The 461,373-nt window shown below is 31.1% G+C and carries 412 protein-coding genes (2 of these 412 running past the window's edge); 218 read left to right on the top strand and 194 right to left on the bottom strand.

Annotated elements, in window-relative coordinates; genetic code table 11:
- On the top strand, positions 1-1,793 hold the 3' portion of the coding sequence (locus tag BMY33_RS02270; RefSeq protein ID WP_211482369.1) for a DUF5916 domain-containing protein. 433 nt of this gene lie to the left of the window's left edge; 1,793 of the gene's 2,226 nt are visible here — the last part of the coding sequence; its start codon lies beyond the left edge, outside the window; its stop codon occupies positions 1,791-1,793.
- A 27-nt stretch (positions 1,794-1,820) separates the two neighbouring features.
- Here BMY33_RS02270 and BMY33_RS02275 read toward each other — a convergent pair whose 3' ends face one another.
- Both BMY33_RS02275 and BMY33_RS02280 read right to left on the bottom strand, forming a co-directional pair.
- Positions 1,821-2,900, bottom strand: a complete 1,080-nt coding sequence (locus tag BMY33_RS02275; protein WP_139195571.1) for a sensor histidine kinase — start codon at positions 2,898-2,900, stop codon at positions 1,821-1,823.
- A complete protein-coding gene (locus BMY33_RS02280) occupies positions 2,901-3,662 on the bottom strand; it encodes a LytR/AlgR family response regulator transcription factor (protein ID WP_091404957.1) in 762 nt (253 codons plus the stop codon).
- Between the two features lie 227 nt (positions 3,663-3,889).
- On the opposite strand from BMY33_RS02280, the gene BMY33_RS02285 reads away from it, so the two are divergent.
- Entirely contained in the window at positions 3,890-5,020 is a 1,131-nt protein-coding gene (locus tag BMY33_RS02285) for a T9SS type A sorting domain-containing protein (protein ID WP_091404959.1), read from the top strand.
- A 167-nt stretch (positions 5,021-5,187) separates the two neighbouring features.
- Here BMY33_RS02285 and BMY33_RS02290 read toward each other — a convergent pair whose 3' ends face one another.
- The 3 genes from BMY33_RS02290 to BMY33_RS02300 all read right to left on the bottom strand — a co-directional run bounded on the left by BMY33_RS02290 (position 5,188) and on the right by BMY33_RS02300 (position 7,183).
- The gene (locus BMY33_RS02290; RefSeq protein ID WP_091404964.1) at positions 5,188-5,937 is read right to left on the bottom strand and encodes an SDR family NAD(P)-dependent oxidoreductase; all 750 of its coding nucleotides are present in this window, start codon (positions 5,935-5,937) and stop codon (positions 5,188-5,190) included.
- A gap of 56 nt (positions 5,938-5,993) precedes the next feature.
- Entirely contained in the window at positions 5,994-6,575 is a 582-nt protein-coding gene (locus BMY33_RS02295; protein ID WP_091404970.1) for a TetR/AcrR family transcriptional regulator, read from the bottom strand.
- An 80-nt stretch (positions 6,576-6,655) separates the two neighbouring features.
- On the bottom strand, positions 6,656-7,183 hold the full coding sequence (locus BMY33_RS02300) for a GNAT family N-acetyltransferase (RefSeq protein WP_091404974.1): 528 nt from the start codon (positions 7,181-7,183) through the stop codon (positions 6,656-6,658).
- A 100-nt stretch (positions 7,184-7,283) separates the two neighbouring features.
- On the opposite strand from BMY33_RS02300, the gene BMY33_RS02305 reads away from it, so the two are divergent.
- Complete coding sequence (locus BMY33_RS02305) at positions 7,284-9,797, top strand: hypothetical protein (protein ID WP_091404977.1); 2,514 nt, start codon at positions 7,284-7,286, stop codon at positions 9,795-9,797.
- Between the two features lie 7 nt (positions 9,798-9,804).
- Here BMY33_RS02305 and BMY33_RS02310 read toward each other — a convergent pair whose 3' ends face one another.
- A complete protein-coding gene (locus tag BMY33_RS02310) occupies positions 9,805-10,554 on the bottom strand; it encodes a C40 family peptidase (protein WP_091404981.1) in 750 nt (249 codons plus the stop codon).
- Between the two features lie 67 nt (positions 10,555-10,621).
- Positions 10,622-11,800, bottom strand: a complete 1,179-nt coding sequence (locus BMY33_RS02315; protein ID WP_091404984.1) for an acetyl-CoA C-acyltransferase — start codon at positions 11,798-11,800, stop codon at positions 10,622-10,624.
- Between the two features lie 179 nt (positions 11,801-11,979).
- Here BMY33_RS02315 and BMY33_RS02320 point away from each other — a divergent pair, with 179 nt between their 5' ends.
- The 3 genes from BMY33_RS02320 (at position 11,980) to BMY33_RS02330 (ending at position 15,170) form a co-directional block, all read left to right on the top strand.
- A complete protein-coding gene (locus BMY33_RS02320) occupies positions 11,980-14,025 on the top strand; it encodes an HD family phosphohydrolase (protein ID WP_091404987.1) in 2,046 nt (681 codons plus the stop codon).
- A gap of 66 nt (positions 14,026-14,091) precedes the next feature.
- Positions 14,092-14,673: a hypothetical protein gene (locus BMY33_RS02325; protein ID WP_091404992.1), complete on the top strand. Its 582-nt coding sequence runs from the start codon at positions 14,092-14,094 to the stop codon at positions 14,671-14,673.
- 260 nt (positions 14,674-14,933) lie between these two features.
- On the top strand, positions 14,934-15,170 hold the full coding sequence (locus tag BMY33_RS02330; protein ID WP_091404998.1) for a hypothetical protein: 237 nt from the start codon (positions 14,934-14,936) through the stop codon (positions 15,168-15,170).
- 60 nt (positions 15,171-15,230) lie between these two features.
- On the opposite strand, the gene BMY33_RS02335 is transcribed toward BMY33_RS02330, so the two are convergent.
- The 8 genes from BMY33_RS02335 to BMY33_RS02370 all read right to left on the bottom strand — a co-directional run bounded on the left by BMY33_RS02335 (position 15,231) and on the right by BMY33_RS02370 (position 23,051).
- Entirely contained in the window at positions 15,231-15,509 is a 279-nt protein-coding gene (locus BMY33_RS02335) for a DUF3817 domain-containing protein (protein ID WP_091405001.1), read from the bottom strand.
- Between the two features lie 62 nt (positions 15,510-15,571).
- Complete coding sequence (locus BMY33_RS02340) at positions 15,572-16,810, bottom strand: mechanosensitive ion channel family protein (RefSeq protein ID WP_091405004.1); 1,239 nt, start codon at positions 16,808-16,810, stop codon at positions 15,572-15,574.
- Positions 16,811-16,869: 59 nt separating this feature from the next.
- The gene (locus tag BMY33_RS02345) at positions 16,870-17,487 is read right to left on the bottom strand and encodes a YqaA family protein (protein WP_091405010.1); all 618 of its coding nucleotides are present in this window, start codon (positions 17,485-17,487) and stop codon (positions 16,870-16,872) included.
- Between the two features lie 234 nt (positions 17,488-17,721).
- Positions 17,722-18,084: a hypothetical protein gene (locus BMY33_RS02350; RefSeq protein WP_091405014.1), complete on the bottom strand. Its 363-nt coding sequence runs from the start codon at positions 18,082-18,084 to the stop codon at positions 17,722-17,724.
- A gap of 368 nt (positions 18,085-18,452) precedes the next feature.
- A complete protein-coding gene (locus BMY33_RS02355; RefSeq protein WP_091405018.1) occupies positions 18,453-19,334 on the bottom strand; it encodes a GIN domain-containing protein in 882 nt (293 codons plus the stop codon).
- A 38-nt stretch (positions 19,335-19,372) separates the two neighbouring features.
- A complete protein-coding gene (locus tag BMY33_RS02360) occupies positions 19,373-19,867 on the bottom strand; it encodes a DoxX family protein (RefSeq protein ID WP_091405023.1) in 495 nt (164 codons plus the stop codon).
- A 136-nt stretch (positions 19,868-20,003) separates the two neighbouring features.
- A complete protein-coding gene (locus tag BMY33_RS02365) occupies positions 20,004-21,707 on the bottom strand; it encodes an alpha-amylase family glycosyl hydrolase (RefSeq protein WP_091405028.1) in 1,704 nt (567 codons plus the stop codon).
- Positions 21,708-21,863: 156 nt separating this feature from the next.
- Entirely contained in the window at positions 21,864-23,051 is a 1,188-nt protein-coding gene (locus tag BMY33_RS02370; protein WP_244542962.1) for a helix-turn-helix domain-containing protein, read from the bottom strand.
- A gap of 86 nt (positions 23,052-23,137) precedes the next feature.
- On the opposite strand from BMY33_RS02370, the gene menA reads away from it, so the two are divergent.
- The 7 genes from menA to BMY33_RS02405 all read left to right on the top strand — a co-directional run bounded on the left by menA (position 23,138) and on the right by BMY33_RS02405 (position 31,552).
- Positions 23,138-24,034: a 1,4-dihydroxy-2-naphthoate octaprenyltransferase gene (gene menA, locus BMY33_RS02375; protein ID WP_091405032.1), complete on the top strand. Its 897-nt coding sequence runs from the start codon at positions 23,138-23,140 to the stop codon at positions 24,032-24,034.
- Positions 24,035-24,064: 30 nt separating this feature from the next.
- The gene (locus BMY33_RS02380; RefSeq protein WP_091405035.1) at positions 24,065-24,745 is read left to right on the top strand and encodes a metal-dependent hydrolase; all 681 of its coding nucleotides are present in this window, start codon (positions 24,065-24,067) and stop codon (positions 24,743-24,745) included.
- Entirely contained in the window at positions 24,745-25,785 is a 1,041-nt protein-coding gene (locus BMY33_RS02385; RefSeq protein WP_091405038.1) for an o-succinylbenzoate synthase, read from the top strand. The genes BMY33_RS02380 and BMY33_RS02385 overlap by 1 nt, the downstream gene beginning before the upstream one ends.
- An 11-nt stretch (positions 25,786-25,796) precedes the next feature.
- Entirely contained in the window at positions 25,797-26,690 is an 894-nt protein-coding gene (locus BMY33_RS02390; protein ID WP_091405040.1) for a CPBP family intramembrane glutamic endopeptidase, read from the top strand.
- Positions 26,691-26,768: 78 nt separating this feature from the next.
- On the top strand, positions 26,769-27,884 hold the full coding sequence (locus BMY33_RS02395) for an AMP-binding protein (RefSeq protein WP_091405044.1): 1,116 nt from the start codon (positions 26,769-26,771) through the stop codon (positions 27,882-27,884).
- Positions 27,885-27,987: 103 nt separating this feature from the next.
- On the top strand, positions 27,988-30,132 hold the full coding sequence (locus BMY33_RS02400; RefSeq protein ID WP_091405045.1) for a VWA domain-containing protein: 2,145 nt from the start codon (positions 27,988-27,990) through the stop codon (positions 30,130-30,132).
- A 97-nt stretch (positions 30,133-30,229) separates the two neighbouring features.
- Complete coding sequence (locus BMY33_RS02405; protein ID WP_091405048.1) at positions 30,230-31,552, top strand: M24 family metallopeptidase; 1,323 nt, start codon at positions 30,230-30,232, stop codon at positions 31,550-31,552.
- 55 nt (positions 31,553-31,607) lie between these two features.
- Here BMY33_RS02405 and BMY33_RS02410 read toward each other — a convergent pair whose 3' ends face one another.
- The 7 genes from BMY33_RS02410 to BMY33_RS02440 form a co-directional block, all read right to left on the bottom strand.
- On the bottom strand, positions 31,608-32,405 hold the full coding sequence (locus BMY33_RS02410; RefSeq protein ID WP_091405051.1) for a hypothetical protein: 798 nt from the start codon (positions 32,403-32,405) through the stop codon (positions 31,608-31,610).
- Positions 32,406-32,602: 197 nt separating this feature from the next.
- A complete protein-coding gene (locus BMY33_RS23325) occupies positions 32,603-32,785 on the bottom strand; it encodes a hypothetical protein (RefSeq protein ID WP_091405053.1) in 183 nt (60 codons plus the stop codon).
- Positions 32,786-32,919: 134 nt separating this feature from the next.
- Positions 32,920-33,120, bottom strand: coding sequence for a hypothetical protein (locus BMY33_RS02420; RefSeq protein ID WP_091405056.1), 201 nt, complete (start codon positions 33,118-33,120; stop codon positions 32,920-32,922).
- A 284-nt stretch (positions 33,121-33,404) separates the two neighbouring features.
- A complete protein-coding gene (locus BMY33_RS02425) occupies positions 33,405-34,028 on the bottom strand; it encodes a hypothetical protein (RefSeq protein WP_091405058.1) in 624 nt (207 codons plus the stop codon).
- 219 nt (positions 34,029-34,247) lie between these two features.
- On the bottom strand, positions 34,248-35,399 hold the full coding sequence (locus tag BMY33_RS02430) for a hypothetical protein (RefSeq protein WP_091405061.1): 1,152 nt from the start codon (positions 35,397-35,399) through the stop codon (positions 34,248-34,250).
- A 113-nt stretch (positions 35,400-35,512) separates the two neighbouring features.
- On the bottom strand, positions 35,513-37,252 hold the full coding sequence (locus BMY33_RS02435; protein ID WP_091405063.1) for a helix-turn-helix domain-containing protein: 1,740 nt from the start codon (positions 37,250-37,252) through the stop codon (positions 35,513-35,515).
- A gap of 131 nt (positions 37,253-37,383) precedes the next feature.
- The gene (locus tag BMY33_RS02440; protein ID WP_091405066.1) at positions 37,384-39,012 is read right to left on the bottom strand and encodes an acyl-CoA carboxylase subunit beta; all 1,629 of its coding nucleotides are present in this window, start codon (positions 39,010-39,012) and stop codon (positions 37,384-37,386) included.
- Positions 39,013-39,269: 257 nt separating this feature from the next.
- Between BMY33_RS02440 and BMY33_RS02445 the strand changes: the two genes are divergently transcribed.
- From BMY33_RS02445 to BMY33_RS02475, 7 genes are all read left to right on the top strand, one after another.
- A complete protein-coding gene (locus BMY33_RS02445; RefSeq protein ID WP_091405068.1) occupies positions 39,270-40,676 on the top strand; it encodes a DNA/RNA non-specific endonuclease in 1,407 nt (468 codons plus the stop codon).
- A 212-nt stretch (positions 40,677-40,888) separates the two neighbouring features.
- Positions 40,889-41,071 carry a CAL67264 family membrane protein gene (locus BMY33_RS02450; RefSeq protein ID WP_091405070.1) on the top strand — a complete coding sequence of 61 codons (183 nt, stop codon included), beginning with the start codon at positions 40,889-40,891 and terminating at the stop codon, positions 41,069-41,071.
- A 56-nt stretch (positions 41,072-41,127) separates the two neighbouring features.
- Complete coding sequence (ettA, locus tag BMY33_RS02455) at positions 41,128-42,819, top strand: energy-dependent translational throttle protein EttA (protein WP_091405072.1); 1,692 nt, start codon at positions 41,128-41,130, stop codon at positions 42,817-42,819.
- Positions 42,820-42,986: 167 nt separating this feature from the next.
- On the top strand, positions 42,987-43,427 hold the full coding sequence (locus BMY33_RS02460; protein ID WP_091405073.1) for a hypothetical protein: 441 nt from the start codon (positions 42,987-42,989) through the stop codon (positions 43,425-43,427).
- Complete coding sequence (locus tag BMY33_RS02465; RefSeq protein WP_091405076.1) at positions 43,421-44,110, top strand: HAD family hydrolase; 690 nt, start codon at positions 43,421-43,423, stop codon at positions 44,108-44,110. The genes BMY33_RS02460 and BMY33_RS02465 overlap by 7 nt, the downstream gene beginning before the upstream one ends.
- Positions 44,110-44,748, top strand: a complete 639-nt coding sequence (locus tag BMY33_RS02470) for a chloramphenicol acetyltransferase (RefSeq protein WP_091405079.1) — start codon at positions 44,110-44,112, stop codon at positions 44,746-44,748. The genes BMY33_RS02465 and BMY33_RS02470 overlap by 1 nt, the downstream gene beginning before the upstream one ends.
- An 86-nt stretch (positions 44,749-44,834) precedes the next feature.
- On the top strand, positions 44,835-45,740 hold the full coding sequence (locus tag BMY33_RS02475; RefSeq protein ID WP_091405081.1) for a DUF6268 family outer membrane beta-barrel protein: 906 nt from the start codon (positions 44,835-44,837) through the stop codon (positions 45,738-45,740).
- 248 nt (positions 45,741-45,988) lie between these two features.
- Here the strand turns inward: BMY33_RS02475 and BMY33_RS02480 are convergent, their stop codons facing one another.
- Positions 45,989-46,579 carry a pseudouridine synthase gene (locus BMY33_RS02480; protein ID WP_091405083.1) on the bottom strand — a complete coding sequence of 197 codons (591 nt, stop codon included), beginning with the start codon at positions 46,577-46,579 and terminating at the stop codon, positions 45,989-45,991.
- Positions 46,580-46,739: 160 nt separating this feature from the next.
- Here BMY33_RS02480 and BMY33_RS02485 point away from each other — a divergent pair, with 160 nt between their 5' ends.
- Both BMY33_RS02485 and BMY33_RS02490 read left to right on the top strand, forming a co-directional pair.
- Entirely contained in the window at positions 46,740-47,528 is a 789-nt protein-coding gene (locus tag BMY33_RS02485; RefSeq protein WP_091405085.1) for a hypothetical protein, read from the top strand.
- A 261-nt stretch (positions 47,529-47,789) separates the two neighbouring features.
- The gene (locus tag BMY33_RS02490; protein WP_091405090.1) at positions 47,790-48,239 is read left to right on the top strand and encodes a cold-shock protein; all 450 of its coding nucleotides are present in this window, start codon (positions 47,790-47,792) and stop codon (positions 48,237-48,239) included.
- 71 nt (positions 48,240-48,310) lie between these two features.
- On the opposite strand, the gene BMY33_RS02495 is transcribed toward BMY33_RS02490, so the two are convergent.
- Both BMY33_RS02495 and BMY33_RS02500 read right to left on the bottom strand, forming a co-directional pair.
- On the bottom strand, positions 48,311-49,087 hold the full coding sequence (locus tag BMY33_RS02495; RefSeq protein ID WP_091405093.1) for an MBL fold metallo-hydrolase: 777 nt from the start codon (positions 49,085-49,087) through the stop codon (positions 48,311-48,313).
- A gap of 69 nt (positions 49,088-49,156) precedes the next feature.
- Positions 49,157-49,912 carry a sulfite exporter TauE/SafE family protein gene (locus BMY33_RS02500; RefSeq protein ID WP_091405096.1) on the bottom strand — a complete coding sequence of 252 codons (756 nt, stop codon included), beginning with the start codon at positions 49,910-49,912 and terminating at the stop codon, positions 49,157-49,159.
- On the opposite strand from BMY33_RS02500, the gene BMY33_RS02505 reads away from it, so the two are divergent.
- Positions 49,890-51,776 (top strand): SulP family inorganic anion transporter, encoded by a 1,887-nt coding sequence (locus BMY33_RS02505; protein ID WP_244542963.1) that lies wholly within the window; start codon positions 49,890-49,892, stop codon positions 51,774-51,776. The genes BMY33_RS02500 and BMY33_RS02505 overlap by 23 nt on opposite strands.
- Before the next feature lie 6 nt (positions 51,777-51,782).
- On the opposite strand, the gene BMY33_RS02510 is transcribed toward BMY33_RS02505, so the two are convergent.
- Entirely contained in the window at positions 51,783-52,745 is a 963-nt protein-coding gene (locus BMY33_RS02510; RefSeq protein ID WP_091405101.1) for a carboxypeptidase-like regulatory domain-containing protein, read from the bottom strand.
- A 270-nt stretch (positions 52,746-53,015) separates the two neighbouring features.
- On the opposite strand from BMY33_RS02510, the gene BMY33_RS02515 reads away from it, so the two are divergent.
- The gene (locus tag BMY33_RS02515; protein ID WP_280139514.1) at positions 53,016-53,849 is read left to right on the top strand and encodes a DMT family transporter; all 834 of its coding nucleotides are present in this window, start codon (positions 53,016-53,018) and stop codon (positions 53,847-53,849) included.
- A gap of 31 nt (positions 53,850-53,880) precedes the next feature.
- Here BMY33_RS02515 and BMY33_RS02520 read toward each other — a convergent pair whose 3' ends face one another.
- The 3 genes from BMY33_RS02520 to BMY33_RS02530 all read right to left on the bottom strand — a co-directional run bounded on the left by BMY33_RS02520 (position 53,881) and on the right by BMY33_RS02530 (position 56,557).
- Positions 53,881-55,494, bottom strand: a complete 1,614-nt coding sequence (locus BMY33_RS02520) for an FAD-binding protein (RefSeq protein WP_091405112.1) — start codon at positions 55,492-55,494, stop codon at positions 53,881-53,883.
- 20 nt (positions 55,495-55,514) lie between these two features.
- Positions 55,515-55,838: a hypothetical protein gene (locus BMY33_RS02525; RefSeq protein ID WP_091405115.1), complete on the bottom strand. Its 324-nt coding sequence runs from the start codon at positions 55,836-55,838 to the stop codon at positions 55,515-55,517.
- A gap of 467 nt (positions 55,839-56,305) precedes the next feature.
- On the bottom strand, positions 56,306-56,557 hold the full coding sequence (locus BMY33_RS02530) for a hypothetical protein (RefSeq protein ID WP_091405118.1): 252 nt from the start codon (positions 56,555-56,557) through the stop codon (positions 56,306-56,308).
- Positions 56,558-56,755: 198 nt separating this feature from the next.
- On the opposite strand from BMY33_RS02530, the gene BMY33_RS02535 reads away from it, so the two are divergent.
- The 9 genes from BMY33_RS02535 (at position 56,756) to BMY33_RS02570 (ending at position 62,349) form a co-directional block, all read left to right on the top strand.
- Positions 56,756-57,424, top strand: a complete 669-nt coding sequence (locus BMY33_RS02535; RefSeq protein WP_091405121.1) for a DUF2293 domain-containing protein — start codon at positions 56,756-56,758, stop codon at positions 57,422-57,424.
- Between the two features lie 42 nt (positions 57,425-57,466).
- Positions 57,467-57,637, top strand: coding sequence for a hypothetical protein (locus BMY33_RS23330; protein ID WP_170836979.1), 171 nt, complete (start codon positions 57,467-57,469; stop codon positions 57,635-57,637).
- Complete coding sequence (locus BMY33_RS02540) at positions 57,630-58,016, top strand: YchJ family protein (RefSeq protein ID WP_091405126.1); 387 nt, start codon at positions 57,630-57,632, stop codon at positions 58,014-58,016. Before BMY33_RS23330 ends, BMY33_RS02540 begins: the two co-directional genes overlap by 8 nt.
- Positions 58,017-58,167: 151 nt before the next feature.
- Positions 58,168-58,611 carry a hypothetical protein gene (locus BMY33_RS02545; protein WP_139195572.1) on the top strand — a complete coding sequence of 148 codons (444 nt, stop codon included), beginning with the start codon at positions 58,168-58,170 and terminating at the stop codon, positions 58,609-58,611.
- Between the two features lie 190 nt (positions 58,612-58,801).
- Positions 58,802-59,017, top strand: a complete 216-nt coding sequence (locus BMY33_RS02550; protein ID WP_091405138.1) for a hypothetical protein — start codon at positions 58,802-58,804, stop codon at positions 59,015-59,017.
- 155 nt (positions 59,018-59,172) lie between these two features.
- On the top strand, positions 59,173-60,396 hold the full coding sequence (locus BMY33_RS02555; RefSeq protein WP_091405140.1) for a radical SAM protein: 1,224 nt from the start codon (positions 59,173-59,175) through the stop codon (positions 60,394-60,396).
- Positions 60,397-60,491: 95 nt separating this feature from the next.
- Complete coding sequence (locus tag BMY33_RS02560; protein WP_091405143.1) at positions 60,492-60,800, top strand: hypothetical protein; 309 nt, start codon at positions 60,492-60,494, stop codon at positions 60,798-60,800.
- Positions 60,801-60,900: 100 nt separating this feature from the next.
- On the top strand, positions 60,901-61,704 hold the full coding sequence (locus BMY33_RS02565; protein WP_091405146.1) for an OmpA family protein: 804 nt from the start codon (positions 60,901-60,903) through the stop codon (positions 61,702-61,704).
- Positions 61,705-61,755: 51 nt separating this feature from the next.
- Positions 61,756-62,349: a hypothetical protein gene (locus BMY33_RS02570; RefSeq protein ID WP_139195573.1), complete on the top strand. Its 594-nt coding sequence runs from the start codon at positions 61,756-61,758 to the stop codon at positions 62,347-62,349.
- 6 nt (positions 62,350-62,355) lie between these two features.
- Here the strand turns inward: BMY33_RS02570 and BMY33_RS02575 are convergent, their stop codons facing one another.
- Positions 62,356-63,228: a pirin family protein gene (locus tag BMY33_RS02575; protein WP_091405153.1), complete on the bottom strand. Its 873-nt coding sequence runs from the start codon at positions 63,226-63,228 to the stop codon at positions 62,356-62,358.
- A gap of 161 nt (positions 63,229-63,389) precedes the next feature.
- Between BMY33_RS02575 and BMY33_RS02580 the strand changes: the two genes are divergently transcribed.
- The 23 genes from BMY33_RS02580 to BMY33_RS23335 all read left to right on the top strand — a co-directional run bounded on the left by BMY33_RS02580 (position 63,390) and on the right by BMY33_RS23335 (position 85,754).
- Positions 63,390-64,703 (top strand): cation:proton antiporter domain-containing protein, encoded by a 1,314-nt coding sequence (locus BMY33_RS02580; RefSeq protein ID WP_091405158.1) that lies wholly within the window; start codon positions 63,390-63,392, stop codon positions 64,701-64,703.
- Positions 64,704-64,711: 8 nt separating this feature from the next.
- Complete coding sequence (locus BMY33_RS02585; RefSeq protein WP_091405163.1) at positions 64,712-65,392, top strand: helix-turn-helix transcriptional regulator; 681 nt, start codon at positions 64,712-64,714, stop codon at positions 65,390-65,392.
- Between the two features lie 136 nt (positions 65,393-65,528).
- A complete protein-coding gene (locus tag BMY33_RS02590; protein WP_139195574.1) occupies positions 65,529-65,843 on the top strand; it encodes a hypothetical protein in 315 nt (104 codons plus the stop codon).
- 52 nt (positions 65,844-65,895) lie between these two features.
- A complete protein-coding gene (locus BMY33_RS02595) occupies positions 65,896-66,705 on the top strand; it encodes a DNA alkylation repair protein (protein WP_170836980.1) in 810 nt (269 codons plus the stop codon).
- Between the two features lie 219 nt (positions 66,706-66,924).
- Positions 66,925-68,340, top strand: coding sequence for a glycogen synthase (locus BMY33_RS02600; RefSeq protein WP_091405168.1), 1,416 nt, complete (start codon positions 66,925-66,927; stop codon positions 68,338-68,340).
- On the top strand, positions 68,337-69,608 hold the full coding sequence (locus BMY33_RS02605) for a glucose-1-phosphate adenylyltransferase (RefSeq protein ID WP_091405171.1): 1,272 nt from the start codon (positions 68,337-68,339) through the stop codon (positions 69,606-69,608). The genes BMY33_RS02600 and BMY33_RS02605 overlap by 4 nt, the downstream gene beginning before the upstream one ends.
- A gap of 87 nt (positions 69,609-69,695) precedes the next feature.
- The gene (gene glgB / locus BMY33_RS02610) at positions 69,696-71,609 is read left to right on the top strand and encodes a 1,4-alpha-glucan branching protein GlgB (protein WP_091405174.1); all 1,914 of its coding nucleotides are present in this window, start codon (positions 69,696-69,698) and stop codon (positions 71,607-71,609) included.
- A 187-nt stretch (positions 71,610-71,796) separates the two neighbouring features.
- Entirely contained in the window at positions 71,797-74,202 is a 2,406-nt protein-coding gene (locus BMY33_RS02615) for a glycoside hydrolase family 31 protein (RefSeq protein ID WP_091405177.1), read from the top strand.
- Between the two features lie 125 nt (positions 74,203-74,327).
- Positions 74,328-75,149, top strand: coding sequence for a M48 family metallopeptidase (locus BMY33_RS02620; RefSeq protein ID WP_091405183.1), 822 nt, complete (start codon positions 74,328-74,330; stop codon positions 75,147-75,149).
- 86 nt (positions 75,150-75,235) lie between these two features.
- Positions 75,236-76,558, top strand: a complete 1,323-nt coding sequence (locus BMY33_RS02625) for an MFS transporter (RefSeq protein ID WP_091405187.1) — start codon at positions 75,236-75,238, stop codon at positions 76,556-76,558.
- 298 nt (positions 76,559-76,856) lie between these two features.
- Entirely contained in the window at positions 76,857-77,336 is a 480-nt protein-coding gene (locus BMY33_RS02630; protein WP_091405189.1) for a lipocalin family protein, read from the top strand.
- A gap of 19 nt (positions 77,337-77,355) precedes the next feature.
- The gene (locus tag BMY33_RS02635; RefSeq protein WP_425284217.1) at positions 77,356-78,045 is read left to right on the top strand and encodes a YiaD family glycine zipper/OmpA-like lipoprotein; all 690 of its coding nucleotides are present in this window, start codon (positions 77,356-77,358) and stop codon (positions 78,043-78,045) included.
- A 179-nt stretch (positions 78,046-78,224) separates the two neighbouring features.
- Positions 78,225-78,707 carry a lipocalin family protein gene (locus BMY33_RS02640; protein WP_091405191.1) on the top strand — a complete coding sequence of 161 codons (483 nt, stop codon included), beginning with the start codon at positions 78,225-78,227 and terminating at the stop codon, positions 78,705-78,707.
- 39 nt (positions 78,708-78,746) lie between these two features.
- Entirely contained in the window at positions 78,747-79,439 is a 693-nt protein-coding gene (locus tag BMY33_RS02645) for a YiaD family glycine zipper/OmpA-like lipoprotein (protein WP_091405193.1), read from the top strand.
- A gap of 79 nt (positions 79,440-79,518) precedes the next feature.
- Complete coding sequence (locus BMY33_RS02650) at positions 79,519-80,646, top strand: NAD(P)/FAD-dependent oxidoreductase (RefSeq protein ID WP_091405194.1); 1,128 nt, start codon at positions 79,519-79,521, stop codon at positions 80,644-80,646.
- A complete protein-coding gene (locus BMY33_RS02655) occupies positions 80,640-81,350 on the top strand; it encodes a methyltransferase domain-containing protein (protein ID WP_091405196.1) in 711 nt (236 codons plus the stop codon). Before BMY33_RS02650 ends, BMY33_RS02655 begins: the two co-directional genes overlap by 7 nt.
- Before the next feature lie 15 nt (positions 81,351-81,365).
- On the top strand, positions 81,366-82,418 hold the full coding sequence (locus tag BMY33_RS02660) for a type III polyketide synthase (RefSeq protein ID WP_091405197.1): 1,053 nt from the start codon (positions 81,366-81,368) through the stop codon (positions 82,416-82,418).
- Positions 82,419-82,456: 38 nt separating this feature from the next.
- Positions 82,457-82,933, top strand: coding sequence for a hypothetical protein (locus tag BMY33_RS02665; protein WP_091405199.1), 477 nt, complete (start codon positions 82,457-82,459; stop codon positions 82,931-82,933).
- Between the two features lie 14 nt (positions 82,934-82,947).
- Positions 82,948-83,379 carry a 3-hydroxyacyl-ACP dehydratase FabZ family protein gene (locus tag BMY33_RS02670; RefSeq protein ID WP_091405200.1) on the top strand — a complete coding sequence of 144 codons (432 nt, stop codon included), beginning with the start codon at positions 82,948-82,950 and terminating at the stop codon, positions 83,377-83,379.
- A gap of 30 nt (positions 83,380-83,409) precedes the next feature.
- Positions 83,410-84,687: a beta-ketoacyl-[acyl-carrier-protein] synthase family protein gene (locus BMY33_RS02675; RefSeq protein WP_091405202.1), complete on the top strand. Its 1,278-nt coding sequence runs from the start codon at positions 83,410-83,412 to the stop codon at positions 84,685-84,687.
- 13 nt (positions 84,688-84,700) lie between these two features.
- Complete coding sequence (locus BMY33_RS02680) at positions 84,701-84,955, top strand: acyl carrier protein (RefSeq protein ID WP_091406071.1); 255 nt, start codon at positions 84,701-84,703, stop codon at positions 84,953-84,955.
- Positions 84,952-85,497, top strand: coding sequence for a 4'-phosphopantetheinyl transferase superfamily protein (locus tag BMY33_RS02685; RefSeq protein WP_091405203.1), 546 nt, complete (start codon positions 84,952-84,954; stop codon positions 85,495-85,497). Before BMY33_RS02680 ends, BMY33_RS02685 begins: the two co-directional genes overlap by 4 nt.
- Before the next feature lie 113 nt (positions 85,498-85,610).
- The gene (locus BMY33_RS23335) at positions 85,611-85,754 is read left to right on the top strand and encodes a hypothetical protein (protein ID WP_170836981.1); all 144 of its coding nucleotides are present in this window, start codon (positions 85,611-85,613) and stop codon (positions 85,752-85,754) included.
- A 16-nt stretch (positions 85,755-85,770) separates the two neighbouring features.
- Here the strand turns inward: BMY33_RS23335 and BMY33_RS02690 are convergent, their stop codons facing one another.
- Positions 85,771-86,376: a YceI family protein gene (locus BMY33_RS02690; protein WP_091405205.1), complete on the bottom strand. Its 606-nt coding sequence runs from the start codon at positions 86,374-86,376 to the stop codon at positions 85,771-85,773.
- Between the two features lie 195 nt (positions 86,377-86,571).
- Between BMY33_RS02690 and BMY33_RS02695 the strand changes: the two genes are divergently transcribed.
- The gene (locus BMY33_RS02695; RefSeq protein ID WP_091405206.1) at positions 86,572-86,754 is read left to right on the top strand and encodes a hypothetical protein; all 183 of its coding nucleotides are present in this window, start codon (positions 86,572-86,574) and stop codon (positions 86,752-86,754) included.
- A 6-nt stretch (positions 86,755-86,760) separates the two neighbouring features.
- Here BMY33_RS02695 and BMY33_RS02700 read toward each other — a convergent pair whose 3' ends face one another.
- Positions 86,761-87,963 (bottom strand): multidrug effflux MFS transporter, encoded by a 1,203-nt coding sequence (locus BMY33_RS02700; RefSeq protein WP_091405208.1) that lies wholly within the window; start codon positions 87,961-87,963, stop codon positions 86,761-86,763.
- Between the two features lie 151 nt (positions 87,964-88,114).
- Here BMY33_RS02700 and BMY33_RS02705 point away from each other — a divergent pair, with 151 nt between their 5' ends.
- On the top strand, positions 88,115-88,798 hold the full coding sequence (locus BMY33_RS02705) for a DUF6090 family protein (RefSeq protein ID WP_139195575.1): 684 nt from the start codon (positions 88,115-88,117) through the stop codon (positions 88,796-88,798).
- A gap of 90 nt (positions 88,799-88,888) precedes the next feature.
- On the top strand, positions 88,889-89,455 hold the full coding sequence (locus BMY33_RS02710) for a DUF4251 domain-containing protein (protein WP_091405211.1): 567 nt from the start codon (positions 88,889-88,891) through the stop codon (positions 89,453-89,455).
- 36 nt (positions 89,456-89,491) lie between these two features.
- Here BMY33_RS02710 and BMY33_RS02715 read toward each other — a convergent pair whose 3' ends face one another.
- Genes BMY33_RS02715 through BMY33_RS02725 form a run of 3 tightly spaced genes read right to left on the bottom strand, consistent with a single transcriptional unit; the run spans position 89,492 to position 92,375 of the window.
- The gene (locus BMY33_RS02715; protein WP_170836982.1) at positions 89,492-90,259 is read right to left on the bottom strand and encodes a tetratricopeptide repeat protein; all 768 of its coding nucleotides are present in this window, start codon (positions 90,257-90,259) and stop codon (positions 89,492-89,494) included.
- Positions 90,260-90,308: 49 nt separating this feature from the next.
- The gene (locus tag BMY33_RS02720) at positions 90,309-91,436 is read right to left on the bottom strand and encodes a hypothetical protein (RefSeq protein ID WP_091405214.1); all 1,128 of its coding nucleotides are present in this window, start codon (positions 91,434-91,436) and stop codon (positions 90,309-90,311) included.
- Between the two features lie 39 nt (positions 91,437-91,475).
- Complete coding sequence (locus tag BMY33_RS02725; RefSeq protein ID WP_091405216.1) at positions 91,476-92,375, bottom strand: EamA family transporter; 900 nt, start codon at positions 92,373-92,375, stop codon at positions 91,476-91,478.
- Positions 92,376-92,695: 320 nt separating this feature from the next.
- Between BMY33_RS02725 and BMY33_RS02730 the strand changes: the two genes are divergently transcribed.
- The 5 genes from BMY33_RS02730 (at position 92,696) to BMY33_RS02750 (ending at position 98,518) form a co-directional block, all read left to right on the top strand.
- Complete coding sequence (locus BMY33_RS02730) at positions 92,696-94,897, top strand: T9SS type A sorting domain-containing protein (RefSeq protein ID WP_091405217.1); 2,202 nt, start codon at positions 92,696-92,698, stop codon at positions 94,895-94,897.
- 140 nt (positions 94,898-95,037) lie between these two features.
- Positions 95,038-96,093 (top strand): helix-turn-helix domain-containing protein, encoded by a 1,056-nt coding sequence (locus BMY33_RS02735; protein ID WP_170836983.1) that lies wholly within the window; start codon positions 95,038-95,040, stop codon positions 96,091-96,093.
- A gap of 117 nt (positions 96,094-96,210) precedes the next feature.
- Positions 96,211-96,624, top strand: a complete 414-nt coding sequence (locus BMY33_RS02740) for a nuclear transport factor 2 family protein (RefSeq protein ID WP_091405222.1) — start codon at positions 96,211-96,213, stop codon at positions 96,622-96,624.
- A gap of 128 nt (positions 96,625-96,752) precedes the next feature.
- Entirely contained in the window at positions 96,753-97,325 is a 573-nt protein-coding gene (locus BMY33_RS02745; protein ID WP_170836984.1) for a TetR/AcrR family transcriptional regulator, read from the top strand.
- Positions 97,326-97,372: 47 nt separating this feature from the next.
- Positions 97,373-98,518, top strand: coding sequence for an MBL fold metallo-hydrolase (locus BMY33_RS02750; protein ID WP_244542964.1), 1,146 nt, complete (start codon positions 97,373-97,375; stop codon positions 98,516-98,518).
- 10 nt (positions 98,519-98,528) lie between these two features.
- Here the strand turns inward: BMY33_RS02750 and BMY33_RS02755 are convergent, their stop codons facing one another.
- On the bottom strand, positions 98,529-99,140 hold the full coding sequence (locus BMY33_RS02755) for a DEAD/DEAH box helicase (protein WP_091405228.1): 612 nt from the start codon (positions 99,138-99,140) through the stop codon (positions 98,529-98,531).
- Between the two features lie 296 nt (positions 99,141-99,436).
- On the opposite strand from BMY33_RS02755, the gene BMY33_RS02760 reads away from it, so the two are divergent.
- From BMY33_RS02760 to BMY33_RS02775, 4 genes are all read left to right on the top strand, one after another.
- On the top strand, positions 99,437-101,734 hold the full coding sequence (locus BMY33_RS02760; protein WP_091405230.1) for a S41 family peptidase: 2,298 nt from the start codon (positions 99,437-99,439) through the stop codon (positions 101,732-101,734).
- A 323-nt stretch (positions 101,735-102,057) separates the two neighbouring features.
- Positions 102,058-103,083 carry a histidine kinase gene (locus tag BMY33_RS02765; RefSeq protein ID WP_091405233.1) on the top strand — a complete coding sequence of 342 codons (1,026 nt, stop codon included), beginning with the start codon at positions 102,058-102,060 and terminating at the stop codon, positions 103,081-103,083.
- Between the two features lie 14 nt (positions 103,084-103,097).
- Entirely contained in the window at positions 103,098-103,856 is a 759-nt protein-coding gene (locus tag BMY33_RS02770; protein WP_091405236.1) for a LytR/AlgR family response regulator transcription factor, read from the top strand.
- A gap of 114 nt (positions 103,857-103,970) precedes the next feature.
- Positions 103,971-105,140, top strand: coding sequence for an aspartyl protease family protein (locus BMY33_RS02775; protein WP_091405238.1), 1,170 nt, complete (start codon positions 103,971-103,973; stop codon positions 105,138-105,140).
- Positions 105,141-105,286: 146 nt separating this feature from the next.
- On the opposite strand, the gene BMY33_RS02780 is transcribed toward BMY33_RS02775, so the two are convergent.
- Positions 105,287-105,982, bottom strand: a complete 696-nt coding sequence (locus BMY33_RS02780; protein WP_091405241.1) for a LytR/AlgR family response regulator transcription factor — start codon at positions 105,980-105,982, stop codon at positions 105,287-105,289.
- 1 nt (position 105,983) lies between these two features.
- Positions 105,984-106,976 (bottom strand): sensor histidine kinase, encoded by a 993-nt coding sequence (locus BMY33_RS02785; RefSeq protein ID WP_091405244.1) that lies wholly within the window; start codon positions 106,974-106,976, stop codon positions 105,984-105,986.
- Positions 106,977-107,152: 176 nt separating this feature from the next.
- Here BMY33_RS02785 and BMY33_RS02790 point away from each other — a divergent pair, with 176 nt between their 5' ends.
- The 3 genes from BMY33_RS02790 (at position 107,153) to BMY33_RS02800 (ending at position 111,219) form a co-directional block, all read left to right on the top strand.
- Positions 107,153-108,391, top strand: coding sequence for a serine hydrolase domain-containing protein (locus tag BMY33_RS02790; RefSeq protein ID WP_091405248.1), 1,239 nt, complete (start codon positions 107,153-107,155; stop codon positions 108,389-108,391).
- A gap of 66 nt (positions 108,392-108,457) precedes the next feature.
- Positions 108,458-110,443, top strand: coding sequence for a serine hydrolase (locus tag BMY33_RS02795; protein ID WP_091405249.1), 1,986 nt, complete (start codon positions 108,458-108,460; stop codon positions 110,441-110,443).
- A 176-nt stretch (positions 110,444-110,619) separates the two neighbouring features.
- A complete protein-coding gene (locus BMY33_RS02800) occupies positions 110,620-111,219 on the top strand; it encodes a DUF6642 family protein (protein ID WP_091405252.1) in 600 nt (199 codons plus the stop codon).
- A gap of 125 nt (positions 111,220-111,344) precedes the next feature.
- Here BMY33_RS02800 and BMY33_RS02805 read toward each other — a convergent pair whose 3' ends face one another.
- A complete protein-coding gene (locus BMY33_RS02805) occupies positions 111,345-112,775 on the bottom strand; it encodes an RICIN domain-containing protein (protein ID WP_091405254.1) in 1,431 nt (476 codons plus the stop codon).
- A gap of 401 nt (positions 112,776-113,176) precedes the next feature.
- Here BMY33_RS02805 and BMY33_RS02810 point away from each other — a divergent pair, with 401 nt between their 5' ends.
- On the top strand, positions 113,177-114,799 hold the full coding sequence (locus BMY33_RS02810) for a nuclear transport factor 2 family protein (protein ID WP_244542965.1): 1,623 nt from the start codon (positions 113,177-113,179) through the stop codon (positions 114,797-114,799).
- Between the two features lie 113 nt (positions 114,800-114,912).
- Here the strand turns inward: BMY33_RS02810 and BMY33_RS23340 are convergent, their stop codons facing one another.
- Positions 114,913-115,089, bottom strand: coding sequence for a hypothetical protein (locus BMY33_RS23340; protein WP_170836985.1), 177 nt, complete (start codon positions 115,087-115,089; stop codon positions 114,913-114,915).
- Between the two features lie 623 nt (positions 115,090-115,712).
- Here BMY33_RS23340 and BMY33_RS02820 point away from each other — a divergent pair.
- From BMY33_RS02820 to BMY33_RS02845, 5 genes are all read left to right on the top strand, one after another.
- On the top strand, positions 115,713-117,062 hold the full coding sequence (locus tag BMY33_RS02820) for a hypothetical protein (RefSeq protein ID WP_091405259.1): 1,350 nt from the start codon (positions 115,713-115,715) through the stop codon (positions 117,060-117,062).
- Between the two features lie 28 nt (positions 117,063-117,090).
- On the top strand, positions 117,091-117,831 hold the full coding sequence (locus tag BMY33_RS02825) for a reprolysin-like metallopeptidase (protein ID WP_091405260.1): 741 nt from the start codon (positions 117,091-117,093) through the stop codon (positions 117,829-117,831).
- A gap of 18 nt (positions 117,832-117,849) precedes the next feature.
- Positions 117,850-118,845, top strand: coding sequence for a hypothetical protein (locus BMY33_RS02830; RefSeq protein WP_091405263.1), 996 nt, complete (start codon positions 117,850-117,852; stop codon positions 118,843-118,845).
- Positions 118,846-119,788: 943 nt separating this feature from the next.
- Entirely contained in the window at positions 119,789-120,937 is a 1,149-nt protein-coding gene (locus tag BMY33_RS02840; protein WP_244542966.1) for a major royal jelly family protein, read from the top strand.
- Between the two features lie 15 nt (positions 120,938-120,952).
- Positions 120,953-121,468 (top strand): hypothetical protein, encoded by a 516-nt coding sequence (locus tag BMY33_RS02845; protein ID WP_091405268.1) that lies wholly within the window; start codon positions 120,953-120,955, stop codon positions 121,466-121,468.
- 15 nt (positions 121,469-121,483) lie between these two features.
- On the opposite strand, the gene BMY33_RS02850 is transcribed toward BMY33_RS02845, so the two are convergent.
- On the bottom strand, positions 121,484-121,816 hold the full coding sequence (locus BMY33_RS02850) for a winged helix-turn-helix transcriptional regulator (RefSeq protein ID WP_091406079.1): 333 nt from the start codon (positions 121,814-121,816) through the stop codon (positions 121,484-121,486).
- A gap of 118 nt (positions 121,817-121,934) precedes the next feature.
- Here BMY33_RS02850 and BMY33_RS02855 point away from each other — a divergent pair, with 118 nt between their 5' ends.
- The 9 genes from BMY33_RS02855 to BMY33_RS02895 all read left to right on the top strand — a co-directional run bounded on the left by BMY33_RS02855 (position 121,935) and on the right by BMY33_RS02895 (position 129,447).
- On the top strand, positions 121,935-122,921 hold the full coding sequence (locus BMY33_RS02855) for a zinc-dependent alcohol dehydrogenase family protein (protein WP_091405272.1): 987 nt from the start codon (positions 121,935-121,937) through the stop codon (positions 122,919-122,921).
- Between the two features lie 48 nt (positions 122,922-122,969).
- On the top strand, positions 122,970-123,764 hold the full coding sequence (locus BMY33_RS02860) for an SDR family NAD(P)-dependent oxidoreductase (protein ID WP_091405275.1): 795 nt from the start codon (positions 122,970-122,972) through the stop codon (positions 123,762-123,764).
- A gap of 39 nt (positions 123,765-123,803) precedes the next feature.
- Positions 123,804-124,397 (top strand): alpha-ketoglutarate-dependent dioxygenase AlkB family protein, encoded by a 594-nt coding sequence (locus tag BMY33_RS02865; protein WP_091405277.1) that lies wholly within the window; start codon positions 123,804-123,806, stop codon positions 124,395-124,397.
- Positions 124,398-124,416: 19 nt separating this feature from the next.
- A complete protein-coding gene (locus BMY33_RS02870; RefSeq protein ID WP_091405279.1) occupies positions 124,417-125,028 on the top strand; it encodes a MarC family protein in 612 nt (203 codons plus the stop codon).
- A gap of 3 nt (positions 125,029-125,031) precedes the next feature.
- Positions 125,032-125,886 (top strand): AraC family transcriptional regulator, encoded by an 855-nt coding sequence (locus BMY33_RS02875; protein WP_091405282.1) that lies wholly within the window; start codon positions 125,032-125,034, stop codon positions 125,884-125,886.
- 101 nt (positions 125,887-125,987) lie between these two features.
- The gene (locus tag BMY33_RS02880) at positions 125,988-126,323 is read left to right on the top strand and encodes a nuclear transport factor 2 family protein (protein ID WP_091405286.1); all 336 of its coding nucleotides are present in this window, start codon (positions 125,988-125,990) and stop codon (positions 126,321-126,323) included.
- Positions 126,324-126,340: 17 nt separating this feature from the next.
- Positions 126,341-127,192 carry an enoyl-CoA hydratase/isomerase family protein gene (locus tag BMY33_RS02885; protein ID WP_091405290.1) on the top strand — a complete coding sequence of 284 codons (852 nt, stop codon included), beginning with the start codon at positions 126,341-126,343 and terminating at the stop codon, positions 127,190-127,192.
- A gap of 98 nt (positions 127,193-127,290) precedes the next feature.
- Positions 127,291-128,244, top strand: a complete 954-nt coding sequence (locus BMY33_RS02890) for a 2OG-Fe(II) oxygenase (RefSeq protein WP_091405293.1) — start codon at positions 127,291-127,293, stop codon at positions 128,242-128,244.
- A 123-nt stretch (positions 128,245-128,367) separates the two neighbouring features.
- A complete protein-coding gene (locus tag BMY33_RS02895) occupies positions 128,368-129,447 on the top strand; it encodes a bestrophin family protein (RefSeq protein ID WP_091405296.1) in 1,080 nt (359 codons plus the stop codon).
- A gap of 982 nt (positions 129,448-130,429) precedes the next feature.
- Here the strand turns inward: BMY33_RS02895 and BMY33_RS02900 are convergent.
- Entirely contained in the window at positions 130,430-132,511 is a 2,082-nt protein-coding gene (locus tag BMY33_RS02900; RefSeq protein WP_091405299.1) for a helix-turn-helix domain-containing protein, read from the bottom strand.
- A gap of 226 nt (positions 132,512-132,737) precedes the next feature.
- Here BMY33_RS02900 and BMY33_RS02905 point away from each other — a divergent pair, with 226 nt between their 5' ends.
- The 17 genes from BMY33_RS02905 to BMY33_RS02990 all read left to right on the top strand — a co-directional run bounded on the left by BMY33_RS02905 (position 132,738) and on the right by BMY33_RS02990 (position 155,341).
- Positions 132,738-133,325 carry an ankyrin repeat domain-containing protein gene (locus BMY33_RS02905; RefSeq protein ID WP_091405301.1) on the top strand — a complete coding sequence of 196 codons (588 nt, stop codon included), beginning with the start codon at positions 132,738-132,740 and terminating at the stop codon, positions 133,323-133,325.
- 74 nt (positions 133,326-133,399) lie between these two features.
- Positions 133,400-134,494 carry an acyltransferase family protein gene (locus BMY33_RS02910; RefSeq protein WP_091405303.1) on the top strand — a complete coding sequence of 365 codons (1,095 nt, stop codon included), beginning with the start codon at positions 133,400-133,402 and terminating at the stop codon, positions 134,492-134,494.
- A gap of 69 nt (positions 134,495-134,563) precedes the next feature.
- Positions 134,564-135,031 carry a thioredoxin family protein gene (locus BMY33_RS02915; protein ID WP_091405306.1) on the top strand — a complete coding sequence of 156 codons (468 nt, stop codon included), beginning with the start codon at positions 134,564-134,566 and terminating at the stop codon, positions 135,029-135,031.
- Between the two features lie 38 nt (positions 135,032-135,069).
- On the top strand, positions 135,070-135,657 hold the full coding sequence (locus BMY33_RS02920) for a hypothetical protein (protein ID WP_091405310.1): 588 nt from the start codon (positions 135,070-135,072) through the stop codon (positions 135,655-135,657).
- 71 nt (positions 135,658-135,728) lie between these two features.
- Complete coding sequence (locus BMY33_RS02925) at positions 135,729-136,331, top strand: hypothetical protein (RefSeq protein WP_091405314.1); 603 nt, start codon at positions 135,729-135,731, stop codon at positions 136,329-136,331.
- Positions 136,332-136,511: 180 nt separating this feature from the next.
- A complete protein-coding gene (locus BMY33_RS02930) occupies positions 136,512-137,087 on the top strand; it encodes a hypothetical protein (protein WP_091405319.1) in 576 nt (191 codons plus the stop codon).
- Between the two features lie 120 nt (positions 137,088-137,207).
- Positions 137,208-138,158, top strand: a complete 951-nt coding sequence (locus tag BMY33_RS02935) for a hypothetical protein (RefSeq protein ID WP_091405326.1) — start codon at positions 137,208-137,210, stop codon at positions 138,156-138,158.
- Positions 138,159-138,221: 63 nt separating this feature from the next.
- Entirely contained in the window at positions 138,222-138,896 is a 675-nt protein-coding gene (locus BMY33_RS02940) for a DUF6624 domain-containing protein (RefSeq protein WP_091405331.1), read from the top strand.
- Between the two features lie 48 nt (positions 138,897-138,944).
- Positions 138,945-139,196, top strand: a complete 252-nt coding sequence (locus tag BMY33_RS02945) for a hypothetical protein (protein ID WP_091405335.1) — start codon at positions 138,945-138,947, stop codon at positions 139,194-139,196.
- A gap of 1,075 nt (positions 139,197-140,271) precedes the next feature.
- Complete coding sequence (locus tag BMY33_RS02955; RefSeq protein WP_091405346.1) at positions 140,272-142,431, top strand: tetratricopeptide repeat protein; 2,160 nt, start codon at positions 140,272-140,274, stop codon at positions 142,429-142,431.
- Positions 142,432-142,436: 5 nt separating this feature from the next.
- A complete protein-coding gene (locus BMY33_RS02960; RefSeq protein ID WP_091405351.1) occupies positions 142,437-146,396 on the top strand; it encodes a P-loop NTPase in 3,960 nt (1,319 codons plus the stop codon).
- 7 nt (positions 146,397-146,403) lie between these two features.
- The gene (locus BMY33_RS02965) at positions 146,404-146,814 is read left to right on the top strand and encodes a hypothetical protein (RefSeq protein WP_091405355.1); all 411 of its coding nucleotides are present in this window, start codon (positions 146,404-146,406) and stop codon (positions 146,812-146,814) included.
- A gap of 1,276 nt (positions 146,815-148,090) precedes the next feature.
- Entirely contained in the window at positions 148,091-150,355 is a 2,265-nt protein-coding gene (locus BMY33_RS02970) for an acyl-CoA dehydrogenase family protein (RefSeq protein ID WP_091405357.1), read from the top strand.
- Between the two features lie 359 nt (positions 150,356-150,714).
- The gene (locus BMY33_RS02975) at positions 150,715-151,470 is read left to right on the top strand and encodes a hypothetical protein (protein WP_091405360.1); all 756 of its coding nucleotides are present in this window, start codon (positions 150,715-150,717) and stop codon (positions 151,468-151,470) included.
- Positions 151,471-151,654: 184 nt separating this feature from the next.
- Complete coding sequence (locus BMY33_RS02980; protein WP_091405362.1) at positions 151,655-153,934, top strand: lytic polysaccharide monooxygenase; 2,280 nt, start codon at positions 151,655-151,657, stop codon at positions 153,932-153,934.
- A gap of 210 nt (positions 153,935-154,144) precedes the next feature.
- Positions 154,145-154,651, top strand: a complete 507-nt coding sequence (locus tag BMY33_RS02985) for a DoxX family protein (protein ID WP_091405365.1) — start codon at positions 154,145-154,147, stop codon at positions 154,649-154,651.
- 45 nt (positions 154,652-154,696) lie between these two features.
- On the top strand, positions 154,697-155,341 hold the full coding sequence (locus BMY33_RS02990) for a DUF4386 domain-containing protein (RefSeq protein ID WP_091405367.1): 645 nt from the start codon (positions 154,697-154,699) through the stop codon (positions 155,339-155,341).
- A 41-nt stretch (positions 155,342-155,382) separates the two neighbouring features.
- Here the strand turns inward: BMY33_RS02990 and BMY33_RS02995 are convergent, their stop codons facing one another.
- From BMY33_RS02995 to BMY33_RS03005, 3 genes are all read right to left on the bottom strand, one after another.
- Positions 155,383-155,952, bottom strand: a complete 570-nt coding sequence (locus tag BMY33_RS02995) for a DUF427 domain-containing protein (RefSeq protein WP_091405369.1) — start codon at positions 155,950-155,952, stop codon at positions 155,383-155,385.
- A 96-nt stretch (positions 155,953-156,048) separates the two neighbouring features.
- Positions 156,049-158,541, bottom strand: a complete 2,493-nt coding sequence (locus BMY33_RS03000) for an ABC transporter permease (protein ID WP_091406081.1) — start codon at positions 158,539-158,541, stop codon at positions 156,049-156,051.
- 47 nt (positions 158,542-158,588) lie between these two features.
- Complete coding sequence (locus BMY33_RS03005; RefSeq protein ID WP_091405371.1) at positions 158,589-159,278, bottom strand: ABC transporter ATP-binding protein; 690 nt, start codon at positions 159,276-159,278, stop codon at positions 158,589-158,591.
- Between the two features lie 28 nt (positions 159,279-159,306).
- On the opposite strand from BMY33_RS03005, the gene BMY33_RS03010 reads away from it, so the two are divergent.
- Positions 159,307-160,050: an arylesterase gene (locus BMY33_RS03010; protein WP_091405374.1), complete on the top strand. Its 744-nt coding sequence runs from the start codon at positions 159,307-159,309 to the stop codon at positions 160,048-160,050.
- Positions 160,051-160,157: 107 nt separating this feature from the next.
- On the opposite strand, the gene BMY33_RS03015 is transcribed toward BMY33_RS03010, so the two are convergent.
- Entirely contained in the window at positions 160,158-162,023 is a 1,866-nt protein-coding gene (locus BMY33_RS03015) for a S41 family peptidase (protein ID WP_170836986.1), read from the bottom strand.
- Positions 162,024-162,187: 164 nt separating this feature from the next.
- Between BMY33_RS03015 and BMY33_RS03020 the strand changes: the two genes are divergently transcribed.
- Both BMY33_RS03020 and BMY33_RS03025 read left to right on the top strand, forming a co-directional pair.
- Positions 162,188-163,195, top strand: a complete 1,008-nt coding sequence (locus BMY33_RS03020) for a sensor histidine kinase (protein WP_091405378.1) — start codon at positions 162,188-162,190, stop codon at positions 163,193-163,195.
- Entirely contained in the window at positions 163,195-163,902 is a 708-nt protein-coding gene (locus tag BMY33_RS03025; RefSeq protein WP_091405380.1) for a LytR/AlgR family response regulator transcription factor, read from the top strand. Before BMY33_RS03020 ends, BMY33_RS03025 begins: the two co-directional genes overlap by 1 nt.
- A gap of 66 nt (positions 163,903-163,968) precedes the next feature.
- Here BMY33_RS03025 and BMY33_RS03030 read toward each other — a convergent pair whose 3' ends face one another.
- Both BMY33_RS03030 and BMY33_RS03035 read right to left on the bottom strand, forming a co-directional pair.
- Positions 163,969-164,823 (bottom strand): LamG-like jellyroll fold domain-containing protein, encoded by an 855-nt coding sequence (locus BMY33_RS03030; RefSeq protein WP_091405382.1) that lies wholly within the window; start codon positions 164,821-164,823, stop codon positions 163,969-163,971.
- A gap of 100 nt (positions 164,824-164,923) precedes the next feature.
- A complete protein-coding gene (locus BMY33_RS03035; protein ID WP_091405385.1) occupies positions 164,924-165,619 on the bottom strand; it encodes an aspartate/glutamate racemase family protein in 696 nt (231 codons plus the stop codon).
- 145 nt (positions 165,620-165,764) lie between these two features.
- On the opposite strand from BMY33_RS03035, the gene BMY33_RS03040 reads away from it, so the two are divergent.
- Positions 165,765-166,655, top strand: a complete 891-nt coding sequence (locus tag BMY33_RS03040; protein ID WP_091405389.1) for a LysR family transcriptional regulator — start codon at positions 165,765-165,767, stop codon at positions 166,653-166,655.
- Positions 166,656-166,700: 45 nt separating this feature from the next.
- Here BMY33_RS03040 and BMY33_RS03045 read toward each other — a convergent pair whose 3' ends face one another.
- The 6 genes from BMY33_RS03045 to BMY33_RS03070 all read right to left on the bottom strand — a co-directional run bounded on the left by BMY33_RS03045 (position 166,701) and on the right by BMY33_RS03070 (position 173,410).
- The gene (locus tag BMY33_RS03045) at positions 166,701-168,056 is read right to left on the bottom strand and encodes a DUF1302 family protein (RefSeq protein WP_091405393.1); all 1,356 of its coding nucleotides are present in this window, start codon (positions 168,054-168,056) and stop codon (positions 166,701-166,703) included.
- Positions 168,046-168,846: an outer membrane lipoprotein-sorting protein gene (locus BMY33_RS03050; protein ID WP_091405396.1), complete on the bottom strand. Its 801-nt coding sequence runs from the start codon at positions 168,844-168,846 to the stop codon at positions 168,046-168,048. Before BMY33_RS03050 ends, BMY33_RS03045 begins: the two co-directional genes overlap by 11 nt.
- A 14-nt stretch (positions 168,847-168,860) precedes the next feature.
- Complete coding sequence (locus BMY33_RS03055) at positions 168,861-171,182, bottom strand: efflux RND transporter permease subunit (protein ID WP_170836987.1); 2,322 nt, start codon at positions 171,180-171,182, stop codon at positions 168,861-168,863.
- A 46-nt stretch (positions 171,183-171,228) separates the two neighbouring features.
- Entirely contained in the window at positions 171,229-171,630 is a 402-nt protein-coding gene (locus BMY33_RS03060; protein WP_091405401.1) for a MarR family winged helix-turn-helix transcriptional regulator, read from the bottom strand.
- A 63-nt stretch (positions 171,631-171,693) separates the two neighbouring features.
- Complete coding sequence (locus BMY33_RS03065; protein ID WP_091405404.1) at positions 171,694-172,380, bottom strand: LytR/AlgR family response regulator transcription factor; 687 nt, start codon at positions 172,378-172,380, stop codon at positions 171,694-171,696.
- 10 nt (positions 172,381-172,390) lie between these two features.
- Positions 172,391-173,410 (bottom strand): sensor histidine kinase, encoded by a 1,020-nt coding sequence (locus tag BMY33_RS03070; RefSeq protein WP_091405406.1) that lies wholly within the window; start codon positions 173,408-173,410, stop codon positions 172,391-172,393.
- A 202-nt stretch (positions 173,411-173,612) separates the two neighbouring features.
- Between BMY33_RS03070 and BMY33_RS03075 the strand changes: the two genes are divergently transcribed.
- From BMY33_RS03075 to BMY33_RS03090, 4 genes are all read left to right on the top strand, one after another.
- Positions 173,613-174,266, top strand: a complete 654-nt coding sequence (locus BMY33_RS03075) for a DUF4386 family protein (RefSeq protein ID WP_091405409.1) — start codon at positions 173,613-173,615, stop codon at positions 174,264-174,266.
- Between the two features lie 51 nt (positions 174,267-174,317).
- The gene (locus BMY33_RS03080) at positions 174,318-175,181 is read left to right on the top strand and encodes an alpha/beta fold hydrolase (protein ID WP_091405413.1); all 864 of its coding nucleotides are present in this window, start codon (positions 174,318-174,320) and stop codon (positions 175,179-175,181) included.
- A 38-nt stretch (positions 175,182-175,219) separates the two neighbouring features.
- Positions 175,220-175,816: an NAD(P)H-dependent oxidoreductase gene (locus BMY33_RS03085; protein WP_091405418.1), complete on the top strand. Its 597-nt coding sequence runs from the start codon at positions 175,220-175,222 to the stop codon at positions 175,814-175,816.
- A gap of 77 nt (positions 175,817-175,893) precedes the next feature.
- The gene (locus BMY33_RS03090; RefSeq protein ID WP_091405421.1) at positions 175,894-176,787 is read left to right on the top strand and encodes an alpha/beta hydrolase; all 894 of its coding nucleotides are present in this window, start codon (positions 175,894-175,896) and stop codon (positions 176,785-176,787) included.
- A 137-nt stretch (positions 176,788-176,924) separates the two neighbouring features.
- On the opposite strand, the gene BMY33_RS03095 is transcribed toward BMY33_RS03090, so the two are convergent.
- From BMY33_RS03095 to BMY33_RS03105, 3 genes are read right to left on the bottom strand one after another with little or no spacing between them, the layout of a single operon-like run.
- Positions 176,925-179,666, bottom strand: a complete 2,742-nt coding sequence (locus BMY33_RS03095) for a ThuA domain-containing protein (RefSeq protein ID WP_091405424.1) — start codon at positions 179,664-179,666, stop codon at positions 176,925-176,927.
- 21 nt (positions 179,667-179,687) lie between these two features.
- The gene (locus BMY33_RS03100) at positions 179,688-182,216 is read right to left on the bottom strand and encodes an RICIN domain-containing protein (RefSeq protein WP_091405427.1); all 2,529 of its coding nucleotides are present in this window, start codon (positions 182,214-182,216) and stop codon (positions 179,688-179,690) included.
- Positions 182,217-182,245: 29 nt separating this feature from the next.
- On the bottom strand, positions 182,246-184,753 hold the full coding sequence (locus tag BMY33_RS03105; protein ID WP_170836988.1) for an RICIN domain-containing protein: 2,508 nt from the start codon (positions 184,751-184,753) through the stop codon (positions 182,246-182,248).
- Positions 184,754-185,496: 743 nt separating this feature from the next.
- On the opposite strand from BMY33_RS03105, the gene BMY33_RS03110 reads away from it, so the two are divergent.
- The 5 genes from BMY33_RS03110 to BMY33_RS03130 all read left to right on the top strand — a co-directional run bounded on the left by BMY33_RS03110 (position 185,497) and on the right by BMY33_RS03130 (position 192,292).
- Entirely contained in the window at positions 185,497-186,633 is a 1,137-nt protein-coding gene (locus BMY33_RS03110) for a cytochrome-c peroxidase (RefSeq protein ID WP_091405432.1), read from the top strand.
- A 92-nt stretch (positions 186,634-186,725) separates the two neighbouring features.
- Positions 186,726-187,247 (top strand): RNA polymerase sigma factor, encoded by a 522-nt coding sequence (locus BMY33_RS03115; protein ID WP_244542967.1) that lies wholly within the window; start codon positions 186,726-186,728, stop codon positions 187,245-187,247.
- Positions 187,248-187,312: 65 nt separating this feature from the next.
- Positions 187,313-188,236, top strand: a complete 924-nt coding sequence (locus BMY33_RS03120) for a FecR family protein (RefSeq protein ID WP_091405439.1) — start codon at positions 187,313-187,315, stop codon at positions 188,234-188,236.
- A gap of 3 nt (positions 188,237-188,239) precedes the next feature.
- On the top strand, positions 188,240-190,702 hold the full coding sequence (locus BMY33_RS03125; RefSeq protein ID WP_091405442.1) for a TonB-dependent receptor plug domain-containing protein: 2,463 nt from the start codon (positions 188,240-188,242) through the stop codon (positions 190,700-190,702).
- A 192-nt stretch (positions 190,703-190,894) separates the two neighbouring features.
- Complete coding sequence (locus BMY33_RS03130; RefSeq protein ID WP_170836989.1) at positions 190,895-192,292, top strand: vanadium-dependent haloperoxidase; 1,398 nt, start codon at positions 190,895-190,897, stop codon at positions 192,290-192,292.
- Positions 192,293-192,369: 77 nt separating this feature from the next.
- Here BMY33_RS03130 and BMY33_RS03135 read toward each other — a convergent pair whose 3' ends face one another.
- On the bottom strand, positions 192,370-193,059 hold the full coding sequence (locus BMY33_RS03135) for a LytR/AlgR family response regulator transcription factor (RefSeq protein WP_091405447.1): 690 nt from the start codon (positions 193,057-193,059) through the stop codon (positions 192,370-192,372).
- Entirely contained in the window at positions 193,056-194,072 is a 1,017-nt protein-coding gene (locus BMY33_RS03140) for a sensor histidine kinase (protein ID WP_244542968.1), read from the bottom strand. Before BMY33_RS03140 ends, BMY33_RS03135 begins: the two co-directional genes overlap by 4 nt.
- 216 nt (positions 194,073-194,288) lie before the next feature.
- On the opposite strand from BMY33_RS03140, the gene BMY33_RS03145 reads away from it, so the two are divergent.
- Positions 194,289-196,652 (top strand): TonB-dependent receptor, encoded by a 2,364-nt coding sequence (locus BMY33_RS03145; protein WP_091405451.1) that lies wholly within the window; start codon positions 194,289-194,291, stop codon positions 196,650-196,652.
- 100 nt (positions 196,653-196,752) lie between these two features.
- On the opposite strand, the gene BMY33_RS03150 is transcribed toward BMY33_RS03145, so the two are convergent.
- Entirely contained in the window at positions 196,753-197,703 is a 951-nt protein-coding gene (locus BMY33_RS03150; RefSeq protein ID WP_091405452.1) for a lytic polysaccharide monooxygenase, read from the bottom strand.
- Positions 197,704-198,019: 316 nt separating this feature from the next.
- Here BMY33_RS03150 and BMY33_RS03155 point away from each other — a divergent pair, with 316 nt between their 5' ends.
- Positions 198,020-198,523 carry a hypothetical protein gene (locus tag BMY33_RS03155; protein ID WP_091405455.1) on the top strand — a complete coding sequence of 168 codons (504 nt, stop codon included), beginning with the start codon at positions 198,020-198,022 and terminating at the stop codon, positions 198,521-198,523.
- Positions 198,524-198,664: 141 nt separating this feature from the next.
- A complete protein-coding gene (locus BMY33_RS03160) occupies positions 198,665-199,813 on the top strand; it encodes an acyltransferase family protein (RefSeq protein ID WP_091405457.1) in 1,149 nt (382 codons plus the stop codon).
- Positions 199,814-199,906: 93 nt separating this feature from the next.
- On the opposite strand, the gene BMY33_RS03165 is transcribed toward BMY33_RS03160, so the two are convergent.
- The 10 genes from BMY33_RS03165 to BMY33_RS03210 form a co-directional block, all read right to left on the bottom strand.
- A complete protein-coding gene (locus tag BMY33_RS03165; RefSeq protein WP_091405460.1) occupies positions 199,907-201,250 on the bottom strand; it encodes an amidohydrolase family protein in 1,344 nt (447 codons plus the stop codon).
- Between the two features lie 23 nt (positions 201,251-201,273).
- Positions 201,274-202,359, bottom strand: a complete 1,086-nt coding sequence (locus BMY33_RS03170; protein WP_170836990.1) for a serine hydrolase domain-containing protein — start codon at positions 202,357-202,359, stop codon at positions 201,274-201,276.
- A gap of 27 nt (positions 202,360-202,386) precedes the next feature.
- Positions 202,387-203,910 carry an amidohydrolase family protein gene (locus tag BMY33_RS03175; RefSeq protein WP_091405465.1) on the bottom strand — a complete coding sequence of 508 codons (1,524 nt, stop codon included), beginning with the start codon at positions 203,908-203,910 and terminating at the stop codon, positions 202,387-202,389.
- A gap of 102 nt (positions 203,911-204,012) precedes the next feature.
- On the bottom strand, positions 204,013-205,137 hold the full coding sequence (locus BMY33_RS03180; RefSeq protein WP_091405468.1) for a helix-turn-helix domain-containing protein: 1,125 nt from the start codon (positions 205,135-205,137) through the stop codon (positions 204,013-204,015).
- A 90-nt stretch (positions 205,138-205,227) separates the two neighbouring features.
- Positions 205,228-206,277, bottom strand: coding sequence for an AraC family transcriptional regulator (locus BMY33_RS03185; RefSeq protein WP_091405471.1), 1,050 nt, complete (start codon positions 206,275-206,277; stop codon positions 205,228-205,230).
- 93 nt (positions 206,278-206,370) lie between these two features.
- Entirely contained in the window at positions 206,371-207,477 is a 1,107-nt protein-coding gene (locus tag BMY33_RS03190) for a type 1 glutamine amidotransferase domain-containing protein (protein WP_091405475.1), read from the bottom strand.
- A gap of 349 nt (positions 207,478-207,826) precedes the next feature.
- Positions 207,827-208,750 carry a YHYH protein gene (locus BMY33_RS03195; protein ID WP_091405481.1) on the bottom strand — a complete coding sequence of 308 codons (924 nt, stop codon included), beginning with the start codon at positions 208,748-208,750 and terminating at the stop codon, positions 207,827-207,829.
- 45 nt (positions 208,751-208,795) lie between these two features.
- Positions 208,796-209,575, bottom strand: a complete 780-nt coding sequence (locus BMY33_RS03200) for a hypothetical protein (protein WP_139195576.1) — start codon at positions 209,573-209,575, stop codon at positions 208,796-208,798.
- 14 nt (positions 209,576-209,589) lie between these two features.
- On the bottom strand, positions 209,590-209,907 hold the full coding sequence (locus BMY33_RS03205; RefSeq protein WP_091405485.1) for a hypothetical protein: 318 nt from the start codon (positions 209,905-209,907) through the stop codon (positions 209,590-209,592).
- A 218-nt stretch (positions 209,908-210,125) separates the two neighbouring features.
- Entirely contained in the window at positions 210,126-211,328 is a 1,203-nt protein-coding gene (locus BMY33_RS03210; RefSeq protein ID WP_091406082.1) for a sensor histidine kinase, read from the bottom strand.
- 193 nt (positions 211,329-211,521) lie between these two features.
- Here BMY33_RS03210 and BMY33_RS03215 point away from each other — a divergent pair, with 193 nt between their 5' ends.
- The gene (locus BMY33_RS03215) at positions 211,522-212,682 is read left to right on the top strand and encodes an iron-containing alcohol dehydrogenase (protein ID WP_091405487.1); all 1,161 of its coding nucleotides are present in this window, start codon (positions 211,522-211,524) and stop codon (positions 212,680-212,682) included.
- Positions 212,683-212,765: 83 nt separating this feature from the next.
- Here BMY33_RS03215 and BMY33_RS03220 read toward each other — a convergent pair whose 3' ends face one another.
- Positions 212,766-213,026 (bottom strand): hypothetical protein, encoded by a 261-nt coding sequence (locus tag BMY33_RS03220; protein WP_091405489.1) that lies wholly within the window; start codon positions 213,024-213,026, stop codon positions 212,766-212,768.
- 203 nt (positions 213,027-213,229) lie between these two features.
- Between BMY33_RS03220 and BMY33_RS03225 the strand changes: the two genes are divergently transcribed.
- Positions 213,230-216,286, top strand: a complete 3,057-nt coding sequence (locus BMY33_RS03225; protein ID WP_091405491.1) for a GEVED domain-containing protein — start codon at positions 213,230-213,232, stop codon at positions 216,284-216,286.
- A gap of 91 nt (positions 216,287-216,377) precedes the next feature.
- Here BMY33_RS03225 and BMY33_RS03230 read toward each other — a convergent pair whose 3' ends face one another.
- Positions 216,378-217,298 (bottom strand): phospholipase A, encoded by a 921-nt coding sequence (locus tag BMY33_RS03230; protein ID WP_170836991.1) that lies wholly within the window; start codon positions 217,296-217,298, stop codon positions 216,378-216,380.
- Positions 217,299-217,379: 81 nt separating this feature from the next.
- Positions 217,380-219,566, bottom strand: coding sequence for a S9 family peptidase (locus BMY33_RS03235; RefSeq protein WP_091405497.1), 2,187 nt, complete (start codon positions 219,564-219,566; stop codon positions 217,380-217,382).
- A gap of 390 nt (positions 219,567-219,956) precedes the next feature.
- On the opposite strand from BMY33_RS03235, the gene BMY33_RS03240 reads away from it, so the two are divergent.
- Positions 219,957-222,956, top strand: a complete 3,000-nt coding sequence (locus tag BMY33_RS03240; protein WP_091405499.1) for a carbohydrate-binding protein — start codon at positions 219,957-219,959, stop codon at positions 222,954-222,956.
- 134 nt (positions 222,957-223,090) lie between these two features.
- On the opposite strand, the gene BMY33_RS03245 is transcribed toward BMY33_RS03240, so the two are convergent.
- On the bottom strand, positions 223,091-226,366 hold the full coding sequence (locus BMY33_RS03245; RefSeq protein ID WP_091405501.1) for an ABC transporter permease/M1 family aminopeptidase: 3,276 nt from the start codon (positions 226,364-226,366) through the stop codon (positions 223,091-223,093).
- 10 nt (positions 226,367-226,376) lie between these two features.
- On the bottom strand, positions 226,377-227,243 hold the full coding sequence (locus tag BMY33_RS03250) for an ABC transporter ATP-binding protein (RefSeq protein WP_091405505.1): 867 nt from the start codon (positions 227,241-227,243) through the stop codon (positions 226,377-226,379).
- Positions 227,244-227,457: 214 nt separating this feature from the next.
- Between BMY33_RS03250 and BMY33_RS03255 the strand changes: the two genes are divergently transcribed.
- Positions 227,458-228,228: a sensor histidine kinase gene (locus BMY33_RS03255; RefSeq protein ID WP_091405508.1), complete on the top strand. Its 771-nt coding sequence runs from the start codon at positions 227,458-227,460 to the stop codon at positions 228,226-228,228.
- Positions 228,225-228,923: a LytR/AlgR family response regulator transcription factor gene (locus BMY33_RS03260; RefSeq protein WP_091405514.1), complete on the top strand. Its 699-nt coding sequence runs from the start codon at positions 228,225-228,227 to the stop codon at positions 228,921-228,923. Before BMY33_RS03255 ends, BMY33_RS03260 begins: the two co-directional genes overlap by 4 nt.
- A gap of 26 nt (positions 228,924-228,949) precedes the next feature.
- On the opposite strand, the gene BMY33_RS03265 is transcribed toward BMY33_RS03260, so the two are convergent.
- Positions 228,950-229,657 carry a LytR/AlgR family response regulator transcription factor gene (locus BMY33_RS03265; RefSeq protein WP_091405519.1) on the bottom strand — a complete coding sequence of 236 codons (708 nt, stop codon included), beginning with the start codon at positions 229,655-229,657 and terminating at the stop codon, positions 228,950-228,952.
- Entirely contained in the window at positions 229,658-230,638 is a 981-nt protein-coding gene (locus tag BMY33_RS03270; protein WP_091405521.1) for a sensor histidine kinase, read from the bottom strand.
- Between the two features lie 323 nt (positions 230,639-230,961).
- On the opposite strand from BMY33_RS03270, the gene BMY33_RS03275 reads away from it, so the two are divergent.
- The 4 genes from BMY33_RS03275 to BMY33_RS03290 all read left to right on the top strand — a co-directional run bounded on the left by BMY33_RS03275 (position 230,962) and on the right by BMY33_RS03290 (position 236,821).
- A complete protein-coding gene (locus BMY33_RS03275) occupies positions 230,962-231,825 on the top strand; it encodes an ABC transporter ATP-binding protein (RefSeq protein ID WP_091405523.1) in 864 nt (287 codons plus the stop codon).
- Positions 231,826-231,960: 135 nt separating this feature from the next.
- Positions 231,961-233,508 (top strand): ABC transporter permease, encoded by a 1,548-nt coding sequence (locus BMY33_RS03280; RefSeq protein ID WP_091405526.1) that lies wholly within the window; start codon positions 231,961-231,963, stop codon positions 233,506-233,508.
- 120 nt (positions 233,509-233,628) lie between these two features.
- On the top strand, positions 233,629-234,585 hold the full coding sequence (locus BMY33_RS03285) for a LamG-like jellyroll fold domain-containing protein (protein WP_091405528.1): 957 nt from the start codon (positions 233,629-233,631) through the stop codon (positions 234,583-234,585).
- A 37-nt stretch (positions 234,586-234,622) separates the two neighbouring features.
- The gene (locus tag BMY33_RS03290; RefSeq protein ID WP_091405531.1) at positions 234,623-236,821 is read left to right on the top strand and encodes an acylase; all 2,199 of its coding nucleotides are present in this window, start codon (positions 234,623-234,625) and stop codon (positions 236,819-236,821) included.
- A 50-nt stretch (positions 236,822-236,871) separates the two neighbouring features.
- Here the strand turns inward: BMY33_RS03290 and BMY33_RS03295 are convergent, their stop codons facing one another.
- Genes BMY33_RS03295 through BMY33_RS03305 form a run of 3 tightly spaced genes read right to left on the bottom strand, consistent with a single transcriptional unit; the run spans position 236,872 to position 239,789 of the window.
- Positions 236,872-237,120 (bottom strand): peptide methionine sulfoxide reductase, encoded by a 249-nt coding sequence (locus BMY33_RS03295; protein WP_091405533.1) that lies wholly within the window; start codon positions 237,118-237,120, stop codon positions 236,872-236,874.
- Positions 237,121-237,130: 10 nt separating this feature from the next.
- Positions 237,131-238,693: a protein adenylyltransferase SelO gene (locus tag BMY33_RS03300; protein WP_091405536.1), complete on the bottom strand. Its 1,563-nt coding sequence runs from the start codon at positions 238,691-238,693 to the stop codon at positions 237,131-237,133.
- Positions 238,694-238,739: 46 nt separating this feature from the next.
- Positions 238,740-239,789 (bottom strand): DUF3667 domain-containing protein, encoded by a 1,050-nt coding sequence (locus tag BMY33_RS03305; protein ID WP_091405538.1) that lies wholly within the window; start codon positions 239,787-239,789, stop codon positions 238,740-238,742.
- Positions 239,790-239,993: 204 nt separating this feature from the next.
- On the opposite strand from BMY33_RS03305, the gene BMY33_RS03310 reads away from it, so the two are divergent.
- Positions 239,994-241,556, top strand: coding sequence for a M28 family peptidase (locus tag BMY33_RS03310; RefSeq protein ID WP_091405540.1), 1,563 nt, complete (start codon positions 239,994-239,996; stop codon positions 241,554-241,556).
- A 96-nt stretch (positions 241,557-241,652) separates the two neighbouring features.
- Here the strand turns inward: BMY33_RS03310 and BMY33_RS03315 are convergent, their stop codons facing one another.
- The 3 genes from BMY33_RS03315 to BMY33_RS03325 are packed head-to-tail and all read right to left on the bottom strand — an operon-like array spanning position 241,653 to position 243,532.
- Positions 241,653-242,564, bottom strand: a complete 912-nt coding sequence (locus BMY33_RS03315) for a DUF5777 family beta-barrel protein (RefSeq protein ID WP_091405543.1) — start codon at positions 242,562-242,564, stop codon at positions 241,653-241,655.
- Positions 242,554-243,102 carry a YceI family protein gene (locus tag BMY33_RS03320; RefSeq protein WP_091405545.1) on the bottom strand — a complete coding sequence of 183 codons (549 nt, stop codon included), beginning with the start codon at positions 243,100-243,102 and terminating at the stop codon, positions 242,554-242,556. The genes BMY33_RS03315 and BMY33_RS03320 overlap by 11 nt, the downstream gene beginning before the upstream one ends.
- Before the next feature lie 7 nt (positions 243,103-243,109).
- Complete coding sequence (locus BMY33_RS03325) at positions 243,110-243,532, bottom strand: OB-fold protein (RefSeq protein ID WP_091405547.1); 423 nt, start codon at positions 243,530-243,532, stop codon at positions 243,110-243,112.
- Positions 243,533-243,779: 247 nt separating this feature from the next.
- Here BMY33_RS03325 and BMY33_RS03330 point away from each other — a divergent pair, with 247 nt between their 5' ends.
- The 7 genes from BMY33_RS03330 to BMY33_RS03360 all read left to right on the top strand — a co-directional run bounded on the left by BMY33_RS03330 (position 243,780) and on the right by BMY33_RS03360 (position 248,889).
- Positions 243,780-244,916: a LytTR family DNA-binding domain-containing protein gene (locus BMY33_RS03330; protein ID WP_091405550.1), complete on the top strand. Its 1,137-nt coding sequence runs from the start codon at positions 243,780-243,782 to the stop codon at positions 244,914-244,916.
- A gap of 335 nt (positions 244,917-245,251) precedes the next feature.
- A complete protein-coding gene (locus BMY33_RS03335) occupies positions 245,252-246,100 on the top strand; it encodes a hypothetical protein (RefSeq protein WP_091405553.1) in 849 nt (282 codons plus the stop codon).
- 104 nt (positions 246,101-246,204) lie between these two features.
- Entirely contained in the window at positions 246,205-246,555 is a 351-nt protein-coding gene (locus BMY33_RS03340; protein ID WP_091405555.1) for a hypothetical protein, read from the top strand.
- A gap of 10 nt (positions 246,556-246,565) precedes the next feature.
- Positions 246,566-246,994: an OB-fold protein gene (locus tag BMY33_RS03345; RefSeq protein WP_091405558.1), complete on the top strand. Its 429-nt coding sequence runs from the start codon at positions 246,566-246,568 to the stop codon at positions 246,992-246,994.
- A gap of 17 nt (positions 246,995-247,011) precedes the next feature.
- On the top strand, positions 247,012-247,557 hold the full coding sequence (locus BMY33_RS03350; RefSeq protein WP_091405560.1) for a YceI family protein: 546 nt from the start codon (positions 247,012-247,014) through the stop codon (positions 247,555-247,557).
- Between the two features lies 1 nt (position 247,558).
- Positions 247,559-248,473, top strand: a complete 915-nt coding sequence (locus tag BMY33_RS03355; RefSeq protein ID WP_091405563.1) for a DUF5777 family beta-barrel protein — start codon at positions 247,559-247,561, stop codon at positions 248,471-248,473.
- Between the two features lie 17 nt (positions 248,474-248,490).
- Positions 248,491-248,889: a thioesterase family protein gene (locus tag BMY33_RS03360; RefSeq protein ID WP_091405566.1), complete on the top strand. Its 399-nt coding sequence runs from the start codon at positions 248,491-248,493 to the stop codon at positions 248,887-248,889.
- A 296-nt stretch (positions 248,890-249,185) separates the two neighbouring features.
- On the opposite strand, the gene BMY33_RS03365 is transcribed toward BMY33_RS03360, so the two are convergent.
- The 4 genes from BMY33_RS03365 to BMY33_RS03380 are packed head-to-tail and all read right to left on the bottom strand — an operon-like array spanning position 249,186 to position 251,540.
- Positions 249,186-249,851 (bottom strand): SCO family protein, encoded by a 666-nt coding sequence (locus tag BMY33_RS03365; protein ID WP_091405570.1) that lies wholly within the window; start codon positions 249,849-249,851, stop codon positions 249,186-249,188.
- Positions 249,823-250,437: a toxin-antitoxin system YwqK family antitoxin gene (locus tag BMY33_RS03370; protein WP_091405573.1), complete on the bottom strand. Its 615-nt coding sequence runs from the start codon at positions 250,435-250,437 to the stop codon at positions 249,823-249,825. Before BMY33_RS03370 ends, BMY33_RS03365 begins: the two co-directional genes overlap by 29 nt.
- Positions 250,424-251,194: a YHYH protein gene (locus BMY33_RS03375; RefSeq protein ID WP_091405576.1), complete on the bottom strand. Its 771-nt coding sequence runs from the start codon at positions 251,192-251,194 to the stop codon at positions 250,424-250,426. Before BMY33_RS03375 ends, BMY33_RS03370 begins: the two co-directional genes overlap by 14 nt.
- Positions 251,195-251,240: 46 nt before the next feature.
- The gene (locus BMY33_RS03380; RefSeq protein ID WP_091405579.1) at positions 251,241-251,540 is read right to left on the bottom strand and encodes an EF-hand domain-containing protein; all 300 of its coding nucleotides are present in this window, start codon (positions 251,538-251,540) and stop codon (positions 251,241-251,243) included.
- A 189-nt stretch (positions 251,541-251,729) separates the two neighbouring features.
- Here BMY33_RS03380 and BMY33_RS03385 point away from each other — a divergent pair, with 189 nt between their 5' ends.
- The 4 genes from BMY33_RS03385 to BMY33_RS03400 all read left to right on the top strand — a co-directional run bounded on the left by BMY33_RS03385 (position 251,730) and on the right by BMY33_RS03400 (position 255,761).
- On the top strand, positions 251,730-252,782 hold the full coding sequence (locus tag BMY33_RS03385; protein ID WP_091405582.1) for a sensor histidine kinase: 1,053 nt from the start codon (positions 251,730-251,732) through the stop codon (positions 252,780-252,782).
- Entirely contained in the window at positions 252,775-253,443 is a 669-nt protein-coding gene (locus BMY33_RS03390; protein ID WP_091405586.1) for a LytR/AlgR family response regulator transcription factor, read from the top strand. The genes BMY33_RS03385 and BMY33_RS03390 overlap by 8 nt, the downstream gene beginning before the upstream one ends.
- A gap of 116 nt (positions 253,444-253,559) precedes the next feature.
- Positions 253,560-254,669 (top strand): hypothetical protein, encoded by a 1,110-nt coding sequence (locus tag BMY33_RS03395; protein WP_091405590.1) that lies wholly within the window; start codon positions 253,560-253,562, stop codon positions 254,667-254,669.
- 36 nt (positions 254,670-254,705) lie between these two features.
- A complete protein-coding gene (locus BMY33_RS03400; RefSeq protein ID WP_091405595.1) occupies positions 254,706-255,761 on the top strand; it encodes an Ig-like domain-containing protein in 1,056 nt (351 codons plus the stop codon).
- 80 nt (positions 255,762-255,841) lie between these two features.
- On the opposite strand, the gene BMY33_RS03405 is transcribed toward BMY33_RS03400, so the two are convergent.
- A complete protein-coding gene (locus BMY33_RS03405) occupies positions 255,842-256,189 on the bottom strand; it encodes a hypothetical protein (RefSeq protein ID WP_091405599.1) in 348 nt (115 codons plus the stop codon).
- A 109-nt stretch (positions 256,190-256,298) separates the two neighbouring features.
- Between BMY33_RS03405 and BMY33_RS03410 the strand changes: the two genes are divergently transcribed.
- Together BMY33_RS03410 and BMY33_RS03415 are read left to right on the top strand one after the other, a co-directional pair.
- Complete coding sequence (locus BMY33_RS03410) at positions 256,299-256,505, top strand: hypothetical protein (protein WP_091405602.1); 207 nt, start codon at positions 256,299-256,301, stop codon at positions 256,503-256,505.
- Between the two features lie 192 nt (positions 256,506-256,697).
- A complete protein-coding gene (locus BMY33_RS03415) occupies positions 256,698-257,120 on the top strand; it encodes a DUF2147 domain-containing protein (RefSeq protein ID WP_091405605.1) in 423 nt (140 codons plus the stop codon).
- Positions 257,121-257,436: 316 nt separating this feature from the next.
- Here BMY33_RS03415 and BMY33_RS03420 read toward each other — a convergent pair whose 3' ends face one another.
- Entirely contained in the window at positions 257,437-258,051 is a 615-nt protein-coding gene (locus BMY33_RS03420; RefSeq protein ID WP_091405607.1) for a matrixin family metalloprotease, read from the bottom strand.
- A gap of 746 nt (positions 258,052-258,797) precedes the next feature.
- Between BMY33_RS03420 and rlmF the strand changes: the two genes are divergently transcribed.
- On the top strand, positions 258,798-259,673 hold the full coding sequence (rlmF, locus tag BMY33_RS03425; protein WP_091405610.1) for a 23S rRNA (adenine(1618)-N(6))-methyltransferase RlmF: 876 nt from the start codon (positions 258,798-258,800) through the stop codon (positions 259,671-259,673).
- A 22-nt stretch (positions 259,674-259,695) separates the two neighbouring features.
- Here the strand turns inward: rlmF and BMY33_RS03430 are convergent, their stop codons facing one another.
- Together BMY33_RS03430 and BMY33_RS03435 are read right to left on the bottom strand one after the other, a co-directional pair.
- Positions 259,696-261,246 carry a DEAD/DEAH box helicase gene (locus tag BMY33_RS03430; RefSeq protein ID WP_091405614.1) on the bottom strand — a complete coding sequence of 517 codons (1,551 nt, stop codon included), beginning with the start codon at positions 261,244-261,246 and terminating at the stop codon, positions 259,696-259,698.
- Positions 261,247-261,374: 128 nt separating this feature from the next.
- On the bottom strand, positions 261,375-262,367 hold the full coding sequence (locus tag BMY33_RS03435; RefSeq protein ID WP_091405618.1) for a YceI family protein: 993 nt from the start codon (positions 262,365-262,367) through the stop codon (positions 261,375-261,377).
- Positions 262,368-262,493: 126 nt separating this feature from the next.
- Between BMY33_RS03435 and BMY33_RS03440 the strand changes: the two genes are divergently transcribed.
- The 3 genes from BMY33_RS03440 to BMY33_RS03450 all read left to right on the top strand — a co-directional run bounded on the left by BMY33_RS03440 (position 262,494) and on the right by BMY33_RS03450 (position 265,440).
- Complete coding sequence (locus BMY33_RS03440; RefSeq protein ID WP_091405621.1) at positions 262,494-263,378, top strand: winged helix-turn-helix domain-containing protein; 885 nt, start codon at positions 262,494-262,496, stop codon at positions 263,376-263,378.
- A gap of 75 nt (positions 263,379-263,453) precedes the next feature.
- On the top strand, positions 263,454-264,533 hold the full coding sequence (locus tag BMY33_RS03445) for a helix-turn-helix domain-containing protein (protein ID WP_139195577.1): 1,080 nt from the start codon (positions 263,454-263,456) through the stop codon (positions 264,531-264,533).
- Positions 264,534-264,594: 61 nt separating this feature from the next.
- The gene (locus BMY33_RS03450; protein ID WP_091405626.1) at positions 264,595-265,440 is read left to right on the top strand and encodes a CPBP family intramembrane glutamic endopeptidase; all 846 of its coding nucleotides are present in this window, start codon (positions 264,595-264,597) and stop codon (positions 265,438-265,440) included.
- Between the two features lie 54 nt (positions 265,441-265,494).
- Here the strand turns inward: BMY33_RS03450 and BMY33_RS03455 are convergent, their stop codons facing one another.
- From BMY33_RS03455 to BMY33_RS03465, 3 genes are all read right to left on the bottom strand, one after another.
- Entirely contained in the window at positions 265,495-267,672 is a 2,178-nt protein-coding gene (locus BMY33_RS03455; RefSeq protein WP_244542969.1) for a TonB-dependent receptor, read from the bottom strand.
- A gap of 69 nt (positions 267,673-267,741) precedes the next feature.
- Positions 267,742-268,062 (bottom strand): DUF6660 family protein, encoded by a 321-nt coding sequence (locus tag BMY33_RS03460; RefSeq protein ID WP_139195578.1) that lies wholly within the window; start codon positions 268,060-268,062, stop codon positions 267,742-267,744.
- Between the two features lie 34 nt (positions 268,063-268,096).
- Positions 268,097-268,744, bottom strand: coding sequence for a class I SAM-dependent methyltransferase (locus tag BMY33_RS03465; protein ID WP_091405635.1), 648 nt, complete (start codon positions 268,742-268,744; stop codon positions 268,097-268,099).
- 192 nt (positions 268,745-268,936) lie between these two features.
- Here BMY33_RS03465 and BMY33_RS23345 point away from each other — a divergent pair, with 192 nt between their 5' ends.
- Positions 268,937-270,310: a glycoside hydrolase family 113 gene (locus BMY33_RS23345; RefSeq protein ID WP_091405638.1), complete on the top strand. Its 1,374-nt coding sequence runs from the start codon at positions 268,937-268,939 to the stop codon at positions 270,308-270,310.
- Here the strand turns inward: BMY33_RS23345 and BMY33_RS03475 are convergent.
- From BMY33_RS03475 to BMY33_RS23875, 5 genes are read right to left on the bottom strand one after another with little or no spacing between them, the layout of a single operon-like run.
- Positions 270,307-272,052, bottom strand: coding sequence for an amidohydrolase family protein (locus BMY33_RS03475; protein WP_091405640.1), 1,746 nt, complete (start codon positions 272,050-272,052; stop codon positions 270,307-270,309). The two genes, BMY33_RS23345 and BMY33_RS03475, sit on opposite strands and share 4 nt — an antisense overlap.
- Positions 272,053-272,092: 40 nt before the next feature.
- Positions 272,093-273,226 (bottom strand): ComEC/Rec2 family competence protein, encoded by a 1,134-nt coding sequence (locus BMY33_RS03480; protein ID WP_139195579.1) that lies wholly within the window; start codon positions 273,224-273,226, stop codon positions 272,093-272,095.
- Positions 273,177-274,667: a hypothetical protein gene (locus BMY33_RS03485; protein WP_091405647.1), complete on the bottom strand. Its 1,491-nt coding sequence runs from the start codon at positions 274,665-274,667 to the stop codon at positions 273,177-273,179. Before BMY33_RS03485 ends, BMY33_RS03480 begins: the two co-directional genes overlap by 50 nt.
- On the bottom strand, positions 274,660-275,811 hold the full coding sequence (locus tag BMY33_RS03490) for a caspase family protein (protein ID WP_170836992.1): 1,152 nt from the start codon (positions 275,809-275,811) through the stop codon (positions 274,660-274,662). The genes BMY33_RS03485 and BMY33_RS03490 overlap by 8 nt, the downstream gene beginning before the upstream one ends.
- Positions 275,795-275,926, bottom strand: a complete 132-nt coding sequence (locus BMY33_RS23875) for a hypothetical protein (RefSeq protein ID WP_280139518.1) — start codon at positions 275,924-275,926, stop codon at positions 275,795-275,797. Before BMY33_RS23875 ends, BMY33_RS03490 begins: the two co-directional genes overlap by 17 nt.
- A 305-nt stretch (positions 275,927-276,231) precedes the next feature.
- On the opposite strand from BMY33_RS23875, the gene BMY33_RS03495 reads away from it, so the two are divergent.
- Together BMY33_RS03495 and BMY33_RS03500 are read left to right on the top strand one after the other, a co-directional pair.
- The gene (locus tag BMY33_RS03495; RefSeq protein WP_091405652.1) at positions 276,232-276,660 is read left to right on the top strand and encodes an SRPBCC family protein; all 429 of its coding nucleotides are present in this window, start codon (positions 276,232-276,234) and stop codon (positions 276,658-276,660) included.
- A complete protein-coding gene (locus BMY33_RS03500; RefSeq protein ID WP_091405654.1) occupies positions 276,650-276,973 on the top strand; it encodes an ArsR/SmtB family transcription factor in 324 nt (107 codons plus the stop codon). Before BMY33_RS03495 ends, BMY33_RS03500 begins: the two co-directional genes overlap by 11 nt.
- Positions 276,974-277,006: 33 nt before the next feature.
- Here BMY33_RS03500 and BMY33_RS03505 read toward each other — a convergent pair whose 3' ends face one another.
- Positions 277,007-277,429, bottom strand: coding sequence for a Dabb family protein (locus tag BMY33_RS03505; RefSeq protein WP_244542970.1), 423 nt, complete (start codon positions 277,427-277,429; stop codon positions 277,007-277,009).
- Positions 277,430-277,593: 164 nt separating this feature from the next.
- Between BMY33_RS03505 and BMY33_RS03510 the strand changes: the two genes are divergently transcribed.
- Positions 277,594-278,022 (top strand): hypothetical protein, encoded by a 429-nt coding sequence (locus BMY33_RS03510; RefSeq protein ID WP_091405659.1) that lies wholly within the window; start codon positions 277,594-277,596, stop codon positions 278,020-278,022.
- 77 nt (positions 278,023-278,099) lie between these two features.
- Here the strand turns inward: BMY33_RS03510 and BMY33_RS03515 are convergent, their stop codons facing one another.
- The 3 genes from BMY33_RS03515 to BMY33_RS03525 form a co-directional block, all read right to left on the bottom strand.
- Positions 278,100-278,711, bottom strand: coding sequence for a hypothetical protein (locus BMY33_RS03515; protein ID WP_091405660.1), 612 nt, complete (start codon positions 278,709-278,711; stop codon positions 278,100-278,102).
- 5 nt (positions 278,712-278,716) lie between these two features.
- A complete protein-coding gene (locus BMY33_RS03520; RefSeq protein ID WP_091405663.1) occupies positions 278,717-279,205 on the bottom strand; it encodes an RNA polymerase sigma factor in 489 nt (162 codons plus the stop codon).
- Positions 279,206-279,429: 224 nt separating this feature from the next.
- Positions 279,430-280,077 carry a hypothetical protein gene (locus tag BMY33_RS03525; RefSeq protein WP_091405665.1) on the bottom strand — a complete coding sequence of 216 codons (648 nt, stop codon included), beginning with the start codon at positions 280,075-280,077 and terminating at the stop codon, positions 279,430-279,432.
- Positions 280,078-280,273: 196 nt separating this feature from the next.
- Here BMY33_RS03525 and BMY33_RS03530 point away from each other — a divergent pair, with 196 nt between their 5' ends.
- Positions 280,274-281,506 (top strand): response regulator, encoded by a 1,233-nt coding sequence (locus BMY33_RS03530; RefSeq protein WP_091405670.1) that lies wholly within the window; start codon positions 280,274-280,276, stop codon positions 281,504-281,506.
- 3 nt (positions 281,507-281,509) lie between these two features.
- On the opposite strand, the gene BMY33_RS03535 is transcribed toward BMY33_RS03530, so the two are convergent.
- Positions 281,510-282,487 carry a M23 family metallopeptidase gene (locus tag BMY33_RS03535; RefSeq protein ID WP_091405673.1) on the bottom strand — a complete coding sequence of 326 codons (978 nt, stop codon included), beginning with the start codon at positions 282,485-282,487 and terminating at the stop codon, positions 281,510-281,512.
- A gap of 334 nt (positions 282,488-282,821) precedes the next feature.
- Here BMY33_RS03535 and BMY33_RS03540 point away from each other — a divergent pair, with 334 nt between their 5' ends.
- Entirely contained in the window at positions 282,822-283,655 is an 834-nt protein-coding gene (locus BMY33_RS03540; protein ID WP_091405677.1) for an OmpA/MotB family protein, read from the top strand.
- A gap of 139 nt (positions 283,656-283,794) precedes the next feature.
- On the opposite strand, the gene BMY33_RS03545 is transcribed toward BMY33_RS03540, so the two are convergent.
- Positions 283,795-283,983, bottom strand: a complete 189-nt coding sequence (locus BMY33_RS03545; RefSeq protein ID WP_091405678.1) for a hypothetical protein — start codon at positions 283,981-283,983, stop codon at positions 283,795-283,797.
- 223 nt (positions 283,984-284,206) lie between these two features.
- On the opposite strand from BMY33_RS03545, the gene BMY33_RS03550 reads away from it, so the two are divergent.
- The 3 genes from BMY33_RS03550 (at position 284,207) to BMY33_RS03560 (ending at position 286,285) form a co-directional block, all read left to right on the top strand.
- On the top strand, positions 284,207-284,656 hold the full coding sequence (locus BMY33_RS03550; RefSeq protein WP_091405681.1) for a hypothetical protein: 450 nt from the start codon (positions 284,207-284,209) through the stop codon (positions 284,654-284,656).
- 252 nt (positions 284,657-284,908) lie between these two features.
- Positions 284,909-285,745: a M57 family metalloprotease gene (locus BMY33_RS03555; protein ID WP_091405684.1), complete on the top strand. Its 837-nt coding sequence runs from the start codon at positions 284,909-284,911 to the stop codon at positions 285,743-285,745.
- A 132-nt stretch (positions 285,746-285,877) separates the two neighbouring features.
- Positions 285,878-286,285 (top strand): DUF2541 family protein, encoded by a 408-nt coding sequence (locus BMY33_RS03560; RefSeq protein WP_091405688.1) that lies wholly within the window; start codon positions 285,878-285,880, stop codon positions 286,283-286,285.
- Between the two features lie 93 nt (positions 286,286-286,378).
- Here the strand turns inward: BMY33_RS03560 and BMY33_RS03565 are convergent, their stop codons facing one another.
- Both BMY33_RS03565 and lon read right to left on the bottom strand, forming a co-directional pair.
- Positions 286,379-287,593: a class I SAM-dependent rRNA methyltransferase gene (locus BMY33_RS03565; protein ID WP_091405691.1), complete on the bottom strand. Its 1,215-nt coding sequence runs from the start codon at positions 287,591-287,593 to the stop codon at positions 286,379-286,381.
- Positions 287,594-288,303: 710 nt separating this feature from the next.
- Positions 288,304-290,754: an endopeptidase La gene (gene lon / locus BMY33_RS03570; protein ID WP_091405695.1), complete on the bottom strand. Its 2,451-nt coding sequence runs from the start codon at positions 290,752-290,754 to the stop codon at positions 288,304-288,306.
- Positions 290,755-290,974: 220 nt separating this feature from the next.
- Here lon and BMY33_RS03575 point away from each other — a divergent pair, with 220 nt between their 5' ends.
- From BMY33_RS03575 to BMY33_RS03595, 5 genes are all read left to right on the top strand, one after another.
- Positions 290,975-291,526: an RNA polymerase sigma factor gene (locus tag BMY33_RS03575; protein WP_091405698.1), complete on the top strand. Its 552-nt coding sequence runs from the start codon at positions 290,975-290,977 to the stop codon at positions 291,524-291,526.
- Entirely contained in the window at positions 291,523-292,086 is a 564-nt protein-coding gene (locus BMY33_RS03580) for a hypothetical protein (protein WP_091405701.1), read from the top strand. The genes BMY33_RS03575 and BMY33_RS03580 overlap by 4 nt, the downstream gene beginning before the upstream one ends.
- Positions 292,067-293,167 (top strand): DUF4097 family beta strand repeat-containing protein, encoded by a 1,101-nt coding sequence (locus BMY33_RS03585; RefSeq protein WP_091405703.1) that lies wholly within the window; start codon positions 292,067-292,069, stop codon positions 293,165-293,167. The genes BMY33_RS03580 and BMY33_RS03585 overlap by 20 nt, the downstream gene beginning before the upstream one ends.
- A gap of 19 nt (positions 293,168-293,186) precedes the next feature.
- Positions 293,187-293,921, top strand: a complete 735-nt coding sequence (locus tag BMY33_RS03590) for a head GIN domain-containing protein (RefSeq protein ID WP_091405705.1) — start codon at positions 293,187-293,189, stop codon at positions 293,919-293,921.
- Positions 293,922-294,098: 177 nt separating this feature from the next.
- On the top strand, positions 294,099-294,833 hold the full coding sequence (locus BMY33_RS03595; protein WP_091405708.1) for a tyrosine-protein phosphatase: 735 nt from the start codon (positions 294,099-294,101) through the stop codon (positions 294,831-294,833).
- Here the strand turns inward: BMY33_RS03595 and BMY33_RS03600 are convergent.
- From BMY33_RS03600 to BMY33_RS03615, 4 genes are all read right to left on the bottom strand, one after another.
- Positions 294,830-297,193 (bottom strand): GumC family protein, encoded by a 2,364-nt coding sequence (locus tag BMY33_RS03600; protein WP_091405712.1) that lies wholly within the window; start codon positions 297,191-297,193, stop codon positions 294,830-294,832. The genes BMY33_RS03595 and BMY33_RS03600 overlap by 4 nt on opposite strands.
- A 7-nt stretch (positions 297,194-297,200) precedes the next feature.
- Positions 297,201-297,992, bottom strand: a complete 792-nt coding sequence (locus BMY33_RS03605) for a polysaccharide biosynthesis/export family protein (RefSeq protein WP_091405715.1) — start codon at positions 297,990-297,992, stop codon at positions 297,201-297,203.
- Positions 297,993-298,075: 83 nt separating this feature from the next.
- Positions 298,076-300,004 (bottom strand): polysaccharide biosynthesis protein, encoded by a 1,929-nt coding sequence (locus BMY33_RS03610; protein WP_091405718.1) that lies wholly within the window; start codon positions 300,002-300,004, stop codon positions 298,076-298,078.
- Positions 300,001-301,137 (bottom strand): DegT/DnrJ/EryC1/StrS family aminotransferase, encoded by a 1,137-nt coding sequence (locus BMY33_RS03615; RefSeq protein WP_091406084.1) that lies wholly within the window; start codon positions 301,135-301,137, stop codon positions 300,001-300,003. The genes BMY33_RS03610 and BMY33_RS03615 overlap by 4 nt, the downstream gene beginning before the upstream one ends.
- Positions 301,138-301,825: 688 nt before the next feature.
- Between BMY33_RS03615 and BMY33_RS03620 the strand changes: the two genes are divergently transcribed.
- On the top strand, positions 301,826-303,277 hold the full coding sequence (locus BMY33_RS03620) for an MBOAT family O-acyltransferase (protein ID WP_091405720.1): 1,452 nt from the start codon (positions 301,826-301,828) through the stop codon (positions 303,275-303,277).
- A 21-nt stretch (positions 303,278-303,298) separates the two neighbouring features.
- Positions 303,299-304,276, top strand: coding sequence for a hypothetical protein (locus tag BMY33_RS03625; protein WP_091405723.1), 978 nt, complete (start codon positions 303,299-303,301; stop codon positions 304,274-304,276).
- Here BMY33_RS03625 and BMY33_RS03630 read toward each other — a convergent pair.
- From BMY33_RS03630 to BMY33_RS03680, 11 genes are all read right to left on the bottom strand, one after another.
- Complete coding sequence (locus tag BMY33_RS03630) at positions 304,273-305,430, bottom strand: GNAT family N-acetyltransferase (RefSeq protein WP_091405726.1); 1,158 nt, start codon at positions 305,428-305,430, stop codon at positions 304,273-304,275. The two genes, BMY33_RS03625 and BMY33_RS03630, sit on opposite strands and share 4 nt — an antisense overlap.
- A complete protein-coding gene (locus BMY33_RS03635; protein ID WP_091405728.1) occupies positions 305,427-306,518 on the bottom strand; it encodes a GNAT family N-acetyltransferase in 1,092 nt (363 codons plus the stop codon). Before BMY33_RS03635 ends, BMY33_RS03630 begins: the two co-directional genes overlap by 4 nt.
- A 46-nt stretch (positions 306,519-306,564) precedes the next feature.
- Positions 306,565-308,139 carry an FAD/NAD(P)-binding protein gene (locus tag BMY33_RS03640; protein ID WP_091405731.1) on the bottom strand — a complete coding sequence of 525 codons (1,575 nt, stop codon included), beginning with the start codon at positions 308,137-308,139 and terminating at the stop codon, positions 306,565-306,567.
- Between the two features lie 3 nt (positions 308,140-308,142).
- A complete protein-coding gene (locus tag BMY33_RS03645) occupies positions 308,143-308,787 on the bottom strand; it encodes a NeuD/PglB/VioB family sugar acetyltransferase (protein ID WP_091405733.1) in 645 nt (214 codons plus the stop codon).
- A 41-nt stretch (positions 308,788-308,828) separates the two neighbouring features.
- On the bottom strand, positions 308,829-309,434 hold the full coding sequence (locus BMY33_RS03650; RefSeq protein ID WP_091405736.1) for a sugar transferase: 606 nt from the start codon (positions 309,432-309,434) through the stop codon (positions 308,829-308,831).
- 6 nt (positions 309,435-309,440) lie between these two features.
- Positions 309,441-309,686 carry an acyl carrier protein gene (locus tag BMY33_RS03655; protein ID WP_091405740.1) on the bottom strand — a complete coding sequence of 82 codons (246 nt, stop codon included), beginning with the start codon at positions 309,684-309,686 and terminating at the stop codon, positions 309,441-309,443.
- A gap of 23 nt (positions 309,687-309,709) precedes the next feature.
- Entirely contained in the window at positions 309,710-311,206 is a 1,497-nt protein-coding gene (locus tag BMY33_RS03660; RefSeq protein WP_091405743.1) for an AMP-binding protein, read from the bottom strand.
- 24 nt (positions 311,207-311,230) lie between these two features.
- On the bottom strand, positions 311,231-312,328 hold the full coding sequence (locus BMY33_RS03665) for a hypothetical protein (RefSeq protein WP_091405746.1): 1,098 nt from the start codon (positions 312,326-312,328) through the stop codon (positions 311,231-311,233).
- Between the two features lie 21 nt (positions 312,329-312,349).
- Positions 312,350-312,955 carry a sugar transferase gene (locus BMY33_RS03670; protein WP_091405750.1) on the bottom strand — a complete coding sequence of 202 codons (606 nt, stop codon included), beginning with the start codon at positions 312,953-312,955 and terminating at the stop codon, positions 312,350-312,352.
- A 256-nt stretch (positions 312,956-313,211) separates the two neighbouring features.
- A complete protein-coding gene (locus BMY33_RS03675; protein WP_091405753.1) occupies positions 313,212-314,516 on the bottom strand; it encodes a phenylacetate--CoA ligase family protein in 1,305 nt (434 codons plus the stop codon).
- 197 nt (positions 314,517-314,713) lie between these two features.
- The gene (locus BMY33_RS03680) at positions 314,714-315,868 is read right to left on the bottom strand and encodes a glycosyltransferase family 4 protein (protein WP_244542971.1); all 1,155 of its coding nucleotides are present in this window, start codon (positions 315,866-315,868) and stop codon (positions 314,714-314,716) included.
- Positions 315,869-316,298: 430 nt separating this feature from the next.
- Here BMY33_RS03680 and BMY33_RS03685 point away from each other — a divergent pair, with 430 nt between their 5' ends.
- The gene (locus BMY33_RS03685) at positions 316,299-318,281 is read left to right on the top strand and encodes a right-handed parallel beta-helix repeat-containing protein (protein ID WP_091405756.1); all 1,983 of its coding nucleotides are present in this window, start codon (positions 316,299-316,301) and stop codon (positions 318,279-318,281) included.
- Between the two features lie 54 nt (positions 318,282-318,335).
- Here BMY33_RS03685 and BMY33_RS03690 read toward each other — a convergent pair whose 3' ends face one another.
- The 16 genes from BMY33_RS03690 to BMY33_RS03765 form a co-directional block, all read right to left on the bottom strand.
- Positions 318,336-319,268, bottom strand: coding sequence for a hypothetical protein (locus BMY33_RS03690; RefSeq protein ID WP_091405760.1), 933 nt, complete (start codon positions 319,266-319,268; stop codon positions 318,336-318,338).
- A gap of 10 nt (positions 319,269-319,278) precedes the next feature.
- Complete coding sequence (locus BMY33_RS03695) at positions 319,279-320,694, bottom strand: MBOAT family O-acyltransferase (RefSeq protein WP_091405764.1); 1,416 nt, start codon at positions 320,692-320,694, stop codon at positions 319,279-319,281.
- A 16-nt stretch (positions 320,695-320,710) separates the two neighbouring features.
- Entirely contained in the window at positions 320,711-322,105 is a 1,395-nt protein-coding gene (locus tag BMY33_RS03700) for a phenylacetate--CoA ligase family protein (protein ID WP_139195580.1), read from the bottom strand.
- A gap of 11 nt (positions 322,106-322,116) precedes the next feature.
- On the bottom strand, positions 322,117-323,259 hold the full coding sequence (locus BMY33_RS03705) for a glycosyltransferase family 1 protein (protein ID WP_091405769.1): 1,143 nt from the start codon (positions 323,257-323,259) through the stop codon (positions 322,117-322,119).
- A complete protein-coding gene (locus BMY33_RS03710) occupies positions 323,259-324,149 on the bottom strand; it encodes a glycosyltransferase family 2 protein (protein WP_091405771.1) in 891 nt (296 codons plus the stop codon). The genes BMY33_RS03705 and BMY33_RS03710 overlap by 1 nt, the downstream gene beginning before the upstream one ends.
- Positions 324,150-324,172: 23 nt before the next feature.
- Positions 324,173-325,267, bottom strand: a complete 1,095-nt coding sequence (locus BMY33_RS03715) for an EpsG family protein (protein WP_091405773.1) — start codon at positions 325,265-325,267, stop codon at positions 324,173-324,175.
- An 84-nt stretch (positions 325,268-325,351) separates the two neighbouring features.
- The gene (locus BMY33_RS23880; RefSeq protein WP_091405776.1) at positions 325,352-325,924 is read right to left on the bottom strand and encodes a serine O-acetyltransferase; all 573 of its coding nucleotides are present in this window, start codon (positions 325,922-325,924) and stop codon (positions 325,352-325,354) included.
- Positions 325,921-327,042: a glycosyltransferase family 4 protein gene (locus BMY33_RS03725; RefSeq protein ID WP_091405778.1), complete on the bottom strand. Its 1,122-nt coding sequence runs from the start codon at positions 327,040-327,042 to the stop codon at positions 325,921-325,923. The genes BMY33_RS23880 and BMY33_RS03725 overlap by 4 nt, the downstream gene beginning before the upstream one ends.
- Complete coding sequence (locus tag BMY33_RS03730; protein WP_091405781.1) at positions 327,039-328,148, bottom strand: glycosyltransferase family 4 protein; 1,110 nt, start codon at positions 328,146-328,148, stop codon at positions 327,039-327,041. Before BMY33_RS03730 ends, BMY33_RS03725 begins: the two co-directional genes overlap by 4 nt.
- Before the next feature lie 35 nt (positions 328,149-328,183).
- Positions 328,184-329,086 carry a class I SAM-dependent methyltransferase gene (locus tag BMY33_RS03735; RefSeq protein ID WP_170836993.1) on the bottom strand — a complete coding sequence of 301 codons (903 nt, stop codon included), beginning with the start codon at positions 329,084-329,086 and terminating at the stop codon, positions 328,184-328,186.
- Between the two features lie 72 nt (positions 329,087-329,158).
- A complete protein-coding gene (locus BMY33_RS03740; protein WP_091405786.1) occupies positions 329,159-330,124 on the bottom strand; it encodes a polysaccharide pyruvyl transferase family protein in 966 nt (321 codons plus the stop codon).
- 28 nt (positions 330,125-330,152) lie between these two features.
- Positions 330,153-331,433, bottom strand: a complete 1,281-nt coding sequence (locus BMY33_RS03745) for a hypothetical protein (protein WP_091405788.1) — start codon at positions 331,431-331,433, stop codon at positions 330,153-330,155.
- Positions 331,434-331,441: 8 nt separating this feature from the next.
- The gene (locus BMY33_RS03750) at positions 331,442-332,983 is read right to left on the bottom strand and encodes an oligosaccharide flippase family protein (protein ID WP_170836994.1); all 1,542 of its coding nucleotides are present in this window, start codon (positions 332,981-332,983) and stop codon (positions 331,442-331,444) included.
- 51 nt (positions 332,984-333,034) lie between these two features.
- Positions 333,035-334,318, bottom strand: a complete 1,284-nt coding sequence (locus tag BMY33_RS03755) for a nucleotide sugar dehydrogenase (protein ID WP_091405795.1) — start codon at positions 334,316-334,318, stop codon at positions 333,035-333,037.
- Between the two features lie 41 nt (positions 334,319-334,359).
- A complete protein-coding gene (locus BMY33_RS03760; RefSeq protein WP_091405798.1) occupies positions 334,360-335,358 on the bottom strand; it encodes an SDR family oxidoreductase in 999 nt (332 codons plus the stop codon).
- A 256-nt stretch (positions 335,359-335,614) separates the two neighbouring features.
- The gene (locus BMY33_RS03765; protein ID WP_091405801.1) at positions 335,615-337,612 is read right to left on the bottom strand and encodes an alpha-ketoacid dehydrogenase subunit alpha/beta; all 1,998 of its coding nucleotides are present in this window, start codon (positions 337,610-337,612) and stop codon (positions 335,615-335,617) included.
- Positions 337,613-337,903: 291 nt separating this feature from the next.
- Between BMY33_RS03765 and BMY33_RS03770 the strand changes: the two genes are divergently transcribed.
- From BMY33_RS03770 to ppk1, 5 genes are read left to right on the top strand one after another with little or no spacing between them, the layout of a single operon-like run.
- Positions 337,904-338,854 carry an isopenicillin N synthase family dioxygenase gene (locus BMY33_RS03770; protein WP_091405805.1) on the top strand — a complete coding sequence of 317 codons (951 nt, stop codon included), beginning with the start codon at positions 337,904-337,906 and terminating at the stop codon, positions 338,852-338,854.
- A gap of 9 nt (positions 338,855-338,863) precedes the next feature.
- Positions 338,864-339,193 (top strand): translation initiation factor, encoded by a 330-nt coding sequence (locus tag BMY33_RS03775; protein ID WP_091405807.1) that lies wholly within the window; start codon positions 338,864-338,866, stop codon positions 339,191-339,193.
- A 33-nt stretch (positions 339,194-339,226) separates the two neighbouring features.
- Positions 339,227-340,165 carry a DUF1835 domain-containing protein gene (locus BMY33_RS03780; protein WP_091405809.1) on the top strand — a complete coding sequence of 313 codons (939 nt, stop codon included), beginning with the start codon at positions 339,227-339,229 and terminating at the stop codon, positions 340,163-340,165.
- A 1-nt stretch (position 340,166) separates the two neighbouring features.
- Positions 340,167-341,045 carry a nucleoside phosphorylase gene (locus tag BMY33_RS03785; protein WP_091405812.1) on the top strand — a complete coding sequence of 293 codons (879 nt, stop codon included), beginning with the start codon at positions 340,167-340,169 and terminating at the stop codon, positions 341,043-341,045.
- Between the two features lie 50 nt (positions 341,046-341,095).
- Positions 341,096-343,171, top strand: coding sequence for a polyphosphate kinase 1 (gene ppk1 / locus BMY33_RS03790; RefSeq protein WP_091405815.1), 2,076 nt, complete (start codon positions 341,096-341,098; stop codon positions 343,169-343,171).
- On the opposite strand, the gene BMY33_RS23350 is transcribed toward ppk1, so the two are convergent.
- A complete protein-coding gene (locus tag BMY33_RS23350; protein ID WP_170836995.1) occupies positions 343,151-343,297 on the bottom strand; it encodes a hypothetical protein in 147 nt (48 codons plus the stop codon). The genes ppk1 and BMY33_RS23350 overlap by 21 nt on opposite strands.
- A gap of 156 nt (positions 343,298-343,453) precedes the next feature.
- Between BMY33_RS23350 and BMY33_RS03795 the strand changes: the two genes are divergently transcribed.
- The 4 genes from BMY33_RS03795 (at position 343,454) to BMY33_RS23355 (ending at position 346,168) form a co-directional block, all read left to right on the top strand.
- Complete coding sequence (locus BMY33_RS03795) at positions 343,454-344,305, top strand: substrate-binding domain-containing protein (RefSeq protein ID WP_091405817.1); 852 nt, start codon at positions 343,454-343,456, stop codon at positions 344,303-344,305.
- A gap of 55 nt (positions 344,306-344,360) precedes the next feature.
- Positions 344,361-344,963 (top strand): hypothetical protein, encoded by a 603-nt coding sequence (locus BMY33_RS03800; RefSeq protein WP_091405820.1) that lies wholly within the window; start codon positions 344,361-344,363, stop codon positions 344,961-344,963.
- Between the two features lie 181 nt (positions 344,964-345,144).
- The gene (locus tag BMY33_RS03805; protein ID WP_091405823.1) at positions 345,145-345,732 is read left to right on the top strand and encodes a hypothetical protein; all 588 of its coding nucleotides are present in this window, start codon (positions 345,145-345,147) and stop codon (positions 345,730-345,732) included.
- Positions 345,733-345,997: 265 nt separating this feature from the next.
- The gene (locus tag BMY33_RS23355) at positions 345,998-346,168 is read left to right on the top strand and encodes a hypothetical protein (RefSeq protein ID WP_170836996.1); all 171 of its coding nucleotides are present in this window, start codon (positions 345,998-346,000) and stop codon (positions 346,166-346,168) included.
- A 4-nt stretch (positions 346,169-346,172) separates the two neighbouring features.
- On the opposite strand, the gene BMY33_RS03810 is transcribed toward BMY33_RS23355, so the two are convergent.
- On the bottom strand, positions 346,173-346,838 hold the full coding sequence (locus BMY33_RS03810) for a uracil-DNA glycosylase (RefSeq protein WP_091405825.1): 666 nt from the start codon (positions 346,836-346,838) through the stop codon (positions 346,173-346,175).
- A gap of 144 nt (positions 346,839-346,982) precedes the next feature.
- Here BMY33_RS03810 and BMY33_RS03815 point away from each other — a divergent pair, with 144 nt between their 5' ends.
- Positions 346,983-349,154: an endonuclease MutS2 gene (locus tag BMY33_RS03815; RefSeq protein WP_091405831.1), complete on the top strand. Its 2,172-nt coding sequence runs from the start codon at positions 346,983-346,985 to the stop codon at positions 349,152-349,154.
- A gap of 90 nt (positions 349,155-349,244) precedes the next feature.
- On the opposite strand, the gene BMY33_RS03820 is transcribed toward BMY33_RS03815, so the two are convergent.
- The gene (locus BMY33_RS03820) at positions 349,245-349,604 is read right to left on the bottom strand and encodes a hypothetical protein (protein WP_091405834.1); all 360 of its coding nucleotides are present in this window, start codon (positions 349,602-349,604) and stop codon (positions 349,245-349,247) included.
- Positions 349,605-349,716: 112 nt separating this feature from the next.
- On the opposite strand from BMY33_RS03820, the gene BMY33_RS03825 reads away from it, so the two are divergent.
- The 4 genes from BMY33_RS03825 (at position 349,717) to BMY33_RS03840 (ending at position 355,809) form a co-directional block, all read left to right on the top strand.
- Positions 349,717-349,929 carry a helix-turn-helix domain-containing protein gene (locus BMY33_RS03825; protein WP_091405837.1) on the top strand — a complete coding sequence of 71 codons (213 nt, stop codon included), beginning with the start codon at positions 349,717-349,719 and terminating at the stop codon, positions 349,927-349,929.
- A 101-nt stretch (positions 349,930-350,030) separates the two neighbouring features.
- Positions 350,031-351,332: a sodium:solute symporter family protein gene (locus BMY33_RS03830; protein ID WP_091405840.1), complete on the top strand. Its 1,302-nt coding sequence runs from the start codon at positions 350,031-350,033 to the stop codon at positions 351,330-351,332.
- Between the two features lie 89 nt (positions 351,333-351,421).
- Complete coding sequence (locus tag BMY33_RS03835; RefSeq protein ID WP_091405844.1) at positions 351,422-353,920, top strand: PIG-L family deacetylase; 2,499 nt, start codon at positions 351,422-351,424, stop codon at positions 353,918-353,920.
- A 191-nt stretch (positions 353,921-354,111) separates the two neighbouring features.
- Positions 354,112-355,809, top strand: a complete 1,698-nt coding sequence (locus BMY33_RS03840; protein ID WP_091405847.1) for a sodium:solute symporter family protein — start codon at positions 354,112-354,114, stop codon at positions 355,807-355,809.
- Positions 355,810-355,999: 190 nt separating this feature from the next.
- Here the strand turns inward: BMY33_RS03840 and BMY33_RS03845 are convergent, their stop codons facing one another.
- From BMY33_RS03845 to BMY33_RS03885, 9 genes are all read right to left on the bottom strand, one after another.
- Positions 356,000-358,984, bottom strand: coding sequence for a M16 family metallopeptidase (locus tag BMY33_RS03845; protein ID WP_091405848.1), 2,985 nt, complete (start codon positions 358,982-358,984; stop codon positions 356,000-356,002).
- Positions 358,985-359,160: 176 nt separating this feature from the next.
- The gene (gene sucD / locus BMY33_RS03850) at positions 359,161-360,033 is read right to left on the bottom strand and encodes a succinate--CoA ligase subunit alpha (protein ID WP_091405851.1); all 873 of its coding nucleotides are present in this window, start codon (positions 360,031-360,033) and stop codon (positions 359,161-359,163) included.
- A 166-nt stretch (positions 360,034-360,199) separates the two neighbouring features.
- The gene (locus tag BMY33_RS03855; RefSeq protein WP_027391651.1) at positions 360,200-360,607 is read right to left on the bottom strand and encodes a nuclear transport factor 2 family protein; all 408 of its coding nucleotides are present in this window, start codon (positions 360,605-360,607) and stop codon (positions 360,200-360,202) included.
- Entirely contained in the window at positions 360,600-361,538 is a 939-nt protein-coding gene (locus BMY33_RS03860) for a UDP-3-O-(3-hydroxymyristoyl)glucosamine N-acyltransferase (RefSeq protein ID WP_091405853.1), read from the bottom strand. Before BMY33_RS03860 ends, BMY33_RS03855 begins: the two co-directional genes overlap by 8 nt.
- A gap of 40 nt (positions 361,539-361,578) precedes the next feature.
- A complete protein-coding gene (efp, locus tag BMY33_RS03865) occupies positions 361,579-362,145 on the bottom strand; it encodes an elongation factor P (protein WP_091405856.1) in 567 nt (188 codons plus the stop codon).
- Between the two features lie 47 nt (positions 362,146-362,192).
- Positions 362,193-362,975 carry an acyl-ACP--UDP-N-acetylglucosamine O-acyltransferase gene (gene lpxA, locus BMY33_RS03870; protein WP_091405859.1) on the bottom strand — a complete coding sequence of 261 codons (783 nt, stop codon included), beginning with the start codon at positions 362,973-362,975 and terminating at the stop codon, positions 362,193-362,195.
- A gap of 48 nt (positions 362,976-363,023) precedes the next feature.
- Positions 363,024-364,427 (bottom strand): bifunctional UDP-3-O-[3-hydroxymyristoyl] N-acetylglucosamine deacetylase/3-hydroxyacyl-ACP dehydratase, encoded by a 1,404-nt coding sequence (locus BMY33_RS03875; RefSeq protein ID WP_170836997.1) that lies wholly within the window; start codon positions 364,425-364,427, stop codon positions 363,024-363,026.
- The gene (gene lpxD / locus BMY33_RS03880) at positions 364,420-365,448 is read right to left on the bottom strand and encodes a UDP-3-O-(3-hydroxymyristoyl)glucosamine N-acyltransferase (RefSeq protein WP_091405864.1); all 1,029 of its coding nucleotides are present in this window, start codon (positions 365,446-365,448) and stop codon (positions 364,420-364,422) included. The genes BMY33_RS03875 and lpxD overlap by 8 nt, the downstream gene beginning before the upstream one ends.
- Before the next feature lie 25 nt (positions 365,449-365,473).
- The gene (locus BMY33_RS03885; RefSeq protein ID WP_091405867.1) at positions 365,474-366,703 is read right to left on the bottom strand and encodes an HD domain-containing protein; all 1,230 of its coding nucleotides are present in this window, start codon (positions 366,701-366,703) and stop codon (positions 365,474-365,476) included.
- A gap of 232 nt (positions 366,704-366,935) precedes the next feature.
- On the opposite strand from BMY33_RS03885, the gene porX reads away from it, so the two are divergent.
- The 5 genes from porX to BMY33_RS03910 all read left to right on the top strand — a co-directional run bounded on the left by porX (position 366,936) and on the right by BMY33_RS03910 (position 371,717).
- On the top strand, positions 366,936-368,486 hold the full coding sequence (gene porX, locus BMY33_RS03890; protein WP_091405868.1) for a T9SS response regulator signal transducer PorX: 1,551 nt from the start codon (positions 366,936-366,938) through the stop codon (positions 368,484-368,486).
- Positions 368,487-368,576: 90 nt separating this feature from the next.
- Positions 368,577-368,981: a tRNA (adenosine(37)-N6)-threonylcarbamoyltransferase complex ATPase subunit type 1 TsaE gene (tsaE, locus tag BMY33_RS03895; RefSeq protein ID WP_091405870.1), complete on the top strand. Its 405-nt coding sequence runs from the start codon at positions 368,577-368,579 to the stop codon at positions 368,979-368,981.
- Between the two features lie 375 nt (positions 368,982-369,356).
- On the top strand, positions 369,357-369,890 hold the full coding sequence (locus tag BMY33_RS03900) for a hypothetical protein (RefSeq protein WP_091405872.1): 534 nt from the start codon (positions 369,357-369,359) through the stop codon (positions 369,888-369,890).
- A gap of 153 nt (positions 369,891-370,043) precedes the next feature.
- A complete protein-coding gene (locus BMY33_RS03905) occupies positions 370,044-371,243 on the top strand; it encodes an alanine dehydrogenase (RefSeq protein WP_091405873.1) in 1,200 nt (399 codons plus the stop codon).
- Between the two features lie 75 nt (positions 371,244-371,318).
- On the top strand, positions 371,319-371,717 hold the full coding sequence (locus BMY33_RS03910; RefSeq protein WP_342028413.1) for a hypothetical protein: 399 nt from the start codon (positions 371,319-371,321) through the stop codon (positions 371,715-371,717).
- A 108-nt stretch (positions 371,718-371,825) separates the two neighbouring features.
- On the opposite strand, the gene BMY33_RS23995 is transcribed toward BMY33_RS03910, so the two are convergent.
- The 3 genes from BMY33_RS23995 to BMY33_RS03925 form a co-directional block, all read right to left on the bottom strand.
- The gene (locus BMY33_RS23995) at positions 371,826-372,113 is read right to left on the bottom strand and encodes a GNAT family N-acetyltransferase (protein ID WP_425284215.1); all 288 of its coding nucleotides are present in this window, start codon (positions 372,111-372,113) and stop codon (positions 371,826-371,828) included.
- Between the two features lie 128 nt (positions 372,114-372,241).
- Entirely contained in the window at positions 372,242-372,532 is a 291-nt protein-coding gene (locus BMY33_RS03920; RefSeq protein ID WP_091405876.1) for a DUF1272 domain-containing protein, read from the bottom strand.
- Positions 372,533-372,563: 31 nt separating this feature from the next.
- Positions 372,564-373,223 (bottom strand): pyridoxamine 5'-phosphate oxidase family protein, encoded by a 660-nt coding sequence (locus BMY33_RS03925; protein ID WP_091405877.1) that lies wholly within the window; start codon positions 373,221-373,223, stop codon positions 372,564-372,566.
- 73 nt (positions 373,224-373,296) lie between these two features.
- Between BMY33_RS03925 and pdxR the strand changes: the two genes are divergently transcribed.
- Entirely contained in the window at positions 373,297-374,793 is a 1,497-nt protein-coding gene (gene pdxR, locus BMY33_RS03930; RefSeq protein ID WP_091405879.1) for a MocR-like pyridoxine biosynthesis transcription factor PdxR, read from the top strand.
- Here the strand turns inward: pdxR and BMY33_RS03935 are convergent.
- The 3 genes from BMY33_RS03935 to BMY33_RS03945 form a co-directional block, all read right to left on the bottom strand.
- Positions 374,783-375,355, bottom strand: a complete 573-nt coding sequence (locus tag BMY33_RS03935; protein ID WP_091405881.1) for a pentapeptide repeat-containing protein — start codon at positions 375,353-375,355, stop codon at positions 374,783-374,785. The two genes, pdxR and BMY33_RS03935, sit on opposite strands and share 11 nt — an antisense overlap.
- Positions 375,356-375,433: 78 nt before the next feature.
- Positions 375,434-375,811: a VOC family protein gene (locus BMY33_RS03940; protein WP_091405882.1), complete on the bottom strand. Its 378-nt coding sequence runs from the start codon at positions 375,809-375,811 to the stop codon at positions 375,434-375,436.
- 9 nt (positions 375,812-375,820) lie between these two features.
- Positions 375,821-376,996, bottom strand: a complete 1,176-nt coding sequence (locus BMY33_RS03945; protein WP_091405884.1) for a proline dehydrogenase family protein — start codon at positions 376,994-376,996, stop codon at positions 375,821-375,823.
- Between the two features lie 166 nt (positions 376,997-377,162).
- Between BMY33_RS03945 and aroB the strand changes: the two genes are divergently transcribed.
- Entirely contained in the window at positions 377,163-378,233 is a 1,071-nt protein-coding gene (aroB, locus tag BMY33_RS03950) for a 3-dehydroquinate synthase (RefSeq protein WP_091405885.1), read from the top strand.
- 47 nt (positions 378,234-378,280) lie between these two features.
- Positions 378,281-379,003 (top strand): hypothetical protein, encoded by a 723-nt coding sequence (locus BMY33_RS03955; RefSeq protein ID WP_139195581.1) that lies wholly within the window; start codon positions 378,281-378,283, stop codon positions 379,001-379,003.
- 56 nt (positions 379,004-379,059) lie between these two features.
- Here BMY33_RS03955 and BMY33_RS03960 read toward each other — a convergent pair whose 3' ends face one another.
- Together BMY33_RS03960 and BMY33_RS03965 are read right to left on the bottom strand one after the other, a co-directional pair.
- On the bottom strand, positions 379,060-380,502 hold the full coding sequence (locus tag BMY33_RS03960; protein ID WP_091405888.1) for an SLC13 family permease: 1,443 nt from the start codon (positions 380,500-380,502) through the stop codon (positions 379,060-379,062).
- The gene (locus BMY33_RS03965) at positions 380,503-381,027 is read right to left on the bottom strand and encodes a hypothetical protein (protein ID WP_091405891.1); all 525 of its coding nucleotides are present in this window, start codon (positions 381,025-381,027) and stop codon (positions 380,503-380,505) included.
- A gap of 152 nt (positions 381,028-381,179) precedes the next feature.
- Here BMY33_RS03965 and uvrA point away from each other — a divergent pair, with 152 nt between their 5' ends.
- The 4 genes from uvrA to BMY33_RS03985 all read left to right on the top strand — a co-directional run bounded on the left by uvrA (position 381,180) and on the right by BMY33_RS03985 (position 388,904).
- Positions 381,180-384,011 (top strand): excinuclease ABC subunit UvrA, encoded by a 2,832-nt coding sequence (uvrA, locus tag BMY33_RS03970; protein ID WP_091405893.1) that lies wholly within the window; start codon positions 381,180-381,182, stop codon positions 384,009-384,011.
- Between the two features lie 89 nt (positions 384,012-384,100).
- A complete protein-coding gene (locus BMY33_RS03975; RefSeq protein ID WP_091405896.1) occupies positions 384,101-384,790 on the top strand; it encodes an LOG family protein in 690 nt (229 codons plus the stop codon).
- Positions 384,791-384,828: 38 nt separating this feature from the next.
- A complete protein-coding gene (locus BMY33_RS03980; RefSeq protein ID WP_091405898.1) occupies positions 384,829-386,079 on the top strand; it encodes a hypothetical protein in 1,251 nt (416 codons plus the stop codon).
- The gene (locus BMY33_RS03985) at positions 386,076-388,904 is read left to right on the top strand and encodes a gluzincin family metallopeptidase (protein WP_091405901.1); all 2,829 of its coding nucleotides are present in this window, start codon (positions 386,076-386,078) and stop codon (positions 388,902-388,904) included. The genes BMY33_RS03980 and BMY33_RS03985 overlap by 4 nt, the downstream gene beginning before the upstream one ends.
- 31 nt (positions 388,905-388,935) lie before the next feature.
- Here BMY33_RS03985 and BMY33_RS03990 read toward each other — a convergent pair whose 3' ends face one another.
- The gene (locus BMY33_RS03990) at positions 388,936-389,310 is read right to left on the bottom strand and encodes a hypothetical protein (RefSeq protein ID WP_091405902.1); all 375 of its coding nucleotides are present in this window, start codon (positions 389,308-389,310) and stop codon (positions 388,936-388,938) included.
- A gap of 722 nt (positions 389,311-390,032) precedes the next feature.
- Between BMY33_RS03990 and BMY33_RS03995 the strand changes: the two genes are divergently transcribed.
- Entirely contained in the window at positions 390,033-392,447 is a 2,415-nt protein-coding gene (locus BMY33_RS03995; RefSeq protein WP_091405904.1) for an alpha-ketoacid dehydrogenase subunit alpha/beta, read from the top strand.
- Positions 392,448-392,451: 4 nt separating this feature from the next.
- Here the strand turns inward: BMY33_RS03995 and BMY33_RS04000 are convergent, their stop codons facing one another.
- Genes BMY33_RS04000 through BMY33_RS04010 form a run of 3 tightly spaced genes read right to left on the bottom strand, consistent with a single transcriptional unit; the run spans position 392,452 to position 394,780 of the window.
- Entirely contained in the window at positions 392,452-393,069 is a 618-nt protein-coding gene (locus BMY33_RS04000) for a hypothetical protein (protein ID WP_091405905.1), read from the bottom strand.
- Positions 393,070-393,100: 31 nt separating this feature from the next.
- Positions 393,101-393,904 (bottom strand): hypothetical protein, encoded by an 804-nt coding sequence (locus BMY33_RS23360; protein ID WP_091405907.1) that lies wholly within the window; start codon positions 393,902-393,904, stop codon positions 393,101-393,103.
- Between the two features lie 33 nt (positions 393,905-393,937).
- Entirely contained in the window at positions 393,938-394,780 is an 843-nt protein-coding gene (locus BMY33_RS04010) for a 1,4-dihydroxy-2-naphthoyl-CoA synthase (protein ID WP_091405909.1), read from the bottom strand.
- A gap of 170 nt (positions 394,781-394,950) precedes the next feature.
- Between BMY33_RS04010 and BMY33_RS04015 the strand changes: the two genes are divergently transcribed.
- On the top strand, positions 394,951-395,433 hold the full coding sequence (locus tag BMY33_RS04015; RefSeq protein ID WP_091405911.1) for a hypothetical protein: 483 nt from the start codon (positions 394,951-394,953) through the stop codon (positions 395,431-395,433).
- A 3-nt stretch (positions 395,434-395,436) separates the two neighbouring features.
- Here the strand turns inward: BMY33_RS04015 and BMY33_RS04020 are convergent, their stop codons facing one another.
- From BMY33_RS04020 to BMY33_RS04040, 5 genes are all read right to left on the bottom strand, one after another.
- A complete protein-coding gene (locus tag BMY33_RS04020) occupies positions 395,437-396,270 on the bottom strand; it encodes a CvfB family protein (protein WP_091405912.1) in 834 nt (277 codons plus the stop codon).
- Positions 396,271-396,380: 110 nt separating this feature from the next.
- On the bottom strand, positions 396,381-396,722 hold the full coding sequence (locus tag BMY33_RS04025; protein WP_091405914.1) for a DUF2853 family protein: 342 nt from the start codon (positions 396,720-396,722) through the stop codon (positions 396,381-396,383).
- A 103-nt stretch (positions 396,723-396,825) separates the two neighbouring features.
- Positions 396,826-398,550, bottom strand: coding sequence for a 2-succinyl-5-enolpyruvyl-6-hydroxy-3-cyclohexene-1-carboxylic-acid synthase (gene menD / locus BMY33_RS04030; RefSeq protein ID WP_091405915.1), 1,725 nt, complete (start codon positions 398,548-398,550; stop codon positions 396,826-396,828).
- Between the two features lie 54 nt (positions 398,551-398,604).
- Entirely contained in the window at positions 398,605-399,687 is a 1,083-nt protein-coding gene (locus BMY33_RS04035; protein ID WP_091405917.1) for a chorismate-binding protein, read from the bottom strand.
- Position 399,688: 1 nt separating this feature from the next.
- Entirely contained in the window at positions 399,689-400,114 is a 426-nt protein-coding gene (locus tag BMY33_RS04040; RefSeq protein ID WP_091405919.1) for a PaaI family thioesterase, read from the bottom strand.
- Between the two features lie 84 nt (positions 400,115-400,198).
- Between BMY33_RS04040 and BMY33_RS04045 the strand changes: the two genes are divergently transcribed.
- From BMY33_RS04045 to BMY33_RS04060, 4 genes are all read left to right on the top strand, one after another.
- Positions 400,199-400,762: a TetR/AcrR family transcriptional regulator gene (locus BMY33_RS04045; protein WP_091405920.1), complete on the top strand. Its 564-nt coding sequence runs from the start codon at positions 400,199-400,201 to the stop codon at positions 400,760-400,762.
- 2 nt (positions 400,763-400,764) lie between these two features.
- Complete coding sequence (locus BMY33_RS04050; protein WP_091405922.1) at positions 400,765-401,613, top strand: alpha/beta hydrolase family protein; 849 nt, start codon at positions 400,765-400,767, stop codon at positions 401,611-401,613.
- A gap of 13 nt (positions 401,614-401,626) precedes the next feature.
- Complete coding sequence (locus BMY33_RS04055; protein WP_091405924.1) at positions 401,627-402,256, top strand: alpha/beta hydrolase; 630 nt, start codon at positions 401,627-401,629, stop codon at positions 402,254-402,256.
- A 126-nt stretch (positions 402,257-402,382) separates the two neighbouring features.
- Positions 402,383-403,168: a hypothetical protein gene (locus BMY33_RS04060; RefSeq protein WP_091405926.1), complete on the top strand. Its 786-nt coding sequence runs from the start codon at positions 402,383-402,385 to the stop codon at positions 403,166-403,168.
- 46 nt (positions 403,169-403,214) lie between these two features.
- On the opposite strand, the gene BMY33_RS04065 is transcribed toward BMY33_RS04060, so the two are convergent.
- From BMY33_RS04065 to BMY33_RS04115, 11 genes are all read right to left on the bottom strand, one after another.
- On the bottom strand, positions 403,215-403,589 hold the full coding sequence (locus tag BMY33_RS04065) for a nuclear transport factor 2 family protein (RefSeq protein WP_244542973.1): 375 nt from the start codon (positions 403,587-403,589) through the stop codon (positions 403,215-403,217).
- Between the two features lie 7 nt (positions 403,590-403,596).
- Positions 403,597-404,109 (bottom strand): DinB family protein, encoded by a 513-nt coding sequence (locus BMY33_RS04070; RefSeq protein WP_091405928.1) that lies wholly within the window; start codon positions 404,107-404,109, stop codon positions 403,597-403,599.
- Positions 404,110-404,214: 105 nt separating this feature from the next.
- Complete coding sequence (locus BMY33_RS04075) at positions 404,215-405,261, bottom strand: S41 family peptidase (protein ID WP_091405929.1); 1,047 nt, start codon at positions 405,259-405,261, stop codon at positions 404,215-404,217.
- A gap of 99 nt (positions 405,262-405,360) precedes the next feature.
- Positions 405,361-406,296, bottom strand: a complete 936-nt coding sequence (locus tag BMY33_RS04080; protein WP_139195582.1) for a helix-turn-helix domain-containing protein — start codon at positions 406,294-406,296, stop codon at positions 405,361-405,363.
- Positions 406,297-406,483: 187 nt separating this feature from the next.
- Positions 406,484-407,191, bottom strand: coding sequence for a DNA alkylation repair protein (locus BMY33_RS04085; protein WP_091405933.1), 708 nt, complete (start codon positions 407,189-407,191; stop codon positions 406,484-406,486).
- Positions 407,192-407,255: 64 nt separating this feature from the next.
- Complete coding sequence (locus BMY33_RS04090) at positions 407,256-408,623, bottom strand: alpha/beta hydrolase family protein (protein WP_091405935.1); 1,368 nt, start codon at positions 408,621-408,623, stop codon at positions 407,256-407,258.
- 149 nt (positions 408,624-408,772) lie between these two features.
- A complete protein-coding gene (locus tag BMY33_RS04095; RefSeq protein WP_091405937.1) occupies positions 408,773-409,216 on the bottom strand; it encodes a hypothetical protein in 444 nt (147 codons plus the stop codon).
- A gap of 89 nt (positions 409,217-409,305) precedes the next feature.
- Entirely contained in the window at positions 409,306-409,917 is a 612-nt protein-coding gene (locus BMY33_RS04100) for a MarC family protein (RefSeq protein WP_091405939.1), read from the bottom strand.
- Between the two features lie 204 nt (positions 409,918-410,121).
- Positions 410,122-412,704: a phosphoenolpyruvate carboxylase gene (locus BMY33_RS04105; protein ID WP_091405940.1), complete on the bottom strand. Its 2,583-nt coding sequence runs from the start codon at positions 412,702-412,704 to the stop codon at positions 410,122-410,124.
- 101 nt (positions 412,705-412,805) lie between these two features.
- Positions 412,806-413,285, bottom strand: coding sequence for an Lrp/AsnC family transcriptional regulator (locus BMY33_RS04110; protein WP_027391699.1), 480 nt, complete (start codon positions 413,283-413,285; stop codon positions 412,806-412,808).
- 75 nt (positions 413,286-413,360) lie between these two features.
- Positions 413,361-414,524, bottom strand: a complete 1,164-nt coding sequence (locus BMY33_RS04115; RefSeq protein ID WP_091405942.1) for a M14 family zinc carboxypeptidase — start codon at positions 414,522-414,524, stop codon at positions 413,361-413,363.
- 369 nt (positions 414,525-414,893) lie between these two features.
- On the opposite strand from BMY33_RS04115, the gene BMY33_RS04120 reads away from it, so the two are divergent.
- From BMY33_RS04120 to BMY33_RS04140, 5 genes are all read left to right on the top strand, one after another.
- Entirely contained in the window at positions 414,894-415,370 is a 477-nt protein-coding gene (locus BMY33_RS04120) for a helix-turn-helix domain-containing protein (RefSeq protein ID WP_091405943.1), read from the top strand.
- A gap of 79 nt (positions 415,371-415,449) precedes the next feature.
- Positions 415,450-415,827, top strand: coding sequence for a DNA topoisomerase IV (locus BMY33_RS04125; RefSeq protein WP_091405945.1), 378 nt, complete (start codon positions 415,450-415,452; stop codon positions 415,825-415,827).
- On the top strand, positions 415,827-416,633 hold the full coding sequence (locus BMY33_RS04130; protein ID WP_091405947.1) for a TerC family protein: 807 nt from the start codon (positions 415,827-415,829) through the stop codon (positions 416,631-416,633). Before BMY33_RS04125 ends, BMY33_RS04130 begins: the two co-directional genes overlap by 1 nt.
- A gap of 74 nt (positions 416,634-416,707) precedes the next feature.
- Positions 416,708-417,286, top strand: coding sequence for a PhnA domain-containing protein (locus BMY33_RS04135; protein ID WP_091406091.1), 579 nt, complete (start codon positions 416,708-416,710; stop codon positions 417,284-417,286).
- A gap of 193 nt (positions 417,287-417,479) precedes the next feature.
- On the top strand, positions 417,480-418,493 hold the full coding sequence (locus BMY33_RS04140) for a glycoside hydrolase family 11 protein (protein ID WP_091405948.1): 1,014 nt from the start codon (positions 417,480-417,482) through the stop codon (positions 418,491-418,493).
- 58 nt (positions 418,494-418,551) lie between these two features.
- Here BMY33_RS04140 and BMY33_RS04145 read toward each other — a convergent pair whose 3' ends face one another.
- Both BMY33_RS04145 and BMY33_RS04150 read right to left on the bottom strand, forming a co-directional pair.
- On the bottom strand, positions 418,552-421,227 hold the full coding sequence (locus BMY33_RS04145) for a DNA gyrase/topoisomerase IV subunit A (RefSeq protein ID WP_091405950.1): 2,676 nt from the start codon (positions 421,225-421,227) through the stop codon (positions 418,552-418,554).
- A gap of 35 nt (positions 421,228-421,262) precedes the next feature.
- The gene (locus tag BMY33_RS04150; RefSeq protein WP_091405952.1) at positions 421,263-423,116 is read right to left on the bottom strand and encodes a DNA topoisomerase IV subunit B; all 1,854 of its coding nucleotides are present in this window, start codon (positions 423,114-423,116) and stop codon (positions 421,263-421,265) included.
- Positions 423,117-423,397: 281 nt separating this feature from the next.
- Between BMY33_RS04150 and BMY33_RS04155 the strand changes: the two genes are divergently transcribed.
- On the top strand, positions 423,398-423,994 hold the full coding sequence (locus BMY33_RS04155; protein WP_091405954.1) for a GNAT family N-acetyltransferase: 597 nt from the start codon (positions 423,398-423,400) through the stop codon (positions 423,992-423,994).
- Between the two features lie 56 nt (positions 423,995-424,050).
- On the opposite strand, the gene katG is transcribed toward BMY33_RS04155, so the two are convergent.
- Positions 424,051-426,258: a catalase/peroxidase HPI gene (katG, locus tag BMY33_RS04160; RefSeq protein ID WP_091405956.1), complete on the bottom strand. Its 2,208-nt coding sequence runs from the start codon at positions 426,256-426,258 to the stop codon at positions 424,051-424,053.
- A gap of 188 nt (positions 426,259-426,446) precedes the next feature.
- Here katG and BMY33_RS04165 point away from each other — a divergent pair, with 188 nt between their 5' ends.
- From BMY33_RS04165 to BMY33_RS04175, 3 genes are all read left to right on the top strand, one after another.
- Positions 426,447-426,773, top strand: a complete 327-nt coding sequence (locus tag BMY33_RS04165) for an ArsR/SmtB family transcription factor (RefSeq protein ID WP_091405957.1) — start codon at positions 426,447-426,449, stop codon at positions 426,771-426,773.
- Complete coding sequence (locus BMY33_RS04170) at positions 426,770-427,219, top strand: SRPBCC domain-containing protein (RefSeq protein WP_091405958.1); 450 nt, start codon at positions 426,770-426,772, stop codon at positions 427,217-427,219. Before BMY33_RS04165 ends, BMY33_RS04170 begins: the two co-directional genes overlap by 4 nt.
- Before the next feature lie 150 nt (positions 427,220-427,369).
- Entirely contained in the window at positions 427,370-429,085 is a 1,716-nt protein-coding gene (locus BMY33_RS04175) for a phytoene desaturase family protein (protein ID WP_091405960.1), read from the top strand.
- A 98-nt stretch (positions 429,086-429,183) separates the two neighbouring features.
- Here the strand turns inward: BMY33_RS04175 and BMY33_RS04180 are convergent, their stop codons facing one another.
- Positions 429,184-431,061 (bottom strand): M61 family metallopeptidase, encoded by a 1,878-nt coding sequence (locus BMY33_RS04180; protein WP_091405963.1) that lies wholly within the window; start codon positions 431,059-431,061, stop codon positions 429,184-429,186.
- 126 nt (positions 431,062-431,187) lie between these two features.
- Between BMY33_RS04180 and BMY33_RS04185 the strand changes: the two genes are divergently transcribed.
- Together BMY33_RS04185 and BMY33_RS04190 are read left to right on the top strand one after the other, a co-directional pair.
- Entirely contained in the window at positions 431,188-431,952 is a 765-nt protein-coding gene (locus BMY33_RS04185) for an alpha/beta fold hydrolase (RefSeq protein ID WP_244542974.1), read from the top strand.
- Between the two features lie 96 nt (positions 431,953-432,048).
- Positions 432,049-434,490, top strand: a complete 2,442-nt coding sequence (locus BMY33_RS04190; RefSeq protein ID WP_091405964.1) for an alpha/beta hydrolase family protein — start codon at positions 432,049-432,051, stop codon at positions 434,488-434,490.
- A 75-nt stretch (positions 434,491-434,565) separates the two neighbouring features.
- On the opposite strand, the gene BMY33_RS04195 is transcribed toward BMY33_RS04190, so the two are convergent.
- The 3 genes from BMY33_RS04195 to ychF all read right to left on the bottom strand — a co-directional run bounded on the left by BMY33_RS04195 (position 434,566) and on the right by ychF (position 439,018).
- Positions 434,566-436,755, bottom strand: a complete 2,190-nt coding sequence (locus BMY33_RS04195; protein ID WP_091405966.1) for a tetratricopeptide repeat-containing hybrid sensor histidine kinase/response regulator — start codon at positions 436,753-436,755, stop codon at positions 434,566-434,568.
- Between the two features lie 156 nt (positions 436,756-436,911).
- A complete protein-coding gene (locus BMY33_RS04200; protein ID WP_091405968.1) occupies positions 436,912-437,802 on the bottom strand; it encodes a DMT family transporter in 891 nt (296 codons plus the stop codon).
- A gap of 121 nt (positions 437,803-437,923) precedes the next feature.
- Positions 437,924-439,018: a redox-regulated ATPase YchF gene (gene ychF, locus BMY33_RS04205; protein WP_091405969.1), complete on the bottom strand. Its 1,095-nt coding sequence runs from the start codon at positions 439,016-439,018 to the stop codon at positions 437,924-437,926.
- 201 nt (positions 439,019-439,219) lie between these two features.
- Between ychF and BMY33_RS04210 the strand changes: the two genes are divergently transcribed.
- Positions 439,220-439,768, top strand: coding sequence for a hypothetical protein (locus BMY33_RS04210; protein ID WP_091405971.1), 549 nt, complete (start codon positions 439,220-439,222; stop codon positions 439,766-439,768).
- A gap of 84 nt (positions 439,769-439,852) precedes the next feature.
- Here the strand turns inward: BMY33_RS04210 and BMY33_RS04215 are convergent, their stop codons facing one another.
- Together BMY33_RS04215 and BMY33_RS04220 are read right to left on the bottom strand one after the other, a co-directional pair.
- Positions 439,853-441,205, bottom strand: coding sequence for an RICIN domain-containing protein (locus tag BMY33_RS04215; protein ID WP_170836998.1), 1,353 nt, complete (start codon positions 441,203-441,205; stop codon positions 439,853-439,855).
- Positions 441,206-441,546: 341 nt separating this feature from the next.
- Positions 441,547-443,511: a polysaccharide lyase family 7 protein gene (locus tag BMY33_RS04220; protein ID WP_091405974.1), complete on the bottom strand. Its 1,965-nt coding sequence runs from the start codon at positions 443,509-443,511 to the stop codon at positions 441,547-441,549.
- Between the two features lie 567 nt (positions 443,512-444,078).
- Here BMY33_RS04220 and BMY33_RS04225 point away from each other — a divergent pair.
- A complete protein-coding gene (locus BMY33_RS04225; RefSeq protein WP_091405976.1) occupies positions 444,079-446,697 on the top strand; it encodes a TonB-dependent receptor in 2,619 nt (872 codons plus the stop codon).
- 70 nt (positions 446,698-446,767) lie between these two features.
- On the opposite strand, the gene BMY33_RS04230 is transcribed toward BMY33_RS04225, so the two are convergent.
- From BMY33_RS04230 to BMY33_RS04245, 4 genes are all read right to left on the bottom strand, one after another.
- On the bottom strand, positions 446,768-447,586 hold the full coding sequence (locus BMY33_RS04230; protein WP_091405978.1) for an alpha/beta hydrolase: 819 nt from the start codon (positions 447,584-447,586) through the stop codon (positions 446,768-446,770).
- Positions 447,573-448,448, bottom strand: a complete 876-nt coding sequence (locus tag BMY33_RS04235) for an alpha/beta hydrolase (RefSeq protein ID WP_091405980.1) — start codon at positions 448,446-448,448, stop codon at positions 447,573-447,575. The genes BMY33_RS04230 and BMY33_RS04235 overlap by 14 nt, the downstream gene beginning before the upstream one ends.
- Positions 448,449-448,566: 118 nt before the next feature.
- Positions 448,567-449,175 carry an outer membrane beta-barrel protein gene (locus tag BMY33_RS04240; RefSeq protein WP_091405982.1) on the bottom strand — a complete coding sequence of 203 codons (609 nt, stop codon included), beginning with the start codon at positions 449,173-449,175 and terminating at the stop codon, positions 448,567-448,569.
- 117 nt (positions 449,176-449,292) lie between these two features.
- Entirely contained in the window at positions 449,293-449,643 is a 351-nt protein-coding gene (locus BMY33_RS04245) for a 4Fe-4S dicluster domain-containing protein (RefSeq protein WP_091405984.1), read from the bottom strand.
- Positions 449,644-449,709: 66 nt separating this feature from the next.
- Here BMY33_RS04245 and BMY33_RS04250 point away from each other — a divergent pair, with 66 nt between their 5' ends.
- The 6 genes from BMY33_RS04250 to BMY33_RS04275 all read left to right on the top strand — a co-directional run bounded on the left by BMY33_RS04250 (position 449,710) and on the right by BMY33_RS04275 (position 454,951).
- Positions 449,710-450,771 (top strand): acyl-CoA reductase, encoded by a 1,062-nt coding sequence (locus BMY33_RS04250; protein ID WP_091405986.1) that lies wholly within the window; start codon positions 449,710-449,712, stop codon positions 450,769-450,771.
- Between the two features lie 125 nt (positions 450,772-450,896).
- Positions 450,897-451,961, top strand: a complete 1,065-nt coding sequence (serC, locus tag BMY33_RS04255) for a 3-phosphoserine/phosphohydroxythreonine transaminase (protein WP_091405988.1) — start codon at positions 450,897-450,899, stop codon at positions 451,959-451,961.
- Positions 451,962-452,031: 70 nt separating this feature from the next.
- Positions 452,032-452,982, top strand: a complete 951-nt coding sequence (locus tag BMY33_RS04260; RefSeq protein ID WP_091405990.1) for a D-2-hydroxyacid dehydrogenase — start codon at positions 452,032-452,034, stop codon at positions 452,980-452,982.
- A 190-nt stretch (positions 452,983-453,172) separates the two neighbouring features.
- The gene (locus tag BMY33_RS04265; RefSeq protein WP_091405992.1) at positions 453,173-453,811 is read left to right on the top strand and encodes a DUF937 domain-containing protein; all 639 of its coding nucleotides are present in this window, start codon (positions 453,173-453,175) and stop codon (positions 453,809-453,811) included.
- Between the two features lie 153 nt (positions 453,812-453,964).
- Positions 453,965-454,390, top strand: coding sequence for a DUF6146 family protein (locus BMY33_RS04270; protein ID WP_091405994.1), 426 nt, complete (start codon positions 453,965-453,967; stop codon positions 454,388-454,390).
- Positions 454,391-454,429: 39 nt separating this feature from the next.
- The gene (locus tag BMY33_RS04275; protein WP_091405996.1) at positions 454,430-454,951 is read left to right on the top strand and encodes a DUF6787 family protein; all 522 of its coding nucleotides are present in this window, start codon (positions 454,430-454,432) and stop codon (positions 454,949-454,951) included.
- Positions 454,952-454,981: 30 nt separating this feature from the next.
- On the opposite strand, the gene BMY33_RS04280 is transcribed toward BMY33_RS04275, so the two are convergent.
- From BMY33_RS04280 to msrA, 3 genes are read right to left on the bottom strand one after another with little or no spacing between them, the layout of a single operon-like run.
- Complete coding sequence (locus BMY33_RS04280) at positions 454,982-455,296, bottom strand: hypothetical protein (RefSeq protein WP_091405999.1); 315 nt, start codon at positions 455,294-455,296, stop codon at positions 454,982-454,984.
- A 47-nt stretch (positions 455,297-455,343) separates the two neighbouring features.
- Positions 455,344-455,940: a GTP cyclohydrolase I FolE gene (gene folE, locus BMY33_RS04285; RefSeq protein WP_091406001.1), complete on the bottom strand. Its 597-nt coding sequence runs from the start codon at positions 455,938-455,940 to the stop codon at positions 455,344-455,346.
- Between the two features lie 16 nt (positions 455,941-455,956).
- Positions 455,957-456,508, bottom strand: a complete 552-nt coding sequence (gene msrA / locus BMY33_RS04290; RefSeq protein WP_091406004.1) for a peptide-methionine (S)-S-oxide reductase MsrA — start codon at positions 456,506-456,508, stop codon at positions 455,957-455,959.
- 147 nt (positions 456,509-456,655) lie between these two features.
- On the opposite strand from msrA, the gene BMY33_RS04295 reads away from it, so the two are divergent.
- The 4 genes from BMY33_RS04295 to BMY33_RS04310 all read left to right on the top strand — a co-directional run.
- Positions 456,656-459,088, top strand: coding sequence for a DUF5916 domain-containing protein (locus BMY33_RS04295; protein ID WP_091406006.1), 2,433 nt, complete (start codon positions 456,656-456,658; stop codon positions 459,086-459,088).
- A gap of 54 nt (positions 459,089-459,142) precedes the next feature.
- The gene (locus BMY33_RS04300; RefSeq protein ID WP_091406007.1) at positions 459,143-459,808 is read left to right on the top strand and encodes an ABC transporter ATP-binding protein; all 666 of its coding nucleotides are present in this window, start codon (positions 459,143-459,145) and stop codon (positions 459,806-459,808) included.
- 47 nt (positions 459,809-459,855) lie between these two features.
- Positions 459,856-460,629: a TIGR02757 family protein gene (locus BMY33_RS04305; protein WP_091406008.1), complete on the top strand. Its 774-nt coding sequence runs from the start codon at positions 459,856-459,858 to the stop codon at positions 460,627-460,629.
- A gap of 141 nt (positions 460,630-460,770) precedes the next feature.
- Positions 460,771-461,373, top strand: partial view of an alkaline phosphatase PhoX gene (locus tag BMY33_RS04310; protein WP_091406010.1) — the start only. 858 nt of this gene lie beyond the right edge of the window; the window shows 603 of its 1,461 coding nt (coding positions 1-603); the start codon lies at positions 460,771-460,773; its stop codon lies beyond the right edge, outside the window.

A 461,373-nucleotide genomic window follows, 5' to 3' on the forward strand; every position in this document is an offset into this window, starting at 1 on the left:
GAAATGTTTTTCAGGATTTTTCTACTTCTTGGGATAACAAGTGGAGAGGAAGTGCTAAAAAGTATGATGGATATTATACAGCAGAACTAGAGATACCATTTAGTACATTTAGATACCCTACACCTTCCAAAAAATGGGGTTTTACTTCTTATAGATTCGATACACAGTCTAATGAAATAAGTACGTACCCAGGAACGCCACGTAATCAGGTGGTTTTTACACTGGCGTATCCAGCAGAAATGATCTGGGAAGAAGATTTGGTCACTAAGAGCAGTGCTGTTTCTTTAATACCGTTTGTTTCAACAGGAATTAATAAGGATTATGAAGATAATGAACCAACAGATCAAATTTTTGAAGTAGGAGGAGACGCCAAAATAGCTTTGACTCCAGGTTTAAATTTGGATTTGACTGTAAACCCTGATTTTTCGCAAGTAGAAGTTGATGAACAAATAACAAACCTTGATCGTTTTGAGATCTTTTTTCCAGAGCGAAGACAATTCTTTTTAGAAAATGCAGATCTTTTCGGGCAGTTCGGTTTTTCAAATATTAATCCATTTTTTTCTAGACGTATTGGGGTGGGAGAAGATGTAGTAACTGAAGAATTGGTACAAAATAGGATTTATGGAGGTTTGCGAATAAGTGGAAAGTTGGATCCTAAAACTCGAGTTGGGTTGTTAAATATGCAAACTGCCTCTAGTAAGGAACAAGGAATTCCCGGAACAAATTTTGGAGTAGGTGTCATACAAAGAAAAATAGGTGTGCGTTCCAACTTGGGAATCATTGCTGTGAATAAACAAGCAGTGAATTTTGATGAAAATTTAGATACGTTGGATGTTAACCGATATAATAGAATGGTAGGTTTGGATTACAACTATTCTACTAAGAGTAATACTTGGTTTGGTAAAAGTTTTATTCACTCAACATTTTCTCCTGATACAGATATGTCCATAGCCCAAGGAACGACGGTTAATTATAACACAAGAAAGTTTGGTGCTTTATGGAAGCACGAATACGTTCATGAAGATTATAATGCGGAAGTAGGGTTTACCCCAAGAACAAATTATTTTAGAATTAGCCCAACCGCCGAACTAAGGTATTATCCACAAAATGATTTTCTGAATAATTATAATTATTCGCTAGAAGCAGATGTTTTTTGGAGACCAGAATTTGGAAAAACTGATCATTTTTTCTCAGTTGGATTGGGAGGGGAGTTGACCCAAAGATCAAATTTTGGTTTTAATCTAAATCATAATTATGTATATCTTTTTGATCCATTTGATCCTACAGGTACCGATTCAACAGAATTGGCAGCGGATCAAGATTTCTCTTGGATAAGTTTTACTGGAAACTATCGTAGTGATCGACGAAAAGTATTTAGTTGGAACCTAAGTCCATACGTCGGAGAATATTTTAATGGTTGGAGATACGGTACTAGAGGAGGCTTTAACCTGCGTTTTCAACCCAAAGGTTTTTTCTCTTTAAATTACGCAGTTAATGTTTTTGATTTACCTCACTTAGATGGTACAAGAGAAACTTATTTAATCAGCCCTAGAATAGATTATACATTTTCTAAAAGTTTATTTACGTCAGTTTTTGTTCAGTATAATTCACAAAATGATAATACTAATATTAATGCACGAATCCAATGGAGGTTTGCTCCAGTATCAGATTTAATACTCGTATATACAGATAATTATCTAACAGGAAACGTAGATGATCCAATGAATCGATTTGCTTTTGATGTAAGAACCCGTTCTATTGTACTTAAAATTACATATTGGTTAAACCTGTGAAATAGTTGATCAGATATCGTTTAGTTTTTAGTATTCTATAGGTATTCTCATAATAGTTTCTACACCATTGTTATTTTTTAGATTTCTGAATGTAAAATCGAAATTCTTATTGTAAAGGGTAAATAATCTGTCTTTTATATTTTTAATACCCATTCCCGAAGATTCAATATCTTTTATGATCTCTCCATTATTGGTAATGTTAATTAATAATTCATCATTCTTTTTTGAGATACTTAACTTGACTTTAAGGTTTTCTACAGTATAAGAATATCCGTGTTTAAAGGAGTTTTCAATAATAGGTTGAATAATCATACTTGGAATTAAGACATCTTCGATATTTTCTTCTATTTTAATATCCATTGTTAAATGATCAGAAAATCGTATTCTCATAATATCGATATATTTATTTAATAATGATATCTCTTGATGTAATGGAATTAAATTCTCATTTTTTATGATTAAAACTTCTCGTAATAAATCTCCTAAAAAAACAATCATATCCTGGGCTTTTTTTTGATCTTCTATGATTAAAGCAGAAATACTGTTAAGGGTGTTAAAAAGAAAATGAGGGTTTAGTTGAGATTTTAACGCCTCCATTTTAACATTAATAAGCTGTTCTGATAATTGCGCTTTTTGCACCTCCATTTTACTGGTTCTATTAATGTAATAATAAGAATAGATGATACTTACGAAACCTACATACCCTAGAAAATCGCGACCTGAAGAATACACTAGCTCAGATATGATTTCGCTTTTAGATAGGGAAATACTACTATCTTCGGTAATTATTAAGTAAATGACTCCTGATAAAGTAACGAGTAATCCATAAATCCATGATAACACGAAGTGGATGGGAATGATATATACCCACTTATAGTTTCGATTAATCATAATTTTTGTAACTATAAGAATAATGAAAACAATAGGAGTAATGATAATTGTTGTAGGGATTATTTGTTGAATGATTATGCGAAACCATTCGGTGTTTTCAATAGCCCTATCTTCAAGATAATTTAAAAAAAATTCTTGTAGTATCGTCACTGTTTTGTACCCACTGACATACCCCATAAGGATTAAGAATAGTTTTTTATCTATTAATTTTCTCAATTACACTCCCATTTTGGTTAAAAACGTTTTCTTGTAACTCTTACTAATCCTAAATTGATTACTGTCTTTCATTTTTACATGAATTGCTCCATAGCCCGAGTTTATAAGTTCCTTTATGAAATCAATATTAATAATTGTGGATCGATGGATTCTTATAAAATGATCAGGATTTAACATATCAAGTAGGTTTTGCAGAGATTCTCTAAGGAGATACTTTTTGTTTTCGGTATATATTTCTGCATAGTAGTTAGAAGCAGTTATATATATAATTTCATTTAGAGGGATAAATATAGTTCTGTTTCTTAATGGGATAGGAAGTTTTTTGATAGGGTTTTTATCCGCAACACGAACATGATTCATTAGGTTGTTTACCTTTTTTTGGAACAGAGAAGTATCTTTTTTATGAAAAGCTTCAATTGCTTTATTGACAGATATATAAAACCGACTTTCATTAAAAGGTTTTAATAAATAATCAAAAGCAAAAAAATTAAATGCTTTTAATGCATAAGCGTCAAAAGCCGTTACAAATATTATCATAGGAGCTTTTACCGAAATTCTCTCTAGAATATCAAAGCCGGTCATGTCTTTTAGTTTTATATCTAAAAAAATAAGATTGGGTTTTAATGTGTCGATCATTAAAATAGCTTCCTTTCCAGTTTTACAGATACCAATGACATTAATCATGGGCTCCGTTCTAAGTAAGTTATTAATTAAGTTCCTTGCTAAAGGTTCATCATCAATAATTAATGCTGAAATTTTCATGTCCCCGATATATCTACATTTTTATTATGCGTTTATGGAACAATTTAGACAAAAAATGTATGTCAATCATTTATTAATTGCATTCACATCAAAATATGATGTATTCACTTCAAAAAAAAGGTGATCTACTTCAAACTGTTATAGAGATATTATAAAAACAAATAATTTTAAATTGAAATAACGAAAACACATCATCTATTTATTATTTAATTTAAAAGAACAAAAAAATGAGAAAACTTTATATTTTAATACTAGTTATAGTATCATCGGTAGCCTATTGTCAAGAGGTAACTACAGTTTTAGATTCTCCGGATGCGGTTGTAGATGATGCTTTGGTTTTAGATTTTAGAGGTAATTTATATGGATCTAATTTTTTTGGAGATTCAGTCTACAAAATTACACGATCAGGAGAGGTAAGTGTATTTGTATCCGGATTGGCTAATCCTAATGGATTGGCTTTTGATCGTCAGGGGAATCTTTTTATAGCAGAATTTAGTGCCTCCGTTATCCACAAATATGATAAGGAAGGGAATTTGTTAAAAAGCTTTCCTGTAGATGGCATACCTTCTGGAATGATTCAGTCAAGGCTTAGAAATTCGATTATTTTTACTGATGTGCGTAATAATGGAATCAAAGAATTATTATCGGATGGAACAGTTAGGGTATTGTATACTGGAGAACCGCTTAATGCCCCAGTGGGTTTAGCTTTTGATAGAAGAGGGGTTCTATACATAGGAAACTTTAATGATCGAAAAATATATAAATTAAATACTAGAAGTGAAGAATTAGAATATATTGCTACAGTTCCTGATTCTGGAACAGATTTTCCTTTCTTAGGATTTATAACTTATGCAAATGGTTCACTTTTTGGAACCAATTATGGAGAACACAAAATTTATGAAATCAATCCTGAAAATATTGATGACGTTTCCATTTTCGCAGGAAGTGTTAACGGGGCTATGGATGGAGATATTGCCGAAGCTACCTTTTCTTATCCTGCAGGAATTATAGCGAATAGAACAGGAACTGCATTATATGTTTCTGAACTTAGTGGAGTAGGAAACATAAGAAAAATATCAAGCAAACCTTATTTTCCTAGACGTAATTTTAGTGTAGAAATACTACAAAACCCTGTTAAAGATATACTTGATCTGAAATTCGATTCAAAAAACGAAGGAAATATAAATATTCGAATTTATAGTCTTTTAAAAGGTGATTTGATTTTGGAAAATCAGCAATTTATGAAGAAAGGAGTGTTTAAAACTCAAATTAACGTAGAAAGATTTAAAAGAGGAGGATATATTTTAAAGGCAGAAAAGAACGGAAATAATAGAAGTAAAATTTTCATAAAAAAGTAAAATAAAACGAGTATTAAACTTGTTTACCTGGTGTGTAATGTATTTGATGTATTAGTTCGTTGTAATTATCAATAAAACAACATTCAAATCATAATATGTAGGCTTATAAAATTAAAATAGGAATATGTCAAAACATAAGACATATTCCTATTTTTAATTTCAATGTTCTAAATCTGACTCAATCCGCCATCAACTTCTAGTTCAATTCCATTAATGTAAGAAGCATCGTCAGAAGCTAAAAACAAGGCTGATTTCGCAATTTCCTCTGAAGTCCCAAAACGACCTAAAGGTACTTGTTGTGCAAATCCTTTTCCCATTTCTTCTACAACGTCTTCAGGTAATCCCATTTTACCATAGATTGGCGTATCTATAGGTCCTGGTGCAATAGCATTCACACGTATTCCTCTGGTTTTTACTTCAGATGTAAGCACTCTTTGGTAGGCTCTTAACGCTCCTTTAGAAGCAGAATAGATTCCCAAACCATCAAAACCTTTCTGATGCACAATAGAATTGGTAAAAAGAATCGTTCCACCATCATTAATATGAGGTAGAGCTTCTTTGGTTGCGATAATAGGACCTTTTACATTGATGTCAAAGATGCTATTATAATGTTCTTCTGTAATATCTGTAGTTGGAGTTGGAGGTGCTATACCAGCATTTAAAAATAGAATGTCAATTTTTCCATATTTGTTGGTTGCTTCTTGGATCAATCGTTTATTATCTTCTGCAATACTAACATCAGCTTTGACGGTAATAAAATCACCTTCTAATTCCTTTGCAACTTCATCAAGAGCTTCTTGACGTCTTCCAGAAACTACAACTTTAGCTCCTTCTTGAAGATATAACTTCGCAGTGGCAAGTCCGATACCACTGTTTGCTCCTGTAATTACTGCTACTTTGTTATTTAGCTTATTCATTTTGTATGTTTTGTTTGTATTTGAAACAAACGTTTCAAATAAGATTAAAAAAAATATTAATATAGTACTGTAAGTACTGTTTTGATTAAATTTCTAAGTTCATTTTCATTTGTGTTTAGGATCCCAGTCATTCTTAAACCTTGGATAGATGAATATAAATACAATGCATATTGTCCAGCGGTTTGTTTCTCATTGAAAACTTTTTCCATTTGACCGTTATGTACAACATCTTCTAAAAGAGCAATCATTTGCTCTTGGTTTTGAACCATAAATGAATTAATCAATGGCTCCTGATTTGACATTTCTGATTTGCAATTCACTATTAAACAACCTTTACGATCTTCATCTTTGATAATATCATTTAGGTACCATTCAAAAATGGACTGCAATGTATCCGAAGCATTATGTGTTTTTACAATTTCTGTTCCCATTTTCTTATTACCTGCATTTTGATAAAAAGAAAGGACTTGCATAAAAATTCCCAGTTTGCTACCAAACGAATTGTATATACTTGATCTATTCAAATGTGTTACATCTACCAAATCTTGCATAGAAGTTCCATTATATCCTTTTTTATGGAATATTTCGGTTGCTTTTTGCAGCACATCAATTCTATCGAAAGTTTCTACTTTTGGCATATCTTATTGAAATGATCGTTTCAAAATTAAATATTTGTATATAATTCTAATGTTATAAAAATACTAAAGTTTTTAAATAATTATAAAATAAGCTTCATCATGTTGTCGATTTGTTCATCAGAACCTAACATAAATATATGATTATCAAATATTTTGAAACCATTTCTTTTGTAGAACTCAATAGCTTTTAAATTTTTATCCCAAACACCTAGCCATATGAAATCTACTTTTTTTTCCTTCGCTATTTTAATAGCTTTATTAATAAGTTGCTGTCCAAAACCAGCTCCTTGATAATGGTATGTTATATAGATACGCTCAATTTCCATAGACTTTCCCTTTACTTTTTCAGTTTGTGCTTCTTCAAAGTTTAATTTGAAATAACCAGCAATCTCATTTTTTTGTATTGCAAAGAAGAATTTGGATTGAGTATTTAGAATTTCATTGGTGATTTTTGGTAAAGTAAATTTTTGATTTAAATAATAATGAATGTTCTCTTCAGTATTATGTGGAGGGCCAAAGGCATCATAAAATGTTTGACGACCAATCTCTAGAAGTTTGTGCTTATCTTTAAGAAGAACTTTAACAATATTTATTTTTTGAGATGGCATGTTAACTTGTTAAGAATGAATAAGTTTCATCAATTTTAACTATATATTAACTTGGATACATTGTTTTAAATTTGAACTTAAAGAATTTAAGTAATAATTAATGATTTTTAAAATACTTCTACGCTTATTTTTTTTTATTGGTTATTGTGGATTTATATCCGCTCAAGTTCGATTATCATCAAAGACAGAGGAAAAATTGATAAAAGAACTTAACTCTAATGCTCATAAACCGGCATACCAGCAAATTTACTTACAAACGGACAAAGATATTTATGATTTAGGTGATGATTTATGGTTTAAAACATATCACATTGATACACACACCAGAACCCTTGATAATAGTTCTAAAATATTATATGTCCAACTGGTTAATACAGATACAGAGGAAGTTTTAGCTTCTCAAAAGCACGAAATTATTAATGGAATTTCTAAGGGGCATATTTTTATTCCTAGAAATGTAAAAGAGGGTAAGTATCATTTGATAATGCAATCTTCTCATTCTTTAAAAAAAGATGTTGATATTATTACAGGAGTAAAATCTATTGTCATAAAAAGTAGTTTATGGTCACCAATAATATCAGAGATAGATTTTGATAAAAACGTTTATAAATTAGAAGACACGGTTAATATCAAGTTTAATATTTATGATCGAAAAGGTACTCCTTTAGAAAATGTTAAGTTAACGACTAAAAGTTATACAGAAACTGAAAGTAAAAAGCATCCAAAAGTTTTCACAGATAAATTGGGTAATGCCGAATTGAAAATTATGCCAAATGGAAGTTCACAAATATCAAATATTCAAGTTTCCTTAAAACACAAAAAAGACACAAGTTTTTATACTTACAGAGTACCAACTGAAGCTCTAGAAAATACGCTTATAAAGTTTTATCCTGAAGGAGGTCATTTAGTTGGTGGTATAAAAAATAAAGTAGCATTTAAGGCAGCTAATTCATATGGATTTCCTATTGACATAGATGGTGTTTTATATGAAAATGGAAAAAGTATAATGAATATAAAAAGCACTCATAATGGGATGGGCTTTTTTTATTTGAATCCCAACCCAAATTCTACTTATCACGTTCAAGTAACTAGTACTCTAAATAATCGGAAATTTTATCTTCCGAAAATAGATAAGCAGGGTATTGTGATGAGTTATATAAATAATGATAACACGTTTATGTACTTTGATGTGCACCAAACACAAAATTTCACAAATCCTGATGTACTGTTCATTCGTGTACAAATGAGAGGAAATGTTCTTTGGATGGCTAAAGGAAGAATGAAGAATAATTTTATGAAGATAAAAGTTCCTGTCAATAAATTAAAGCAGGGTATTTTTGAAATAACAATTTTTGATGATAATCATGTTCCTTTAGTTGAAAGGCTAGTGTTTTTGGACAATAAAAATCGATTTTACATTCAACCTGTAAATGAAATTAAAGATGTTTTGAGGTCGAGGGATAAAGTAAGTACATCTTTTAAAATTGTCGACCAGAATAATAAAATTTTGAAAAACTACAGTCTTGGTTTACGTGTATTTCATAAGAGTTACGAGGATAGTACCTACAATAGAAATATTCTTTCTCATCAATATCTAGAAACTGATATAAAAGGAAGAATTTATAATCCTGGATATTATTTTGATTTAAATAATAAAAAAAGGAATAAGTATTTGGACTTATTATTGCTAACTCAAGGGTGGCGTTCGTATCAATGGAATCAATATAATCTAAGGACAACAAAAGAAATCAGATTATTACCAAAGTTAGTAGATAACATTTATGGAAAAATATATAAATTAGGTGATAACAATAGTTTAGAACGAACCAATAGTAACTTACTCGTAATAATACCAAACAATGTAATATATTTTCCTACGGATAGGAATGGTAATTTCAATCTTAATAAAGATTTACTAAAAGAAGTTCAAGGAAGAACACTTCTTTTAAAGCCGGAGAAAGGATATACTATTAAGTATGACAACCCTTTTGATAATTTAAAAGAAGTTGTAAGTAAAGATAAATTAATTAGTTTATTCGATCACGTACCATTTAGGAAGTCAAGCCCCATCTTTTTTACGGATGATTTCGGATTTAATGATGTTAATGAGTTAGAAGAAGTAAAATTAATAGGGCATAAGAAATTTATAAAAACAGATTTGGAACAGATTAAGAAAAAAAATAAAGATTATGTGTGCTTTAATAATGTATTAAATTGTAATAATCATTCAAGTGGAACCCCAGCAATACTTGGAGCTTTTTATTTAACGAATAGTGGAACTGGTTTAATCTATGGAGGGTCCAGTCTATTGCTTAATCATAAAAATAATGTTACTAAAAAGGATTTTATAATAATTGAAGGTTTTTATCCGGAGAAAACATTTTTCCAGCCCAATTACGATATAAGAAATGATTTATTCGTTCCTGATAATAGAAAAACTCTTATTTGGGATCCAAATTTAAAGTCAGATGAGAACGGAATTGTTAATATAAGTTTTAATGCCTCAGATATTAATTCAACGTATGTATTAGAGATTGAAGGGATAGATAATAAGGGATTGCTTGGATTTCATAGAACCGAATTCACCATTTATCCAATAGGAATACCGAAATAGAAATATATTATACTATTCGTTTAATCACTCTTAATTTATGAGTGTATAATCGTTTTTCTCCGTTAAAAATACCAGTATGATCTATACGATCCACGCGCACTTTACCGTGCGCATGGATAATATAGTTATCTTTCATAATAATACCTACATGAGTAATAGCACCTTCTTCATTATCAAAGAATGCCAGATCGCCAGGTTCGCTCTCTTCAATAAAACTTAACGGATCTCCTTGTGTTGCTTGTAATGAAGCATCACGTAATAGCTTGTGTCCATTTAGCTTATATACCATTTGTGTAAAACCACTACAGTCTATACCAAAGTTTGTTTTGCCTCCCCATAAGTAAGGTGCATTTAGAAACAAATATGCTGTTTCTACTAACTTTTCTTTAGATTGTATTTCTGTAATTCTATTGCCATCATATTGATGTTTAAAAAAATCCAAACCTCCTAAAGAAGATCCTAAAGCAATTGGCATTAATTGATTGTCTTCGCAACTTACAAAATCAATCAGATCAGCACTTACATCCATAGGCTTAGTATCAAATTCTTTATACTGCTCCTCTGTAATTTCTAGATATTGTTTATTATCAATCCAACCTTCATATGTATCAAATGCTAAACGTATTCGACTCCATTTTTTTCGCTTTTCTAAAACTTTAAAGTGTTCACCATACAAAACTTGTGATACCATTTCACTTGGATCATTCGGTTCAAAACGTAAAGGCACAATACTTAGATTGCAAATACCGTATAGCATAAATATTTTTAGATACTATATATTAAACATTTAATAAATTTGGAGTGCTAATGCTATTCATTTAGGTTTATACACGTTCAATTACCATAGCAGAAGCTCCACCACCTCCGTTACATATTGCTGCAGCTCCAGTTTTTGCATTGTTTTGTTCTAGTACGTTCATCAGTGTGATTAATATACGAACACCAGAACACCCTAGAGGATGCCCTAAAGATACAGCTCCTCCGTTTACATTTGTATTAGAATCATTTAATCCAAGTATTTTCATATTAGCAAGTCCAACTACAGAAAATGCCTCGTTAAACTCGAAAAAGTCTACATCTTCTAAAGATATACCTGCTTTATCAATTGCTTTTGGTAACGCTTTTGCAGGTGCCGTTGTAAACCATTTAGGTTCCTGTGCTGCATCCGCATAACTTTTAATTTTAACTAAAGGTTGTAATCCTAATTCAGCAGCTTTATCAGCACTCATAACTACAACAGCTCCAGCACCATCATTTATTGTAGAAGCATTTGCTGCTGTTACCGTTCCATCTTTAGTAAAGGCTGGACGTAATGCAGGAATCTTCTCCATTTTTACATTTCTATACTCTTCATCCTCCGTAACCATAACGGGTTCTCCACGACGTTGCGGAACAGGAACAGGGACTACTTCATTTGTAAATTTACCTTCTGACCAAGCTTTAGCAGAACGCTCATAGGATTGTATAGCAAAAGCATCTTGATCTTCTCTACTGAAATCGTGTTCTGTAGCACATAAATCGGCACAAACTCCCATGGCATTTTGATCGTATACATCAACCAAACCATCTCTTTGCATTCCATCTTCTAATGTTTGCGAACCAAACTTATGACCAGATCTTAATCTAACATAGTGCGGAATTAAGCTCATGTTTTCCATTCCTCCAGCTACTACGACATCAGCATCTCCTAAAGCAATAGCCTGTGCAGCATGCATAACAGCTTTCATTCCACTAGCACATACTTTATTTACAGTTGTACAAGGAACAGTATCACTTATTCCAGCACCTAGAGCAGCTTGTCTGGCCGGAGCTTGACCATTTCCTGCCTGTACTACATTTCCCATAAATACTTCTTGAACTAATGAAGGATCTAAGTTTATTTTATCCAATGCACCTTTAATTGCGATTGATCCCAATTGAGTAGCAGGAACAGTAGATAAACTACCTAAAAAACTACCTATCGGTGTACGTGCTGCTGATACTATTACAACGTCTTTGCTCATTATACTATATTTAATATGTGTGTTTGTTATTCTGCGAATTTAAGGATTTTTAGAGGATAAACATAGCTAAGTTTTTGATTGGATTCTTGATTGTTAAATAGTATTGGAGCAGTATTTTTTAGACTTCTTTATACTGACTTATTTTTTAGTACTTTTGAGTCATATATACGAATATCCTTGTGAAGAATTTTTTAAATAATTTTTATAAAAATCAATCCTTTTTATATAAGGTTTTTCTTTTTGTAATAACGTTAATACTAATTGTTTATTTATTTCCTAAAGGAGGTGTTTTTAAGTATGAGTTTACTAAGGGGAAACCTTGGCAATATGAAAATTTATATGCTCCTTTTGATTTTGCAATAGCAAAGACTGAAGATGAAATTATTGCTGAGAAGAACAGGATTGAGAATAACATTATCCCTTATTTTGAATATGATACGATTGTATCTAATATAGCAAAAGATGCTTATGAAGCTGCTTTTAAAAGTAATTTAGAAATATTAGATCAAAGTAATTCGGGTAAACAAGCAAAGCTTTTTGGTAGAATTATTCTTAATGATATTTATAGGTATGGGGTTCTTCAGGAATCATACTCCTATGAGAGTAAAAGACAAATATTTCTTAATAAAGGTAATAAAGCAGAGGCTATAACTTTTGGACAAATATTAACCCCTAACTCTGTTACTACACTTATTAATTCTAGAATAGATAAGAGTGAGTACACCAAATTTAAAAGTGGTTTTGTCGCATTGTTTTATGATTTAATAAAGCCCAATGTTGCCCTTAATCAAAAATTGACTGAGAGTACATTAGAAAATGAATTATCTCAGGTACTTACTACTAGAGGTAGTGTTACTAAAGGTAGTAGAATAATAGCTAAAGGAGAAGTTGTAGAGGGAAATCGATTACAAATATTAACATCATTAAAAGCTGAATATGAATCTCAGGTTTGGAGTGATAAGAACTTTTACTGGATCGTATTTGGTTATGGTATTTTAGTTTCCTTAGCACTTTTAATGTTGTTACTTTTTATTAGAAAATATCGTAGGGATATTTATGATAATAATACTCAGGTAACTTTTATCGCATTTAATGTTTTATTAATGGTGTTGATCACCACATTGGTGGTAAAGTATAAATCGGATTATATCTATATAGTACCATTATGTATTTTGCCGCTGATTTTAAAGGCTTTCTTTGATTCTAGACTTGGTTTGTTTACACACGTGGTTACCGTGTTGATTTTAGGTTTTGTAGTGCCTAATAGTTATGAATATACCTTCTTACAAATTATTGCCGGTATTGTTACTATTCTAACTATTTCCGAATCTTATAAAAGAGCGAATCTATTTATTACAGTAGGACAAATCACGGTTATTTATATAATTGCTTATATCGCCTTTCATATAATTCATGAAGGTAGTATAAGTGATATTGATTGGACAACTATAGGCTTGTTTATTATAAGTGGTTTTGCAACGTTAATTGTACATCCATTAATTTATGCTTATGAGAAAATGTTTGGTTTAATATCTGATGTTTCTCTTTTAGAGTTGAGTGATACCAATTCTTCTTTGTTAAAAGAGTTATCAGATAAGGCACCAGGTACATTTCACCATTCTCTTAATGTAGCTAATATAGCAGAAGCTGCTGCTAGCGAAATAGGCGCAAATGTAATGTTGGTTAGAGTAGGAGCTTTATATCATGATATTGGTAAAATGGCCAATCCTACTTATTTTACGGAAAATCAAACGGCATCAGGTAATGCACATGATGTATTATCTCCTAAAGAGAGTGCTAAAATTATTATAAATCATGTAATTCGGGGAATTGAGATTGCAAAGAAAAATAAACTTCCTGATAGAGTTATTGATTTTATAAGAACACATCACGGAACAAGCACTGTGTATTACTTTTATATGAAAGCCAAGGAAATTAATGAAAATGTAAATATAGAAGATTTTCAGTACCCAGGACCTAAACCTTTTTCTAAGGAAACGGCTATATTGATGATGAGTGATAGTGTAGAAGCTGCCTCAAAAAGTTTAAAAAACCCTACTAGTAGTTTAATAGATTCTTTCGTAGAAAAGATTGTCAATAAACAAATGGAGGATGGTCAATTTCTTAATGCAAATATTACTTTTAAGGAGATACAACAAGTGAAAAAAGTATTCAAACGTAAGCTCACAAATATTTATCATCTTCGAATTGAATACCCAGAGTAACTTCTTTTAGATTGGTATGTTATTTGATAAGATAGTCAATAACATAAACCATCTTAAAATTTTACTATGAAAACTTTAAAATCTATATTCTTTCTAATATGTCTAATATTAGTTTCTAAATCATATAGTCAAGTAAGAATTGGAGGAGAAGCTTCAATCGATATAAGTATAAATATTCCAATTCCAGACGTTGCTATAGAGCGAAGAAATGATTCGAGAGTTGTAAAAAAGCCCTCAGCTCCTGTCATACATAACTGTAATCACTTATGTTCGCATAATGAAAATGTGAGTTATGGTGAAATTCAGAATCAGAATGGTCCGTATGGTCGTCAAATATATCAAGTAACTCAAGCTCGATTAGAATCAAATTCTCTTGGTTCCGAAAGCGTTATCTATCAATTAAATTCAGGAGATGTTTTAGAGTTAATAGTTGTAACTGCTAATATTCAAGATTTCAATTATCATAATTATGGTGAGAATTGTGATTGTTTACAACAAAATAGAATTGTGAAAGTACTATTGAATCATCAGCAAATACAATTAAGAGATGGAAGCCTATCTCTACAACCAAAAGGGAATGGTTTTCATTCTGTTATAAACTTACACACCGAATTCGAAGGTGATTTTAATGGGACAGTTAATTTTTAATTAGATAATATTATGGATCTGTCTGAGAAAAATTCGAAGGATGATTTTAATAGACCTAATAAAGATTACTAGTATTTTATTCTGGTTTTACTTCCATAATTTAAAGATTGTATCTTCTTAATAGAGTTTTAACAAAATATATAGTAACAAATTAACTGATTCCGATATTAATACAAAGGAGCACAAAATTTTATATGTATAGTATATAAAAGTTTATTGTGTTACTACCAATAATTTTTAAAACCTAAAACTTTATTATTATGTCACACGAATTTTTAAAATTAGATGTAGCGAAAAAAATTTCCAAAAGGGAACAAAAAACTATTAATGGAGGAATATTATCGATTTCATTATGCTCTGGTGTAGGAACACTAGGTGGAAGTCCAGGTGATGAAGGAACTTCTCCTGCTTGTGTAAATAGAAATGGAAATTGTTTAATTAATGGATATCAAGCAGTTTGTTCAGGGAACAGTCAAGGTGGTTTTTGGTATTTATAACCTATATCAAATCTAGAGATAAGAGTTTTTCAGAAATGAAAAACTCTTTTTTATAGTATTTTATTTTTTAGATAAATATTTTCCATCCATCCAGAATGTACCAAAAGGGATTATTGAACATAAAAGTACAATCGCCAAGGTTTTAACATTCCATTTTTTCTCTGATTTAATCAAAAAAGCAAATACAATATATATAAGGAATAAAAAGCCATGGGCCATACCAATTACTTTATTTGGCTCTGGAGAAGCAAATAAATATTTTAACGGCATTGTAACAAAAAGGATAAGTAAGTATGAAATTCCTTCTAAGTAACTAATTATTCTGAAAGCACTAACCATATTTTATCTTTAAAATTGAATGCAAATTTAATGCTCAAAAGAGATTTAATCTTAATAATTATTTATTTTTTGTGATTATATTCTAATTCAAAGATTTCTAAATCAAAATACGGGATAGCGGACAATAAATGATCAAAAATGTCAGCCACTATCTTTTCATAGTTTTTCCATATTTTATCATTACTAAATGCATAAATTTCTAATGGTGTTCCTTGAGGAGTAGGAGCTAGTTGTCTACTCATAATTGTCATGTCACTATTCACATAAGGATGTTTTTCTAGATATGATTCCACATAACTCCTAAATACTCCCATATTTGATAAATTTCTACCATTTACTAAAACATCTTTATTTATTAGATTATCTGTATTATAGGATTCTATTTTGTTTTGTGATTCTTCTAGATATTCTGCAATAAGTTCTATTTTTTTTAAACGATCTATATCTTCAGGAGAAAGAAACTTAATACTAGAAGCCTTTATAAGAAGTGCTCTTTTAATTCTTCTTCCACCAGAATCCATCATTCCTCTCCAGTTTCTAAATGATTCAGAAGTCAAATGATAAGTTGGTATTGTAGTAATTGTTTTATCAAAATTCTGAACTTTCACTGAAGATAGATTGATTTCTACTACATCTCCATCAGCACCATATTTATCCATAGTGATCCAGTCCCCAATTCTAACGGTATCGTTTACTGCGACCTGTATACTAGCTACAAAACCTAAGATTGTATCTTTAAAAATTAACAATATTACTGCGGACATCGCTCCTAGAGCTGTTAAAAAGGTCCATATAGATTTTCCGGTAACCGATGAAAAGATAAAAATACCTCCAATAGACCAGACTATTATCATAAATACTTGAACATAACTATCTATAGGTTTGTCTTTAAATGATTCTAGTGATTTTAAAAAATCTCTAAATGTTCTTAGTATACTTCTTACAATCCAAATGGTTAGTGCAATAACAGAAATATCGAAAAGAATTTCTAAGTAACTTTCTGCAATTGGAAAAGCAATAAATAATTCAGGTAATATCCAGATACAAATGGATAAAGGTATTATATGAGATAAATAATCAAAAGTCTTATTCTTTACCAAATAATCATCAAAAGTATTTTTTGACTTAGAGGCATAACTTTTAAAAAGCTTGAGTATAACTTTTCTTATAATTCTATCCACTACAAAGAGGATAATGAGTAAAATGAAGGTTCCTATAAGCACATTTAGGTATTCCGCTATATTTTCGGAAACACCGTATGAAACTAATAGTTTATAAAAGTACCTAGTTAATTCTTCCATAAAAGAGAATCACTTAATATTTTGATATGCTTAATTGATTAAGGCGTGTTACTGACTTATCAAACAAGATTAAAAATGGCTGCTGCATACAAGTAAAATCGAACGAATCGTAATAATCCAAATAGTAAATAGCTTGTGAAGGAATATCTAATCATCCCAGCCGCGATACTTGTTATTGAAAAAGGTATTGGTAACAGAGCTCCAACTACGATAAGAAAACCACCCCATTTACGAGTGTTTTTTATATGTTTTGCCATTTTTACCTCCAAATATTCATGAACCGATGGTATTTTAGTTATGGACTTTCCTATAAAATAGGAAATAACCCCACCAAGATAGGATAATAAAGCTAATATGGATAGATATAATATAGGGCTATCCGCTTTATCACTCCAAGCAATAAAAATTTCGGGTGGTATAAGACCTAAAAGAGATTCTGAAGCAAAAAAGACACTAAAAACTATATAATCAGAGTAATTTTTAGTTACGTAAATTAAAAGATCATTAATGTTTATCACGAAATAATTAACCACTAATAATCCAGCAATAAAAAGTAGAATAGGGGGTAATGCCTTTTTTAGACTTGTACCCAAAAATTTATAGAAACCAGTGTAACTATAATATTGATGCAATAACTGCAATCTTGTTTTTTTAACAGATCGGGGATTCATTTTCATAACAATTTTTCCTCAAGGCAACAAAAATAATATTTAATTGATTTTTTGACGTTTATAAAATCATAAAATTTGTCGATAAAATGTTATTATCATTACAACTTTCATTTTTTTGTTTAAACTGTTGTGTAGTAATGACTAAAGTATGGAGTAGAAATTTATGTAAAAACAAAAAAGGCCTTGATTTTTCAAGGCCTTTTTATGCTTATTTATAAAAATACTTTTTGATAATACATTTTAGGCGTTTAAGGCATCCCTATAATCCGCCAAATCCATAACATTCATCTTATTTTTTAAATCTTTTAATAAAGAAATAAGATACATAAGGCTTTCTACAGGGTCTACATCCTTATCTGATTCTAATGGAGTTTCATTTTCTTCAATGGGTTCATCATCTGGAATAGGAATCAAGAAACTATCATTTTCTTCAATATGTTCGTAGGTAAGTCTTAAAACCTTAACCACTAAAGGTACTTGCTGATCTAAAGCAAAAGTTCTTAAAGTTTTAAGATCTTCAATTAGTGTGTCTGTATTGATACCAGATTGTCCTAGATCAGTCAGAATTTTGTCTATTAATTTGAGAGCCTTTTTATTTTCCAAGGATGATAAAATTAGTATTGTTTAAAAAAATGATTCTGGCAAATTTAACTCTTTATATAAATCTTTAAAATCTTTTAAAACAAATAAATTTATTTTTTAGTGTTAAAAATAAAATTCACAAAATTTTCAATAAAAAAAAGAGAGGAATATTCCCCTTAATGCATTGATAAGTAACTGTTTATTCTGTTAAAAACCCCTGTATGCTTGTATTCCGGCTAAAGTTTGAGGTTTAACCGTAACCATAATTCCTTAATCCTCTTTATCTTTGAAAAGTATTCCAATTACAATTTTTCCCTTACTTTTTTTGTTTTCCCCAACACTTACCTCCTTGAATACAGGAGGTAAGTTCTTCTTGGGGTATTTCGTAATTAAAATAGAGTTACAGTTTTATTCTCATCTTCCTTTTTGATCGTAACCAATAGTCTTCTTTTTCCAAGTCCATTAACCTTATATATCTTAGTTCCAGTGGTCCAATTTTCCTTTCTAGTTGCTTGTGGCATCATAGGGAAACCGTAACTGAATTTAGAACCATCAGGTTTTGGTCCAATAACTAAAAAATGATTTCTAGTTATTGAATTATTTTTAATTTTAAATTTAATGTATTTAGTAGAATTGTCTTTAGTTTTATTTCTTTTTGTTATTGCTTTTTTTGCATCACCTTTTATTTTTTTTGGTGTATTCAGGATGTTTAGCTTTGCATCTTCACTTAATTTAGAATCTAACTCATCTATAACGTTGATGTCTGCAGAACCTGAACCCCATATATCTATTCGTGCATTTTCTGCAATTAATTCAGAAGCATTTATACTAGCAACTTCTGCTGCAATACGCAGTTCTTTTGTTTTACCTTCAATAAATATTTTACCCACAGGTGCTATAATTTGAATATAATCATTATTCAAATTAATTATTCTTATGGTATCATGTGTACCACTTTCGACTATTTTTATTTTAGGCGCTCCAATGATAATTTTGGGATTTTCTGAAGGCTGTACCCATTCTTTTTGATCTAGATATAGAGTTCCATCAATTACTTCTTTACTGATATAATCAAAAAGGTTGTTATCTGTAGTGATAGTAAGTCCTTCTTTTTTAGAATTATCAATAATTACTTGCGCATAAAAATTAATTTTTATGTTTATTATATTTTCTGCGTTAAAAGTTTTAGTTTTTATTACAGTATTTCCTTTTATCTGTGCTGCGGTGGTTAATCCGAATAGCAGTATTAGTATATTTATAAGTGTTTTCATGATATGATATTTTAAATTAATTTGGTGACAGCATTTTATTAAGAATTAAATGCTTTTTTCGTCAATAAATAATCAACTCCGAACCTTCCTGAACCCAAGATCAGGTTATATATCGAGATCCAAAGGAACCCCATAGCAGGTAACATACCCCATATTCCATTATCCCATTTTTGGAAAAATATTGCAACGAGCATAGTACAAAGGATAAAAAAAGATGCAATTCTTGTTTTAAGACCTAAAGCAAGAAACATTCCTCCGATTGCTTCACTAGCAGCTCCCATCCAGGCAAAGAAAACAGGGAACATAGCAAAAACACCACCATACTCGGCAATATCTTTTGGAAACCATTCTACTACTTCTAGAAAACCTAATTCAGGAGAACCTGTTGGGCTCCACGGTACTCCGAATTTACTCCCACCAAAATTTACTGCTAGAAAGTATCCACATAATATTCTTGGAAACGCAAACAGTAGATCATAAGACCAATGTGTCATAGTAATTGGGTTGATAATCTTTTTAATTATATTTTTCATGATTGAAACGATTTTGAATTGTTTGATAATCCAAATGTCATAAAACAACGTAAATACTGCGCCCCAAAACAAAGTAGGACGGCTCAAATCATAATTTGAGCCGTCCTACTTAAAGTGAGTCGATATGTCGTATTAACTATTTTTTAGCTTCTAGTAATACAATTTCATAATCAGATTTTATCGTTATGTTTCCATCTTTTACTGTTGCTTCCATTCCTGAATACGTATCAGTTAAAACGGTACCATCTTTAAAAATTGAATTAACCTTTAATGTTTTTGTTCCCTTTCTTTGATTTAATCCAATTACAACACTATCAACTGAATTGTTCTTACTGTATTTTCTGGAAAAAATGTAAGGTGTTTCTTGTATCATTTTATGTTTACCAGCACCTATCGACGGATGATTTTTCCTAAATTTACCAAGTTTTTGCCAATGTAGTAATAATGATTTTGTATCGTCTGTTTCTAAATCATCCCAATTCATATTTGATCTTAGAGTTGCATCTCCTTCTGTTCCTTCTATAATTAAAGATCTTCCAGTTTCATCACCATAGTATATTTGCGAAATACCTGGTGTTAATAGTAGCTTAGTTGCAGATTCAAAAGTTTTCTTTCTTTCTTTATCAAATGGATCTCCATCATCGTGAGAACTAATATAGTTCATAACACTTTTCCCAATAAGACCAGTTTGTAATGCACTGCCATATTTACTATATAATTTCTCATAGTCTAGTCGTTTAGCATCATATTTAAACTGAAAATTAATAAGGTTATCAAATCCATTAGCATAATAATCTACTTTACGATCTCCAAAATCATAAAAACGTTTTCCATCTATTCCATATCCATATAATTCTCCAAGAACAAAAAAGTCATTATTATCGAGTACTTTATTTGGGTTGTTTTTTTTCCACTCAGTAAAAGCAAGTTTTGCTTGTTCAGCGAGTATGCTCCAAACACCTTCTTCTACATGTTTTACAGTGTCTACACGATATCCATCTATTCCAAGTTCTCTAACATAATCGGTTAACCATTTAATAATATAGTTTTTTGGAGATCTCCTTAATCCTGTTTTAGCAAAAAAGATTTCCAATTCATCCATTTCAGCTTCTAATCTTCCTTCTTCTTTCCATTTTGTAACCAATGCTTCAGGTAGTTTTACTTCGTCATTGCTTTCTGTTTTTACATCAGGAAGATTTTTTACTAAAGTACATTTTACAGCTGTCTCATAGTCTTTATAGGAGCATTGCGGTCCTGTACGAACCCAATCATCGGACCATAAAGGATCTTTTTCCGTAACTGGACCTGTATGATTGATCACAACATCCATTAATATTCTAATACCATTTTGATGCGCTACTTCCACTAATTTTCTAAGATCTTCGTATGTTCCAAAATTCGGATCTATTGATGTCCAATCTTTAGCCCAATATCCATGAAATGGGTATGTATTACCTGTGCCTTCATCCACACTATCGTGAATTTGTTCTACTAATGGGTTTACCCAAAGAGCATTAATTCCAAGTTCTTTAAAGTAACCGTCTTCAATTTTTTGAATAATACCTTTAATATCTCCTCCTTCAAAACCACGTAGTACTCCTGTTTCTTTTGATCGATCTAATACTTTGTCATTAGTAGGGTCACCGTTTTTAAATCTGTCTGCAAGTAAAAAGTAAACATTTGCACCTTCCCAAACGAAAGGCATGTTTTCAGTGGTTAATGCTGTAGCAGTTTGTGATTCTGTAATTGAGTTTTCTTCTGAGGTTTGCTTAGTTTCATTTTTACAAGAAATTAGAATACTAAATAGCATCAAAAGACTAGTTGTTAATAAATGTTTCATGTGTTTGCTTTTATGTTTCAAAACAAAAATTTCTATCAATAAAGCTAATAGTTAAGTATTGAAACTATAGTAAATACTGGTTAAAGTTGCTAATCTATAAAATTGCATATAAAAAACTACGTTTGATTAACTGCGAAATTCATAAAAATCAAATTATTAAACTTTGTTTTGCGATACAGCATATTGTGAAGGGGACTTACTTGTTAATTTCTTAAAAACTCTATTAAAGGTAGCTTTACTGTTAAATCCACATTCATATGCAATTCCTAACAAAGATAATTGTTGCTGTTTTCCTTCTCGAAGCATGTTTTGCACCTCTTTTACCCGATAAGAGTTTATAAAATCGTTAAAATTCATTTCAAAACCAGAATTAATAGTTTCTGAAAGAACAGATGTAGGTATTTTAAGCATCTTAGAAAGCTCAGTAAGGTTAAGATCAGGATTAAGAAAAGGCTTTTCTTCTTCCATGAATTTTTGTGTTTTATCCTTATTGTTTAAAATTTCCTTACTAAGTTCAGTTTGTGAAATAGAAGTAGTCTCTTTTATCGCTACGGAAAAATCTAAATTATTTAATTTATTGGTATCTGTAAAATATCCTTTTATACCTATGTAAATAATAGCTACTGCAGTAAAAAAATGATACCACCAACGTTGAGTCCAATGTAGATCAGTAATAACGGATCCAATAACTCCCTGAAATAAACTATATAAAAAAAGAAAGGAATAAATAAAAAGAAAGTTTCTGATCCAGTTTAATTCTAGGCTATATGTATTAGAGAAAAATTGCTGAATTTTTTTTCGATATGAATAGTATAATTGGATGGTAAATGCCAGATACAATAACATCTGAAGGTTTTCTACAACCCCAATAAGAGGTCCAATATATTTTTCATCCAAAAAAACTTTAAGATAACCATTCTGTGTATCGTCAAAACCGGGTTGTGAAGCATCATAAATAAAAATAGATATTTTGTATACTATATATAAGCATACTGGAATGAAATGTAAAAAGTCTTTTTTTCTAAATTTGAAATTAGAGGTAGTAATTGATTTTATGTAAAAGTATAATAAAGGACCAATTGCTAATGATAATGCTATGAGCCAATAATTAATTTTGGTATTTCGATAGGTGTCATACCAGTCCATAAAACCGATTGTATAGGAAGTTCTATGGTAACCTGTAATAAAAATTAATAAAGAAAGTATTAAAGCGGATATATGTTTTTTCTTAAAATACCTTACCAATAAAAGAAAAGCAAAAATAAAAGCCTGTACTACTAATAGTAAAAGAGGTGTGCTATATAGATTAAAGGAAGGAAATTCTAACGGGAATGGAATAGACATAACGCTAATTTAAATAATTCACAGAATTATTTTTTATTTTTTTTTTAATTAAAATACTGTTCCTTTGACTTTCAATTTAGATTAGAATGACCAAATTAAGAGCTTGGATCTCTGCCGCACGGCTTCGTACATTACCTTTGTCCATATCCGGAATTATTGTAGGATCGGCGTTAGCCGATGGTTTTGGAATGTCTATTATTTTCTGGTTAGCTATAGCAACAACATTAGGATTACAGATACTTTCCAACTTTGCAAATGATTATGGAGATGGTGTTAAAGGGACTGATAATGAAGATAGAGTAGGGCCGCAAAGGGCATTACAGAGTGGTGCTATTTCTGATAAGCAAATGTTCGTTGGAATAGTAATTACTGCTATTATTACATTGGTTCTTGCGATACTTCTTATTTACGTTTCTTTTGGAAAAGAGTATTTCTTTTACTCAGTATTTTTTTTCCTTTTAGGAATTGCCGCAATAACAGCGGCAATAAAGTATACAATGGGGAATTCCGCTTATGGATATCGAGGGTTAGGTGATGTTTTTGTGTTTATTTTTTTTGGTTTAGTAAGTGTAGTGGGCTGTTATTTCTTGTTTACTAAAAATTTAAATTGGTTAATTTTTCTCCCTGCTATTGCTATTGGTTTACTAAGTTCTGCAGTATTGAATTTGAATAATATGAGAGATCATGATAGCGATAAGAAATCAAAAAAAAACACGTTGGTGGTCAAGTTAGGTATTGCTAAAGCTAAGAAGTATCATTATTTTTTGATTTTAGGAGCTATAACCAGTATGCTTGTTTTTCTTAGTTACACTTATAGCAATTATCTTAATTTATTATTCTTGATAGCTTTTATTCCTTTATTAATTCATTTAAATAAGGTTATAAAAACGCAGGATACTAAGAACTTGGATCCAGAATTGAAAAAAGTTGCATTATCAACATTTTTTCTTTCTATATTATTTAGTTTAAGTCAGATTTTATAACTTTCAATTACTATTTTAAAACCGTATAAAATGAAAATCACTTTTTTTGGGCAGAATACATTATTACTAGAAATCAAAGAAATTAAAGTTTTAATCGACCCCTTTATTTCGGGGAGCCCCTTAGCGAAGGATAAAATAGATATTAAAGATTTTAAAGTCGATTATATATTATTAACACACGCACATCAGGATCATACGCTAGATGCTGAAGCGATTGCAAAAAATAACAACGCTATTATTGTATCCAACTATGAAATTGCGATGTACTATCAAGCAAAAGGAATAGAAGTACATCCAATGAATCACGGAGGTAGTTGGAATTTTAATTTTGGAAAAGTAAAATATGTAAATGCAATACATACTAGTAGCTTTCCTGATGGAACGTATGGGGGTCAACCTGGAGGGTTTGTAATTGAAAGTGAATCTAAAAACATCTATATAGCAGGAGATACGGCCTTAACTATGGATATGAAATTGATTCCTTTAGGTACAAAGTTAGATCTTGCTATTTTACCTATAGGAGATAATTTCACAATGGGAATTGATGATGCAATTATTGCAAGTGATTTTGTAGAATGTAATAATGTTTTAGGAGTTCATTATGACACGTTCGGATATATTGAAATTGATCATAACGAAGCCAAAAGAAAGTTTTCTGGGAAAAATAAGGATCTAATACTATTAGATGTAGGTCAGAGTATAGCGTTATAATGAAAGCAATTTATCATAAACATATTTTAGAGTTTAAAAGACCTAGTGGAACTTCTAGAGGAATTCTTAAGACTAAAGAAACTTGGTATATTGTAATTACTTCCAATGGAAAACAAGGTATTGGAGAATGTGGTATTCTAAGAACATTAAGTATTGATGATCGACCTGATTATGAAGAAAAACTTAAATGGACTTGTAATAATATTGAATTAGGGGTTGATCAACTTTGGAAAGAACTCGAAGAGTTTCCTAGTATTCAGTTTGGAGTGGAAATGGCGTTTAAATCTTTAGAAGGGGATTCTCCATTTATTTTGTTTCCTTCAAAATTCACAGATGGAATGGACTCAATTCCTATTAATGGATTGATTTGGATGGGAGAGAAGGAATTTATGAAAAATCAAATTGTAGAAAAATTAGATCAGGGTTTTGATTGTATTAAAATGAAGATTGGAGCTATAGATTTTGACGCAGAATTAGAGTTGTTATCCTATATACGATCACAGTTTTCAAAAGAAGTTATTGAGTTAAGAGTTGATGCTAATGGAGCGTTTAGCCCTAATGAAGCTTTAGAAAAGTTAATAAAGTTAAATGATTTCGGATTACACAGTATAGAACAACCAATTAAGCAAGGGCAATCAAGTTACATGAAGAGTTTATGTAATAAGACTCCTTTGCCAATTGCTTTAGACGAAGAATTAATAGGTGTTTTTGATGTAACAGAAAAGAAAAAGTTACTACTAACTATAAAACCGCAGTTTATTATTTTAAAACCAAGTTTAATAGGTGGTTTTAAAGGAACTCAAGAATGGATTGATTTAGCAGACGAGTTAAATATAGGATGGTGGATTACCAGTGCTTTAGAAAGTAATATAGGATTAAGTGCTATTGCGCAGTATACATATACTTTAGAAAACAAGATGCCTCAGGGTTTAGGGACAGGTGGATTGTATATTAACAATATAGAAGCTCCTTTATTGGTTGATAAAGGGACTTTAAAATATCAACAGGATAAGAAATGGACCGTTTCTTATCTAAATTAAATAATTTATAGATGTATATAGAACAAGGAAGAAAAGGAAAATTAGGAATGTGGAAATATCTGCCTGTTCCAATTGGTTTTCTTGGTTTAATTGTTTTCAATTTGATGTTTTCTCAAGGAGTTGATATCGATGCTTTAATGGCAGAGCAAATAGAAACTTTAGGGAAACCTTTGTTTTTTCTTATTTCCGTAGGGCCTTTTGTAATTTTTTTAGCAGGGTTGCTTTTTTGGGTAAAGGTAGTGCACCAACAAAGTATAACATCTTTAACTACATCTAGAGAAAAAATAGATTGGAAACGTGTTTTTTTTATGTTTTCGCTGATAACACTCTATATACTAATTACCACAGGTATACTTTATTATTTATTTCCAGAAGATTTTCAACTTAATTTTGAACCAGAAGCTTTTATTACTCTTGCAATTATGGCAATTATAATTGTCCCAATGCAGACAAGTTTCGAGGAGTATCTGTTTAGAGGACATATGATGCAAGGATTAGGTTTAGCTACCAAAACGAGATGGATTCCATTAATTGTTACTTCTGTAATATTTGGTATGATGCATTTTGGTAATCCCGAGGTGGCCAAAATAGGACCTCATATTATGGTATATTATATAGGTACTGGGTTATTTCTTGGTATTATCACGTTAATGGATGAAGGTTTAGAGTTAGCTTTAGGTTTTCATGCTGCTAATAATTTAGTAACAGCACTTTTAGTAACATCTTCTTGGACAGCTTTTCAAACAGATTCTATTTTACTATATACAGGAGAACCTGAAACAGGAATAGAAATTTTAATTCCAGTTTTTGTAGTGTTTCCTATTTATATTATAATCCTTTGGAAAAAATATAAATGGTCCGGATGGAAAGATAAATTGTTTGGAAAAGTGAAGCCAGAATTTTAAATAGAAAAATAACAAATTGGTAATATATAATTTACATAATCATAACCCACGAATATGTAATAAATTTGAAATTTGGGTATGCAAATAGAGGATACATTTTCTACACCTAAAATACATGATAGTTTCAGTATTAATAGGCAGTCTTTAGATAATTCTGGTCTACAACAAATAGCCTATAGTTTTATAAAAGAAGGAGAAGTCTATGAACAAGAAGTAGGTAATTTTCTTTTGGATTGGCTAAATGATAAGGACTATATCGTAGTAAAAACTTCTGGTTCTACTGGAAAACCAAAAAAAATTAAGATATACAAACAACATATGATTAATAGCGCCTTAGCTACAGGTGCTTTTTTTAAGGTTAAAGAAGGTACGACAGCTTTACTATGTTTACCTTCTACTTATATCGCAGGAAAAATGATGTTAGTACGAGCTATGGTTTTAGGATGGAAAATTGATTTAGTTCCTCCTAAAACCAATCCATTAGATACTGTATACAAACAATATGATTTTTGTGCTATGGTACCATTGCAACTAGATAATTCTATTAATAGATTACACCTTATAAAAAAGTTAATTGTAGGCGGGGGAACGGTACCTGAGAATCTTAAAGAATTGGTACAAGGAATTAAAACTAAAATCTTTGAAACATATGGTATGACTGAAACAATCACTCATATCGCTGCTAGAAGAATTAACCCAAAAAAGAAAGATAAAAAGGATGCTAAATACTTTAAGGCACTACCTAATATTACTCTAAGTATTGACGAAAGAAATTGTTTGATTATTAAAGCACCTCAGTTGAATGATACTACAATCATTACTAACGATGTAGTAGAACTTAAAACGTATAAAAAATTCAATTGGAAAGGGCGTTATGATAATGTAATTAATAGTGGAGGTGTTAAATTGTATCCAGAAGAGATAGAAACTAAACTTCAATTATTAATTGGTCATCGATTTTTTATAATAAGTATTCCAGATAATGCTTTAGGTGATAAAGCAATATTAATTGTGGAACGTGATTTTGATATTACAGTAGAAGAAACATTAACGGATGCAATATCAAATCTAAAGATTTTGAGTAAGTATGAAATACCTAAAGAGATTCATTTCTTATCTCAATTTATAGAAACAGATAATGGTAAGGTGCAACGAACTAAGACGTTAGAACTTATTTATAATGATATATCCTAAACGCATAACAGGTTTCCCTAAATTAAATAACCGCTTTACTCAATTCAGATTGTAATTAAGGGCTTCTAGAAGTAGTTTTATTTCATAATCAAAAACAGATATTATGAAACAACTACACTATTTTATGCTTTTGTTCTTCTCTATAACAATAGCAACTGGTCAGGAACTAACGATTACTGGAACTGTTACGGATGCTTCTAATAATGATCCGATTCCCGGAGTAAATATAATAGTCAAAGGAAAGAATAAAGGGGTGCAGACGGATTTTGACGGGAATTATTCGGTTCAAACAAGTATTGGAGATATTTTATCGTTTTCTTTTATCGGGTATGAAACCGAAGAGATGGAGGTTAAAAAAGATAGTTCTATAATAAATGTAATAATGGAAGTGTCTGCAGCACAGCTTGAAGAAGTTGTAGTTACAGCACAGGGAATTAAGAGAGAACGAAGAGTTTTAGGCTATTCGGTCTCCACAGTTTCTAGTGAATCTATAAGTATGTCTAGAGCAGAACGAAGAAAAGCTAGAAGAGCCAGAAAACAATCAAAAGCTAATAAATTAAGTGGACAAATATCTGGAGTTCAATTAACGAATACTACAGGAAGTACAAATTCAAATAAGTCTATAAATATAAGAGGTGTAAATAGTATTTCTGTAACTCAACAACCTTTATATATTATAGATGGTATTCCTATAGATAAAAATAATATAGCTCAAATTCAGAGTATAGATCCTGCAAAAATTTCTGATGTAAAAGTTTTAAAAGATAAAAATGCTACTTCGCTTTATGGATCAAGAGCCAGACATGGATGTATTATAATTACAACGCACAAAGGGAACTATAAGATAGATAATAATGAATCTTATGAAGAAATTGTAGAGAATAATTTTGAGAAAGTTCAAACATCTCCATTATCTACCTTCTCCATAGATGTTGATAAGGCATCGTATAGTAATGTTCGCAGGATGATTAATAATGGTCAAAAAATACCATCAGATGCTGTTAAAGTAGAAGAGATGATTAACTATTTTGAATATGACTATAAACAACCAACTAATGATCATCCTTTCGCAATTCATACTGAATATGGTGAAACTCCATGGAATACTAAAACTCAATTAGTGAAAATTGGATTAAAAGGAAAAGAAATTCCACAAGATGCAATTCCAGCTTCAAATTTGGTGTTTTTACTTGATGTATCTGGTTCAATGAATCAAGCAAATAAATTACCATTGTTAAAAAGAGCTTTTAAATTATTAGTAAATCAGTTAAGAGAAAAAGATAAAGTTTCGATAGTAGTTTATGCTGGTGCAGCTGGTATGGTATTAAAACCTACATCAGGAGCAAACAAAAATGAAATAAACCAAGCTTTAGACAATCTAAGTGCAGGAGGTTCTACCGCTGGAGGAGCAGGAATTGAACTTGCTTATAAAATTGCTCAGGAAAATTTTAGAAAAGATGGTAATAACAGAGTTATTCTAGCAACAGATGGAGATTTTAATGTAGGAATGAGTAGTGATAAGGATATGCAGACATTAATTGAGGAGAAGAGAAAATCTGGAGTTTTCTTGACCTGCTTAGGTTTTGGAATGCATAATTATAAAGACAGTAAATTAGAAACCTTGGCTGATAAAGGCAATGGAAATCATGCATATATAGATACTATGCAAGAAGCTCAAAGAATTTTGGGGAAAGAATTTGGAGGAACATTGTATACAATAGCAAAAGATGTAAAGATTCAAGTAGAATTTAATCCATCAAGAGTACAAGCATATCGTTTGATAGGATATGAAAATAGATTATTAGCTGATGAGGATTTTATAGATGATACCAAAGATGCCGGTGAATTAGGAAGTGGGCATACGGTTACCGCTTTATATGAAATTATTCCAGTTGGTGTAAAAAGTGAATATTTAAAACATGTTCCAGATTTAAAATATACAGATACTAAAATCACTAAAAATTATGGAGATGAATTGTTAACCGTAAAATTTAGATATAAAAAACCACAAGAAACTAAAAGTATTGAGATGATTCATGTTCTAAAATCTAGTAAAGATAAAGTATCCAAAGATTTTAATTTCGCAGCATCCGTGGCTTGGTTTGGTATGAAGGTTAGAAAGTCAAAATATATAACAAATAAAAATCTTAATGATATTATAGTATTAGCAAAAGATAATAAATCAATCGATAACCAAGGGTATAGAGCAGAATTTATTCGATTAATGAATAGCTATCAAGCACTTTAAGATCAATTTGATGGTTGTAACTAAAAGAGACATCTGTAAAGCATTGCAGGTGTCTCTTTTTTGTGATACTTTTATTCGATCTTAATGAACCACACAAATGAAAAGATTTCTTACACTAGCATTACTTATTTTAACTGCGGTATCTCAAGCACAAATACTCCCAGAACGAGATAGAGCAGAAGTAATAGATCAAATACTTGCTGATCGTTTTAATAAATTATTACCTCAGTTAATGGACCGAACTGGTTTTGATATGTGGATATTGATTTCTCGTGAGTATAATGAGGATCCGGTATTAAGAACTATGTTACCTGCTAAATGGCTTAATGCGAGAAGAAGAACGATATTAGTATTTTACCGTGATAAAGAAAAAAATACAATTGAACATCTTGCAGTAGCAAGGTATAATGTAGGGAAATATATTGATTCTGCTTGGGATAAAGAAAAACAACCAGATCAATGGAAAGCACTGATGGATATTATTTCTAAAAGAGATCCTAAAAAAATCGGTATCAATTATTCCGAACATTTTGGAATTGTAGATGGGATTGTTAAAACAGATTATGAGGAGTTTATCGCTGAATTACCAGACGCTTATAAACCTAAAGTTACTTCAGCAGAGAAACTAGCTATTGCTTGGATAGAAACCAGAACTGAGCAAGAAATGGAAATTTATAAAGAATTAGTGCAAATCACTCATGATATTATAGCAGAAGCATTTAGTACAAAGGTTGTAAAACCAGGAACGACAACCACTGATGATGTTGTATGGTGGTTACGACAAAAAGTGACTGATATGGGACTAGAAACGTGGTTTCATCCTACAGTAGATATACAGAGAAATAGTGAGAAATTACAAGATCATATTGTTTCGTTTTCTAATAGACCTAGTGATAAGATTATTAAGCAAGGTGATCTGATTCATTGTGATTTTGGTATTACGTACTTAAGATTGAATACAGATTGTCAGCAACACGCGTATATTCTTAAAAATGGTGAAATGTCTCCACCTGATTTTCTTAAAAAAGCATTCTCAGATGGTAATAGAGTTCAAGATATTTTTACTGCAAATTTTGAAACCGGAAAGACAGGTAATGAGATACTATTAAAATCTTTGGAAGAAGGTAGAGCGGAAGGGTTAAAACCTTCAATTTACACCCACCCACTTGGATTGTATGGACATTCTTCGGGTACAACTCTTGGAATGTGGGATTCACAAGGAGGTGTTCCTTTTACGGGTGATTACCCATTGTATGAAAGCACGGTATATGCGATTGAGTTAAATACTACAGTAACACTACCAGAATGGAATAAGGATATTCGAATTATGCTTGAAGAAGCTGGATTCTGGGGTAAAGATGGATTTAGATATGTAAACAAAAGACAAGAAGAGTTGATTACTATTCCAAAAAGAAAATAAAAAAGAGAGCTTAAAGGTGAGCTCTCTTTTAATAATTTTATAATATTCTCTAGTTTTACAACTCAATCTCTTCAGTTGTTCCATCAGGATAAGTTACTAATGCTTTATCATCACATGTTCCATCTCCATAATTAATAGAAGCAGTCAGCGCGTTTTTAGTCATTATTAATGTTCCAGTAGTAATGTATGCACAACTAAAAGTTCCTTCTAGTGTAGGGTCAGTTACTAATGAATAATTATCTGCGCCTAAGGTAACAATCCAACTACCACCTATAGAATAACTTGCATTTGCTGTCCCTAAGCCACTAATTGTGTATGTTTTTGTTCCTTGTTCAGAAGCTGTAGTTCCATCAGCCAATGTAATTGATAGATCAGAGGTAACACTATATACGAAGTTACCACCATTAGTGTCTAGAGAATAGGTAGTGCTTTTGCTACCATTAACAGAGTTCCCTGCAAAGGTTAAATTGTCAAAAGTAACCGTTGTAGTAACTGTATTATTTTCTATTACTACCATTACATTAATTGCTCCATTGATTGTTTCTCCATCCTCTGTAGTACAATCTGTAAAAGTAAGTGTGTATCCTGTATCAGTAATACTAAAATCTGCGCACCCAGGCCTGTTGAATTTTGAAGATAATTGGGCATTAGATCTATTCGTAGAAATATTATCTAAAGTCATATTATCAATAAAGTTAGACACTTTTTCTACTTCTAAACTCTTAGTAACATCTTCTTGCGTAATATCAAGAGATGAGTTACTATTGTTATCATCATCACTACAACTTATAATAAATAGGCTGGCAAGTATAGCGATACTTAATACTTTGATTTTAAAAAAAGATTTGTTCATTATTTTGCTTTTTGTTTATAAATATTGAACTTAATAATATCAATTTTAGTATACTTTAAACGGTATTTTTGATAACCTATAAACTTTTTACTAGCAAAATCAGTCTTTTATTAAGACGAAATAAATTTAGTTTTGTAAATTATTAAAAAGGCGATACCTGTCTGGTATCGCCTTAAGAATACTTATTAAAGAAAAAATTATGCTATTTGGCACATGCCCCAAAAGCAAAAGAATTCTTCATGTTCAAAACCAGGTATAGAATTTAGAGCACTACAATCAGCGTTACTGTAGCATCGCATCCCTGTATTTCCTCCGTTAACCGATTTTTGCTCTTGCTTATTTAAAATTTGAGCACCCTTTAGTTTTATTATTTTTTTCATCTTTTTATAATTTATTTGATTTGTGTTTTAGTAAACATTTTAAGACAGTTACTATTTCTGTCTGTTACTATTTTACAAGTTTATAAATCTTTCTTCCTTGGATACTATTAGTTCCAAAATGAACGTTTAGAAATTTAGAAAAACGAACAGATAGCAAGTGTTATGAGGTTTCCATTGATTACTTTTTCTATTCCACATTTTCCGGAACAGCAATCACTATCATCTATACATCTTCTAGCTACATTCTGACATCCATAAGTACCTCCTTGAATTGATTTCTGAGCCTTTTTTTTAAGCAGAGTAACTCCTTTTAGGTTTAAAATTTCGTGAATCATAGTATAATATTTAAAATTAGTACACTTTAATAAAACTGTTCCTCAAGATAAACTTCAAGTGAATTGTTATTAATCTAATTATTCAAAACATCGTCCGAAAGAACAACAGTCACTACAAAGACTAAGACATAAATCACCATAATATGTTTCTGCTTTAATTTGTTATTCCTTCTAGTCTTAGAATTTTATTTAGCGTAACCTTCGTTTTATTTAACTATTCTTTCGATTGCTTTTCGGTTTCCGCCTCGATAAATCAATTATATATATATATTGTCAGTTACAATTTATGGACAATTTGGATTGCAAGGTGGGTCAATTGGATTTCCATCTCCACTAGTATATGGTCTACGCACAGTTCTGCCATCTGCCCATTTTCTAGGATCTGGATTTACTACCCAAATACGTAATCCATTACTAGCGAATTGACTTCGTTCATATGCGGATGATAAACGTAATGTAATGACTTGTTGTCCTTGAGCATTTGTTGTTAGAGTGCGGTTAGAACCTCTATAAGTTCCTATAATAGTGGAACCAGTGGTAGTTCTAATATCTACATAAGAATTGTTATCGAAATTGGAGCCCTTAATCCAAATACAATAATTATCATCACAACCAGCTCCTGCACCAATTAACCTTGGAGTTCCGTTTCGTTTTACGATAGCACCATTATAACCTCCTGGGAATAAATTGGTAAATGGACAATTATCATTGTATATATATTCCTCAACAAAGTATCCGTTCGGAATACCATCTACAGAACATATAAAAAGATATTCTGGATTACTTTTATTATTAATTTCATTCTCTAAAAGCTCCTGTTCTTCCATTAAAGAATTATCTTCTTTCTCACAACTTTGAATCCCTATTAATAGAAATAGTACTGTTATTATTCTTAAATAATTTTTCATGTCTTTAACCTGTTTTTTAAAATGATTTATGATTTGCCGGCCAGCTTATATTGGTAAAACTAGAGGTAAATCATTGATTATGAAAAAGAACAAAAGTCAGTTTTATAAAATTGATGTTGTTTGTAAATAGTATAGCGGTCAGGGTTTCTCTATTAATAAAAAAGCGATTTCTATTATTTAAGAAATCGCTTTTTAAATTTGGATGTTTTATTAAAACTATTATTTTTTTATTATAGTCCCAAAATATCTAATATCTCCGGTACTTTTATGTATAAATAAAGAATAATGGTAATTGCCAGAAGGTATTTTATTCTCATCCAGATAAGAAATTTCAAGATGATTTGCTTGCGCTGGAAATATATACCCTTTTTGATAAACTATATTACCTTTATTATCATAAATTTGAATAGAAACAGTACTAGTGTAAGTTGAGTTTAAATAAAACCCAAAAGTAACTTTATCTCTAAACGGGTTTGGGTATACCTTTATATTATTTGAGTTTACTTCGATAGATGGAATTTCATACGTGATTCTATTATTGCTATCACCATCACTATATTCTAGAATATCTTTATCCTCATCTACAATAATGTTGATTTTACGTCCCACAATATTGTCATATGTGTTGGAATTGATAAATAATAGAGAATTTGTACTTTCATTGCCTTCAAGTGGCCTAATATTTGTTTTGCCTAGTAAAATCGACTTTTCATTTTCTGTATAGTAATATCTAACTTCTGTAGATTCGTTGATATCATAATTTCTTGAATTTAATATTTGACTTTTTATATAGTATCCATTCATTATATATTGATTGAAAGGATTAATAACTTCTGCATGAGTAATTATGTAATCACCAAGCTCATCATATTTATAAATGGAAAAAGGAACATTAACCTTATCAACTAAATCAATATAGTTCTCTGTTAGTTTTACATGAAATAGATAATCACCTGAATTTACATAATATCTATCAAGATATATCGATCGACTATCTAATAAAACCCTTTCTTCTCCAATTTGATTAGATATTGCCCTAGTATCAAGATCGGGTCTGGTAGGTGGAATAATTATTGGATTAAGAGTTGTATTGATAAAATTAGGAGATACAGAAAGGTGTATTTCTTTTTGCCCAGGTGGTCGGTAAAAACTGGAAGGATAAATGCCAAATAGGTTAACAATTATTTCCCCATCATATCTATGAAGTTTTAGTTCTTCTAAATCATCTTGGTTGATGAGTATTTTTCCTGATTTTATATCTATATCTATATTTAAAACTATTTCTCTGAAATCAAAATGACTTTGCGCAAAAGAATATGTTGAATAAATGATCAAAAAAAATACAATAGGTATTAGAGTTTTACAGTTCATTTTTATCTCTTTAATTGGTTTGTTGTAAAAATAAAGTTTGGATATGTAGAACTAATAATATTAAAGTCTTATAAACATCAATTTTATAAAATTGATCGAATTTCGTCCCCAATTTAAGATTTTATTCCCTTCTTTTTGTTGGTGTTAGTAATCTCTGTACATACTTTTTTGATATAATAGGAGTGACTTAATCCTGTTTGTCTTTTAAAAGCAGATGCGAAAGTGTTTACACTTCCATATCCTAATTCGGTAGCAATCGCTTTAATAGTGTACGACCTAAATTTAGTGTCATTATTTAATCGATTTCTAAAGTATTTAATCCTTAGTTCGTTTATGTATTCATTGAATGATTGTTTCTTATATTCATTGATTGTTTTGGATAAATAGGTTGTGTTCGTATCAATGTTCTTTGCTGTATTGTATAGATTACAATCTATATTTAAATAAAACTCTGTCTTTTCTAATGCAGATAATTTTTGTAATAAATTTTCTATTTTTTTATCGGTGATAAATTCGTTTTTGGAGGCCGAAGTAATATTTTTTTTTGGAATAAATTCTTGTGTTCTTTCTTTTTGTAATTCTTCGTAAAGGAGCTTATTTTTTCGTTTGGTTTTGATATTGTAGGCTAATGTTAGGATAGCTAGGGTGAGTGCAAGAAGAAAACTAATTATATAAATAGTGTTTTTTGAGATTAGATCTTGGTTTTGTTCTTCTAAATTTTTTATATCGTGATCGTATAATTTTTCTTGAGCACTGTTTTCATTCTGATATAAAGATTCAATGATTTTATTGTATTCATTGCTATACTTAAATTGAAGATCCGGATCATTGAGTTTTTCGCCACATTTCTTTGCCAAATCAGAGGCCTCTTTTATTTTTTCAATTTCTAGATTTTCTTTAAGGTGTTCAAAATTTTCTAGTAGTAACTCCCTTGTCTCTACATATTTTTCTTGTGCAAAAAAACAGGTTGCTATATGTAGATTCGCTGTAAAAAGATCAGGGTCATTTTTTTTCTTTTCTTTTAATATATCCGATTTAGCAATTGTTAAATAAGAAAGTGCCTTCTCATACTTTTTCTTTCCTATGTATGCTTCTCCAATATTAAGGTTAAAGCCAATAATATATGCTTTTAGATCATGTTCTTCGGCATATTGTAGACCTCTATAATCATAGTTTAGCGCCTCATCATAATTACCCATTTTATAATAACAGACTCCAATGCCTTGAATAGCAGATAAGTATTTAGCATTATAACGAGCATCAAGTTTATGTGTTGGTTTTTGAAGTAATTCTAATCCCTTTTGTAAAGACGCTAAGGCCTTTTCATTTTGATTTAATCGTATTCTTATTTGACCAATACTGATTAAAGTATCAATTTCATATTGAGTAAGATTATATTTTTTAATAATCTTTTCTATTAATAAATATTGTTTCAGTGCATTTTTACGATCTCTTTTATCCTGATACGCGGCTCCAGTAATAAATAATCCACGAACTATATAATCTTCATTATCTAGTTTTTTACCAAATTCTGCCGTATTAGTGCCATATTCTATTGCTGAGTCATATTCTTTATTTTTATATGTTACATATGCTAGATAGTAGTTGGCCCAAAATTGAATCGTATCATTTTTTTCTTTAACACCTCTTTCTAAGTATTTTTTATAACCTAATTCTGCCTGATCTAAATCTTTATTCAAAAATTGAACTAGATATGATTCTACGCTATCCCTATTTTTCCCATTTAGAATAAATTCAGTATCATTTTCGGAAATGTTATTATCCTGAAAAGCAAATCCATTGTGAGAAATTAATAAGAGTATAAAGACTATAGGTGTGATAATAACTCTCATAAATTAAAAGATAATATACCTAAAAAGGAGTTAAGACGTATTAAATTAATACTTTACAGTAATTGAATAAATTCCAATTACTGTAAAGTAACTAAAATAAATATTATAGTGATAATAGATATTACTTACTATCAGACTTGTATCACTCCAAGATTAAAAGGTTTTTCGATAGGAGCGTGGTCAGCAGCTTCAATACCCATAGAAATCCATTTTCTAGTATCTAATGGATTAATAATTCCGTCTGTCCAGATTCTTGCTGCAGCATAATACGGAGAAATTTGCTTGTCATAACGAGCTTTGATTTTATCAAATAAAGCTTTTTCGTCTTCTTTAGATAGTTCTTCACCTTTCTTTTTCAGTGAAGCAGTTTCGATTTGTAGCAATACTTTGGCAGCTTGTGCACCACCCATAACTGCAAGTTCTGCGCTTGGCCAAGCACAAATTAATCTAGGATCATATGCTTTACCGCACATAGCATAATTACCTGCCCCATAAGAATTACCAATTACTACAGTAAATTTTGGCACTACACTATTACTAACAGCGTTTACCATTTTAGCACCATCTTTTATAATTCCACCATGTTCACTTTTACTTCCTACCATAAACCCTGTAACATCTTGTAAAAAAACTAAAGGAATTTTCTTTTGATTACAATTGGCAATAAATCGGGTAGCTTTGTCTGCAGAATCAGAATAAATAACACCTCCGAACTGCATTTCTCCTTTTTTGTTTTTTACAATTTTACGTTGATTAGCAACAATTCCTACAGCCCATCCATCAATACGAGCATATCCTGTAATTATAGTTTGTCCATAGCCAGATTTGTACTCTTCAAAATCAGAATCATCAACTAATCTATGGATGATTTCCATCATATCATACTGCTCGTTTCTAGCCTTAGGTAATATTCCATAGATATCCTTCGGATCTTTTTTTGGTTTAATTGATTTAACTCTGTTGTATCCAGCTTTGTCAAAATCTCCTATTTTAGATACTATATTTTTAATGGTATTAAGAGCATCTTTATCATCTTTGGATTTATAATCCGTTACACCAGAAATTTCACAATGTGTTGTGGCTCCACCTAATGTTTCATTATCGATACTTTCTCCAATAGCCGCTTTTACTAGGTAGCTACCTGCTAAGAAAATACTTCCAGTTTTATCTACAATTAACGCTTCATCACTCATGATAGGTAAGTATGCACCTCCTGCAACACAGCTTCCCATTACTGCGGAGATCTGCGTAATTCCCATACTACTCATTACTGCATTGTTTCTAAATATTCTTCCGAAATGTTCTTTATCAGGAAAAATCTCATCCTGCATCGGAAGGTAAACTCCAGCACTATCTACCAGATAGATAATAGGTAATTTATTTTCTATAGCTATTTCTTGTGCTCTTAAGTTTTTTTTACCAGTAATAGGAAACCAAGCACCAGCTTTTACAGTAGCATCATTAGCCACTACAATACATTGCTTACCACTTATATGTCCTATTTTAATTACAACTCCGCCACTTGGGCATCCGCCATGTTCCTCATACATTTCATCTCCCGCAAAAGCGCCAATTTCTATAGCTTTAGTGTCATCGTCTAATAAATATTCGATTCTTTCTCTAGCAGTCATTTTACCTTTGGCATGTAACTTTTCAATTCTCTTTTCTCCACCGCCTAATTTTACTTTGGCTAGTTTTTGACGTAATGCAGAGACCAAGAGTTTATTATGATCTTCGTTCTTATTGAAGTTTATATCCATTTGTGTGTATTGTTTGCACGAAAATACAAAAAACAACTAGTTTTTAAATTATTAAAATTCATACCGAACACTTCAATACGTTTTATAGAGAAATGTTTAATAAATGTTAATCTATTTTATGTAAAACCTAAATTCTATAACATTTCTATAACAGTTTGCTAACTTTTGATTATCAGATATTTAACACTATAAGGCTAGTTTTATAGATACATTAAATCCAACTATAAAAATTTACTAATCTATAATCAAATGCTACTATGAAATTATTGAAACTAAATTCGATTTTATATCTATTATCTTTTGCCATTTTTATTACAAGTTGTAATGTAGATGATGATCTTAACTCAGAAATAGAGCTTAATCCTGTTACCATTACTGGTGAACTAAAAACAGGAACCTTTTTGTATGATAATGAAGGTCCACATGATTATAATCCAAATGGAAAAAGACAGGATGGGTTTATAGAAACTTATGAATCTGGTTCTAAATCAAGCTATGCGGGAGCAAGTGTTACTTTATCATCAGGTGATTGGTATTTAAGTGATGCTTTATTGGGTGGTTTATCTAATGACCGAAAATATGGATCTAAATCTGTGAGAATTCGAAATACAGGGTATGCAATTATGTCTTTTAATATGGATAATGGTGCTGAAACAGTTAGAATTCGTCATGCTAAATATGGTAATGATGGTACATCCACTTGGAGGTTGATAGCTTCTTATGATGATGGAGTTTCCTGGTATTATGTTGGTTCTACTGTGACTACAAACTCTACAACATTAAATACTGTTTCTTTTGAAGTAAATGAATCAGGTAGTGTACGATATGGAATTCAAAAAATTTCTGGAGGATCCAATAGAGTTAATATCGATAATGTAGAAGTAGTGACAAGTTCCACTGGTGGAGGTAATGCTGGAATAGATAGTAATATTACCTTTGGTAATCCTTCAGATGCAAATACAAATTCTACTAATTATTATCTTTCTAAACCTGATTTTTCTTTATCATATAATAACAATACAGGAACCGCTAATTGGGTAAGTTGGCATTTAAGTAGCGCTTGGACGGGAAATACTCCAAGATGTAATTGTTTTAAAAGGGATAATGATTTGCCAAGTAGTTTTTTTAGAGCAACATCTAGTGATTACACGAATTCTGGATTCGACAGAGGTCATTTATGTCCATCAGCAGATCGTAATGGATCAGAAGATTCTAATGAAAACACATACTATATGACTAATATTGCTCCGCAAGCTCCGGATAATAATCAAAGAAGTTGGGCAAATTTTGAAAATTATTTAAGATCACTAACATTAGAGGGTAATGAGGTTCATATTATTGCCGGTGTTGCTGGAAGCGGAGGAACAGGAAGAAATGGTTTTGCTTCTTCAATTGATGGAGGTAATATTACGGTTCCCGATTCATTCTGGAAAGTTGCTTTGATTTTACCTAATGGTAGCGATGATATTAATAGAGTAACAACTTCTACAAGAGTTATTGCGATTAATATTCCTAATGATCAAGGAATAAGTACGGATTGGACTCAGTTTAGAACATCTGTTAATTCTATTGAAAGTTTAACGGGATATGATCTTTTCGAGAATATTACTAATTCTGTAGAGTCTGTTATAGAATCTGTTGTTGATAATGGACCATCAAATTAAATAGAACAAAGAATTACACATAAAAAGGGATCTGAAATTATAGGTCCCTTTTTTTATAAAATCATTTTTATAACTACTTGTTTAACAATTAATAAAGTGATTTTACTATTGAAGATAACCTTAAAATGTTATTTTTTGACTATAAAATACCGATATTTGTATGCTGTTTTTGATTTTAAATCAAAACTGCATAACTAAATAACTTACTATTTATGGGAATGAATAAAAATACGGTATTAGCTTGGGCTACATTTATAATGATTATAGTGGGATTAGGCCTTATAGCCATGGGAGCATTTAGATATAGAGATGTTTCTGGATGGGGATTTGCAGCCGTTGGAATTGGTTTTCTCGCTAATGCGTGGGTTTTTAATGCTTTAAAAGGTAGAGTATAATTATCCAAATCTTGTTTGGATTACTAAAAATATTATTAAAATAATTTATAGGGCTTATGTCAGATGATAAAAAAATTATCTTTTCTATGTCTGGAGTTACAAAAACGTATAAAAGCGCAAATACTCCAGTTCTAAAAAATATATATTTAAGTTTTTTCTATGGTGCAAAAATCGGTATTCTTGGTCTTAATGGATCTGGTAAATCGACGTTACTAAAGATAATTGCCGGAGTTGACAAAAATTATCAAGGAGATGTTGTGTTTTCTTCTGATTATTCTGTTGGATACTTAGAGCAAGAGCCGCAGCTAGATCCTGAAAAAACGGTTTTAGAAGTTGTTAAAGAAGGTGCAGCCGAAATGGTTGCTGTTCTTGATGAATATAACAAGATTAATGACATGTTTGGCTTGGAAGAAGTCTATAGTGATGCTGATAAAATGCAAAAGCTAATGGACAAGCAAGCGCTATTACAGGATAAAATAGATGCTGGTAATGGATGGGAGTTAGATACGAAACTTGAAATTGCGATGGATGCGTTACGAACTCCTGATTCTGATAAAAAGATTGGAGTTTTATCGGGTGGGGAAAAAAGAAGGGTAGCACTTTGTCGTTTATTACTTAAAGAACCTGATGTCTTATTGTTAGATGAACCAACAAACCACTTGGATGCAGAATCTGTACATTGGTTAGAACATCATTTGGCTCAATATAAAGGTACTGTAATCGCAGTTACTCACGATAGATATTTCTTAGATAATGTAGCTGGTTGGATTTTGGAACTGGATAGAGGAGAAGGTATACCTTGGAAAGGGAATTATTCTTCTTGGTTAGATCAAAAATCTAAAAGATTAGCACAAGAAAGTAAATCAGCTTCTAAACGTCAAAAAACTTTAGAACGAGAGTTAGAATGGGTACGTCAAGGTGCAAAAGGAAGGCAGACAAAGCAAAAAGCTCGTTTAAAGAACTATGATAAATTAATGAGTCAAGATCAGAAACAACTTGATGAGAAATTAGAAATATATATACCTAATGGCCCTCGATTGGGAACTAATGTAATCGAAGCTTCGGGGATTAGTAAAGCATATGGAGATAAGCTTTTGTATGAAGACCTAAATTTTAAACTTCCTCAAGCTGGAATTGTAGGGATTATAGGTCCTAATGGTGCTGGAAAAACTACTATCTTTAGAATGATTATGGGTGAAGAAACTCCTGATAAAGGAAGTTTTTCTGTAGGTGAAACTGCCAAATTAGCATATGTAGATCAATCACATTCTAATATAGATCCTGATAAATCTATTTGGCAGAATTTTAGTGATGAGCAGGATTTGGTTATGATGGGTGGCAAGGAAGTTAATTCTAGAGCATATTTAAGTAGATTCAACTTTGGAGGAAGTGAACAAAACAAAAAAGTATCTACACTATCTGGAGGTGAAAGAAATAGATTACACTTAGCCATGACATTAAAAGAAGAAGGTAATGTATTACTTTTAGATGAACCTACTAATGACCTTGATGTCAATACATTAAGAGCTTTGGAAGAGGGTTTAGAAAATTTTGCTGGATGTGCTGTAGTGATTTCTCACGACCGTTGGTTTTTAGATAGAATTTGTACACATATACTAGCTTTTGAAGGAGACTCTCAGGTTTATTTTTTCGAAGGAAGTTTTTCTGATTATGAAGAAAATAAGAAGAAACGTCTAGGAGGTGATCTAATGCCTAAACGAATTAAGTACAAAAAATTAGTACGTTAATTTATAGTTCGCTCAATCAAAATTAAAATATGAATCTAACCTTTAAGGTATGTGCTTTTCTATTATTTTCAATAGGGGTATAGGCACAATCTGAATTTCCACATGTATTAGTTTTTAAAGACGGTACAGAAATAAGAGGGAAAGTAGTTATATGGGATCGTAGTAAAGTGATTTTTAGGAAAGCCGATACTAATCAAAAAGAAGATTATAAGTATAAAACGCTTAAATCGATACTTGAGTTTGATACAGGTAAAGAGTATGAAGGACTATTTGTGTTACGGCAATTAAAAGGTACTGATAAAACGTTGCGATTAAAAAAAGCTATTTCTGGAAAAGTAGAGTGCTTTTATATTCCAAGAGAAACATCTTCGGCAGCTTTTGGATCTGATGCTGTCGTTGTTACATTTGTTTATTATTTAGCTAGAGAAGGTGATGACAATCAGGTTATAAAAATTAGATCAGGACCTAAATTTAAAAAAACTGAAAAATTATTGATAGAATATTTTAATGATTGTCCGGATTTAATCTCCAAAATAAAAGAAGGATATTTTGATGGTGAAATAGAAGCACTAGAACCAATAGTAAATTATTATAATACAAAATGTTAAGTAATATAAAGGTAATTGCATTTGATGCTGATGATACATTATGGGTAAATGAGACTTTTTTCAGAAAAGCTGAAGGAGATTTTTGTAAACTTGTGTCGGAGTATCTTCCTGAAGAAGAGGCAAATAAATTACTTTTTGAGGTGGAAATGCAAAATCTCGATTTATATGGGTATGGGATAAAACCATTTACACTTTCTTTAATAGAAGCCGCATTGAGGATAACAAATGGAAATTTAGAGGCTAAACTCATAGAGGCTCTAATTGATAATGGAAAACAGATGTTACAGGAACCAGTGGAATTATTGGATGGAATTGAAGAAACTCTTCAGTATTTGTCTAAAAAATATCGTTTGGTTATGGCTACTAAAGGTGATTTGTTAGATCAAGAGCGTAAATTGATTAAATCTGGTTTAGAAAAATATTTCCATCATATTGAAATCGTTTCTAATAAAACTGAGAAACAATACAAAAAACTGGTAGATCATTTAGATATTGATGAGTCTGAATTTTTGATGGTTGGTAATTCTTTGAAATCAGATATTATTCCAGTTTTAAATATTGGAGCTCATGCATTTCATATTCCATTTCATACAACTTGGGCTCATGAGGTTCACAACGGAACTATTGATAACCCAAATTTTAAGAGTTTAACTAACTCTAAAGAATTGCTACAATTTTTATAATGAATAAGAAAGCACTGGATCTTACCACTTGGAACAGAAAAGAACATTATGAGTTCTTTGGTGCTTTTGATGAACCTTTTTTTGGAATCGTATCTACGGTTGATTTTACAAAAGGATATCAGAAAATTCGAGAAAATGGATATTCCTATTTTCTTTATTATTTACATAAAGCAGTAAAAGCTGCTAATAATATAGAACCATTTCGATATCGTATTGAAGATGATATGGTATATGTTTATGATCAGGTTCATGCTTCAGCTACTATAGGTAGAGAAGATCACACTTTCGGTTTCTCATTTATGAAGTTTAATAAAAATTTCAATGAGTTTGAAAAGAATGCTTTAAAGGAAATAGAAGCTGTTAAAAATACTACAGGATTGAGGCATAATGAGAATGCAAAAAGGAAGGATAGTTTGCATATTTCATCAATTCCTTGGTATAATTTTACTAGTATTTCTCATGCCAGACATTTTCATTATAAAGATAGCGTTCCGAAAATTTCTTTTGGGAAATACACTAAAAAAGGTGAGGAAATGCAACTTCCAATATCCATTCATGTGCATCATGGGTTAATGGATGGATATCATGTAGGTTTATATCTTGAAGAATTTCAAAGATTATTGAATGAGGACTTGTAAGTAATATATTTTGTTAAATAATATATTAGCGCGTCTTGATTTGAAAGTTTTTTTTTGATTATTTTTCGCCGTATTAAATGACCCTTATGAAAAAACTGATTTTGTGTTCCTGTTTGTTTTTATTTTCTTTTGTTACGAATGCGCAGGATTATACTGATATCGTGCGGTTAAATATATCTAGAACTAACCTTGAAGATAAAGAAAGAACTTTTGATACGGATATTACAAATGTGAATTTCGAAATTATATATCCCAAAATTCTAAATGATAATTTGATATTGTTAACAGGATTAACGGCGGAGCATACCAACTTAGATATTTCTCAGTTAACTCCTGATCAGAATTTAATTATGACTCGTTTAAACGCAGGAGTTAAGATCAAACATTCTGAAAAATGGTCTGGTACTTACGTGGCGCTTCCTAAATTAGCATCGGACTTTGATAATTTAGGGGCTAAAGATTTTCAAATCGGTGGAATAGCGCTTTTAGATTTTCAATATAATAATAACGTAAGGGCGAAATTTGGAGTATACTCTTCATCAGAAAATTTTGGTACAATTATAACTCCGCTTTTGGGGTTTTTCTATAGATCAGTCAATAAGAAATTTCATTTGGATGCTGTTCTTCCAATTCGTTTAGAAGCAAATTACATGTTATGGAATCATTTTAGCTTAGGATTGGATCTTAGGACTTCTGTGAAATCTTATAATTTAGTTAATCAAGACATAGATTTTTATGTACAAGAGGAATCCGTAAGAGCATCTATTTATGGTTCTTATGGGTTGTTTGAAAATTCTTTCTTAATAAGAGCAAAGATAGGTTTAGATACCACAGATTATGGTGTTTATGCTTCGGGTGATAAATCAGGTGTTCAGCTGTTGACATTTACTCTTAATGATGATAATAGGATACGATTGAATAATGAATTTGACAGTAATCTATTTTTAGGGTTGGATTTCATTTATAGGTTTGATATTTCGTCTAAAAAATAATATTGCGTATATATTTTGTTTGTTATTAATGGGGTTTATAATTTGCTTTTAGGTAATTTTTATAAGAATTTACTTCATTGATTCCTTAATTGTGGTTTTAATATATAGTGATCTGTACTAAAATATGTATGAATCCCATATTGGTGATAGTTATTTGCTTATTGTGATCCTAGACTAATAGATGTCTCAGGGATGAAAATTTTTGTAGTAGTTTTTAATTGTTATTCAATAAAAGTGTAATCAGCTTATTATAGTACTGTTTTTAATTCCTTTACTTCTCCAGGTTCCAGATTTTTTAATTGAATATCTCCAATTCTAACTCTAACTAATCGCAAAGTAGGGAAGCCTACAGCAGAAGTCATTTTTCGTACTTGTCTAAATTTACCTTCTTTTAGTGTAATAGAGATCCAAGTAGTTGGTCCATGTCTATCATCTCGTATTTTTTTTGATCTTTTCGGTAAATTTGGAACTTCTTTGATTTTAAATGCTTTACAGCTATTTGTTAAATATTTTTTTCCATCAAAACCTATTTCTACTCCATTAATTAACTTAGATATGGCATCATCGGTAATGTCACCATCAACTTGTGCATAATATTCCTTTTCTATTTTTTTACTACAGATATAATTACTGGTTTTTCCATCTGTGGTTAATAATAATAGACCTTCTGATTTTTCATCTAACCTACCAATTGCCATGGTACCTTTTGGAAAATTAAAAAGTTCACCTAGCAATTTTTTGGAGTTTTTCTTTTGCCCATTATTTATAAACTGACTTAGATATCCATAAGGTTTATAAATCATAAAATGCTTGTGTTCGTCAGAAGATTTTTTCAACATTAATAAGGTTTTGCTAAATAATTCAGTTTTAGGATTTCAAATGTAATCATTGTATTTGCTCTATAGAAATTTTCTGTATCGTTATGTTAACCTTAAAACTTATAACCTGACTAATTAATAGCAATTCTTTTAGTTGATTTATTAATTAAATTCTTTTAATATGCCTATTCATATAATTTGCGAACCATATACAAGTGATATAATCGTTGGAGGATACGGACGAGGAAGGAGACGAAATAGGGGCCCAGAGTATTCAGGGCCTAATCCTGATGGATCATGGGAACGAGATGATATAAGAGGTTTTTATCAAGATTTACAAGGAGAAGGATTAGTAAATGCAAATTATGAATCTAGAGAAAAAATGATGATTTCTCTATATCAAGTAAGGCAATCTGATTTACTTTTGATAGAACGAACACTTGATCTGATTCCTTATGGTCATCTAAAATGGTTAAAGGAACGAAAACCTGAAGGTATAATTTTCTCTAATTCGGCAGGAAGAGGTAGATCCGAGAGGTATACTGGTGGTTTAAATCCCGGTTATGATGATAGAAATACTTCCTTTTTTGATGAACGAGATGGTATAATAATTACTTATGGTGCATTATGGAGATATCATTATCTTGGGATATCTCCAACATTGATTCACGAAATAGGTCATGTAATGACTCATAGAGGAAAGATTAGTTATCGTTATTTTTCGGATTCTAACCGAGAGAGGCTTTCTAATACAAGAGTTTCTAGGAATCCAGGAAGTTTAGAAGCTTTATGTAATGCATATATGTATTTTATCTGTTATGCCAGCGCTACACCAGTGGTCAGACTATTTGGAAGCAGACCGCGAATATTAGAAAGAAGCCCAGAAACAAGAGCAGCACTTAGAAGGTGTGCTGCATTCTCTAGGCGAATGTTATCTCCTTCGGAAATATCTAATTTTAGTGACAGATAATCCATTATTATTTTCAAATTATAGACTTAATCTATTAAGGTATAGATTAAATTACCCATATCATTACCTAAATTAAAATGTATCATCTATCTTTGTAGCCTATCAGTGCATGTTATTAAATTTTTAAAACATGTATATAGTCGTTGTAATAACTGAGTCAATTATTCGATAAGCCAATCTTTTAGTATTGTCATTTTCCAATTGTTCGTTTAGTATTTCGATGGCAATTAATTGTTAATAAATAAATTAGAAGTATACCGAATGGCAAAATCACAACAGACATTTAGCAAGATTGAAAAAGAAAAAAAGAAATTAAAGAAACGCGAGGAAAAGCAGAAAAAGAAGGAAGAGCGCAGAGCTAATTCTAAAAAAGGAAGTGGTTTCGATAATATGATTGCTTATGTTGATGAGAATGGCCACCTAACTGATACTCCACCTGATCCATCAAAAAAGAAAAAAGTAAAAGCTGAAAATATAGAGATTGGTATTCCTAAAAGAGAACATATCGAAGAAGACCCTATTAAAAAAGGTAGAGTAGCTTTTTTCAATGATTCAAAGGGGTACGGTTTTATTACTGAACAAGAATCTCAGGAAAAGTTTTTTGTACACGTAAATGGCTTAATGCAAGAAGTGAAAGAAGGAGACAAAGTGCAGTTTGAGTTAGAAATGGGAATGAAAGGTTTAAATGCTGTACGAGTAAAAAAGATTTAACATAAATAATCTGAATAAAATATTTAAAAAGCATTTGCAAAAATTAGTTGCAAATGCTTTTTACTTTTAGTCTATTTAGAATACCAGTTTAATTGAACAACTTCTATTTCTTCATTGCCCTTAGTGACAATTTCTTTAAACTTAACTACATCGCTAAATCCTTCTGTACCTCTATAGTGGTAAGGGTATATTTGTTTAGGTTTGAATTCTAAAACAGCATCAGCAGCACTTTCTATAGTCATAGTATATGGTAGATTCATACAAACGAATGCTTTATCTATACTTTTAAGAGCTCTCATTTCTGGAATATCTTCTGTGTCTCCCGAGAAATATAATCGCTCCTTTCCTAAAGTAAGAACATATCCATTTCCTCTGCCTTTGCTGTGAAACTTTAAGGCTTCTTCTCTTAAATTATACATTGGTATTGCTTCGATTGATATTCCATTAACTTCTTTTACCTCTCCGTTGTTGATTATCACTAATTGCTTGGTGTAGTTGGCAGGAAGTTTTTCTGCAACAGCCTGTGGTACTACGATTTTTGATTTAGAAAGATCTAAGCTATTAAGAGTTTCGATATTCATATGATCGCCATGAATATCTGTAATGAGTACTATGCTAGGTGATTTTTGATTTCCAAATGCTTTTGTACCTCCAGTAGGATCTATATAGATGGTATTATCTTTATATTCTAATACAGCGGTAGCATGCGAAATAGGAATAATCTTTATATCAGAAACAGTTTGTTCTATAGGTTCATCTTGAGCAACAGTTTTTCCTTGTTTTACATCTGATTTACAACTAAATAAAAATATGCTAATAGCTAAAAGGCTAAGGGTATATGATTTCATTTTATATAATTTTAGTTACACTAACAAGGTATAAAATGGTAGTAGAACAGGAAACATTTTAATGTAAGATTAACTATCTAACCATAGTTTAATTGCCATAGTAATTACCATTATGACTAGGAATACCTTAACAATTCCGTCCCCTTTTTTTACAGACCATCTACTAGCAATCCAGCCACCACTGGCATTGCCAAAGGCTAAAACGAAGCCATATAAATAATTGATTTGATTATTATAAGCAAAGACAAATAATGCGCCAATGGTGTAGACAAAAACGACCAAAGCTTTAACCGCATTTGATGATACTAAACTAATTCTATTGATTGTACTTAATGCTAAAAGAATAAATATTCCAACTCCTGCTTGTATAAAACCACCATATATACCAATTATAAAAAAAGTGATAATTGAAATAAAACGATATTTTCCTTGTACTCTTTCAGCAAAATCTGCAATATTTACCTTAGGCTTAAAAACCATAAAAAGTACAACTAGTACCATTACAATTGCAAGTATTTTATTAAATGTCTCACCTTTTATGTCAATTGCAATTTTTGCCCCAATTAATGAGCCGATCAAGGCGGATAGACCTAGATAAACACTAAATAGAGACGGTTGTATGCCTTTACTTTTAAATCCAGCGACAGATGTAATACTTTGAATAAAAATTCCTATTCGATTTGTACCGTTCGCAATTGCTGGTGGTAAGCCCATAAAAATAAGCATTGGTAGTGTTAATAAAGACCCTCCGCCAGCTATAGTATTGATTACTCCTGCGATAAAGCCAACTATAGCTAAAAGAATGAATAGTAGTGTTTCGTTCATTTGGTTCTGTTTCATCCCAAAAATAAGTAAAACCAAAAAATACCAATGCTTTTTACAAATCAATTGGTATAAATTATTAAACTGTTGTAGATTTACGAATACAAACAAAAAACCGACTACCGTTAATTCGTTACATAAAATAATTCCCATTTTAGAGTCTTTAAAAGACTATAGTAGAGCTATTTTTATCTCTGATGCTATTGCAGGCGTAACAGTTGGAGTAGTTCTTATTCCGCAAGCTATAGCCTATGCGTTGTTAATGGGAACACCACCAATATATGGATTGTATGCTTGTTTAATTCCTTTAATTTTATATGCTTTTTTTGGAACATCGAGACAGTTAAGTATTGGACCAGTAGCGGTTACTGCAATTTTGGTAATGAGCGGAGTAAGTCAGTTAGCAACTCCTTTTACTGATGAGTTTACTAATCTTGTTATTTTTTCAGGTGTATTGATAGGAGTGTTACAAATAGCACTTAGCCTTCTGAGAATGGGGTTTTTAGTTAATTTAATTTCACAGCCAGTAATTTCTGGTTTTATTTCTGCGGCGGCAATTATTATTATTATATCACAACTTAGCGAATCATTAGGGATGTCAATTCCAAGTTTTGATTATGTTCATGAGTCTGTATGGTATGTAATACAGAATATTTCTTCTGTTCACTTTATTACTTTAGGTATGTGTTTGGGATCAATTTTTATTATGTTGATTCTTAAAAAAATAAAAAAGTCTTTTCCAGGAGCACTTTTTGTATTAATAATAACTACCGTAATTACCATTATTTTTGATTTAAAAAGTTTAGGACTTGCGGTAATAGAAGATGTGCCTAAAGGCTTGCCTTCTTTTAGTATTCCTGATATGACTTATGACTCCATGATAGCATTAATACCTTCTGTGTTAACGGTTACTTTTATTGGTTATGTAGGTAGTATTGGTATTGCTAAATCTTTAGAAATGAAAAATAGAGATCATATAGTACGCCCTAATCAAGAGCTTTTAGCATTAGGTATTGCTAAGGTTGTTGGTGCATTTTTTCAAGCAATCCCTTCTTCTGGTAGCTATAGTAGATCGGCTATAAATGATGAAGCAGGAGGGAAGACTACCGTTTCCTCAATTATTACTGTTGTAATGGTAGTAATTTCGTTATTATTTTTGACCTCTTTTTTTTATTATATACCCAAAGCAGTTTTAGCCGCAATAATTTTGGTTTCTGTTTTTGGATTGATAAATGTTAGTGAAGCACGTTATCTACTAGCGTTAAGACGAAGAGAATTCATTGTTATGTTTATAACATTTGTAGGTACTTTGGTTTTTGGTGTAGAAAAAGGGATTTTTATTGGAGTAATATTATCATACATATTTTTACAATATTACAGTTCTAGACCTCATGTGGCAGAATTGGTTAATATTCCGAATACTAACTATTATCGAAATATTAAAAGATTTCCTGAAGCGACAAGATCTTCAAAGTATTTGATTATTCGATTTGATGATCAATTGTATTTTGCTAATACTAGCTATTTTAAGGATGCTATACTACATCAGATAGAGAAAAGAGAACTATTACCTGAGTTTTTAATTTTAGATAGTACCAATATTAATGATATAGATAGTACAGGCTTACATATTTTAGAAGATGTCCATAGATATTTAGAAGATTTGGGTGTTCAATTGTTAATTACTGGTACTATAGGTCCTGTTCGGGATTTCCTTAAAAGATCAGGCTTTACGGATAATTTGGGGAGTCAACATAATTTTCTAAATATAGAAGATGCTGTCAATTATACGGAGAATAAAACAGTTGAAGAAAACTCTTTAGAAGTTGCTATTCAATATAATAAGAAACGTTCTTTTCTTGATTAAAAATTCTTATTTTTCATAAACGTGCATTTTTATTCCCATACCATAATTCATAAAACCTTTTTGTATTAGTGTATTGTTTTCACTGTACTTTTGATCAAAGCGTTGCCAAGTTCTATTTTTAAAAAAGACTCTTCTGGTAAACGTAATGTTATTTTCAATCTTATCAGTGAAAGGAAGTAGAGGTCTAAATGTAGTAGATACTTTTACAATTCCTTTACGTGTTTCTACTTCATGGTATTTTTTAGTGTGTTGTAGTTTTCCCTGTTTGTCAGTATAACCTAGGACTTGAACAGAAATGAATACACCATTTTTTGGAATAAATACTTTATATTCAGAAATATCCAGTTCAAAATTCGCCCTATCTTTATTGGTAATCCTAAAAATAATATCATCACCGGCTAATCTTTTTCCAGGAACTCCATTAGTGTTTTCATAAAATTGCATTTTAAATAAAGTAGAAAAAGATTGTTTTCTACTCGAAGATCCATTGGAATTTTCCATCATCACTGGTAAAAATACAGATGCAATCTTTGTTGATTTTATTTGATTTCTAGGGAAAAATACTGCAATTTCTGATTCTACAGTGGGTAACCAGCATCTAAAGTAATCATCATGTATTTTGGAAGCTTTTTTCTTTGTTCTGTATTTCCCTAAGTTTTCCGCTTTAACAACAACTTCCTGGAGTTCTGAAACATCAGGTGTTAGAGAAATAGTTTTTGAAAGATTATTTGTACTAATTCCTTTTTCTTTATATCCAAGCGCCGATATATATAAGGAGTCTATGTCGTTATATCTTTTTTTAGAAAACTTAAAAACTCCATCTTCATCAGCAAATAATCCATTACCATTACCAAATGAAATTGTAGCGTAGGATATAGGGAATTTTTGCACTGAATCTTTGATTGTGTATACTTGACTATAAATACCGTGAGATATCAGTAATAAAAGTATATAGAAGACTTTTTTCATAGTAGGTTAGGGGACTAAATAGGGTGTTAAAATAGTGAAAATATTTTAAAACATTTTTTATGTTTCGTTAGCTCAACGGCAACCATTCCTTAATATGTTCACTTTTTATATTTTAATATAATCAAAAAAGAAGCCAAAAATTGTTTGAATTGTTATTACGGACTATTGTTTTTTAATAATAACATACTCACTAATAATTAAATAATATATGTACATAGCCTATCTTTGCAAGATTAGCGAAATGCCAATTTGGTATAAAACAAAAAATATTTGAAAAAGGCGATTTATTTTATGTTAATGAGCACTGTTTCCTTTACAGTGATGAATTTACTGGTTAAGTACTTAGTAGGTTTTAGTGCATATCAATTAGTGTTTTTTAGATCTATAGGTACTCTGTTTTTTACAATGCCTTTTTTAATTCATCATAAAATTTCAATTCTAGGAAATCAGAAGAAATTGCTAGTTCTTAGAGGACTAGCTGGTGTTACTTCTATGGGGTTGTTTTTTATGTCCGTTGAATATCTTAAAATAGGATCTGCTGTATCTCTGCGATATCTTTCTCCTATTTTTGCTACAATATTGGCTGTTATTTTTCTTAGAGAAAAAGTGAAAAATATCCAATGGTTATTCTTTTTACTTGCTTTTACTGGTGTTTTAATCATTAAAGGCTTCGATACAGAAATTAGTTCTTTCGGGTTATTATTAATAGTTTTTTCTGCCTTATTTAGTGGTTTTGTATATGTTCTAATTAATAAAATAGGATTAAGAGATCATCCAGTAGTTATCGTGAATTATTTCATGTGGATTGCTACAGTTTTAGGAGGGGTTCTTTCTGTTTTTAATTGGAAGAAAACCCCAGAAGGTATGGAGTGGGCATTATTATTAAGCTTAGGGATTTTTGGTTATTTTGGTCAATTATTTATGACAAAAGCTTTTCAATCACAAGTTACTAATAAAGTAGTTTCCTTAAAATATATGGAAGTTATATTTACAATGATTGCTGGTATTTTCTTATTTGGGGATAAATATCCTTTGCTTAGTGTTTTAGGGACTTTAATGGTTATTACAGGGTTGATCTTGAATATGTTTTATAAATCTAAATAAATAATGATGATTAAAAGGGTTGTCTTTTTTATTAAACAATAACTCCTGATTTTTTATTTAATCCACATTGTTCTACAAATTTATTGGTAAATACTTCTCTTGTTTTTTCATTAAGTAGTTCATTACGAGAATCTATCCAATGCTGTACGGTTGCAGATCCATACATTTTTTGTATTCTATTAAAGTTAAGGTTGAAGTTTATTTTCCCCCAATGTAATGTATACGAAATGTTCTTAGACTCTAATCTATTCCATATTTTATCATAAAAATCTCTTGTTACTTTAGAGTCTACACCATCCAATTCTAGAACACACGTTTTTTTAAATTTTGTAAAGCCTAATAATGCCTTTGTTCCTTTTACGTACCTCAAAGAAATTCCACCAGGAAAAGGATTACCATTATTAATGATATCCATTATTTCTTTTACTACTTGTACGCTATCTTTAATGTCGATTCCAAGAGCTGCGCTTGCTACTTTTCCTCTAAACTTAGTGTTGTTATATGTTTCTCCAATGGTACCTTCTAATGCCGGAGTCTCTTTATAAGCAAGAGGGAATAATAAATTTACTAAGCTTGGCACTAATTTTACGGATAATGATCCAAGACTGTCCATCATGGTTTGTATTAATCCTAATAAATCATCACCATATGTTAATCCGTTGCTGTCTCTTTTTCTTCGGACATAATCGTTACGATATTTTTTCTTATAAGCGACCTTTATGAATACGCCTTTATTGGTGTCGTTAGGTTTAAAATCATACGGATTGATAAGTACTTCGAAATGATATAATTCACGATCCAGTGAAACCTGTGGAAAAGGCAATAAATCTTTAATTGTTGAAAAATCTTGAGTTGTCATAGTGTGTTTCAATACATCATTGTATGCTATTTTATCAATACGATGTTCTTCTAATAAAAATTTAGGTTCTGTTTCTATTAATACTCCATGAATAAAACCAAAACTACCAAAACTTACAATGGCAGAATTAAACATAATATCATCTTTGATTCTTTCCGCTCCTAACCAATCAACAAATTTATTAGACATTATAGGAGTAGATTCTCGTTCTAACCAAATATGCCTATCCTTACCAACTATTATATGTAAACCAACTACAAAATCTTGTAATGCTCCTACATTAAAGGCAGCACCATGGGTTCCGGTTGACAATGCTCCTGCAATAGTTTGTCCATTACTAGCGCCAGAAGCCTTAATAGATCTACTAGGTCTTTTTTCCTTTTCTAACTTAGTGTTTAATTGTAAAATTGACATTCCACATTGAGTGAAAAACAAGTTTTCTGATAAACCTCCTTTTTTTAAATAATCATTTGTTACATATGATTTAGAAATAGAAAAAGAAAGACGTAATGATTTAGTGTCAATAATTCCTCCTTCGGAAACTGCAACTTTAGAAAAAGACCATCCGCTACCCATTGCTCGAAGTCTAATCTTATTTTTAATTGCATGTCCTATTAACCATTGAATATTTTTGGTAGTAGCCTTATACTTTTCAGAACTTTTAGATAAGGAATGGTCATTTCTTATTTTGAAAGATGCATCTTTAGTTAGTTTTTGAGTAAAATTTTGATGCCTATTTTCCCAAGAAGTAATTGGTAATAATTCTATGCCTTTTGGTAATGCCATTTTTACGATATTTTAAATAATTATAAATTTTCGATAGGAGTATCTACAGGTGCACATTCCCATTCTATTCTTTGTGGAACTACAATACCAATAGTAATTGCAGAAATTAAAATATATCCAAGATTTGTAGAACTGGTTACAGCATTCATTCGATTAGATTCACATTCTGGATTGATGTCTTTTGGTGTTATTAACCCCCAAGCATAACTCCAAGATGTTTTATGGTGTTGTACAATAGAATCATTATCGTATTCGCTCACAACACGTGTTGACATACAACTTTGAAAGATGATCAAAATCAATAACAATAAGCTAATTCTTCGTAATAGAATATAATTTTTCATACCTCAGATGTTTTATGAGGCAATTAGACAAATGAAGGGTGTGTATACGTTGTAAGTAAAAATAGGGATATCATTATTACTTTAAAAGGGGTTTTTACCTGTATTTTAGTACTTTATTGTTTGTGTAAAGTATGTTAATTGCATTTTTGGGAATGCTTTATTGGACTTTCTTTAGAGCAATACGTTTATTTTTTTAAAAATCTCCATTGTGTAAAGGTAACCGAATCAAAAGTATTGGGTATGGGGTGAGTTATACAGTACAGTATAATTTTAGGATTTATATCATTGTCCTAATAGCAGCATTTCTAAAACAATAAATATTGAGTGCACAAGTACCGAGAAATTTGGTGAATTATTTAGGGCAAAAAATTCGAAATTTGATCACGATAAGCGGGGTAAAATGTTTCAATTTAGAAACTAATTTAAGTCTCACTGTACCTATACACTCATTAATATAGTATATAGTTCTAGTTGAAATCTTCTCTTAAATAAAACATTAACTTTGACTTGTCTGTAAAACTCTTAATTGCAATGATTTCTCCATTTAATTTATTATAAATTATTTCGGCAAATAAAAAGTCTATATAGAATATACTGTAGTAAAAGTCTCGATTAGCATCGTTTATAGAAAATAGGTGTATTCCTTTATTCCAAATGTTACGATATTTTTCAGCTAAATTTTGCGAATTAAACCGCTTCTCTAGGGTAGTTTTTTGCATAAGCATTATGATTTTAAGATTTAAGGCGTCACTAAAATACGGAAAAACCGTAACAATACAAGTGTAAAAGTGGAAAAATTTGAAAATTCCCCATTTATTACTTGTAAATTAATAAAATCAACTTTCTAAAGATTCAACATTAATTTATTATGAAAATAGAATAATATATTATTTTCGTATTTTAAAATTAAAACTTCATTGGCTACCGTTTCTCAAAATATATTTCTTACAAGAAAAGAAAAACAACGTTGTAATTCTTGTGGTAAAAAAATTCCTTTTGGCAAATCATTTGTTGCAGAAACTGAAGATCATAAGGGAACATGTTTCGGCTGTTCACAATTTATAGGATATACGTTGTTACCTTCTGGAGATGCTGCGATGACAAGAAGATCTAAAAAACACTCAAAACTATGTGGAGTTGTTCTAAAATGGAATCAGCGTAGAAAACGATATGAACGCAAAGGGCAATTTGTCGAAGAAATAGCAATAGAAAAAGCACGTTTAGAGTGTGAAAAAGATAAAGTTTCTAGGGAGATTAAAAATAAAAAAGCTGCAATTGTTCGTGAGCAAAAAGACAAGATGTATATTTTGGATTTTGCCAGAGCTATAAGGAATAAGTATCCTAACTGTCCGCAAAAACGAGAATTTAAAATCGCATCACACGCTTGTGAAAAACACAGTGGAAGAGTAGGACGTACGGCAAATGCAAAAGAATTTGACCCTCAAATGATTGATCTAGCCGTACAGGCTCATATAAGGCATACAGAGACTAATTACGATGATCAATTTGGTAAAGGAAAAAGAAAAACTGAAATTAGATCTGAGGTGCAGTCAACAATTAATAATGTTATGAAAAGATGGGAATAGTTTATACTATTACCCAATTATGAAATTAGATAAGTTTTATAAATGGCAAAAAAAGGTAGAGAAAAAAACACATTAAATAAAGCTAAACACTCAAAGCTTGTGAATCGTAAAAAGAACAAACTCAGAAAAGAAAAAGAACTGAGAGTGGAACGATTAAAAGCAATAGTACAAAAGGTTAACCAATCTAAAGAAAAAGATTCTCATAATGAATAAATGCCATTGTGGAAGGGAACGATCTTATGACAACTGTTGTGCTATTATTCATAAGAGTATTTTAAAAGCCGTTACGGCCGAAGATTTAATGAGATCTCGTTATAGTGCTTTTGTTTTAGCTGATGGTAATTATTTAATGAAAAGTCATCACAGTTCTACTCGTCCATTAAAAGAAAAAAAATCTATTGTAGCTTGGGCTAAGTCTGTAAATTGGATTAGGTTAGAAGTATTGAGTGCTATTGAAGGGTTAGAAAACGATATAAAAGGCACTGTCGAGTTTAAAGCATTTTATTTTGAGAATAATAAGGTAGAATGTATACACGAAAATTCTTCATTTATTAAAGAAAATGGACACTGGGTTTATCTGGGTGAAGTTTAAAGATTATTAAATTATCATATAATTAATGGAATTATATGATAATTTAATAAGACTAATAGATGTAAATATTATCTATTGCCTAATTTCATTAATATTGACATTACTAATAATAGAATTAATATTTAAAAATAGATTCAAAACAAAACAGATTTTGAATTTGGTACGATGGGGTATTATCATCTACACTACAGTTGGATTAATTCATTATGTATTTGGTTATCTACGGTTTACGAAAGAATTTGAATTTATAAGTAAGGCAACAGGACCATATTGGATATTCTATTGGCTAATGTTATTTTCTTCTACAATACTTCCATATTCATTACTATTTAGAAAATTAAAGGATAGGCCTTGGTATCTTTTATTTATAGCCTTTTCTATGAAATTGGGAGTTTATTTTGAGCGTTTCGTTCTTATTGTAATTAATTTCCATAGAGATTATGTGCCTCGTAGTTGGAGCTTTAAAACATTTGGTTTTCCAACGCACGAATTTCTAATGATATTTTTGCAAGGTTTTCTCTTAGCTATTTTATTATTGGTTTTGTATGAATTTGTTGACCGAAAAATTAATATGCAAAGTGCCACTTCACTTTAAGAAAACACTCTTTTACTTCTCAAATATATCTTGTGAATTCAAGGTGGGTGTAAAGTTTTTCATCAAAAAGGGGTAACAAAATAATCTCGCATTTATATAAGTATGTATAGTCAAAACGCGTGCTTGATAGTTACATTTTTTGAGGTCGCCGAAAATCATAAAGAGTAGGCAAAATCTAAACATACAAATAATGAAAAAGGTATTCTTATTACCCAAAGGCTTAGATAAGTTTTCTAAAAAAGAGCTTAAAAACATGGAAGCAATTTTAGGAGGAACTGTTGATGTGCCAGATATTATATATTACCCTACTAGTGGTGGTAGAAGATGTGCAGAAGGTCAGGTTTGGTCAGAAACATTAAGGAGATGTGTTGTAGTTGCCATTGGAACCCCTGTAGAGCATCGATAAATGGGTTGGTTTAAATAACCAGACATACATTAAGACATAGGTTGTTTTTTATCAACCTATAAAATACTAAGCGGAGTGGAGTAAACTTGTACAATTTTTATTTTCCAAACTTCGCTTAGTATGCTTAGAAAACATAACCTCTTAATTCTTTATTTATGCAATTCGATGCCTTAATACTCAAAGTAGCTAGTAGATGTAATCTTAATTGTTCATATTGTTTTATGTATAACCTTGGTGATACTACGTATAAAGGGCAACCAAAATTTATGACATATGAAATGATTGATTCAATTTTAGAAAAGACAAAACGGTATATTCAAAAATATAATAGGAAAGAATTCTCATTTATTTTCCATGGAGGTGAACCCTTATTGATTGAAAAAGATTTTTATAGAACTTTTATAACAAAAGCTAACGAAATCAAAGAGCAATTATCTAGTGTTATTTTTAAATATGATATCCAAACCAATGGAGTTTTAATAACTGAAGAGTGGTGTAAGTTGTTTAGAGAATTAAATATCTATCCAAGTACTAGCGTAGATGGAACCAAGGATGCACACGATATGTTTAGAGTGGATCATAGAGGAAATGGTAGTTATGATGAAGTATGTAAAGGAATAAAATTACTTAAAGAACAAATAGGATATGCCGATACAGTTTGTGTAATAAATATCAAAGAAGATGCAAATGCTATTTATGAAAGTTTCAAGAGGATGAATGTAAATTCTGTAAATTTTTTAATTCCAGATTATACACATGATAATTTTCCGTTTGATGTAAATAAAACTGAGATGGCAGATTGGTTAATTCGATTGTTTGATATTTGGATAAAGGATGAAACCCGATACAAAATCCCTATGTTTATTGGGTTAGTAAATAGATTGTTGGGTGTTAGTGAACAAACAAATAATGAATCTGCTGTTTTAGTAATCGAAACCAATGGTGAAATAGAAGCAATAGATTCTTTAAAAGCTTGCGGGCATGGATTTACCAAATCTGGTATAAATGTATTAAAGAATGATTTTTCTGATATAAAGAATTCTCCTTTAGGAAAATTGTATTTTGAAGAAAGTACTACAAAATTATGTGGTAAATGTCTTAAATGTCCAATTAAGGAAATTTGTCAAGGTGGTAGATTAGTACATAGATACAAAAAGGAAAATGGTTTTAATAATACATCTGTCTACTGTAGTGATCTTATAAAATTTATTGCGCATATTCAGAATACTCTTATGATTATCTTTCCTAAACTATATAGTGAGAAAAATATTGATAGTATTATAAATGAAGAAATTGTTCAATTTTTGAGTAAGGAAAAAGTAAATTTAACTACAAACTCTATGTTTACTAAAGAGTTAGAATATTTTGCGTCAAAATAGAATAGATATCTCTCTTTCTTATTTTAGTCTCATTAAAAGAATTACTTATGTCTATTGTTATGCTACTAGTGGGATAACACAATACTTGTTATACTATGAAAAATAATGTTCAAAATAATGATTATTCAATGGGTGAGTTTGCTACTGTAGATCAATGTTCTTTACGAGGACATTTACGGTGCGTGTATACCACAGGAAAAGAAGTATATCGTGATGGTCGCAACGGTCGAAAAACGATACATTGGTGGACTATGTCTTATATCGGAAGAGCTTGTACTAGAAAGTGGGGTAAACGAGCTGGAATTTTTTATGAAGCTTTATTCGTAGTTCCTCATTATATTGGAATATTCTTCGGAAACCTTCTTGGATATTGTATGTTTTTACTTTTAGGAAGTAAGAAATGATTTATCTAATTCATTATTTGGATTAGAATTATTTTGAAAATATTACCACAATAATTGGCCTGTTATTGTGTTTAAGTAATGTTAATTTTATGAAATAATTATGAAAAATTGGCTAATTATATTTTCATTCATTTTTTGTTGTTCTTCTATTATTGCTCAAAAGGAAATTAAATTTTCTACTTATTTTAAAACCAATAAGACGAACTTACGACTTAGTGATTTCTCAAGACTTACTAGATATATTGATTCAATTTCGAAATTAAAAAACGTTGGTAAAATAAAAGTTTTTGGTTATTGCGACGATGTAGGAGAAGAAGCTAATAATCTTATGTTATCTCAAAAAAGATCAGAATTCGTCTCTCAACAAATTAAGGTTAAAGCAAATAAGCAGACGGTACTATTTTCTCCTGTAGGTAAAGGGGAGTTACCAATTGATGACGAGAGTGATTTTTCTGTATCGGAACAAAGAAAGAAAAATAGAAGAGTTGATATTATTGTTTATTTCAATGATAAGAATCAGATTATTGATGATTATCACGAGAAGGGTGATAAAATTATTTTAGATAATGTTTTATTTCAAGGTGGTAAAACTGTATTCTTACCAAGAACGGATTTTGTATTGCATAAATTGGTAAAAGAATTAAAGGAAAAAAAGAAGTTACACATACAACTTCAAGGTCATATAAATGAATTAAAACCTCAGCAGATGGCTGACTCTACATTGTATAGACCCGAAGATAACTTATCTACGCGAAGAGCAAAAAAGGTATATGATTTTTTAATTTCTAATGGTATTGATAAAGAACGATTATCTTACATAGGTTTCGAGGGTAAATTTCCGTTAGATACATATCCGCAATATAATAGAAGAGTAGAAATAGAAATAACAGATATCAAAGAATAATATAATTCTGTTAAAAACTTGTTTTCTTTTTCTCCTAAAAAAACAAGTTATTTGTCTCCGGAAAAAAAGAAGTCATTGGAAGAAGAGTTAATCAAAACAAAGAAGTTTACTAGAAATAATTTCTTTAAAAATACATATTGTGTTTTTAAAGGTGTGCGATTAAGAGAAATTTCTAGAAGAAAACCACATTATAGAAGTGAATCTGGTAGTACTTATTATTATACTACTAATGGTGTATATAGGTTATCAAATCATTGGGGAAGAGCTGCCAAATGTAATTGGCGATTAGTATCAGAAATTCCTGTAGAGATAGATGATCTACGTTTAGGGTATGCAGAATGGACTGATTTTAGAGAAAATTTAAACGAAGATGTAGATGCATATTATGTTTCTGTAGATTTCGAAGCTAAGACCGTAAGTTATAAACATAAGGATAATCCTGCTTATAATCAGGTTGCTGTTATAAGACCGGTAGACGCCACACGTAAGTTGATTAAACAGATTAAAACACTTTTAGAGGATCATAAATGGGCAAAATACTATGATTATGATGATTTAGATGAGTTCCGTAAGGAAATAATTCTTGAATTAGTAAATACGACAAAAACATTACATGATATTAGAAGAGAATTAGCTACAGGTTAACTCAAGCTATTCTGGCATTGTAACATAACTAGTATCATTTGGTACTTTAGGAAACTGTTTGTTTCTCCATTTTTCTTTTGCTTTTTCTAGATTTTCTTTGCTAGATGAAACAAAATTCCAATAGATATGTCTTTCTTCGGGAAATGGTTGCCCTCCAAAAAGTAATACATGTGTATTTGGTTCTAAAACGACAGTACATGTATCTTCTATTTTAGAAACTAACATATTTCCTTTTGATATGATGGTTTCACATGCTTGTATTTCACCGTCGACTATACAAATACCTATTTCTCCTTGTAATTCACCTTTAATTCCTAACTCATATCTTTCTGTAGTTTTTACTTCTATCATAAAAAGTTCTGAATGCACAGGTAAGGAAGATATTTTTCCATAGCCTTTTCCTGCAATAAGCCTAAATTCTGTTGTTCCATCCTTCCAATATGGTATCTCAGCTTTGTCTAAATGGTGGAATTCGGGTTCCATATTTTCCAAATGTTTAGGTAATGCTATCCAAATTTGATATCCGTGTGCTAAAAACTCTGTGCCATTTCGCATGTCATTTGGAGTCCGTTCAGTATGTGTAACACCTTTACCAGCAACCATCCAATTTACAGAACCAGGAGAAATACGTTGATTCGTTCCAATGCTATCTTGATGAATAATTTCTCCATCCATTAAATAAGTTAGTGTAGATAAACCAATATGTGGATGCTGATCTACATCCATATATTTACCTTTCTTAATGATTGTAGGTCCCATATGATCTATAAAGATAAAGGGACCAACCATTCTTTTTTTTCTAAAAGGAATGAGCCTACCAACAAGGAAATCACCGATATCTCTACTTCTTTCTTCAATAATTAAACCTTGATTAGACATGAAAACAGATTTTTATTCGTTTTGAATTTCTAAAATACATTATTTACCAACGGAATTTCGTTAAATAAGTATTAACAATTTATAGCTATATATAGGATGTTCATACCTTAAAATATTTTACTATCTTTTCCCTTGCAATATAAAACAACCACAATTAACCAATGGAAATATTCTCCTCGTATAATTTAATAATAGAAGTTTCATTAGTACTTATTTTATCTTTTATTTTTAATGGAATAGCAAAAAAGACTAATATCCCGGCAGTATTGATGCTGATCATATTGGGTATCATTATCCAATATGCAATTAAAGCATTTGGAGCAGGTTCTTTTGATTTTTTCCCGATGTTAGAAATTCTTGGGATAGTTGGATTAATAATGATAGTACTAGAAGCTGCGCTTGAATTAAAGTTGAAAAAAGAAAAGTTAGTTCCGATACTAAAATCTCTTGGAATTGCTTTAATAGGACTGGTAGCCTCAGCATATATTGCAGCGGTCATATTAAAAGCACTTATAGATGGAATGACTTGGCAATCTGCATTGTTATATGCAACTCCATTGTCTATTTTGTCGAGTGCGATAATTATACCTAGTGTAGCTGGATTATCAGAAGCAAAAAAAGAGTTTCATGTATACGAAAGTACATTTTCTGATATTTTAGGAATTATGATGTTTTATTTCCTCACAGGGAAATTAAATCCCGCAGAGGATGCTGGAGTATCAGGTTTTGCTTTTAACTTGATTATTACAATTATAATTTCGTTAATCGCTAGTTATGGTATTATTTTGATTTTTCAGAAAATAAAAAGTCAAGTAAAACTCTTTTTATTAATAGCTGTTTTATTATTGCTGTATGGAGTTGGAAAAAAAATGCACTTATCTTCTTTAATTATTATCTTAATTTTTGGTCTTGTAATCGCAAACATGAAATTGTTTTTTCAATGGAAATTAGAAGGCTTATTGGATTTTGAAAAAGCAAAAACTATTTATCACGAATTACACGTCATTACTGCCGAAACGGCATTTGTAGTAAGGACTTTGTTTTTTGTTATTTTTGGTATCACTATTACGTTATCTTCTCTACTAAACTTAAAAGTTGCCTTGATAAGTATTCTAATTATAATTTCCATTTATTTAATTAGATATGTATTATTACGAATATTTGTAGGTAAAGACATTTCTCCTCAATTGTTTATAGCGCCCAGAGGATTGATTACTGTATTGTTATTCTATGCAATACCAGCAGAAGCTATTATTCCAGGTTTTGAACCAGGTATTTTGTTATTTGTAATTATAGGAACAAGTCTTATCATGACTGGAGGAATGATTCGTGATAATAGAGTAAAAGCCGTAGTCTTAAGTCCTGAAGAAATAGAAGAAGCTGCGGATGCAGAGGTAGAATATATAATGAACACAACTACAGATCTTAGTGAAATAGAGGATTCTTCTGAAGAAGATAATGAAACTTATGAATAGTATTCAGAATGAAACGATTACATCGGTTAACAGCAATTTTAGTAAAGTTACAATCCAAGAAAGTAGTACAGGCTTCAGACTTAGCGGAAAAATTTGATGTAAGTACTCGTACAATTTATAGAGACATGTTGGCTTTATCGGATGCCGGTGTACCTATTGGAGCAGAGGCTGGTACCGGCTATTTTTTGGTAGATGGATATTCTCTTCCTCCAATTATGTTTACCGAAAAGGAAGCCAATGCATTACTAACAGCCTCTAAGATTATAGAAACAAATAATGATGAATCATTAATTTCGGATTATAATACTGCTGTAGAAAAAGTAAAAGCAATTCTAAACACAACACAAAAAGAAAAGTTAGAACTGTTAGAAAAGAGAATTGTAAGTCCTCCTTATAAAAAATCACCTGCAAGCACCCATTTATCGGTTATACAAAAAGCAATTACAGATTTACGAATATTGGAGATAGAGTATACATCCGCTTCTAAAGAATATACAAAACGTACGATTGAACCTCTGGGAGTATACTTCACAAATACTATTTGGGTGCTAATTGCATATTGTAGGTTGCGCAATGATTATAGAGAATTTAGAACAGATAGAATAGTTAATCTTATAGAAACTTCAGAGTTATTTCCTCCCAAATTCTTTACGCTAGAAGATTATTTTAAAAAATATATGGAACATTAGATTTCCTACTGACATAAGGTTGTCACACTCCACTTGTAGTTTTGGTGAAAATTAAAATATGTATCACTTAATTCACACTATTATGCTTAGTATGTTTTTATGCTGCGCAACTACATTTAGTCAAAATCAGAACCTTATGAAAGACAAACCCTATTCAATTGAAGTCGTATTATTCGAAGTAATGCCGGGTTATTCAACAGAACAAGCCAAGGATGCAATAACTTCTTTAAATGACATCGTTAAGCTATATGATGGCTTTATAGATAGAACAACTGCAAGCAATCTTGATGGTAAATTTATCGATCTGTTATATTGGTCTGATATTAAATCTGCTAAGAAAGCAGGGGAGGATATTATGAAAAATCCAAAGGCATTGGCAATTTTTGAGGTTATAAGACCCGAATCAATGCAAATGTTTCATATGGATGTTTTTAACCAATTCGAGGAATAATTATATATTTAAACAAGTAACTATGTTATTAGATTTAAAAACTACCGTGCAAATGAATAAAAAGATTCCAGAGCATATTGTAAATCGGAAAGGACCAAGAAGTGCTAAAGATTTAAATCCCGAAGTATTGGAGTATTTAAATGGAGGTTTAATAGAAACAGCTAATCTTATGGAATGGTTAGCTGTAGATCAACTAAAACTATTGAAACTTGTACTAGATGATTTAGGGAAATCTAATTGGTATGATAATTTTTATGAAGTTGTGTCAAATCAAAAGAAACCTAGTGCAAATACAAATACCAAAATCATAGGAACAACCTTTGCTCAATTGACCAATGATAGTAAAGTTATAAGTTATTTGTCTAATCATAATTCTGATGTATGTAGATGTTGGGCAACTCAATATTACAGTGGAATAGAAATGTCAATTACGGAACGATTGCATACTACCAAACCATTTGCAGGAGATTCACATTTTGGAGTTAGAGAAGTTGCAATTTTTGCTACTAAAGAATTTATTATAGAAGATCTGGATCAAGCTGTTATGATATTATTGAATTGGACAAAAGATGCAAATGAAAATATAAGAAGATATGCTGTAGAAACTATAAGGCCAATAGGTGTTTGGACAAAGAAAATAGATGAGCTTAAAGAGAATCCAGAAAAGGCGATTGATATTTTGGAAGCGTTAAAGTCTGATAGTTCAAAATACGTAAAAGATGCTGTTGGAAACTGGCTTAATGATGCAAGTAAAACAAGGCCTGATTGGGTACGAAATATATGCTTACAATGGGAGAAAAAATCTCTATCTAAAGACACGAAATATATCATAAAGAAGGCATTAAGAACTATTAATAGGTAGCTTAAAACTAGTTGTTAACCATTGTCCATTTTTTAACAATTATGATATTATTATCAAATCAGAAATAATGGTGCTAAATAATTATTAAATAATCATTAAATCTTATTCTTTTTAAAATTTATATAGGTAAATGTTTTCAGCTTTTTTATAGCTTTAAACTCCTGTTCGAAGTTATTAACAACAGATTGATTTCATAAATTTTGCACTAAAGAATAAGTAATGAGAGTACTTCATGCCAGTTTAGAATGTTATCCTTTAGCAAAAGTTGGTGGTCTTGGAGATGTGGTTGGGTCGTTACCTAAATATCTAACAGAATTAGGTTGCACCACTGAAGTTATTATGCCATTTTTTGATAACCCAAGAATCAATAAACTCCCTTGTGAAAATGTCTATTCTGATACTTTAGTTTTGGGATCTGATTCGTTCGATTTTACTATTAAAAAAGTAATTTCCGTTGAATTTGGGTTCCAGATATATTTGGTAGATATAAAGGAATTATTGTATAGACCAAATGTATATAGTTATGATGACGATACAGAACGATTTGTAGCGTTTCAAATAGCTGTTTTGAATTGGATTTTATACAAGGATATAAAACCAGATATTATACATTGTCATGATCATCATACAGGACTGATTCCTTTTTTAGTCTCGCAAGTTGATATATATCAAAGTTTAATTGATATACCTACTATACTCACTATTCATAATGCACAATATCAAGGTCAATTTTCTTATGAAAAACTGGATTACATACCGCAATTTGATTTGCATAATATAGGTTTGTTAGACTGGGATCAATGTATTAATCCCTTAGCTACTGCAATAAAATGTGCTTGGAAAGTAACAACAGTTTCACCAAGTTATATGAATGAACTACAAGGTGAAGCTAATGGTTTAGAAAGGCTTTTGTCTCATGAAAAAGAAAAATGTATTGGAATATTAAACGGCATTGACCATCAGATATGGAATCCAGAGACAGATCCCATGATCATATCTAATTATGGAAGTAAGAATATAGTTTCTGGACGTAAGAAAAATAAAAGTTGGCTATGTAAAGAGTTTGGATTCGATATAGATAAACCGTTAGTAGCATTTATAGGGAGATTGGTTTATGAGAAAGGAGCGGATCTTTTACCTGATATTGTTTCAGAAACATTGCAACATTTAGATATTAATATTCTCATATTAGGGTCTGGTGATCCTGAAGTAGAATCAAGATTAAGTGAGTTAAAAGAACGTTTTCCTAATAGATATAACACATATATAGGATATGATGAAAAACTATCTCATATGATATATGCTGGTGCGGACTTTTTATTAATGCCTTCTAGAGTAGAACCTTGTGGGTTAAATCAATTGTATTCATTACGATATGGTCTTATACCTATAGTTAGGAGAATAGGTGGTCTAAAGGATACTGTTATAGATATTGGTGATGATGGTTTTGGGATCTGTCATGATCAGGTAAATGTTCAGGACGTTTATAATTCAATTAAAAGGGGAATTGAATTTTATAACGATCAAAAAGAGTATAAGAAAACACAAAAAGAAATTGTAAAAATTGATCATTCTTGGAATAATTCAGCCAATCAATACATTGAATTATATAAATCTTTAAAACAATCACAATGATTAACAAAAAAGTCCTTGCAATTATCCTTGGAGGTGGACAAGGAACCAGATTATCTCCTTTAACCGAAAGTAGATCAAAACCGGCAGTATCCATTGCTGGAAAATATAGATTGGTAGATATTCCTATAACCAATTGTATACATTCGGATATTAAAAGAATGTTTGTGCTTACGCAGTTTAATTCAGCCTCTCTAAATAGTCATATAAAAAACACTTATGTTTTTAGTTCTTTTAGTCAGGCTTTTGTAGATGTTCTTGCTGCAGAACAAACTCCTGGTAATAAAACTTGGTTTCAAGGTACGGCGGATGCAGTTCGACAGTCGATGCATCATTTTCTTAATCATGATTTTGAGTACGCACTTATTTTATCGGGTGATCAATTGTATCAAATGGATTTTAATGATATGATTGAGGCACATATAGAAAAAGGAGCTGATATTTCTATTGCGACTTTGCCAGTTAATCCTAAGGATGCTACTGATTTTGGGATCTTAAAAACAGATGAAAATAGTTTTATCAGTTCTTTTATAGAAAAACCAAATTCAGATAAACTTCCTGGTTGGGAATCTGAAGTAAGTGAAGAAATGAAAAGTGAAGATAGACACTATTTGGCATCTATGGGGATTTATATATTCAATAGACAGTTATTAGTAGATTTACTTTCTGACCCATCTAGAATAGATTTTGGAAAAGAAATTATTCCTCAGTCTATTGAAGATCATAAGGTATTGGCTTATCAATATGAAGGATATTGGACAGATATAGGAACTATTCCTTCTTTTTTTGAAGCGAATATTGAATTGGCTAATGATATCCCAAAATTTGATTTGTTTGATAATGATAGAAATATACTTACCAGACCTAGAATACTTCCTCCCTCAAAGATTTCAGGGACATTACTTAATAAATCAATGATTGCAGAAGGTTGCTTAATACAAGCTAAAGAAATTGAGCAATCTGTTATTGGTATTAGATCCCGTATAGGGAAAGATACTATTATAAAAAACACTTATATGATAGGTAGTGATAGATATCAGGATTTAGAAGAATTGCAAACTGATGATAAGGAGAATAGACCTTACATAGGTGTTGGAGAAAGATGTGAGATCAATAATGTCATTGTTGATAAAGATTGTAGAATTGGTAATGATGTAGTTATTAATGGAGGACCACATCTAGAGGATACCGATAATGAAAAGTATGTAATAAAAGATGGTATCGTAGTTTTTAGAAAGGGAGCGATAGTTCCAGATAATTTTAAAATCTAAGTATCAATAATTTCTAAATTCAATAAATACAAATAGAGCTTTTTTATTTAGCTAAAATGATATGTTTTATATCATGACCATTTTTATATGAATAAAGTAACAATACATAGTCTATTTTCTGATTTCGATATTAATCTTTTTAAAGCTGGAAAGCATTATCGATTATACGAAAAATTTGGTTCTCACATTATCACTTTAGATGGAGTTAGAGGAACATATTTCTCCGTTTGGGCTCCATCCGCCAAAACTGTTTCGGTTATTGGTGATTTTAATTATTGGGTAGACGGAGAACATCTATTGCATGTGCGTTGGGATGAATCTGGAATTTGGGAAGGTTTTATACCTGATGTCGGAAAAGGAAATATTTATAAATATAAAATCCAATCTAATAACAATGATGTTATAACCGAAAAAGCAGATCCATACGCACGTAGATGTGAACATCCTCCTAAAACAGCTTCAGTAGTATGGGAAGACTCTTATGATTGGAAAGATAATCAGTGGATGAAAAACAGAAAAAAGCATAATGCTATTGATGCTCCTTTTTCAGTTTATGAAGTTCATTTAGGGTCTTGGAAAAGAAAGATTGAAGAAGATAGGTCACTTTCATATGTAGAATTAGCGGATGAATTAGTCTCATATGTAAAAAAAATGAATTTCACACACGTAGAGCTAATGCCAATAATGGAATACCCTTATGATCCATCCTGGGGATATCAGTTGACAGGTTATTTTGCTCCAACATCTCGTTTTGGTTATCCCGAAGAGTTTAAATTACTAGTGGACAAACTTCATCAGAATGATATCGGAATTTTATTAGATTGGGTGCCATCTCATTTTCCTGAAGATAGTCATGGTCTAGGTTTTTTTGATGGATCGTGTTTATACGAACATCCAGATAAAAGAAAAGGCTTTCATCCGGATTGGAAGAGTCTCATATTTAATTATGAAAGAAACGAAGTTAAAAGCTTTTTGATCAGTAATGCGATTTTTTGGTTAGATCAGTTTCACGCAGATGGATTAAGAGTAGATGCTGTTGCTTCTATGTTATTTTTGGATTATTCTAGAGAAGATGGTGAGTGGGAGCCCAATCAATATGGAGGAAGAGAAAATCTTGCAGCGATTGACTTTATGAAAGAATTAAATAAAGAGATTTATATAAGCTATCCCGATGTTCAGACTATTGCAGAAGAATCTACTTCGTTTCCAATGGTCTCTAAACCAACGTTTCTTGGTGGTCTCGGTTTTGGTATGAAATGGATGATGGGATGGATGCATGACACTTTATTATATTTTTCTAAAGAGCCAGTTCATAGAAAACATCATCAAAACGATCTTACTTTTAGCATGACGTATGCATTTACTGAAAATTTCATGTTACCCTTATCACATGATGAAGTAGTATATGGGAAAAGAAGTATTATAAATAGAATGCCAGGTGATGAGTGGCAGCAGTTTGCTAATTTGAGATTGTTGTATGGTTACATGTTTACACATCCTGGGTCCAATTTACTCTTTATGGGAGCAGAATTTGGACAGAGAGAGGAATGGAATTTTCAGAGTAGTTTGGATTGGCATTTATTACAGTATGATTACCATTCTGGGATACAAAAATTGATTACAGATCTTAATTCTTTATATAGAAAGCAACCTGCACTATATGAGAAACAGTTTGAAGCTGATGGTTTTGAATGGATTAGTTATGATGATCATGAAAATTCTGTAGTTGCTTATTTAAGAAAAGGAAATAATAAGAAAGATAATCTAGTAATAGCATCTAATTTTACACCTGTACCGCGGAAAAACTATCGAATTGGATTACCTGCACAAGGAGAGCTAATTTCATTATTCAACAGTGATGAAAAAACCTATGGAGGAACAGGTGATTTTATATGTGAAAATATTATAATAAAAGATGAAAAATGGCATTATAGAGATTATTCTGCAGAGATTACTATTCCTCCATTAGGGATAGTAGTGTATAGAATTGAAGGCCGATAATTACCGTTCGTTGAACATATTGTTATATTCTTTTAAGAGCAGTAGTTTAAGGAATTGTTAATTGATTTTAGTTTCAAACGTTTTCGTAAAATGTTTTTGATAAATACTAATTAAAAGAATTTATTTATTGCAATAGATATTGTTTTTTTACATAAGATAAGAGTATAAGAAAAGAAACCAACCAACTATGATTACTAATACTGAGTTAGAGATAAAAGGGAATTTGTTTCCCGGAAAAATCATTTCCTTTTCACAAATTGTAGATAAGATCAATTTCACTACGGAGAATGGTGTAATTCTTCAAGTAACTATCATAAGAGGAAGTGTTGTACGTTTTAGGTATGCAACTGATAATAACTTTGAGAAAGACTTTTCTTATGCTATTAGTGATAAAGGTGCTCGTGGTTATAGTGAGTTAGAAGTCAAAGATCTAGAAGATCAATATGAAATTATTACTAAAAAAATAATAATTTCTATTGCAAAGGCCAATATTAGTGTCAAGATTAGTGATAGAGAAGGAAATGTTATTTGTAAAGATGACTGGGGATTTCATTGGGAACAAAGCTACGAGTATGGTGGAAACATCGTGAAGATGAGTAAATCAGCACCTCAGGGAGAGTGTTACTATGGCTTAGGAGATAAACCAATGCATTTAAACCTAAAAGGGAAACGAATTGAAAATTGGGCTACAGATCAATATGCTTTTGGTAAAGATCAAGATCCATTGTATAAGAGTGTTCCGTTTTATATAGGAATGTATGAAGAAAGAGCTTATGGAATTTTCTTTGATAATTCTTTTAAAACGTTTTTTGATTTTTGTAATGAAAGACGAAATGTAACTAGTTTTTGGGCGCATGGAGGAGAAATGAACTATTACTTCTTTTACGGACCCAATATGCAAGATGTGGTAACCAGATATACCGATCTTACAGGTAAACCAGAGTTGCCACCATTATGGGCTTTAGGCTATCATCAATGTAAATGGAGTTATTATCCAGAAAGTAAAGTAAAAGAAGTTACTACCAAATTTAGAGATTTAAGAATACCGTGTGATGCGATATACCTAGACATAGATTATATGGATGGGTTTAGATGTTTTACTTGGAATAAAGAGTATTTCCCTGATCCAAAACGAATGGTGGAAGAGTTAGCAGAAGATGGATATAAGACCATTGTTATTATTGATCCAGGAATTAAGATTGATGATGAGTATTCTGTATATCAGGAAGCAATGGAAAATGATTATTTCTGTAAGCGAGCAGATGGACCGTATATGAGAGGAAAAGTATGGCCGGGAGAATGTTTTTTTCCTGATTTCACTAATCCAGAAGTTAGAGAATGGTGGGCAGGATTATTTAAGGAGCTAATTGATGAAATAGGGGTTAAAGGCGTTTGGAATGATATGAATGAACCAGCTGTAATGGAGGTTCCTGGAAAAACATTCCCAGATGATGTACGTCATAATTATGATGGTAACCCTTGTAGTCATAGAAAAGCGCATAATATTTATGGCACACAAATGGCACGTGCTACTTATGAAGGTATCAAACGATTTGCATATCCAAAAAGACCGTTTGTAATTACTCGATCGGCATATTCAGGAGCACAACGTTATACTTCTTCTTGGACTGGTGATAATGTAGCTACCTGGGAACATCTATGGATAGCTAATATCCAAGCTCAGCGCATGAGTATGAGCGGAATGTCTTTTACAGGAAGTGATATTGGTGGATTTGCCGAGCATCCTACAGGAGAACTATATGCTCGTTGGATACAATTGGGGGTATTTCATCCTTTTTGTAGAACTCATTCTTCTGGCGATCACGGAAATCAAGAACCTTGGACCTTTGGTGAAGAAGTAATAGATGTTACTAGAAAATATGTTGAGTTGCGCTATCAATTGTTACCATATTTATATACAATGTTTTGGGAATATGCAGAAGAAGGAATACCAATGCTAAAGTCATTGGTGTTGTATGATCAATTAGATCCTCAAACACATTATAGAACAGATGAGTTTGTGTTTGGTAACCAAATTTTAGTATGTCCTGTACAGGAACCTAATGCTAAGGGTAGACGATTATACATCCCTCGTGGTAATTGGTATAACTACTGGACACGTGAATATGCTAAAGGAGGGATGGAACAATGGGTTGATGCAGATTTAGATACTATCCCAATTTTCATAAAAGAAGGAGCCATTATTCCTAAATACCCAATCCAACAGTATGTAGGAGAAAAAAAGATTGAAGAATTAAAATTGGAAGTATATTATAAACTAGGAAATAAGGAAGTATCTAAAGTTTATGAAGATGCACAAGATGGTTATGATTATGCTAAAGGTAGATTTAGTTTAAGAAGTTTTGCTTTTACAGGAAAAGAAAATGAAATTATCATCCAACAACATAAAAATGGAACTTATATCACCGAATATGAAAGAATGAAAATAGAATTTATTGGGTTACCATTTGCTGTCGGAGAAATTGAAATTGATAATGTTGTAGTATCTTTAAATGATTTGAAATATGATGAAAAAAATAATACAGTGGTAGTCCCTAAAGATTTTACAGAGCTTCATATTGTTGCTAAATAATACAGTTTGTCGATCATAAAAGCCTTACATAGATTATGGTGAATAAATAGATTGATTTTTATTAAAAAGGATGTTTCGAATTTTGTAATTTTAACCTACAATATTCACATCTATTTTATAATATTATGAAAAATAAAAAAATAGTAGTTGCACTGGGATCTGTGTTCCTTTTTCTTTCTTGTGCAACTAACCCTTTTACTGGTAAACAAACCTTAGCTTTAGTACCCAATTCTCAGATATTACCAATGGCTTTTCAGCAGTATGATCAGTTTTTGGGAGAAAATAAAGTGGTAAAAGGAACGGCTGATGCACAAATGATAACACGTGTCGGTCAAAAAATATCTAAAGCTTCAGAAAGATGGTTGAATGCCAATGGTTATGCAGGATACTTAAAAGATTATAAATGGGAATATAATCTGGTAGATGATAAAACGGTAAACGCTTGGTGTATGCCAGGAGGGAAGATCGTTTTTTATACAGGTATTTTACCAATAGCTGATGGAGAAACAGGTGTTGCAGCGATTATGGGCCATGAAGTTGCCCATGCATTGGCTAACCATGGTCAGCAACGAATGAGTGCTTCTCAGATTCAGCAGGTTGCTGGAGTTGCAACTACTGTTGCTGCTAGTGGACAAAATGAGCAAACTCAACAAATTATAGGAACGGCATTTGGATTAGGAAGTCAATTAGGAGTAATGTTACCTTTTAGTAGAAGTCATGAAACAGAAGCTGATCGTATTGGTTTACAGTTAATGGCTATAGCAGGGTACAATCCAGATGAAGCGGCGGAGTTATGGAAAAGAATGAAAGCGAATAGTGGTGGACAAGCACCAGCAGAGTTTATGAGTACGCATCCATCTAATGATACGCGTATCTCTAATCTTACTGCTTGGTCACCCGCTGCGAAAGCTGAAGCTAGAAAATTTGGAGTTACAAGTTTTAAATAATTGTAAATTTTCAATTCTTAAAAAGATTATACTTATTTTAGAAGCTGTTCTGGAAAAATCCAGAACAGCTTTTTTAATTTTCATACATGGGAAACACACTACCTAAAGGACATAAGAAATTATTAAATGCCTGGGCTTTTTATGATTGGGCAAACTCTGTATATAACCTAACTATTTCATCTGCAGTATTTCCTATATTTTGGGGAGCATTAACGATTATTAGAGATGATCAAGGAGATATAGTTAGTGATACTGTTTCTTTTTTAGGATATGATTTTAATAATGACTCCTTAATTAGCTATGTAACAGCTTTGGCGTTTTTGATAGTCTCGTTTATTAGTCCCTTTTTATCCGGAATAGCCGATTATGTTGGTAATAAGAAGAATTTTTTGAAATTCTTTTGCTATTTAGGGGCATTATCCTGCATCGGTCTATATTGGTTTTCGTTAGATAATTTGTTTTTCAGTTTGTTATGCTATCTTTTAGCATTGATCGGTTTCTGGGGAAGTATTGTTTTTTACAATTCTTATTTGCCAGATATAGCTTTTCCTGAACAACAAGATGCTATAAGTGCTAAAGGGTATTCTTTAGGGTATATCGGTAGTGTAATACTTTTAATTATAAACCTAGTAATGATATTAAAATATGATTGGTTTGGTTTCGAGAATGAAGGATTACCAACTAGGTTGTCATTTTTGATGGTAGGTGTTTGGTGGATTGGATTTAGTCAATATACCTATTATTATTTGCCTAAAGGAAATAAAAAGAATACCTTATCTAAAGATGTTTTATTTAATGGTTTTAAAGAATTAAAACTAATCTGGAAAGAATTAAAGCATAATATTAGATTAAAAAGGTATTTATTTTCTTTTTTTGTTTACAGTATGGCTGTACAAACCATCATGCTTATTGCTACTTATTTTGGTATAGAAGAATTGGATTGGGGAACACAGAATGCTACAACAGGTCTTATTATTAGTATTCTTTTAATTCAATTGGTAGCGATAGCAGGCGCATTTCTTACATCGAAAGCATCTGCCAAATATGGTAATATAAAGACACTTATAGTTATTAATTTTATTTGGATTATAGTGTGTATTTATGCCTATACAATTACAACACCAACACAGTTTTATATTGCTGCTGCTATTGTAGGTCTAATAATGGGAGGTATACAGGCACTATCTAGATCAACATACTCTAAGTTATTACCTGAAAATGCTGTAGATACAGCTTCGTATTTTAGCTTTTATGATGTAGCAGAAAAAATAGGAATAGTTATTGGTATGTTTTCTTATGGTATTGTAGCTCAGTTAACAGGAAGTGTTAGGTTTTCGATATTGTTTTTCATTATATTTTTTATAGTGGGTGTTTTTCTACTTTTTCGAGTGCCAAAGGAACAAGAATAAGAATTGTGAACTTTAGCATAAGTACATTAAGTGTTGTTAAATTTTGTTAACAATAGGCAGTTAATATATGATAATATTCTTTGTTTCGTTTTATTAGTTGTGTAGATTAAAAACAAACTTTTAAAACCAATAACCTTATGACTAATAAAACAGACTTCATCACTTTAAACCAGAATCTTTGCATTTGATCTAAATTATTAAATACTCTTATGATTTTTTAAATCAAAGTGCATTTATATTATGATATTTGAATAGAAATTGGCAACCAAATTTTACATTTAAACATAAATTAATACTCATGAAAAAACTGATATTATTACTTACAGTTATTTTACTAGCCTCTTGTTCTGCTAGCCAGAAAACGATTATAGCTGCAAAGAAAACTTTAAAAGGAGAATGGTCTTTGGATAAAATATCCTATGATCGTTCTGGTGTTTTTGAAGTAACATTATATAATGATGCCTCGGCAGAGTGCCTAACTGGAGGTATTTGGAAATTTATCCCAAATAATAATACAGGTAAGTATACTGTAAACGAAAGTCAGTGTACCTCTACAGGAGCTCGTAATTTTAGATTTACCATTCCTGAGCCTACGGAAAATGGAGATTATAGTTTTCTTTTTAAACCAATTGATGAAAAGAAAAAAAGTACAAATAATAATAAAGGGTATCGCATGACACTTAAGCATTTGGATGATACTACCATGACTTGGACACAAACAGTAAGTCTGGAAGGAAAGCCATTTGTGATCACAATGAATTTTAATAAATTACAATAAATCAAATCTTTAGATAATGATACGATCAAATTTTAATAAAATAGCAATAGCATTAACTACTTTAATTGTCTTAAATAGTTGTGATGCTGTTCAAAATGCAAACAACACACAAAAAGGCGCTGTCATTGGAACAACTACGGGTGCTGTTCTTGGTGGTGTGATAGGGAATAATGTAGGAAATAAAGAGAATTCTGTACTAGGAGCTATTATTGGAGGTGTTGTAGGTGGTGTTGCCGGTGGTGTAATTGGTAAACAGATGGATAAACAAGCCCAAAAAATAGAAGAAGAAATTCCTGGAGCAGAAGTAACTAGAGTAGGAGAAGGAATCGATATTATATTTGATGAAAATAGTGGTGTGTATTTTGACACTAATAAGTATAATATCAACTCAAAATCTAAGGAAAATTTAAATAAGCTTATTGGAATTTTTAAGGAGTATCCAGATACTAATATTATAGTAGATGGACACACTGATAGTTCAGGTGACGATGCATATAATATGGAATTGTCTAAAAAGCGAGCAAATGCGGTTACTAGTTATTTGGTATCTCAGGGAATTAGTACATCGAGATTGACCACATATTATCACGGAGAAACGTTACCTAAATATGATAATGCTACTGCAGAAGGAAGAGCAAAAAATAGAAGAGTAGAATTTGGTGTTTTGGCAAATGATAAGATGATTGAAGACGCCAAGAAAATAGATTAATCTTAACTTAATAATCTTTTTAATCTCCAAAGAATATATTTTTCTTTGGAGATTTTTTTTGCAATAATGTTTTTACCCTGAAAACAGTGATGCTATTTTCACTATTTAGGATGTAGTATGAAGACAGTAATAAGAAGATATTTGTTGTGTAAAACAAATTAACCTTTTTAATCTAAGTTTTGAGAATAATTTCTTTTCTATTTATCGGTATTCTTTTATCAAGTTGTGGTGCATCAGATGCTTTTACTAGAGCGGCCAAAGTTTCAATTAATGGAGTTTGGATTTTAAAACGAGCAAATTTTGATACTACTAGTACTACTAAATATAACGTAACTGTATTAGGAGATGTTCCTTTAAAGTGTATTGAAAGTACAAATTGGGAATTTATTTCTAATAATAATACTGGTAGTTATGCACTATCAGGCACTTCTTGCCCAAATACAGGTAATTATAATTTTATATGGTCTATTCCTAAGGGAATTCAGGGTGATAATCATAGTATTCTATTAAAACCTGTGAATGAAAAAATGAAAAGTGAAATAAATAATAAAGGGTATCGTATGCATTTGTATGAATTGAATGAGGATAAAATGATCTGGAGTTATGATATGATCGCTGATGGAGAAAAGCTTACGATCAAGTTATACTTTGATAAACAATAACTAGTGAAATTTATAACCAACAAATATAATTTTATACACATGAAATCACACAAAATCAAAAACTCAAAGAAACTAATATATGTAGGAGTATTGTTAATTACTCTCATGAGCTGTAAATCCATGAAAAATTCCGAATTAGGTGGTTTTATAGGAGCTACCGGAGGTGCAATTATAGGAGGAGTTATTGGTAACAATACTGGGGGAGATACTGAGCTTGGTGCTGTTATCGGCGGAATAGTAGGAGCTACTGTAGGAAGTGTTATTGGTAATCAGATGGATCAACAAGCGAAAAAAATCGAAGAAGAACTACCAACAGTAGTGGTAGAAAGAGTAGAGGAAGATATTAATATAGTTTTTGATGAAGAGAGCGGAGTTTATTTTAAAACTAATAAACACGAATTAAATGAAAGTTCTAAAGAAACGATAAATAAACTAGCAGAAGTGCTGAAAGAATATCCAAATTCCGATATTCTTATAGAAGGGCATACCGATAATGTTGGTAAAGAAGAATCCAATTTTGTTTTATCAAAATATCGAGCACAATCGGTTAAGAATTATCTAGTAGAATTAGGAGTAGAGGAACAGAGATTTACTGTTGCTTATTATGGAGAATCACAACCTAAGTATACAAATGATACTTCAGATGGTAAATCAAAAAATAGGAGAGTAGAGGTTACAATATCACCTAATGAAGCTCTAAGAAAACAAGCAGTTGCTCAAATAAAAGAGTAAAATTCTGTAATTGAGAATTATAAATCCCGACTTATTAGTTGGGATTTTTTTATGCTCAAAATTTATGTATCTTCAATAAATGAATAGTCATAAACACATAGTTATTATTGGTGGTGGTTTGGCTGGTTTAACCAGTGCTATACATTTGGCTAAATATCAAATACCTGTGTTAATTATAGAAAAAGATAGGTACCCAAAACATAAGGTTTGTGGGGAGTATATTTCTAATGAAATCTTACCATATTTAGATTTTTTAGGAATAAAAATTGATGATTTAGGTGTTACGAAAATTTCTGAGCTAAATATTAGTACAACAGAAGGTAAAGTAATCAAGAGTAAACTTCCTTTAGGAGGGTTTGGAATTAGTAGATATACATTAGATAATTATTTATGGAATTTAGCCAAAGGATTAGGAGTGCAAATGCTAAATGATCAAGTTTTAGATGTTGATCACCAAAATAGTATGTTTTATATTAAAACGGCTAAGCAAGGCGTATTTACTAGTGATTATGCTATAGGAGCCTATGGTAAACGATCCATATTAGATAAAAATTTGAAACGAAGTTTTAGTAATAAGAAATCTCCTTGGTTAGCAGTAAAAGCTCATTATAAAGCTGATTTTGATCCTAATACTGTTGCGTTACATAATTTTGATGGAGGTTATTGTGGTTTATCTATGGTCGAAAATAACATTGTTAATGCTTGCTATCTTGTGAATTATGATAGTTTCAAAAAATATAAGGATATAGCGCATTTTGAGCTTAATGTCATTAAGAAGAATCCATATTTAAAAGACTTTTTTGAAAAATCCGAACCAATATTTGAAAAACCGATTACTATAAGTCAGATTAATTTTGATAGAAAGAAGCCTGTTGAAAATCATATCTTTATGTTGGGAGATGCTGCGGGATTAATTCATCCTCTTTGTGGTAATGGTATGGCTATGGCTGTTCAGAGTTCTAAAATTTTATGCGAGTTACTTATCAATAATTATAGTTCTAAAATTTATACTACCGAACAGATAGAAAAGCTTTATACAAAAAAATGGAATTCTACATTTTCTAAAAGGTTATATGCAGGAAGAGTGCTTCAAAAAGTTTTATTAAATAGTAATATCCAGCGAATAGTACAGAAAATGGCAAATTTAATCCCCGTTATTGTTCCGCAGATTATAAAACAAACACACGGAAAACCATTAGTATGTTAGTGAATCTTATAAAAAGAAGTAACGAGGCCGAGCTAATGGATGATCCTAATGTTGATGAAAAAGATCTTGCAATAGCATTATATGATATCTCTAGAGTGAATAGATTATTGGGAGGTAATAGTATCACGATTAACTCAGTACTAGAAAAGATAAAAGCTAATGAGAACAAGCGTGAATGGATTATAGCTGATCTAGGATGTGGTGATGGAGAAATGCTAAGGCAGTTAGCGGATGTGCTTAGAAAAAAAGGTGTTAAAGCAAAATTGATAGGGATTGATAATAATAAAAAATGTTTGTCACAGGCTAATAATTTAAGTAAATCATATACCGAGATTATTTATAAAAACATAGATATCTTAACATTAACAAAAGAAGATTTTTCTTGTGATATTATTCTTTGCACATTGACCTTACACCATTTTAAAGATGATGAAATAAAGGAAGTGCTTCAGAAAAGTTTAGAATTAGTTTCGAGTGCTTTAATTATTAATGATATACACAGGAATACTTGGTCTTATTATTTATTCAAAGTATTTAGTTATTTCTTTATTAAAGGGCGTATTGCTAAAAATGATGGATTAGTGTCTATTAAGAGAGGTTTTAAACGAAAAGAATTAGTAAGTTTTGCAGAGGATTTAGGACTTAAAAAGTATCAATTACATTGGAAATGGGCATTCAGATACCGCTGGATAATCAATAATTAAAAAAGGGAAAAGAATTTGAGCGTAAAAATAACAACAGTTGCTAAACAGTTGCCAAAATATGTAAGAGATACAAAAGAGATACTTCCTTTTGTATCACAATGGCTTACAGGTCAAGAAGATCGTTTTAAAAGAAAGGTTCTTAAAATTTTTGAGAATGCTGCTGTAGATAGACGTTATGGAATTATGAGTATAGAAGAAGTTTTTACGGCAACTTCTTTTGAAGAAAAAAATGATATTTATATAAGAGAAGTAAAAGATTTGGGAGAATCCGTCCTCAAGAAAGCTTTGGATAAGTCTGATTGGGATCCAAAATCATTAGATTATATAATTACGGTTAGTTGCACAGGCATAATGATTCCGTCATTGGATGCATATTTAATCAATTCTTTAGGCCTTAGGCAGGATATAGTTAGACTTCCTGTTACCGAAATGGGTTGCGCCGCAGGAGTTTCTGGTATTATATATGCCAGAAATTTTTTAGAAGCTAATCCAAATAAAAGAGCAGCTGTGATAACTGTAGAAGCACCTACAGCCACTTTTCAACATGATGATTATAGTTTGGTGAATATAGTAAGTTCTGCTATTTTTGGGGATGGAGCGGCGTGTGCGTTGCTTTCTTCTGAGGAACAGTCTGATGGTCCAAAAATTTTGGCTGATGAAATGTATCATTTTTATGATGCGACCATGATGATGGGATTTAAGCTGACTAATGGAGGATTACAAATGATATTGGATAAAGAGGTTCCTGAGAAAATAGCCAAGTATTTCCCAGATATTATACATCCTTTTCTATTAAAACATGGGAAGTCTATTGAAGAGATAGATCATCTAATTTTTCATCCTGGAGGTAAAAAAATTGTACAGACGGTAGAAAATCTTTTTGGTGACCTCGGTAAGAATATTGACGAAACAAAAACTGTATTACGGGAATATGGTAATATGAGTAGTGCTACAGTACTGTATGTTTTAGAGCGTTTTATGGATCAAAAACCTAATAAAGGAGAAACAGGATTGATGTTAAGTTTTGGTCCTGGATTTTCTGCACAAAGAATACTATTAGAGTGGTAAATGTATATATTGAAATAGCAAATCTAAATTAGAATAAAATGAAAAACGTATTAGTTTATGTCTTTTTTATAGTAATATCAACATCTTCTTGTAAAGCCAATGATACTAACACTACCAATACTGATTTAGAAATTTCTAATGCAGAAGTTACTAGTGTTTCTGTTGCTGGAGAACAAAACAGTTATACATTTAGTGTGCAAATAAAAAGCCCAGATTTAGGGTGTAATCAATATGCGGATTGGTGGGAGATTGTGTCAGAAGATGGCACATTATTATATAGAAGAATTTTAGCACATAGCCATGTAAATGAACAACCATTTACAAGATCAGGAGGTCTAGTTAACATCACCAAAGATCAAATAGTATATGTCAGGGCGCATATGAATACTGTTGGGTATGGTGAATTAGTTTTTAAAGGAAATGTTTCTGATGGATTTAGTCAAGAAATACTTGAAACAACGTTTGCAAATCAATTAGAATCTGAAGAGCCTTTGCCTAGTGATTGTGCTTTTTAAAAACCAATATAATTTTGACAGAAGAACAGATCATTAAAAACTTACCTTATCAAGATCCATTTTTATTTGTTGATCAAATTTTAGAAGTAGATGAAAATCATATCAAAGGTACCTATACGTTAAAACATGATGAATATTTTTATAAAGGACATTTTAAAGAAAAACCTATAACCCCTGGAGTTATTCTTACAGAAATTATGGCGCAGATTGGGTTGGTATGCTTAGGAATATTTATTCTAGATGAACAAATTAATGAGAATCCAATTAAGGTAGCGATGAGTAGTACAGCTATTGATTTTTATAAACCAGTATTACCAGGAGATAAAGTAATAGTAAAATCAAAAAAGGAATATTTTAGATTTAATAAATTGAAATGTAAAGTTGAAATGTTTAATGGCGAAGGTAATTTAGTAGCAAAAGGATTGATCGCAGGTATGACAGGTTAAAATTTACTATTAGTAATTCTTTAAAATTTTATGAATAATAGAAGAGTAGTAGTTACAGGTTTAGGCGTGGTTTCTCCAAATGGAACGAACGTTTCTTTATTTAAAGAAGCTCTTCGGAAAGGAGTATCTGGAATTAGATATATTGACGAATTAAAATCACTTAATTTTTCTTGTCAAATAGCTGGTAAACCAGAATATAAAAAAGAATACTTAAACAATTACTTTAACAGTATTCAGTTGAAAGGTTTAAATGCTTCTGGATTAGAATATGGTGTAATAGCAGGATTAGATGCTTGGAGAAATGCAGGTTTAGAATTAATTGATAAAAAGGATAATCCATTATGGGATGCAGGAGTTATTTTTGGTACAGGGATACTCGGAGTTGATAAGTTCAGAGAAGCTATTTATAAAGTTGATGATGGTAATGTTAGAAGATTAGGTAGTACATCTGTAATACAGACAATGGCAAGCGGTATTAGTGCATATTTAGGAGGCATTATAGGATGTGGTAACATAACAACAACGAATTCTTCTGCATGTAGTACAGGCACAGAGGCTATTTTAATGGCATATGATCGTATTACTCAAGGAAAAGCAGAAATTATATTAACAGGCAGCACTAGTGATAGTGGGCCTTATATTTGGGGTGGTTTTGATGCGATGCGAATCCTTCCTCATAAATACAATGATAACCCTACAGTAGCTTCAAGACCTATGAGTGCTACAGCAAGTGGTTTTGTACCAGGAAGTGGAGCAGGAGCGTTAGTAATAGAAAGCTTAGAAAATGCTCAAAAGCGTGGAGCTACGATTTATGCAGAAATATTAGGCGGCCACGTAAATAGTGGCGGCCAAAGAAATGGAGGAAGCATGACAGCTCCCAATAGTGCAGCTGTAAAACAATGTATCAAACAAGCTGTCATTAACTCAGGTATCAATAACAATGATATTGATACGATTAATGGACATTTAACAGCAACTACAAAAGATGTTGTAGAGATAGAGAATTGGTGCAGTGCTTTAGCAAGGAATGGAAAAGAGTTTCCATATATAAATTCATTGAAAGGTTTAGTAGGACATTGTTTAGCTGCGTCTGGTAGTATAGAAAGTGTAGCTACTGTACTTCAGTTGAAAGAAGGTTTTATTTTTGGAAATAAAAATTGTGAAGATTTACATCCGGAAATAGAAGCTATGATTGATAAAGAACGGGTTCCTACTAAAACAATATTAAAACCTATTAATATTGCTGTAAAAGCTAGTTTTGGGTTTGGAGATGTAAATGCTTGTATTATCTTTAAAAAATATTCATAATCAAAAAAAGTTCATGACGAAAGAAGAATTACTATCTAAATTAAAAACTATTATAGAACCCTATGTTCAAAATCAGGAAGGATTAAAGCAAATTTCTGAAGCTACTAATTTCATTGATGATTTAGAGATCAATTCAGCAAATTTAGTAGATATAATACTTGATGTAGAAGATGAATTTGGTATCGAAATAGATAATGATGGTATGGATAAAATGTTGACTGTAAAAGCATCAATAGAAGTAATTCAGGATAAATTAGCTACTAAATGATAGGTGATGATATTGTAGATCTTAAACTTGCCAGAATCCAAAGTAATTGGAGAAGAAAAGGCTGGTTACAAAAGATTTTTGCAGAATCAGAACAAGAAATGATCTGTAATTCTGAAGATCCAGATGGATTAATTTGGAAGCTTTGGAGTATGAAAGAAGCTACTTATAAAGCACACCAACGCCGTTTTTCTATTCCTAGAAAATATAACCCTTGGGCATTTGTTTGCTCGGATGAACAGGTGACAATTAATAACTATAGTTATAATACCGTTTCTAAACATACGGATAAGTATGCATATACTATTTCCTATACAGATCAAAGTAATTTTATTTCTAAAGTGTTTACTGATAATTCATTAAGATATAAAAGAGTACTTCAGAATTATGTTGCTGATGTAATTGGAGTAAAAGAATCTTCTATTTCTATTCATAAAGATATCAATGGAATACCTAGTATCAAGATCAATAAAGAAGCTGTAGATATACCTCTTTCCTTTTCTAGCCATGGATCATTTTCGGCTTTTACTATTGATTTACCTTAAAGAAGAAGAATAGGGGCAAAATACCCTAATAAAAACAGTATTTATACCCTTATACAGTATTCTTATCATTTGTATTTTCGCAATAGGGAAAATAAAATTTAAACGAATCAAAAATGATCAGTACTTTATTAAGTAAAAGGAATACTATACCTGATGAGAAGATAAAAATAACTCGTCTAAAAGAAATGAATATTGTAAATAACGAATTCCTAAAATCTTCAGAAAAATTAGCAAAAGCGTATAATATTCATATATAAATCAAAATAGTATAATTTATTTCAAAATAGGAAAATCAAATACAATATCTAGTTTGTTTTTTTCTCTTTCATCGTGGATATTAACTCCATAATCACTGGTGTAAATAGTAGTTTTGCCAAGTAATTTTTTAGTAATATCTAAGGTGAAATTGATAATGACTTCTTTGGTAATACCTTTTATTGTGAGATTACCTATTACCTTATAGTTGTTATCTCCAAAATGGACTACTTCAGAACTTTCGAAGTTTATTTTAGGATATTTCTTTTTGTAAAAGAATTTTTCCCACATTAAATGACCATCTCTTAAAAAATTACCAGTTTCCAACGTATTTACAAGAGCTGTTCCTTTAAAATAGGCATTGTCGGGATCTTCTGGATTAAAAGAGATTTTGAAATCTAATCCTGCAATAGTTCCACTAGTATCTTCAGAAGTAAAATCAAAAGATATTTTTGCGTTTTTCTTATCAAAATCAAGTTTAATAAAATCATTTATTAATGCATCTTCATGCCCGATGTATCCATCAGATCCACTAATCATCTTATCCGCAGGAGGTGTAAACTGACCATAGCCAAACGGAATTAAAAAAATTAAGAAAAGAATCGAATTAAGGTAGGTTTTCATATCAAAAGTTAAGTTTTAAATATATAAATAATCAATAATCATTCCAATAGCTTTAACATATCAAACTTGGTAAAGGTTTTGAAAATCAACAGAATAATGATAATTTGATGTTAACATTTCTAAGAAATTCTGAAAAAAAATATAACTTAGAAAGGATTTAAAATATCAGGTTACGAATCTATAAAGTTTTTGAATATGGAAAATCAAAATAAAAAGAAATCTTGGTCAAAGAGAAAATTTGCTGATTTCCAAAACAAGTATCGTAGATCTTCTAATTTTGGATATGGATCCAAAAGAGATAAGTTTGCTATTGCGGGAGATGGTGAATTAGCAGTACTAAGAAAAAAGAATTCAGATGATATGAATATTATGAGCTAGTATTCATTAGTTGATCTTTTTGTCACTAGCTTTGATATATATTAAAATACCAACAGAAATTGCAGCACAAATGGAGAACCCTAAGAAAAGTGGTAACGCTGTATCACTTACATACTTTCCTATATAAGTACTAATAGGAACAGCCATTATTGTGCTTATAAATCCTGTAATAGCTGCTGCTATTCCTGCAATATGACCAACAGGTTCCATTGCTAGTGCTCTTAAATTACCAAACAGAAATCCTATTGAAAAAAATTGCAATCCAAAGAAAACTAAAAGAACTATTACATTAGGATTCGGATTTCCATAAAACAAAATAAGGTAAACTAACGAAATACCTAAAAAAGAATATAACGAAATCGTTACTAATTTTTCCATTCCATATTTTAAAACTAAAGTTCCATTTAAGAAAGTAGCGGAACCAATAGAGATTGCTAATAATGCGAAAATATATGGGAATTCATCTTTGAGTTGATATTGCTGTTCGAAAATTTGCTGCGAGCTACTTAAATATACTAAAAATGATCCTACAATGAACCCTGAAATAAGCGTATATGCAATGGTTGTTTTGTATTTCACTAATTCTCGTAAACCATCTATAAATATAGAAGGAGTAAACTTTATCCGTTTTTCTACAGTTAGAGTTTCTTTTTGCCGTTTCCAGAACCAAAGAGACACCAAACCGCTAAATACTAGTTGAATATAAAAAATTGCTTGCCAGTTTGCATGATCTAATACTGATTTACCTAATGCTGGAGCTACAATTGGAACCAGTAGAAAAACAACGGTGATAAAAGACATAATACGTGCCATATAATCTCCACTATATGTATCTCTAATCATTGCAATAGCAATTGTTCTAGGTGCCGAGAGTCCTATACCTTGTAAAATTCTTCCAGCAATCATGACCGTAAGATTAGTAGCGTTAATACACATAAAACTTGCTATAACAAAAAGTAAGATTCCAATATATACTACAGGTTTCCTTCCGATACTATCCGATATTGGTCCAAAAATTAATGGCCCGATACCAAGTCCCAAAAAAATCATAGTTATCAATAATTGGTTATCCGCAAGTTCTGTTGTACCAATACTAATTCCTATAATATCTAATGCTGGCAATAGAGCATCTATGGCTAATGCAACAATGGACATAAGTGATGCCATTAAGCCAATAAATTCTAATTGAGCATATTTTTTATTTTGCATTCCGCAAAAGTAATTTATTTAAGAATGTAGTCTTCTATTAATCTTAGCTATTTAACCTTTAGTTAAGAGCATTTTTGCTACGATCTAATACGATAGAATTTGTTGTATATTGGATTATATGAAATTGTTTAACGCACAACGCAAAAATCTAATGAAAGATAAGGGGATACGAAAATATCTATTGTATGCTATTGGTGAAATTATTTTGGTAGTTATCGGTATACTAATCGCTGTTAGTATTAATAATGCAAATGAAATAAGAAAAACTAAAAATAATCTAAAAAATATTCTTACTACATATAAAGAAGATTTAAAGATTGATACGATAATGGTGGGGCGTGCTTTGGATGTATTAGATGCTAGAAAGAAAATGTTTGATCAATTTTTAAGTGATTCTGTAACCATAGAAATGTATAAGAAGAATCCATCAGCAATGGGATTGATTCTTAATTATAATCCATTCGAGCTGCAACAAAAAGGAATCCGATTATTAGAAAAGTTTAATAGTAATACAGAAACGGATAGTCTTGTTACAATCATATTAGCTAACCATAATGCTTTTGATAAACTTATAAAAGAGACACACGAACGAATCGGTAGTGATATTAGCGACAATATGAATTACCTAAAATATAATCATCCATGGATTGGTGATCTATTATTAGGGAAATTAGAAAACCCTGCGATGTATGAGTATTTTATAAGTGATACGTACAGAGCTAGATTGGCAATCCATAATATGCTAGTTTATGGAAATCTAAAACCTATATTAGATCAATATATCAAAAGCACAAAAACAATTTTAGTTGATATAGAAAAAAGAGTAGGAGATTAGTAGGTGTCATATAATTGAATTATGGCTTAAAATTCGTAAATTACGGTATAGAGTTTGGTGGTAATTAGTTGTAATACAAAATAATACATTATGAGGGCTGTTTTTTTATTGTTCGTGTTAGGAAGTTTTTTGATAGGGTGTAGTGGTGCAAAAATTGTAGCTCCAACTGCCCAAAGTGAAGCATTAGAAGCATTGATTGCTAAAAAATCTTTTACTATAGAATCTGATTGGATGTATCCATTAGCAACGTCAAGCATGAATACTATAGCTAATAGTGGTTTGTTACCGCCGGGAAGTACTGTTAATGGAATTAGTCTTATAGGAAATCAGAATTATGTAAGAGTCCACGGAGATAGTATTTCAATGGAACTACCATTTTATGGTGAACGACAATTACCCGGTCAGTTTACTAGAAATGAAGGAGGTATTGTGTTTAAAGGAGTTCCAGATCGGTATGAAGTTACTAAAGACGAGAAGCGCCAAAGACATATGATTAAGTTTACGGTTAAGAATAATAGAGAATCCTATAGGGTTATGGTAACGTTGTATCCAAATTGGACTTCTAATATTAATATAAATAGTAGTCATCGTACATCTATTCGTTATAGAGGAAATGTGTCGATTTTAGAATCGGATGACGGATTGGTTACTAATTAATGTTTTATTTCTAATAGTAAAAGTTGGTAAGTAGGTTTAAATACTTTTAAGAAGATCATCAATATCTTCTATATAAGTTTGATAAAACTCTTCAACATAGGGTCTTCTGCTATTGTAACCTTGTGCTAAAAGTTCCTTAGAAGTTTCTAATGCATTTTTTATTTCTAAAGGATTATGATCTAGAGCTTTTAATGTTTTTGCTTTCCAATACATTAGATCAGCATTATTATTATACTTTATCCCTAATTCAAATTTTTCCATTGCTTTATTAAACTCACCTGTTTCATAATAGGTAATACCATAGTACATAAACGCTCTACTCTCTATATAATTTAAATCACCCGATTTAGTTTCGTGAGCAAAAAACTTTTTGAAATAATCTTGTGCTTTTGGATACTCCTTTTTCATCATATATGAGATACCTCGCATAAAATCGATATTCTCAGATTGTGGATAATCAACAAAATTTGGAGTAAGCGTATCTAATTCATTAAAATCTTTAATAGCATTATCATAATCTCTATAAAAATATAAATATAAATATCCTCTATATCCTTGCCAAGACTCTGGATCAAGTGATACAGCTTTTTTGTATTTTTTCATAGTTTCTGTATTGATACCACGCTTTACTCTAGAGGCCCCCATTTCTCTATGGGGATCAGAGAAAGTAGTATCTAAAATACTAGCCTCTTGAATTTGAAAATGTTCCTCTGGAGAACCTTGATAATACACTCCATGCAGTCCTTTCATAAACTGTTTAGCATATTTTTTGGACTCGGTTTCCGTAAACTCAGTTTTGTACAATTCTGGATTTTGATTGCAAGAGCTAATGAACAAAACCAGAAAAAATAAACTACGGTAAAATATCTTGAATCTTTCCATTTTTTAAAATAAAGGTTATGTAGAAGTAAGAATCTCTTTCTGTATTTCTAATTACACAAGGTTTCCATTGTTTTACATTAGAAATGATATCATATAAATGCATAATTGTTTCCTCAGGAAACTCCTTCTTATTGTATTCAAAATCAGCGGTTTGATCAGTAGTAAATTTGCCAGCTTTTCCTTTACAATTAATAACAAACCTAAAAGTTAAATAACCCGATTCATTTTTTAGTTTACTCAAATCTAGTTTGCTAAAAACTAATCGTTTCAAACTTCCTTTTCCTCCAATAAATCCCGCTCGATCATTTGCTCCATTATAATAATCCGCTATATAATCATGATCACCACAGAGCACTAGCTCTTTATCCTTATCAATAGTTTTATTAAAATCAATATAACCAACACGTTTTATATTGTGCTGAGAAAGATTATTAAAATCTGAAGGTAATAATTGTTCAACTAGTATTCTTTCTATTCTATATGCATCAGTAGTAAGAGTAGATGCGTATAGTCCTAAATCTTGAACGTAAATGCTACGAGAATAAAAGTTTGTAGTTTTTTTTTGATTTTCTCCAAACACTGAGGTATTTATAATATTTTGCTCTACAATTTTAGCTGGTTTTGATTCAATTGTAGTATCCTTAACCATTTTAATAGATCTACTATCATCAATATACCTAGATGTATTATTCTTCAGTTTTGCCTTATAGTAAACAGTATCCTGATTAAAGGTAAGATAATAATTCATAGCTTCTTCTTGGTACACAGCCGTAAGTGTATCTTTGCCATAGAAACGTTGCGCACTAACTTCTATCATATGGTTACCTTGAATACTAAATTGATTAGAAGATAGTATTTTAAAATCTGGGCCATATATTTCTTTACGATAGATACTATCATTTAATTTTTTGATTAAAGAATAGTCGATATAAGTTCTTGGATCTTGTTGATCTTTTAAGTAAACATTTCTATAATATTTATTTACGATACCTTCGTTTCCTCCATGTTTAGGGATAAAAAAACGTTCATTCTGACTAAGGTTTTTATTACAAGAAGAGCATATAATGCATAAAAATAAAAACAGTAATTTTTGGTACATTGATTTGATATAAGTTGATGAATAAAGGTAATTCTTATTTTATGAATATAAAATTAAAAAAACACCAACCATAATACCGAATAAGGGAACTAGCTTTTTTCTTTTATTCTTTTCTTTGAAGACAAGACCACCGATCACAACTGCTATTAATATTTGACTTCGTTTTATAGCAGACAACAGCATAATTAATGCTTCAGGATCTTGTAGCGCTTTAAAATAGAAATAATCCGCTGCTTGCAATAATACACCTACTGCTACAATCGTCCAACGCCAAGTGAATTTCTTTCTTTTTTCTACATTATTAAACCAGGTAAATGACAAAATCACTAATAAGATTAAAACAGTGTAAAAACAAAACCAAAATTGTAAAGTTTGTGGTGTAAGTGCCAAACTCTGAATAAGAAACTTATCATATAAACCACTAGAGGCTCCTAAAAATGTGGCTCCAATAATCGCAAAAATCCACTTATTTCGTTTAAAATTGATCCCTTCTTTTTTACCAATTTTAGAATATAATACTACAGAAAATATGATCAAAAAGAAACCTATCCATTGTAAGAAATTTGGTCGCTCTTGATAAATCAAAATAGCTCCTATAAATGTAAAAAATGGACCTGCAGAACGTATTGGGGTAACTATAGTAATTGGTAAATGTTTAAGTGCTTGATATGCTAAAATCCAAGAAGTAGCCATTATCATTGATTTAATAAAAATAAAACCATGTGTTTGCCAAGGAATTGCATCAATATAAAACCCGATCTCTTTTGTAAATTCCGGATAATATTGAGATCCTATAAAAAAGGGAAGGAGTAACAAGAAACCAGATCCAATAGTACCAAGAAGTACAGGAAAAACCTCATTTCCCTGTACAGCATGCTTTTTACATAAATTGTGCAATCCTAAAAAAAGAGCTGCTAATAAACCTTGATACATCCACATGCCGCGAATATAAGTTATTAGAAAATTTTATAAAGAGTTGTGCTTATTCTATTTTTTGGGAATTACCTGATTAAAAACTTCCTCGAGTTTTTAGTATAGTGCAAGGCTAACAAAGTATTTGATCAGAAAAAGTTAAAATAACTGTAGGAATTATACTTCTTATATTTTTTATATAACATAATTACGAATATTGTATTTTTTTAAGACTTAAATTGATGTTTACTTAATTAATTGGATATATTTGCGCCATCATACCAATTTATTATTCACGCATAATACTTTTTAACTATTTAACACAAATCATTTAATTAAAACCTAAAATGAAAACTCAACTAAGCTTTACGAAAAAAACGTTATGGCTACTTGCCATAATAATGATAACCAGTGTTGCAACTTATGCACAGCAGGTTATTAATGCAACATTGCAAAACGATGGTAGAACGAGACAGTATCGTCTGTACATTCCCGCTAGTTACGATGCAAGTAAACCAGCACCTTTGATACTGAACTTTCACGGATTTACCAATAACATCGATACTCAGTATAATCAGAGTGATTTTAGACAATTAGCTGAAGACAATCAATTTATTTTTGTTACTCCTCAAGGGTTAGGAGGTTTTTTCTCTGGATGGGCCATAAATAATAATTTTGGAGGTAATGAAGATGATTTAGGATTCTCAGATGCTTTAATAGACGTAATTCAACAAGACTATAATATCAATGAAAAACGAATATACGCGACTGGATTTTCCAATGGTGGTTTTTTTAGTTATCGACTTGCTTGTGAATTAAGCCCTAGAATTGCTGCAGTAGCTTCTGTAGCAGGGAGTATGACCAGAAGCTGGATTACTAACAATCAATGTCAACCACAGCATCCTACCGCTGTATTACAGATCACAGGGACCAATGATAATGTAATTTCTATAAATGGTAATGGGACAAATGAACCAATACAAGATGTTATGGAATATTGGTCTGCCGTCAATAATGGTGATAGTACTCCTGATGTAACCCAATTAGGTGGTGGTTCTACACGTTCTGTTTGGGATAATGGTGATAACGGTGTGACAGCAGAATTTATTAGAATACAGGGAAAAGGACATAGTTGGAATGGCGGAAATGTAAACACATCTCAAGAAATTTGGGATTTCTTTTCTCGATTTGATATTGATGGAGCTATAGATGGGACACCACCGCCTCCACCTAATGATGTTTGTTCTGGAGATATATCTTCTTTTCCTTTCAATGAAAGTTTTGAAAGTAATTTTGGGGATTGGAGTAATGCTACATCTGGTGATGACATAAACTTTACTCGAAATTCTGGAGGTACGCCTTCTAATCAAACAGGACCAAGTAGCGCTGTAGATGGAAGTACTTATATTTATGTAGAAGCATCTGGTAATGGAACAGGTTTCCCTAACAAAAGAGCGATACTTAATTCTCCTTGTTTAGATTTTACAGCAGTAAATACGCCAATACTTAATTTTCAATATCACATGTTTGGAAGTCAGATTAATAGTTTGACTGTAGAAGCTAGAACAAATAATACAGGAAATTGGTTGCCAGTATTTAGTAGATCTGGAGATCAAGGTAATGTTTGGAACACTTCTAGTATTGATTTATCAAGTTATGCAGGTAACCCAAGTGTTCAGTTACGATTTAACGTGCTAACAGGTACTGGAACTAGTGGGTGGCAAAGTGATATTGCTATAGATGCTATCTCTATTCAAAATGGTTCGGGAAATCCTGATCCAGTTTGTGAAAGCCTAGATTTTAACGATTTTATAGTAACTTCTTTTTCTAATCAAGATAGCGCAGGAAACTTCTCAATACAAAGTGGAGGATCTTCGATTTCATTAACCAATAATACTTGGAAATCTATTGGATTCAATTATACAGTAACTTCAAATACGGTAATTGAGTTCGAATTTAGCAGTACATCACAAGGAGAAATCCATGCAATTGGTTTTGAGGATAATAATTCACTAACATCATCACGTTATTTTAAGGTACATGGTACTCAGAACTATGGTGTAACTAATTTTGATAATTATTCTTCTGGGACGACTACGTATGTAATTCCTGTTGGGAATTTTTATACAGGTGCTATGGATAGACTGGTTTTCATAAACGATAATGATGCGGGATCAGGAAATAATTCAATTTTTTCTAATGTAAAAATATACGAAGGATCTTGTAATGGTTTATCGGCAGCACAACTTATTGCTGACTTGGATAATAAAAGTGCGATCATAGGAACAGATAAAGAAGGTATCGAAACTATAAAAATGACTCCGAACCCAACAACTGATAAGTTTTCACTACATGTAGATTCAAGAAGTACAGAAGATGCTATAGTTCATATATACAATACTTTAGGCCAGAAAAAATATGAAGCTGTAATGAAACCAGGGATTAATAATTTCTCTGCTAGCAATTTATCACTTAGTTCAGGAGTCTATATTGTAAAAATTAGATCTAAAGGAACGGAGGATATTACTAAAAAATTAATTGTTAAATAACGAATAAAGTAATAATTGGTTAATGATACATAAAGATGCTTCAATTTCATAATTGGGGCATCTTTTCTGTTTATCGTAGAATCCTAAAGTTAAAAAGCAGAAATAACATTTCTTATATTTGTAAAACTAACGACAAGCTTTTGGAATTCAGCAAAAACTTATTATTCTTTTTTAGTGCCTTAGGTGCTTTTAATGGACTTTTTTTAAGTCTTTATTTTGGGTTTTTGATTAAAAATAGGAGTAGAGCAACTCATTTTCTAGCCGCTCTTTTATTTGTGATTAGCGTACGAGTTACTAAATCTGTTTTCCTGACTTTTTATCCTGGCACTTCTTCTATATTTGTTAGTATTGGATTAACAGCTTGTTTTTTAATTGGTCCATTTTTATATCTATATACAAGAATAGCTTTAAATCCACACAAAGTGTATAAATGGAATTGGTTATTTCATATCATTCCTGTACTAATTTTTATGACTATTATTAGTATTGAGTATCCATATAGAGAATATAAGTATCTATGGTGGCGTAGTCCTCCTAGAATTTTTGGAACATTACTCTTCGCTCAATGGTCCATCTATACAATCGCTGCTGTTTATCAGGCAAGAAATACGTTTTCAACACTCTGGAGTAAGACAAAAAAGATAACTACATTGGATTTCTGGATTATTAATATCGTTACAGGAGGATTCATTATATGGTTGGCGTATAATACCACAACATATACTTCATATATTGTAGGAGCTTTGTCCTTTTCGTTTACGTTTTATATCACTTTAATTATTTGGATTATAAAACGCAGAAAAAGTACACTTACATTTCTTACACCTACAGTAAAATATGCTAATAAAAAGATAGATCAAGTAAAGGCTTCTTCGATTTCGGATAAATTAGATACACTTTTTATAAAGGAAGAAATACACCGTAATCCTAATTTAAAACTATCCGATGTTGCCAATGAGTTGGATATCAAACCTCATGAACTTTCTCAATATCTGAATGACAATTTGGGATTAAGCTTTTCTAATTATATCAATACTCATCGGATTGTTACTGCTACAGAGTTAATTAAGACCAATACATTACTTACGCTAGAAGCTATAGGAAATGAGTGCGGATTTAAATCAAATTCTACATTTTATGCAGCCTTCAAAAAACAAGAAGGAATGACTCCGTCACAGTTTAAAAAATCCTTTTGATAATAATCTTATTTTCTTCGAAATTATAAATCCGAAGAAGTTAAACATCCATTTTCACGTAGTTTTTTAAAGTATCTCATAGTTTAGTATTTATAATGAATCATTAAAAAACGAACAATGAAAAACTTATGCGTACTTGTGCTATGTCTTATCGGTGTGGAAATGGCAATCGCTCAATCAGACAAGGATCAAATTACCGAAACTCTTTTAAATTATATAGAAGGAACGGCTAATGGATCTCCAGAAAGAATAAAAAAAGCATTTCATAAAGATCTAAATTTATATGCTATTTCTAACGATACCTTAAGTGTTACATCAGGAAAAAAATATATAACATATTTTAAAAAAGGTCAAAAGCGAGATAGGGTAGGGAAGATTGTTTCTATTGATGTGGTGAACAATGCAGCAGTGGCCAAAGTAGAAATTGATGTACCTACCAGAAAACGATTATATACGGATTATATGATGTTACTAAAGGTAAAAGATACCTGGAAGATTATTCATAAATCATATACTTTCGTAAATTATTAGATCTAAAGGCTCTTTATAACAGTAGGGAGCCTTTTTATTTTAATTATATCATTCTAAGTAGTTGTATAAAACAATGTTAAAAACAAATAATCGAATATTTATTCGCTTATTATGTGTACTTTTGCATTGTGAGAGTGAAAGATGAAACAAAACGATTGGCCATTATAGCAAACACTTTGGATATTGTTTTCGAAAAAGGTTTTGCTGGTGTTAAGATGTCTACCTTAGCAAAAAAGGTAGGTATTTCTGTTTCTACACTCTATGTTTATTATAAAAACAAAGAAGATCTAATAGGTTCTATTGCCACAGAAATAATCCAACGACAAACTAAAAATAGTGTTCAGGAGATAACGGAGGATTTACCCTTTAAGCTAAAGTTAAAAACGATGTGGTTATATTGGATAAACTTCAGTATTAACCATAGTAAAGAGATGAATTTTATAACGATGGTAAAAAAATCTCCTTATTATGATAATGTACCTAAGTCGGTTAAAGATACTAAGAGCAGATTGGGGATAGATTTATTCGAGTTAGGAAAGAAGGAGGGGTTAATCAGAGATGTAGATAATGAAACTTTAGAAGCGGTTACTGCAGCTATTTTGTTAGAAACCGTTAATCTGATACTAAACAAGCGACTAGGACTTAATGAAAAAGACATGGATATGATGTTCTCATTTGCATGGAATGCGATAAAAAGCTAATTTTTTTGATTTAAAAAAGAATATTTATTCGATTATAACATAGTGTAATGAAAAGTAAAATTTATAAATATCTAAAACGAATGATAGCAGGAATAGGAATTCTCATAGGAGTCGTAATTATAATAGCAACTCTATTTATTAATTTGAGCCCACAATTTGGAGGCAAAGCAACTAAGGAGCAGCAAAGTAATTATGCTACTTCTAAAAACTATAAAGATGGTACGTTTATAAATACTAATAAAGTAAAACTAGATATGAGTCTAATCGATATGGGAAAAAGCTTGATTGGATATTTAAAATCTCAGCCAAATACAGTTCCAAAGAACGGCTTGCCTGTGAAAGAAGTAGATTCTTTAGATATCGTAGAGTTTAAAAAAGAATCTAGTCTTATCTGGTTTGGACATTCATCATTCTTGCTGCAGATACAAAATAAAAACATATTGATTGACCCAATGCTAGGAGAAGTTCCTGCGCCACATCCTATGTTAGGTGGCAAACGTTTTAGTAAAAGTCTACCAATAGAAATTGAAAAAATGCCTAAAATTGATGCTGTATTGATCTCGCACGATCATTATGACCATCTAGATTATGGTTCTATCCAAAAATTAAAAGGAAAAGTAAAAATGTTTTATACACCATTAGGAGTAGGAGTTCATCTACAAAAATGGGGTATAGAAAAAAATAGAATTGTCGAATTAGATTGGTGGGAAGAAACTAGTTTCGAAGGATTAAACTTCATATGTACGCCTGCTCAGCATTTTTCTGGTAGAGGTCTTAGCGATAGAACAAAAACTTTATGGAGTTCTTGGGTTATACAATCAGATAGCGAAAACATCTTTTTTAGTGGTGATAGTGGATATGCAGATCATTTTAAGCAAATCGGCGAAAAATATGGACCATTTGATTTTGCTATGATAGAATGTGGCCAATACAATGAGATGTGGTCCGATATTCATATGTTTCCAGAAGAAACTGCGCAAGCAGGATTAGATGTAAGAGCAAAAGTAATAATGCCAATTCATTGGGGAGGCTTTAAATTGGCCTTACATACCTGGAAAGACCCTATAGAACGTGTAAACAAAAAAGCAAAAGAGCTAAATATAGATATGGTAACACCCTTAATTGGAGAAGCTATCTTTTTAAAAACTGCTGCCGCCTACAGTAATAATAGTTGGTGGAAGGATTATGAATAAATCGAATGTTCTAAACGGAAATCTTTTTAGCATACTCCATAAAACTAGTTTCAAAACGTTTTAATTTAGGATGCATAGTTTCTGAGTATAATACATACTGACATTTTTTAATACCACGTGTTATAGAAAGAAGTGCTGTATATGGTGTGTTTCCTGTTAAAAACTCAGCATCATCAATACTAAATATTTTGAGCTGTGAAACACTTAATCCATTGGATAAAAGCAACTTATTTAGCACACTAGGTGTGGAGATAAGAATGTCTAGACCTTCGAATATTTCTGATTTTAGAAGATCAATATGTAAATCTTCGTGACTTAGATACACTCGCAATGAGTTATGTTTAGTGTACTTTAGAAACAAATCATATAACTCTACAGCTTTCTCTTTGTTTTTTACCAGCACTATAGCTCTCGGCGCATTTCCCTCAGCGATGCATTTTAGTTTTTGCAAAGTGGTAAGAATAAGCGTGGTAGTCTTGCCAATATCTTTTGGTCCATTACAGAATACGTTAGCACCACTTTTTATAACTGGAATAGCTTTATTCTGAAAAGGAGTAGGGGATACGATTTCTAAAGATGTTAGTTTTTCTTGGATATCAGCGTGTAATTTTTTGAAAGGCATATAAGTAGTGATAACATTAATATAATCGTGCGGCAAATATACTATCTACAAACTAATAAATTATACTGTATTGTTCAGTAATAATATAATGATATCGTGATGAGATGAATTCTTCTGGTTTTGAATCAATAAGTGATGATCATTGTTTTTTATGTATAGTGTCTGCTAATAATTGTGGTTGGACAAGTGTTTTCTAAAGTATTGTTAGGAGAATAAATGAGTATACTAGTATATTTTAAAACTAAAATATTAGTTCAAACTAAATATTTAGTTATATTTGTTTCAAATTCAATTTTATGAAACGTATTCTATTAACCATTGTCTTATTATTATTTGGCTTATTGGTAAAAGCTCAAAGCACGAAATACTTCAAACACTTGATTTTTCGTGAAACACCTTATTCAAAAACAGAGGGTAGAATACCACTAACAGAAGAGGAAGCCCAAAAGGGAAATCATTTTAAACTGGATTACGATTCATTAAATAGATTAATATTAGTTGAATATATATATTCCAAAAATCTTATTGATATAAATAGAAGCGGTATTCTTGATGGAAAAAGAGCATTGGCTCCAAAAACTAAAATAGTCTACACTAAGAATACAGAAACAAGACTATTTTTTGATGTTGATAATCAACCTACTAGAAATGGAATGGGAGTATTTAAGGAAGTGTATTCATATAATAAAAAGGGGCAAAGAATTGATTTAAAATTCTATGATAACAATGATAAACCTATAAATAACAGTTGGAACATTTATAATTATACCTGGAAACATATTAAAAACAATTCTGTATTAGAAAAAAGAAAAGATGTAAATGGCGCAAGTGTATCTATGCGGCCATATTATAAGTTTTATAATGTACTATATAAATTTAATAAAAATCGGATTTTATTATCAATGAAAAACGTTGATAATAACATGAAACTAATAAATGATGATACAGGGATTGCCATCGATAAAGCTATATATGATAAAGATAATAACTTGGTGAGTTTTAAATTTTTTAATGCTGAAAACAAAGCCGTTGTAGGTTCTTTTTTAGGAACAGCTGGAGGTTTTGCAACATATGATAAAAATGGAAATTGCTTAAAATATGCTACCGTTGGTTTAGATGGGAATTATATGATTAATAAAAGGAGTAATGATGCATATTCAAGATATAAATTTGATAGTATTGGTAATTTGATCAAACGCAGTAATTATGATGTTAATAGTAGAATACTGAAGAAAAGGGGAGTTACAAGTGTAGAATACATTTATAATACAAAGAATCCTGCACAACTTATGAAAACTGAACTATATCATACAAAACCCAATGTAATTACTGAAGATTCAATTCTACTAAATTTTAATAAAAAAATTGAAAAAGAAAAATTAATCGAAGATTTTAATCAGTTATTAGAAGCATTAAAAGAACATCCATCACAATTTCAATTTACAGAAAATACCTCCTATCAGAAACTTGTAAAAACTCAGCGAGATAAATTAAAAGATTCTATGACGATTAAAGAGTTTTATCAAATAGCATCTCCAATTGTTACAAGCTTAGGCTGCCTACATACGCGCCTAGTGGATAATCGATTTTTTAGAACAGCTCGAAAATATTGGTTGCCGTTAATTATGTGGTTTGAAGATGAAAAAATGTACGCAGTAAATAATCGTGTCGAAAATATTGAAATGAATGCAGGTTCTGAAATATTAGAAATCAACGGAGTTTCATCAAGTGATATATATAACACATTAAAAACGACAATTTCTGCTGATGCTTTTAATCAAAACTTTTATAGAGGAGATCTAAATGTCAACTTTTTATATTATTACCATAGTTACTATGGCTTTGATTCTGAATACACAATAAAATTTAAACCTTATAATTCCGAAAAAATAATTACTACATCATTTCGTATTGATGAGCCTTCTCCTAATTATAAGGAAGAAATTAATAATAAACCAAGATTAAGTATAGAGATTAAAAAAGAAAAGAAAACTGCTATAATCAAGATTAAGAATTTCGGCTATTTTCCCAGAGGTAAACAAAATATCGATTTTTTTAAAGAGACTATAGATGGCTATATGCAAAAAATAAAAGATGAAAATATAAGTAAAGTCGCGTTTGATTTAAGAGGAAACAGAGGAGGAAATCCAGAATGTACTAAGCATGTAATATCCTATATTATTGATAAAGAAATTAATTTCTACGAAGATAATAACTTAAATAAAAGACGAAATAGGGCAATAACTATACAACCTAAAATAATTAATAACATTAATAAAACTAATGTATATATGTTAGTAAACGGTCGTAGTGCATCTGCAACAGCACAAATGTTAGCAGTTGTAAAGCATAATGAGCTAGCCAACATAATAGGAGAAGAAACAGGAAGTACATATAGTACGCATCCTGGAGGAATAGTTCCTTCTTTAAAAAACACAGAACTTTCTCTGTCATTAGGAACGCAAAGAGAATCGGTTAACATTCCTAAATTAGTATTGGACAAAGGTATACAACCAGATAAAAAAATAACAATGAAATTAGATGATATATTAAACCAGAATGACTTGTTGTTGAACTATGTTTTCAATGATTAAATTTGTTTAATACAATACAGATCAACAGGAGCATTAGTTTATTTAATTCTATTGTTTATTATAGAATTTATCTAACGAAATGTTCTTAAAAAAAATGAGATTATAGAAATCAATCCTGTTATAATACTATTTAAAAAGGATTTTATCCTATTTGATCTTTTTTCATTTTTTTAGATTTTCATTTTTAGATAATATTACGAGTATAAATCAATAGCTCACATAGTTACTGCTTAGGTTCTAGAAGGGAGCGTATAGATAGAAAATAATCGATTTAAGATCCAAAGTATATTATTTTTATCTTACTAGTCATATTAAAACCTTTGATGAACTCTATTAAATTTAATAAAACAGATTATCAACTTTTAGCGGTCTATTTTTTAGTCTACTGGGGTTGGAATGGTTTTGGTCATTTTTATGACACGAATACATTTTCTTATACAGAATATTTTATTGGTATCCCTTTAAGAATCATTCAGATGATTGTATTGCTATGGTTTATTAAATGGGTCATAGAAACTTTCTTAATTAAGTTTAAAAGTTATATTGGTTTATTTGGAATTGGTATATCAGGTTTGTCGGCTATTGGTTTTTTTTTCTTCTTGTTAAATAAATACTATATCCCATTTGGTTACATAAAATGGGCAGAATTACCATCCGTTGGAAAAACTATTCTTTTTAATGTTGAAGATTCTATTATTAATGTTTCTATTCCGTTAGTATTAGTATTCGGTAAAAAATATTATGATTATCGCGAAGATCAACTCAACCGAATTAATTTACAAAAAGAGCTAGAGTTAAAAGTGTTACGAGCGCAATATGATCCACATTTTTTATACAATAACCTCAATACTATTGATGCTCTGGTGGATTATTCTTCTAAAGAAACCATAAAAAAATATATTTCGAATTTAGCAGCCCTTTATCGCTACCTCATTCATACAAAAGACGAAGAAGTTGTTTTACTTGAAGAAGAATTATCGCTTATCAATAAGTACTTTTTTTTGATAGAAACCCGCTTTGAAGGTGATTACAGTTTTGAAATTTTGAGAAATACTTCTCATAAAAATAAATACATATTAAATGGTGCTTTATTAACGTCTGTTGAAAATATAATAAAACATAATGCGGTGGATAATGAAATCATAATTACGACACAAATTCATATCGAAAAGGATAAAATTAGAATTGAGAACAATAAATCAAATACAGACAACATAAAAGAATCATTAGGTACTGGTTTAAGGAATTTAAAAAAACGCCACGAATTATTAGGAGATAAAACCATAGAGATAATAGAGGATGAACAAAAGTTTATTTTAGAAATACCTTTACTTAATGTAATAGATTAATACGGAAAATTATAATGACTATTTTAATTATAGAAGATGAAAAACCCGCTTATAAAAAGCTGTTAAATTATTTAGCAAATTATCTAGGTGATAGGTTTACACATACATATGTGCGTTCAGTAAATGAGGGAATTGAAGTGTTAACAGGCTCTAACACTTTTGATCTCATTTTTGCTGATATTAAAATATTGAAAGGAACCTCTTTTGATATTTTTAGTCAAGTAACTTTTTCGACACCAATCATTTTTTGTACTGCTTATAATGAACATTTATTTAAGGCTTTTCAGACAAATGGAATTGCTTATGTATTAAAACCTTATTCTCAAGAAGAATTAAATGAAGCAATAAAAAAGTTTGAAATACTTTTTGATACAAAACCTTATAATAAGGACATTTTTAACGATTTTAAATTATTACTAGAAAGTAAGGATAATGTATATAAAAAGCGATTTGCTGTAAAGAAGAAAGATGATATTAAGCTTATTGATGTTGAGACGATATGTTTTATCGAGGTGTTTGGGGATTTGTGCAAATTATATGATACTAAAGGCATGTTTCATACCATTTCTAAGAATCTAGGAGCCGTATATAATGAATTAAACCCCAATCAATTTTTTAAAATTAACCGAAGTCAAATTGTGAATATTAATTTTATAGAAAGTATTTCACCTCACAGTAAAAATAGATTGTATCTTAAAATAAGTACTATAAAAGATTTAGTAATAACCAGTACATCTACGACTAAAGCATTTAGGATATGGTTAGAACATTAATAATTAATCGTCATTTTATCCCTTTCCATTCTATCATTATATAGCTTCACCTTTTTTCTGTTTTTTCATGCTCAGTAATGCTGCAATTTAGTACCACAACTAAAATGTACATCAATGAAAACGTATTTTACAATCACTCTAATTTTATTTCCTTTAATAATTTTTGGACAGGACAAACCCATTGGTCAAATTCCATTTGCAATAAATGAAGATGGCAATATGACAATAACTTTGAAAATCAACAATTCGGATGTTTCAAATTTTATTTTAGATACGGGTTCTTCAGTTACTGCTATAGACAAGACAATAGTTGAACAATTAAATTTAGCATTGCAAGAAGAAGGTGCAAAAATCATAGGAACTTCAGGCGTTAATAATGATGTTAAAAAAACTCAAAAACAACACATTTCTTTAAACAATAAAATAGAACTAAAAGATATAGAATTGTATGTCACAGACTTATCTCGTTTAGGCAAAATCAATGGTCTTATAGGTTTTGATTTATTTAAAGAGTATGTAACTAAAACTAATTTTGATACAAAAATAATTAGCTTTTATAAGCGTAAAGGTAAACCAGATACCAAAGGCTACACAGCTATAAATTTTTCAGAATCTTTTTGTACCCCAGAAATAAAAATCTCTTTATCGCTCCCTAATGATGAATCATTTTCGGGAAAGGTACTTTTTGACACTGGTAATGCTGCCGAGCCATTTAGTTTCAACTCACCATTTGTACATAACCATAAGCTTACTAAAAAATTCAAAAAACTCATAACTACTGATTCTAGAGGAATTGATGCCGTTTATAAAAAGGCCGAGAATGGTGTTATTCCATTTATTAAGATTAAAAAATTTAAGTTATCAGAAATTCCTATTTCGCTTTCAAACGCTCAACAAGGAATGTCATCTAAAGAGGCTTATATGGGTAATCTTGGACTAAAATATATAAGTAAATTCAATTTTATACTGGACTACAACAAGAAGAAAATCTATTTAAAACCAAATAAATCATTTGATGATGCTTTTAATTTTCCACTAAGTGGAATTCGTCTAGAAGAAAAGGAAGAAGGGGTTTTTATCAGGTTAATTTCTAAACCTAGTATGGCCTATGATAAAGGTTTAAGAGCTGGTCAGCAACTAATTTCTATTGACGGTATTAAGGAAAAAGACAAACAATTTTATCAAAAAGCATTGCTTGGTAAAGACAAAGTGGTGTCCATAACTGTGCAATTAGAAGATGGCACATTAAAGACAGTACAAATTTTATTGAAACGATTGATTTAATTTTATAGACCAGAATATGAGTTGCCGTTTATTACTTCTATGTGCTCTTTAAAAAGGTAACGGAATACTTTTTATGTCACAAGCCTGTGCTGAGCGTAGCCGAAGTGTAGGAGGTAAGCATCAGTTGTAAAATGGAATTAGTTATTTTATAATCTTGCTAAAACTTCTAATTTTTCAAATACAATAACTTTATACATAGCGCTTACAGGTACTTTTTTTTCTTCAATTAATAAATTGGTTTTAGTGGCTTTTGAAACTCTGTTTAAATTGGCAATGTATGATTTATGTGTGCGTTGAAAATCTGTAGATAATAAAGTAGTGATATTAATTAGTGTCTCAGAAATAAGATACATTCTAGAATCGGTAAAGATTTTTAAATAATTTCCAAAACTCTGAATGTATAGAATTGATGTAAATGAAATATTAACTGGTACACCATCATGTTTTATTTGAAGTTCTTCATTCGGACTATTCTTTTTAGGGGCTGTTATTTTCGATGCCGAAACTTTATTTATAGCTTTCAAAAAGCGTTCAAGCTTTATGGGTTTAAGTAAATAATCTACAACTCCATAATTATAACTTTCTAATGCATACTCGGAATAAGCGGTAGTTAAAATCACTTTAGGTGGTTTTAATAGAGAACGCAAAATTTCCATCCCAGTAAGTTCGGGCATTTTTATATCAAGAAAAATAAGATCAACGTCATTTTGTTGAATGAAATTGATAAATTCAAGAGGATTCCCAGTATTAACTACAATATCAAAATTCTCAATTTTAGAGCAATATTCTTCTAGTACATTACGAGCTAATAATTCATCATCTACAATTCCTATTTTTATCATATTACACAGTTAGATTAATAGTTAAATTTACGTGATAATCATTTGCTTTATCAACAATATCCAATGTGTGAGCATTAGGGTACAATAAACCCAAACGTCTTCTTACATTTTCAAGCCCTAGGCCATTTCTATTTGATGCTGGAATCATCGTAGGCTTTGAATTAACCACATTAAAATGTAGCGCAGTGTTTTTTATAGTAACAGAAATATCAATTTTACTTTGTTCATTAGTGCTTTGTGCACCGTGTTTAATAGCATTTTCAACAAAAGGGATTAATAACATTGGTGAAATTTTTAATCCAAAAAGATCACCTTCGATCAAAAACTCAATAGTACATCGTTTACTGAGCCTTTTTTCTTCAAGCAACAGGTAATTTTCTATAAACTCAAGTTCTTCTTTTAATAGAACCACTTCTTTTTTAGAACTTTCCAATTGATAACGCATTAATTCTGAAAGCTGCATAACAAGATCAGGAGTTTCTGGAGATTGTTGTCTAGAAAGTGAATAAATACTATTCAATGAGTTAAATAAGAAATGCGGATTCACTTGCTCTTTTAAATAGATAAGTTCCATCTCTCTTTGTAATTTTTCTTTCTCAACATTTTCTCTTTGGATGATCATATTTCTTCTTAAAAAAAAGGCAGCCATACCAGTACCTGTGGTATAAAAATGAAATAAAAAAGTTTTAGTAACACCAGGCCAGCTGTTGTTTGCAAAAGCTTCTATATAGGCAATAAAAAATATACTCCCAATAACTAAGAGTACATATATAAAATATCTTTTCTTATCAAAAAAATAAGGAATAAGAATAAAATGATTTATCCAAATAGCTGCCATAATATTAATGGCATATTTAAGTGCCCATAAAAAAAAAGAAAAAGGCGAATCATATCGATCTATGATCATCCATCCACTTAGTAATTCAAGGATGAGCACCAATACAAAAGCTCCTATGTTAAGGAGTATTGTACGCTGAAAAGACTTTTTAATCATAAACTCATTTAATAGCTAATAAAGATACTATCTATAAATGCTTATCGTCCTAATTTCTTTATAAAATGGGTATATCAATGACCAAATGGTTTTGTCATTTAATTGTTGTGCTGATCCTTTTAAGCTATTAAAGCAGAGATTATGATATAGATTTATTGAACATTTATAAATAATCTATGAAAAACAGTATTCTAATTCTCTTAACGATAGTTCTTTTTATTGCGTGTAAAGATGAGCAAAAAAAACATGCTGATACCATAAATATAACAAGTCCAAAATATGAAACGTATAATTATGTTGGATTTACAAAAGAAGAAATTTATGGATTCCATAAACGTATTTATGAAGGAGGTAATTGGACAGAATATGGCGATCTGGAACGATATTATTATTTAAACTTCTCCGAAATAAAAGAACACTCGCGGATACTTAGGTCAGATGTACCAAAAATACTAGAAGAAACACCTAGAGATGACATAAAAAACTTTATTACACCAACAGATTTAAAAAAAGGCGGTGGACTATCATTAAATGATTATGTACAACAAGTAGAAGTGAATGGGTTAATTATAATTCATAAAGGCAAAATCGTCTTTGAAGGTTATCCGAGAATGTTCCCAGCTGATCTACATATTAATATGATAATAACCCAAGTTTTTGTGAGTACTTCAATAGCCATTTTAGAGGATAACCATTTAATCGATACGAACCAACCTATTGATTACTACTTTGATGCCCTTAAAGGTTCTGGCTGGGAAGGAGTTCCAGTAATCGATATTCTTTCTATGAGCTCCGGAATTGATCGTGTACCATTAGAGAACTATGAGGTTAGTTTTGATCCTATTAAAGATTTAGCTACTGCAAAATCATCCAAACCTTCTGGAACAGAGCACCAATTTAGCAATGCCGATGCTATGATATTAACATTACTAGTTGAAAAAATTAGTGGACGTACCTTTCGCGATTTTGTAGCACAGGAAATATGGAAAAAGATAGGAGCAGAATCTAGTGCCCTTTTAGGTATCAATAAAAATGGAACTTCTATTTCATATGCGGATGGTATGTCTACTACACTTAGAGATCTTGCTAGGTTTGGTCTTGCTTTTACGCCTAGTGGTAGAAAGAGCGCAAACCCAATGATTTCTGATGCGCACTTATTTAAAATCCGAGATGTTAATAAAAACCTCAATAAGTCAAAGGATCCAGAAGAAAAGAAATATAGTAGTTATCAATGGGGTGCAGTGTACGAGGATGGTGATTTTTATAAAGGTGCCCATGGCGGTCAAGGTCTTTATGTATCTCCTTCTAAAGATTTGGTTATTGCATTTTATGGAACATCAAATACTGATCGCCAGAGGAATCAACTGGATGTCATTTCGCGAAAGCTTTCCAAATCCGGACTGTTTGACCTTTAATAAAAAAACGTATAACAGATAGTGTCTCAATTATTTAAGCTTTAGTAATTTATTAAAAGAAGAAACATGAATACAACGAAGTTATTAATATTATTATGTGTCATTTCGATACAAGCCATTTTTGCGCAAAAAAATAATGTAAATGGAAATTCACAAATAGTGAAAGGATCACCCTTAGTATCACCACAAATACAAGTAATACCAATAAAAGACTCTATAAATAACAGACAATATGAGCTTTATATAGAATTGCCTGAAGATTATTCTGATAATACTAATAAGACTTATCCTGTCCTTTATTATACAGATGCTGTGTGGCATCGCGAAATACTATCTGCTTGCCAAGAATACATTCTTGAAGATGTTATTCTAGTTGGAATTTCTTGGCAATTAGATATCAATGAAGATCTAAAAAAAGAGAGAGGAGCGCATGTGAGTAGGTTTCGTGATTACTCGATAAGCAAACACAGCAATCCAGAAATTCAAGCAAAATACCAAATGGGTCAAGCCAAAACACATTTAGGCTTTATTCGCGATAATATCATTAAATATGTCGAAAATACCTATCGTTCTGACCCAAATAGTCTTACGTATTTTGGGTATTCACTGAGTGGTGAATTTGGTGCATATATACTAATGACTCAACCTGATACCTTTAACAATTACATTATTGGTAGTCCAACGATTAAAGATGAAGTTGATTATTTATCTAAACTTAATGCTGAATTTGGACCTTTTGAGACGTCAAATAGAAACTCGAGTCTGAATGCTAATGTTTTTATTTCTTATGGTTCCTTAGAAAAAGAGATAGAACCCATCGACACATTTGTTAAATTATTAAAGGATAGAAGAGATGGCGGTTTGGCCGTATTAAAAGAAGTGATTGATGGTACTCATGGAACTGCATTCCCTACAACAGCAATTCGCAGCGCCACTTGGTTGTCATCAATAATTAGTCCTATTTCAAGTGATAATTATGACGTCTCATTCTGGGATATGGCGCATCTCAATAATGCATTTGTTACTACAACTCCAGAAGATAGAAAAGACGGGATATTAGTGGATACATTAGCTGTGAATACTAAGGATCGAAACGCAATTCTTACGCTTTCTCAGGAGATTTTTGAAGGCACACATGGAAGCTATGACGCAGTCTTGGTTTCTCACAAAAACAAATTAGTTTTTGAATCTTATTATAAAAAAGGGCGTATCAACGTGCCTCATGGACAAGCATCAGCAGTAAAAGCGTATACCAGTTTGGTTTTAGGTAGAGCTATTCAAATGGGGTACTTATCCATGGAAGATCTAAATAAACCATTGATTAGTTTTCTCAAAAATATCGATCCTAAAAAATTTGCTAAAGGAGCTGAAAAAATCACACTTCATAAAGCATTGACTATGCAAGGAGGATTGACTATAGATAGAGATGCATGGAAAGATATCGAGAATGATTCAGTTCGATTAAAAGGTCAGGGACTGGTTCAGACGCTTCTAGAGCAAAGCGAACCAATAACTTCGGAGTCTCAGACATATTTGTATGGTAATTTTAATCCAATGTTAGTAATGATGGTAATTGACGCTGTTGTCCCTGGAACCGCTGAAGACTTTATTAGAAAAGAGCTACTAGACAAACTTGGGATTACAAATTATAAATGGTCAACTCATATTAGCGGCATACCAGAAGCGGGATGGCGTGCAAGTATCATGTCTCGCGACATGATAAAATTGGGTAATTTAGTCCTAAATAAAGGTAAATTAAACGGCGAACAGCTTATTTCTGTAGACTATCTTGACAAAGCCACCAGTGGCATTGTGAAACCCACACAAGATTGGATGCCTAAAGATTATCGGTATGGATATTTTTGGTATCAAACACTGGTACAGGTAGGTGATAACAGTTATGATGCTTCATTTGCTTGGGGAGGCGGAGGACAACGGGTAATAGTAATAGAAGAACTTGATCTAACCATTGTAATATCTGGTCACGATAGTGAAGATAAAATAATGACTCCAATTTCTGAAATTATTATACCATCGTTTGTTACGCAATAACTCCTAAAATTGGTTCCTAAGCTTTAGGAGATAGAAGCGAAGCAAGAATACATATGCTTCGGATAATTATATGTTAATTCAAATACTGCTCTAGGTGTTTTATCTGAAATGATTAAAAAGAATAAAAGAGTTACATTATTTTTGCAGTCTATATACGTTGCATAAATCCTGAAGTTTTGTTAGATAAAAGACAGCAATTACCCCAAGAACAATTAATAGATACAGATTATTTCATTTACTGTTTAGAAGCGGTGGATGATATAGAAACAGGCAAGATTACCGAAGCACAAGAAAAATTAGACAAATTAACTTCGCAATATGGGGTAGCTAGTATTTATAAAACATGCGACACCATTGAAGGTTTAGAAGATAGTTTAAATGCATTGGTATTGGATGATCATTATTTTAAAAATTATGAAATAATCTACTTTGTTATAAAGGGTGAAGCAAATAGTATTTGTCTAAATGACTATTATTATAGTCTACAGGAAATTGCAGAAATTTTTGAAGGAAGATTACAAGGAAAAATTTTACATTTTTCAAATGCAAAAGTGCTGGATTTAAACGAGGAAGAAGCACAATATTTTTTGGATATTACCGGTGCAAAAGGTGTTTCCGGGTATGGAAATGAATGTAATGGACTAACTAGTTCTAATCTTGATATCGCATTCTTTAACTTATTTAAAGAAGATGAGAATATGCTAGATGTTGTAGAAGAGTTGCATCAAAGACATTATAAGGCCTGTAAACTACTTGATTTTAGATTGTATTACTAAATTACAGTCTTATGAATGTTAATGAAATTTAATTCTTTTTTAGAGAATAAGCCAAATGGGGAATTAGGATTTTTCGATTAGAAATATCAGTAAAATTACCTTCAATTGCAGATAGATTTATTTGCTTATGATATATCTATTGGCAATGATGATTCGTCTGAATTACCCTGAATTTGAAAGGAAGTGAATTTATGACAACTCCCTTGCGATTGGTTGGGAGGAGCGTTCCCGCAATCTATTGCAACGAATGTATATATGTGATTATCAGTCAAATTGATTTGCTTTGGCGAACCTTCTGGACATCCAGACCCTTGCCATTGACTATTTAAAGTACCGTGATCTTTCCATACGCCATCATTAACGGTATGATCATAAGTCCACAAGCGAACTGATTTTCTTTGATTATGACAATTACTGACAACTAATTTACTAGCTCTTGTTATTGTTGGAGGTGTTGTAGTTGGTGCTTCCACATCAAAATCAGGTTTTTTACACAAGTCATCGCTAAATACCTTGTTTTGAGCTATCCACTTACTATGTCCTCTAATCTTAAAACAATGTTCTTTAGTCTTTGCGGATGTAGTACTTTTTATGTCGAACTCATAGCTGGTTTTGTTTCCATCTAATACAATTGGATCGTAATCTGAGCTACTACCACCATCAATAAGAATGTATTGTTTTGTTAAGTCTGAAGTAGTTGAATTGGTCCATGACAATTTTCCTTTAATTCTTTGAACATAATGCCATTTCCAAGGCTTATATAAAGGTGATTGAATATATTTTTCTTCCCACTCGAAATTAGAAAGTATAAGATTAATAGCTTTCTTAGGTTTAGTTTTTAAAATTCTCCATTTCTGAATATCGGCACCAGTAAATGAGCTCATTACTAAGGTCCCTCCAGAACTAAAATCTAAGGGCTCTATGACCATTTTTTTACCAAAATGAGCACTTTGAATATAATACGTATCTGCCTCACCCGAAACAGGTATTATTTTCCATATTTGTTTATGTGCTTGTACTGAAGATGTCGAAAGATCCGTTATTACAGGGATGGTAGCGTCATCAATTTCACGTTTGGCTTCGATAGAGAAAACAAAATTTTTAAATATTTTTTTATTGCTAGTTGGTTTATCAGGAGCCACAACTTCAGCTGTAGGTGACTGTACCAAATCCGGTCTTTGCATTCCAGAACCCGAAGATTCTTTAGGATCACTATCCTTGACTACCATAGAACGCGTTTTAACTGATAAATAAAAATCAGAACTTATACTGCTATTATTGTACGCCATAATATAACGTGCATCTTCACCATACTTTTCCGGAGTATTATTTTTACTAAATCGAAACATCTGCGCTCTACCATAATTTATAGAATACGGCCAAACATGTGTCCCATTTGCTTTAACATCATGCTGTACATCCATGACCAGACCAGTCTTAACGTTTTGAATATAGACCCAACCTGAACCCCAATTTTGTGAAAATGTATTTATTGAAGCAAAAAATAAAAACAACAGTAAATATTGAGCTTTTGTAGTTAATTGACATGTTTTCATTCTTTCTTTTTTGTGAGTTAGTAAGTAAACAAAGAACTAACAATGAAAAAGAAGTATCAATAGTGAAAACACTAATAAAGTAGGGGTATATAACCCATTAATAGAACGAAAGATCTGCATGGTTTCCTTATACAACATAGTTCATTAAAAGCTTTCTAACAAAATTGAAGATTCACGAACTCCTCTAATACAATAAAAATTATCTTCTTTCCATGTGGTTTGTAAGCGTGTCATGTTCACCAAGACGGTACATCGCAATTCTTCAAAACAAAAATAATGTTGCTTATGTTTTGCTTTCACAAATTTTATCTACCCATTTTGTATGCCAACATCGTGATGTGAGTAGGAAGCTGAGTCTAAACCTTAGACATTTACAGCATATTAATATAAAAACAGTCAATATGAAAAATTACATCCTATTAGTAGCGATGCTTCTTACAATTCAATTTATAAATGCGCAACCTAAAACTAATGAAGATGTGAATACATCAGTTATTAATTTAGTTATTCTTAATGATAACGGAGATGTTTTATTAAAAAAAGCAACAATCGGTTGGATAACAATAGGTGCATTTTATGAGAAAAGACATACTATAAATGAAGTTATCGACAGTATCTCTAATAAATATGGAGTTTCCATTACAAAACCAAACCTTAAAGGTGTTTTTACTTATAAATTTGACTTTAATAATGCTGTAAGTGTACGACAGCTGTATGTTGCTAAATCTACCACTAACGATTTGCCAACAAATAAAAATGTAGAATTCCGTTGGGCTCCAAAAGATGAGGCTATAGAAAAATTTAAAAGCACCATTCCATCTTTAGGCGAAATGATAGCACAAGTTATAGAGTATCCTCAAGTGGTTTGGGGTGGCTCTTTTTTAATTAAACAAGAAAACGAAAAAAAGACTTCTATTATAACAGAGGATTTTTATCCAATAAGTGACGCTTCCACATACAGGGAATCATCACATAATGCTTTAGTAGTAGAAACACTTCAAAAGTATATGGAAGGTAGTTCTTATAATAAGAGAGAAATGTTACTAAGTGCCTTTGCAGACAATGCTACACTATATCTAACAAATAGAGATGGAGATTTCAAAAGATATTCTCCAAGTGAATACGCTGATTTTTTTAAAAACGCAGAAAAAGGAAAGTTCAATGGGAGGGAAGCTAAAGTTTTAAAGGTTAGCGTTACAAATGACATTGCAACCGCAAAAGTTGAAATTGCAGGTCCTAATAGAGCGTGGGTATATATTGATTTGTTCTTGCTTAAAAAGTTTAAAAATGATTGGAAAATTATTAGTAAAACAGCAACAAGGGTAGGTAACATAGCCAAGAATGCTGTATTATTTGTTGTTTCTAACGCTCATTATTATGCAAATACAGACATCCCTACGGGAAACAGTTTTTCTGAAATTATAAATGCATATGACGTTTTCAAAAAAGCAAATTATAAGATCGATTTTGTGAGTCCAAAAGGAGGTGCGGTGCCATTAGCCTATATCAATACATCAGATGAGATGAGTAAAAAATATCTATATGACACTCAATTTATGAATGCATTGAAGAACACAAAATCACCTTTAGAAATTGATGCTTCACAATATAGGGCTGTTCAGTATATCGGTGGAGGAGCCGCTATGTTTGGGGTTCCAGAAAACAAAGAAATTCAAAGGATAGCCATGGATATTTACGAAAAGCATAACGGAATTATATCTTCAGTTTGTCATGGTACAGCTGGCATAGTTAATTTAAAGACAAAAGATGGGAAATATATAGTTGATGGTAAAAGAGTAAGTGGTTATCCTGATGATTATGAAAATAAAGATGCACCGTATTTTAAAACATTTCCTTTTTTAATCAAAAAAACAATTGAAGAAAGAGGAGGCGATTTTAAATTCTCTGAACGAGGAAAATTTACTTTAGAGACGGACGGACGTTTAGTTACTGGACAAAATTTTCAATCTTCAAAGCCTGTATCTTTAAAAATTATAGAATTAATAGACGCAATGAAAAAATAGCGTACGTTTTTGCTACTTCTAAAGTTTTCTAACAACGATTCTTTATCTACTAAAACTAAAGGATAAATTACAAAGCGAATTGAAATACGCTTTGTAATTTATTTTCGTACAATTTAAATCTCTCCTAATACCTTCATACAAAAATCATAATCTGCATCAGAGTCATAGTGATTATGACAGTACCAATGGAGATAACCATCAGGCCAAACAGATTGTTCTGCTCTACCACCATGAATAGATTTTTGATCAGTTTTACTAAGAACGGTACCGAAAATTTTTATTTTTTTCATTATTAAACAGTATAAATTAATTTTTTAGTGAACATTTTAAAGACACTCACAGTGTATGTCTATTTTTCGTGTTGTTCCCAAAACGAATAAAATGTTACCCAATAAATTAAATTATATTATTCTAATTTTGAATCTTGAGTATCTACTTGTCGAAGGGTCACTTTGCTTGAGTCAAAAGCTTTTACCAAAGACAAATCTTCTTTGATTTTTTTCTTCTCAAATGTTTCTTCTACTGCAGTAATGGAACACTTTTTATTCGACCCGACGTGATCCCTGAGCTTGTCGAATGGGCAGAAGGGAAGCATAATGTGTGTGGAATGACTTAAAAAACTATTATTTAGGTATTAGTCGATACTTAATTTGTGTTTTTTATGAGCTAAAATAAATTTTTAGTTATTCAAATAATAAGGGGTAATCCCTGTCAAAAATATAGTGAAAAGCCCCATGATAATGAGGAGATTCACTGTTGATTGCTAAATAATCTAATTATAATTTTATTCTCGTAATAATTATAAAAATGAATACATAGGTATTCAAAGGTTTATGGAATCAACCAGCTACAGATAGCCTGGTAAATTTATCGAAATAAGACTTCATTATTAACAAAATAAAACCAATAAATTATGTCAGAAACAATTGTAGAACAATTAGATATACGTCAAAACAATGATAGTGGACCCATTATCATTAGTTTAAATGCACAAAACGGAAGCGTACAAATAGGTGATTCATCAACTTCAGGAGAACTACTTATCAATGATAATAATGGTAATACTATATTGACCATATCAGCAGCAAACGGTACAGCTACACTAGGAGGACATGGTAAAGATGGTGATATTTCAGTTAAAGATAGAAATAACCAGACTGTACTAAATTTTACTGGACATAATGCCTTATTACGAGTTGGTGCAGAAGAAAATGAAGGTGATATAGAGGTATATGACGGTGTTGGAAGAAGAGTATTTCAGTTCGATGGTAATTACGCTGTTTTGCGTGTTGGTGCAGAAGGAAACGAAGGTGACATTATCGTAAAAGATGGATCTAATAGAGAAGTATTTCATGTTGATGGCAATAATGCCATACTAAGAGTAGGTTCAACAGGTAATGAAGGAGATATCAGCGTAAGAGATGCCGAAAACAGAGAGGTATTTCATATGGATGGTGAATATGCTGTGTTACGTATTGGAGCATCAGGAAATGAAGGTGACCTTATTGTAAAAGATGGATCAAATAGAGAGGTATTTCATGTCGACGGTAATAACGCAATACTCAGAATAGGATCAAATGGTAATGAAGGAGATATCAGCGTAAGAGACGGGTCAAATAGAGAAGTTTTTCATATGGATGGAAATCATGCTGTACTTCGTATTGGTGTTGCTGGAAATGAAGGTGATTTGATTGTGAGAGATGCAGAAAACAGAGAGGTTTTTCACATGGATGGAAATCACGCTGTACTTCGCGTTGGTGCCAATGGTAATGAAGGTGATATCATTGTTAGAAATGGATCTGGTGATGAAGTCATTCATTTAAATGGTGATAATGGTGATATCATTATGAGAAATGCAGATTTTGCAGAAGATTTTGATATTAATGCCACTAAAAATGCGCTGCCTGGATATGTAATGGTTTTAGGACAAGATGGAACACTAGAACCATGTGTAAAAGCCTACGATAATACGACTGTTGGCGTAATCTCTGGCGCAGGCTCTTATAAACCAGGAATTATCATGGATAAACAGGAGGGTATCGACAACAGACTGCCAATTGCCATGATGGGAAAAGTATTCTGTATGATAGATGCGGATCAAGGTGCTGTAAGTATTGGAGACCTATTAACTACATCAAATACTTCTGGTCATGCCATGAAAGTACAAAGTATTGAAAAAGGCTTTGGTTCAGTAATAGGTAAAGCATTGCAGCCATTAGATAGTGGTAAAGGAATGATACCGATTTTGGTTTCATTACAATAAGATATAATCAAACTTAAAACAATAAAAAATGGCTTCTTTAAAAAGTTTATTGAATTGTATTGGTGTTGACACTAACAGAAATATAAGTGTGTTGAGAGATGTATTGGGATATACTGAGGGCATAGTACCAGCGGATCCTTCTGGAGTAACGGCGACAGAATCTCTTTTAGAGTTTATGAATGATGCTAAAGGTAATCACTTTCATATCAATGTTATAGATGTGGGGTTAGATAATTTTAGCAGTAATGAACGTTATAAAGTTGATTATTCAATATACAGAACACGACGCATATTTAGAACCGTTAACCTTGGTTTAGGTCGTATTGAAAGATATGTTATAACATCTGCAGAGGCTAATGGAAGAGATGATATTGGTTCAGAAGGTGAAGCAACAGACTTAACTCAGGAGTGGACAGTTCCTAATAATGGTATGGATGTTTTTATGGTGGATAATATATCTGCTGATTTTGTCGGAATATCCAATATAAACGGACCATGTGATAAGGATGCAAAAGGAAGAAATGGTGTGATAGGCGGGGAGGTCAATAGAGGTTCTGAGTTTGTAGCAAAAACATTTGCCCACGAAATAGCCCATTATCTAGGGCTTAGTCATAATCATGGAAGCAACTGTCCTAGTTCGGTTTCTGGACAAAATAATTTGATGGCTCAAACAAGATGTAGAAATAACGACGTAAGAGATGCTGTTCTTTTAACAGTTAGTCAAGGTAATGACATGAGGGATCATTGTTTCGTGAAAAATGGGTGCTAATCTTTTAACAATTTAATTATGAATTCAGGATATATTGATATTGATGCCTTTGGCTCTCAAGTAAAAGAAAAAGAACTTATTGCAATCATACAAAACCGCAAAGAAGATCAAGGAAGACAATTAGCGTTTAAAACATTGGTTCAAAGAAAAAGCAAGAAAATGCAAAAATTATCTATTGAAGTGCTTAACAATCCTTTGTATGATAGGCGGATGAAATTGATTGCTGCTAATTTTCTTGGTAAAAACACCTCTAAAGATGGAATAAAAAGTCTTTGCAAAGAATTAAGAAATGCTGAAAATAAGCAATTAAAATCAAGAGTACTTAGATCAATAGGTGAAATTGGTGATTTGGCTACGATTATGGAAATAGAAGGTATTAAGTCTAGAGACGCTTCATTTGCACGATCATTAATTGCATACAGACATGGAATAAAAGGATATGCTTTACCTACAGCTAAAACAAAAAGTTTCTCCAAGCGATCAAAGCACACAGAAATGAGTTCAATTACCATTACACCAGCAAGAGAAAATGAGTTGAACAAAATGATCGAAACGCAACTGGATATTTTAGGTGAGTTCAGGATTCCAAAACTTAAATTGAATTGTGCAGGAAATGACCTGTACTTGATGCAATCTGATAAAATAACAAACAAACACCTGTCAATCAAACTATTGTTAGGACCTAGTATTCCAATGAAGGTTTTTTCGGTTGGTGACTGTCCACGTAGAGTAGTACTTTCTTACTATGTTATGACAACACCAATACCAGGAAAGGAGAATGAAATTAATGTGCAATTGATTACACCGTCAGGAAGAAAAGCGTATTATGGAGAAGTCTCTGTTAACGGAAAAGAATTAAATTTTTCTCTCGGAACAGTAGAAGATTCTATATTTCCAGCAACTCAAATAAATGGCAATTTTAATATAAATAAAGATGAATTTGATTTCACCTCTTTACTTAGTAACATAAAACTAGATGATAAAAAGCGTAGAATACCAAAAAGAATAATTTAATTCATATTTAATTGAAAGAATGTAAGGTTTAGAGGAAACGTTGGCAAACCGGCCTCAAAAAACTTTGGTAAAAACACAAGCTATACTAATTGCTCCGGTGGTGGAATTAGTATAGCTGCGAGATGATGTTGCTGGATAGCGGTAGTTATTAAGATTAACAAAATGTTGTAAATGCTTATGCGGTAACGTCACGAGAACTGCGATATCACAATTATTCTAAAAAAACAATCGAGCGTTTGGCAGCCCAGCAGCATCAGCTCGCTAATAATTATAAAGATTCTCAATCTTTGTAATTATTCCGTACATAACGGCTAATTATAGATACAAATGAATTAACGCAACGAAACGTTCCTATTAAATAAGTTTAATGACCCAAGTAGCTAATATTACTATGAAATAGAATTACTGTTGGATATTTTATATAATATAACATTATAGCTACAATTAAAAGTGTACTATAATGTACTTGCGTTATGTATTACCCTGAGCTTGTCGAAGGGTCACTTTGCTTTGGTAAAAGCAAAGTTTTCTTGCACTACATATTCTTCAAAAGTTTTCTAACGAAATGTTTCTTTAAAAAAAGTAATGGAACACTTTTTATGCGAGCCGACGGCAGGAGGGGAGTATAATGTGTGTGGAATGGGAATATAAAATAGACCATAAATATTAACTATAATTATGTGTTAAGATGTTATAATTGATTAAATCCTTGTTTTTTACTAAAATTGCATTAATATTTACTCATTAAAATATTTGTTCTCTAGCTATATTTGTAATTGATAATAAGGTTAAAGTGTAAGTATTTTGAATTTAGAAATAGATATATCCTATTTGAGTAAAAATATATTAATTACAGGAATTACGGACGCAATAGATAAATTTACTGCTATTAAGCTTGCTACTATATTAAATTCATATCATTTTTTATCTAAAAAAACAGCCAATGCAAAACTACATATATCTATTAATAGTACTTGCATTTAGTTCTTGTAAGGATAGCAATGAGCTAAAAAAAATTACAACAGAAAAAGAACCAATAAAAATGAATAGAATAGAAAAAACGGCAGAAACATTCGCAACCGTTGATGAAGCGGTAGGTAATATTTCGTTTACAGCAAAAGGTAATTTAGTCTATAGTCACCATCCTTTTTTTGAACCTAATATTAGAGTGGTACACATGGATAAAGACACTAAAGAAATAACACCGTTTCCAAATATAGAATGGAATACACCTAGAGACACAGACGAAAACTATTTAAGCAACGTATTAGGTGTTAGAAACGATGAAAATGGTGTTGTTTGGATGATAGATATGGCGCAGCGGAATCCTGTAAAACCTAAAATTGTAGGTTGGAACACCAAAACCGATTCTTTAGAAAAAATTTACTATTTAGATGAATCTACCGTTAAACATTCGCAACCTAACGATATGGTTGTAGACACAAAACATGGTGCGTTTATTATAGCAGATGAAGGTATTGGTAATGGTGGAAATGGTAATAGTGGAGCTTTTATTGTAGTAGATATGAAAACTGGAAAAACCAGACGATTACTCGAAGGACACAGAACGACTAGACCTGAAAATAACCCAACAATTATTGACGGTAAAACATTGTCTATTGATGGTAATCCTTTATTAGTGGGTAACGACGGAATTACAGCAGATAAAAACTTTGAGTGGATTTATTACGGACCACTTAACGGTACTAAGATATATCGTATTAAGACTGTTGATCTATTAAACGAGCAACTTTCAGAAGAAGAATTAGATGCTAAAATTGAAACCTATTCAGACAAACCTAATAATGGAGGTATGAGTATTGACAAAGATGATAATATTTATATGACTGCTGTAGAGAGTAAGTCTATAGTTGTTATCTTGGCTAAAGACAGAAGTCTTGCAACCATAACAAGTGATGACAATATGGTATGGCCAGATGGTGTAAGTTACAATACAGTTGATGGTTATATGTATGTTTCGGCAGCACAAGTGAATCTTGGTGCAGCTTTTAATGACGGAGAAAATAAGGCAACAAAACCTTTTTATATATTTAGATTTAAACCAATAATAGAAGGTGCAGCCTTTAGGTAAAAATCACTAGTAAATATGAATGAAAAAAATCTATTAATTTTAGCTTTAATCGCAATTTTGTGTTTTTCTTGTGAAGAAAAAAACAAAAAGCAACAAGATAGCCAGGTAAACCTAACCACAGAAAAAAGTGAGCCATCTGATGCTAAAACCATTGAAAATGACACTATCACAATATCAGAATCAAATTCTAAAATTGACAAATACGTATGTTACACTTCAGATGAAAATAAAACAAAGCGGATTTGGATTGGGTTTGATAAGGACAATAAAGCAGTTAAATTAAAATACGAAGGACAAAAAGAATCACTTGTTCTTAAACACAACAAAGAAGAATATATAGAAGGTGGCTCTCAACCCACAATAATTAATTACTACGATGAAATATATGAGGGTAAAGTAAATGGCAAATACACCGTTAAAAATTCTGGAAATTGGAGTTATGTAACGTACACTAGAGGTAAAGATGGGAAAGCGTTTAAGTTTACTATAGATCACAGTGCTAATCCTTATGGTAGTGAGCCTTGTTTTTAGTAAAAATAATTTAAGCTAAGAATAGTTTTCAACCACAAAGTCGCCCCAATTTGCAATAGATTGTATTAAAGGAATTAAGGTTTTACCAAAATCTGTTAGTGAGTATTCAACCTTTAAAGGTGGTTTTGAGGTATACACTTTTCTTTTAACTAAGCCATCTTCTTCCAAAGCTTTTAGTTGTAAGCTCAACGTTCTTTCAGTAACCGTTGGCATTAATTTTCTTAATTCATTATACCTTAATTTTTCATTCATTAAATGAAATAGAATAGCTGTTTTCCATTTCCCACCTATAAGTCCCATTGTAAGACTTGCACAACAAGGATATGCTTTACCTTTAAAAGTTAACATTGTAGATTCTAAATTTTTCATAAAATTATACTATTCTTTTTGATAGTTATTGCAAAGATATAATACCATACTTATATTTGCAACTATAAAAATTATAGTGACTAAAAGATACAAGAATATGAATGCAATGATTATTAATAAATATGGTTCTAACGCACTATTTGAATCTAAAGAAGTTGAAACACCAACAGCTAAAAGCGGTCAAGTATTAATAAAAATTTCTGCGTCAAGCATCAATACTGTTGATACAATGATTAAAAATATGGGTACCGATTTACCATTTTCACCTGCAACACCTGCAATATTAGGTATGGATTTTGCGGGTACCATTGAGCAATTAGGTGAAGGTGTCAATGAATTTTCTGTAGGAGATGAAGTTTACGGTTGCATAGGTGGTTTGGCTGATTTACAAGGAACTCTTGCCGAATATGTAGCTGCAGATAGTAAACTAATTGCTAGAAAACCAAAAAACTTAACCATGAAAGAAGCAGCTGCTATTCCTTTAGTTGGTATAACTGCTTACGAAGGTCTAATTCGTGCAAATGTATCTAAAGGTCAAAAAGTTTTAGTTCATGGAGGAACAGGTGGAGTTGGGCATTTAGCTGTGCAAATAGCCAAACATTTTGGAGCAGATGTATATGCAACAGGAGGAGCTGAGAAACAAATGGAAATCATCGAAAGTTATGGTGCAAAAGCCATAAATTATAAAACAGAAAACGTTGAAGATTATGTAAAAAAACATACTAATGGACTTGGATTTGATGTCGTATATGATTCTGTAGGTGGAGATAATATGTTGAAGTCTTTTGAAGCAACAGCACTAAATGGTCAAATAACAACTACAGTCTCTTTGTGTAATATAGATCTCTCTGCTATGCATTTCAAAGGATTATCGTTACACGTTGTATTTATGTTAATACCAATGTTACACGACTATAAAAGAGAACAACATGGAGAAATTTTACGACATATTGCTAAAATTGCCGAAGCTGGGGATTTAAAACCGCTACTAGACGAAAAACAATTTTCATTAAAAAATGTAGGTGACGCTTATGCAAGACTAGAAAGCAAAAATGCTATAGGAAAAGTAGTTGTTGAAAATTAAATAACTGCTATTCTTAAAATGATATAATGCAAAAAAGATAATTAAACAATGAAAATAATTTTAATCACAGGAAGCACAGACGGAATAGGTAAACTAACAGCTTTAAAGCTTGCAAAAGAAGGACATAAAGTCTATTTACACGGAAGAAGTTCAGATAAGTTAGCCAATACTATTTCAGAAATAAAAGAAGAGTCAGGAAATCAAAATATAGATGGTTTTGTAGCTGATTTTTCAGATATTAATGCTGTCAAACAAATGACAGAAGACGTTAAAGCTAAGGTTCCTAAACTAGATGTCTTGATAAATAACGCAGGGATCTTTAAAACATCAGCAGTAAGTAAATTTAAAGGCTTTGATATTCGGTTTGTTGTCAACTATTTAGCAGCTTATGCCTTAACAAATGGGATATTACAAGTATTACAAAACGGAGATCACACACGTATTGTTAATTTAAGTTCTGCGGCGCAATCACATGTTTCTGATGCAACATTAACAGGGGTAACGATGCATGTTGCTAGTGAGGCATATGCTCAAAGCAAATTAGCATTAACGATGTGGAGTTTCGCTTTCGCGAAAGCAAATCCGGAAATAATAACTATTGCAGTAAACCCGGGATCGTTATTGAATACTAAAATGGCGAAAGAAGCGTATGGTCAGCATTGGTCACCAGCAGAAAAAGGTGTAAATATTTTATACGATTTAGCCATGTCTAAAGATCATGAAAATGATTCAGGAAAATATTTTGACAATGACAAAGGTACTTTTGCTAAAGCACATCCAGATGCTTATGATGAAGGGCTAATCAATCGTTTGTTAACGACAACTGATAGTTTATTAGCCTAATTAGTTTTTAATACATATTGAATTTTTTCTAGTTTTAAAATGGATTTATTTAGTCAGTTTGATCACGTGGACAAAAACTATTTGCCTAAAGGTGGTATAGTTAATTACTATAGAAATATGATACCGCATGATAAAGCAACTAATTATTTAAAGCAATTACTAGAAAGTATTCAATGGGAAAATGACACCTATCACATAGCAGGAAAGAAGATTACAACCAATAGAAAAATAGCCTGGTATGGTAACACATCTTTTGAGCTAAACTATTCTAAAACAAAAAAGAAAGGATACCTTTGGACTAAAGTGCTTTTAGAATTAAAAGTAGAAATAGAACGCATAACCAATGAAACTTTTAACTCGTGTTTATTAAATCTGTATCATACAGGTGAAGATAGTTTAGGTTGGCATAGCGATAGTGAAAAAGGCGCTGTAGCATCACTGAGCCTTGGAGCTGCGCGAAAATTCGTATTCAAAAATAAAAGTACTAAAGAAAAAGTTGATTTTAATTTATCAAATGGTGATCTGTTAGTGATGAAAGGTGATACACAAGAAAACTGGCTTCACACAGTACCGCGCACAAAAAAAGTGAGCACTCCTAGAATAAATTTAACTTTTAGAACGATTAATTATTAATATTTTAATTTTTAAAATTATGAGTGATCTCTTGACCTATTCACTAACCGTCTTTATGGGATTTTTTGCTATAATGAATCCAATAGCCAACACACCTATTTTCATGGGACTTGTTGAAGGGGAAGATAAAACCTCTAAAAAGAAGATAGCTAAAATGGCTTCAATCACGGCGTTTATCATAGTAGTGGCTTTTACTATTTTAGGGAAGTACATCTTTGAGCTATTTGGAATCACAATTCCCGCTTTTAAAATAACAGGCGGCTTACTTATTTTTTATGTAGGTTTTGAAATGTTAATGTCAAAAAAATCAAAAATTCATGATAGTCAAGACCATGAAGATGAAAGTAGTATAGCCATTTCACCCTTAGCCATACCCATATTAGCAGGTCCAGGAACGATAGTAACAGCTATGAATTTTACAACTAATGCAACCTATACACATATCGGAATTATAATACTAGTTTTCGGTATTATGATAGCACTCACGTACATCACTTTTGTTTTAAGTGATTGGATTGTTAAAAAAGTAGGCAAAAATTTAATTGCAGTTATAGGAAAGCTTATGGGATTAATTCTAGCAATTATAGGAACAGGAATGATTACAGAGGGCATTAACCTAACATTCAAATAATACATGGCAAGAACCATATTCGAAAATATTGTCATTCAAAGATTTGAAGAAGCAACACTATTGGCTTTTTGCCAATACACGCCAATACGTTTTTTTGAAATTCTATATATCGAAAAAGGATCAGGAACAATTATTATTAATAATCACAGAGTAAAATATAGCGGTAACCAGTTATTTGTTTTAATTCCTAATGACCAATACAGCTTAGAAATTGAAACACCAACAACCATAACAGCCATAAAGTTTTTATATAGTTTCTTTAATAATGCTTTGATTGATGAAAACCTTTCTGAACGAAAAGAATGGTTTAAAAGAATAGAAACCATTTTTCACAGTGCTGATAGAACATCACATCTCAATTTACAATTTAAGACCGATGAAAGTAGCTTACACGCTTTATTCACCGTATTATGTAATGAATACAATGAAGAAAATTTAAAAAATGAAATTGTATTAAAATCTACGTTACTTACAATTTTGCATATCATTTCCAGAAATGTAAATTATGTATCTTCAAAAACATCTAGTTCTAAAATTCAGGATATCATTAATTATATCCATTACAATATTCATCATTCTGAAAAATTGACAACAACAGAATTAGCTAATCAATTTCACATTTCAGAAAACTACATAAGTCAATATTTTAAAAGTAAAATGAATATTGGTTTAAAAAAGTATATTCTTAATTACAAATTAAAATTAGCCGAAACCCGACTAAAATATACAGATTCTACTATTACCGAAATTGCTCAAGAATTAGGTTTTACAGACAGCAGCCATTTAGACAAAACCTTCCTTGCTTACAAAGGAATTACTACTAAAGCTTACCAAAATAGTCTAAAAACTACTTCATAATTTCATATTCCTTGTTTTTTACTAAAACCTCTTTTTTTCTTACAAAAAAGAACCTTGATTACTGTGGTAAATTTGTATCATAAATAAAAACCGTAGTTATAATGAGACAATCACAAGACGTATTTGAAAACCACATGAAGGCTGTAGATACACTAAATCCTTCAATGGTAGCAAAAGATTATAGTGAGGATGCAATTTTCATCACACCAGATAAAACGTATAAAGGAAAAGAAGAAATATTTAATTTTTATAAAGATTTTCTTCCAAATTTTGATGGTTTTAAATTCAAGACCATTAAGCAAGAAACAAACGATAATGTTGTGTATTTTGTTTGGAGTGGTAAAAACCAACATGTAGATATACAAATAGCAATGGACACTTACATTGTCGAAAACGGAAAAATAAAACAACACACATTTTTAGCAATAAATAATTAATTTAAAACTTAAAAGTCATGGATTACAAAAATTTTCAAACATTTACCGCAAAACAAAATGGCGGAATTTTAACAGTAGATATTAACTTTGGACCTGTAAACGTACAAGGACAAGAAATGCTTGCAGATTTAAGCAGTTTATGTCTTCGTTTAGAGCGCGATAGAAGTGTAAAAGTAGTCGTTTTTGAATCGTCAAATCCTGGATATTGGGTATGTCACTACGATACAAACTTACTAAGAGACATGTCTCAAGAAGCAGTATCAAGAAATGAAGTAAAACTATTAGACTTACAATCTGTTTTAGAAAGATTAAGCAATGTGCCACAAGCAACAATTGCAAAAATTGAAGGTTTTGCAAGAGGTGGTGGACACGAAATGGCATTAGCTTTAGACATGCGTTTTGCAGCTAGAGGAAAAGCGAAATTCATGCAAATGGAAGTTGGAATGGGAATCTTACCGTGTGGTGGTGGAGCATCTCGTATGGCAAGACAAACGGGCTTAGGAAAAGCACTAGAAATTATTTTAGGAGCAAGAGATTGGGATGCAGATGAAGCTGAAAAATTCGGAACCATAAACAAAGCATTAGATGCTGACGAATTAGGATCATATGTAGATGCATTAGCAGAACGTATTTCTAAATTCCCAGCAGAATCTATCGAAGCTTGTAAGCGTGCTGTTTACGCGTCTATCGATTTACCAATTGCTGAAGCTTTAAGTGAAGAAGCATACCAATTATTCCAAGCAACAAGTAAAACACCAGCAATTAAGCGTTTTACAATTGCAGATGAAAACGGAGCACAATTTGATCATGACAACCAGAAAAACTGGGAAAACATGTTAATGGACTTACAAGAAATCCAAAGAGATTAATCTGGTTAATAATTTAGATTGATTAATAGCAGAAAACGGATGTTTTTCATAGTAAAGACATTCGTTTTTAATAAAACATAATAAAAAACATAATAAAAATGAAACATAATAATGCACTCGTACAAGCCCGTGACCTTAGCTTACCTTCTCGTGAAGCTTCGCTAAAGCGCGACCCATCTGTCTCTCATTTTTGGATCAGCAATCGAAAACTACTTGAAGATGCTTGGGCAGAATGGGAAATTGAAAATAAAGACAATTTACTGGTTCCTGATGAAACGTTACTTGATCCAAAATTGAGAAAAGCTATTAACGACGCATGGGAAAACCCAGAAAAAGAAAATGCTGTTGCTGATTTATGGGAAGAAATTATCCCAGGAGTTTATGTCGCACAATTTTTTGACCTAGAACGTTTAGCAGATTTTCGTAATTATTTAGAGGATGTGGTAAATTCAGAAATTCCAAGACGTGCACCTTACGGAATTCAATTAAATCGCTATGGAATTATGCTAGATCCGCGTTCTGAAGGTCATTTGGCTGCACCTAATTTCCAAGATTTTTACAACACCATGATGGATCGCTTTATGCGTCCGATTGCACGCTTGTTATTAGGGACTTATGGTTATGACAACCAAACATTTGGCTTTTCTATACAGTACAATCCTGATAAGGATAAGGATTTACATGCGCACACTGATGCTTCAGCAGCAACGTTGAATATCAACATCAACTTACCTGATGAAGAATTTACAGGTTCACAAGTTGATTTTCATGACAAAACTACGGGAAAAACGATACAAACTATTTTTGAACCAGGTAAAGCCATAATTCACACTGGTAATGTGCCACACGCTACACACCCAATAACTAGTGGACAGCGTAGTAATTTGGTGGTATGGTTATACGGAGACCAAATGCAAATACCACGAGGAGGAGCAAATAGTTACGGTAGTGCTGGTAACGCTTCATCCTCAGTAGATGTAAGCGAAAATATCAGTCCACGTGAGCGTTGGAATGTGCCAGAAAGTCCTAAAGATACTTTTGCACCATTTTAAAAGAATAAATTTTACAATCGAATTTGTTAAAGTAACTTTATAGAATTGAAATAAGTGAGTAGGCAATACATTGTTATTGCTTACAACTTTTTTAGATCTTTAACTAAATAAAATCATTAAACCATGTACACAAAAAAGAATTACACTATTAAGCGCATGCTAAGTTGGACAAGAAGATACATCTTCATGTTTATATTACTATCTACAATTCCTGTGGTTCTTTATGAGGTTTTAGATTGGAAATGGCTGCACTTACCATGGTTACCAATAGGTCTTGTGGGTACAGCACTTGCATTTATAATTGGTTTTAAAAATAATGCCTCATATGGTAGACTATGGGAAGCTCGAAAAATATATGGTGGTATTGTCAACGCATCGCGTCTTTTGGCGACTATGGTCAATGATTTTATAACCAATGAATATGCTTTAAAAGATAGAACAGATGCTGAGTTTTTTGAAATAAAAAAATCTATGATAATGCGTCATGTGGCGTGGATGACCGCTTTACGTCACACACTTCGAGTGAAGAAACCTTGGGAGACAACTACAAATAATAAGTCTGACCAAGAAGTAATGAAGAAGCTACATATCCAAGAGTACGCGTTTACATTAGAAGAAGAGTTGAAAGATTATTTAAGTAAAGAGGAAAAGCAAGCTGTTTTAAGTAAAACGAATAAGCAAACCGCAGTATTAAATCTACAATCCAAAGCCATAAAAGAATTGAAACTAGATGGATTAATTGACGATTTCAGGCATGTGGAATTCAAAAATATGATTGGGGAGCTGTTCACTTTACAAGGAAAAGCCGAACGGATAAAAAACTTTCCATATCCAAGACAGTTTGCTACATTAAACTTATTCTTTGCTTGGATTTTTGTGGCTTTATTGCCATTTGGATTAATGAGTGAATTTGAAAAAATTGGAGAAACATTAAATGGTTCAAACCACACAGGAATTTTATTTCAATTTATTTCAGAAAACTTTGTATGGTTAACAATTCCGTTTAGTGTTGTAATATCTTGGATTTTCTTCACTATGGAACGTATTGGAGATGTTTCAGAAAACCCATTTGAAGGTATTGCTAATGACGTGCCAATAACAACAATCTCAAGAGGTATAGAAATAGACATTCGTGAGATGATTGGCGATGATAAAAATGAAATTCCTAAGCCTCATCCAGAATACGAACATACGCAGATGTAGAGTGACTTTTCTGGCCTCATAAAATTTTGGTTAAAACAATAGGAGAAATGAGCGTGAATATTTTAGGGGTTTGGTAATGTAGTTTCTTAAGAGTTTCGATTAGCAATAAATTTCAAAGCAATGTTAACGAGTTACAATATTTCCTGAAATATAGCGAATGAGCCGTTAATTGTTTCCAAAAGTTTATGCAGCCTTGAATTTTTGTTTCTTTTGTTTCAAGACAAAAGATAATGAAAGAAGAAAAAAAAGATTAATTGAAATTCTACGTATAACAAGTGCATAGAATTTTATTTTTCTTAAAATTTATGCTCTTGTGGCAAGCTTACGAGAATCGTCTAAAATTTTTTATTCCGTACATTTTATCGAATACGCGATTTATAATAAGTGCAAAAAGTTTAGCTTTTATTTTGGCGCTGGCAAGCGATGGATAATTGCGTTTTAAATAAATTGCAATAAGCAATTTGATTTTATAAAAGCAATCGAGCGTTTGGCAGCCCAGCAGCATCAGCTCGCTAATAATTATAAAGATTCTCAATCTTTGTAATTATTCCGTACATAACGGCTAATTAACGTAGCGAAGCGTTCCTATTAATAAGTTTAATGACCCGAGTTCAAAATATTCAATAGAAAAATAATTATTCTTGGATATTTTACATAATAACATTATAGCTATCAAATAGAAACCTTGTCTTAAAATACAGAAATGAATATTTGTACTATAATGTACTTGCGTTATGTATTACCCTGAGCTTGTCGAAGGGTCACTTTGCTTTGGTCAAAAGCAAAGTTTTTTGTTCTACAGCTTATTTTAAAAGTTTTCTAACGAATAGCTTCTTTAAAAAAGGTAATGGAACACTTATTATGCGAGCCGACGGCAGGAGGGGAGTATAATGTGTGTGGAATGGGAATAATATCATAAACTAAACATTGTAACTGCTTTTCTATTAAAAAATCCTTAAAAACTTATTTTAATTCAAATGAATTATAATAGGTTTTTATCTTTTAATGATTTTTCCAATTGCTTATGATTTCCCCAGAATTTATCTTTAATTTTTTGAATTACTTCATCATATTCCGAATGATTTTGCAATCGTTTTAATAACGGATCTTCTCTGATAAACAAAATTACCCAATATTGAAAATCATCTTGTAGACTAAACTTTTCATAAGCTTCTATGGCTTTGTCTGGCATGTTTTCATAAAGATAAAGCACAGCTAAACTTGCCTCTTTATAAATGGACTCATCTTTTTCTAAGTAGTCTTTATATTTATTTAAGTATTGCTCAGCTTTATTAGCAAAACCCATTTTATTATAGGTATATGCAATTTTGATATTCTCTGCAGGATACAAGTCAATTTTATTGGTAGTAAGTATGTCAATATATTTCTCGTAATAAAATAATGCGTTATTATAATCTTCTTGAAAATAATACATCTTAGCCAATTCTTGAGTAATATCAGCACGTGTAGTATCTTTTTGCCACTCTATAAGCATTTGGCTTGTTAAGGTTTTTAAATCCTTGTTATTGGCATAATTTATAAAGTTTTTTAAATAAGTAGAGTAAGGGTTTCTAGGATTATATTTCAAAGATTCTTCAATGTATTCAGAAGCTTTTTTTGTAAAACCATTTTGAACTAAGGCATTACTCAAGTTCAAATAAATATAGCTCTTGGATACAGAATCATTAGCCTCTATATTCAGTTTGATTCCTTGTAATGCATAAGTTAGGTATTTACTAGTATTAGGAACCACTCTAGAATATAAAACAGACAAAAATAATACTACTGAAGACGCATTGGGATTATAATCTAGTGCTTTTTCCAAATAAGGTATCGCTAACTTAAACTCGGTTACATTTATATAATATAGCGCTTTTGCAATCAGAGGTAATTCTGAAGTAGCATCATGCAACAAAGCATTGTCTGCATATTCATTTAATTTGTCTACATATTTTTTTTCAATTTTATTTTCATCTAGATAAAAGTAACAAATGGCAATTTGAGCATAAGCATCGGCATATTTTGAATCTTCTTCTATCGCTTTTTCAAAATTCAAAATAGCTTTATGTAATCCTTCTTCACTTTGTTCATTTTGATGTTCTAATCCTTTTAGATAAAAGTCATAAGCTACTAGATTTTCAGTAGGCTTTTTAGCAATAAGTGCAAATTCTTTTGGTGTTACATTTGCTTCTATAGCAAAGGCTATCTTCTTTGCAATGTTATTTTGAAGTTCAAAGATATCATCAAGTTCATATTTATATTGTTCAGACCAAATAGGGCTATCTTCATTTGCATCTATCAATTGAATTCTTATCAGTACTTCATTTCCAACTTTTTGTCCGCTGCCTTCAATCAAATAGTTGACTTGTAATTCTTCGGCAATTTCAGAAACGTTTTTAGGATCGTTTCTATATTTTTCAGTAGAAGTCCTACTGATTACTCTTAAATCTTTAATTTTTTGAAGATTATTTAGTGAAGATTCCATAACCCCATTAATGAAGTATAAATTAGAATTATCTTCACTTAAATTTTTGAAAGGTAAAAAGGCAACCGACTTTTCTTTATTTGCTTTAGATTCTAAAGAAGTAAATTGGTCCTTAAAAAAGTAAATAATAGCAATGATAGCTATTGCAGTAATTGCTATAATATACCTATTAATGCTCCTGTTTTTTGTGACGGTTTCTTCCGTTTTTTTATCATCGCTTGGCTTTATAGTCTTTTCTTCTTCTTTTTTGGTTTTTGTTTCACCAGGTGGATATCCATAATATTCACGATAACATTTTGTAAAATAGGACGGATTGCTGAAGCCAACTTCAAATGAAATTTCTGAAGCAGTCAATTCAGTCTCTCCCAACATTTCTGCAGCTTTTTGTAAACGTATCTCTCGGATAAACTGACTGGCAGACAAATTGTTTTGCTTTTTTATTTTCCTCAGTAAACTCGAACGACTCATATTCATTTTGGAAGCCAATTCAGAAACACCGAATTGCTCGTTAGAAATATTTTCTAAAACTGCGGATTTGGCCTGCGATAGAAAAGAATTTGAAGTAGAGTCTTGAGTCATTTTTTGATTAATTAAAACGAAGATAAGTAAAATTTAAACACAGATTTTTAAATCGGCTTTTTCTGATTTTATTATGATTTGCATCATAATTTATAGTCTTGCTACATAATTTATAAGACTGCATTAAACTTCATAACTCTTGATTCATAACTATTTACTGTTGCTTCAACGTTGATTGCATCTTTGTATCATCAAATCAAGATAATAATACTTAAAATTTAAAATCATGAAAAATCCAATTAAAATTCAATCAAGATGTTTAGCTATAATTATATGTATTATAGCAATTGCATTTACATCGTGTTCACAAAAAAGCGAAACCAAAAGCACAACAGCCACTTCAAATGAGAAGATTGCTAAACCTAGTCAAGATATTCATGAAGCGATAATCTCAAATAATTTCGAGGTTGTAAAACAGCATATTGAAAATGGTTCCGATATCAATAAAATAGAAAACATGAGTGGTTCTACACCTTTATTAACTGCAGTGACTTTTAACAGACCTAAAATCGTAGTTGAGTTATTAAAAGCAAATGTTGATTTATCCATAAAGAACAATGATGGCAGCACAGCATTACACACTGCAGCATTTTTTGGAAGAATAGAAATGGTTAAACTATTGTTGGATGCTGGAGCAGATAAAACTATAAAAAACAATTTTGGGGCAACACCAAGAGAAACTGTATTAGGCGAATTTTCGCAAATGAAACCTATTTATGAAATGTTAACTCTTCAATTGCAACCTATGGGTTTCACATTAGACCTTAACGAATTGGAAAAAGCAAGACCTGTAGTGGCTATGATGTTGCAATAAAACATATCTATGATTGCTTATTGCATTCTCAATCTAATAATAAACATTAAATACATCAACCAAATTTCCATAGTATGAAAATTGAAAGACGTTATGATATCGATTGGCTAAGAGTTATAGCTATAGCATTTTTATTAATATACCATATTGCTATTGTGTTTCAACCTTGGGCTATGCTTATAGGCTTCATAAGAAGCGACGAAATCTCTACTGCCATCTGGCAACCAATGACCATGTTAAATGTATGGCGGATACCTATTCTTTTCTATGTTTCTGGTATGGGTGTTTATTTTGCTTTGAGAAAACGCAATAACATAGAATTACTAAAGGAGCGTGCAAAAAGAATATTACTACCATTTTTATTTGGCATTGTGGCTATAACTCCATTACACATGTTTATGTTTCAAGATTACTATAGTATGGGTTTAAGTTACTATCCGCATATGGGACATCTTTGGTTTTTAGGAAATATTTTTATTTATGTACTTATTGGATTTCCTGTTTTTTACGGCATACAAAAAGGTGTGTTTTCAAAATTCATAGCTTTTTCAAAACAACTATTTAGCAATCCACTAGGCTTATTATCTGTTAATGCATTTTTTGTTGCAGAGGTATTAGTATTACAACCAAAACCCTTTGCAATGTATGCGCAAACCTGGCATGGTTTTGCAATTGGTTTATTAGCATTCTTTTTCGGCTTCCTTTTTATGAAAACAGGAAAAGTATTTTGGAATACCGTAAAACGATGGAAATGGCTATTTCTGGGATTGGCAGCTATACTATATACGGTAAGATATGTTCTATTCGGCGCTGAAGGACCTTTATACTTAACTTCTATTGAAAGCAATAGTTGGATCTTCTCAATATTCGGTTTTTGCCATCAATACCTTAATAAACCGAGTAAGATTTTATCCTATTTAAGTAAAGCCGCATATCCTGTTTATATCATACACATGATTGTATTGTATTTAGCAGCAAAATTTATATTGCTTTTAAACTTGCCAGCACTAATAGCATTCGTGCTGATTACACTTATTACGTTTATTGGCTGCTATTTACTTTATGAGTTTCTGATAAGAAGAATCCCTATTCTTAGACCATTGTTTGGTTTAAACTGGAAAGTAGATATAAAAAAAAGGAGCGAAACTATTGTTGTAAATAAAGCCTAATGCATCGACTCAAACCTACTTCGTATTTAGAAGAATCATCCTTGAAATTATAAATAAAAGAATCGAAAAATGAAGACTAAAAAAATAAGTTCAAACGTAAAGCCATCAAAAAAGAAAACACATCCGTTTTGGAGCTTTTTCTGGCTTAGTTTTCTGGTAGTTTCACTTTGGTACGTTTGGTATTCCTTTTATGAGCCATCTAATGAAATTAAATGGGTAAATGTTTCTAATCAAGAATCACTCATCAACAATTCCAATAAATACGCAATAGTATTTTTTACAGCAGAATGGTGTTCACCATGTCGTATAATGAAACGAGAAGTATTTGCAGACCAAAAAGTTGAAGAAATGATCAATTCAAAATACAGAGCTATCATGATTGATATCGATAATCCAGAAACCAAGGACATTGTAAATCAATACAAAGCTTATGCGACACCAACTACACTGCTTATTGATCCAAATGGTAAGGTCATTGAGCATATTGTTGGCAAAATTGAAAAAGATAAATTCCTTCAAATGCTTCTAAATATTTAATCTGCGAGAAAATTTTAAATAAAAAAATAAAAGACAAAATGAAAAATCGAATTATTGTACTATTTGCTTTGACGATTCTTAGCGCGTGTAACAACAAAACCAAATTAGGTATAACCCAACAACCGACATTAACCGATTATACTATTGGTGAAAAATGGGTATGGAAGTATAAAGGTGTAACTACCGGAGGAGAAGTTTGCTCGGATGGAACAGATACAAGGGAAGTAGTAAAATTTGGAGAGTTCATAGGTATGACTATCGGTAAAGACACTATTCCTGTTAGCGATATTGTTAAACCAGAGATTAGCAAAACACCAAAGTACGACTGGCCCCTCGAAGTGGGTAAAAAATGGAAGTATGAAAACAATTGGACAAGTCAAGATGGAACTACTGGTAGACAAAGTCAGAATGTTGAAGTACTATCCTACCAAAAAGAAACGGTAGAAGCTGGTACATTTATGGCTTATACAATCAAATACAATGGTAAAACCACAAATTCCAGAGGATATAATGCTGATGAAACGGAAGTTTATTTATATGCACCTGCTGTAAAAAATTTCATAAAACTTACTCAAAATCAAGGTGATTTTCGGTATGAAGAGGAATTAATTGAATATTCAAAATAAATCAAGGACAACATTAAATAAAATAGAAATTATCAATCAATTATACATCATCAATCAAAAAACGAACAATTATGAAAACAATCAAAAAACAAATTTTAGTAAAAATGACTTGTGTAGCCTTTGCATTAGTATCTAGTGTAACAAATGCACAAGACACAAATCCAGAAACAACAACAATAAGAGATGGTTTTATCTTCGAATTTGTGGTAGGTGGAGGCATTATCAGTTTAGATGATAGTGCTGGTATTCAAACGTTTGATAAATCTCAAGGAACATTTGTTTTTCCAGATTTAAAATTTGGCTACATGTTAAACGACAAACTCGCTATTACTGCGGCTTTGCCTGGAAACATCTACGAATTTCAGAATAACGACAGGCACTTCGGAGGGTTCATACCTTCTGTACAATATTGGGTAAAAGATAAATGGTGGATTCATGGAGGAATTGGTTTAGCAATAGATACACCAGCACTTTATGATATTAAAGACGATGAAAATGACGATTGGAACTTTGGTTGTGCTGTTATGGCGAGTACAGGTTACGAAATTTACAAAAAGAAAAACTTTGCGCTTAATGTTCAGTCTAAGTTAGTTCTTGGTCGTGCTAATTTAGATGGAGATACGCATAGAGATGCAGTAATCTTTAATATAGGATTAGGGTTTAGCTGGCTATAAGCTTTCACTCGAATTATGCAATAGAAAGTCACATAAAAACTTTAGCATTTACAGTATTTCTATGCCGAATTGAATTTTGTATTGCATAATTAAGGTTTAATATTAATTATTAATAAAACGAAAACACTAAGAATTTATCTATTCCCATATATTCTATTGTTAGCTCTTATTTCAGAAAAAATGAAACGATTAACGAAATTTATAGAAAAGAACATTTCAGGAAAAAAAGTTTTAGGACTTGTTATCTTGACCAATTTAGTTTACACCTTTATGTTGATTGTTACAATTCCCAAAACAATGGAATTCTCTAACGGAATGAAATTACTAGATATGATGCCTACAGGATATGATTTGGATTATGTAAGTGAATTATTCAGTTTGCTTGGAGAAAATGGACGTTTAACATATCTAACCAACCAAATACCTGTTGATATGATTTACCCACTACTATTTGGACTTTCTTACTGTTTGCTTTTGGGATATCTCTTGAAAAAAATGAATAAATTAAATTCCCAATATATTTATCTCTGCCTAACTCCGATAATTGCGGGGATTGCGGATTATTTGGAGAATTTCGGAATTATTACAATGCTTAAAAATTATCCCGAATTGAAAGAGACTACAGTCTATGCAACTAATATATTTTCGGTTATAAAAAGCATTTCAACAAGTATATTTTTTATTGCATTGATAGTAGTATTAATAGCACTTGGAATTAAAATAATAAACAGAAAAACAAGTGCTAACAATGCATAAAAATAATTGCTTGGTCTGTACCTCCTAAGAATATTCTGCGGATTTTCCTTTTGCTAAATTGGTTACATAACCACACAACTATTCTTATACGAACCGTCATCAAACATTAAAACGAAAATTATGAACTACAAGCTTTTTCCACTAATTATAACAATTTTTATAACTCATATATCTTTTACTCAAAATATTGAACTAAATACAGGTTCAGGTTCTTTTGAAATCAAAGGAATTGGCAATCATCAAAATGATTCAATTACCATTTTTTATCATAAACCAATAAATTTCAGCCGAAGTTCAGAAATTCTATTGGTTGTTCCTGGTGCTGGCAGAAACGGAGATGATTATCGGGATTCTTGGATAGAAACATCAGAAAAATATGGGGTTCTCATTATTTCACCGTCCTATCCTGAAAAAGAATATAACTATGGCGACTATCACCTTGGCGGAATTGTCAAGGATTTAAACTTATCAAAAGGAGTTTCTTTTAAAAAAGGTACAAATCAAGTACATATTGACGAAAACGTGATTGAATTCAATATAAACAAGAATAAAGAAGATTGGATTTTTAATGATTTCGATAGAATTTTTAAACTAGTAAAAAAGGCCACAAAATCAAAACAAAGAAAATATGATATGTTCGGACATTCGGCTGGTGGCCAAATACTACATCGATTTTCGTTATTCTATCCTAATTCAAGAGCAAACAGAATTCTTGCATCAAATGCAGGAACGTATACGTTTCCAGATTTCAACACAAACTTTCCATTTGGAATAATGAATGTTGGAATACAGAAAAAACAGTTGAAAAAATCCGTCAAAAAGAAACTCGTACTATTTCTTGGAGAACTTGACAATGATTCCGAAGCAAGAGGAAGAATGTTAAGATCTGAAACTGCAGATAAACAAGGCACCAATCGCTTCGATAGAGGTAAGAATTTTTATAAGTTCAGTGAAGAATTATCGAAAAATCATGGAATGAAATTCAATTGGAAACTTGAATTAGTAACCAATGTAGGACATGACCAGAAAAAGATGGCGGAGGCTGCAGCTGAATATCTATACGGAAAATAGAATATATAAGTGTTTGCTAACAATGTTTATGGTAATAACGGTTAATTGATAAAACAAATTAAGATGAAATATATTTTATTATCCTGTTTAATATTTCTGCTCAATTGTTCAAATAAGACCAATTCAAAAGGTGTATCGACAGCTTTAGAGAAAGAAGAAAATCTAATTGAAGTACTTGATACGATTTGGACAACTGAACAAACCCCAATTAGATTAAGAGATTCATTAATAGCTATATACGGAGTGGACTCGGAGTTAGTTAAAGAGCAACAAACTATTATCGAAAAAAACCACACTATTAATGAAAAAAAAGTAAAGACTATTCTAGATAATTATGGATGGCCAACGAAAGAAAAAGCAGGAGAGCAAGGAAATTGGACTATTTGTAATGTAATTCAACACTCAGATAATGAAGTTCGAATACAATACCTTCCAATGATGAGACAGGCTGTTAAGGATAAGAAATTAGAACCACGATTCTTGGTACGGGCAGAGGATAGGATAGCAACCGAAAGAGGTGATTTACAAATCTATGGTGGTCAAATGAAATACTATCCAGAAACCAAAAGTTTTAATTTATGGCCAGTTTTTGATCCAGAAAATATTGATAAACGAAGAACTGAAATTGGACTTGATTCAATCGCTGTATTCCTTAAGAATAGATTTGATTTTGAATGGAATCTCAAAGAACAAATAAAGAGAGCAGAGGAATTTGAAAAAAATATTCAAGTAAAATAGTAACAGTTGACCCTGTAAATATTCTTAATTAAATAATCAAAAGTAACTATGAAAAAAGTAATTACATCAAGTCTAATCGTATTATTTTTTATAAATATTAATTACACTTTCGCTCAAACTGAAAATAATAGAATTGAAAATTCTTTAGACTATTTTAATCAGAGAAATGAGGCTTTAAGCTTAGTTAAAAGTAAAAAATGGAAGGAAGCTATTCCAATTTTGGAAAGTTTGACTAAGCATTATCAAAATGATGCAGATCTGTTTTACATCTTAAGAGCTAGAATGTTTTCTAAAATATAGCGAATGAGCCGTGATAGTTTCCAAAGTTTTATGCAGCCTTGATACTTCGGCAAGCTCAGCACAGGTTTTTTTGTTCTTTTGTCATTTACCCTGAGTTTATCGAAGGGTCAAGAAAAAAAGATAAGGATTATTTAAAAAGGATTAATCAAGGCTCTACAGATAGCATGTGCATAGAAATTATCTCGTTAGAGTAATTTTATGCTTATGCGGCAACGTCACGAGAATCGCATAAAAACTTTTTTCACGCATGATTAATCAAATACGCGATTTATAATGCACCTAAAAGTGGTTGCTTTTTTTTGAGTGGCCAAGCGTTGGCAAATTGTGTGTAGAGACGAGAGAATAAAATTTATCTAGTAGATAAATTTTATGAACTGTGAGATGATGTGGCCGGAAGCATTTTTATTTACAAAGCAATAAAGCGGTTGGCAGCCCAGCAGCATCAGCTCGCTAATAATTATAATGATTCTCAATCTTTGTAATTATTCCGTACATAACGGCAAATTATAGATACAAATGTGAGCAGGATGTTTAAACTATCTATTTTTTGTTTTATGATGACCCCAGTAGCTATGATTACTATGAAATAGAATTATCCTGGGATATTTTACACGAGTTTAATAAATTGATTCTATGAATCAGTTTATTAAATCTGCGGGTTGATGTGGCTGGGAACATTATAGCTACGAATGAGCTTTACGTTTCGCAAATTGGCTTTTACATAATTGCTGACGATATAAAACACCTAACGGGGTCGTTATATCTGCAACTATGTAAAATGCAAGCATCCGCCAATTTGCTACAATATACATTTGTACTATAATGTTCTGCGTTATGTAACTTTGCTTTGGTAAAAAGCTTTTACCAGTACTATTCTTCTTTAATTTTTTTCTTCTCAAATGTTTCTTTAAAAAATGTAATGGAATACTCTTTGCCCGAAGCGACGATAGGAGTGAAGTGGGAATGTGTATGGAATGGGATTGTTTTCTCTAATTTTCAATTAATTACGGAATTCCGTAGGTTTTCACTTCTTAACAATTATTATCTTTATGAATTAATCAAATTATAGAAAAATATGCCTAATGTAAATATTATTAATGAACTAAAAAGGCTTTTTGATTTAGCAAAACGAGTAGATGAATTTCAATTTATAAATATCCTTATTGGTTATAATGGAATGGGTGACCAAAGATTTCTTTCACATTTGTACGAGAGTGAAAGGTTAATAAAGGAGATAGAAAGTCTTATTGATAATACATCTGATAAACATACAAAAACTCGTTTGGGACTTTTGTTATATGGACATGTATTTGAGATGGATGAGCTCTATAATGTTCTAGGTAATTTGTTAAGAGTCGCTACTGCTCAGGACTTACGATACATTCCGGATTTATATAATAGATTTGACCAAGATGATATAACTCCAACTGAAAAACTTAAACGCTTATTAGAGCACGGAGTTCAATGTCGATTTGAAGATTTTATAATACAATTACAATCATTATATTATAATAGAATACGTAATGCTTTTGCACACTCATCATATTCTCTCATTGATGATGAGTTTATTATAATTAAAGGTAAAGAAGTTGAAATTGAAGGAACATTTAAAAAATCCGTCAGCCTAGATGATTTTTTACTTCCAACAATAAAAGATGCATTGTCCTTCATTAATGAGTTTTTCTCTTTACTTAAGGAGCATAAGATGTCTTATAAATCTAATAAGATAATCCAAGGTAGTTTATCAAACATTGAGCCTATAATGATTTTAGGTAATCCTGAAGATGGGTTAATTGGTTTTGAAAGTTTTTCGGGAAGCTCTATAAAAATAAAAAATGCTTATGGCACCGACCGATTTATCGAGGCAATGAATATTCGTTTAACAAATACAAGTGATGCAAATAAAGTTTTACTCGATGAAATAGAATCTTATAACGAAAAAAAGAAACCATCTGGGACAAACTTTGAAGATTTAAAGAATAGAGTTCTTGCTACAGGAGAAAAACAACTTATAAGAAACTTATCTGTTGTAGTATATAACTATGCCAATGATACCTTTAAGGCTGGAGAAGCTAAACCTTTAGCTCAAAAAGAATATATAATGAAGGCAGCATTATCTTATTATGATATAGCAATTTCTTTAGACTCAACTTACGGAAGACCTTATCTGAATAGAGCATTATCAAAATTAAAATTAGCCAATTTTAATGGAACAATAAATAATCAACTAAGAAGACAATTATTAGAAGATTTAAAAGAAGCTTTAAAATATGAACCTACAATGTTTGAAGTTTTTAGTAATTCAGGTATGCTTCAAATGGAAATAGCATTTGAAGAAGAAAAGATTGATAAAAAAGAGGTTGAACTTCATAATGCTATTGAAAGTTTCAATAAAGGAATTGAATTTTATCCTAACGACGATATTGTTTACGAAAGGCTAGCTTCTACTTACTGGGAACTTGCTAATATTAGTGATAGTAACAATAAAGAGTATTTTGAGAATTCAATTAAGCATATTGAAATGGCAATACAAAAAAACGATAAGCTATCTCATAACTTATTATTAGCCTCCATCCTAGGTGAATATGGAGATTTTGATGAAGAAAACTTTCAAATACATTATGATAAGGCTATAGAAATCCTAAAAAAATTAGAAGATAAATATGGAGTAAATTCCGAAATAAAGTATCGTTTAGGTAATAAATATATGTCATTGTCAATGCATTTAGAAAGTCTTGAATATTGTGAAAAAGCATTTATAGAATATAATGAAGCCAAAAAAATAAATGAATCTGATATTAATACATTAAATAATATAGGCTTTTGTTTACTACATAAATCTCGTTTACTAAAGGATGAAGAAGCTCAAACAGCTTTAAATGATTCTATTTCAATTTTAGAAGAAGTCTTAGGAAAAGATAATAGCCACTCTAATGCATATATTAACTTAGGTGTAGCATATATAGAAAAGTATAAAGCTTCTCCTAAAATAAACGAACATTTTTTAGAAAAATCAATAGGTTTTTTAGAAAAAGCAGAAACATTGGATAACGGATGTTGTTCTATTCAAGTTTCCAGAGCCTATTCCCTGAAAGGAGACATTGAAAATTCTATACTATGGTTGCAAAAATCTCTAGATAGTGGTGAGGTTTTTGAAAAAGATGATATCATTAATAATGAAGATTTTAATAATATCAAGGATGATAAGTCTTTGAATAAAATTTTTAATGACTAAAAGTAATGTCAAAATCTAAAAGAAGAAAACAAAGAACTAAAAAACAAAAGCCTACTATTAATATTCCCTATTCTATAGATGAGAATTTGAATATAGCACTCAATAACTTAGCAATTAAGAGAACTGGAGGTGCTATAAATTTTCGAGGAGTAGGGTTTCAATTACTCTATTCTTGTTTTACTCTTTTAAATGAATTGGATAGTTCAAATCTTTCAAAATCTATACGTTTAGAAGGTATCGAAGACTTGGATATTATTGAGATAGATAATAATCAATACATACAACTTAAATCATCTATCAACACAATAGATGCAGGTAGTTTTTGGAAAATGGGAGTTTTGCAAAACTTCTTAGAAGCATTCAAAGTTAATCCCAACTGTAATTTAAAACTTGTCTATAACTTTAAGTTAACTAAAGGAAATTTCAATGACTTAGTAATAAAAAAAATAACCGATAAAACTGTTACTTTTTGGAAACAGAAATTTGAAGATTCATCATTTGATATTTCTGATATTAATTTTGATTTTTTTATAAGAAATATTGGTTTTATGAAGGTTTCTGAATCCTATTTAATAGAAAATTGTAATAAGTATTTACTTGAAAAATTCAATATCAACTTAGGTACAGAAAATCAATATTTAAAAGCTCTTTTTTACAGTTCATTTAATTGTTCAAAAGAACGTACATCAATATCGTATTTAGATTTAAAAAGAATATTTCAATCAGTAACAGAATCTTTTTCAAAAAGTCCTACCAATCCTGCAATTGAAAATAATTGGATACAAAAAATTGATTTTGATAGTAACGATAACTCAATCGTTAGGGATGATTATTACGAAGGAAAAGCGGCAAGACCAATTCATATAGTTCAAAATTTACCAGTAAAAAGAGATGAGTGGCATAATCAAATTTTAAAAGCTCTAAATGAGTTTAGTGTAATAGTAATTAAATCTTCAAGCGGTCAAGGAAAATCTACTTTAGTTTGGCAAACAAGTTTTGAATTAAAACAAAAAGGTTACTCTGTTTACGAATTAAAATATTGCAATGAAAACAGTAATATTTCTGGCTTGTTTGATTTTATAAAATCTCGAGTACAAATTGGCGAATTGCCAATTATTGTTATTGATGGACTGAATAACATCTTATCAAAATATCATGAATTAATAGATGTCACACATAATTTACCTGTTAAGTTTCTAATAACTACTCGTCAAGTAGATTGGTATCGATATGGGTTGGATTTATCTAAAACAAGCATCAAAATTATAGATATAAGTTTATCTATAAATGAAGCTAAGAAAATATTTTTTGAACTAAAAAAAAGAGGTAAAATACATTTAGAGATTTCAAACTGGCAATCTGTATGGGAAAAAATTGAGTCAAAAGGGTTATTAATTGAATATGTATATCTATTAACCAAAGGGGAAATGATATCTAATCGATTGAACACGCAGATTAAAGAATTAAACTCTGAGAATGATGCTAATTCAAAAATTGAAATTCTTCGTATTATTTCTATTGCTGATGTCTTAAATTTAAAAATTAAATCAATAAAACTTATAAATCATATTCAAGAATATATTGGATTTACAACTGATAGAGGAGAGGCTTTAAAACAATTAGAAAAAGAATTCTACTTAAGATTTGATGAAGAGTTTATTGAAGGACTCCATCCTGTAAGGTCACAACATTTGGTAGATATCTTAAACAATTTCGTACCTATTACAGAAACTTTATTATCTCTATATAAAATAATTACAGAGGATTTTATTTATGATTATTTTATTGCAATCTCCCCACTTATAAAAAGTGAATTAAAAGATGAATTTTATGATGATTTAGCTAAGCTTGTTTCAAAACAAAAATTTTCTGAAATGGTTTATGCAATTGACGGTTTAATGCATAGTGAACCGTTACAATATTGGACAGAAAATAAAGAAGTTTTCGATGAAGTTTTTAATCACGGTGGTATAGAGTTATTCATTACTGAAACATTACCATTTACGAAATTGAATACAATAAAAGACCTGAGTGAATCTTTAGGAGAAAAGCAAACAGGTTTAAACTTTCTTTCGGAAAAGACAGAAGAACTCACTTCATATAGTATAACAGAATCTGATATAGTAAACTTTGCTAATAATTTGTCAAATCATATTGATAATTGTTCGAATAAGACTGAAAGTTATCAGGGTTTAGGTTTTCTCATTAAATGGTTTAAACAACTATCAGTTTCTATACCATTAAAAATTGAGTTGAATGAAAATGAATTGTTAGAGATTTTAGAGAAAGAAAATATAGATGAAGCTTCTGAACTTTTCAGCTATTATAATATCTCAAATCCTAAAAAGTATTTAAAGTTCATCAAAACACATAAAAACTTAATTATTGGTACATTAAAAAAGCAAACCAATTCTTTATCTATAAGAGAAAAAGGTAAAGATGTACATATAGAATATTTATTAGATAAAGATGCTGACAAGGCTAATGAATTTAGCGTTTATAGGATTCAAACCGTTTTTAGTTTATTACCCATTTATAGTAAGTATTGCACTAAAGCTATTATTCTTCCTTTTCCAAATGAAGAAGTCTATAAAATAGTCCTGCAAAATTCAATTAAAGCAATGCCTAATGCAAATATTGTAGATACTTTTGATGTGCATATCAATCAAATATGGAACAATACAATTCTTGATAAGTATCGTTCATCTTCCAGTTACGAATGGCAAAATCAATACGTAAAGCTAAGAGAAGAATCATTGAATTTTGCGAAAATATGTGTAAGGTATTTCGAATCTTCAATGGAAGGAAATCAATCTAAATTTAAGTCCTCTTTAAATAGATTAATAGCGCAAATTACAACCTTATCGAATTTATTAAGCAAAACAAAAGGATATAACCGGCAATCAAAAAAATATTTTGATAAAGGACAATTTTCTAAAAATGAGAAAGCAATAAATGATTGGTGTTCATCTTTAAGTAATACTCTAAACCAATTAGGTAACATAATTAAACCCAAGAAAGACAATGACAGAAATGTAGCATTTATAAACTTAAAAGCTGTTTTTTACAAACTTATACTAATGCAAGATTCGTTTGATAAAGTAGTTGAATCTTCTTTTATGTATTCTGATATATCTAATTTAAAAATAGAAGAACAAAATTGGTATAATAGATTACTTATTACTGTTTCATATTATGTATTTTACTTTGTTGATTCAAATAGAACTCAATTATTTAATTCTAAGACAACAATAAGAAATTGGTGGGAAGCATATAATAAAAATAGATTAGAGGAAATACATCATATAATTAAAGAATTTGAAAATGAATCATATTTTTCATTTCACCTACCAAATAGAGTAATAGAAACAGAAACTTTAAGCGAAGTAGTAATTGGTATAACTGGATTAATCCCTGAGAATTTTGAAGAAGACTCTTTATATCTAATTGAAGGTTTAGTAGATTTATCTTCTACAGAAATCGATTTCTTTAATTTTATCAATATCCAAGATTCACAAGCAATAAGTAATGGTTTTAGGGTTCAAAAAGTGTTCTTTGAGAGATTCAAAAATTTTATCGATACTGGAGAGTTTGAAGAAAGTGATTATGGTAACCCAATACCAATAAACGTTGATAAATCAATGTTGGTTTCATTAAACGATATAACTCTAAAAACTATACCTATAAACGAAAATGCAGAATCGTTTTCACAAATGATGTTTAATATCTGGAAATTATCGGAATATAGAAATAGACTTAGTAAAAAAAATAGGGTAGAAAACGAATGGTTAGAAGAAATTGAAAAAGAGTATGGCACAGATATACAAAGACATCTTGAAAAAGTAGAAACTACAGAAGAATTTAAAAATAATATTAAAGAATTCCTAGAAGGAAAATTTACTTTATCAAATAATGAGATAATAGATACTCTAACGGATTATCTTGTACTAATGAATGATGAATGATGAATAGATGAAAGAACTAAATTTCATAAAATTAGAACTTAAAAGCTTTGATTTAGAATTAGCCGCAAATTCAAATGGGAGGGAAGGAGTTGATTTTTTAATTGGAGATAATCAATTACATCTACAATCCATTGATTTAGATACTATACAACGTAGTATTAAAATATCAAAACAAGATTTAGGAGAACTAAAAGATAACTTGTTTATCGCCTTAGTTTTAATGATGGAGAAACACCCGAAGGTTGTTTATTTAATTCCATCAAAAGATTTAACACAATCTAACAGCAACATATTCATAGATAACGAAGTAAGTTTAATGCCTAGTTTATCTAATTGGGAGATTAAAGTATCTAGTAATACAATTCCTAAATTAGCAAAGTACTCGCTAGAAAATATGATTGATAAACTAAAACCTTAGTTTTATAATATTATGTAAAATAGAAAATGCATTTCTACTCAGATGAAGCGTTGGCAAGACGGCCTCATAAAACTTTGGTTAAAACAATAGGCGAATGAGCGTTTATTTTTTAGAGAGTTAGACTAAGTAATCTAAAGTATATAAAGGTTTAAAGGCTTTATCAAATCTATATTAAGACTAACAAAGCCTTTCTAAAATATAGCGTCCCGATAGCTATCGGGAGAGCCGTACATTGTTTCCAAAGTTTTGTGCAGCCTTGATTTTTTTGTTTCTTTTTTTATCAAGAAAAAAAGATAATAATTAACCATTAATAGTCACGATTTCAAATTCCAATTCTAAATGTTCTTAAACAGCACAAATCAAAAAAGGTTGAATTATAGCACAATTAGAGCAAGTGTATAGAAATTATCTCGTCAGAGTAATTTTATACTCTTGCGGGAACTTCACGAGAATCTCATAAAAACTTTTTTTACGTATGTTTTATCGAATACGTGATTTATAAGCTAACTAAAAGTGTTTGCTTTTTTTGGTGTGGGCTATGCGGTTGGATATTGTGTGTAAAAATAAATGCCATATCAGGCATTTTAATTTTTATAAAACAATCGAGCGCATAGGCAACCCCAGCCGCATTAGCTCGCTAACAATTCCAAAGATTCTTAATCTTTAGAATTATTCCGTACATAGCGGCAAATTATAGATACAAATGATAAACGTGAGGTTTAATCATAAACGCCTTAAAATAATTTTAATGACCCCAGTAGCTACGATTACTATGAAATAGAATTATCCTGGGATATTTTACATAATACTACATTATAGTTACAATAGAACTAAAGATCCGCAAATTGGCTTTTACATAATTACTGACGATATAAAACACCTAACGGTGTCGTTATATCTGCAACTATGTAAAATGCAAGCATCCGCCAATTTGCTACAATATACATTTGTACTATAATTTATATTATGTAAAATAGAATATTTCAGAGCCTTCCTATAATTTAAAAACTTTCGATTATATATAATATTCTAACTAACACCTTTTTTTACTATTCTCATAAATCTTGTATTCCGTACAATGATCAAGAAATTTTCAAATACGCGATTCTCAGCGATTAGCATGTAAGGACATTTTGAAATACGTTTATGCTATTTATACATAAAAAATATTTCCAACCACATCATTTCAAAGTATAATGAAATTTATATAATTGATTCCTGAGACCAATTATACAAACTCGTTTTATATTTATACTATTTGTTGTAAATTCATTGTATGGAAACAAAAAATTATTCTCCTGGAATTTTACAGTATATCCCTTTTTTTTATGTGATTTGGTCTGATAACTTATTATCGTATTCCGAAACTTCCGTCGTAAAAAAAGCAATTGAACAAGACGATACACTTACAAAAGAAGATTACAACTATCTTATAGGCTATCTAGATAAAAAAACTCCTCCTGCATATCAGGAACTTAAGCATTGGAAAAAAGTAATTTCTAATACCAAAATAAAATTGGTAGAAAGTGACACCTATCCCCTTTCTACATTTAGTCAAAAAATGATCTGCCATCATTTTGATGAATGTCCGTTTAATTCACATCTAAAAGACATTGAGATTAACCTTGGTATTCAGCCAAATCACTATAATCACTTATTCGAAATAGAGATCATAAAAGAAATTACTTCTAGTTATTACAATCCCGTTGAACTAGATGCGATATTAAAAGGAGATCATGCTTCTATTATTGATACTTTTAGAGATGTATTAAAAGATCCAATTTTTAATTGGTCCATAAAAAGAGATAAAGAAAGTTTTAGAGCGCACGTACTCAAACAAGTAGAATTCTTAGCAAAAGAAGGATATGGTGCCATGGCATACCCTACACTTTATGGAGGAACTGAAAATATGCCTGCATATGCCGCTATTTTTGAAAACATGATGTATGTAGATGGTAGTATGGCGGTAAAATTTGGAGTACAATTTGGCCTTTTTGGAGGAAGTATTCAAAAATTGGGTACTAAAAAACATCACGATGCATATCTATCCGAAACCGGAAAAGCAAAACTTTTAGGTTGTTTCGCTATGACCGAAACAGGACATGGATCCAATGTAAGAGGCGTTAAAACTACAGCAACATATGACAAAGAAACGGATACTATCATTATTCATACACCAGGAAAAAATGATAACAAAGAATATATAGGAAATGCATTGCATTCATCTATGGCTTCTGTATTTGCACAATTAATTGTAGAAGGAAAAAACCATGGAGTTCATGCTATTTTGGTTCCAATTCGTGATGCAGAACACAAACTGATTCCTGGTGTTACTATAGAAGATAATGGTTATAAACTAGGCCTCAATGGTGTAGATAATGGTAAAATTTGGTTTCATCAAGTACGAGTTCCAAGGGAAAATTTATTAAATAAATATGGTGATATTAAACCCGATGGAACCTACCATTCTGATATAGAAAATCCTAGTAAACGTTTTTTCACCATGTTAGGCACATTGGTTGGCGGTAGAATTTGCGTTGCTCGCGCTGGACTTGGTGGTGCTAAAAAAGCATTAGCAATTGCAGTAAAACACGCATTAAAAAGAAGACAGTTTAATGATAGTGTAAAGATTCAAGAAGATTTGTTAATGGATTATCCAAGCCATCAATTGCGTTTAACCCCAGCAATTGCTAGCTGTTATGTATACGATATTACACTCACGCATATGATGAAAGAGTATAGTGATACAACAGTGCTGGACAAGCGAAAAATAGAAACACAAGCAGCTGGACTTAAATCTATCATTACCTGGTTTGCTAATAATACTATACAAGAATGTCGCGAAGCCTGTGGTGGCAAGGGATATTTGATGGAAAATCAAATCACTGATTTAAAAGGAGATGTCGATATATTCACAACCTTTGAAGGCGATAACCATGTATTATTGCAATTAGCCGCTAAGGGAGTCTTGTCTGATTTTAAATCAGAATTTAATAGTGCTGGTTTTACGGCTGTACTTAAATTATTAGGTGCAAGAATTGGAGATAAATTAAATACTATTAATCCTATTTACATCAATAATACAGACAAAGATCACTTATATGATGTAAAATTTCATAAACATGCTTTTAATTATCGAACAAGAAGGCTTACATATACTGTCGCTATGCGTATTCGGGATTATGTAAAAAAAGGAATCCCTTCATATCAAGCTTTTTTAAAGGTACAAACGCATTTATTAGCTTTAGGAAAAGCATATAGTGTAGAACTAGCTTATAGTACGTTTGCAGACTTTACGGATACAATTAAAGATGAAAAGAATAGATTGTTATTTCAAAAAATAAGCGCCTTGTATGCATTACATGAATTGAAAAAAGACGCTTCTTGGTATTTAGAACAAGGCTATATTGGTGGAACGAAATCGAAAGCATTACGTAAACATGTAGAACGTCTCTCTACAGAATTGCGACCACATATTGGTGTTTTAATCGATGGGTTTGGTATACCTGAGCATTGCATGGAAGCACCTATAGCAACATAAGAGTTCCCAATGCTTAATTAAGTATAATGCAATTGGTGTCTGATTTTCTTATTGAACAATCTTTAGAGATACAAATTGTCTATATTAATATATAGAATCCCATTCCACGAACATTACACTTCCCTCCTGTCCATTCGATAAGTTCAAGGAATAATTAATGTTTATTTTAAGGCTTTTATGATTTAAATCTTACGTTTATAGTTATAGCTTTTTTTATTTAGAATTCTTGATTAAATAATAGCAAGAAGCTAATAAAATCTGTGTAAATGATAATTCCGTCAGAGCTTTTTATAATATGAATATAGATTTATCTTTTATATGTATTAATTAGCATAAAATAATTAATCAAAACTTTATAAATGAAATTAAGATTCGTAAACCTTAAACATTATTATCAAGAATTCTTAAATCTCATACACTATTCTTTAAACCCTGTGTATATAGAACCGGATAAAAAAACAGTGTTTCAAAATGTAAAAGGAACTTGGACTATTTTTGTAATTAAAACAGTTTTGACTATTATAATTGGTGGCTTGGTTACTATAATTATAGATCCAGTAAATCAAACTAAAATACGATGGAATGAATTGTATTCTACAGGAACCATATTTTTATTAAGTATCATTATTCTTCCTTTACTAGAAGAGATTGCATTTAGACTTTCTTTAAAATTTAAACCAATTTATGTACCTTTTACAGTAAGTGTTTTAACGTATTATGCGGTAACTAAAGGAGTTTACCATACTAGTTTAAGCAATACAGAAAATCACTTTAAGATTCGTGTTTTAATTGCACTCATAGCATTAATTATATTTTCTATTATACTATTTCAATCAAGAATAAAAAATACCTTAGATAGATTCTGGAACATAAATTTTAAGTGGATCTTCTATGCCTTAAGCGTGTCTTTTGCTTGGATGCATATTTTAAATTATGAAATAAACGTAAAACATATTTTGCTATTACCATTAATCACTTTGCCTAAATTGGTATCTGCTATTTCTTATGGATATATCAGAATGCATTATGGTTTTCTATATTCTTTGGGACTACATATGTGTTGGAATAGTATTGGTTTCATAATGAGTTTATTTTCTACCGTTGGCGCAGATTAGTTTTACAATATATTTATATAGTTCTCAAAAATATAAGCATAATAGTAATTTCATTTATGTTAAATATTAACTTAAAAAGTGTTAATTCAATCCTATGAAGGATAATAAATATTAATTTCATACTTGTTATTGAACCACCCTGTTTTTTTGATACGTAATTCAATACTAACAATTCAATAACAACATGAAAAAAACAAACTCTAAAACCGAAATTTCAGGTCGGATTATATCCTACCTGAAAAAATGCTTTGCGCCTCTAATTCTGTGCATTGCTCTTATTTTTCCAAGCATTCAAACCATTTTTTCACATGGTACTGTTACAAGTCCTCCGAGTAGGGTTTGGATTTGTTTTCAGGAAAATCCTGAAAGTCCAGATTCACCTGCCTGTATAGATGCTGTTGCCATATATGGTACTCAAGCTTTATATGACTGGAATGAAGTTGCGCGAATGGATGCCAATGGCATGCATCAAGCAATTATCGCAGATGGCAATCTCGCCAGTGCTGGACGACCTGATAAATACGGCGGACTTGATCAAGTACGTGATGATTGGATTGCTACACCAGTAACTCCTGGCCCATTTACAGTAACCTGGACAAATTCTGCTCCGCATCAAACATTGTATTATAGAGTATATATTACTAAAGAGAGTTGGACTCCGGATCAACCGTTAACATGGGATAGCCTTGAACTTCTGGTAGAAACGGAACCACGAGAAGCGTCTGCCACTGACAATATAGATGTTGTACTGCCTGCAAGAACTGGTAAACACGTTATTTATAGTATTTGGCAACGATCTCTTACTGAAGAAGCCTTCTACTCTACTAGTGATGTCGATTTTGGTCAGACAACAGAACCAAAACCTCCTGTAGCATTGTTTACAAGTGATAATGGTCGATGTGGAGGACCAGATGTGGAGTTTGATGCTAGTGATTCTTTTGATCCTAATGGAGATACATTGACTTACTCTTGGGATTTTGGAGATGGTACAACTGCAGAAGGTGTTAATGTTTCTCATAGCTACACTGGTCAAGATAGCGCAATAGTGACGCTAACAGTTAGTGATGGCGTTTTTAGTAGCGGTGTTGTACAAACCATAGACTTGGTTGTAGATACTGCATGTGAGGAAATAATTTGTCCTTTTGACACACCAAGAGCCACTCCTCTACCGTCTGTAAATGACTCATATTCTAATATTTATGTATTAGGAGATAGTGGGCCAAATTTAGATAATATTGCTAACTGTTCTATCAATTGGGACTTAGGAAATAATGGTTTATATCAATTTTCGCTAAGTACCAACAATGGTATTCCAAATTGGTATAATGACTTAATTGAGGTGTCTACACAAAACTTTAATGCTGCTGGATCACTACTTACTATTACCGGTTCTAGTTTTGTTGGATTGGACGGTAGTTATTATGCAACCTTAGATGGAGATAATCTAGTATTGGTTTCTACTACTGGAGATTTTACTATTTATTTTAGTAATTCTGATATAGCTCCGCTATGTGGTGATATTATAGATCCTGTAAATACGGCTCCTGTGGCTACACTAACTGCTACTCCAACTACTGGAGTAACTCCTCTTGATGTAGTTTTGGATGCATCGGAGTCTACAGATGCAGATGGTGATACACTTACCTATAGTATTAATTATGGTGATGGAACTTCTGGAACAGAAGCTATTTCTACTCATACCTATACAACAGGAGACTATACAGCCACGATTACGGTTAGTGACGGAAATGGTGGCACTGATACCGCTTCAGTTATGATTACAGTGACCGATGATATTATTATTAATCCTCCAACCGGTGATTGTTCTTTCGGCGCACCGACGGAGACTTCTTTAGTTAGTATAAATACATCGTATGAAAATATCTATGTATTAGGAACTGGAGGTCCAAATATGGATACTGTCAACCTATTTACGCTAAACTGGAATTTAGCAAATAATGGTTTATATCAATTTTCTTTTAATTTAGATATTGCTCCGTGGTACATTGATTTTTCAAATGCTATACAAAATTTCAATGAGTCGAATCCTCAGATTTCTTTGATTAATACAGGTATTCCCGGCTTGGATGGAGATTACTTTGTAATTATAGATGAAAGAAACTTTGTACTGGTAGCTAAGGATTACTCTATTTATTTTAGTAATGCTACAACAGCACCAACTTGTGAAACTGAAGTGAATAGAGAAAATGAAATCGAAAGCACGTTCTTTGAAATATTCCCGAATCCTGCAACTACAAGTGTTTCAGTGAAGAATACAACGGACTTAAAGAATAGCATCATCACGATTTCTGATCTTAGCGGAAAAAAACTAAAATCATTAACAGTACCAGGAAGTACTACCGAAATGAAAATCGATATTTCTGGAATTAAATCTGGATTGTATTTGGTAAGAATTTTGGATCGTTCAGGAAATCAACGCAGTTTAAAATTAGTAATCAACTAAGGGCTTATTCTCTTAGAATAATATAAATTTTATGAACAACCTTCTAAATTTTAGAAGGTTGTTTTATTATTATAATAAAACAATTGAACGTTCGTCTATAGATTTTAAACGCTTGTAAAAATAATAGGGTTATCACATATTATTATTCTACCTTACTAAGCAAGGCGGTTATTCTTCATTCATTAAACCTTATAAATCCTTTTTTTATCAATGAGATATCTCTTAATCTTCATATGTATTATTTTTTATAGTTGTTCTAACAATACGAAAAAAACAGAATCACCGGTAATTATAAAGAGTGAATTCAACGAAGAAGATGTAGCATGGTTTTATAAAAACGGAAATTCTAGTATTAAAGGAGTTGCCAAATTCAAATCAAAAGATGGAGATATTCGTTTTGGAAAAGAATTTAGATTAGAACTAAATCCATATTCGCCATATACGAAGGAACGGTTGAACTATATATATGAAAATGATGATGCTGGGTATGTATATATCGAAAGTGGAATTCCCAAATTTACACCTGATCCAGAAGGCTATCATAAAACCAGAAAAATAATGTGTAATGAAAAAGGAGAATTTGAATTTAAAAATTTACCTCCAGGCGATTACTATATTATTGCTTTTATGTTATGGGATGAAACTGGCGGAGGCATTATGAAGCATATAAAACTTGCTGATAATGAAACAAAAGCTGTGGAAATGATCAATTTCTAAAAGAGTCTAAAAAATTGTACTAGAAATAAAATAAATTAATAGTATATGAAACGTATTGTATTAACAATTAGGGTTTTATATCCATTCTGGATGATCATTGGTATGTTTGCTTTGATTTATATCCCATCAGTTTTTCTTGTTGATGAAAACCCATTAGAAACAGCTAAGAATATTAGAGCGGATGAGTTACTATTCCGCTTTGGTATATTGGCAAATATAATTACGCAACTATTGGTAGTCATTATTCCAATATTGCTTTACCGGTTATTTAAACCTGTGGATGCTTCATTAGCAATGTTCATGCTTGTTTTTAATTTGGTTGCAGCACCAATTGCCTTATTCGGCGAAGTTCATAGTTTACTAGCACTTTCAATTCTGGACAATCCATTAACTATGATGGAACATTTAGATATAAAATGGTATAGTCTAACCATAGCTACTATTTTCTGGGGATTATGGTTGTTTCCATTGGGTAGATTGGTTATTAAATCAAAGTATCTTCCTGTATGGATTGGATATTGCTTGTATATAGGTGGTATAGGATATATCATAACCGCATTAGTCAAAATAGTTTTTCCTGAACTAGATTTGGTATTCGACATTGCAGAAATACTGACTATTGGAGAGGTGATTTTTATTATCTGGTTTGTAATAAAAGGGCCAAAATTATCAAATGAAAATATATTGTAGGATATGTTTGGTACTTCTCTTCTACTATTAAAACATCATATTTACCAATGTCCTGTTCCTGGTTCGCCTTTAAAAGGTCCAACCAAGTCAGACGTAATCCATCCTGCATAAAACTGACTAGATTGTGCTCTTACTTGTTCTCCATCAATATAACAATCAAGATGTTGTGGATAAAAAGCGATATGATCTTTTAATGCTTCAAACTCCGAAAATGGATTAAGATATGACCACGCTACAGGAACATTAATCATTTCCTTTAATGTCCAATACATCGCATTTCCTTTCCATTCACACATAGAACTCTTATTAGGCATCGTAATAAGGGTATTCATATCAACATCATCTTTAGGGATATAATATGTTGGTGGACTTGCAGTCTCTAATACTGCAAGAGCATTACGAGAATCTACAATCCTAGTATCCTTATGATTTACAATCACTGTCTTACTAACTTTTTCAATGATTGGAGGACGAGGAAAATCCCAAACCGATCGCTGATTTTCTTTAGGTTCAATCGCGAAAGGAGGTCTTTTTTCCCCTTTATAACTCCAATGTTCTCGAGCTTTTTGTAACCAGTCTATCTTTGTTTTACCTTTCTTACTCGATCCCATAGTTGTAGTTTATACATTATATTTATAATACCTGAAATTACAGAAAATCATACGTATCAGGTAAACTTATCTTGGCATATAAAATTGATTCTATAGCTACCCTACTTTCCTAAGAATATTTAAAGGTGGACTTTGTAATACACTTTTAATATTACTTAATCCAATGATCAATACTAAAATTACTATACTAGGCAGAAACAATAAGAATGGAATCCCAGAAGGAACAAAGGGTTCCTCGAATAATAGTGTTGCTAATAATTGACTACTGATTAAGGATAATAAAATTCCAGCCAAGCTACCGAGTATTCCTAAGAATAAATACTCTAGTGCTGTAATACTAAGAATTTGTTTGCTTTTAGCACCTAAAGTACGTAATAATACACTCTCTTTAATACGTTGGTATTTACTATTTCGAACCGAACCTATTAATACAATAATACCTGTAAGAATACTAAAAAAGGCCATAAAATTAATGACCCAGGAGATTTTTCCCAAGATGTCTTCAATAACAGTATAGATTTGTCTAAGATCAAATACAGTAACATTAGGGAATTTACTTACTAGCTCTCGTTGCAAGGCGGCAGATTTATTGCTATCAGGCACATATGTAGTGAGTACATGAAATTGTGGCGCTTGTTCTAGTACACCTTTTGGGAACACTACCATAAAATTTAACTGTAGGCGTGTCCAATCTACTTTTCTGATGCTTCCAACAATAGTTTCCATCAATACACCTTGTATATTAAAAATAACAGGATCCCCTACTCCTAACTTTGCATTTTCGGCGAGACTTTCTGATATTGAGATGGGAACTTTTTCTCCAGAGTTAACTTCTTTTACCCAGCTGCCATCAATTATAGATTCCGAAGCAATAAGCGAATCCCTAAAAGTAGTCCTAAATTCGTGATTAAGTACCCAATCATTCACTGCAGAAGTTGTATCTTTTCTAATCTCATTACTTAATTTCCCTTTAATACTATGCATCCGCATAGTAACGATTGATAGATTATCGATAACTTCTAATCCAGCCGGAGACATACTTGCAATTACTGCATCACGCTGCTCTGGTTGCACATCAACTAAAATAATATTCGCATTGTCTGAACCGTTATCCAATGCTGTTTTTGTTAATAGTATGTCTTTCGTAAAATATAACGTACTAATCAAAAAAGTACCAAGACCTATTGCAAAAATAAGTACCGTAGTCTGGTTATTAGGTCTAAAGAGATTTAATAGACTCGTTCTGGCCGTAAATCCCCAAGCAGTTGGAAAATATTTTTTGATTACCTTAATAAATAAGGCAGAGATACCCGCTAAAATAGCAAAGGTTATAAAAATCCCTGCTACAAAAGCAAAAGCAAATAGTATATCCTTAAAGATCCATAGGGAAAATAAAAGGATAAAAAGTAAAATTGCTCCAAAGGTAAATACTCGAATCTTTTTGGATCCTCTAGCTTGTTTTTCTGAAACCCGTAACACTTCTAATGGTGATACATACCAAGTAGCAAGTAAAGGTTGTAATGCAAATAATACCGACATTAAAACACCTAGCAGTAGTCCCATAAAAATTGGCTGTAGACTTATGGAAACTTCTACATCAAATGGTAAAAACCCATCTAAAAGAAATGGAAGTAATTGTTGGAGTCCGATACCTACGGCCGTTCCTAAAATTCCACCGATAAGTCCCATTACAGCAATTTGTATTAGATAGATCAAAAAAGCTTGTTTTCTACTCGCTCCTAAACATTTTAAAACGGCAACATCTGTTAATTTCTCTTTGATATAGATATGTACTGAACTAGCGATACCAATGCAGCCTAAGAGTAAGGCTATAAACGCTGCCAAATTCAGAAACTTACCTAGATTTCCATAACCACGACCTATTCGTCGACTAGTACTGGTATGCGTATCGAGGTCAGCATTTTCTGCATCCAAGATAGGATCTAAAGTCTTATCTAATTTAATTAGATCCGCTTCTGGTGATTCAAAAAAATATTGATATCTCTTTCTGCTGCCCAATTGCAACAATTCAGTCTGTTCTATAAATCGATATGGGATTAGTACTGTGGGAGCTACTGTTGATGAGATTCCAGAACTACCCGGCATTGAATTAATAGCTCCTAGAATAGGAAAGGTAACCAATCCTAACTTGATAGAATCCCCTGGTTTTATATCATATTGCAACATGAGTGTAGCATCTACTAATGCTCCTCCCCTTTTTTGATACTCCGCAGCTGCATTAATAGGTTCTGTTTCTAAGGTTCCATAAAAAGGAAAATTGCCTTCCATACCTCGTACTTGTACTAATTTAGCAGCTCCATTTCTTGGAAACGCAGCCATTGACGGGAAACTAACTTCGTAAGCGTCCGCTCCCAATGAATCGATGATAGCCTGAACTTTTTCATTAGGAAGTTGTCTACTATCAATTATAAAATCAGCACCCATCAATACTTTAGATTGATCCTGTATATTTTGTTTTACATTTTCGCTGAATAATTGTATCGAAACCACAGCGGCAATACCAAGAATGATAGACGCCATGAATAACAACAACCTGGAAATGCTAGATCGTCCATCACGCCACGCCATCTTTAATAACCATCCGATATCTGTTCTAGAATAGGAATGCATCTTCATTATTGTACTAACGTTTTCTCATTACTTATAATTTTCCCTCCTTTTAATCGAAGTATCTGTTGGGTTCGATTCGCCAGATCAAGATCATGTGATATAATAACTAAAGTAGTTCCGGCTTCTTTATTCAATTCAAAAAGGAGCTGTATTACCTTTTCTCCGGTCTCCTCATCTAAATTTCCTGTTGGTTCATCGGCAAATAAAATTGTTGGCTTGTTTGAAAAGGCTCTTGCTAATGCTACACGTTGTTGTTCCCCTCCGGATAATTGTGATGGATAGTGATGAAAACGATTTGATAACCCAACCTTTTCTAGTAACTCCTTGCCCTTTGTAACCGCATTTTTAACTCCTTGTAATTCTAAAGGTACAATCACGTTTTCTAGGGCTGTTAAAGTAGGTAGCAATTGAAAATTCTGAAATATAAACCCTACTTCCTTATTTCTTAATTGTGCACGTTCATCTTCATTCAATTCTTGAATATTTTGGCCACATAACTCTACAATACCTGAGTCCTGATTGTCTAATCCAGCACATAGTCCAAGTAAAGTAGTTTTACCACTTCCAGAAGGTCCTACAATAGAAAAGGTAGCTCCTTTTTCCACTTCAAACGAGATATTGTCTAAGACCTTAAGTTTTTTTGAACCACTGTTATAAGTCTTCTCCAGTTCATGAATCTTTAATATCTTTGGCATATTGATTTTCAATTAATTCAATTAGATAATGCAAAAGAGGAAAAATAAGCAAATGGTTTCGTATTTATATACTCGTTATAATTGGATTTCCTTAAAGTTTTGTTATTTTTTATTCTTTAGTTTACTATTATCTTGTGGAGAAAACACTACTAAAAAAGAAGAAACTAACATAGACAGTTCTATTGAAAATAGTAGTGACTCAGCTAAAAACACTCTTACTAAAACCATTCTTTGTTTTGGAGATAGCTTAACTGCCGGTTATGGATTAGATGATATTAATGATGCGTATCCAGCTGTACTTCAGAACAGATTGGATTCTTTAGGTTTAGCGTATACTGTTATCAACTCGGGATTAAGTGGAGAGACGACAGCTGGTGGAAAAAGCCGTATCTCTTGGGTACTTAATCAGAAAGTGGATGTTTTTATTCTAGAACTAGGTGCTAATGATGGATTGCGGGGAGTTCCTTTAACAGAAACCCGAAATAATCTTCAATCCATTATCGATGCAGTACGAAAAAAAAACTCAGAAACTACGATCATATTAGCTGGTATGCAGTTACCACCAAATATGGGCCCCGAATATATTACGGAGTTTAGAAATATTTTCCCAGATCTTGCCCAGAAAAATAAGCTAGCACTGATCCCTTTTCTTTTAAAAGATGTTGGAGGTATTCCAGAACTAAATCAAGCGGATGGTATACATCCGACTATAGAAGGACAAAAGATCCTAGCTGATAATGTTTGGGAGGTTCTAAAAACAGTAGTAAAGTAGTATTTGTAAATACAAGTCCTTTTCCAGTCCAATCAAATGAAATGTTTATATAAGAGAATTAATAACTTTTATATATTGACTCAATTGATTCGTGAATTTTCTATATACTATTTCCTATCATTAATAATGGCAACTAATTTTTCTAGCTGCGTATCTTTTCCTGTAAATATTTGTTCTATATCAATTGGTATATAGATATCAGGCTCTGTTCCATTACCGTCTAAAGTTTTTCCATTGCGCTGAAATGATAACATTGTTGATACCTTTACTTTAATATTAGAATTGGTTAAATACATTTCTTTTGAGTTTCCACTAGATCCATCAGTAGTTACTCCTACTACTTTTATATTAGGTAAACCCTTATAAGCAGCTGTAAAAACAGTAGCTGCACTAAAACTACTTTCATTTACTAATATATAAACTGGCTGTTTGTAAAAGGTTTTTTTATGTTTCAATACCATATAAAAAGGACCACTAAACTTAGAATGGTCAAATTCTTGCTCAATTTTATATGTTTTATTGAATTCATCGATTGCTACCCTATCTGAATTTGAGAATTCAGCGGAATTATAAGAATACAAATAACGACTGCTCATTGAATGCTCATCAGTATCTATTATTTTATTTGTTCGTAAATATCCAACATTGGCTACCCACGGTGACTGTCCTTGTGGTATCATATAATTTGCAAAAGTTTGTAATATATCTCTGGTTCCTCCTGGGTTATTTCTGATATCTATTATTAAGGCTTTGGTGTTAGAAAATTCTTTCATCGTGGTTTCTATGAAATGTTCTAGACTATCAACCTTTTTATAATTAAACATCATCGGAATTTTTATATAACCGATATTATCAGTTAATAACCTTTTTAAACTGTCAAACTGTCCAGTATTAGTTGTGTTTTTTATAGCATTGTAATTGGCAATACGAAGTGTAGAAACATATCCTTTGCTATCTAGCGTTAGTTTATGTATATCTTTTTTTTCATTCTTTCCATCTGTAAACATCACTTCTACCCTTTTTAAATTTCTTTTGTTGTTATTAAATAAGAGTGATCCATATTGCTCAATTGCGTTCGCTCCTCTTGTAAGTTTTGCTTCTTTTGGTGCTTTTTTATCTCTATAATTATAATTGGTAATTAATGTGTCGATGTGTATTCCGTTAATACTTTTAATATACGGATAGTTCTTATAATAGTATTGGTACGAATTATTTCTGAATCCTTTTTTGACTGCTATAACTTGTTTATCTAGAATGGTAATCCCAAAAGGTAGTTTTTGCTCATATGATTCATGATTTTTTTTATCAAATGATTCATTTTTTATTGATGCATGTCTATCACCAATCTCTGCCATAACTTTACTTATTTCATATACAAGTTCATCTATCTGAATACTATCTTCTCTTTTTAATATTAAAGTTATAATTTCATCAATCGCTGTATAATAATTAAAATTAGAGAGTTGTGAATAGGATGATCTGTTATCTAGAATTTCTTTGAATTGTTTTATATCTTCAATGGCTTCTGTTTTACCAATACTCTTCTTAGTTTTTTCTTTACTAATAGTGTTCTTTTTACTAGGTTTGGATATGTTATTATAGTGTAGGCAACTTTGTCTATTTTCAAAAGTAAATGTACCAGTGTATGTCTTAGCAACTCCATTTCTAGACAAAACCAAATAAACATCTTTATTTGGTATATAATTTAAACTTCTGAGCACTTCTACAAGGTCTTCTGAAAAACGTTTTTTCCATCTTGTATTATATTCTTTTTTACAAAAACGTATTAGTTCATCTTTATCAAAATGATCTAGCTTTTCGAAATGATACCATTCATTGTTGCATTCTACTACTGGCTGATCATTATCCCATGTCACCGCTGTGAAAGGAGATGCTTTTTCTAACTCAAGTTTTTGTCCAAAACCAATAATTGTCAATAAACTAATTATTAAAGTAATGATAGTAGTTTTCATTTTTATATGTTTTAAAAGTGAATTCTTTTCAAACATATTTTTATTTATCTACTCATAAAAAAGAAATAGAGTAACCTAGTTTACTAATCGACAAACGTGGTATTATTATCGATTTATCCGAATTATGTTTTAATATATTTACAACAGTCTATCACAATACACATATGTTTCAATTATCAGATAAACAAATACAAGTACTAAACACCCTATTTAATGTGCTTTTTATAACGATTATAGTCCTCCAAGTCATAAGAAAGGCTCTATATACGCTTCCTGATAAATGGCTTTTCTTTTTAACTAGTGATGCTGTAGAGTATTTTATCTTTTCTGTGATTGCCTATTTATTATATTATTATGTATTAAGGCGTAATCAATTGTGGTATAAGATTAGTTTTATAGTTCTGTTTATTGTGCTTATCGTATTAGTAGCTTTACTAAAGTCATATAGAATACATAACGAAGTATTATTAGATAGATCATTTGATTTTTCTACAGAATTTATTGGAAAAACTTTCCTGTTTTATTTTCTTATTTACTTTATAAATAGATTAGATTTTTTTAATAGATATAAAAATTTAGAAAACGAATTAAACCAAGCAAAAGGACAGCTGTTAAGAAATCAATTACACCCACATTTCTTATTTAATGCTTTTAATTCACTTTATAGTATGTCTCTAAAAAACAGCCCAGATACACCAAACACTATATTGAAACTCTCTGGGATGATGCGTTATTTAACGGATGATTCTACTAACAAACGGGTAAAACTAACACAAGAATTAAAATTTATTGAAGAGTATATTGCTATAGAAAAAATAAGATTTGGAGATCAAGCAACTATTAAGTTAAGTATTAACGGAATTGCTGAAGGTAAAAATATTGAACCCTTGTTATTAATTACTTTGGTAGAGAATGCTTTTAAACATGGGTTTTACATCAATGATCAAAATGCATTTGTTAGCATTAATATAATATGTAAGAATCATATTATTTTGTTTAAGGTAGAAAACAGTATACTAGACAAGCAGCATTTTAATGTAACCAATCGAAAAGGAAAAGGTATAGAGAGTCTAAAAAAGAGATTAGCAATTTCTTATCCTAAGAAACATAATTTAGTTCTACAGCATAACAACGATATATATTCTGCAAATTTAGAAATCAATCTAGGGTAATGAAAAAACAAACTACCATAATTATTGATGATGAACCATTAGCAATCGATGTTCTGGTAAACTATATAAATAGATTTCCGGAGTTTGAAATTTTAAAAACTTTTACAAGTTCTATAGCTGCTTTTAAGTATCTTAATGATAATCCAGTAGATCTGGTTTTTACAGATATTGCGATGCCACAAATTTCTGGTATAGAATTGGTAAAGCTAGCTAAAACTAAGACACAATTTGTAATGGTGACCTCCTATACAGATTATGCAATAGAAAGTTTTGAATTAAATGTCATCGATTACCTTCTAAAACCAGTATCCTTTGAGCGTTTTATAACAACCATAGAACGTTTTAAACAAAATATTCTAATTCCCGATTCTAAGAAAGATTTGACCTTAAATCCATCTTTTTATATTAAAGAAGGAGATGAATTTATAAAAGTTTTGGTAGATGACATTGACTATATTGAAGGTATGAGAGATTATGCTAAAATTGTATGTGGTAAAAATTATTATCTAGCACTTAAAACATTGAAATCGATAGAAGAGAAATTAAACAGTTTTAATTTTATCAGAGTACACAAGTCATATATAATTCCGTTAAAAAAAGTTTCTCAATATAATAATGGCTGCGTGTTAATTAATTCCTTTGAGATTCCTGTAGGTAGTAGTTATAGAAACAATTTAAAAAAGTATCTGGAAGACAATAAACTATAAACAATCCATTCGCACTACTGCTCTGTATTTTCTGAAATAACATTATTTAGATGCTTTTATAAACCTCTATTTTAATAATGTTTTTATACCTTCTTTGAGCTCAAAAATAGATTTCACTTCATTAATTTCTAATGTTTTATTAAAAATAACAAGTTCATCCATCAACCCAATATATCCTAATCCTAACATAATTTTTCCGTCTTTAGGTTCCCAAGTAAAAGGATCATTTATATCTTGTATAACTCCTTGAAATGTTCCATTTACATATAGCTTAAATGTAGGGTTTGCTGTATTTACTTTGGAAAAAGTCATAACTACATGGGTCCACTTTCCTTTCTTAAATGGAGGTCTGTTAATAGTTACCGTTCGTTTTTCCCACTTTGTCACATCATTTTTATTATCTGGATTCCAAATATTTAGATCTCCCATAGCTCCTAATCTAAATTTTCTTGGGTTATGATCAGTAAAATCAACCCATAAGGCAGCATCATTGTATCTCGTATCTGTAATGCATATAGGATCACAATACCCTGGCGCTAAGTCTTTATTGGGATCTAATTGTAACCAAAATGATACAGAACCACTCCATGATTTGTTATTATAATCAACATTTTTATAAGCTTTATAAAAAATAGCAGTAGTGTTTTTCTCAGTGAAATGAAGTGCATCACCAATCATCCCTTTATTTTTAGCTAGGACAACATTAGGGTTATTTAATCCAGGTTTAGCATTATTTGATTTTTTATAGCTTTCTGCAGTATATATCATTCCGTCTCCCTTGGATATATCAGCAGATAATTTATCATCAAATGAACTGTAAAATAATATATGATTTCTTAATTTATTCTTTTGTGAAAACAGAGTACTTGTAATAAGAAAAATGAATACTCTAAATAAAGATAAAGATGTGATTTTTTTCATTATTTTAAATTAAAGTTTAAATTTATATATAGCTTTTTAACTATCATTATATCAAATCATTATATCAAATCATTATATTTAAAAATATTCGCAAATTTTATTAATATTCTATACTCCACTCTATTGCTGCATGTGAATGGATTTTTCCTGTATCAAATATTGGGATTTCTATATCTGATTCTGAGATTAGTATAGGTAATTCTGTGCAACCTAAAATAACACCTTGCGCTCCTTGATTTTGCAGTTCTTCTATAATCTCAATAATTATTTGTTTTGAGGTGTTTGTAAATTGTCCTTTTACTAATTCATTATAGATAATATCGTGAACTACTTGCCTATTATTTTTCTCTGGTATTAAAATTTTTAACCCAAAATCATTTGTTAATGTCTTGGTATAAAAATCTTTTTCCATTGTAAATTTTGTACCCAGTAAGGCTATTTTTTCTAGTCCCAATTTTTTAATAGATTCTCCTGTGGTTGTAGCTATATGAAGGAAAGGAATAGTTATATGTTCAGAAATATAATCACTAACTAAGTGTATGGTATTGGTGCATAGTAATATTATATCCGCTCCTGCCCTTTCTAATTGTTGTGCTGCTTGTTTCATAAGTTTTCCTATAGCATTCCAATCATCGTTAAAAGTTAATCGTTCAATCTCAGCAAAATCTACTGAAATCAAGATACATTTTGCAGAATGAGAGCCACCCAAAAAATCTTTCGTCTTGATATTTAAAAATTCATAATATAATTTTGATGATTCCCAACTCATTCCTCCTATCAATCCAATGGTTTTCATATAAAAGCTCTAATTAATTGATGTTATTTATCCCAAAACTACAAGGAAGATTAAAGTTTATATAATTTTGAAATTGAGATAAATAAAACTATAACTGAAATAATTTCAGCTATGACATATAGGTAAGCAACTTATCTTTGTGTTTATGGAACTCAAATATTTCAGGTTAATTAAAACTATAGCAGAAGAAGGTAGTATTGCTAATTCTACAGAACGACTCTTTTTAACGCAATCGGCCTTAAGTCATCAATTACGTGAATTAGAAGAACGACTAGGATTTAAAGTCTTTTATAGAACTAGAAATAAATGGGAGTTAACCCAAGAAGGTTCTGAACTATATAAGTTGGCCAATAAGCTATTTAGCTCTATTGATGAAGGTTTTACTGCCATAAGACACATAAAGGAAGGAGCTAAAGGTACTATTAAACTAAGTGCAGAATGTCAATCATTTTTTCATTCTATCCCGGCATTTATTCAAAAAATGGGGATCTTATATCCAGAAATAGATATTGATATAAGTCTTGGAGCAACACATCAAACCATATCACAAGTATTATCCGATGATATAGACATTGCCATTGTGACTACAAGACCAAATTCTGATGAACTTTCTAGTATTCCTGTATTTAGAGATGAGATTTTTGCTATTATGCATCAAGAACATCCATTGAATAATTTAGCGTACCTAGATGCTAGTCATTTCGCAAATGTACATTTGTTAATCAATTCATTTCCTATAGAAGGTGTAGCAGTTTATGAACATTTTTTAAGGCCTAATAAAATAAATCCAATTAAAATCTCTGCAATTCCGTTTACAGAAATTACGCTATCAATGATACAAGCTAATATGGGAATTATGTGTGCCCCAAAATGGCAATTAAACTCTTTTAAATTGTCAAAAGATCTAGTATTTAGGCGTATTGGGAAAAATGGTTTAAAAAGAAAACATTATCTAGTAGTAAAAAAGAAACATCGTAATAGAAAATACATACACGATTTTATCTCTAATTTTGAAGAAGATTTTTTAGAAGCGTAGCTTACTTTATATTTAATGGTTTATACCTTCTACCTTTTGCTTTATTCATAAACTCCATTTAAAACCAAACGAGGCTCTGCTTCTATCTTTAAACTGACCAAACAATTGATTGTCATCTCCGTAAAATAAATTTCCATTTAAAAATAATTGCGTATTCGTAGTAACCCAATAGCTTATTTGAGGTGTAATATAACCATCCTTATGATTGATGCTATGAACCCAAAGCAACTCAGCCTTTAGGTTATCATTCAACATCTCTTTAGAGATCAAAAATGTCACATTAGTTTCGAACGTATCTTTATTATATGGAGTAATATCTTCTACCAGCCACTCATTAAATAACTGTGCACTAAGCAAGTATTCACCTTTCAAATAATCAATACCTAGTGCTGATTTATATACATTACTTTTTTCAATATTTAAATGGGCATTAGGATCATCAGAGATGAAATTTTGTCCAAATACGTATACTAATTCTCCTCTGAATGTAAATGATCCTATTACTTTATTAAAAGTACCTCCAACCATCTGTTGTCGTTCATATTTTGGATTAATGACAATCGTAGGGTTTGTATTAGGCTGTGATAACCTGCTATAAAAAACTGGTAAGTCATCATAATAATAGAGATAATTTATCGAGATATCCCAACCATCAACAAAAGTTGTAAATTTTATGCCAACATCAGAATCTTTGAAAAATTTAGTTGGCTTATCCGCTTGATGTAATTCTTGTGTTACTCCGCTAGGAGGAATTTTAAATAAACTTTTTGTAAAGTAAGGAGCGTTAAAATCCTGTGTAATATGATATGTTTTATCTGGGATCCATAACAATTGAACTCCAATAGATTGAATATCAAATTCAGATTTTATGGACCATAAAGGGATTCTACTATCTTCAAAATCATCTAAAAGAAATTCTCTAAAATTTTGTGGATTTACAATATCCAAAAGTTTTAAACCGTCAGTTTCTCCCCACACAATTTGCTGCTTACCAATCGATAATTTTAAACCATTTCGAAGTCGAGTATAAAAATAGAGTTCTCTTAACTCTAAATTCGTTCTATCTCCTATAAACAAACGTTTACTAAAATCAGAAACCGTATTTTCATCAGGAGTACCTGTTTCTAGATTATCTTGAAGCTCACTATAAATTTGGCCTTTAAAAATAAGCTTTGATTTTCTAGTAAATTTATATGTGAATTCAGGTTTTAATATTACTTCTGATTTTTGATTTTTTTTTGTCTTAAATTCATATGATATATCAGAATTTACTACTAAACTGGTTTCTAATTTTTCTTTCAGTGTTTTTTTTATTTTTTCCTGAGCATAAGTAGTTTTAGTTACACTCAGGAAAATAAGCAGATAGAAAATTGCTATGATGTATATATTCTTATAATCCATCAACCAAAGCTTCTTTAGTAAAATAGTCATCTCCTAACGCTGCATCATAATCATTATTTTCAAACTTAAATGTAGTTTGATGTTTAGTTTTATGATTTACTACATTGATATGATGAATTGTCCATATATTTTGTACTTTTTTTATATCAGAAACCTTAACTGTTTTCAAGAAATTCCCTGCGGTATCCCAAGATTCAGACTTACGCATCATCCAGATTTGAGAATCTATCCAAAATTTAGCCTTACTATACCCTAATTCTTTTTCGATCGATGCATCTTTGGGAATTGCTTCAATCACATAACAATCGTGACCATCAATTTTTTCTCTACCCATGGTTTTATAATTGTAATCATTATTACTAATTTTAGTTTCTAGTTTTATGTCTTCATAAGTAAGATCTGTCCCTAAAAAATAATCTCCTCTGTTTGCAGCAGAGATACGACGTGTTTTTCGTAATGCCGGAAGATATAACCACTGATCATCATCTTTTGTCGCATCAGGGTAATCAAAAGTCAAAAATGCTGTTCCTTTTACACTTGTAGGGGTTTTATAAAATATAACAAGGCGTTTCTCCTTACCAAAGTATTTTCTGAGTGCAACTGTTTTTCTAACCCGTGTTTTCCCTCTTTTGTCTTTGAGTTCCATGATAAGATCTCGTTTTAAAGAAACTCCTTCATTTCGATCATTTGTTTTCTGTGCGATGAGCTGTCCATTCATAAGTTCTTGAGAAATTCCAGCAAATGGATTTAAAAAAATAGCGAACATCACAATTAGAAGAATAGTTTTCATAATTATCTATGGTTTTATTTATTAATAAAAAAATTAGGCTTGAATATTAGAATAATAGCCGGTAGTAGTGTCATACTACCTATAAAGCTGACTACAACCGCGACAGCAACTAAGAATCCAAATTGATTTAATGGAGGGACAGAGCTCGTCATTAAGACACTAAAACCTAGAGCTAATGCTAAGAAATTGAATAGTAAAGCTCTTCCTGCTGATTTATAAAACTGGTTAAATGCATCTGTAATCTTAAGGTTTTCTTCTTTAAGGAAGTATTTAAGTCTATCAATCGTGTGTACCGCAAAATCAACACCTACTCCAATGGCTATAGCCGCAAACATCGAAGTACCTACTGCTAACCAGATATCCATAATTCCCATTACGGTATATAGAAAAAGAACCGATATAGTTACTGGAACAACGGTTAAAAATCCTGCTGTAAAAGATTTAAAACTAAATCCAGCTACAATAAGCACAACTAGTAAAGCAATGATTGCTCCTAAAAAATGATTAAACCCTAGCTTACTTAACCAATGTGTATCTAAAGCTACTTTACCACTTAATGTTGCTTTAATGCTTGAAGATTTAAAATGAGTATCAATGAACTCTTGTGCCTTGTGAACAACCATCTTTTCATTAATATATTCTCCGGAATTCATTCTAAATCGAACATTTGCTAACTTATAATCGTAGTCTACATAATTATCAAAATCAGTTGGATCTCCACTAGCAGAATACAACAGGAAATATTGCGCTACTAACTGATTGTTTTCTGGTATACGATAAAATTCTTCACGATTTTCATTCATAGATTGATTCATCTTTTTAATAAAATCAACAATCGAAGTACTTCCTTTTACATAAGGCAACGTCTCAATATAATTTTGAAGGGAATCAATTTTATGAAGATTTTCTATTTTGAAAAGATCTTCTTCATTAGGTGTTTCAATAAGAACATCTAGATAGGACGTTCCATCAGTTTTTTGGTTAATAATTTTATCCGCAAGAACTAAAGGTTCATCACCTTGAAAGTTTTTTATTCGATCTTCATTTATCAGTAATTTAAGAGCACCTCCAATACCTAATATTATAATTAGTAGCGCTATAGTCAGAATTGCTTTTGGGCGCTTTATTACGACTTTGCCCAGAGATACCATTATGTTACCATAGATATCTACGGTATCAGCTGTTTTAAAAACTTTACTTTTCTGTGGTTTCAATAACATCATTGCGGATGGAATCATAAAGAGTGCATATAGCAATGCAATACAAACTCCCAATGCTCCAAAAATCCCGAAATATATCATTGGTGGCATATATGATGATAATGCGATAGACATAAAACCTCCAATAGTAGTAATAGAAGTAATAGTGATAGGTCTCCACATTTTGAGCATTGTATGGACTACTAATTCTCTTTGTGTATACTCGGGAAATTTAGCAGCGGATTCATAATACTCTCCAAGGATATGAATACCATCTGCTACCGCTATAGCTATAAGAACAACCGGTAAACCATTGGTTATTACAAAAAAATCTACCCCAAAAGCGGCCATTAAACCTAGAGCAATACCTACTGAAGCTAGAACCATCAAATTAGGAAGTAATACTCCTCTTACTGTGCGATATGCAAATATTAGAATTAAGGCAATTACTAATCCCGCAAATGGATTCGTACGCATAGCATCTTCGTCAATATATTTAATAAGATATCCACTTACTGCTCCCTCACCAGCTAAATAAAACGTATGATTTTCTTCTTCTAGATTAGAAACTATTTCATATAAACTATTGTAGACTTCATGTTGTTTTCTATCGTAGCTATCTAACATTTCGGCCACGATAAGTGTAGTAGTTTTATCTTTAGAAACTAAACTTCCTTGATATAATTCGAAATCATCTATATTTTTAGAAACCTCTAACGCCTTTAATTCAGTTAGTTCTTCTATTTCATAAAAAGGATCTACCACAATACCAGTTTCTGTACCTTTAATATTGTTTTCGGTAGATAAACTGGTAATTTGATCAGGATCAATTCCAGGTACTTTTTTAAGCGTCTCACTAAGTTTATGGACTATCTCTAGTGATTTCTTATTAAATATACCTTCTTCATTAATAACAGCAATTACCATTGGATCTTTTAGTCCAAAGAGTTTCTTCAATTCATTCCGTTTTACTAATACAGAGTCTTTTGCAGGTAAAAAAGCATCGTATCGAGTATCTTTTGTAAGCTTTGGAATAAATGATATTGAGGTAATAAATAAGATACCACATAGTATCAGTATAACTTTATGGTTTCTAGTTACTTTGTTGAAGAATGCTTCTACTCTATTTTGTTTCATGATTAAAGATTTATGTTGTATATACAACATTATAGTTAAAAAAATATTACATAATTTTATTTTCCAATTCTTTTAAGTTATTCAATCCCGCATCACCTAGTTTCTCAGATAACTGATTCATTATTTCCTCCCACACTGGAATTAAATTCTTCACTAACACTTTCCCTTCTTCAGTAAGTGATATCAACGGTCTATAATCCATACTTTTCTCAATATATCCTTTAGCATATAATATTTTGATATTTCTACTAACAGTAGATCTCTCCAAAGATAAAACCTGACCAATGGTTCCTTGTTCAACTTTTTCTAACTTACTCAAAGCAAATAAGATGGTCATTTGATTTTCTGTAATATCAAAATCAGAAAGATAACTCCTAAAGATATTATCCACTACTCTAGACATCTGTCTTAATCTAGAACCAATACATTCTTGAAAATCATATTTCATAGTGCAAATATAAATAAAAATGTTGCATATACAACATAAACATTCTTTTTCATCAATTCTTAATCACAAATCCTTTTGAAAACTAACTAAAACCGTCTTTTTTAATCTTGTACTAATTGGGATTATATGATCACCAATAACAATCCGCTTATCTATAATTTTATCAACTTTATATTTTGAAATTATATAAGACTTATGCGTTTGAATAAACTCATCTTGAGGCATTTGATCCTTAAAACTTCTTAAGGACATATGTGTAATTATTGTTTCACTAGACGTTACTACTTTGACATAGTTCTGCATAGCTTCTGCAAATAAAACATCATCTATATTGATTTTTTTTAGCTGTTTTTCACTTTTTAAAAACAATACTCTATTTTTAGTTTTATGACTATAATAGTTATTCACTTTATTAGCAGCTTGCAAAAAACGTTCAAATGAAATAGGTTTTACTAAATAATCTAAAACATTGTACGTGAAGCTTTCTAATGCATAATCCTCATAAGCAGTAGTCATAACAATTGAAGGTGAATTCTTTAACTTCTTTAACCAATCTATACCCGATAGAATTGGCATATTTATATCCAAAAAAATTAAATCTATCTGATTAGTTTCTAGATAATGATTGGCTTGCAATACATTTTTGCAAAGGGCAATAACGTTTAAAAATGTGACTTCATTGCAATAATCTGCAATACCTTCTCTCGCTATAGGCTCATCATCTATAATTAAACAGTTTAACTCTTTCATTTTTTAAACGTTATAAATTAATAGAAAGGTTTACAATATGATTAACCTCCTCTTTTGTGATGTTTAGTTGATGCTTATTTGGATATAATAATGTTAATCGTTTTTGCACATTATTTAACCCAATTCCTCCTACTCTATTTTCATTAATTAGTCTTTCATAACTATTAACAACCATTAATAATAGTGTACCATCTACTTCCGAAATATTAATTTTAATAGTATTAGAATCACTATCTATATGATTGCTACAATGTTTAAAAGCATTTTCTATAAATGGAATTAATAATAAAGGAGCTATTTTTAACGTGGGGTTTTCAAGTTTAATATCATAATCTAATCTAACATCGGTACCTCTTCGAGTTTCTTCAATTTTTATGTATTTAAGTACGTAATCTAGTTCTTTTTCTAATAAAATATGACTGTTACTTTCATAAAGTTGATATCGTAATAAATCCGAAAATTGATGTAATGTTTCTTTTGCTAAACTGTTGTTTTTACCAATTAGATGATAAATATTATTAATTCCATTAAACAAAAAATGAGGGTTTAGCTGAGCTTTTAGATATTTTAATTCAGTTTTATAGGTTTCTTCTATTAGTTTTTGCTTTAGCTTTTCGGATTTTCTAAACTCCAATTTAAGGGCATAATAAAAACCTGCTATTACATATACTAAATGTACCATAAGACTGCTTATAAAACCACATAAATAAGGTTTATCTATTTTATAGATATTATAAACAATACTATCACAATAAGACTCTATTATAGAAATAATGATAATAACAACTATGGTTAATATGTAATAAATTGCTTTATTTTTAAGCGGATAAATTAAAGGGTATAACCAAAAAACTTGGGAGTAAAATAAAATCGCATTAAACAATATTCCATAAGTATATGCATAGGTAAGACTTTCATCAGATGCAGAAAACCCATTCCAATTAAAATCAGAACCTACGGCTACGAGCCAATAATTTAGGAGCCAAATTAATATATGCCCAACTATAAGGGTTAATTTGGATGTATTCATTTCCTATTGTTTATGACAAAGAAAAGCATAATTTATTTTCTTAAAGTTTGCTTTGACGTTCATACATAGATATTCTACGCTTATCAAATAATTATCTATAGAAGCTATTTTTTTCTATTGTTTTGTTACAAATAAATAAAATAATAAGTAACCCTAGGTAACAACATAAATGCTGTAGCGTCTTAATTTAAAAGGATAAAAAATGATAACGAAAAATACACAAAAAATAGGAGGAGTATGTTCAATATTTCAATCTCTTATTTATATTACTGCTTTCATCGTATATGGAGGTATATTAACATATCCAGATGAAAATGCCACCGTTGTTGAAGAATTAAATTTCTTATCTGAGAATTATAAAATCTTATCAATTTTAAATTTCACAAGTTATATACTATTTGGGGTATTATTGACTGTTTTAGTGTTAGCTATTCATAAACGACTTAAAAGAGATTCTCCTGATTTATCTAAATTAGGCCTTCTCTTTGGTGTTATTTGGGCTGGATTAGTAATTGCTTGTGGTATGATAACAAATATTGGGCTCAATACTATACTTGAAACCGGAATCACATCACCAGAAAATGCCATGCAAATTTGGTCAAGTATAAGTATAGTGTCTGAAGGACTAGGCGGTGGAAATGAAATTGTAGGTGGAATTTGGGTATTGTTGATCAGTATCATATCTATAAATAATAAGTCATTTTCAAAACTCTTAACTTTACTAGGTATTATTGTTGGTACAGCAGGTGTATTAACTATATATCCTTTAGATCTTTTTACAGAGATCTTTGGTATTAGTCAAATAATTTGGTTTTTATGGATAGGAATAGTAATGATTCGTAAACCAAATATATAACAGAAGTGAATGGTTTATTAATAAAAAAAACAATTACCAAAAGTTAAACCAATGAAATCACTTTTTAGAACAGTTAAGGGAAAGAAAGAAATTTTAAGTTTATATGACCAAAAACTAGCTGAACTTAAGATCCAATATGAATACCTTAAAATTGATTCTTCCTTTGGTAAAACTAACATTATTGCAACCGGAATATCATCGAAACCACCCATAATTCTAATTCACGGTTCTAATGGTTGCGCCCCTATCGCTATTCAAACATATCCAAATTTACATAAGAGTTTTAGAGTTTATGCAATTGATGTTTTGGCACAACCTAACAAAAGTGCAGAAACAAGATTAAGCATGAAAGATGATTCTTATGGAAAGTGGATAAACGAAATAATTAATTCTCTAAAGATCGAAAATGTTATTCTAGCTGGCTTTTCGTTTGGAGGTTTAATAATATTAAAAGCTCTTGAGTTTGATGAAAGTAAAATTAAAGAAGTTTATTTATCATCACCTGCGTACATTATAAACGGAAATCCTTTAAAAACTTTATTCAAAATATTTATTCCAATGAAAAGATTTATAAAGACTAATAGAAGCAAATTTATTGAACAATTTTTATCTGAAGTATTTACTGAACGTGATGAATTTGCAGTTAAATTTTTATCAAAGGTATTTAAGCATTTCAAAATGGATTTTACACCTGTTCCAGTAATTGATTCAAAGAAAGGAAATTCGATTATTACACCGATTACATTATTTGCCGGAGAAAAAGATATTCTTTTCCCTGGAAAGAAAATGATAAAAAGGGCACAAAAGATATTTCCGAGTTTAAAAAGTGTAATGCTTATTAATAATTCTAAACATGTCCAAAGCGGACTACAGAATAATTTAATTGAAAAAACAATAATAGAAAACAGCTTGTAATAATATAACTAAAAGGAACTCATGAATGAATTAAATAAATGAACATTCTTATAATATACTGTCACCCAAGTAAGAATTCATATACCTATGAAATTTTACAACAATTGAAATCAAACCTAAAAAAAGAACATATTGATTTTGAGATTTTTGATCTATATAAAATGAATTTTAAAACTGATATGAGTGAAGAAGAGTATAGACGAGAAAGTTATGCTAATCTAGATATTCCAGTTGCTAAAGATGTACTAAAAGAACATCAAAAAATCAATAAAGCTGATTGTATCATATTTTTATATCCGGTATGGTGGAGTGATTGCCCTGCAAAATTAAAAGGTTGGTTTGATAGAGTTTATTCCGTTGGATATGCTTATGGTACCGATGAAATAAAAGATAAGTCGAAAGTAATGAAAAAAATACCTAAAGGTATTGTAATTTGTACTGCGGGTCATTCAAATGCATTTTTAGATGAAATTGGTATAACAAAAAGTATGAAAAATGTAATGCTTGATGATAGACTTGGAAAAAGATTTAATAAAAAAGAAATGATAGTTCTAGGTGGTACAGCGGATATTTCCTTGGTAAGACCAATTCATGAAGAAGTAATTAATACAATAGGAAAAATCATAAAATCATAAAATCATAAAACGCAGGGCTACTTTTATCTATTTTTAATAGATAAGTAATACACTTAATAAAAACAGAAAATAAGCTTATGAATCAAAGTCTCACGTACTATCTAGCCTTAATGGTTATTAAATTGAAGAAAGTAAAAAAGAGTTTTAGTAAAGACCCAATAGATTTTAAGAGACTAAGAAAAGAAGATGTATATAAACCAAAAGGTGTGTTTTTTAAAAAGAATGTGATTAGAAATTTTAAAATCTCTGATTCCCTAATAACGGAAATAGGACAAAAGAATGATCCAGACAAACTTCTAATATTCATTCACGGAGGTGCATTTATTTGCGGTCCGGCAAAACACCATTGGGATACTATTAAAGCTATCGCTAAGCAAACTAATTATATGATTTGGTTGTGTAATTACCCAAAAGCACCAGAACATAAAATCTCAGAAATCTCAGATAATATAGATTCAATTTATAATGAAGCATTAAGGACCTACAAATCAAATCAAATTTCTTTTATTGGAGATTCTGTGGGAGGTACATTAATTACTGCATTAATCCAAAGACTAAATATCCAAAACGAAGGGTTACCTAATAAGATAATTCTTGTTTGTCCGGTTATGGACTCATCGATGTCAAACCCTGATATTGACAAAGTAGATTTGGTTGATCCAATGCTCTCTAAAGTTGGTTTACTAAGTGCGAAAAAAATGTGTGCTGCGGGTATTGATCTGAAAAATCAAATGATTTCACCATTATACGGAAGTTTTGAACGATTCCCTGAAACTATTTTATACTTAGCAGAAAATGATATTACTTATCCTGATCAAAAATTAGCTGTCGAAAAATTAAAAACTGCTAATGTTACTATGAAAATAGTAGAAGGTAAAAACATGCCACATATTTGGCCATTTCTACCTGTCATGAAAGAAGCTCAATCCTCACTAAAAGAAATCATAACACACTTAAATAAAGATCAATAAATTAGTTTTGAAACAATATACTTCTCTCCTACCCCTATTTAATATGATTTGGATAAATGGATTATTAGCTCAATGAAACTTTGGGAATAAAAACCTAGTTATTTTTATTCCCAAAGTTTTAAGACCACTATTATTATTTATTGTTTTATAATCTTAATAGTTGATACACTTTTCGATCCATTTATTTTAGCATAATACATGCCAGATGGAAGTGTGCCTAAGTTTATAGTTTCATCATTGCTTGAAATATTTTTCTTTACTACTACTTTTCCGTTCATATTATATACTCTGATAATTGAATTTTCCGCACCTTGAACTGTTACGGTATTTACTATTGGATTAGGATATAAAAATATAGTGCCATCCACATAAACTTCAGGAGCTTTGGTATCATCAATTGGTGTAATAATCCAATGTAAATTTTCACTAGTGTTCGAGGAATTAAATAAATTTACGTTTTGGGCATTACTACCATCATTGCCTCCGTTAATAGCAAAACCTGGTGCATTACGCTTAATTAACTTAAATGCTCCATTTCCAACAGCTACTTTTTGCCAATGTTGATTTTGGTTATTTTCCATGCAGGTCCATAAATACAAATTTTGGCCATTCGCACCATCTTTATCCCCATCAATACAATAATTGGTTCCTTGTTTCTGATAAGAATAGTATCCATTTCCACGATCAATTTCAATCCATTGTTGATTTATATTCGTTCTATTTTCTGACCATAGGTAAACATTTTGGGCATTAGCTCCGTCATGATCTCCATCGATAGCAAAACCTGGCGCATTTAGTTTAGTAATATGTACTAGAGTATTTTCTGATACATTATTTATTATCTCATAATCAAAAGTTTCCCAAGTTCCATCTGCATTTCCCAACGGAAAAAGAGTACTATTATCAACATTCCAATTAGCCTGAATCCACCCATTATTAAATAAGCTTTTTAAAGCAACTTGATTTGATCCTTTTTGTTCCCAACCAAAATTTTCCCAAGTACCTGGAGCATTCCCAGTTGCACGAATTGCTGCATTCCTATTGGTACCAACTACCTGAATATATTTATCAGTACTCACAGATTTAAGGGCAATACAGCCATTAGTATGTTCCTCTACATAAAATAATGCTCTATCAGCTTCTTCTCCGTTAGCAATCAAATTAGAATTACCTTCTGCAATAGTAATCCATTTTTGATCTCCACCAGATTTTCTTAATGCAATCATTTCTCCTATAGGAGCATTAGTAGTACAAATTGGTGTAGTAGGGTCATCACCCCATCCAAGTGTTGCAACATCTTCTGATGGGAATTCAGTTTCTGCTTTTATTCTAATATTACGGTAATATAATTCTGCTCCTTCGGATTGTATTTGTATTTGACCACTAGTCACAGAATTTCCATTCCAAGTAGCATCTTGCAAAGCATTGACCATAACACCATTTACATAATGAATTGCTCTATCACCAATGACAATAATTTCTAATAGGTTCCATTCGCCATTTGGTAATTCTGGATTTGACCCTGCTCTAATTAATGTTCCTGTATTCAGTGGCGCCATTGGCGTAAATGTTAATCCTCCACTGTTTTCTGAAGGAACCAAACCTTGTGTACCAGCTAATCCAATATAATCACCCAAATCTCCTTCTTGTACCTGAAATTCCAGAGAAGACTTCCAAACGTCCCAAAAAGTTCCATGATCCCCGTTAGCATGATATAGAATACCACTATCTCTTAATCTATCCAACCTAGGTTCCCATTTTAGTTCACCCCATTTAAACTCCATACTAAGATGGTAATTGCTATAGTCATTTAAAGTAGTAAGACCTCCATATACTTCGCCAGTAATGTATAGCTGCTTTTCTCCATTTTCTTCAATTATAGAAAAAACATTAGTAGGATCATTATCTAAACCCAAAGCTGTTCCTGAACCATTAGTTACATTGCTACTATTACCAGGTAAACCAGTTGTGCTATGCGGTACTCCCATCCATATTTCCCAACAATTCAAATCATTTTCTAAAAGATCTGTCCATTCACCAGTTAGATTACTTCCACAATCATTTATAGGTTCATCATTATCCAATCTATCCGACACCCAAAGCACCGCTTTTTCTATCATTATTCTAAAAGGCTCATTATCATTATAAGTAGATGCATTATGACCAAGCGCGGTATAAAATGATCTTCCACCATCATATTCTTTTAACCAAGATATTGGTCGAGTAGCATCGTAACTTTGGTTACCAGTAGATTGAACTTCTAAGAGATTTTGATTCGTATCACTTAGTTGCCCACCATTAAGTTCCCAGTAGTACCATTCTTCTTCGTGTTCCCACATATCGCCAACATTTCCTATATGATTAATAACAGGATGATTCATAAGAACATTCATTGTACCCGGTAGATTATTAGATGTATGATTTGGACTCGTCTGCACAATAGCCCCAACCAGTTCATTATACCAAGGCCAGGAAGACGCAGCGTTTGTATTTCTATAAGTATCTGTTGCCGAATGAAAACCAACAAATCCACCACCATTTTGTATAAAAGTTTCCAAAGCAGCTTTTTGACTAGCGTCTAAAAGGCTTCCTCCTGTCGTATTTGAAAATACAATGACCTCATAATTGGCCAGATTCTCAGTAGTAAAAACAGAAGCATCCCTAGTATTATCAACAGACCAAGTATCGTGGTCAGTATTGGATCCTAATTCTTCTAGCATAGAGATACTAGCATTTATAGCACCAGTGTGTCTGAATCCATTAGTTTCGTGAAAAACTAAAACATTAAAATCTTGACTATAGGAAAATTGAATTAATAAAGAAAAAAGACAAGTTATCCATACGAGAGTTTTGTTAGTAATTGGAGATAGGGTTTTCATGAGTATTTATTTTTAAAAGTGTTATTTCTTACTGATTTTAATGGTAGATACATTATTTCGTCCATTAACCTTTATATAATACAATCCTTGAGCTAAAGAACTTAGATCTATCGCCTCTATATCATTAGAAACTTTTTTTACAGATAATACTTTTCCGTTCATACTATATATTCGGATTATAGAATTTGCTGCTCCTTGAATATTTAAAAAGTTTTCTACTGGATTAGGATACATGATAACAGTACCTTCTTTAAAAACTTCTGGAGCTCTAGTATCTTCAATTGGTGTAATAATCCAATGTAGGTTTTGACTAGTATTTGATGCATTATAGAGCTGCACATTTTGCCCATTTACACCATTAGAGCCTCCATCAAGTGCATATTCAGGAGCGTTACGTTTTATAAGTTTATAGGCTCCTCCACCCACTGATACTTTTTTCCAATGTTGATTTTCATTGTTTTCTTCACAATTCCATAAATAAACGTTCTGCCGATTAGCTCCTTGATTATTTCCGTCGATACAGTAATTGGTGCCAACTTTTTTATAGGAATAATATTCATTACCCCGATCTATTTCTATCCATTGTTGGTTTTCATTACTTTCATTGGCGGACCATAAATATACATTTTGACCATTAGCACCATCACCACCACCGTCGATAGCAAAACCTGTGGCGTTACGCTTGGTGATATGTACTATTGTATTACCACCACTACCTACATAACCAGCTTCGGTAATTCTAAAGGATTCCCAAGATCCATTATAGGATGAAGGGACCATATTAATAACACCTCCTCTATTAACTTGTAAACGCGTTAAATTGCCTGGTCCATCGGGTAGTGTAAAGAAATGCGTATTAGTAGTGTTTCCTGTTGTAAAATCCCAATAGGTCCAAGTTCCGTTTGAGGAAGTCGGTTGCATATCGGTTTCACCACCATTATTTCTTGTTCGCAATCTTGGTGTACTACCTCCTGATGCTAATTGCACATGCCAAGAACCATTTCCTTTAGCTACAAACTGCCATTCTACATCATCACCAGTTGTAGTTGTGGATGTCGTATACGCATCTTCAGCTTCACCGGTAGCAGCCAATCGTAAGTTATGCTCGGGAACATCTATATAATATGTTTTATTTGGATCAGGTGTAAAGGAAGAACTTGGTGGTTGAACGGTACCACAATCACTTAGCTGCGAGATATTATTATTAGAACCATTATTAATTACAAGTCCACAACTACTAACAGTATTGCCGTTAGCCCCAGGTTCAAGAATAATAGTATATTCCGTTTCATTTACTATTGTTGAATTATCACCATACACTACTATTGCACGTTCTTCATCTAAATCTAAAGGTCCTGGTGTTCTATGAAAGATTATATTGTGGTCATTCCCTAAAATATCTGCTATATTATGAGGTCCAATAGCATTAGGAGAAGGCATAATTGTCATTTCAATATTTTGACGAGAACGACTTAAACGAAAATCACTTAGGGGAGCATAAGTAAAATTACCACTTGACCCAATTATTGTTCCTCCTGCTGGCATATTATAATTAGTTCCTCCAGAACCACAATCAATTGCTTGACTATTAGTTACTGTTGCACTAGAAGCTAAGTAGAGACGAATACCTCCTCTCATTTGTTTTACTGTACAATTCTCGACGGTTACGCTTCCTGTATTATTATAAGAACGAATTCCATCTTCAGAAAGAGGATATACATGATTCAAAGGAATATCATACGATTCTTCAAAAGGTAATCTCCAAGAACCACTACCTGTTGGAAATTTATAGTCTGTTAAATAAGGTAAATCGTAGGTTTCTGTATCATTATATATATCGTTACTTAAACGCATTCTCCCTTCTATATAACAATTTTTAATTGTTGTTTCTGAAGCTCCACTTTGCATAAAAATACCATGTCCAAAAGCATAATGATACATTGTGATTCCATCCAGGGTATTTCCAATTCCACCACCATCACTTCCTGTAATCAAAATTCCACAACGTTTGCTCAAACCAAAGGTGTTTTGGGAACCAATACCATATTGACTTCCGTAGCCATAAGGAAAAGATCCTTTTACGATCATTTCAAGACCTTCTACTAAATTTTGATTCCCTGTAATCGACATAATAGGATCACCTCTTAATCCATATGCCAAATTATCTCTATCATTATTATAAGCACTAAAATCAGTCACTTCATCTAAACCATTCTTGTAGAAATCTTCAATAGCACCATTTCGTAAAATATTATTATCACCAGAAATAATAAAATATACCTCCCTAATAGACCCCACCAAGGTATTAATACGTGCTCCAGTCATATCTATAGTATTACCGGATCCTGTACAATTAATAACTCTAGAATTGCTGGGTAAATCCTCTAGATAATAATCACCTGATTCTAAAATTATGTTTTGATTACTATTCTGTACCGCTTCACGAAATTCAACCAATGAACTAACAATAGTTTGGGCATTTACTAAAGCATAATTAAAAAACAATAGTATTACTACCATTAGTTTACTTATCCTATTTTTAATAATCATCTTTTTTATTTTTTATATCATCTACTTGTTTACTTCTTCACAATTTTTATCGTAGAAAAGCTTCGCGAACCATTCACCTTAGCATAATACAAGCCAGAAGAAAGAAAACTTAGATCTATAGTTTCATTATTATTAGAAACATATTTTGACCATACTTCTTTTCCATTCATATCATATACTCTAATGATTGAGTTATCAGCACCCGTAATAGTTACTGTACTTACTACAGGATTTGGATACATGAATACTGGATTACCTTCGGAAATCTCTGGAGTCTTGATATTATCAATAGGTGTAATTATCCATTGTAGATTTTGGCTAGTGCTTGAAGCATCATAAAGCTGTATATTTTGTGCATTTGCTCCATTAGAACCGCCATCAAGAGCATATCCAGATGCATTTCGTTTTATGAGTTTATACGCTCCACCTCCAACTGATATTTTTTTCCAATGTTGGTTTTGATTATTCAGTGAACATTCCCACAAATACACATTTTGTCGATCAGCTCCACCGCCATTTCCATCTATACAATAGTTAGTTCCCATCTTTTGGTAGGAATAATAGCCATTACCACGATCAATCTCAATCCATTGTTGATTTACATTATTTTGATTGGCAGACCATAAATACACATTCTGTCCGTTGGTTCCATCACCCATACCGTCTATAGCAAAGCCTGTCGCATTACGTTTTGTAATATGCACTATAGTGCTAGATTCATTGTTATTGGTACTTACTTCAGTTATAGAAAATGATTCCCAAGTTCCATTTAAGCTAGAACTCATGAAACGAACTAAACCTTCACTATTAATTTGTAAACGTTTTCTCCCTGAAGGTCCATCTGGTAATGTTAAAAAGTGAGTATCAGAAATAACTCCTTGGGTAAAGTTGTAATAAGTATATGTTCCAGAATAACTAGTATCCTGCATATCCGCAAATTCTGAATTGTCTGTTCGTAAACGTGGTTTAGTGCCACCAGCAGCTCTTTGTATATGCCAAAATCCATTGCCTTTGTTTACAAACTTCCAGGCTACATCATCTCCTATAGTCTGTGTAGATGTAGTATATGGATCTTCGCTAGATCCGTTTGACGCTAGTCGAAGATTATGTGCTGGAGAATCTATGTAATATGTTTTGTTTGGGTCTGGAGTAAATGATGTTTGGGTTTCACAATCATTTGTATTAGTTATACTATTATTGGAACCATTATCTGTTACCGAACCACAAGTTTCTATAGAAGAACCTGTACTACCAGATGCAATTACTATTGGATGCTTAGTATTATTAATAACCTTATTATTCTTGCCATTATGGGTGCTTTGATAATCTAAATTTCCATTTTTGAAGCGAACTCCATCAAGTGTTCCACCAATTTGAATTCTATAATCTGAAGGAAGATTCGGGTCGCCACCGGTTAAGGTTAAATTTGAATTATCCATTCCGATAAAGGCAATACATTTTTGGCCATTATAATAAGGATCTACTGCTGGTATAATTTCAATATCAAGATCCCAGCTATCATTATCATATGTACTTTTAAAAGCGTGCCCATGAGAAATATCTGCTTTGCAATTAATTGCAGTACCACTCCCTAAACCAAAACCTTGCTCACAACCTATAGCTGTACAATTTTCAGCAATCACATTTCCAGAAGCATGTGCTAACACTACTCCGGTTCTCATATGTTTTATAGTACAATTACGAACGGTGGGATTAGAGGTTCCTCTTTCGATAATTTCTCCATTTATAAAAGTTGTACCCGCATTATATGCCCGAATACCTCCTTCTCCAGTGCTCATCATATATCCTGATGGGAGTCTATACCCCCAAACAGTCATAAAGTCAACATTATCAGCTGGAGAGCCAGTACCTTCTTCTTTAAGCATATCATCAGTGGAGCGCATCTCCCCTTCTATGTAACAATCTTCAATAATTGGATTACTGGCGGCTTGCATAAAAATTGCGTGCCCATAAGATCTATGGATTAACGTGCAATTTTTGACATGATTAGATTCTCCACGTACTAACAATGCTGAATGTTTACGATGACCGATAACTGGACCGCCACCTTTACCAAAAGCATCCCCATAACCATAGGGATACGAACCTCGAACAGTCATATGAAATCCTTCTAATAAATTATCAGATCCATCCATAACTATTGTTTGCGCTCTCTTTCTTGGAGCATTATTCCCTACATTAACTAACTTCAGGTTTTTTAAGGTGTTATTATTTCCCAAAATCTGGAGTAAATTCACATCTACATTTCCAAAACTGCTTAATACTTCAGTGTCAATATTTATAGTAACATTAGTGAAATCATAGGTACTGTTATTCCCTTCAAAAAGTAAAAGTGGATTACTAAAATCTCCAGCAGCAACATCCACTGCTGTAATAGAATATGTTCCTGGGGCTAATTTTACGTTTGCATTACTGTCATTTAAATAAGGTAATAAGGCTTGTAACGAATTGACAGTAGTTTGAGAAACTAAATTTCCAATAGTAAAGACTAAAAGAATGAATAGTATTTTTTTCATCATGATGGTTTATTAATAGGTTGTTTAAGAGTTTTAAGTATTGTTTTTGTTATTATGTTGTGGTACTATGATAATGGTACTTTCTATACCGAACGAATTAATTTTTGAAATAAATTTATGGTTGACAGTCTTATATAAATTAAATCTAGTGTGTGTAGACTTCAGTGTAAAATAATTCTGCTTATGTATAATTTTCCTAAGAATAGAATGTATAATAAATAAAGATCTGTTAGAAAATAACTGTACAGAGGTTATCTGAAATAGTAATACAGTTAACGGTAAAAGAATTGGTAAAAATTGGAGTAGCATAATAGTTACGTTAATTATTCAATCATATTATGCACCTTCTTCACTAATCTCTTATTCCAATAAAATATTGGGAATAAGATTAAAACGAATACATAATTACTATTTATACTATTGCATTTTAACACAGTATAAATTGGTTAACCAATTTCTAGGGTATTCAAATTTACACGTATCCTTACAGGTACAATTACCTAAATAATTTTTCGTGTTAATTAAACGAGAATTCGTAGGTCGATTACTATAATTCGCATTTCCTCTTTATTATAAATCAACATACCATGTTCTAACAATACCTATTCCCATTATTCTAGTATTCTGAAATTATTTTTTTAATGTATCGGTTGGGTAAAAATATTGTATAAACGTATTAAAGAAAAGAGCTAATGTTTTTAGCCTCATTCCATAAATCTTATTTGTACTTAAAATAGTTTTACATGAAAAAATATATCTTTCCAATTTGTTTAGCATTAATAACTTTAGTTTCCTGTAGTAAAGACGATTATATCGATATCCCAAATAATGCATTGAATTTTTCTACATTAAACTTACCAGAATCTCCTTTTAATTATGCTGCTATTCTTTTGCCTAATTCTTTTCTAGATAACGAATTACAAAGTGAAGATAATACGCCAAACGACAATGCTATAACTGATCATGGCGCAACATTAGGTAGAGTACTGTTTTATGACAAAAAATTATCATTAAATAATACCGTTTCTTGTGCATCATGTCATATTCAAGAAAATGGTTTCTCTGATCCCAGACAATTCAGCGTAGGTTTTGATGGTGGATTAACATCTAGAAACTCTATGGGATTGTCAAACGCAAGATTTTATGATAATGGTAGATTTTTTTGGGATGAACGAGCAACTTCACTAGAAGTACAAACACTAATACCGATTCAAGATTTAGTAGAAATGGGAATGACTTTATCTGAATTAGAAACAAAATTAGCGAATGAAGAGTATTACTCTATTCTATTTACAAATGCTTTCGGTAATGAAACCATAACTAGTGAAAGAATAGCACTAGCGATATCTCAATTTATACGTTCTATGGTTTCATATGAATCGAAATTTGACGAAGGGCTGGAACAGAGCCAAAATATAAATAGCAATTTTTCTAATTTTACGGATTCCGAAAATAGAGGAAAAACTCTTTTTATGAGTAATCAAACAAGATGTTTTGATTGCCATGCTACCAATGTATTTGTTGGCGATAATGCGAGAAATAATGGGTTAGATGCTACAATTACAGATCTTGGTGTTGGTGAGATAACGGGAAATACCAACGACCTAGGAGAATTTAAAGTTCCATCTCTAAGAAACATTGCCTTAACCGCGCCTTATATGCATGATGGCCGATTTGGAACACTTGAACAGGTTATTGAACATTATAATAGTGGTGTACAAAATAACCCAAATCTAGATAACAGATTAACTCAAGGAAATAATGTTCGTCGTTTAAATTTATCTGATGCTGATAAACAAGCTTTACTAGACTTTTTGAATACACTAACTGATAACGAATTTATAACAGATGAAAAATACGCTACTCCTTTTATTGAATAAATGAAATATTATATTATGATATATGATTGTTTTTATAAAATTAAATTCCTGCAACAATTTATTTTATATTTACTCATAATTAATTGAAAACGATGGATAAATCTTTCTCAGTTTGCGAGGAAAAGGTATATAATACATTATATAAAACTCACGCTGAAAAGCTTAGAAATCATCTTTATTTCAAATTTGGCGATTTAGACCAGGCTGAAGATATTGTACAAGAGTCATTTATTAAATTATGGGCTAAGTGTAGCACAATTATTTTTGAAAAAGCTGTTGGTTTTCTTTATACAATTTCAAAAAATCTATATATAGACTCTTTAAGAGCTAAAAAAGTTGTTTTAAAATTTGAGAAAAATAGTATGCCAGTAATGGATAATGAAGACCCTTATTTTCATTTAAGAACTAAAGAATTTAGAAATAAAATAGAAGCTACTATTTCTGCCTTACCAGAAAAGCAACGAGAAGCATTTTTATTAAATAGAATTGAAAAACTTACGTTTAAAGAGATAGCGCTAAAATTAGAAATTAGTCAAACAGCAGTAGAAAAACGAATTGCTAAAGCATTGGTTAAACTGAAAGAGATAACAGAATTACAAAAACATAATATCTAAAGGTTGGGTAATATTTAAATCTAATCGTATGTATATAAAGTGATTGTAATCAAAAACATTTAAGCGTGGAAAATAAATTTACTAAAAACAATTTAATCGCCAGATGGTTAGATAATCGTTTAGATAAAGACGAAAAAGAAAAGCTCGATGCGTCTGGAGAATTAGATGAATTAAAAGTAGTTCTAGATGACATCGATACTTGGAAAGTAAAAAAGTTTGATACCAACGCTGGTTTAGAAGATCTTAATAAACGCAAAAAATTTATCATCTCTCCTACTCCAAAAAAAGAACGAAACATAAGTAAATGGTTAAGTATAGCAGCAAGTGTAGCAATCCTGATTACTGGAGGATACTTTTCTTGGAATTATTTTTCTAATCAAACGACAACCATAAATACATTAATTGCAGAAACAAAAACAATTGAACTTCCTGGCGGTTCACAAATAACAATGGATGCTCTATCTACAATTTCTTATAATGAGAAAGACTGGCTGAATGATAGAACGATATATTTAACCGGACAAGCATTTTTTGATGTCACTAAAGGGAACTCTTTTTCTGTTATTACTGAATCTGGAAGTATTAATGTTCTAGGAACTCAGTTTAATGTAAATTCCACAAATAATAAATTTGAAGTTAAGTGTTATGAAGGGAAAGTAAATGTCACCTATAATACAGATGAAAAAATACTGACAAAAGGAGAATCTGTATCTGCAAAAGAAAACAGACTATTCAGTACCTCACATACCACAATTACTCCTGAATGGATCAATGGCTATAGTAAATATAACCAAGTAGTTTTATCAGAAATTGTAATTGATCTAGAGAAATATTACACAACAAAAATAATGCTCCCTAAAAAGTATAAGAATTTGCAGTTTACAGGTACTTTAACCCACAAAAATTTAAAAACTGCTTTACAAACCTTATTTAGCTCTATGGAGATAGAATATAGTATAGACAGTAATAATGTTGTGATTATAAAATAACATATGAATTTGAGGGTTTTCTCATATCACTTCTTTTTATTCTCGTTATGGTTTTGTCTTATAAACAATAGTATTTCGCAGACAAATAATACTATTAAGTTTTCGGATAAATTAGACCAGTTGGAGCAGGAATTTGAAATAAGTTTTTCCTATAATCATACTTTCTTTGATACTGTTTTTTTAAACCAGAACACGGACTGTAATACAATTGCAGACTGTATCAATATGATAGAAAAAATGGTTCCTGTAAAATTCACAAACAATAGTACTACAAATTATGTGTTACTTCCTGTTAGAAAAGATATTACCTTCGAAGTAATTGATAATGATACTAATGAAAATATATCTTCCTTAGAATATCAAATCAATCAGGAATCCGTACAATTTCTTACCGCAGAAGAGAATATATTTACGCTAAAAGAGATATTCCTTTTAGATTCTATTCATATTATTAATTATTCCTATAATACGATTCATATAAAAGCAAAAGATCTTGTAAAGTCCCAAAAATTGAATCTAACTAAAAAGCAATTCCAGCTTAATGAAATTATTTTAAGTGGTTACCTAACAAAAGGTATTGATGCTAACGTTAGTGATCATAGCTTACAAATTAACACAGAATCCTTAGGTTTATTAGCAGGAGAAACTGATGGTGATATTTTTAATGTTATAAATAATATTCCTGGAATACACTCTCCAAGTGGAAAATCTGGAAATCTTAATTTTAGAGGGAATACGTATGATCAAAACCTTGTTCAGATAGATGATATCCCTATTTACCATTCAGGACATTTCTTAGGAGCTATTTCTCCTTACAACACTTCTGTGGTTACTAATGTAGAGGTTCAAAGAAACATGCTGCCTGTAAAGTTTGGCGGTCGTGTTGGTGGACTTATTGATATGACGACAAGTGATAAAATACCAAATAGTACTCAATATGGAATTGCAGTAAATACATTATTTGCTGGCGCTACTATTAAAGCAAAACTTATACCAGATAAACTATCATTTTCCGCTGCTTTTAGGACAAGCTATCCAAATTTTAAAACTCCCAAGTTAGAAGCTATTTCAACACTTATTTTTCAAGGAAGTAGATTAGAGTCTATTTCTGATGAAATAAATACTTCTTCTAATTTTACTTTTGATTTTTTAGATATGAATGCTAAATTAAATTACAAAATTAATGATAGACATACTGCTTCTTTAAGTTTTATAAATATTCAAAATAATTTATCCGCCAAAATTGACAATACCGGTAATAATAATCAAACTGATTTTAGGGATCTGGAACTAGACAATTGGGGAATTACAGGTAAGTGGAAAGCTGTTTTTTCCGAAAAACTTACAACTGAATTAAGGGTTAGTAAATCTAATATGAATCTTGTAAGTCTTAGTGAAGGTTTTGTATTAGAAGAAAGATCAAACAGAGAAAAATTTGACAATGTCATTTCTGATACTCGGTTAATTACAGAAGTAATCTATGATTACAGCACAAATACTTCATTTGAAGCTGGATATACCTTAACTGAACATAAATTAATTAGTAATGAAATAGAAGAACAAAATGGTATCGATTCTGAAAGAAAACAGGATGCCATAGTACACTCCTCGTATATATCTTTTCAAAAAAATTGGAATGATAAATTAAATATCAACTTCGGATTTCATAATAATTATTACGCTCCTTTGAAAAAATTTTATGCTAACCCTAGATTATTAGCTAGTTACTCTATTAATAATAAACTATACTTAAAATCATCTTTAGGAACATCAAATCAGTTTATTCAAAAAAAATTAAATAATGATTTTGATGATTTTAATATAACTAATCAATTATGGTTTTTACCAAATGATGATATTGCTACACAAAAAGGAATACAAACAATGTTAGGTGGTGTTCTTAATAAGTCTAAATGGTTAATAGATTTAGAATTGTATTATAAAAAAACTAACAACATCACCAATAAATCTAGTGATGTTCATGGAAATATTTCTAGCGTAGGAGCAAATATATTTGTAAAGAAAAGATGGCATAGGTTAGAAACCTGGATAAGCTATGCGGTAAGTAAAACTGAAACGGATTTTAATAACAAGAAAACAGATGCTTTCTTCGATCAAAGACATGTTATAAATCTAACAAGTTTACTAAATCTTAATAAGTGGAAATTTGCAATTTCTTGGGGCTATTTTTCTGGAATGCCTGTTATTTTTTCTGACGAAACCGATTCTGGAAATACCCCAGATCCTATATCTTCTGATCGCTTTGATGCATTACATCAATTAGATTTTTCTTCTTCATATACATTCTACAATCCATCAAAAAGTGTTAAAACTGTTATTGGTTTATCTATACTTAACGTCTACAATCAAGATAATACAGTAAATGTTTTTCAAAATACTACAGAAAACACATTCAGAAAAGCAAGTAACTTCTCTCCTAACCTTCAGATTAATTTATTTTTTTGATTACCCAAAACACAAATAACACCTTGAAAATCAATATCTAAAACATTTTTCATCATAAAGAATTACAGAAGTGATATTTTTTTTAGAAAAAAAGGTTGGGTAAAAATATAGTTCATACGTATTACACATAAACAAGCACATTATAGTTTTTTTATGATGCTTTTATTGTGGAATTTATTAATACCAAAAATTATGAAAATAAAGAATTTAAAATGTACAACTTTTTTATTAGCTGGGATATTCATGTTTCAATCATGTAGTAAAGATGATGACTTTATAGATGATATTGATTCTCCTGATATAGATGTTGAATTAACAGACAAAACAACAGAACTTATAACAGAATGGAGTAATCTTTGGGTATCAATAGATCAATTTACAGAAGGCATGAGACCGAATACAATAACCAGATCCTTAGCCTATATTCACTTAACAAGTTATGAAACAGCTGTTCCTTTTATGGATAATTATTCATCTAATACAGATAGATTTAATAACTTAAATATTAATACAAATACTCTTGAAGATAATGTAGACCTAGAACTAGCTTTAAACACTGCTTATGCATTAGCCATAGATCATTTTATGATTAATCTAGAAACAGGAATACGACAAAGAATTTCTGATTTTCAAGAAGAAAAAGAAATAGAATTAACTGAAGGACTATCTGAAGATGAAATTGAAAATTCAGAAACTTGGGGGAGACATGTTGCGCAAAGAGTAATTGCTTATAGCGAAACGGACCAAGATGGTGAAGAACAAATACTAAATCCAACTCCTCAAGACTATATAGCTCCAGTAGGTGTAGGTTTATGGGCGGCTAATGAAAACGAAGATGCTTGGTTTCCATATTGGAGAGAAGTTAGAACATTTGCAATAACACCTGAAGAATCAAGTAGTGTAGAATTCTCTTCTGTATTACAACATAGTACGAATCCATCAAGTGATTATTACCAACAAATGAATGAGGTATATGAAACAACCACAACTGCTGCAGCGGATAATAATGAAGATTTATGGATAGCAGAATTTTGGGCGGATGATGTTGAAGGTCTTATGATTAGTCCACCAGGCAGACAATTTTCTATTGCTAACCAATTAATCGAACAAAATGATTTAGCATACGATAAAGCATTGGAACTTTTATTAAGACTTGGTTTTGCAATAAATGATGCAGCGGTATCTGCTTGGGATGATAAATACACATATAATATCGAACGTCCTAGCAACTATATTTGGGAATATATTAATGATGATTTTTCTTCTAATCTATCAAGGTTTATCGAAGAAACAAATCCCGCATTTCCAAGTTATCCATCAGGTCATGCTACTTTTGCTGGTGCAGGTGCTGGTGTATTTATAGCTTTTTTCGGGACTGATAGTATTGATTTTACGGATACAACCTATAGTGACTTCACTGATATAGAATTTAATGGAACACCAAGAAGTTTTACTTCTTTTACGGAAATGGCAACAGAAAATGCTTATTCACGAGTACCATTAGGTGTTCATATAGAACAAGATGCAATCGAAGGTTTACGATTAGGTTATGAAATCTCTGATGCAGTAAATAGCATAAACTTACAGTAGATAATTAAATTTTTATAGCGTTACCCCAAAACAGATTGTTAGTTTTTTGAGTTGTTTTTAATCCTGTAGATCTATTTCTACAGGATTTTTTTTGTAAAATTACTTTTATAAGCCCTACCTAAAGGAATTGTCTTTTGATCAATTAGATATATCTGATTACCAGAAAATTTTTCAATTTTTGAAGTATTAATAATATAAGATTTGTGTACTCTCATAAACTTTTTAGGAGGTAAAAGTTCTTCCCAATAACGTAAAGTCTCCGAAGACACGAGTTTTTTATCTTGTAAATGAATTTCTGTATAATCCGTGTCGGATATAATATATGTAATGTCGTCAATAAGAATCCGCACATGATCAAAACCAATTTTTGCATATACCTCCTTAATTTCTTGATTATTAGCACCTAAAGAAAACTCTTGCTTTTTACTTTCTACTTTGGAAACAGCTTTAATAAACCTTTGAAAAGAAAACGGTTTTAGCAAATAGTCCACGACATCAAACTCATAACTCTCCAAGGCATAATTCGGAAACGCCGTAGTAAGAATAACTTGAGGTGGATTAGAGAGTGTTTTTAAAAAATCAATTCCCGAAATCTTAGGTAAATGTATATCCAAAAAAATAACATCTACCTCAGTAGACTTCATTAGTTGCATAGCTTCAATAGCATCTGTAAAGGTTCCCAAGAGTTTTAGGGTACCCATATCTTCTATATATTTTTTTAGAATACGTTGCGCCGGTAATTGATCTTCTACAATGATGCAATTCATGGTTCTTTGGACTTTTTTAGATCGATCATTAATTGAACTTCATACATATTTTTATCGCTATTAATATGTAATTTATGTGCCTTTGGGTATAATATATCTAATCGTTTTTTTACATTTTCTAAACCAATTCCACTATCCAAATTATTAGTATTAGTCTGGTTTTTATATGTATTAGAACAATTAAAGTAAAGCATTCCATCATGTGTTACCTTAATATCCATATTTATTATGATCCCATCGGTCTGACTAGAACTACCGTGCTTTAGAGCATTCTCAACAAAAACGATCAATATCAATGGAGCTATCCAAAAATTTGCTCGTTCAATATTTTTAGATAACGTAACTGTGCCTCTCCCTTCTATTTGTAATCGTCCTAAATTGATAAAGTTTTCTAATTGTTCTACTTCTTTAGAAAGAGAAACATATTTTGCTTTACATTCATAAAGCATATATCGTAGTACGCCTGATAATTCCAAGATGAGTTCTGGTGTACGAGGAGATTTTTCAATTGCATATGAGTATAAATTATTCATATTATTAAAAAGGAAGTGAGGATTAATCTGTGATTTCAAAAATTGAAGTTCACTCTCTTTTACAGAATCCTTTAATTCTTTAACTTCTCTTTGTTTGATAAGTGCATCCCATCCAAATTTAAACCCCGCCAATACAGACAATGTAGGTAATGTACTCATTAGATTATATATTACGCCTAAAAACTTAGCTCCACGAGTATCCGGAAAGTATATCTTTTCTAATATAGATTCTTCTACAAAAATTACTCCCGTCACAACTAAACTAAAACACAAAATAAACTTTAAATATGCTCCAGGATATAAAAACCTTGGAAGAAGTACATAATTGATGATAAGACCAGCAGTTACAAAATTTAAAAAAAATACAAATTGGTAGAATTGTATTTCTGGATTGCGGCGGTCAAAAGAATAGAAAATAAATACTACGATATGTAATATCACTTGGAACCAAACCTCTTTATGTAATAATGTGTTTTTCACAATATCTAAAAATTGTACAACAAATATAGTTTATTGCTTTTCTAACTATATAATATTGTATCTAATCCACTAAATCAATACCCCAAACGACAAATCTATTACTGTTAATAACAATCATGTCGTTTATAGGATTATAATAGTTGTTTACCCAAGTAAATTTTTAAAAAACAGCTCATCTTCTTTCCTTTGAAAAATCAAAATATAATAAAGCATATAATGAACAATCGGGTTTTTATAATCTTACTTTTTTTTACGGCTACAATCTGGGCTCAAAATAAGGAAACTCTAATTTCTGGTACACTAGTAGAAGCAGAAACAGGTCAGCCTATACCCTATGCTACAATTGTTCTAAATGACACAAATTCTAAAGCCACTATTTCTGGTGCAATTACTAATGACAATGGAACTTTCGAAATAAATACTACAGCAGATAATTTCTATATCGAAATCAGCTTTATAGGATTCAAAACGCTTCAACTGCGAACGTTTGAAACAATAGAAAATAGAGTTAGTCTTGGCAAAGTTAAACTATATCAGGATAGCGAAACATTGGACGAAGTTGTTGTTCGAGGTGAAGTGTCGAAAACAGAATTTAAGCTTGATAAACGTGTTTTTAATGTTGGTAAAGATCTCAGTACAGCGGGTGCAAGTGCATTAGAGGTACTTAATAATGTGCCTTCGGTTAATGTCAATATAGAAGGAGAAATAAGTTTAAGAGGAACTGGAGGAGTTCAGATATTGATCAATGGAAAACCTTCAGTTTTAGCTGATGAATCAAGTAATGCTTTGGGAACCATAACAGCTGATATGATTCAGAGTATAGAGGTAATCACTAATCCTTCGGCCAAATATGAAGCTTCTGGTACTTCAGGGATTTTAAATATAATCCTAAAAAAAGAAGAAAAAAAGGGATGGAATGGCTCCATTTCACTTAATACAGGAATTCCCGACAATCATAATGTAGGAGTTAGTCTTAATCGTAGAACAGAAAAGTTTAATCTATTTACTCAGATCGGTGCAGGTTATCGATCATTACCAAGAGATAATGAAGCGATCAACCGTAATTTAGAAAATAATGAAGTTATTTTTAGTGAAGGTGAAAATTTTAGAAATGAAACTTTCTTCAATATAACTTTAGGAACAGACTACCATCTTAATGAATATAATGTGTTTACACTTTCTGGGAATTTTGCTTATGAAATAGAAGATCAACCTTCTGAAACGAATTTCCGCTTTTTTGATGGTGATAATACATTAGTATCACAATGGGTACGTAACGAAACTACTGATGCAACAAATCCTAAATGGCAGTATGAGTTTAATTGGAAAAAACAGTTTAAAAACAATAAAGATCACACTTTTCAATTAAGCGCTTTAGGAAGTTTCTTTGGAAAAGACCAATCTTCTTTATTTGAGGATACCACAATAGAAGGAGAAAATGTTGACAGTAACCAACGTACTGCTACCAATTATCAGCAAGCAGACTTTACGTTTAAGACGGATTACACAAATCCATTAACTGAGGAATATAGTATCGAAACAGGAGCTCAGTATGTTATAAATGATGTAGGTAATGATTTTGAAGTTGAAGATTTAGTTGATGGAGAATATGTAATTAACGAAAGCCTTACCAATGATTTTGAATGGATACAAAAGGTATTAGGTGTTTATGCCACTTTATCATATGAAAATGATATTTGGGGGGTTAAAGGAGGTTTGCGAATAGAGAATACTGATTTAGAAACATTATTGGCAAATACGAATGATGGCAGCTCACAAAATTTCACTAATTTTTTTCCAAGTTTTCATACATCTTATACGATAAGTGAAACGTTTTCACTTCAGGCTGGTTACTCAAAAAGAATTTTTAGACCTCGATTAAGAGATTTGAATCCTTTCTTTAATATCCGAAATAATTTTAATATCAGAACAGGGAACCCAGAACTACAGCCAGAATTTACTAATTCTTATGAACTAACCAGTATCTATAAAATAGGAAAAGCCAGTATGAGTTCCAGCCTATATCATCGTTATACAACAGACGTTGTAGAAAGAGTATCAACGTTTATTGATAACGTAAATTTTAGTACTCCAGAAAATATAGGAACTAATTCATCCATAGGTTTTGAAACAAATGGGAAATATAGCCCTACGAAATGGTTAACTTTTACAGGAGATTTTAATTTCAACTATTTTGATCGTAAAGGAACTTTTGAAGATCAAGTATTTGATTTTAATGGAAATCAATGGTCCACCAGATTAGGCACGAAACTAGGGTTACCTGCTGATATCGATTTAGAAATCAATGGAAATTATCGTTCAGATTTCGAAACTGTACAAGGAAAACAAAGTGGATTTGCTTTTCTAGATCTTGGAATGCGTAAAAAAATATTAAAAGGAAAGATAGTTGCTAATCTTGGTATTCGAGATATTTTTGCTTCTCGAATTCAGGAAAATTTTGTAAATCAACCAACTTTCGAAACCTATAATTTTGGACAACGTGGACGCTTTTTCACTTTTGGACTAAGTTATGCCTTTGGCAAAGGAGAAGCCATTTCTTACTCAGGAAGGAGAAGATAAGATCCAACATGTTAAAAACATATTACCCCAAAATATATTGATAAAATTGAGTACTAATGGATGGTATAGATTTACCATCCATTAGTACTCAATTAGTAATCTATTTTTGTATTACCATACGTCTAGTTTCTGTATAATTTCCTGCTTTAAACACATAAAAATATACACCATTACTGTGTATGTTATCTACATTAAAAACAACTTCGTGATCTCCTGCATTTTTGACCTCATCAATAAGTTTAGAAACTTCTTGACCATAAATATTATAAACAGTAATATTAACCAAAGATTCTTTACTTAGATTATATTTTATGGTACTCTGCGAAGTAAAAGGATTAGGGAAATTTTGTTCTAAACCTGCAGATGATTTTTCTAATTCATCTATTGATAATGTATTACCAAAATCAACATCACTAGTAGAGTAAAATGCTTCTGGACTAAGAGAACGTTGCCAAATACTATAAATGACGTGCTTTCCTGTTCTATTTGGTAAAACTACGTCTATATTATCTTCTGATGAAAGTGGTAATTCTCCGGTACGTTTAAGAAGCTCTAAACTATCCCATGTTAAAGGGTCATTGGGAGTCCAACCTTCTTTGGTTATATATACTTCATAATATAATGTTGCATGAGGGGCTGTAATAGACCAAGTTAATGTCAATGGACCAGGAGAAACAGGTGTTGCTACCCAATCATCTCTTACTTGATCTAATCCTCCATATTTATCCGGTCGGCCGGCACTTGCAAGATTACCATCATCAATTATATCTCGATGCATCCCATTCGCATCCATTCGTGCAACTTCATTCCAATCATATAAAGCTTGCGTTCCGTGTGAAGCTACCATAGCAATACACGCTGGTGAATCTGGGCTTTCCGGATTCTCTTGAAAACAAACCCATACACGACTTGGAGGGCTAGTTACTGTACCATGTGGAGAAATATTAGATGTGAAAAATAAGGCTGTACAACATAGAACTCGTAGTGAGTAGGTTTTTTTGAGAAACCTTATATTACATAAGATTTCTTTTGTTAGAGTTTTGATTTTCATGACGATTAGTGTGTTTAATTAAGTTTTATGATATAATCTGGGTTAATAATCAATACTTTTTTACAAGTAATAAAATTGATTTATGTTACATACACTATATCGTTTGTCATTATATTTTATTGTATAGTATTTATTTATTTTTAAGTAGTTAACCCTTTCATCTTCAAATAATACTTTATGTCTTTTTATTAAAATGTACACTATAATATATTTTATAAGTTTATCTTAAAAAATCACTTAACCACTTAAATAATTCTTAGTATTTTGGTTTACATATTCATAACATTACTATAAAAGACATTACAGTTTATAAACTATGAAGTACATCATAACTGAAGAGGATCTAAAAAAAAGAAGCCACGGAATATCTTTTGATTTTGTTAATGCTGATTTCTTACATTTCATTCAGAAAGAAAAAGAACTCAATAATCCTTTTTTAAGTGATCATAATATTAAAAAACTTGAGAATGATACACTAAAGGATATAAAATCAAATATTTATACTTTTGGTACTCTCGGAATAGTATCTTTTAGTTATGGATTATATGTGTTTTTTACATTCGCACCAAGAGTAGCTATCAATTTATATACTCAATTTCCTTTTATAGAAAACGGTTCAATTCCAATTGTTATTGGTTTATCATTAATAGTAGGCTGCGCGTATAGCTATGTTAAAAGACGTGATATTCTGGTTACAAAAGTGAAATCAAAAGTTATTGAACACCTAAAGAAAATACAAAGAGAAAAATCCTCTCTTACTGATAATAAAAAAAGAAATACTAATCTACAACCTAAGAGAAAACGAAAAAAGAAGAGATAAACATAATTACAACTATTAATACTTTTACTCTTTCTCTATTTATTTAACTAAACACCCGTCATTTTCACGCCATTTATAGAATGTCGTGTTTTCGAACTCTTGATAATTATAGTTTTGTCCCTATAGACATAAATAATAGTTATGAACAGAACAAAAAGACGATATGATTTAGACTGGTGGCGAGTTATCTCCATCTTCTTGGTTTTTCTACATCATATAGGAATGCCATTTAATGGTGATGATTTTCACATTATGAATACTGAATCTAGTAAGTTATTAGATGATATTATGGTGTTCTTCGAACAATTTAGATTACCATTATTATTCGTTATTTCGGGAGCAGGAACAGTGTTTGCTTTTTCAAAACGTAGTTGGATCTTATTTATAAAGGAAAGGGCAGCTCGACTTATGATACCGCTAATATTTGGTGTATTCATTATTGTACCGCCTCAAACTTATATAGAAAACATCACATCTTATTCTTCATACATTTATTTTTATCAAAAAATATTCGAAAATCTGAATGTAAACCATCTATGGTTCATTGAAAACCTATTTTACCTTTCTATACTATGCATACCTATAATTATATGGATTAAATCCAATAAATCTACATCGTTTAAAATTGTATTGAACAAATTTTGTTCTAAACCATTTGGAATATCCCTTTTAGTAATACCACTAATACTTATTAAGGTAATCACGAAACAATACTTTCCCGAAGATAATACGTCTATAACTAATCTTTCTGTTACATTATTCTACGGATACTTTTTCATTACAGGAATCATTATAGCTGGTACAAAAACGTTATGGGATTCATTAAAAAAATATCGTAAGTATAATTTTGCAATAACAATCATTGCTATTCTATTGTTTTATGCATATTACTTTCTTCCTAATCACATAACATCTACTTATTGGAATATTTCTACTCGTTGGAATATTTGGTATGGTTTAACTGCTCTATTAAGTTGGGCTATAATTATTACACTGTTAGGATATGGCCAGATTTGGTTAAATAAACCAAGTATATTACTAAAGAAACTTAATGAAGGTATTTACCCATTTTATATACTACATCAAACAATTATTATCATTTTTGGATATTATATATTACAACAATCTTGGAATATTACTGTAAAAATTTTAATTCTCACAATTACTTCCTTTATCACAATTGTATGTTTTTATAAGTTTATTATATATCCCTTTAGGTTAACTAGATTTGTTTTTGGAATGAAAAAAAAACCTAAACATTCTAAAACTATAACACGACATCCCAAATGAAATAGAACATCCTGAGTTAATTAATAAGTTATATGATAAACTCAGGATATTAATTGTTCTAAATAAATTATATTATATAGTATCTAAGAGATATTAGTTATTCCACTGGATCATTTCTTTTAAACCGGTTGGATCAAACCAATGACCTCTTAGCATAACACCTTCTGGTTTATTTAATACTTCGAGATTGTTCAGTGGATTTGATGATAGTAATATTATATGCGCAGTATAGTTTTGTTGTATTTTACCAACGAAATAGCTGTTATCAATAAACTTATTGATATAAACTCCTGCATTAACAGTGGCTGCCTTTAATGCTTCATAATTACTTAAACCTGCCTTAGTAAAGTTTTTAATTTCATTAATTGCTGATTCTCCAGGAGCAGCTGCGGGAAAAGCCGTGTCTGTTCCTACGAGCATCTTTACTCCCGCTTTATGAAAATGTTTTACAATAGGAAAGTAAAATTTATAGACTTTCTCTACATACGATCTACCACTTATATCTCTAGAACCATACCAATCTGCTTTGTATATTTTTTGGATCTTCGGATGTAATCTTTTAGTTTGTGGTAATCGTAATATCGAGTCCATAACTTGTGGTTTCCCCCAGGTTAATTCTATTTTTTCATACGCAATAATATTAGCAATTAACCAAACGTTCGCCGCAGCGGCTTTTGTAGCAAAATCTATGACTTCTTGTTCATCAAACTCAGTAAATTGTGTGTAAATAAACTCTTCCGTATGCGCCATAGATTTTTGTCCAATTCGTAGAGCATCATCCGCAGTTAAGTTTCTAGGAATATGCCCCATCGCATGAATCCCCTCTCTTTTGGCAATTTTCATCATATGCTCAAATTGTGAAATGGTCATTTGCCCATATATTTTTATAAAATCATACCCTTTTTCTTTGTCTTCCATGATTCGCTCTTCTATTTTATCTAAGGATACTGTTTTATAATTAGAACGATTAAGTTCACGAACGACTCCCCCACGACCGGCAGTATAAATATCAGGGCCTATTATTTTTTGTTTTTTAATCCGTTCTTTTAATTTCAAAACTTTTTTAGATCCTCCCAGATTAAGGACCGTCGTGACTCCATTATTGACATAAGATCTTATCCATTCTTCAGATCCTTTATGACCTACGTGTACATGAGTATCTGTTAAACCTGGAATGAGATATTTAGTATGATTCCCATCAATTAATTTAGCACCATCTGGCACCTTTATATTTTTACTATTACCTATTGCCACAATTCTGTCATTTTTTATAATAACAGTTTGAGACATTTTTGGTATTGAATCACGCATTGTCAATACGTTTACATTGACAAATGCTTTAATGTTTTCTTGTTCCTTTGTTTTGTATGTTTGCCCATTTACAACAAGCGCATACATAAAACTGATTATTAAAAGAGTAGATCTTATTTTTTTCATTACTTAATAACATAATTATTAATTTACTTGTTTTTAGCCAATGTCTTATGTGCTTTCATTAGATTTGATAAACCTGAGTCCATATTTTTATTCATTAACCATAGCCCCGAACTGAGTAAAGAATTTCCGGTAAAATTTTGCTCTACCAATGTTAACCTTTTATCAGGATCAATGATCATAAAACGCTCTCCATAACCATCTGTCCATATTGTATTTGTATCAGAAGCTGTCCACCATTGATAACCAAATCCATCATATCTACCATAGTTGATATGGTTGTTAGAAAGATCACTATGTGATGATGTACTTTTTATGATCCAATCTTCTGATATAATTTGTTTCCCGTTCCATCTACCTTTGTTAGCTACCATAGATCCTATCCTTGCAAAATCACGAGTACTTATATAAATGTAATACTGCTCATGCATTGTCTTTTTCTTAGGCATAAACCAAGGACTACCCATAATTACATTATCTGAATCAAAATCTTGAAGGCCTAATGGTTTTGCCAGGTATTCTTCCATAAATTCCCCAATACTAGTTTCCGTTTCTTTTATGAAAATTGTACCTAAAGCATTGGCATCAAAATTATTATTAAAGAAATAAGTTCCAGGTTTATGACTTTCGCGTTTTGGACGTTGTGTGATTTGATTATCGTGCTCACCAGAAGCAGGTAAATAAATACTTGATTTACCCATTAATAAATCCCTTATAGTTGCACTTTTTTCTTGAGTAGTTAATGGAATATATTCATCAATATCAAGTTCTGAAAGTGTTTTGTCGAGATTGATTAACTTTTTATCAACAGCTATTCCATAAAGTAAACTTAACATCGCTTTACGAGTTGAATGCCCGTTCATTATTTTATCAGTTGGTCCATATTCATAAATCACTTTACCGTCCTGCATTACCATAATAGCCCTGGTTCGTTTTGGTTCTATACTAGGAGTTAACATCGCTCTTATATCATCAGAAACTGGAGTGCCATGTGTTAGTTTTGTTTCATAAGAAGGCGAAGGATTACTGACTTGCGGGACTAATAAATATATCGTAAGTAATATAATCGTGGTACAAATACCGATTATAATTCGTTTTATAGTAATATTCATCATTTCAATTTTAATTAAATTCTTTGATTAGTTTATATATCGATCTATACTTATTTTTCTACTTCTATTATTAGCCTGTTCTACGGACTCTAACATTTTATCTAATGTTGGTCTACCTAATAATTTACCATTCGTAATTACAGCTTCAATAGTACGTGTATTGCCAATGTTTTCTAGTGGATTTTTTTTTAGCAATAATAGATCTGCCTTATAATCAACCTTAATCTTACCAATATCTCTTTGCATCCATTCTCCCGCGTGCATTGTAGTAGCTTGTAATACACCAGAAGTACTTAGTCCAACCTTATGAAGACAAACCAATTCTTCGTGCAAAGAAAATCCAGGTATTGCGCAAGCTACATTAGCATCTGTACCCGCTACCACCGTAGCATTATGTTTTATTAATGCTTTGGTCATAATATGATGAGCTTTTACATAGGTGTCCCAATATATTTTAACTCTTTTATAAAGTTCAGGATCATTTTTAGCATCTAAATTCTCGTAGTAATTATTTCCAGGTGTCCATCCTCTGGTGATACTCGAACCTTCTACGATACCTGGATTAGCATATTCTAATGGAATGGTTTTAATAAAACTATCTAGTTCTAACTTTTGCTTAGGAAAACTTTCTACTAACCATATTGTAGAGGATACTACGATATGGTTATCCTTAATTTTTATTGCAATAGAATCAGCATTTTTTTCTAAGTATTTCAAGTATTCTTCTGTTTTGTTGGAATAAACAATTCCAAAATCATTCATGGTATTTTTAACAATTTCTTCTATATGAGTCAACTGGGACTGTCCAGATTTATATAAACCTTCTAATCCTACATCTGGACCTAAATGTCCAATCGCAGGAATATTCTGTTTATTTGCTTCATCAACGATTGCATTATAAATTTTGGATTCTAAATTGGTGAGTTTAATTGCATCATATCCTTGTTTCTTAAACTTTCGAACTGCTCTACGTGCTTTTCGTTCTGTTCTATATGTTTTAGGAGCTCCAAACCAACTTCTAATTTTTGGCATTACACCTTTTTCACTACCTAACTTCCTTGTAGCTACATAAAGATTAGGGCTTAAAGATCCTTTTTCTACCTGCTGCCGCCATTCTAAATGTGATTCATCTCCAAACATTTCTCCAACAGTAGTAACACCATTTGCGAGATACAATAAGAGATCATTTTTACTTTTCTTTAAATGTACATGAGTATCAATTAAACCAGGTATTAAATATTTACCACTACCATCTATACTAGTATACTCATCGGTTACTTTAATTTCTTTCTCTATTGAAACTATTTTACCTTCTTTGATTAATACTGTTAGACTATCTAACATTTTAGTACAATCTGTAGATAGTACATTAACATTAGTAATTGCTAAAGGTGAATTAATTGAATTAAAAATTGAAGAATCTACTAGTTCTGTTTTCGCTCCTTGATGTTGATTGATTTTTGAATTGATTCGGATACAAGAACCAATACTAATTATAAGTAATAATAGTACTATTCCCAATATCCATTTTTTGATTGATGTTCTTTTCATTTGTTTTGATTAATTTTAAATTGATTATTAAAACATACAAAACAACAGTAAAATCAGTGATACTGGGTCTCTCTGCTTCTAAAGAGACAAGAAAAATAAGGATTAAAGAGATATTTTGAATTCCGAAGGAGATTGACCGGTTACTTTTTTGAATAACCTATAAAAACTAGCTTTCGATTTGAAACCACACTCATAAGCAATTCCTTCTATCGTATAATCGTTATAAGAAGGTAATGCAACTAATTTTTTAAACTCTTTAATGCGGTAGCTATTAACAAAATTATAAAAGGACATTTGGATATGTTGATTCAATAATGCTGATAACTTTTTATCAGTCGTATGTATCCCCAATGCTAATTTATTAAGCGTTAGATCTTCATCCAAATAGGGCTTTTCTTGTTCCATAAATGCTACAAGTGATTCCTCTAAAGAATAAAACTCAGATGCTAGTTTGTTATTTATTACCTTCCTTTCTCCTGTATTATTTTTAGAATTTTCTAACAGGAAATAAGGTACCAACACCTTAGATTGTTTAACTCCATAATAAACTCCATAACAAATGGAAACAGAAGTTAACAGCATAATCATATTTTGAGTTCTCCATTCTAAATACCCAATAAATAATTGATAGGCCACAAAAAACAAGTCGACGAAAATTACAATTAGTGGAGTTACCAAAAGATATTTAACCCAGATAAAGTTGTTATTTTCTATAGAAGAATAATTACATTTTAATGCTTTTTTGAACTTATTAAAAGTTCTAAAACTTATGTAGATATAAATTAAAAATATAACATCTAATAGCGGTCGTTTTAAAAAAAGATATTCTTGGATAGTGTTATTATAGTCTACAAAGTATTCTTTAGAAACCAGCGCTATTTTATGAGGTAGAGATATTATAAAGAGAAAAAGAACAAATGGAATTAGATGTATCAACCCATTTTTTAAAACTATTTTATCTTCTAAAAACAACGATTGAATATACAGTAATAAAAGTGGTCCTAGTGCTAATTTAACGCCATAAACAGGTAAAAAGCTAATATGTAATAATATGTCAATATTATGAATCGAAGCGTAAGATTCTAACAAAACAAAAACCAACAACCCAAAGTAGACTATCAGAATTGATTTATGCAGTCCTTTATCTTTGGATTTATAAAAAATATAGATATAAATACAAGAAAAAAGCATTCCTAAAATAAAAAGAAAATCGTAAACTAACTTCACCTATAATTTTTAGGTCAAATATAAGTAGTAAATATTTTTAAAACCATAATATATACTTAGCCATTTAATTTTATGAGATGGTTATATTGTTTAGGAATTCTTTTTTCTGTAGGATGAAGGTGTTACTCCTTCAAATTTTTTAAAAGCACTATTAAACGAAGAAAGGCTATTAAACCCAGTATCAAAAGCTATAGAGGAAATCGTGTATTTATCACTAATTGAATTAGACAATATTGATTTAGCCTCCTGAATTCTATGATAATTTATAAAATCATTAAAATTTTGATTAGCATATTGATTAATAACCGAGGATGTTTGTTGTGTACTTTTTCCTAAAATATCACTAAGCTTTACTAGGGATATATCCTGTTCTAGATAAAATTTGGTGTCTATTACTAACTTCGATATTTGATCAAATAGTAAGTGGTTATTATCTATTTTGAAAGCATCTCCATCTAGATCTGTTGCTTTTAACTGAAACGCTTTATAACTTAAAAAATAAATAATGATGGAGTATACAATTGGACCAACAATATATGGTATTGTTTCATCTAACAAATTTAATACATATGAAATCCAAATAATTGAAATACCAATTACCAAAACATATAACCAGTTAAATATTGCTCTTTGGGATTTTGTGATTAATGTTTCTCTATATTTATTTTTTGAACTTCTTATCGTAATCCAAGCTAAAACTATGTAAAAAGCAAGATGTAAGTAAATGAAAATAAGACCACTCCCAAAAACAACAATAACTAATCTGCTATTTTCATACCATTCTTTAGTAACAAAAAGACTAGAACAAAAAATCAATAAAAATGGAATTAATTCCAAAAAATGATGTTTCTCTAATTTGAAATTTGGCTGTATCATTCCCAAAACATACCATCTTAAAAAAGGGCCAATCAATAAGAGAAAAGCTAAACCAATAAAAATAAAAATAGGTTCTAGGCCATTGCCAAAATTTAGCATAACAGATTTTCCTATCCGAAAAGCCATGCAAATTAATATCAACCCTAATAAAAGATTAGTTAATGTTTTTTTCTTTTTAAATCCTATTAAATAAAAAGCAAATAATATCCCATGCAAAAGCCCTGCACTGCTAACTAAAATAAGTAATATATCAGAAAAATTCAATAGGTTGTTTTTTTCAAATGTAGGAATATTTGATGTTTATAGAAAGTGTAAAATCTTTATATCAGATCTATTTATATACATGATTCATTTTAATTAAAAACGTTCTTCAGATTTCTTTTTTGCATATGATGTTAGACCCGTAAGGCTGAAAAAACGCCCTATTTTTCCTTGCATAGCAGCAATAATTCCGTGTTTAGCAATTAATACTCTCGATAAAGGTTGTTTATCTACGTTGTAAATTTGATTTATTAATTCTTTAGCTTTTTCAGATCCTTCCGCATGATATATTTTCAAAACATTTACAGCATTTTCTTCACCAGTAATTTCTCTAAATTTTGGTTTATAACCTAATTGCGCTATCATTGATTCTGCTAATAACCATGTTGACCATGGATTTTGACCTGTAACTAAATTTCTTTCTTGACTTATATTTTCTAAATACATGGTTCCTTCATTGAAAATACCTCCACTATCCTCTAACTTATCTTGTAAAAGGAATGGAAATATCATTTCTGCATCTGCAATCAATAATAATTCTTCTTCGTTAGTGAATCCACTTACCTTTTTATTCTCCAATAAGTGCTTACCGTTATTAAGAGTGACATTTACTAAAGCTGCTGGTCCGTGACATACAGCACCCACTACCTTATCGTTTTCATATAGATTTTGTACAATAGACTGAATTGATTTATTATCAGGAAAATCAAACATAGCCCCTTTACCTCCAGCGAAAAATACAGCATCGTATAGTTCTGGGTTAATATTATTTACAGAAATTGTATGAGATGCTTTATATTGAGCAATGCTATCATTAAGAAACGCATAATCGAATTCTCCCATATCTTCATCATCTATTACTACTGGAGGTTCTCCTCCTAATGGACTTGCAATATCAACATCGAAACCATTAGCCTGAAAAACATAATAGGCTCTAGATAATTCGGTTAATTCATAACCTGTACTTTTCTCAGTACTACCCATAACATTCGTACTTGTAACTATTGCTAAAATTTTTCCGCGTTTGGGAATTTTATTTTTTGATAAATATGATAAATCAGAAACTTTAGTCGAAGTAATATCAATTCTATTCTCAGATGATGGCAATAAACCCATAAACCACCAACCAAAAACGAATAGAGAGATGATAATACTTGCAAAGGAAATTAGAATCCATTTAAAAATTTTATACTTTTTGAACATGCTATTTGTTTTTAAATTATAGCACGAAGTAATGGTAAATACTAGATAAAATATGTCGGAATGATAATTCCGTCAGAGTAAATTATATTTTTAAATACCATTTTATCAAATCAATAAGCTCCATAATTACTTACGGAGCTTACATCAGAAAACTAATTAATTAATAAAACTCTAGAAGAGCATATTTAACACAAATTAATTAGACATAAAATATCACATCCTGAATTTCATTCCCTAAACAGAATACTTCGGTACAATACATTCTAATACCTATTTCAAATAATAATCTTTTATAATCACCGAATATTTACATCTATATGTCTAATGAAAACTGCAATATCATAATCAATTAACCTTTTCTTAGTCTTCCATTTGGTGGAAAAGGTCTTCTCGGTCTTTTTTGTTCTTCAAATTCCCCCATTAAACATCTACCGATATACGGGAAATCTTCTGTAACTAAATACATATAATTTCCTTTATATGTTATTCCATTGCATTGATCTAAATCTCCAGAACCTTCTATGTATTCGAAATCAGATCCATAAGTACCATCATGATGACCTCCAACAGAAATATCTATACTAGTCATTGGATTTTCATAACTACAATCTTCACCTTCTCTTGTTCCTTTTAATAATTTATAACTTGGTTTATATGCACCGCTTTTAGAATAATATATTGGATATCCATCATGGGCAAATCCAATATGCACTAAATCTATTCCGGTATCAAAATCATTAATAATAGAAGTCGGTGTACCATGATAATGATATGCACCAGTAGGTTGAACATGTGCATGATTAAAATCTAAACCTAAATTAATTACATTTTGCAAAGCTTCAACTCTATAATTCTCTCCACTCTCGCACACTACAACTTCTGCTGTTCCTGGTTCAAACTTAATTCCATTTAATGCCACACCTGGTTCTCTAATCCAAACCGCTTTACCAGTATACTTTGGGTTTGTGGGAAAAGTATATGTTCTTTTTTGTGCGCTTATTTTATTGGGGTTTCCTGAGTTAGGAAAACTACCTGTTTTATGATTCGGAAGTGCATTAGTAGTCATAACTCTTTTCTCTTTTGAAATTTTCATCACAGTGCTAGTTCCATATTTTTCATTAATTAATGAATATGAATCAAAATAATCAACCACATCCTGATGAGTATGAGTAGACTCATCATGTGTATGACTTAACTCTTTAGATCGTTTTTGATTACAACTTACAGCTCCAATAATTATCGTCAATACTAAAAATATTCTACGCTTTTTCATACCTATAAATTCTCTGTGTTTTTAGTTTATATCAGACACTATTTATTACAATTTTACTTTAAACCAAAAATCTATGGCTATAACAGAAGGTGCTATTTTATTTCCTTTGGACCTTCCTTGACCACCTGGACCATTACCAGATCTTCCTTGTGGAGCTCCTCCTGTAGATCTTCCTCCGCCTCTACCTCCACCTCCTCGAACAGATGCTTGTTGTGTAGGTTTCGTTCTTTCTGTATTATTTCGTAGAATCTCTACAGTTTTTACTCCAATAGAAAGTTTATTAATATCCATATCCGGATGTATTTTATTTTTGGGAATTTTCAAATCATATCTAAAACTGTTTCTTTCTTGATTTACTTGTAGATTTATACTAATGTTCTCATTATTAAGAAGTGTATTAAATTCCTTGATCTTCTCATAATACGTATACAATGCTTTCTGTGGTATATTATTTCTTAACCTATGTTCTATCTGATTTATTATACCGTCATTATCTAGTTGTCTCCTAGGTTCATTTGATCTATCTTCGTTTCTTCTTGGAGGTCTTTGATTTTTAGCAATTGGATAGTTTACAAATACATTTTTTTTCTTCTTCCCTTTAACATCAAAATACACATTAATCCCTTGATGCAATATAGATGTAGCTACTTTAGGATCTATTGTTTCAATCGTTAAATGGATATACTCTTTATCATCATATGCTTTATATGTTTCTGTATTGTTAGTTACTATCGTTGTATCAGTTACAACCTTTGTATACCGAGAATTTGCTGATATAGATTTTATAATAAACAAACAAGCAAGTATCAAAAGTTTCTTTTTCATATTTTTCATTATTATCAAGGTGTTAGTGATTCTATTTTAGGAAATATGGATACTCTAATTAGTATACTTATTAGTAGTATACTAAACCCTATTAATAACCATATATGATAAATAGATCTTACCTCTTTCCTGAATAATAATTCAGTACTTATAACCTGAAAATCAACTAAAGTAGTTTTTATACTTTTAACCATTTGATGGTTAAAAATTTCACTCTTTACAAAAGAGTAATTCAGAGGTGTAATTTTATTTAACCCAATTTGAGATTGTATGCGGATACATCCAATTAAAGCAATTACACCTATAATGGATATTAATATGGTTTGTTTCATAATCTAGAGATTTGAAATTACATATTAATGACTTGAAAAAAACGAATAAGTTTAATTAAAAAAATAGATTTTCAACGAAATACTATTATTTTTCTGTAAAATGTGAACTACATTAAGTAAGTGCATTATTGGAAAAAATAATACTATCATCTTTCTAATAAGAATAAGGGAATAACTATAAGAAGTATGATGAATAATAAAAATATAATTTCAGTATTCTAAGTTTTCGATATTGTAAAAATAAAGGTACTTCCAGTTCCTTCTGTAGAGGCAACAGAAATATCACCATCTAGATTTCTAACTATTTTCTTTACAGTTGCCAAACCTATTCCTGTACCAACATTACCATCTCTATCTTCAACTCCAACTACTGTAAAAAGGTCGAAAATTTTACCCAAGAAATCTTTTGGTATTCCATCTCCATTATCTTTAATTTCAAAATTATAGAAATTTTCTTCCTCCGTGATATTGATATCTATAATTATCTCAGATTTTGAATTATATTTAATTGCATTCGTAATTAAATTGATTAAAATCTGCATTAAAGCAGTTCTATTCGCGAAAATCTCCTTTAAACTAGAAGAAACATTAAATTCTACTTTATGCTCTGAATCTGTTATTTTCTTTAATTCATCGAGTAAATGACCAATAACTATTGTCTCCTTACTGTTTTTTATTATATCATCACTTTTGTAAAACTTAAGAATACCATCGATATAATCTCTTAAGGAATAAGAAGAAGTTCTTAGATATTCTAGGTATTGTAATGATTCCTTATTCAAATTATCCTTATTATCATCTTCTAATAATTCCGTAAGTGAAATAATATTAGCTAAAGGAGATTTTAAATCATGGGAAACTACACTAGCAAACTTTTTAAGATCTTCATTTCTTTTCTCCAGTTTATCACTAAGTTGTGTAAGCTTTAAATTTTGGTATCGTTGTTCAAACAAGCTTACCACTTGTTTAGACATAGCAATTAATGCGTTTTTCTGTTCTCGTGTTAACTCACGTGGTTTTACGTCATATACACATAATGTACCCAATTTAAAACCATCAGAATCAATTAATGGAGCACCTGCATAAAAAATTGCTTGATGTTCCGTTACAAGTGGATTTCCTTCAAAACGTTCATCAACTCTAGAATCTTTAATTATTGTTATAGGATCATCTGAATTGATAGCATGACCACAAAACGATATATTACGAGGTGATTCACTAAAAGGAATTCCGTAATGGGATTTTAGAAAATTTCGATCTTTATCTAAAAGGGTTATTAATGAGATTGGCGCATCACAAATGTATGACATTATCGAAGTGATATTATCATAACTTTCTTCTGGTAAAGTATCTAACAATCCGTACTTCTCTACTGCAGTTTGTCGATACTTCTCATTATTGGGGTACTCAGGTGCTATCATTGGGGCAAATCTAAAAAAATAATCCAACTCTTATATCGTACAATACCATATAAGTTTTAAAGTTAATTTATATTAAAGTCGTATTTTTTTCTTTTTTCTTACCATAGATCAATTATAAACCCCATATTTATTTTGAAATTTGTGGTATTAAGTTTAAATCAAAGTTTAATCAACATAAATAACAGTAAAAATCATGAGAAATTTTGAATTATATGTACCTACTAAAATGATTTTTGGTAAGGGAGAAATTAAAAAATTGAGTAATGAAGTACCGAAAGATAAAAAGGTTTTACTGCTATATGGCGGAGGAAGTATCAAAAAAAACGGAATTTATGATCAAGTAAAAACTGCTCTTAAAGAACATACTGTAATAGAATTTTCTGGAATTGAAGCAAACCCAGAATTTACTACATTATTAAAAGCTTTAGAGGTAATTAAAAACGAAAATATCGGATACATGCTTGCTGTTGGTGGTGGTTCTGTTATTGATGGAACCAAATTTTTATCATCAGCTGCTCTTTATGAAGGTAACGATCCGTGGGATATATTAGCCAATAGAATAAGAACTGTAAAAGGATTACCATTTGGAACTGTACTTACATTACCAGCAACGGGAAGTGAAATGAATAGCGGTGCTGTTGTAAGTAGATCAGAAACTAATGAAAAAATGGTAATGGGCGGACCAGGATTATTTCCTGAATTTTCTATCTGCGATCCCACTGTAGTACATAGTATCCCTAAAAGACAACTGGCTAATGGTATTGCAGATGCGTACACTCATGTACTAGAACAATATATGACGTATCCGGCTGATGCATATTTACAAGATCGTTTCTCTGAAGGGATTTTACAAACTTTAATAGAGATAGCACCATCAGTAATTAAAGATCCTAGTGATTATAAAGCTGCTTCTAATTTTATGTGGTGTTGTACAATGGCGCTTAATGGATATATACAGAAAGGAGTTCCTACAGATTGGAGTGTACATATGATTGCTCACGAACTTACCGCTTTTTATGGTATTGATCATGCTAGAACTCTTGCCGTAATTTTACCAAGTGCGTACACCAAAAAATTCGAGCATAAAAAAGAAAAATTAGCACAATATGCCGAACGTATTTTTAATATCACTGAAGGAACAATAGAAGAAAAAGCTAAAGAAGCAATCAAAAGAACAGAAGGTTTCTATCAATCATTAGGAATAGATACTAGACTAAGAGATTATACAGATGATTATGAAGGTTTTTCTAAAAAGGTAGCCAAAAATCTCACAGATCATGGAATGACTGCTTTAGGTGAACATCAAGACATTACACCTGAAGTTGCTGCAGAAATTGTAGAAATGTCATATTAAAACAAATATTTACATATAGCTAAAGTTTTTACTTTAAAATTCAGTTATAAAAAGCTTTAGCTATATGTACATAAACTTATTCTTTAAATAGAAGTTGTCTTTTTATTATAATAATTTAAACTAATTACTCTATTCAAATTATACAATAAGCTAATTGTTACTGCTAAAAAAACTGGTGTTTTAGGAATCTCTTCGAAAAACAAACTTTCCCTATTACTGCTTCCCAGAATATTATAAAGCAATCCAGTAACAATCAAAACTAAAATTGAACAAACAATCATAATAATATTAAAAGACCAAAAGGATCTTTTTTTACTTTGTTGCTGAACTTCTATAGTATTCATTACATTATTAATAAAACCATCTGACGTTTCCTCCTTACTCGTACTAATATTAATAAAAAAACAATTCTAAAGCACTCAATAAATGGTTATTACCCAACCAGAATATGGTCTTCCCTTTAATTTAAAAAAAACCTAATATAATTCTAATTTACTGTTGAAATTTAAGTTAAATTTAAATTAATTAACCATTTAAATTAACACAAATGAAATTAAAACTCGTAGTACTCACGGCGTTTGTTATGGTCTGTTTTATGACTCAAGCACAACAAACAGGAACAAAAGCATTCTATCACGGAAAAGTATCTTCGGTAGAATATGTTTCCTCACTAGCCTCTAGGCCTAATGACCTAATCGCTCCTGATAACTCAGTTCGGGAAGCAAAGGATAAAAGATCATTAGGTAATCAAATTATTTCTGGTAAAGACCCTCAAACAGAGAACGATTATTTTTTTAGAAATAAAAATGTAATGGAACAAAGTGTTCAAAGAGCTCCAGCTAGTCTTGTTTTTGACACGTATTCGTCAAATTCTCAACCTACAGATCCTTCTATTGCAGTAGGACCTAATCACGTAGTTGTTGTATATAACACTGGTTTTATGATATATGATAAATCTGGTAATCAATTGGTTGGTCAAACATCTCCTAATCCAGCAATTTTTCCTTCGGGCGGTTGTTGTGATCTTACAGCATCTTATGATAATGCTGCAGATAGATGGGTACTTTCGTTTTTAGGATCTGGTGCTCAAGTAGCAGTTTCTGATGGACCTAACCCTGTAACTTCTGGATGGTATGTTTACAATATTTCTGGAATCCAAGATTATCAAAAACTATCTGTTTGGAGTGATGGATATTATATTACCGAAAACACAGGTGGAACTAATAAATTATGGGCATTGGAAAGAGATGCTATGTTAGCTGGAGATCCAAATGCTCAAATTCTTGGTTTTAATCTTCCTGGAATTGTTACTAGCGGTTTTTTTAGTCCACAAGCGTTAAATGTAACCAACGGTAATTTACCTGCTCCAGGTGGGGCTACGATCGTTTATTTACAAGATAACGCTTGGAATGGCGTATCTGTAGATCATATAAAAGTATGGACTGCTGATGTAAATTGGAACAATCCAGGTAGCTCAACTGTTTCGAGTCCACAAGAAATTGCGACTACACCTTTTATTAGTGTTTTTGATGGTGGAAGTTTTGTTAATCTTTCACAACCAGCTGGAGGAACCTCTATTGATGCTTTGCAAGCGACAATCATGAATCAAGCACAATTCAGAAAATTTGCTACTCATAACTCTGCTGTATTTAACTTTGTAGTCGATGCTGATGCTAGTTCTGGAGAATTAGCAGCTATACGCTGGTATGAATTTAGACAAAGTGGTGATAATCAACCTTGGTCTTTATATCAAGAAGGAACATATACTGCTCCTGATGGAAGACACGCTTGGCATGCAAGTTTAGCTATGGATGGTCAAGGGAATATCGGTATGGGATATAGTTCTATGTCTGGCCCTACTACTCCATCAACAGTGAGAGTAAGCTCTTATTTTACAGGTAGATTAAGTTCTGACCCATTAGGAACAATGACTACTTCAGAAGAATTGATAGCGAATGGAACAGGAAATATTCCGGGGACACGATATGGTGATTATAGTAAAATAGATGTAGATCCATCGGATGATTCTTCATTTTGGTTCATCAATGAATATGTAAATGGAAGTAGAACCGGTGTTGTTGGAAAATTCCAGATTGAAGCTGGTGTTCCTGATACAGAAGCTCCCACAGACCCTACCAACTTAGTTGCAAGTAATATTACTTCTAGCGGAGCAACTCTTAACTGGACCGCTTCAACCGATAATGTAGGTGTAGCTAGATATACTATTTCTATTGGCGGTACGGTAGTAGGAACGTCTACAACAACTAACTTTAGTGTTACTGGGCTTTCTCCTTTAACTTCCTATACAGCTTCTGTAAATGCAGAAGATGCTGCTGGAAACGTTTCTGGAAATGCAACAACTTCATTTACAACAATAGATGGTGGTACTGCAGTTTATTGTGATTCGGCAAGTACTAATGTAAATGATGAATTTATTAGTAATGTTCAATTAAATACAATTAATAATGCTTCTGGAGCTCAGTTTTATTCTGATTTTAGTTCAATTTCTACTGATCTAAATGAAGGTCAAACGTATACCATTACGGTAACTCCTACTTGGACTGGTACTGTATATGCAGAAGGTTATGCTGTTTGGATTGACTATAACAACAACGGAGATTTTGATGATGCTGGTGAACTTGTTTGGTCAAAGTCCCCATCTACAGATACTCCTAATAGTGGATCCTTTACCGTTCCGAGTGGAACTTCTGAAACTTCAGTAAGAATGAGAGTTTCTATGAAATACAATGCGGTTCCAACTTCTTGCGAAACCTTTACTTATGGTGAAGTAGAAGATTATACTATTAATTTAGGTACTAATGGCGGTGGCGGTACAACTGGTGAAATAGCAGCTTATTATTTTGAGACTGGATTTGAAGGATGGACCGATGGTGGTAGCGATTGTGCTCGTATCAATAATAGTGCTAGAGCTTTCGAAGGAGATTTTTCTATTAGACTTCGTGATGATAGTGCATCTTCTAATGCAGTATCTCCAGTTCTTAATTTAACTGGAAACACTCAGGTATCTATTGAGTTCCATACTTTTGCTAATGCTATGGAAAATGGAGAAGACTTTTTTGTAGAATTCTTTAATGGATCGTCTTATCAGGTTATAGGTCAGTATTTCACAGGTACAGATTTCACTAATGGCTCTTTCTTTACGGACACTATTGTATTAGATGCTGGAACTTATAGTTTTAATGCAAACAATAGATTCCGTATACGTTGTGACGCAAGTGTAAATAATGATCAGGTATATTTTGACCAAATAATTATTAGCGGCGATAATGCAAGAAGTGCTGACCCAGGAAATATTGAAAACACAGATGAAACTGCAGAGATAGTTTCATTTACAAGAATAGCAGATAAGAGTATCCAGTTATATCCTATCCCTGCAACTTCTACATTAAACATTGAAATCAATGAAGGGAAATATGATGAGATTATTATGATTTCTTCAAATGGAGCTATTGTAAAAAAAATAAATCCAAGTAAATCTTCTTTTGGAGTTGATATTTCTCAATTTGCAGATGGATTATACTTTATAAGATTCACTAACTCTGAAGGATTAGCGATCACAAAACGATTCCTTGTTAAGAAATAAACAAAGAACATTTATTTAGCCAATAAGTATTAAAAAAGGCTGTCGATCATAGTGACGACAGCCTTTTATTATTAATTCTAAAATAATAAAATTATCTCCATTGAAGGAGAGATAAACCTATTCCAAACGTGGTTTGACTATGATTGTAATCTATAAGACTTTCACCATATCCATGAAAAATCTGTGCGTGAATTTGTAATTGATCAATAACTTTAATCGCATAATCAAATCGAATACTACCTCTATTTTTGTTGCCTCCTCGTAAAGAGTGTTTTGCTAAAACGCTAACATCGTGTCTTCCTTTTGAGAAAACGGTTAAAAACTCTGCTCTTCCGATATAATTCTGTATTCCGGGATTATTATCTTCAATCTCGTCCTCTGGTAATCTCCACCAAGGTCTTAATACAAAACTCCAAGAAGGGGTCTCCCAACCAAATTGTAATACAATTCTATTCCAACTTCTTGATAAAGGATTAGATCTTCCATTACTTTGATGGTTAATTCCAATACCTGCAAACACACCATTTAATCCTAAAACTTTATACGTTGTAGGAAAAACTAACATTACTTCGGGTTCATAATTAGTCTCCCTAAATGGTCTAGAAATATTGGCACTATATAATTGCCATCTAGAAGATTGTGTATAGCCTACCCAAACATCTCCTCCTATTTTTTTTCCAAATAAATTTCGAACAGCTCTAGTTTTAAAACTTAATTGAAACTTCAATTCTGTATCTGAAAAATCAGAGGATTCTTCTACTGAGTTAAGAGGATTGTCACTAATTGGCGAATTATTTATATCAGTAGTATAATTAGCGACTAAAAAATAAACAGGTTTGTAAGGCTCTATTTTAAAACGTTTAATACTATCACCTTTGATTTGCCATCTTTTAGATAAGCTACCTTCAGGATCTTTAGTAACTACTTGACCATAACTAAAAGAAAACAAAAAAACCGATACAAGTATAGTAATTATTACTTCCCTAAAATTTTTATCTATTGATTCTATCACCTTTTTTTTAATTTACACAAAAGCCAGTAAGCATTGAGATACTTACTGGCTTTTAATCGATCTTTTAATAAAAAAATCCTATTATTTTTCTATTCCCTCGAGATCAAGCATAAAAGCATACTCCAATGCTACGCTTTTATATCTTTCGAAACGTCCCGAAGCACCACCATGTCCAGTTTCCATATCACAATCCATAATCAAAAGATTATCATCTGTTTTAAGCTCTCTAAGTTTTGCTATCCATTTTGCTGGCTCCCAATACTGTACTTGACTATCCCAATATCCAGTTGTTATTAATATATTAGGATAATCTTTTGCTTCTACATTATCATACGGAGAATACGATTTCATGTAATCATAATATTCTTTGTTCTTAGGATTTCCCCATTCATCAAATTCGAACGTTGTTAAAGGGATTGTTTCGTCCATCATTGTTGATATTACATCTACAAATGGTACAGCTGCTACAACGCCATTCCAAAGTTCAGGTTTCATATTTAAAACCGCTCCCATTAGTAAGCCTCCAGCACTTCCACCTAAAGCATACATATGATCAGGGCTTGTATATCCTTCTTTTACTAAATAATCTCCAACATCTATAAAATCAGTAAATGTATTTTTCTTTTTAAGAAGCTTTCCATCTTCATACCAATATCGTCCCATTTCTTGTCCTCCTCTAATGTGTGCCATAGCAAAAACAAAACCTCTATCTAATAAACTCAATCTAGTAGAACTAAAATAAGGTTCTGTACTACTTCCATAAGAACCATAAGAATACAATAAAAGTGGTGTACTAGCATTTTTTTGTGTTCCTTTTTTATATACAAGAGATATAGGAACTTTTACACCATCTCTAGATGTTGCATATAAACGTTCTGATACATAATTATCCTTAGAAAAATTAGGATCTAATACCTCTTGCTGTTTTAACACTTTTTGCTCTTTAGTATCCATGTTATAATCTATAAGACTACTTGGAGTTGTTAAAGAACTATAACTATATCGTACAATATTTGTATCAAAATCCATATTAATATTTGTACTTGTATAATATGCAGGATCATTAAAAGAAATATAATGATCATCATTACCCTCCCATTTTCTTACTCTAATAGTACTAAGACCATTTTTTCGTTCATTTAGGACTAGATGATTTTTAAAAGCAGTAAAACCTTGTAACAAAATATCATCTCTATGGGGTATCACATCCACCCAATTCTCTTTGGTAGTGGCATTAATTGGGGTTTTTACCAATTTAAAGTTTTTTGCGTCCAAGTTCGTTCTTATATAAAAATGATCTCCAAAATGTGCTACACTATACTCTAATTCTTTTTCTCTTGGTTGGATTACTTTCCACTCGCCGTTAGGCGTATCTGCATCAAGATATCTATATTCTGTAGATAGTGTTTGATCACTGCCACTAATAATATACTTATCCGATCTTGATTTATAAACAAATGTACTGAAGGTGTCATCTTCTTCATTAAAGATTAATACATCTTGAGACTGATCTGTACCCAATACATGTTTATAAATTTTGTTTGCTCTTAGCGTAATGGAATCTTTAGAAGTATAAAAGACTGTTTTATTATCATTAGCCCAAGCTACACTTCCTGTAGTATTAACTAATTTATCTGAAAGTACCTTATCATTGATTAAATCCTTAAAATATATGGTATATCTACGTCTAGATACTGTATCGACACCATAAGATATCATTTTATTATCAGGACTAACAGATCTTGCTCCCATTCCAAAATAATTCAATCCTTCTGCCATCTCTGGACCATTCAACATAATTTCTTCCTTTGCTTTATCTTCTAATTTTTTACGACAGTATAATGCATAATCCATTCCTTTTTCAAACCTCCAATAATAGGAATATCCATTATCGCTATATGGAACTGTTGAATCATCTTTTTTAATTCGTCCGACGATCTCATCGAATAATGTTTTCTGTAGACTATCCGTATGCTTCATAGCAGCATCCTTATAATCATTCTCTGCATTTAAATAATCCAAAACATCTTGTGTCCGAGCATCTGGAGCCTCTGCATTCTTCTGATCATCACTTAAACGCATCCAGAAATAATTATCTATACGCGTATCCTCATGTGCTTTTAACTCTTCTGCTATTTTTTTAGCGACAGGAGCCTCTAATGATTGATGTGGTTTTTGTTTTACTTTCGTTTTTTCTTCTTCCGTTTTATTACAGGCAATAAAAAGCACTGAAACGATAAGAAATAGATTGATGATGTTTGTTTTCATTATAATAGTTTGATTAAAATTGTAAAATGAGTGTTTTTAATTTATATATATAATTTTTAATATTTGGATTTAAAAATACTAGTATTCTACAACAATTAGTAATTAATTCAATTTTAAATTAAATAAGCCTTATTTCTATCCCACGATTTTTCCGTAAACAATAAACGAATTCTATATAATTATCTACGTATTCTAAAGGCTAAATGATCCTTTAAGAACATATGTTAAATTTATAGTTAAAATTGGTCAACCAATTTATCACTTAAAACACTCATACCTTTTTATACAACTAACCAACAACTGCATTATTTATATTAAAAAAAAAACAATACCAGTAGATTACGAAAAGGAAACTAACTAATAATAAAACAACAACTATATACCAACAAAATGAAAATTTCAAACTATAGCTTCTCAATAATCTTTGGGATATTCCTACTATTCACGAATACTTCTAAGGCTCAAATTCTTGTATCTCATGATTTTGATAACGGCAATCTTGGCCCATTTAATGTATGTACAACTCAAAACCCTAATTATTCCAAAGTAGTTAATGGACGTCTAAAAACTTGGTGGACATCAGAAGGATATAATGGAACACGTATGGACAAAGGAGCCGAAGCTTGCGGAGACCAATGGACAACATATAAAGAAGGATGGTATGGTATGAATTTAGAGCTAGGTTCTGATTATCCTAAAAACAAAAAAGCAGGTATTGCTCAGATTTTTGGATTCATTCCTGGCTTTTGGTCTTGGGAGTCAATGCTACAGGTTGAAAATGGGGACTTAACAATTATTCATAGATCTAATGGTGGTAGCAGTAGTAATGTCGAGGAAGTAGTATATTCTAATTTCCCTTATGAAACAGAGGTACCAATCGTGATTCATTTTATTTTATCTAATCAAAACAAAGGTGAATTTGAGATCTGGGTTAATGGAGTTAGCGAATACAGAAAGTCAAATATAAATTTTGGATTCGGAAATTTTGATAGTAACGATGTGAAGATAGGAAATGCCGATCAAGATTTTGGATCAGAAAGTGCAGGTTCATTAACAGTTTTAAAAATGGGACAGTATAATTTTCAAGATACTGAATATGAAACTAATGAAACAAGAACCGTTTATTATGACAATGTTTCTTGGTATAATGGCCCTAACGGATATGATATTGTTAATCCCAGTGAAGATACAGTGGAGCTTTGTGAAAGTCATGATGCATTTTCACAAATAGAAGCAGAAGATTTTTGTGAGCAATCTGGTATACAAACGGGAACTACTAATTCTTTTGTAGGATGGGTAAATAATGGTGATTGGGTACACTATGAAAATATTGATTTTGGTTCTGGTGCAAATTCAATAGAAATGTCTGTATCAAGTGGTACTTCTGGAGGGACAATCGAAGTAAGGCAAGGAAGTGTTTCCGGAACTTTATTAGGAATAGTAGAAGTTACTAATACAGGATCTTTTACATCATGGGAAACCCTAACAGCAAGTATATCCGAAATAAGTGAGAAGCAAGATATTTATTTTGTATTTAATGGTGGAAGCGGTTATTTATTAGATGTAGATTGGTTTAAGTTTTCCAAGGATACAACCAACAACGTATGCAATTCACCATTAACAGATGTAACACCTCCTTCTAACCTTGCGTCTGGTATTAATTATTCATATTATGAAGGTAACTGGAATTCGCTCCCTAATTTTAATTCATTATCATCAATATCTACTGGAATAGCGTCTGCAATTGATCTTAGTAATACGCAAAGTCAAGATAATTTCGGATTGACATTCGATGGCTATATTAATGTACCAAGTAATGGTAGTTATACATTTTATACAACATCCGACGATGGTTCTACTCTTTTGATTGATGGAATTATAGTAGTAGATAATGATGGATTACACGGTGAACGTGAAGAATCTGGTACAGTTTGTTTAGAAGCTGGATATCACGAGATAGAAGTTCAATTTTTTGAAAGAACTGGTGGAAATGTATTGTCTGTAGCATATGAAGGTCCAGGTATTTCTAAGCAAAATGTACCTACTTATTATGGAGCTACTAATAATACAATTACCATTCAAGAAGATGAAACTGGATTCTGCTTTGCTAATGGTACTGTAGATAACAATCACACAGGACATACAGGAACAGGGTTTATTAATACCGATAATGTGTATGGTAATGGTATTGATTGGAAAATAAATGGATCAGCTGGGGCGTATACTATTATATGGAGATATGCTAGTACAAGTAACAGATCAGCAAAATTAGTCGTTGATGGATCTACTGTAGCGAGTAATATCAATTTTAATACTACGGGAAGTTGGACTACTTGGGAAACAGAATCTATAACAGTAAATCTTTCTGATGGTATAAAAGACATACGCCTAGAAGCCACTAATAACTCAGGACTTGGTAATATTGATTATATGCAAGTAACGGGCCCAAATGTTTCTGCATTAGCTTGTACAACTATTGGTGAGGATTGTTCAGATTTCTTCGGAGGACTTTCAATTACACAAACTAATCCTGGTTGCAGCAACAATAATGGTCAAATTATTGTCAATTTCGAAGATTCAGATGTGTATACACAAATTCAATTAAGTATTGATGGAGGAAACTCCTACCCTATTACTGTTAATGACAATACTGGTTCTTATAGTTTTACAGGTTTGAGCAATGCAGAATATCAAGTAGCTGCTAGATATGCAGGTGGAGATTGCGAGTACAATGTGGCGCATCTAATTCTAATTCAGGATTGTGGAGATATTCCTTTAAATCCTGGAGGAGTTTCTTGGCATGACAGTTATGAAGCTAATGGATTTTGTTGGTGTAGCACTAATTTTGATCACAATTTAGGGAGCAAAAAAGTAATTGTTAATGGAACTCAATACAGCGTGGTTGATATTTGTGATGAATTAGAAAAACACCCTTTATTTAGATCAAGAAATAATGGAGACAATATATATAATGATGTTCAATGCGGAAATGGTCCTATTAATGATTCTAGTGACGAACCATTGTGCCCTGGTAGAGTTGATATGGGTGTTGAAGGATGCTTATTAAGAGGTGTACACTGGGATATGGAATGGCTTGCTAGTAGAGATCGTTTCAAAGAAAATAATAAACTTCCTGAAAATATAGCAAAAGAGGCTCCTTTAGTATATCCTAATCCTGTAAAAAGCGATGGTTTATTAAATATAAATGTTTCTGGTTTAGGTTTAGCTCGAGTAGAAATATACAGTTTAGCCGGTTTACGAATACATTCAGAAAATATTAATGGGAAATCAATGTCTATAGATTTACAACACTTGAATACCGGTGTTTACATCGTAAAAATCCTTGATAATAAACAATCCTATTTTAGTAAAATTAGTGTTCAAAAATAAGTGTTTTAAAACTTAGAATGAATTAGATAAAGATTATATTCTTACATATAAGAGCTCTTAAATAAGTAAGCCTTTCAAAAATGAAAGGCTTACTTATTTTAATCATGAGAGATTACATTACCTTAACAAACAAGTTATTCAACTTTTTCAAATAAATCAGTTATTATATATTGCAAACTACCTGGTGTAACTTCTCTAAAATATGATAACAAATCCTTAGAGGTAGCATATCTACCTGATACGGTTTTAAACTTACCTGTCTGACTATGCCAATCCCTAATAAAATGCTGTAACGCTTTATTGACCATATCTTCTCCAATTTCTTTTTGCAATCTAAACATTGCTACCGCTCCTTTGTTATAATAGATATAGTCCTGATTTTCTACTAATTCCAATGAAGGTTCCTTTACCGTAGATTTCTTTCGTTCTTTGTGATACATTTCTCTTTGAAATTCTAAAAACTGCTGTATCTTTTCTTCTGGATAATTATCTTTTAAAACCATTAAAGCTGCATATTGAGACAAGGTTTCTAAAATCATATGACGACCTCTTACATTTGCCGCTTCTACCTGCATACCAAACCATTGATGTGCCACTTCGTGTGCTGTGACATAAAATGCCATATCAACATCCTTTTGATCATCAATATCTAATACAAAGCCAATCGCTTCAGAAAAAGGAATAGTATTAGGAAAAGATTGTGCAAACACCTCGTATCGAGGAAATTCCATAATACGTAATTGCGTATATTGATATGGACTAAAATTAGTGCTGAAATAGTTTAACGAAGCTTTCATTGAAGCCATCATCCTATCTAAATTATATTCGTGAGTATTATGATGATAAATTTCTAATGATACAGGTTTATTAGAAATATTAAAAGGTGATTGCCAGGTATCTTTCCTGGTTTCATAATCTGCAGAAACAATAGAATAGAAATTTATCATGGGTTGATTCATTTTATAATGAAAATAATTTCGATTATTCTCTTCCCATTGTTTCACTAAAACACCTGATGTAATTGCAGTTTGCTTATTATTTGTACCAATAATTGCTTCAAAATTAATTCCATCAGAATCACCTCCAGAAATAGCATTAACTAACTCGCGTTGATCTTCTCTCTTAGCCTTATTCAATCTTGGGGCCAATTTATATTCCTCCCGTTCATCCTTATCACTAAGCTCATATTTTTTATTATATCCTATCGTTGGAAACTCTTTATTGTTGAAAAAAGTACCATTATTTACTATTTGAGTGCTAGATTTATCATCTTCGAATCCTTTAGGAGTATAAGACTGTATAAACTTCATTTTAATTGAATCCCCTGGATGTAATGTTTCTGATAACGAGTAGATCAAATAATCAAATTCGCTATATTTAGTATCTATCGATACATTATCTCCAACAAAAATTACTGAATCTAATTGTACATGTGATGCTATTTTTTTTTGGATATGAACATCGTGTATTGGCTGATTCAATGTGTTTTTCAAAATATAATAGCCATTAACAGAATAAGATCTATTTTCTGGAAATAACTCAACGTTCAAGTGCACTTTTGTAATCTTAGGTTGTGGTATATACTCGTACTGTTTTAGTAATTTCTCATAATTAGCACGAAACACTGTTTTTTCCGAACTTGTCCAATAGTCATTGAGTATATTAGTATTATAAAAGATATAACTTCCTATACCTATAAATACAAAACTGATGGAAATAACAAACTGTATTATTCGTTTAGAAAAACGATGTTTAACTCCTTTAAAGCGTTTAATAAGTTTTGTTTCCGTTCCTCGAACAGAGAGTATAGCACTTATTATCAACAACAAACTGGCAAATAACAACCAATAAATTTTTATCCACAGATATGGCTTTAAAAAATGACCATAACCATTCATACTTGAATATGTTCCTAAAGTTTTGCCTCCAAATTTGTATAAACTGTGCTGAAACCCGAAATATTCAGAACTTACATTTACGATAAAGAATAATAATGCAAGTAAAATCCCAACAAACTTATTATTACTTATTACTTGAAACAAAAGCGCAATAATCGTGTAAAGCATCAAGAATGGTAATATTTCTAAAAAGAATCCAAAGAAGTAAACCTTTAATTCAAAATTATAATAACCATTTGCAATTTGAAACAGTATACCCGTTACTATTAAACTTAACATCAATATGATATAAATACTAACAAGTGCAACAAACTTACTTATAAGTGGAATGGTATCAGAAATGGGTGTAGCATCATATATTAAACTTAGTTTAGCGTTTCTTTCTTTCCAAATAAGTTCACCAGAATAAAAAAGAAGAATAATTATAAAAAAATAGAGAGACATTTCCTGTAATTCCTCTACAATAAAATAAGTAGTAGGATAACTATCTACTCCATAAACAGTACCTAAATTCACAGAATTGATTAAAATGATGATCATTCCACAAATAACAATTGCCCAAAATGAAGTTTCTTTTAATAAGGATAATACATAAAATTTAGAAAGTGCTACCAATTGAAGACAGTATGTTTTGATCGTATATTTTACGTTTGGTCTAGGGATAGAATATTCAATTATTGATGATGACCTTTCATCTATATTTGACTTTTTAATCTTTTTGTTTTTGGACGTTTTAGAAATAATTGTGAAGGAAAATTTATGATAACCTATCATTAAAATAATCACTCCCAATAATAGCCAAAACAATTTGTTATGAAGCATCACACCATTAAATAGTATTTCTAATGAATTACGCTCAGTAACAGACCAATCCTCAGATACCTTGGTTAACGTAGTTAATGAAAAAGGATCCAAAAGTGCTTGTAAATATTCGTTTTTAATAGCTTTGGTAAGTAAAAAAACTACAAACAAGAATATCCCTTGTGTATAGACAACCAATAACTTCTTACTTAGCATTCCGGTAACAAAAAACAGAGAAGCACCAAAAAACAATATAGGAAGTACAACAACGGTAAATGATTGCATATAATTTATTGGCGTAAATGGTAATAAATCCTGATGCCAAGGCATAAACTCACCTACCATCATACCAAACAATACTGCACCAAAAATGAATAGCAAAACAACAAATGATCCTAAAAATCGTCCTAATAGATAATCTCTTTTTTTAATTGGATTAATAAATAGTAATGATTCTACATTATATTGAAAATCTCGAAGTACAGGAACTCCCATAATCATTGATGCCATAATCATAAAAATACCAGTAATTGCCGCCATAGTTTTACCAATTACCAATGGTGCATTTTTTTTCATCAATCCCATCTCTACTCCTTGAAAAATGAAATCTACACCGACCATAGAAAACAAAAAAAGAAAAAAGAAAAACACGTACGTTTCTGGACGTTTTGCTCTGTATTTAAGTTCAAATTTGAATATTTCGTACCACATAATTTTTGAATTAATTATTGATTTGTGAAAAATAAACGTCCTCTAAACTGGCATTTATGGGAACAAAACCATTTTTGGGATCCTTATCACTCAGAACATGAATAATCGGTTTACCCAAAAACAGCTTTTCATTGATAACCTTGTATTTCTTTTTATGGATGTCTAACTCATTTTTGGGAATTGTTTTTTGATACACCTTACCTTCAATGTTTTGAATAAGCTCTAATGGTTTTCCTTTTAGTACTACTTGACCTTGATTAATAATTGCCATATTCGTACATAACTCTTTTATATCATCGACTATATGGGTGGATAAAATAACTATTGTATTTTCTCCTATTTCGCTCAATAGATTATAAAATCGATTACGTTCTGCAGGATCTAATCCAGCAGTTGGTTCATCTACTATGAGTAGCTTTGGGTTATTCAATAAAGCCTGAGCTATACCAAAACGTTGTTTCATTCCACCGGAATATCCTCCTAGGTTTTGATTTCTTACATCATATAGATTTGTTTTATTTAATAGACCATTTACAACTTCTTTTCGCTCTTTTTTATTTGTAATTCCCTTTAGAACTGCTAAATGATTGAGTAATGCACTAGCCGATATTTTAGGATATACACCAAATTGTTGAGGTAGATAACCGAGTGTTTTCCGAAGTTCATTTTTCTCCTTTAAAACATTGATGTTGCCAAATAATATTGAACCAGTATCCGCTTCTTGTAATGTAGAGATAGTCCTCATCAAAGTAGATTTTCCTGCACCATTAGGACCTAGTAATCCAAACATTCCTTTTGGAATATGCAGTGTAACATTCTGTAATGCTCTTACGCCATTTGCATAAGTTTTTGATAAATTATCGATGATTAGTTCCATACTGTTCGTTTTTTGAATGATTTATATTTCCATCAAACCTATGACCAAGTAATAGATGGTATAAATAATAGTTACTAACTGGTTCTAAATAGGGACACAAACATGAGCTACAAATAGCAAGTAAATTTATCCCTCATTTTGTGGAGTTCATATAGAGATAAATAGTGTTCGTCAACTTCTTTGGTGGATATACATTATTTAATTAATATTGAATATGAGATCTAAAATTCAAAAAATCATTTTTTGGCTGTTTACTATTTTTACTCCTTTTATTTTAATGATTTTAGTTGCAACTGAAGAAGAATTAGTTGCAACACTTTTAGGATTCTTTTACTTCGGAATACTATTTGTTTTTGGGATTCGATGGGTCACAAAGCAGTTGAAGACAATTATTAAACTAAAAAACGAAAAGTCTAAAACCGAATTATTACACTTGAAAAGCCAAGTGAATCCGCATTTCTTTTTTAACACACTCAATAACCTATATGGCTTAGTCGAAGAAGATTCGAAAAAAGCTCAGGAATTAATACTAAAACTTTCTGATATGATGCGTTATAGTATTTATGAGGGTCAGCGTGATTTCGTTACAGTTAAAGAAGAAATAGAATATTTAAAAAATTATATTGAACTTCACAAAATGCGGTATTACAAAAAGACTAAAGTTGATCTTAACTTGCATGTTCATAATGAAGATGTTACCGTAATGCCCCTATTGTTTATTATACTTTTAGAAAACGCATTTAAACACGGAGTAGAAAACTTAAGAGATAATGCATATATTAAGATAAATATAACATCCGGAGAAAATGACATTCATTTTGCAATTGAAAATAATTTTGATGCATCAGAAATTACTAAACAACCTGGTATAGGTCTGAATAACTTAAAAAGAAGACTCGAGTTGGTATATCCGAAAAAACATTCTCTGTCTTTTGCTATAACGGAAGACGTATATAAGGTGCAATTAACTATAAAACGAATATGATTAAGTACCTAATTATAGATGATGAATATGTAGCTCATGGTATAATAAAGCGTTATTGTGATTTGTTACCAAATATGAAATTAATGAAGCATTGTTATGATGCCTTAGAAGCTTTTGAATATCTAAATACTCATGAAGTAGATTTAATTTTTCTTGATCTAAATATGCCAAAATTAAAAGGATTTGATTTTTTAAAAACCCTTTCTTCTCCTCCAAAAGTAATTGTAACTACTGCCTACAAGGAATATGCACTAGAAGGCTATGAACTTAACATCGTAGACTATCTTCTAAAACCTTTTGGGTTCGAACGTTTCTTGAAAGCAGTTAATAAGGCAGTAACATCTACATCAAAGACAACATCTTCTGATAACATTCAATTGAAAATTAAAGAGAATAGTATTTTTCTAAAAAGTAATAAAAAATATACTCAAGTTTTACTTTGTAATATTACATACTTAGAATCTGCTGGAAACTATGTAAAAGTGATTACTACAAATGAAACTATTACAGTGAGAGAAAAAATAACGGATCTGTTAGCTGTAATGGCCAATGATGATTTTATTCAAGTTCATAAATCATTTGCGGTAGCTAAAAAACATATAAAAAGTATTGAAGGAAATAGAATATTAATTGCGGATAAAATTATTCCCATCGGAACAATGTATAAAACCAATATTACTCAATTATTAAAATAGTAATTTATCCCTACTAACATATACGATTAAACACCATCAATTCTATTTAAAACTAACTTTCTATATGATTTACTAATAGGTAATTTACTATCATTTTGTAATACTATTTGATTACCATCAATTAACTTAAGCTTATTAAAATTGACAACATACGACTTATGAATTCTAACGAAGTTATCAGATAATTTTTCTAAAAAATCGGATAATGTTACAGGTGTTAAAATCATTTGATCTGTATATATTTTGATATAGTTGCCATAAGCTTCTATATAGTTAATAGTTTCTAAGTCTAATTTAATAATCTTCTTATCACTCTTAACATATACAGATTTTGCACTATTTTCCTTTTCTACAACAATAGTGTCTTGAATAGGGGTTGATTGCTGTTGCACCTTTAAAACAGCTTGTAGAAAACGTTCTAAAGAGAATGGTTTCAATAAATAATCAGTTACCGATAATTCAAAACCTTCCACAGCATATTCTGGATAAGCCGTCGTAATAATTACTTGAGGTTTTTGACGCATCGTTTTCAGTAAACTTATACCAGATAATTTTGGCATATTGATATCTAAAAACAACAAATCAATACTATTACCTTGTAAAAACTCCATTACTTCAAAAGCATTTTTACAAGTACTAACTACCTCTAAATATGGTATTTCATGAATGTAATTCTCTATGATTTGGCGAGCTATAGGCTCATCATCAGCTATTAAACATTGTAATACTTTCATCTAAAATTTAAGAGTTAATGCTACTTGATAGAAATCTTTTTCTTGTGTAGTATCTAGTTCATATTTATCGGTATACATCAAATCTAAACGTTTTTTTGCATTTTGTAAACCAATACCACTTTTTCCTTTCTCTAAATCATTATTCATTATATGAATTGAATCGATAGTGTTCATGCATTTAAAATCGAGAGAATCTTCTTTTATATCAATGTCAATAGACACTTTACTTTTTACACCTTCTAAAACTCCTAAGTGTTTGAAAGCATTTTCTACAAACACAATAAATAACATAGGAGCAATAATCTTATTAGATTCCTCATGACCTGTAATATTTAACTGTATATCCGCTTTATCCTCTAATCGTATCTTCTCTAACGAAATATAATTTTCTAGATACTTTATCTCTTTATCTAAGGAGACAAATGTTTCTTTGGTTTCATATAGACTATATCTTAATAAATCAGAAAGTTTAAGCATTAAACTGGGAAGTTTATCTGATTTCACAACGGATAAACCGTATAGATTATTTAAAGTGTTAAATAAGAAATGTGGGTTCAATTGTGCTTTTAATAACTTTAACTCTGCCTCTTTTTCTTCTTGACGTCTATAAAAACTATCTCTTGCTAATTTTAAAGCAGTTCCGAAAAGTATTATTAATAGAACAGCTCCAAACACATTTAAAAGCATTTTCCATTGAAAATTCTCAAAAAACCTACTTAATAATGCAACTCCTAAAAAAGTAAAAATAATAATGTTTAAGATAAATAAAACAATCCCTAAGGTCCTTTTGTTCTTAAAAAAAAACGGTAATATTTTAAGGTTATTTATATATATAGGAGGCATGATAAATGCAATAATAGCCGCTGATGCTAGCAACCTATTCTCTGCCTGAATTACCATTAAAAAAATGATCATCAAGAATAACCAAACTAGGATATTCTGCAAAAGCTTATTATCGATCCAAGTGTCTAACTTTGACATATTGATTTATTAAATTTTCTAATCAAAAATAGGTTTTGATTTGCGAAATATCACTTTTTAATGATGTAAGACCCATTTTTACATTTAAGTTGACTTATTTCAGGGTTAAAATGACATTAGTTATTATATCACGATGAAACCTTCATTCATCATTCTTTTTTCTTTCTAATGAGATAATATATCACTTTTGATCTCATCAATTAAATATCACATATATGAAATCGCTAATAGAATTTATCATTGAATTAACAATCATACTTATAGAAAATATAGGAATGTGTTAGAATGTAGTTACTACTAATTTTAATAAACAATCACAATATATGAAACTGGAAATCAAAAATGTATCTAAAAAATACAATAGAAATAAATATGGGTTGAAAGATTTTTCAATTACCATAGAAAAAGGAATATTAGGATTACTAGGTCCTAATGGCGCAGGAAAATCCACACTTCTTAAAATGATAGCGACCATTAGTAAACCAACAGATGGCACCATCATTCTAAACAGAAATAACATTCTAAAAGATGCAAACTACATAAGGAAACAATTAGGTTTTCTTCCTCAAGATTTTGGTGTATACCCAAACCTTAATGCATTCGAATTCTTAGAATACATAGCTGCTCTAAAAGGTATTGGAGGTCCTAATCTTAAGACTAAGATACAACAGTTATTAGAAGGACTCAATTTATTAGATGCTGCTAATAAGCCAATAGGAAGCTATTCTGGTGGAATGAAACAACGCGTGGGAATCGCACAAACACTTTTAAATGACCCTAAAATTGTAATATTTGATGAACCAACGGTAGGTTTAGATCCCGAAGAACGAGTTCGTTTTAGAAATCTTATTTCAGATTTAGCACAAGACTGTATCGTTATTTTATCATCACATATCGTATCTGACATTGATACTATAGCGGATCAAGTAGCCGTGATGAAAAATGGCGGCTTATTATCTCAAGGAAACCAGGAACAACTTATAAAACTAGTTGATCAAAAAGTTTTTGAAACAATCATAAATAAGGAAGAATTAAAAAATTTTAAAGATAACCATATCGTTGTAAGCACTGCTAGAAAAGTTCAAGGATTAAGTATTCGATATATCTCTGAAAACCCAATAACTGGATCAACATCTAAAAAAGCAAATCTCGAAGACGCATATTTATATCTAACTAAAATAAATTGATACCATGAAAAAATCAACGAATAAAAAAAACATAATCGGTTTATCCGCAGCGACCATATTATTATTAATTGCAATTCTGGTTTTCTTGAAAAAAGTTCATATCGGAGTTTATTATGCATACTAATACTATTCACCATGAAAACATTCTTATCAACCATAAAATTCGATTATCTTCAGAGAACTAGAAGTTATAGTTTTCTAATAACCTTATGCATAAGCTTAGCAATAGCCTATACATTTGTCCCCGAACCAAATGCTACATATTCTACCATAAGAATTGCTGATCATGTTGGATATTATAACTCGGCCTGGTTCGGATACGTAACTGCTATAATGACCAGTATATTCCTATCATTAATTGGTTTCTATTTAATTAATAATTCTATCAATAAAGACGAAATCACCAAAATAGGACATATTACTGCCTCTACGCCTATTACCAATTTCAGATACCTATTATCGAAAGTTTTAAGTAATTTCCTAGTATTGTTAACTATAGTATGTATAATATTTTTAATGAGTATTTTACTTTTCTTTTTATACAACGATGGATACTCATTGGAAATATTAGATTTCTTAATTCCATATTTCTTAATCCCGATTCCCGCAATGTTTGTTATATCGGTATTAGCAATAATTTTTGAAGTAATTTTTAGAAAATATTCTATCATTCAAAATATAGGATTCTTCTTTTTGTTTTCTGTATTAGCTTTTTCTTCATCCAATCAAGAAACACAATATGAACTAGATCCGTTTGGCACAAAAATAGTAATGCATCATATGGAGGAAACTGTTAGAGATATTATACAAGTAGAAGAACAAACAAACTTATCAATAGGATATGTTTTAGGAAACATAGAAGAAACTCAAAAATTTGAATTTAATGGATTATCTTTTCCTGTTAGTTTCATAGCAAGTCGCCTTATGTGGATGCTACTAGGTTTAATTTTAATAGTAATCATAACACCTCTATTTCATCGATTTAATATGAAGGAAAAATTGAGAAATACTATATCTACTCCTAAATTTCTACAAAAGGAAAATAATCAAGAAATTATACTATCCGAACTAAAGAAGTCTAATACTGATTATAGAATCTTTTCTTTAGTAAAAACAGAATTAATGTTACTATATAGAAAAGGGAAAAGATGGTTATGGATCATAAATATTATTGGTTTTGTATTATTGGCCTTTATTCCAATGGATATAGCCTATCCACTAATTCTTCCTATTCTATGGTTTTTGCAAGTTCACAGATTATCAGAAATATCTTCTAAAGAAGTATATAATAATGTTCACCATTTTGCTTTCACCTCTCATAAACCTCTGAGAAGATTATTAACTTCACAAATAATAGCAGGAACAATACTGATGATACTATTAGCTTTACCTTTAATAGTTAGATTTTTTATACTATTTGATCTTCTATCTAATCTAAATATTGTTGTAGGCGCTATTTTTATTGTCTTACTAGGATCAACAATTGGAATAGTAACCAAAGGAAAAAAGTTATTCGAGATATTATTCTTTATGATAACGTATGCTAATATCAATAAAATACCTTTTACTGATTATTTCGGAGGCTTACATCATAATTCTAATTATTTAATCTATTTAATTATGATAACTGTAATATTGGGAACAATTGGATTTCTAACAAGAGGATATCAATTAAGAAACTGAAAGCCATCATTACATTTTCATAAAGTTTTTTTAAAACTAAGGTTTCAAGTAACCCACCATAGTATTTGGTGGGTATATTTTTATATATTTATAACCATATAAACACACACAAATCATCTCATGAAATCTGTAAAAATCACCCTTCGCTACAGTATTATTTTTACACTGGTTCTATCATTTATGGTAATATCCTGTGGAAAAGACAATACCAAAAAAGACAATACCAAAAAAGACAATACCAAAAAAGATAATACTCCAAAAGATATAACTAAAAAGGATACTACAAAAACAGCATTAAAAAATGCCTTAACTTTTTATACTTCTTTTGATAAAGGTATTGATGCAGATTTTTCTTTAGGAGATCCTAAATTATATACAGTTCCATCAAGAAAGGCCAGAGATTCTGCTAAAATAGGGTTACATAAAAAAGGAGTTAGTTTATCCGAAGGTCAAGGTTTAAAAGGTGGAGCGCTTCTTTACGAAGAAGACAGTAAAAGTTATATCTATTATGCTAGTAAGGATAATATATCATACAACGAAAATGAATGGAATGGAGCTGTTTCTTTTTGGCTCAACCTAGACCCCGCTACAGATTTAGAGCCTGGATATTGTGATCCCATCCAAATAACAGATGTAAGTTATAATGATGCTTCTATTTGGGTAGATTTTACTAAAGAAAACCCTAGAGATTTTAGGCTTGGAGTAATTGGTGATAAAGCTTCTTGGAAAAAGGATACCACCATATCTGATAATGATGATCCCGATTTCATAAATCAATTACTTCCTGTTTCTAATCCTCCGTTTGCTAAAGGAACCTGGACGCATATATTTATTAATTTCCAAAATTTGAATTCCGGAAAAGGAGAAACCTCTTTATACATAAATGGTGTATTAAAGGGACAAAGAGATGGTATTACAGATCCTTTTTCTTGGGAATTAGAGAATTCTAATATTTACTTAGGATTAGGATATATAGGTTTAATGGATGAACTTTCTATTTTTAATAGAAATCTTACTCCAAAAGAGATATCTACATTATTTTCTCTAGAAAACGGAGTTCACACACTTTTAAAATAAAAATTCGTCCCACCTTATTTATTATATAACTAACGCTATGATACGATCAAAAATCATATTTTTTTGCATTACCTCTTTCCTACTCTTCTCTTGTAAAACTGAAACCAAGATAGAACTTAGTGATGAAGAAAAACGTTGGCAAGAACATTCTTTAAATACAACAATTATTAGAGATGATTTTGGTGTACCACATATTTATGGAAAAACAGATGCTGATGCTGTTTTTGGATTATTATATGCACAATGTGAAGATGACTTTAACCGTGTAGAGCAGAATTATATCTGGGCTATAGGTAGATTAGCCGAAGTAGAAGGAGAAAAAGCTATTTATAGCGACTTAAGAGCAAAACTCTTTATGACTAAAGAGGAAGCAATAACAAATTATAAAAAAAGCCCACAATGGTTAAAAGAGTTATGTATTGCTTTTGCTGATGGTATTAATTTTTACCTTAAAACACATCCAGAAGTAACTCCTAAATTATTAACTCATTTCGAACCTTGGATGCCTATGTATTTTAGCGAAGGGTCTATTGGAGGTGATATTGAACGTGTTTCTACTCGTAAAATTAAAGCTATGTATGAAAGAGGTATGGAACTTCCTATATCTGAAGAAGAGACCTTAAAAAAAGAAAAAGAAATGTTGGAACCGCAAGGTTCTAACGGAATTGCTATTTCTGGATCGCTAACACAATCAGGGAATGCAATGTTATTGATTAATCCACATACTTCCTTTTATTTTAGAGGAGAAGTACATATGGTAAGTGAAGAAGGGTTAAATGCATATGGCGCAGTGACTTGGGGGCAGTTTTTTGTATATCAAGGTTTTAATGAAAAAACTGGATGGATGCACACTTCTACCTATACAGATGTTATTGATGAATTTATTGAAACAACGACTAAGAAAGAAGGGAAACCAATGTACCAATATGGAGATGAATTACGATCAATAGAACAATATGAAGTTGTTCTAAAATATAAAGAAGGTGATTCTCTAAAAGAAAAAACATTTCCTGCTTATAGAACTCATCACGGTCCAATAACACATCTTAAAGATGGTAAATGGGTCGCAACTGCTTTAATGTGGGAACCTGTAAAAGCTTTAGAACAATCTTATATACGAACAAAACAAGAAGGTTATAAAGGATTTATGAATATGATGGATATAAAAACAAATTCATCTAACAATACAGTGTATGCTGACGCAGAAGGAAATATCGCCTATTTTCATGGTAATTTCATTCCTGTAAGGGATTCCTCTTTTGATTACACCAAACCTGTTGATGGAAGTAACCCAAAAACTGATTGGAACGGCTTACATCCTGTAAATGAAGCTATCACTCTTTTAAACCCCGCTAATGGTTGGTTACAAAACTGTAATTCAACTCCTTATACTGCAGCATTAGAATTTAGTCCTAAAAAAGAATCGTACCCTAAGTATATGTCCATAGACCGAGAAAACTTTAGGGGAGTCCATGCTATTGAATTACTCAAAAACAAAAAAGATTATACCATAGACAGCCTTATTTCATTGGCCTATGATCCATATTTACCTGCTTTCGAAAAGTTAATTCCAGGACTTGTAGAAGCTTATGATAAAATTGATAGAACTAAAGAATTAGGAAGTGCAATAGAGATTCTACGGAATTGGGATTACAGAACTTCAAAAGATTCCAAAGCAATGACCCTTGCTCATTTTTATGGAACTCACTACGCTGAAAAAGGTAAAAGACCAGAAGAAAAAATTAGTGATATGAAACTTCTAACCTATTTCGGAACGAAGTCTCCTTTAGAAGAAAGGTTGGTCATTTTTAAAGAAACCCTTAGCAAAATAGAAGAAGATTTTGGAGGTATTCTTCCTTGGGGAGAAGTAAATCGTTTTCAGCGTATAAACGGAGATATCAAACAACCTTTTGATGACAATAAACCAAGTACTGCTGTTGGTTTTGCATCCGGACGTTGGGGAGCACTAGCTGCATATGGAGTACGTTATACAAATAATACCAAGAAAATTTATGGCACTAGAGGAAATAGCTTTGTAGCAGTGGTAGAGTTTGGCGATAAGATAAAAGCAAAAACTAGTTTAGCTGGAGGACAAAGCGGTAATCCTAGCTCTCCTCACTTTAATGATCAAATACAACCCTACACGGATATTCAATTCAAGGAAGCAGCATATTACAAAGAAGATGTTCAAAAGCGTGCTAAAAAAACATATCATCCTGGAGATACAGATAAATAAACACTTTAGGTTAAATCAGTTAAGACAAATAAAATCAAAAGGTTATTGATTTAAATTAAATATACATTGTTTAGAAAATCAATAACCTTTTGTTTCGGCATTTCGCAAGGTTTTAATAATTCAGTAGAAGAAGTTATATAATAATTTAGACTGATAAAATCAGTTCCTTTTAGTTCTTTAGCGTATATCTTAAAAGACTTTCCTTCATTAAAAATTTCTTTTGTAATACTATATTTATTGTTCTTATAAAATCCTTCAGAATATCCTTCCTTTATCTGATTTATCTTATCCAGCATCATATAAATAATATTAAGAACTACAAGATAACATAGAACAACCTACTTTATCCCTTGCCCAATCAGGGCGTTTTGCAAACCACTTTTCATATTCCGGTTGTTCACTATAAGGTTTTTTAAGCATTTGATATAGTTCATCTATTAACTTATAATCACCTTTATCTGCATCATCTATCGCTAACTGAGCCATGTAGTTACGTAAAACATATTTAGGATTTATAATATTCATTTTATCTTTTCGTTCTTCATCTCCCAAAATCTCTATATTTAATCTCTCATCGTACATTATAAACCAATCATTCCAGCGCTTTAGAATATCTCCTTTTAAATCATTTGATTCATAAAATGCATCTGATATTATTTGTACCCCTTGATCGAAACTTCCTTTTTTATACTTCCCTAATTTTCTAAAAAAAATAGTCATATCGGTTTCTATACTTTGAAGTAATTCTTCTAAAACCTTTATAAGAATACTATCTTCAGATTGCTTGGAAAACAATCCAATTTTTGATGTCATCATATGTAGGTATTCATTCTTATAAGAATTTTGATACTCATCCAAAACATTCTCTAATGGATCGACCTCTTCGACTAACGGAAATAATGCATTCGCCAATTGATAAAGGTTCCATAAAACAATTTCTGGCTGCGTACCATATCGATAACGCTTAAATTGACTATCTGTGGTATTAGGTGTCCAGCCGTGATCATAAACCTCTAACCAACCATATGGTCCATAATCTATTGTAGCACCCAGGATTGACATGTTATCAGTATTCATAACTCCGTGGACAAATCCAACTCTTTGCCAATCTATAACCATTTTCAAGCTTCTTTCACTAACCCTCTTAAGAAATAATACATACGCCTCTTTACCTGTACTTTCTATTTCTGGATAAAAATGTTTTATTGTGTAATCAGTAAGCAATTTTAATGTTTTATGATCTCCATGAGCTGATAAAACTTCAAAACTTCCAAATCGAATAAAAGAAGGAGCTACTCTTGATACAACAGCACCTTTTTCATAAGCTGCATTACCATTATATAAAATGTCTCTCAATACGTGATCACCAGTTATAGCTAATGACAGAGCTCTGGTTGTTGGAACACCTAAGTGATACATAGCTTCACTACATAAATATTCTCTAATAGAAGATCGTAAAACAGCCAAGCCGTCTGCGTTTCGGGAGTATGGCGTCTCTCCTGCTCCTTTTAATTGAACTGCCCAACGCTTAGAATTATGTACAACTTCTGTTAGATTAATAGCTCGTCCATCACCAAGTTGTCCAGCCCAATTTCCAAATTGATGTCCTCCATAATGCATAGCATAAGGTTTTGTACCCTCCATCACCTTATTGCCTGTCATTATCTCTAGAAAATCCTTTGATACTGTATCCTCTTTAGTAAGGCCTAATTCACACCTCATTTCTTCTGACACATGTAAAATAGATGGATTACTTGTTTTTTTTGGAGTAACATAGGAGAAGCAAGCATTTCTAACCTGTCTTCTAGAATTCTCTAGTACCGGATCCGAAGGCAATTCTTCAGAAAAAGTATTGTTTATATTTAATTTCATTATTAATAATTCTTTAAAATCACTTCAGAAAATTAAATTTTCTCTTTTAATACAAAAATATAGACACTAAGATAATACCCGTAAAAGCAAATGGTACAATAATCATCATATACACATAACTAACCACAAACCCTTTAAAAATTGCACCTATCCAACTACTTCTATAAAAATTCTTAAAAGCAAGAATTAGATAAATAACAAACGATAAAAAGAATAGAATCTGCAACCAAATAGGTATTTCCATCATTAAATTGACCAAAATCAAAAAACAAAATGAAGTAAAAACAAATGTGAAAAAATAAAAACTAAATACCATATGATGCGCAAAAGTTCCTTTTCTCCAATAAAATATTTTCAATAAGAATGCAAATAATGGTAACAGTAAAAACATTGTAATGGGTATTGTGTCGTAAAATGTTTTTAATATCCCACCTCCTTTTTGTTCATAGAACTTTAATATTTGTGTAAAGAATTTTTTGGTTATCATTCCATCCTCTTCATCTACTCCCATAATTTGTAATTTCTCATTTAAGGGAGCTCCTTTTATGATTAAAGAATCTAGTTGTTTCCGTTTATAATTAAATGAAAATTTAGAGTTTTTTTGTTCTGCAGAAATCACAGAATCAATGACTTTAAGATCTTCACTTGCAATATTAGAAAGAGGGACATTTTCTTTGATGGCTTTTTTCGCTATTTCAATACCAATAGAATCTTTTTTGAAACGTATAGAATCTATAGAAACATCTCTACTAAACTCTTTCTTAAACTTTTGATTTAGCGTATTATCCGCTTTTCTAATCGTAAAAGAAAAAATGAAAAAAAATATAACTGAAATGAATAAATAAAACTGAGCAGGATGTAAATATGAAAGTCTTTTTCCATCAACAAAACGTCTTGCCAAAACACCAGGTTTTGTCATTAATGGTATAAAGCTTTTAAAGAAACGTGCATCAACAGCAAAATAATTACCAATGGTATTACTAAATAATATCCCGAAGGTTAGTTTATCGGCAACTTCTTGTCCACAATAAGGGCAGTAATCAAAGGGTTTTTCAAAAGATTTTTCACAATTTTTACATTGGTTCGTAGAAGACATTTTTAATCGTTTAAATAAATGTACGAAACGAAATTACAAATATAATTCGATCTATTCATTCACACTACTATCCTTATTGAATTATAATTTAAAACAAGCTTCCATCTACATGATCATATCTATTTTTGCAATCACTTAACAAAATGATATGGAAATTCTTGTATTTTTGGCAAAATCAAAAAAATTAACATTCACACATCTTTTATGAAAAAAGTATTTTCTGTTTTAGCAGTTACAGCTCTTATTGCAGCTTGTGGAACTACTAAAACGACAACAAAATCTGGGGAAACAAAAAAAGTTACTAAAGATCCTGTAACATATGCCAATACAATTACTTCAGAAGATTTAAAAACTGCATTATATACATATGCATCCGATGAGTTTCAAGGAAGAGAAACTGGTAAACCTGGACAAAAACTGGCTATTAATTTCCTGAAAGAACATTATATAAAATACGGTGTTCCTGCTGCTAAAAGTGATGGAGATTATTTTCAGGAAGTACCACTTGAGGTTGCTGGAAGTCCAGAAATAAAACTAACCGTTAATAATAAATCATTTGCATATAAAGATGATTTCATATCTCTAAGTGCTGGGAAAACAGATAAAATTTCTATTAATGAAATTGTTTATGTTGGTTTTGGAATCGACGACGAAAAATTTTCTAGCTATTCTGATGTTGATGTTAAGGACAAAGTTGTTTTAATCAAATCAGGAGAACCAAAAAATGAAGATGGTACATTTATGGTAACCGGAACATCGGAAGCATCTAAATGGTCTAATATGAGACAACAATTTGCTGCTAAGCGTACTGCTGCAATAGATAAAGGAGCCAAAGCCATTTTATTTTATTTTCCAGAAGTATATCAAATGGCCGTTGCACAATTTGCTAACTCATCTGGTAGAATGTCACTAGCTGGGAATGAAGAAGATCCTTATTTTTTACTTCTTAACGAAGGTTTGACAAAAGCATTCGTTAGTGATATCGCTACCAATGATAAGTCCAGCATCATTAAAACAAATGTTTCTATGGATTATAAAAATGTTTCTGAAAAAGTTACTTCAGAAAATGTTGCTGCATTTATAAAAGGATCTGAGAAACCTGATGAAATTATCGTAATATCTGCTCATTTAGATCACGAAGGAATAAAAGATGGAAAAGTTTATAATGGTGCTGATGACGATGGATCTGGTACTGTTGCAGTTGTAGAAATTGCAGAAGCTTTTGCAAAAGCAGTAAAAGATGGAAATGGTCCAAAAAGATCAATCTTATTCCTTAATGTTACAGGAGAAGAAAAAGGTCTTTTAGGATCTCGTTATTACACAGATAAAGATCCCATTTTTCCTTTAGAAAATACAATTGCGGATTTAAATATCGATATGATCGGTCGTACAGATCCTAAACGTAAAAGTGACAACAGAAACTATGTGTATTTAATAGGAAGTGATAAGTTAAGTACAGAACTTCACAACATTTCTGAAGAAGTAAATACTAAATACACTAATGTAGAACTGGATTACACCTATAACGATGAAAATGATCCTAATCGTTTCTATTACAGATCTGATCATTATAATTTTGCAAAAAACAACATCCCTGTTATATTTTATTTTAATGGTACTCATGATGATTATCACCAACCAAGTGATACTCCTGACAAAATAGAATATGACTTATTAGAAAATAGAACTAGGTTAGTTTTCTATACAGCCTGGGAATTAGCAAATCGAGATAATAGAATCATTGTAGATAAAGCTGAGAAGAAATAATAATATATTTCATTCTTATATAAAAAGAGACTTAACGTAAACCGCTAAGTCTCTTTTTATATAAACTATTTTATCCCGAAAATTTACGTTAGTAAATTAAGGTTGTTTTTGTTTTAAATGTAAAGCAAAAGTAGCTGTAAAACCAAACGTAAAATTACCGTCTTGTAAGTTAAAATTATTAGGTGTTTGTGTTATAAATACATCTTCGACCATGCTCCAAGCATTGGTCATATGAAACTGTAACATTAAATCACTTAACTCCCAATTTACACCTAACGCAAAAGCTCCGTAGGTATCTACAGACTTTATTGGGTTAGCTACATAATAATATTCGGATACTATAGATACATGACCACCTACTTTATATCTCCCTCCAATACCAATAGCAAAATGGTTATTCGGATCTTCATTAGACAATGATGACCCTCTATGAATAAATGTTGGAGAAATCTGAGCAGAAAATTGAGGAGTAAACTTTCTAGCAATTAAAACTTGGCTTGTAAAAGCTAAACGATCACTAAAAGAAGTATCCTCAAAACCACCGTAAATAGCTGACCTACCTTCATTTTCACTCCTATAGGAAGCATTTTGAAAAAGAGTGACACTAACAAATGAATTTTTAGATTTTTTACGTTGTCGTAATAAATTATATTTTAAAAACCCATCATAGACGTCTTCTAAAGTAGTCCAACCTATTCCAGCACTAAGCCTATTTGAAATTCCATATTCTAAAGCAATTCTAGCACTCCACTTATCTGCAATAAAACTTTGCCCTTGATAGTCCGGTATATTCCAATACCTATTCATTGCCATAACCTGCAAAACTCCTTCTTTCCTATTCTCTATGGAATGACCTATAGCAATTCTTGTTGATTTAAAAGTAGCTATTTCATACTGAGGAGTATCAGGATATTCTTTCTCTAGGGTTTCTAATAAATCCTGGGAATATATTGTGGTACTAAACCCAATACAAAATATATAAAGGAAAAAAAATATATTATTTTTCATAAGGTTGATATTCAAATCTAAATTTTATTGATATAACTTCAGCGATATTAGGTCTAAGAATAGGTGGAATCTTAATTTCAAAATCTTTTACAACTACTTCAAAATCTCCTGTTATTAAGTACTTTCCATCAATCTTATCAATATCTGTTTTAATTTCAATCTCTTTGGCGATATTTCTTATCGTAAGAGTTCCTTTTACAAACTTAGTCTGTACACCTTCCGCTGAAGGATCAAAATCTATAATCTCACCCTGAAAAGTTGCCTTAGGATATAAGTCAGATTCAATATAGCTTTCATTAAAATGTTCATGCATTAAAGATTTTTTAAATATGAATGCATTCATAAGCATACTAATCGCAATTTCATTTTTTGAAAGATCTATGATACTCAAAACTTGATTGTTCTTAGCTTCTATGTTTTCTACAGAAGTGTATGAAAAGAACGAAACTTGTCCCTGACGAGTAATAATCTGATCAGATTTAATATCTGACGACATCACGCTAGTCAGAAGAAAAAGTAAAACAATAATTTTATTCATTAGTTAGTTAATTGATAAGCATACAATTTAATAAAACAACATCTTTTAAAAAGCCTTTACAAATACCCTTCAATTCTACTTTCTGACCTTTTTTAAGCTGTTGCACCTTTATAAATTGATCAGATTGCATATCGCATAAAACACCAGAATTCTTATTTCCCCCTTGTAATACTATTGTATTTCTATTGTTTAAAAAAGTAATTTCTTTTACAATACCCACTACTTCCACAACTTTATCCTTATAAACTAAATTAGCCTGTTTCTCATTATTTAAAAATGAAGCTGTTAGTTCCCGTGAATCAGTACTTATTTCTGTAGTAGTATTGATAACATTAATATGTGATGCATCATAAAACATCATATATATGTATGCTCCTGCTAATAATAGAAGCCCAAAAAGAAAAATTACTATTTTAATTTTGTTGTTCATTAATTATTAGCGAGTTTTCATTTATTTGCTTAGTTAATTACTAATGCAAATAAATAAGAATTAATACTCTCCTGAAAAAAAATAATGATAAAGATGAAATATATGTATTAAAAAGGAAAAAAAGAGATTGAAATGAATTATAATTGTTTATTGATTTAAATGCAGTAGTTAGAAAATATGTTATTTTCGTTTTCAAAAAATTCTAAGCATCTACAGCTTTTAATTATCTTAAGTAGATTATTAATCAATGAGAAAAGATCGATTATACTTTTTAACTTTTATTTCTATATCAGTTATATTTCTAATTATCGCATCGTTTGGCGTAAAATACTTCATTAAAGTTAGTGCCAATCAGTTAATCGAAATACAATTAGAATCCAGTAAAAGAGAGGCTAATGAAATTTCACGATTGTCACATTATCAAATATCAGCTGGTATTGACAAACAAAATGTGGTTAAAAACATCCAACATGCAATTGAAAACACACATAATAAAGCTTCTTTTATTTGCGTATTTGATTGGTCTGGAAAAGAAGTTTGTCATCCAGATATTACTAAAGTCGGTCAAAAAGTAAACTCTGATCAATCACTTATTAAATCGTTAAGTGAAGAAGATAGTTCTGATAAATTATATGATCTTCTACTTAATCAAAGAAAAGAAAATGACAGCTTATCAAATACAGATAAACTATCAGAAATTGTGTATATCGCACCAGTAAAAGATTCTGATCTTATTGTAGCTGCACACATTAATTTAAATAAAGTTAGCGCTCAAATTAGAAAATTGAAAACAAGTTTTTATACAATTTTTGCATTAATGGGAGGGTTAATAATTTTATCATCTTTTATTGCTGTTCGAATAATAGGAAGTTATTATGAAAAACAACTTGAGCAGAAAAACACAGACCTAGAAAGTGAATTACTTAATTTATCAAAATTAAATACTGATCTTATAGCCTATCAACAAAAAGTAGTTCAAAATACTAAAGAAGAATCTTTAGAATCAAGTTCTAGTATAGAATCTAATACAGAAATCACAAAGGAATCGAGCAAAAAGAGAATTCTAACTTACATAAGAAATGAATTGGTTCCTGTTCCTATAACTAATATATCATATATATACACAGAAAATACAATAACATATATTGTCTGTTTCGATGGCAATAAATCTACAAGTAATGATAGTTTAGATGATATGCTTATCAACCTAGATACGTCTTTATTTTTTAGAGCAAATCGACAGTTCATAATAAGTATTACTGCAATTGCTAAAATTATCAAATACGGAAACAGCCAACTTAAAATCTTGATAAAAGATGCTGATGTAGAGATAATTATTAGTAAAAATAAGGCTGCAGAATTTAGACAATGGCTAAATATCTAATGAGTTTTTAGTTCTTAAAAGACTTTTATATTCTTTTTTTAATCTTACTCATTGGCTCACTTTAAAGTATTCTATCTCATTGTTTAAAGCACTATTTTTCACTCTGATTTAGGTAGACAAGAGGTCAACATTATGTTAGTAAACTAGTATATTAGAATTCGATCAAATTCTATTTATAACTAAGCTTATGATAAATATGAGTAATAAAAAAGGCTTTATAACTTCAAGTCTTTTTTTTCCTTTTTAAGGCTACTTTTTCCTTCTCACACATGTTTGTTTGATTATACCTCCTTCATTGCCGGTTATTTGCATCATAAATCATAAATAATCTAAAAATGAAAAAATCAATTTTCCTATTATTCACTTCTATATCATTATTATCAAGTTGTAGTAGTGATGACTCAGATACTATTATTGATCCAGACCCTACTCCAGATGTTAATGCAGTAAGATTGGTCACTGATCCTACATTTGGAAATATTCTAACAGATGCTGATGGAATGTCTCTTTATTTCTTTTCTAGAGATACTAAAGAACAATCAGAATGTAATAATGATTGCAAAACAGCTTGGCCTATATTTTATAAGGCAGACCTAACCTTAGACGACGGCTTAGATGCTGCTGATTTTGGTGTTATCACAAGAACAGATGGAGACAAACAAAATACATATAAAGGGTGGCCTTTGTATTATTTCTTTAATGACAATGTTGCTGGTGATACTAACGGAGATAAGGTTGGTAACAATTGGTATATAGCAAAACCTGACTATTCTTTAATGTATGCAGAAGCCCAACTAATAGGTAGAGATAGTGATGGGAATGATCAGAACTTCACAAGTGAATATGTAGTCGGAGATGAACTTACATTTTATATGACTAGTAGTACCGGTAGAACAATCTATGCTTTTGTGAATGACACTAAAGATGATAACAATTATACGGCACAAGATTTTTCTAATGATCCTATTTGGCCAATTTTTCATATAGATATTGATAGGTTACCAAGCATTTTAGATCGTAATGATTTTGGTACTATTGATGTATTCGGCAGAACACAATTAACATATAAAGGAAGGCCTCTTTACTATTTCGGACAGGATACTAATAGAGGAGATAACTATGGAGTTAGTGTGCCTTCTCCAGGTATATGGCCAGTGGTTAATACCGATATCACTCCATTATAGAATATTATATCGAGATTTCATCACATAAATATTAAGTAGTTAGTTGGTTATAAGAGGAAGATAAGATTTCTTACTTGCTTCCTCTTATTTAAATTTCTTAAAAAATGAATGATCTATTAAAAATCAAAAATATACTGATAATCGTATTAGGCTTTTCTTTGCTTTCTTGTGAAAGAAACGTGGAGGAAGAATCTGGTATCATCACAGAAGAATTATGCGATCCGGCTATTTCTTTTACAACTAATATTAAACCAATTATTGACAATAACTGTATACGTTGTCATGGTGGAAATCAAGCTCCTGATTTAAGAACTTATGAAAACATCAGAAACAATTCTGAACGAATAAGAACAGAAGTTGTCGTTAATAGAACAATGCCATTAGGAGGTTCTTTAAGTAATGATCAAATAGAATTGGTACGTTGCTGGATTGAGAATGGAGCTCTGAATAATTAAACAAAATACTATGAAGAGCAAAACAACAAATGCAATTAATATTTCAATACTATTAATGATTTTGATTGGAATATTAATTTATATCAAAGTATATAATAAACCTTTCGCAAACATATCAGAATCTAAACCAAACGTATCAATAGAATCTAAGGAGTTAATTGATAGTTTTTTTAATAATGAAAATGAAGCTAACTCAAAATTCTTAGAACAAATAATTCAAGTTCGCGGGCTTATTACTGAAATAACTTCAGGAAAAAATGGAAATAACATCATAACCTTAGGCGATAAAAACGCTATTGGTGGTGTAACATGTCATCTCTCTTCTGAAGAAAGCACAAAAACAAATAACCTAAAAATAGGTCAGCAAATCAATATAAAAGGCATCTGTACTGGATACCTACTAGATGTTATATTGGTTAAATGCGTGATCATAGAATAAACCATAAAATCAAAAAAATGAAATCTATATATATATTATTATTCACATTATTATTTTCAGCTATTTCGTTTGGACAAGGAAAATTCTTAACTAAACAAGGATACACTTCCTTCTTTTCGGCCACTCCAATAGAAGACATTAAAGCAGAAAACAATCAAGTATTGAGCATTATAGACACATCAACAGGAACTATAGCTATTTCTATTTTGATTAAGTCATTTATGTTTGAGAAATCATTAATGCAAGAGCATTTTAACGAAAACTACTTAGAATCTGACAAATACCCTAAAGCAATTTTTAAAGGGCAAATTCTGGATTTCGATTCTGTAAACGAAAATGAAAATCCCGTAACAATAGTAGGAGATATTACTATCCATGGGGTAACAAAAAAGATAGAGACAAAAGGTATCATTAGTAAAAAGGAAGATAATATAATCTTAAACGGAGATTTTATCGTAAAAGTTGCAGATTTCGAAATAGAAATACCGTCAGTAGTCTCAAATAATATTGCGGAGAGTATAAAAGTAACATATGAATTAGATCATAAACCATACAAGAAATAATATGAAGAATTTTTTAATTGTTTTCGCATTATTGGCAACAAGCTCTCATACATTCGGCCAAGATCTATTTGATATCCTAGAAGAAGAAACACCACAGACTAAAAACTATGTCTATTCTACTTTTAAAGGAACTAGAATATTGAATGGTCACTCTATAGAGAATAGAAATAAAGGAACTTTAGAGTTTATGATTTCTCACCGTTTTGGTAGAGTTAATTTAGGAGCTGATGAATTATATGGATTAGATCAATCAAATATCCGTTTCGCATTTGAATATGGATTATCTAATGACATAATGATAGGAGTTGGTAGAAGTAGTTTTGACAAAACGTATGATGGTTTTATTAAATATAAATTCTTGAAACAAAGCTTAGGGGAAAAGTCATTTCCTTTTACAGCATCACTTTTCTCTAGTATTGCCTACAGAACACTAAAAGATTTCGATCCCGAAAATGAGCCAAGTTTTAGTCAAAAGCTATCGTATGTTTCACAAATTTTAATCGCAAGAAAATTTAGTTCAGGGTTTTCATTACAAATTACCCCTACTTACATCCATAGAAATTCAGTAAAAATTAATGAAGACCCTCATGACATATTTGCTGTAGGTATAGGAAGTAGATTAAAACTCACTAAAAGGATCTCAATTAATGGAGAATATTATTATACCGTCAATCCCTTAAAATCCATAGAAGCTTCTAATTCTTTAGCTTTTGGAGTTGATATAGAAACAGGAGGACATGTATTTCAAATAATTCTATCTAATTCTATTACTATGATAGAAAAAAGTTTTATCACAGAGTCAACGGATGATTTTTTTGAAGGTGATATACATCTTGGGTTTAATATATCTAGAGCTTTCCAAGTTGGTAATAAGAAAAAGAAGAGGTTAGAAAAAATGAAAAATTCCGGAATTTAAATATCAAATAAGTCAGGATGTTTAGAAGAAATTTTAAAGTTAAAGGAGAAGATGTTGATGATTATATGGTAATGCAAGATACAGCATACATAGAATACACATCTTCAATATTATTTGCATTCTTATTTGAAAAAGGATACACTAGCAAAAAAAGAGAACACACACATTTTAACATGCAAAAATCAATTGGTTCATTAATCCAAAGAAAACATTTAATGTTTATGCAAGATTTTTTCATAAATCTAGAACTTATCTCTATTGATACTAATAAACAAAAACTGAACATTAGGAATCGTTTTTTTAATTCCAATAATGAATTATGCGTAACTACGAACACCTATTTATATTGGATGGATAGTAATCAACAAGAAATTATTATACCTCCAAAAAAGATTATAGATCGATTATTTGAATAAACTATTGGGGTAACCGAAGCAAGGGGGAAAATTGCTGTGAACAATAGTTTATATTAGATAATTGATTATTTGAAAGGCTGAATTCTTTGAAATTCAGCCTTTCTTTACATCCAAATCTATCTAAGCACTCCATGATATATTGTAAAAATCTTACCGAAAATGAATAATTTCAGAACATAAAAACCCCCATAATTTAAAAAATTATAGGGGTTCCAGATTCAAACACAAAATCTATCTATAAATACAAAAGCAACTAACTCTTCTGTCTCTATAATCTTGGTCTTGGGGTAAAAAACTTAAAATTGTTTTTCTGATTTTAAAGTATTAATATCAGTAATAAGCTGATTAATAGACGCTTTATTCAAACCATTGTAAATACCTCTTATATGTTTTTTCTTATCAACTAAAACAAAATTTTCAGTATGAAGAAAATCTTCTTTCGTTTTTGTTTCTCCCAAATCTTCTTCTACGAAGTATGAATTACGTCCTAGATTATAAATCTCATCACGATCTCCTGTAACCAAATGCCATTTAGAATTAAGAACTCCCTTTAATTCAGCATATTCCTGAAGTATTGGTATAGAATCCCTCTCTGGAGTTACTGAATGTGATAACAATAAAATATCCTCATCATTTTTAAACTCTTCCTGTAACAACAACATATTTGATGTCATTTTAGGACAGATGCCTGGACATGTTGTAAAGAAGAAATCTGTTATATATATTTTATCTTCAAAAGTTTTACTCGTTACAATTTCCCCCTCTTGATTAACTAAAGAGAAATCTGGAATTTTATGAAAGTTATTCAATTCATTAGCATAAGGAGTCAACCAATAAGGCGTAAAACTCGCATCTTGATAATATGGTAGTACTTCTACTCTACTTGTATTTTGCTGTTGATTACAACCAAAAAACAAGCAACATAAAACAATACTATAATTTTTTATATTGTATAATTTCATTTTCCAACGCATAACATAAATTAGCTCTTTTTAAACCAAAAACTCTTCCGTTTTTAGCTTCATAGTTTACATATAACTTCCCATTCTCTAGCCAAGCCTGTTGCATACCATTCTCTTTTCCATCAACTAAATTGGTTTGTTTTGCTAACTGACCAGTTGTATACCATTTTTTTTGAATTCCATTTCGAACTCCATTTATATAATTCCCTTCTGAGGCTATATTACCATTAGGCCACCATATTTTTACAACTCCGTCAAGATGATTTGCTATATAGAATGATTCTTTTTGTAACAAACCATCAGGGAACCATTTTTGAGCTAAACCTTCTTTTTTACCTTCATAATAGCCCACTTTTTCTTCTAAAATTTTATTAGAATTATATCTAACAGCGTATCCAGAAAAAGGTTTCTCTTTATAATACCATCTTCCCTCATTTGCTTTTAGGATCAATGATTCTTTTGAGACTAGAATATCATTAATAACTCTATTCTCAGTGTTATCAATTTTAGACTCATCACCAATTTTACAACTCCAAAAAGAAAATGTAAAAAGACTAATTATTATAAATGATTTAATTAACCGCATTTGGAGTGCCATTAAAAGGTCCAGCAAAAACTATATAACTACCTGTAGTAGAATACAGTTCATTAATAATATGATAATGATATTCTTCCTCATCTGTATGTTGTGTAGTACTAGTATGACCTCCAGAAGCATCTAAATCTGTTGGATACGTATCTATAGAATTACACTTCCTCCCATAAATAAAAAATCCATCAGATATGATCCCTACTAAATTTTCATCATCATTTGACCAAGCTCTTGGTTCTAAGTGATAATGATATACTCCAGGTCCTATATGACCTCCTGTATAATCTAAAGATCCAGCTGCCTGATCGAGAGCACCATTTCCTTCTTGATCATTAAAAAGTGCCGCTCCACTTACAGCAATCCCAATGGTTCCAAGCGATGTTGCTGTTGTACTATTTGCTAATTGAGGATTAGCTGCGACCATCAAAGTTGCAGAAGCATCAAAATTTGGTATTATACTTGGTGTTGCAGCAACATCAGGTTCTTCTATATACAGAGCATTACCCTCACCCCAATAAGAAGTTGTATGGTTAGGCCTTCCTGTAGTTTCTATCACTACATTAGATCCATCTAGATAAATGTCTGTCTCTTGCGTATCAAATTCATCAAAAGCAGCATGTAATTCTACCACTGTTCCATCATCATCTGTAGTGGATGTACCATTGTCATCACCACTACATGCTATAAAGACAACACAAACCGTGCACCCTAATATTGATAGTGTTATGATATTTTTAAAATTTAGTTTCATATTTATTTTTTAGATTTAATTTAGTTAATTATTAATTCCAAAATCCTTATTGCTCTCTTCTCGGCGGTCCTTTTCTTTCTGGTTTAGGAGCTTTTTTTAATTCTTCTTTAGTAATAAACCCATCTTCATCTAAATCTATTTTTATAAAATCTCTTTCTAAAGGTCCTTTTACTTCATTCTCGGCTAGTTTTCCATCCTCATTCTCATCCATCATCTCAAAAATCTCTTCAATACTTGGACGTTCTCTTTCCTTCTTATCTTCTTTTGATTGTGCATTTGATTTACAAGAAATCACTAACAATACCCCTGTCATTAATACTCCTAAGTTTAACAAATTACTTTTCATATTTTTATGTTTTGGTTTCTTGTATAGACTTTAAATTTCGAGAAAAGTATAATGCAAAATTGAGGTTTTCTGTAAATGGGTTTAAATTTTATGTGAATGATTGTTTCCTATCTACAAACGGATTCATATCTCTATAAATTAGTATACCGTTTTGAAAACCAACTATTATATTTTCACTTAATTTGTATTATGAACAATTACAAAAGATTCTTCTTTCAAATAATTTTATGGGGAATTATTTGGTTTTTTTTATCGTTTGGTCAAAGGAATAATGAAAAGTTTCTTATTGAAAACTCTATTCTTTTTATGTTTCAGATAGGGCTTATTGCCTTGTTAGTTTTTTACACAGCAAAACAATTTCTATTTAAAAAGAAATACCTTCTTTTCTTTTTAATTTCTTTTAGTATCATTTGCGCTTCAGCACTATCATCTTCTACGATCTCATCCAATTTATCTGTTAGATTACTTCCTCCACCTAAAAATCCACGATTATTAGAGCGTCCAAGAAAAAAACCACCAAGAAAAATAAAACCTCCATCAATTTTGATGGTTCACTTTTCTAATTTAATTATTGCCTATTTGGTTGCTACATTTATTGAAACCTTTTTGTTTGCACAAAAAAAAGAGGAAGAAATGATTAGAAATAAAAATGAAAATCTTCAAACAGAACTTAAACTATTAAAATCTCAAATTAACCCACACTTTTTATTCAATTCTCTGAATAATATTTATGCACTTTCAGTAATAGATTCTGATAAGACACAGCAAAGTATTAGTTATTTATCAGACATGTTGAGATATGTACTTTATGAATGTGATCGTCCTTTTGTTAGCATTCAAAAAGAAATAACCTACATTAAAAATTACATAAAATTGTTTTCTTTAAAAAACAGCAAACCATATGAAATCACAACTCAATTTAATGTTGATGATAATTCCGTTCTTATAGCGCCAATGTTATTCATACCATTCATCGAAAATGCATTTAAACATAGTAATATAGAAAAACCAGGATCCTTTATAAAAATCAAGGTTATTTCTGATACAGCTGACATCAACTTTGAAATTGTAAATAGTATTCCTAAAGAGAAGATAGAAAAAGATAAAATTGGCGGAATTGGTCTAGAAAATGTTAAGAAAAGATTAAGTATATTATATCAAGAAAAACACCAGTTAATGATTACGACTGATAATAATAATTTTACCGTAAAACTAAATATAAAATTGGACGATCATGCATAGGTGTTTAATAATCGATGACGAAGAACTAGCTAGAACACTTCTAAAAACTTACATAGATCGCCTAGATTATCTAGAAATAGTCGCTTCATTAGAAAACCCACTTGAAGCAATTAATATTCTAAAGAACGAATCTATTGATGTTATATTCCTAGATATACAAATGCCAGAGTTAAAAGGGACAGATCTTGCTAAAATAATACCTTCTACAACACAAATAATTTTTACAACTGCTTATTCTGAATATGCATTAGAAGGTTTTGAATTAAATGCATTAGACTACTTATTAAAACCTATTACTTTTGATAGATTTTTAGCCGCTATACAAAAAATAAAGAAAGAGAAACTAATAACCAGTACAGAAGATAAAATCACCGTTAAATCAGGATATGACTTGCATAAAATAAAGTACAGTGATGTTTTATATATAGAAAGTGATAGTGAATATGTTATTTTCCACACTAATCGTAAAAAAATAATGAGCCATCAAACACTAAAATCGCTAGAGGAAAAATTACCCGAAATGTTTATGAGAGTACATCGCTCATTCATAATAAATAAAAACTATGTTACCGCACTCAAGGGAAAAGATCTGTTTTTAACTGATATAAAGATACCAGTAAGTTCTAGTTATTATGATTTAGTTAAAAATCTATTGTTTTGAATATGAACTAGTTCATTCGTTTTATTACCGCCTATCAGTATTGGCATTTATTTAACTCTAAAGGAATTTCATTTTTATTATTTTGTGATCAATGATATATTCATAAATCACTCATCATGAAAACACTTATCACTTTAATTATTACATCAATTCTTTCTTTTTTAGTTAGTCAAGTTCAGGCTAACCCTTCCTTAAAAAAAGATTTTAAGATTGGTGATCCAGGCATCGCATCAATCCATAAAATGACTTTTGGGCCTGCAGGAATTTTATTCATTGGAGATAGTAAAGCAGCTCAAGTCGTAGCAATTGATTTTAGCGAACATCCAACATTAGACAACTCTAAAGTAAAATTAGACAATCTAGACAAACTGATTTCCGATATGATGGGAACCACCATTGATCAAATCCAAATCACGGATATGGCGGTTAACCCAGCTAATAACAATATTTATCTTTCTATTAATCACAGCTCAGGAGTACCCATACTATTAAGAGTTGAAGATAATGTTCTAAAACAAGTGCCTCTAGACAATGTTTCTTTTAGTAAAACCACATTGCTAGACCCAATATCTGAAGAAGCAAAAGACAAAAGAGGAAGAAAATTAAGAAAATGGGCGGTAGCAGATATTAAATATATAGATGGAAAATTATTATTGTCTGGATTAAGTAATAAAGAATTTGCCTCTACATTTAGGTCTATTGATTTTCCTTTTGGAGACACACAAGATTATAGCTCTTTAGAAATTTACCATGCAGCACATGGAAAATATGAAACACACGCTCCAATTAAAACCTTTATTCCAACTACTATTAATGGAAAATCTCAAGTGCTTGCGGGTTACACCTGTACTCCATTAGTTATTTTTCCTATGAATAAAATCAAATCAGGAGAGCATCATAAAGGTAGAACAGTTGCTGAACTAGGAAGCGGTAATTCTCCTATAGATATGATTGAAATCGAAAATGAAGGAAATCGATATCTATTAATTGCAAATAGCAACAGAGCTTTGATGAAAATGGATTTTAAAGATTTAGAAGCTTATCAAGGTTCACTTACTAAACCAGTCGTAAAAAAGGGAGCAGCTGAAGGTGTTGAATATGTAAATCTGCCATATGTTAATGTACAGCAATTAGATAGAATGGGAGATAATGGTTTTATCATTATCCAAAGAGAATCTAGCGGTAACTTAGCTCTTAAAACGGGTAATAGTTGGTGGGTAAAATAATATAAAGATTACCCTTTTTAACATTGATTTTTTATTTTGAAGTACCTTTTTAGCGCCCTATTAATAGTTGTTGGTTATGGAATGTTTGGTCAAACATCTCAAAATTTTACTTTTAATAAAAATGAAGTTATCATATCAAAAGATATATCCGAAACTAAAAATATTATTGTATTCAATGGAGAAGTAACCGAAGAGGAAACATCCAGTTCTACTCCTATTTTAGGAAAGATCAAAGAAAAGGAAAATACGGTGTATTTTATTCCATTAGTTCCTTTTGGATGGAATCAAAAATACACCGTATTCTATAATCATACTATACGATACTTTTCATTACCAATTCCTAAAGATTATGAATCCTTAAAAATATCAAAGATATTTCCAAGCGCATCTCGCCTACCATCTAATATTTTAAAATGGTATATAAAATTTTCCAAACCAATTAACAAAAACAATATTTACAAATATATTCGGTTCGTCAGTGATTCTGGTGATACTATACCTAGAGCCATACTACCATTAGAGAATGCATTAATCTCCGATGACGGGACTCTTTTAACTATTTGGGTCGAACCTGGAAGACAAAAACGCAATCTTATTCCTAACAAACAATTAGGTTCTGTTTTTAGCAATAATAAAAAGTATCAATTGGTTATTTCAAAAGAAATCAAAGATACTAACGGGGTTTCTATGCTAGAAGATTTTTATAAGCAATTTATAATTATTAATGCAGATCGAAACAAACCAAATATTCGTAATTGGCAAATTAAGATTCCCATTGCTGATTCTATGTCTGATTTACTAATCTATTTTGAAGAATCAATAGACTACGGAAGTAGTATTGATAATATATTAATACTAGATGATAAGGGACAATCAGTTAAAGGTGACTGTACATTATTAAACGAAGAAAAGATATTCTCCTTTAAACCCAAAAAACAATGGAAAAAAGGGAAATATGAAATCTATTTTGATTCTGCAATTGAAGATTTAGCAGGAAATAACTTAAATCGTTTATTTGACGACGAAATTCACAATACTTCGAAAATAATTACTCCTTCCCAAAATCATAAATTAGAATTTATCATAAAATAAAAAAAGACAGTATACACTGTCTTTTTTATCACTAAGTAGGATTTAGATTCTCAATAGTAGTTTTGAGACGAATTAGGGTCTTAATTATGAGCTAGTAAAACGAAAGAATTACCAGACACTGGTGACACATTATAACTTTTTACATTTTTAAGTGTCTTCATATATTTTTCAGCTTCTATAAAAGCGAGTTCTAAAGGACTTGTTGTTGATTTTTCATTCAACGTAATTGTTTTAGAAATTAGTTCGCCGTTTGTGTATTCAATTGTAATCTTCCATCTTTTTACAGAATGAAAATTTCTGGATATTAAAGAATTTTCTTCTTTAACACTCTCCTTCTCTTTTTTAGTTTTTTCCTTTTCATTTATTGGTTCGGTCGCAGCATAACCGATAGATACACAAAACAATGCAGTAATAAGTAAGAGTTTCATAGGTGATGATTTTTGGTTTGGACGAATATACATATATAATTTGATTAATCAAATATATTTTTAATAAAATTTTATTTGATTATTAAAAAAACACATGTATATTTGAATTATGATAAATAAGAATTTAAAGAAGCTTCTGAAAAAAAGTAAAGGAGCTAAAACGGTATATGGAATTTCCAAAACATTAGGAGTAAGTCCGCAAGCAGGAGACTATGTTGTAAAGCGTAAAAATCTAGCTAAAGACTTCGAAAGACTTCAAAAAATTGCAGATTATATGGAAGTAGATATAAAAGATATTATAGACAGAAAATATTAAGTAACTCTCCTTTTAACACTTCACTATTACTAAAAATCAAGCATCTATAATACTTTTTTATTATTGTAATTTGTATTCGAATCTTTCCTGAAATTAGCAAACAGTATATAGTTAATTGAATAAATAGAAATTAAAACCAAACTTTATACTTATATTCCCAACACAAAACAACTTATACAACATACTTTTTAAATGAGATTAACCTTCATTATTTTCATTTCTTGTTTATTATACAATTCATCTATTACTCCCGAAACATACGTTGGAAAGTGGCAAATAGAAGGAGGATCAATTATAGAAATTTACAAAAACAAAAATCTTTTTTTTGGAAAAATAAATCAGCGAGCAAAGAATCCTATATCTAATTTTAATGGCCTTGATAATAAAAATCCTGATGAAAAATTGAGACAGCGTCCTTTATTAGGAATGGATATTCTTAATAACTTAAGTTTTGAAGACGGAGAATTAGATGGTGGAACAATTTATAATGCGGATAGCGGAAAAACATACACTGTAAAGGTTTGGATTGATCCAGATAACAAAGACAAATGTTACATAAGAGCCTATAAAGGGATTTTATTTAAAACTTTTGAGGCGGTACGTGTAAAAAATTAAATCTCTTATTAAATATAGATTCTTATACATCATACGCATTGGAGTTACAACAAAAAACATCCACAAAATGGATGTTTTTAATAATTGAATTTATGCAGTATAACAACTGCTCTAAGGGTAAACACAGATTTTTTTATTAAAAAATCAAACAGATTAAATTATGAAATAATGCAATCTGCTTGATTTAACATTGTACACAGTCTTCTTTTTGATAAATAACTCTTAAAGAGATCAAGTACACATACTAAAAGGGGGAGTTCGAATTAATTGGGGCTTCTGATTGGGGCCTGAAATCATTTTATTCTTGCACAATTATTTATTTTTCTTCTTCTATTTTGTCTAATGCTTTTTTTAATCTATCTATTTGCACACTAGTAAATTCTGCTCTTAAATACGGTCTTATTTGACTCATAATATTTCCCTCTTCTGGGTAATGAAATAATCCTAAAGCATGACCTATTTCGTGTGGAGCTGTTGATGTAAATAAAAATTCATCTGTAATTAAAGCTCTCTTATCTTTTCCTATTCCAGCTATAGCCACAGTGTTAGATCTTTTCATAACAAAAACGTTTATTCTATCCTCTCGATAAAAATCTTGCGTCTCCTGCAAAAAAATACTAGACTCTCGTCCTCTGTTATCTTTTAAATCATATAATTCATCACTATTTAATGTTTTTACATCACCTTTTTCTAATCCTATACCATATCTATGAAAAAAACTGCCATTCAGATTAGCTATAAAATCTGATTCATTCAAGTTATAAGAAGATTTACCTGAAACTCCCGATGGTTGGACATATATAATATCAACTTTTATGGTTTTCTCTAAATTGTCGGAAAAAATTTGTTCTATTTGATAAGAAGCGGAATCATCTTCTGCCGCACAAGAAACAAAGATCGATAACACAAATAATAACTTTAATAATTTCATGGCTTGTTGTTTTTTTTTGATTGTTGATATTAAACTCCAAATAAATAAGTAAGCTAATTCTTACTTCTATTCATTAAATTAAAATGAGTATAATTTCCTTACGTAAATAAGCCTTTACTAAGATTTTACTAGCTATAAATAAAAATCGCTTGTAAACTATAATTATATGTTTGTGTGAATGAGTGTGATAATCGATCAATCCAAAGATAGAGAATATAAACACTCATTCATGGGGGTATTTTCCCCTATATCAAACAATTAACCTCATGACAAATAGAGTGTTAAATGATTTTTTAACAAAAACAAAGTGTTAACAAAAAACAAAGAAATTTTGAACTTATAATTCTCATAAACCTTATGTAGTAAAGGTTAAGGCATATTAACAGTTAAAATGTTAAAATTTTAGTATTACGGCTTAACCGTAAACATGTTGCAGTAAAAGTAAAACAAACCCAAAGCCTCGTATTTAGCTACTTTAACACTAAAAAAAACAAAATTTAACAAAATTAACATTGCATTTAAACGGTATTAAATGTGATTTGAACGAAATTAGCTGATATTTCATCTAAATATTATGGAGAAAAACCATAAAAAAGCTTTAGAACCGTAACTAATTATTAAAAATAACACGAAAATACTTTCGTGTTGTCTAGGATAAATAACTCTAAATGAATCAACATACACTATACATTTATAAAAAATCGTTTTGAATATCACTATATTTGAAGCTATAATATAGAAGCCAATTGCATCCAAAAAACTCTCATAATTCTTCTTATAATTTTGAAGAACTCACTAATAGTAATCCTAAATTATCGGATTATTTAATAACTAATTCTTTTGGTAATTCTAGCATTGACTTTTCTAACAGTGAAGCTGTTATTGAGTTAAATAAAGCTATTCTTAAACATCAATATCAGATAGAAAGCTGGAATGTTCCAAAAGGATATTTATGTCCTCCAATTCCTGGAAGAGCAGATTATATACATCATATTTCTGATTTACTAAGTAATGACATCGATAATCCTAATATTAAAGGTTTGGATATTGGTGTTGGAGCCAATTGTATTTATCCAATTTTGGGAACTAGAATACACGGATGGACAATGGTTGGATCAGATATTAGCTTACAAGCCATTTCTTACGCTCAAAAAATAATAACGTCTAACTCAAATTTAATTAACAATATAGAAGTTCGGCATCAGAAAGATAATGCGAACATATTAAAAGATATTATTCTTCCTGATGAGTATTTTCATTTTACCATGTGCAATCCGCCATTTCATTCTTCTGCTGAAGAGGCAAAAAAAGGTACACAACGAAAATTGAAAAACCTGTCTAAATCGGATAAAACTATTATTCCATTAGAATTAAATTTTGGTGGACACGCTAATGAACTATGGTGTAATGGTGGTGAATCTTTATTTATCAAAAGAATGATTAAACAAAGTATAGGTTTTAAAAAACAAGTAGGTTGGTTTACCTCATTGGTATCCAAAAAAGAAAACTTACCTAAGATTTATAAACAACTTAATAAATTGAACACCATCCATAAAACCATAGAAATGTCACAAGGAAACAAAAAAAGCCGTTTTATAGCTTGGAAATTCACTAAAGAATAACATTAATAAACTATTATATAGACTATTCTGGTGGTCTACCATGGATTTCTTCAAACATAGTATCAAAATTCTCTCTTAAATACGAATTAAGCTTCTTCCTGTAGTCATCCTTTAACCATGATAAAAAGTTATGCGTACTTCTACTAATACATTTTGCATAGCTCTGAATTCTATGATCAATATCATCTCCTAGCATCTTTGCTAATGCGATAGCATCATATACATCCTCACTATTTTCTATACAAATTTTAGCATGCTGCGCTATTGATCTCTCTAACACGACTTTAGAAGACTCTCCTTTTCTAACAGAATCTAGGTACGTTTCTTTGATATCAAAATACACCTCTTCAGAATTAGCGAATTCTACTCTCAGCTCCTCCGGCATTTCATGTTTAAACTTGCCTTCGATATCTTCATCATTGAGCAACTTATCCATATAATAATCTGGAGAATTAAATATTTTCTGCCAATCTAAATCTGCTCCCCAAGGACCAAATCGATGATAATTGTTACCCAAATCAATTACATTGAATGTAGATTTATTCTTTAAGATACGAGAACCACGACCAATCATTTGATAATATAATGTCAATGATTTTGTTGCACGATTTAAAATAATCGTATCTACAGTTGGTTCATCAAACCCTGTAGTTAGAATGCTTACTGAAGTTAAAATAGCATCAGGCGTTTCTTTAAACCATTGAAGTATCTGCTTTCTTTGCTTTTTGGTAGCCGTATTATCTAAATGTGCTATTGGATATCCCGCAGATCTAAAAGTATCATATACGTGCAATGAAGTATTGATACCATTATTAAAAATTAGAGTTTTCTTTCCTTTAGAATGTTTTTCATATGCCTGAAGTAATTGACTAAGCATATTACTATTAGTATATAAATCTTCAGATGATTTTACAGTATAATCCCCATTAGACCCTACCTCTAGTGATGTTAATCCCATGTTATAAGCAAACACCTCAGCACGAGCTAAAAATTCATTTTCTATTAAAGACTCTATCGTTTCTCCAACAATTAACTCATCGTAATTGTCTTTCATCGGTAGCTTTATATTAGAACTTAATGGTGTTGCGGTAACTCCTAAAATAAATGACCTTTCAAAAAACTTAAATAACTTAGTAAATGAATTATAGTGAGCTTCATCAATAATTACTAACCCTATGTCAGAGATATCCAATTTATCTTCATTTAACCTATTATTTAAGGTTTCCACCATTGCTACAAAACAACTATAGTTTTCTTGATCATCTAAGTTTGCTTTGCTGTCAACTACTTTATTATCTACACCAAAACCTGTAAGCATATTTGATGTTTGCTTACATAGCTCTATTCGGTGTGTCATCACTAATACTTTTCGATTATGATGCTTTAGATATTGTCTAACAATTTCAGAAAAAATAACTGTTTTACCACCACCAGTAGGTAATTGATATAAAAGATGGTAATCTTCTCTAGCATCCTCAAAACTTTTAAAAATTCTATTTATAGCTCCTTTTTGGTAGCTATATAGATCTTTTCCTGTTTTCTTTTCTTGTAATTCTGTAGTTGACTCCGACATATTTTCTCATTTCTAGGGCTGCAAAACTAATTCCTTTTATGCATTTTTGCAGAATATTTATCATAAAATATGTCATTATTTTTTTACAATTCGTTGTTAAACAAATAAAATTGGATATCCTGCACACTTTATTCTGTTAATAATTTCACTTCAAAATGTATTTCATCCGAAATTAAATTATCTTTTAAATTATCGAAAATACTACCTGAAGCATATGTTATATTCCATCTAATTCTATCAATAATGAATTTTGAAATAAAAGACAATTTACCATCATTGTAAGTTATGCTTGCCTCAAACTCTACAAGTTGTTTTACATCCCTTATCGTTAAATCAGCTGTTATTAAAGCATTTGAATCATCTTTGTAATCAATATTTACAATAGAAAGTTTAGCAACTGGGAATTTTTCTGTGTCAAAAAAATCTGAATTCTTTAAATGGTCCACCAACATTTCACTATATCCTCCATCTATATTTGCAATAGTATTCATATTAATAATAAACTCTCCTCCTGTAATCCTATCTTTCTCCTTAAAAAATTCACCACTAATAAAATCTACTGTTCCATAATGACCACTAGTATGAAGTTTATTAAATCCCTCCCACCTTAACGTACTATTTTCCTTATCTATTTTTAAAATATTACCATTAGTAATTTCTGAAGCTATTTTTTTTTCTACAATACCAATTAATTCTATATCATAAAGTAATGTAGAATCAGGGTGAGGAAATGTAACCTTTCCCATTCTCTTACTTAACGACGGAGGCACAATTAGCTTCCTTATCTCTCCTTTTTTCATTCCTAACAGCCCTTCATCAACTCCTTTTATCACTTGATTACCACCAACTAGAATCTTTAAAGGTTCTTCTCTATTTCTCGAAGTATATACTATAGAATCATTTGTGTATTTAGTCGTTTCATGGATAAGAACTTCTTGTCCATTCTCTACAATAGGTCCGGAACCATCTTTGACTACTTTATATTGAAGTCCAGAATCAGTCACAATAAAGTCTGTTTTACCAGAACATCCATAAAACACTATAAACACGAATGCGCTCATATAGATTTTAACAGTATTAATACTTAAATTATTACGTTGAATTCTTACATTAGTTTTCATTAATTTTTGTTTTTAATTTTACTCAAACGAAAATAATTCTGGACATACGCTACTTTGCTAAATCAATTGTAAAAAAGTGTATATCAATTGTAAATTTTCCGTTATTTGTAAATAACTGGTCATTTTATGAAAAATAAAGTCAAAATATTAGCCACTACTCTTGTTGTATTAATAGCGCTATTTTCAATCCATAGTTTTTCTTCAAAAGAAGTTTCCTTTTATCCTGAAAAAATAAAAATCGCATTAAGAAGTGTTGGTAATGAACTTTTATTAAAAAATAATGATGCTACTTCTCTTGTCCTACCAGTAAAAGAAATATCTGATCAAACTTTCGAAGTATCCTTTCAAAAAGAAATCTTTATCAATCCTGAAATATTAGCAGAGACTATAGATGCTGAATTTAAAAAAACAGGAGTTCCTTATGATTATATTACTGAATTAATTAACTGTAAAACTAATGAAGTATCCTATAGTTATGAAGTATTGGGCCCTTTTAAGGATAATGAAATTTCATGTTTAGGCAGGAATTTACCAAAAAGCTGTTATACTATTAAGGTAATTATACTCAATGAAAATACTTCGGCTTTATATAGTGCAATGGGTAGCACTAACACTCTTTATTTTATTATTATCGTTCTGACACTAATAACCGGATTCACTTTATTTAAAAAGAAGTCTGAAGAAAACATTTCAGATATTTCTTCTAACGAAATCATTTTAGGTAAACATATTTTTTATCCTGATCAACAAAAATTAAATATTGATAAGAATGAAATTTCTTTAACCGCTAAAGAAAGTGAACTTCTTGCTATTTTTGCGCAGCATCCTAACAAAATTGTAAAAAGAGAACTTCTTATTAAACAAGTTTGGGAAGATAATGGTGTAATTGTTGGAAGAAGCCTAGATATGTTTATTTCTAAATTGCGTAAAAAACTAGTTAATGATTCAGAAGTAAAAATTACGAATGTCCACGGAGTAGGTTATAAATTGGAAATAAACACATCTAATTAAATCAATAAGAACGTTTTTTTGAAAGATTTCTTTACATTCCTAACATACTCTGGGATTAGTACTATTTTTTTTCTAATGTTACTATTAAGTCGCACTTGGAAAAAACGTGAGGCAAACAGACTTCTTGCTAGTATCCTTTTGGGCTTTTTATTTCTATTTCTAACCTATGCTTCTTCATATTTAAACTGGAATTTTCTTCTTACTGTCATATCTCCTATTGGTTTTATTTCACCTTTTGCATTAGGCCCTTTAATTTTTCAATACATCAAAACAATTTATACGTCCAGTATTGATATAAAAAGATTCAGATATAATTTACTACCATTTGGGATCGCTTTTATTTTTTATAGTATACCTCAATATATTCTAGGGTTACCCATAGATAATGAAATAACCATTTTCGCAATGGTTTCTATCATTATTCCATTTTTAGGAATATTGCATCTATCCTACTATCTCTTTATCAGTAACAAATTATTGAAACGTTTTAAAAAACTAGTCAAAAATAATTATGCCAATATAAAGAGATTAGACCTAGAATGGTTGTCGATATGGATTAGAGGGTTCATTGTTTTTCTATTAATAGATCTAATTAGCGGAGTAATAATCATTACTTATCCAATTCAACCTGTTTTCATATACATCAATCTCTTCTACCTAGTATTATTAATTTGGTATATTGGGTATTTTGGCATCAATCAAACTCAAGTCTTTTTGGTTAATGAAATATCACAAAGCTCAATTAAAAATTCAATAAATAAAACTAAATCATTTTTTAATTGTGAATCAGAAGAACTTATAAACCTAAAATCACAATTACAGATCAAGTTTAAGGAAGAAGAACTTTTTAAACAACAAGATCTTTCTTTAAAAAAAACTGCAGACATCTTACAAGTTTCTGATAAAAAACTATCGTATTTACTAAATATCTGTTTGGATTCTAATTTTTATGAATACGTTAATACATATCGCGTAACTTATTTTAAAAAACAATTAGAAGAAGGTGCTGCCGATAAACTAACCTTACTTTCTATTGCATTTGATTCTGGATTCAATTCCAAAGCCACTTTTAATCGTGTTTTCAAACAACAAGTCGGTATGACACCTATAAAATTTAAAAAGGAATTCGAGAAAGAGTCTCAAAGCTTCCAATGAGTCGATTTAAACATTGTTTATCTATTTATTTGCCTAACATTTAATCAGATAAATATATATCATGAATACAACTGATCGCAATCAAACTGTAGTGTCAACAAGTATAACTTCGTCTCTAAAACCAAAACAATATATTTTATTAGTTCTGGGTATCTCTTGGACATTTGGATTCTCTACTACTACCCTTTTAGATTTCTCTGACCCAATTATAAATACTCTTATAACATTTACCTACGCATTCATACCTGCTGTTATAGCAATAATTATTAATAAAAAAGAAGGTGGTACTTGGAAGGATTTAAAGTTTTTTAAGCCATCTTTCAAAAGTGCTTTTTATGCATTTATAATTCCAATTATTTATTTCTCTACTATTATTGGTTTACAAATATTCTTAGAGATAAGAACAATAAAAAGTTTGGATCAGATTGGTCAAACTCCATTAACATTAGCTCTTTTGTTAATAATTGGATATCCAATTACAGCATTCCTTATCCTTGGTGAAGAAGTTGGATGGAGAGGATACCTACAAGAAAAGGTAATCAATAGTTTTGGAGCCTTTTATGGAATATTACTTCTCGGATTGGTCTGGGGTATTTGGCATATGCCTATCGCTCTTCAAGGTTATAATTTTCCTAATCATCCATATATGGAGGCTTTTATAACCTACCCTTTAGTAGGCATAGCACTTTCCCTCATTATAGCATATCTAGGTTTTAATCGTTATTCTATTTTTATTGGAGTACTCGTTCACGCTAGTAATAATCACTTCGGAGGGACATTAATTGCTATAACTGATACTAATGATGAATTTACTTACGCAATGATTTTTAATATTTTCTATGTAATCATCATATTAGTATTTGGGTACTTATGGAAGAAAAAAACATTTACAAATACAGAAATTTAAAATTATAACAGGATATCTTCTTAATATCTAAAAGATATCCTGTTATACAAAGATTTAATGATGTTCTTTTTGTCCAAAAGGTTTTATAATAATCCCAGCACTTAGAATAAATCCATCCGCTGGAGCATAAATTTCCGTAAAAGTAGGATCATTAACAGGAGGTAAAACTAATGGTGAAAACCTACTCTGTCTTCTATCTGTAAAATTTTCGAAGTTTACGAAGATTGTTCCCCAACTAAAATTACGCATTCCCAATAGTCCCATTAAAACATAATCCGTAGTTTCTGTTCCATTAGAAAGCAATTGTTTTCCTGTATAATATGTTTCAAAACCTATTCGCCATGTTTCATTTTCATACATAACTACACTTCCTGCATTATGTCTTGCTGTTAATGGTTTCTGAGGGTTTCCATCCAAGTAATTTAATCGTGTATCAATAAAAGCATAATTTAGAAACCATCTAAAATCTCTATAACTAAACTTAATATTTGTTTCTGCTCCTTTACTTACAATATTATCACCTGCATTCTCAAATTCAAAAAAACCAGTACCTGTATCTCTTAATAATAGTCCATCCTGAATAGCAGTGACATAGAATAATTGATTAATAGAAAAATCTATCTCATCGGTAAGGTAGGTTTCAAAATTAAAGTCAAGGTTTACTCCGTAAGATCTTTCCGCTTCTAGAGTATCGCTATCAATAGCTAAAATATTATTGAAATTAATCAATTCAGCTTCTTCAGTAAAAATATCAGGAATTTTATATCCCAATCCTCCCCCTATTCTACTGGAAAATGAATTATTAGCTTTATATAATAATGACAGTTTAGGCAAAGGAAAAAAGCCCCAGTCATTCACATAATCTCCTCTAAAACCGGTTTCCAAGATCCAATTTTCAGAAAAATCATAGATGTTGTTGACAAATAACCCTGCCGTTAACTCACTTTGATCTCGTTCTAAAGAACTTGATTCTTCATCGAAATCGATAGTGTATAAGTTTGCTCCAAAAATCCAATCGCTTCTCTTTCCGTCATTCTTATAGGCTACTTCTGTAAATGAATTAATTTGAGTTCCGTTAAAATTAATATTCGGAACAGTTAAATCCCGATCAAAGTAAGCAAAACTGTTTTTAATATTTATAGATTTCACTGTATCAATTTCTGTAGTATAAACTGCTTGTGTACTTATCCTTTTTGAAACATTTTCTTCTGTATACAAATTATCATTCCTATTTTTAATTCCATTGATATCGCCTCCTATCCTATCATCATAAGTTCCATTTATTCCAAACCAAATCTTAGTTTTATCCGACGGATAATAAAATAATTTAGGATTAACAGAGATTGATTTTGTACGTGGTAAATTACTAAACCCATCATTTTCTGGATCAAACTCTTTCTGGATATATCCTGATCCATATAAGGTAACTCCAAATTTATTAGTTCGCTTGCTATAGAAAATATTTCCCGTGGTTCCTAAAGCATGTGTTTGGGTAAGCATAATATCTAATTCTGGTTCTTCTTCTGGTGTTTTGGAAATTAAATTCACTAAACCCGCAATTGCTCCTCCTCCATAAAGTGTGGAAGAGCTTCCTTTAATTATTTCAAATTGTTTTAAATCTAAAGGAGGGATCTGAAGAATACTTAATCCACTAGAAAAACCACCATACAAGGGAAAACCATCCCTAAGCAATTGTGTGTATCGGCCGTCTAAACCCTGAATTCTTATGCTTGAGTTAGCACTGCTCAAAGAAGTTTGCTGCATCTGTATACCCGTACTTTCTCTTAAAACCATAGAAATATTAGTAGCATTCATAGCATTCTTTTCGCTTAATTCTTCACCACCTATAACCTCTACTCTTGTTGGAATCCTCTTTATAGTACGCGTACTTCGATTTGATTCTAAAAAAACTTCCTCCAAAGCTTCTCCATTTTCTTTAAGATACGCAATCAATACTTCTTTGTATGGAATTTCTAGATTACGCTCTAAAGAAGTGTACCCTAAAAATGAAATTTTAATAGTATAACTTCCTTTGGGTATATTATCAATTGTTGCTAAACCATTAAGATCTGTTATACTTCCTGTATTAATATCTTGGATATAAACAGAAGCACCAATTAGTGGTTCTTCATTAGTCTCCGAAACCACTTTTATTTTTAATACACTATTTTGCGCATGAGTATACGTACATAGTGATATAAAGAGCATTACGCTCCATATATTATTTTTCATTATGAATTTATATTATTTATTAATTAAATGTATGTTATGGTTTCTAGCATTAGAAAACCAATATTATATTTAACTAATAAACTGAGGCGGTTGCCAAATATTGGGAAGGTAAAAAAAAGTATACTTGGGTTGATTAGTAAAATCATCATTTGAAATGATCATACTATTAATCTCTATGTCAAATGGTTTTATTAATTCATAGGTAATGGTAAGTCCGCAACAAGCACAAATACATAACGAAGCACAAGAATCATCAGTGTCGTTAGAGTGATCGTGTTGTTTATCTGTTATTGATAGTTCATCTTGATGCTCTAGATTAAAAGAATCTGAGCATGGCATTATTGACATAAATAACAAAAAAACAGACAATGTTGCGGTTAAAAATCTCATCTTTCACAAAGATATATGAAATAGATTGCAATTCTTACTTCTCTCCAACTAAAATCCAAATTCGTTTATTCTTTTCTTTTTTCCACCTGCCAAAATCTTTAATCTCAGTTTTAATTATAAAACCAGCATTAATTAGTTCGTCCTTTACATAGTGCATTGCTATAGTATGTGCCTCTGTTTGATCCTTTCTTGGCTTATTTAGCATATGCTCCTTAAATTTCTCTATAAGAACTATGTTACCACCAGACTTAAGAGCTTCTTTAACATGAGTTAATATTTTTATGTAATCTTCCATTTCATGATATGTATCTAGAATAACAACAACATCTAACGAATCTAAGGGCAACTTAGGATTATCATAATCACCTAAGGTGGTAATTACATTAGTTAGACTTCTATCCTTAATATGCGCATCTAACTTTTCTAATCTATCTTTTCTAACATCTACAGCATAAACTTTCCCTGAGTTCCCTACTGCTTTAGCCATATGAACCGATAGATAACCTTCATGACAATCAATATCAGCAACTATACTTCCTGATTTAATTTCAGAAATCTTAAATATTTCCGATACTTTCATCCAAGTATCTCTTTCTTCCCAATCATACTCCTTATACTGCGCTTGTATTAAATGAGATCCTAATAAAATTAATAGTAATGAAATTGAATTATAATCTTTCATATAGTACGTATTTACATTTCTTATTGATTATAGGATAGTTAGACAAATCAAAATACAGTTTAATTAAACCTCATATATTCATTTTATGAAAAGTTTGTGTTTTCTTTAAACCAAAAAAAAGGATATTCACCTAAAATTCGATGTAACATAAATATATATTACGCTTCTAATAATGTATTGAGCATAATAACGATGAAAAAGGAACTGTTTACCACACTTAGTATATACATCTGCAACTGGATAATAAGTTTAGTTCTTTTTGTTATAGTTGCAATGGTAACGGCCGGAGTTACATTTCTAGATTCTTTTAAATATTTTGTAGAAGCATTAGATAGAACGAACTTCTTAATAGCGATTCATGTCTTATTTGTTATACTATATTTCCTTTTTTTAATTTTAAGATATTTTATAAGAATACGAAAAAAGAAAGGTTTCAAATTAATGATCAAACAACTATCATTAAGACTGTTTACTCCTGTTTTTTTGTTATTTGGGACTTATCAGTTTATTATTATCAAAAATAGTTCTGAAAATTTTCAATATAATTGGATTCCTGCGGTAGAAAATAATAGTGGTGTTTCTAAAGATTTGTATCAAATTGATGGAAAACATCGTGGTATGAGTGTTTTCGGTTGGAATCGTGATAAAGACAATGCTAATGCAATTAATGATTTAATCAAATCAAACATAGAATGGGTCGCCGTAATTCCATTCTTAGATCAAGAGAATGAACAAACATTAACAATGAGAGTTCCAAAAGAGATTGGTCGATGGTCACGAAGAGATAGTTTGCATATTAAAACAATTAATGCGCTTAAAAAAAAGAACATTCATATCATGCTCAAACCACACCTTTGGCTGTCTTCTGGCTGGAGATCGAATATTACACATTCTAATGAATTAAACTGGAATATTTGGTTCGAATCATATCGTGCGAATATGATACATTATGCAAAAATTGCTGCATTAACTGAAGTAGAGCTATTTTGCATTGGAACGGAATTAAAAAGCTCTTTAAAAGCTCAACCCGATAAATGGAAATCATTAGTAAAAGAAATTAAAAATATTTATAAAGGAAAACTCACATATGCAGCAAATTGGGATGGAGAATATGAATTAATTGATTTTTGGAATGAGATGGACTATATAGGGATTCAAGCTTATTTTCCACTAACTCAAAATCAAAACCCTGATATAACCACTGTTAAAAAAGGTTGGGAAACACACATCAACATGTTGAAACCACTATCAGAAAAACATAATAAACCCATCTTATTTACAGAAGTGGGGTACAAAAGTGAAGCTTCGGGAACTATCAGGCCTTGGGAATGGGGATCTGCTTTAAGCATTTTATCCAAACAAAAATCTGACAAAACTCAACAAATAGCTTTTGAAGCTTTATATCAAGAATTATGGAATGAAGAATGGTTTGCTGGAACATATATTTGGCAATGGAATATTCGTTCAAAGAAAGAAAATGCAGCTAAAGATTTAGATTTTTCTCCAAGATATAAGGCTGCAGAAAATACAATAGCCAAATGGTACTCCACTAATAATTGTGATTAAAACTTAGATAAAAAGACCGCTGGATTATCACGTGCAATACTATCAAATTCTTCTACAGTAAGGTTACCCGTTGTGGTAGCCACCAAATTCTTTTCTGCAGAATGATTTCTAACCACATAGAAATCGGTCCCAAATAAAACTTTATCACCTAATTTAGGATTATTAATAGTTTGCCTTAACAATGGAAAAATTTGATCATCATGCAGTATATAACTAATATCAGCATATACATTATCATGTTGCAACATCATACTACAAATGATAGAATACCAGTCAACATATTTCCAGCAATCTTGAAGCTTTCTCCAACTAAATTTTTGATTAGCGGTGTATAAAAAATCTATTCCAAAATCTGGTTCTTTTATTAATTCATTACTGTATCCATATCGATCTAGTTCTAAATACTTATTCCACTGATCTTCTCCACCAAAATGAGCAAAACAAATTTTAAGATGAGATAAATTGTATTTCAATTCTGTATTTAAGTCAGTAAACCCAAATAAATCTCTTATATCCTGTCTACATTGGCTCACCAAAATTCTTAATAATTCTTCTTTAAGTAACACTAAGTAATTCATCGGATGTGTGAAATTTAAAGAAAAATCCTTGTTTTTGCGTTGTGGCAATAGTAAAGGTTCATAAATTTCATTTTTAAGGTTTACAATCTCTTTAAAGATTGGATGCGACTCCCATTCCTTTTTCTTTGCTCCCCTATAAAAGATTGTTCCCTTAATGCAATGTGTCATAATTGGAAGTTGATTATCTGCTGCATATTTCCAAAGGGGTAATAACTCCTCATCAAAAGGATAATAGCCCAATGCTGGATATATTTTAAACCCATCAAATTTTTTACCCTCTATATATTCTTTGATAAAACAATTCTCTAATGTAACTGTACCATTATCAAAAGTGTATTTTAAATGATCCTTTTCGTCTTTTATTCTTCTTGGTTCGACAAATACAAATGGGAGAAAAGCATCTTTATTAGTACTATTTTCCTTTATATCAGCTAATTCTTGCATCTGATTTTGATAAGAGTTTTCTGGTTTTAGTTTACCAGCTCCCATATATTCCATATCCATTGGTAGAACAATAAATTTTGTTCCAGGCGGATATTGTTCTTTCATGGATGAAAAAATTTTACTTTGATTTTTATACAAAGTAAATCTCCCTAATAACAAATATCTTTCTAATAAATCTTTGGTCATTTTTCCTGGTAGAATAGCAAAAAACTTGATAGTCTTACTTAGAACAAACCAAATGAAATTACGTCCACTCTTAAAATAACTAAATAGTATGAAAGAAAGAAGAGCTTGCAGATATACGTTTTTTATTGGAAACAACAGGTGATACTCTGTTAACCAAGTCTGGAGTTTAACAATATACCCTATTATTTCATTTTGTTCAGGATTAAAAACAAATGATAGCCATTTAAATATTATAAAAAACACATGAATAGTCAGTATCATTCCGATCAATGATAATACTCCTGAAAGCAATTTGTTTCTTCTTAATTTAATAGCTTTTAGTATCCTATTACGTCTTTTTTCTATATAAGGATCCTGATATTTTTTATTATTACTAGATATACTATTTTTAAATAGTTTAAGGATTAATGATGTATTTAATAAATAGCTAAATGGCCAAGGGACAAAAGTTTTAGCTAAATACGGAGGAACATGTTCTCCTCTAAAAATATGGGTGTGACAATTTATTACAGGTTTCTTAGTACAATCACTCATAATCAATTGATTTAAAAAGTGTTATTTTTTGTGGTTTATATTACAGATCAATCGCTACAATATCATCTTCTGGGGTAGGAAATATTGTAGTGTAATTATATTTGTTTTTCAAGTAATTCTCATCCCAAATCTCGTTTATTTTAGATTTATAATTAAATATTAGTCGAGTGTTTTCTCCAGAAGATTTTAATATCCTGGCAATAGTTACCTTTTTTGGATGTTTATAAATTCTACCATTGGTAGAGATCACAAAATTCTTACAGTTTACTTTATCTAATAATTCTGAACTTGTGTTATGAGAACTGGCATGATGTGATATTTTAAATAATTCTAAATCAATTTTCTCTTCCGAAGCAATTTTATTTAGTGCCTCTAGTAACTGACTCGGAAATGCGTCTCCGCAAAACAATACTTTCTTTCCTTCATATTCAGCTAAAAAGGCAATACTACTTCCGTTCCCAGCTGAAGTATCTTCTTCAAAGTCTTCTTTTACCAATTCATCTACATCCGGAAACCCTTCTCCAAAACTTTCAATAGCATCTTCTGTGACATCTTCATCGTTAACTTCTAACCCAAATCCTGGATCTAAATTGGCTGCTTTTACTTCCTCTTCCCATTTATCTTTTAATTCTGACAAATGCTTCGGTGCAGGAGATAGAATAGTTAATTTCATTCCTCCTGGAAGTGTTATTTTGGGCAACTCTTCTTGATCAACTACAATAGTATTTCCATTAAAATCACCATTCCAAGACAGATTATGTTTTAATATCATTGCAGAAAGGCGTTCCGCTTGGACAGCCCCAAAATGTTCTATTACATCTTGAGTGTTAGTATTTATATGGCTCCATCCATTAAACCAAAAATCACGTATGCGAAAAGGTAATTGATCCTCTTCTAATAATCTAAGAACACCTTCTATATGATCTCGATCTATATGTGTAACCACCAATAATTCCAGTTTTTTTTGATCTTCTGGAAGTTCATTGACTAGTTTTTTAATACTATGTCTTGTGCCGCCAGTACCGCCATCAATGAGAATTCGACTAGGATTATCTTCAGAACCATAGGTTATCCAGATACAATCCCCGAATCTCGCCGGCAAAAATTTTATATTAAACATCGTTTTAAAGTTTTCTTTTTCGTTTTCCCATCCTATACATTCTGATCTCATCATCAAAATCCTTTTTAGGGAATTTAATATGTATACTACCCATTTTTTTTCGTACTTCAGAATTATTTCCTTTTAAGCCAAGTTCCTTTGCTGCCTTATAAACGGAATTAAATTTTATTCCATCATTGGATACGATCTGACCATCCGATTCTATTGATAACTTCTGAGAAATTGTATCCTCAGTGAATATTTCAAGATTATCATGTACTGGATCAAAATCAGTATCCTGTAACAACTCATTTAACGGAACATCGTATATATATGCTATATATGACGTGTCTTTCGGTGTTCCTTTTTTTATTTTTTTAAGAGGGCTTTGTGGATCTAATCCATTAAAAGTAGTTGTAGTAGTTGTCCAATCTGCGGCTTCTGCATATTCATCTATTATTTCCAGTGCTTTTTCTATTTCAGGATCAAAATCTCCTTTACCTGATAGCATCTTTAAACCTTCCCACAACAATCTTAATCCTTCTGTATATAATGGTATTCCCCTTTTTGTAGCTTCTAAAAACCGAAATCTAATTTCATCCATATTCATAACTCCATTCTTCCTGCCTTCTTTAATAAGTTGCCAAGCCCAAATAATAGAACCATCGGACATCCAAGGCATCCAATTCGCTAAATTCTCCGCCCAATTATGTAATCGATCTAATTCTTCTGTTTTTAACAAATAATATCCGCCTATAGCAGCAGCAGCAGGATCTGTCATTTTTCCATAAAGTAAATCTTGCGCAGAAGATAATTTAAGACCCGAACTTTCATAAAGATCTTGGGCTTTAGATCTGGAATCTTGACTAAGTAAAGTCAAAATAGTCTCTGCATGCCAGTTATCAGTGGTAACGGTGACTTCTAAAGGGTGAACAATACCCTCAGGACCTTCATTTGGTCTTATAAGACACATCAAATGACTATTTGGTGGTAATGCAATTAATCGCCAAGGAATTTTAGGACCTCCTACTTGCAAAAATTGTTGGTTACGTTCCACATCTAATTCATAACTTACTCCTTCTTCATTCCAAGAACTAGATTCTTGTATTGGAATATCAACTACATTCCAATTTTCATTATCTTTTTTCCATAATCGAATCCAAGCTCCTAAATAAATGTTATCAACTAAGTCTTTTTCTTCATCACTATGTATCGATAAATTCTTAGATAAATAAGCCCATTCCTGAGTCTCACTGGGGCTTAAGCCAGATAGATCAAATTTGACAATTCCAGTAGTATCAGGCCCTACCATCACAGCTTTTTCCATTTTCTTACCGGAAGCCAGTGTTAATATTACTCCGTAAACCCCTGAAACAACATCAAGAGTTGTAGAACTATCATAACTCATCCAAAAGGAATGAAGTTCCTCTAATTTTGAATTCAAAACAGTAATTTTCTTAGGAATACGAGAAGAATCATATCCGTGTGTTATTATATGTATAGATAGATTACTCATTTCGCGAACAATTTATTTTTTCGTTAGCTATTGCCCTAACTAAGGCATATGTTTCTCCATTACTAAACTCCTCACTTTGTGATTCGGTCTGTAGCTTATAAATCCCTGCAGTCATATCCAATTTCCAAAAATCAGATTTAGGCTCTTCCGTAAATTCAGTACCTCCTTCTAAAGCAGTGCAAATTAGCTTGGACACATTAGTTGCTTCAGCCGGATCGCAAGCTACGGACAAATGTGCTGGAGGTGCTTTTCTGAAAGTAATTAAACTAGAAGGTTCACTAGCCGAATAAATACATCGTTGCTTATACCCCTCTGTAGATTTAATAGTTCTAAGAATATTATGGATCTGTGTAGCTATATCGCCGGTATTAACAACCCACTCTGCTCCTCTTTTATCCGCAGCATACCCTTGTAAAGCTTTTATAATAGACTGTGTAAAAAAGGAAGGTTTCTTCTTTGGACCATATGCCGCTTCATTATGCGCAGCAGCTTTCATTGTTAAATCATGTTTGCAATCTGGTGTTGTTAATAATGGAACATCTAAAGGTATATCAGGTAAATCCCTTTGGAGCATTTGTGAATTAATTTTTCTACAAGAATCTATAAAAAAGCATTGTGTAGATGCGTTACAAGAATGAAAAGCACTTCTTGTTTTATTAAAACTAAAACTTCCCATTAACCAAGGATTATTAATATTAGCTCCAAAATCTTCAGCTAATAAATAATGATCTTTTTTTTCTACACCATGACCACTAAAAAAGAATATAGCTACGTTATCTTTATTATCATCACAACGCTGTTTCCAATCATTATACGCGCGAGAAATATTGGCGAAATTGGCTGCTTCGAACTGTTCTCCACTATTTCCAGGACTAGGATCATCAGGAGAGGGAGAAATCAATAATTCAATACTCCCCAAAGGTTTTACAAAATCTTTTTGAACATCACTTTCTATCTCTAACAAGTGATCACGAAAGGCTAATGCAGATTTAGGAGGTGACGATAACTGCCTTAAAAGACCGATGTTCTCATAATTCTGCTCCTTTTCTTCAATTCCACCGGATAAGTAGCGATATCCTCCCACACCGATGATAATTACATGAGTTTGTGGTCCTTCATTTATTTGGTTATAAATCAATGCCATAAGATACTTTTGGTTTATCAGCAAAATTGCTTGCGCCAGAAATAGAAAAAGATTCAATTTCATTTAATTGCAAATCTGCAGGTGTAATTTCTATAATTCTGAATACACAAAACATACCCAGTATATGGTATATTATTTCAACATACGTAATACTGTACGAACTAAAAATTATTAAAATGTAAAACACTTTAATAGTAATAATAAAAAATGGGGGAATATATCTATAATTGAGGAGGTATAATTTAACAAGAAATATTCATTTAAAAAATAAAAAACTAATTTTTTGCACTAATTAACGCTATATATAAAATAAATAACATTAATTATTCTTAAAAAAAAGCAACTTTATGGTTGCTTTTCAATAATATATATTTAAATTAGCAACCATAAAGTTGCGTTAATTAATTTAAACCACACAAAATGAAAGATTTAATTACCAAAGAACAAGTTTTTAGTCATCCAATTGATACAATATGGAATGCTATATCCACTGCAGAAGAAATATCTAATTGGTTTCTTCCTGCAGATTTTAAAGCAGAAGTTGGTTATAACTACACTTTTAACTCTCCGGATAAAGAAAATTGTAAACCCATCGTAGGTATTATCAAACAAGCAACTCCATATACCCTCATATACTCTTGGAAGATAGCAGGCACTGATGTCGAAACAACCGTAAAATGGACACTAGAAAAAATAGAAAATGGGACCAAACTTCTTTTAGAGCATTCTGGTATTTCTAATTATACTGGAGAAACCATTATAGAAATGTTCAATAGTTTTGATGGTGGATGGGATAATTGTATTAAAGGTCTATCAGAATATTTAACTACGGCTACATATGCAGGATAAAATAACAAAGATTTTAAAGGCTATTTCTGATCCAACCAGACGCGAAATATTCCATGCTTTAGTCATCGCTGCTACTGCCCTTCCAATTACCGAGATATCTAGTCAATTCGAAATGAGCCGTCAAGGTGTCACCAAACATCTCAAAACACTTGAAACTGCGGGCCTAATAGAAATTAATGCTATAGGAAGAGAACGATTTTGCAAAGCGGATACACAACCTTTAAAGGAAATCAATAAATGGTTAAAATTCTATGAACAATTCTGGGATAATGCTCTTGGAAACTTAGGAGATTACCTTGATCAAAAATCTTAATAAATTATTTGATGAACCGATCATTAAAACCAACTAATTGATACTAACAGTATCGTATATCTGTACCTTATTCCATAAAGAAGAGGCTTCTTTAATAAATAACAAATGTGCTTCTTCTTTTTGGTATAAGTCTTGTTCTTCTTTTGAAGAAAAAGTAACAATTATGGAATATGTATATGAATTATCTACTACTTCACGATCTGTTCCCGCAGGAGCACCAATAAAATTAGTTTTCGCATACTTGGATGTACTAAGAAACTTATTCAGAGATTCTTCAAAAAGCTTTCTTTCGTCAGGATTATCAGGATTATTAAGCCATATGTATACAGAATGAACAAAATTCTTATCAAACATAGGCTCTTTCTTATTGCAAGATGACAACATGAAAATCAATACAATAATCGTTAAGAATAATACAGTTTTAAATATATTATTAAGGTTTTTTAGAATACTCATTGTAGATATAATTGGTTACTTTCTAAAAATACAAAAACATATTATCTTTTGGGTAATTCTCATAAATCAGAAAACTTTTGATTTATGAAAACCAAATGAAATTTGTGTTTTATTAGCTTTCTACATACATTGTTAAAACAAAACAACTTAAAAATCAATTAATTATGAACACAAACAACAAAATTCCTGTATGGTTTTGGATAGTGAGTATTATTGCACTCATATGGAATATTATGGGAGTAATGGCATATTTAGGACAAGCTTATATGACCGAAGAAATACTAAATGCAATGCCAGAAGCTGATCAAAATTTTTATCATAACATTCCTGCTTGGGTAACTGCAGTTTTTGCAGTTGCTGTTTTTTCAGGACTTTTTGGTAGTGTGGCCCTTATTATAAAAAAGAAATGGGCAATAGTTCTTTTTATTATGTCATTATTAACAATATTAGCGCAACAAGTTTATAATTTCTTTATTCAAGATTTTGTAACCCTATCTGGCCAAAGATTGTATATGCCAGTTATGATCGTTGTATTTGCTATTTTTCTGATATGGTTTTCTAGATTTTCTAAATCTAAAGGTTGGATTTCTTAAACCTTGTCAAATAGCTGATAAAAAACAAATGACATCTAAAACTAGATGTCATTTTCATTTAGAATAATTAAAAAAACTTATTCATTTGATTCTAAGTCTTTCAATATACTTTCTGCTTCGTTAATATTTTTTCCATAACATTTTTTAACCCATTTAGTGAAAAACACAAAAAATGTAATCCCAGCAGGTATAAAAACTAACAATGGCCAAAGATTTTTAATTCCCGTAAACATATCCTTTCCTCCCAAAATTTTAGAAGTTACTGGAAGAATCAAAAAGATTAATAGGAAGCTTAGATAGTAAGATATTTTTTGGAGTGATTGGAATTGCTTTTTATTTTTGGTATACTTGATTAAAGTATCTCTGTAGCTATTCTCGTAAAAATTAATACCACTCATCTTGTTAATAGATCTCAATGATAATATTGGTAGCACTATTAATACAACCGCCGATGCAAGACCAAAAAATATGTTATACCAAGTTTCTAATTGATTAATATTCAAAAAAATCAATATTGCCATACCAAAACATATAATTGTACCAAATATTTCTGGATAGGCTATTTTATTCCATTTTTTTCTATACTGTTCTTGTGTCATCATAATAATCATTTTATCAGTTAACTTCTTTTGTTTATCTAGTTGGTTACTTATCTCAGACCATACTGTTTGCATTTCTTCTAATTCCATCCCTTCTATTCTTCTACTATTTGTGTTTTCAATTTTTGTTTTATCCTGGATATTCTAGTTCCTACATTCGTTGGTGTTAAACCAGTAATCAATGATATCTCTTCATATTTCTTACCTTCTAATACCAATAGAATGAGGCCTTTTTCTAGATCACTAAGCATTTTGATATGGGCATATAATATTTTTAATTTTTCTTCAAACTCAATATCATAATTTTCTGTTTGTTTTAGGACCACCTGATCAATTCCTACTCTATTTCCTTTTCTCTTTTCTTTTTTTAATCTTGTAATTGCAGTGTTTAGCGCAACTCGATACATCCAAGTACTCACCTTAGCATCTCCTCTAAAAGAGCCATATGCTTTCCATAGTTGATATACTATTTCTTGATATAAATCTTGTTGATCTTCGGGTTGATCTGTATAAACTGTAGTTATTTTAAAAATAACTCCTTCATTTTCCTTAATAACCCGAGTAAATTCATCTTCTTTACTCATATTAAGTTTCTTTTTACCATTAGTGTGTGGTATTTAAAAAAAATCACAAAATATTTTGAAAATATTAATAATGCTATGAATTAAATATACTCAAAGCCTTATAAACACAATAGAAAATGTTGTTTGAAAATAATTAGAAAGTACTGTAAGAAATTGGAATATATATGATATTAAAACCTAATTGGGCATGGAAGGTAACGGTAAAAATCAAATTTACAATAGTATTACTCTTTAACAACAATTATAGTAGCCTTTACACCAGTTGTCAAATTCCATTCGTTAGCTGTGATTATATTACCTTGATCATCGTGTAACTGAAATTCTGCAGTATTAGGACCAGAGGTTCCTTGATTAAGTGCTTCTATATCAATTTTATTAAAACCTTTAATAAGATCAATCTTAAATCCTTCGAAAACGCTGTTCAAATATACATTTGATCTTATCACATCTTCATTTAAAAAAATTCGCACTAAATCACCATCAACAGATTGATGATCTCTATAGATAAGATAAACAAATTCTGATTTACTTTTAAAATCCCCTAGATATTGATCAGATTTATATTCTTCCTTTATTTCTTTATCTTTTTGAAACCACTTAGGAACCACTTTAAAATTTGGTTGTAAAAGACCATTATCACCCGTCATATCAAAAGGTTTTTGCGTTCTATTGAAACGTATAGAATCTTTAGGGCTCTTATATAAACTGAAGCTATTTTTTGGTTTGGTCAAGCTTGGAGATAACTTATAAGTGCTTGTTCCCAAATTATTAGTATTATCATCTATTTTTAAAGATGATAAAGGTTTTTCTATTTGTGAACTCATAGAACTCACAAAAAAAATTAATAACACCGATACAACTGTAGATTTCATCTTCCTTACTCCTTTATCAGATATTGTCGTTAAATATACTCATTCCCTTACTTTTTTTTATTATTTGTAATCAAAAACTCGACCAAACTATCAATATATTCAGTAAATCAAGAAAAAAACCACTTTTCTAAAAAAAACTCCTTTTTAAACTTGTAAGATAAATCTGATATCTTTTATTTTGTCATAAAAACAACCAATGATCTCTTATGCCGTCTGGACGATACTATCAATATTAATTATTTTTTTAGGTTATAAATGTTATTTACTAGCATCTAAGCTCAAAAAAAAGGATAAAGAACTGAACTCACTGCACAGATCTACAGAAAAGAAAGTACAAAAAAACCAAGAGTTTATATCCTCCCTAAGTCAAGAATTAAGAACCCCTCTTTATGGAATTATGGGGTTAACTAATATTCTGTATAATGAACATCCTGAACTGGAACATAATAAGAATCTCAAATCTTTAAAGTTTTCCGGTGATTATTTATTGACCTTAATAAATAATGTACTACAAGTTAATATTCTAGAGTCTGATACAATTATAACCGATAAAAGACCAATTAATCTACGTGAACTAACTCAAAACATCGTTCATTCATTTGGTTATGCTACAGAAAATAGTGGAAATACGTTAGACCTAGATTTTGATGAAGATATCCCAGAAAAATTACAAGGAAATCCTGCAATTCTTTCTCAAATACTAATGAACTTAATTAGTAATGCTTTACGATTCACTAAAAACGGGAATATTGTTTTTTCTGTTAATTTAATAAACAAGAAAGGGAAATTCAATAATATATCCTTTAAGATTAAACATGATGGAAATGAGGTGTCTAAAGAAGAGGAAAAATCCATTTATAGAGAATTTATTGATATACATAAAGTTAAAAAATCCTATTTAGGGACTGGAATAAATTCTACTATAGTGAAGCGACTTGCCAAATCAATAGATGGAGAAATCATCCTTCAGAATAACTCTCAAGCTGGTTCTGAATATGCTTTTGTAATAAATCTAGAAACTATTAATCCTAATAGTAAAGATGTTAATCAAAATGAAGGAGGAAATAATAAGCAAAAAGCGCTAATTGTTGATGACAATAAACTTAATTTATTAGTTGCGGATAAAATTCTTTCTAAAGAAAATTTTGAATGCACAACTATTGATAATGGTTTTGATGCAATAGAACTTGCTAAAGATCATTCTTATGATATCATTTTAATGGACATAAATATGCCAAAACTAAATGGAATTGGTACTACGAAAAGAATAAGAGAATTTGATAATAAAACACCAATAATTGCGCTAACAGCAGTGGATGTTACTCAGTTAAATAGACAGATTATGCAAGCTGGCTTAAATGACTATATATTAAAACCTTATGACAAAAATATATTACTAGAAATGATACATAAACATGTACAAAACTAGTTTTTAATAGATCACGATTTCTTGTCCTACATTAAGGACAGAATTATATCTAATCTCATTTATTTTACATATCTCTGAAACTTGAACGTCATGTTTTCTTGCGATACCATGAAGCGTATCACCCTTTTTTACAACATATATGCTTTTTGTAGGATTTTCAATTTCATTAGTGATTTCTTCTATATCTGTTTGAACCACAATTTTGCTCTGCCTAGTGGATCTGTGAGATCTTGGAGTTATCCATTTTTTGGTAACAACAATATCATCTGATCTTATTTTTGTACCTGGAGAAAAGTCGAAAAGATATTCGGGATGAATACTTTTACCATGATATCGAACTTCTAAATGTAAATGACTACCTCGCGCATTACCCGAAACCCCTCCTTTACCAATAATCTGACCTTTTTCTACAATATCATTTTCTTTAACCAAATATTTCGAAAGGTGTGCATACACAGTTTCTAAACCATTATCATGTCGTATGACAACAGTTTTACCATGGCCACCGTGACGTCTGGCATATCTAACTTTACCTTTTAGCAATGACCTTACATTATCTCCCGTCTTAAGATCAATATCAATTCCTTGATGGGGTCTACCTCTTCTCCATCCATATCTAGAAGTTACCACCATTTTGTGCTCTACAGGTGAAGCAAATACGGTATCTGCAAAATGTAGTGAAAAAGGACGCTTATTTTGTTTATTCCTCCAATAGGTATTAAATACAGTAGTGCTCCAATCTTCTTTATACACTTTATTAAAATCCTTTTTATCTAAGGTATCCTTAATAATAGAGGCAACAATGTTTGCTCTGTTAACCTTATATATAGGTAAATATGTAATATCTCCATTCAATACTAATACCTTATGATCCTTAAGTACTTTAGTACTTTCTTGATTAAATTGTTGTGCAACAATTGTTTCTAATGAAACACACAATAACAGTATTAATAAAACTAGTTTTTCTTTATTTAAAAACATGAAATTCCAAAAGTTTAAATTCTAAAGCAAAGTTCATTCTGGGCGTTTCGTTTGTTATAAGACGATTTATTTATTGTCTCGTTACAACTATAATTAGTTATTAACCTAATATTATATTCTTCAGTAATAGAGACTAAAAAACTAAATCATTGCAATTCAATTTATTACAAAAAAATCGATGATAAATTTACCGTAAAAATAGTACGGTATACTAATTTTAGCAATTTTTTTTAACAAATTTTAAGAATTTGATGTGAAAAGTTTAGTAGGTAAAATTATAATAAAACATAGAACATGTAGTTTTAACTAGGTATAATAGATTAATTAAATAACCATGAAAAAAGTATTCACACTAATCGCATTATCGGGAGCTTTAATGACCACATCTTGCGTATCGAAAAAGAAGTATTTAGCCTTAGAAGAGGATCTAAATAACACGCGTAGTACATTACAGAAAACCACAGTAGAAAAAGAAGAGTTAGAATCTAAATTTGCAAAGATCGAATCAAGAGTAGCTGATTATAACGCAAAAATAAATTCATTAAAAGATTCTAATAATGAAAAAATGGTAATGGTGGATAACCTTGCTGTAATCTCGAACAACACTAAAGAGAAAATGAAAGAAACATTAGCTAAAGTTGATCCAGAAAAACTTCAAGGAGCAAGAACTCTTGAAGATTCTATGAACCTTGCTGTTTCACATAATTTAAAAAGTTCTTTAGATGACAGTCTAAAAGAAGACGAAGATATCTCTATTGATATTGACAACACTGTTGTTATGATTTCTATTTCTGACAAGATGTTATTTAATAGCGGAAGCTATAGAGTTAGTAACAAAGCTAATGATATATTAGAAAAATTAGCACAAGTAATTAATTCTGAACCTAGTCTTGATGTGATGATAGAAGGTCACACTGATCCAAGAACAATAAGTACTCCAGCTTTAGAAGACAACTGGGACTTAAGTGTTAAAAGAGCAACTTCTATTACTAGATTACTACAAAAACAGTACAATGTTGATCCAGCTAAGTTAATCGCCTCAGGAAGAAGTAGCTACCAACCGTTAGTAGAAAATGATACTGAAGAGAATATGGCTATTAATAGACGTACAAGAATTGTTTTATTACCAAATCTTGATAAGTTCTTCGCGATGTTATCATCAAATTAAAAAAAATGAAATTTCATAAAAAAGGGATGTGTATGATATACACATCCCTTTTTTTCATTTGCATTCGTACAATTACAACCTAAAACATAAATTACTATCCAGATACTTATTATAAAATACTACTATGCAATAAAATATTCTAATCAATGTATGTATTAACGCTTGTAGTCAATTTACAAGAGCTATGCAACATCTTTTTAAATTTTAGAGCTAAATGCTCATCATTAAACTTCATTGCTTCACTAATACTATTGGATAATATCAACTCTCCTATTAAATATTCTACAAAATAGGTTTGTTCATCAGTTAACAAGACGTATTCAGTCATATAAGATTTCTATTTTGGAACTCCCTGTACTTCTAAATAATACAGGTAACATTTTTTCTATTCCAAATTTACCTCTTATGAACTATACTTTTATTACTTTCTTATGTATGTTATCAAATTCTTATTCACAATCTCTACTAAAGAAATTATAAAGGCAGTTTAAAACAAAAAAATCATAAATTTTTCGTAACTTATTGATGTCCAATCCATAAATCACTCTGTTATGAAACTTTTCTTTTTAATTATTCTAAGCATATTCTCTACTAGTTCAATTAATAATAGTAACACATCTTCTGAAATCAATAATTTCGATTTAGAAGGTGTTTGGGATTTAAAACATCAATTTCTATATGATGATCATAATGAAGTTTCTGATACTATTTTAAACCCCAATGGGTATCGACAAGTAAAAATGTATAGCAAAGGAAAAGTAATGTGGACTAGGTTTGATCCTGCAGATAGTAATGAATGGTTTGGATATGGCACCTATTCTATTAAAGGTAATATCCTCGAAGAAAGATTAGAGTACGCCTCCGGGCCAATGATGGAAATAGTAGATACCACTCAAGTATTTAAATTTGAATTAATCTTGGATAAAAAATCCTACCAACAAATAACAATAGATGAAAATGGTCATTACTCTCAATCAGAAAATTATACCAAGGTAGAGTAATTAGTGTTTTTTACTCCTATTTATTTCTTCATACTGAAACAAAGGGAATTAACCCATCAACATGGGTTATATAACCCTGTTTTTATTTATCTCATAAAGGTACTTTTGAAAATGAAAAAGCACGTATAATATCATTTTATATGAGTATTATATAACTACCCCTAAATATTTTTCATTTAAAACTTTAGATCATTTAAATGAATATCCACAAAAACCTTTTGATAAAATTTAAACTAATTAAAATGTATCACTATGAAAAAAATTAAAATATTATTGTTTTACACTATTATCTTAGGAACTATCTTTTCTTGTCAAAAGAAAGAAATTACTGAAGAAGTACAAGGAATTAACAAAGAACCTACAAAAGAACAACTAGATAAGTTATTCAACATGGGAGTAAATATTGATAATGTTACTATAGAAGAAATAACTACTCTAGATGGTAAAAAAGATATTTATTTAGTATCAGGTGATATTCTTATCCCGTCTAATGATTTGGATTCTTATTCAGAATTAAAACCTCTAGAAGGAGATAATAAACAATATAGAGATAGTAATTTAGTATCCTCAAACTATAGAAATATTGATATTTTAGGATACACAGGAGGAAACTTTGCTTTAACTTCTAAAATGCAAACCGCATTACGCTGGGCAGTTAATAATTACAACGCATTATCAAATAGTTTAAATTTCAATCTAACATTTGGCACAGATTTTAGCACTGCGGATATGGTAGTTTATAAAATAAATGTAGCAGGTGGAGGTGGAAATGCGGGTTTTCCAAATACATTGGGCCAACCATATAAATGGGTCAGAATCAACTCCGGAACTGATGCATTCACAACCAATGTGAATGAACATGTAATTGGTCACGAAATAGGTCATTGTCTTGGATTAAGACATCAAGATTGGTACAATCGTCAAAGTTGTGGTTACTCTGGTCCTTTACCTGCAGAACCACCTGCAATTTGGATTCCAGGAACACCTACATCAGCTTATGAAGATTCTATTATGTTAGCATGTTTTAGTGCTAACGAAGATGGAGAATTTACTGATAGCGACAAAACCGCACTAAACATCTTATATTAAAGGATAATCCTTTACTACATATTTAAGAAGGCTGCATATATAATATATGCAGCCTGTTTTTTTGTGTAAAAATCGTAATTAAACCTTTTCTTCTTTAATTGGTCTTACTACTAAACACTAAAATATCGAATTATGAAAAATAGAAAAACTCAAAAATTAGTATTACCATTTTTAATGATACTATTTTTAGTGGGAAGCAGCTTTACTTCAGCTAAAATAAAATGGGAGCATTTAGGATCGAGAACTGTAAAATATAAAATCGATAAAGATGTAATTAAGATAACAGCAAAAAATGGTGCTTTTAAAAAACTAAAAGTTAAAGTTACTAATGGCTCTTTAAACATGTATAGAATAATTGTACAGTACGGAAATGGAGAAAAACAAGAAATACAAGTAAAAAAGAACTTTACTAAAGGAGGAGCAACTCGAGTTATTGATTTAAAAGGAAACAAACGAATAATTAGGGATATAACGTTTTTTTACGACACGAAAAATTTATCTAACAAAAGAGCAAAAGTCCACGTTTTTGGAAAACATTAATAAATAATATCTGAACTTAAATATTGGTTGGAGTATTTCATACGTGAGACAATTGTGCTTCAGCCAGGTTCAGAGTCTCGTAACAAATCCTTATTATTTAATTTTATAATACACACATTTTAGATAAGCCCCTTCTTCAAAAGTGATCGGATGATCTATGTCATGAAAAGTCTTTTCTAATACATCAATTTTTTTTCCAAAACCAGAAATGTTTTCATCACAGATATTAAAAAAATCTTCTGCCTTAACTCTTGAAGAACAGGAAGCTAAAACTAAAATCCCGTTTTTATTAACCAACTGTACTCCTAATCTAGCTAATCTAGCATAACTATTCTTAGCTTTAGCTATTTCACTCTCTCTTTTCGCAAAAGATGGAGGATCAATCACAACAACATCAAATTTCTTTTTCTTTTTTATCAACGTTTGCAAACCATCAAAGGCGTCTGCTGCAATGATACTATGTCTTCCTAAGTGTTTATTTAACGAAGCATTATGCTTAGCCATTTCTAAAGCTTGCTTACTAATATCCAAACTAACAACTTCTGTTGCACCACCTGCTAGTGCGTGTACAGAGAATCCTCCTGCATAAGAAAACACATCTAGTATAGTTTTTCCATTAGAAAGATCTCCTACTTTCTTTCTATTATGTCTATGATCTAAAAAATATCCCGTCTTATGGCCTTTAATTACATTAGCCGAAAATAAAACACCATGTTCCTCGAATACGATTACTTCATTCTCTAAACTCCCAAAAACTACCTGACCATCCTTCAGGTTGTATGTTTCACCTGTTGTTTGTAAAGATCTACTTAATCGTATTACAACAGTTTCACATCCCGTTTGTTTTATTAAATGAGGTATGATCCAATTAATATATGGAAACCAAATATGAGAATATAGTTTTATTACCAAGACACTATCATAAACATCCGCTATAAAACCCGGCATTTGATCATTCTCACCAAACACTAATCTATAACTATTCGTTTTTGTTTCTAATAATTCTTTCCTAAGATTATAGGCACTTTGGATTCTATCACTGAACCACTCATTATTTATCTGAGCAGCTTTCTTAAATTGAATCAATTTAATCCTAATTGGAGAATAAGGATCGTACAACCCAATCGCTATAATTGTGTTTTTTTTGTTATCATAAATTATAGCCAAATCACCTGCATTTCCCTGAATACTTTGCTTGACTATGCTATTCTCGAAAACCCAAGGATGTCCCCGTTTTACCATCTTTTCTGCAGAAGGCTTAAGTTTTATTGCTAATCTTTGAGTGTTGATTTCCGGGACAATATTCATAATATGCAAGAATAGTAATATTTTTTAGCATATAGGAGTTATAATAAATAAAAACGGGATTGTATCTGGAAACAATCCCGTTTAACCAAAACTTTTCTAGCTAATGAACCTATTGAGGAATCGTCATTTTAGACTGTTATATAGGTGTGACATTTTAACTTAAGGTTTTAAGAGATTTTCATGTGTAATATATATGTTGGTTGACAAAAACATGAATTAATAAAATAAAGTCTGGTTTACATTTTAAAAGTAACACATTTATACAACTTACAGTTGCGTGTAAACCTCAAAAAAAGTAACCTAAAATAGTCTTATTTACCTTATTAAATTAGAAAAGCGCTCATCCCAAGGAGTATCAGGATAAACGCTCAAAAAAATATTGTTCGAACTTGTAATTATTTAGTAAAGTGAATCTCGCTTTTTGATTGTAGTCAAATTAGATACTTTTTCTAAAAAGCATCAATCCCAAGATGTATCAGGATTAATCCCCTCTAAGTATGTATTCAACTTTTTTATCTAATAATAGATTTTGTTGATTTCTCTACTGTTTACATCTATATGACGAACATCACTAAATATTGTTACACTAATTTGTTATTATTTTTAATTTTAATTCACTGAAAACTAAAAGAATCCATTGAGATCAAGAGCTACAGCGAATAATTATTTTAATAAAAAAATAACTATTAGTTCTAAATGAAAATCAAAGATTATAATTTCTTAGCATTCTTAACCTTACTTTTAGTTAAGGCCAATTCTAAAACTTCACTCATTTCTTTAACATAATGAAACTTTAACCCTTTAAGGTATTCTGCTTTTATCTCATCTATATCCCTTTTATTGTCCGCACATAACAATATTTCTTTTATATGAGCTCTTTTTGCTGCTAAGATTTTTTCTTTAATTCCACCTACAGGTAAAACTTTACCTCTTAAAGTTATCTCACCAGTCATAGCAATACTTTTCTTTACCTTTCTTTGTGTAAACAATGACACTAAAGAAGTAAGCATAGTAATCCCTGCACTTGGACCATCTTTTGGAGTTGCTCCTTCCGGAACATGAATATGAACGTTGTAATTACTAAAAATATCCTGATTAACCCCTAGAATATCCGCATTGGCTTTAATATACTCCATAGCTATTGTTGCAGATTCTTTCATTACCTTTCCTAAATTACCTGTAATAGTAAGGCTACCTTTTCCTTTAGAAAGTATGGATTCTATGAATAATATATCTCCTCCTACACTAGTCCAAGCCAATCCTGTAACCACACCCGCTACTTCATTGTTTTCATATTTATCACGTTCTAATCTAGGAACACCCAAAACCTCTACGACATCATCATTACTTACTTTTACATTATACGACTCCTCCATTGCTATGTTTTTAGCAGCGAATCGTACCATTTTAGCAATTTGTTTTTCTAGTCCACGAACACCAGATTCTCTTGTATATCCTTCTACAATTTTTTCTAATTGTACTTTTCCGATTTTTAAATGAGACTTATCAAGTCCGTGCTCCACCAATTGCTTAGGCAATAAATGTTGCTTAGCAATTTCAACTTTTTCCTCTATCGTATATCCAGTCACATTAATAATTTCCATACGATCTCTTAATGCTGGTTGTATAGTATTAAGGCTATTGGAAGTAGCAATAAACATTACTTTAGAAAGATCAAATCCCATTTCTAAAAAATTATCATGGAACTCAGAGTTTTGTTCAGGATCAAGAACTTCTAATAAAGCAGAAGAAGGGTCTCCCTGATTCCCAACAGAAAGCTTATCAATTTCATCCAAAACAAATACGGGGTTGCTAGTACCTGCTTTTTTAAGGCTTTGGATAATACGACCAGGCATTGCACCTATATAAGTTTTTCTATGTCCTCTAATTTCTGCTTCATCACGTAATCCACCTAATGATATACGCACATATTCTCTTCCTAATGCTTCGGCGATAGATTTTCCTAACGAAGTCTTACCAACTCCTGGAGGGCCATAAAGACAAAGTATTGGTGATTTCATATCATTCCGAAGTTTTAGAACAGCTAAATACTCTATGATACGTTTTTTTACTTCATCCAATCCATAATGGTCTCTATCTAAAATTTTCTTTGCACGTTTTAGATCAAATTTATCTTTACTAAACTCATTCCAAGGTAGATCTAAAAATAGATCCAGATAATTACGTTGAATAGAATATTCAGCAACTTGCGGATTCATACGACGCATTTTGGACAATTCTTTGTCAAAATGTTTCTTTACTTTTTCATCCCAATTCTTATCCTTACTTCTTGCCTGCATCTCCTCTATCTCATCTTCATGAGATACACCACCTAACTCTTCTTGAATAGTTTTCATCTGTTGATGAAGAAAATATTCGCGCTGTTGCTGACTCATGTCATGCTGAACCTTATTTTGTATATCATTTCTAAGTTCCAATTTTTGAAACTCTAAATTCATATACTTTAACGTAGCAAGTGCTCTATCCTTAATATTATTTATTTCTAAAATTTTCTGTTTCTCTTCAACAGGTAAATTTAAATTGGAAGAAACAAAATTGATCAAGAAAGAATTACTCTCAATATTTTTTATTGCAAAAGATGCTTCAGAAGGAATATTAGGGCTTTCTTTTATTATTTCTAAAGCTAATTCCTTTATAGAATCAATAATAGTGTTAAACTCTTGATTCTCTTTAGAAGGTCTTGTTTCCGGAACTTCTAATACCCTTGCTTTTATATAAGGTTCCTCTTCTAAGATCTCATCTATTTTAAATCTCTTTTTACCTTGAAGAATAACTGTTGTATTCCCATCAGGCATCTTAAGAACTCTTAAGATTCGAGCTACTACTCCAATCTTATTTATATCCTTCGATGTAGGGTTTTCTACATCTTCTTCTTTTTGAGAAACAACTCCAATTGTTTTATTACCATTATTTGCTTCATTAAGAAGTTTAATTGATTTATCTCGACCAGCGGTAATTGGAATTACTACTCCTGGAAATAGAACCGTATTTCTCAATGGCAAAATAGGAAGTGTCTCGGGAAGTTCTTCTTTATCTATTTCTTCTTCATCTTCAGGAGTCATTAAAGGTATTAATTCTGCATCTTCATTTATTCCTTGAAATGACAAACTGTCAAGAGTCGTTAATTTGGATTTCGTCATAAGTATATATACAAAGTCATTTTGTCATCTAAGCAAAAGGACATTTTTTAAAAGTTTATTAAATCTAATTACAGAACCGATAACACTTACAAAATAAGGCATTTGTATCTGATTCTACTTAAATAAGTCAATTGTTATGCCACAAACTTCAAAAAAAACATTTTTAAAACTGTAACAAAAAAGATCTATCTATATCTTTATATAAAGTAAACTGAAATTTTTGACACTAACCAAACTAAATACCGAGCAACTCATAGAAAGATGCCGTAGACAAGATCAAGGTGCGCAGATGGAAATTTATAATAGATACTATAAAGCTATGTACAATACAGCTTATAGAATTATAAAAAACTCTGCAGAAGCTGAAGATGTTATGCAAGAAGCTTTCTTAACGGCATTTACTAAATTATCAATGTTAGAAGATAGCAGTGTGTTTGGATCTTGGTTAAAAAGAATAGTTATTAATTCTAGCCTTACAATATCTCGTAAGCGTAATATATACGGCGAAGTCCCTTTAGAAACCGTAGAATATGCACTTACAGATGAAACAGAAGGGATTGTAAGAGAAGATTTAACTAGTCTTAAGGCAAATGCAGTTTTAAATACATTAAAAGAGTTAAAAGAAAGCTATAGCACTGCATTATCATTACACTTAATCGAGGGATATGATTATGAAGAGATTTGCGAAATTTTAAACATATCATACTCTAATTGTCGTACACTCATTTCTCGCGCGAAAGAAAGTTTACGTAAAAAATTATTAGTTACATGAAAAAGGAAGATGAAATAGACAAATTATTTGAACGAATGGAAAATCAACTTGATGTATTTGAACCATCAACTGATCACAAAGTACATTTTTTAGAAAAATTGCAGAAGCAAAATAAAGTTGTGTCTCTAAAACCTAAGAAGAGAAATTGGATAAAACCATTAGCCATTGCTGCTTCTATAGCGATATTGATAGGTACAATATCAATAGCTCCTATATTAAATACTAATAAGGAAGCCGATTTAGCAAGTGTATCTCCTCAAATGGAGAATACGCAGAATTTCTTTACGGTTGCAATAAAAACACAACTAGAAGAAATTAACAAAAATTCATCGGCAGAAACAACTGAATTAGTTACAGATGCAATGAAGCAATTAGACAAATTAGAATCTAGTTATGAAGATCTAAAAAAAGATCTAGTAGAAAGTAGTAATGATAAAAGAGTAATCAGCGCGATGATTAAGAATTTTCAGAAACGTGCTACTTTACTAGAAGAAGTATTAGACAAAATTAACAACATCAACAAATTAAAATTAACAGAAAATGAAACCAATATACTATAAAATAATATGCTTACTATTCCTTATACCTGCTATTTCTTTGGGCAATGGTGATCTTAGTAAGAAAGGAAAATATACCAAAGAGAAATCTCTGAAAAAAGAATTTCCTGTTAGCAGTAATGCGTTATTAAAAATAAGTAACGATTATGGAAATCTGGATATTACTTCTTGGGATCAGAATAAAATAGTAATGGAAATTAATATAAAAGTTAATGGAAATGATGAAGAAAAAGTAATTGAAAAACTTGAAAGTATAGGTGTTGATTTTGATGCATCTTCGCAGGTAGTTAGCGCTAGGACAACATTTGATAAAGATGGGAAATCATGGTGGTCAAAATTCTCTGATAGTTGGGGTGGAAATAATCTGAAATTGGAAATCAATTATACAGTAAAAGTTCCAGCTACAAACAACGTAGATCTAAGTAATGACTATGGAAGTATTACTCTTGATAAAACCAAAGGAAATGCAAAAATAAGTTGTGACTATGGTCAAGTCATTCTTGGAGAACTATTAGGAGAAGATAACTACATTGGCATCGACTACACCAATAATAGTACTATAAAATATATGAAAAATGGAAAAATTAATGCTGACTATTCCGATTTTACCTTAGAAATGGGAGGTGAAATTTTACTCAATGCAGATTACACAAAATCAAAAATCAAAAACGTTAAAGAACTTAATTACAACTGTGATTATGGAAGTTTAAAGGTGGAAAATGCAGGTGTATTTAAAGGAAATGGTGATTACTTGGATACCAACATTGGTAGTATTAGTAATAGCGTAACCATTAATTCTGATTACGGGTCCATAGATATTAAAAACTTAGAATCTACAACTAATAATGTAAATATTAGAACTGATTATACCAGTGTAGGTATTGGGTATGATTCTAATCTAAATTTTGATTTTGTTATCAAAACTTCGTATGGAGGAATTAATCTTGATGACAGTATTAATGTAATGAAAAAGAATAAAGAAAACTCTAGTAAAGATTATAGAGGATATCACGGAGAAAAAAACAGTGGAAATTCTATCGATATTTCTACCAGTTATGGTGGAGTGAAACTAAGAAAAAATTAATTCAAACATTCAATCAATTATGAGAACAGTAACAATCATTTTAGCCTTAGCATTATCTAGTATTACGTCAGTAAATGCACAATGGTGGGGAAAAGGCAAGAAAATAGAAGGTAATGGTAATGTGGTCACCAAAACAAGGAATCTTTCAAGTTATGATCAGATAAAGCTAAAAGGTAGTCTAGATGTAGCATTAGTTTCTGGAACAGAAGGAAATATTAAAATAGAAGCTGAAAGTAATTTAATTCCACACGTAATGACCGAAGTTGATGGTGATGTTTTAAAAATCTATGTGGAAAAAGAATATTATTTAAAGCCAAGTAGAAATAAAATAATACTAATAACAGTACCTTTTAAAGATATCTCTAAGGTAAGTTTATCTGGATCAGGTGACATCTATTCTAAAGACATTATCAAAGCTGAATCTTTTGAAACCAGAGTATCTGGATCAGGAGATGTTGGTTTAGAAGTACAAGCTAAGGAATTAGAAGGGTCTGTTTCCGGTAGTGGCGATTTAACATTAAAAGGCTCTGCAGAAAACTTAGAATTAAACGTGACTGGTTCTGGAGATGTAAGAGCCTATGATTTAAAAGCAAAAAATGTAGATGCATCTGTAACAGGTTCTGGAGACATAAAACTAACATCAACTCATTTTCTAAAAGCTCGTGTAACGGGATCTGGAGATATTGATTATCAAGGGAATCCAGAAAAAGAAGACAAAAAAGTTTCAGGGTCTGGAGATATTACTAGACATTAAAAAGAAGCATATTTCAATAATCCGAAAACTGTTTAAGAGGTTTTACTTCCTAGGCAGTTTTTTTTACGTCTAATAATCTTTACTTTTGTAAGTAACTTGATGTAAGCTATTAAGGGATACTTACATCTCAGATTAAAGTATATTACTTTAATTAACCCCAAAACAAGAACGAACACGTTGCATTTTTTATCAAAGAAAGAGATTCATCTTAAAGAAATCATTCCGCAAGGTTATGTAGATATACACTCCCATTTATTACCTAACATAGATGATGGAGTCAAAACGGTATATCAATCTGCCTACATCATTGAACAGTTTACTAACTTAGGAGTAAAAAAAATTATAACCACACCGCATGTTATGCAAGAGGTGTGGCCAAATACCACAGAAACAATAAAAAGCAAACATCTCGAAATGGAACGGATTTTATCTTCGTTAGATATCGATGTTGTTTTAGAAGCTAGTGCAGAGTACATGCTAGATGATTTATTCTACAAAAGAATAAAAGAAAAAGATATCATTGCCTTATATGAAAAATATGTATTGGTTGAAATGTCCACTTTTAGTGCTCCTATTAATTTAAATGAACTTCTTTTCGAAATCAAACTAGCAGGGTTCTCCCCCATTTTAGCACATCCAGAACGTTATTCTTTTTATCAGGATCATATGGAGAAGTACACTGAATTAAAGGAATCTGGTTTTTTATTTCAACTTAATTTACTTTCAATTTCTGGATTTTATGGAGAAAAAGTCAAGGATAAAGCTATAAAATTACTTACGGAAGGTTTTTATGATTTTGCCGGGTCTGATGTTCACAATTATCATCAGTTCGCAATTCTTGAAAAAGGTTTTTTACCAAAAAATGCCGATAAAATATCGGCATTAATGAAAAAGAATCTCTCTTTTAGTTAGTCTTTTGCTCCATATCCGTACCCATATCCATACCCAACTTTATCACCTGCGGCATTTAGTAATACTGCCATATTAGGTAATCGTTTTTCTCTATAGAAATTTTCTGGAACTTGAAGTATTCTTTTATCTGAATAATTTTCTCTTACAATATAAATACTTAGATCAGCGAAATGTCCAATTAACAAGGTGTCAGTAACCAAACTCACTGGTGCGGTATCAACTACGATATAATCATAATTATCGCCTAAATACTCGAACATTTCTTTAACTCGATCATTCATTAACAGTTCGGCCGGATTCGGAGGAATCACTCCAGAAGGAATAACAAAAAGAGGATCGTTCTCCCCTTGCTCATAAACTACATCTTCTGGCTTGATATCTAAGTTCATAATAAAATTCGTGAACCCAGGAGTATCTTTACCCTTTTGCAGTTCAAAAAAGTTATGAAACTTCGGATCCCGGAAATCAGTTCCTAAATATGCCACCTTTTTCCCTGATATTGCTAATGTCTTCGCTAGATTAGATGAAACCAAAGTTTTACCTTCTCCTGAGATAGTAGAAGTAACAAAAATAACTTTACCTGTTTTCTTATTTGTGCCTGCCATTAAGAAACCAAGATTTGTTCTTAGAATCCTAAATGCTTCAGCAATAGATGATCTACTATTTCTAGAGACTACAATTTTACTTTTCTTACTCTTAGTCTTTGGTATAGCTCCTAGAATTGGCATAGATAGTGATCTTTCTAAATCCTCTCTAGAATTTACTTTAGTATTGAACAGATCTAATAAATAAATAATCAAAAAAGGCAATGCAAATCCAAAAAATATGGCTCCAAAATAAATCATTTTCTTATTTGGAGAAACTGGGTAAGAACCCAATGTAGAAGCTTTATCTATAACTCGTGCATTAGATAATGTGATATGACTGGTAATTTCAGCTTCTTCACGTTTTTGCAATAAATATAAATACAACTGTTCTTTTATACCTTGTTCTCTACCAATAGCAGTTAATTCTTTTTGTCTTAATGGTGCATTATACAATTGACCACTAAAATATTTATCTTGAGTCCTTAAACTATTTAAACTAATATTAATAGAATTTTTTGCTCCATTTAAACTAGCAATTAATCCTTGTCTTAAAGAACCTATTTGCTCATCTATATTGACAACCACCGGATTTTGTTCACTAGATGATTTTAATAATCTTTTACGTTGACTTATCAAACCATTATAGCGAGCTACAGTAGATGTTATGGATGGATCATCAAAACCAAGTGTGGATGGTAATATGTCATATTTTCCATCTTGACTAAGTACAAAACGTCTTGTAGATTCAATTTTTCTTAATTGTGTTTCGTACCTATTAATTTCTTGCAGATTTCTTGAGTCGATATCAGCAACTCTTTGTGTTTGTGCAGACACATCGTTAGTTAAGCCAAATTTTGACTTATACCCTGCTGCTTCATCATCCACTTCGGATAAATCTCCAGAGATTAGATCTAATCTTTCATTGATAAATCCTGCTGTTCGTGCAGATGTCAATTTCTTATTTTCAATAGTAGATTTATTATACTCCTCTACCAAATCATTAATTATATCTTTTGCCTTTTCTTTAACAGGGTCGTTTAACGATAATTTTACAATTGAAGATCCTTTACCAATTGTAATAACTGATAGTTTATTTCTATAACTCTGGGCTACTATATTTACAGGTGTAATCTTAATATGAATTACCTTCCCCTTATTAGATTCTATACCATCCACATTTGGAGTAATTACAACATCCCCTATGCTTGTATTGATTGTTTTACCAAAAGAATGATCACTTAATTTTTGTCCTTCTTTATCTACAAAAGAAAACGAAGTCTGCGAATTAATAAGTACTCTGAAATCTTTTGATTTTGTATGAACTATTGAATCCGCTGATAAAAAATTAATTTCAATCAGTGACTTTGGATAATTTTCAGATTCGACAACTCTTCCTTTAGTAAAATATTGAACATTTAGTTTCAAATTATTTACAACATTAGTCAGAAGCGTTCTAGACTTTATTATCTGAATCTCATTTTCTATTTTATTCTTGGAATCATCAAGCAGCCCAAGATCCTTGAAAGCTGATAATTCTGACTCACTCACACTTTCTTCTTGAGAAATCAAAATTGTACCGGATACATTGTATTGAGGAATTGTATAACGTACGTGTAAATATGCTAAAGTTCCAAAAACAATAACACTTAACAAAAACCAATACCATTTCTTTACATACTTTAAAATCTCATCTCTAAAATTGAAACTTGACTTTGGTGGATTTACAAAAGTGCTGTTATCAGTAATATTCTCGGGATTATTATTAGAAATCATATATTGACTATCTTAAAATAAGTGCTAATGCAGCTAAACCTACACTTATCACACTCAAAACAATTCCTACTGTTTTATCCTGCCCTTTAGAGCTCTTTATTCTAGCATCATTAGGTTCTACATATAACACATCATTCTGAGCCAAATAATAAACTGGAGAATCAAAAATAGATTTAGAAGTAAGATCTACCTTATGATAGGTATTAACTCCATCATTCTCACGAATAACCATAACGTTACCTCTTTTCCCCATAATAGTTAAGTCTCCTGCTAAACCAATAGCTTCGATAATTGTTATTCTTTCATTAGGAATTGTGAAAGAACCTGGTTGTCCTACTTCACCAATAACTGTTATCTTAAAGTTTTTAAGCCTAACATTTACAATTGGATCTTTAATATATATCTTAAGTTTCTCCTTTAACATATCCTTAATCTGAACCCTAGTTAAACCAGATATCTTTAATTTCCCTAACACTGGAAAATCAATATTTCCTTCTTCATCAATTAAATATGTCGGTTCTACTCCTCCATTTCCATTTGATGATCCTGTATTATCACCAGACGGAGAAGGTAAACTAGCACCTTGCATTAAATTAAATGGTCTTGCAGCATCCATATCGGTTGCAGAAACTAAAATACTTACCACATCATCCACTTTAAAAACTGGCGTAAATGAATTAGTAGATTTAATTTTTTCTAAATCTTTTGATTCCTGAAAATAGACAACGTCTGTAGGTGTTTTACAAGAAAAAACAAATGATGATACTACTAATAAAAGTAAAAACTTGTATGAATGCATATTTTAAATTCTTTAGGGCATTTTGATCTACAAACAAAAGTATAATAATATTCTTGTTTATAGCAACTATTTTAAAAAGAAGACTAAACTAGTACTTTTTGTTCTTTATTATCAATTTCGTTGTTTTTGATATCTATGCTTTCAAAAGTAGAATTCTTAGAAATAAATTCTGGAACAATTTCTTTAAGCTTCCCTACAATTTTGTGATCCTGATTAAATAAGTTCATTATACATAGATCATCAATCTTATCCATTACTAATAGACAATCATCATTATCATGCTTACTTATCATAATTTTTTTATGATACGTAGGTAAAGTATTCTCAGTATCAGCTAAAAGCTCTTCGTATAATTTTTCACCAGGTCTTAAACCAGTTATTTCTATATCAATATCATTTGGGTAATTAAGTCCAGATAATCGAATCATTTTTTTAGCTAAGTCAAATATTTTCACCGACTCTCCCATATCAAAAATAAAAATCTCACCTCCATTACCCATTGTACCAGCTTCAATTACTAATTGAGATGCTTCTGGAATGGTCATAAAGAAACGCGTAACGTCTTTATGCGTAACAGTAAGTGGACCTCCTTTATCTATTTGTTTCTTAAACAATGGAATCACAGAACCATTAGATCCTAGAACGTTTCCAAATCGCGTTGTAATAAATTTAGTCTTGCTTGTTCTATGCAAACATTTTATATACATTTCAGCGACTCTTTTCGTAGCTCCCATTACATTTGTAGGATTAACAGCCTTATCTGTTGAAACGAACACAAATTTATCCACTCCATATTCACAAGATAAATCTGCCAATTTTCTAGTTCCTAAAACATTAATTTTAATTGCTTCACACGGATTATTTTCCATTAAAGGCACGTGTTTATATGCCGCAGCGTGAAATACCATATTAGGTTTAAACCTATCAAATATTGTTTCAATACGCTGATGATCTCTTATATCAGCAACAATTGGTGTAAAATTAGTAACCCCTTTACTTAATAATTCCTGTTGTAAATCATATAAAGGTGATTCTGCTTGATCTACTAATACTAGATGCTTATAAGTATAAAATGAAGCTTGTCTAACTATCTCACTTCCAATAGAACCAGCTGCACCTGTAATCAGAATAACCTTATTATCAAGTTCTCTTTTGATATTTTGGTTTTCTAAAGCAATCGGTGCTCTATCTAACAAGTCCTCAATTTGAATTTGTTTAATTTGAGAAACATTTAGTTTCCCATCAATCCAATCATTGATTGCAGGTATAATCTTAACTTTTACTGGTAACTTAAGTAAATTATCAGATATTTTAGACAAACGAAGTTTATCTATATGCGGAATAGAGACAACAATCTCTGTAATATTATGCTTTGTAATATAATTTTGAGTAATTGCTTCTGAACGATATACCTTGATACCATTAATAGTTTTCCCAACTTTTTGCGGGTTATCATCGATGAATCCAACAACAGTAACAGATTTATGAGAATCATTTGTTATCGCTGCCAATGTTATCAAACCGGAATCTCCAGCACCATAAATCATAACTCTTGAAGAGTCTCCCAATTTTGATTTTACATATAAATAACAGTATTTAAAAATCAAACGACTTGTGGTAAGTGTGATAATATTTAATAAATAATGTACACATATAATGGAAACTGGAATATTTAAAAGCTCAGGCATTAATGATAATCTACTAGAAACCATTAATGCTCCACTCAAAGCTATCAATATAGTAACAGCCAAAAACAGATTATAAGCATCTCTCATACCGGTATGTCTAACAACACCTTTATAAGATCCAATTAGTAAAAAACTAATTCCTGCTAAAGCAGTCATAACCGGAACCTGATATATAAAGTTAGTTAGATCAAAATCAAATGTAATTCCAAATCTAACTACGTAAGCTAAAAAGAAATTAAAAATAGTGATTGCAATATCAATAGATAATACAAGCCATTTAGACGCGTGCTTATGCGAGTTATTAATTATGTAATCCTTAATCATCTCAATACTTTTTTAATTACCGATACAATTCTAAATAAATCTTCTTCTTCAAGATTAGACCCGCTGGGTAAGCAAAGGCCTCGATCAAATAGGTCATCAGAAATTCCATTGAGGTAGACATCACAATCTGCAAAAACAGGTTGAAGATGCATGGGTTTCCATAGTGGTCGGGATTCTATATTTTCTTTTCCTAAAGCTAACCTTAACTTTTCTCTTGTTTCAAAAGAAGAAGTTTCTATACAGGATAGCCATCTATTAGAGTAAAAACCAGATGGTTCGTCCAAAAACTTAATTTCGTCAAAATCAACTAGGTTATTTTTATAAAAACTAAAATTATTCCGTCTATTAGTAACATGTTTGTCTAATACTTCCATCTGCCCTCTTCCTATTCCTGCAATGATATTACTCATTCTATAGTTATGACCGATTTCAGTATGTTCATAATGTGGAGCATTATCTCTTGCTTGTGTAGCTAGAAATATCGCTTTGTTTTTAAGCTCAAGATTTTTTGCAATTAATGCACCTCCTCCAGAAGTAGTAATTATTTTATTCCCATTAAAAGAAAGTATTGCAATATCTCCAAAGGTTCCACACTTTATATCGTGAAAAGAACTCCCTAAAGACTCTGCGCTATCTTCCAAAACTGGAATTTCGTATTCTGAAGCTATCTTATGGATTTCATCAACTTTATATGGCATACCATATAAATGAACAGCAATAATTGCTTTTGGTTTCTTACCTTTTTTTGCTATCCTATCTTTTATAGCTATTTCTAACTGTTCAGGACAGATATTCCAAGTCTGTTCTTCACTATCAATAAAAATAGGTTTAGCACCAAGATACACTATAGGATTTGCCGAAGCTGCAAACGTCATACTTTGACACAACACTTCATCTCCAGATGTTACTCCTAGTAACTTAAGTCCTAAATGCAGCGCTGCAGTCCCCGAACTTAGAGCTGCTACATTAGTACTTTCTCCGAGATAATTCTCGATGTCATTTTCAAAACCATCAACGTTTGGTCCCAAAGGTGCTACCCAATTAGTATCAAATGCCTGTTTAACATAGCTCTGTTCTGTCCCCCCCATATGTGGTGAAGAAAGCCATATCTTTTTGGACTCTACTGCATTCATAATTTTCCCCATTAATTATTGAACAATAATTTATCCTCAATAATTATAACAAATGAGTTATAATCATCGATATCTTTTTAATTAATAATCTAAAATTTTCAGGAAGAAGGGGGTAGTACTTCCAACTTGTATTTTTCTCTTACTTGCTTTAACCACCGCTAAAATAGTTTAGTTACATTTAATATCACCACAAAAACTCATATTTTAGATAGAATACTTAAAAAATGCGTTTAACAGCATAGCTGGTTTACAATTACTTCTTAAACAAGGGGTTTACCGTAAGAAAATTACTATATATTCTTACACGAGATACACGTAAAAACCTACAGTGAAAATCAAATAAACTAGCTGAACCACCTAAAAACAACTCTTTTAACATTTTTTAAACATATTTTATTAAAAAAAATATAAGTAATTTCCTACTTTCCATACACCTCCTACTCTATGCAATTATACTGGTAAAATTTGACAAATAAGAAAGGAATTACCTGTTTCTCACAAGGGGTTTTACCCCTCGTGAACATACAATTAAAAATAAAACACCTTATTTGAAAGGAGTTATTAAAAAAAATAAAATAATTCTTGATTTATTAAATTAAATAAATAAAATTTACACGCTTCAAAAAAAGAACTACCTAGATAATTATATTTAAATAAATCCCCCCGAATTTTATATTAATGATCACTCATGTTATTTAATTCTTTAGATTTTTTCATTTTTTTACCAGTAGTATTTGTTATTTACTGGCTTTTATTTAATAAAAACCTAAAGCTTCAGAATTTTTTTATTCTGATGGCCAGTTATGTATTCTACGGAATGTGGGATTGGCGTTTTTTATTTCTTATTTTGGCGAGTACAATTGTTGACTTTATAGTTGGGCAATTTATTTACAATAATGAATCTAAAATACTGAAAAAAAGATGGTTATGGATCAGTATTGTTTTTAATATTGGCCTATTAGGTTTTTTTAAATATTACAATTTCTTTATTGATTCTTGGATAGATTTGGTTACTATTTTTGGATACGAAATAAAAAGTTCTTGGACTTTAAGAATTATACTTCCGGTAGGAATATCTTTCTATACATTTCAAACAATGTCCTATTCCTTGGATATTTATTACAAACGATTAACTCCTACTAAAGATTTTATATCATTTGCAACATTTGTAAGCTTTTTCCCCCAACTAGTAGCTGGACCAATTGAAAGAGCTTCTAATTTACTTTCTCAAATTACCACAAAAAGAAAATTTAACTATACTCAATGTAAAGAAGGGTTAAAACTAATTATCTGGGGGCTTTTTAAGAAAGTGGTTATAGCAGATTCAATAGCTCCTATCGTAGATGACGTATTTGCTAATTACCAAAACTATCCAGCCTCTACACTTATCTTAGGTGTTACTCTCTTTAGCTTTCAAGTATATGGAGATTTTAGCGGATATTCGGATATAGCAATAGGTACCTCTAAACTATTTGGAATCGAGTTAATGTCTAATTTTAAGTTTCCAAACTTTTCTAGAAATGTTGCTGAGTACTGGCAAAGATGGCATGTCTCTCTATCTACTTGGTTTAGACATTATGTATACATACCTCTTGGAGGAAGTAGAGTTAGCAAACTAAAATCCGTAAGAAATATCATTATCATTTTTTTAGTTAGTGGTTTTTGGCATGGAGCTAATTGGACCTTTATTGTTTGGGGAGCAATTCATGCAGTTTTGTACATTCCGGTTTTTCTTATGGGGCGTAATAGAATCTATATGAACAATGTAGTTTCAGAAAATAGATGGTTTCCTTCTATCAAAGAAATATCTCAAATACTACTCACCTTCTCTCTTATAACTTTCTCAAGAGTATTCTTTAGATCGGAATCAATTACAGATGCTTTTGGTTTCTTGAAACAATTATATAGCAATTTTAGTTTTGAAATATATGAACACCCACTAGGCTATCGTATGATAGATTATTTTATACTTTTAACTCTTTTTATTCTATACGAATTTAGAATAAGAAGGGATGAGAGAGCTCCTTTTAAATTTAAATCGAAGATAATTCGTTTCATAGCTTATGCTTTAGTAATCCTCGCAATGCTACTTTTCTTTGATGATAACATAGATCGGTCATTTATTTATTTCCAATTTTAAAAACAAATAATCAATGCACAAATGAAAAAACTTATCCTAAAAAGCGTATTATATTTCCTTCTTATACTAATTGTATTAGAAGTATTAGTTCGTGTTTTTCATTTAGCAAAAGATACTCCTACTCGTTTTCTGGACGAATCTAAAGTAGAAAAATGGGTGCCTAATCAAAAAGGGTTTTCTGTTACTGGAAATAGAAAACAAAATTTCTCGGAATATCATATAAATCAATCTGGATATAATTCTTATCGAGAGTTTACTCCAACAGATGATAAAATTGAAATTGCACTTGTTGGGGATTCTTTTATAGAGGGATTTCATCAAAACTATTACAACTCTATTGGAAAGAAAATTGAGAATTCAATACCAGATATTGAAGTTTACGAATATGGATACGCAGGGTATGATTTTGCTGATCAATTACACCTTGTTAATGCGTACAAGGAGCAATTTGATAAAATAGATCAAATAATTTTAGGAATAAAGTTTTCTAATGATCTCAATCGAGGGAAATATGAAGTGGTAATGGGCCGTTTAGCGCTAGAATCTCCTATGAACAAGCTTCTTAAAAAGAGTAAGTTATTAGTTTATTGCAAAAGCATTGGTATTCTAGATCCACCACAAAGATTAATGTATCGTTTAATGAATGTATTAAGACCAAATCCAAAGAAACGAGAATTAAATAAACAAGAACTATTACAAATTAAGAAGGAGAAGGAAACTAAATATTTAGCAAATTTTAATAGCCTGATTAATGAATATGGATATGATAAAAATCGTTTTACATTATTATTGGATTCTAAAATAACAAGTCCTTTTTTTCTCTCTTATCTAAATGAAAATGGATTTAATTACATCGATTTTTCGGTATATTTCAGTAATAGTAATAAATCAACAACACTTATTTATGATAGACATTGGAATAATCACGGAAGAGAACTAATAGCTAAAGCAATAAGTAAATATTTAATCGAGAAACCTTACTTAAAAAAGAATGATTAGCTTTTCAAAATCACTTTTTGCATCTTTGATTTCCCAACAATTAGATAACTATTTTCTTTTTCAGATACTTCTAGAACCTGAACATTGTTAACACTATCAATACTTTTATACAAGAAATCAAAAACTATCCTTCTAAGCCCTTTATATTTATCAATATTATAATCTATAGTAGGTAATCCTTTGTTATATATAGCTTCTTCTATTGGAGAGACCTCATACTCATCTATTAACACAACTGGAGTTTTCTTCTGTTTTGACTTATATTTTTTATATCGTACATAAGTCTTTTTAAAAATAAACTCCTTAATTATTACTTTTGCATACTCGATATTCCCTTTAATATATCCCAGAACAGATTTTTTGGGATATATAATTTGATGTTCAAAATTATATATATGATTACACCACTCACGCTTATAGCTTAAATCTCCCATCCCCATTTCGTAAGATTTATGATCATTTTCTATCAACCAATCTAATTTTTTATAAATCTCTACACTCCCTAAACTAAACTTAGAATAATCAATATCATAAGATGATATAGCACTGAATAACCTATTCTGAAAATGATGATTTAAGGAAACTATTATAGGCTGGTCATTATTAAATGCAACAAATAAAGATGCTTTTTTTTCATTAATTAGTGAGAAGTACATTTTCTTATAGTAATCCCATCTTAAAAGAGTTTGGCTTACATCATTACGCTCCTCAAACCTTCTAACTAGCATTTTTTCTAGGCAATCCATAAAAAGTTCATATTCCTCTTTTTCTATGGCTCCATAGTATGTTTTATATTTAACATCAAAACACGTTTCTAATCTTTTAATTCTTCTTCGTATTCCTTTAGCATTACTTCTAAAACGATGTTTAATATAAGCATCTGCACTACTGAAACCATTAAGAAAAATAGCATAACCTTTAAAAAATTGATCAACTTTTTTAACAGTCAGATTAGTAGTGTCTAAATTTGGTTTTAAATAATCTGGAATAAAAAAAACAGAATACAGACTATCAGGGTTTTCTACCAAATTATTACTGAAATCCTGGTTGACAATAGGTTTCTCATCTTTTTCAGATTGTAGTTCCGAAAAAATCTTTGGTATTGTACATTTTTCATAAAGCTGAAAAAAATAATCTATACTTTCTTTTTTCATCTATTATTCAATCTATAAAATGGAAAAAAGTAATTCTTTAAATCATCTTTGTCTACATTTTTATATTCTTCATTGGATGACAAACATAATTCATCATATATCTCTTTATTTACAATCTTCCTTCCGGTACAAAACATAACGTCATCATCTTTTGGAAAAAGAGACTTTTTATTTTTATACAAACCATCTCCATCCTTCATTCCTCCTCCAAGAACATAATGCCTTTTATCATTCTTAACAGCCCACTCTATAACCTTTACTCTTAAAAAATCATTAGGTCTATAACTAAAATATTCTGCATTGGTACCACCTAAAAATGCAAAAATTATATCCTTATAGTTTATTATTAATTCTACAGAAATAGGTATATCTTCATAATACACTACAACGATAGAAAAATTATCCAAGTTTGATAATATTAGATCTTCAAAATAAGTACTAGAAAAAAAGTAAATGCTATCAGCATTATTTCTAGTCATGGTAGCTACATAAATATCATTAAAAATCGTTATAATTTCCTTAGTTATTTGGTCTTTATGAAAAACCTTAAAATCCAAGTTATAATTTACTGCCTTTCTATAGTTATTTCTTACTTTAGGCAGAAATGCATTCCACTGATCTTCAAAATTATCTAATAAAAGTCCTTTTACATTAGATAACGTTTTTATCAATGACCCAGAATAATTTTCATGATTTTCGTTTAAACTAAATCTTACAAACTCTGTTACCACCATATTTTGGTTATACCAACTATCTACCTGTTTCCAAAACTCCACAAGATCATCTGAGGTAACATCCTCATTATAAAGCGGCCCACTATATCCGTATGGGCTAATAACATCTTTATACGGATACTCTTTCTCATTTATTTTTATCCTTCTCAAGACAAAAGGCATCATTATGATTGGGGCATCATTTTTTTCAAACAAAAAGCATCTCAATTCATCAGAATCTTTTTCGGAATGACGTAAATGCTCTATAGAATAATAGACATTGTTATTCCATTCTTTTTTAAGAAGTGATTTGTATTTCAAAACCTCTGAACCATCATCAAGATCTTTTATTAATATTTTGTAGTTTTTATCCAATGCTAAGGTTGTTTATTAGTAATTCGTTTATTGATTGATTCTTTTGCTATTCCTTCATTACTTTTTGATTAAAATAATTATATACTTTTCCAGCTAATAGATTTGAAAGCCATATAATTCTGCCGCAATGTTCGACATGCCATACTGCTTTCCCATCAAAAATATTACCTGCTAATAAAGGACCAACTATGTGTAAATTCTCGGAAGCCTCTAGAGATTCATTAACATCAAAACCTATATTAGATTCATTAGGAACACATAACTTATTGGCAATAACTCTGCTCAGTAACGTGGGTATGTCTGAAGCATTTAACTTTGTACCACCAATACAATTAAAAACAATATGTACCGGATCTTTACTTATCTTATTTGTTTTTGATTTTGTATCCAGATATTCTAAAGAGTATTGATGATCTGCACCTTTCTTAATATCAATAAATCTTCCTGCGATATGCTCAAAACGACTTTCTTCCTTTAGAATATCAATAGTTTTAGAATAATGATATCCAGCACAACGTTGCCTTCTACCAATATCATTACCATATAAACAGGCAAATTTCCTAAGTTCTTCTTCATTTAATTTTCTTAACAAAGAACCAAATGCACTAGAAATAATATCCACTGTTGATGCAGCTCCTAAATGAATTTCATCTGCTATATCTAAATCTTTATATGTAGCTTCTGCTATTTGTTCGGCACTTAAACTCTCATGATTACCAAGAGCTATTAAGTTTTCGGGAGAATATCTTTTTTTACCTTCTTCATCAATAATCGAATCCGGTGATAACCCCTGTGTAGAAAGCAATGTAAACTTATTGATTCTAGATTTTAGGTTTTCTAAATCATTTAACTTATAGAGCATTTCTAATCCACTGGCATTTGCCCCTACTATTAAAGCATTGACATCTTTTACTTCTTTATTTTCTAAGAAAGTATCAAGTTTTTTTAATACTTCTTTTAAACAAGGCTTGTAAGGATTATTAATAAAAATTAAATTGTCATCCGATATTAAATCCTCATTTTTCCATAATTGCAAAGTAGGCAGAGAACCAACAGAAAGAATTACTTTTTCTGAAATGATTTCTTCCTTGTTCTGAAGAGTTATCCTGTACTCATCTTTATTTTTCTCTAAATCAATTACTTCAGAAGTAATATAATCTACAGAGATACTATTATTTTTTTGAGCTTCTTCAATATTATTTTTTATTTTTTGATCAATATAACATCCAAAAAAGCGTCGTGGTATAAATAAATTTTCCCATTCATTATTCTTTAATCTCTCTTTATGTGTAGAGAGCCATTCTAATGACAATTCTCCTCCATCAGATCTAAATTCTTCTAATAACCATTCTTTATTAAGATTTAGCCATTCTACAAACTTGGTCAATTCTGGTTCTGGCAAAAAATTCTTAAGAGAAGTAATTAATAAAACTGAAAAACCTGATCTTATACCATATGGTATTCCTGTGTAAAATTCTGGATACTTATCTATAATTGTTAATGATATTTTCTTATCAATTGGGTTTTCTTTTAACTGATCAAGAAAATGCAAAATGGTAAATGACGATGAGATACCAGATCCAATAAAAGTGATATCTGTGTGGTTCGTTTCAAAATCCATAAACTATGGTTTTTTTGTTTTTATTACGCGAGCTGGATTACCAACTACAGTCGTATATTCTGGAACATCTTTAATTATTACTGTTCCTGCCCCTATTAATGTTTCTTTCCCTATTTCTTTAACACCTGTCATAGCAGTTACTCCCATACCAACATACGCATTTTTTCTTACATTTATTAAAGCACCTATATTAACCCCAGAAGACATAAAAACTCCATCCTCTAGCGTAACATGATGAGCAATAGTACTATCCATATTAATCATTATGTAATTGCCAATAGTAGTATGAGGCATTACAATATTGCCAGCTAACATATAGACTGCTTCTCCTATTGTGACATCAGGAGCTATGGACACAGTATGATGTAAAAAACCTGGTATACCATATCCTTCTTTTTTTAAGGTAGATAAATATTCTACTCTTACAGCATTCACACCTATAGGACAATAGACATCTTGAATTTTGTTTTTGAACTCATCCAAAAATAAATCCTTATACTTACCTATAACAGGTATATTAATAACATCTTTTCCTATTAAATCTGGGTTATCATCAATAAAACCGATAATATTTACTCCAGCTTCTTTTAGGTAAGATGCATATACCTGACCTTGAGTTCCTGCTCCAATTATTACAGCATTTTTCACTTTATTATAATATTGTTTTTAGTGGTTTCTTATTCTATTGGTTAATTATTACCTGTAAAAGTAGGCATATTTACATTTTCGCCGTTATTTATATCTTCTTTGAACAGGACCTTTCTTATGGTCATTAAAATAATCTTCAAATCAAGTTTAAAACTTCTGTTTTCAGTATACCAAACATCCAATTTAAACTTCTCGTCCCAAGAAATCGCATTACGCCCATTTACCTGTGCCCATCCTGTTATACCTGGCCTAACATCATGTCTTTTTTTCTGAAATTCATTGTATAGAGGTAAATATTTTACTAAAAGAGGTCTGGGTCCTATCAAACTCATATCACCCTTAATTACATTAAACAACTGTGGTATTTCATCTAAAGAATATTTTCTTATGAACTTACCTGTTTTTGTAATTCTCTTTTCAAAAGGTAGTAATTCTCCATGTTCATCCTTTTTATCATTCATACTTTTAAACTTGATAATCTTGAAAATCCTTTCATTTTTACCAGGTCTTGATTGAAAAAAGAATGGTTTGCCATTATTTACTATCATTAACAATACTATTAAAAGTAATATTAATGGGGATAGCATAAGGACACCTATAAAACAAAGTGCAAAATCTATAAAACGTTTTATAAATGAATTATACATATAAATCTAAGCTTGTAATTCAGATTCTATACTATTAATCAAATCTCCAACATTATTCATATTCATCAAATCCATTAACTTGAATTTGATATTAAATGTTTTTTCTACCTCAGTAATAATCATCATATGCGTAATAGATTCCCATCCATCTACATCATTTGCTGTAGTTTCATCAGAAAGTTGAAAATTTTCATGTTCTAACACAGAAACAAATGCTGTTTTTACTTTAGATAAAATCTCTTCTCTACTCATCAATTGGTCTTTTTTTTAGTTGTTTAATTTATATTAAAATGTTTTCTTAATTCTTTTCTATCAATCTTTCCATTAATACTATGCGGAAATTCTTTTATAAATCGAACATGCATAGGTATCATATAAGATGGCATTTTTATTTTCATGTAATCAAAGATATATTCACTATCAAATTCTTCAGATTCGATAGCTAAACCCAATTCAGCATTACCTAAAGCATTCGTTATATCTAGCGCTACCATATTTACTTTCTGCTCTGATTTAAATTTTGCATGAAATTCAATTTCAGCAAGTTCTACTCTGTATCCTCTAATTTTAACTTGAAAATCTGCTCTACCAACATACAAAAAATCTCCTTCTTCATCCTTCAGACACAAATCTCCTGTTTTATAATATCTAACGCTTTTCCCATTTTCATTCTTCATAAAAAAACTTTGAGCATTTCGTTCTTCATTCTTCCAGTACCCAGGTGTGATTTGAGGTCCTCCTAAACATAATTCACCAGTTTCGCCGATAACAACCTCTTCATTATTTTCATCTACAACAAGATACAATGTATCTTGTTGTGGAGTACCGATTGCTATTATACCATTATGTGACTTCGTATCTGTATTTTTGTGATAAGGATAAAAACCACTATACACAGTAAACTCGGTTGGACCGTAGTAATTGAATATTTTACAATTAGGAAGACAGTCACTCCATTCTTTTGCTATATCACTATGCAACGCTCCACCACCAAAACTACAATACCTAACATCAGGAGCATTTATCTCTCCAAAATAAGGGCGTAAATAATTTATAATTGATGGTACCATTGTTAGCACAGTAAGTTTTTCTTCATTAATTAATTTAAAAATATAAAAATACTTAATTGCTCCTTTAGGAATAGTATACATGCACGATCCTGATAACAATGGAAACAAATAAGTAACTACAGAAAAATCAAAAGTAAGTTCGAACATTTGTAAACATCGATCTGAAGGAATCAGGTTGAATGTTGATTCTACATCAATTGCTCCTACTAAAGCTTGTACATTATCAAAAGTTATTGGCACACCTTTAGGTAAACCTGTAGTTCCGGATGTAAAGAGAATATACGCCAATTGATCGCCAGAAAACTGCTTTGGTGTTAAATTTATTTCTGTATCTACAATTCCTTTAGAAGCAATAACGCGATAATCCTTATATACTGAATTGTCAGAAGAATCTAATACATATTTTGTTTCTGTAAGTTCAAATACTTTAGCATTTCTCTCAAAAGGAACTTCTGGATTTACAGGTACATACGCCTTCCCCTCTAACCACAGCGCTATAATACTGGCATATGTTAGGAGATCATCATTAGTAACTAAACCAATGAGTTTTTCTGAATCCTCAATTTCAGTTGTAATCGCTAATCTAATTTTGGATATTTCTAAAGCAAAATCTTGATAAGTATAGAAAACACCATTAATACACAACACATTATGATCTACATGCTTTTCTATTGATTCTTGTAATCTTTTTACGAACTCCATTTGCTTGTTTATTATTCAATTGGTTTAATAAAAATGACCATCTCGATTTAACATTTCAAAATTCTCTGAATCTATTGTTGTATCGTTATGTGCTAATCCTTTTTTAGTCACTTTATGAGTAAAAATTGTCCTGTATCTTTTAGTGATATTATCGGATAATTTAGTGTCATCCGTGAATATGAATGTCCTTTTTTGTTTCACAAAATTTTCCATCAACGCATCAACACAAGCATCGTAATTCTGATCATCCTTAACCAAAAAATACTTTATATTAAACTCATTATAATTAATAACATAAGATAAAAAACCAATAATTTCTTTTCCTCTAACAATTTTTAAATTATGAAGATAAATATTATTACTAATACCCGTCTGTAATGATTTATGTGGATGTTTATCTGGTACTGGAGTTTGTAAATATTGATTAGCATCAATCTGCCAATTAACATACTCTTTACTCTTATAAATCAGATCACTATCCAAAAGAGGCTTTATAAATTCCCAAGTTTCATTATCTAACTGGTTTACAAACTCATATGAAAGCGAACTTACACTTTTCTTGAATTTAGATGTATTTAATAATCTAATTGCCCATCCTGTAAAACTATCAAACCTATCTAATATAAATTTAAATGATTTTAAAAACTTAAACCTTCCTATCAACATAGACGCATCTAAGCTAAAAAATATGGTATACCTTAATCTTGAAGCGATTACTTTAAAAGGTTGTTTCTCATAAAATGTAGTAACATTTTCGGCGTATGATTTTATTAAAACTTGTTTACCGGTAAGGTTAACAGCTTCATTATAGATATAAGTCCCTAATACTGTGTCTTTATATGATTTATGCACCCACCAAGAAATCATCCAATACACTTTTTTAGGATCTCCATCCTTTACATTCAATAAATCCGGAAACATGAAAATAAAAGAAATCATCTTTTCTCTTTCATATCCAATTACGCCGCAATAATCATCTTCCTGAATTCTATTATTAGCAACTAACCACAAAGCCTTACTTTTAGGTAATGGAGCTAAATCATTTTTCCAATAAGTATTTTTATCAATAGCTTCACGTAACATCTTTTTCGTTAAGCCTATAACTTGTAAATCCTTACTCATTTTTTTATTACTATAATATAACTAATTAGTACCATTAAACCACTCTGATGTTAGTTCTTTGGACAAATTAACATCTTCTTTTTTTAATACTTTCTTTAAAGTAAGCCCTAATATCTTTAGATCAAACAAAAAACTATAATTCTCTACATACCAAACATCATATTCGAATTTCTTTTTCCAAGTAATAGAATTTCTACCATTAACTTGTGCCCATCCTGTGATTCCTGGTCGTACATTGTGTCTTTTCTTCTGCGTTTCGTTATAAACAGGTAAGTATTCAATAATAAGTGGTCTCGGACCAATTAAAGACATATCACCTTTTAACACATTTATAAGTTGAGGAATTTCATCAAGCGAGGTTTTCCTAACGAAGGTACCCACGGTAGTCATTCTATCCTTATCGGGTAATAAATTACCTTGATCATCTTTTAGATCATTCATCGTTTTAAACTTAATGATACTAAATATTTTTTCTGATTTACCAGGACGTCTTTGTACAAAAAATGGTTTTCCATTATTGGCTATTGCCAGAAACATTACTAACAACAAAAATATAGGACCAATACATATCAATAGCATCAAAGAAATACTAAAATCAAAAACCCTTTTAAAAAAATACTTATACACCTTTTTTCTAGTTAAAAATGACTACAATAAAAACCACGGAATAAACTCCATGTCATACTTTTATACTTAAAAAACGGGGGAAATAAAATAGATAAACGATTAATAGCTGTCAGGGGGGATGCAGTGATCATCATATCTATAATTCTATCGTTAGAATCGCTGGCAAATATACAATGTATATTTTACTTTTTTAACTTAAATTAACTACTTTTTAATAAAAAACAATAAGCGAATAAAATTTATTTTCCTAAACTAATCAAGCATTAAATTCATTGATAATTGCTCTTTGTTTACCTGAGTTTAGCAAAGGGATTTCAGAAACATATTCTAATTTAACCATTGCATCTTCTCCAAGATATTCTTTGAATTCTTCCACAAATTCAATTTCCTTTTCGAACACATCATTTTCTATTTTCAATTTAATAAGGTATTGGTTAGCTGTTTTCTGAATAATTTGTCTTTGCTTAACCTCTTTATACTTATTAATCACTAAAAGAATACTTGTTGATAATATCTCTCCAGATGTACTACGTATCATATCCATCTTTCTTCCTTCAACTTTGGTCAAAACAGGTTTTGTTATATCATCTTCTTCATAATTCATAACACCTATATCTCCAGTATCATATCGAATCATTGGGGTGTCAAAATTAAATAAATCTGTAATTACAATTCTTCCTAATACACCAGGTTCCACCCTAGTATCGCTATTAAAATCTAAAATCTCTACAAAATAACTAGCCCAGTTTATGATGAAATATTCTTTTTGATTAGGTTGTTGAGCAATCATACCATTCTCTGCATTAGAATACCTAGAGACCATATCTACATCAAAGTATTTCTTCATCAATCTCTTAGTTAACGGATCTAAACGTTCAGACATTCCTATTGCAGATTTTAATTTGCAATTTATTGGTTCAGAATTTATTGACTCTAGGTACTTACATATTTTATCAAATGATGATGCATACCCTAGCATTCCTTTATTTGATTTATCTTTCTTTAGAACATTAACTAAATCTTTAACTGAATCTGGTGATAAATCAAATACGTCAATTGCTGTAATATTTTGAAAAAAGGATGCAAACTTATTTTTCTTCTTAAACATACTCCAAAAACGTAAATAGAATAGTTTATATCCGATATTAAATCCGCACACTTCAGAAAAGTAAATGATATCAGCGGTGTTTCTAGCCTTTTTATTGAGATCTTGATATACAGTAAAAGAAGCACCTGTAGATCCGCTTGTAGACACTCCTATTTTTTTTCTATCCTTATGTTTTTGAGATTGAATTTTTGGATAAGAAGATCTTACAATTTCTTTATTTACTACAGGGAAATTCAGAAGGCTCTCTGGATTTATATCCTTATAAAATATAGTGGATGTTACAGCATGTTCTAATATATCCTTTAAAAATTCTGATCGCTTATTAAGTACAGTATCATCTAATGGGTTTTCTATAATATTTTTGATATCAAGATAATGTCTTTTTACTTTTCCTCCAGAAACAAAATCAACTATCCAAAAAGAAATATTCCTAATCTTTTCGTTAACTCTCATATTCTCTATTTACTCTTAATAAATAAAGCCCCGAAATAATCAAAATCACACTATTGTGCTTAAAAAAAGATGTAACTAAGAATAAAATATATTATGAGTAGTAATATATAATACCTATTTAATTATGACGATGTTATTTACTTTTTTTGTTGTGTGTAAAATAAGAAATTGTTTCTAATATCTAAAGAAAAAACAAGTTACAATTGTCGATATTCTTCTAAAATTGCATTCCATACATGTTTCCGTTCATATCGTTGACAAATCAACTCCCTAGCTTTCTGAGATAATTGACTAGCATATCTTTTATCTGAAACAAATTTATTCATTGCTTTATTAAGTGCTTCAGAACTTTTTACTGGAATAATAGTACCGTTTACATCTTCAGAAACAATTTCATTACATCCATTAATATCAGTAACAATACTTGGTAATCCCATAGACCCCGCTTGCATAACAACATTAGGGAAACCCTCTCTATAGCTTGGAAACGCTAAAGCATCAGAAATTGAAAAAAATGGCCTCACGTCATTTTGCCAACCAACAGAAATAATATTAGGGTTATTATCAATCTCACTTTCTGTTTCTGGTAATAGAGGATCAAGCTCTCTCTCATATGTTCCTACGAGTAATAATTTTGTTTCCTTATTTTCAGTATTCAATTTCTTAAATGAGGTGATCAACTCATTGATTCCTTTATCCTTTACAAATCTTCCAACAAATACAAAAACAAAATCATTCTCATCAATACTAAGCTCTTTACGTAACTTTGCGTTATCTTGATCGGTATACCTAGAAGGATCAAAATGAGCTGTATCTATGCCATTAGAGCTTCCCTCTCCAATTACCTTTAATTTTTTTGCTCGAGTATATTTGTTTTCTAAAATGATATCATTGAGGCCAAAAGAATTAGGATATATCATTGTTGCACAAGCATATGTGATTTTTTCTACGGTATCCAACAATAACCTTTTAGAACCTGTGGCTTCTAACAATGGTAACCCAGCAATAGTATGTAATCTATGTTTAACTCCAGCCAATCTTGCAGCCAACATGGATAATGTTCCGGCTTTAGGAGTATGACTATGAACAATATCAGGTTTTTCTCTTCTAAAAACCTTGTATAGTTTATAAACTGCTTTTAAATCTTGAATTGGAGTAATTTTACGAGTCATTTCAATAGGAATAACTTCTATCCCTTCCTGTTTAGCTACTCGATCTAAAATATTTTCATCTTTGCTAGAAACACCTATCACTTCATAATATTGTGACATAAACTTTAGTTGTCCCTGAAGTAATCCTCCTAGAGACCTAGGAACAGTGGTTACGCGAATAATTTTACCCTTATTTTTCACTTGTATATTAAAAATGTATGTTTTCGTTGCAAATATATAGATATAACAAGGGATTAAAGTTTTTATTTATATTCTTTTTTAACATATATATTATATATATATTGAAAAATATTTTAGCCCTAAAGATTTAAATCACAACAGAAAAGAAAGAAAAAACTCACAAACACATTCCTTTTATTGGGGAATAAACCCATAAAATTTATGACTCAAATACCCTCCACCTGTAATCACATAACTTTTTCTAATTTCAAAACGGATTTTGATGTAGACATTATTAAGAATTATGGTTTTACCATAATCCTTTAATTGTTTAGTTATCAATTATTTAAGATTTGTAAATTTTAACATATTTTTTCGACATAATACACAATAGTATCGATGAAACTCCGTTAAAAATGAAATTAAAAACCAGAAACACCCCCCAACCAAAATGAAAAAGTTACCCTATTTTCTATTAATTGTATTTGCTATAAGCTTATTTGCTTGTAGTACGGAGAACATCGAAGATGTAATTTCTGAGGAAGAAGAAGTTATTGATGAAGATGATGATGACCAAGAAGAGGAAGAAGATGATGAGATTATCTCAGACACACTATGTGATTTTGATATCTCTAGTTTAGCTGCTAATTCTACAGTAACTATTGATTGTTTATTAGATTTAGAAGGACAAACTATTAATCTGCCACCTAATATCACATTTGATTTCGATGGTGGTGATATCTTTAATGGTACTCTAGTTTTTTCTGGAGGAACCATTGATGGTAGACTTTTAAACTCTAAATTAGGAACCGAAGGTAATGTAAATCTTAAAAACCCAGTATTTAAGTTTACAGCTACTAGATGGGAAAATATTGTTCAAGGACAAACAACATCTGACATCGCTTTGAAAAACACTGCGGAGTTCGAAAATTTAATGATCCGTATCAAGGAAATGGGCGGAACGACTTTTGAAACTAATGTTTTTGATGCCTTCTTTCAAACTACTATTGTAACTAGCACAACAGCGGATCAAAATTTTTATGCATCTGTAGAAGCTATTAATGTACCATCTGATTTTCATTTAAAAATGTCAAATAGTACCAATTTGCGTCAATTTCCTGCTGCAGGAGGTATAGAAAATGGAACCGTAATAGCCGTTAGGGATTCTGACAATGTTACTATATCGGGAGGAAATATAATTGGTGATAGAAATGATCGTATTTATTCTCCACAAGATGTTGGATTAGAAGGTACTCATCTTCTTCACGTTCACTCGGGAAGAAATGTAACAATAGATGGAGTTAATTTTATAGAAGGTTCTAAAGGAGCTATCGCTATTTATTCTTTAGGTTTTAGATTTAACCCTGATTATGTTCCAACCTATGGTGTAAAAGTTATCAATTGTTCTTTTACAAATATTAGAAGAATGGGGATTGCTCTTACTGATGGTAGTGATATTCTTATTGAAGGAAATACATTTACCAATGTTGGTCAGCCCATGTCTGGATCTGATGGTGGTGAAGTTGGATATGCTATCAATATAGAAGCATTTAGAACTAGAGATGACAATGGTGTTCTTATGGAAAATGAAAGAGCTTTTGATATTCTTATAACTAGAAATACGGAAATTAATAGTAGAGTTGGTTTTACAGCTGCAACTATTGGTCAGGATATTACTATCGATGATAATGATATCGAAACTAGATGTATTATTTCATTAGCTTCTGGAACTAAAATAACTAATAACAGATTTAATGCATCTGCAGCTGCTGCCGAAAGGTTCGCCATTTTCGCCGCAGGTAGTCACAGTGAAACTGTTTTTGATAATGAAATAGCTAATAATAGTATCGTTGGATATGCTATAGGAATTGCTACCGACACTAATGACATTAATGTTCACGACAATACAATTACTAATGGGGAAATAGGAATTCAATTAAAAGATACTTCAGATTCTATGTTTCATAATAATATTATTAATGTTAATGGTACAGGGATTAGTGCTACTAATACTTTTGTAAACAATACTAGCATCAATGAAAATGAAGTTACGGCTGGTGGATTTCACTTGTTCCTTACAGGATTTAATAATACTACAGAATCTAATGGATATACAATTTCTTTGGAAAGAAATAAATTTTTGAATTCTAAAAAGATTACTATCAATAATGCTAATGGTATTACATTTAAGAATAATGAAGTAACGGGTGGTATTGAATTAGGGACATCTAACAATATCGACATCTCGTCTAATACTAAAATAGATCCTAATGATAGTGATGGAATCAGATTATACGGAACACATTCTGATGTTTCTATTACTAATAATAATATCTTAGAACCGTCTGGAGCTGATAGATTTGATTGTATTAATAATAATTCTGATACTCCTAATGCTATTGTATTAAGCGGTAATACTTGTGCTACTAGATAGTAGTCAAACAAACTTATTATAACTAAAAAAGGATGTCAAATTTGACATCCTTTTTTAGTTATTAAGTTTTTCTTTAATTATACGTTCAGAAACGAGTTTGGTAAAATACTTAGCTCCAGTATCATTAAGGTGTGATGGATCATGAAACCAATCTAACTTATCCTTAAAATTTTTATCATCCAAAAAATTTAATATGGGTACCTCCTCTTTATCTGCTATTTCATTAATCATCCCTAATGATTTATTATTAGAATTTATGTTTCTTAATGTTGGTGAGATTACAAAAACTAAATCAACATTATTTGATTTCGAATTATTGATAAATTCTTTTAAAGCTAAAACAAAGTTTTCATCAATTTCTTTAACTTGGTCATTGACCTCCATTAATTTAGAAGTAATGTGATCATTAGTAACTGTTCCATTAAGAGGTCTATAACCTTTATAATCCAATTGAGGAGAGATATAGTACCGAAGTATATGAACTATTGTAGAATTCAACAAATATGATTTAAAAAACATTTCTACATCTACAAATTCAGATTTTAGTTTAAATATAGGCCTTAGGTCATCACCATATTCGCTATAATGAGGATGTAAATCATTAAGCCTATCATAAGCTATATCAGAGGAGTACAAAAAATCTTCATCTATATTCAGAATAAACAAATTAGGTTTCTTACGTTTTAACACCATTTTCTGTAGCGCTAAATGATATAATAATTGTTGTCCTTCGGCGCCAGCATTATATGCAGTAGTGTTTAACTGTTTTTCTAAAACCTCAGGTACATAGTGTCTATGTGCATGTGAGCTTCCAAAAATTAGTACTTCTGCTTCTGTTTCATAAATCACAAGATTAGCACGAGCATATTTACCTGTTTTTTGCAGAAAGAATAAATGATTGCTAACTATCCCAAAAATTACATCTACGATCAAAACAATTATCACAAACTTCATAATCTTTGAAAACGTAGTAATATATCTTTTCATAAATAAATCTTTAAAATTGAAAATATATAAATTGACTATGCCCGAAAACTCCTAAATAGAGAATTAAATATATCAATGTAGCATACATAAACATGCGTCCTATTTCTTTTTTAGTAAAGAAGTTTATAATTGTAATATTTTGCAAATATTCCCTTTTAAATTCAATGATCACCAACAAAAAGATAGCTAATACCGCGTACAATGACGCAGCGATATCATCACCACTACCTATATATAGCTTACCTGGTTCAGTAAAAATTTTATTGATAATGTAAAAAGCATCATTAACACTATTCGCTCTAAAAAATATCCAAGCAAAACTTATAAAACAAAAAGTACTTATAATATTAAGAATACCTTTCCTTTTCTTACCATTACAAAGTATTTCTATAATCAAATAAATCCCATTAATAGCGCCCCAGATAACAAACGTCCATTTAGCACCATGCCATAAACCACTTATTAAAAATGTAATAAATAAATTAAAAAACCACCTGTATCTACCAACACGGTTTCCTCCTAACGGTATATATAAATAATCCCGAAACCAAGTGGATAAGGAAATATGCCATCTATTCCAGAATTCATGTATAGAACCCGAAAAATAAGGTCTTCTAAAATTAGTCATCAAATCAAATCCAAAAAGTTTCGCAGTACCAATTGCTATTAAAGAATAACCAGCAAAATCTCCGTAAATCTGAAAAGCAAATAAAATGGTGGCAAAAATCAAACTAAGACCATCATGATATTCTACATTATTATAAACTGAATTTACATAGATAGCTGTTCTATCCGCAAGAACTAATTTTAAGAAAAACCCCCAAATAATAAGTTTAATACCATAAGATATAGATTCTTTGGAATACTTCCTTTCTTTCAAAAACTGAGGAAGCAAATGTGTAGCTCTTTCAATTGGTCCTGCAACTAATTGTGGAAAAAAAGAAACGAAAGCCGCAAATGAAATAAAATCCTTGGTAGGTTTCAACTTATCACGATAAACATCAATAGTATATGACATCGTCTGAAAAGTATAGAAAGAAATACCAACCGGAAGAATAATATTTAATGTAGTAACATCCTTAATATCATAACCTATAGAATTACATAAATCTACCCAAGAATCAATAAAGAAATGACAATACTTAAAAAAAGATAATACCCCTAAATTAAAAAAGATACTCACTAAAAGCCATCTTTTTTTTAGTTTATCAGTGTCACAAAGACTTATTCTAATACCAACAAAATAATCCACTAAGGTGCTTAATCCAATTAGAGATAAAAACCTCCAGTCCCACCAACCGTAAAAAACATAACTTGCTATTAACAATATTACATTTTGAAAACGAATTTTACGCTTTTCGAATAACCAATAAGCAACAAAAACTATTGGAAGAAAAATTAAAAAATCAAACGAATTGAAATACATGATTTAAACAAGTTATCTATATCTCAATTGCAAAATTTCTTTTAACCGCATCAAACTTTCCATTTGGTCCTAAAGGAATATCTTCTACAATATTTATTTGATAGTTTATACTTTGTCCCAACCTATCTTGCATATTGTATACTAGTTTTTCTTTCATTTGATCATCAAAATTTTGATCAGCAATTAAATTAACTATAATCTCACCCGGACTTTCTTGTATAATTTGACTTTTTACGATTCCTTCTAAGCCTTTATAGGCCGTATCCATTCTACCAACATATCCTTTTTCTTTAGTCCAAAGTATATCATCCTCTCTACCTGTCAATTTCTCTATCATGGGCATTACACAACCACAACTACAGGTTTTTCCTTCTTCAGAGAGTAATACTGTATCCTCTATATTGTATCTAATCAAAGGTGTCTTAAGATTAGTAAAACTTGTAACCACCAATTGAGCTACTTCACCTGCTTTTGCTTTTTCTCCTTTATTGTTTACAAATTCAAAAACTCCTGAATCTATATTTAGATGTAAGTTCCCTTGAGTACATTCCGTAATAAACGGACTTCCTTCGCTAGAAGCGTACTGATTATATACATGACAATTAAACGCTTTCTCAATTTCTAATCTCTGATAATCATACAAAGTTTCTGCAGTTACCGCAATTGCTTTTGGAGTAAAATTTAACGTCAAATTATTCTTATTAATAAACCTACTTATAATATAAATAGCGGATGGATACCCATCTAGCAAAATAGGTTTAAAACGATTTAATTTTTTTACATAATTACCTAAGTTATCATCCGTTAAATGATAAGTAGACATTAATAATTGATTTTCGAAATAGTTATAAACCCAAAATGGTGGTTTTTTCGAGTCTGGTTTTACAATTAATCTCCCTGAGAATCTCACTTGTTTCACCCTTTTAGTCTCTAAACCAATCGCTTTATGAAATCTTCTCCATAAAGCAAAGGATCTATTTATAGATTCCTTATCTAAATAATTAATGGTTGGCGCACCTGATGTTCCACTTGTATAACCAACACCATCAGTATCTCGGTTTTTATTTACTATTAACTGCGGATTTGTTTTGCGTTCTGACTTGGTAAGTATCGGCATTTTCTGAAGCACATTATAAGGATTTTCTTCTATATCCTTAATTGTTATACCCAACTTATTCATTTTCTCACTATACCAATCAGAATATTGAAAAGCCTCAGACAACAGGAGTACTAGTTTATTTCTTTGATATGTATTTATTCTAGAAGTATCCGCATTCCATAAATCAACATATTCCTTTAAAAAAGTATCAAATTCTTTAGTATATCGTTGTTTAGAATTTTGAAAAGCCTTTATGTTAAGTAATACAAACTTAAAAGGATAAGGTAAACTGTTATAAATTTTTTCTTGCATCTTTCCCATAGCTACAGTCCTACTTGTTCTTTATAAAATTCCTGAATCTTTAAGGTATTAGAAATAATATCGTAATCGCCTTTTATTATTTTTTCTGTATTATTATTCTTTTTGGAAGCATCAACCTCTAATATCTTACTAGCCCAATATTCGGCTGGTCTTTCAATAGAAAGAAACTCAATATCATTGGTAAGACTTACCTCTGTAGTAATACTATCCGAAGCAAACACTTTAATTCCTGCAGCTTGTGCCTCAATCAATGTAACCGGCAATCCTTCATAAAAAGACGGAAAAACGAACACATCAAACATTTGAAATAATTCAGGGACGTCTGCTCGTACTCCTAAAAAATGCACATTATCATTGACTCCTAAGTTATTAGCTTCTTTTTCCATTACTTTTCTAAGAGGACCATCCCCTATCATAACTAAATCACAATCTGATTTTTCTTTTAACAAAGCAGCAAAAACACGTAATAGAAATGCATGATTTTTTTGACTTGCAAAACGTCCGACATGACCTATAACTAGACGACTCTGCAAACCAAATTCTTCTTTGTATTGTTTCGCAACCTCTTTATTATGAGAAAAAACTGCTGTATCGATAGCATTATTCATAGTTGTAAACGAGTTATTTTCTCCAAACAACCATTTACCAGCTTTATCCCCACAAGAAAATAAATGCGTAGCATCTTTCTTTACCTTCTTTTTAAGTTGAAGTTTAATTAGCTTCTTAAAAGTTTCTTTTTTACTTTCTTTATTAGAGAATAGTGAAGCAAAACTAACATCATCGATAGCAATATGTGCATGTGCTATTCTACAAGGAATATTAAATTCTTTAGCTATTTTTAATGGAAAACAACTAAACGTATTTAAATGAGAGTGTACTATTGAATACTCTTTATGTTCACTAAAAAAAGATCTTAACTTTTTATAATAATCTCCTGGAAAAAGTGGATTGATCGGATCAAATCTATATATCTTACCTCCTAGATTCTCTATTTCTTCATCAAAAGCAGCTTTTTCTTTTCTATGAACTAAAAAATCAAATTGTATTTTTTCTCTATCAACTTTCCTGTAATAATTCATGATCATAGACTCGGCTCCTCCTCTATTCATGATTGTAAATACTTGCAAAACTCGTATTGCTGCCATTAGAATTCTCCTTTTGTTTTATACCGTATATACAAGTTTAATAGCACTCCAAATGGTATTGCCAAAATGGTAGTTAACTTCTTTGGTGATTCACTAATAAAAGATCCATTTTTAGTAAAAATAGCACTAGAAACATAATGAATTGCATTCTTAAATTGATCTTTAAAATTCTCAGCAAGCTTCATTCTACTCTTCCTAGAAAATGCAAAACCTTTAGGATGTCTTCTATATTGTTTTAAAATATTCATACTAGATCCATCTTGCATATACTCTACCTCACATAAGACATCGTTAATTGGCAATAATTTATAATCTTGATCAATTAATTGATATAAATAACCAAGTGGCACAAAACGTTCTCCTTCAAAAATAGGATATGCAGGGTATTTCTTTACAACTTCTGTTCTATACACTAATTTTTTATCTCCTAATACTTTGTGTACATTATACAAATCATATAATGTAGTTTCTTTTATATGCTCTGGAATCTTGGTTCCAATTATTTTTCCTTCGGGATCAGCATCTAATCCTACCAATCCTGCAAATTCTGGTTTGTCTTTTATTTTTTCCCAAGCGACAAGTATCTTTTCTATGGCCTCTTCGCCTATACAGTCATCACTATCAACACATACGTTTAAAGTAGTTTCGGTCAATCTATAAGCAGCATTATGACCTCCATGCATTCCTTGATTTTCTTGATAATGATACTGTATATCAATTTTTCCTTCTTTAATCCAAGAAGCTACTAACGTTTCTGTATCATCAGTTGAACCATCATCTATAATTAACCAAACAAAATCTTGATTAGACTGTTTTATTAAACTCTCATAACACTTATTTAGACAATAAGCCCTGTTATAAGTTGGTGTAAATACGGTTATAGTTTTCATTAGTTAATTTGTTGTTAGTGTGATTATCCCCAATATAAATAGTACATCATATATGTAAATGAAAAATAAGCCAGCATAACTTTCCCAATCATAAAATGCTGATCTTTAAAAAATTCTTTCTTTAAAAATGGATATATGATTATAATTGCCATCATAAACCAAGATAGATATGCAAATCTATTAGAATAGTTTGCCTTGATTACTAAAATCCAAAAACTATTACAAATCAAATATGTATTAAGCAACTGGTAGTAAAATTTATCCTCAAATTTCTTTTTATAAATAAAGTACCATCCTGCAAATACTGCGAAAGCACTATGAAATAGAAAATCCCATCGAAATCCAGTACTCGCAAAAGCGTTAGCATCTACCTCAGATGTTAAATACCCTGTAAGTCGATCATCTCCAAAACCTAAACTAGCGAAAAGCGTAACCCATAAACTTCCCATTACTAGTGACAATGGAATACAAGCCAACCAGCCTTTAAAAAACACCTTAGGGTTGTTATAAAAATTAGTAATTACATACGCAAAAATTGGTAAAAACAATGTTTTATGAAAAAACGTTGCTGCAAGAAAAAACAACGCCATAACAACCTTATTCCTATGGTAACATAGCCCCCATAAAAAAAGTGATGTAGCAGCTCCATTACGCATACCATTAACTCCATATGTCCAAAATGAAAATGAAACAATAAACATCACGAATGAATAATACCAATATTGTCCAAACAGTGTTTTGGATATTTTATAAAGTGGAAAAATGTATATAAATGCACAAATTGTAAAAAAAGTATGTGCGGATACAATTTGCGCTAATGTTTTCATGAATACATGCCAACCGTAATCATTTACTTCCGGTATCTCCCCTCCTAACCTATATCTATCGAATGTGACTATATAATTGACAGTATCTCCAAAAATACCACTAATAGGGCGTTGACCGATATATAGAATCAAAAAAATCAATAGAAAATAACCAGAAAAATTAATAAACACAATGTTTTTATGTTCATTAATTTGCAAGAGTCGGGTGTGTAATAATGTAAAAACAACCAAAAAGAAGCATAAATTAATATACAACGGATAGTAAAATTCTAAGGGCACAAAAGTGTTCATTTTACTTATTAATTTTAACCGTTATGTTACTACTATTACGTTTCACCTTTTAAGATCTACTCTTTTTTTTACTAAAGTATAAAATTATACCTTTTCACCATCTTGTTTAATAATTCTTGCTGGATTTCCAACTACTACACAATTATCAGGAACATCCTTAACAACTACAGAACCAGCGCCTATAGAACAATTATTACCGATCTTAATATCTCCAATAATAATAGCACCGGTATAGATCGATACATTATCTCCTATTGTAGGTCTTTTTCCATTTACTTCTCCTACAGTAACCAAATGATTTACATATAAATTTTCTCCTATTGAATCTGCATTTAAAATAGTACTATATGGATGTCCTGTTAACACACCACCTCCTAATTTTGTACTAATATCAATTCTAAAATACTTTTCCTTCTTACAATATATATTCAACAAACTAGATAAAACGCCTCTATTTCTAAAATAAAACAACGTTCTAAAATCTGGAGAATTTGCTAAAAAAATTAAAAGTAAAGTCACCTTACCTCCTTTTGTTCCCTTGGCAGTTGCCCACCTTTCTAGATCCTTATCAATGACAGCTTTGTTCTTACTTGTCTGATATACAAGTACATGTGGTAATAAAAAGATCTTATATATATTTAAAATTAATGATCTCATTTTTTGTGTATTAAATCATTAAACATTTCTTGCCAAAGCTTCATCACTACATCAAGTTGATACTTTTTTGAGTTTTCGCGAGCCTTTTTACCCATATTTTGTATTCGATCAGTGTCATTAAGTAAATTATCTAACTGATCAACAAATGAGTCATTATCATATGGAGTTATTAGAACTCCTGTGTTTTTATCTATAATATTTCTTGGCCCATACGGACAATCAAAAGATACAATCGGCAAACCACAAGCTTGTGCTTCTAATAATACCAGAGGGAAACATTCATTATGTGATGTCATCACAAATACTGAAGATTGGATCATCTCCTCTTTAATTTCATTTGTAGATCCCATCAATTTAATAGTATCCTGAATACCTGCGCTATTAATTTTATCCTGAAGCATTTTTACATAACTCGGTTCCCCGTTACCAAAAATAAGAAGTTGCCAATCTTTTCTAATTTTTGTAAACTCTTCCCAAATATCAATCAAAATATCATGTCCTTTTACTGCAGCAATTCTTCCTGCTGTAATAATTGTATTATTTGAAAGTTCAGATACTTTATCCGGATAAAACGTTAATGGATTCGGAATTACCACCGTATTATCAGTCTTATAATAGTCAGACTCATCTTTATTTAGAATGACTAATTTATCATATTTCGACTCTACATAATCAGCAAACTTGAAAAAATACTTTTTAAAAAGACTTGGTTTCTTCCTTTTATCTTTTTCAATAAACCTTGAATAATGAAACTCTTTAACTTTAGGAATATCTTTTACAATAAATGGAACGAAATAAGTGTCTACACTATGACTACAAACCACTACAATATCAGGATTTATAGTTTTTAGCACAGCCTTAGTTCTTGAAATATGTTTAGGTAATTTTTTAAGATTTTTAGGGTGGAAATAAGATTTTCGACGATTATAATTAATCCCTAAATCCCGGAAAATTATATTTTTATCAAAAGCATAACAAGGAATCTCCTCTTTTTGCTCAGTAGTAATAATATGAACCTTATTACCTTCCTGTTGAGCTAAATAATTTGCTTTAATAGAAAGTACTCTTTCTATACCACCATGCAAATACACTTGATCAATGATAAAAACTATATTCATTTTAATCTTGTATTCGTTAAATTGGTGAATAACTCATTCCATTCTTCTGCAATAGTCTCCGGTAAATATTTCCTTACCGCCACTTTTGCTTTTATTCCCATGGATTTTCTTTTCTCTTCATTTTCAATTAAAAAAATTATCCCTTTAGCAAAAGCATCAATATCACCATTTTCTATTAAAAGTCCATCTTCTTTATTTGTAATAATATCTGAAGGGCCATATGGACAATCAAATGAAATACAAGGAACACCATAAGCCATAGCCTCTGTTAGTACCATTCCAAAACCTTCAAATCTAGAGGACATTGTGTAAATGGACGACTCTTCATATTTTTCTGCTATATTTTTTACCGGAGGATAAAAATTAATAGTTTTAGCTATATCTAGTTTTTTTGCTAATGTTGCTAAACCTTCTTCATCACTAATGGTTCCATATATATCTAGAGTCCAATCTGGATGTTTTTCTATAACTTGTTTCCAACTATTTAAAAGTCGATCATAGCCTTTCTGAAAACTGTGTTTACCTACCGCAAGTACCTTCTTATTATCTAATGTGCTTTTTTCTTCTGGATAAAACGATAAAGGATTAGGAATTACTTTAATCTTTTTAAAAGACCATTCATTAAGGTTTCCATTTGTTAATACTATGAAATTATCATAATATTTACCTCCAAAATTCATCAAACCAAACTTAACTCCAGTTCCAATTCGTTTTATTAATGATCTCTTACCTTTTTTGATCTCGACACTTCTAGAAACGTGTCGTTCATAAATCATAGGACAAGGTTTCCCTAAGATTAAAGGAACAAAAAAACCTTTTAGACCATCATCACACACCGCAATTATATCTGGCCCTAATTGTTTAATGATACTACGTAGACCAGATGCATATCGGTACATTCTTGAGAACGGATTACCTTTTGCTCTAACATTATGATAAGAAATTTTAGAGCTAAAATCATAGAATAATTCATCGGTATCTTGATTTAAAGTAATTACGTGTATATCATAATCATATTCTTCAGCAAGTTTACTCGCTTTTATAGAAAGTACCCTTTCCAATCCACCAGGACCATCAATACGATTAACAATATATACAAGTTTCATCAAGGTTTACTTTAGAAAGTGTCTGATTTATTTAATTATTTTTTTATTACAATATCTAAATATGGATAACAGAATCCACTAGTTAAATTTTTATTCAGTGATTTTAAAAACTTAATATATCGAAGTCCTTTAAAACCTACTTTTAAAAAAGCAGATTTTTCAAATTTCATCAAACTACTAACCACATTCATTTCTTTTAATGGCGCGATCGCTACCTCAAACTCGTGATAACTAGCTCCTCTTCCCCATCTCTTAAATTTCATCATACTTTCATCATCTATTTCTCTATAGGAATCTTTAAAGTTTTTTCTAGAAGAAAATTTAGAATAATAATATCCTAAATCATCAGGAAGCCAGTCATAAAATGGTAGTGCAGCGGTATGCGAGTCATAATACCATAATCTATTTGGAGTTTCAATAATAGCAAGATATCCTCCTTTAGATAACATTCTCCAAGCTTGCTTTAAAGATTCTAATCGTTCACTAACAGTCATATGCTCTAGAACAGCGTAATAGATAATAAAATCGAATTTTCTATCCTTAAAATTCTCTTCAATCTCCTCTCCATTGACATGATGTAATTCTGCATCATATCCAGCAATCCGCATTCTATCTTTTGCTACTTCCAATGCTCCGGCATCTACATCTACACCAACAACGTTAGCACCTTGTTCACTTAATGCTAATGTAGAAATTCCCGTTCCACATCCAATTTCTAAAATACTAGCCCCCTTTAAATCCTTTACATTATGTAACCAAGGAGCAATTCTATTTCTGTTGTAATACAAACGTTCAAAAAGCTGTCCACTTATTGCTTTATTATATTCTTCTGTGGATAATCTACTTTTAGTATTTCCCCGGTCCAAATAATTTTCTTTAAGCGATTTCGTTAGATCTTCTAATTGCTCTTTGCTAAATGCTGTGTGTTTTTGTTGCATTTTTTTTGGAGCTGTAAAGAATCTATCTTTTAGCAGTTTTTTGAATACCCTTTTCATCGTTTGTGTGATTGATTAGATTTTATTAGTTACTTTTTCTTTCAATGCATTGGCAAGTTCGTGGTGTTTTTCGAGGTTTTTTACGGTTGTATTGTTGGTTATTTTTCCTTCTAATCCAAAATTAGAAGTATATGATCCAGTTTTACTATCAATGTCAATTCTATTAAACAATTCTAGAATCCCATCAAATCGACAAGAATCTACAAAACTATCAAAACCATTTACAAAAATTACAGGTGTCCCCATGGCTAGACATGGTAAAGCACAATGAATTCTAGAGGTTATAACAAGTTTTGCTTTTGCATACTTATTAAGCAATTCAACAGCCATGTCGAATTTCTCTTCATCAGTATATGTATTAGAAGGAGGTTCTTGGTTAATAAAAGTTGCGGTTTCCAACAATTCTTTACTTATAAACTTTTTTATATGCTTATTTTTCTTGCCTAACTTAAAAGCGGATCCATTTAGAATATTTTTAATGGTAATTTTAGTATTGTAAAATACTTTTTCTGCACGTGGATAACTATATAAAGGATCTACGATATAAATATCATCTCCTCTTTCAGAATCATCTACTTTATAAGAATCTAGGGTTAATGTAAGACAACCTGTAAAATGTGCATCAATGCCTTTTGCCTTAAGTGTATCAGCAGTAAACTGATCTCTACAACCTATAGGTTCATGCTTTTTTAAATATGCAATACCTTTTTCACTTAACATTGCTGGTGCAGCAGTGTTATTCATATGAAAAGAAACAAATATAGGATCTATATCCTCTGATGGCACCCAATTATGAATATTGTGTGTAAACCATCCATTCATAATTAACTTGATAGGATCTCCTTTATAATCACCTAATCGCTCTCTGTTTAATAGCGTATCAACCTTTGGTAAATATTGTTTAGCCGCTAAACTTTGAATATTATCCCCAACATTAAAGAAATTCTTATTCTCATCGTATGTAAGTAGTCCGTATTTCATGAATTCTACAATTTACCTAGTTTTTTATCTATTTTAATTTTCTATATATCTTTTGCATCCAAGGAAACTTATTTCTAATAATAAACTTAATTCTATTCGTTCCTTTATTTGCATTGTTTATTTTTTCTTCCAGAAGTCTATCTACCTTTCCTCCTCTAAACTCATCCATATGTCTGGTCTCTGTTTCAATATCATCAAAAACAAAAAAAGTATCTACATTCTTTGCTTTCTCCATCAATTCCCACCAAAAATATTTCACTCCTTTACTTCCTGAACCTATATGCAGAATTTGATAAATCTTATCATAAACACTACCATCAACTTTAAATCCATATTCATTAGGGTTTTGATTATTAAGTATCAGCCCTAATATTGTTCTAAAACATTTTTCACAGTAACTACAATTAAACTCTGTTCTTTTTTCAGAATAACAAACGCGCAATCGAAATCTTTTATCTTTCTCCGAAGCAAATTTGGCTATCAAATCTACTTTATCTTGTCTTTTTAGTTCATAACCATCATGAAATACCTGAAAACCCGATCCCCAAGTGATTTTTTCATCAATCTCTGGTGTTGACCCCCAATCAATATCAATATGATCAGTATAAGAAGACGCAATATGCACTGAGCTATATTGGTTTACAAATGACAAAGGAGCAATTGAGCCTACTAGCGCTAACCCATGTTGTACTTTTCCCCACCAACCAATATCTTTTAATAAAAGTTCTACCTGGTAGGTGTAAAAATCTCTAAGATTTGTTTCTATAAATTCCTTACTATTTTCATTTAAAAGCTCCTCATTCTCAATAAAATCTGTAAAATCAGTCCATTGCTCTTTATCTTTGATAGTAATATCAGCTCCATGAAGTGTTATTAAATCTGGTGTTTTGTCATAGATTCTGATATATGTCGCAAATGCATCTACTCCACCACTAAAAAGCATTGCTGACTTAGACTTTTCTATTGAGTTTTTAATCAATTTCTTTGCAACCAATGTTCCTTCGAAACTATTAGCAGTATCTCTTTTAGCGAATTCTTGTTTTATTTTTTCCTGCGCTTGATAAAAATCTTCATCTACTTCATCTACTTCAATAGTAAAACCTGCAAACCAAGCCATTGGCAATATGTTCGATAAAAAAGGGATTACAGAAATACTTTCGGGAGTAGTACTTACATCTATTTGATATTTAGAATAAAAGGATTCATTCTCTTCAAATAGCTTCTGGATATTGGCATCCACCGAATACTCATAATTAATCTTACGACCATTATCTGAATATGTAATTGAATGTAACTTTAATGTATCCATTCTTTAATTTATTTTCGTTTAAGTAATGAAACTATAGGTTTTCTAAATAATTCTCTTTCATATTCTAACATACCAACAAAATACATCATAATCACAAAAACAATTGTATATGAGATACCTTTAGCTATAAAATTAAACCATCCTTCACCAGGAATATAATTGATAAAATATCCTGCAGCTATTACCAATAGTACTACCAACAAAACTTTATGAAATAACTCTTTAAAAAAACGTATAATATTTAAACCAATTTTATTATGGTAATAAAAATTCATCACATTTTGAACAATCATCCAACCACCTACAAGCCCTATCATCATTCCGATAGCACTATATTCCATTGCCAAAAATCCACCAGCGATAACTCCCAATATCATAAATACAAGATAAAGAATTGCTTTAAATGATAATTTGTTTTTCGCCTCCAATATAGAATTTCCAAAAGCTTGTAATAAAGGAAGTGTATATCCAATCATAATAATAAGAGCAATCATATAAATCTCTCTACATTCTTCTAAACCATATCGACCATCTGCAGTAGAGTCTCCTCCTCCAACCCAAAGGTTTATGAATTGTTCTCCATATAACATAAATGCTCCAAAAATGTACATAAGTATAATAAAAGACAGCCTTCCAAGCTTTATCATCATGTCAGTCAACTCTTCTCCACTAGCATTATTAACAGACATCTGTGTAGCTCTAGGTAAAAACACACTAGAAATTGCTGTTGAAAAAGCACCATAATACGTTCCTAATGCTATTCCGATTCCATAAATACCTAATACTTTAGGCACACTAACCGCTCCTAAAACCCAACTACCAGATTTCCATTGAAGCATATTTACAATTGCAAAAAGAAAGATCCAGCTAGAGTACTTAAAAATTTCTCTAACAAAATCTTTAGAAAATTGATGTAACTTAAATCTAACCTTCAATTTCACTAATACATAGTAAGCTGATATCGAAATCGTAAGAATATTAAATATGGTATCTACAATAACCAAAGCAATTGCTCTTCCACCAAAAAACAAAACAGCGACTATCGTTAAAGATCTTAAAATATATCTAACAATCCCTACAGATTCTGGAAAGACAAATTTTTCATATCCTTTACAAATACCCGTAAATATCATACCTGGTAATTGAATCGCCAAATTGAAAACCAGAATAACAAACATCATTTTTGCTATGCTTAATTCTTCTGCATTAAACTTGGTAAAGTAAGTATCTATAAAGAAGTAAAATATAGTTCCGGAAATAACTACCAATGTAGAAACCGCAAAGTAAAGTATCCTGACCGTTCCTAAGAAATTCTCTTCACCTTCTTTATCTTTCTCTGCTCTATACTTAGCTACAAAACGAACTACTGTATTGGTCAGTCCGAAATCGAGCAATGCAATTGTACCTATTAAAGCACCAATAGCATTAAAAATCCCGTACTCATCCTTCCCTAAGTAACTAACGATCAATGGAGTTATCATAATTCCAATAACGTTAATCAAAAAGATTTTTAAATACGTAAGTAAAGCTCCTTTTTTTAGTTGGCTCAATGCGGTTGGTTTATGGTTATTTATGTTGCTTTATATAACAGACAATTTCTGTTACAATCTTCCGTGTACTTCATCTTCTTTTAATATACCTTTAACATCATACAAGACACCGTTTGGTTTTAGTAATGATTTTAAATCTATATCTAAATATTCTTTATGTGCAACAGTTAACACAACAGCATCAAATTTAGAATCCGGCAACTTGGTTATAATTTCCAGACCGTATTCATGAGCTACTTCCGAAGGACTTGCCCATGGATCATAAATATCGATGTCAGTACCAAAATCTTTAAGGTTTTGTATCACATCGACTGCTCTAGTATTTCTTACATCTGGGCAATTTTCTTTAAAAGTAATTCCTAATACTAATATGTTAGCACCTTTGATTTTAATATCATGATTAACCATTAATTTAATAACCTCGGAAGCGACATATTGTCCCATACTATCATTTAGTCTTCTACCGGCTAGTATAATCTCTGGATGATATCCAAACTCTTGCGCTCTTTGAGCTAAATAATAAGGATCGACTCCAATACAATGTCCACCTACTAAACCAGGTTTAAAAGGCAAGAAATTCCATTTTGTACCTGCTGCTTTCAAAACTTCATTAGTATCGATATCCATCAGGTTAAAAATCTTCGCCAGCTCATTAACAAACGCTATATTAATGTCACGCTGAGAGTTCTCTATTACCTTAGCTGCTTCTGCTACCTTTATAGTTGGAGCCAAATGAGTTCCTGCCGTAATCACAGAAGCATAAAGAGCATCTACCTTTTCACCTATCTCTGGTGTAGAACCTGCAGTAACTTTCAATATTTTTTCTACAGTATGTAATTTATCTCCAGGATTGATACGCTCTGGAGAATATCCTGCATAAAAATCTTTATTAAACTTTAGTCCACTTATTTTCTCTAAAACTGGAATACATTCTTCTTCTGTAACACCTGGATATACTGTAGATTCATATATCACAATATCTCCTTTTTTCAATACCTTCCCAACAGTTTCACTTGATTTATATAAAGGCGTAAGATCTGGTCTATTATTTTTATCAACTGGAGTAGGAACTGTTACGATATAATAATTACAATCTTTAATATCCTCCAGGTCATCAGAACAATATAATCCCTGATCCATCATAGAATCTTTTTTTAACACCGACTGTAATACATTATCTTCAACTTCTAGCGTAGTATCTTTTCCTGATCTTAATTCATTAATCCTGTTTTGATTTATATCAAAACCAATAACAGGAAATTTAGTTGCAAATAATCTGGCTAAAGGAAGTCCTACATATCCTAAACCGATAATTCCTATTTTTATATTTTGCATTTTTTTACATATTTTAATTTATATACTGATAACCTATAAAATTACTTTAGATTATCCCAATACCATTTTACTGCCTCTTTCAATCCCGATTTTATATCAAATTTTGGATCATAGTCAAGTAGTGTTTTCGCCTTATCTACAGAAGCTAAAGAATGCGGCACATCTCCTTTACGTTCTGGCCCTTTTTTAACTTCTACATCACTTATTTTTGAATCAAAATCAGAAAGATATTCTTTTAATAATGTAACCAATTCATTTAGAGTAGTTCTTTCTCCGAAAGCAGTATTATATACGTTATTTAAAGCTTTTTCATTATCAGAAACGATAGCTCTCAGATTCATTTGAATTACATTATCTATATAGGTGAAATCTCTAGAGAAAGATCCATCACCATTTATTACTGGTGATTCATATTTCATAAATTGCATTACGAACTTTGGAATCACAGCAGCATATGCTCCATTAGGGTCTTGTTTTCTACCAAAAACATTAAAATATCGTAATCCCACAGTATCTAAATCATATGTCCTTTTAAAATTATCAGCATATAATTCATTTACATACTTTGTGATTGCATAAGGAGATAATGGTTTTCCTATTTTATCCTCTACTTTGGGTAATGCTTCCGAATCCCCATAAGTAGAAGAACTTGCTGCATAAATAAATCGCTTAACCCCTGCATCTCTTGCTGCAACTAACATATTAAGAAAGCCTCCAACATTAACATCATTACTAGTAATTGGATCATTAATGGATCTAGGTACAGACCCTAAAGCGGCTTGATGCAATATATAATCTACTCCATCACAAGCTTTATGACAATCATCTAGATTTCTTATATCACCTTCTATAAATGTAAAATTTGGATGTTCGTTTAATGCGGTTAGATTTTTCTTATGCCCAGTTGCAAAATTATCTAAACCGATAACTGTACTGTTTTTTTCTAATAGTGCTTCGCATAGATTTGACCCTATGAAACCTGCCGCTCCTGTAACTAAAACAGTAGAAGAACTAAGTAGTTCTAATTGGTTAGTTTTCATGTATTTTTATTTACCCCTTGATTTTTAATCCCCTACGCTATGTTTTCCACATAGACTGCGCGAAATTAATATTTAACAATAGAACACACAACTTATACTCGAGGGGATTTTAACCCTTAATATACTCTATAATGTTCCGTCATCCCATAAAAAAATCGATTCATCGACTAAAAATTCATAAAACACTGTAAATCAAATATATAAATTCTTGCTCATTTTTATTAACAAAAACGTTTTCGAAACCTAAAAACGGGTATTAATACGTGCAAAGTTTGATCAACTCTTTTTCGAATCTATTTTTTGCTAAATATTGAGATTCTAAGCCCGGCTCAAAAGGAATTGGCGTTTCTAAACTAGATACTCTTTTTACTGGAGCATCTAAATATTCGAAACAATTTTCCATAATCATCGCAGAAATATCTGAAGCTATACCTCCGAACATAGAATCTTCTTGTAAAATTATTGCTCTACCGGTTTTTTTCACTGATTCGAAAATAGTATCTACATCTAATGGTTGTAAGGTTCTTAGATCTATCAGGTCAGCATTTATTTCGATATTATTTTCTAACACCTCTAACGCCCAGTGCACACCAGCTCCATAGCTGACAATAGTTATTTGATTACCTTCTTTTATTTTAGAAGCCTTCCCGAACGGAATAGTATAATACCCTTCCGGAACCTCTTGTCTAATACTTCTATACAAAGCTTTATGCTCGAAAAACAGAACTGGATTAGGATCTTCTAATGAAGTTAAAAGTAGTCCTTTTGCATCCAAAGGAAATGCAGGATAAACAACTTTCAAACCTGGAGTTTTTGTAAACCAAGCTTCGTTTGTTTGACTATGAAACGGTCCTGCTCCCACTCCACCTCCACAAGGCATTCTCACTAACACATCTACAGATTGACTCCAACGATAATTGGATTTGGCTAGTAAATTTACAATCGGATTAAATCCGGAAGAAACAAAATCTGCAAATTGCATCTCGACTACGGCTTTAGTATTATTAATCGATAATCCATAAGCTGTAGAAATAATACCAGATTCACAAATCGGTGTATTACGTACTCTATCTTTACCAAATTCTTCCACAAAACCTTCGGTAATTTTAAAAACACCTCCATAATCCGCTATATCTTGTCCCATAATAACAAGATCCTTATATTTCCGCATCCCTTCTTTTAAACCATCAGAAATAGCATCGATTAATCTAATTTCCTTGGTTAATGAAGTAGCTTTTATTTCTTTAAAATCAAATGCTTTATAAACATCTCCCAGTTCCTTATTGACATCAACTTTAACAACCTCTTCGGTATTAGTTCGCAGCCAATGTGACTCTATTTCTTTCTTTAAAACAAATTTTTCTTTATCATCCTCCTCCTCCTTAAGTATTTTATTTTCTGTCAAATATTCCCTGTAATTATCTATTGGATCTTTTAAAATCCAATGATTCATCAATTCTTCGGGAACATATTTAGTGCCACTAGCCTCTTCATGACCACGCATTCTAAAAGTTTTAAATTCTAATAGAACAGGCCTAGGATTCTTACGAATACTTTTTGCAATGGTGTTTACTTTATCATAAACCTCCAAAATATTATTACCATCTATTATGCACGATTCTAAGCCATATCCAAGTCCACGATCTGCTAGGTTTTTACAGTTATATTGCTCACTAGTTGGAGTAGATAATCCATATCCGTTATTTTCAATACAAAAAATCACAGGTAAACTCCACACAGAGGCTATATTTAAAGCTTCATGAAAATCTCCTTCACTGGTACCTCCTTCTCCTGTAAATACAGCAGTAGCTTTATTATTGTTTTTTAAAAGATTACCCAGGGCAATACCACAAGCAACTCCTAACTGAGGGCCAAGATGTGAAATCATCCCAACGATATTATATTCTTGTGTACCAAAGTGAAATGATCTATCTCGACCATTGGTAAAACCATTAGCTTTTCCTTGCCATTGACTAAAAAGTTTATACAAAGGAATATCTCTACTAGTAAAAACTCCTAAATTACGGTGCATAGGTAAGACATATTCATTTTGATCAAGAGCAGCAGTAACACCAACAGAAATTGCTTCTTGACCAATACCACTAAACCATTTAGAGATTTTTCCTTGTCTTAACAGAATGAGCATTTTTTCCTCAATCAACCTAGGTTTCAACATTTTGAAATACAAAGAAATTAATAGTTCGTCACTATATTCTTTCTTATCATAATTAAATAATAATTTCTCTTCTGCCATACTGCTAAAAAATCAGTTAATTCAAATAAGTTAATGGTTTCCCAAAGCAAAAACCATTAGTAAATGTAATTATTTTTATCTCAGAAAAACAACCAATATCACAATACTATTAAGCACTTGTTAATTTATCACAAACAATTCTAAGAATTAATTAAATTTACTATGTTTTAATAGTTATTTGTTAAAATATAATTATTTTGACAGTTATGGGTACTATTTAAAAAAAAGACCTAATTCATAATGTCTTTTTAATGAAATACATCTATTTTAGTTAAAGAAAACAATACCACCATGAATAATATACCAAGTGTAGATCTTGCAGATTTTTTATCTGATGATCCATCACGTAAACAAAAGTTTGTTGATGAAATAGGAAAAGCCTATGAAGAAATAGGTTTTGTAGCTTTAAAAAATCATTTTTTAAGCGATAATTTAGTAGAACAATTATATAAAGAGGTAAAAGAGTTTTTTGCTTTACCGGTAGAAAAAAAGCAAAACTACGAGATTGAAGGATTAGGAGGGCAAAGAGGTTACATATCATTCGGAAAAGAACACGCGAAAGGTAAAAAAGAAGGAGACCTAAAAGAGTTTTGGCATTTTGGTCAAGAACCTTCAGAAGATGCTAATTTAATAGAGGAATACCCTCCCAATGTTATTGTAGAAGAATTAAAAGATTTCAATAATACTGGTATGGAAGCGTACAGAATGCTTGAAAAAACTGGGATTCATGTTCTAAGAGCTTTAGCTATATATATTGGCTTAGATGAACATTATTTTGATCATTGGGCAAGTAATGGAAATAGTATTTTACGTCCTATACATTATCCGCCAATAAAAGAAGAACCAAAAGGTGCTGTACGAGCTGGTGCGCATGGAGATATCAACTTGATCACACTACTGATGGGAGCTTCTACAGGAGGCCTACAAGTACAACGTAAAGATGGAGAATGGATTGATGCAATACCACAAGAGGATGAACTGGTTATCAATGTAGGAGATATGCTAGAACGTCACACCAATAATAAATTACGATCCACTATTCATCGAGTGATTAATCCACCAAAAGAACAGTGGGGCAAACCTAGATATTCTATACCTTTCTTTATGCATCCAAGGAGTGACATGAAATTAAATTGTTTAGATGAATGTATTACTGAAGATAATCCAAAACAATATGATGATATTACAGCTGGAGATTTTCTTCATCAACGTCTAGTAGAAATTGGTTTGATTAAGAAATAATTATTACAAATGGATTTAAAAGATCAATTAAAAAATTTATTCCCCGATCACGAACATACTGAAGAGGAGAAAGATCTAACAAATGAAAATGACATATGGATGCAAGATGATCCTATCATCTGTAAATATGAAAAAAGAAAAGGAAAACCAATCACGATATTAGAAGGATATACTGGAGCTGATAAAGATTTTAAGAAACTTGCTAAAGAAATAAAAACCAAATTAAGTGTTGGAGGAAGTTTTAAAGATGACCGAATTATTATTCAGGGTGATTATCGAAATAAAATTATGGAAATTCTTAAGGAAAAAGGATTTAAAGTAAAAAGAGTTGGTGGATAGAATTAGTAAATAACATATTGAAAACATAAATAATTGGGGGCTAAAACATTACATATTTCTAACGGCGATAGTTTGACTGATCGCTTAAAAGAATTACATCTTGTAAATGGAGAAATCATAACTTGGCGTGAAATGCTTTGTGAAGGTCCAACAAGTGTAAAAATTGAAACCGAAAAAGCAATAGCAAAACGAAAGGAATTTCTTAATAAATATTATAGAATCCCTCCAGCTGACTATCAAAAAAAGTTTGTCTCCCAACTTGAAAAATTAAGCAGTCCTGTAAAGTATGATGAAATTATACTTTGGTTTGAATATGATTTATTTTGTCATATAAATATGATTGCTGTAATCAGTTTATTACTTAGAAAAAAAATCAAAGACACGCCAGTTTATCTAATATGTAGTGGTAGAGTAGAAAATTCTAAAAAACACCTAGGACTTTGTGAATTATCCGATGTGCAGCTAAAACAACACTTTGAAAATAAAGTCTTATTAAATATAAACGATTTAGAACTTGCTTCTCATATATGGACTTTGTATTGTGAATCAAATCCTCAAAAAATTGCTGGTCAAATTAAGAAGCAATCATCATTTGAATATTTATCCATATGCCTCAGAGCTCATCTACAGCGATTTCCTAATATGCTTACTGGACTAAACATATTAGAACATAATATTCTAGAAATGGTAGATACCTATCAGATTAAAAACATAAAGCAATTAATGGGATATGCTCTGGAATACCAAGGATTTTATGGGTATGGTGATATGCAAATGAAACGTGTGCTTGCAAGACTCTTTCAATTTTTTGATCAAACCAAAGATCGTCTTTTATTATCTGAAAGAGGAACCCTCGCATTACAACAAAAAAAGAATTTTTACAACACGCAGATGCTAGATTGGCACTATGGAGGAGTCAAAAAATATGACTATTTATACAATAACGAAACACATAATTTACTAAAATTATAATATGGCTATAGCCGAATCTGAACTTATTCTCAATAAAGACGGTAGTATTTATCATCTAAATATTAAACCAGAACATCTAGCAGAAACTATAATAACTGTTGGTGATCCGGATCGTGTAAATATTGTTACTCAATACTTTGATACAATAGAGTGCAAAATAACTAAGAGGGAATTCCATACACAAACCGGAACATATAAAGGAAAAAGAATTACTGTTATATCTACAGGAATTGGCACAGACAACATAGATATTGTTTTTAATGAACTAGATGCATTGGTAAATATTGATCTAGAAACAAGAAAGCCAAAGACACATCACACGTCTCTTAATATTATTCGTATTGGTACTTCTGGAGCAATTCAACCAGAAATCCCAATCGATAGTTTTATTGTTTCGGAACTTGCTATTGGTTTTGATAGTTTATTACATTTTTATGACAGTAAAGATATTCAGTTCCCTCAAATATCAGAACCCTTAATGAAACATCTAAATTGGAGTGAAAATAAATCAACACCTTATGTAGTTTCTTTCGACAAAAAACTCGGAAGACACTTACAAAGTGATGAAACTAGTAAAGGGTTTACAATTACAAATGTTGGTTTTTACGGTCCCCAGGGGAGAGTATTAAGACTGCCACTCTTTGATACCAATTTAAACGAAAAGATAGGAAGTTTTTCTTATGCAGATAAAAAAATCACAAATTTAGAAATGGAAACTGCCGGTATATACGGAATGGCAAAATTACTTGGTCACCGCGCGGTATCTATGAATGCTATGATTGCTAATCGCGCAACAGGAAAATTTAGTACTAATCCAGAAGGCGCGGTTACTAAACTTATCAAATATACTTTAGATAAAATTGTTAGTTATTCTGATTAGATTTAACTTTTAGTTAAAACTAAACTATATAGGATAATTTAATTTTAAATATGGATCTAAACAAATACCCTTTTAAAGACAGAGATGTAAACTGGCTAAGCTTTAACGAACGTGTATTACAAGAAGCTGAAGACCAATCCAATCCTCTTTATGAAAGGTTAAAGTTTTTAGCAATCTTTTCGTCTAATCTTGATGAATTTTTTAGGGTAAGAGTTTCTCGATTACGTCAAATAAAAAAAATAGATAAACAGCTTAGAAAAAAGCTCGCTTTGAAACCAAACAAGCGAGTAAAAGAAATTCTACAACGCGTAAAACAACAACAAGAACGATTTGGTGAAATTTTCCACAAAGAACTAATTCCTGAACTAGCCAAACATAACACCTATTTAGTTCAAGAAAAAAACTTTGATTTTAGTCAACTTGCATTTGCAACCGAATATTTTATTTCCAAAATCCTACCTTTAGTTACTGCAGAAATTATAGACTTATCTGAAGCTAAGAACGTATTTTTAGAAAACAATAAATTATATTTTCTAGTAACATTCGAAGAACAAGATAACTTCGGACTTGTCAACATCCCTTCAGATGAATTAGGGAGGTTTATATGCCTTCCGTCAGAAAACAATACATCCATTGCTTTTTTAGATGATATAATACACCTTAATATTGATCAAATATTTGATGAACAGAAAGTCAGCGGTTGTTTTGAAATCAAATTATCTAGAGACGCTGAATTATACATTGAAGATGAATTTGAAGGTGTCTTAGCTGAAAAAATAAAAGAATCTTTATCGCAGCGTAACGATGGACAGCCAACTCGTCTTTTATACGATTCTGCAATGCCTAAAGAGGTTAAAAGAAAAGTTCGTAAGTTTTTTGGTTTAGGTAAAATTGACATGATGCCAGGAGGAAGATATCATAACTTCAGTGATTTTTTTGGTTTTCCAGATCCAACTAATAATCCTATTTTACATTATCAACCTGCAAATGAAATAAAACATAAAGCTTTTAATAATAATACAGATTATTTCGATGTGATTTCTCAGAGGGATCAATTAGTACATTTTCCCTATATGTCATTTAACTATGTGCAAAAATTTATAAATCAGGCCGCTACAGATAAAAACGTAACTGAGATTAAAATCTCATTATACAGAGTAGCTAAACAATCAGAATTAACAACCTCTATACTAAAGGCCTTAGAAAATGGAAAAAAAGTTACTGTCTTTGTAGAAGCTAAGGCACGTTTTGACGAAGAAAACAATCTAAAATGGGGTAAAATATTTGAAGAAAAAGGGGCTTCGGTCTTCTATAGCTACCCTAAAATCAAAGTGCACTCTAAAATATTATTAATCAACAGAAAAGAAGGAAATAACATTGCGTCTTATGCCTACATTGGTACAGGAAATTTTAATGCGAAAACATCAAAAATTTATTGCGATCATGGATTGTTTACAGCAAATCCAAAAATCACAAAAGACTTAATAGACGTTTTTGAAGTATTATCTGGCAAAATGATATTACCACGACCAAAACATTTACTTGTATCACCCTTTACTACTAGAAAAACCTTTGAAGAACTTATAAATAATGAAATAAATAATGCTAAAAACGGTAAAATAGCCATCATAAAAGCAAAATTAAATAGTTTAGAGGATAAACATATTATTAAAAAATTATACGAAGCAAATAACGCTGGTGTAAAAATAGAATTATTAGTTAGAGGTTTTTCTTGTTTGATTCCCGGATTAGATGGAATAAGCGAAAATATTACAATAACTAGTATTATTGATAGATACCTAGAACACGGCAGAATTTACTATTTCGAAAACAATGGAGAGCCTAGGTTATATATTGGAAGTGCCGATTGGATGACCCGTAATCTAGATAAGCGTATTGAAGTATTAGTACCTATGCTAAATAACAATTGTAAGCGAGAATTAATAGAGATATTAAATATCCAATTAAATGATACAATAAAAGCCAGAATACAGGATAACGAAGAAAATAATAATTACAAAAAGAAAATGGACGATAAGCCGTCCATACAATCTCAATATCAAATAAGAGAATATCTTAATGAAAGACATTCTCCTAAAAATATGTTATCCGAACAATATTTTTAAACTGATTAAAAAATTAGCCGCTAAGAGTAAGGCTATAAAAACAACAATTCCGTTTTCTAATGTATTACTTTTTAACTTGGCTACCTTAACTTGAGCATTTTTATTCCTTAAAAAATTCTTTTTCATAGCAAATATTGTTTTATTTGGGTTTAATTACTCTAAATATAGTCGGAATTATCAGATTTATATTTCAAAAGTAATGATATTATTTATAATTCAACGATAAAAAACATATAAAATCGATGAAATACACTTTTTTAACATTTCTGAAATCCTAATAACATGCATACTATAAAAATTGGTGGCGTTCCTGAGCACTTCAACTTACCTTGGCATTTAACCATAGAAGAAGGAGCTTATTTAGAAAAAGATATTGAACTAGAATGGATCGATTTCCCTGGAGGGACTGGAGCTATGTGTGAGGCCTTAAGAAATAATGATATCGATATCGCTATTATCCTTACAGAAGGAATTATAAAAGATATTATTGCCGGTAGCCCTACTAAAATTGTACAAACGTATATCCAATCCCCATTAGTATGGGGTATTCATGTAGGACACAGTTCAAAATATACTAACCTAAGCGATCTACAAAATACTTCGGCAGCGATCAGTAGATATGGATCTGGATCTCATTTAATGGCATATGTGAATGCTCAAAATAATGGTTGGGACACTTCTGCACTACAATTCGAAGTAGTTAAAAATCTAGATGGAGCGGTAAAAGCTCTAACGGATGGTAATGCTGATTATTTCATGTGGGAACATTTTACTACAAAACCGTTAGTAGATAATAAGACATTTAGACGTATTGCCGATTGCCCTACTCCTTGGCCCTGTTTTGTAATTGCAGTAAGAGAGGAAATTTTAGACACAAAAAAAGATCGGGTAAAAGATATTCTACAAATTATTAATAATACAACTGTCGATTTTAAACAAATCCCTAGTATAGATAAAACACTTTCACTCAGATACGATCAACAATTACAAGATATTAGAGATTGGATCCAAATTACTGAATGGAGTCAATCTTTAATAAAATCTAAAACACTAAATCAAATTCAGAATCAATTATTTAAGTTAGATATCATCGATAAAATTATTGATCCTAAAGATTTAATTTCTGAAATCTAAGCAACCTTTTTATTATTTGTACATCTTGTTTACGTAGGAAAACAATTAATTTATTATGAAACAAATACTAATAATAGCTACTATATTATTCTCATTTCAGATTTCTTTTGCCCAAGACCAGACTGATCTACCTAAAAGAGATATTAAAAAAAATGAAATTAGTATTAATCCCTTTAATATAGTTGTATTTGGAGCTCTTGACTTAGGTTATGAAAGAATACTTTCCAGTAACAACACATTAGGTTTTGACTTATTTTATCGTTTGACAGATGACGATGATAATGATGATGATAATGATGATGATTTTATAGACACCGATGATGTATTTGACAAAGAAATAGCATTTACTACACGTTTTAAATATTTTTTTGGAGATAGAATTGCCAGAGGTTTCTATATAGAAGCATTTGGAATGCTATCCTTTGGTGAACATGAAGAATATGTTGAAGTTTTTGATAATCAAGGAAACTTTATTAGTTCTAATTATGTAGATCAAGAGTATACAGATTTTGCTTTAGGATTTGCAGTAGGTGGAAAATTTGTAACCCGCAACGGTTTCTTTATAGACATTGGTTTCGGAATTGGAAGGAATTTATTTAGTGACAAAAGCCCAGAAATTATTGTAAGACCTAATTTATACTTGGGATATCGCTTTTAATTAATATTATTTCGACATTAATTAAATATTCATAAACACTTTTCTCTAATTCTTGGTAGGGTATTTTTTTATTGGTTTGTTTTAAGAAGGAAATCAGGTCAATTTTAGAATAAAATTAGTTCCCTAATACTTTCCCGATTTTAAAAATTAATTACTAATAACAAATTTAATAAACGAACGAATGAAACTTTTTTTCACAATAGTTGCTCTTATTTTTACATTGCAGATGACTGCACAAGATCAATCTGATTTACCAGCAAGGGATATCAATAAAAATGAAATTAGCTTAAGCCCTGTAAATATAATAGCTTTTGGTGCATTAGATATTGGTTATGAAAGGGTACTTAATAACAATACTACCTTAGGATTAGACTTCTTTTACAGATTTAGTGATGGAATAGATAATGATGATGATATCATCGATAGAGATGGAATTTTCGATAAAGAAATTGCCTTAACTGTACGTTATAAATATTTCTTTGGAAACAGAATTGCAAGAGGATTTTACATTGAAGGATTTGGTATGTTGTCTGATGGAGAACATGAAGAATTTGTAGAATTAACAAATGTGGCAGGGGATTTCATTGGTGGTACTAATGTAGATATGGAATATACCGATTTTGCTTTAGGGTTTGGAGTTGGAGGCAAATTTGTCACGAAAAAAGGATTCTTTTTAGATATTGGATTTGGTATCGGTAGAAATTTATTTCATAAAAACAGCCCTGATATCATCGTTAGACCTAACTTATATGTAGGATATAGATTTTAAAAGTAGGGTATTCTATTACATAAACGTTATATAATAAAGCGGTATTGATGGTAAATGTTCAAATTTTTAATATTTTTTTATAATTAGTTAAATCAAATGGAATAAATATTTAAGATATGTTTAAAACACACATCTTATGGGGTTTCCGTAAGAAAAGATTTAAATATTTTTGTACATTTGCCTCGCCTACCCCAATAAACCAATTATTAAAGTGTACGCAACCTTTTGAGGTAATTGCATCTAATAATTAACTAACAAATCAGACATGGCAACATTTTTATTAATTCTTGGAGGGCTTATAGCATTCAATTTTATTCTTTTAAAATTCAGTATGCAATCAGTTGATTCTGATAAGAAAAAAGCTAAAGCAGTAAAATCTGTAACAAATTCAAACATTACCAAAACTAAAACTACGAGAATCCCAAAGGCTGCATAATTACTTACCAATCTATAGGTAATCGATTTGTACTCTTAAGATACTCATTGGTTTTTCCAAAGTGTTTATTTCCGAACCAATACCCTCGGTTTGCACTTAAAGGAGAAGGATGTCCACTGTTTAAAACAAAATGTTTATCCTTATCAATTTTTGCACCTTTTTTCTTTGCAAATCCTCCCCACAGTAAAAAAACAACATCTTTCTTGTTGTCGGAAATACATCGAATTACAGCGTCAGTAAATTTTTCCCATCCTTTACCTTGATGAGATCCTGCATGATTTGCTCTCACCGTTAAGGTCGCATTTAATAACAAAACACCTTGCTTAGCCCAACGTGTTAAGTTCCCATTGGAAGGAAAAGGGATATTTAGATCAGATTCAATTTCTTTAAAAACATTTATTAATGAAGGTGGAATATTAATATCTTTATTTACAGAAAAACAGAGTCCGTGAGCCTGTTCAATACCATGATATGGATCTTGACCAATGATCACAACCTTAACATCATCAAAACTACAGTAATCAAAGGCAGAAAAAATTTCTGATTCAGGCGGGAAACAAGTCTCTTTTTCATATTCTAATTCAATAAAATCAATTAAACTCTTAAAATATGGTTTATCAAACTCTTGTTCTAATCGTGTTCTCCAACTATTCTCAATATTTACATTCATCTTAGTATCAAAAAAAAATGCAATTGTTTACATTTGCTCACGTATAAAATTATAACAAATACTTTTCTAAAAGTAAACTCATACTGAGTTTTATAATAAAGAAATTAACATAAAAGAATATCTCCTAAAAGCTAGGATAACACCATGATCCGAATTTCAGAAAAAACACTTAAAGATCTAGAATTCCATACAATACTTAGTCATATAGTTGATCTATGCAATACAGATTACGGAAAAACAAAAGCTCTACAAATTGTACCGTTATCAACAAAAGAAAAATTACATATTTCATTACAACAAGTATCTGAATATAAATCTTCTTATTTAAATGATTCCAAGATACCCAATCATGGATTTGATAGTATCGATAAAGAATTACAACTATTAGGGATAGAAAACACTTTTTTAGAAACTTTTAATCTAAAGAAAATTATATCTATCAGTATCACTACAAATGATTTACTGAGCTTTTTTAGAAAGTTTAAAGAACTATATCCTGTGCTACATGAAACATCTTCTCAGGTACCTTTTACTAAAGAAGTAATTAACTGTATTGAGATCGTAGTTGACAAATTTGGGGAGATTAAAGATAACGCCTCTCCCACTCTCAGTATACTTAGAAAAGATATACAAGAAGTACAAGGTAAATTAAACGGAAGTTTTGGTCGTGACCTCACCAGATACAATAGCTTCGGATATTTAGATGATATTAAAGAAAGTGTTGTTGATAATAGACGAGTATTAGCTGTAAAAGCAATGTATCGCCGTAAGGTGAAAGGGGCAATAATGGGTAATTCCAAAACTGGTAGTATCGTATATATAGAACCGGAAGCGACATTACAATTTAGTAGAACTTTAAGCAATCTGCAATATGAAGAACGAGAAGAAATTGTCAAAATACTTAAAGATCTTACAAATAAAATAAGACCTTTTTCTGAACTACTGACACAATACCAGGAATACCTTAGTAACATTGATATTGTAGCTGCTAAAACAAAATACGCTAATAAATTTAATGGAGTATTACCAAAAATAACAGAGGATCGAGAACTAACTATAAAAGATGCATACCATCCTCTACTATATCTTAATAATCAAGAAAAAGGCGAGAAAACATACCCTCAGACAATTTCTTTAGATAAAAATAATAGAATTATCGTTATATCTGGTCCAAATGCGGGAGGAAAAAGTATTACCTTAAAAACTGTTGGGTTATTACAGATTATGCTCCAAAGTGGTATGCTAATACCAGTTCATGAATACAGTAGAATGTCACTGTTTAATACTATTCTTACAGATATAGGAGATAATCAATCTATAGAAAATCATTTAAGTACCTATAGCTATAGACTAAAGAATATGAATTACTTCCTTAGGAAATGTAACGATAAAACGTTATTTCTTATTGATGAATTTGGAACTGGAAGTGATCCAGAATTAGGTGGTGCATTAGCTGAAGCTTTTCTAGAGGTTTTTTATGAACGTGAGTCTTTTGGTATAATTACAACTCATTATGCAAATCTAAAAATGCTAGCAAATGAATTGCCAAATATGACAAATGCTAATATGCTTTTTGATTCTAAAACATTAGAACCTTTATTTAAATTATACCTAGGAGAAGCAGGAAGTTCCTTCACTTTTGAAGTAGCACAAAAAAATGGAATCCCGTATAGTCTAATTAATAAAGCTAAGAAAAAGGTAGAACGTGGTAAAATTCGTTTTGACAAGAGTATAGCCAATTTACAAAAGGAAAGATCAAAGCTCCAAAAAACAACTTCATCTTTAAAAACAAAAGAACAAAAAACTGAAGATGAAAAAGAACGATTGGATAAAATCAACAAAAAACTACAAAACAAGTTAGAAAGCTATCAAGAATTATATGATAGTAATCAACGTATGATTTACTTAGGACAAAAACTAAATGAGATCAGCGAAAAATATTTTCATAATAAAAAGAAAAGAGAACTTATCGATGAATTTATGAAAATAGTGCAAGTAGAAAACTCTAAAAGAACAAAACAAACCACTAAACAAAGAAGAGCTAAAAAAGCTAAAGAAGAACGAGTAGTTAAAGAGGTAGAGAAAAAAGTTGAGGTAATCCGCGAAAAGAAAAAAGAGCTAAAGAAAAAAGAAGAAAAGTTAGAGAAGGAAAAACCTAAAGTAGTTCTCAAAATTGGCGACAGAGTAAGAATGATTGACGGCAAATCAATTGGAACCATTGATATTCTAGAGAAAGGAAAGGCAGTAGTTAATTATGGCATATTCACTACTAACGTTGCAATTGACCAATTAGAATTTGTAGAACGAAAAAAGTAGTCATCAAAGGAAAGTTCTTATTTAACAAAATAAAAAGCCCACTATCTTATAAGTTAGTGGGCTTTTTCGTAGGTTAAGTTCAATCGATTATTACTTCCCTCCCGCTAATAAGACAAAAGAATTTGCCGATAAAGGAGATACATTATAACTTTTTACTTTTTGTAAAGTCTTTATATACTTTTCTGCTTCTACAAATGCTAGTTCCATACCGCTCGAAGACATTCCCTCATTAATCTCAATCGTCTTAGAAATAACATCTCCATTAGTATACTCTACTGTCATTTTCCATTTCTTAATGGAGTGAAAATTTCTAGACACCAAAGTATTCACTTCATTGTCTTTCTTATTTTCTTTTTTACTCTTTTCCTTCTCGTTTATTGGATTTGAATCTAAAGAACCTGCATATCCGAGTGTTACGCAGAACATTGCAATTACTAGTGAGAGTTTCATTTTTAGAGGTTTTGATTTGTATGATTCGAATATACAAATATTATTTGATTATACAAATATTTTTTTAATAAAAATTTATTTGTATATTTATTTCGTATAAGCATATTAATATATGATTAACAAGAAATTAAAAAGATTACTTAAAAAAAGTAAAGGAGCTAAAACCGTTTACGGTATATCAAAAGTATTGGGCATTAGTCCACAAGCTGGAGATTATATTGTAAAGCGAAAAAACTTAGCAAAAGACTTCGAACGATTGCAAAAAATTGCTGATTATATGGATGTTGACATTATTGATATTGTCGATTACAAAAAGAAAAAGTAGTTACAGGTCTTCTAGCATTCATTTAATGTTTTTTACTATAAACTCAAACCAATTATTCTGAATGGTTTTCTTTATTTTTGAAACATAGCAAATCACTTTACATGGATATTTACCTTTACCTAGTTTCTTACATTATCTTAATTATTGGTTTATCTATTTATACTTCAAGATCTTCTAATACAGAAGACTTCTTAATTGGTGGAAGAAATCGTAATGGATTAACAATTTTGTTTTCAAAATTTGCTGGTGCAATTGGAGTAAGTACATTAATCACATATACTGGATATGCTTATAAATTTGGCTGGGGACTTTTTGCTATGTCTATTGGCTCTGTAATTGGCTACATCCTATTTGCCTTTTGGGCAGCGCCAAAAATCAAGAAACTATCTATGCAAGGTGGGTTTTATACACAAGGAGATGTACCTACATTTGTTACCAATAATAAAACAACAGGACTGGTTACCAATGGTATAACTATAATTGTACAATTTTTTTGGGTACTTCTTTCTTTGGCTGGAGGAGCTAAAGTAATAGCATACTTTGATTTATTCTCATATGACATTGCATTACTAATTACAACATCAGTAGTATTAATTTATGTATTAGTATCTGGATATAAAGCAGTAATACTAACAGATATTATTCAAGCTATTATTATCATAGTTTTTTTATGCCTTCTAATTTTTGGAATACTAGACATAAAAGATTTTAATACTATCTTGACTACATCTACTAGCGAAACTGTTCAATTAGGTAGTATTATTGGTCTTATACTATATGGCGGATTATCTGTATTTGGATTAGCGGATAGATACCAATTATGTTATGCTGCCAAGGATATTAAGTCCTTAAAAAAAGGCTTAGGTTTAGCAATCATTCCCGTACTTTTAATAGCATTTTTATTATTGATTATTGGGTTATATGTGTATAACCACAATCCTACTCTTGATCCAGATACAGTATTTATATTTGCAATGCAAAACCTCGTTAACCAATCATGGGTACCTCTGTTATTAGTACTTTTCTTTGCAGGACTAATGAGCACTGCAGACACTTCTATATTTGCAGTTTCGTCTCATATGATTTATAAATCAAAAAAAAATGAAAAAGTAAAACTCTTACGTTATGCTTCAGTGATAACAGTAATTCTGGCTTATGTTATTGCTCATTTTTGGAAAAATATTGTAGATATAACTATTGTAGGTGCCGCCTTAAGAATGACATTATCAATAGCGATGATTTATGTACTTAATGAAAAAAGAAATGCTGGGCGTTTTATTGCAAGTGCCTTAGGAGGTATATTCGGTTTAATAATAGGATTAATAGTCTTTGGCCCAAAACCTACGATAGCTATCACAGTGCTTTTAGGTTCCTTAATTGGATTAATATATAGATCAAAATAGTCCTGTTAAAGTATCCTTAAACCTAAAAACTGAGAATTTTATCTTTTTATATTTGACGAAATACACAAAATTATTATCAAATCTACATTATGCGAAAATTACTTTCTGTAATAGTTCTAAGCTTTCTATGTATTCATATTGCTAAAGCACAACAGCCTAAAAAACCCAACTCTGTAGAAATTCATGAGGCCATAAAAAAATTAAACTTTTTAGGTTCCGTTCTGTATGTTGCTGCGCATCCAGATGATGAAAACACAAGACTTATTTCTTACATGGCTAATCAGGTAAAAGCTAGAACTGCATATTTATCTCTTACCCGTGGTGATGGAGGTCAAAATTTAATTGGCCCTGAAATAAGAGAATTATTAGGTGTTATAAGAACACAAGAATTGTTAGCTGCCCGTAACACAGATGGTGGTGAGCAAATATTTACTCGTGCTAATGACTTTGGGTATTCTAAACATCCAGATGAAACCTTAGCAATTTGGGATAAGAAAGAAGTTCTAAATGATGTAGTTTGGGCTATTAGAAAATTTCGACCAGATGTGATTATAAATAGATTTAATCATAGAACACCTGGTACTACTCATGGTCATCACACATCTTCAGCAATGCTAAGTGTAGAAGCTTTTGATTTAGTAGCTGATAAGAATGTTTATCCTAATCAATTAAAATATGTGAACACCTGGCAACCAAAGAGATTATTTTTTAATACTTCTTGGTGGTTTTATGGAAGTAGAGAAAATTTTGAAAAAGCAGATAAATCAGCACTTTTAGAATTCGATACTGGTATTTATTATCCAGATTTAGGACTTTCCAATACAGAAATAGCCTCATTAAGTCGAAGTCAACATAAATCACAAGGTTTTGGAAGCACAGGAACGAGAGGTTCTCAAACTGAATATGTTGAATTAATTAAAGGAGAATTACCAAAAAATAAAACAAACATTTTTGATGGAATAGATACTTCTTGGAATCGAGTTAAAGGAGGAAAAGCAATTGGTGATATTTTATATGAAGTAGAAAAAAACTTTGATTTCAAAAACCCTGCTGCTTCTGTTAATCAATTGGTAAAAGCATATCAATTAATACAAGGATTAGAGAATAATCATTGGAAAACGATTAAAACTAAAGAGATAACAGATATTATCGCCGCAACAACTGGTCTATATTTAGAAGCAGTTACCAACGAAGCTTATACCACTCAAAATAGCGATATAACTATAAAAATTGAAGCTATTAATAGAAGTAACGCAGCTATACGTTTAAAATCAATTGATATTTCTTCTATTGCAGTTTCAGAAAATCTTGATGTTGATCTAGAAACTAATAAAAGAAATAATTACGAATTAAAAGGTAGGATAATAGCTAACACCAAAAACACAACTCCATATTGGTTAAACAGCAAGGGAACCTTGGGAATGTATAATGTGAGTGATCAAAAATTAATTGGTACGCCAGAAACAGAGCATCAAACAAAAGCTATTTTCAAAATAGAAATTGGAGGCATTATCATATCATATGCAAAAGATATTGTGTACAAAACTAATGATCCAGTTAAAGGAGAAGTTTATAAACCATTTGAGATTATACCTACTATTTCTGCTAGTATAAAAGATAAAGTGATTATCTATGCTAACAGCCCTTCAAAACAAATACCTGTTACGCTTAAAAGCTCCGAACCAAATATTAAAGGTAGTATATCTTTAAAACATCCGGAAGGCTGGGAAGTATTACCAAAAAACATTGATTTTGATTTAACACAAAAAGGAGAAGAAAAAACGGTAGTTTTCACCTTAACAGCACCAAAAAATCAAAGTGAAGGATACATTTCACCAAAAATAAACGTTAATGGAAAAACATATTCTGATGAAATAATAAACATCAATTATGATCATATACCATTTCAAACGGTAGTATTACCTTCTGAAACTAAAGTAGTTCGTTTAGATATTAAAAAGAAAGGTCAGAATATTGGATATATCGAAGGTGCTGGAGATGTTGTCCCAGAAAGTTTACAGCAAATCGGATATCAGGTAACTACTATTTCGCCGGAATCAATTTCTAAAAAAACACTACAGGCGTTTGACGCTATTGTTATAGGAATACGTGCATATAATACTGTAGAAGAACTTAAATTTGGACAAAAGCATCTTCTTGAGTATGTCAAAAACGGTGGGAATTTAGTTATTCAGTATAATACGAATAGAAGACTAAAAGTAACAGACAACCTTGGACCTTATCCCTTAAAGTTATCAAGAGATAGAGTGACAGATGAAAATGCTACTATGAAATTATTAGCAAAAGATCACGCTGTATTAAATACTCCCAACAAAATTACTAGTAAAGATTTTGAAGGTTGGGTACAGGAAAGAGGCTTGTATTTCCCTAATGAATGGTCTAAAGAGTATGTCCCTATAATTGCAGCAAATGATAAAGGAGAATCCGAAAAAAAAGGTGCTTTACTTATTGCTAAATATGGAAAAGGATATTACGTATATACCGGTTTAAGTTTCTTTAGAGAATTTCCTGCTGGAGTTTCTGGAGCATATCGATTATTTGCAAATATGTTATCTTTAGGAAAATAATAAATACTATGAGAGATTCGGATACTAAAATAGTTTGGAAAAAACTATATACAATTGTATTGGTTGCTAATGCTTTGTATTTGCTTTTCTTTTATTGGATTACCTCTACTTTTTCCTAATATTTTTAGATATTTAAAATTAAGTGTTTTACTATTAATTTTTATTTATTACTTACCATATACAACTAACATATGCAACTTATAGATTGGATCGTATTAATAGGAACTCTATTGTTTATTGTGCTTTATGGAGTCTGGAAAACTCGTGGCAGTAAAAGTGTTCAAGATTATATTCGTGGTGGAAATGAAGCAAAATGGTGGACGATTGGATTATCCGTAATGGCAACACAAGCATCTGCTATTACTTTTCTTTCTACTCCTGGACAAGCATTTCATAGCGGAATGGGATTTGTTCAATTCTATTTTGGTTTACCTATTGCAATGATCATCATCTGTGTAGTGTTCATACCTTTATATCATAAATTAAAGGTATATACTGCTTATGAATATTTAGAAAGCAGGTTTGACCTTAAAACTAGAACCATTACCGCTTTTTTCTTTTTGATTCAAAGAGGATTAGGAGCTGGTATTACTATTTTCGCTCCTGCAATTATACTATCTGCTGTATTAGGTTGGGACTTAACAACCTTAAACATAATTATTGGGATATTGGTAATAGCGTATACCGTTTCTGGAGGTACAAAAGCCGTAAGCGTTACTCAAAAACAGCAAATGGCAATTATTTTCACAGGTATGTTTATTGCATTTTTTCTAATAATTAGCTACCTACCTGAAAATATTACTTTTTCTAAAGCTCTAGAAATTGCAGGAGCTAGTGGAAAAATGAAAGTATTAGACTTCTCATTTGATCTTAGCAACAGATATACGGTTTGGACTGGTATTATTGGAGGTACATTCTTGATGTTGTCGTATTTTGGGACTGATCAAAGTCAGGTACAACGTTACCTCTCTGGTAAATCTGTGAAAGAAAGTCAACTCGGATTGTTATTTAATGGATTGTTAAAAATACCAATGCAATTTTTTATCTTATTAGTGGGGGTTATGGTGTTTGTATTTTATCAATTTAATTCTGCCCCTCTTAATTTCAATCCTACAGCCGCTGTTGCTGTCGAAAATTCTGAATATGCACAAGAATATAAGGAATTAGAAAATAAATTGTTAGAAATTCAGAGTTATAAAGAAACTTCGATCCAAAATTATTTAGAGGCAACAAATACAAAAGAAAAGTTAGACGCTAAAGAATTAATTGTAGCATTAGATAAATCAGACAAAAAAACTAGACAAGCTGCTAAAGAATTAATTGAAGAAGCTAACTCTGATGTAGAAACAAATGATAAAGATTATGTTTTCATTCACTTCATTCTTAACAACCTACCTAAAGGGTTAATTGGGTTATTGTTAGCTGTTATACTATCTGCTGCAATGTCGTCAACAGCATCAGAACTAAATGCATTAGCTTCTACGACTGCTATTGATTTATACAAACGTAATATTGGAGAAGAAAAAAGTGAAAAACACTATGTTAACGCTTCTAAAATTTTTACTCTAATATGGGGGTTATTAGCAATTCTAGTCGCCTGTTTTGCCAACTTGTTTGACAATCTTATACAGCTAGTAAATATAATTGGATCCGTTTTTTACGGAAATGTATTGGGTATATTTTTATTAGCTTTCTTTATAAAATTTGTAAAAAGTAATGCAGTTTTTGTTGCCGCAATTGTAACACAAGTGATTATCATTTATGTTTGGTGGCAAGATTGGCTTCCTTTTTTATGGCTTAATGCACTAGGATGTGGAGTTGTAATGTTTCTAGCCATCTTATTAGAAATGTTTATTCCAACAAGCGAGATCGAACTTGAATCGGAATAAGTATAAAGAATTAGAGATATACGCTTCATTAATAGAAATATTTACTCTTATTAAATTAAAAAGATACATAGTTCTTAAATACACTATAATAAAAAATCCACGAATATTCTTCGTGGATTTTTATCATTAGTAAATTACAAATATTAAGCTATGTTTAGATTTTACAAAACAAAATTGTATCATCTATTAATTACATCTTAACATCTTCATTATTTTTTTCATAGTTAAAAAGATAATCTATATCCATTTCCTTAACTTCTCCTAGTTTTTTAAGGGCTTTCATATCAACATCCTTTTTATTACCTATAACAAGAACATTATAATTCTCACCTTTGATATTCTCATTAAAAAACTTTTTAAGATCTGCTAGCTCCATATTCTTAATGGTATTATACATTTCCTCTCTATTATCATTATCTATCCCTCTTTTCTTAAGGTTTTCATAAGTCCAAAAGATATCTGATTTAGTTATACGCTGTGCTGCAATTTTCTTAAGAGTTGCAGTCTTAGCTTGATTAAATTGTTCTTCAGCTTCTGGCATATCAGTCATCAATTCCATCATCGCATCTACCGCTTCTGGCATTTTGTTTGCTTGTGTACCAACATATGCCATAACATAATCTGACTGTCCTACTTCTCTAGCTTGATTATAGCTTGAAAATGCTGAATACGCTAACGATTTTGATTCTCGTATTTCCTGAAATACAATGGATGACAATCCACTACCAAAATAAGTGTTAAATAGTCGAGACGCTGCCATTTTTTTAGGGTCAAACTCCGCCCCTTTTGCTAACAAAAGCATCTCACTCTGCACCATATCATAATCTACAAAATATACGTTCCCTCCTGTTTCCTTTTCTTGATATTTAGCTTTCTCAGGATATTCTAATAAATCCGCTTTTACGATGTGATTTTTATCTAAAGAAGTTATAGCTCCATTGATATCATTACCATAATAGAAAATTCGTTGTTTAAAATTACGTAACTCCTTAACCTTATCTACTAATTCTTGCGGACTCATTGCTTGTAATTCTGAAGCTGTATAAATATTACGTAAACGTGAATTTTCACCGTATTTACCATAACTCATAAGTCCATTCCAAAAGATATTACCTTTCTGAGTTTTATTATCCTTACGACCCTTTAAAACCTTGTCTACATATTTATTATAAGTCTCCTGATTAGGCACTGCATTATTCCATAAATCCTCTAGCAGCGTTAAACTTGCATCAAGATTTTCTTTTAATCCAGAAATACCAACATATGTTTTATCATCCGCAGTAAAAACATTATAACTAACTCCTATTTTATAGAACTCTTGTTTAAGTTGTTCTGGTGTATACTTATCAGTACCTAAATAATCTAAATAACCAGCAGCTAAAGACATTTTCGGATCATGATCTTTACCCATATCAAAAATGATATTTAAACTAAAAATGTCATTGTTAGGGTTTTCAATATGTGACACTGACAATCCACTACTCGTTTTGTTCTCTTTAATAGCAGTTTTGTAATCAATAAACTGAGGAGATAGACTTGGTGTTTCTAACTTGTTAAACTCTTGTAAAAAATTAGACTCCTTGTCTCTATTTAATTCAATTGGTGTAATTCCGGGATTCTCAACCTTTACAATACTTTTATCTTCTCCTTTAATTTTATGAACTTCCACATAATTATTACCATATAGCGTGTTTGCAAACTCTACAACTTGTTGTTTTGTAATCTCCTTCATATTATCCAACATCGCTAAACGATTTTTCCAGTCCTGGAAACCTATAAATGCATCCAAATAAGAATATGCAGTAGAAGAAGCATTTTCATATTGTCTAATTTGGGATAAACGTAAATCATTAACAACAGCATCTAACAACCATTCTTCGAACTCACCTTTCTTGATCTTTTCAATTTGAGCCAATAATAAATCTCTAACTTCATCTAATGTTTGATCTTCTTTTGGAGTTCCATACAATAAATGGAATCCATAATCATTATCAAAATTTGTAAAAGAAGAAGCATTCTGAACTAGTTGCTTTTGATTTAGGTTTAAATCTATCAATCCAGCTTGAGAATTCGCAAGCATATAATCAATTAAAGTAACTATTACTTCTTGTTCTGTTCCTTTTCCTTCAGTTCTAAAAGCTACATAAATCGACTCGGACGTAGGACCATACACCTCTTTTTTAACTGGAGTGGTAAGTGGCTGTAATTTTTCAAAAGTAGGATGTGAAACTTCTTTCTTTTTATAAGACCCAAAAGACTCATTTACTTTTTTGATTGTAGCATCAAAATCAATATCTCCAACTAATATTACAGCCATATTATTGGGCACATAGTACTTATCAAAGTATGCATGGATTGCCTCCATCGAAGGGTTTTTAAGATGCTCTGATATCCCTATTGTAGATTGTGTGCCATATGGATGTGTTGGATACAAACCTTCTAAAACAGCAAAATACTGCTTGCGTCCATCGCTATCTTGACCTCTATTAAATTCTTCGTATACTGCTTCTAATTCTGTATGAAATAAACGCAATACTAACTTACTAAAACGCTCACTTTCTACAGTTAACCACTTATCTAATTCATTAGCCGGTATTTTATTTACATAAACTGTTTGCTCATTTGACGTAAATGCATTTGTTCCCTCTGCACCTAATGAACTTACCATCTTATCATATTCATTTGCTATAGAAACCTTAGAGGCTTCTTGAGAAACTTCATCTATCTTCTTATAAATTTCTTTTTTCTTAACAGTATCAGTTTCTTTTTTATGCGCTTCGTATAAATCTGAAATCTGTTTTAGAAAAACATTCTCCTTTTCAAAATCTTGAGTTCCTATCTTATCAGTTCCTTTAAATACCATATGCTCTAAATAGTGAGCTAAACCAGTATTATCTGCTGGATCATAAGTCGACCCTGCGCGTACTGCAATAAGAGTCTGAATTTTTGGTTCTTCTTGATTTTTTCCTAAGTACACTTTTAATCCATTTTCTAAAGTGTATAAGCGTAATCCTGTCGGATCATTAGAAACTGTTTCATAAGAAAATCCAGCAGCATCTGTATGCTTCTCTACTTTAATTTCTTTTTCCGAAACTTTTTCTTGATTTGATGAATTCTTACAATTACTTAGTAGTACTACTAAAGATAATAGTAAGAGAGATTTTAATGATTTCATTTAAATAGTTTAAGTTACTGTTTCTTTAACATTCTATTAAACGCAAAATGTTAATACATGTTACGGTTTTTAAGAATACTTTAACACGGATCCAAAAAGAAAAGTCCAAAAGGAAAAAACCTCTTGGACTTTTTATATATTATTATAAAATAATTAAATACCCTTTTCCGTATTTTCTAACCTAATACTTCAGCAACTTTTTTACCAATTTCCGCTGGAGAATCAACCACGTGAATTCCACATTCTCTCATGATCGCTTTTTTAGCAGCAGCAGTATCTTCACTTCCACCTACAATAGCACCTGCGTGCCCCATCGTACGACCTGCAGGAGCAGTTTCTCCAGCAATAAACCCAACAACTGGTTTAGAAGTTCCGCTTTCTTTAATCCATTTTGCAGCATCAGCTTCTAACTGACCTCCAATCTCACCTATCATTACAACACAACTTGTATCTGGATCGTTAATCAATAATTCAACCGCCTCTTTTGTAGTAGTTCCAATAATTGGATCTCCACCGATACCTATCGCAGTAGTAATTCCTAATCCTTGTTTTACAACTTGATCAGCCGCTTCATATGTTAAAGTTCCAGATTTAGAAACAATCCCCACATTTCCTTTTTTGAAAACAAATCCTGGCATAATACCAACTTTAGCTTCACCTGGAGTAATAACACCTGGGCAGTTAGGACCGATCAAACGACAATTTTTATCTTTTATATAGTTAGAAGCAGTAATCATATCCGCAACAGGAATACCTTCTGTAATTGTTATAATAACTTTAATTCCTGCATCCGCTGCTTCCATAATAGCATCTGCAGCAAATGCTGGTGGTACAAAAATAATAGTGGTATCTGCTCCCACCTGCTTAACTGCTTCTTCTACCGTGTTAAAAACTGGCTTATCAAGATGAACTTGACCACCTTTACCTGGAGTAACTCCACCGACAACGTTGGTACCATACTCGATCATTTGACCTGCGTGAAAAGTACCTTCACTACCTGTAAAACCTTGAACTATTATTTTAGAATCCTTATTTACTAGAACACTCATTGCGTTATGATTTTTTTATTTTTTTTAGCAGTTTCAAAAGTACGGTTTTGAACATTATAGTTAAAATGAAAAATCAAAAAAAAACATTTTTTTAATTTTTTGATTTCATAAAGCTTTTAATGAAGTTTTATAAAAAACCGAACCTAATTTCTTAGATATAAATAATCTATTTAGAAAAAAATGACTTTAAATTCTCTTGCGTATTATCTCCTTGCTGACTTATTTGATATCCTCTATATAATTTATCATTTTTTAACTCCCAGATTGCAATAAAATGTGCTATTGCTTCTTCTTTATCTGGTCGTTCTATAGTCGTAGCAACATATGTATACCTGATAGTCACCATACCATCTTCTTCTAAAAGATGACTAATTTCACATTTAAAAGTTTCGAATGAACTAGACATTTCCTTAAACATCATCTTAATATCCTCGAAACCTTTTTTATTATAGCCAAAGCTACTATTCCAATTTAATTCAACCTCGGGATGTAAATATTCAGAAAAGGCATCTATATTATGAATCAAATCCGTCTGATAAAAGGACTTAACTACCTCTTTTGCTGTTTTACTCATTATTCTTCAATTTTTCTATTATTTCGGGTATTTGCCGAATCGCTGCAATTTCTTTATATTTTTTTCTAAAATCATCCGCAGGTGTACCAAAATAACTTTTATTACCCTCTAATGATTTACTAATACCTGATTGTGCGGAAACTACAGCTTTGCTACCAATAGTTATTCCACTAGTAACTCCAACTTGTCCCCATAAAGTAACTTCATCTTCAATTACAACACATCCAGCAATACCAACCTGAGAAGCAATTAAACACTTTTTTCCAATAACAGTATCATGACCTATATGAACTTGGTTATCTATTTTTGATCCTTCCTGTATCGTAGTATCACCTGTAACACCTCTATCAATAGTGCATAATGTACCTAAATCAACATTATCTCCTATCACAACTCTACCTCCAGAAATTAATTTATCAAAACCTTCTGGTCTTTTTTTATAATAAAAAGCATCCGCTCCCAATACAGTTCCAGAATGTATAGTCACATTATTCCCTATGACAGTATTATCATAAAGACTAACATTAGAATGAATCAAACAATTATCCCCTATAATTACGTTATTACCCACAAAAACTCCAGGTTGAACTACTGTATTAGTTCCAATTTTTGCTGTATTCGAAATTATGGAAGTAGCTTTTTCAAAAGGCTTAAAATATGTAGTTAGCTTATTGAAATCTCTAAAAGGATCATCAGAAATAAGTAAAGCTTTCCCTTCAGGACAAGACACTTTTTTATTAATCAATACCACAGTAGCATCACTTTCTAATGCTTTATCATAATATTTAGGGTGATCTACAAAAACAATATCACCAGGTGTCACTACATGAATTTCGTTCATTCCTAGAACAGGAAAATCTTCATCTCCTATAAATTCCGAAGATATTATAGTAGCGATTTGTTTAAGAGTATGTGTTTGAGGAAACTTCATTATATAATTTGAAATTCAGAATATAATTATTGTGTATTAATTATTCTTTAATACGTTCTTTATAAGTTCCTTTCTCTGTTTCAACTTTGATCTTATCACCTTCATTAATAAATAAAGGTACCATTACCTCTGCTCCTGTTTCAACAGTTGCTGGTTTTGTAGCATTTGTAGCTGTATTTCCTTTTACTCCAGGCTCAGTAGCTGTAACTTCTAAAATTACACTTGCAGGCATTTCTACAGAAAGTGGCATTTGATCTTCTGAATTTATAATTACAGTAACCACTGCACCTTCTTTTAACAATCCTGGTGCATCAAGAGAAGATTTCTCTAATGTAATTTGATTATAATCTTCAGTATTCATAAAATGGAATGTATCTCCTTCTGCATATAGAAATTGAAACTTGTGAGTCTCTACTCTAACTTCATCTATTTTATGACCTGCAGAAAATGTATTATCAATCACTTTCCCTGTAGTAACACTTTTTAATTTTGTACGAACAAAAGCAGGACCTTTTCCTGGTTTTACATGTAAAAATTCTATAATCTTAAATATATCATGATTGTACTTAATACACAATCCGTTTCTAATATCACTAGTACTTGCCATTGTTATCTTCTATTACTTATTGTTATATTCTTTTCTATAAGTATTATCTAATTAGAAAAATATCCTTTCATAATACCTCTTTGAGAGTTTTTAATAAACTCTAATACTTCATCTCGTTCAGGTGTAGCTTCCATTTCTGCTTCTATAATTGCTACTGCTTGAGAGTTATTATAGTTACTTTGATACAATATTCTATAAATAGATTGTATCTCTCTTATTTTTTCTGTCGTAAACCCTCTTCTTCGTAATCCTATAGAATTTATTCCAACATATGAAAGCGGCTCACGAGCTGCCTTTGCATATGGAGGTACGTCTTTACGAACTAATGAACCACCTGTTACAAACGCGTGATTACCTATACTACAAAACTGCTGAACTGCTGCCATACCAGCTAAAACTACATAATCTCCAACATTAATATGACCTGCTAATGTACTATTATTAGAAAATATGCAATTATCACCCACTATACAATCGTGTGCTATGTGACAATATGCCATTATCCAACAATTCTTACCAATTTTGGTCTTCATTCTATCCGCAGTACCTCTATTAATAGTAACGCATTCTCTGATCGTAGTGTTATCTCCTATTTCGGTCGTAGTATCTTCATCATTAAATTTTTTATCTTGAGGAGTTGCAGAAATAACAGCTCCAGGAAAAATACTACAATTTTTACCTATACGAGCACCTTCCATTATAGTAACATTAGAACCAATCCAGGTTCCTTCACCTATAACTACATTATTATGAATCGTAGTAAAAGGTTCGATAACTACATTTTTTGCAATTTTTGCTCCTGGGTGAACATATGCTAAAGGCTGATTCATTTATTTTGTTTTAATGTTTTAATATATAATAACATATATATTAAATAATTATTTTGATTTAACTATTTGTGCCATGAGTTCTGCTTCAGTAACTAATTTTCCATTAGCATACGCAAAACCCTGCATATGGCAAATACCTCTTCTTATAGGAGTTAACAACTCTAACTTAAATATCAATGTATCTCCAGGAAGTACTTGTTGTTTAAACTTTACTTTATCAATTTTCATGAAATAAGTCAAGTAATTTTCTGGATCTGGTACTGTACTAAGTGCGAGAATACCTCCTGTCTGTGCCATTGCTTCTACTTGCATAACTCCAGGCATTACTGGTGCTCCAGGGAAATGTCCAACGAAAAAAGGTTCATTCATCGTTACATTTTTCATTCCTACAACATGCTTATCCGACATTTCTAAAATTCGATCTATCAATAAAAAAGGTGGTCTATGCGGAAGCATAGTCATTATCTTATTGATATCCATCAAAGGTTCCTGATTTAAATCAAACTTAGGAACTTTATTTCGCTTCTCAATTTTAATGATTTTAGAAAGTTTCTTAGCAAATTGAGTATTTACATAATGACCTGGTTTATTTGCTATAATTTTTCCTCTAATACGTGTTCCTATAAGGGCAAGATCTCCTATAACATCTAGTAATTTGTGTCTTGCAGCTTCATTAGGATAGTGCAACGTTAAATTATCTAATATTCCGTTTGGTTTTATAGCAATAGATTCTTTTCCAAAAGCGACTTTTAGTTTTTCCATGGTACCTGAACTTAATTCCTTGTCCACATAAACTATCGCATTGTTTAAATCTCCCCCTTTTATCAAACCATGTTCTAATAACATTTCTAGTTCATGCAAAAAACTAAATGTTCTAGCGTCTGCTATCTCTTCTTTAAACTCTGAAAGGTGTTTTAACGAAGCATTTTGGGTTCCTAAAACTTTGGTGCCAAAATCGACCATTGTAGTTACCTGATATTCATCTGATGGCATTACAATAATCTCACTACCAGATTCTTCATCCGTATACGAAATTACATCTTTAACAATGTATTCATCTCTTTCTACTTCTTGTTCCACGATACCTGCTTGTTCTAAAGCTTGTATAAAAAACTTACTAGAACCATCCATAATAGGAGGTTCCGAAGCATTAAGTTCTATTAAAAGGTTATCAATTTCGAGACCAACACAAGCAGCCAAAACATGCTCTGAAGTCTGAATACTAACGCCATTTTTCTCAAGATTCGTACCTCTTTGAGTATTTACAACATAATTAGCATCTGCCTCTATAATTGGATTTCCTTCTAAATCAACACGGCAAAAAGCATATCCGTGATTCTCAGGTGCAGGTTTAAAAGTAAGTGTAACTTCTTTTCCTGTATGAAGTCCTACTCCTTTAAGTTCTACTTCTTTCTGAATAGTTCTTTGTTTGTTTGCAACGGAATTACTCATTGTCATCTATCTTTTTCTCAAGTTTGTATACTCTATCTACAATTTTGGGTAAATTTTTAAAATGTACATAAGATTTATTATAATCTGAGTACCCTAGTGCTGGAGAACCTTGAATAGCTTCTCCATCTTTAATATTTCTTCCGATGCCTGATTGAGCTTGAATTCTGACATTATTACCTATTACTAGATGTCCTGCAATACCAACCTGGCCTCCTATTAAACAATGCTTTCCTATTTTGGTAGAACCTGCAATCCCCGTTTGGGCAGCAATAGCGGTATGCTCTCCTATCTCTACGTTGTGTGCTATCTGAATCTGATTATCAAGCTTTACTCCTCTTCGAATAATAGTCGACCCTAGAGTAGCTCTATCAATTGTTGTTCCTGCTCCAACATCTACATTAGATTCTATAATAACATTTCCTGTTTGAGGAACCTTACTATATTCTCCTTTTTCATTAGGTGTAAATCCAAATCCATCTGCACCAACAATGGCACCGCTATGGATAACACAATCATCACCTATAATTGATTCAGAATATATTTTAGCACCTGCAAAAACAACAACGTTATTTCCCATAGTTACATTATCTCCTATATAAACATTGGGATAGATTTTGGCATTTTCTCCAATATTTACATTATCACCTAAATAAGAGAATGCACCTAAATACATATTCTCTCCATATTTAGCAGTCTCCGAAATAAAACTAGGCTGTTCAATACCTGTTTTATTCATCTTTACCATATTGTAATAATCCAATAACTGTGAGAATGCTTTATAAGCATCATCTACTCTAATCAAAGTGGTCTTAATATCAGACTCAGCTTCAAATGTTTTATCTACTATAGTGATTGACGCATCAGTAGAATAAATGTATGGAGTATATTTGGGGTTAGATAAGAACGTGAGCGAACCTTTAGTCCCTTCTTCTATCTTTGCTAGTTTTGATACTTCTACGGTTTCATCTCCCTCGATTTCACCATTTAGAATACCTGCAATTTGTGTGGCTGTAAAAATCATTAGCAACAAAAGTATAAAAAATGTGTTAATCTATGTACTTTGGATAACATATAAAATATTTAGTTACTGGTTTTGATAGCGCCTTTAAATTAAATTGATCCGTAGCACTCACTATATCAACTATTTTGCTTGATTTATATAGAATATTTATATTCTGCTTATTTTGATGATAAGCTTGATTAGAAATCATTCCAGTAAATATAAAATAACGTGCTTTTTCTTCTGAAATTTTAGATTTTGCTCTAAAATCATCAATCCGCTTATTTATTTTTTCAGGATTAAAGGTTTTCTTTTTAATCTTAATACGCAATAAATCTCTATCAATTATCATATTGCATAAGTTACGCAATACAAAGTCTTCCGAAGTAGTCCATTCCTTCATTGCAGAAACAATATCATAATCATCTAATTTTGAAAAGGTTTCTAAAACCTCTTTTGTAAAATTATCTGCTGTTATTTTATTCTCTAAAAAAAACAATAATGGCTTACTGGCATTTAGTCTTTTTCCTTGATCAACTAATTCTTTTGCTCTTTTTAGAACTCTAATTAATAGACTTTCTGCCACTATACTTGTTTTATGTAAGTATACTTGCCAGTACATAAGCCTCCTTGCTAATAAAAACTTCTCTACTGAGTATATTCCTTTTTCTTCGACTACTAATTCATCTTCTACAACGTTAAGCATCGTTATAAGACGTTCACTATTTATATTACCTTCTGCTACTCCTGTATAAAAACTATCACGTTTTAGATAATCCAATCGATCCATATCTAACTGTCCAGAAATCAACTGATGAAGAAACTGGCGATGATACTCTCCTTTAAAAATTTGTATAGCAAGCGTTAAACTCCCGTTAAATTCTTTATTAATTTCTTCCATAAACATTAAGGAAATAGCCTCATGATTTACTTCATTCACGATACTATGTTCCATAGCATGAGAAAAAGGACCATGCCCAATATCATGCAATAATATAGCTATACACAAAGCATCTTCTTCTTCAGGAGAAATACTAACTCCCTTAAAACGAAGGACTCTCACAGCATTCTGCATTAAATGCATACAGCCTAGAGCATGATGAAATCTTGTATGATGCGCTCCAGGATACACCAAATAGGATAACCCCATCTGTGATATTCTTCGCAGTCGTTGAAAATATTTATGTTCAATGAGATCAAAAATTAGTTCATTAGGTATGGTAATAAAACCGTAAATTGGATCGTTTAATATTTTGAGTTTATTTCTTTTTTTCAAGTTTATGATACTTTTATCAACAAATATATATGTATGAATTCAGAATTACGAATTAACCGTTATGAATTATACTATATCCTTTATATATTGAAAGTAAAATTGTAATTATTTAAAATAGAAGTCGTCACTTAATAAAAATGTAATTATAGAAATAATTATTATTAAATAAATATTCATATTACATTTTTCAAGACATAATCATCCGATAATAACGAATAAAAAACAGCATAGAATGAGCAACATAAAGATACTTTGGGTAGATGATGAAATTGATTTATTGAAACCACATATATTATTTCTCGAGAAGAAAAATTATGAAGTTACCAAATGCCAAAGTGGTACCGAAGCAATAGAAACACTCGAAGAAGAAAATTTTGATATTGTTTTTCTTGATGAAAATATGCCTGGACTATCTGGAATTGATACATTATCAGAAATTAAAGAAAAAAATGATAGTCTTCCTGTGGTAATGATTACGAAGAGTGAAGAGGAATATATTATGGAAGAAGCAATTGGAAGTAAAATTGCTGATTACCTTATTAAACCAGTAAACCCAAATCAAATTTTACTAAGTTTAAAAAAGAATTTAGACCATTCTAGGTTAATTTCAGAGAAAACTACTTCTAACTATCAGCAAGAATTTAGAAAAATAGCAATGGATATGGCTATGGTAAATTCTTATTCGGAATGGGTAGAATTATATCAAAAATTAGTGTATTGGGAAATTCAGTTGGAAGACATTGAAGATACTGGTATGTTTGAGATTCTAGAATCTCAAAAGGTCGAAGCAAATTCGCAATTTTGTAAATATATTGACAAGAACTATCCAGATTGGTTTAATGGTGATGAAGACGCGCCAATTATGTCTCATACATTATTTAAACAAAAAGTGGTTCCTGAAATCAGTAAAGATCAACCTACGTTATTCATTGTTATTGATAATCTGAGATATGATCAATGGAAAGCTTTTGAGCCTATTGTCAATAATTATTACAAAAAAGAAGAGGAAATATCATATTGCAGTATTCTACCTACAGCTACACAGTATGCCCGTAATGCCATTTTCTCGGGGCTTATGCCTGAAGACATGAAGAAAAGGCATCCAGACCTCTGGTTAGACGATGTAGATGAAGGAGGGAAAAACATGAACGAGAATGAATTCCTTACCGCCCAATTACAAAGATTAGGCCTTGATATTAAACACGAATATTATAAAATTACCAATGAAAGATCTGGAAAAACTTTAGCTGCCAATTTTAAAGGATTAAAAGATAACGACCTAACTGTTGTAGTTTATAATTTTGTCGACATGCTATCGCATAGTAAAACAGAAATGGAAGTAATAAAAGAGTTAGCTTCTAATGATAAATCATACCGATCATTAACTCAGAGTTGGTTTAAGAACTCCCCTTTATTGGATATGATTCAACAAGCCCAACAAATGGGATTCAAATTAATAATAACTACGGATCACGGAACCATCAATGTAAAAAATCCTTCGAAGGTTATTGGTGATAAGAATACTAGCTTAAATTTACGATACAAAACGGGTAAAAGCCTTACCTATGAAAACAAAGAAGTCCTAGCAGCAACGAATCCCAAAACAATACATCTACCTTCAATAAATATGAGTAGTTCGTTTATATTTGCTAAAGGTGATTATTTCTTTGCCTATCCTAATAACTACAATCATTATGTAAGTTATTATAGAAACACATATCAACATGGAGGAGTTTCTCTTGAGGAAATGATCATCCCTTTTGCGGTTTTAAATCCTCGATAAACAAAACATATATTAAATAGCATATGTAACAATAAAATTGTTACATATGCTTTATTGAACCTTTATAAGTCATTTAAAAAACGAATTGTAGTGAAAATAACGTATACCCTAGACGAACTTTCGCAAACTGCACAACAAATTATTACCAATTCAAAATGTAAAACATTACTCTTTGATGCCGAGATGGGAGTTGGTAAAACAACCCTAATAAAAGAGATCTGCAAACAATTAGGTGTTCTAGACACAATCTCTAGCCCAACCTACTCCTTAGTAAATGAATATAAAGGAGAGGAAAATACTATTTATCATTTTGATTTTTATAGAATACAGGACGAAGAAGAAGCATATGATATTGGTTTTGAAGAATACCTCGATACAAATGCCTGGATTTTTATAGAATGGCCAGAAAAAATATCTAATTTATTACCAGAAAATAGTGTTAAAGTTAAAATCGAACTTCTAAACGATGGTAAAAGAGTACTTTTTTTAGGGTAAAAAGATGTTAAAAAAGCTATTTTAATAAACTTTAACAGAGTTACGCTTTTTCTTACAGTTATAATAGTCTATTTTTATTGTTGTTTTTTACTAGTACTTAATCGATAAAAATATGGTTTTCAACAGGAATCACGTAAGAGAGATACTTTTTTTCAGTAACAAAATAGCGTTCTTACAGCTTGCAAAACTACAATTTTTTTAAATTGAGCTACCGATAGATTTTCATCTAAGTTTGGGCCTTAACTAATTTAAACCCTATAAAGATGAAAATCACAACAACCATTATTTTTAGTTTTTTATTTTCCCTATCAACCTACATGATCTCCGATGTAGATAATGACAACCAGACAAAACTCAATACCTCAACCACACAAAATGACAACACCCAACAAGGAAAAGCTATCTCAAAATCCATGTCAACCCACATCAAACCAAAAATTAAAAAGCCTACGAACAGGTAGTATCATTGCAATTTTAATAGCTTTTATACCTTTCTTGTTTTATTTCACAGATATTTTCCCAGATGGTGCCATCTGGGAAAATTCTTTTTTCACCTATCAAAGTAAATACTACGAAAGTGTAAGTACTTTTATATGGGTAGCTTTAAGTAAATTAATTCCTCTTACGCTCTTTATTATATGGTATCTTACTTGTAAAAATTGGTGGAGTAAAATAATTTTAATCCCAATTGGTTTGTATTTTTTTCAACTAATATCAATCTTAAATGAAGACTCAGAAATAGTTGATAGTCAAGAAATTTATTATTTAATTCCTTTTGTTATCGTTATAATCTCTATTGTTTATGCAATTAGAGTCAAAATATTTGACAAAATTCATAATATTGATTTATCCGAGTTAGACAACATTAAAAAATCCAACAAAAAACCTTGGTGGAACAAACTTCGATAATTGCAAAACATCAAAATTTACTAGGTTTTGAATATAATGGAATTATATCCGTCTAATTCTTTATTACACATATAAATCTTCATAAATACTGCAATACTAAATTTGGATGCTATCCTTTTTTATTCGTAATTTGAGATATAGAATATCACACAAATGAGCAAACCATCCTCTCCTTTTACTAAAGAACAACTCCTGCCACAGGAAGAAATGATTGAAGTGGCACGAAAAAAAGGAAAACTTTTTATTGGGATCCCTAAAGAAACTAGTTATCAGGAGAAAAGAGTATGCCTAACTCCCGATGCCGTTGCGGCTTTAACGGCTCATGGTCATAGAGTATTGTTAGAAACCAATGCTGGACTGGGAGCAAGTTTTACTGATAGTGAGTACAGTGAAGCAGGAGCAGAAATCACCAATGATATTAAAAAAGTGTTTGGTTGCCCTATTATTCTCAAAGTGGAACCGCCTTCTATAGAAGAATTAAAACACATTAATCCGCAAACTGTATTAATTTCAGCTTTGCAGTTAAAAACTCAATCTAAGGTATATTTCCAAGAATTGGCAAAAAAGAGAATTACTGCTTTAGGATTTGAATTTATTAGAGATGCCGATGGAGCATATCCAGCTGTGCGAGCGTTAAGTGAAATTGCAGGTACTGCTGGAGTTTTAATAGCTTCAGAGTTAATGAGCAGCGCTACTCAAGGTTCAGGTTTAATGATGGGTAATATCAGTGGCGTACCACCGGTAGAAGTAGTTATTATTGGTGCAGGTACAGTAGGTGAATTTGCAGCTCGTTCTGCCATAGGATTAGGAGCTAATGTAAAAGTGTTTGACAATTCTATTACAAAACTTAGATGTATTCAAACCAACATAGGGAGACCATTATACACCTCAACAATACAACCCAAAAATTTATTAAAAGCCTTAAGACGTTGCGATGTTGTTATTGGCGCTGTTAGAGGAAAAAACAGATCACCAATCATTGTATCAGAAACTATGGTAGAACGCATGAAAAATGGTGCTGTGATTATAGATGTAAGCATTGATATGGGCGGGTGTTTCGAAACCAGTGAAGTAACATCACATGATCATCCTACTTTTGAGAAACACGGAGTGGTACATTATTGCGTACCTAATATCCCATCACGTTACGCAAAAACTTCATCTTTATCTATTAGTAATATCTTTACCCCATACCTGTTACAAATTGGAGATGAGGGAGGTATCGAGAATGCTGTACGTTTCGATCGAGGTCTAAAGAGTGGATTATATTTTTATCACGGAATCCTAACCAGTAAATCAATAGCTGATTGGTTTGATCTTTCTTATCGTGATATCAACTTATTAATCCTTTAATTTTAATAATTAGGAAATTTTACTTGAGATTCTTTGCTGTATAGAAAGTTTATAAATGCAAAACTTTCATTACTTTTGATCATTGATTTTAGAACATCTATGAAACTAGCGCATCGACTGGGATTTTACTTTTTCGGATTTATTATTGGATTGTTTTTACTCATGTTTTTTTTAGGCGGAAAAAATGCATCTTGTGACTATTCTCCAAACGCCCGAGTACTTAAAAACATTAGAATCAAGGAACGTGTATTTTCAAAAGATATTTTAGCATCTATGCAAAAACATAGTATAGATACTGCCGACATCTCAACCATATTAGCTTCAGGAAGCGTAGATTTTGGAAAGAGTAATACAAAATTAGATTCTTGTAATACTTATTTTATAGAAGGTAAGGCACAAGAAAAGAAGATAGGATTACATATCACAAATTGTGATTCTATTGCCAAAGTTAACGCTTTAGAAATGTTAAAATAGTCAAATTTTTCTGCTCATCACCCAAAAATCAAAATCCTCTTTACCAATATCAAAAAGGTGATCTCCTACAATAGTATAATGGTCTCTCTTGTAAAAAGCTACTGCTCTTTAATTTGACTTAAGTACAGACAACCAAATATATTCGTAACTATTCCCTATTGCTTTATTGATTATTATTTTTTGTAATTGGGCTTCTATCCCTTTTGAAACATAATCTTTTAAAATGTAGAGTTTTTGTAGTTTACAAACTTTTCTATACTTAAGAAACTTAGACTGCGTTTGCAACTGAATTTTTGCACACCCTATAGCTTTTTGTTTATAAAATACAATCCAAAATATGTTATCCAATTTTAGGGTACTACTTCTCAATTTTTCTTCAGAAAATGTCTTCTCCAAATAATCTATTAGATCCTACTTATCTCTAAAAAGATATCCAAAAGCTTGATCAAATGTTTTCTTTCCTAGATAAGAAATATCGGAAACATCCTTAATCGTAGCTATTCGTATCTGTACACTCACTCTAACTAGCGTTCTCTAGAATCTATATCCCTATATTTCTGCAATAGTTCATTAAACATCTCTTTATCAATAGGCCTATAAACAACCTTAGTACTTACAGGGTATTTTTCTAAAAGTTCAGAAGGTCTAGATGGTCTTTTAGTAAAACCTCCTCCACAATTAGGGCAAACATTGTGGAGTATATTATCAACACAATCTTTACAAAATGTACATTCAAAAGTACAAATCATCGCATCTTTACTGCTGTTAGGCAATAATACATTACAGTTCTCACAAGTAGGTCTAATTTCTAACATATCAATCAAATTAACATTATTAAGTTAAATATCAACTTCTATTATTCACATATCTTAATACTGCATCAGGAATATCAACTCCATTTTTTAGATCAGGTTCCGAAATTGGCTCATATGCTACTTCTTTCATTGGTATCACGCCAGCCCAAATTGGTAAATCATGATCCTCTTTTTCATCTATAACACCTTCTGCCCTAACCTTAGCAGAGGCAGTATCGATTTTAATAGCCATTACTAAAGTAGCATTAAATTCTTTTTCATTTGGTCGTCTTACATTATCCCAATGTCCAGGGACCATATGATTCAAAATACATTCTAAAGCGTTCATCTTCTCTTTAGGCTCTTCTACTTTACGCACATTACCAAAAACAGTAACGGATCTATAATTAGCGGAATGATGAAAAGCCGATCTTGCTAAAACCAACCCATCAAGATGAGTAACGGAAATACTTGCCTTGCCTTCTTCCAACAAATTAACCATCATTCTGTTTTTTAATGAACCGTGAATATAAATCGTATCTCCCTCCCTACCATATGCAGTAGGTATCACTATTGCTTGATTATCCCAAACATATCCAACATGACATAAAAAAGTATCATCTAAAATTTTATTAATTTCTTCTTTATTATAGGTTCCTCTTTTTGCTCCTCTAATTATTTTATTAAGAGATGTAACTTGATATTCTGACATTACTTATTCGTTTTTTGATTTGATTCAAAATTAGTAGTTTTGTGGATTGTTAAAGTAATCCAGTTCATACAATATGAGTAGTCCGGTTATATTTCCTTTTAAAAGCAATATTATAATAGATAGAGCCTCTAGCAGACATATATACTTACAACTATGTGATCAAATAATAGGCTTTATAAAATCTGGTAAATTAGCTCCATCCACAAAACTTCCTGGATCACGTAAATTATCAGAAGATTTAAACATCCATCGCAAAACTGTAGTAGCAGCTTATGATGAATTGATGTCACAAGATTGGATTCAAAGTATTCCCGCAAAAGGAACTTTTGTAAATAAAAATTTACCAATTATTAACCCAAAAAAAATCACAAAATCTACCAATTCTTTAGAATCTAAAAACAGTATTGGCTTTAGATTTAAAAAGCGTAAGCATCTTATTATAAAAGGTCTAGAAACTATAAAAGCTACAATCAAAGTAGATGAAGGTGTTCCGGACCACCGATTAGCACCCATAGAAGATATAGCCAAAAATTATAGAAATATTACAAATAAAAAACATCACAAGGAACTATTAACATATGGTGATACACACGGAAATATTGAATTACGAAAAGTATTAGTAGACTATCTGAATCAAAGTAGAGGGTTAAAAACATCCATAGAAAATATACTTATTACCAGAGGGAGTCAAATGGGTATTTATCTTGCTAGTCAACTATTATTAAATGATAAAAAAATTGTAATTACTGGTGATACAAATTACATGACAGCTGATAATACATTTACCGAAGCAAATGGGATCATAAAACGTGTTTCTGTAGATAAGCAAGGTATTAACACTAAAGAAATTGAGGAAGTATGCAAAAAACATACTATTAGTGCTGTTTATGTTACATCACATCACCATCATCCTACTACCGTAACTTTATCGGCAGACAGGCGCATGCATTTACTCGACTTAGCACAACGAAATAACTTTGCAATAATTGAAGATGACTATGACTATGATTTTCATTATAATAACGCTCCCATTTTACCATTAGCTAGTAACGACACACATGGAAATGTAATTTATATCGGAGGATTTACAAAGATTATTGCACCAGCATTACGAATTGGTTATTTTGTTGCTCCTAAAGAAGTTGTTGATGAAGCTGCGAGGTTAAGGCGGATTTTAGACAGACAAGGCGACACTTTATTAGAACAAACATTAGCCAGAATGATTATTAATGGAGATATTCAAAGACATAGCAACAAAGTAAGAAAGATCTATAAAGAACGAAGAGACCTATTCTGCGGTTTACTAAAAGAAAAACTAACAGATTTTTTTGATTTTGAAATACCAAAAGGTGGAATGGCAGTGTGGGTACAACTGAAGAAGCCTTATAATTGGGATATTGTAATGACTGCGGCACTAAAACGAAATATCGCTTTTAACCCAGAATGGAAACGCTATGATAATAACAATTCTGGACATAATGGGATAAGGATAGGATTTGCAGCTTTAAATAAAAAGGAAATCATCACAGTTATAAATGTTCTAGAAAGTGTTATGAAATCTATTCAATAAGTAAATCATACTTTTTTAACAAACCTTCTATATTGTTTTTAGAGAACCTAGCTTTCTTTAATTTATTATTGGCAGGATCTATATCAAAATTTCTTGCAGTTCTAAAATCGACTTTTTCTACATTTGTCTGCTCAAAAATAGCAGTCGATAAATCACACTCTTTAAATTCAGTGCCAGTAACAACCGCTTCTGTAAAATCAGCACCTATTAGTTTACACCCTACAAATGAAGTATTTTTCAGTTCAAAACCATAAAAAGAAGCATAATCCAAACTAGAATCAACGAACTTTACAGAAAACATAAAATTATTACAACTACTAAAATTCACTCCAAGTAATTTACAATTTTCAAAACAACATTCATCTCTAAACGAAGTCTGTTTTACCATAGCATTGGTGAAATTGCAATTCGTAAACGTACACTCTAAAAATAATACAACAGATAAATTTGTCTCTGTAAAATTACAATTAACAAATGTACAATTATCGTATTCTGCACCTGGCACTTTTTGATTTGAAAAATCTTGATCAGTAAATGTTTTATTAAGTATTAAGTCATTCATCAACTATAAAAATCAAATTAGTATAGATTTCAGTATATCTATTAAATTAAGTTCAATCTAAGTATTATAAATGTATCATTAATTAATTCTCCAAGGTGGATTTTTGCGATTATCCCTTGCTAAATACAATATGATTTGATTTCCATCAGGATCTCTAAGCCTTGCTTCTCTCCACAACCAACTTTGGTCAATTGGCAATTGATCAAACTCTATTCCCTCATTCCGAAGACGTTCTACTTCCTCATCTAACCGTTCTGTTTCAAAATAAACATAAACACCATCTCCTTCAGGCAATTTCTCAACCTGATGGATAGAAAATGTAGCGTCTCCATCTAAACACTCGAAACGAGCGTAATGAGGCAAAGCCTTAACAATTAATCGTATACCTAGTTTCTCATAAAAAGAAATAGATTTTTCTACATTCTTAGACGGAACTGTAACTTGATTTAGATTCATGTACTAAAACTACAACTTTCTTCTTTTTCTTTCCTTAGATAACAAATCTAATTCTCTAGTTGTCTGTCCAGCAACAGAAGTATTTTCTTCCGCTCTTCTAATTAAATAAGGCATAACATCCTTTACAGGACCAAATGGCAGATATTTTGCAACATTATATCCCTCTGCAGCCAAATTAAAACTAATATGATCACTCATACCGTATAATTGTCCTAACCAAACTCTAGGATCATTCTTTACTATTTTTTGTTTTCTCATCAATTCAATAGCTTGATAACAACTATCTTCATTATGAGTTCCTATAAATACAGCAATATCTCCTAAATTTTGCAATATATAATCCAAAGTAGTATCGAAATTAAGATCCGTAGCGGCTTTGTTTTCACAGATAGGTGTTCTATACCCTTTTTCTGCCGCACGATCATTTTCCTTTTCCATATAGGCGCCTCGAACAATTTTCATTCCTATCTTAAAACCATATACCTTAGCTTCTTCGTGTAATTCTTTTAGATAAGCCAATCGATCATGTCTGTATAACTGTAGTGTATTATATACAATAGCCTTTTCTTTATTATACTTTCGCATCATTTTAGCTACCAACTCATCAGCAGCATCTTGCATCCAACTTTCTTCTCCATCAATCAACAATGGGACATCACATTCATATGCTTTTTTACACACTTCATCAAACCGTTCTTCTATCCTATTCCATTCTTCCTCTTCTTCTCCAGTTAATGTAGCACCTTCAGTTTTCTTTTGCCACACTAAAAACCTTCCGAAACCTGTAGGTTTAAATACCCCAAAAGGAATAGCTTCTTTTTGATCCACAAAATCTAGAATCCCCATGGTTTTATCTAGCACATGATCAAATTGTTCTTCTTCTTCTTTTCCTTCTACAGAATAATCTAAAACAGATGAAACTCTACCTTTTTCATACATTCTCTCAACTACTGGAATGCAATCTTCTTCATCTACTCCTCCACAAAAATGGTCAAAAACTGTTGCCCTAATTAACCCCTTTACAGGAAGATGAGCTTTTAAAGCAAAATTAGTCACCGCAGTACCTATACGAACAAGTGGCTCATTAGCTATCATTTTAAAAAGAAAGTATGCTCTCTCCAGTTCCGAATCACTTTTTAAAGCAAAAGCAGTTTCAGTATTATCAAACAAAGTATGTTCCTTCATTAAGTCTAAATTTTAAAGATTCTTAACAATCAACCTAAATTCATTAAAATAACAATGGTATTATCACATACCACCTATTTGTTTTAAGATATCTGCAAATATAGAACTTGGAAGTTTATTTTATTACAAATTCTACTTAATTTCACAGCCTGTTAAAACACCATTTATGAAGCCCATAGTTTCTAAAGATTCTATCGTATATTTTAACGATGAATGCTACACTGCTCTTAATGCTTATTTGGAAAAAGCAAACCATTCGAAGATTTTTATTCTTGTAGATAGTAATACCTATCAAAATTGTTACGCTCATTTTATGAGTAAAATTGAAAAAGAATATGAGATCGAAGTATTAGAGATTGAACCTGGAGAAATCAACAAGAACATAGATACTTGTACAAGCATCTGGAACGTACTTGCAGAGTACGGAGCAGATAGAAAAAGTCTATTAATCAATTTAGGAGGTGGTGTAGTTACTGATCTAGGAGGTTTTATTGCCTGCACTTATAAACGTGGCATCAATTACATCAATGTACCAACTTCTTTATTAGCAATGGTGGACGCCTCTGTTGGAGGAAAAACAGGTGTGGATCTTGGGAATCTTAAAAATATGGTGGGAGTCATTAGCGAATCCGAAATGGTTCTTGTGGATACTGAATTTTTAGGAACTCTGCCTGTTAATCAAATGTGTAGCGGTTTTGCAGAAATGCTAAAACACGGATTAATACAAGACAGAGCATATTGGGATAAAATGAGCGACCTTTCTAAGCTTACTACGGATGACTTAGATCAATTAATTTATGATTCTGTATTAATTAAAAATAAAATTGTTTTTGAAGATCCAACAGAACAGAATATTAGAAAATATCTAAATTTTGGTCATACCTTAGGTCATGCTATTGAATCGTTTTACCTAACACATCCAGAAAAACCTGAATTACTCCACGGAGAAGCAATTGCTATTGGAATGATCTTAGAAGGATTTATTTCTGCTGCTCAACTATCTGTTACAGAACTAGAGCTTATTCAGATTACACAAGTAATTTTAGCTACATTTCCAAAAATCGATATAGATCCTAATGATTACAAAGCAATCATGGAACTACTAATTCATGATAAAAAGAATGAAAAAGGAAATATCTATTTTGTTTTATTAAATACAATTGGTGATGCAAAATATAACTGCATAGTATCTGATGATGTAATAATTGATGCTTTTGAATACTATGCTTCATTATAATTTCAGTTTGATTTAATATCTTTAAAACTGAATAAAACTTTACTCTCTTGAAAAAAAGACTTTTTAAACTTTTAAAAATATTTTTCACCAGCATATTGGTCATTGTAATATTTTTAATTGCTATTCTATATTTTTCTCTGCATCAAAAAATGCCTGATGGCATTGAAGGAGAAGAAGCTGATAACTTTGCTTTACAAATCCAAAAAGCAGTCCATCATGATAAATTCATCAATACGGATTATATACAGTGGTCTTTTAGAGACAAAAATCATTATCTCTGGGATAAAAAATCTGGAAAAGTCGAAGTAAAATGGGATACCTATAAAGCAAATCTAGATCTACAAAATTTCGAAAACAGTATCATTACTGAAAATGGTAAATTGATTAATTCTCCTGAAAAAGATAAGTTATTAAACAAAGCGCTCTCCTACTTTAACAATGATTCTTTTTGGGTAGTAGCACCACACAAACTTTTTGATAAAGGAGTAACTCGAAAATTAATCAATCTAGAAAATAACACTAAAGGTTTATTAGTTACTTATAGCTCAGGAGGTACTACTCCCGGAGATTCATATTTATGGAAAGTGGACGAAAACTATATACCGACAACCTATCAAATGTGGGTTTCATTAATTCCTATAGGCGGTATAGAGGCCAGTTGGGAACGTTGGAAAACTACGGACAGTGGCGCATATTTAGCGCAATATCATAAAACACTAGGTATTGGAATCCCTATTAGTAACTTAAGAGCCTGGAATCAAGAGCAATAACATCAACTTATACTTACAGCTCCCGCGTTTAAGAATTTTTCTTTTTTCACTTAATACTAAAACAATAACGATACATAAAACTTAAACAACAAAACCAACAGTATTACCGAAATAATATTTAGAATCAATCCTGCTTTTACCATTTCAGACACCTTTACATAACCACTAGCAAATACAATAGCATTAGGAGGTGTTGCCATCGGCAACATAAAAGCGCAACTTGCAGCCATTGTTACAGGAATTAATAAATGGAGTATCGGTATATCTAACCCTAAAGCAATTCCAGCTACTACAGGAACAAAAATCGCAACCAACGCTACATTACTCATCAATTCAGTCATAAAAAGCATGAAAACAATTAATAATAAAGTAACAACCAATAAACTCAGCCCTTTATTAGCAGCAATCATATTAGCTACCAATTCTATTAATCCTGCATGAGATAAACCACTAGCCAACGCTAATCCACCACCAAAAAGAATTAAGATCCCCCAAGGAAGTTTTTGTGTATCCTTCCAAATCAAGGTAAACTCTCCTTTACTCAATTTAAACGGAATTACGAATAGTGCAAATGCTCCCATCATACTAATACCTGTATCTGACAAAGTCAATTCCGGAAAAAACCCATTAATCGTAGTTCTAGAGATCCATAAAAATATCACTGCACAAAATATAGTTAACACTCTTTTTTCTGTCTTTTTAATCTTACCAAGTTTTTTTAACTCCTGATCAATTACGTTTTTTGACGCAGTAAAACTTTTAATTCGATTGGGATATATCCATTTTACTATAACTACATAGACAATACCAATCATCAAAACAGAAAAAGGAAACGCCAATAACATCCAATTAAGAAAAGAGATCTCTATTTGATATTCATTTTCTAAAAATCCAACCAAAACAGAGTTTGGAGGTGTTCCAATAATAGTTGCAACTCCCCCTACATTCGCAGAAAAAGCAATACCTAACATTATGCTCAAAGCAAAATTTCGATCATTCTTAGTAAAACCGTCCTTATCATCTATTAACAATTGAATTACTGATAGCGCTATGGGGAGCATAACCACTGTACAGGCCGTATTACTGATCCACATGCTCATAAAAGCTGTAGCAATCATAAACCCAAGAATTACTCGATCAGGACTAGTTCCTGTTATTTTAATAATAGATAAGGCAATACGTTTATGAAGATTTACTTTTTCTAAAGCTAAAGCCATTACAAATCCTCCAAAAAATAAAAAAACTATTGGACTACCATAACTCTGGGAAACCGTTTTTAAATCTAAAACTCCTATTAGAGGAAACAAAATTAATGGAATCAATGCTGTTACAGATATAGACACTGCCTCTGTAATCCACCAAACAATCATCCATACTGCGACCGAGATTACCTTGTCTGCAACCTCTGAAACGAATACGAAAGGTAAATTGATTAATAACAAGAACAGAATAGGTCCGGAAATCAATCCAATTTTTTTTATTAAAGGATATCTAGTCATTTATTTTTTACTACTTCCTGTAAACTGCTGAGATTTATTCTTAAAAAGCACATTAAATGTTGTCAAACTGCCATACATACGGGTAATATATTGTTGTAAATCCACTTTATCTTGATCATCTATTACCTTAGAACTATTTATTTTTTGTTCCATAACACGGATACGATCACGCACCATTACTATTTTATGAAAAAAGGTGTCAATTGGGATTTCTTTAGAAGTTAAATTCGTATCTCCAGGTTCTAATATGATTTTACCACCTTTCCATTTATCAGCAATTGGTACAACTTCAGATATATCGCTATATTTTTTTAATAGCTCTCGAAATGTTCTTTCCACTTCATAAAAACTAACAGTATCTACTTCTTCTTCTACCCCATCAATTACTTCAAAATCTTCGTCTACATCAATAGTTTCTAATCCATTTTCTATAAAAGTTACCCAATACATTTTTGATGTTACATTGGTAACTACACCTAATCCATATGTTGAATGTTTAATTCTAGAGCCGATTCCTAATATCATTTATTTACGTTTTTAAGCTAAAATAAAAAAGTATCACGGTTTTATGTAGTCATAGTTAAAAAATTATAACAGCTATTTAACAATTGTAAAAGCCAACGGCATTTTACTAACACATTACAAATAACTACATTTGCACTCTTGGTTAAAAATTTATGGCAGAGTCAGAGGAAAATATTGAAGTTTTAGGTGCAAGAGTTCATAATCTAAAAAATATTGATGTAACCATACCCCGTGAAAAACTTGTTGTTATTACAGGATTATCAGGATCAGGTAAATCATCATTAGCTTTTGACACCATTTATGCAGAAGGACAACGCAGATATATTGAAACTTTTTCTGCTTATGCCAGACAATTTTTAGGAAGTCTAGAACGACCGGATGTAGATAAAATAGATGGACTATCCCCAGTAATTGCCATTGAACAAAAAACCACAAGTAAAAGCCCAAGAAGTACAGTAGGAACTATTACTGAAATTTATGATTTTTTAAGATTATTATTTGCTCGTGGAAGTGATGCTTATAGCTATAACACTGGTGAGAAAATGGTAAGTTATAGTGATGAGCAAATAAAAGACCTGATTCTTAAAGATTTTAATGGAAAAAGAATAAACATTCTCGCTCCTGTCATACGATCAAGAAAAGGGCATTATAGAGAACTTTTTGAGCAAATTGCTAAACAAGGTTTTGTAAAGGTGAGAACCGATGGTGAGATCAAAGATATTACCAAAGGGATGAAACTAGATCGTTACAAAACTCACGATATAGAGATTGTGATTGATCGGTTAGCGGTAACAAATGACAAGGATAACTCTAAACGTTTAATGGAAACGATCAATACCGCAATGTATCACGGGGATGATGTATTGATGGTAATTGAACAAGATAGCACAGAAGCTAGATTTTTTAGTAGAAGTCTGATGTGTCCATCTAGTGGAATCTCCTACCCCAATCCTGAACCGAATAACTTTTCATTCAACTCGCCAAAAGGTGCTTGCCCAAAATGTAATGGGATAGGTAACCTGTACGAAGTAAACGTAAAAAAAATTATTCCTGATGATTCCATATCTATCAAAAAAGGTGGATTAGTACCTCAAGGCCCACAAAAAAATAACTGGATTTTTAAACAGTTAGAATTAATAGCACAGCGTTTTGATTTTAAATTAAGTGATCCTATAAAAAAGATTCCTGAAGACGCAATGGAAATCATTCTTTATGGAGGAAAAGAAAAATTCACTGTAGATAGTAAAACTCTTGGCGTTAAGAGAGATTATAAGATTGACTTTGAAGGAATTGCTACGTTTATAGACAATACTTATACAAATAATGATTCTACTTCTTTACGCAGATGGGCTAAGGATTTTATGGACAATATTGAATGTCCAGAATGTAATGGATCCAGGCTAAGAAAAGAATCATTATACTTTAAGGTTGGCGAAAAAAGTATCGCCGATCTAGCTAATATGGACATTAGTGAATTAGCAGATTGGTTTAAAAAACTACCTGAACAACTAAGTAATAAACAAAAACAAATTTCTGGTGAAATCCTGAAAGAGATCAATGCACGAATACAGTTTTTAATTGACGTTGGATTGACCTACCTATCTTTAAACCGCAGCAGTAAATCACTTTCTGGTGGAGAAGCACAACGAATTCGATTAGCAACACAAATAGGATCTCAATTAGTTGGAGTTTTGTACATATTAGATGAGCCCAGTATTGGTTTGCATCAACGGGACAATGAAAAGTTAATTAACTCTTTAGTGCAGCTTAGGGATATTGGTAATTCAGTTATCGTAGTAGAGCACGATAAAGACATGATAGAGCGAGCGGATCACGTTATTGATATTGGTCCTAGAGCAGGCAAACACGGAGGAGAAATTATAAGTGAAGGTACTCCTGAAAACTTAATGCTCCACGAAACACTTACTGCTGATTATTTAAGTGGTAAAAAAGAAATCAAAGTTCCTGAAAAAAGGAGAAAAGGAAACGGGAAGAAAATTTCTTTAACAGGAGCAACGGGAAATAATTTGAAAAATGTTTCCATTGATATTCCCTTAGGAAAAATGATAGCGGTTACTGGAGTCTCTGGTAGTGGTAAATCTACCCTAATCAACGAAACTCTATACCCTATTTTAAATGCTTATTATTTTAACGGGGTTAAAAAACCAATGCCTTATAAAAAAATTAAGGGGTTAGAAAACGCTGACAAAGTAATTGATATTAACCAATCACCAATTGGTCGAACACCAAGATCAAATCCTGCAACTTATACAGGCGTATTTTCAGAAATTAGAAATTTATTCTCTAAAACACCTGAAGCTATGATCCGTGGATACAAACCCGGACGTTTTAGTTTTAATGTAGCCGGCGGAAGATGCGAAACTTGTAAAGGTGGTGGTCTACGAGTTATTGAAATGAACTTCTTACCAGATGTATATGTGGAATGTGAAACATGTCAGGGTAAAAGATTCAATAGAGAGACTCTAGAAATAAGATATAAAGGAAAATCCATCTCTGATGTACTAGAGATGACTATTAATGAAGCCTGTGATTTTTTTGAACAGATTCCGAAAATTTTCCGAAAACTTAAAACTATCAGAAGTGTAGGTTTAGGATATATTACTCTCGGACAACAATCTACTACGCTATCTGGTGGAGAAGCACAAAGAATTAAATTAGCTACTGAATTATCTAAAAGAGATACCGGAAATACTTTTTATATATTAGACGAACCAACAACAGGACTTCATTTTGAAGATATCAGAGTATTAATGGAAGTTTTAAATGAATTAGTTGATAAAGGGAATACTGTGTTAATTATTGAACATAATCTAGATGTAGTTAAAATGGCAGATTATATTATCGACATAGGATACGAAGGAGGAAAAAATGGTGGTGAAGTTGTCGCAAAAGGTACACCTGAACAGATTATCAAAAATAAAAAGAGTTATACTGCTAAGTTTTTAGAAAAAGAGCTGCGATAAATAATTCTATTAAATTAAAAAACAAATAGTAACAATAACAACTTGTTAAAAAAATATCAGTTATATACTGAAATAATAAAATAAAATTTATGAGAAAAGAACAACGTCACAAAGGATGGAATGAAATAAAAACAAATGATTCTTGGGCTATTTTCAAGATCATGGGAGAGTTCGTAAATGGTTTTGAAAAAATGAGTAAAATAGGACCTTGTGTATCTATTTTCGGATCTGCCAGAACAAAAACAGATGATAAATATTATCAACTTGCAGTTGATGTAGCTCATAAAATAGTAGATCACGGCTATGGTGTTATCACTGGCGGTGGACCAGGTATTATGGAGGCTGGTAATAAAGGAGCACATTTAGGAGGAGGAACATCGGTTGGTCTAAATATCGACTTACCATTCGAACAGCACGATAACCCATATATTGACAGTGATAAAAGCTTAGATTTTGATTATTTCTTTGTTCGTAAAGTAATGTTTGTTAAATACTCTCAAGGATTTGTAGTAATGCCGGGGGGGTTTGGAACTCTTGACGAACTATTCGAAGCTATTACATTAATACAAACAAAAAAAATCGCGACATTTCCTATTATTTTAGTAAGTACTGAGTTCTGGGGAGGACTAATCGATTGGATAAAGAGTACACTTTTAGATAAATTTGGAAATATTAGTCCTGGAGATATGGATTTAATTCATATTGTGGATACACCGGAAGAAGTATTGCAAATTTTAGATAAGTTCTATGGCAAATACAATTTAAGTCCGAATTTCTAATAGATATTCCTTTTCGCACAAACTCAACAAACTCAATAATGAAAGGATTATTCATATCACTCATGTTATTTTATAGTTTCCAAATTTCTTTTGGACAGACCACTATAAAAACCATGTTTTATAATGTTCTGAATTATCCTACTGCCCCACCCGATAATAGAGAAGAAATATTAGAAACTATAATAGATAGTTATGAACCTGATATTTTTATGATTTGTGAATTGGAAACAGCAATTGGAGGTGAAGAAATATTGAATAATTCATTAAATGATGATAATAGCAACTATTCTAGTGCTCCCTTTTTAAGTAATTTTTCTAACTCGGATGTGGAGTTGCATCAATTATTATATTATAACAATCAAAAGTTTACCCTAATAGAAAGTCAAAGACTAACAACTACTATTAGGGATATTAATTGGTACACTTTAGAATTAATATCAGATGATCAAATTAATAATCCTATTAGAATTGAAATTTTCGTATGTCACCTAAAAGCCAGTAGAGGTTCGGAAAATGAAATAAAGCGATTAAATATGGTCAATGAGTTTATCGATAACTATACTAATCTAGATGAAAATGCTTATATAATTTTTGCTGGTGATCTAAATATATATTCGTCAAATGAACCAGCTTATCAGGCTTTACTAAATATCAACAATAAGATTACCTTGGTAGACCCTATTAACACACCTGGAAGCTGGACAAATAATAATACTTTTACCAGTATACATACACAAAGTACACGTCTTGATAATGATGAGTTTGATGGTCTAGGTAGCGGTAGTGGATTAGACGATCGTTTTGATTTTATCTTAATGTCGGAAAATATGAAGAATAACAATGAATTAAGCTACGTGTCTGATAGTTATCTTGCTTATGGTAATAATGGCAATTGTTACAATGAAAGGATTGATAATGTAGATTGCGTAGGAATATTTGATAGTTCACTAAGGGATGCATTATACAATATGAGTGACCATTTACCAGTGGTAATGGAATTACAATCTAACCAACAATTACTGGATACATCAGAATTTACAGAAATGACAAGGACAATACAATTAAATAATGGTAACATAATTAATGAAAACCTGTCTTTACAAATAACTAATAGTCCAGAACCAATCCATTTTAACATTTACAATACTTTAGGACAAAAAGTACAATCTTTTTCGGCTGACGGTAATGGTATTATTAATATAATCGTATCCGAAATAAGTAATGGAATGTATTATCTTGTTCCAACCAATATAAATAGTAATACCATAAAATTTTTGAAAGTAAATTGAAACGTATCAGAATATTCCATATAACTTCTATTATATTTTTATTGCATGCTAGTATTTATGCTCAGCATAATATTGTCATTAACGGAGTTCTAGATGCTAAAAACAAAGTGATATCAATACAACAAGAAATCACCTTTGTCAATACCTCAAAAGACACTATGCAAGAAGTGTTTTTACATGATTGGGCCAATAGTTTTGTCAGTAAAACTACTCCTTTAGGAGAACGTTTTTCTGAAGATTTTTTAAAACGTTTCTACTTCGCTAAGGATTACGAACGTGGAGCAACTGCTATTGAGTCTATTAAAAATAAGTCTGGTCAAACCTTAAATTTTGAACGTTATAACGAAACACCCGATATACTACGTTTAAATATTAATAAATCCCTATTCCCCGGAGATAGCACTACCTTTAATATTGAATACAAAGTAAAAGTACCTAGTGAAAAATTCACTCGTTACGGTTATCATAAAAATGGAAATTTCAGCTTAAAATATTGGTATATAGTCCCTGCCGTTTATGACACTAAATGGCAAGTATATAGTCACAAACATCTCGATGATTTATACGCTCCTTTATCAGATTACAAAATTAGCTTAACAATACCATCAACTTATGAAATCACAAGTGAATTTGATCAAAAAGAATCATTAAACACTAATGACCAAACTAAAACCATTCAATTACTAGGTAATAATAGAAATGAAGTAAATCTATACTTAGAAAAAAACAGTTCTTTTTATGATTTTAGAATGAATGGAGTAAAACTCATTAGTAATATTGAGGATAACGATTTGATGCCTGAAATGAAAAGTGTGGCAACAAAAAGAATCATTAAATTTCTAAAAGATCGATTAGGTCCTTACCCTTTTGACAAGATATTAGTTTCGGAAAACGATTATAAAAACAACCCGGTATATGGTTTAAATCAACTACCAGATATTTTAAGACCTTTTCCCGATGGTTTTCAATACGAAATTAAACAACTAAAATCCATTACAGAAAGTTACCTAGAAAAGACGTTGATAATTAATCCAAGATATGATGCATGGATTAAGGATGCTATACACATTTATATCATGATGACATATACGGAACAATACTATCCGGATATGAAAATTATAGGAAACCTCAGTAAAATTATTGGATTAAGGTGGTTTCATGCTGCTGATTTAGACTTTAATGATCAGTACTTTTTAGGTTACAAAAATATGGCTAGATTATTTTTAGACCAACCTCTAACAGAACCGCAAGACAAACTAGTAAAGTTCAATAAAAATATTGCAAACGCATACAAAGCTGGAATCGGATTTAAATATCTAGAAGACTATCTAGAAGATGATAATATTCTAGCAGATGCCGTAAGAGAATATTATATTAATAATACTTTAAAAATCACAAATTCTAAGGAGTTCGAAAAAATCTTAAATAAGCTAACCCCAAAGAATATAGATTGGTTTTTTGAAGATTATATCCCAACCAATGAAAAATTAGACTTCAAAATTAAGTCTGTAAAAAAAAGAAAGGATTCTCTAGAAGTCATTATAAAAAATAAAAGAAACAATGTAATGCCTGTTTCGCTAGCAGGGTTAAGAAATGGACAATTAGTTTCTAAAACTTGGGTTACTGACATTGTTGGAAAGAAAAAGGTTAAAATTGCCAATGAAGACATTGATAAACTAGTAATAGATTATGATCAAAATATCCCTGAAGTTAATAGACGAAATAATCATAGGAATATTAAAGGACTTCTAAATAAACCCATACAGTTTAGATTCCTACAAGATGTTGAGGATCCAACCCGAAGTCAAATTTTTTACATTCCAGAATTTGAGTTCAATGTATATGACGGCTTAACCATTGGTTCCAAGTTTTATAATAAGACTTTTATAAGAAGAGATTTTGATTATAGAATAACTCCTAGTTATGGCTTTTTATCAAAAAAACTAATCGGCTCTGCATTTTTTCAATATAGAGATCAAATCGCGGATTACGATCTCTATCAAATCAAATATGCATTTAGTGGTAGTATGTTTAGTTATGCACCAGATCTTCTATTTAGGCGCTTCTCCCCTTCTGTAGATTTTTATTGGAGACCACAAGATCTTAGATCTAATGAACGACAACGCTTATCTATTCGTAGTGTAAACGTATTTAGAGAACGAGATGACAATAATCCTGTAGAAACTCCTGATTATAGTGTATTTAACGTACGATATCGGTACTCTGATTTCAACCTCTTAGACTTCACATCTTATGTATTTGATTATCAGATAGCTAAAAATTTCAGTAAACTATCAACTACTATAAATTACAGGAAAGTATTTTTAAATAACAGGCAACTTAATCTTCGTCTATTTGCAGGAGCTTTTATATATAATGATACAGAAAAAGATGGTGATTTTTTTAGTTTTGCTCTAGATAGACCAACTGATTACCTTTTTGATTTTAGTTATTTAGGGCGTAGTGAAGAAACAGGTTTAGTAAGTCAACAGATTATTATTGCGGAAGGAGGGTTTAAATCTCAGTTGGATTATCCATTTGCCAATCAATGGATCACAACGTTAAATGCAAACACCAATATATGGAAATGGATCTATGCATACGGTGATGCAGGTTTTGTAAAAAACAAAGGGATCTCTCCTAAATTTGTATATGATGCTGGTGTAAGAGTCAGTCTTGTAGCTGATTATTTTGAACTTTTCTTTCCTGTGGTATCGAATAATGGTTTTGAAATTAACCAACCAAATTACAACGAAAAAATTAGATTTATCATTACACTAAGTCCACAAACTCTTATAGGGTTGTTTACAAGAGAATGGTATTAATTATTTTTAATAGAACACTAAAATCAAGCTTCTATAAATACTTCTCACTCTTATTTATAATCTTATCCGGAGCAGTATTCAACAAAAATTCCATAAAAATATACAAGCTTAATACATGGGCTATATTAATAAGAACGGTAAAAATATTATTAAAATAAAATAGTTCATTTATTGGTAATAAGGACACTATAAATATACATAAACAAGACACTATGATTAATTTCAAACCATCTTTATAGGTGTCTTGCATATAAATAAGATACGCCACCAAAATATACATTGTAGAACTAAATAAACATACAATAACTTCTGGTATAGCATCTTTTACCATATCAAACAATAATTGAGAAATTGAATAAATCAAATAAACAACCAACGCAGAACTAATCAAAATTGGTACTGACAAAAAAGTACTCCGTTTTATCGCTTTAACCAATAAATACTTTCTAAGAGCTACTGTACAAAATATAAAATATAAAGATGTTAGAATGCATATTACAGAAAAATTAATTCTGAAATCTGTATAAATAAGAACGTCGCAAAAAATCATTGGAACTAAACTAAGTATATACCAAAAATTAATTTTTTTAACGCTACATAGATACATTGTCCCTATAGAAAATATAGTTAACGGTAAGGCATAGGCTAAATATTTTCTATCAAAAAAAACTGCAATTATTATTACTACCGAAAAAGCAAGATAAAATAATATGTTAGTGAGTTTTATATTTTTCAAAAATTCACGATTACATTAATAATGATAGCTAATATTTCTTCTAAGTTATATTATTTTTTGGATTTGTAGGAAAAAAAGAGAATAAACCTAGGTTCCTACATAGACAAAAACCCAACAAAGTAAATAACAACTCTCGACCATACTGATTAACAGCCATCTAAAATTATAAATTCTAGTTCTAAATTATTACAGCATAGTAAAATGAAGTAACACAATTTTTTAAATGTGAAAATTTTGAATATTTGTTAATCAAGTCTTAAAAAAATTACTCAAAAAAAGAATTCAACAACAAAAAGCTATTTTACATGAATTATCCTCAACAAATTTAATACTTCTTGTCTTGGAATTGGCGTGAATTTTAGCTAAATTTGCACACCGTAAAAAACGTTCACATGCAGCCTGAAACAACTATTACACCTAATATTTCCTTCGAAGAATATAGAAATCAAATACTTAGAGATTATAAAATCGCTTTAACAAGTAGAGAGTGTAGTTTATTGGGCCGACGAGAAGTACTTACCGGAAAATCTAAATTCGGAATTTTTGGAGGAGGTAAAGAATTACCGCAATTAGCAATGGCTAGAGTATTTCGTGATGGTGATTTTAGATCGGGATATTACCGAGATCAAACTTTTATGATGGCCATTGATCAATATAATGTAGAACAATTTTTTGCAGGATTGTATGCACATACAGATATTGAAAAAGAGCCTTTTGCTGCTGGAAGACAGATGGGTGGACACTTTGCTACTCATAGTCTTAATGAAGACGGATCTTGGAAAAACCTAACAAAGCAAAAGAACTCAAGCTCGGATATCTCTCCTACTGCTGGCCAAATGCCTAGACTATTAGGTTTAGCCCAAGCTTCTAAAGTATATCGTAATGAAAAAAGTGTCTCTGAGCACGCAAATTTCTCTATAAATGGAAATGAAGTTGCTTGGGGAACAATCGGTAATGCCAGTACTAGTGAAGGTCTTTTTTGGGAAACCGTAAATGCAGGAGGTGTTTTGCAGGTTCCTATGGTTATTAGTATATGGGATGATGAGTATGGTATTTCGGTTCACGCTAAACACCAGACCACAAAAGAAAATATTTCACTTGTATTAGAAGGTTTTAGACGTGATGAAAAACACGATGGTTATGAAATTATTGTAGTTAATGGTTGGGATTATCCAGCGTTAGTAGAAGCATATGAGACTGCAGAAGATCTAGCTAGAGAACAACATATTCCTGTGATCGTACATGTAAAAGAACTTACGCAACCTCAAGGTCACTCTACCTCTGGATCTCATGAGAGATATAAAAGTGAAGAACGTTTGAACTGGGAACGCGAACATGATTGTAATAAAAAATTCAAAGAATGGATTATCGATCATAATGTAGCAACAGCTGAGGAACTACTTGAACTAGAAAAAGCCTGTAAGAAAACTGTACGACAAGGAAAAAATAGTGCTTGGAATGCTTATATATCAGAGATCAAAGAAGAACAAAAACAAGCATTAATTAGATTAGAAGCTGTAGAAAGTAAAAGTGCAAATAAAAACTTTATTTCTCCTCTCGTAAAAACATTAGCTGATAAAGACGAACCAATTCGAAAAGATATTTTAGAAGCAACTAGAAGAACTTTAAGGTATCTTATTAAAGAAGATTTTCCAGAAAAAGCAGCTCTTCAAAATTGGATTAACAACTATATCGCGGAAATTCAACCAAAATACAGTGACCATTTATATAATGATTTCGATAGCAATGCTACTAAAATAGAAGAAGTAAAACCTCAATATGATGATAATGCTGAAACAGTAGATGCTAGAGTTATATTAAGAGATAATTTTGATCAAATATTTAATAGAGTCCCAGAATCTTTAATTTTTGGAGAAGATAGCGGTAAAATTGGAGATGTAAACCAAGGTCTGGAAGGATTACAACAGAAATATGGTGAAATAAGAGTTTCTGATGCTGGAATTAGAGAAGCTACTATAATCGGACAAGGAATTGGTATGGCTATGAGAGGCCTAAGACCTATTGCAGAGATACAGTATTTAGATTACATACTTTATTGTATCCAAGGATTAAGTGATGATCTTGCTACTTTAAGATACAGAACTTTTGCCAAGCAAAAAGCTCCATTAATTGTTAGAACAAGAGGACACCGTTTAGAGGGTATCTGGCACTCAGGATCTCAGATGGGTGGACTGATTCATTTACTTAGAGGTATACACATCCTTGTTCCTAGAAATATGACAAAAGCTGCAGGATTTTACAACACGCTTTTAGATAGTGATGAACCTGCTGTAGTTGTAGAATGCCTTAATGGATATCGTCTAAAAGAAAAAATGCCATCTAACTTATCTGAAATAAGAACTCCGTTAGGTGTTGTAGAAACTGTAAAAGAAGGTAGTGATATTACATTAATTTCTTATGGTTCTACACTAAGGTTAGTTGAACAAGCTGCTAAGGAACTATTAGCTGTAGGGATAAACGCTGAAGTAATTGATGTACAGTCTCTTTTACCATTCGATCTAACTCACGATATTGTAAAAAGTATTGCAAAGACAAATCGAGTTTTAATTATAGACGAGGACGTTCCTGGAGGTGCTACTGGATACATACTTCATAAACTTATTGACGAACAAAATATTTACCAATACCTAGATAGTGAACCACAAACACTAAGTGCTCGACCACATCGTCCAGCATTTGGAACGGATGGAGATTATTTTAGTAAACCATCTACGGAAGATATTTTTGAAAAGGTTTACGAAATAATGAATGAAGTAAATCCTTCTAATTTTCCTCAGCTAAGATAATAAGTTAGAAAGGGTTTTCTATTTTAATTCGTTTACCTTCTTTATAAGAAATAACAAAAATATTTTTGTCAACGACACCAGATTTAAGCAAAGTTTTTCTAAATTCTTGTGCCTCCACTAGAGTTTCAAAAATCCCTAAGCTTAATTTATAATAAGAAGTGTCGCTGTAGACAAGAGAATTTGTGAACTTTTCTGAGATTAAAGAAACTTTTTCATCAGTAAATGATTGAATTTGAACAGAATACACAGTGTCTTTATTTATCAAACTCCTATAAACATAAAGATCTTTTAAATCTTTTAAATCAGATTGATCATTTTTTAGCTGATTTAATTGATTCTTTAACCCATTAATCTCTGACTGGAAAGAGGTAAATTCTTTGTTTTCCATTACCACCTTATTACCAGAATCCTTATCAACCCAAAACACTAAGTATATAATCAATGCTATTGTAAGTATTAACAACAAAGAACATAGCATTTTGAGCATCATTTTTGATGCTCTATTCCTTTTAAGTTCAACAGATTTATCATTAAGAAGGTCCTCTAGTTTTCGCTGTTCTACTTCAGCTTTTTCAATCTGATAATGCAGTGATAAAAGATCTTCATTTTTAATATCTGGCATTTTTCGGGAGGTTTAATGATACTTTATAGGCTTATGGTAATTTTTGTTTGGTTATTTTATATACAATCCCATCATTCATCTCTAACACCATAATGGGATCATTCGAAATTATTTTTTGAAATGCTTTTAAAGGAAATCCTTTTGAAATTTGATTTAAATTCTGAATTCGTACTTTATCATTTAGTTCTAACCTTCTAAGCTTTGTGTTTGTATTAGAGACATAGTAATTATCGTATAAAAAATATAATGTATCTCCATTTTTATCAATATCATATTCAGCGTCATTATTTTCTTTAGCTTTTTTTACTGCTTTTCTACCTTTATAATACTCAATAAAATCTGCTTCTATAAAAATAACACCATTCGTTCGAAATACATTCTTCACGTAACAATGTTGTTTTTGAAATTTTAATTTCTTTATATCATCCGCACTTTTACCTTTACTACTATCTGTAATGACAGTATCCATAGAAACCTCAGGAATATCATCAGTACGCAAACTTAACTTTTCCTTATAATCAGATATATCAGTCTTAAGCTTCATTAATTCTTCTTGCAAAGAATCATTCATTTTCTTTACCTCATCTATATTCTCCGTAGCATCCAGCGATTGATCAGGACTCGGATTAAAGCCATCTTCATTTAGATAATACATAGCAAAGGACATTCCTATTACTACTAAAAAAAACAAAATCATAAAAATGATGCTATTTCTTTTACTTCTCTTCAATTCTTTGGATATAGAAACAAGACGATCTTCGAGTTTCTGTTGTTTCATACCGGATTTTTCAATCCTATACTGTACAGATAATAATTCGTCTTCCTTATTTTTCATTTTGCATTCTAAATTTCTGTATGATCATTTACATTATGGTATCCACTTAATATCCTTAAAATCGGGCTTCCTTTTTTCCAAAAATGCATTTCTTCCTTCTTTGGCTTCCTCTGTCATATAAGCTAATCGAGTTGCTTCTCCAGCAAATACTTGTTGCCCAACCATACCATCATCAGTAAGGTTCATAGCAAACTTAAGCATCTTTATTGAAGTTGGTGATTTTTCTAGAATCTCCTGAGCCCATTGATAAGCGGTTCCTTCTAATTCTTCGTGAGGTATTACAGCATTTACCATACCCATTTCATATGCCTCTTGAGCTGAATAATTCCTTCCTAAAAAGAAAATTTCACGTGCTTTCTTTTGCCCTACCATTTTTGCTAAGTAAGCAGAACCATACCCTCCATCGAAGCTAGTAACATCGGCATCAGTTTGTTTAAAAATTGCATGTTCTTTACTTGCCAAGGTTAGATCACATACAACATGTAAACTGTGTCCTCCTCCAACTGCCCATCCAGGAACAACTGCAATCACTACTTTGGGCATAAATCTAATCAACCGCTGCACTTCTAATATATTCAATCTATGCATTCCATCCTGGCCCACATAGCCTTGATGCCCTCTAGCTTTTTGATCACCACCACTACAAAAACTATATACACCATCTTTAGTAGATGGTCCTTCTGCAGAAAGTAATACAACCCCTATAGAGGTGTCTTCCTGAGCATCATAAAAAGCATCATACAACTCACTTGTAGTATTAGGTCTAAAAGCATTACGGACATTAGGCCTATTAAATGCTATCCTAGCAACTCCATTTGACTTTTTGTAGGTTATATCTTGATATTCTTTTACAGTTTTCCAGTTTATCGAACTCATTTTATATTTTTTAATGCTATCAAAAATAATACAATATATTGTATCCTGCTACATCATTATAGTAGTTAAATGAAGTTAAAAAAGTAATATTTTTACATCTTTCGTATAAATTAACAGGACTTTTGCACGATTTTTGATATTTTAGACAAAACAGATAATTAAAAATTACCATGAAGATTCTCTTTGGATTCCTATTAAGTTGCATAAGCTTAATCTCTTATGGACAAGAAAAACCTGTGCTAACTATAGACTGGGAAACATGGAACACACTAGTAGCGGAAAATAATACTCAATATGATATAGCTCATAAAGAAATCATTCCTTCTTTATCACATGTCAGAGAAATAATTTCTACTGGTAATTATGTACTAATGGAAATAAATTTAGCCGTTGATTTACGCAAACAACATCTTAGTAACGAAACTCCTATCCTTCTTCTTCCTGAAAACAAGTTCATACAATCTGATTACGCTTTCAATCTTCCGGGAACTACAAATCAGAATCAAAACAATCTTAGATTTACGATAACAGGAAATGGCGGATACAACACAAACAATAGTGGTAAAGGAAATATTCGAAACAATGCATACAGAGATGCAAGTACTTATACAGGAATATATTGTCCAGCAACTGGCGTGCCCCTAACTTATTAAAAATTAATCCACTAAACGAATACCATCTTTTTCTATTACAATCTTTTTAGCTTTATACAAAGACCCAATAGCCTTTTTAAAACTTTTCTTACTTAGCTGAAAAACATCCTTAATATCTTTTGGATCAGATTTATCATTTAGATCAATAAACCCACCGTTCAATTTTAATTCATCTAGTATTTGTTGAGCATTAGGCTCAATTGCGCGATATCCATGTCGCTGCAATGTAAGATCGATCTTTCCATCAGGACGAACTTTTTTAATGTATCCTTTTAATTGATCTCCAGGTGTAATTTTTTGAAAAATTTCATCCTCATATACTAATCCAAGGTGTTTTTGATTTACAATCATATTCCATCCATAAGGAGAAGGATGAGATGCTATCAAATCGACTTCATCATAAGACGATAACAAAACTAATGAATTATCCAAAAACGCATTTGTCTTACTGGAGCCCACTAACCTATTAGTCTCCTCATCTAAATATACATAAACAAGATACCAACTACCTACTCGCATTTTTGAAGCCTGTTCTCTAAAAGGTATAAACAACTCCTTTTCTAAACCCCAATCCATAAATGCTCCGATATCTGAAACTGTAGTACATTTTAAATATGCAAACGAATTCACCTTAGCATAAGGCTCTAAAGTCGTAGCTACGATTCGTTCATCGTGATCTAAGTACAAAAATACCTTGATCTCGTCTCTAATCATAAACTGATTTGGAACATATTTATTAGGCAATAACACTTCATTCCCATCATCATCACTAAGATAAACACCTTGATCTCTTTCTCTTACAAATTCAAGTGTGTTATATTCACCAAGCTTAAGCATCGTTTTATATTTTTGCGCAAAGATAATTGTTTAATCTTCCTCTATACCATATTAAAACAAAAAAGGTGCCCACCTAAGAACACCTTTCATATTTTTCAATACCTGTTATTTTATTTATATACAGATTCCTTTTTGAAATGCTTAGCTAATAAATAATAAACTACTGCTCTATATTTATTTCTATTAGACTTACCATAGGCATCCATAACAGAAGCAATTGCCTCATCTAACTTTGGTCCATCAGAAAGACCTAATTTTTTAATTAAAAAATTCTTCTTTACTGTTTCCAATTCTGATGAATCACTTCCCGATACAGTAGCAGCATCTTTATTATAAATAGAAGGTCCACAACCAATAGTAACCTTAGTTAAAAAGTCCATATCTGGAGTTTGACCTATTTTATCTTTAATATCCGCAGCGTACTTAGTAATTAATTCGTCTCTTTTACTCATAAGGTGATAATGTTTTAGGTTTTAGTTAATTTATTATGTTATCTCAAATATAACTTATTTATAAATGAATTATTCATTTATAAATTATAATAAACTTGTTTTTTTAGACAAAATGCTTAAAATAATCGATTAAAACACTATCATTCTTTTTTCTAGGAGTAAAAATCTCTAATAACTGAGGTGAATCGTTATTCTCATATATTTTCTTTATGGCTTTTTCTAATCCGATTTTATCATTGGCAGTAGTATATCCAATATTAAACATAGAAGACAATTCTTTAGCAGTTAAACTATGTTTTGTTTCAAAATAAGTGCTAAAGTTATGACTCTCAGACTTACCTGGTAAAATTCTAAAAATACCCCCTCCACTATTATTAATCAAAATAATTTTAAAGTTGGAAGGAATAGAATTATTCCATAATCCATTACTATCATAAAAGAAACTTAAATCACCTGTTATCAATGTAGTGGAAACTCCTGAAGCAACAGCTGCACCAATTGCAGTAGAAGTGCTTCCATCTATACCACTTGTACCTCTATTACAATATACTTTAAACGAAGGGTTCAACGAAAATAATTGCGCATACCTAACAGTAGAGCTATTACTTAATTGAATCATCTGATCATTAGGAATAAGATCAAACATCATTTCAAATACTTTAAGATCCGAAAAATCAACTTTTTCTAAATACGCTATATGCCTTACTCTTCTTTGGTTTCTTCTTTCTATCCAATAAGACTTATACTCATTATCAAAAACTTTAATCTCAGGCAAAAAACTAGATAAAAAAGCATTGGGATGCATCTTTACATGCTCTGTAAGGCAAAAATATGTATCATAAGCTTTCTTCTCATCAATGTGCCAATGAACTTTAGGCTGGTAATTACGTAAAAAAGCTTTAATTCTTTTCGAAACCACCATACCTCCAAAAGTTAACAAAATCTCTGGTTGTAGCGCTTCAAAATCTTCCTCACTTAACGAAGTAATTAATTGATCAATACAATTTACATGTGTTTCATGATGAATATTCGAGGTAGTTTCTGTAAAAACTAAAACAGAAGGATCATTAGCAAAATAATCGATCAACCTTTTTTCTATACTATTAGGAGGATTCACACCAATCAATATTAATTTACGTTTTGATGCATTCCACTGCTCAATCATATTAGATCGTAAAGTTTCAGAAATACGATGTTCTATATGTTCTACTGGAATATTTTTAGGTAAAATCGTTGGTTCCGTTATAGTATCATACAAAGGCTCATAAAAAGGAACATTAATATGAACTGGACCTTTATTTTCTATAGCAGTATTAAGAGCAATATTGATCTCTCTTTCATTATGTTTTTGTGCTTCGTGTTGTTTTTGCTTTATCTTAACATCATCAACTACAATCTCAGGGACAATTTCCGAATACAAATTAGCTGAATACAAAATATGATTTTCAAACACATTCTTCTGTCGTATAGTTTGACCGTCCCCTATATCAATTCGTTCGATAGGACGATCAGCACTTAATACTACCAATGGTACATCACTATAAAAAGCTTCTGAAATGGCAGGGTAATAATTAAGTAATGCACTTCCTGAGGTACAAACTAAAGCTACTGGTTTATTAATTTGCTGAGCAATACCTAAAGCAAAAAAAGCTGCACACCGTTCATCGACAATGCTATAACAATTCACACTTGGGTTCTCGGTAAAACCAATTGTCAATGGAGCATTTCTGGATCCTGGAGAAATAACAACATGATAAATTCCTTTTGCTTCACATAAAGCAACTATAGTCTGCGATAAAGGAATTTTAGAATATAAACGTTTCTTCATTCGAGTCGCTAAATTACAATATAGCGGTAAGTAAAGCCAGTGTTTTGAAGTATTTTAATATAAAACCTTTTTCATTGTTTCGGTCTTCCTTACAGTTTCTTCCCATTCCATTTCAGGAATAGAATCTTTGGTAATTCCTCCTCCAACATATAATATAGCACTATCATCATCCATCTCCATACACCTAAGATTAACGAATAAATTAGATTCAGTGCTACCATTGTGATTAATCAGTAATTCTCCTAAAAAACCAGTGTAATATTTTCGCTCATAATACTCATTTTCTAAAATAAATGATTTAGCTCTTTCTTTTGGTAAACCACAAACTGCAGGAGTTGGATGTATAACGCTTATTACATCATTTATATCCGATTCTTTGTTTTTTAAAACACCTTTAATATCTGTTTTAAGATGTAATAAAGAGCCTGCCCTATATGTATAGGTTTTAGATCTTTCGATACGATCCACTTTTGGCGAAAGTTCGTTTAAGACAAAATCAGTTACCATTGACTGTTCTTCAATTTCTTTAGCTCCCCATTTCACTTCCAAAGAATCTACATAAGGTTGGGTTCCAGCTAAAGCCATTGTACTAAACTCATCTTCTCTAATAGTCATCAAAGTTTCTGGAGTAGCGCCAAGCCAGATTCCAATTGCTGGATGATACCATAAATAAACAAATGCACTAGAATAGCTCTTAATTAATCTCTGAAAAATTTTCAGAGGATTCTTATTAGAAAACGATACCTTCTCTTTTCTAGAAACAACCACCTTTTTAAAAAAATCATCCTCGATAGCCTGAATACTATTACTAACTAGTTGTAAATAATTTTCTTTAGAAACTGAATTGCTTACGGAATATGATAACCTATCATGAATACCATGTTCAGTCTCATTATTTGATGTAATCGAAACACTATAAAATTTACTTTTTTCTTTAGGAATTAAAATTGTTCGCTCTCTATTATCAAAAGGAGCAAAAACAAAGCCAGATGTATTATATGAATCTAATTCATACAAAAGATTATCATTTTGTAGAAAACAATTTAATTTTTCCTCTTCAGATTTCTTATACACTACGAATGGTAGCTGATCATCCAAATGGGATTGGATTTTCAGATATAAAGCTGAAATATCCATATTATTTCGATTTAGGTAAAGCTATAGTGGTTAACTTTACTATGGAGATCAAATTACCTTCTTCATTACGTATTTTAATATCCCAAAGTTGAGTCGTCCTCCCTTTATGCACAATCTCTGCTCGTGCATACACATATCCTTCTTTTACACTTTTAACATGATTAGCAGAAATTTCTAATCCCCTTATATAATACTCCTTTGTATCCAAGAAAATATGTGAAGCAGCACTACCTACACTTTCTGCTAGTGCAACCATAGCTCCACCGTGTAAAACACCATCAGGCTGATGAACTTTTGATGTCACAGGCATCTTTGCTACTAAATAATCAACGCCTACTTCACAAAAAGAAATATCTAATGTTTCCATTAACGTATTCTTGCACATTCTAGCACATTGCTCCAATATCTCTTCTTCGGTTAATTTCATAAATTAAATTTTAAGTAAAAATAAACAATGGCATTAAATAATTCTAACTATATTTAGGTATTATTTTAACGAACGTTCAATAAAATGCCTAAAACCAAAACATCCAAAGAAGAAGTCCTTGCTAAAGTAATTCCGGTACTTAGAGAACGAGGTATTTGTAAAAGCAGTATGAGTGAATTAGCAAAAGCTTGTGAAATTCAAAAATCTCATTTCTATTATTATTTTAATAACAAAGAACAATTGATAAAAGAAGTCTTAGCTACAGTCAATAGTTATTTTAAACATAATTTATTTAAGGTAATTGAAAACAACACCCTTACTACGGATCAAAAATTAAAAAAAATTCGCACACTTATTGACAAAATGTTCAAAAACGCCAACAGTGGATGTATTATGGCAAATACCGCATTAGAAACAGCACATTTAGACCCCATTTATAAGGATGAGATCAAACACTTTTTCGAAGATTTCATATCTGGTTTACAAATATTACTAACACCTAACTACTCTAAAGAAGAATCACGATCGCTAGCGGAACAAATGGTCCAAGATTTAGAAGGTGGAATTCTGTTAATGCGGATCTACAATGATCATAAATACATTAATAATGCTGTTTCTAGAATGGAAAAAATAATACTAAAAGGATAATTATGAAATCATTTACTATTCAATCTAACGATGGATACCCTATTTCTGCACACGAGTTTGTTCCTGAATTTTCAAATAACAAAACTATTGTATTTGCTCCCGCTGTCGCTGTACCTCAAAAGTTTTATTTCAATATAGCCAATTATCTTGCAGAAAAAGGATGTAATGTATTCACTTTTGACTACCGCAGTATTGGCACTTCTGACTCTAAAAGCATTCAATCTTTAAAAGATCATGGTTTCTTTTCTTGGGCAATGGACTTTAAAGCTATTTCTAAATATGTGAAAACAAAATTTCCAAATAATATTCAATATATGATCGGTCATAGTTATGGAGGAAATAGCGTTGGCTTTAGCGATGCATATCAATATTATGATAAATACTTAACTATCGGATCGCAATTTGGGTTTTATAAACATTTTACTCCCAGAATGCGCTTTTTAATATATTTAAATTTTAAATTCTTTGTTCCAATTACAACCTCTATTTTAGGATATTATCCATCTAGTTGGTTTGGGTTAGGTAGACCATTAACTACCAAAGCTGCCAAAGATTGGGCTACTTTTTTATTACACCCCGATTCGATGTTACATTTCACTGAAGGCAATTCAGAAACTTATTACCAAAAAATAAAGGAGTCTATGTTACTTATTAGTATAGATGATGACCTTTTTGCTCCCAAAAAATCAGTAGACATACTAGGAGAAAGAGTATATAATAATGCCAAAACTACCAGAAAACACTTAAGTCCATCGAATTATAACTTAAAAACAATTGGGCATTTTGATTTTTTTAGAAAGAAAAATCAAGATATCTTGTGGCCTATAATTGATGAATGGTTTCAACTATAAAAGTGACTAAATTATGCAAAAAGAGGTTGTCTATCAATCCACAAACACGTTTGATACTCTGAATGAATTAACCGATCAAACCAAGACAGTCTGGTTAGTTTTTCATGGGATTGGGTACCTAAGTAGGTATTTTATTCGTTTATTCCAAAGTCTTGATCCGGTAAACAATTATATCATTGCTCCTCAAGCTCCTTCTAAGTATTACAAGAATAATGATTACAAAAGAGTTGGTTCTAGTTGGCTTACCAAAGAAAATACGCAAACTGAAACTAAAAATGTATTAAATTATATAGATGCTATTATGGAATCTGAAAAATTTCCCTCGTCTATCAATTTTGTTGTTTTAGGATACTCTCAAGGTGTCAGCATTGCAAGTAGATGGATAGCGAGTAGAAAAATACAACCTAATGCCTTTGTTATGATTTCTGGTGGTTTCCCTAAGGAACTAAAAAAAGAAGATTTTACTTTTTTAACTAAAACAACCAAAATCACTCATATTCTTGGAGAAAACGATCCTTATTTTGAAATCGACAAGGTAGAAGCTGAAAAAATACGGGTAAAAGGTATAGTACCTCAAATAGAATTTAGGTCTCATCCTGGAGGTCACGAATTAGATATTGAGTCCTTAAAAAACATTGTTTGAGGTTAGAATATTCTTTATAAAAAGACAGTTACAAACTAATTTTACTCAACAAAATTCATCTTCATCTAGTAACATTTTGCAATATTAGGACATATACATATATAGATTCTAACCAAAATAGTTATTATGATAACCAAATACTGCTTATTCATAACACTAATATGCTTATTCTCTTTTAACTCTGTATACTCTTATAAAGATTATTACATCGATCGCGTAACGGGAGAAGAACTTGGATCCGATGGATCTAAAACTAACAATCTAAGAGTCATTGATATCAGAGAATGGAACTACGTAATTGAAGAAAAGGGAGGACCCAGATCTATTTCAGGAATACAAGAACTACACAAAAATAGTTATGTAGTCACCTTTGATGAAAATCAAATACAAAAAGAAGTACAAAGAATTGCTGATGATACTATGAAAGAAGGATTAGAAAATCAGGTTTTCATAGTATTAAATGTCAATAATGGAAAAGTTTCTGCCGTTAGAGATTGGATTCCTGAGCTAAAAACTAATAAAGAGATTATAATTAGTACATATAGTGTAGGTCGAAATAGTGCCCCAAGAGTTGGAGAAGGATTAATGCTTCTTGGACAATTACACGGTCATCCTAAGGAAATTCAGGAAAACAAAAGAAATGTCAGGTCAGTTTCGGGATTTGACATAGAAGTAGCGAAAGAATTAGGAGTTACCATTTTTGCAGTTGACGCGTTTAGTTCTTTTGATGTTTTTGAGTCCAGAAAATCAAAGAAAGGTTCGAAATCACTCCACATACATAGTGTAGGAAAGGATGGGAAAACTAAAAATTTTATTGGTAGAACCTTTGGAAAAAAAGGGGTAAATACTTTTAATTTCTCTAATTATTTTAATTTAATTCTAAGAAGAGAATATCGTGTAAGAATACTATAGTGTTATCTCAATTTTAACAATAGCTTTAAAAAAACTACATTATAGTTTATAAAGCATCTTTCAAAACTCTTGTATTTACAGTATCATATATGATAGTTAATTTTTGAATTTTATTGTCTTTCGTAAGCTCCAATATATCAACAACTTTAAAAGCTACTTTGCTTTTATTTTTAAGTATCCATTCATAATCAAATAATAAAGAAATACGATTAGTGTTCTTCTCCAAAAAAACACCATCTAGATGAAGTTTTGAAGAATTTGTGTCTTCAGACAAAACTTTATAAAATTTAGATGCCGATAATGTTCCATACAAAGGAGACACTACAGTTCCATTATCAGCAAACAAATCGATTATTTGACCAACATCACCCTTTTCGAGTAAAAAAAGATATTTCTTTGCTATTTCCTCCTTAGTTATCATTAATTTCTCAAAGATATCTTTCCTTAATCACTTCTACGTGATGATTCTGATGACCAGAAAGTATATACCCTGCTGCTCTAGTACTCATTGGACTACCACTCGCCTCTCCTATTTGAGTCAACATATCTGTTGTAAATCGCTTATATAATGTAATTGAACTATTCCTTACTGCTTCGAAATCTTCGATAAGTTCTTCAGCACTATATGTATTCGCATTAGAATTAGGAACATAAGCATCTTGATCAAATCCTATCAAGGGTTCTTGGTCTTTTCTCGCAAATCGAAGTGCTCTATATGAAAATATACGTTCTGTATCAATTATATGCTGTATCACCTCTGCTATGGTCCATTTACCATCTTCATAAGCATAAGTCAATTTTTCCTTAGGGATAGCGTTTACAAAATCAATAAACTTCTTCTTTCCTAGCTGTAATCCTTCTATGATATTATTACTTTCTGCTTTGTCTATAAAACTTCCGTAATATGGATTATATTCTCCTTGTGCAAGTAATGATTGCATATATAACTATTTATAAATTATGTCGAAATTTACTAATTCTAGAAACATTCATTGATTGCATTAACAGTTATTTATAAGATAAGCGGATTATACTAAATAGTTAATTTATTTTTTAGCATCAATAAACTTTATTGCCTCCATAACATTCTTGTCTTTAGTTAAATCTTGAAAGTTAGCCTCTTTAATAATCTCTATTTCTGGTTTAATAGTTTTGGTAAACCTCGCAGATTTATCTGTCGCATAGCTTAATGTTATCGCGGCTTTTGTTTTAAATGGCAATTCAAATAAATCATTAGCAGTAGTCAAACCATAACTTTCCTCACCAATAATCACCGTATTTTTTCTTCTTCTAATACCTAAAGCTACAAACTCTTCGGCACTAGCGGTCATTACACCTGTTAATAAAACAACAGGGATTTCAGTTTTAGGTTTAGTAGTTGTCTTTACTTGCGCTTGTATTTTTTGATCCTCATAATAAATACCATTATCAAGTCCCGAACGATTTTTCACATTCTTATCTGCATCCAAATATAATGACACTGTATTATCGCCGATTAAATGGTATAATCCAGCAAGCATGACATTGGAGTTCCCTCCTATGTTTAGTCGTAAATCAATGATCCATCCTTTTATTTTGGTAGAAGTATCCACTTTTATGATGGCATCATATATTTTCTGACTTCTTTCATTTAGTTGCTTTTCTGTTGCATTAAGCAAAAGCATTCCTGGAATGAAGACATACCCATAATGATCATTAATTACTTTTATGTCAAACTTTGGTTCTTCACTGTATTTTGCCAATAAACTACTGTGTAAATCTTCTTTAGTAATTTGTCTTTTGAGACTACTTTGATACATTTTTTTCTCTGAAAAAAGCAATAAATGATCTCCTTTAATAGTATCAAAAAGTTTCGCGCAAACCTCTAATGATTCCTCGAAAGTACTTTTCTTCAAAGCTTCTTTTTTTACAAATGGTTTTATTTCACTCCAGTTAACATTTTTTCGATATAAATAATTAGCTTCTAATTGTTCAAAAAAACTATCATAAAATATATTAATACTGTCTTGAACGGATTCAACTTTTTCTTGACTGTAGCTCTTTGAATAAAATACTGAAATGGTAATGATTACGACTGAAAAAAATCTTTTCATAACTATGGTTTTTAAATTTCACTTCTTCAAAACTATAGGCTATGAAAAGAAAAACACTTCTAAAAAAAGACAAGAATGTCCAGAAAAAAAATATTGGACTTATTCGTTTTTATGATTCTTCTTGTACTGCGTAGGAGTTAGACCTGTTACTTTCTTAAAAACAGCATTAAAAGATGATTTAGAACTAAAACCCGCTTTTTCTGAAATCGCAAGTAATGTAAATTTTTCTTGATCAGAAGAAATTAATAATTTTTTTACTTTTTCTACTCTATATGCATTTATAAAATCAGTAAAAGACATATGATAAGTATTATGAATATATAATGATAATTCCTTTTCAGATATTGATAATAGCAAAGCCAAGTCAGAAACTTTGAAATTTCGATTTGTAAAGGCTTCTTTATCTATTATAAAATGTTCTATTCTATTTTTTAGCAAATCATCTTCTTCCCCTACTACCTCATTAAAATTAAAAGTTTTAAATAATAAGTTTGATTTTGTAAAACCAATAAAACCTATCCAATAGATATACACTGAATTTAATACTAAGATGATGTAATAAAATTTTCCGCTATGCTGTAATTCAAAGGAGTTAGCAATAATCTGATGCAATAAATTAAAAATAATAACAATTACAAACATTTTAGAAAAGACCAGCAGCCATTCCCAATTCTTTTTAGTTGAAACAGATCCTTTTATTAATTTCTTTCTACTTTTAATAAACCTAAGCACACCTATCATAACCAATAGATTAAAAACAAGGTACACAAACTCGTTATATAGAAAAAAGCCGCTTTTATACACATTCCAAAAAATATCTTTATCAATACCAGTGTGAAGTATAAAATACCAGTATGCTCTTAGTAAACCATAAATAATAGCAGGAATAAATAAGATAAACTCATAGGAAAAAATAGCTTTTTCTTTTTTTGAAACCTGGCTTTTGATATAGAAATAAAATCCTACAGCCATCAAATATTTGTAAGGAAAAGGAAAAGAAGCTAAAGGGATGAAACCCACTGAATCAACCCCCATATACAATAAAGCATATCTTAAATTATAAAAAGATAACGAAAATAAAAACAAGGTGTAAAACCAAAATGCTCTTTTATTTTCTTTTCTTTTCGAAAATAAATATACACACAAGGTAAAACCTTGTATTGCACCAAAAAGAACTATGATATTTAAGACTGTATAGTTTATAGTATTCCTTTTATTAAACTCATTTTTTTGGTCTATACATATTTCTCGGGTAATCAGAGATGCGTACGTTTTCTTTTTGCAATTCGTTTAATGCGTCTTTTGCTATCCAAACTGCGGAAGCATTCTTTGATTCTAATAACTGATTAGCAACTTTGATTGCTCTTTTATTTAAATCTTTATTTCGTTTTCCTATATTTCTCAAAGCCCAATTTATTGCTTTTTTCACATATAATCTTTCATCATTTGCTTCTTTTTTAATAATTGGAAAAAACTGTTCAAATAAATCATTATCTGATTTTTTATCAGCCATACAATACGCAGCCATAATTGCAAAACCAGCTCTTTTTTCGAATTCAGGTTCTCTTTTTGCCCAATCAATTATTTTAGCCAACGCAAAATTACTTTTAGAAAATAATCCCATACAGAAACTATCGCAAACTTCCCAATTTTCGAATGTTCTCACCCACTTCTCCATTAACTCTTCGGTAAGATCATTTGGGTTAAACAATTTGCTACATAGCAACCTACCTTCATATATACCACTATCAAAAAGCTTAAGAGCAAGAGCATTCCTATTCTTTCCAATCTCTTTTGCTAATTCTTTTAAATCTTTGTGATATATTCCTAAGGAATTATGAGATACAATACCAAACTTCTTTTGTTTATAAACTACTTTACTCCTGTCTTCAAGTGTATATAAATAAGCTATGATTTCTTCGTACGTCACTTTCTATTACTAAATTGATTCTAAAAAAACATCTTATAAAGCATAAGCTAAAATAGTAGTTATTTTATTTTACCTGTTCCTTTATCCATTTCGAAATTATATCTAATGCCACAGGAGAAAACGTTTGTTCAATATCCGAATATTCATTTAACGAACCTGTTTCAGATTCTTGAAAAAGATGATTAAGATTTTCTAATGCTACAACCTTGGCATCTTTATTACCTCCTTTTTCAAGTGCACTTTTAATTCCTTCTAAATTTTCTTTTGCCAAAACTTGTAAATCTTTATCTCCATTTAGCGCCAATACTGGAACATCAATTGTTTCTAAATATTTCGCAGGTTTGGATCTTACAAAACTAGCCACCTCTGAACTGGTAATTTGTTTCACCAACATTTTTCTTTGATTCTCAGGAAACATATCACCGTATTTATTAGAATAGTATGAATTAATACTATCTTTCAAAGACACATTATCCAAATCCGAATTCACAATTATATCATAAGCTTCTTTTACCACATGCTGACCTTGTTGAATTTGTATTTCGTTCAAACCAAGATCTCTTTCGAAGGCTGCTTTTTGCAACAGCATTAATTCATCTCCGTTTATTCCAGGAGCAGCTAATAGCACTAAAAAATCTAACCCTCCCTTCTCCGCAGCAACTTTAGGAGCCACGAGACCACCAATACTATGCCCAATTAATCCAACTTTAGAATCATTAAATTCTTTTCTTTCTTTTAAAAAGTCTATTGCATACTTAACATCAGAAGCCGAAACATCGATTGTAACAGTATTAAAGTTTCCTTCAGATTCACCCATACCTCTTTCATCAAAACGAAATATAGCTATTCCATTTTTTGTTAAATCATCCGCCAATACAAAATACGGTTTATGACCAAACATGTCTCCATCTCTATTTTGTGGACCACTACCACTAATTATAATAGCTAAAGGATATTTACCCTTCTTTTTAGGCATTGATAAGGTTCCACTTAACTTAATGTTGTCGTCTTTATTGATAAATGTTATACTTTCAGAACGATAATTAAAAGGTGGTTTAGGTTCTTGTGGTCTATTTAAAGTAATAGTTCCTTTTTTCAGATTTAAAGGAATAGGACGACCGTTTTGCGAAAAATCACCAATAATCTCGGCATTTTTATTAAATCTTCCTTTATACACAAGTTTAAGATCAGGAAATAACATTGTTACTACAGAATCTATAATCGTTGTTTCAGTAGCTTTAGCACCACTTAGTCCTTGTTTTAATATACTTAGTGCTGATACATAATCATTAGACACTTTTTTTATATTAAATACTATCTCTAACTTATTTCCATTAATGTTTACTTCTCCAATCCAATCACCAGAAATATCCTGAGAAAACGAAAAAGCAGTAAAGAATAAAAAAAATAAGATGGTGAATATTCTAGTCATTTGTTTAAATATTTTATAAATCAGGATCGTTTACATATTAATAGAACTAATTTATGCTATTTTAATAAGTAAATAGTACAAACAAAAAAAACAATGAATAAAATTCATTGTTTTCAGTAAACAGTTATGGTACAACACTGTAGTTAATATTACTCTAACAAAAACGTATACACACCTGTATTTTCATCAAAAACAAATTCAGAATTTCGTATTTCTAAATTGCTGAAATTAATTACATCACAACATTCTCCGTTTGTCCTTACTGTCTTTAATTCTAACGTAAAAAATTCGGTATTAGAAACTTGTACAGAATAACTTGTTATTCCCAATGGCAGTGACATCGAATTAATTTCTAAAGTAGAATTTTCATTGATTAAAATGAGATCAATTATGCTTTGATTATCTAAATCCGTAATCATAATATCAGCAATTTGAAGCATACCATTTGATAGTAAATTTTGACCATCTGAATTTACTACTTCAAATCTAAACGAGGCATTTGGAGCACAAACAACCAATTCGCAATCATTGCTATTACAACTACTAAATAAACATACTATAATTAATAGAAGATAAAAAAATCTAAGTTTCATTATTTATTTTTTTGTTATATAAATAAGATACATAACCCACTGAAAAGTTGCTTTGATTATTAGAAGAAAATCTGAACTTTATAAAACCCTTATGGGTTACTGAAATAATGGCTTATTCCACTTAAAATACTCTGTACCGCATAGGACGCTAAAATTAACCCCATAATTTTACTAATCACAGTAATTCCATAGTTCCCTATTTTTTTTTGTAAATGATTAGCAGTAAGTAATATTAAACTAGTAATTCCTATAACTAGTAATACAATAACTGTTGTAGCTGCTTGTTGTGTAATAGAATATAAATGATTATCTGTCATTAGAACAACTGCCATGATAGCTCCTGGAGAAGCGATTGAAGGGATTGCAATAGGAAATATCGTGACGTGCTTATAATCCGTAATTCTATTTTTCTCTTGTTCTGGTTTTCCGTCACCAAATATCATAGTCAATGCAAATAGAAAAAGTATAACACCTCCCGAAATCTGAAATGCATCTAATGAAACAGACATTCCTTCTAAAATCAATTGCCCTATAACTATAAAAAACAAAAGAATCAGAAAAGCAATTACCGAAGCTCTTACTGCAACTTTTTTCTTATGAACTATATCAAACTCCTTAGTTGCTTCTAAATAAACAGGTATCGATCCTATCGGATCAATTACGGCAAAAACAAAGAAAATCTTAGTAAGAACTTCAACCATTATTATTTACTTTTTTCTTCTATATTAAAAGACAATATCTTTTTTAATTGATTATTACAATTATATCAAAAGGAAGTCACCTTAGTAACATTTATCCATTTTACTCAAAATTACTTTAGTAAATTTAATTAAAACAGATGAATTAAAAATAAAACCACAACAGATTAAATACTGTTGTGGTTTTATTCATAATTTACAATTTATTTAGGCAGAATTACGACTTGCATTAATGTTTCCAAATAATGAACGTGTTACCATCTTTTCATAAATTTCTAAATCTTCTACACCTTCACCTGTCCTGTTTATATCCTGAATTTTCTTTAGTGCATATTGCTGGATTGTAAGTAATGGCAATACGATATTTTCTCTAATATCAATTGAAGCCTTACCTGCCGGCTCATTTTCCATTAATTCGGAATACCCTGTTAACTTCAACAATAGGCGTTTAGTAAGTTCATATTCCTCGTGTATAATATTCCAAAAAGCACCATATTCTTCATCATCTTTCATATATGCTGTTAACTGAAAAAATGACTTAGTCAAACTCATCATACTATTTCCGAGTAATGCTCTAAAAAATGCCGATTCCTTAAACAAACTGGTTATTTTATCAAATTCACCTCTATCTTCAAATGTTTTTAAAGCTGTTCCCACTCCATAAAACCCTGGAACATTTTGTTTCAATTGACTCCAACTACCTACAAATGGGATTGCTCTTAAGTCTCCAAAATCTAAACTACTACTCTTACTTCGCTTAGAAGGACGACTACCAATATTAGCTTTTCCATAATACTTAAGCGTACTCATATGTTCTAAATATGGTAAAAACTTAGGATGATTTTTAAAATCCACATAGGTTTGATAACTAACATCTGCCAATTCTTGCATAGTTTCTTTATTCTCTTTAGAAAAAAGATTAGACTCATTATCAGTCAATTGATTCTCTACTCCAGCTCCTAATAATTGTTCTAGATTATATTGACAAGAATCAAGAGTCCCAAAATTAGAACTAATAGTTTGTCCTTGTACTGTTATCTGAATTTGCTCATCTTCTACCGTAGGACCAAGAGATGCATAGAACTGATTTGTATTTCCTCCTCCTCTAGCTGGTGGTCCACCACGACCATCAAAGAATATTACTTTTACATTATATTTTCTGGATATTTCAGTAAGCGCTTCTTTAGCTTTAAAAATACCCCAATTTGCCATTAGATACCCTCCATCTTTTGTGCCATCAGAGAAACCTAACATAATAGTTTGTTTCATTCCTCTGCGTTTTAGATGCTCCATATATGCAGGATTACGATATAAGGTTTCCATTACATTATGAGATACACGAAGATCAGGAACGGTTTCAAATAATGGTATTACATCAACACTAGGCTTTTTCCAATCACATAATCTGATCATAGCAAAAGCTTCCATAACATTAAGAACACTACCGTTATTACTAATTATATAACGATTTGATCCTCGTTCTCCATTGTTTTTCTGTATCGTTTTTATCGCATAAATAGATTCTATAGTTGCTCTGGCCATATCATTATCCAAAACAGAAGGATCTAATTTCCCTGTTACATTGGATAACACCTGAATCTGTTCTTCGTCTGACAATGTTTCATAATTTTCTGGGAAGAAACCTAACTCTAACTCATTAGTTTTCTTAACAATTTCAGTAAGTACTCCATGATGTACTCTAGAATCTTGTCTAATATCTAAAGTCCCAAAGTGGAACCCAAAAATCTTCACCTTATTAATTAAGTCTTGTAACTCCTCTAAAAATAATGACTGATGCTTACTAATCAGTTCTTCTCTAACTTCTAAAAGACCATTCATTAACGTATCAATAGACAAAGGCTCAGCTGTTTTAGCATAATAAAAATTATCATATAAAGCAGATTCTAAAACACCCAACTTATCCTGAAGATTTCCAAAAGTAATTCTACGTTTTAGCTTACGCATATCTCTATAATAATTAATTAATATAGTTTTACGTAATCTTTTAGCAACTTTAAGAGTTGTTTCTGTTGTTACAAATGGATTTCCATCTCTATCACCACCAGGCCAAAAACCTAAGTTGATCAAGTCATTTTCAAGATCTTCTCCTTGGAATATGTTTTGTTGAATATAATTATAAATAGTTCCTACGGAATGATAAAATACATTTTCTAAATACCATATTAAACTAACTGCTTCATCATACGGTGTAGGTTTTTCTTTTTTGAAAAATGCTGTCTTACCAAGCTGTACTAATAATCTTTTAATTAACTGTGAATCATTTTCTCTGATTGCTGTATCTAGATCATGAATAATACCTAATACAGTGCCTGGATAAAATTGTGTAGGATGTGCTGTTAACGTAGGCCTGATTTTAAATCTCTTTAAATACTCTTTTAACTCTCCTAATTGCCCTTTTGCTTGCGCTTCTTCTTTAATACTTCTTAAGGTTCCCCTACCATCCATATTATTAACAATAGGAAATGCAGCATCTTCAATAGCATCAAATAATACCACCTGACGCTCTATGTACTGAATAAACCTAAATAATAAATCATGTTTCTCCTTATCTGAAGGATTGTCTTGATACGATGTAAAAAAATTATCTACAATTTCAGAAGGGTTCATTTTTTTATCATATCCCTTTTCACAAACTTCTTTAAAAAGAGGTAATAATACACCAGTATTAGTGATTTCATCAAAAGGTAATGTAATAAATATACTATTATATATCTGATATTTTGTAAGAACGTTGTGGTTAAAACGATCTATTTTTGGTTGTCTTGCCATAATTGTGGTTACGAATATGGTTGATTAATAAATTATTTTACATTAAAAAACCCTCTAAGATGATTTCCTAAAGGGTTTTTATGTTTTAATACGAATGCCCTTTACAAATCTTGAAAAATAGAATGCATTAAGCGTTTTTTATCGTTAATACTTTCCTCTAATGAAATCATGGTCTCTGTACGGTATACACCATCTATATCATCTAATTGGAAAATAATATCTTTAGCATGGTTGGTATCTTTTGCTCTTACTTTACAAAAAATATTAAACTTCCCTGTAGTTATATGAGCAACAGTTACAAATGGAATTTCTTTAATTCTTTGTAATACAAACTTGGTTTGAGAAGTATTCTGAAGATATATCCCCACATAGGCGATAAAAGAATATCCTAATTTTTTATAATCTAATGTTAATGAAGAACCTTCTATAATTCCAGCTTCTTCCATTTTCTTAACACGCACATGAACAGTTCCTGCAGAAATAAGTAGTTTTTTTGCAATATCCGTAAACGGAGTACGAGTATTTTCGATCAACATGTCTAATATTTGGTGATCTACTTCGTCTAATTTAAATTTTGCCATAGTAATTCTAATAAATTTTCCCGATTAATTACATTGCAAAAATAACAGAAAAATAATGTATTCATACATTTTTTTTCAACTTTTTCTTAATTCTGTTGAGAATAATTCATCATTTAACCGGAATTTTAACAACTCATTTTCCGGAAGCACCTCTACTGTAACGTTTTCGTTATATATTACCCTTTTATTACCGATAATTTCTCTATGACCGTAAAAATTTCGTAAATCCTCAATTTTAACAATTTTCGGAACGAATTTAATATCATTTTCGGATAATTTCTCAGTATACTGTATAGCTATATCAACATTCTTATTATCTAAAATAACATCCCTAATAATGATATCATAAAAACATTTCCCATTTTCTGGTATATCGAAATAAGCTTTATACTTATCTCCTGTTATATCATTTTCTGAGATATATTTAACGGACGTAAGCAGCGCATAAAAAATATAAATCCTAGTTGTATCTCTGTTATAATCATCCCTATAATGCCCTGCTTCAAATAAAATGGTTGGAATACCTAAATCAGACAATGTATCTCCCACGCAATTAATATTAAACCCATCATCATACCTTCCTACACCATTAGGGATACACTTTTGTAATATAGAATTCATTTCGACAATAACCTCCATACCTATTCTACGGCATTCAGTAATTCTACGATCTTTATCTCCTGCAGGAGACAAAAAAGAAACTGTAGCCGGTATATCAGTTACTCCAGCACTAAAAATAGTACGTTGTCCGTGTAAATTAAATGCAAAATCTGGTTGAATCTCATCAATTAAATTTCTTAGTATAACACTTTCTTTTTGATTTCTATCCTGAGAATCCCTATTAAGATCAACAAGATTATAATTAAGTCTTGTATAAGCTTTAGCTCCATCCGGACTTAACATAGGAATAATAAATAAGGTACAAGAAGCTAAAATCAATTTAGAAACTTCATTTGACTCATCTGATAGCATATTTAAAAAATCAAATACAGATTTTGTAGTTGTGCTTTCATTTCCATGCATCTGTGACCAGAATAATAACTTCTTGGAACCTTTACCAACTTTTATAAGATGAATAGGGGCATCATTTTCTGAAAGACCCAAAAGTTCCACATTCATTTTCTCAGAAAAGCTATCGATTAAAGGACTAATATGATCTAGATGTATATAACGTCCAGCTAATGTTGATTCCTTGTATTTAGTAAAAGAACTAGATAATTCATTAATATCCATAAGCATATAAAAGCTTCAAAATTACTACTGTTTACCGAGGATTCATAACAAATATAATAGTTTTTACATATGTAAACCTAAACAAGTGTTACAATTGTAAATCAATTGTATTTACAAATGTAAACAATAAAAAATAGATGTTTGTTTAAGATGTTAAACAAGAGATTTATAAAAATTATAAAAATAAAAAGGGATTAACTATTCAGGTAAAAAAAATACTATAAACATCTTATTTTCAATTAATAAAAGTAATTTATTTATAGTTTTAGTTTAATATAATTAATGCTCTTTATAACTAAATTTACAAATGTAAACCGTTCTTCTATATGATTTGTTTACCTTTGTAACTTATTACACATCTTTAATTCGTTTACAATGGTAAACACTGCTGCTTTTGGAAAAAGAATCCAAGAAATCATGAAATTTTATCACGTATCAGCTTCTGGATTTGCAGATGCTATGGGAGTAGGACGTTCTTCAATTTCACATATTTTATCTGGCAGAAACAAACCTAGTCTAGACTTTGTAATGAAGGTTACTGAAGCGTATCCAGAAGCAGAATTATATTGGCTTTTATACGGACAAGGATCATTTCCTAAATCTGAAGCGCCAATACAGCAACAAGAAGAAATACCCGAGCAAAAAGAACCTATAACTCCTACTCCAATAGCCTTGCACACCGAAGTAGAATCTGAACAAGATTTATTTTCACAATCAGATAACACATCGTTACCTAATGATATACCCGAAGAAACTACATCATCAAGGATAAAAACTACTTCTGGCACTAAAAACGTTAGTCAAATAGTCTTTTTTTATACAGATGGTACTTTTGACGTTTATAAGAATTAAATATCTTAACAACTTTTCCTATAGTTACTGTAAAATCTGTTGAAATACATTTATTTTCGTTTTTCGTTATTATAACGCTATGAAACGACTTATTTTTTTATTTTTTTTCTCTGTATTATTTATTGGGTGCTATCAGCAGAAACGTGATTGTACAGAATTTCAAAAAGGAACTTTTGAATTTGAAACTTACTTAAATGGTGAGCTTGCTAAAACCACATTTGTAAGAAATGATTCAATAGAGATTGATTATTTTCAAGGTAAAAGTGATACGGCCAGTATTCGTTGGATCAATGACTGCGAGTATATAGTAAAGAAACTTCATCCAAAAAATATGGCAGAAGAAAAAGCTATACACATGAAAATATTAACTACCGATAAGAACACATATACTTTTGAATATGGACTTGTAGGTGTTAAAAAAAATAAGCAAAAAGGAACCGCCAAAAAAATCAAGTAATGTTAGAAATTTTCGCAACAGCTGATGCTTGGGTAGCATTATTAACACTTACCTTTCTAGAAATTGTTTTAGGAATTGACAATATCATATTCATTTCGCTAGCTTCTAGCAAATTACCAGATCAAGAACAAAAAAAAGCTACAAACATTGGTTTGTTATTAGCTATGGTAATGAGAATTATATTGCTATTTGGTATTTCTCTACTGGTAGCAATGGAAGCACCTTTCTGGCATATCAATCTTCCTTGGGTAGAAGCAGGAATTAGTGGGCAATCCCTAATATTGTTTGGAGGAGGAATGTTTTTATTATATAAAAGTGTCCATGAAATTCATGAAAAAGTAGACGAAAAAGGAGAAGAAGAAAAAGAAATCCAAGAAAAAAGCTCTAGTTCTTTATCCAAAGCAATTATTCAGATTACATTGATTAATGTTGTGTTTTCTTTTGATTCTATACTTACTGCCGTTGGTATGACTAACGGACTAAGTGATAACCCAACTGATGCTTTAATTATCATGATTATAGCTGTAGTTATTTCGGTTTTAATTATGATGGTATTTGCAACTCCTGTTGGTCGTTTTGTAAACAAACACCCTTCTATCCAGATTCTGGGTCTTTCGTTCTTGATTCTTATTGGATTTATGTTGATTGCTGAAGCTGCTCATTTAGCGCATCTTCAAATATTTGATTCTGAAATAGGAACAATTCCAAAAGGATACTTATACTTTACAATTGCTTTTTCCTTGTTTGTAGAATTTATCAATTTTAAGCTTCGAAAGAAAGGGAAACTCAGTGGGCAAAACGAATAACACTTAAAGGAAATTATCACATTTTTGTATAAACTAATAAAAGTGATCTCACTCTCACTTATCGAATGAAACAAATGAGTAAATTAAAAGAACTACAAGATCGCAGTGGAACGGTGTGCGAATTATGCAACACTAACGAAAACTTATCAGTATATGATATCCCAGAATCCCCTAATGTAGGGTTAGATTCTAGTATTTTGATTTGTTCAACCTGTAAAGAGCAAATTGAAGATACATCTACGATGGACCCTAATCACTGGCGTTGTCTTAATGACAGTATGTGGAGTCAAGTTCCTGGCGTGAAAGTTATGGCCTATAGAATGCTAAATAGATTAAAATCAGAAGGGTGGCCACAAGACCTTTTAGATATGTTATATCTTGATGATGACACTATCGCTTGGGCTGGAGCTACAGGAGACGGTGAAGATGAAAGCTCTTTAATTAAACATTTAGATTCTAATGGAGCTTTACTACAAGTTGGTGATAATGTTGTGCTCATAAAAGATCTAAACGTTAAAGGTGCCAATTTTACCGCCAAAAGAGGAACTGCAGTCCGTAATATTTCATTAGTTCATGATAATGCTGAACATATTGAAGGAAAAATTAGTGGTCAGCACATTGTAATCTTAACCAAATTTGTAAAAAAATCTTAATCGATCTATTTATAATCAAGAAGTCCTAAGAATATTTACTTAAAATTTTTAGTGAATAAAGCACCTGATATCTTAAATAATTTTCGTCTTTCATTGTTATTAAATAATTTTATATTAACGTAAAAACCTAAAGTATTGCTTTAGGTTAGGCTTTTCAAATTATTAAAAATCAATTATTTAATAAAACACAGTGATGATGAATATTTTGTTTTTCAAATCAAAACACCAAACAATTCTCTTTATTTTATCATTGATAATTTCCTTAGGAAATATTTCAAAAATAATAGCACAAACATATTGCATACAATCAGGATCAGAACAAATCGCTGGAGAAGAAGACGGTTTTAGATATGAATTATGGAATCAGAATTCGCAAGGAACTGCTTGTATGACTTTGGGAAATGAAGCATTATTCAGCGGAGAATGGGATGGTATCTTGAACTATTTAGCAAGAAGAGGCTTAGCATATAATCAAACACAAGAACATCAGGAAATAGGAAATTTTTTCACTACTTATAATTGCGATTACAACCCCTCTACTAACTCAGGAAATTCTTATTTATCTATTTACGGATGGACTATCGAACCTCTCGTAGAATATTATATTATTGAAGATTGGCGTAATTGGATTCCATCAATGGCGGATGGTGCGATATTGAAAAAATCTTTTGAAATAAACGGAAGTATATACGATATATATGAAAACACAAGAGTAAACCAACCTTCTATTATCGGCAATGCTACTTTTCAACAATATTTTAGTATTAGAAGAGATACAAGAAACAGTGGTACTATAGATATTTCCGAGCATTTTAAACAATGGGAGTCTATCGATATGAATTTAGGAAAACTACACGAGGTTTCTTTTGTTGTAGAAGGATATCAAAGTAGTGGTAACTTTGAGTTTTTAGAACTAGATGTATTTATAGACAATACCACCCTAGGAATAAATGATATTGACAATCCTAATACATACTTCGAGATTTATCCTAACCCAACAAAAGATGAAGCCTATATAAAGTTTAAAAAAATAACTAGTTCTAAAAAAGAGCTTAAAATATATGATTCTTCAGGAAAAGCCATAATGTCAAATAGCTATGATCAATCAGTAGATATAGCTAAAGTCTCTAATTTAAGAAAGGGTGTTTATTTTGTTTTACTAAATACCGATAATAAAAAAGTGGTAGACAAATTAATCATCTATTAACAAAAAGCACAAGTTCATATTTAGAATATTCCGTTTTTCTGAGATAGATTGAATATTTTTAGAACAAACTCGTTTGCTCTCCATCGTCTTCTTCGTCATTATCTAATGAAACTCCATTACCTGTTTCCAAATTTGACGAAATCTTTGAATCTGGATTTACAGACTCTTCTTCAACTACCTCTATTTCCTCTGCAGGTATATCTTCTGGTTCATCATAAGGCAATGAGTCTAATAAATTTATTTGCCTTACCTTATCTGTAGTAAGTTGATTTCCCTGTGCTTTAATACCTTTTACAGAAATAAAATCTTCCAAACTTATTTCGTCATTTGGTTTTTGATCTTTTCCTCTAAGTTTATTGTATACAATTTCTGCAACGGGTCTATAATCCGTAGAAACAATTTCTAAGAATGATTTCTGATGATCAGAAATAAATGTCTCTTCGCGATCTGTATTTTCTACTAAAAATCGTTTTACATAATATCGTTCTTTTTCTCCATCCCAATAAATTGCAGAGATTGGTTTCATTGGCTTCCATTTTTCTAGAACTACCATATCTGAACCAAAATGCACTGTAATCTCAGGAACAATAGTCTTTAGAATACCTTTTTGACCAATAATCAACAAACGATCTTCTCCTTTAAACTCTCCTAGCAATTCTCCTCTTCCGTCTACATTTAATCGTTGCACAGTATCATCAAACCAAATTTTACGTGGTTTTAGAGTAGAAACTCCTTGTTCTTTTAACTCAATCTTCTTGATATTATACTTGGTAACAATATTACCCTTAACTCCTCTTCCTTTTATTAATAAATCAGAAAAATCAAGATCAAATTTTAATTTCTTCACACTTCCTGCCTGACGCAAGAAAATAGTGATTACCTCCGCTTCACCATTAGGATTAGCTGTAAAATAAGTTGCCTTAGAACCTTTTTTTCCTTGTGTTAGATCATATTCCTTATCTCTAGTTACAGCTGTAACTGCAAAACGTTTTACATAAGACGCTCCTCCTCTTCCATCTTGATAAATCATATTATAAATAGTACGCTTATCTTTCTTCTTAAAGACAGCAACATGAATAATATCCTTACCTACAAAAGTTTTAGCATCTACCTTAGTTATCATAAGTTTACCTTCTGCGGTAAAGCAAATGATATCGTCAATATCAGAACAATCTGCTACATATTCATTCTTACGCAATGATGTTCCCACAAAACCTTCTTCTCTATTTACATATAGTTTTGTATTCCTAATAACAACCTTGGTAGCTTCTATATCATCAAAAATTCTGATTTCAGTTTTACGCTCTCTCCCTTTACCATAAGTATCTTTTAATCTCTTAAAGTAAGAAATTGTATATTCTATAAGGTGCTCTAAATGATGTTTTACCTGTGCTATATCATTTTCTAACGCTTCGATCTTTTGTTGCGCTTTATCAATATCAAATTTTGAAATTCTTTTAATTCTTATTTCCGTCAAACGAACAATATCTTCTTCGGTAACTGCACGTTTCAAGTGTTTTACATGGGGTTGCAACCCTTTGTCAATTGCTTGTATAACTCCTTCCCAAGTTTCTTCTTCCTCAATTTCACGATAAATACGATTTTCGATAAAAATCCGCTCTAGAGATGCAAAATGCCATTGTTCCTGTAATTCATTTAACTGAATCTCTAACTCTTTTTTCAACAATTCTACAGTATGATCTGTAGAACGCCTTAACATCTCAGAAACTCCAATAAAATTAGGTCGGCTATTTTCTTCGATAACACATCCCAATGGTGAAATTGACGATTCACAATTCGTAAAAGCATATAAAGCATCAATGGTCTTATCCGGAGAAATACCTCCTGGCAGATGCACTAATATTTCTACTTCTGCAGCAGTATTATCCTCTATTTTTTTTATTTTAATCTTCCCTTTATCATTAGCTTTAAGAATCGAATCTATTAAACTAGAAGTTGTAGTAGAGAACGGTATCTCGTTTATAACCAATGTGTTCTTGTCTAATTGCGAGATTTTTGCACGTACTCTTACCTTTCCTCCTCGATTACCATCATTATAATTGGTAAAATCAGCAATTCCAGCTGTTGGAAAATCGGGTAATATTGTAAAACGCTTACCCTGTAGATGTTTTATAGACGCTTCTATAAGTTCAATAAAGTTATGAGGTAGAATTTTAGTACTTAATCCTACAGCAATACCTTCTGCTCCTTGAGTAAGGAGTAATGGAAACTTAACCGGAAGGTTTATTGGTTCTTTTTTTCGACCATCGTAAGATAACTGCCAATCGGTAACTTTTGGATTATAGACAACATCTAAAGCAAACTTAGACAAACGTGCTTCGATATATCTGGAAGCTGCTGCCCTATCTCCTGTGAGAATATTACCCCAGTTACCTTGCATATCAATTAACAAATCTCTTTGACCAATTTGCACCATAGCATCAGCAATACTTGCATCACCATGTGGGTGATATTGCATAGTATGCCCAACTATATTTGCCACCTTATTATATCTTCCATCATCCAAATCTTTCATAGAATGAAGAATTCTTCGTTGTACAGGTTTTAATCCATCTTCTATTGCTGGGACTGCACGTTCTAAGATTACATAAGATGCATAATCCAAAAACCAGTCTTTATACATGCCGGTAACTTTGGTTATTACTTCCTGAGGTTGATGATCCTCTGGTGTTAATTCATTATGTAATTCTTCGTTTTCGTTTTCTATATCCATACCTTTTACGGGGCACTTTTTTGTATTCTTTAGTACTAATCTTCAACAGCGTCCAGCTCTACTTTCAAGTTTTCTATAATAAACTCCTGTCTACTAGGCGTATTCTTTCCCATGTAAAAAGACAACAAGTCTTCAATAGACTTGTCTTTATCTAACATTACAGGATCTAAACGAATATCATCTCCAATAAAATGAACAAATTCATCTGGTGATATTTCTCCTAATCCCTTAAATCGGGTAATCTCAGGTTTTCCTGATAATTTTTGAATAGCATCTCTTCTTTCCTGCTCTGAGTAACAATAAATGGTTTCCTTTTTATTTCGAACTCTAAATAATGGTGTTTGCAAAATATACAAATGACCTTCTTTTATGACCTCTGGAAAAAACTGAAGAAAAAATGTAATTAACAACAATCTAATATGCATTCCATCAACATCGGCATCAGTAGCGATTACAATATTATTATACCTAAGATCTTCTAAGGACTCTTCAATATTTAATGCCGCTTGCAATAAATTAAACTCCTCATTTTCATACACAATTTTCTTACTCATGTTGTAGCTATTCAACGGTTTTCCCCGTAAGCTAAAAACAGCTTGTGTATTTACATCTCTGGATTTAGTTATTGATCCACTTGCAGAATCTCCCTCTGTTATAAATAGAGTACTCTCCAAATTCCTGTCTTTCTTACTATCCGTAAGGTGAACACGACAATCTCTTAATTTTTTATTATGTAAACTTGCCTTTTTTGCTCGTTCTCTGGCTAATTTACGTATACCGGATAAATCCTTTCGTTCTCGCTCCGCTTGTAATATTTTTCTTTGAAGTGCCTCTGCTACATCCGAATTCTTATGTAAAAAATTATCTAATTTTGTTTTTACAAAATCATTGATATACGTTCTCACAGTTGGTAAATCTCCTCCCATTTCGGTAGAACCTAACTTCGTTTTTGTTTGACTTTCAAAAACTGGTTCCATTACTTTTATACTGATAGCAGAAACAATCGATTTACGAATATCACTAGCTTCGTAATTTTTACCATAGAACTCCCTAATCGTTTTCACTACAGCTTCTCTAAAAGCAGCTTGATGTGTTCCACCTTGGGTAGTATGCTGCCCGTTGACAAATGAATGATATTCTTCGCTATATTGAGTTTTACTATGTGTAATAGCAATTTCTATATCATTCCCTAATAAGTGAATAATAGGATATAATCGATCATCTTCATTGATGTTATCCGAAAGTAAATCCTTTAATCCATTTTCAGAAAAATATTTTTCTCCATTAAAAATAATGGTTAATCCTGGATTTAAATACACATAATTCTTAAGCATTTTCGCAACATACTCTGTTCGATATTTATAATGCTTAAAAATTGTATTATCAGGAACAAAAGAAACTTTTGTCCCCCTTCTTCTAGAAGTTTCGTCTAAAGTATCTTGATTCGTAAGGTTACCTTTTTCAAATTCTGCAGATGCAGATTTTCCATCCCTAGTGGATTCAACTCTAAAATATGCTGATAACGCATTAACAGCTTTTGTACCTACCCCATTTAATCCTACAGACTTTTTAAACGCTCTAGAATCATATTTTCCTCCAGTATTCATTTTAGAAACTACATCTACCACTTTTCCTAAAGGAATCCCACGACCATAATCTCTAACAATGACTTTATCACCTTGTATAGAAATTTCAATGGTTTTACCAGCACCCATAACATATTCATCAATGGAATTGTCAAGTACTTCCTTTACTAATATATAGATTCCATCATCTGCTGATGATCCATCTCCTAATTTTCCTATATACATTCCAGGTCGCATACGAATATGCTCTTTCCAATCGAGGGATCGTATATTATCTTCGGTATATTTAGTTTCCTTACTCATAAATTTTGGGTAGAATGCTTGCTAATATAAGATTTCACTTACGAAATTAAAATAGTCACCCTACAAAGTAATTAACAATTCTAAATAAGATTTTGTTGATTATTTGAAGGACAATAGATTAATTAAAAATATGATGAATATTATTCCCCGAATACTCTTATTATACTTTTGCAGAATAATGATAATCAAACGAATTATTTATTCTTTATATCTTATACTAGTAAATTAAATACAATCTCTTATCTAAATAAATAATTAGATCTAACTACATATACATCTTGATGAAATTAAAGAAAAACATAAGACCAAACCCTTCTGCACCAAAAAGGTTTAATCCAGAGAAAAACAAAGTACATATAATTACAGAAACCAATAGATTAATACTACGAGAACTACAGCTTTCAGACGCAAGAAATTTTTTTCTATTAAATGCAGATTCCGAAGTTCTAAAGCATACTGGAGATCTTTCTTTCAAGTCAATACAAGACGCAGAAAAATTTTTGAAAGATTATCAAGAATATAAGAATCATGGATTTGGACGCTGGGCAGTACTACTTAAAGACACTAATGAATTTATTGGTTGGTGTGGACTTAAACGAAATGAAGAAAAATATATCGATATCGGTTTTCGGTTTTTCAAAAACAAATGGAATAAAGGATATGCCACAGAATCTGCTATAGCTACATTAACATATGGCTTTAATCATTTACATCTTAACGAAATTATAGGAAGAGTAGCTTCAGAAAATAAATCTTCTATAAAAGTTTTAGAGAAATTAGGTATGATACTTTGGAAAAAAGGGAACTGTAAGAAAATCCCAAATTCACTTTATTACAAGATCAATAAATCAGGTTTTGAAAATGCCAATCAAAAATAAAAAAGTGACCTAAAATAAAGGCCACCTTTTTGAAACATTAATTTTTCAATTTTATTTTATTTTAAATCAAATCGATCTAGATTCATAACTTTAGTCCAAGCTGACACAAAATCCTTAACAAATTTTTCATTCGCATCTTCTGAAGCATACACCTCTGCAATCGCTCTTAATTCTGTGTTAGAACCGAAAATAAGATCCGCTCTAGTACCTCTAAATTTAGCAACTCCTGTTTTACGATCACTACCTTCAAAAATGGTATCATCTTTAGAAATAGGTTTCCAAGTATACGTGAAATCAAGAACGTTTTTGAAGAAATCATTAGTCAATGCATCAACACTATCTGTAAATACTCCATTATTAGAGCTATCATAATTCGCACCTAATACTCTTAAACCTCCAACAAGGACTGTCATTTCTGGAATAGAAAGTGTTAATAATTGAGCACGATCAATTAGTAATTCTTCCGCTGCTAATTTTAAATCACCTCTTAAATAATTTCTAAACCCATCAGCTAAAGGCTCCAAATGTCCAAATGATTCGACATCTGTTTGTTCTTGTGACGCATCTCCTCTACCACTTGTAAAAGGAACAACAGTATTAACCCCTGCATTTTTAGCAGCTAATTCTACACCTACATTACCTCCAAGTACAATAAGATCTGCAATAGAAACATCGCCAGAAAAATCATTTTGAATACCTTCATAAACATCTAATACCTTAGATAATGATTTAGGATTATTTACTTCCCAATTTTTTTGTGGCTCTAAACGAAGACGTCCTCCATTAGCACCACCACGATTATCAGAACCTCTAAATGTAGAAGCAGATGCCCAAGCTGTAGATACTAACTCCGATATTGTTAAACCAGAAACAGAAATCATATTCTTTAAAGAAGTGATATCTGAATCCTTAAGAGACGTACCTGTTGGAATTGGATCTTGCCAAATTAACTCTTCTTTTGGTACTTCAGGACCTAAATAACGTGATACTGGTCCCATATCCCTATGAGTTAATTTGTACCAAGCTCTAATAAAAGCATCTTTAAATTCTTCTGGATTATTACGAAAACGTTGAGAAATTTTCAAATAATCAGGATCCATTTTCAATGCCATATCAGCATCAGTCATCATTAGCGCCTGTCTCTTAGAAGAATCACCTGCAGTTGGTGCTGTTGGAGCACCAGAATCTGCCGTTGGACTCCATTGATTTGCTCCCGCTGGACTTTTTATTTGTTCCCAATCATAATCTAACAATACTTTAAAATAGTCATAATCCCACGTATCTGGATTAGGCGTCCATGCTCCTTCTAAACCGCTTGTAATTGCATCATCTAATACTCCAGTTCCATACGTATTTTTCCAACCTAAACTCATTTCTTCGATTGAAGCTCCATGTGGTTCAGCACCTACATATTTATCAGGATCAGCAGCACCGTGAGCTTTTCCAAAAGTGTGACCACCAGCAGTAAGCGCAACAGTTTCTTCGTCATTCATTGCCATCCGTCCGAACGTTTCTTTCATAAGCTTAGCCGTTCCTAGTGGATCCGATGAACCATTAGGACCTTCTGGATTTACATATATTAGTCCCATATGAGCAGCACCCAGATATCCTTCAAGATCACCATCATCAAAACGTTCTTTATTAGCTAACCATTCTGTCTCATCTCCCCAATATACATCTTGCTCTGGCTCCCACACATCTGCTCTACCTCCAGCAAATCCAAATGTTTTTAACCCCATAGATTCTATCGCACAGTTACCTGCAAGAATCATTAAATCTGCCCAAGAAATCTTTTTACCATATTTTTGTTTAATTGGCCATAATAGTAATCGTGCTTTGTCCAAGTTTCCATTATCTGGCCAACTATTTAACGGTGCAAAACGCTGATTACCGGTACCTGCGCCTCCTCTACCATCACCAACTCTATAAGTACCTGCACTATGCCATGCCATACGAACCATTAAACCTCCATAATGGCCATAATCTGCAGGCCACCAATCTTGAGAATCTGTCATTAAAGCTACTATATCCGCTTTAAGTTCATTATAATTAACGCTATTAAACGCTTTTGCATAATCAAAATCATCTCCCATCGGATTAGATTTTGCACCATTTTGTCGAAGAATATTTAATTTTAATTCATTTGGCCACCAATCACGATTTGTAGTACCCTGACCAGCAGACCCCTTAGCAGTTCCCCCCATGAAAGGACACTTATTGATATCGCCTCCGTCATTAATATTGTAACTTCCTGTGTTATCCATAATTTTATCGAGTTTTAAAGTATGTGTTACCAAATTTAAGGAATTGCGATTCTATAACATATAGATTAATTATATATTTAAATGAACTAACGATAAGCAAAATCTATATTGATCAGGGAATTGAAAAAAATACTTGCGTAACCGAATGATTACACTTATATTTGTAACCAATCAGTTACGTATTAATAATGAGAAGAGATGTTTTTCAAGCTATTGCAGATCCCGTTAGAAGAGATATTATTTCTTTACTTGCGGAACAAACACTATCTATTAATGCTATAGCAGAAAAATTTGACATTAGTAGACCCGCTATTTCCAAACATCTAAAGATACTTGAAGAATGTGGTATCATATCAATTAATAAACAAGGTAGAGAAAGATATTGTTTAATCCAGCCTAAAAATCTAGTGCCCGCATTTTTATGGATAGACCAATACAAAATTTTGTGGGAAGAAAAATTAGATTCTTTCGAAGAATATTTAACCAAACTACAATCTAAAAACAAAGAACAATGAATGATTTAAACAAACGTACATTATCATTAACCAGAACTTTTAATGCTCCTATCAAATTAGTTTGGCAAGCCTGGACGCAACCCGAGCATATTGCTCAATGGTGGGGTCCCAAAGGAATGAAGACTAAAGTTTTATCTCACGATTTTAACATAGGAGGAAAATGGGAGTATTCTATGTTAATGCCAGATGGTAATGAATTTATTGCAGATGGTGTTTACATTGAAATTATAGAGTTTCAAAAAATAATTTCATCGGCTAATTTTAAACCTATGACAGAAGGAGTTGAAATCCAAGCACTATTTGAAGCGGATGGAGACCAAACCAATTTTACTTTTAACGTTGTTCACCCTACTGAAGAATATTGTTTACAACAAGAAAAGATGGGCTTTATGAATGGTTGGGGATCTGTTTTTGATAGACTTAAAGAATTTGTTGAAACCATTTAACATTGATTACTAAATAGTTTTCATTATTTCCATTATGTCCATAAATTTAAATGTAAGATATCCTTCCTAGCCACTTCTTCTATATTCTAAAAAACAATACCTTTAACAAAAATTGCTAAATCTAAGTTATAATTACAGGTATTAAAGTTTATGGAAAAAGAAAACTATTCGGAAATATCTTCAAATGAAAACAAAAAATATGACACCATAATCATTGGATCAGGTGCCGGTGGACTTTCTGCCGCAATTTGTTTAGCTCGTTCTGGTCAAAAAGTATTAGTCCTAGAGCAACACGATGTTCCTGGAGGATGGTGTCATAGTTTTTATCTTAATGGATATCGTTATACCCCTGGAGTTCATTATATAGGCTTACTAAACAAAGGAGAATCTACAAGTACTCTTTATGAAGGACTAGGTATTGCGAATGATGTTTCTTTTTTTAGAATGAATCCAGAAGCATATGAACACTGCTGGATTGGAGATGAACGTATCGACATGCCTGCAGGATATGAGAATATCAAAAAAACACTAAGCGAACAATTTCCTGAAGAAGAAAAAGGAATTACTAATTATTTAAAACTAGTTGGTGATGTTTGTTATGAATTACAATTAATTCCCAAAGTGAAAGGTTTCTGGGCTCATCTAACCATACCTTTCCGAACTAAAAACATGGGAAAGTACAGTGTGTTTAGTTTGCGAAAAGTAATTAAAAAACATATTAAAAACCCATTACTTAGAGCCGTTTTAAATATCCAAATTGGCGATCATGGATTACCCCCTTCACAAGCAAGTTTCCCCTTACACGCTGCCGTTATGGGACATTACTCTAGTGGCGGTTACTACCCAATTGGTGGTGGCGGAGCTTTGGTAAAAGCCATGACAAAAGCCTTAAAAAGACATCAAGGAGAAATAAGAACTAGTCAAAAAGTAAAAGAAATTTTATTAGAAGAAAATAAAAAAAAGAAAGCAATTGGAGTACAATTAGAAAGTGGTGAAAAGATTTTTGCAGAAAGAATTATTTCTAATGCCGATCCGGGAAAAACATTTCTTGATTTAATTGGTAAAGAACATATTAGCAAGAAGCTTAATAAGCGTCTAAAAAAAACTAAATATTCTTGCACTTCTTTAATGTTATTCTTGACAGTAGATATGGACGTTCGAAAGGCTGGTCTGGACTCTGGTAACATATGGATGATGAAACACGATGATCTTGACGCCATATTTGAAGAAACTCAAAAAATTAATATTTTAGAAGGTGATACATTTCCTGGAATGTTTATTAGCTGTACAACTTTAAAAGATCCTATCAGTTTTGATGGAAGGTATCATACTATAGAAGCTATCACTTATATTAATCATGAATCCTTTGATCAATTCAAAAACGAAGATAATAGACGTTCTAAAGCCTATTTAGATTTTAAAAATCAATTAATGTCAAAAATGATCAAAACTCTGGAAACAGTAATTCCTGGAATTGAAGACAAAATTGTACAGAAAGAATTAGGAACTCCAATTACTAATGAATATTACATTAACTCTACCAATGGTTGCGTTTATGGAACGGAAAAAAGTTTTTGGCAGATAGGGCCTTTTTCTTATAAAGCAAAAAGTGAAATAGAAAATTTATATTTATGTGGAGCTAGTGTCTTATCGCATGGCGTTGCTGGAGCTGGCTACTCTGGCGTAGAAACTGCTGCAAAAATTCTAAAATGTAGACAAGAAGACCTAATACAACCTGATGATTCGCAAGAAATTAAAATTTATGAAGCGGAGAATGATTCCCAATATCCAGATTGGATGCAAAAAAAGATTAAAGTTAAAAAAGATCGCCTAGCAGCAGGTGTAGATGGATTTCCAGAAATTTAATCCTAAAAAGATCTAAATTAAAAATTTAGAAAACTAGTGCTAATAAAAAAACGGATCTATTTGATCCGTTTTTTTATTAGCACTAAATTCTTTGACAACTATCCTTTTAACCAAGCTTCGCGCAATGTAAGTTGTTCTTTTGTTGGGTTTTCGACATCACTCAAAGATTTACCTTTGGTATAAGATTTAGTAAGATTAGTCTTTACTATAATTTCTTTTCCCGCTCTATCTAATTTCACTTCAACCTCATCACCCACTTGCCACTGTAATGTTCCTTGTAATACAGAATTTGCATTTAACAACGTTAATTGAGTTCCGTTAACCTCCTTTATTACATCAAATGGTTGTACTCCGTTATCTGCCCAAAAACTATTGTCAGTTACTTCTTCTGTAAAAAATATAGTTCCTTTATCCTGATCACCTCCTACAATTATCGAACTACCATTTCGAACATAATCTGTTTCGATATTTTTCACTCCAACAGAAAGACCTACTTTCTTAAAAAAGTCATTATAATTTATAGGAGTATCTCCAACCACATGAGTTTTTAAGAAATCTTCTATGGAAGGGTACGTCATAGAAACAATTTCCTCAATTATTTTATCATCTTCAAAAGGCTTATTCTTACCATATTTTAGAGATAACTCTTTCATTAGAGATAAAATACCACGATTTCCTGAACTTTCTTCTCTCATTAATATATCAATACACATACCTATCAAAGCGCCTTTTTCATAGACATTTGCATAATTTTTAGCATAAGGCTCATTCAATATATTTTCGCTCATTACAGTAAAACTCATAGCATCATCGAATAAACTTGCAGATTCGATTTTACCCATCATTTTAGTATAAAACTCATCTTCTTCAACTAAATTCTGATTTACTTGAAAAACACTAGCAAAATATTCTGTAACTCCTTCATACATCCATAAATGTTTAGAAAAAGTAGGATCATTATAGTCAAAATAGTGTACATCTTCCGAGTGCACACTTAATGGGGTAACAATATGAAAAAACTCATGAGATACTACATCTATCATTGCAGATGCTAGTGCATCTTCCGGTATCGCTTCTGGTAATACTACCACAGTGGATGTATGATGCTCCAATGCTCCGAAACCAGTAGGAGCAGTTTGCGATTGAGGTGCTAAATATAAATAGATATCATACCTAGGAGTACTATCGATATCTCCCAAATACTTTTTCTGAGCCTTCATCATTTTGAAAACTGTTTCCTTAATCCCTGCTGCAGTATATGTTTTGTTAGGAGAATATACACTTAATACAATTTTAATCCCTCCTACTTCGAATTCTTCTACATCTAACTTACCATACATCATTGGATTATCAGTAATATCAAAATATCGGGCAGCAAAATACTTATCTATTGTCACCGTACCATCTTCATTTTTCTCAGAACCAATATTCTGCAAAGCTGAAGTTCGTTGCATATTAGTTGGCGCTTTAACTTGAAGAGAATATTGATTGTTTTTCAACACATCGAAATACCCAATAAATCCATGCAAGTTTAATACAAAATTGTCTTCTTCTATATTAGTTCCGGATGGAGAAAAAGGTGTTCCCACGCCTGTATTTTCGATATCATAGGTATCATTAACTTCATATACAATTTTATCAAGTTGTTTAGCATTTGCTATCAACCAAGTATTTGCATCAACCTTTTCTGTTTTTAGTTCTACTCCATTATAATCTAGTGCTCTAAAACCATCAATAAACTTTCCAAAATCACTAACTGCATATGTCCCTTGCACAACCTTCGGAAGGTAATATTTAACTGTGTCCTGTAAAAAACGTCCTGGATTAATGACGACAGGAACTTTATCATCTGCAACTTTTGTTAAATCAACTTCTGTGGTTATTGGAGTTTTAGAGGCGATATCATTTTTTTGATTAACCGATCCACATCCAATTAGCAAAAAACTAATGGTTAATGATAATAATACTTTTTTCATTTATTCAATCTATTTATAATGCTAGACGCAAAAAAAATACGCGTGTTACAACTTTGATCATGCAAAATATATAATTTGTATAGACTTTAACCTATTTTTGATCATTATTTACTTATACATATCACTTTGGATATTTTTATTGATGCGAATAGAATACGACTTTCTGATGATCCTAAATCATTCAATCACTCAAAACCTACAATTTTATTTCTACACGATTCTCTAGGATGCATAGAACTTTGGAGAAATTTCCCAAATAAAATAAAAGAGGTTACTAATTGTAATGTTCTTTCTTATGATCGCCAAGGTTATGGAAAATCGGATGGATTTTCACAAACTGAACGAGACAAAGATTACCTGAAAACGGAAGCCAATATATTGGCAAAGTTAATTGACATATTAAGGTTAAAAGAAGTTATACTTTTTGGTCATAGCGATGGTGGAACTATTGCACTACTAACTGCAGCTCTATACCCAGAGAAAATCAAAGGGATTATTACAGAAGGGGCTCATGTCTTCGTAGAAAAACAAACTTTACAGGGAGTTCGTGAAGCTAAAATTGCTTATAAAACGACCAACTTAAAAGATAAATTAACCAAATACCACTATAAAAACACTGAAGATGTATTTATAATGTGGACAGACACCTGGCTTTCTCCTCAATTTATTGATTGGAATATCGAGAGTTACCTTAGTCAAATAGAATGTAATTCTCTAATAATACAAGGAGAAAATGATGAATATGGGACTTTAGCACAAGTTCATAGTATTGTACAAAAAACATCAGGGAAATCTGAACCTTTTATTATTCCTAATATCGGACATACTCCTCATAAAGAAGCAACTGAGCTCGTATTACAAAAAACTACCAACTTTGTCCTAAATTTATAAATTCGTGGCAATACACCCTTGCAAAAACACCTAAAACCCAATGTTTGATGAATTAAATTTCTATTTTTGAGAAGTCATATAAAACTTAAAAAAAACATGAAATTCATCAAATCATTTTTAATTATACTGTTTGTGGGTTCAGTATCACATGCTCAAGAAAATTTAGAGTATCAAAAACCTGTAAAAGAAATTTTAGATCTAGTAGATGTACCTCTGGCACCGTCTATACGAATTGATCAAAAAGGAGAACATATGATTTTTCTTTATAGAGATGGGTATAAAACTATCACAGAGTTATCAGAAAAAGAAATGCGTTTAGCTGGATTAAGGATAAATCCCAAGACTAATATTTCTAGTCGTACAAACTACTATAATAACATCAAATTAAAGAAAATTGATGGTGAACCTATACAGGTAACTGGACTTCCTTCTAATCCAAGAATATCAAATATATCATGGTCTCCCAATCAAACTAAAGCTGCATTTACCAATACAGCTGGTAATGGTGTAGAATTATGGGTTTTAGATATAAAAAATAATAAAGCAACTAAAATAACAGAAGCTACCTTAAATGCTAATATTGGTTCTCCGTTTAGATGGTTTAAGGATGATTCTTCTTTATTAGTAAAGTTTCTACCTAATAAAAAGAAGGATCTAATTAACGTAGATGAAGCTATCCCATCCGGACCGACGATTTCTATCAGTGAAGGAACAAAAGCACAAAATAGAACATATCAGGATTTATTAAAAAATCCAAACGATGAGTATAATTTTGAGCAATTAGCAACTTCAGAAATATTTAAAGTAAATCTTGATGGTACCAAAAAATCTTGGTCTAAAACAGGAATGATTCGTAATTATTCTTTTTCTCCTGATGGAAACTATGTAATGGTCACTGAAATAAAAAAACCATTTTCATATTTAGTTCCTTATTATCGTTTTCCTCAAGAAACTACTATTTATAAAAGTACTGGTGATCTTTTTAAAACTATTAATAAAGTTCCTATTGATGAAGTGCGCCCTAAAGGTTTTATGGCTACAAGAACTGGAAAAAGATCTATTAGTTGGAGAACAGATAAACCATCTACTCTAATTTGGGCAGAAGCCTTAGATAAAGGTGATCCAAATATAGAAGTTGAATATAGAGATGAAGTTTTTCAACAAGATGCACCTTTCGATGGTACACCAAAATCAATACTAAAAACGATCAATAGATATAGCGGAATACAATGGAGTTCTGATAAAAACATAGCTTTTGCTTATGATTATTGGTGGAATACAAGAAATACAAAAACGTATGCTTTTAATCCAAACGAATCCTCTAAAAAACCCCAAATCATCCACGATAGAAATTACCAAGATAGATATAATGATCCTGGAAACTTCGTAACTGCAAGAAATGAATTTGGACGTTCTGTAGTAGAAATTAATAAAGGAAATATATACTTAATGGGAGATGGTTATACTAAAGAAGGGCAATTTCCTTTTGTTGATGAATTAAGTATAAAAGATAAAACTACTAAGAGGATATATACTTCCTCATATACCGATAAAGTAGAAAACATCTATTTTGCAACTAATATAGAAAAAGGAGAATTTCTTGTAGGAATTGAATCCCCAAGTGAATATCCTAACTATTATATAAGAAATATAAACGCTAAGGACCAAGTAAAACAAATTACTAATTTTGCTAATCCTTTTGCTGCACTACAAGGTGTACATAAAGAAGTTATTAAGTATAAACGAGATGATGGATTAGAGTTATCGGGTACGTTATACTTACCTATTGGATATGATAAAACAAAAAAGGAAAAAATGCCAATGATTTTATGGGCATATCCTGAAGAATTTAAAGATAAAAAAAGTGCTTCTCAATCAACTTCTAATCCAAATGAATTTACTTACCCTTGGTGGGGTTCTATGGTGTATTGGGTTACTAGAGGATACGTAGTATTGGATGACGCTTCTTTCCCTATTGTAGGGGAAGGCGATGAAGAACCGAATGATTCTTTTAGAAAACAATTAGTGGCTAATGCAAAAGCGGCAATTGACGCTGTTGATAATCTAGGATATATAGATAGAGATCGAGTTGCTGTAGGAGGACATTCTTATGGAGCTTTTATGACTGCTAACTTATTATCACATTCAAACCTTTTTGCAGCTGGTATTGCTCGAAGTGGTGCATATAACAGAACATTAACGCCTTTTGGTTTCCAAAGTGAAGAAAGAAGTTATTGGGAAGCTCCCGAAGTGTATAATACAATGTCGCCATTTATGCACGCTGATAAGATGAAGACTCCTCTTCTTCTTATACATGGAAAAGCGGATAATAACTCTGGAACGTATCCATTGCAAAGTGAACGTTATTTTAATGCTTTAAAAGGCTTAGGAGCAACTGCTAGACTTATCATGCTGCCGAAAGAAAGTCATGGATATAGAGCTAAAGAATCAATCTTACATCTTTTATGGGAACAAGACCAATGGCTTGAAAAATATGTGAAAAATAAAAAAAATAAACTTCCTGAAGGGACTAACTAATCATGCATAATGGTGTCAAAAGAAATTTATTTTTCTGGCACCATTTATCTTTATTTAGAATACAAAATTTAAAAATTAGGGGATTAAATTTTTAGAAATGATATCTCTAAGATCATTTTTATTTAATGGTTTATTTATAATATCATTCATCCCTATTGCTAAACACTCTTCCTGCACTTCTCCCAACTCGGCAGCTGTTAACGCTATAATAGGAGTTGTTTTATCAAACTCTCTAATTCTTTTCGTTGCTTCACTACCATTAAGATATGGCATATTAAGATCCATTAATATAAGATCAAAATCTTCTTTTTTGACCATTTGTATAGCATTAAAACCATTTTCTACTATAACACAATCATATCCAATTAAACTCAATAAATTTTTAGTAACTATCTGATTGATCTTATTATCCTCTGCTACTAAAATTCTTCGGTATACATTAGTTTCTCCATTATTTCGATCATTTGAAGACTGATCTTCTCCTTCTTCTAAAATCTCCAACTCTAAATCGAAATAGAATTTTGTACCTCTACCCTCATTACTTTCTAGATAGACTTTACTATCCATCATTTGTAATAGGTTTTTCACAATAGAAAGTCCTAAACCGGTACCTTCTACATTATTTGATTCTCTATCAACTTGAGAAAATTTTTCAAAAACAAAGTCCTTTTTATCTTCAGGAATTCCCACACCACTATCTTCTACCTCATATCTAATATTTATTGTATTACTCTCCTTATTTAATATTTTAATTCTAAGCCATATCCTACCATTTTCAGTAAACTTTGATGCATTACCAATTAAATTAATCAGGATCTCTGATAACCTAAGCGAATCAACATTTAATGAATCTGGTAAATCGTTAGGAACTTCTAAAATAAGTTCGTTATCCTTACTCTTTGCTTGATATTCAAATGAGTTCAGTAAATTTTGAGAAAGTTTAAATAAATTTGTCGGAGTTTTTGCTAATCGTACCTTATTAGATTCTATTTTACTAATCTGTAATACATTGTTTATCAGGTTCAAAAGATAATCTCCTGAAAACTTTAATGAACCTAATAATTGCCTGTGTTTTTCTAACACATCTTCATCCTCCAACAATAAAGAAGTAATCCCAACTACACCATAAAGCGGCGTTCTTAGTTCATGACTTACAGTAGAAATAAATTGAGATTTTACTTGAGTAAGCTTTTCTGCTTCTGCCTTTGCTTCGATAAGCTCCACATTCTTATCTTTTAATACATCATTCAATTTTTTCTTTGATCTATAACCTATATATAGAAAAAAAGCAGTGGCAAATAAAAATATCAAACCAGCAACAGAAATAATATTAATAGTCCTATTATTCTTAACCATTTTGGTTTGGTACTCTTTTTCTGTTTTTGCTATTTCTAATTCCCTTTCGTACTCATCTACACTAAAACTAACTCTTGCAACTTCTATCTGTTTTAATTTCTCTTTATTATATACTTTATCTTTATACTCTTGATAACGCTTAATATCTTTATATGCTTCTCCTAAGTTGCCTTGTTTTTCATACATCTCCGCTCTAGCTTCATAAATATAGGATAATTCCAATAACATATTATGCCGTTCAGCTATTTTGAGAGATTCGTGAAAAAATTCTTCAGCATCTTTAATATTATTCTGGCTTAATGCTAACCTTCCTTTCAGGTAATACACCTCACAATATCCTTCTACATCTTTATTTTCTACTACTAATTTTTGGGCTTCTTCTAAATAAGGAATAGCTTGGTCATATTCTTTCGCATCAATATATGTCCAAGCTAAATTAATTATAGGAGTCATATACTCCTGCGAATTATTAAGTAGCTTACCTAACTTAGTTGCTTTGTTATAATAAACTAACGAAGTTTCTAGATCCTTGTATCCGTCAGAGTATACATTACCTAAACCATTATTATTCCATAAAATCAACAATGAATCATTTGCCTTTTCGGCATATTTCAATGATTTCCTGAAATATTGTTCAGCATTCTTGTAGTCAACCAGCGTTTCATAATTATATCCCATTAAATAATAAGCCTCTGATTTATAATGATCATTACCTAACTCATGAGCATAATTAGCTGCTTTAATAGCATACTCTAGCGATTCTTTAATTTTATACTCAAATGTCAAATTGTTTGATGTATCAATCAAATATTGTAAACTATCATTAATAGGAAATTTGGATTCTTGCTGACTATAAATCAGAAAAGGAATAGAGAATATTAGATATACAAGTAATAATTTTTTCCTCAAAATACGCGGTTTTGATTGACTAGTTGTGATACTATATAATGCTATAAATTACTAACAAAAGTGATTAATCTCCTATGTTAATTTACTAAAAAAAGTAGAATATATATTAATTTATTCTTTTAAGATTAAAATTAACCAATAAATAACTGATGGTTTTTACCTTTTTTTTGTGGTAATATAAATCCCTAAAATCACAATTCCTGCTCCTATAATTTGTAATAATGATAAACTTTCTTCTAAAACAAAAAACGCCAATAGTATTGTGGATATAGGGCCTAAACTACCTATGATTGCAACATTAGAAGCTCCTAAACGGGCAATTGCCCAAGAAATAAGATATGAGGGAATTATTGTAGAAAAAAAAGCCATCAAAATACTTAGAACATATACCTCTATTGGATAACTTAAAAGGTCACTTCTATCAAAAATTAGATATTGAGAGATAATACATAAAGAGGATATAATCATCGCATATGAAGTAAAAACTACAACTCCAAACTTTGGTATTAACCAACCGCTACCCACTAAATAAATTGCATAAGTAAGTGCACTTAAAAAGATTAAAAATACTCCAGATGCGAGATTTGGAATATCCAACTTAAGTTCTTGCCAGAACGTGATCAATACCCCTACATAAGTAATGATTATAGCAATTAATTGTCGTTTCGTTATTTTATGTTTTAGAAATACCCTAGAGATTATAAGTACTAGAGTTGGATATACAAACAAAATTATTCGCTCTAATCCGGCTTTAATATATTGTAAACCAAGAAAGTCAAAATAACTAGCTAAATAGTATCCTATAAATCCAAAAAACACAATCCATAAATAATCTTTCCCTCCTAAACCCTCGTTAGAAGAAGGCTTATTAAACTGTGCTATAATAATATAAACAGGTAAGGAAAATGACATTCTAAATAATAATAAATGCTCTGAACTCACTTGATATCTATAAGCCATCTTTACCATAACTGCCTTTGCAGAAAATAAAATAACACCAATGATTGCTAATATGATACCTAAAGAGATTTGTTTAGATTTTTGCATCCTATAAAATTAATCTCAATATTCTCCACAGTTTTTGTAAATATTTCCTATTTACGATGTCCAACAAAAAACCTCTTGAAAACATTCAAGAGGTTCCTATAAAAAATAACTTTTATATCTTTTATACGTTAAATAAGAAATGCATCACATCGCCATCATTAACTATATATCCTTTTCCTTCTACTCCTAGCTTTCCTGCTTCTTTAACTTTAGATTCACTGCCAAAAGAAACATAATCGCTGTACTTAATAACTTCTGCACGAATAAATCCTTTTTCGAAATCTGTATGAATAACACCAGCCGCTTGAGGAGCTGTAGAACCTATAGGAATTGTCCAAGCTCTTACTTCTTTTACACCGGCCGTAAAATACGTTTGTTGATTTAACAATTTATAAGCTGCACGAATTAATACCGATGATCCAGCTTCTTCCAATCCCATATCCTGAAGAAACATTTGTCTTTCTTCGTAATCTTCAAGTTCAGTTATATCTGCTTCCGTTCCTACTGCTAGAATAATTACTTCTGCATTTTCTGTAGCTACAGCTTCTTTTACTCTTTTTACATGATCATTTCCATTAACCGCAGCACCTTCATCTACATTACATACATATAAGACAGGTTTATCAGTTATAAACTGTAATGGTTTTACAAATTCAGTGTGGTCATCCTCAGAAACTTCTATAGCTCTTACAGAAGACCCTGTTTCTAAGCCACCTTTTAACTTCAGTAATATTGCCTCTTCTTTCTGAGCTTCTTTATTACCAGTTTTAGCCGCCCTTTTTATCTTATCTAACTTTTTTTCAAGAGTTTCTAAGTCCTTTAATTGTAATTCAATGTCTATCGTTTCCTTATCACGAATAGGGTCTATAGATCCATCAACATGAACTATATTATCATTATCAAAACAACGCAAAACATGTATAATCGCATCAGTTTCTCTAATATTACCTAAGAACTGATTTCCTAAACCTTCCCCTTTACTTGCCCCTTTAACCAAACCTGCTATATCCACAATCTCTACAGTAGCTGGTATGACACGTTCAGGATTTACTAATTCTTCAAGTTTTTCTAATCTCGGATCAGGCACATTTACAACACCTATATTAGGCTCTATTGTACAAAATGGAAAGTTTGCACTTTGTGCTTTCGCATTAGACAAACAATTAAAAAGTGTTGATTTTCCTACGTTTGGCAATCCAACTATTCCTGCTTTCATATTAATGGTATATATAAGGGCAAATATGATATTTGCTCGAATTTTTGAGAGTGCAAAGATAACAGTATTAACGTATAGTATACAAATACTACCTAAAGAGATTATGTAATAAGAAATAAATACCTACATACTGACAAAATAATTATTCTAAAACGATCTCATTACATTTTTGTAATTTTACAATACCAAATAAATAAACCAATGAAAGCTATTAAAAATATTATGGTAATAATTCTTTTCTTTTCGGGGTTTATAACCTACGCACAATCAGAAGAGAATAAAGAAGAAGAAAAACCTGAAGCACCTAAACCTAAGGAAAATTCTTCTGAAGAAGTTGTAACAAAAATCATCAGGATCAAAGGCGCTAATGGAGAAGAAAAAGTAATTAAACAACAACAAGTAATCACTAAAAAAAGTGAGGTTAAGCTTAATCCAAATGAAGAGGATAATGAAACCAACAGGACTGCAGTTTATGCACCACAAAAGGTATCTGTGAAAAATTCTGGAACAACGTCTAATGAAAAAATATACAGTAGTGTTCCTGATGGTACTGGGTATATATTAACTCTAATTGATGAAAAAGGAGAGAAAATATCAAAAGCAAAACTTCTTTCTAATGGCTATTATCTAATAAATAGTGGTCTTAAAGACAATTGTTTAGGGCATTTTGATGAATCTAAAAATTTGATTTTGGAAACTTACAATTCTGTTACTGATTCTATTTTGACTCTAACTTACAAATTAAAATAAAAAGTATTATTTATTACATAAAAAAAGACCGTCTAAATAAATTTAGACGGTCAAAAGTAATATATATTAACTATTTCTGGATAATTAATTATTCGGAGATACAACTAAATTTTTAATCAATACCTGACCATAAACATTAGAGTTTTCATGACTACTACTTGTCGATTGTAAATAACAACCTGCCTTAAAATAGTTTTCATTAGCATTTCCAATATCAACAGACTCGAATAACTCTTCTATTCTATTACCACTATTATTTAAGTTATATAATCTAACAACTCCATTACTCATTGTTAACTCGAAGTAGTACTCAGTATCCATTTGCATATTAAAATTAATTGTTCTTCCACTTCCTTCAATTTCTTCAGTAACATACCCTAATATTCTTAAATCTACAGATCCAGAATTTTGACCGCCATTACCTTGAACCTGAACTCTAATTACATCATCGTAAGAATCATCTCTCTCATGAATTTGCCCAAAAGCTAATTTACCAGAAGGAGGTAAATCTTCAATTTTAAACCTCCACTTCATGGAGTGTTCTGTATTTGTATTACCGTTCCAATAACCATCTCCTCCATTAATTACTTCTCTCAATTCCGACCTAGGGTTACTAGACCCTCCAGAAGTTGGATTTCCTGGGTAACATCTAAAGGCCGCAAATCCATCTTTTTCGAAAAAGAAATGACTTTCATTTTTACTTGCATTATCCGCATAGTTTAACCCATTATCATTACTCCCAACACTTAAACTACCACTAAAACCATTTAATTTCCAACCGCTTCCAATAATACCAGCTGCAGTTCCACCTGTTGGTGGTGGTGGATTAATAGTACCTCCTACTTCGGTGAAAAACCATTTTTGACTATCCCATCCGCTGTAAGCCCATTGATCCGCATTACTTCCATTTGATGTTCCTCCTACTCGTAAACTTTTCCCACTATCTCTATTTTTTAATCTAAAATATCCATTCCCCACAGAAAGTATTTGCCACTGTTGGTGCGTTGTTCCTTGATAAGCCCATTGCTGAACATTGGCTCCATTGGAATTATTACCTCCAGAAACTTCTAATGATTTACCGCTATCTACCCCTTTTAAACGTACGTAACCATTACCAACAGAAAGTATTTGCCACTGTCTATGGGTAGCACTTGTATTAGCATCTGTTCCCCATACTTGAAGATTTGCACCATTATTATTACTCCCAGCAGCAATATCTAATGTACGTCCACTTTTTAAATTTTTAATAGTGTAGATTTTTCCAACAACAGGTGTAGCTTTTGCTTCGAGAGTTTGATCATTGATAATAGAATCTTCTGAATCAATAAATTCTTCATTTTCACAAGAAATTCCAACCAATATTAAAGTAAAAGCCAGGAAAATTTTAGTGAAAAAATGCAAACCGGATGCACTTTTTTTTCTACGAAAAGTTTTCATAATTGTTAGTTTTGAATTATTCATAATATTTGTGTTAAATATTTGGTGCACCAATAATTTAATTGGTCAACCAATTTAGTTATCACAATAGTAAGAATTTAATTACACAACTCAAACGTTTTCGTAAAATATTTGTAATTTATTATATATATTGTTAAAATTTTAACCAAAATAACATTGAATTCATACTTTTTAAAACCAAATCTTAACATAAATTCTTTTGAACCAATTCTGTAAGCATTAGAAAATTCAGAATAAACTATGCGATTATAACAGCATCATATATATAAAAAAGACCGCCTAATTATTAAGCGGTCCAATATTCTTTATTTTAAAACAAATTAATTATCTGGAGATACCTCTAAATCTTTAATCAATACCTGACCATAAACATCGGAGCTTTCATGACTACTATTTGTTGATTGTAAATAACATCCAGCTTTAAAGTAATTTTCATTAGCATTTCCTATATCTATAGATTGAAATAATTCCTCTACTCTATTTCCATTATTATCTAGATCGTATAAAGTAACAATCCCATTACTCATCGTTAACTCAAAATAATACTCTGTATCTAATTGCATATCAAAATCAATCGTTCTCCCTTCACGATCTTCCACTTTCTCAGTCACATACCCTAATATTCTCAAATCTACTGTTCCAGAGCTTTGACCAGCATCTCCTTGTACCTGAACTCTTATAACATCATCGTAAAAATCATCTTTCTCATGAATTTGACCAAACGCTAATTTACCAGAAGGTGGTAAATTTTCTACTTTAAACTTCCACTTCATTGAATGTTCTGTATTTGTATTACCATTCCAATAACCATCTCCTCCATTAATAACCTCTCTCAATTCGGATCTAGAGTTACTTGATCCTCCAGAGGTAGGATTCCCTGGATAACACTTAAATGCCGCGAATCCATCCTTTTCAAAAAAGAAATGACTTTCGTTTTTACTTGCATTATCTGCATAATCTAATCCGTTATCATTACTACCAATATTTAAAGAACCTGTAAATCCATTTAACTTCCATCCAGGACCTATAATACTAGCAGCTGTCCCTCCTGGCGGTGGTGGACCATGTGGTATTGCATTTATAACTTTACTAGCAGAAACATTACCTGAATTATCTATCGCAACTACAGTAAATGTATAATTAGTACCGTTAATCAAGTTATTAATTGTCACACTTTCTCCAAAAGAAGTTACCTCTCCTCCATCATATGTAATTCGTACATTATTGAGATCAGAATCTCTAGGGTTATTCCAATTTAAAGCAACAGAATTATTACCAGCTACTGCATTTAACTCTGATACTGACCCAGGAGGAGTTGTATCATCTTCATCGCTGTCTTCATCGTTTCCATAAATTTCAGTTTCTATAATACTATTCCAACTATTTTTAGAATTACCAAAACTGGATATTCTTACGTACCTAACATCAACATCTTCAAAATCAAAAGTTTCTAACCCTTCTGTTATTCCACTACTTCCAATAGTTTTTGCATCAAATACTGTAGTTAATGAAGATGTAGAATTACCCACTCTGATTTTAAAATAAGCTTCTCTTTCATCTCCTTTAAACCAAGCTATTTTTACACTTGATATCGTTTTTATTGTACCTAAATCATATGTGATATACTTACCTGTATACCCATTAGATGACCATCTTGATTCTGTGTTTTCAATCTCACCATCCACTGTGTTTTCTGGTCCATATCCAGTTTGATTTCCGTTTGCAGAAACACTAATTGGTATTATCTGACCTGGCGCTGCTGGTCCATCTATCAAAGTACTATTAAGAGAGAAGTCATCAAAACGAACATCTCCACTGATTCTTGTTCCTAAAATAGTCACTGAAGAAGAGCTTCCACTGTTGAATGTAATAAAAACTTCTTCAAAATCATCTGTATCAAAATCATTTGATTGTCCTCCAACAGAAAGTTCTCCATTTCCTTTTACCCAAGCTTTCAGGACATAATCAGTATTTCTACTAACATCAACAGTTTGTTCTATTGTACCCGAAGAACTAGATACTTTACCTGATTTGCTCCCCGATTTTCCCTCACTCGAGATTGCATAATTGTCTGGATCTCCCCAATTAACTTCTCCAAGTTCAAAACCAGGGTTTTGAATTGGTATAGAAATTCTAACTTCTGAATCACCTTTTATAGTTTCCAATAGTTCATCACTAATCTGTTCATTTGTACAGCTTGTCACTGAAATGAATAGTATTAAAATAAAAGCTGAAATAGAAAACAAAAGGGGGATTTCTTTTCTAATAATTAATGTTTTTTTCATTGTTAATGATCGTTTTTAATGCTTACGCTTGTTAAAAGTTATAGGTTAAATTTAAATGGAAAACCAATTCATTAATTGGTCAACCAATTTTTGTGCAATGATAATAATTTAGACCAAACGCACAAACGCTTTGACAAATTAAATGGGGAAAAAATACCTAATTATTAAAAGATTAACATACCAACCCTGCTTTGTTAAATTTAACAAAACGAACCAATAAATTAATTTAAAAAATTGCTAATCAATATATTACACTTAAAATCTAATTAAATTTTTCCATAGTGAATTTAACAAGTACTTGATTGAAGTTTTTACCGTACAACATAAACGAGTACTCAAAAATAGAATTCGTAGCTAATTAAATAGTATTCGTTATATCTTAGTAATCCGCTTTGTTTTGATTCTACAATACTCAGCTGTAGAGAAAATCTTAAAAAAAATCTTAAAAAAATAGAATATACCCATAAAATTGGATACCAAAACTCAACTTATAATAAATATGATCGGTAGACATAAAATCTAGATTAATTGAATATCTTTAATAGCTAAACCAATAAATATATTCACATGAAAAAACTCACACTCATTTTGTTTTGTTTTATTACAAGTGTAACCTTTAGTCAACAAATTGTTACTGGAATAGTGACTGATGTTTCCGGTTCCCCAATACCATTTGTTAATATCACAGAAAAAGGTTCTGACAAAGGAACAATAACTGACGATGATGGAAAGTATACCATCGCAGTAGATGAAAATGCTATTTTAGTATTCAGTTTTGTCGGATTTCAGACTCAAGAAATTACCGTAGGTACAACCAATAATATTGATATTACTTTATTAGAAGGTGAAGCTCTAAATACTATTATAGTAGTTGGATCCAGAAGTCCAAAAAGAACAGCAACCGATACTCCCGTTGCCGTAGATATTATTGATATGCAAGATATTGTTACCAAAAGTGGTAAAATTGAAATCAATGAATTATTACAATACTCTGCACCTTCCTTTAATGCCAACAAACAATCAGGTTCTGATGGCGCTGACCACGTAGACCCTGCTAGTTTAAGAGGTTTAGGTCCTGATCAAACTTTAGTTTTAATCAATGGAAAAAGAAGGCATAGCTCATCGTTAATTAACATTTTTGGAACTAGAGGTCGTGGAAATTCTGGAACAGATCTTAATACAATTCCTGCTACATCAATAAAAAGAATAGAGATTCTGCGTGATGGCGCTGCTGCTCAATATGGATCTGATGCAATCGCCGGTGTTATCAACATTGTTCTAAAAGATAATATTAATAAACTAAGTGGTAGTATCAGTTATGGAGCCTATAACACAAATGCTAAAGGTGATTTTCCTGATGGAACCCCAAACACCGATGGTAATCGTTTAGATACCGAAAATGATGGAAATAGAATAGCTGATGACAAAAGTTTTGATGGTGGTTCTGTAAAAGTGACTGCCAATTATGGAGTAGGTATTGGAGAAAAAGGATATATCAATTTTACCACAGAATATTTAAGCAAAAATAAAACTCTAAGACCTGGATTTGATTTTAGAAGAGGATTTGGAGAAGCAGCCATAGATGGATTTAATCTTTTTGTTAATGCTAGTGTTCCATTATCTGAGAAAACTGAACTATATGCTTTTGGAGGAAGAAATTATCGTGACACTGATGCTTTTGCTTTCACACGTAATGGCGGTGAACGTGTTGTTACAGAAATTTATCCTGATGGCTTTACTCCGAGAATCACTTCTAACATCATAGATAATTCTATTTCAGCTGGTATTAGAACAGAAACAGATAGTGGATGGAAAATTGATCTAAGCAATACATGGGGAAAGAATAATTTCCATTATTTTATAGAAGGTACGCTAAATGCCTCACTAGAAGAAAACTCTCCTACAGAATTTGATGCTGGAGGCCATAGTTTAAGTCAAAACACAATTAATTTAGACTTTTCGAAATACTATCCAAAAGTGGCTAAAGGTTTAAATCTTGCTTTTGGAACAGAATATAGAACTGAAAACTTTATCATATTTGCTGGAGAAGAAGGATCTTATGCTACTTATGATGTAAACGGTTTGCCTATTACAAACCCCGCAACACAAACACAACCTATTGATCCTGATAGTGGCCAGCCAAGACCGGGAGGATCACAAGGGTTTCCAGGATATAGCCCTTTAAATGAAGTCGATCGATCTAGGTCAAATTTATCTCTATATGCTGATGCAGAATTAGACATTACGGATGCCTTTTTATTAGCAGGAGCTGCTAGATTTGAAAACTACAGTGATTTTGGGAGTACTGTTAACGGAAAACTAGCATTTAGAATAAAAGCATCTGAAAATATCAATATTAGAGGTTCTGTTAGTTCAGGGTTTAGAGCTCCATCATTAGCTCAGATCTATTATAATCTTAGATTTACAGATTTCCAAGGCGGTATTGCTACAGAAACATTATTAGCTCCAAATAACAGTCCTGTTACAGCTTCTTTTAGAATTGATCGATTAAAAGAAGAAACTTCGTTAAATGCATCGTTAGGAGTTACAGCTAAGCTTGGTGATTTCTCTGCAACAGTAGACGGATACTACATTGACATACAAGATCGTATTGTGCTTACAGGAACTTTTGAAGCTACCGATATTGATAATGTAAATGAAGCACAATTTTTTGCAAATGGTGTAGATACAGAAACTGTAGGTATGGATTTAGTCCTTTCCTGGAAGGGAAATTATGATTTCGGAACATTATCTGCACTGTTAGCCGGAAATGTAAATAATATGTATATCACAGCTGTTAATACAGATTTGGATCCAGACATATTCTTTGGTAAAAGAGAACAGGCATTCTTGCTTGCATCGGCTCCAAGAAGCAAATTTGCTTTAAATTTAAATTACAATACAGACAAATTTAATGCTGGTCTAGGTTTGACTCGTTTTAGTGATATCACCCTTGTAGATTTTGTAGATACAGAAGATGAATATGGTGCGAAAATAACAGCCGATCTAACTTTAGGATACAAGTTATCAGATCAATTAAAACTTACTATTGGTGGAAATAATATCACTAATGAATATCCTGATCAACAAAATGATGGAGAAACCGAAGCTGGTGGATATTGGGATGCCGTTCAGATGGGGTTTGGCGGAGCCTATTATTATGCTAGATTGGATTTTAGTTTCTAAATAAATTATCGTCGCATTGAGTAGAGCTAATATTTGATAAATCATTAGTACTCTACTCAATACGGCTTTATTATATTCCATTAAGATCACCCTCCAATACTAAATCAATCGTTCTTAAATATTTATCAAACTTAATCAAATCGTTATGAGAACCTCCTTCGATAGTAATCATTCGCTTTTTGGGAGTTAAAATACTTTTAAATAATTTCTTACCCGAAGCATATGGTACCACTCCATCATCAGTACCATGGTATATAGTAATTGGACATTTTACTTTTTCTATAAATCTATTAGAGGGAAACTTAAATTTTAAAATATTCTTTACAGGAACAATTGGCAACCAACGAGAAGTAACATCTGCCATCGAATTAAATGGTGTTTCCAATATTAGTTGAGAAGGGTTATTAACTGATGAGATTTTTGTGGCAATACTAGTTCCTAAAGACCTACCATATACTATTACCTGACTCTCTTGATATTTCCCTAATGCATACTCATAAAACAACTGAGCATCTTCATACAGCAATTTCTCTTCTGCTATATCCCCTGTACTCTTACCATAACTTCTATAATCCATCACAATAACATCATATTGTTTATCAACAAAAAAAGAAGCTATATTTCCCCACCTCGAAAGATTTCCTTTATTCCCATGAAAATATAATATGGCTCCTTTGGGTTTTTTACATTTAAAATGAATAGCATTTAATCGTTCTCCATCTAGAGTTTCTAAGAAAAACTCTTCAAAAGGATGATCAAATTGATATGTATAATTTATAGGTAACTTTTCTGGTTGAAAAATAACTTTATGTTGAAATAAATACAGTAACCCTAAACCCATAAGATATATAATCAATGTCCACTTTAAAAATTGCTTAAGCTTGGACATTTACATTTTTTGAGGAGTGTTTTACACCGATACTCGTGTTAGATAAATTAATTTTTCTCATTTTAGAATTGATAATTTCACCGAGCATTTTATGATAAGATTCAAAATTATTTAGATTCTTGTGTCCTCCCCCAATTACTGTATATAATCTTGTCAGCTTGGGTTTAATTTTTGATAACTTAATACTAGATTTAAAAGGAATCAACTTATCGTGAGTCCCATGAATTATATGAATAGGACAGTTTACATATTTTAGCCATTTATAAGTAGGTATTGGATATCTCATTATCAAAGAAACTGGCATAAATGGAATAAACTTAGCAGCCACTTTACTCAAGCTATAGTATGGAGCATCAAGAATTAGCATTTTAGGATTATTTATAGAAGCTAATTTAGTTGCAAAACCTGATCCCATAGATCGTCCATAGAGAATTATGTATTTTTCGTCTACTTTTTCTTTTAATTTATTATAGACGAATTGAAGATCTCTTTTAATGGCTTTAAAAGAACGTCTTCCTGTGCTCTTTCCAAATCCACGATAGTCTAACATACATACATCATATCCATGTCTGGTAAAATCCACCGCAAATTTGCCCCAACCTTTAATACTTTTAGAATTCCCTTTAAGATAAAGAACTACACCTTTTGGGTTCTCCACTTTAAAATGTAAGCCATTAATAATGGCCCCATCTCGAGTTTCCAGATTATATTCTTCTACAACTTGATTGTTATAATGAAACTCAAAATCTTTGTCTAATTTCTCTGGCTTAAAAATAAAATACTCCTGCAAATAATATAAAACAGTACTAGTTACTATATAAAACGCAAGAATAATAACTGCTATGTATCCCCAATTTGGCATATTAGTATTCTTTATGAAATTCTTGTAAGTAACTAATTTACAAAAAATTAAAATGAATTGCATAAAAAAAATCCTGCGGAAGCAGGATCTTTATATTTCTATGTAAATGCTTTAATTTTTATCGTCTAGCATCGTATATTCTAAAACGAACACCTACTCTTGCATAGATATCGAAAAATTTACTATCTAAATCAGTCAAGTTATCAGTAAAATCGTTCATTGCACCGGCTTCAAAAAAGATATCAAACATCTCTCCTATCATTTGCGAAAAACCTACACCGTATACTCCGCCAATTACCAACTGTTCATACTGATCAGATTCTAAATCTACACCTCCCAGTTCTACATTAGTGTTTATCCTAAAAGAAGGACCTACATTAATAAAAGGTCTAAAACGATCTTTTCCTCTACCAAATAAATATCTAAATTTAGGGTTGAAACCTACTTGTAAAACTTTTAAATCTGCTGGCAAAACTGTTGGAATATTTGATACAATTTCACTATTTCTTTGTAAAACTTCAATTGAGAAGACTATACTTGTTTTAGCACGAACTCCCATTACATAGCCATATCCAGCATTAAAATAGAAGCCGGTACCACGGTTACTATCCGCATTTTCAATATTTATACTAGAACTTGTTAAACCACCAGAAACTTCCCACCTGTATTGTGCAAAAGAAGTAGTTGAAGCAGCTATCAGTAAAATAAAGAATATTAATTTTTTCATAATTTCATGTTTAAATTTGAGGTTAAATTCTTGACGAAAATACTAAAATTTAAAAAACAAGCACAAAAAAACCTGTCGATACCGACAGGTTATTCATCTGTAAGATAATTTAACTTACTATTCTTTATGCATAAATGCCTGCTTCTGTAATAAAAACTCTTCCGTTTCTACTATATCTTCATCCGGTACACAGCAATCTACAGGACATACAGCCGCACATTGAGGTTCTTCATGAAAACCTTTACATTCGGTGCATTTATCCGGAACTATATAATATATTTCATCACTAACAGGCTCTTGAGCCTCTTCTGAGTTAATAGCTTTTCCACCTGGAAGTACTACATCACCTTCTAAATCTGTACCGTCGGCATATCTCCAATCATCTGCTCCTTCATAAATCGCAGTGTTTGGACATTCTGGCTCACAAGCTCCACAGTTTATACATTCATCCGTTATTATAATTGCCATAGCTCTTTTTTATTCTAAATTTGCATCACAAAAATAACTCGTAAACTAGTGATAAACAAATTAGAAATGTTATTAAATGACCGAATTACCGCTTTTTCTGAATTAGGCAACTTCTTAAGTCAATTCAAAAATACTGGTTATGAGAAGATTAAGAACATCAAGAATAACGAAGATTTTTTTGATGGAATGATTCAAAAAATAGAATCTGCTAAGCATCATAATGGTTGGTTTACAGAAGAAAACATAGTGTTTTCATTATCACAATGGAGTAAGGCACTTACAAAAAATAACTTGGAACAATGGTTATCTTCTTATACGCTAGATAAATTAGAACCGAAAACAATTGGAGTTATTATGGCTGGAAATATTCCTTTAGTGGGGTTTCATGATTTTATTTCAGTATTAATTAGCGGTCACAACGTATTAGTCAAACAATCCTCCAATGACAATTATTTACTTCCTTACTTAGCTTCTTACCTCATCTCAATAGAACCTAAGTTTAAAAATAAAATTTCTTTTACCACCGAAAAATTCAGTGATTTTGATGCCATCATAGCAACAGGAAGTAATAACACTGCACGCTATTTTGAACATTATTTCGGCGGTAAACCCAATATAATTCGTAAGAATAGAAACTCAGTAGCAGTTTTAACAGGTAATGAATCTAAAAAACAATTAGCTGCCTTAGGTGAAGATATATTTAGATATTATGGATTAGGCTGTCGAAGCGTATCTAAACTTATGGTTCCTAAAGGTTATAATTTTGATCTATTTTTTAAATCCATATACGCACACAATGATATCATCAATGGAGCAAAATATGCTAACAATTATGATTATAACAAGGCTGTATATTTAATGAGTAGTTTTAAGTTATTGGAGAATGGATTTTTAATGCTAAAGGAAGATACTAGTTATGGCTCTCCAATTGCCACTTTGTTTTATGAAACTTATAATACCAAAGAAGAAGTAATTCAAAAATTCGAAAATGATAAAGAAGCCATTCAATGTATCGTTAGCGATGATTTTTCGGATGAAAGTATTGATTTTGGTACTACTCAACATCCTTCTCTATCAGATTACGCAGATAACATTGATGTTATTGAATTTTTAACAAAAATTGATTAAATATTTTATCATATTGATAATGATTTTGTTTTAGATTATTAGCACCTTTGTGGTGTTTTTTCTTACTGGTTTAAGGAGCCAGAAAACAATAAGAAAAGTAACTAATAAAAACAATAAAACTACTGATGAAAAAGCACAACTTTAGCGCAGGACCTTGTATTTTACCACAAGAAGTATTCAAAGAAGCATCCCAGGCTGTATTAGATTTTAACGATTCTGGGTTATCCATTTTGGAGATTTCGCATCGTAGCAAAGATTTTGTAGACGTTATGGAAGAAGCCCGTAGTTTGGCTTTAGAATTATTAGGATTAGAAGGTAAAGGTTATAAAGTACTTTTCCTTCAAGGTGGAGCAAGTACACAGTTCTTAATGACAGCTTATAACCTATTACAAACTAAGGCTGGATATATTAATACAGGAAGCTGGAGTGACAAGGCTGTTAAAGAAGCTAAAATTTTTGGTGAGGTTATAGAAGTCGCATCTTCTAAAGACGCCAACTATAACTATATACCTAAAGGATATAAAATACCAGAAGGCTTAGATTATTTACATTGTACGAGTAACAACACAATTTTTGGTACGCAAATTAAAGATTTCCCTACCACTAACGCACCTCTTATATGCGATATGAGTAGTGATATTTTCTCTAGACAATTAGATTTTTCAAAATTTAGTTTGATCTATGCTGGAGCTCAAAAAAATATGGGTCCTGCAGGAACTACACTAGTCGTTATTAAAGAAGATATTCTTGGGAAAATAGAAAGACAAATCCCATCAATGTTAGACTATGGTGTACATATCAGCAAAGGCAGTATGTTTAATACTCCTCCTGTTTTTCCAGTATATACATCTATGCTTACACTTAGATGGTTAAAAAAGCTTGGAGGAATAGCCGCTATTGAAGAAGAAAACGATAAAAAAGCAAAACTTATCTATTCTGAAATAGAACTGAACCCTTTATTTAAAGGATTTGCAAAAAAAGAAGATAGGTCAACAATGAACGCAACCTTTTCTCTGATAAACGAAGACCTAAAAGAAACTTTTGATGCGATGTGGAAAGAAGCTGGCATTAATGGTGTTAATGGACATCGAAGTGTAGGAGGTTATAGAGCAAGCATGTACAATGCAATGAGCATAGAAAGTGTTGCTGCATTGGTAGATGTAATGAGTGATTTAGAAAGAAAAGCATAACCAACTAAAAATAAACTTGAAGCTTACTATTCTAGAATAAGAACAAAAAATTAAAAATCAAACCTTTAAAATGAAAGTATTAGCAAACGATGGAGTATCACAAAGTGGTATTGATGCCCTAGAAAAAGCTGGATTCGAAGTGCAAACCACCACAGTAGCACAAGATCAATTAGTAAATTATATTAACGATAATGAAATCAATGTATTATTAGTGCGTAGTGCTACTAAGGTAAGAACTGATATCATTGACAACTGTAGCTCCTTAAAGATCATTGGTCGTGGTGGAGTTGGTATGGACAATATCGATGTTACTTATGCTCGAGAAAAAGGACTACACGTTATTAATACACCTGCGGCTTCCTCTGGATCTGTTGCGGAATTAGTATTTGCCCATTTATACGGAAGTGTTCGTTTTTTACACGATGCCAATAGAAATATGCCATTAGAAGGAGATAGTAAATTTAAAAATCTTAAAAAAGCATATGCTGGTGGTACAGAACTAAGAGGCAAAACTCTTGGAGTAATTGGTATTGGTCGTATTGGTCAAGCTACAGCAAAAATAGCAATTGGAGTTGGTATGAATGTAGTAGCATTTGATCCTTTTATTGAAGAAATAGATATTCCAGTTGAATTTTTTGATGGACAATCATTGAATTTTAAAATAAAAACTGTTTCGAAAGAAGAAGTTCTAAAACAGTCAGACTTCTTTACATTACATGTTCCTGCTCAAAAAGAATATGTGATTGGTAAATCAGAAATCGAACAAATGAAAGATGGGGCTGGATTAATTAATGCAGCTCGTGGTGGCGTAATTGATGAAGTAGCATTAGTAGAAGCATTAGAAAATGGTAAATTAAGTTTTGCTGGACTGGATGTTTTCGAAAACGAACCAAATCCTGCTATAAAAGTATTAATGAATAATAAAATCTCTCTAACACCTCACATTGGTGCTGCTACAGGAGAAGCACAAGATAGAATTGGACAAGAACTTGCTGATCAAATAATATCTATACTTCAATAAGTGTAGTAAACATATTACAATATCACCAAAAAACACCTTTCACAAATATTCGTAAAAGGTGTTTTTTATTTACCTTATATCGATAAAATCTTCATTTCATCCGTTTTTTACATAAAATAAGATCAATCAATCCTTTAATCTTATTTATAAAAAATGTAAATTTAGGACACATAATAAAAATATATAAATCATGTCTGGAATTTTAGATCTTTTAAATAGTCCTATGGGACAACAAATTATTAGTGGAGTAAGTAGTCAAACAGGACAATCCGCAGATAAAACAGGAAATTTACTAAGTATGGCTATGCCTGTACTTATGGGAGCAATGCAAAAAAACGCTTCCACACCCGAAGGAGCTTCAGGATTATTAGGAGCAATATCTGGAAAACATTCTGGTGGCGGGATTTTAGATAATCTTGGAGGTTTATTTCAAGGTGGTGTTGAGGAAAATGTTACTAATGATGGAGCAGGAATTCTTGGACATATTTTAGGTGGTAAACAACCAGCTGTAGAAAACGCTTTAAGTCAAAAATCTGGAATGGATGCTAGTTCTGTAAGTCAAATACTTAAAGTTGCCGCACCAATTTTGATGGGAGTTTTAGGGAAACAAGCTTCTCAGAATAATGTATCTGATGCTAATGGATTATCAAGTATGCTTGGAGGAATGCTTGGAGGTGGTCAAGGATCAAAACAACAATCTCTTATCGAATCATTTCTTGATGCTGATGGTGATGGAAGTATTTTAGATGATGTTGCAGGTATGGTTCTTGGTGGTGGTCAGAAAAAAGGCGGTATCGGAGGATTACTTGGCGGACTTTTCGGAAAATAAAACCAAAAAATAGTTTTTATATCTATAATAAAAGGTCTTGATGTATATGTCAAGGCCTTTTTACATGTTAGGTTATTTGATTACTTTTTTAAATTAACATTACAAAATGTTAAAACTAAAAAAATATCAATCAACTTTTCGTAACTTATACATATGACAGTAAAACAGTTTTTTTTTATAATCATTCTCGCATTATTTACCTATAGCTGCGCTACAACTAAAGATAGAAAGCTAGATACAACTTCTACTACTGACTCTTCAGACACTTTAAGGATTGCCAATGATGAATTAGAATATGAAATTATTATCATAGAGCCTGGATTTAACAATTGGTTAGTTACACAAAGACCTAGAGGATACTATAATCAGCAGTTTTTAGAAATAAGAAATCGTCAGTATGTTATAGAATATAACCAACGTGTAGTCCAACCACAACGCTTCGATCCTAATCTATATATTCAACAAATTAACTACGATCAATATACCGATTATGGATATGAAGTGAATTATCTACTGTATAATTATTTCTTGTTTTTTGAGCGACAATATAAACAACGTTTTTTTGTAAGCAGAGGATAAAGATTTTGACACCGAAAGTTTATTTTGTATTTTTGTTCAATGCAAAAATTCAAAGATCGCTGGGAAATCCAAGCTAATTGGCAACTATTATTTCCCGCTCTAGGGTTAATAGGATTATTGATTTCATCTTTTTTATTAAGCAAAAGACTTGTGTCTGGAGTTTTTAAACTATCAGAAACTGATGAATCTTATATTCTTGCATTATCATTAATAACTTTATTTCTCTTTATTCCTTTACTAGGATTAACATTAAGAATCTTTAATGCTTTAGAAAAAAAATGGAATGTAACCTATCGCTGGGAACTGATAGCTATATTTATTGCTTTTGCTATTACTGGCTCTACAGCTGCCCGAGTTTCTGATCCATTACTAACATTAATCGGTTTGAGTAAGGAAACTACAAGTGGCTGGATCTATTGGCCTCTTAGAGTATTTTTGATATTTCCTATTTATCAGGTAATACTATTGATCGTAGGATGGTTATTTGGGCAATTTAAATTTTTCTGGTGGTTTGAGAAAAAAATGTTACGTCGAATGGGTTTCGCGAAATTTCTAGACTAAAACATTTTTTAAACTGATATACATAATACATTATTGAACTATCTCTACTTCAATAGTCTTAGCATCTTTATCAAAAACTTCTTCCTTATTAATTACAAAAGTATATAACCACATAATTGTAAAAGATGGGATAATATCAGTCCCTGGTATAATCTCTTCTATAAATGTTATTACAGATGCTATCTTTCCTTTTTTTCCAGGGTACATATCTAACATTTTTTTTGCAGCATATGGCGCCCAAATAATATCTAAGAAAGGGCCAACAACAGGAATAACCATGGAAGCCATACCAATCAAATCATAAACAATACCTCTCTTTAGTAATTTATACTTGTTTTTTTTCATAAGTTTCTATTTACTAAAGATATAACAAAAAAAATGCCAAAAAATTGTTATGCCAAATCTGCAGTTATCAATCTTAGAAACTCTGTTCTCGTTTCTATTTTTTCAAATTGCCCTCTAAAGCCAGAAGTAGTAGTCACCGAGTTTTGTTTTTGTACACCACGCATCATCATGCACATATGCGAAGCTTCTATAACAACAGCAACACCTTGCGGTTTTAAGGTTTTATTAATACATTCTAAAATGTCATGAGTTAATCGTTCCTGTACTTGAAGTCGTCTTGCAAAAACATCTACAATCCTAGGCAGTTTACTTAAACCAACTATATGCCCATTTGGAATATATGCTATATGAGCTTTCCCAAAAAAAGGTAACATATGATGCTCACATAGAGAATACAACTCAATATCCTTTACAATTACCATATCATCATAATCTTCTTTAAACATGGCACTTTTTAATATCTCTTCAGGATCCTGATGATATCCTTGCGTTAAAAACTGCATGGCTTTCGCTGCTCTCTCAGGAGTCTTAACGATCCCTTCCCTACTTATATCCTCTCCTAAATCAGTAATAATCGATTTAAACTTATCTTTTACATCATCAGTAACCTTGATATTATATTCCTCAAATTTATTATATGGCATTATACGTATATTAGTTCTAGATTTCCTTTTTCAACTTACTCTTAAAAGTATGCTGCAATTTACTTAGTTTTGGGTTAATCACAAACTGACAATATCCTTGACTACTATTTTGGTTATAATAATCCTGATGATAATCCTCTGCATTGTAAAATGGACCGACTGCTGTTACTTCCGTTACAATTGGGCTATCAAAAATACTTTCCGTATTAAGCCGTTGAATCATTGAATGAGCTAATTCTTTTTGATTTTCATTTTCGTAAAAAATAGCACTTCTATATTGAGTACCTCTATCTGCTCCTTGTCTGTTTAATGTAGTAGGATCATGAGTAGCGAAAAAGATTTCTAACAATTCATTATAGTTAATAATATTCGAATCAAATTCAATCTTTATTGCCTCCGCATGCCCAGTTCTACCTGTAGTTATCTCTCGATATGCCGGATTTTTAATAGTTCCTCCCGTATATCCAGAAATTACCCGAGACACACCTTCTAACCGTTGAAAAACAGCTTCTGTACACCAAAAACATCCTCCTGCAAAAACCGCACTATCTAAGTTATTATTTCCCATATTATTGTTAAAAAGTAAATATTGTTTAACGAATGTACATATATAGTGAACAGCACTAATGCTTTTTAACTTTTCATTAGTACGCCATTTAGATGTAAATCCTAGTTTTGCAGTTGAGTCGAAAAAGTAAGGATTTTTTTACAAAACATGAATAGAAAATTACGCCCTATCCTTAGTGTGTTGTTAATACTGCACACTATTCTTTTATTTAGTCAAGAAAAAAAACAAATTACGGCACACAGAATATCTACCTCACCTAAGATAGATGGTATTCTAGATGATCAAGTATGGTTAGATATTACACCATCTGGTAATTTTAATATGTGGCAACCTGGTAACGAAGGTACTATCTCAGAAAATCTTAGAACAGAAGTAAAAATGGCGTATGATGATAAAGCAGTATATTTTGCTGCTTATCTATATGATGATCAACCGGATAAAATACTTCGCCAATTTAGTCAACGGGATAATGTTTTCGCGCAAGCAGATTTCTTTAATATATCGATGAACACATATAACGATGGAATTAATGAAACACGTTTTTTTATTACAAGTGCTGGAACAATAGGAGATGCCAGAGCAGATCAATTTAATGAAGACTTTAGTTATAATGTAGTATTTGATGCAAAAATATCTTTTGATGAAAAAGGATGGTATGCAGAATTTAAAATACCATATAATGCTTTACGTTTTCCCGAAATACCTGTTCAGGATTGGAGTATTAACTTTTTTAGACGTCTACAGAACAGAAATGAAACACATTCCTGGAATTTTGTAGATAACGAAGTAGGACAACGCACACAATATAATGGACTTGTAAATGGTGTTAAAGATATAAATCCACCTGTTAGACTTACATTTTTCCCTTTTGTTCAAGGTTTGGCAACTACATCTGATGGAGAAACAGAAACAGATTTTAGTGCGGGACTAGATGTTAAATATGGATTAAGTGATAGCTTTACTTTAGATGCAACTTTAATTCCAGATTTTGGACAAGCAGCCTTTGATGAAGTTAGACTTAATCTAGGGCCATTTGAACAAACATTTGGAGAAAATAGACAATTTTTTACCGAAGGAACAGAGCTTTTCAATAAAGGACGTATTTTCTTTTCAAGACGTGTAGGTAATGGACCTACTGGTTCTGTAACAGATGAAGATTTACTAGAAAATGAAATGGCAGAAGACGCTCCTACCAAAGTAAATTTATTAAATGCACTTAAAATCTCAGGTAGAACCAAAGGAAATTTAGGGATCGGTTTTTTTAACGCAATCACTGAGAAAACAGAGGTTCGTATAACCGATACAATTACTGGAAATCAAAGAAAAAAAGTAGTTGAACCTTTAGCTAATTATAATATTTTCGTTTTAGATCAACAGTTTAACAACAATTCTTCTATTTCATTAATTAATACTAATGTTACTCGAAATGGAAGTGATTTTAGAGATGCTAACGTAACCGGTTTAGTCTGGAACTTAGCGAATAAAGCCAATTCGTATCGATTAACAGGACGATCTATAGTAAGTCAAGTAAATTTGCCTGGAAATAACATCGCTGGTTTTAGATCAGAACTTGATTTTGACCGTATTAAAGGTAAATGGAGATATGGATTCGGACACGACCTAGCTAATACTACTTTTGATATTAATGATCTAGGAGTAAATTTTAGAAATAATTTCAATAGTTTTAGAGTTAGTACTTCGTATCAAATTTTTGAGCCTACCAAACTATTCAACAACTATAGAATTAATCTTTTTGCTAGACACCGTAGATTATACGATCCGAGTGTTCAAACTTCTAATTCTCTGGGCGTTGATTGGTTTTTTGTTACAACGGAACGATTTGCTTTTGGAGGTTTTACAATTTATGATTCTGACACTGATGATTATTTCGAACCTAGAGTAGATGGCAGATTTGTAACATTTAGCGAAAATCTTGGTGTAAATCTATGGGTATCTTCTGATTATCGTAAAAAATTCGCTTATGATATACGCTTATTTCATCGTAATTGGTTTGAAGATAATCAACAAACTTATAGCATGAATCTTTCTCCGAGGTATAGATTCTCTGATAAACTCTTAGTTATCTGGACCACGGATTACTCCATTAGAAAACGAAATTTTGGATATATCGATAATGATGATACTGATGTTTTCTTAGGACAAAGAGATATTACTACAGTAGAGAATTCTCTTAGTGCTAGTTATAATTTTGACCCATATAAAGCAATAAATCTTCGTTTTAGAAATTTCTGGAGTACAGCCGATTATTCTGAAAATGTTTTTTATACGCTTAATAATGATGGTTCACGAACACAAACAGATTATGATATTTCTGAAAACGATCCTAATACTAATTTTAATATCTGGAATTTAGATTTAAGTTTCAGCTGGAGATTTGCTCCAGGAAGTGAGGCTACTCTACTCTATCGTAATCAAATATTTAATCAAGATGAATTATCTACAATTAATTATACGGATAGTTTAGACAATCTTTTTGGTCAACCTATTAAGCACACATTATCATTAAGAGTTGTTTATTTCCTTGATATAAATAATTTAAAGGGTTCTTTTAAAGGATAATCTTGGCGAATTTTAGGATATTAGTTACTTTCACAATCTCTAGAAATATAATTGATGATAAAAGCTAAGAATATTCATAAACACTACGGAGATTTACACGTCCTAAAAGGTGTTGATTTACATATAAAAGAAAGTGAAATTGTTTCTATCGTAGGTGCTTCAGGTGCAGGAAAAACTACATTATTACAGATTCTAGGAACTTTGGATAGAGCATCAAAAGAAAAAGGTAGTGATTTATCTATTAATAATAATATTATAAATTTCTTATCAGAGAAACAATTATCTAAATTTAGAAATGAACAATTAGGATTCATTTTTCAGTTTCATCAATTATTACCAGAGTTTACAGCGCTAGAGAATGTATGCATTCCCGCTTTTATTAAAAAAGTGCCAAAAGCCGAAGCAGAAAAAAGAGCTAAAGAACTACTTGGTTTTTTAGGGTTAGAGCATCGATCTGATCATAAACCAAATGAGCTTTCTGGTGGAGAACAACAAAGAGTTGCAGTTGCAAGATCTTTAATAAATAATCCAAAAGTGATTTTTGCTGATGAACCTTCTGGGAATTTAGATAGTGAATCTGCAGAAAATTTACACAAATTATTTTTCAAACTTAGAGATGAATATGGCCAAACATTTGTTATTGTTACTCACAATGAAGATTTAGCTAATATGGCTGATCGAAAACTAGTTATGGTAGATGGTAAAATAGTAGATAAGTAATAATATTTCTATATTAATTTTTATAATTTCAGCACAGCTCAAACCCGGTGAAGAAACTAAGTAAAAGTGAACTTAAAGAATTTCTTGATGAAAAAGCTGCTTTTTACGAACAGCCAAAATTCATAGAAACAGACCCTATCCAAATTCCACACCTTTTTACCCGAAAAGAAGATATAGAAATTGCTGGTTTCCTTACAGCAACTATTTCTTGGGGGAATCGCAAAAGCATCCTTAATAATGCACATAAACTAATGTTGCTGCTAGGTAATTCTCCATATGATTATGTTATGAATCATTCAGAAACATCATTGGAGGGTTTAGAAGGGTTTGTGCACAGGACTTTTAACAGTAAAGACCTCTCCTACTTTATCAAAGCTCTACAAAACATCTATAATAAATACGGTGACTTGGAAAGTTTTTTTTCTAGATATAATGAAGAAGAATATTTACAAAGTGCAATACATCATTTTAAAAAAGAGTTTTTTACGCTACCACACCTTCCTAGAACACAAAAACACATCAGTGATCCTCATAAAAACTCTGCTGCTAAAAGGATCAATATGTTCCTTAGATGGATGGTAAGAGACTCCACACCTGGAGTAGACTTAGGGATATGGAAAAGTATATCACCTTCTCAATTGTCCTGTCCTTTAGATGTTCATTCTGGTAATGTCGCAAGAAAATTAGGTTTATTAAGTAGAAAACAAAATGATGCCAAAGCGCTAAATCAACTTGATGTTAACCTAAGGTTATTAGATCCGTTAGACCCTATAAAATATGACTATGCGCTATTTGGACTTGGAGTTTTTGAAAAATTTTAGCTTAGAATCGTTCTAAAGAATAACACGCTGTTTACATTCTAAACATTAGATTGATGTTTCTTTAATAAACATAAAACATTTCCATAAAGTCCTTACACTTACACTCGAAGTAAATTTGTGAAAACGAAAATTCACAGAATCATGAAAAATTACTTTGGACTCCTTACCCTATGTTGCGGTTTGATTTTAACATCTTGTAACGATGATGATGATACTTCAACACCACCAATAGGAGATTTAATTGAATTAGAAAGCAGATCAACTTCACCTGTTCTCCTAAAAAAAATGTCTGGTTTTACAGATATTGAAATTTACAATTTATTATCTTCTGAAGATACTTACATACCAGACTTTACATATGGATCTATGGCGGATGGAGCCGGTCTACTTCGTAATACAGACGGAACTTATACCCTAATAAACAATATAGAAGCGGATTATGCAATAGCACGTATTACGCTTGATGAAACATTCAAACCAATAAAAGGAGAACATATACTTAATGCAGTTGCAACTGCTGAAACTGCTCAATGTTCTGGATCTATGATTACTCAAGAAGAGCATGGTTTTGGTCCTATGTATTTATCAGGAGGAGAATGGGGAGGAAACTCTAAGGGAGTTTTTGCAACAGATCCTTATAGAGATATTTCTATAGCTTCTACTCCTAGAATGTTAACAGCAATGGGGCAATGGTCTACAGAAAATGCTGTTGCAATAGGAAAAGATGCTTATCCTGATAAAACA

The organism is Aquimarina amphilecti, assembly GCF_900109375.1.
GTDB lineage: Bacteria > Bacteroidota > Bacteroidia > Flavobacteriales > Flavobacteriaceae > Aquimarina > Aquimarina amphilecti.

Bases quoted from the DNA above. Each gene is read 5' to 3' on its own strand.
- BMY33_RS23355 (WP_170836996.1), top strand. From the start codon at position 345,998: ATGGCAACATTTTTATTAATTCTTGGAGGGCTTATAGCATTCAATTTT.
- BMY33_RS03375 (WP_091405576.1), bottom strand. From the start codon at position 251,194: ATGAAACTAAATTTTAAAAATATCATAACACTATCAATATTAGGGTGC.
- BMY33_RS03065 (WP_091405404.1), bottom strand. From the start codon at position 172,380: ATGAAAGAGTTAAACTGTTTAATTATAGATGATGAGCCTATAGCGAGA.
- BMY33_RS03485 (WP_091405647.1), bottom strand. From the start codon at position 274,667: ATGAGTAATCTATCTATACATATAATAACACACGGATATGATTCTTCT.
- BMY33_RS23345 (WP_091405638.1), top strand. From the start codon at position 268,937: ATGAAAAAGGAACTGTTTACCACACTTAGTATATACATCTGCAACTGG.
- BMY33_RS03380 (WP_091405579.1), bottom strand. From the start codon at position 251,540: ATGAAAAGTAATTTGTTAAACTTAGGAGTATTAATGACAGGGGTATTG.
- BMY33_RS03600 (WP_091405712.1), bottom strand. From the start codon at position 297,193: ATGATTTCTAATAATAATCCCGAGAATATTACTGATAACAGCACTTTT.
- BMY33_RS02740 (WP_091405222.1), top strand. From the start codon at position 96,211: ATGAAAAACTTATGCGTACTTGTGCTATGTCTTATCGGTGTGGAAATG.
- BMY33_RS04025 (WP_091405914.1), bottom strand. From the start codon at position 396,722: ATGAGTAAAAGAGACGAATTAATTACTAAGTACGCTGCGGATATTAAA.
- BMY33_RS03730 (WP_091405781.1), bottom strand. From the start codon at position 328,148: ATGAAACTTGTATATATTGTTAATCGTATTGATGGTCCTGGTGGATTG.
- ppk1 (WP_091405815.1), top strand. From the start codon at position 341,096: ATGGATCTAAACAAATACCCTTTTAAAGACAGAGATGTAAACTGGCTA.
- BMY33_RS03410 (WP_091405602.1), top strand. From the start codon at position 256,299: ATGATAAATAAGAATTTAAAGAAGCTTCTGAAAAAAAGTAAAGGAGCT.
- BMY33_RS04120 (WP_091405943.1), top strand. From the start codon at position 414,894: ATGGTAAACACTGCTGCTTTTGGAAAAAGAATCCAAGAAATCATGAAA.
- lon (WP_091405695.1), bottom strand. From the start codon at position 290,754: ATGACGAAATCCAAATTAACGACTCTTGACAGTTTGTCATTTCAAGGA.
- BMY33_RS03840 (WP_091405847.1), top strand. From the start codon at position 354,112: ATGCAACTTATAGATTGGATCGTATTAATAGGAACTCTATTGTTTATT.
- BMY33_RS03685 (WP_091405756.1), top strand. From the start codon at position 316,299: ATGAAAAAGTTACCCTATTTTCTATTAATTGTATTTGCTATAAGCTTA.
- BMY33_RS02760 (WP_091405230.1), top strand. From the start codon at position 99,437: ATGAAACGTATTCTATTAACCATTGTCTTATTATTATTTGGCTTATTG.
- BMY33_RS02845 (WP_091405268.1), top strand. From the start codon at position 120,953: ATGAATGAAAAAAATCTATTAATTTTAGCTTTAATCGCAATTTTGTGT.
- BMY33_RS02785 (WP_091405244.1), bottom strand. From the start codon at position 106,976: ATGATTAAAAAGTCTTTTCAGCGTACAATACTCCTTAACATAGGAGCT.
- BMY33_RS04280 (WP_091405999.1), bottom strand. From the start codon at position 455,296: ATGAAAAAAAACAAGTATAAATTACTAAAGAGAGGTATTGTTTATGAT.
- BMY33_RS23360 (WP_091405907.1), bottom strand. From the start codon at position 393,904: ATGAAAAATAAGGAAGACGAATTATTATCTGTACAGTATAGGATTGAA.
- BMY33_RS03710 (WP_091405771.1), bottom strand. From the start codon at position 324,149: ATGAAAACTATAACCGTATTTACACCAACTTATAACAGGGCTTATTGT.
- BMY33_RS02470 (WP_091405079.1), top strand. From the start codon at position 44,110: ATGAATAAGAAAGCACTGGATCTTACCACTTGGAACAGAAAAGAACAT.
- BMY33_RS03580 (WP_091405701.1), top strand. From the start codon at position 291,523: ATGAAAAAGGAAGATGAAATAGACAAATTATTTGAACGAATGGAAAAT.
- BMY33_RS03690 (WP_091405760.1), bottom strand. From the start codon at position 319,268: ATGAAAAGATATATTACTACGTTTTCAAAGATTATGAAGTTTGTGATA.
- BMY33_RS02880 (WP_091405286.1), top strand. From the start codon at position 125,988: ATGAGACAATCACAAGACGTATTTGAAAACCACATGAAGGCTGTAGAT.
- BMY33_RS02520 (WP_091405112.1), bottom strand. From the start codon at position 55,494: ATGGCATTACCAAAAGGCATAGAATTATTACCAATTACTTCTTGGGAA.
- BMY33_RS03235 (WP_091405497.1), bottom strand. From the start codon at position 219,566: ATGAAAACAAACATCATCAATCTATTTCTTATCGTTTCAGTGCTTTTT.
- BMY33_RS03765 (WP_091405801.1), bottom strand. From the start codon at position 337,612: ATGGCAGAAGAGAAATTATTATTTAATTATGATAAGAAAGAATATAGT.
- BMY33_RS04060 (WP_091405926.1), top strand. From the start codon at position 402,383: ATGATAACCAAATACTGCTTATTCATAACACTAATATGCTTATTCTCT.
- BMY33_RS03015 (WP_170836986.1), bottom strand. From the start codon at position 162,023: ATGAAAACTACTATCATTACTTTAATAATTAGTTTATTGACAATTATT.
- BMY33_RS02650 (WP_091405194.1), top strand. From the start codon at position 79,519: ATGAATAGTCATAAACACATAGTTATTATTGGTGGTGGTTTGGCTGGT.
- BMY33_RS02330 (WP_091404998.1), top strand. From the start codon at position 14,934: ATGTCACACGAATTTTTAAAATTAGATGTAGCGAAAAAAATTTCCAAA.
- BMY33_RS02770 (WP_091405236.1), top strand. From the start codon at position 103,098: ATGACTATTTTAATTATAGAAGATGAAAAACCCGCTTATAAAAAGCTG.
- BMY33_RS02805 (WP_091405254.1), bottom strand. From the start codon at position 112,775: ATGAAAACATGTCAATTAACTACAAAAGCTCAATATTTACTGTTGTTT.
- BMY33_RS02825 (WP_091405260.1), top strand. From the start codon at position 117,091: ATGGCTTCTTTAAAAAGTTTATTGAATTGTATTGGTGTTGACACTAAC.
- BMY33_RS02525 (WP_091405115.1), bottom strand. From the start codon at position 55,838: ATGAAAAATTATATTCTATTACGAAGAATTAGCTTATTGTTATTGATT.
- serC (WP_091405988.1), top strand. From the start codon at position 450,897: ATGAAAAAGCACAACTTTAGCGCAGGACCTTGTATTTTACCACAAGAA.
- BMY33_RS02970 (WP_091405357.1), top strand. From the start codon at position 148,091: ATGGAAACAAAAAATTATTCTCCTGGAATTTTACAGTATATCCCTTTT.
- BMY33_RS03725 (WP_091405778.1), bottom strand. From the start codon at position 327,042: ATGAATATAGTTTTTATCATTGATCAAGTGTATTTGCATGGTGGTATA.
- BMY33_RS03295 (WP_091405533.1), bottom strand. From the start codon at position 237,120: ATGATGCTGGATAAGATAAATCAGATAAAGGAAGGATATTCTGAAGGA.
- BMY33_RS03625 (WP_091405723.1), top strand. From the start codon at position 303,299: ATGAAAAAACTTATCCTAAAAAGCGTATTATATTTCCTTCTTATACTA.
- BMY33_RS03160 (WP_091405457.1), top strand. From the start codon at position 198,665: ATGAACAGAACAAAAAGACGATATGATTTAGACTGGTGGCGAGTTATC.
- BMY33_RS03905 (WP_091405873.1), top strand. From the start codon at position 370,044: ATGAGCAAACCATCCTCTCCTTTTACTAAAGAACAACTCCTGCCACAG.
- BMY33_RS02960 (WP_091405351.1), top strand. From the start codon at position 142,437: ATGTCAAAATCTAAAAGAAGAAAACAAAGAACTAAAAAACAAAAGCCT.
- BMY33_RS04230 (WP_091405978.1), bottom strand. From the start codon at position 447,586: ATGTCCAAGCTTAAGCAATTTTTAAAGTGGACATTGATTATATATCTT.
- BMY33_RS02605 (WP_091405171.1), top strand. From the start codon at position 68,337: ATGATTAACAAAAAAGTCCTTGCAATTATCCTTGGAGGTGGACAAGGA.
- BMY33_RS02285 (WP_091404959.1), top strand. From the start codon at position 3,890: ATGAGAAAACTTTATATTTTAATACTAGTTATAGTATCATCGGTAGCC.
- BMY33_RS02875 (WP_091405282.1), top strand. From the start codon at position 125,032: ATGGCAAGAACCATATTCGAAAATATTGTCATTCAAAGATTTGAAGAA.
- BMY33_RS02910 (WP_091405303.1), top strand. From the start codon at position 133,400: ATGAAAATTGAAAGACGTTATGATATCGATTGGCTAAGAGTTATAGCT.
- BMY33_RS04250 (WP_091405986.1), top strand. From the start codon at position 449,710: ATGTTATTAAATGACCGAATTACCGCTTTTTCTGAATTAGGCAACTTC.
- BMY33_RS03190 (WP_091405475.1), bottom strand. From the start codon at position 207,477: ATGTTCAAAAAGTATAAAATTTTTAAATGGATTCTAATTTCCTTTGCA.
- BMY33_RS03480 (WP_139195579.1), bottom strand. From the start codon at position 273,226: ATGATGAGATCAGAATGTATAGGATGGGAAAACGAAAAAGAAAACTTT.
- BMY33_RS03900 (WP_091405872.1), top strand. From the start codon at position 369,357: ATGACAACACCCAACAAGGAAAAGCTATCTCAAAATCCATGTCAACCC.
- BMY33_RS04105 (WP_091405940.1), bottom strand. From the start codon at position 412,704: ATGGCAAGACAACCAAAAATAGATCGTTTTAACCACAACGTTCTTACA.
- BMY33_RS02370 (WP_244542962.1), bottom strand. From the start codon at position 23,051: ATGTCTATTCCATTCCCGTTAGAATTTCCTTCCTTTAATCTATATAGC.
- BMY33_RS02905 (WP_091405301.1), top strand. From the start codon at position 132,738: ATGAAAAATCCAATTAAAATTCAATCAAGATGTTTAGCTATAATTATA.
- BMY33_RS02590 (WP_139195574.1), top strand. From the start codon at position 65,529: ATGAAAGACAAACCCTATTCAATTGAAGTCGTATTATTCGAAGTAATG.
- BMY33_RS02365 (WP_091405028.1), bottom strand. From the start codon at position 21,707: ATGAAACATTTATTAACAACTAGTCTTTTGATGCTATTTAGTATTCTA.
- BMY33_RS04095 (WP_091405937.1), bottom strand. From the start codon at position 409,216: ATGAAACTTAGATTTTTTTATCTTCTATTAATTATAGTATGTTTATTT.
- BMY33_RS02855 (WP_091405272.1), top strand. From the start codon at position 121,935: ATGAATGCAATGATTATTAATAAATATGGTTCTAACGCACTATTTGAA.
- efp (WP_091405856.1), bottom strand. From the start codon at position 362,145: ATGGCAAGTACTAGTGATATTAGAAACGGATTGTGTATTAAGTACAAT.
- BMY33_RS03605 (WP_091405715.1), bottom strand. From the start codon at position 297,992: ATGCATTCATACAAGTTTTTACTTTTATTAGTAGTATCATCATTTGTT.
- BMY33_RS03560 (WP_091405688.1), top strand. From the start codon at position 285,878: ATGAAAAATAGAAAAACTCAAAAATTAGTATTACCATTTTTAATGATA.
- BMY33_RS02390 (WP_091405040.1), top strand. From the start codon at position 25,797: ATGTATATAGAACAAGGAAGAAAAGGAAAATTAGGAATGTGGAAATAT.
- BMY33_RS02305 (WP_091404977.1), top strand. From the start codon at position 7,284: ATGATTTTTAAAATACTTCTACGCTTATTTTTTTTTATTGGTTATTGT.
- BMY33_RS03665 (WP_091405746.1), bottom strand. From the start codon at position 312,328: ATGAGTAAGGATTTACAAGTTATAGGCTTAACGAAAAAGATGTTACGT.
- BMY33_RS02780 (WP_091405241.1), bottom strand. From the start codon at position 105,982: ATGATAAAAATAGGAATTGTAGATGATGAATTATTAGCTCGTAATGTA.
- BMY33_RS03250 (WP_091405505.1), bottom strand. From the start codon at position 227,243: ATGGAACTAATCATCGATAATTTATCAAAAACTTATGCAAATGGCGTA.
- lpxA (WP_091405859.1), bottom strand. From the start codon at position 362,975: ATGAATCAGCCTTTAGCATATGTTCACCCAGGAGCAAAAATTGCAAAA.
- BMY33_RS03770 (WP_091405805.1), top strand. From the start codon at position 337,904: ATGAATAATATACCAAGTGTAGATCTTGCAGATTTTTTATCTGATGAT.
- BMY33_RS02980 (WP_091405362.1), top strand. From the start codon at position 151,655: ATGAAAAAAACAAACTCTAAAACCGAAATTTCAGGTCGGATTATATCC.
- BMY33_RS03460 (WP_139195578.1), bottom strand. From the start codon at position 268,062: ATGAGATTTTTAACCGCAACATTGTCTGTTTTTTTGTTATTTATGTCA.
- BMY33_RS04040 (WP_091405919.1), bottom strand. From the start codon at position 400,114: ATGAAATTAACCGAAGAAGAGATATTGGAGCAATGTGCTAGAATGTGC.
- BMY33_RS03040 (WP_091405389.1), top strand. From the start codon at position 165,765: ATGGAACTCAAATATTTCAGGTTAATTAAAACTATAGCAGAAGAAGGT.
- BMY33_RS03110 (WP_091405432.1), top strand. From the start codon at position 185,497: ATGAAAAAATATATCTTTCCAATTTGTTTAGCATTAATAACTTTAGTT.
- lpxD (WP_091405864.1), bottom strand. From the start codon at position 365,448: ATGATTTTTACAGCCACACAAATTGCAGGTATTCTAAATGGTGAAATC.
- BMY33_RS03320 (WP_091405545.1), bottom strand. From the start codon at position 243,102: ATGAATAAAATTATTGTTTTACTTTTTCTTCTGACTAGCGTGATGTCG.
- BMY33_RS02945 (WP_091405335.1), top strand. From the start codon at position 138,945: ATGAAAAAAGTAATTACATCAAGTCTAATCGTATTATTTTTTATAAAT.
- BMY33_RS03105 (WP_170836988.1), bottom strand. From the start codon at position 184,753: ATGAAAAAAATACTATTCATTCTTTTAGTCTTTACTATTGGAAATTTA.
- BMY33_RS02935 (WP_091405326.1), top strand. From the start codon at position 137,208: ATGAACTACAAGCTTTTTCCACTAATTATAACAATTTTTATAACTCAT.
- BMY33_RS04260 (WP_091405990.1), top strand. From the start codon at position 452,032: ATGAAAGTATTAGCAAACGATGGAGTATCACAAAGTGGTATTGATGCC.
- BMY33_RS02355 (WP_091405018.1), bottom strand. From the start codon at position 19,334: ATGAAAACACTTATAAATATACTAATACTGCTATTCGGATTAACCACC.
- BMY33_RS02990 (WP_091405367.1), top strand. From the start codon at position 154,697: ATGAAACGTATTGTATTAACAATTAGGGTTTTATATCCATTCTGGATG.
- BMY33_RS04010 (WP_091405909.1), bottom strand. From the start codon at position 394,780: ATGAGTTCGATAAACTGGAAAACTGTAAAAGAATATCAAGATATAACC.
- BMY33_RS02920 (WP_091405310.1), top strand. From the start codon at position 135,070: ATGAAAAATCGAATTATTGTACTATTTGCTTTGACGATTCTTAGCGCG.
- BMY33_RS02765 (WP_091405233.1), top strand. From the start codon at position 102,058: ATGAACTCTATTAAATTTAATAAAACAGATTATCAACTTTTAGCGGTC.
- BMY33_RS04090 (WP_091405935.1), bottom strand. From the start codon at position 408,623: ATGACTAGAATATTCACCATCTTATTTTTTTTATTCTTTACTGCTTTT.
- BMY33_RS03290 (WP_091405531.1), top strand. From the start codon at position 234,623: ATGATACGATCAAAAATCATATTTTTTTGCATTACCTCTTTCCTACTC.
- BMY33_RS03020 (WP_091405378.1), top strand. From the start codon at position 162,188: ATGTTTCAATTATCAGATAAACAAATACAAGTACTAAACACCCTATTT.
- BMY33_RS02405 (WP_091405048.1), top strand. From the start codon at position 30,230: ATGAAAAGATTTCTTACACTAGCATTACTTATTTTAACTGCGGTATCT.
- BMY33_RS03735 (WP_170836993.1), bottom strand. From the start codon at position 329,086: ATGCAACAAAAACACACAGCATTTAGCAAAGAGCAATTAGAAGATCTA.
- BMY33_RS03325 (WP_091405547.1), bottom strand. From the start codon at position 243,532: ATGAACAACAAAATTAAAATAGTAATTTTTCTTTTTGGGCTTCTATTA.
- BMY33_RS03510 (WP_091405659.1), top strand. From the start codon at position 277,594: ATGAACACAAACAACAAAATTCCTGTATGGTTTTGGATAGTGAGTATT.
- BMY33_RS03760 (WP_091405798.1), bottom strand. From the start codon at position 335,358: ATGAAAACTAACCAATTAGAACTACTTAGTTCTTCTACTGTTTTAGTT.
- BMY33_RS03280 (WP_091405526.1), top strand. From the start codon at position 231,961: ATGAAAACATTCTTATCAACCATAAAATTCGATTATCTTCAGAGAACT.
- BMY33_RS03450 (WP_091405626.1), top strand. From the start codon at position 264,595: ATGAATACAACTGATCGCAATCAAACTGTAGTGTCAACAAGTATAACT.
- BMY33_RS03165 (WP_091405460.1), bottom strand. From the start codon at position 201,250: ATGAAAAAAATAAGATCTACTCTTTTAATAATCAGTTTTATGTATGCG.
- BMY33_RS02730 (WP_091405217.1), top strand. From the start codon at position 92,696: ATGAAAACTCAACTAAGCTTTACGAAAAAAACGTTATGGCTACTTGCC.
- BMY33_RS03440 (WP_091405621.1), top strand. From the start codon at position 262,494: ATGAAAAATAAAGTCAAAATATTAGCCACTACTCTTGTTGTATTAATA.
- BMY33_RS04150 (WP_091405952.1), bottom strand. From the start codon at position 423,116: ATGAGTAAGGAAACTAAATATACCGAAGATAATATACGATCCCTCGAT.
- BMY33_RS04275 (WP_091405996.1), top strand. From the start codon at position 454,430: ATGCAAAAATTCAAAGATCGCTGGGAAATCCAAGCTAATTGGCAACTA.
- BMY33_RS03815 (WP_091405831.1), top strand. From the start codon at position 346,983: ATGATCCGAATTTCAGAAAAAACACTTAAAGATCTAGAATTCCATACA.
- BMY33_RS04300 (WP_091406007.1), top strand. From the start codon at position 459,143: ATGATAAAAGCTAAGAATATTCATAAACACTACGGAGATTTACACGTC.
- BMY33_RS03200 (WP_139195576.1), bottom strand. From the start codon at position 209,575: ATGAAAAAGAAACTTTTGATACTTGCTTGTTTGTTTATTATAAAATCT.
- BMY33_RS02480 (WP_091405083.1), bottom strand. From the start codon at position 46,579: ATGTTGAAAAAATCTTCTGACGAACACAAGCATTTTATGATTTATAAA.
- BMY33_RS03925 (WP_091405877.1), bottom strand. From the start codon at position 373,223: ATGTCAGAATATCAAGTTACATCTCTTAATAAAATAATTAGAGGAGCA.
- BMY33_RS02425 (WP_091405058.1), bottom strand. From the start codon at position 34,028: ATGAAAAATTATTTAAGAATAATAACAGTACTATTTCTATTAATAGGG.
- BMY33_RS03220 (WP_091405489.1), bottom strand. From the start codon at position 213,026: ATGAATACTATAGAAGTTCAGCAACAAAGTAAAAAAAGATCCTTTTGG.
- BMY33_RS02690 (WP_091405205.1), bottom strand. From the start codon at position 86,376: ATGAAAACCTACCTTAATTCGATTCTTTTCTTAATTTTTTTAATTCCG.
- BMY33_RS03090 (WP_091405421.1), top strand. From the start codon at position 175,894: ATGAATCAAAGTCTCACGTACTATCTAGCCTTAATGGTTATTAAATTG.
- BMY33_RS03385 (WP_091405582.1), top strand. From the start codon at position 251,730: ATGAACAATTACAAAAGATTCTTCTTTCAAATAATTTTATGGGGAATT.
- BMY33_RS03240 (WP_091405499.1), top strand. From the start codon at position 219,957: ATGAAAATTTCAAACTATAGCTTCTCAATAATCTTTGGGATATTCCTA.
- BMY33_RS03430 (WP_091405614.1), bottom strand. From the start codon at position 261,246: ATGTCGGAGTCAACTACAGAATTACAAGAAAAGAAAACAGGAAAAGAT.
- BMY33_RS03775 (WP_091405807.1), top strand. From the start codon at position 338,864: ATGGATTTAAAAGATCAATTAAAAAATTTATTCCCCGATCACGAACAT.
- BMY33_RS23340 (WP_170836985.1), bottom strand. From the start codon at position 115,089: ATGAAAAAAATAAAAATTTTCGGTACCGTTCTTAGTAAAACTGATCAA.
- BMY33_RS03860 (WP_091405853.1), bottom strand. From the start codon at position 361,538: ATGAAGTTTCCTCAAACACATACTCTTAAACAAATCGCTACTATAATA.
- BMY33_RS03055 (WP_170836987.1), bottom strand. From the start codon at position 171,182: ATGAAACAAAATAGAGTAGAAGCATTCTTCAACAAAGTAACTAGAAAC.
- BMY33_RS03175 (WP_091405465.1), bottom strand. From the start codon at position 203,910: ATGAAAAGAACATCAATCAAAAAATGGATATTGGGAATAGTACTATTA.
- BMY33_RS04265 (WP_091405992.1), top strand. From the start codon at position 453,173: ATGTCTGGAATTTTAGATCTTTTAAATAGTCCTATGGGACAACAAATT.
- BMY33_RS02280 (WP_091404957.1), bottom strand. From the start codon at position 3,662: ATGAAAATTTCAGCATTAATTATTGATGATGAACCTTTAGCAAGGAAC.
- BMY33_RS03330 (WP_091405550.1), top strand. From the start codon at position 243,780: ATGAGAAAAGATCGATTATACTTTTTAACTTTTATTTCTATATCAGTT.
- ychF (WP_091405969.1), bottom strand. From the start codon at position 439,018: ATGAAAGCAGGAATAGTTGGATTGCCAAACGTAGGAAAATCAACACTT.
- BMY33_RS03640 (WP_091405731.1), bottom strand. From the start codon at position 308,139: ATGGATTTTGAAACGAACCACACAGATATCACTTTTATTGGATCTGGT.
- BMY33_RS03310 (WP_091405540.1), top strand. From the start codon at position 239,994: ATGAAAAAAGTATTTTCTGTTTTAGCAGTTACAGCTCTTATTGCAGCT.
- BMY33_RS04200 (WP_091405968.1), bottom strand. From the start codon at position 437,802: ATGCAAAAATCTAAACAAATCTCTTTAGGTATCATATTAGCAATCATT.
- BMY33_RS02795 (WP_091405249.1), top strand. From the start codon at position 108,458: ATGAATACAACGAAGTTATTAATATTATTATGTGTCATTTCGATACAA.
- BMY33_RS03975 (WP_091405896.1), top strand. From the start codon at position 384,101: ATGAGAAAAGAACAACGTCACAAAGGATGGAATGAAATAAAAACAAAT.
- BMY33_RS03350 (WP_091405560.1), top strand. From the start codon at position 247,012: ATGAAATCTATATATATATTATTATTCACATTATTATTTTCAGCTATT.
- BMY33_RS03245 (WP_091405501.1), bottom strand. From the start codon at position 226,366: ATGTGGTACGAAATATTCAAATTTGAACTTAAATACAGAGCAAAACGT.
- BMY33_RS02295 (WP_091404970.1), bottom strand. From the start codon at position 6,575: ATGCCAAAAGTAGAAACTTTCGATAGAATTGATGTGCTGCAAAAAGCA.
- BMY33_RS02675 (WP_091405202.1), top strand. From the start codon at position 83,410: ATGAATAATAGAAGAGTAGTAGTTACAGGTTTAGGCGTGGTTTCTCCA.
- BMY33_RS03520 (WP_091405663.1), bottom strand. From the start codon at position 279,205: ATGAGTAAAGAAGATGAATTTACTCGGGTTATTAAGGAAAATGAAGGA.
- BMY33_RS03045 (WP_091405393.1), bottom strand. From the start codon at position 168,056: ATGGATTATAAGAATATATACATCATAGCAATTTTCTATCTGCTTATT.
- BMY33_RS04235 (WP_091405980.1), bottom strand. From the start codon at position 448,448: ATGCCAAATTGGGGATACATAGCAGTTATTATTCTTGCGTTTTATATA.
- BMY33_RS03785 (WP_091405812.1), top strand. From the start codon at position 340,167: ATGGCTATAGCCGAATCTGAACTTATTCTCAATAAAGACGGTAGTATT.
- BMY33_RS02325 (WP_091404992.1), top strand. From the start codon at position 14,092: ATGAAAACTTTAAAATCTATATTCTTTCTAATATGTCTAATATTAGTT.
- BMY33_RS02775 (WP_091405238.1), top strand. From the start codon at position 103,971: ATGAAAACGTATTTTACAATCACTCTAATTTTATTTCCTTTAATAATT.
- BMY33_RS03630 (WP_091405726.1), bottom strand. From the start codon at position 305,430: ATGAAAAAAGAAAGTATAGATTATTTTTTTCAGCTTTATGAAAAATGT.
- BMY33_RS04045 (WP_091405920.1), top strand. From the start codon at position 400,199: ATGCCTAAAACCAAAACATCCAAAGAAGAAGTCCTTGCTAAAGTAATT.
- BMY33_RS03210 (WP_091406082.1), bottom strand. From the start codon at position 211,328: ATGATAGCACCTGAGTACCCCAATAATGAGAAGTATCGACAAACTGCA.
- BMY33_RS02860 (WP_091405275.1), top strand. From the start codon at position 122,970: ATGAAAATAATTTTAATCACAGGAAGCACAGACGGAATAGGTAAACTA.
- katG (WP_091405956.1), bottom strand. From the start codon at position 426,258: ATGGATAACACAGGAAGTTACAATATTAATGACGGAGGCGATATCAAT.
- BMY33_RS02450 (WP_091405070.1), top strand. From the start codon at position 40,889: ATGGGAATGAATAAAAATACGGTATTAGCTTGGGCTACATTTATAATG.
- BMY33_RS03610 (WP_091405718.1), bottom strand. From the start codon at position 300,004: ATGATTAAGGATTACATAATTAATAACTCGCATAAGCACGCGTCTAAA.
- BMY33_RS03435 (WP_091405618.1), bottom strand. From the start codon at position 262,367: ATGAAAACTAATGTAAGAATTCAACGTAATAATTTAAGTATTAATACT.
- BMY33_RS03755 (WP_091405795.1), bottom strand. From the start codon at position 334,318: ATGCAAAATATAAAAATAGGAATTATCGGTTTAGGATATGTAGGACTT.
- BMY33_RS03940 (WP_091405882.1), bottom strand. From the start codon at position 375,811: ATGAATCTAAATCAAGTTACAGTTCCGTCTAAGAATGTAGAAAAATCT.
- BMY33_RS02930 (WP_091405319.1), top strand. From the start codon at position 136,512: ATGAAACGATTAACGAAATTTATAGAAAAGAACATTTCAGGAAAAAAA.
- BMY33_RS03260 (WP_091405514.1), top strand. From the start codon at position 228,225: ATGATTAAGTACCTAATTATAGATGATGAATATGTAGCTCATGGTATA.
- BMY33_RS03265 (WP_091405519.1), bottom strand. From the start codon at position 229,657: ATGAAAGTATTACAATGTTTAATAGCTGATGATGAGCCTATAGCTCGC.
- BMY33_RS03615 (WP_091406084.1), bottom strand. From the start codon at position 301,137: ATGAATGCAGTAGAGTCCAAAAAGATATGGCTTTCTTCACCACATATG.
- BMY33_RS04075 (WP_091405929.1), bottom strand. From the start codon at position 405,261: ATGAAAAGATTTTTTTCAGTCGTAATCATTACCATTTCAGTATTTTAT.
- BMY33_RS23330 (WP_170836979.1), top strand. From the start codon at position 57,467: ATGGCAAAAAAAGGTAGAGAAAAAAACACATTAAATAAAGCTAAACAC.
- BMY33_RS03390 (WP_091405586.1), top strand. From the start codon at position 252,775: ATGCATAGGTGTTTAATAATCGATGACGAAGAACTAGCTAGAACACTT.
- BMY33_RS03030 (WP_091405382.1), bottom strand. From the start codon at position 164,823: ATGAAAAAAATCACATCTTTATCTTTATTTAGAGTATTCATTTTTCTT.
- BMY33_RS02925 (WP_091405314.1), top strand. From the start codon at position 135,729: ATGAAAACAATCAAAAAACAAATTTTAGTAAAAATGACTTGTGTAGCC.
- BMY33_RS03315 (WP_091405543.1), bottom strand. From the start codon at position 242,564: ATGAAAAATAATATATTTTTTTTCCTTTATATATTTTGTATTGGGTTT.
- BMY33_RS02995 (WP_091405369.1), bottom strand. From the start codon at position 155,952: ATGGGATCGAGTAAGAAAGGTAAAACAAAGATAGACTGGTTACAAAAA.
- BMY33_RS02725 (WP_091405216.1), bottom strand. From the start codon at position 92,375: ATGTGGATGTATCAAGGTTTATTAGCAGCTCTTTTTTTAGGATTGCAC.
- BMY33_RS03150 (WP_091405452.1), bottom strand. From the start codon at position 197,703: ATGAAAATCAAAACTCTAACAAAAGAAATCTTATGTAATATAAGGTTT.
- BMY33_RS04215 (WP_170836998.1), bottom strand. From the start codon at position 441,205: ATGAAAACTTTTCGTAGAAAAAAAAGTGCATCCGGTTTGCATTTTTTC.
- menA (WP_091405032.1), top strand. From the start codon at position 23,138: ATGACCAAATTAAGAGCTTGGATCTCTGCCGCACGGCTTCGTACATTA.
- BMY33_RS03830 (WP_091405840.1), top strand. From the start codon at position 350,031: ATGGATATTTACCTTTACCTAGTTTCTTACATTATCTTAATTATTGGT.
- BMY33_RS02700 (WP_091405208.1), bottom strand. From the start codon at position 87,963: ATGCAAAATAAAAAATATGCTCAATTAGAATTTATTGGCTTAATGGCA.
- BMY33_RS03340 (WP_091405555.1), top strand. From the start codon at position 246,205: ATGAATGATCTATTAAAAATCAAAAATATACTGATAATCGTATTAGGC.
- BMY33_RS02885 (WP_091405290.1), top strand. From the start codon at position 126,341: ATGGATTACAAAAATTTTCAAACATTTACCGCAAAACAAAATGGCGGA.
- BMY33_RS03355 (WP_091405563.1), top strand. From the start codon at position 247,559: ATGAAGAATTTTTTAATTGTTTTCGCATTATTGGCAACAAGCTCTCAT.
- BMY33_RS03075 (WP_091405409.1), top strand. From the start codon at position 173,613: ATGATAACGAAAAATACACAAAAAATAGGAGGAGTATGTTCAATATTT.
- BMY33_RS02870 (WP_091405279.1), top strand. From the start codon at position 124,417: ATGAGTGATCTCTTGACCTATTCACTAACCGTCTTTATGGGATTTTTT.
- BMY33_RS02865 (WP_091405277.1), top strand. From the start codon at position 123,804: ATGGATTTATTTAGTCAGTTTGATCACGTGGACAAAAACTATTTGCCT.
- BMY33_RS03740 (WP_091405786.1), bottom strand. From the start codon at position 330,124: ATGAAATACGGACTACTTACATACGATGAGAATAAGAATTTCTTTAAT.
- BMY33_RS02400 (WP_091405045.1), top strand. From the start codon at position 27,988: ATGAAACAACTACACTATTTTATGCTTTTGTTCTTCTCTATAACAATA.
- BMY33_RS04135 (WP_091406091.1), top strand. From the start codon at position 416,708: ATGAGTAAATTAAAAGAACTACAAGATCGCAGTGGAACGGTGTGCGAA.
- BMY33_RS04000 (WP_091405905.1), bottom strand. From the start codon at position 393,069: ATGCCAGATATTAAAAATGAAGATCTTTTATCACTGCATTATCAGATT.
- BMY33_RS02315 (WP_091404984.1), bottom strand. From the start codon at position 11,800: ATGAGCAAAGACGTTGTAATAGTATCAGCAGCACGTACACCGATAGGT.
- BMY33_RS03060 (WP_091405401.1), bottom strand. From the start codon at position 171,630: ATGAAATATGATTTTCAAGAATGTATTGGTTCTAGATTAAGACAGATG.
- BMY33_RS03405 (WP_091405599.1), bottom strand. From the start codon at position 256,189: ATGAAACTCTTACTTATTACTGCATTGTTTTGTGTATCTATCGGTTAT.
- BMY33_RS03535 (WP_091405673.1), bottom strand. From the start codon at position 282,487: ATGTTTTTAAATAAAGAAAAACTAGTTTTATTAATACTGTTATTGTGT.
- msrA (WP_091406004.1), bottom strand. From the start codon at position 456,508: ATGGGAAATAATAACTTAGATAGTGCGGTTTTTGCAGGAGGATGTTTT.
- BMY33_RS02830 (WP_091405263.1), top strand. From the start codon at position 117,850: ATGAATTCAGGATATATTGATATTGATGCCTTTGGCTCTCAAGTAAAA.
- BMY33_RS02850 (WP_091406079.1), bottom strand. From the start codon at position 121,816: ATGTTAACTTTTAAAGGTAAAGCATATCCTTGTTGTGCAAGTCTTACA.
- BMY33_RS04190 (WP_091405964.1), top strand. From the start codon at position 432,049: ATGAAATTCATCAAATCATTTTTAATTATACTGTTTGTGGGTTCAGTA.
- sucD (WP_091405851.1), bottom strand. From the start codon at position 360,033: ATGAGTGTTCTAGTAAATAAGGATTCTAAAATAATAGTTCAAGGTTTT.
- BMY33_RS02710 (WP_091405211.1), top strand. From the start codon at position 88,889: ATGAGGGCTGTTTTTTTATTGTTCGTGTTAGGAAGTTTTTTGATAGGG.
- BMY33_RS02965 (WP_091405355.1), top strand. From the start codon at position 146,404: ATGAAAGAACTAAATTTCATAAAATTAGAACTTAAAAGCTTTGATTTA.
- BMY33_RS02630 (WP_091405189.1), top strand. From the start codon at position 76,857: ATGAAAAAACTGATATTATTACTTACAGTTATTTTACTAGCCTCTTGT.
- BMY33_RS03145 (WP_091405451.1), top strand. From the start codon at position 194,289: ATGAACAATCGGGTTTTTATAATCTTACTTTTTTTTACGGCTACAATC.
- BMY33_RS04050 (WP_091405922.1), top strand. From the start codon at position 400,765: ATGAAATCATTTACTATTCAATCTAACGATGGATACCCTATTTCTGCA.
- BMY33_RS03035 (WP_091405385.1), bottom strand. From the start codon at position 165,619: ATGAAAACCATTGGATTGATAGGAGGAATGAGTTGGGAATCATCAAAA.
- BMY33_RS04115 (WP_091405942.1), bottom strand. From the start codon at position 414,524: ATGCTTATGGATATTAATGAATTATCTAGTTCTTTTACTAAATACAAG.
- BMY33_RS02900 (WP_091405299.1), bottom strand. From the start codon at position 132,511: ATGACTCAAGACTCTACTTCAAATTCTTTTCTATCGCAGGCCAAATCC.
- BMY33_RS03995 (WP_091405904.1), top strand. From the start codon at position 390,033: ATGCAGCCTGAAACAACTATTACACCTAATATTTCCTTCGAAGAATAT.
- BMY33_RS04035 (WP_091405917.1), bottom strand. From the start codon at position 399,687: ATGGATATTTCAGCTTTATATCTGAAAATCCAATCCCATTTGGATGAT.
- BMY33_RS02625 (WP_091405187.1), top strand. From the start codon at position 75,236: ATGGGAAACACACTACCTAAAGGACATAAGAAATTATTAAATGCCTGG.
- BMY33_RS02385 (WP_091405038.1), top strand. From the start codon at position 24,745: ATGAAAGCAATTTATCATAAACATATTTTAGAGTTTAAAAGACCTAGT.
- BMY33_RS02915 (WP_091405306.1), top strand. From the start codon at position 134,564: ATGAAGACTAAAAAAATAAGTTCAAACGTAAAGCCATCAAAAAAGAAA.
- BMY33_RS03555 (WP_091405684.1), top strand. From the start codon at position 284,909: ATGAAAAAAATTAAAATATTATTGTTTTACACTATTATCTTAGGAACT.
- BMY33_RS03025 (WP_091405380.1), top strand. From the start codon at position 163,195: ATGAAAAAACAAACTACCATAATTATTGATGATGAACCATTAGCAATC.
- BMY33_RS04130 (WP_091405947.1), top strand. From the start codon at position 415,827: ATGTTAGAAATTTTCGCAACAGCTGATGCTTGGGTAGCATTATTAACA.
- BMY33_RS02565 (WP_091405146.1), top strand. From the start codon at position 60,901: ATGAAAAATTGGCTAATTATATTTTCATTCATTTTTTGTTGTTCTTCT.
- BMY33_RS03675 (WP_091405753.1), bottom strand. From the start codon at position 314,516: ATGAGAGTTAACGAAAAGATTAGGAATATTTCTTTTTGGATAGTTGAT.
- BMY33_RS04070 (WP_091405928.1), bottom strand. From the start codon at position 404,109: ATGCAATCATTACTTGCACAAGGAGAATATAATCCATATTACGGAAGT.
- BMY33_RS02475 (WP_091405081.1), top strand. From the start codon at position 44,835: ATGAAAAAACTGATTTTGTGTTCCTGTTTGTTTTTATTTTCTTTTGTT.
- BMY33_RS03270 (WP_091405521.1), bottom strand. From the start codon at position 230,638: ATGTCAAAGTTAGACACTTGGATCGATAATAAGCTTTTGCAGAATATC.
- BMY33_RS02755 (WP_091405228.1), bottom strand. From the start codon at position 99,140: ATGCCTTTCAAAAAATTACACGCTGATATCCAAGAAAAACTAACATCT.
- BMY33_RS03300 (WP_091405536.1), bottom strand. From the start codon at position 238,693: ATGAAATTAAATATAAACAATACTTTTTCTGAAGAATTGCCTTCGGAT.
- BMY33_RS02440 (WP_091405066.1), bottom strand. From the start codon at position 39,012: ATGGATATAAACTTCAATAAGAACGAAGATCATAATAAACTCTTGGTC.
- BMY33_RS03365 (WP_091405570.1), bottom strand. From the start codon at position 249,851: ATGAAATTATACAATATAAAAAATTATAGTATTGTTTTATGTTGCTTG.
- BMY33_RS03875 (WP_170836997.1), bottom strand. From the start codon at position 364,427: ATGAGTAATTCCGTTGCAAACAAACAAAGAACTATTCAGAAAGAAGTA.
- BMY33_RS03125 (WP_091405442.1), top strand. From the start codon at position 188,240: ATGAATTTGAGGGTTTTCTCATATCACTTCTTTTTATTCTCGTTATGG.
- BMY33_RS02695 (WP_091405206.1), top strand. From the start codon at position 86,572: ATGGAAAATCAAAATAAAAAGAAATCTTGGTCAAAGAGAAAATTTGCT.
- BMY33_RS03335 (WP_091405553.1), top strand. From the start codon at position 245,252: ATGAAAAAATCAATTTTCCTATTATTCACTTCTATATCATTATTATCA.
- BMY33_RS03455 (WP_244542969.1), bottom strand. From the start codon at position 267,672: ATGAAAAATAATATATGGAGCGTAATGCTCTTTATATCACTATGTACG.
- glgB (WP_091405174.1), top strand. From the start codon at position 69,696: ATGAATAAAGTAACAATACATAGTCTATTTTCTGATTTCGATATTAAT.
- BMY33_RS02955 (WP_091405346.1), top strand. From the start codon at position 140,272: ATGCCTAATGTAAATATTATTAATGAACTAAAAAGGCTTTTTGATTTA.
- BMY33_RS02790 (WP_091405248.1), top strand. From the start codon at position 107,153: ATGAAAAACAGTATTCTAATTCTCTTAACGATAGTTCTTTTTATTGCG.
- BMY33_RS02685 (WP_091405203.1), top strand. From the start codon at position 84,952: ATGATAGGTGATGATATTGTAGATCTTAAACTTGCCAGAATCCAAAGT.
- BMY33_RS04145 (WP_091405950.1), bottom strand. From the start codon at position 421,227: ATGGATATAGAAAACGAAAACGAAGAATTACATAATGAATTAACACCA.
- BMY33_RS02705 (WP_139195575.1), top strand. From the start codon at position 88,115: ATGAAAGATAAGGGGATACGAAAATATCTATTGTATGCTATTGGTGAA.
- BMY33_RS03945 (WP_091405884.1), bottom strand. From the start codon at position 376,996: ATGAAGGAACATACTTTGTTTGATAATACTGAAACTGCTTTTGCTTTA.
- BMY33_RS03195 (WP_091405481.1), bottom strand. From the start codon at position 208,750: ATGAAAAAGCGTAGAATATTTTTAGTATTGACGATAATTATTGGAGCT.
- BMY33_RS03540 (WP_091405677.1), top strand. From the start codon at position 282,822: ATGAAAAAAGTATTCACACTAATCGCATTATCGGGAGCTTTAATGACC.
- BMY33_RS02540 (WP_091405126.1), top strand. From the start codon at position 57,630: ATGAATAAATGCCATTGTGGAAGGGAACGATCTTATGACAACTGTTGT.
- BMY33_RS04020 (WP_091405912.1), bottom strand. From the start codon at position 396,270: ATGCTTAAGCTTGGTGAATATAACACACTTGAATTTGTAAGAGAAAGA.
- BMY33_RS02595 (WP_170836980.1), top strand. From the start codon at position 65,896: ATGAATAAAAAGATTCCAGAGCATATTGTAAATCGGAAAGGACCAAGA.
- BMY33_RS02500 (WP_091405096.1), bottom strand. From the start codon at position 49,912: ATGAACGAAACACTACTATTCATTCTTTTAGCTATAGTTGGCTTTATC.
- BMY33_RS23350 (WP_170836995.1), bottom strand. From the start codon at position 343,297: ATGAAAAAGAATTTTTTAAGGAATAAAAATGCTCAAGTTAAGGTAGCC.
- BMY33_RS03545 (WP_091405678.1), bottom strand. From the start codon at position 283,983: ATGACTGAATACGTCTTGTTAACTGATGAACAAACCTATTTTGTAGAA.
- BMY33_RS03305 (WP_091405538.1), bottom strand. From the start codon at position 239,789: ATGTCTTCTACGAACCAATGTAAAAATTGTGAAAAATCTTTTGAAAAA.
- BMY33_RS04270 (WP_091405994.1), top strand. From the start codon at position 453,965: ATGACAGTAAAACAGTTTTTTTTTATAATCATTCTCGCATTATTTACC.
- BMY33_RS03565 (WP_091405691.1), bottom strand. From the start codon at position 287,593: ATGAATATTGTCCCGGAAATCAACACTCAAAGATTAGCAATAAAACTT.
- BMY33_RS03465 (WP_091405635.1), bottom strand. From the start codon at position 268,744: ATGAAAGATTATAATTCAATTTCATTACTATTAATTTTATTAGGATCT.
- BMY33_RS02465 (WP_091405076.1), top strand. From the start codon at position 43,421: ATGTTAAGTAATATAAAGGTAATTGCATTTGATGCTGATGATACATTA.
- menD (WP_091405915.1), bottom strand. From the start codon at position 398,550: ATGAAGAAACGTTTATATTCTAAAATTCCTTTATCGCAGACTATAGTT.
- BMY33_RS02300 (WP_091404974.1), bottom strand. From the start codon at position 7,183: ATGCCATCTCAAAAAATAAATATTGTTAAAGTTCTTCTTAAAGATAAG.
- BMY33_RS04100 (WP_091405939.1), bottom strand. From the start codon at position 409,917: ATGGTTGAAGTTCTTACTAAGATTTTCTTTGTTTTTGCCGTAATTGAT.
- BMY33_RS03835 (WP_091405844.1), top strand. From the start codon at position 351,422: ATGCGAAAATTACTTTCTGTAATAGTTCTAAGCTTTCTATGTATTCAT.
- BMY33_RS02645 (WP_091405193.1), top strand. From the start codon at position 78,747: ATGAAATCACACAAAATCAAAAACTCAAAGAAACTAATATATGTAGGA.
- BMY33_RS03420 (WP_091405607.1), bottom strand. From the start codon at position 258,051: ATGAAATTATTAAAGTTATTATTTGTGTTATCGATCTTTGTTTCTTGT.
- BMY33_RS03115 (WP_244542967.1), top strand. From the start codon at position 186,726: ATGGATAAATCTTTCTCAGTTTGCGAGGAAAAGGTATATAATACATTA.
- BMY33_RS03980 (WP_091405898.1), top strand. From the start codon at position 384,829: ATGAAAGGATTATTCATATCACTCATGTTATTTTATAGTTTCCAAATT.
- BMY33_RS03215 (WP_091405487.1), top strand. From the start codon at position 211,522: ATGAGAAATTTTGAATTATATGTACCTACTAAAATGATTTTTGGTAAG.
- pdxR (WP_091405879.1), top strand. From the start codon at position 373,297: ATGAGTAGTCCGGTTATATTTCCTTTTAAAAGCAATATTATAATAGAT.
- BMY33_RS03590 (WP_091405705.1), top strand. From the start codon at position 293,187: ATGAGAACAGTAACAATCATTTTAGCCTTAGCATTATCTAGTATTACG.
- BMY33_RS03370 (WP_091405573.1), bottom strand. From the start codon at position 250,437: ATGCGGTTAATTAAATCATTTATAATAATTAGTCTTTTTACATTTTCT.
- BMY33_RS03130 (WP_170836989.1), top strand. From the start codon at position 190,895: ATGAAAATAAAGAATTTAAAATGTACAACTTTTTTATTAGCTGGGATA.
- BMY33_RS02505 (WP_244542963.1), top strand. From the start codon at position 49,890: ATGAATAGTAGTGTTTCGTTCATTTGGTTCTGTTTCATCCCAAAAATA.
- BMY33_RS03205 (WP_091405485.1), bottom strand. From the start codon at position 209,907: ATGAAACAAACCATATTAATATCCATTATAGGTGTAATTGCTTTAATT.
- BMY33_RS04245 (WP_091405984.1), bottom strand. From the start codon at position 449,643: ATGGCAATTATAATAACGGATGAATGTATAAACTGTGGAGCTTGTGAG.
- BMY33_RS03255 (WP_091405508.1), top strand. From the start codon at position 227,458: ATGAGATCTAAAATTCAAAAAATCATTTTTTGGCTGTTTACTATTTTT.
- BMY33_RS03550 (WP_091405681.1), top strand. From the start codon at position 284,207: ATGAAACTTTTCTTTTTAATTATTCTAAGCATATTCTCTACTAGTTCA.
- BMY33_RS02585 (WP_091405163.1), top strand. From the start codon at position 64,712: ATGAAACGATTACATCGGTTAACAGCAATTTTAGTAAAGTTACAATCC.
- BMY33_RS03705 (WP_091405769.1), bottom strand. From the start codon at position 323,259: ATGGCAGCAATACGAGTTTTGCAAGTATTTACAATCATGAATAGAGGA.
- BMY33_RS03010 (WP_091405374.1), top strand. From the start codon at position 159,307: ATGCAAAAGAGGAAAAATAAGCAAATGGTTTCGTATTTATATACTCGT.
- BMY33_RS03005 (WP_091405371.1), bottom strand. From the start codon at position 159,278: ATGCCAAAGATATTAAAGATTCATGAACTGGAGAAGACTTATAACAGT.
- BMY33_RS03080 (WP_091405413.1), top strand. From the start codon at position 174,318: ATGAAATCACTTTTTAGAACAGTTAAGGGAAAGAAAGAAATTTTAAGT.
- BMY33_RS03965 (WP_091405891.1), bottom strand. From the start codon at position 381,027: ATGATATTAGGAATCGGCTCTAGAATTAAACATTCAACATATGGATTA.
- BMY33_RS03960 (WP_091405888.1), bottom strand. From the start codon at position 380,502: ATGACTAGATATCCTTTAATAAAAAAAATTGGATTGATTTCCGGACCT.
- BMY33_RS03050 (WP_091405396.1), bottom strand. From the start codon at position 168,846: ATGAAAACTATTCTTCTAATTGTGATGTTCGCTATTTTTTTAAATCCA.
- BMY33_RS03935 (WP_091405881.1), bottom strand. From the start codon at position 375,355: ATGAATGACTTAATACTTAATAAAACATTTACTGATCAAGATTTTTCA.
- BMY33_RS03415 (WP_091405605.1), top strand. From the start codon at position 256,698: ATGAGATTAACCTTCATTATTTTCATTTCTTGTTTATTATACAATTCA.
- BMY33_RS03650 (WP_091405736.1), bottom strand. From the start codon at position 309,434: ATGTATAATTCATTTATAAAACGTTTTATAGATTTTGCACTTTGTTTT.
- BMY33_RS02680 (WP_091406071.1), top strand. From the start codon at position 84,701: ATGACGAAAGAAGAATTACTATCTAAATTAAAAACTATTATAGAACCC.
- BMY33_RS03490 (WP_170836992.1), bottom strand. From the start codon at position 275,811: ATGGCATTGATTTATAACCAAATAAATGAAGGACCACAAACTCATGTA.
- BMY33_RS03445 (WP_139195577.1), top strand. From the start codon at position 263,454: ATGTTACTATTAAGTCGCACTTGGAAAAAACGTGAGGCAAACAGACTT.
- BMY33_RS04080 (WP_139195582.1), bottom strand. From the start codon at position 406,296: ATGGGGGTTGATTCAGTGGGTTTCATCCCTTTAGCTTCTTTTCCTTTT.
- aroB (WP_091405885.1), top strand. From the start codon at position 377,163: ATGAAGCCCATAGTTTCTAAAGATTCTATCGTATATTTTAACGATGAA.
- BMY33_RS03715 (WP_091405773.1), bottom strand. From the start codon at position 325,267: ATGAACACTTTTGTGCCCTTAGAATTTTACTATCCGTTGTATATTAAT.
- BMY33_RS04125 (WP_091405945.1), top strand. From the start codon at position 415,450: ATGAAACGACTTATTTTTTTATTTTTTTTCTCTGTATTATTTATTGGG.
- BMY33_RS02580 (WP_091405158.1), top strand. From the start codon at position 63,390: ATGGAAATATTCTCCTCGTATAATTTAATAATAGAAGTTTCATTAGTA.
- BMY33_RS02530 (WP_091405118.1), bottom strand. From the start codon at position 56,557: ATGCAAAAAACTACCCTAGAGAAGCGGTTTAATTCGCAAAATTTAGCT.
- BMY33_RS03820 (WP_091405834.1), bottom strand. From the start codon at position 349,604: ATGAAACTCTCACTAGTAATTGCAATGTTCTGCGTAACACTCGGATAT.
- BMY33_RS02290 (WP_091404964.1), bottom strand. From the start codon at position 5,937: ATGAATAAGCTAAATAACAAAGTAGCAGTAATTACAGGAGCAAACAGT.
- uvrA (WP_091405893.1), top strand. From the start codon at position 381,180: ATGGCAGAGTCAGAGGAAAATATTGAAGTTTTAGGTGCAAGAGTTCAT.
- BMY33_RS23880 (WP_091405776.1), bottom strand. From the start codon at position 325,924: ATGAGATCATTAATTTTAAATATATATAAGATCTTTTTATTACCACAT.
- BMY33_RS02655 (WP_091405196.1), top strand. From the start codon at position 80,640: ATGTTAGTGAATCTTATAAAAAGAAGTAACGAGGCCGAGCTAATGGAT.
- BMY33_RS23335 (WP_170836981.1), top strand. From the start codon at position 85,611: ATGATCAGTACTTTATTAAGTAAAAGGAATACTATACCTGATGAGAAG.
- BMY33_RS03100 (WP_091405427.1), bottom strand. From the start codon at position 182,216: ATGATTATTAAAAATAGGATAAGTAAACTAATGGTAGTAATACTATTG.
- BMY33_RS02435 (WP_091405063.1), bottom strand. From the start codon at position 37,252: ATGAGAGTTATTATCACACCTATAGTCTTTATACTCTTATTAATTTCT.
- BMY33_RS04180 (WP_091405963.1), bottom strand. From the start codon at position 431,061: ATGAAAAAAGTATTATTATCATTAACCATTAGTTTTTTGCTAATTGGA.
- BMY33_RS03360 (WP_091405566.1), top strand. From the start codon at position 248,491: ATGTTTAGAAGAAATTTTAAAGTTAAAGGAGAAGATGTTGATGATTAT.
- BMY33_RS02485 (WP_091405085.1), top strand. From the start codon at position 46,740: ATGCCTATTCATATAATTTGCGAACCATATACAAGTGATATAATCGTT.
- BMY33_RS03825 (WP_091405837.1), top strand. From the start codon at position 349,717: ATGATTAACAAGAAATTAAAAAGATTACTTAAAAAAAGTAAAGGAGCT.
- BMY33_RS03530 (WP_091405670.1), top strand. From the start codon at position 280,274: ATGATCTCTTATGCCGTCTGGACGATACTATCAATATTAATTATTTTT.
- BMY33_RS04220 (WP_091405974.1), bottom strand. From the start codon at position 443,511: ATGAAAAAAACATTAATTATTAGAAAAGAAATCCCCCTTTTGTTTTCT.
- BMY33_RS04225 (WP_091405976.1), top strand. From the start codon at position 444,079: ATGAAAAAACTCACACTCATTTTGTTTTGTTTTATTACAAGTGTAACC.
- BMY33_RS03655 (WP_091405740.1), bottom strand. From the start codon at position 309,686: ATGAGTAGAGAAGAGATTTTATCTAAAGTAAAAACAGCATTTGTTTCT.
- BMY33_RS02345 (WP_091405010.1), bottom strand. From the start codon at position 17,487: ATGAAAATGAATCCCCGATCTGTTAAAAAAACAAGATTGCAGTTATTG.
- BMY33_RS02360 (WP_091405023.1), bottom strand. From the start codon at position 19,867: ATGAAAAATATAATTAAAAAGATTATCAACCCAATTACTATGACACAT.
- BMY33_RS03170 (WP_170836990.1), bottom strand. From the start codon at position 202,359: ATGAATATTACTATAAAACGAATTATAATCGGTATTTGTACCACGATT.
- BMY33_RS04065 (WP_244542973.1), bottom strand. From the start codon at position 403,589: ATGATAACTAAGGAGGAAATAGCAAAGAAATATCTTTTTTTACTCGAA.
- BMY33_RS03495 (WP_091405652.1), top strand. From the start codon at position 276,232: ATGAAAGATTTAATTACCAAAGAACAAGTTTTTAGTCATCCAATTGAT.
- BMY33_RS03660 (WP_091405743.1), bottom strand. From the start codon at position 311,206: ATGGAGTTCGTAAAAAGATTACAAGAATCAATAGAAAAGCATGTAGAT.
- BMY33_RS02615 (WP_091405177.1), top strand. From the start codon at position 71,797: ATGATTACTAATACTGAGTTAGAGATAAAAGGGAATTTGTTTCCCGGA.
- BMY33_RS02430 (WP_091405061.1), bottom strand. From the start codon at position 35,399: ATGAACTGTAAAACTCTAATACCTATTGTATTTTTTTTGATCATTTAT.
- BMY33_RS04165 (WP_091405957.1), top strand. From the start codon at position 426,447: ATGAGAAGAGATGTTTTTCAAGCTATTGCAGATCCCGTTAGAAGAGAT.
- BMY33_RS02420 (WP_091405056.1), bottom strand. From the start codon at position 33,120: ATGATTCACGAAATTTTAAACCTAAAAGGAGTTACTCTGCTTAAAAAA.
- ettA (WP_091405072.1), top strand. From the start codon at position 41,128: ATGTCAGATGATAAAAAAATTATCTTTTCTATGTCTGGAGTTACAAAA.
- BMY33_RS04155 (WP_091405954.1), top strand. From the start codon at position 423,398: ATGAAATTAAAGAAAAACATAAGACCAAACCCTTCTGCACCAAAAAGG.
- BMY33_RS02340 (WP_091405004.1), bottom strand. From the start codon at position 16,810: ATGGAAGAATTAACTAGGTACTTTTATAAACTATTAGTTTCATACGGT.
- BMY33_RS02820 (WP_091405259.1), top strand. From the start codon at position 115,713: ATGTCAGAAACAATTGTAGAACAATTAGATATACGTCAAAACAATGAT.
- BMY33_RS04140 (WP_091405948.1), top strand. From the start codon at position 417,480: ATGATGAATATTTTGTTTTTCAAATCAAAACACCAAACAATTCTCTTT.
- BMY33_RS03920 (WP_091405876.1), bottom strand. From the start codon at position 372,532: ATGTTAGAAATTAGACCTACTTGTGAGAACTGTAATGTATTATTGCCT.
- BMY33_RS04240 (WP_091405982.1), bottom strand. From the start codon at position 449,175: ATGAAAAAATTAATATTCTTTATTTTACTGATAGCTGCTTCAACTACT.
- BMY33_RS03225 (WP_091405491.1), top strand. From the start codon at position 213,230: ATGAAATTAAAACTCGTAGTACTCACGGCGTTTGTTATGGTCTGTTTT.
- BMY33_RS03515 (WP_091405660.1), bottom strand. From the start codon at position 278,711: ATGGAATTAGAAGAAATGCAAACAGTATGGTCTGAGATAAGTAACCAA.
- BMY33_RS03700 (WP_139195580.1), bottom strand. From the start codon at position 322,105: ATGCAAGAAAAAATTTATAACAGTTTACCTTATCCTTTTAAGTTTGTA.
- BMY33_RS04055 (WP_091405924.1), top strand. From the start codon at position 401,627: ATGCAAAAAGAGGTTGTCTATCAATCCACAAACACGTTTGATACTCTG.
- BMY33_RS04210 (WP_091405971.1), top strand. From the start codon at position 439,220: ATGAAAGCTATTAAAAATATTATGGTAATAATTCTTTTCTTTTCGGGG.
- BMY33_RS02310 (WP_091404981.1), bottom strand. From the start codon at position 10,554: ATGCTATACGGTATTTGCAATCTAAGTATTGTGCCTTTACGTTTTGAA.
- BMY33_RS02750 (WP_244542964.1), top strand. From the start codon at position 97,373: ATGAAAAGTAAAATTTATAAATATCTAAAACGAATGATAGCAGGAATA.
- BMY33_RS03525 (WP_091405665.1), bottom strand. From the start codon at position 280,077: ATGAAATCTACAGTTGTATCGGTGTTATTAATTTTTTTTGTGAGTTCT.
- BMY33_RS03620 (WP_091405720.1), top strand. From the start codon at position 301,826: ATGTTATTTAATTCTTTAGATTTTTTCATTTTTTTACCAGTAGTATTT.
- BMY33_RS04110 (WP_027391699.1), bottom strand. From the start codon at position 413,285: ATGGCAAAATTTAAATTAGACGAAGTAGATCACCAAATATTAGACATG.
- BMY33_RS02600 (WP_091405168.1), top strand. From the start codon at position 66,925: ATGAGAGTACTTCATGCCAGTTTAGAATGTTATCCTTTAGCAAAAGTT.
- BMY33_RS03810 (WP_091405825.1), bottom strand. From the start codon at position 346,838: ATGAATGTAAATATTGAGAATAGTTGGAGAACACGATTAGAACAAGAG.
- BMY33_RS03070 (WP_091405406.1), bottom strand. From the start codon at position 173,410: ATGAATACATCCAAATTAACCCTTATAGTTGGGCATATATTAATTTGG.
- BMY33_RS04295 (WP_091406006.1), top strand. From the start codon at position 456,656: ATGAATAGAAAATTACGCCCTATCCTTAGTGTGTTGTTAATACTGCAC.
- BMY33_RS02720 (WP_091405214.1), bottom strand. From the start codon at position 91,436: ATGTACCAAAAATTACTGTTTTTATTTTTATGCATTATATGCTCTTCT.
- BMY33_RS03795 (WP_091405817.1), top strand. From the start codon at position 343,454: ATGCATACTATAAAAATTGGTGGCGTTCCTGAGCACTTCAACTTACCT.
- BMY33_RS03000 (WP_091406081.1), bottom strand. From the start codon at position 158,541: ATGGCGTGGCGTGATGGACGATCTAGCATTTCCAGGTTGTTGTTATTC.
- folE (WP_091406001.1), bottom strand. From the start codon at position 455,940: ATGCCATATAATAAATTTGAGGAATATAATATCAAGGTTACTGATGAT.
- BMY33_RS02665 (WP_091405199.1), top strand. From the start codon at position 82,457: ATGAAAAACGTATTAGTTTATGTCTTTTTTATAGTAATATCAACATCT.
- porX (WP_091405868.1), top strand. From the start codon at position 366,936: ATGAGCAACATAAAGATACTTTGGGTAGATGATGAAATTGATTTATTG.
- BMY33_RS04175 (WP_091405960.1), top strand. From the start codon at position 427,370: ATGGAAAAAGAAAACTATTCGGAAATATCTTCAAATGAAAACAAAAAA.
- BMY33_RS03285 (WP_091405528.1), top strand. From the start codon at position 233,629: ATGAAATCTGTAAAAATCACCCTTCGCTACAGTATTATTTTTACACTG.
- BMY33_RS04015 (WP_091405911.1), top strand. From the start codon at position 394,951: ATGAAGATTCTCTTTGGATTCCTATTAAGTTGCATAAGCTTAATCTCT.
- BMY33_RS02975 (WP_091405360.1), top strand. From the start codon at position 150,715: ATGAAATTAAGATTCGTAAACCTTAAACATTATTATCAAGAATTCTTA.
- BMY33_RS02890 (WP_091405293.1), top strand. From the start codon at position 127,291: ATGAAACATAATAATGCACTCGTACAAGCCCGTGACCTTAGCTTACCT.
- BMY33_RS02575 (WP_091405153.1), bottom strand. From the start codon at position 63,228: ATGTCTAATCAAGGTTTAATTATTGAAGAAAGAAGTAGAGATATCGGT.
- BMY33_RS02380 (WP_091405035.1), top strand. From the start codon at position 24,065: ATGAAAATCACTTTTTTTGGGCAGAATACATTATTACTAGAAATCAAA.
- BMY33_RS03345 (WP_091405558.1), top strand. From the start codon at position 246,566: ATGAAGAGCAAAACAACAAATGCAATTAATATTTCAATACTATTAATG.
- BMY33_RS04170 (WP_091405958.1), top strand. From the start codon at position 426,770: ATGAATGATTTAAACAAACGTACATTATCATTAACCAGAACTTTTAAT.
- BMY33_RS03085 (WP_091405418.1), top strand. From the start codon at position 175,220: ATGAACATTCTTATAATATACTGTCACCCAAGTAAGAATTCATATACC.
- BMY33_RS03095 (WP_091405424.1), bottom strand. From the start codon at position 179,666: ATGAAAACCCTATCTCCAATTACTAACAAAACTCTCGTATGGATAACT.
- BMY33_RS02940 (WP_091405331.1), top strand. From the start codon at position 138,222: ATGAAATATATTTTATTATCCTGTTTAATATTTCTGCTCAATTGTTCA.
- BMY33_RS03745 (WP_091405788.1), bottom strand. From the start codon at position 331,433: ATGGATACATTAAAGTTACATTCAATTACATATTCAGATAATGGTCGT.
- BMY33_RS03805 (WP_091405823.1), top strand. From the start codon at position 345,145: ATGAAACTTTTTTTCACAATAGTTGCTCTTATTTTTACATTGCAGATG.
- BMY33_RS23875 (WP_280139518.1), bottom strand. From the start codon at position 275,926: ATGTTTTGTGTATTCAGAATTATAGAAATTACACCTGCAGATTTGCAA.
- BMY33_RS02445 (WP_091405068.1), top strand. From the start codon at position 39,270: ATGAAATTATTGAAACTAAATTCGATTTTATATCTATTATCTTTTGCC.
- BMY33_RS23325 (WP_091405053.1), bottom strand. From the start codon at position 32,785: ATGAAAAAAATAATAAAACTAAAGGGTGCTCAAATTTTAAATAAGCAA.
- BMY33_RS02620 (WP_091405183.1), top strand. From the start codon at position 74,328: ATGAAAAATAAAAAAATAGTAGTTGCACTGGGATCTGTGTTCCTTTTT.
- BMY33_RS02510 (WP_091405101.1), bottom strand. From the start codon at position 52,745: ATGAAAAAAGTCTTCTATATACTTTTATTACTGATATCTCACGGTATT.
- BMY33_RS02550 (WP_091405138.1), top strand. From the start codon at position 58,802: ATGAAAAAGGTATTCTTATTACCCAAAGGCTTAGATAAGTTTTCTAAA.
- BMY33_RS02985 (WP_091405365.1), top strand. From the start codon at position 154,145: ATGAGATATCTCTTAATCTTCATATGTATTATTTTTTATAGTTGTTCT.
- BMY33_RS03855 (WP_027391651.1), bottom strand. From the start codon at position 360,607: ATGAGTAAAACAGCAAAAGAGGTAGTTAAGTCCTTTTATCAGACGGAT.
- BMY33_RS03505 (WP_244542970.1), bottom strand. From the start codon at position 277,429: ATGAGTATTCTAAAAAACCTTAATAATATATTTAAAACTGTATTATTC.
- BMY33_RS03695 (WP_091405764.1), bottom strand. From the start codon at position 320,694: ATGTATTTCAATTCGTTTGATTTTTTAATTTTTCTTCCAATAGTTTTT.
- BMY33_RS03845 (WP_091405848.1), bottom strand. From the start codon at position 358,984: ATGAAATCATTAAAATCTCTCTTACTATTATCTTTAGTAGTACTACTA.
- BMY33_RS03275 (WP_091405523.1), top strand. From the start codon at position 230,962: ATGAAACTGGAAATCAAAAATGTATCTAAAAAATACAATAGAAATAAA.
- BMY33_RS03585 (WP_091405703.1), top strand. From the start codon at position 292,067: ATGAAACCAATATACTATAAAATAATATGCTTACTATTCCTTATACCT.
- BMY33_RS02810 (WP_244542965.1), top strand. From the start codon at position 113,177: ATGAAAAATTACATCCTATTAGTAGCGATGCTTCTTACAATTCAATTT.
- BMY33_RS03500 (WP_091405654.1), top strand. From the start codon at position 276,650: ATGCAGGATAAAATAACAAAGATTTTAAAGGCTATTTCTGATCCAACC.
- BMY33_RS02560 (WP_091405143.1), top strand. From the start codon at position 60,492: ATGAAAAATAATGTTCAAAATAATGATTATTCAATGGGTGAGTTTGCT.
- BMY33_RS03155 (WP_091405455.1), top strand. From the start codon at position 198,020: ATGAAGTACATCATAACTGAAGAGGATCTAAAAAAAAGAAGCCACGGA.
- BMY33_RS03395 (WP_091405590.1), top strand. From the start codon at position 253,560: ATGAAAACACTTATCACTTTAATTATTACATCAATTCTTTCTTTTTTA.
- BMY33_RS03135 (WP_091405447.1), bottom strand. From the start codon at position 193,059: ATGAATTGCATCATTGTAGAAGATCAATTACCGGCGCAACGTATTCTA.
- BMY33_RS02395 (WP_091405044.1), top strand. From the start codon at position 26,769: ATGCAAATAGAGGATACATTTTCTACACCTAAAATACATGATAGTTTC.
- BMY33_RS02555 (WP_091405140.1), top strand. From the start codon at position 59,173: ATGCAATTCGATGCCTTAATACTCAAAGTAGCTAGTAGATGTAATCTT.
- BMY33_RS03800 (WP_091405820.1), top strand. From the start codon at position 344,361: ATGAAACAAATACTAATAATAGCTACTATATTATTCTCATTTCAGATT.
- BMY33_RS02495 (WP_091405093.1), bottom strand. From the start codon at position 49,087: ATGAAATCATATACCCTTAGCCTTTTAGCTATTAGCATATTTTTATTT.
- BMY33_RS03475 (WP_091405640.1), bottom strand. From the start codon at position 272,052: ATGAGTGATTGTACTAAGAAACCTGTAATAAATTGTCACACCCATATT.
- BMY33_RS02895 (WP_091405296.1), top strand. From the start codon at position 128,368: ATGTACACAAAAAAGAATTACACTATTAAGCGCATGCTAAGTTGGACA.
- BMY33_RS02490 (WP_091405090.1), top strand. From the start codon at position 47,790: ATGGCAAAATCACAACAGACATTTAGCAAGATTGAAAAAGAAAAAAAG.
- BMY33_RS02840 (WP_244542966.1), top strand. From the start codon at position 119,789: ATGCAAAACTACATATATCTATTAATAGTACTTGCATTTAGTTCTTGT.
- BMY33_RS02410 (WP_091405051.1), bottom strand. From the start codon at position 32,405: ATGAACAAATCTTTTTTTAAAATCAAAGTATTAAGTATCGCTATACTT.
- BMY33_RS02335 (WP_091405001.1), bottom strand. From the start codon at position 15,509: ATGGTTAGTGCTTTCAGAATAATTAGTTACTTAGAAGGAATTTCATAC.